This is a genomic window from Gibbsiella greigii, assembly GCF_039540155.1.
Taxonomy (GTDB): Bacteria; Pseudomonadota; Gammaproteobacteria; order Enterobacterales; family Enterobacteriaceae; genus Gibbsiella; species Gibbsiella quercinecans.
In genome coordinates this window covers 230494-691866 of record NZ_BAABEM010000006.1, presented here as the reverse complement: position 1 = coordinate 691866, position 461373 = coordinate 230494, and the positions used below count along the sequence as shown (strand labels likewise).

At 55.9% G+C, this 461373-nt stretch carries 398 protein-coding genes, 7 tRNA genes, 3 other RNA genes, 10 pseudogenes and 1 riboswitch (2 of these 419 cut by a window edge); of the genes and pseudogenes, 219 read left to right on the top strand and 199 right to left on the bottom strand.

Going from position 1 to position 461373, the window contains the following annotated elements:
- On the bottom strand, nt 1–871 hold the 5' end (the start) of the coding sequence (locus tag AC559G_RS06380) for a sigma-54-dependent Fis family transcriptional regulator (RefSeq protein ID WP_498911924.1). It extends 917 nt beyond the left edge of the window; only the first 871 of its 1788 coding nucleotides appear in the window; its start codon is at nt 869–871; its stop codon lies beyond the left edge, outside the window.
- Between the two features lie 277 nt (nt 872–1148).
- Between AC559G_RS06380 and exaC the strand changes: the two genes are divergently transcribed.
- The 11 genes from exaC (at nt 1149) to AC559G_RS06325 (ending at nt 11660) form a co-directional block, all read left to right on the top strand.
- Entirely contained in the window at nt 1149–2669 is a 1521-nt protein-coding gene (gene exaC / locus AC559G_RS06375) for an aldehyde dehydrogenase family protein (RefSeq protein WP_498911923.1), read from the top strand.
- A 37-nt stretch (nt 2670–2706) separates the two neighbouring features.
- A complete protein-coding gene (adhP, locus tag AC559G_RS06370; protein ID WP_346079674.1) occupies nt 2707–3732 on the top strand; it encodes an alcohol dehydrogenase AdhP in 1026 nt (341 codons plus the stop codon).
- Between the two features lie 104 nt (nt 3733–3836).
- Nucleotides 3837–4547: an extensin-like domain-containing protein gene (locus AC559G_RS06365; protein WP_498911922.1), complete on the top strand. Its 711-nt coding sequence runs from the start codon at nt 3837–3839 to the stop codon at nt 4545–4547.
- 244 nt (nt 4548–4791) lie between these two features.
- The gene (locus AC559G_RS06360) at nt 4792–5151 is read left to right on the top strand and encodes a tlde1 domain-containing protein (RefSeq protein WP_498911921.1); all 360 of its coding nucleotides are present in this window, start codon (nt 4792–4794) and stop codon (nt 5149–5151) included.
- Nucleotides 5148–5645: a hypothetical protein gene (locus tag AC559G_RS06355; protein WP_498911920.1), complete on the top strand. Its 498-nt coding sequence runs from the start codon at nt 5148–5150 to the stop codon at nt 5643–5645. Before AC559G_RS06360 ends, AC559G_RS06355 begins: the two co-directional genes overlap by 4 nt.
- Nucleotides 5646–5648: 3 nt before the next feature.
- The gene (locus AC559G_RS06350) at nt 5649–6146 is read left to right on the top strand and encodes an Hcp family type VI secretion system effector (protein ID WP_498911919.1); all 498 of its coding nucleotides are present in this window, start codon (nt 5649–5651) and stop codon (nt 6144–6146) included.
- Between the two features lie 491 nt (nt 6147–6637).
- Nucleotides 6638–7756: a branched-chain amino acid ABC transporter substrate-binding protein gene (locus AC559G_RS06345; protein WP_346079678.1), complete on the top strand. Its 1119-nt coding sequence runs from the start codon at nt 6638–6640 to the stop codon at nt 7754–7756.
- A 108-nt stretch (nt 7757–7864) separates the two neighbouring features.
- On the top strand, nt 7865–8779 hold the full coding sequence (locus AC559G_RS06340) for an ABC transporter permease subunit (protein WP_095844904.1): 915 nt from the start codon (nt 7865–7867) through the stop codon (nt 8777–8779).
- A gap of 10 nt (nt 8780–8789) precedes the next feature.
- Nucleotides 8790–10079, top strand: coding sequence for a high-affinity branched-chain amino acid ABC transporter permease LivM (livM, locus tag AC559G_RS06335; protein WP_438596541.1), 1290 nt, complete (start codon nt 8790–8792; stop codon nt 10077–10079).
- Nucleotides 10072–10947, top strand: a complete 876-nt coding sequence (locus AC559G_RS06330; protein WP_498911918.1) for an ABC transporter ATP-binding protein — start codon at nt 10072–10074, stop codon at nt 10945–10947. Before livM ends, AC559G_RS06330 begins: the two co-directional genes overlap by 8 nt.
- Nucleotides 10944–11660 carry an ABC transporter ATP-binding protein gene (locus tag AC559G_RS06325; protein ID WP_498911917.1) on the top strand — a complete coding sequence of 239 codons (717 nt, stop codon included), beginning with the start codon at nt 10944–10946 and terminating at the stop codon, nt 11658–11660. Before AC559G_RS06330 ends, AC559G_RS06325 begins: the two co-directional genes overlap by 4 nt.
- Nucleotides 11661–11750: 90 nt before the next feature.
- Here AC559G_RS06325 and AC559G_RS06320 read toward each other — a convergent pair whose 3' ends face one another.
- Genes AC559G_RS06320 through AC559G_RS06305 form a run of 4 tightly spaced genes read right to left on the bottom strand, consistent with a single transcriptional unit; the run spans nt 11751 to nt 15627 of the window.
- Nucleotides 11751–12587 carry an urea carboxylase-associated family protein gene (locus AC559G_RS06320; protein WP_498911916.1) on the bottom strand — a complete coding sequence of 279 codons (837 nt, stop codon included), beginning with the start codon at nt 12585–12587 and terminating at the stop codon, nt 11751–11753.
- A gap of 1 nt (nt 12588) precedes the next feature.
- Entirely contained in the window at nt 12589–13281 is a 693-nt protein-coding gene (locus AC559G_RS06315; protein ID WP_438596538.1) for a GntR family transcriptional regulator, read from the bottom strand.
- Entirely contained in the window at nt 13269–14789 is a 1521-nt protein-coding gene (locus tag AC559G_RS06310; RefSeq protein WP_498911915.1) for an amino acid ABC transporter permease/ATP-binding protein, read from the bottom strand. Before AC559G_RS06310 ends, AC559G_RS06315 begins: the two co-directional genes overlap by 13 nt.
- Before the next feature lie 19 nt (nt 14790–14808).
- The gene (locus tag AC559G_RS06305) at nt 14809–15627 is read right to left on the bottom strand and encodes an ABC transporter substrate-binding protein (protein WP_498911914.1); all 819 of its coding nucleotides are present in this window, start codon (nt 15625–15627) and stop codon (nt 14809–14811) included.
- A gap of 338 nt (nt 15628–15965) precedes the next feature.
- Here AC559G_RS06305 and AC559G_RS06300 point away from each other — a divergent pair, with 338 nt between their 5' ends.
- Entirely contained in the window at nt 15966–16988 is a 1023-nt protein-coding gene (locus AC559G_RS06300; RefSeq protein ID WP_498911913.1) for an LLM class flavin-dependent oxidoreductase, read from the top strand.
- Between the two features lie 38 nt (nt 16989–17026).
- Here the strand turns inward: AC559G_RS06300 and AC559G_RS06295 are convergent, their stop codons facing one another.
- The 7 genes and pseudogenes from AC559G_RS06295 to AC559G_RS06265 all read right to left on the bottom strand — a co-directional run bounded on the left by AC559G_RS06295 (nt 17027) and on the right by AC559G_RS06265 (nt 24757).
- Nucleotides 17027–17956 carry an ABC transporter substrate-binding protein gene (locus tag AC559G_RS06295; protein ID WP_498911912.1) on the bottom strand — a complete coding sequence of 310 codons (930 nt, stop codon included), beginning with the start codon at nt 17954–17956 and terminating at the stop codon, nt 17027–17029.
- 13 nt (nt 17957–17969) lie between these two features.
- Complete coding sequence (locus tag AC559G_RS06290) at nt 17970–18761, bottom strand: amino acid ABC transporter ATP-binding protein (RefSeq protein WP_498911911.1); 792 nt, start codon at nt 18759–18761, stop codon at nt 17970–17972.
- Nucleotides 18745–19677, bottom strand: coding sequence for an amino acid ABC transporter permease (locus tag AC559G_RS06285; protein WP_498911910.1), 933 nt, complete (start codon nt 19675–19677; stop codon nt 18745–18747). Before AC559G_RS06285 ends, AC559G_RS06290 begins: the two co-directional genes overlap by 17 nt.
- The gene (locus AC559G_RS06280) at nt 19677–20198 is read right to left on the bottom strand and encodes a GNAT family N-acetyltransferase (protein WP_498911909.1); all 522 of its coding nucleotides are present in this window, start codon (nt 20196–20198) and stop codon (nt 19677–19679) included. Before AC559G_RS06280 ends, AC559G_RS06285 begins: the two co-directional genes overlap by 1 nt.
- Before the next feature lie 10 nt (nt 20199–20208).
- Nucleotides 20209–22501 (bottom strand): annotated as a pseudogene (locus AC559G_RS06275) (NtaA/DmoA family FMN-dependent monooxygenase).
- 70 nt (nt 22502–22571) lie between these two features.
- Nucleotides 22572–23729 (bottom strand): zinc-binding metallopeptidase family protein, encoded by a 1158-nt coding sequence (locus AC559G_RS06270; protein ID WP_498911908.1) that lies wholly within the window; start codon nt 23727–23729, stop codon nt 22572–22574.
- Nucleotides 23726–24757: an LLM class flavin-dependent oxidoreductase gene (locus AC559G_RS06265; protein ID WP_498911907.1), complete on the bottom strand. Its 1032-nt coding sequence runs from the start codon at nt 24755–24757 to the stop codon at nt 23726–23728. The genes AC559G_RS06270 and AC559G_RS06265 overlap by 4 nt, the downstream gene beginning before the upstream one ends.
- 442 nt (nt 24758–25199) lie before the next feature.
- On the opposite strand from AC559G_RS06265, the gene AC559G_RS06260 reads away from it, so the two are divergent.
- From AC559G_RS06260 to AC559G_RS06250, 3 genes are read left to right on the top strand one after another with little or no spacing between them, the layout of a single operon-like run.
- Nucleotides 25200–25811, top strand: coding sequence for a methylthioribulose 1-phosphate dehydratase (locus AC559G_RS06260; protein WP_346079697.1), 612 nt, complete (start codon nt 25200–25202; stop codon nt 25809–25811).
- A gap of 50 nt (nt 25812–25861) precedes the next feature.
- The gene (locus AC559G_RS06255; RefSeq protein WP_498911906.1) at nt 25862–27361 is read left to right on the top strand and encodes an FGGY-family carbohydrate kinase; all 1500 of its coding nucleotides are present in this window, start codon (nt 25862–25864) and stop codon (nt 27359–27361) included.
- A complete protein-coding gene (locus AC559G_RS06250; RefSeq protein ID WP_498911905.1) occupies nt 27358–28386 on the top strand; it encodes a 2-hydroxyacid dehydrogenase in 1029 nt (342 codons plus the stop codon). Before AC559G_RS06255 ends, AC559G_RS06250 begins: the two co-directional genes overlap by 4 nt.
- 49 nt (nt 28387–28435) lie before the next feature.
- Here AC559G_RS06250 and AC559G_RS06245 read toward each other — a convergent pair whose 3' ends face one another.
- From AC559G_RS06245 to AC559G_RS06225, 5 genes are read right to left on the bottom strand one after another with little or no spacing between them, the layout of a single operon-like run.
- The gene (locus AC559G_RS06245) at nt 28436–29386 is read right to left on the bottom strand and encodes a carbohydrate kinase family protein (protein WP_498911904.1); all 951 of its coding nucleotides are present in this window, start codon (nt 29384–29386) and stop codon (nt 28436–28438) included.
- Nucleotides 29387–29406: 20 nt separating this feature from the next.
- Nucleotides 29407–30411, bottom strand: a complete 1005-nt coding sequence (locus AC559G_RS06240; RefSeq protein WP_498911903.1) for an ABC transporter permease — start codon at nt 30409–30411, stop codon at nt 29407–29409.
- Entirely contained in the window at nt 30411–31397 is a 987-nt protein-coding gene (locus AC559G_RS06235) for an ABC transporter permease (RefSeq protein ID WP_462615873.1), read from the bottom strand. Before AC559G_RS06235 ends, AC559G_RS06240 begins: the two co-directional genes overlap by 1 nt.
- On the bottom strand, nt 31394–32893 hold the full coding sequence (locus tag AC559G_RS06230) for a sugar ABC transporter ATP-binding protein (protein ID WP_498911960.1): 1500 nt from the start codon (nt 32891–32893) through the stop codon (nt 31394–31396). Before AC559G_RS06230 ends, AC559G_RS06235 begins: the two co-directional genes overlap by 4 nt.
- Before the next feature lie 47 nt (nt 32894–32940).
- On the bottom strand, nt 32941–33921 hold the full coding sequence (locus AC559G_RS06225; RefSeq protein ID WP_279027193.1) for a sugar ABC transporter substrate-binding protein: 981 nt from the start codon (nt 33919–33921) through the stop codon (nt 32941–32943).
- A 413-nt stretch (nt 33922–34334) separates the two neighbouring features.
- Between AC559G_RS06225 and AC559G_RS06220 the strand changes: the two genes are divergently transcribed.
- The 10 genes from AC559G_RS06220 (at nt 34335) to AC559G_RS06175 (ending at nt 48489) form a co-directional block, all read left to right on the top strand.
- Nucleotides 34335–36656 carry a molybdopterin guanine dinucleotide-containing S/N-oxide reductase gene (locus tag AC559G_RS06220; protein WP_498911902.1) on the top strand — a complete coding sequence of 774 codons (2322 nt, stop codon included), beginning with the start codon at nt 34335–34337 and terminating at the stop codon, nt 36654–36656.
- A 222-nt stretch (nt 36657–36878) separates the two neighbouring features.
- Nucleotides 36879–38135: an urea ABC transporter substrate-binding protein gene (gene urtA, locus AC559G_RS06215; protein ID WP_498911901.1), complete on the top strand. Its 1257-nt coding sequence runs from the start codon at nt 36879–36881 to the stop codon at nt 38133–38135.
- 61 nt (nt 38136–38196) lie between these two features.
- Nucleotides 38197–39120 (top strand): ABC transporter permease, encoded by a 924-nt coding sequence (gene urtB, locus AC559G_RS06210; protein ID WP_498911900.1) that lies wholly within the window; start codon nt 38197–38199, stop codon nt 39118–39120.
- Between the two features lie 12 nt (nt 39121–39132).
- On the top strand, nt 39133–40266 hold the full coding sequence (gene urtC / locus AC559G_RS06205) for an urea ABC transporter permease subunit UrtC (protein WP_498911899.1): 1134 nt from the start codon (nt 39133–39135) through the stop codon (nt 40264–40266).
- A 100-nt stretch (nt 40267–40366) separates the two neighbouring features.
- Nucleotides 40367–41113, top strand: a complete 747-nt coding sequence (gene urtD / locus AC559G_RS06200) for an ABC transporter ATP-binding protein (protein ID WP_498911898.1) — start codon at nt 40367–40369, stop codon at nt 41111–41113.
- A gap of 9 nt (nt 41114–41122) precedes the next feature.
- Nucleotides 41123–41812, top strand: a complete 690-nt coding sequence (urtE, locus tag AC559G_RS06195) for an ABC transporter ATP-binding protein (protein WP_498911897.1) — start codon at nt 41123–41125, stop codon at nt 41810–41812.
- Between the two features lie 82 nt (nt 41813–41894).
- Nucleotides 41895–42938 carry an aliphatic amidase gene (locus tag AC559G_RS06190; RefSeq protein ID WP_498911896.1) on the top strand — a complete coding sequence of 348 codons (1044 nt, stop codon included), beginning with the start codon at nt 41895–41897 and terminating at the stop codon, nt 42936–42938.
- A 213-nt stretch (nt 42939–43151) separates the two neighbouring features.
- The gene (locus AC559G_RS06185; RefSeq protein ID WP_498911895.1) at nt 43152–44060 is read left to right on the top strand and encodes an ATP-dependent Clp protease ATP-binding subunit; all 909 of its coding nucleotides are present in this window, start codon (nt 43152–43154) and stop codon (nt 44058–44060) included.
- Nucleotides 44061–44186: 126 nt separating this feature from the next.
- Nucleotides 44187–47579, top strand: coding sequence for an ATP-binding protein (locus AC559G_RS06180; RefSeq protein ID WP_498911894.1), 3393 nt, complete (start codon nt 44187–44189; stop codon nt 47577–47579).
- Complete coding sequence (locus AC559G_RS06175) at nt 47572–48489, top strand: response regulator (RefSeq protein ID WP_498911893.1); 918 nt, start codon at nt 47572–47574, stop codon at nt 48487–48489. Before AC559G_RS06180 ends, AC559G_RS06175 begins: the two co-directional genes overlap by 8 nt.
- Before the next feature lie 96 nt (nt 48490–48585).
- Here the strand turns inward: AC559G_RS06175 and AC559G_RS06170 are convergent, their stop codons facing one another.
- From AC559G_RS06170 to AC559G_RS06160, 3 genes are read right to left on the bottom strand one after another with little or no spacing between them, the layout of a single operon-like run.
- Nucleotides 48586–49317, bottom strand: a complete 732-nt coding sequence (locus tag AC559G_RS06170) for an amino acid ABC transporter ATP-binding protein (RefSeq protein ID WP_498911892.1) — start codon at nt 49315–49317, stop codon at nt 48586–48588.
- An 11-nt stretch (nt 49318–49328) separates the two neighbouring features.
- Complete coding sequence (locus AC559G_RS06165) at nt 49329–49997, bottom strand: amino acid ABC transporter permease (RefSeq protein WP_498911891.1); 669 nt, start codon at nt 49995–49997, stop codon at nt 49329–49331.
- Between the two features lie 7 nt (nt 49998–50004).
- Nucleotides 50005–50796 (bottom strand): type 2 periplasmic-binding domain-containing protein, encoded by a 792-nt coding sequence (locus AC559G_RS06160; protein WP_498911890.1) that lies wholly within the window; start codon nt 50794–50796, stop codon nt 50005–50007.
- Between the two features lie 417 nt (nt 50797–51213).
- Between AC559G_RS06160 and AC559G_RS06155 the strand changes: the two genes are divergently transcribed.
- The gene (locus tag AC559G_RS06155; RefSeq protein WP_498911889.1) at nt 51214–52542 is read left to right on the top strand and encodes a CapA family protein; all 1329 of its coding nucleotides are present in this window, start codon (nt 51214–51216) and stop codon (nt 52540–52542) included.
- A 42-nt stretch (nt 52543–52584) separates the two neighbouring features.
- Here AC559G_RS06155 and AC559G_RS06150 read toward each other — a convergent pair whose 3' ends face one another.
- Both AC559G_RS06150 and AC559G_RS06145 read right to left on the bottom strand, forming a co-directional pair.
- Complete coding sequence (locus AC559G_RS06150; protein WP_498911888.1) at nt 52585–52878, bottom strand: hypothetical protein; 294 nt, start codon at nt 52876–52878, stop codon at nt 52585–52587.
- The gene (locus tag AC559G_RS06145) at nt 52875–53378 is read right to left on the bottom strand and encodes a DUF2778 domain-containing protein (protein WP_498911887.1); all 504 of its coding nucleotides are present in this window, start codon (nt 53376–53378) and stop codon (nt 52875–52877) included. Before AC559G_RS06145 ends, AC559G_RS06150 begins: the two co-directional genes overlap by 4 nt.
- A gap of 726 nt (nt 53379–54104) precedes the next feature.
- Here AC559G_RS06145 and AC559G_RS06140 point away from each other — a divergent pair.
- On the top strand, nt 54105–54794 hold the full coding sequence (locus tag AC559G_RS06140) for an AAA family ATPase (RefSeq protein ID WP_498911886.1): 690 nt from the start codon (nt 54105–54107) through the stop codon (nt 54792–54794).
- Between the two features lie 70 nt (nt 54795–54864).
- Here AC559G_RS06140 and AC559G_RS06135 read toward each other — a convergent pair whose 3' ends face one another.
- The 5 genes from AC559G_RS06135 to AC559G_RS06115 all read right to left on the bottom strand — a co-directional run bounded on the left by AC559G_RS06135 (nt 54865) and on the right by AC559G_RS06115 (nt 58602).
- The gene (locus tag AC559G_RS06135; protein WP_498911885.1) at nt 54865–55290 is read right to left on the bottom strand and encodes an ExbD/TolR family protein; all 426 of its coding nucleotides are present in this window, start codon (nt 55288–55290) and stop codon (nt 54865–54867) included.
- 28 nt (nt 55291–55318) lie between these two features.
- Nucleotides 55319–56074, bottom strand: a complete 756-nt coding sequence (locus AC559G_RS06130) for a MotA/TolQ/ExbB proton channel family protein (protein WP_498911884.1) — start codon at nt 56072–56074, stop codon at nt 55319–55321.
- Between the two features lie 58 nt (nt 56075–56132).
- Complete coding sequence (locus AC559G_RS06125; RefSeq protein WP_498911883.1) at nt 56133–56984, bottom strand: energy transducer TonB; 852 nt, start codon at nt 56982–56984, stop codon at nt 56133–56135.
- Nucleotides 56985–57115: 131 nt separating this feature from the next.
- Entirely contained in the window at nt 57116–58072 is a 957-nt protein-coding gene (locus AC559G_RS06120; protein WP_498911882.1) for a FecR family protein, read from the bottom strand.
- An 11-nt stretch (nt 58073–58083) separates the two neighbouring features.
- Nucleotides 58084–58602: a sigma-70 family RNA polymerase sigma factor gene (locus AC559G_RS06115; RefSeq protein WP_498911959.1), complete on the bottom strand. Its 519-nt coding sequence runs from the start codon at nt 58600–58602 to the stop codon at nt 58084–58086.
- A gap of 561 nt (nt 58603–59163) precedes the next feature.
- On the opposite strand from AC559G_RS06115, the gene AC559G_RS06110 reads away from it, so the two are divergent.
- The 6 genes from AC559G_RS06110 to AC559G_RS06085 all read left to right on the top strand — a co-directional run bounded on the left by AC559G_RS06110 (nt 59164) and on the right by AC559G_RS06085 (nt 68882).
- Entirely contained in the window at nt 59164–61611 is a 2448-nt protein-coding gene (locus AC559G_RS06110; protein ID WP_498911881.1) for a TonB-dependent siderophore receptor, read from the top strand.
- A 12-nt stretch (nt 61612–61623) separates the two neighbouring features.
- Complete coding sequence (locus tag AC559G_RS06105) at nt 61624–63339, top strand: ABC transporter ATP-binding protein/permease (RefSeq protein WP_498911880.1); 1716 nt, start codon at nt 61624–61626, stop codon at nt 63337–63339.
- 19 nt (nt 63340–63358) lie between these two features.
- Entirely contained in the window at nt 63359–64612 is a 1254-nt protein-coding gene (locus tag AC559G_RS06100) for a thioredoxin family protein (protein WP_498911879.1), read from the top strand.
- A 26-nt stretch (nt 64613–64638) separates the two neighbouring features.
- Entirely contained in the window at nt 64639–65988 is a 1350-nt protein-coding gene (locus AC559G_RS06095) for a TldD/PmbA family protein (RefSeq protein WP_498911878.1), read from the top strand.
- Nucleotides 65989–66005: 17 nt separating this feature from the next.
- Nucleotides 66006–67463 (top strand): metalloprotease PmbA/TldD family protein, encoded by a 1458-nt coding sequence (tldD, locus tag AC559G_RS06090; protein ID WP_498911877.1) that lies wholly within the window; start codon nt 66006–66008, stop codon nt 67461–67463.
- Nucleotides 67464–67808: 345 nt separating this feature from the next.
- The gene (locus tag AC559G_RS06085; protein ID WP_498911876.1) at nt 67809–68882 is read left to right on the top strand and encodes an iron-containing alcohol dehydrogenase family protein; all 1074 of its coding nucleotides are present in this window, start codon (nt 67809–67811) and stop codon (nt 68880–68882) included.
- Here the strand turns inward: AC559G_RS06085 and AC559G_RS06080 are convergent.
- The 7 genes from AC559G_RS06080 to AC559G_RS06050 all read right to left on the bottom strand — a co-directional run bounded on the left by AC559G_RS06080 (nt 68879) and on the right by AC559G_RS06050 (nt 76746).
- A complete protein-coding gene (locus AC559G_RS06080; protein WP_498911875.1) occupies nt 68879–70123 on the bottom strand; it encodes an anaerobic sulfatase maturase in 1245 nt (414 codons plus the stop codon). The two genes, AC559G_RS06085 and AC559G_RS06080, sit on opposite strands and share 4 nt — an antisense overlap.
- Nucleotides 70124–70169: 46 nt before the next feature.
- On the bottom strand, nt 70170–71156 hold the full coding sequence (locus tag AC559G_RS06075; protein WP_498911874.1) for a formylglycine-generating enzyme family protein: 987 nt from the start codon (nt 71154–71156) through the stop codon (nt 70170–70172).
- Nucleotides 71157–71161: 5 nt separating this feature from the next.
- Nucleotides 71162–72532, bottom strand: a complete 1371-nt coding sequence (locus AC559G_RS06070; protein ID WP_498911873.1) for an arylsulfatase — start codon at nt 72530–72532, stop codon at nt 71162–71164.
- Nucleotides 72533–72600: 68 nt separating this feature from the next.
- Complete coding sequence (locus AC559G_RS06065) at nt 72601–73413, bottom strand: ABC transporter ATP-binding protein (RefSeq protein ID WP_498911872.1); 813 nt, start codon at nt 73411–73413, stop codon at nt 72601–72603.
- Nucleotides 73410–74273, bottom strand: coding sequence for an ABC transporter permease (locus AC559G_RS06060; protein ID WP_498911871.1), 864 nt, complete (start codon nt 74271–74273; stop codon nt 73410–73412). The genes AC559G_RS06065 and AC559G_RS06060 overlap by 4 nt, the downstream gene beginning before the upstream one ends.
- A 14-nt stretch (nt 74274–74287) precedes the next feature.
- Nucleotides 74288–75751 carry an ABC transporter substrate-binding protein gene (locus AC559G_RS06055; protein ID WP_498911870.1) on the bottom strand — a complete coding sequence of 488 codons (1464 nt, stop codon included), beginning with the start codon at nt 75749–75751 and terminating at the stop codon, nt 74288–74290.
- A gap of 89 nt (nt 75752–75840) precedes the next feature.
- The gene (locus AC559G_RS06050) at nt 75841–76746 is read right to left on the bottom strand and encodes a GntR family transcriptional regulator (RefSeq protein WP_498911869.1); all 906 of its coding nucleotides are present in this window, start codon (nt 76744–76746) and stop codon (nt 75841–75843) included.
- A gap of 290 nt (nt 76747–77036) precedes the next feature.
- Here AC559G_RS06050 and AC559G_RS06045 point away from each other — a divergent pair, with 290 nt between their 5' ends.
- A complete protein-coding gene (locus AC559G_RS06045; RefSeq protein WP_498911868.1) occupies nt 77037–78068 on the top strand; it encodes an isopenicillin N synthase family dioxygenase in 1032 nt (343 codons plus the stop codon).
- A 106-nt stretch (nt 78069–78174) separates the two neighbouring features.
- On the opposite strand, the gene AC559G_RS06040 is transcribed toward AC559G_RS06045, so the two are convergent.
- Nucleotides 78175–79620, bottom strand: a complete 1446-nt coding sequence (locus AC559G_RS06040) for an aminotransferase-like domain-containing protein (protein ID WP_498911867.1) — start codon at nt 79618–79620, stop codon at nt 78175–78177.
- Nucleotides 79621–80134: 514 nt separating this feature from the next.
- Here AC559G_RS06040 and AC559G_RS06035 point away from each other — a divergent pair.
- The 7 genes from AC559G_RS06035 (at nt 80135) to AC559G_RS06005 (ending at nt 89428) form a co-directional block, all read left to right on the top strand.
- Nucleotides 80135–81511 carry an MFS transporter gene (locus tag AC559G_RS06035; protein ID WP_498911866.1) on the top strand — a complete coding sequence of 459 codons (1377 nt, stop codon included), beginning with the start codon at nt 80135–80137 and terminating at the stop codon, nt 81509–81511.
- Between the two features lie 106 nt (nt 81512–81617).
- Nucleotides 81618–83363, top strand: coding sequence for an L-arabinonate dehydratase (gene araD, locus AC559G_RS06030; protein ID WP_095844862.1), 1746 nt, complete (start codon nt 81618–81620; stop codon nt 83361–83363).
- Nucleotides 83364–83778: 415 nt separating this feature from the next.
- Complete coding sequence (locus AC559G_RS06025) at nt 83779–85269, top strand: CoA-acylating methylmalonate-semialdehyde dehydrogenase (protein ID WP_462615900.1); 1491 nt, start codon at nt 83779–83781, stop codon at nt 85267–85269.
- Between the two features lie 118 nt (nt 85270–85387).
- Nucleotides 85388–86158: a hydroxypyruvate isomerase family protein gene (locus tag AC559G_RS06020; protein ID WP_498911865.1), complete on the top strand. Its 771-nt coding sequence runs from the start codon at nt 85388–85390 to the stop codon at nt 86156–86158.
- Nucleotides 86159–86311: 153 nt separating this feature from the next.
- Entirely contained in the window at nt 86312–87085 is a 774-nt protein-coding gene (gene garL / locus AC559G_RS06015) for an aldolase/citrate lyase/malate synthase family protein (RefSeq protein WP_498911864.1), read from the top strand.
- Nucleotides 87086–87093: 8 nt separating this feature from the next.
- Nucleotides 87094–88014, top strand: coding sequence for a 2-hydroxy-3-oxopropionate reductase (gene garR / locus AC559G_RS06010; protein WP_498911958.1), 921 nt, complete (start codon nt 87094–87096; stop codon nt 88012–88014).
- A gap of 388 nt (nt 88015–88402) precedes the next feature.
- Entirely contained in the window at nt 88403–89428 is a 1026-nt protein-coding gene (locus AC559G_RS06005; protein WP_498911863.1) for an L-dopachrome tautomerase-related protein, read from the top strand.
- A gap of 124 nt (nt 89429–89552) precedes the next feature.
- Here AC559G_RS06005 and AC559G_RS06000 read toward each other — a convergent pair whose 3' ends face one another.
- The 5 genes from AC559G_RS06000 to AC559G_RS05980 form a co-directional block, all read right to left on the bottom strand.
- The gene (locus tag AC559G_RS06000; protein WP_498911862.1) at nt 89553–90899 is read right to left on the bottom strand and encodes a cytochrome c; all 1347 of its coding nucleotides are present in this window, start codon (nt 90897–90899) and stop codon (nt 89553–89555) included.
- 2 nt (nt 90900–90901) lie between these two features.
- A complete protein-coding gene (locus tag AC559G_RS05995; protein ID WP_498911861.1) occupies nt 90902–92671 on the bottom strand; it encodes a GMC family oxidoreductase in 1770 nt (589 codons plus the stop codon).
- A gap of 17 nt (nt 92672–92688) precedes the next feature.
- Nucleotides 92689–93417 carry a gluconate 2-dehydrogenase subunit 3 family protein gene (locus tag AC559G_RS05990; RefSeq protein WP_498911860.1) on the bottom strand — a complete coding sequence of 243 codons (729 nt, stop codon included), beginning with the start codon at nt 93415–93417 and terminating at the stop codon, nt 92689–92691.
- A gap of 159 nt (nt 93418–93576) precedes the next feature.
- The gene (locus AC559G_RS05985; protein WP_498911859.1) at nt 93577–94599 is read right to left on the bottom strand and encodes a LacI family DNA-binding transcriptional regulator; all 1023 of its coding nucleotides are present in this window, start codon (nt 94597–94599) and stop codon (nt 93577–93579) included.
- Nucleotides 94600–94890: 291 nt separating this feature from the next.
- On the bottom strand, nt 94891–95958 hold the full coding sequence (locus AC559G_RS05980; protein ID WP_498911858.1) for an SDR family oxidoreductase: 1068 nt from the start codon (nt 95956–95958) through the stop codon (nt 94891–94893).
- A gap of 93 nt (nt 95959–96051) precedes the next feature.
- Between AC559G_RS05980 and AC559G_RS05975 the strand changes: the two genes are divergently transcribed.
- Complete coding sequence (locus tag AC559G_RS05975) at nt 96052–96990, top strand: LysR family transcriptional regulator (protein WP_498911857.1); 939 nt, start codon at nt 96052–96054, stop codon at nt 96988–96990.
- 43 nt (nt 96991–97033) lie between these two features.
- Here AC559G_RS05975 and aldA read toward each other — a convergent pair whose 3' ends face one another.
- A complete protein-coding gene (aldA, locus tag AC559G_RS05970) occupies nt 97034–98476 on the bottom strand; it encodes an aldehyde dehydrogenase (protein ID WP_438599407.1) in 1443 nt (480 codons plus the stop codon).
- A gap of 1175 nt (nt 98477–99651) precedes the next feature.
- Between aldA and AC559G_RS05965 the strand changes: the two genes are divergently transcribed.
- Nucleotides 99652–101103, top strand: a complete 1452-nt coding sequence (locus tag AC559G_RS05965) for an MFS transporter (RefSeq protein WP_498911856.1) — start codon at nt 99652–99654, stop codon at nt 101101–101103.
- Between the two features lie 61 nt (nt 101104–101164).
- On the opposite strand, the gene AC559G_RS05960 is transcribed toward AC559G_RS05965, so the two are convergent.
- From AC559G_RS05960 to nfsB, 5 genes are all read right to left on the bottom strand, one after another.
- Nucleotides 101165–102286: an NADH:flavin oxidoreductase gene (locus tag AC559G_RS05960; RefSeq protein WP_498911855.1), complete on the bottom strand. Its 1122-nt coding sequence runs from the start codon at nt 102284–102286 to the stop codon at nt 101165–101167.
- Nucleotides 102287–102378: 92 nt separating this feature from the next.
- A complete protein-coding gene (locus AC559G_RS05955; RefSeq protein ID WP_498911854.1) occupies nt 102379–103767 on the bottom strand; it encodes an outer membrane factor lipoprotein domain-containing protein in 1389 nt (462 codons plus the stop codon).
- Between the two features lie 3 nt (nt 103768–103770).
- Nucleotides 103771–106890: an efflux RND transporter permease subunit gene (locus AC559G_RS05950; protein ID WP_498911853.1), complete on the bottom strand. Its 3120-nt coding sequence runs from the start codon at nt 106888–106890 to the stop codon at nt 103771–103773.
- Nucleotides 106890–108035 carry an efflux RND transporter periplasmic adaptor subunit gene (locus AC559G_RS05945; protein WP_498911852.1) on the bottom strand — a complete coding sequence of 382 codons (1146 nt, stop codon included), beginning with the start codon at nt 108033–108035 and terminating at the stop codon, nt 106890–106892. Before AC559G_RS05945 ends, AC559G_RS05950 begins: the two co-directional genes overlap by 1 nt.
- Before the next feature lie 795 nt (nt 108036–108830).
- Nucleotides 108831–109475, bottom strand: a complete 645-nt coding sequence (nfsB, locus tag AC559G_RS05940; protein WP_498911851.1) for a nitroreductase family protein — start codon at nt 109473–109475, stop codon at nt 108831–108833.
- A 518-nt stretch (nt 109476–109993) separates the two neighbouring features.
- Between nfsB and AC559G_RS05935 the strand changes: the two genes are divergently transcribed.
- From AC559G_RS05935 to AC559G_RS05925, 3 genes are read left to right on the top strand one after another with little or no spacing between them, the layout of a single operon-like run.
- Nucleotides 109994–110203: a CbtB domain-containing protein gene (locus tag AC559G_RS05935; RefSeq protein ID WP_095844847.1), complete on the top strand. Its 210-nt coding sequence runs from the start codon at nt 109994–109996 to the stop codon at nt 110201–110203.
- Nucleotides 110204–110213: 10 nt separating this feature from the next.
- Complete coding sequence (locus tag AC559G_RS05930) at nt 110214–110993, top strand: CbtA family protein (RefSeq protein WP_498911850.1); 780 nt, start codon at nt 110214–110216, stop codon at nt 110991–110993.
- 4 nt (nt 110994–110997) lie between these two features.
- Nucleotides 110998–111555, top strand: coding sequence for a histidine phosphatase family protein (locus AC559G_RS05925; protein WP_498911849.1), 558 nt, complete (start codon nt 110998–111000; stop codon nt 111553–111555).
- A gap of 72 nt (nt 111556–111627) precedes the next feature.
- On the opposite strand, the gene AC559G_RS05920 is transcribed toward AC559G_RS05925, so the two are convergent.
- Nucleotides 111628–112962: an aminotransferase-like domain-containing protein gene (locus AC559G_RS05920; protein ID WP_498911848.1), complete on the bottom strand. Its 1335-nt coding sequence runs from the start codon at nt 112960–112962 to the stop codon at nt 111628–111630.
- Between the two features lie 103 nt (nt 112963–113065).
- Here AC559G_RS05920 and AC559G_RS05915 point away from each other — a divergent pair, with 103 nt between their 5' ends.
- Together AC559G_RS05915 and AC559G_RS05910 are read left to right on the top strand one after the other, a co-directional pair.
- Complete coding sequence (locus AC559G_RS05915; protein WP_498911847.1) at nt 113066–113956, top strand: DMT family transporter; 891 nt, start codon at nt 113066–113068, stop codon at nt 113954–113956.
- 60 nt (nt 113957–114016) lie between these two features.
- Nucleotides 114017–114910, top strand: a complete 894-nt coding sequence (locus AC559G_RS05910) for a dihydrodipicolinate synthase family protein (RefSeq protein ID WP_498911846.1) — start codon at nt 114017–114019, stop codon at nt 114908–114910.
- 100 nt (nt 114911–115010) lie between these two features.
- Here the strand turns inward: AC559G_RS05910 and AC559G_RS05905 are convergent, their stop codons facing one another.
- On the bottom strand, nt 115011–116039 hold the full coding sequence (locus AC559G_RS05905; RefSeq protein ID WP_498911845.1) for a LacI family DNA-binding transcriptional regulator: 1029 nt from the start codon (nt 116037–116039) through the stop codon (nt 115011–115013).
- Nucleotides 116040–116360: 321 nt separating this feature from the next.
- Here AC559G_RS05905 and AC559G_RS05900 point away from each other — a divergent pair, with 321 nt between their 5' ends.
- Genes AC559G_RS05900 through AC559G_RS05880 form a run of 5 tightly spaced genes read left to right on the top strand, consistent with a single transcriptional unit; the run spans nt 116361 to nt 120607 of the window.
- Nucleotides 116361–116837 (top strand): PTS sugar transporter subunit IIB, encoded by a 477-nt coding sequence (locus AC559G_RS05900; protein WP_498911844.1) that lies wholly within the window; start codon nt 116361–116363, stop codon nt 116835–116837.
- A gap of 13 nt (nt 116838–116850) precedes the next feature.
- Nucleotides 116851–117654: a PTS mannose/fructose/sorbose/N-acetylgalactosamine transporter subunit IIC gene (locus AC559G_RS05895; protein WP_498911843.1), complete on the top strand. Its 804-nt coding sequence runs from the start codon at nt 116851–116853 to the stop codon at nt 117652–117654.
- Nucleotides 117638–118489 (top strand): PTS system mannose/fructose/sorbose family transporter subunit IID, encoded by an 852-nt coding sequence (locus AC559G_RS05890; protein WP_498911842.1) that lies wholly within the window; start codon nt 117638–117640, stop codon nt 118487–118489. Before AC559G_RS05895 ends, AC559G_RS05890 begins: the two co-directional genes overlap by 17 nt.
- Before the next feature lie 13 nt (nt 118490–118502).
- Entirely contained in the window at nt 118503–118928 is a 426-nt protein-coding gene (locus AC559G_RS05885) for a PTS sugar transporter subunit IIA (protein ID WP_498911841.1), read from the top strand.
- Nucleotides 118925–120607 carry an alpha-glucosidase gene (locus AC559G_RS05880; RefSeq protein ID WP_498911840.1) on the top strand — a complete coding sequence of 561 codons (1683 nt, stop codon included), beginning with the start codon at nt 118925–118927 and terminating at the stop codon, nt 120605–120607. Before AC559G_RS05885 ends, AC559G_RS05880 begins: the two co-directional genes overlap by 4 nt.
- 111 nt (nt 120608–120718) lie before the next feature.
- Here the strand turns inward: AC559G_RS05880 and AC559G_RS05875 are convergent, their stop codons facing one another.
- The 4 genes from AC559G_RS05875 to AC559G_RS05860 all read right to left on the bottom strand — a co-directional run bounded on the left by AC559G_RS05875 (nt 120719) and on the right by AC559G_RS05860 (nt 124487).
- Nucleotides 120719–120913 carry an SDR family NAD(P)-dependent oxidoreductase gene (locus AC559G_RS05875; RefSeq protein ID WP_498911839.1) on the bottom strand — a complete coding sequence of 65 codons (195 nt, stop codon included), beginning with the start codon at nt 120911–120913 and terminating at the stop codon, nt 120719–120721.
- An 18-nt stretch (nt 120914–120931) separates the two neighbouring features.
- Complete coding sequence (locus tag AC559G_RS05870) at nt 120932–122449, bottom strand: FGGY family carbohydrate kinase (RefSeq protein WP_498911838.1); 1518 nt, start codon at nt 122447–122449, stop codon at nt 120932–120934.
- A 261-nt stretch (nt 122450–122710) separates the two neighbouring features.
- Nucleotides 122711–123664: a transketolase family protein gene (locus AC559G_RS05865; protein ID WP_498911837.1), complete on the bottom strand. Its 954-nt coding sequence runs from the start codon at nt 123662–123664 to the stop codon at nt 122711–122713.
- The gene (locus AC559G_RS05860) at nt 123657–124487 is read right to left on the bottom strand and encodes a transketolase (RefSeq protein WP_498911836.1); all 831 of its coding nucleotides are present in this window, start codon (nt 124485–124487) and stop codon (nt 123657–123659) included. Before AC559G_RS05860 ends, AC559G_RS05865 begins: the two co-directional genes overlap by 8 nt.
- Before the next feature lie 315 nt (nt 124488–124802).
- On the opposite strand from AC559G_RS05860, the gene AC559G_RS05855 reads away from it, so the two are divergent.
- Nucleotides 124803–125753, top strand: coding sequence for a sugar-binding transcriptional regulator (locus tag AC559G_RS05855; protein WP_438597327.1), 951 nt, complete (start codon nt 124803–124805; stop codon nt 125751–125753).
- A 149-nt stretch (nt 125754–125902) separates the two neighbouring features.
- Here the strand turns inward: AC559G_RS05855 and AC559G_RS05850 are convergent, their stop codons facing one another.
- A complete protein-coding gene (locus AC559G_RS05850; RefSeq protein ID WP_498911835.1) occupies nt 125903–127369 on the bottom strand; it encodes an apiosidase-like domain-containing protein in 1467 nt (488 codons plus the stop codon).
- Between the two features lie 368 nt (nt 127370–127737).
- On the opposite strand from AC559G_RS05850, the gene AC559G_RS05845 reads away from it, so the two are divergent.
- Entirely contained in the window at nt 127738–129084 is a 1347-nt protein-coding gene (locus AC559G_RS05845) for an MFS transporter (RefSeq protein WP_498911834.1), read from the top strand.
- 162 nt (nt 129085–129246) lie between these two features.
- Here the strand turns inward: AC559G_RS05845 and AC559G_RS05840 are convergent, their stop codons facing one another.
- On the bottom strand, nt 129247–129690 hold the full coding sequence (locus AC559G_RS05840; RefSeq protein WP_498911833.1) for a hypothetical protein: 444 nt from the start codon (nt 129688–129690) through the stop codon (nt 129247–129249).
- Nucleotides 129691–129804: 114 nt separating this feature from the next.
- On the opposite strand from AC559G_RS05840, the gene AC559G_RS05835 reads away from it, so the two are divergent.
- Genes AC559G_RS05835 through AC559G_RS05795 form a run of 9 tightly spaced genes read left to right on the top strand, consistent with a single transcriptional unit; the run spans nt 129805 to nt 139942 of the window.
- Nucleotides 129805–130740 carry a MurR/RpiR family transcriptional regulator gene (locus AC559G_RS05835; protein WP_121554651.1) on the top strand — a complete coding sequence of 312 codons (936 nt, stop codon included), beginning with the start codon at nt 129805–129807 and terminating at the stop codon, nt 130738–130740.
- A gap of 40 nt (nt 130741–130780) precedes the next feature.
- Entirely contained in the window at nt 130781–131818 is a 1038-nt protein-coding gene (locus AC559G_RS05830; protein WP_498911832.1) for an ABC transporter substrate-binding protein, read from the top strand.
- 35 nt (nt 131819–131853) lie between these two features.
- On the top strand, nt 131854–132630 hold the full coding sequence (locus AC559G_RS05825) for an ABC transporter ATP-binding protein (RefSeq protein ID WP_095844831.1): 777 nt from the start codon (nt 131854–131856) through the stop codon (nt 132628–132630).
- 14 nt (nt 132631–132644) lie between these two features.
- Nucleotides 132645–133400, top strand: coding sequence for an ABC transporter permease (locus AC559G_RS05820; protein WP_416262247.1), 756 nt, complete (start codon nt 132645–132647; stop codon nt 133398–133400).
- Nucleotides 133401–133432: 32 nt separating this feature from the next.
- The gene (locus AC559G_RS05815; RefSeq protein ID WP_498911831.1) at nt 133433–134668 is read left to right on the top strand and encodes a Zn-dependent hydrolase; all 1236 of its coding nucleotides are present in this window, start codon (nt 133433–133435) and stop codon (nt 134666–134668) included.
- 30 nt (nt 134669–134698) lie between these two features.
- Complete coding sequence (locus tag AC559G_RS05810; RefSeq protein WP_121554649.1) at nt 134699–135652, top strand: N-carbamoyl-D-amino-acid hydrolase; 954 nt, start codon at nt 134699–134701, stop codon at nt 135650–135652.
- 29 nt (nt 135653–135681) lie between these two features.
- The gene (locus AC559G_RS05805) at nt 135682–138891 is read left to right on the top strand and encodes a molybdopterin cofactor-binding domain-containing protein (protein ID WP_498911957.1); all 3210 of its coding nucleotides are present in this window, start codon (nt 135682–135684) and stop codon (nt 138889–138891) included.
- A gap of 3 nt (nt 138892–138894) precedes the next feature.
- Nucleotides 138895–139353 carry a (2Fe-2S)-binding protein gene (locus AC559G_RS05800; RefSeq protein WP_095844826.1) on the top strand — a complete coding sequence of 153 codons (459 nt, stop codon included), beginning with the start codon at nt 138895–138897 and terminating at the stop codon, nt 139351–139353.
- A gap of 19 nt (nt 139354–139372) precedes the next feature.
- On the top strand, nt 139373–139942 hold the full coding sequence (locus tag AC559G_RS05795; RefSeq protein WP_095844825.1) for an NTP transferase domain-containing protein: 570 nt from the start codon (nt 139373–139375) through the stop codon (nt 139940–139942).
- A 13-nt stretch (nt 139943–139955) separates the two neighbouring features.
- Here AC559G_RS05795 and AC559G_RS05790 read toward each other — a convergent pair whose 3' ends face one another.
- Nucleotides 139956–141719 carry a sigma-54 interaction domain-containing protein gene (locus tag AC559G_RS05790; protein WP_498911830.1) on the bottom strand — a complete coding sequence of 588 codons (1764 nt, stop codon included), beginning with the start codon at nt 141717–141719 and terminating at the stop codon, nt 139956–139958.
- Nucleotides 141720–142029: 310 nt separating this feature from the next.
- Between AC559G_RS05790 and dpaL the strand changes: the two genes are divergently transcribed.
- Together dpaL and hydA are read left to right on the top strand one after the other, a co-directional pair.
- A complete protein-coding gene (gene dpaL / locus AC559G_RS05785) occupies nt 142030–143226 on the top strand; it encodes a diaminopropionate ammonia-lyase (protein WP_095844823.1) in 1197 nt (398 codons plus the stop codon).
- A gap of 28 nt (nt 143227–143254) precedes the next feature.
- The gene (hydA, locus tag AC559G_RS05780) at nt 143255–144655 is read left to right on the top strand and encodes a dihydropyrimidinase (RefSeq protein WP_498911829.1); all 1401 of its coding nucleotides are present in this window, start codon (nt 143255–143257) and stop codon (nt 144653–144655) included.
- On the opposite strand, the gene AC559G_RS05775 is transcribed toward hydA, so the two are convergent.
- Entirely contained in the window at nt 144647–145456 is an 810-nt protein-coding gene (locus AC559G_RS05775; RefSeq protein WP_498911828.1) for an XdhC family protein, read from the bottom strand. The two genes, hydA and AC559G_RS05775, sit on opposite strands and share 9 nt — an antisense overlap.
- 542 nt (nt 145457–145998) lie before the next feature.
- Here AC559G_RS05775 and ygfK point away from each other — a divergent pair.
- The 5 genes from ygfK to xdhB all read left to right on the top strand — a co-directional run bounded on the left by ygfK (nt 145999) and on the right by xdhB (nt 156180).
- The gene (ygfK, locus tag AC559G_RS05770; RefSeq protein WP_279022519.1) at nt 145999–149106 is read left to right on the top strand and encodes a putative selenate reductase subunit YgfK; all 3108 of its coding nucleotides are present in this window, start codon (nt 145999–146001) and stop codon (nt 149104–149106) included.
- 3 nt (nt 149107–149109) lie between these two features.
- Nucleotides 149110–150438 carry an amidohydrolase family protein gene (gene ssnA, locus AC559G_RS05765; protein WP_498911827.1) on the top strand — a complete coding sequence of 443 codons (1329 nt, stop codon included), beginning with the start codon at nt 149110–149112 and terminating at the stop codon, nt 150436–150438.
- 128 nt (nt 150439–150566) lie between these two features.
- Entirely contained in the window at nt 150567–151967 is a 1401-nt protein-coding gene (locus AC559G_RS05760) for a TonB-dependent receptor (RefSeq protein WP_346079797.1), read from the top strand.
- Between the two features lie 435 nt (nt 151968–152402).
- Entirely contained in the window at nt 152403–153842 is a 1440-nt protein-coding gene (gene xdhA / locus AC559G_RS05755) for a xanthine dehydrogenase small subunit (RefSeq protein ID WP_498911826.1), read from the top strand.
- The gene (gene xdhB / locus AC559G_RS05750; RefSeq protein ID WP_498911825.1) at nt 153832–156180 is read left to right on the top strand and encodes a xanthine dehydrogenase molybdopterin binding subunit; all 2349 of its coding nucleotides are present in this window, start codon (nt 153832–153834) and stop codon (nt 156178–156180) included. Before xdhA ends, xdhB begins: the two co-directional genes overlap by 11 nt.
- Nucleotides 156181–156229: 49 nt before the next feature.
- Here the strand turns inward: xdhB and AC559G_RS05745 are convergent, their stop codons facing one another.
- Complete coding sequence (locus tag AC559G_RS05745) at nt 156230–156760, bottom strand: phospholipase D family nuclease (protein WP_498911824.1); 531 nt, start codon at nt 156758–156760, stop codon at nt 156230–156232.
- 314 nt (nt 156761–157074) lie between these two features.
- Here AC559G_RS05745 and AC559G_RS05740 point away from each other — a divergent pair, with 314 nt between their 5' ends.
- Complete coding sequence (locus AC559G_RS05740) at nt 157075–157593, top strand: cysteine hydrolase family protein (RefSeq protein WP_498911823.1); 519 nt, start codon at nt 157075–157077, stop codon at nt 157591–157593.
- Between the two features lie 18 nt (nt 157594–157611).
- On the opposite strand, the gene AC559G_RS05735 is transcribed toward AC559G_RS05740, so the two are convergent.
- Complete coding sequence (locus tag AC559G_RS05735) at nt 157612–158520, bottom strand: DMT family transporter (RefSeq protein WP_498911822.1); 909 nt, start codon at nt 158518–158520, stop codon at nt 157612–157614.
- A gap of 326 nt (nt 158521–158846) precedes the next feature.
- On the opposite strand from AC559G_RS05735, the gene AC559G_RS05730 reads away from it, so the two are divergent.
- Entirely contained in the window at nt 158847–159752 is a 906-nt protein-coding gene (locus AC559G_RS05730) for a LysR family transcriptional regulator (RefSeq protein ID WP_498911821.1), read from the top strand.
- A gap of 95 nt (nt 159753–159847) precedes the next feature.
- Here the strand turns inward: AC559G_RS05730 and AC559G_RS05725 are convergent, their stop codons facing one another.
- The 3 genes from AC559G_RS05725 to AC559G_RS05715 all read right to left on the bottom strand — a co-directional run bounded on the left by AC559G_RS05725 (nt 159848) and on the right by AC559G_RS05715 (nt 161563).
- Nucleotides 159848–160183, bottom strand: a complete 336-nt coding sequence (locus AC559G_RS05725; protein ID WP_498911820.1) for a hypothetical protein — start codon at nt 160181–160183, stop codon at nt 159848–159850.
- Nucleotides 160184–160187: 4 nt separating this feature from the next.
- Nucleotides 160188–160403 carry a tlde1 domain-containing protein gene (locus tag AC559G_RS05720; protein WP_498911956.1) on the bottom strand — a complete coding sequence of 72 codons (216 nt, stop codon included), beginning with the start codon at nt 160401–160403 and terminating at the stop codon, nt 160188–160190.
- 236 nt (nt 160404–160639) lie between these two features.
- Nucleotides 160640–161563, bottom strand: a complete 924-nt coding sequence (locus AC559G_RS05715; protein ID WP_498911819.1) for a LysR family transcriptional regulator — start codon at nt 161561–161563, stop codon at nt 160640–160642.
- Between the two features lie 141 nt (nt 161564–161704).
- Between AC559G_RS05715 and AC559G_RS05710 the strand changes: the two genes are divergently transcribed.
- Both AC559G_RS05710 and AC559G_RS05705 read left to right on the top strand, forming a co-directional pair.
- Nucleotides 161705–162094: a RidA family protein gene (locus AC559G_RS05710; RefSeq protein WP_095844770.1), complete on the top strand. Its 390-nt coding sequence runs from the start codon at nt 161705–161707 to the stop codon at nt 162092–162094.
- Between the two features lie 146 nt (nt 162095–162240).
- The gene (locus tag AC559G_RS05705; RefSeq protein WP_498911818.1) at nt 162241–163203 is read left to right on the top strand and encodes a quinone oxidoreductase family protein; all 963 of its coding nucleotides are present in this window, start codon (nt 162241–162243) and stop codon (nt 163201–163203) included.
- A gap of 118 nt (nt 163204–163321) precedes the next feature.
- Here AC559G_RS05705 and AC559G_RS05700 read toward each other — a convergent pair.
- The 3 genes from AC559G_RS05700 to dpiA all read right to left on the bottom strand — a co-directional run bounded on the left by AC559G_RS05700 (nt 163322) and on the right by dpiA (nt 167485).
- Nucleotides 163322–163397 (bottom strand) — tRNA-Asn (locus tag AC559G_RS05700).
- Between the two features lie 113 nt (nt 163398–163510).
- On the bottom strand, nt 163511–166597 hold the full coding sequence (locus AC559G_RS05695) for a beta-galactosidase (RefSeq protein ID WP_498911817.1): 3087 nt from the start codon (nt 166595–166597) through the stop codon (nt 163511–163513).
- A 201-nt stretch (nt 166598–166798) separates the two neighbouring features.
- Nucleotides 166799–167485: a two-component response regulator DpiA gene (gene dpiA / locus AC559G_RS05690; RefSeq protein ID WP_438599517.1), complete on the bottom strand. Its 687-nt coding sequence runs from the start codon at nt 167483–167485 to the stop codon at nt 166799–166801.
- A gap of 317 nt (nt 167486–167802) precedes the next feature.
- Between dpiA and citC the strand changes: the two genes are divergently transcribed.
- The 10 genes from citC to alkB all read left to right on the top strand — a co-directional run bounded on the left by citC (nt 167803) and on the right by alkB (nt 177545).
- On the top strand, nt 167803–168873 hold the full coding sequence (citC, locus tag AC559G_RS05685; protein WP_498911816.1) for a [citrate (pro-3S)-lyase] ligase: 1071 nt from the start codon (nt 167803–167805) through the stop codon (nt 168871–168873).
- Complete coding sequence (citD, locus tag AC559G_RS05680; protein ID WP_438599515.1) at nt 168873–169181, top strand: citrate lyase acyl carrier protein; 309 nt, start codon at nt 168873–168875, stop codon at nt 169179–169181. Before citC ends, citD begins: the two co-directional genes overlap by 1 nt.
- Nucleotides 169165–170085: an aldolase/citrate lyase/malate synthase family protein gene (gene citE, locus AC559G_RS05675; protein WP_498911815.1), complete on the top strand. Its 921-nt coding sequence runs from the start codon at nt 169165–169167 to the stop codon at nt 170083–170085. The genes citD and citE overlap by 17 nt, the downstream gene beginning before the upstream one ends.
- Nucleotides 170082–171587: a citrate lyase subunit alpha gene (citF, locus tag AC559G_RS05670; protein ID WP_498911814.1), complete on the top strand. Its 1506-nt coding sequence runs from the start codon at nt 170082–170084 to the stop codon at nt 171585–171587. The genes citE and citF overlap by 4 nt, the downstream gene beginning before the upstream one ends.
- Nucleotides 171588–171589: 2 nt before the next feature.
- On the top strand, nt 171590–172138 hold the full coding sequence (gene citX / locus AC559G_RS05665; protein WP_498911813.1) for a citrate lyase holo-[acyl-carrier protein] synthase: 549 nt from the start codon (nt 171590–171592) through the stop codon (nt 172136–172138).
- Nucleotides 172116–173012, top strand: a complete 897-nt coding sequence (gene citG, locus AC559G_RS05660; protein WP_498911812.1) for a triphosphoribosyl-dephospho-CoA synthase — start codon at nt 172116–172118, stop codon at nt 173010–173012. Before citX ends, citG begins: the two co-directional genes overlap by 23 nt.
- A gap of 26 nt (nt 173013–173038) precedes the next feature.
- On the top strand, nt 173039–174502 hold the full coding sequence (locus AC559G_RS05655) for an anion permease (RefSeq protein WP_498911811.1): 1464 nt from the start codon (nt 173039–173041) through the stop codon (nt 174500–174502).
- 275 nt (nt 174503–174777) lie between these two features.
- On the top strand, nt 174778–176004 hold the full coding sequence (gene agp / locus AC559G_RS05650; protein ID WP_498911810.1) for a bifunctional glucose-1-phosphatase/inositol phosphatase: 1227 nt from the start codon (nt 174778–174780) through the stop codon (nt 176002–176004).
- Nucleotides 176005–176111: 107 nt separating this feature from the next.
- Nucleotides 176112–176807, top strand: a complete 696-nt coding sequence (locus AC559G_RS05645) for a 4'-phosphopantetheinyl transferase family protein (protein ID WP_498911809.1) — start codon at nt 176112–176114, stop codon at nt 176805–176807.
- Nucleotides 176808–176897: 90 nt separating this feature from the next.
- On the top strand, nt 176898–177545 hold the full coding sequence (gene alkB / locus AC559G_RS05640; protein ID WP_498911955.1) for a DNA oxidative demethylase AlkB: 648 nt from the start codon (nt 176898–176900) through the stop codon (nt 177543–177545).
- On the opposite strand, the pseudogene AC559G_RS05635 reads toward alkB, so the two are convergent.
- The 3 genes and pseudogenes from AC559G_RS05635 to AC559G_RS05625 all read right to left on the bottom strand — a co-directional run.
- Nucleotides 177523–177681, bottom strand: a pseudogene (locus AC559G_RS05635) (transcriptional regulator); the annotation flags it as partial. The gene alkB and the pseudogene AC559G_RS05635 sit on opposite strands and share 23 nt — an antisense overlap.
- Nucleotides 177682–177710: 29 nt before the next feature.
- A pseudogene (locus AC559G_RS05630) lies at nt 177711–177868 on the bottom strand (IS3 family transposase); the annotation flags it as partial.
- A gap of 104 nt (nt 177869–177972) precedes the next feature.
- Nucleotides 177973–179883 (bottom strand): aliphatic sulfonate ABC transporter substrate-binding protein, encoded by a 1911-nt coding sequence (locus AC559G_RS05625; RefSeq protein WP_498911808.1) that lies wholly within the window; start codon nt 179881–179883, stop codon nt 177973–177975.
- A 284-nt stretch (nt 179884–180167) separates the two neighbouring features.
- On the opposite strand from AC559G_RS05625, the gene ssuD reads away from it, so the two are divergent.
- The 10 genes from ssuD to AC559G_RS05575 all read left to right on the top strand — a co-directional run bounded on the left by ssuD (nt 180168) and on the right by AC559G_RS05575 (nt 192252).
- On the top strand, nt 180168–181340 hold the full coding sequence (ssuD, locus tag AC559G_RS05620; RefSeq protein ID WP_095844719.1) for an FMNH2-dependent alkanesulfonate monooxygenase: 1173 nt from the start codon (nt 180168–180170) through the stop codon (nt 181338–181340).
- 24 nt (nt 181341–181364) lie between these two features.
- Entirely contained in the window at nt 181365–182468 is a 1104-nt protein-coding gene (sfnG, locus tag AC559G_RS05615; RefSeq protein ID WP_279022461.1) for a dimethylsulfone monooxygenase SfnG, read from the top strand.
- Nucleotides 182461–183897, top strand: a complete 1437-nt coding sequence (locus tag AC559G_RS05610; protein WP_498911807.1) for an FAD/NAD(P)-binding protein — start codon at nt 182461–182463, stop codon at nt 183895–183897. Before sfnG ends, AC559G_RS05610 begins: the two co-directional genes overlap by 8 nt.
- A 111-nt stretch (nt 183898–184008) precedes the next feature.
- Nucleotides 184009–185415, top strand: a complete 1407-nt coding sequence (locus AC559G_RS05605; RefSeq protein ID WP_498911806.1) for an LLM class flavin-dependent oxidoreductase — start codon at nt 184009–184011, stop codon at nt 185413–185415.
- Nucleotides 185416–185422: 7 nt separating this feature from the next.
- The gene (locus AC559G_RS05600) at nt 185423–186442 is read left to right on the top strand and encodes a methionine ABC transporter ATP-binding protein (protein WP_498911805.1); all 1020 of its coding nucleotides are present in this window, start codon (nt 185423–185425) and stop codon (nt 186440–186442) included.
- Nucleotides 186439–187143 (top strand): methionine ABC transporter permease, encoded by a 705-nt coding sequence (locus tag AC559G_RS05595; protein ID WP_498911804.1) that lies wholly within the window; start codon nt 186439–186441, stop codon nt 187141–187143. The genes AC559G_RS05600 and AC559G_RS05595 overlap by 4 nt, the downstream gene beginning before the upstream one ends.
- 2 nt (nt 187144–187145) lie before the next feature.
- Entirely contained in the window at nt 187146–188021 is an 876-nt protein-coding gene (locus AC559G_RS05590) for a type 2 periplasmic-binding domain-containing protein (protein ID WP_498911803.1), read from the top strand.
- Nucleotides 188022–188286: 265 nt separating this feature from the next.
- Nucleotides 188287–189741, top strand: coding sequence for an MFS transporter (locus AC559G_RS05585; protein WP_095844712.1), 1455 nt, complete (start codon nt 188287–188289; stop codon nt 189739–189741).
- A gap of 10 nt (nt 189742–189751) precedes the next feature.
- Nucleotides 189752–190975 (top strand): acyl-CoA dehydrogenase family protein, encoded by a 1224-nt coding sequence (locus tag AC559G_RS05580; RefSeq protein ID WP_498911802.1) that lies wholly within the window; start codon nt 189752–189754, stop codon nt 190973–190975.
- 350 nt (nt 190976–191325) lie between these two features.
- Entirely contained in the window at nt 191326–192252 is a 927-nt protein-coding gene (locus AC559G_RS05575) for a WaaZ-like lipopolysaccharide core biosynthesis protein (protein ID WP_438599290.1), read from the top strand.
- Nucleotides 192253–192269: 17 nt separating this feature from the next.
- On the opposite strand, the gene AC559G_RS05570 is transcribed toward AC559G_RS05575, so the two are convergent.
- From AC559G_RS05570 to AC559G_RS05540, 7 genes are read right to left on the bottom strand one after another with little or no spacing between them, the layout of a single operon-like run.
- Nucleotides 192270–193463, bottom strand: coding sequence for an ABC transporter substrate-binding protein (locus tag AC559G_RS05570; protein WP_498911801.1), 1194 nt, complete (start codon nt 193461–193463; stop codon nt 192270–192272).
- A gap of 4 nt (nt 193464–193467) precedes the next feature.
- A complete protein-coding gene (locus tag AC559G_RS05565) occupies nt 193468–194328 on the bottom strand; it encodes a CobW family GTP-binding protein (protein WP_498911800.1) in 861 nt (286 codons plus the stop codon).
- Nucleotides 194312–194632 carry a hypothetical protein gene (locus AC559G_RS05560; protein WP_498911799.1) on the bottom strand — a complete coding sequence of 107 codons (321 nt, stop codon included), beginning with the start codon at nt 194630–194632 and terminating at the stop codon, nt 194312–194314. The genes AC559G_RS05565 and AC559G_RS05560 overlap by 17 nt, the downstream gene beginning before the upstream one ends.
- Nucleotides 194633–194648: 16 nt before the next feature.
- A complete protein-coding gene (locus AC559G_RS05555; protein ID WP_498911798.1) occupies nt 194649–195395 on the bottom strand; it encodes an SDR family NAD(P)-dependent oxidoreductase in 747 nt (248 codons plus the stop codon).
- A 21-nt stretch (nt 195396–195416) separates the two neighbouring features.
- Nucleotides 195417–196190: an SDR family NAD(P)-dependent oxidoreductase gene (locus AC559G_RS05550; RefSeq protein ID WP_498911797.1), complete on the bottom strand. Its 774-nt coding sequence runs from the start codon at nt 196188–196190 to the stop codon at nt 195417–195419.
- A 40-nt stretch (nt 196191–196230) separates the two neighbouring features.
- Nucleotides 196231–197571 (bottom strand): MFS transporter, encoded by a 1341-nt coding sequence (locus tag AC559G_RS05545; RefSeq protein WP_462615957.1) that lies wholly within the window; start codon nt 197569–197571, stop codon nt 196231–196233.
- Between the two features lie 35 nt (nt 197572–197606).
- On the bottom strand, nt 197607–198488 hold the full coding sequence (locus AC559G_RS05540; protein ID WP_498911796.1) for a polysaccharide deacetylase family protein: 882 nt from the start codon (nt 198486–198488) through the stop codon (nt 197607–197609).
- Between the two features lie 446 nt (nt 198489–198934).
- On the opposite strand from AC559G_RS05540, the gene AC559G_RS05535 reads away from it, so the two are divergent.
- Together AC559G_RS05535 and AC559G_RS05530 are read left to right on the top strand one after the other, a co-directional pair.
- On the top strand, nt 198935–199945 hold the full coding sequence (locus AC559G_RS05535) for a GntR family transcriptional regulator (protein WP_498911795.1): 1011 nt from the start codon (nt 198935–198937) through the stop codon (nt 199943–199945).
- A gap of 86 nt (nt 199946–200031) precedes the next feature.
- Nucleotides 200032–200931, top strand: a complete 900-nt coding sequence (locus AC559G_RS05530) for a LysR substrate-binding domain-containing protein (protein ID WP_438599593.1) — start codon at nt 200032–200034, stop codon at nt 200929–200931.
- 163 nt (nt 200932–201094) lie between these two features.
- On the opposite strand, the gene AC559G_RS05525 is transcribed toward AC559G_RS05530, so the two are convergent.
- Nucleotides 201095–201361: a CBU_0592 family membrane protein gene (locus tag AC559G_RS05525; protein ID WP_121554393.1), complete on the bottom strand. Its 267-nt coding sequence runs from the start codon at nt 201359–201361 to the stop codon at nt 201095–201097.
- Nucleotides 201362–201559: 198 nt separating this feature from the next.
- Here AC559G_RS05525 and AC559G_RS05520 point away from each other — a divergent pair, with 198 nt between their 5' ends.
- From AC559G_RS05520 to AC559G_RS05485, 8 genes are all read left to right on the top strand, one after another.
- Nucleotides 201560–203152 carry an ABC transporter substrate-binding protein gene (locus AC559G_RS05520; protein ID WP_498911794.1) on the top strand — a complete coding sequence of 531 codons (1593 nt, stop codon included), beginning with the start codon at nt 201560–201562 and terminating at the stop codon, nt 203150–203152.
- Nucleotides 203152–204099, top strand: coding sequence for an ABC transporter permease (locus AC559G_RS05515; protein WP_498911954.1), 948 nt, complete (start codon nt 203152–203154; stop codon nt 204097–204099). The genes AC559G_RS05520 and AC559G_RS05515 overlap by 1 nt, the downstream gene beginning before the upstream one ends.
- 3 nt (nt 204100–204102) lie before the next feature.
- Nucleotides 204103–204933, top strand: a complete 831-nt coding sequence (locus AC559G_RS05510; protein ID WP_498911793.1) for an ABC transporter permease — start codon at nt 204103–204105, stop codon at nt 204931–204933.
- The gene (locus tag AC559G_RS05505) at nt 204930–206552 is read left to right on the top strand and encodes an ABC transporter ATP-binding protein (RefSeq protein ID WP_498911792.1); all 1623 of its coding nucleotides are present in this window, start codon (nt 204930–204932) and stop codon (nt 206550–206552) included. Before AC559G_RS05510 ends, AC559G_RS05505 begins: the two co-directional genes overlap by 4 nt.
- Nucleotides 206549–208570 carry a CocE/NonD family hydrolase gene (locus AC559G_RS05500; protein ID WP_498911791.1) on the top strand — a complete coding sequence of 674 codons (2022 nt, stop codon included), beginning with the start codon at nt 206549–206551 and terminating at the stop codon, nt 208568–208570. Before AC559G_RS05505 ends, AC559G_RS05500 begins: the two co-directional genes overlap by 4 nt.
- Before the next feature lie 117 nt (nt 208571–208687).
- Nucleotides 208688–209275: a nitroreductase family protein gene (locus AC559G_RS05495; protein ID WP_498911790.1), complete on the top strand. Its 588-nt coding sequence runs from the start codon at nt 208688–208690 to the stop codon at nt 209273–209275.
- 352 nt (nt 209276–209627) lie between these two features.
- Nucleotides 209628–210683 carry a 2,3-butanediol dehydrogenase gene (locus tag AC559G_RS05490; RefSeq protein WP_498911789.1) on the top strand — a complete coding sequence of 352 codons (1056 nt, stop codon included), beginning with the start codon at nt 209628–209630 and terminating at the stop codon, nt 210681–210683.
- Nucleotides 210684–210827: 144 nt separating this feature from the next.
- Complete coding sequence (locus tag AC559G_RS05485) at nt 210828–211607, top strand: acetoin reductase (RefSeq protein WP_438597203.1); 780 nt, start codon at nt 210828–210830, stop codon at nt 211605–211607.
- A 9-nt stretch (nt 211608–211616) separates the two neighbouring features.
- Here AC559G_RS05485 and AC559G_RS05480 read toward each other — a convergent pair whose 3' ends face one another.
- The 6 genes from AC559G_RS05480 to AC559G_RS05455 all read right to left on the bottom strand — a co-directional run bounded on the left by AC559G_RS05480 (nt 211617) and on the right by AC559G_RS05455 (nt 218815).
- Complete coding sequence (locus AC559G_RS05480; RefSeq protein ID WP_498911788.1) at nt 211617–212402, bottom strand: lipoate--protein ligase family protein; 786 nt, start codon at nt 212400–212402, stop codon at nt 211617–211619.
- Between the two features lie 18 nt (nt 212403–212420).
- Nucleotides 212421–213542, bottom strand: a complete 1122-nt coding sequence (locus tag AC559G_RS05475) for an acetoin dehydrogenase dihydrolipoyllysine-residue acetyltransferase subunit (RefSeq protein WP_498911787.1) — start codon at nt 213540–213542, stop codon at nt 212421–212423.
- Nucleotides 213542–214561, bottom strand: a complete 1020-nt coding sequence (locus tag AC559G_RS05470; RefSeq protein WP_095844693.1) for an alpha-ketoacid dehydrogenase subunit beta — start codon at nt 214559–214561, stop codon at nt 213542–213544. The genes AC559G_RS05475 and AC559G_RS05470 overlap by 1 nt, the downstream gene beginning before the upstream one ends.
- A gap of 29 nt (nt 214562–214590) precedes the next feature.
- Nucleotides 214591–215595: a thiamine pyrophosphate-dependent dehydrogenase E1 component subunit alpha gene (locus tag AC559G_RS05465; RefSeq protein ID WP_095844692.1), complete on the bottom strand. Its 1005-nt coding sequence runs from the start codon at nt 215593–215595 to the stop codon at nt 214591–214593.
- Nucleotides 215596–215621: 26 nt separating this feature from the next.
- Nucleotides 215622–216701, bottom strand: a complete 1080-nt coding sequence (locus AC559G_RS05460; RefSeq protein WP_498911786.1) for an ATP-NAD kinase family protein — start codon at nt 216699–216701, stop codon at nt 215622–215624.
- Between the two features lie 143 nt (nt 216702–216844).
- The gene (locus tag AC559G_RS05455; RefSeq protein ID WP_498911785.1) at nt 216845–218815 is read right to left on the bottom strand and encodes a sigma-54-dependent Fis family transcriptional regulator; all 1971 of its coding nucleotides are present in this window, start codon (nt 218813–218815) and stop codon (nt 216845–216847) included.
- A gap of 670 nt (nt 218816–219485) precedes the next feature.
- Between AC559G_RS05455 and AC559G_RS05450 the strand changes: the two genes are divergently transcribed.
- Nucleotides 219486–219559: transfer RNA gene (locus AC559G_RS05450), tRNA-Cys, on the top strand.
- Between the two features lie 10 nt (nt 219560–219569).
- Nucleotides 219570–219655: transfer RNA gene (locus AC559G_RS05445), tRNA-Leu, on the top strand.
- Between the two features lie 201 nt (nt 219656–219856).
- Here AC559G_RS05445 and AC559G_RS05440 read toward each other — a convergent pair.
- Nucleotides 219857–220522, bottom strand: coding sequence for a ClpP family protease (locus tag AC559G_RS05440; protein ID WP_498911784.1), 666 nt, complete (start codon nt 220520–220522; stop codon nt 219857–219859).
- Between the two features lie 291 nt (nt 220523–220813).
- Nucleotides 220814–221062: a CsbD family protein gene (locus tag AC559G_RS05435; RefSeq protein WP_095844688.1), complete on the bottom strand. Its 249-nt coding sequence runs from the start codon at nt 221060–221062 to the stop codon at nt 220814–220816.
- Nucleotides 221063–221242: 180 nt separating this feature from the next.
- Here AC559G_RS05435 and AC559G_RS05430 point away from each other — a divergent pair, with 180 nt between their 5' ends.
- Complete coding sequence (locus AC559G_RS05430) at nt 221243–221581, top strand: cupin domain-containing protein (RefSeq protein WP_498911783.1); 339 nt, start codon at nt 221243–221245, stop codon at nt 221579–221581.
- A gap of 71 nt (nt 221582–221652) precedes the next feature.
- Here the strand turns inward: AC559G_RS05430 and proP are convergent, their stop codons facing one another.
- Entirely contained in the window at nt 221653–223176 is a 1524-nt protein-coding gene (gene proP / locus AC559G_RS05425; protein ID WP_498911782.1) for a proline/betaine transporter, read from the bottom strand.
- Nucleotides 223177–223584: 408 nt separating this feature from the next.
- On the opposite strand from proP, the gene AC559G_RS05420 reads away from it, so the two are divergent.
- The 3 genes from AC559G_RS05420 (at nt 223585) to AC559G_RS05410 (ending at nt 224769) form a co-directional block, all read left to right on the top strand.
- The gene (locus AC559G_RS05420; RefSeq protein WP_438599692.1) at nt 223585–223884 is read left to right on the top strand and encodes a sigma-S stabilization anti-adapter protein IraP; all 300 of its coding nucleotides are present in this window, start codon (nt 223585–223587) and stop codon (nt 223882–223884) included.
- A 175-nt stretch (nt 223885–224059) separates the two neighbouring features.
- Nucleotides 224060–224566 carry a YlaC family protein gene (locus AC559G_RS05415; protein ID WP_498911781.1) on the top strand — a complete coding sequence of 169 codons (507 nt, stop codon included), beginning with the start codon at nt 224060–224062 and terminating at the stop codon, nt 224564–224566.
- A gap of 71 nt (nt 224567–224637) precedes the next feature.
- Entirely contained in the window at nt 224638–224769 is a 132-nt protein-coding gene (locus tag AC559G_RS05410) for a hypothetical protein (RefSeq protein ID WP_257790439.1), read from the top strand.
- Between the two features lie 192 nt (nt 224770–224961).
- Here the strand turns inward: AC559G_RS05410 and AC559G_RS05405 are convergent, their stop codons facing one another.
- Both AC559G_RS05405 and mdoC read right to left on the bottom strand, forming a co-directional pair.
- Complete coding sequence (locus tag AC559G_RS05405) at nt 224962–225186, bottom strand: hypothetical protein (RefSeq protein WP_095844683.1); 225 nt, start codon at nt 225184–225186, stop codon at nt 224962–224964.
- Between the two features lie 306 nt (nt 225187–225492).
- Complete coding sequence (mdoC, locus tag AC559G_RS05400; RefSeq protein ID WP_498911780.1) at nt 225493–226623, bottom strand: glucans biosynthesis protein C; 1131 nt, start codon at nt 226621–226623, stop codon at nt 225493–225495.
- Nucleotides 226624–226919: 296 nt separating this feature from the next.
- Between mdoC and AC559G_RS05395 the strand changes: the two genes are divergently transcribed.
- From AC559G_RS05395 to AC559G_RS05385, 3 genes are all read left to right on the top strand, one after another.
- Entirely contained in the window at nt 226920–228452 is a 1533-nt protein-coding gene (locus AC559G_RS05395) for a glucan biosynthesis protein G (RefSeq protein ID WP_498911779.1), read from the top strand.
- Nucleotides 228445–231003 (top strand): glucans biosynthesis glucosyltransferase MdoH, encoded by a 2559-nt coding sequence (gene mdoH, locus AC559G_RS05390; RefSeq protein ID WP_498911778.1) that lies wholly within the window; start codon nt 228445–228447, stop codon nt 231001–231003. The genes AC559G_RS05395 and mdoH overlap by 8 nt, the downstream gene beginning before the upstream one ends.
- Before the next feature lie 158 nt (nt 231004–231161).
- Entirely contained in the window at nt 231162–231407 is a 246-nt protein-coding gene (locus AC559G_RS05385; protein ID WP_498911777.1) for a YceK/YidQ family lipoprotein, read from the top strand.
- Between the two features lie 60 nt (nt 231408–231467).
- Here the strand turns inward: AC559G_RS05385 and AC559G_RS05380 are convergent, their stop codons facing one another.
- From AC559G_RS05380 to AC559G_RS05355, 6 genes are all read right to left on the bottom strand, one after another.
- On the bottom strand, nt 231468–231839 hold the full coding sequence (locus AC559G_RS05380; protein ID WP_121554371.1) for a MysB family protein: 372 nt from the start codon (nt 231837–231839) through the stop codon (nt 231468–231470).
- A gap of 209 nt (nt 231840–232048) precedes the next feature.
- Nucleotides 232049–233578 (bottom strand): peptide MFS transporter, encoded by a 1530-nt coding sequence (locus AC559G_RS05375; RefSeq protein ID WP_498911776.1) that lies wholly within the window; start codon nt 233576–233578, stop codon nt 232049–232051.
- A 446-nt stretch (nt 233579–234024) separates the two neighbouring features.
- Nucleotides 234025–235266 carry a multidrug efflux MFS transporter MdtG gene (mdtG, locus tag AC559G_RS05370; protein ID WP_498911775.1) on the bottom strand — a complete coding sequence of 414 codons (1242 nt, stop codon included), beginning with the start codon at nt 235264–235266 and terminating at the stop codon, nt 234025–234027.
- A gap of 190 nt (nt 235267–235456) precedes the next feature.
- The gene (locus AC559G_RS05365; RefSeq protein WP_498911774.1) at nt 235457–235741 is read right to left on the bottom strand and encodes a YciI family protein; all 285 of its coding nucleotides are present in this window, start codon (nt 235739–235741) and stop codon (nt 235457–235459) included.
- Nucleotides 235742–235866: 125 nt separating this feature from the next.
- Entirely contained in the window at nt 235867–236787 is a 921-nt protein-coding gene (locus tag AC559G_RS05360) for a Kdo(2)-lipid IV(A) acyltransferase (RefSeq protein WP_438599701.1), read from the bottom strand.
- A gap of 194 nt (nt 236788–236981) precedes the next feature.
- Nucleotides 236982–238079 carry an NADH:flavin oxidoreductase/NADH oxidase gene (locus AC559G_RS05355; protein WP_498911773.1) on the bottom strand — a complete coding sequence of 366 codons (1098 nt, stop codon included), beginning with the start codon at nt 238077–238079 and terminating at the stop codon, nt 236982–236984.
- Nucleotides 238080–238299: 220 nt separating this feature from the next.
- Here AC559G_RS05355 and trhO point away from each other — a divergent pair, with 220 nt between their 5' ends.
- Nucleotides 238300–239355 (top strand): tRNA uridine(34) hydroxylase, encoded by a 1056-nt coding sequence (gene trhO / locus AC559G_RS05350; protein ID WP_498911772.1) that lies wholly within the window; start codon nt 238300–238302, stop codon nt 239353–239355.
- A gap of 72 nt (nt 239356–239427) precedes the next feature.
- On the opposite strand, the gene AC559G_RS05345 is transcribed toward trhO, so the two are convergent.
- Nucleotides 239428–240006, bottom strand: coding sequence for a YceI family protein (locus tag AC559G_RS05345; protein ID WP_438599703.1), 579 nt, complete (start codon nt 240004–240006; stop codon nt 239428–239430).
- Between the two features lie 24 nt (nt 240007–240030).
- On the bottom strand, nt 240031–240585 hold the full coding sequence (locus tag AC559G_RS05340; RefSeq protein ID WP_498911771.1) for a cytochrome b: 555 nt from the start codon (nt 240583–240585) through the stop codon (nt 240031–240033).
- Nucleotides 240586–241125: 540 nt separating this feature from the next.
- Between AC559G_RS05340 and AC559G_RS05335 the strand changes: the two genes are divergently transcribed.
- Nucleotides 241126–242181, top strand: coding sequence for an AI-2E family transporter (locus AC559G_RS05335; protein WP_498911770.1), 1056 nt, complete (start codon nt 241126–241128; stop codon nt 242179–242181).
- Between the two features lie 48 nt (nt 242182–242229).
- On the opposite strand, the gene AC559G_RS05330 is transcribed toward AC559G_RS05335, so the two are convergent.
- The 6 genes from AC559G_RS05330 to pyrC form a co-directional block, all read right to left on the bottom strand.
- Nucleotides 242230–242871, bottom strand: coding sequence for a response regulator transcription factor (locus AC559G_RS05330; protein WP_498911769.1), 642 nt, complete (start codon nt 242869–242871; stop codon nt 242230–242232).
- 162 nt (nt 242872–243033) lie between these two features.
- Complete coding sequence (gene solA, locus AC559G_RS05325) at nt 243034–244149, bottom strand: N-methyl-L-tryptophan oxidase (protein WP_498911768.1); 1116 nt, start codon at nt 244147–244149, stop codon at nt 243034–243036.
- A 137-nt stretch (nt 244150–244286) separates the two neighbouring features.
- The gene (gene bssS / locus AC559G_RS05320) at nt 244287–244541 is read right to left on the bottom strand and encodes a biofilm formation regulator BssS (RefSeq protein ID WP_438599708.1); all 255 of its coding nucleotides are present in this window, start codon (nt 244539–244541) and stop codon (nt 244287–244289) included.
- A gap of 207 nt (nt 244542–244748) precedes the next feature.
- Entirely contained in the window at nt 244749–245030 is a 282-nt protein-coding gene (locus AC559G_RS05315; protein WP_498911767.1) for a hypothetical protein, read from the bottom strand.
- 181 nt (nt 245031–245211) lie between these two features.
- The gene (gene dinI / locus AC559G_RS05310) at nt 245212–245451 is read right to left on the bottom strand and encodes a DNA damage-inducible protein I (RefSeq protein ID WP_095844664.1); all 240 of its coding nucleotides are present in this window, start codon (nt 245449–245451) and stop codon (nt 245212–245214) included.
- A 74-nt stretch (nt 245452–245525) separates the two neighbouring features.
- Nucleotides 245526–246575, bottom strand: coding sequence for a dihydroorotase (gene pyrC / locus AC559G_RS05305; RefSeq protein ID WP_498911766.1), 1050 nt, complete (start codon nt 246573–246575; stop codon nt 245526–245528).
- Nucleotides 246576–246799: 224 nt separating this feature from the next.
- Here pyrC and AC559G_RS05300 point away from each other — a divergent pair, with 224 nt between their 5' ends.
- Nucleotides 246800–247087: a putative quinol monooxygenase gene (locus AC559G_RS05300; RefSeq protein WP_498911765.1), complete on the top strand. Its 288-nt coding sequence runs from the start codon at nt 246800–246802 to the stop codon at nt 247085–247087.
- A gap of 70 nt (nt 247088–247157) precedes the next feature.
- Here the strand turns inward: AC559G_RS05300 and rne are convergent, their stop codons facing one another.
- Entirely contained in the window at nt 247158–250472 is a 3315-nt protein-coding gene (gene rne, locus AC559G_RS05295; protein WP_498911764.1) for a ribonuclease E/G, read from the bottom strand.
- 583 nt (nt 250473–251055) lie between these two features.
- Here rne and rluC point away from each other — a divergent pair.
- Entirely contained in the window at nt 251056–252015 is a 960-nt protein-coding gene (gene rluC, locus AC559G_RS05290) for a 23S rRNA pseudouridine(955/2504/2580) synthase RluC (RefSeq protein WP_438599712.1), read from the top strand.
- A 42-nt stretch (nt 252016–252057) separates the two neighbouring features.
- On the opposite strand, the gene AC559G_RS05285 is transcribed toward rluC, so the two are convergent.
- Entirely contained in the window at nt 252058–252639 is a 582-nt protein-coding gene (locus AC559G_RS05285; RefSeq protein ID WP_498911763.1) for a Maf family protein, read from the bottom strand.
- Between the two features lie 142 nt (nt 252640–252781).
- On the opposite strand from AC559G_RS05285, the gene yceD reads away from it, so the two are divergent.
- The 14 genes from yceD to ptsG all read left to right on the top strand — a co-directional run bounded on the left by yceD (nt 252782) and on the right by ptsG (nt 265202).
- Nucleotides 252782–253303: a 23S rRNA accumulation protein YceD gene (gene yceD / locus AC559G_RS05280; protein WP_438599714.1), complete on the top strand. Its 522-nt coding sequence runs from the start codon at nt 252782–252784 to the stop codon at nt 253301–253303.
- A gap of 16 nt (nt 253304–253319) precedes the next feature.
- Nucleotides 253320–253487, top strand: coding sequence for a 50S ribosomal protein L32 (rpmF, locus tag AC559G_RS05275; protein WP_095844658.1), 168 nt, complete (start codon nt 253320–253322; stop codon nt 253485–253487).
- An 11-nt stretch (nt 253488–253498) separates the two neighbouring features.
- Nucleotides 253499–254533 (top strand): phosphate acyltransferase, encoded by a 1035-nt coding sequence (gene plsX, locus AC559G_RS05270; RefSeq protein WP_498911762.1) that lies wholly within the window; start codon nt 253499–253501, stop codon nt 254531–254533.
- Between the two features lie 6 nt (nt 254534–254539).
- Complete coding sequence (locus AC559G_RS05265) at nt 254540–255493, top strand: beta-ketoacyl-ACP synthase III (RefSeq protein ID WP_498911761.1); 954 nt, start codon at nt 254540–254542, stop codon at nt 255491–255493.
- Nucleotides 255494–255511: 18 nt separating this feature from the next.
- Nucleotides 255512–256441 carry an ACP S-malonyltransferase gene (gene fabD / locus AC559G_RS05260; protein ID WP_498911760.1) on the top strand — a complete coding sequence of 310 codons (930 nt, stop codon included), beginning with the start codon at nt 255512–255514 and terminating at the stop codon, nt 256439–256441.
- 12 nt (nt 256442–256453) lie between these two features.
- Nucleotides 256454–257188 (top strand): 3-oxoacyl-ACP reductase FabG, encoded by a 735-nt coding sequence (gene fabG / locus AC559G_RS05255; protein WP_438598464.1) that lies wholly within the window; start codon nt 256454–256456, stop codon nt 257186–257188.
- A 154-nt stretch (nt 257189–257342) separates the two neighbouring features.
- Nucleotides 257343–257579 carry an acyl carrier protein gene (acpP, locus tag AC559G_RS05250; RefSeq protein WP_095848863.1) on the top strand — a complete coding sequence of 79 codons (237 nt, stop codon included), beginning with the start codon at nt 257343–257345 and terminating at the stop codon, nt 257577–257579.
- 82 nt (nt 257580–257661) lie between these two features.
- Nucleotides 257662–258903 carry a beta-ketoacyl-ACP synthase II gene (gene fabF / locus AC559G_RS05245; RefSeq protein ID WP_462615989.1) on the top strand — a complete coding sequence of 414 codons (1242 nt, stop codon included), beginning with the start codon at nt 257662–257664 and terminating at the stop codon, nt 258901–258903.
- A gap of 169 nt (nt 258904–259072) precedes the next feature.
- Nucleotides 259073–259870 (top strand): aminodeoxychorismate lyase, encoded by a 798-nt coding sequence (gene pabC / locus AC559G_RS05240; protein WP_498911759.1) that lies wholly within the window; start codon nt 259073–259075, stop codon nt 259868–259870.
- A 13-nt stretch (nt 259871–259883) separates the two neighbouring features.
- Entirely contained in the window at nt 259884–260909 is a 1026-nt protein-coding gene (mltG, locus tag AC559G_RS05235; RefSeq protein ID WP_498911758.1) for an MltG/YceG/YrrL family protein, read from the top strand.
- Entirely contained in the window at nt 260899–261534 is a 636-nt protein-coding gene (gene tmk, locus AC559G_RS05230; RefSeq protein WP_498911757.1) for a dTMP kinase, read from the top strand. The genes mltG and tmk overlap by 11 nt, the downstream gene beginning before the upstream one ends.
- Nucleotides 261534–262544 (top strand): DNA polymerase III subunit delta', encoded by a 1011-nt coding sequence (gene holB, locus AC559G_RS05225; RefSeq protein WP_498911756.1) that lies wholly within the window; start codon nt 261534–261536, stop codon nt 262542–262544. The genes tmk and holB overlap by 1 nt, the downstream gene beginning before the upstream one ends.
- Nucleotides 262545–262557: 13 nt before the next feature.
- The gene (locus tag AC559G_RS05220; protein WP_279026678.1) at nt 262558–263334 is read left to right on the top strand and encodes a metal-dependent hydrolase; all 777 of its coding nucleotides are present in this window, start codon (nt 262558–262560) and stop codon (nt 263332–263334) included.
- Between the two features lie 434 nt (nt 263335–263768).
- Complete coding sequence (gene ptsG, locus AC559G_RS05215; RefSeq protein WP_279026676.1) at nt 263769–265202, top strand: PTS glucose transporter subunit IIBC; 1434 nt, start codon at nt 263769–263771, stop codon at nt 265200–265202.
- Nucleotides 265203–265275: 73 nt separating this feature from the next.
- On the opposite strand, the gene AC559G_RS05210 is transcribed toward ptsG, so the two are convergent.
- The 5 genes from AC559G_RS05210 to mntR all read right to left on the bottom strand — a co-directional run bounded on the left by AC559G_RS05210 (nt 265276) and on the right by mntR (nt 266529).
- Nucleotides 265276–265397, bottom strand: a non-coding RNA gene (locus AC559G_RS05210) — RtT sRNA.
- A 46-nt stretch (nt 265398–265443) separates the two neighbouring features.
- Nucleotides 265444–265565: non-coding RNA, RtT sRNA (locus AC559G_RS05205), on the bottom strand.
- A 47-nt stretch (nt 265566–265612) separates the two neighbouring features.
- A non-coding RNA gene (locus AC559G_RS05200) (RtT sRNA) lies at nt 265613–265723 on the bottom strand.
- A 46-nt stretch (nt 265724–265769) separates the two neighbouring features.
- A tRNA-Ser gene (locus AC559G_RS05195) sits at nt 265770–265859 on the bottom strand.
- Nucleotides 265860–266055: 196 nt separating this feature from the next.
- Nucleotides 266056–266529 (bottom strand): manganese-binding transcriptional regulator MntR, encoded by a 474-nt coding sequence (gene mntR / locus AC559G_RS05190; RefSeq protein WP_438598470.1) that lies wholly within the window; start codon nt 266527–266529, stop codon nt 266056–266058.
- 228 nt (nt 266530–266757) lie between these two features.
- Here mntR and AC559G_RS05185 point away from each other — a divergent pair, with 228 nt between their 5' ends.
- The gene (locus AC559G_RS05185) at nt 266758–268062 is read left to right on the top strand and encodes a divalent metal cation transporter (RefSeq protein ID WP_498911755.1); all 1305 of its coding nucleotides are present in this window, start codon (nt 266758–266760) and stop codon (nt 268060–268062) included.
- Between the two features lie 20 nt (nt 268063–268082).
- On the opposite strand, the gene AC559G_RS05180 is transcribed toward AC559G_RS05185, so the two are convergent.
- Nucleotides 268083–268832 (bottom strand): SDR family oxidoreductase, encoded by a 750-nt coding sequence (locus tag AC559G_RS05180; RefSeq protein WP_498911754.1) that lies wholly within the window; start codon nt 268830–268832, stop codon nt 268083–268085.
- A gap of 98 nt (nt 268833–268930) precedes the next feature.
- Here AC559G_RS05180 and AC559G_RS05175 point away from each other — a divergent pair, with 98 nt between their 5' ends.
- From AC559G_RS05175 to AC559G_RS05135, 9 genes are all read left to right on the top strand, one after another.
- Entirely contained in the window at nt 268931–269308 is a 378-nt protein-coding gene (locus tag AC559G_RS05175; RefSeq protein ID WP_498911753.1) for a winged helix-turn-helix transcriptional regulator, read from the top strand.
- A 155-nt stretch (nt 269309–269463) separates the two neighbouring features.
- Nucleotides 269464–269814, top strand: coding sequence for a purine nucleoside phosphoramidase (hinT, locus tag AC559G_RS05170; RefSeq protein WP_121554956.1), 351 nt, complete (start codon nt 269464–269466; stop codon nt 269812–269814).
- Nucleotides 269814–270215, top strand: coding sequence for a YcfL family putative periplasmic lipoprotein (locus AC559G_RS05165; protein ID WP_498911752.1), 402 nt, complete (start codon nt 269814–269816; stop codon nt 270213–270215). Before hinT ends, AC559G_RS05165 begins: the two co-directional genes overlap by 1 nt.
- A 27-nt stretch (nt 270216–270242) precedes the next feature.
- Nucleotides 270243–270827, top strand: a complete 585-nt coding sequence (gene lpoB, locus AC559G_RS05160) for a penicillin-binding protein activator LpoB (RefSeq protein WP_498911751.1) — start codon at nt 270243–270245, stop codon at nt 270825–270827.
- Entirely contained in the window at nt 270808–271656 is an 849-nt protein-coding gene (gene thiK, locus AC559G_RS05155) for a protein kinase family protein (protein WP_498911750.1), read from the top strand. The genes lpoB and thiK overlap by 20 nt, the downstream gene beginning before the upstream one ends.
- A gap of 44 nt (nt 271657–271700) precedes the next feature.
- On the top strand, nt 271701–272729 hold the full coding sequence (gene nagZ, locus AC559G_RS05150; RefSeq protein WP_498911749.1) for a beta-N-acetylhexosaminidase: 1029 nt from the start codon (nt 271701–271703) through the stop codon (nt 272727–272729).
- Between the two features lie 58 nt (nt 272730–272787).
- Complete coding sequence (gene ycfP, locus AC559G_RS05145; RefSeq protein ID WP_498911748.1) at nt 272788–273330, top strand: alpha/beta hydrolase; 543 nt, start codon at nt 272788–272790, stop codon at nt 273328–273330.
- 331 nt (nt 273331–273661) lie between these two features.
- Nucleotides 273662–274966, top strand: a complete 1305-nt coding sequence (locus AC559G_RS05140) for an NAD(P)/FAD-dependent oxidoreductase (protein ID WP_498911747.1) — start codon at nt 273662–273664, stop codon at nt 274964–274966.
- A gap of 373 nt (nt 274967–275339) precedes the next feature.
- Nucleotides 275340–275891, top strand: a complete 552-nt coding sequence (locus tag AC559G_RS05135) for a glycine zipper 2TM domain-containing protein (protein ID WP_279026560.1) — start codon at nt 275340–275342, stop codon at nt 275889–275891.
- 87 nt (nt 275892–275978) lie between these two features.
- On the opposite strand, the gene mfd is transcribed toward AC559G_RS05135, so the two are convergent.
- A complete protein-coding gene (mfd, locus tag AC559G_RS05130; RefSeq protein WP_498911746.1) occupies nt 275979–279464 on the bottom strand; it encodes a transcription-repair coupling factor in 3486 nt (1161 codons plus the stop codon).
- A gap of 502 nt (nt 279465–279966) precedes the next feature.
- Between mfd and lolC the strand changes: the two genes are divergently transcribed.
- The 5 genes from lolC (at nt 279967) to cobB (ending at nt 284965) form a co-directional block, all read left to right on the top strand.
- Nucleotides 279967–281169, top strand: coding sequence for a lipoprotein-releasing ABC transporter permease subunit LolC (gene lolC / locus AC559G_RS05125; protein WP_498911745.1), 1203 nt, complete (start codon nt 279967–279969; stop codon nt 281167–281169).
- Nucleotides 281162–281866 (top strand): lipoprotein-releasing ABC transporter ATP-binding protein LolD, encoded by a 705-nt coding sequence (gene lolD / locus AC559G_RS05120; RefSeq protein WP_498911744.1) that lies wholly within the window; start codon nt 281162–281164, stop codon nt 281864–281866. The genes lolC and lolD overlap by 8 nt, the downstream gene beginning before the upstream one ends.
- Nucleotides 281866–283113, top strand: a complete 1248-nt coding sequence (gene lolE, locus AC559G_RS05115; RefSeq protein ID WP_498911743.1) for an ABC transporter permease — start codon at nt 281866–281868, stop codon at nt 283111–283113. The genes lolD and lolE overlap by 1 nt, the downstream gene beginning before the upstream one ends.
- Before the next feature lie 85 nt (nt 283114–283198).
- On the top strand, nt 283199–284119 hold the full coding sequence (gene nagK / locus AC559G_RS05110; protein WP_498911742.1) for an N-acetylglucosamine kinase: 921 nt from the start codon (nt 283199–283201) through the stop codon (nt 284117–284119).
- Between the two features lie 9 nt (nt 284120–284128).
- A complete protein-coding gene (gene cobB, locus AC559G_RS05105; protein WP_279026570.1) occupies nt 284129–284965 on the top strand; it encodes a Sir2 family NAD+-dependent deacetylase in 837 nt (278 codons plus the stop codon).
- 62 nt (nt 284966–285027) lie between these two features.
- Here the strand turns inward: cobB and potD are convergent, their stop codons facing one another.
- The 5 genes from potD to AC559G_RS05080 all read right to left on the bottom strand — a co-directional run bounded on the left by potD (nt 285028) and on the right by AC559G_RS05080 (nt 289221).
- The gene (gene potD, locus AC559G_RS05100; protein WP_498911741.1) at nt 285028–286074 is read right to left on the bottom strand and encodes a spermidine/putrescine ABC transporter substrate-binding protein; all 1047 of its coding nucleotides are present in this window, start codon (nt 286072–286074) and stop codon (nt 285028–285030) included.
- Nucleotides 286075–286300: 226 nt separating this feature from the next.
- Nucleotides 286301–287083 (bottom strand): spermidine/putrescine ABC transporter permease PotC, encoded by a 783-nt coding sequence (gene potC / locus AC559G_RS05095; RefSeq protein ID WP_279026574.1) that lies wholly within the window; start codon nt 287081–287083, stop codon nt 286301–286303.
- Nucleotides 287080–287940 carry a spermidine/putrescine ABC transporter permease PotB gene (gene potB, locus AC559G_RS05090; protein WP_095844622.1) on the bottom strand — a complete coding sequence of 287 codons (861 nt, stop codon included), beginning with the start codon at nt 287938–287940 and terminating at the stop codon, nt 287080–287082. Before potB ends, potC begins: the two co-directional genes overlap by 4 nt.
- Nucleotides 287924–289039, bottom strand: a complete 1116-nt coding sequence (gene potA / locus AC559G_RS05085) for a spermidine/putrescine ABC transporter ATP-binding protein PotA (protein ID WP_498911740.1) — start codon at nt 289037–289039, stop codon at nt 287924–287926. The genes potB and potA overlap by 17 nt, the downstream gene beginning before the upstream one ends.
- An 8-nt stretch (nt 289040–289047) precedes the next feature.
- On the bottom strand, nt 289048–289221 hold the full coding sequence (locus AC559G_RS05080) for a hypothetical protein (protein ID WP_279026579.1): 174 nt from the start codon (nt 289219–289221) through the stop codon (nt 289048–289050).
- Between the two features lie 171 nt (nt 289222–289392).
- Between AC559G_RS05080 and pepT the strand changes: the two genes are divergently transcribed.
- Both pepT and AC559G_RS05070 read left to right on the top strand, forming a co-directional pair.
- Entirely contained in the window at nt 289393–290625 is a 1233-nt protein-coding gene (gene pepT, locus AC559G_RS05075; RefSeq protein WP_438597506.1) for a peptidase T, read from the top strand.
- Nucleotides 290626–290875: 250 nt separating this feature from the next.
- Complete coding sequence (locus AC559G_RS05070) at nt 290876–291961, top strand: dehydrogenase (RefSeq protein ID WP_498911739.1); 1086 nt, start codon at nt 290876–290878, stop codon at nt 291959–291961.
- Nucleotides 291962–292015: 54 nt separating this feature from the next.
- Here AC559G_RS05070 and AC559G_RS05065 read toward each other — a convergent pair whose 3' ends face one another.
- The 3 genes from AC559G_RS05065 to phoP form a co-directional block, all read right to left on the bottom strand.
- Nucleotides 292016–293137, bottom strand: a complete 1122-nt coding sequence (locus AC559G_RS05065) for a ribosomal protein uL16 3-hydroxylase (protein WP_498911738.1) — start codon at nt 293135–293137, stop codon at nt 292016–292018.
- Between the two features lie 148 nt (nt 293138–293285).
- On the bottom strand, nt 293286–294743 hold the full coding sequence (phoQ, locus tag AC559G_RS05060) for a two-component system sensor histidine kinase PhoQ (protein ID WP_498911737.1): 1458 nt from the start codon (nt 294741–294743) through the stop codon (nt 293286–293288).
- A 5-nt stretch (nt 294744–294748) separates the two neighbouring features.
- Nucleotides 294749–295420, bottom strand: coding sequence for a response regulator transcription factor PhoP (gene phoP / locus AC559G_RS05055; protein WP_498911736.1), 672 nt, complete (start codon nt 295418–295420; stop codon nt 294749–294751).
- A 422-nt stretch (nt 295421–295842) separates the two neighbouring features.
- Between phoP and AC559G_RS05050 the strand changes: the two genes are divergently transcribed.
- The 3 genes from AC559G_RS05050 to AC559G_RS05040 are packed head-to-tail and all read left to right on the top strand — an operon-like array spanning nt 295843 to nt 299127.
- Nucleotides 295843–297093, top strand: a complete 1251-nt coding sequence (locus AC559G_RS05050; protein ID WP_498911735.1) for a nucleoside permease — start codon at nt 295843–295845, stop codon at nt 297091–297093.
- Between the two features lie 46 nt (nt 297094–297139).
- Nucleotides 297140–298159, top strand: coding sequence for an ADP-ribosylglycohydrolase family protein (locus tag AC559G_RS05045; RefSeq protein WP_498911734.1), 1020 nt, complete (start codon nt 297140–297142; stop codon nt 298157–298159).
- Nucleotides 298156–299127 carry a carbohydrate kinase family protein gene (locus AC559G_RS05040; RefSeq protein ID WP_498911733.1) on the top strand — a complete coding sequence of 324 codons (972 nt, stop codon included), beginning with the start codon at nt 298156–298158 and terminating at the stop codon, nt 299125–299127. Before AC559G_RS05045 ends, AC559G_RS05040 begins: the two co-directional genes overlap by 4 nt.
- On the opposite strand, the gene AC559G_RS05035 is transcribed toward AC559G_RS05040, so the two are convergent.
- Nucleotides 299114–299878, bottom strand: a complete 765-nt coding sequence (locus AC559G_RS05035) for a GntR family transcriptional regulator (protein ID WP_498911732.1) — start codon at nt 299876–299878, stop codon at nt 299114–299116. The genes AC559G_RS05040 and AC559G_RS05035 overlap by 14 nt on opposite strands.
- Before the next feature lie 242 nt (nt 299879–300120).
- On the opposite strand from AC559G_RS05035, the gene AC559G_RS05030 reads away from it, so the two are divergent.
- The gene (locus tag AC559G_RS05030; protein ID WP_498911731.1) at nt 300121–300828 is read left to right on the top strand and encodes a GNAT family N-acetyltransferase; all 708 of its coding nucleotides are present in this window, start codon (nt 300121–300123) and stop codon (nt 300826–300828) included.
- Nucleotides 300829–300903: 75 nt separating this feature from the next.
- Here AC559G_RS05030 and purB read toward each other — a convergent pair whose 3' ends face one another.
- The 5 genes from purB to rluE all read right to left on the bottom strand — a co-directional run bounded on the left by purB (nt 300904) and on the right by rluE (nt 305479).
- Entirely contained in the window at nt 300904–302274 is a 1371-nt protein-coding gene (purB, locus tag AC559G_RS05025; RefSeq protein WP_438599528.1) for an adenylosuccinate lyase, read from the bottom strand.
- A 21-nt stretch (nt 302275–302295) separates the two neighbouring features.
- Nucleotides 302296–302922 (bottom strand): high frequency lysogenization protein HflD, encoded by a 627-nt coding sequence (gene hflD, locus AC559G_RS05020; RefSeq protein ID WP_438599527.1) that lies wholly within the window; start codon nt 302920–302922, stop codon nt 302296–302298.
- A 202-nt stretch (nt 302923–303124) separates the two neighbouring features.
- Nucleotides 303125–304237, bottom strand: a complete 1113-nt coding sequence (gene mnmA, locus AC559G_RS05015; RefSeq protein WP_498911730.1) for an MnmA/TRMU family protein — start codon at nt 304235–304237, stop codon at nt 303125–303127.
- Between the two features lie 111 nt (nt 304238–304348).
- Nucleotides 304349–304786, bottom strand: a complete 438-nt coding sequence (locus AC559G_RS05010; RefSeq protein ID WP_438599525.1) for an NUDIX hydrolase — start codon at nt 304784–304786, stop codon at nt 304349–304351.
- A 66-nt stretch (nt 304787–304852) separates the two neighbouring features.
- The gene (gene rluE, locus AC559G_RS05005) at nt 304853–305479 is read right to left on the bottom strand and encodes a 23S rRNA pseudouridine(2457) synthase RluE (protein ID WP_498911729.1); all 627 of its coding nucleotides are present in this window, start codon (nt 305477–305479) and stop codon (nt 304853–304855) included.
- 130 nt (nt 305480–305609) lie between these two features.
- On the opposite strand from rluE, the gene icd reads away from it, so the two are divergent.
- The gene (icd, locus tag AC559G_RS05000) at nt 305610–306863 is read left to right on the top strand and encodes an NADP-dependent isocitrate dehydrogenase (RefSeq protein ID WP_498911728.1); all 1254 of its coding nucleotides are present in this window, start codon (nt 305610–305612) and stop codon (nt 306861–306863) included.
- 100 nt (nt 306864–306963) lie between these two features.
- Here icd and AC559G_RS04995 read toward each other — a convergent pair.
- Nucleotides 306964–307197, bottom strand: a pseudogene (locus AC559G_RS04995) (tyrosine-type recombinase/integrase); the annotation flags it as partial.
- 52 nt (nt 307198–307249) lie between these two features.
- Here AC559G_RS04995 and AC559G_RS04990 point away from each other — a divergent pair.
- Nucleotides 307250–307572: pseudogene (locus AC559G_RS04990) on the top strand (DNA cytosine methyltransferase); the annotation flags it as partial.
- 132 nt (nt 307573–307704) lie between these two features.
- Here AC559G_RS04990 and AC559G_RS04985 read toward each other — a convergent pair.
- Together AC559G_RS04985 and AC559G_RS04980 are read right to left on the bottom strand one after the other, a co-directional pair.
- Nucleotides 307705–308052, bottom strand: a complete 348-nt coding sequence (locus AC559G_RS04985) for a DUF1493 family protein (protein ID WP_462616019.1) — start codon at nt 308050–308052, stop codon at nt 307705–307707.
- Nucleotides 308043–308489 (bottom strand): STM2901 family protein, encoded by a 447-nt coding sequence (locus AC559G_RS04980; RefSeq protein ID WP_498911727.1) that lies wholly within the window; start codon nt 308487–308489, stop codon nt 308043–308045. Before AC559G_RS04980 ends, AC559G_RS04985 begins: the two co-directional genes overlap by 10 nt.
- Before the next feature lie 309 nt (nt 308490–308798).
- Here AC559G_RS04980 and AC559G_RS04975 point away from each other — a divergent pair.
- Nucleotides 308799–308933, top strand: a pseudogene (locus tag AC559G_RS04975) (NADP-dependent isocitrate dehydrogenase); the annotation flags it as partial.
- A gap of 102 nt (nt 308934–309035) precedes the next feature.
- On the opposite strand, the gene AC559G_RS04970 reads toward AC559G_RS04975, so the two are convergent.
- Nucleotides 309036–309440 carry a hypothetical protein gene (locus AC559G_RS04970; protein ID WP_498911726.1) on the bottom strand — a complete coding sequence of 135 codons (405 nt, stop codon included), beginning with the start codon at nt 309438–309440 and terminating at the stop codon, nt 309036–309038.
- A gap of 320 nt (nt 309441–309760) precedes the next feature.
- On the opposite strand from AC559G_RS04970, the pseudogene AC559G_RS04965 reads away from it, so the two are divergent.
- A pseudogene (locus AC559G_RS04965) lies at nt 309761–310848 on the top strand (IS3 family transposase).
- A gap of 160 nt (nt 310849–311008) precedes the next feature.
- Nucleotides 311009–311761, top strand: coding sequence for a hypothetical protein (locus AC559G_RS04960; RefSeq protein WP_498911725.1), 753 nt, complete (start codon nt 311009–311011; stop codon nt 311759–311761).
- A gap of 132 nt (nt 311762–311893) precedes the next feature.
- Here AC559G_RS04960 and AC559G_RS04955 read toward each other — a convergent pair whose 3' ends face one another.
- Genes AC559G_RS04955 through AC559G_RS04940 form a run of 4 tightly spaced genes read right to left on the bottom strand, consistent with a single transcriptional unit; the run spans nt 311894 to nt 319243 of the window.
- The gene (locus tag AC559G_RS04955; protein ID WP_498911724.1) at nt 311894–315022 is read right to left on the bottom strand and encodes a DEAD/DEAH box helicase; all 3129 of its coding nucleotides are present in this window, start codon (nt 315020–315022) and stop codon (nt 311894–311896) included.
- Nucleotides 315019–316344 carry an EH signature domain-containing protein gene (locus tag AC559G_RS04950; RefSeq protein WP_498911723.1) on the bottom strand — a complete coding sequence of 442 codons (1326 nt, stop codon included), beginning with the start codon at nt 316342–316344 and terminating at the stop codon, nt 315019–315021. The genes AC559G_RS04955 and AC559G_RS04950 overlap by 4 nt, the downstream gene beginning before the upstream one ends.
- Complete coding sequence (locus tag AC559G_RS04945) at nt 316341–317210, bottom strand: OmpA family protein (protein ID WP_498911722.1); 870 nt, start codon at nt 317208–317210, stop codon at nt 316341–316343. Before AC559G_RS04945 ends, AC559G_RS04950 begins: the two co-directional genes overlap by 4 nt.
- Nucleotides 317207–319243: a hypothetical protein gene (locus AC559G_RS04940; protein ID WP_498911721.1), complete on the bottom strand. Its 2037-nt coding sequence runs from the start codon at nt 319241–319243 to the stop codon at nt 317207–317209. The genes AC559G_RS04945 and AC559G_RS04940 overlap by 4 nt, the downstream gene beginning before the upstream one ends.
- A 372-nt stretch (nt 319244–319615) precedes the next feature.
- On the opposite strand from AC559G_RS04940, the pseudogene AC559G_RS04935 reads away from it, so the two are divergent.
- Nucleotides 319616–319785: pseudogene (locus tag AC559G_RS04935) on the top strand (type I restriction-modification system subunit M N-terminal domain-containing protein); the annotation flags it as partial.
- A gap of 348 nt (nt 319786–320133) precedes the next feature.
- On the opposite strand, the gene AC559G_RS04930 reads toward AC559G_RS04935, so the two are convergent.
- A tRNA-Ile gene (locus tag AC559G_RS04930) sits at nt 320134–320209 on the bottom strand.
- A gap of 343 nt (nt 320210–320552) precedes the next feature.
- Here AC559G_RS04930 and mug point away from each other — a divergent pair.
- Entirely contained in the window at nt 320553–321056 is a 504-nt protein-coding gene (mug, locus tag AC559G_RS04925) for a mismatch-specific DNA-glycosylase (protein ID WP_498911953.1), read from the top strand.
- 101 nt (nt 321057–321157) lie between these two features.
- On the opposite strand, the gene rpoD is transcribed toward mug, so the two are convergent.
- From rpoD to rpsU, 3 genes are all read right to left on the bottom strand, one after another.
- Complete coding sequence (gene rpoD / locus AC559G_RS04920) at nt 321158–322996, bottom strand: RNA polymerase sigma factor RpoD (protein ID WP_498911720.1); 1839 nt, start codon at nt 322994–322996, stop codon at nt 321158–321160.
- Between the two features lie 157 nt (nt 322997–323153).
- Nucleotides 323154–324902 carry a DNA primase gene (dnaG, locus tag AC559G_RS04915; protein WP_498911719.1) on the bottom strand — a complete coding sequence of 583 codons (1749 nt, stop codon included), beginning with the start codon at nt 324900–324902 and terminating at the stop codon, nt 323154–323156.
- Between the two features lie 123 nt (nt 324903–325025).
- The gene (gene rpsU / locus AC559G_RS04910) at nt 325026–325241 is read right to left on the bottom strand and encodes a 30S ribosomal protein S21 (RefSeq protein ID WP_001144069.1); all 216 of its coding nucleotides are present in this window, start codon (nt 325239–325241) and stop codon (nt 325026–325028) included.
- Between the two features lie 304 nt (nt 325242–325545).
- Here rpsU and tsaD point away from each other — a divergent pair, with 304 nt between their 5' ends.
- Complete coding sequence (gene tsaD, locus AC559G_RS04905; RefSeq protein WP_498911718.1) at nt 325546–326562, top strand: tRNA (adenosine(37)-N6)-threonylcarbamoyltransferase complex transferase subunit TsaD; 1017 nt, start codon at nt 325546–325548, stop codon at nt 326560–326562.
- Between the two features lie 37 nt (nt 326563–326599).
- Here the strand turns inward: tsaD and plsY are convergent, their stop codons facing one another.
- Nucleotides 326600–327232, bottom strand: a complete 633-nt coding sequence (gene plsY, locus AC559G_RS04900; protein ID WP_498911717.1) for a glycerol-3-phosphate acyltransferase — start codon at nt 327230–327232, stop codon at nt 326600–326602.
- Between the two features lie 107 nt (nt 327233–327339).
- On the opposite strand from plsY, the gene folB reads away from it, so the two are divergent.
- Nucleotides 327340–327699: a bifunctional dihydroneopterin aldolase/7,8-dihydroneopterin epimerase gene (gene folB, locus AC559G_RS04895; RefSeq protein ID WP_438599796.1), complete on the top strand. Its 360-nt coding sequence runs from the start codon at nt 327340–327342 to the stop codon at nt 327697–327699.
- 276 nt (nt 327700–327975) lie between these two features.
- Nucleotides 327976–328800: an undecaprenyl-diphosphate phosphatase gene (gene bacA / locus AC559G_RS04890; protein WP_438599790.1), complete on the top strand. Its 825-nt coding sequence runs from the start codon at nt 327976–327978 to the stop codon at nt 328798–328800.
- Nucleotides 328801–328897: 97 nt separating this feature from the next.
- Here bacA and AC559G_RS04885 read toward each other — a convergent pair whose 3' ends face one another.
- On the bottom strand, nt 328898–330124 hold the full coding sequence (locus AC559G_RS04885; RefSeq protein ID WP_498911716.1) for a multifunctional CCA addition/repair protein: 1227 nt from the start codon (nt 330122–330124) through the stop codon (nt 328898–328900).
- A gap of 178 nt (nt 330125–330302) precedes the next feature.
- Nucleotides 330303–330923, bottom strand: coding sequence for a TIGR04211 family SH3 domain-containing protein (locus tag AC559G_RS04880; RefSeq protein WP_121555440.1), 621 nt, complete (start codon nt 330921–330923; stop codon nt 330303–330305).
- A gap of 268 nt (nt 330924–331191) precedes the next feature.
- Here AC559G_RS04880 and AC559G_RS04875 point away from each other — a divergent pair, with 268 nt between their 5' ends.
- From AC559G_RS04875 to hldE, 3 genes are all read left to right on the top strand, one after another.
- Entirely contained in the window at nt 331192–332499 is a 1308-nt protein-coding gene (locus AC559G_RS04875) for a CYTH domain-containing protein (RefSeq protein ID WP_498911715.1), read from the top strand.
- Between the two features lie 45 nt (nt 332500–332544).
- Nucleotides 332545–335394, top strand: coding sequence for a bifunctional [glutamate--ammonia ligase]-adenylyl-L-tyrosine phosphorylase/[glutamate--ammonia-ligase] adenylyltransferase (gene glnE, locus AC559G_RS04870; protein WP_498911714.1), 2850 nt, complete (start codon nt 332545–332547; stop codon nt 335392–335394).
- A 78-nt stretch (nt 335395–335472) separates the two neighbouring features.
- Nucleotides 335473–336903, top strand: a complete 1431-nt coding sequence (gene hldE, locus AC559G_RS04865) for a bifunctional heptose 7-phosphate kinase/heptose 1-phosphate adenyltransferase (protein WP_498911713.1) — start codon at nt 335473–335475, stop codon at nt 336901–336903.
- A 60-nt stretch (nt 336904–336963) separates the two neighbouring features.
- On the opposite strand, the gene ubiK is transcribed toward hldE, so the two are convergent.
- Nucleotides 336964–337239, bottom strand: coding sequence for an accessory factor UbiK family protein (gene ubiK / locus AC559G_RS04860; RefSeq protein ID WP_498911712.1), 276 nt, complete (start codon nt 337237–337239; stop codon nt 336964–336966).
- A 194-nt stretch (nt 337240–337433) separates the two neighbouring features.
- Nucleotides 337434–337592, top strand: a riboswitch (FMN riboswitch).
- A gap of 108 nt (nt 337593–337700) precedes the next feature.
- Between ubiK and ribB the strand changes: the two genes are divergently transcribed.
- A complete protein-coding gene (gene ribB / locus AC559G_RS04855; RefSeq protein WP_498911710.1) occupies nt 337701–338354 on the top strand; it encodes a 3,4-dihydroxy-2-butanone-4-phosphate synthase in 654 nt (217 codons plus the stop codon).
- Between the two features lie 77 nt (nt 338355–338431).
- Here the strand turns inward: ribB and zupT are convergent, their stop codons facing one another.
- Entirely contained in the window at nt 338432–339199 is a 768-nt protein-coding gene (zupT, locus tag AC559G_RS04850; RefSeq protein WP_438599783.1) for a zinc transporter ZupT, read from the bottom strand.
- A gap of 209 nt (nt 339200–339408) precedes the next feature.
- Here zupT and ygiD point away from each other — a divergent pair, with 209 nt between their 5' ends.
- Together ygiD and AC559G_RS04840 are read left to right on the top strand one after the other, a co-directional pair.
- Nucleotides 339409–340191, top strand: coding sequence for a 4,5-DOPA-extradiol-dioxygenase (gene ygiD, locus AC559G_RS04845; RefSeq protein WP_438599795.1), 783 nt, complete (start codon nt 339409–339411; stop codon nt 340189–340191).
- A gap of 219 nt (nt 340192–340410) precedes the next feature.
- A complete protein-coding gene (locus AC559G_RS04840) occupies nt 340411–341727 on the top strand; it encodes a glycoside hydrolase family protein (RefSeq protein ID WP_498911708.1) in 1317 nt (438 codons plus the stop codon).
- A 66-nt stretch (nt 341728–341793) separates the two neighbouring features.
- Here AC559G_RS04840 and AC559G_RS04835 read toward each other — a convergent pair whose 3' ends face one another.
- Together AC559G_RS04835 and AC559G_RS04830 are read right to left on the bottom strand one after the other, a co-directional pair.
- The gene (locus AC559G_RS04835; protein WP_498911706.1) at nt 341794–342954 is read right to left on the bottom strand and encodes a glutathionylspermidine synthase family protein; all 1161 of its coding nucleotides are present in this window, start codon (nt 342952–342954) and stop codon (nt 341794–341796) included.
- A 3-nt stretch (nt 342955–342957) separates the two neighbouring features.
- Nucleotides 342958–343614 carry a DUF1190 family protein gene (locus AC559G_RS04830; protein WP_438599780.1) on the bottom strand — a complete coding sequence of 219 codons (657 nt, stop codon included), beginning with the start codon at nt 343612–343614 and terminating at the stop codon, nt 342958–342960.
- A gap of 354 nt (nt 343615–343968) precedes the next feature.
- Here AC559G_RS04830 and AC559G_RS04825 point away from each other — a divergent pair, with 354 nt between their 5' ends.
- The 4 genes from AC559G_RS04825 (at nt 343969) to dhaM (ending at nt 348423) form a co-directional block, all read left to right on the top strand.
- A complete protein-coding gene (locus AC559G_RS04825) occupies nt 343969–345072 on the top strand; it encodes a glycerol dehydrogenase (protein ID WP_095847181.1) in 1104 nt (367 codons plus the stop codon).
- Between the two features lie 55 nt (nt 345073–345127).
- Nucleotides 345128–346198, top strand: a complete 1071-nt coding sequence (gene dhaK, locus AC559G_RS04820; RefSeq protein WP_498911703.1) for a dihydroxyacetone kinase subunit DhaK — start codon at nt 345128–345130, stop codon at nt 346196–346198.
- An 89-nt stretch (nt 346199–346287) separates the two neighbouring features.
- On the top strand, nt 346288–346917 hold the full coding sequence (dhaL, locus tag AC559G_RS04815) for a dihydroxyacetone kinase subunit DhaL (RefSeq protein WP_279025660.1): 630 nt from the start codon (nt 346288–346290) through the stop codon (nt 346915–346917).
- Between the two features lie 66 nt (nt 346918–346983).
- On the top strand, nt 346984–348423 hold the full coding sequence (gene dhaM, locus AC559G_RS04810; protein ID WP_498911701.1) for a dihydroxyacetone kinase phosphoryl donor subunit DhaM: 1440 nt from the start codon (nt 346984–346986) through the stop codon (nt 348421–348423).
- Here the strand turns inward: dhaM and dhaR are convergent.
- Nucleotides 348420–350369, bottom strand: coding sequence for a PTS-dependent dihydroxyacetone kinase operon transcriptional regulator DhaR (gene dhaR, locus AC559G_RS04805; protein ID WP_498911699.1), 1950 nt, complete (start codon nt 350367–350369; stop codon nt 348420–348422). The two genes, dhaM and dhaR, sit on opposite strands and share 4 nt — an antisense overlap.
- Nucleotides 350370–350490: 121 nt before the next feature.
- On the bottom strand, nt 350491–351987 hold the full coding sequence (tolC, locus tag AC559G_RS04800; RefSeq protein ID WP_498911697.1) for an outer membrane channel protein TolC: 1497 nt from the start codon (nt 351985–351987) through the stop codon (nt 350491–350493).
- A gap of 292 nt (nt 351988–352279) precedes the next feature.
- Between tolC and nudF the strand changes: the two genes are divergently transcribed.
- The 6 genes from nudF (at nt 352280) to AC559G_RS04770 (ending at nt 357781) form a co-directional block, all read left to right on the top strand.
- On the top strand, nt 352280–352915 hold the full coding sequence (nudF, locus tag AC559G_RS04795; RefSeq protein WP_121555039.1) for an ADP-ribose diphosphatase: 636 nt from the start codon (nt 352280–352282) through the stop codon (nt 352913–352915).
- Entirely contained in the window at nt 352912–353337 is a 426-nt protein-coding gene (locus tag AC559G_RS04790; protein WP_095847188.1) for a DUF1249 family protein, read from the top strand. The genes nudF and AC559G_RS04790 overlap by 4 nt, the downstream gene beginning before the upstream one ends.
- A gap of 27 nt (nt 353338–353364) precedes the next feature.
- Complete coding sequence (gene cpdA, locus AC559G_RS04785) at nt 353365–354192, top strand: 3',5'-cyclic-AMP phosphodiesterase (RefSeq protein WP_498911695.1); 828 nt, start codon at nt 353365–353367, stop codon at nt 354190–354192.
- Nucleotides 354193–354299: 107 nt separating this feature from the next.
- Entirely contained in the window at nt 354300–354881 is a 582-nt protein-coding gene (gene yqiA, locus AC559G_RS04780) for an esterase YqiA (RefSeq protein ID WP_498911693.1), read from the top strand.
- A gap of 47 nt (nt 354882–354928) precedes the next feature.
- Nucleotides 354929–356824 (top strand): DNA topoisomerase IV subunit B, encoded by a 1896-nt coding sequence (gene parE / locus AC559G_RS04775; RefSeq protein ID WP_498911691.1) that lies wholly within the window; start codon nt 354929–354931, stop codon nt 356822–356824.
- Between the two features lie 60 nt (nt 356825–356884).
- Entirely contained in the window at nt 356885–357781 is an 897-nt protein-coding gene (locus AC559G_RS04770; protein WP_498911689.1) for a LysR substrate-binding domain-containing protein, read from the top strand.
- 38 nt (nt 357782–357819) lie between these two features.
- Here the strand turns inward: AC559G_RS04770 and AC559G_RS04765 are convergent, their stop codons facing one another.
- On the bottom strand, nt 357820–358401 hold the full coding sequence (locus AC559G_RS04765; RefSeq protein WP_438599768.1) for an NAD(P)H-dependent oxidoreductase: 582 nt from the start codon (nt 358399–358401) through the stop codon (nt 357820–357822).
- A gap of 296 nt (nt 358402–358697) precedes the next feature.
- Here AC559G_RS04765 and parC point away from each other — a divergent pair, with 296 nt between their 5' ends.
- From parC to ftsP, 3 genes are all read left to right on the top strand, one after another.
- Nucleotides 358698–360965, top strand: coding sequence for a DNA topoisomerase IV subunit A (parC, locus tag AC559G_RS04760; protein WP_498911687.1), 2268 nt, complete (start codon nt 358698–358700; stop codon nt 360963–360965).
- Between the two features lie 323 nt (nt 360966–361288).
- Nucleotides 361289–362023 carry a lysophospholipid acyltransferase family protein gene (locus tag AC559G_RS04755; protein ID WP_498911685.1) on the top strand — a complete coding sequence of 245 codons (735 nt, stop codon included), beginning with the start codon at nt 361289–361291 and terminating at the stop codon, nt 362021–362023.
- A 128-nt stretch (nt 362024–362151) separates the two neighbouring features.
- The gene (gene ftsP / locus AC559G_RS04750; protein ID WP_498911683.1) at nt 362152–363564 is read left to right on the top strand and encodes a cell division protein FtsP; all 1413 of its coding nucleotides are present in this window, start codon (nt 362152–362154) and stop codon (nt 363562–363564) included.
- Nucleotides 363565–363778: 214 nt separating this feature from the next.
- On the opposite strand, the gene dkgA is transcribed toward ftsP, so the two are convergent.
- The 3 genes from dkgA to AC559G_RS04735 form a co-directional block, all read right to left on the bottom strand.
- Entirely contained in the window at nt 363779–364600 is an 822-nt protein-coding gene (dkgA, locus tag AC559G_RS04745; protein ID WP_279028543.1) for a 2,5-didehydrogluconate reductase DkgA, read from the bottom strand.
- A 240-nt stretch (nt 364601–364840) separates the two neighbouring features.
- On the bottom strand, nt 364841–366004 hold the full coding sequence (gene yqhD, locus AC559G_RS04740; protein ID WP_498911681.1) for an iron-containing alcohol dehydrogenase: 1164 nt from the start codon (nt 366002–366004) through the stop codon (nt 364841–364843).
- 3 nt (nt 366005–366007) lie between these two features.
- Entirely contained in the window at nt 366008–366748 is a 741-nt protein-coding gene (locus tag AC559G_RS04735) for an NADPH-dependent oxidoreductase (protein ID WP_498911679.1), read from the bottom strand.
- A 209-nt stretch (nt 366749–366957) separates the two neighbouring features.
- On the opposite strand from AC559G_RS04735, the gene AC559G_RS04730 reads away from it, so the two are divergent.
- On the top strand, nt 366958–367875 hold the full coding sequence (locus tag AC559G_RS04730; RefSeq protein ID WP_498911677.1) for an AraC family transcriptional regulator: 918 nt from the start codon (nt 366958–366960) through the stop codon (nt 367873–367875).
- A gap of 55 nt (nt 367876–367930) precedes the next feature.
- Here the strand turns inward: AC559G_RS04730 and AC559G_RS04725 are convergent, their stop codons facing one another.
- A complete protein-coding gene (locus tag AC559G_RS04725) occupies nt 367931–368590 on the bottom strand; it encodes a DedA family protein (protein ID WP_498911675.1) in 660 nt (219 codons plus the stop codon).
- Nucleotides 368591–368897: 307 nt separating this feature from the next.
- On the bottom strand, nt 368898–370088 hold the full coding sequence (gene metC, locus AC559G_RS04720) for a cystathionine beta-lyase (RefSeq protein WP_498911673.1): 1191 nt from the start codon (nt 370086–370088) through the stop codon (nt 368898–368900).
- 421 nt (nt 370089–370509) lie between these two features.
- Between metC and exbB the strand changes: the two genes are divergently transcribed.
- On the top strand, nt 370510–371505 hold the full coding sequence (gene exbB / locus AC559G_RS04715) for a tol-pal system-associated acyl-CoA thioesterase (RefSeq protein WP_498911671.1): 996 nt from the start codon (nt 370510–370512) through the stop codon (nt 371503–371505).
- A 3-nt stretch (nt 371506–371508) separates the two neighbouring features.
- Nucleotides 371509–371931: an ExbD/TolR family protein gene (gene exbD / locus AC559G_RS04710; protein WP_498911669.1), complete on the top strand. Its 423-nt coding sequence runs from the start codon at nt 371509–371511 to the stop codon at nt 371929–371931.
- A 192-nt stretch (nt 371932–372123) separates the two neighbouring features.
- Here the strand turns inward: exbD and AC559G_RS04705 are convergent, their stop codons facing one another.
- From AC559G_RS04705 to AC559G_RS04640, 14 genes are all read right to left on the bottom strand, one after another.
- Nucleotides 372124–372942 (bottom strand): shikimate 5-dehydrogenase, encoded by an 819-nt coding sequence (locus AC559G_RS04705; protein WP_498911667.1) that lies wholly within the window; start codon nt 372940–372942, stop codon nt 372124–372126.
- A gap of 61 nt (nt 372943–373003) precedes the next feature.
- On the bottom strand, nt 373004–374254 hold the full coding sequence (locus AC559G_RS04700) for a zinc-binding dehydrogenase (protein ID WP_498911665.1): 1251 nt from the start codon (nt 374252–374254) through the stop codon (nt 373004–373006).
- A gap of 28 nt (nt 374255–374282) precedes the next feature.
- Nucleotides 374283–375113, bottom strand: a complete 831-nt coding sequence (locus tag AC559G_RS04695; protein WP_498911663.1) for a PTS system mannose/fructose/sorbose family transporter subunit IID — start codon at nt 375111–375113, stop codon at nt 374283–374285.
- 10 nt (nt 375114–375123) lie between these two features.
- Nucleotides 375124–375921, bottom strand: coding sequence for a PTS mannose/fructose/sorbose transporter subunit IIC (locus AC559G_RS04690; protein ID WP_438598956.1), 798 nt, complete (start codon nt 375919–375921; stop codon nt 375124–375126).
- A 97-nt stretch (nt 375922–376018) separates the two neighbouring features.
- Nucleotides 376019–376510, bottom strand: a complete 492-nt coding sequence (locus AC559G_RS04685; protein WP_498911952.1) for a PTS sugar transporter subunit IIAB — start codon at nt 376508–376510, stop codon at nt 376019–376021.
- The gene (locus tag AC559G_RS04680; RefSeq protein WP_498911661.1) at nt 376507–376935 is read right to left on the bottom strand and encodes a PTS sugar transporter subunit IIA; all 429 of its coding nucleotides are present in this window, start codon (nt 376933–376935) and stop codon (nt 376507–376509) included. Before AC559G_RS04680 ends, AC559G_RS04685 begins: the two co-directional genes overlap by 4 nt.
- Before the next feature lie 10 nt (nt 376936–376945).
- Nucleotides 376946–377752 (bottom strand): SDR family oxidoreductase, encoded by an 807-nt coding sequence (locus AC559G_RS04675; RefSeq protein WP_498911659.1) that lies wholly within the window; start codon nt 377750–377752, stop codon nt 376946–376948.
- Nucleotides 377753–377838: 86 nt separating this feature from the next.
- On the bottom strand, nt 377839–378798 hold the full coding sequence (locus AC559G_RS04670) for a sugar-binding transcriptional regulator (RefSeq protein WP_498911657.1): 960 nt from the start codon (nt 378796–378798) through the stop codon (nt 377839–377841).
- A gap of 351 nt (nt 378799–379149) precedes the next feature.
- Complete coding sequence (locus AC559G_RS04665; RefSeq protein WP_498911655.1) at nt 379150–380187, bottom strand: LacI family DNA-binding transcriptional regulator; 1038 nt, start codon at nt 380185–380187, stop codon at nt 379150–379152.
- A 21-nt stretch (nt 380188–380208) separates the two neighbouring features.
- Nucleotides 380209–381618 (bottom strand): sucrose-6-phosphate hydrolase, encoded by a 1410-nt coding sequence (locus AC559G_RS04660; RefSeq protein WP_498911653.1) that lies wholly within the window; start codon nt 381616–381618, stop codon nt 380209–380211.
- Nucleotides 381618–382991 carry a sucrose-specific PTS transporter subunit IIBC gene (locus AC559G_RS04655; RefSeq protein ID WP_438598961.1) on the bottom strand — a complete coding sequence of 458 codons (1374 nt, stop codon included), beginning with the start codon at nt 382989–382991 and terminating at the stop codon, nt 381618–381620. Before AC559G_RS04655 ends, AC559G_RS04660 begins: the two co-directional genes overlap by 1 nt.
- 478 nt (nt 382992–383469) lie before the next feature.
- Nucleotides 383470–384417 carry a carbohydrate kinase family protein gene (gene cscK, locus AC559G_RS04650; RefSeq protein ID WP_498911651.1) on the bottom strand — a complete coding sequence of 316 codons (948 nt, stop codon included), beginning with the start codon at nt 384415–384417 and terminating at the stop codon, nt 383470–383472.
- 177 nt (nt 384418–384594) lie between these two features.
- Entirely contained in the window at nt 384595–386121 is a 1527-nt protein-coding gene (gene abgT, locus AC559G_RS04645) for a p-aminobenzoyl-glutamate transporter (RefSeq protein ID WP_498911649.1), read from the bottom strand.
- Nucleotides 386122–386326: 205 nt separating this feature from the next.
- Nucleotides 386327–387640 (bottom strand): M20 family metallo-hydrolase, encoded by a 1314-nt coding sequence (locus AC559G_RS04640; RefSeq protein WP_498911647.1) that lies wholly within the window; start codon nt 387638–387640, stop codon nt 386327–386329.
- A gap of 241 nt (nt 387641–387881) precedes the next feature.
- Between AC559G_RS04640 and AC559G_RS04635 the strand changes: the two genes are divergently transcribed.
- Nucleotides 387882–388778, top strand: coding sequence for a LysR family transcriptional regulator (locus AC559G_RS04635; RefSeq protein WP_095847217.1), 897 nt, complete (start codon nt 387882–387884; stop codon nt 388776–388778).
- A 57-nt stretch (nt 388779–388835) separates the two neighbouring features.
- Here AC559G_RS04635 and AC559G_RS04630 read toward each other — a convergent pair whose 3' ends face one another.
- Nucleotides 388836–391547 carry a cation-transporting P-type ATPase gene (locus AC559G_RS04630; RefSeq protein ID WP_498911645.1) on the bottom strand — a complete coding sequence of 904 codons (2712 nt, stop codon included), beginning with the start codon at nt 391545–391547 and terminating at the stop codon, nt 388836–388838.
- Nucleotides 391548–392095: 548 nt separating this feature from the next.
- Between AC559G_RS04630 and AC559G_RS04625 the strand changes: the two genes are divergently transcribed.
- From AC559G_RS04625 to AC559G_RS04610, 4 genes are all read left to right on the top strand, one after another.
- Nucleotides 392096–393181 carry an HlyD family secretion protein gene (locus AC559G_RS04625; protein ID WP_498911643.1) on the top strand — a complete coding sequence of 362 codons (1086 nt, stop codon included), beginning with the start codon at nt 392096–392098 and terminating at the stop codon, nt 393179–393181.
- A 2-nt stretch (nt 393182–393183) separates the two neighbouring features.
- A complete protein-coding gene (locus tag AC559G_RS04620; protein ID WP_498911951.1) occupies nt 393184–396261 on the top strand; it encodes an efflux RND transporter permease subunit in 3078 nt (1025 codons plus the stop codon).
- 460 nt (nt 396262–396721) lie between these two features.
- Complete coding sequence (locus AC559G_RS04615; protein ID WP_498911641.1) at nt 396722–397264, top strand: YfaZ family protein; 543 nt, start codon at nt 396722–396724, stop codon at nt 397262–397264.
- A gap of 214 nt (nt 397265–397478) precedes the next feature.
- The gene (locus AC559G_RS04610; protein ID WP_498911639.1) at nt 397479–398015 is read left to right on the top strand and encodes a helix-turn-helix transcriptional regulator; all 537 of its coding nucleotides are present in this window, start codon (nt 397479–397481) and stop codon (nt 398013–398015) included.
- Between the two features lie 42 nt (nt 398016–398057).
- Here the strand turns inward: AC559G_RS04610 and hutX are convergent, their stop codons facing one another.
- Nucleotides 398058–398558: a heme utilization cystosolic carrier protein HutX gene (gene hutX, locus AC559G_RS04605; RefSeq protein WP_438598970.1), complete on the bottom strand. Its 501-nt coding sequence runs from the start codon at nt 398556–398558 to the stop codon at nt 398058–398060.
- The gene (gene hutW, locus AC559G_RS04600) at nt 398555–399901 is read right to left on the bottom strand and encodes a heme anaerobic degradation radical SAM methyltransferase ChuW/HutW (protein ID WP_498911637.1); all 1347 of its coding nucleotides are present in this window, start codon (nt 399899–399901) and stop codon (nt 398555–398557) included. The genes hutX and hutW overlap by 4 nt, the downstream gene beginning before the upstream one ends.
- A gap of 378 nt (nt 399902–400279) precedes the next feature.
- On the opposite strand from hutW, the gene AC559G_RS04595 reads away from it, so the two are divergent.
- Nucleotides 400280–402424, top strand: a complete 2145-nt coding sequence (locus tag AC559G_RS04595) for a TonB-dependent receptor plug domain-containing protein (protein ID WP_498911635.1) — start codon at nt 400280–400282, stop codon at nt 402422–402424.
- A 9-nt stretch (nt 402425–402433) separates the two neighbouring features.
- A complete protein-coding gene (locus tag AC559G_RS04590) occupies nt 402434–403270 on the top strand; it encodes a heme/hemin ABC transporter substrate-binding protein (RefSeq protein WP_498911633.1) in 837 nt (278 codons plus the stop codon).
- Between the two features lie 110 nt (nt 403271–403380).
- Here the strand turns inward: AC559G_RS04590 and AC559G_RS04585 are convergent, their stop codons facing one another.
- From AC559G_RS04585 to AC559G_RS04565, 5 genes are all read right to left on the bottom strand, one after another.
- Nucleotides 403381–404454 carry a hypothetical protein gene (locus tag AC559G_RS04585; RefSeq protein WP_498911631.1) on the bottom strand — a complete coding sequence of 358 codons (1074 nt, stop codon included), beginning with the start codon at nt 404452–404454 and terminating at the stop codon, nt 403381–403383.
- A 107-nt stretch (nt 404455–404561) separates the two neighbouring features.
- Nucleotides 404562–405455 (bottom strand): DMT family transporter, encoded by an 894-nt coding sequence (locus AC559G_RS04580; RefSeq protein ID WP_498911629.1) that lies wholly within the window; start codon nt 405453–405455, stop codon nt 404562–404564.
- A complete protein-coding gene (locus AC559G_RS04575; protein ID WP_498911950.1) occupies nt 405452–406327 on the bottom strand; it encodes a DUF6024 family protein in 876 nt (291 codons plus the stop codon). Before AC559G_RS04575 ends, AC559G_RS04580 begins: the two co-directional genes overlap by 4 nt.
- Nucleotides 406327–406725, bottom strand: coding sequence for an NUDIX hydrolase (locus AC559G_RS04570; protein WP_498911627.1), 399 nt, complete (start codon nt 406723–406725; stop codon nt 406327–406329). Before AC559G_RS04570 ends, AC559G_RS04575 begins: the two co-directional genes overlap by 1 nt.
- Before the next feature lie 13 nt (nt 406726–406738).
- Entirely contained in the window at nt 406739–407410 is a 672-nt protein-coding gene (locus AC559G_RS04565; protein ID WP_498911949.1) for a hypothetical protein, read from the bottom strand.
- A gap of 207 nt (nt 407411–407617) precedes the next feature.
- Here AC559G_RS04565 and AC559G_RS04560 point away from each other — a divergent pair, with 207 nt between their 5' ends.
- The gene (locus AC559G_RS04560) at nt 407618–408496 is read left to right on the top strand and encodes a LysR substrate-binding domain-containing protein (protein WP_279022735.1); all 879 of its coding nucleotides are present in this window, start codon (nt 407618–407620) and stop codon (nt 408494–408496) included.
- Nucleotides 408497–408528: 32 nt separating this feature from the next.
- On the opposite strand, the gene grxB is transcribed toward AC559G_RS04560, so the two are convergent.
- The 3 genes from grxB to AC559G_RS04545 form a co-directional block, all read right to left on the bottom strand.
- Nucleotides 408529–409164 (bottom strand): glutaredoxin 2, encoded by a 636-nt coding sequence (grxB, locus tag AC559G_RS04555; RefSeq protein ID WP_498911625.1) that lies wholly within the window; start codon nt 409162–409164, stop codon nt 408529–408531.
- Between the two features lie 268 nt (nt 409165–409432).
- Entirely contained in the window at nt 409433–411190 is a 1758-nt protein-coding gene (locus tag AC559G_RS04550; protein ID WP_416260925.1) for a sulfite reductase subunit alpha, read from the bottom strand.
- A gap of 69 nt (nt 411191–411259) precedes the next feature.
- Entirely contained in the window at nt 411260–416785 is a 5526-nt protein-coding gene (locus AC559G_RS04545; protein ID WP_498911623.1) for a glutamate synthase family protein, read from the bottom strand.
- 980 nt (nt 416786–417765) lie between these two features.
- On the opposite strand from AC559G_RS04545, the gene AC559G_RS04540 reads away from it, so the two are divergent.
- Nucleotides 417766–418275: an Lrp/AsnC family transcriptional regulator gene (locus AC559G_RS04540; protein WP_498911621.1), complete on the top strand. Its 510-nt coding sequence runs from the start codon at nt 417766–417768 to the stop codon at nt 418273–418275.
- A 53-nt stretch (nt 418276–418328) separates the two neighbouring features.
- Here AC559G_RS04540 and AC559G_RS04535 read toward each other — a convergent pair whose 3' ends face one another.
- Together AC559G_RS04535 and AC559G_RS04530 are read right to left on the bottom strand one after the other, a co-directional pair.
- Complete coding sequence (locus tag AC559G_RS04535) at nt 418329–419345, bottom strand: aminocyclopropane-1-carboxylate deaminase (protein WP_498911619.1); 1017 nt, start codon at nt 419343–419345, stop codon at nt 418329–418331.
- Between the two features lie 195 nt (nt 419346–419540).
- The gene (locus tag AC559G_RS04530; RefSeq protein WP_498911617.1) at nt 419541–420032 is read right to left on the bottom strand and encodes an Lrp/AsnC family transcriptional regulator; all 492 of its coding nucleotides are present in this window, start codon (nt 420030–420032) and stop codon (nt 419541–419543) included.
- A gap of 349 nt (nt 420033–420381) precedes the next feature.
- On the opposite strand from AC559G_RS04530, the gene AC559G_RS04525 reads away from it, so the two are divergent.
- Complete coding sequence (locus AC559G_RS04525) at nt 420382–421239, top strand: DMT family transporter (RefSeq protein ID WP_498911615.1); 858 nt, start codon at nt 420382–420384, stop codon at nt 421237–421239.
- A 94-nt stretch (nt 421240–421333) separates the two neighbouring features.
- Here AC559G_RS04525 and fadE read toward each other — a convergent pair whose 3' ends face one another.
- Nucleotides 421334–423790, bottom strand: a complete 2457-nt coding sequence (fadE, locus tag AC559G_RS04520) for an acyl-CoA dehydrogenase (RefSeq protein ID WP_498911613.1) — start codon at nt 423788–423790, stop codon at nt 421334–421336.
- A 252-nt stretch (nt 423791–424042) separates the two neighbouring features.
- Between fadE and lpcA the strand changes: the two genes are divergently transcribed.
- Nucleotides 424043–424624, top strand: a complete 582-nt coding sequence (gene lpcA / locus AC559G_RS04515) for a D-sedoheptulose 7-phosphate isomerase (protein ID WP_438596614.1) — start codon at nt 424043–424045, stop codon at nt 424622–424624.
- Nucleotides 424625–424879: 255 nt separating this feature from the next.
- On the top strand, nt 424880–425674 hold the full coding sequence (locus tag AC559G_RS04510; protein ID WP_438596613.1) for a class II glutamine amidotransferase: 795 nt from the start codon (nt 424880–424882) through the stop codon (nt 425672–425674).
- Here AC559G_RS04510 and dpaA read toward each other — a convergent pair.
- Nucleotides 425618–426376, bottom strand: a complete 759-nt coding sequence (dpaA, locus tag AC559G_RS04505) for a peptidoglycan meso-diaminopimelic acid protein amidase (protein WP_498911610.1) — start codon at nt 426374–426376, stop codon at nt 425618–425620. The genes AC559G_RS04510 and dpaA overlap by 57 nt on opposite strands.
- 376 nt (nt 426377–426752) lie before the next feature.
- On the opposite strand from dpaA, the gene AC559G_RS04500 reads away from it, so the two are divergent.
- The 6 genes from AC559G_RS04500 to nqrM all read left to right on the top strand — a co-directional run bounded on the left by AC559G_RS04500 (nt 426753) and on the right by nqrM (nt 432302).
- Nucleotides 426753–428102 (top strand): NADH:ubiquinone reductase (Na(+)-transporting) subunit A, encoded by a 1350-nt coding sequence (locus tag AC559G_RS04500; RefSeq protein ID WP_498911608.1) that lies wholly within the window; start codon nt 426753–426755, stop codon nt 428100–428102.
- Nucleotides 428103–428105: 3 nt separating this feature from the next.
- On the top strand, nt 428106–429347 hold the full coding sequence (locus AC559G_RS04495; protein WP_498911606.1) for a Na(+)-translocating NADH-quinone reductase subunit B: 1242 nt from the start codon (nt 428106–428108) through the stop codon (nt 429345–429347).
- Nucleotides 429337–430134, top strand: a complete 798-nt coding sequence (locus tag AC559G_RS04490) for a Na+-translocating NADH-quinone reductase subunit C (RefSeq protein WP_498911604.1) — start codon at nt 429337–429339, stop codon at nt 430132–430134. The genes AC559G_RS04495 and AC559G_RS04490 overlap by 11 nt, the downstream gene beginning before the upstream one ends.
- Complete coding sequence (locus AC559G_RS04485; protein ID WP_438596608.1) at nt 430127–430756, top strand: NADH:ubiquinone reductase (Na(+)-transporting) subunit D; 630 nt, start codon at nt 430127–430129, stop codon at nt 430754–430756. Before AC559G_RS04490 ends, AC559G_RS04485 begins: the two co-directional genes overlap by 8 nt.
- A 61-nt stretch (nt 430757–430817) precedes the next feature.
- Nucleotides 430818–432041 (top strand): NADH:ubiquinone reductase (Na(+)-transporting) subunit F, encoded by a 1224-nt coding sequence (gene nqrF, locus AC559G_RS04480; protein WP_498911602.1) that lies wholly within the window; start codon nt 430818–430820, stop codon nt 432039–432041.
- Nucleotides 432042–432074: 33 nt separating this feature from the next.
- Complete coding sequence (nqrM, locus tag AC559G_RS04475; protein WP_498911600.1) at nt 432075–432302, top strand: (Na+)-NQR maturation NqrM; 228 nt, start codon at nt 432075–432077, stop codon at nt 432300–432302.
- 25 nt (nt 432303–432327) lie between these two features.
- Here nqrM and AC559G_RS04470 read toward each other — a convergent pair whose 3' ends face one another.
- Nucleotides 432328–433221 carry a glycerophosphodiester phosphodiesterase family protein gene (locus AC559G_RS04470; RefSeq protein ID WP_423783623.1) on the bottom strand — a complete coding sequence of 298 codons (894 nt, stop codon included), beginning with the start codon at nt 433219–433221 and terminating at the stop codon, nt 432328–432330.
- A 195-nt stretch (nt 433222–433416) separates the two neighbouring features.
- Between AC559G_RS04470 and dinB the strand changes: the two genes are divergently transcribed.
- The gene (dinB, locus tag AC559G_RS04465; protein ID WP_498911598.1) at nt 433417–434481 is read left to right on the top strand and encodes a DNA polymerase IV; all 1065 of its coding nucleotides are present in this window, start codon (nt 433417–433419) and stop codon (nt 434479–434481) included.
- A gap of 30 nt (nt 434482–434511) precedes the next feature.
- Here the strand turns inward: dinB and pepD are convergent, their stop codons facing one another.
- The gene (pepD, locus tag AC559G_RS04460; protein WP_498911596.1) at nt 434512–435972 is read right to left on the bottom strand and encodes a zinc-binding metallopeptidase family protein; all 1461 of its coding nucleotides are present in this window, start codon (nt 435970–435972) and stop codon (nt 434512–434514) included.
- Between the two features lie 316 nt (nt 435973–436288).
- Between pepD and gpt the strand changes: the two genes are divergently transcribed.
- The 6 genes from gpt to AC559G_RS04430 all read left to right on the top strand — a co-directional run bounded on the left by gpt (nt 436289) and on the right by AC559G_RS04430 (nt 441475).
- Nucleotides 436289–436747, top strand: coding sequence for a xanthine phosphoribosyltransferase (gene gpt / locus AC559G_RS04455; protein WP_095847252.1), 459 nt, complete (start codon nt 436289–436291; stop codon nt 436745–436747).
- 253 nt (nt 436748–437000) lie between these two features.
- Nucleotides 437001–438248 (top strand): esterase FrsA, encoded by a 1248-nt coding sequence (gene frsA / locus AC559G_RS04450; RefSeq protein ID WP_095847253.1) that lies wholly within the window; start codon nt 437001–437003, stop codon nt 438246–438248.
- A gap of 60 nt (nt 438249–438308) precedes the next feature.
- Nucleotides 438309–438710 carry a sigma factor-binding protein Crl gene (crl, locus tag AC559G_RS04445; RefSeq protein WP_498911593.1) on the top strand — a complete coding sequence of 134 codons (402 nt, stop codon included), beginning with the start codon at nt 438309–438311 and terminating at the stop codon, nt 438708–438710.
- 118 nt (nt 438711–438828) lie between these two features.
- Nucleotides 438829–439932 (top strand): glutamate 5-kinase, encoded by a 1104-nt coding sequence (gene proB / locus AC559G_RS04440; protein WP_498911591.1) that lies wholly within the window; start codon nt 438829–438831, stop codon nt 439930–439932.
- A 9-nt stretch (nt 439933–439941) separates the two neighbouring features.
- Entirely contained in the window at nt 439942–441195 is a 1254-nt protein-coding gene (gene proA / locus AC559G_RS04435) for a glutamate-5-semialdehyde dehydrogenase (RefSeq protein WP_498911589.1), read from the top strand.
- Between the two features lie 204 nt (nt 441196–441399).
- Nucleotides 441400–441475 (top strand) — tRNA-Thr (locus AC559G_RS04430).
- 14 nt (nt 441476–441489) lie between these two features.
- Here the strand turns inward: AC559G_RS04430 and AC559G_RS04425 are convergent.
- The 4 genes and pseudogenes from AC559G_RS04425 to AC559G_RS04410 form a co-directional block, all read right to left on the bottom strand.
- A complete protein-coding gene (locus AC559G_RS04425; protein ID WP_498911587.1) occupies nt 441490–442653 on the bottom strand; it encodes a site-specific integrase in 1164 nt (387 codons plus the stop codon).
- A 92-nt stretch (nt 442654–442745) separates the two neighbouring features.
- Nucleotides 442746–442880 (bottom strand): annotated as a pseudogene (locus AC559G_RS04420) (helix-turn-helix domain-containing protein); the annotation flags it as partial.
- An 8-nt stretch (nt 442881–442888) separates the two neighbouring features.
- Nucleotides 442889–443086 carry a hypothetical protein gene (locus AC559G_RS04415; RefSeq protein ID WP_498911585.1) on the bottom strand — a complete coding sequence of 66 codons (198 nt, stop codon included), beginning with the start codon at nt 443084–443086 and terminating at the stop codon, nt 442889–442891.
- 494 nt (nt 443087–443580) lie between these two features.
- Nucleotides 443581–443656: transfer RNA gene (locus AC559G_RS04410), tRNA-Phe, on the bottom strand.
- Between the two features lie 705 nt (nt 443657–444361).
- Between AC559G_RS04410 and speF the strand changes: the two genes are divergently transcribed.
- Complete coding sequence (gene speF / locus AC559G_RS04405) at nt 444362–446524, top strand: ornithine decarboxylase (protein ID WP_498911583.1); 2163 nt, start codon at nt 444362–444364, stop codon at nt 446522–446524.
- A gap of 72 nt (nt 446525–446596) precedes the next feature.
- Here speF and mltC read toward each other — a convergent pair whose 3' ends face one another.
- The 3 genes from mltC to mutY form a co-directional block, all read right to left on the bottom strand.
- The gene (gene mltC / locus AC559G_RS04400; protein WP_498911581.1) at nt 446597–447673 is read right to left on the bottom strand and encodes a membrane-bound lytic murein transglycosylase C; all 1077 of its coding nucleotides are present in this window, start codon (nt 447671–447673) and stop codon (nt 446597–446599) included.
- Between the two features lie 64 nt (nt 447674–447737).
- Nucleotides 447738–448010, bottom strand: coding sequence for an oxidative damage protection protein (locus tag AC559G_RS04395; RefSeq protein ID WP_095847263.1), 273 nt, complete (start codon nt 448008–448010; stop codon nt 447738–447740).
- A complete protein-coding gene (gene mutY / locus AC559G_RS04390) occupies nt 448007–449155 on the bottom strand; it encodes an A/G-specific adenine glycosylase (protein WP_498911579.1) in 1149 nt (382 codons plus the stop codon). The genes AC559G_RS04395 and mutY overlap by 4 nt, the downstream gene beginning before the upstream one ends.
- A gap of 170 nt (nt 449156–449325) precedes the next feature.
- Here mutY and trmB point away from each other — a divergent pair, with 170 nt between their 5' ends.
- From trmB to AC559G_RS04370, 4 genes are all read left to right on the top strand, one after another.
- Nucleotides 449326–450045, top strand: a complete 720-nt coding sequence (trmB, locus tag AC559G_RS04385; RefSeq protein WP_498911577.1) for a tRNA (guanine(46)-N(7))-methyltransferase TrmB — start codon at nt 449326–449328, stop codon at nt 450043–450045.
- A complete protein-coding gene (locus AC559G_RS04380; RefSeq protein WP_095847265.1) occupies nt 450045–450371 on the top strand; it encodes a YggL family protein in 327 nt (108 codons plus the stop codon). Before trmB ends, AC559G_RS04380 begins: the two co-directional genes overlap by 1 nt.
- A gap of 117 nt (nt 450372–450488) precedes the next feature.
- Complete coding sequence (gene glsB, locus AC559G_RS04375) at nt 450489–451412, top strand: glutaminase B (protein WP_498911575.1); 924 nt, start codon at nt 450489–450491, stop codon at nt 451410–451412.
- A 30-nt stretch (nt 451413–451442) separates the two neighbouring features.
- The gene (locus AC559G_RS04370) at nt 451443–452159 is read left to right on the top strand and encodes a YggN family protein (protein WP_498911573.1); all 717 of its coding nucleotides are present in this window, start codon (nt 451443–451445) and stop codon (nt 452157–452159) included.
- A gap of 41 nt (nt 452160–452200) precedes the next feature.
- Here AC559G_RS04370 and hemW read toward each other — a convergent pair whose 3' ends face one another.
- The 6 genes from hemW to AC559G_RS04340 all read right to left on the bottom strand — a co-directional run bounded on the left by hemW (nt 452201) and on the right by AC559G_RS04340 (nt 456434).
- Complete coding sequence (gene hemW, locus AC559G_RS04365; protein WP_498911571.1) at nt 452201–453352, bottom strand: coproporphyrinogen-III oxidase family protein; 1152 nt, start codon at nt 453350–453352, stop codon at nt 452201–452203.
- A complete protein-coding gene (locus AC559G_RS04360) occupies nt 453342–453938 on the bottom strand; it encodes a non-canonical purine NTP pyrophosphatase (RefSeq protein WP_498911569.1) in 597 nt (198 codons plus the stop codon). Before AC559G_RS04360 ends, hemW begins: the two co-directional genes overlap by 11 nt.
- Before the next feature lie 19 nt (nt 453939–453957).
- Nucleotides 453958–454248: a DUF167 family protein YggU gene (yggU, locus tag AC559G_RS04355; protein ID WP_095847270.1), complete on the bottom strand. Its 291-nt coding sequence runs from the start codon at nt 454246–454248 to the stop codon at nt 453958–453960.
- Entirely contained in the window at nt 454245–454799 is a 555-nt protein-coding gene (locus AC559G_RS04350; RefSeq protein WP_095847271.1) for a YggT family protein, read from the bottom strand. Before AC559G_RS04350 ends, yggU begins: the two co-directional genes overlap by 4 nt.
- 85 nt (nt 454800–454884) lie before the next feature.
- Nucleotides 454885–455706 carry a pyrroline-5-carboxylate reductase gene (gene proC, locus AC559G_RS04345; RefSeq protein ID WP_095847272.1) on the bottom strand — a complete coding sequence of 274 codons (822 nt, stop codon included), beginning with the start codon at nt 455704–455706 and terminating at the stop codon, nt 454885–454887.
- Nucleotides 455707–455726: 20 nt separating this feature from the next.
- Entirely contained in the window at nt 455727–456434 is a 708-nt protein-coding gene (locus AC559G_RS04340) for a YggS family pyridoxal phosphate-dependent enzyme (protein ID WP_121554455.1), read from the bottom strand.
- A gap of 20 nt (nt 456435–456454) precedes the next feature.
- On the opposite strand from AC559G_RS04340, the gene AC559G_RS04335 reads away from it, so the two are divergent.
- Nucleotides 456455–457492 (top strand): type IV pilus twitching motility protein PilT, encoded by a 1038-nt coding sequence (locus AC559G_RS04335; RefSeq protein WP_498911566.1) that lies wholly within the window; start codon nt 456455–456457, stop codon nt 457490–457492.
- Here the strand turns inward: AC559G_RS04335 and ruvX (AC559G_RS04330) are convergent.
- A pseudogene (gene ruvX, locus AC559G_RS04330) lies at nt 457455–457636 on the bottom strand (Holliday junction resolvase RuvX); the annotation flags it as partial. The gene AC559G_RS04335 and the pseudogene ruvX (AC559G_RS04330) overlap by 38 nt on opposite strands.
- Between ruvX (AC559G_RS04330) and AC559G_RS04325 the strand changes: the two are divergent.
- From AC559G_RS04325 to AC559G_RS04315, 3 genes are all read left to right on the top strand, one after another.
- Nucleotides 457592–457801 carry a hypothetical protein gene (locus AC559G_RS04325; RefSeq protein ID WP_498911962.1) on the top strand — a complete coding sequence of 70 codons (210 nt, stop codon included), beginning with the start codon at nt 457592–457594 and terminating at the stop codon, nt 457799–457801. The pseudogene ruvX (AC559G_RS04330) and the gene AC559G_RS04325 sit on opposite strands and share 45 nt — an antisense overlap.
- A 186-nt stretch (nt 457802–457987) precedes the next feature.
- A complete protein-coding gene (locus AC559G_RS04320; RefSeq protein ID WP_498911564.1) occupies nt 457988–458572 on the top strand; it encodes a hypothetical protein in 585 nt (194 codons plus the stop codon).
- Nucleotides 458547–458762 carry a hypothetical protein gene (locus tag AC559G_RS04315; protein WP_498911562.1) on the top strand — a complete coding sequence of 72 codons (216 nt, stop codon included), beginning with the start codon at nt 458547–458549 and terminating at the stop codon, nt 458760–458762. The genes AC559G_RS04320 and AC559G_RS04315 overlap by 26 nt, the downstream gene beginning before the upstream one ends.
- Before the next feature lie 160 nt (nt 458763–458922).
- On the opposite strand, the gene ruvX (AC559G_RS04310) is transcribed toward AC559G_RS04315, so the two are convergent.
- The 4 genes from ruvX (AC559G_RS04310) to rsmE all read right to left on the bottom strand — a co-directional run.
- Complete coding sequence (ruvX, locus tag AC559G_RS04310) at nt 458923–459345, bottom strand: RuvX/YqgF family protein (RefSeq protein WP_498911560.1); 423 nt, start codon at nt 459343–459345, stop codon at nt 458923–458925.
- Entirely contained in the window at nt 459345–459908 is a 564-nt protein-coding gene (locus AC559G_RS04305) for a YqgE/AlgH family protein (protein WP_438596577.1), read from the bottom strand. The genes ruvX (AC559G_RS04310) and AC559G_RS04305 overlap by 1 nt, the downstream gene beginning before the upstream one ends.
- A gap of 103 nt (nt 459909–460011) precedes the next feature.
- Nucleotides 460012–460962: a glutathione synthase gene (gshB, locus tag AC559G_RS04300; protein ID WP_498911557.1), complete on the bottom strand. Its 951-nt coding sequence runs from the start codon at nt 460960–460962 to the stop codon at nt 460012–460014.
- 15 nt (nt 460963–460977) lie between these two features.
- Nucleotides 460978–461373: the 3' portion of an RsmE family RNA methyltransferase gene (gene rsmE, locus AC559G_RS04295; protein ID WP_498911555.1), read on the bottom strand. 336 nt of this gene lie beyond the right edge of the window; 396 of the gene's 732 nt are visible here — the last part of the coding sequence; its start codon lies beyond the right edge, outside the window — the gene reads right to left on this strand; its stop codon occupies nt 460978–460980.

The window sequence follows — 461373 nt, the reverse complement described above, 5'->3', positions numbered from 1 at the left end:
GCTGCGCCGGCGCGGAACGGGTGGCGAAATACCGTTGCTGGTTGCTGGCCAGCAGCGTTTGCAGGCCGCCTGCCGGTGGGCATTGTGCAAACAGGTTGTCGAACTGCAGGGTGCCGATGTGTTTTGGCGCCAGGTGGAACGCATTCATGGCCAGCTTGTTGGCCGCCATCAACACATCGTCTTCAAACACCAGCAGCAGTTCCTGCGTGCTGCCGAGCTGGCTGCTATCGCTGTGCAGGCGCAGCAGCCAGCGCCGGGCGGAAACGGTGTTTTTCACCCAGTGGTATTCAATATCGCGCACCGCCTGGCGAATCAGCCTGCCGGCCTGCTGATGGGGTTGCTGGGCGGGGGCGGACAGATCCAAAATGCCTGCGATGTGGCCGTCGGGGCGAAATAGCGGCGCGGCGGAACAAAATAGCGTGGCGTTTTGCGCCAGGAAATGCTCGGCGCCCGCCACTTCGCAGGGCGTATGCAGCGCCAGCGCGGTGCCGATTGCGTTGGTGCCGCGGGCGTGTTCTCCCCACAAATTGCCCGGCGCCAGGGCGATACGCTCCGCTTTATGCAGAAAATCATGATTGCCGCAGGTTTCCAGCACCAGCCCGGAGGCATCCGCCACCACCAGGATGGCGTTTCGCCTGATGATCTCGGCAGTCAGCCGCCGGAGCAACGGGCGTGCGATAGAGACAATCCAGTGGTTTTGTTCTTGAGCTTCTTTGAGCAGGGCGCTGGGCAGATAGGGGAGCGCTTCGTCATCACGGCACAGGCCATAGCGCTGGCTGCGTTGCCAGGAGTCGGTCAGCAGGCCGGAGAGGTGAGGGGCCGTGACGCAGGGTACAGAATGCCGGGAATGGCTCGCTATTCTTTGTGGCATCGCGCGCTCCAGGATAATTCAATGTGATTTTTATGTATCATTTTAGTGTATTTGTTGTTGCGACATGCGACACAAAAACGAAACAGTAAATCATTTTTCTCCCCCGTTCTTGTTCAATCTTTCACGGAATATTTCTGATAACTGTTTGTTAAAATAGAGCTTTTACTCTTTCCCTCAATAAGTTTCCTCAGTTGGCATAAGAGATGCTTATGCCTCACGGTGCCGGCGCATTGCGCGTATGGCCACTGTAGCGTCACTTTCTGATGAGGAGCTTCTCATGAAATATATTCATCCTGGACAGCCCGGTGCGCGTATCGCTTTTAAAACGCGTTATGGGAATTACATTGGCGGTAAATTTGTTGAACCTGTTTCCGGAAACTACTTCACCAATACCACACCGGTAACGGGTGAAGATGTGGCGCAGTTCCCGCGCTCCGACGCGCAAGATATTGAGCTGGCGTTGGATGCCGCCCATGCTGCCGCAGACGCATGGGGGAAAACCAGTGTGCAGGAGCGCAGCAATGTGCTGCTGGCGATTGCCGATCGCATCGAAAACCATCTGGAAACGTTGGCGTTGGCGGAAACCTGGGACAACGGTAAACCCATCCGTGAAACCCTGAATGCCGATATTCCGCTGGCCGCCGACCATTTCCGCTACTTTGCCGGGTGCCTGCGCGCGCAGGAAGGCAGCGTGGCGGAAATTGACCAGCACACGGTGGCCTATCACATCTACGAACCGCTCGGCGTGGTGGGGCAGATTATCCCCTGGAACTTCCCGCTGTTGATGGCGGCCTGGAAGCTGGCGCCGGCGTTGGCCGGGGGCAACTGCGTGGTGCTCAAACCGGCCGAGCAAACGCCGCTTAGCATCTGTGTGCTCATGGAGTTGATTGGCGATCTGCTGCCGGCTGGGGTGGTGAACGTGGTGCATGGCTACGGCATTGAAGTGGGTGAACCCCTGGCGCGCAGCAAGCGCATTGAGAAAATCGCTTTCACCGGCTCAACCCTGGTTGGGCGCCACATTTTGTCTTGCGCAGCGGAAAACATTATCCCCAGCACCGTGGAGCTGGGCGGCAAGTCGCCCAATATTTTCTTTGAGGATATTTTCCGCGGTGAGCCGGAGTTCCTTGATAAGGCGGTGGAAGGGGTCATTTTGGGCTTCTTCAACCAGGGTGAAGTGTGCACCTGCCCGTCGCGCGTGCTGGTGCAGGAGTCGATTTACCCGCAGTTTGTGGAGAAGGTGCTCGCCCGCATCGCCAACATTCACAAAGGCGATCCGTTTGATACCGCCACCATGGTTGGCGCGCAGGCATCGAAAGAGCAGTTCGACAAAATCCTTTCTTATATCGAGATCGCCAAAAACGAGGGCGGCGAGATCCTGACCGGCGGCTCGCAGGTGCGGCACGACGCCGCGCTGCGCAACGGTTTCTACATCCACCCGACGTTGATCAAAGGGCACAACGGCATGCGTTGTTTCCAGGAGGAAATTTTCGGCCCAGTGATCGGCATCACCACGTTTAAAGATGAGGCGGAAGCCATTGCGCTGGCCAACGATACCGAATACGGCTTGGGCGCCGGCGTATGGACGCTGGATGCCAACCGGGTGTGGCGCATGGGGCGGGCCATCAAAGCCGGCCGCGTCTGGACCAACTGCTACCACATCTACCCGGCCCACGCCGCTTTCGGCGGTTATAAAAACTCCGGCATCGGCCGGGAAACCCACAAGGTTGCCTTATCGCACTATCAGCAGGTGAAAAACCTGCTGGTGAGCTATGACACCAAGCCACTCGGTCTGTTCTAGAAAATGCCCTGTTATCCCTACAAAATACGAGGTTACTATGAAAAAGATGAAAGCCGCTGTGGTTAACGCCTTTGGCAAACCGTTGGTGATTGACGACGTTCCGGTGCCGGAAATCACCCCAGGCAAGATCCTGATCAAAATAGAGGCCACCGGCGTCTGCCATACCGATCTGCACGCGGTGGACGGCGACTGGCCGATCAAACCCAACCCGCCCTTTATTCCCGGCCACGAAGGCGTGGGCCATATCGTGGCCGTCGGCAAAGGCGTGAAACACCTGAAAGAGGGCGATCGGGTTGGCGTTCCGTGGCTCTATTCCGCCTGCGGGCATTGCGAACACTGTTTGGGCGGTTGGGAAACCCTGTGTCACACCCAGCAAAACGCCGGTTACTCGGTCAACGGCAGCTTTGCGGAATATTGCCTGGCGGACGCCAACTATGTGGGGATCCTGCCCAAAGGCGTCGACTTTATCGGCATTGCGCCGATCCTGTGCGCCGGCGTGACGGTGTACAAAGGGTTGAAAATGACCAACACCAAAGCCGGTGACTGGGTGGTGATTTCCGGCATTGGCGGCCTGGGGCACTTGGCGATCCAGTATGCCCGCGCCATGGGGTTGAACGTGGCGGCGGTGGATATCGACAACGATAAGCTCGAATTTGCCAAAAAGCTGGGGGCCACGGTGGTCGCCAATGCCAAAGAGGTTGATCCCGGCACCTGGTTCCACGAGCAGTTCGGCGGGGCGCATGGCGTGCTGGTAACCGCCGTTTCGCCGAAGGCGTTCGCTCAGGCGACGACCGTGATGCGCCGCGGCGGCACTATGGTGCTTAACGGGTTGCCGCCGGGCCGGTTCGATCTTTCGATCTTTGATATGGTGCTGGATGGCATCACGGTGCGTGGTTCGATTGTCGGCACGCGTAAGGATCTGCAGGAAGCGCTGGATTTCGCCGGCCATAAAAAAGTGGCTGCGGAGGTGACGGCCGAGCCGTTAGAAAACATTAACGATATTTTCACCCGCATGCGCGAAGGCCATATTACCGGCCGCGTGGTGGTTGATATGTCGCTGTAACCCTGCCAGGCCGCCGCTTGCCGGCGGCCTTGTCCGCATACCGGCCCTGGTTGGGGCTATACTGGTTCCTTATCACTAATTCCATCGTAAGGAACCGCGCTAACGTGAAGCCCCTGCTGGGATGGGTACTGATTATTGCGGCGCTGGCGCTAATGCTGCCCTGGGGCCTGCGTTATCTGCCGGCGGCCTATAACCCTTTTGCGCCGCTGTCGGTGAGCGATCCGCCCACGCTGATTACCCACTACAAGCTCAAACGCCTGGTTGACGATCCGGCTGCCTGTATGGCGGTGCTGGAGCGCGCCCGCGCCGCCGGTTTCGTCACTTTCAGCACCGCGACCCCGGTGACGGGCAACTGTCCGCTGCCGGCGCCGGTGCGTATCCAGCGATTTGCCGGCGTGGCTTTAAGCAGCAGTTTTCTCAGCAACTGCGCGATGGCGGTCAGCAGTACGATGTTTGTGATGGAGGCGAAAACCCTCACCGCGCAAAGCCCGTTGAATTCGCCGCTGGTGCGGATTGACCATCTGGGCAGCTATGCGTGCCGCAACGTTTACCACCGGGCGCAGGGGCGGTTAAGCGAACACGCCACGGCGGAAGCCTGGGACCTGGCGGCCTTCCGCTTGGAAAACGGCGAGCGGCTTAGCGTGCTGGATAACTGGCAGCGACCGGCGGAGAAGGCGGCGTTGCTCCAGCAGTTGAATCTGGCAGGGTGTGATTACTTCGGCAATGCGTTGGGGCCGGATTATAACGCGGCACACGCCAACCATTTTCATTTCGGCATGCGGGGTTTTGGGCTGTGTTCCGTACCAGGGCGGTGAGATTTGATGTGGTTCGGTGAGGTTTCAGTCGCCACCATGCCGTCGTTTTTTGCAGCGCCGCAGCCCGTTACCGCCTGCGCCTTTGGTTAATTGTTACACCCGGCTCATATTGCGAGTCTGAAAGTGAGAGAAAAAACATGTTTGATACTGGTAAATAATATACATTCTCATTTGTTCGCAGTTAAAGATCTTTCGGGTGATGTAACGTAATGTCGATGGGATTAACCACAAAAAAGGAATGATTATGTCGTGGGAATACAATCAAAGCACAGGTGTGCTTACTCACAATAGGGCTTTTTTTTCAAAAGGGTATAGCGGCGTAGGTGCCGGGGAAAACAATCCAGCAATGGAGCGGGAAAGAAGTACCGGGCCAATACCCAAAGGCCATTACAGGATTGCCGGGTCTCACGATACCGTGACAAGAGTAACCATTATTTTACAGCCGATTTTAGGTACGAATACATTTGGGCGTGATAGTTTCCGTATTCACGGTGGTAAAAAATCTGGAGCGCATACTGCATCTCAGGGGTGCATCATCATTGATGGTGTTGCCCGCAGGCAGCAGATTATAAACAGTGGCGATACAATGCTGGTGGTAAAATGATGAAAAAAACGGTATTGGCCTCCTGCCTGTTGTCTGTGTCTGCTTTTGCTGCTCATCCAACTGCGCCGCAACTGACAGAGCAAATTAAGCTGAAAGGTGCACAGGCTGTTATATCCGGCTTGTATGCCGATAATGAGAAAGAATGGCAATATGTTACTGGGGAGATTGGAAAAGGCGGTAGAGATTGGATTAAAATCGCCGCTTTACTGGCCCCCGGTAGCGATGCTGATTCTGCCGAAACACTGAGTGAAGCTGTTGGCACGGCTATCCCACATAATCCTTCTGGTGTCCTCAGTATTATAACCGAGCAATATACTCCGCTTAGCCTAGGGGTAGTGTGCGGGTTGCCATTCTACAGTCTGACAGAGCTGCAATTTAATCAATATGTCGTGGATGCTATACGGGCACTTTATAAAGTGCCATCAAGTAAAGCATGTATAGATACGATGGTTAACGTGATTGGAACTTCAAACGGATTTAACGAGGATAATTAAAAAATGGCGATCCCAGCTTATTTGTTTTTAAAAGACGATGGCGGTAACTTAATTAAAGGTTCTGTTAATGTAACAGGTCGGGAGGACAGTATTGAAGTATTGGGCATGCATCACATGGTTAACATCCTTACGGATGATGCCAGCGGCAAGATTACCGGTACGTGCCAGCATATGGCGTACATGATTGAAAAGGAAGTTGATTCATCATCTTCTTACCTTTATAAGGCGCTGACTACCGGGCAAACACTGAAATCAGCAGAGTTAAAATTTTATCGCATTAATTACGCCGGGCAGGAAGAGGAATATTTTAACGTCTTGCTGGAGAATGTGCGAGTGGTAAATGTGATGCCTGTCATGCTGGATATTAAAGATATCAGTAAAGATAAATTTAATCATATGGAGGTTGTGGAGTTTCGGTACGAGAAAATTACATGGCATTATCTGGATGGTAATATCATGTACTCTGATTGCTGGGCTTCCCGTCCTGTAGCTGCGGCCTGAGTTGTCTGTATGGTGTTCTTGGTCGCCACGACGCCGTTGTTTTCTGCGCCGTCCTGGCGGTTTCGCCTATGCGCCGTTCCGCCGTTCGGCGCCTTCAATGGCTTCAACCCCGGTGCTCCACTCACCAAATCAATCGTCTTTGAGATTAATGAATTAACCCATTAACCGATACCACCACCGTATGCCCCGACGTTGCACCTGAATGGTGCAAACCAAGCGCCGCCGACCTATGCGCCATGGCGGCCGCCTTTACCGAATGGCTAAATCCCCCCGTTATGCCTGCTTTGCTCGCCAGCGCTTCACCTTTTCCGCCCTGATGGCGCAAGAAAAGTAAAAAAAATGGCGGTATTTCAAGACTGGCGGGATTTTTGCTAGTGAATTGTGGGGGGCGTCTCATTAGGCCCTCGCGTAATTTATTTTTTCTATCTACACATAAACGTGATTACTCCACGCCGCCGGCGTCCGCTAAAACAGTGCTGAGGAAAAGAATAATGTCAGTGAAATTGATGAAAAGTCCGCTCGCTGCTCTGCTTATCGGTTGTTTTAGTTCTGCTTTTTATGCTCATGCCGATATTGTTATTGGCGTTGCCGGGCCATTCTCCGGCCCGAATGCCACTTATGGGGATCAATATTGGCGTGGGGCCTCGCAGGCCGCCGCGGATATTAATGCCGCTGGGGGCATCAAGGGGGAAAAGATCAAGCTGGTGCAGGGGGATGACGCCTGTGAACCGAAACAGGCGGTGGCCGTCGCCAACCGGCTGGTGGATCAGGAGCACGTTGCCGCCGTGGTGGGGCATTTCTGCTCATCGTCCACCATGCCGGCCTCCGAGGTGTATGACGAAGCCGGTATTCTGGCGATCACCCCCGGTTCCACCAACCCGCAGATTACCGAACGCGGCATGACCAACATGTTCCGCATGTGCGGCCGCGACGATCAGCAAGGTGGGATTGCCGCCGACTATATGATCGACAAACTGAAGGCGAAAAACATCGTCATCATCCACGACAAAGATACCTATGGCCAAGGGTTGGCGGATGCGGCCAAGGCGGCGCTTGCCAAACGCGGCGTGAAAGAAGTGATGTATGAGGGGCTGTCGCGCGGTGAAAAGGATTTCAACGCGCTGGTCACCAAAATCGCTTCTGTGAAGCCGGACGTGGTCTACTTTGGCGGCTGCCACCCAGAGGCCGGCCCGCTGGTACGCCAAATGCGTGAGCAGGGCGTGCAGGCGAAGTTCTTCTCCGGCGACTGTGTGGTGACGGAAGAATTGGTTACCGCCGCCGGCGGGCCGCAATACACCAACGGCGTATTGATGACCTTCGGCAGCGATCCACGCCAGATCCCGGACGGCAAAGCGGTGATCGCCAAGTTCCGGGCCGCGGGTTTTGAGCCGGAAGGCTATACCCTCTATTCCTATGCGTCTATTCAGGCCATCGCCGCTGCCTTCAGCGCTACCGGCGGCAAAGACAGCGCCAAGGCCAGCGAATGGTTGAAATCACACGATGTGGATACGGTGATGGGCAAAAAAGCCTGGGACAGCAAAGGCGATCTGAAAGTGTCCGACTACGTGGTTTATCAGTGGGATGACCAAGGGAAATACCACCAGCTGTGATTCCTGGCTGGCGCTTCGACGGGCCCATGTGAACGTGGGCCTGTACCCCAACCCCTTTTGGCCGCCTGTTGTTAAGCTTGCGGCCTGCCACAGGCGAGACTGCTTATTATGGATGTTTTCTTTCTGCAACAGTTGGTTAACGGCCTGACCCTGGGCGCGGTATACGGTTTGATCGCCATTGGTTATACCATGGTGTATGGCATTATCGGCATGATCAACTTCGCCCATGGCGAAGTGTATATGATCTCTGCCTACCTGTGTGCCATTGGCCTGGCGCTGCTTTCCTTCTTCGGCCTGCAATCTTTCCCGCTGCTGATCCTCGGCACGCTGGCCTTTACCATTGTGGTGACCGCCGTTTACGGCTGGGTGATTGAGCGTATCGCCTATAAGCCGCTGCGCAACTCTACTCGCCTGGCGCCATTGATTTCCGCCATCGGCATGTCGCTGATCTTGCAAAACTACGCGCAAATCAGCCAAGGGCCGCGCCAGCAGGGTATCCCGACGCTGCTCGACGGTGTGTTCCGCATCAACTTCGACGGCGGCATCATCCAGATCACCTATACCAAAGTGTTTATTCTGGTTGCTTCGCTGCTGGGCATGGCGATCCTCACCTATATCATCCAGCACACCCGGTTAGGACGCGTGTGCCGCGCCACCCAGCAGGATCGCAAAATGGCGTCCATCCTGGGGATTAATACCGACCGGGTTATCTCGACGGTGTTTGTGATCGGGGCCGCGATGGCCGGGCTGGCCGGGGTGCTGGTCACCATGAACTACGGTACCTTCGATTTTTACGTCGGCTTTATCATCGGCATCAAAGCGTTCACTGCGGCGGTGCTGGGCGGGATTGGCTCTCTGCCGGGTGCGATGCTTGGCGGGCTGTTGCTGGGCGTGGCCGAAGCGCAGTTTGCCGGCATGGTGAACTCTGATTACAAAGACGTTTTCTCGTTCGCACTGTTGGTGGTGATCCTGATTTTCCGCCCCCAGGGCCTGTTGGGCCGGCCAATGATCGCCAAAGTGTGAAGGAGCCGCTATGTCGCAAACCCAAGTACACTCAGGGCTGGATATCAAACGCAGCCTAATGGATGCCGTGTTGGCGGGGCTGATTGCACTGATCGTGTTCGGCCCTATCGTTGGCATTGTGCTCAATGGCTACAGCTTTAATTTTGAACCGCAGCGGCTGGTAGGGATTATCGCCATCGTGATGGCCGGGCGCCTGTTGTTGAGCCTGTTTTTGCAAACCGGCCCGGGGCGCAGGCTACAGGCCCGCTTTGAGGGAGGCAACGACGGCGTCTATGTGCGGCCGCTCGGCGCCAAAAGCAACCTGCGCTGGATTATCCCGCTGTTTGCCGTGCTGGCGCTGTTGCTGCCGTTCGTTGCCAGCAAATATTTGCTGACTGTGGCGATCCTCGGGCTGATCTACGTGCTGCTCGGGCTGGGGCTGAATATTGTGGTAGGGCTGGCCGGGCTGCTCGATCTGGGCTACGTGGCGTTTTACGCCATCGGCGCCTATGGGCTGGCGCTGGGGTACCAGTACCTTGGGCTGGGGTTCTGGGCGATGCTGCCGCTGGGCGCGCTGATGGCGGCGCTGGCCGGCGCCTTGCTCGGTTTCCCAGTGCTGCGTATGCACGGCGACTATCTGGCGATCGTCACCCTGGGCTTTGGCGAAATCATCCGTCTGGTGCTCAATAACTGGGTATCGCTGACCGGCGGGCCGAACGGCGTTTCCGTGCCGTCGCCCACCTTTTTTGGGCTGGAGTTTTCCCGCCGCGCCCGCGATGGCGGGGTGCCTTTCCACGAGTTTTTCGGCCTGAGCTACAACCCCAATATGAAGTTTATCTTCATTTACGCGGTGTTGTGCCTGGTAGTGCTGCTGGTGCTGTTTATTAAACACCGGCTTACACGCATGCCGATTGGCCGGGCGTGGGAAGCACTGCGCGAAGATGAGATCGCCTGCCGCTCACTGGGGCTGAACCATGTGCTGGTCAAGCTCTCGGCATTTATGATCGGGGCCTCTACCGCCGGCATTGCCGGGGTGTTCTTCGCCAGCTATCAGGGGTTTGTTAACCCCACCTCCTTTACCTTTTTTGAATCGGCGCTGATCCTGGCGATTGTGGTGCTGGGCGGCATGGGTTCCACCCTGGGCGTGGTGCTGGCGGCGTTCGTGCTGACGGTGGCGCCGGAACTGCTGCGTAGCTTTGCCGAATACCGTGTGCTGCTGTTCGGCGTGCTGATGGTACTGATGATGATCTGGCGGCCGCGCGGGCTGGTGCGCATTGGCCGCAGCAGCTTTGCGCCGCGGCAGGGGGTGCGCCATGAGTGATGCGATTTTGCGTGTGGAGCACCTGATGATGCATTTCGGCGGCATCAAAGCGTTAAACGACGTTAATCTGGAGGTGGCGCGCGGTTCCATCACCGCCCTGATTGGCCCCAACGGCGCCGGAAAAACCACAGTGTTCAACTGCCTGACCGGGTTTTATCGTGCCAGCGGCGGCCGCATTTTGCTCAACACGCAGCACAGGCCCACGGATGTGATCCGCGTGCTGGGGCAACGCTTCCGCGCCGACGACTGGATTAAACCCGCCCAGTTGGGCGCGCGCCTCTACTATAAAATGTTCGGCGGCACCCACCTGGTCAACCGCGCCGGGCTGGCGCGCACCTTCCAAAATATCCGCCTGTTTCGTGAAATGTCGGTGGTGGAAAACCTGCTGGTGGCGCAGCACATGTTGAGCAACCGTAACCTGCTCGCCGGGGTGTTTAATACGCCGGCCTACCGCAAAGCGGAAAGCGAAGCGTTGGATCGCGCGTTCTACTGGCTGGAGGTTGTGGAACTGGTGGATTGCGCCAACCGCTTGGCGGGCGAGATGTCCTACGGCCAGCAGCGCCGGCTGGAGATTGCCCGCGCCATGTGCACCGTGCCGGAGATGATCTGCCTTGATGAACCGGCGGCGGGGCTGAACCCGGTAGAGACGGCGACCCTGAGCCGGATTATTCGTTTCCTGCGGCAGCAGCACGGCATTACCGTGTTGCTGATTGAGCATGATATGGGCATGGTGATGGAAATTTCAGACCATGTGATCGTGCTCGATCACGGCGATGTGATCGCCCGCGGTACGCCGAAGGAGATCCAAAATAACGACAGCGTGATCGCCGCTTATCTGGGCGCCGATGAGGAGGAACTGGCGGGATGAGTGATGTGATGCTGGAATTTCGCGATGTGGATGTGCACTACGGCCCGATACAGGCATTGCAACAGGTATCGCTGCAGGTTCATCAGGGGGAGACGGTGGCGCTGATCGGCGCCAACGGCGCGGGTAAATCGACGCTGCTGATGTCTATCTTCGGCCAGCCGCGCATCAGCGGCGGCCAGATCCTGTTTCAGGGGGAGGATATCAGCCGGCGTTCAACGCACTTTATCGCCAGCAGCGGGATCGCCCAGGTGCCGGAGGGGCGGCGTATTTTCCCGGATATGAGCGTGGAGGAAAACCTGCTGATTGGCGCCATTACTATAGGCAATCACTATATTGATGAGGATATACAGCGCATGTTCGCGCTGTTCCCGCGCCTGAAGGAGCGGCGTAACCAACGGGCGATGACCATGTCTGGCGGTGAGCAGCAGATGCTGGCGATTGCCCGCGCGCTGATGAGCCGGCCAAAGCTGCTGCTGTTGGATGAACCCAGCCTGGGGTTGGCGCCGCTGATCGTCAAACAGATCTTCAGCATCCTGCGCGAGCTGGCGCAGGAAGGGATGACGATTTTCCTGGTGGAGCAAAACGCCAACCACGCGCTGAAGCTCTCCGATCGCGGCTATGTGATGGTCAACGGACAGATTCGCCTAAGCGGCCAGGGCGCGGAACTGCTGAGCAATCAGGAAGTGCGCAAGGCCTACCTGGGCGGGGCATAATCAGGGTAATTTTTATTGGGCGCATTGGGGAGGGCATTAGTATATCCGCCATGCAGGTGCGGCGTTGAGCCGCACCTGGGCGCGCTGGGGTTACCCATTGCTCTTTTGCAGGCGCAGGCCGTGGTTGCCTTGGTAGTCAGGGCTAGCGGGGGGCTGCCAGCCGGTGAGCAATGCCGCGTCCGGCCGGTAGATTTCGATCCCCAGCGGGCGGCAGACAGACAGCGTATCCTGCGCGTCATCCCCCCACATCGGCAGCGATAAGTCACCGCCCGGGCAGGTGGAAATGGCGCACAGCAGATCGATTTCGGCAAAAAACTCCAGGTAATCGCCCTTGCGTGCCGGGCAGGCCTTCATAAAGTATTTGTCTTCATCGTTCAGGCCGGTGCACTGGAACACGTTCATCACATCGTGCACGTCAAACTCGGTTAGCCCATAGGGCTGCACGGCCCGCGTCAGGTTGGAGTGGCAGTGAAAGTCAAAGTCTTCGCCGGTCAGCAATTTGTTCACATAAGGATCGCAGCGGGTGCCCAGCAGATCGTGCACCCGCCCGCCGTGTTCATCAATGCCATAGTCCGCCAGCGTATCGGCGGTAATAGTGGCGATCGGGCGCATAAACGGCAGGTTCGACCACAGGCGATCAAAGGTGGATAAATGGGCGCGCTGCAGTTGGCGGGTGCGCGCCACCCACATTCTCTCGCGTGGATTATGGCGGTTCCAGATATTCAAATCGCCCACCTGCGGGCCTTCCGGCGTGGTGATGCGAAACAGGTGGCCGGCCGGCACTTCCCAGGCGAAGCCGGTGCGAATAGGCACCCGATGCTGCGCGGTCAATAGCCGCTTGCCGTCGGCCAGCGCCTGATAAAAATCGCGGTCGACATCCAGGGCGGAGCCTTTGGTGCTTTGGTATGCGGCAGGATAAGAAGACATATTAAACTCCATTCATTCGCGTGTTGAACGCACTCATAATTTGTTGTTCGGACTGCTCGAGATAGGCGGTCAGCGCCTGGCAGGCTTCTTCTTTGCGTTGTTCGCACAATAGCGCCCACAACGCCCGATCGCGTTCCAGCCAGGGGCGTTGGAAGCTCGGCTCGTGTTCGCCGGTGGCGAACAGCAGGCGCAGTTGCGCCAGCAGCACGCTGAAAAAATCGTTAAAGCGGGCGCAGCCCAGCATATGGACAATGCGCTGGTGAAAACGCAGGCTGTGCGTGCCGAAGGTGCGCCAGTCATTGGCATCGGCGGCGGCGGCGGATTGATCGAGGTGCGTTTTCATTTTTTGCAGATGAAACGCGCTGATGGTGTCGGCGGCCTGTATTGCCAGCACTTCCAGGTGGCGGCGGGCCTTATAAATATCCCGCACGTCGCGTTGCGTGAACTGGCAAACGAACACCCCGCGATGGTGGTGGTAGTTGACCAACCCTTCGCCATGCAAAAAACGCAGCGCTTCACGCAGGGTATTGCGCGAGGTGTCGCACAGCGTGGTCAGTTCGTTCTCCGCCAGCGCCTGGCCTGCCCGCAGGTTGCCGTTGATGATATTTTCCCGCAGCAATATCGCAATGCGTTGGAAGGCGGGAACGTTCTCCAGCGAGGCGTCTTCCGGTATTTCAATTTTTAAACTGAGCATGCTTTCGGCCCCATATCCTGAATGAAACGGTGAATCCGATGATCGCGCATTTGCAGAATATCGCCGGGCGCGGCGTCTATCTCCACATTGCCGTGCTCCATAAACACCACCCGATCGGCGATAGAAAACGCAAATTTCATCTCATGGGTGACAATCAACATGGTGATGCCCTCATCGGCTAAGCGGGCGATGACCTCCAGCACTTCGGTTACTCGCTCTGGATCCAGCGCGGAAGTGGGCTCATCGAACAACACTACGCTCGGCTGCATCACCAGCGTGCGGGCGATCGCCACCCGCTGCTGTTGGCCGCCGGAAAGCTGATGCGGGTATTTGTTGGCGTGCTCCAGCATGCCGACCTTATCCAGCATGGCCAGGCAGCGCTGCCTTAGCGGCTCTTTCTCCTCGTGGAAATGCGCCAGCGGCGCGAGCATCAGGTTTTCAAGCACATTTTTATGGGGAAACAGGTTAAAGTTTTGGAATACCATGCCCAGCTTGGTAATGCGCGCGCGCCAGGGCAGCGCATTTTCCGCTTGTCCGGCGTCGATAAACGGGTGGCCCAATAGCCTGACCGAGCCGCCATCAAGCGTCTCCAATCCATTAATGGTGCGAATCAGGGTGGTTTTGCCGGAGCCGGAAGGGCCGATAATGGCAATAACCTCACCGGGGCGCACATTCAGATCGATACCGTTGAGTACGGTTTTGCCGTTAAATGCCTTTTGGATGTTTTTGAGTTCCAGTATCGGCTTGGCCGCCGCGCTGGCGGCACGGCGTGTGAGGGGCGCCGGCTGCGGCAATGCCGGGCGCACATGCTGCACGTCCAACAGCCCCGGCGTGCGCCGCTGAATATCCAGCCGTTGTTCCAGCCAGGCGAACAGACGTTCAAAAATCGTCACGATCAGCACGTAATAGAAAGCCACCGCCAGCATGGTTTCCATCACCTTGAAGTTATCGGTATATAGCCGTTCGCCGACCATCAGAATTTCCGCCAGCGAGATAACCGAAACCAGCGAAGTCATTTTGACGATGGTGATGAATTCGTTCACCAGCGTCGGCAGTGAAATACGAAATGCCTGTGGGATCACTATTTTCAGGCGGATTTGCCCTTTGCTGAGCCCGAGCGCTTTGCCGGCTTCAAACTGGCCGCGTTGGACGGCGATTAACCCACCGCGGTGTATTTCCGCAATATAAGCCGTCTCGCTTAAAATCAGCGCCAGTGCGCCGGCGATAAACGGGTTGCCCAGCAGCACGCCGCTATCGGGCCAGATTTGCGGCAGGTTAAAAATGAAAATCAGCAACACCAGCAGCGGCAGGCTGCGGAATAGCCAGATGTATACGGCGGCCAGGTTGCTGAGAAACCGATGTGGAGACTGGCGGGCAAACGCCACGACCAGCCCCAGAATGACGCTGCACACCCACGTCAGCAGGCTCAACTGCACCACCAGCCAACTGGCCTGCCAGAAATCGGCAAAAGTTAAGAGCCCTAACAGATAATGCCAGTCAAACTGCATCGCCCGCTCCTTTTAATGCTTATAACGTACCGGCCAGCGCGTGCTCGGCTTCTTGTGCATCCGGCATCTGGACATTGTATTTATTCAGCAATTGCTGATATTGCCCGGATGCCACCACGCTATCGAAGGCCTGGGTTAGCTGGCCGCGCAATTCGGTGTTGTGCTTATTCACCGCCAGACCCACCACTACCGGGTAGAGCAGCGTGTTTGAACTGATGCCGAGGCGGTTGCCGGTTTTTTCTACCGTCGCTTTGGCCACGGCGGCATCTTCGTACTGCACGGCGATCGCGCCGGAAAGCAGCGCCTGGGTGACTTCTGGTGAGGAGGGGAATTCTTTGACTTCAACGTTGCCGAGCCCCTTAGGCTGGCAATAGTCTGTGGAAACCTTGTTTAGTCTAGGGATCCAGGCACCGCCTTTGATCGAACCCACTTTTTTGCCGCACAGATCTTGCGGTTGTTGAGGCTGCCAACTGCTGCCGTGTTGAACAATCAACGATCCGCCCGTTTTCATATAGGGAATGAAGTCCACCTGCTCGGCGCGTTCCGGCGTAACGTAGAGCGTGGAGGCGATGACGTCGAAGCGTTGGCTTTTCAGGCCGATGATCAGGCTGGCGAACCGGGTGTCTTTCACCACCGGATTCAGCGCCATTTTTTCCGCCAGCATGGTCATAAATTCAGCGTCAAAGCCGGCAGGTTTTTTGTCTTTCAAAAAGTTATACGGCGGGTAGGTTAAATCGGAACCGATGCTTAACTCACCGGTTTTTAAGGTAGCGGCCTGGGCGGAAAAGGCCGCCAGTAACAAAGCTGATGCTGAGAGTGCGGCAACGTATTTTTTCATGGTGAACCCCCTGGTTTTTGTTCAACAATGTTTAAGCACTATTCGTGCCAATAGTTAATTTGATGGGAAACAACACATTGGTTGATGTTCAGGTCACGCCGAGGACCCAAAATGATGCGGGGAAACACGAAAGCGTGCATGGCTTGCACTATCGTGGTTCGATTCGGTTGCCCAAGAGTGAAAAAATTGCGCAATGAGCATCCTTATGTTTTTAGAAACAGACTATGATGAGGGTTTGATAAAACCGGCAGGGCGAAGCGGCGTGATGCCTGTTGTTCAACGGGGCGGCGCTTTTGGGCTTGTACGCCATGCTGAACCAACATAAGGACTATTACGCCATGAAAAAGATTGGATTTTTGTCGTTTGGCCATTGGACGCCCTCGCCGCAATCAGGCACCCGTTCAGCGGCGGATGCCTTGCTGCAATCCATCGATCTTGCCGTTGCGGCAGAGGATTTGGGGGCCGATGGTGCCTATTTCCGTGTGCACCACTTTGCCCGCCAGCTCAGTTCCCCCTTTGCGTTATTGGCCGCCGTTGGCGCGAAGACCCAGCGTATAGAGATTGGTACCGGCGTTATCGATATGCGCTATGAAAACCCGATGTATATGGCCGAAGACGCCGGCGTGGCCGATCTTATCTCGGGTGGGCGTTTGCAGCTTGGCATCAGCCGCGGCTCGCCGGAGCAGGTGATCGACGGCTGGCGCTATTTCGGCTATCAGCCTGCCGATGGCGAAACGGATGCCGACATGGCGCGGCGCCACACCGAAGTGCTGCTTGATGTGCTGCGTGGCGAAGGCTTCGCCAAGCCCAACCCGCAGCCGATGTTCCCCAATCCGCCGGGGCTGCTGCGCGTTGAGCCGTTTTCCGCCGGCTTGCGCGATCGCATCTGGTGGGGTGCCGGCTCGAATGCGACGGCGGTGTGGGCCGCCAAGCTCGGCATGAACCTGCAAAGCTCCACGTTGAAAGACGACGAAACCGGCGAGCCTTTCCATATTCAGCAGGCGAAGCAAATCCGCGCCTATCGCGCGGCGTGGAAAGACGCGGGGCATGCCCGCGAACCGCGGGTGTCGGTCAGCCGCAGTATTTTTGCGCTGGTGGACGATCGGGATCGCGCCTATTTCGGCAATAGCGGCCGCGAAGGCGACACCATCGGTTTTCTCGACGAGAAAACCCGCGCGGTGTTCGGCCGCAGCTACGCCGCTGAACCGGATGTATTGATCAAACAGTTGGCGCAGGACGAAGCGATCGCAGAAGCCGATACGCTGCTGTTGACCGTGCCTAACCAACTGGGCGTGGACTATAACGCGCACGTGATTGAAGCGATCCTGACCCACGTTGCGCCTGGGCTGGGTTGGCGCTAGGTTGCCCCCGGCAGAAACGGGGGCTAGTACGGGCGAGCCTAATAGCTGATCCCCGGCGGGTTTAACTGGGAGGCGATTATCGCTTCCCCGCTTTCCCCCCAGCGCGCCAGCACCTGCTGGTACTGGCCGCTGGCGATAACGCCGTTAATCGCAGCCTGCAGCGCCGGCGCCAGGCCGTTGCCCTTTTTGGTGGTGGTGGCGACCCAGGCGCGGTAAGGGCTGGTGCCCACCAGGCGGGTTTTGCCGGTTAATGCGGATTTATAGGCCAGCGCAGAGTGTGGCCCAAACTGCACGTCGGCCCGGCCCGCCTGCAGATACAGGCTGGCGGAGGCATCGTCCGTCAGGTAAATCGGGGTGACCGGCGCACGGCCGGCGGCGCGGTTTTCGGCATCCCACTTCAACAGAATCCTTTCCTGGTTGGTTCCCGATCCCACAATCACCCGCAGGCCGGCGATATCTTTCGGTTCGCTAATGCGTTGAATCGGGCTGTTTACGCTGACTAAAAAGCCCAATGGATCGACCCGGTAGCTGGCGAAATCGAACTTCTCCTTGCGCGGTTCGGTCACCGCTATATTAAACAGAGCGACGTCATACTTGCCGGCGGTGATGCCAAGCGGCCAGTCTTCCCAGGATGCCGGGATCAGGTTCAGGCGCAGCCCAAGGCTGTCGGCCAGGAGCCGGGCAATGTCCGGATCGCTGCCAATCCGCGTTTTATTATCGCTGGCCAGCAGGGACAGCGGCGGCGAGCTTAACGTCTGGATCGCCACCGTCAGGCTGCCGGGCTGGATAAACCGATAATCCTTCGGCAGCAGGGCGATCGCCTGTGGGTTGGCCGGGGCGTGGATCGGGGTTTCGTTCGCCAGCAGATCGAGGGTGTTTTTGCCGCTGGCCGGCGCGGCGATGGCAACTAGGCCGAGGGCAAGAACCGGGGCGGCGCCCCGGATGAACAGTGAGTCATAGCCTGACATGAGCACTCCTTGCTTAAAGTACGCTGGCGAGAAAGTTCCGGGTTCGCGGGTGCTGCGGGTGGTTTAACACCTGATCGGTGCTGCCCTGTTCCACAATGCGCCCGTCCACCATGAACACCACATTGTCCGCCACTTCGCGGGCAAAGCCGATTTCATGCGTGACCACCACCAGCGTGGTGCCGGACTGCGCCAGCTTCTTGATCACCGCCAGCACTTCCCCCACCAGTTCCGGATCCAGCGCCGAAGTCGGCTCGTCGAACAACATCACTCGCGGCTCCAGCGCCAGCGCTCTGGCAATGGCGATGCGCTGCTGCTGGCCGCCGGAAAGGTGGCGCGACCAGGCGTTGGCCTTGTCGCGCAGGCCCACCACGTCCAGCAGGCGTTCGGCGCGGGCGATGGCGTTTTTACGGTTCAGTTTGCCGTGCACGATCGGCGCCTCAATGATGTTCTCCATCACCGTCAGGTGTGGGAACAGGTTAAAGTTCTGGAACACGTACCCCACGTTGATCCGCTGGCGCAGAATGTCTTTCTCTTTAAGCTCATAGAGCCTATCGCCCTTGCGGCGGTAGCCGATGTACTCGCCGTCAATCTGGATAAACCCTTCATCCACCCGCTCCAGGTGGTTAATGGTGCGCAGCAGGGTCGATTTGCCCGAGCCGGACGGGCCGATAATCACGGTAACCGAGCCGGGTGCCAGCTCAAGGCTGACGTCATCCAGCGCTTTGTGGCGGCCAAAGTATTTGCTTACGTGGGTAATCGCGATATGGCCTTGCGTGGGTGCGGCGGCATTAAGGGAGTGGGGCATGGGCGGTCTCCTGTGGGGGGCGGCGCGTGCGCGCAGGCCAACGGAATGTCTCCGGCAGCAGGCTGGCCACCGAACGGCGTTCACTGCGCGCCAGCCAGCGCTCCACCACGTGCTGAATGGCGGACAGTACGCTGGTGATCACCAGATACCAGACGGCGCCGACCATCAGCAACGGGATCACCTCCTGCGTGCGGTTGTAGATCATCTGGATGGTGTAAAACAGCTCCGGCATCGCCAGCACGTATACCATCGCCGTGCCTTTGGCCAGACTGATGATTTCGTTGAAGCCGGCGGGCAAAATGGTGCGCAGCGCCTGGGGCAGGATAATGCGCAAGGTGCGCCGCCAGGTCGGCAGCCCCAGCGCGGCGGCCGCTTCGTACTGGCCGTGATCCACCCCCTGGAAACCGCCGCGGATGATCTCTGCGGTATAGGCGCTTTGTACCAGGGTCAGCCCTACCACCGCGGTGGTGTATTGCCCCAGCACGTTAATGGTCTGGAAGTGGCCCCAGCTCAGGGCGGTGAACGGGATGCCCAACGACAGCGAGTCGTACAGGTAGGAAAAGTTATAAAGAATAATCAGCACCACAATGAGCGGCAGCGAGCGGAACAGCCATATATAGCCCCAGGCCAGGCCGCGCAGCAGCCAGGATGGGGAGAGCCTGGCCAGCGCCAGCAGCCCGCCCAGCACAATGCTAAGCAGGGTGCTGACCAGCGTGAGGGACAGCGTTTGCGCCAGCCCTTCCAGAATCACCGGATCAAAGAACCAGCGGGCGAACACCGCCCATTCCCAGCGTGGGTTCAGCGCCATGGACTGAATCACACCGGCCAACAGGAACAGCGCCACCGCCGCGCCCAATAGCCGCAGCGGGTAACGCGCGGGTACAACCTGTACCCGGTGGGTTGATGGCGTCGTCATCACGCCTCCTTCACGGTTGCGGCGGGCACGGCCACGCCGATAGGTTTGATAAAACGTAGCCGGCCGTCAAACGGCGGTTGGCTGTACTCTTCAGGATTGCGGTGAATATCGAACTGCGGCTGATAGCCCAGGCTCAGGTATAGCCGTACCGCTTCCGGCTGGCGAAAGCCGGTGGTGAGAAATAGTTGCCGGTAACCGGCACTCACGGCCCGCCGCTCAAGCTCGTTGACGACCCGGTCCGCCAGCCCCTGGCGGCGCAGATTGCGCCGTGTCCAGATGCGTTTTAACTCCGCGGTCTGCGGGGCGTAGGGTTTATAGGCGCCGGTGGCGATAATTTCCCCGTTTTGTTCCAGCAGCAGGAACAGCCCGTGAGGCGGTAAATACCATTCGGTCAGTTCCTGCTCCTGATCGCGGGAAAAGTAATCCCCGTAGCGCGCGGCGTATTCATCAAACAGGCCGCTTAATATCGGTTGCAGCTCTGGCGCTTCTGGCGATACAACCCGAAAAGTGATTCCAGACATGCTGCGCTCCTTAATCACCTAAACCGGCGGGGTTAATCTCAGACGCGGGGATACGCTCTACGCTCTCGCCCCAACGGCTTAGCACTTTGTCGTAGTCGCCGTTGGCAATCGCGCCGTTGAGCGCCAGTTGCACCGCATTCACCAGGCCGCTGTCTTTTTTCAGCGTTACGGCAATGTGCGCCGCCTTCGGCCAGCCGCCATTGACGCTGCCGACCAGCCGGGTGGTGCCGGTCAGCGCCGATTTCCAGGCGCCGATCACGTTCGGCCCGAAGTAGGCGTCCGCGCGGCCGGATTGCAGCGCCAGCGTTTGCGCGGCATCGTCTTTGGTGTAGATCGGAGTAAAGGGCTTCAGCCCCTTGGCTTTATTGGCCTGATCCCAGGCCAGCAGTATCGCTTCCTGATTGGTGCCGGAACCGACGATGATCCTCAGGCCGGCAATGTCTTCCGGCTTGGCGATGGTTTTGAGCGGGCTGCTGGTTTTGACGTAAAAACCCAGTGAGTCTTGGCGGTAGGTGGCGAAATCGAATTTCGCCTTGCGATCTTTGGTGACAGTGATGTTGCTGATGGCCGCATCGTATTTGCCGGAGGTGACGCCCAGCGGCCAGTCTTCCCATGAGGTGGGCACCACGTTGAGCTGCAGGCCCAGGCTGTCGGCCACCAGGCGCGCGATATCCACTTCGCTGCCGAGCAGGGTTTTGTTGTCATCGGAAAACACCGTCAGCGGCGGCGAGTTCAGGGCCGCTATCGCCACGGTAAAGGTGTTGGGGTGGGCGAAGCGGTATCCGGTTGGGATCGCGGCGATGGCCTGGGGGTTTTTCACTGTATTGATGGGGGTTTTATTGGCTTCCAGGCTGACGGCATGCCCGTTGATACTGACGGATTCAGCATTGGCCAGCGCCGTATGGGCGAACACCATTAGTGCGGCGGCGGCCAGGAGTGGCGTTTTTATCTGCATAGCGTTTTCTCGTTATCAGCGATTATTGTTTATTATTGTTGGCGGTGAACTGATTGGCCGGCTCCGGCAGGCCGAGGCTGGCACGCAGAGTTTCGCCGGGGTATTCGCGGCGGAACAGGCCACGGGCCTGCAGCAGCGGCACCACCTGATCGACAAAGCGGGGGAAGGTGTCCGGTGTCCCGCCGTTGATGATGAAACCGTCCGTTGCATGCTGTTCAAACCAGTGTTGCAGGCCGTCGGCCACCTGCTGTGGGGTGCCGTGGAACAGCGGGCGCGGCGTGGCGGCTTCCAACGCCACCTGGCGCAGGGTCAGGCCGCGTTCGCGCGCGTTGCGCTTGATCTCATCGGTGGTGCTGCGGAAGCTGTTTTGCCCCAGATCGCCGATGTCCGGGAAGGGGGCGTCGAGCGGATACTGGCTGAAATCATGGTGTTCGAAATAGCGGCCCAGGTAGTTCAGCGCGTTCTCTATCGACACCAACGCGGCGGTGGCCTGGTACTGCCGTTCGACATCCGCGGCGTCGCTGCCGACAATCACGCTTACCCCCTGGAATACCTGCAGGTGCTCCGGCTGGCGCCCGTAGGCTTCAAGCCGGGATTTCACGTCCTGGTAAAAGGCCTGCGCGTCTTCGAGTGTGTGCTGGTGGGTGAAGATGGCGTCGGCGTGGCGTGCGGCTAGCTGTTTACCATCGTGCGAGGCGCCGGCCTGGAAGATAATCGGGCGGCCTTGCGGCGTGCGTTCAATATTGAGCGGGCCTTCCACCTGGAAAAAGTCGCCGTGATGATGAAGGGGATGCAGCTTTGCCGGATCGAAGAAACGCCCGCTGGCCTGATCGCGCACAAACGCGCCGGCTTCCCAGGAATCCCATAACCCCTTCACCACCTGCAGATATTCATCCGCAATGCGGTAGCGCAGGGCATGCTCGGGGTGCGCGGCGCGGGAAAAGTTTTTGGCGGAGCCTTCCAATGGCGACGTCACGACATTCCACCCTGCGCGCCCGCCGCTCAGGTGATCCAGGCTGGCAAACTGGCGCGCCACGTTAAAGGGCTCGCTGTAAGAGGTGGACAGGGTGCCGACCAGGCCTATATGACGGGTCACGGCGGCCAGCGTGGATAATAACGTGATCGGTTCAAAGCGATTTAAAAAATGCGGGATGGATTTTTCATTGATATATAACCCGTCCGCCACGAACAGAAAATCAAATTTCCCTTGTTCGGCTTTTTGCGCCACGCTTTTTACGAAATCAAAGTTAATGCTGGCATCGGCCTTGGCCGCCGGGTGGCGCCAGGCGGACATATTTCCCGCTGCGCCTTGTATTATTGTCCCCAAACGTAATTCTCTTGTCGCCATAATACATTCCTGAAAAAAAGATAAAGCAGCCCCGGGTAGCGTAAACGCTACCCTGATATTCAACGATTATTTAGGCCAGGGCGGACTGGTTTTCTTCCGCCGCGATATTGATCAAGGCATTTTCGGCCAGCCGGGCGAAATAATGCGCCGCCGGCCCAATCAACGCTTCATCCGGGTTAAAACGCGGATGGTGTAAACCATATTGGCTTTCACTGCCGATACTGACGAACGCGCCGGGAATGTGTTGCAAATAGATGGCGAAATCTTCGCCGCCCATATGCAGCTCGGCCGTGCGGGTCTGGTAGCCGGATTGTGCCGCCTCACGGCTGGCGAACTCGCTCCAGCGGGCGGTGTTGACTAGCACCGGCGGTCCGGCAAACCACTGCACCTCGATCTCGGCATCAAAGCTGGCCGCCAGCCCTGCGGCGATCTGGCGCACGCGTTTTTCCACCGCCAGGCGAACTTGTGGATTGTGGGTCCGCACAGTGCCTTCCAGTTCGGCGCTTTCCGGCAGCACGTTCCAGGTATTGCCGCCCTGAATGCGCGTAACGCTGACCACCACCGATTCCAGAGTATCAATGCTGCGGCTGGCAACGCTTTGCAGCAGGTTGACCAATTGGCTGGCAATCAGAATGGCGTCTTTGCCTTCGTGCGGACGAGCCGCATGTGCCCCTTTACCGGCGACGCGGATAGCGAAGCGATCAACGTTTGCGTAAAACGCCCCGGCGCGGGTGGCGAAGGTGCCGATGGGCAACCCCGGCTCGTTATGCATACCGAAGATTGCCTTCACCCCCTCCAGCGCGCCGGCCTTCACCAGCCGGGCGGCGCCGCCAAACTGTTCTTCGGCCGGTTGGAACAGAATCCGTACACGCCCGGGCAGCTGTGCCTCGCGCTGCTTGAGCAGCAGGGCGGCGCCCAGCATCACGCTGGTATGAATATCGTGCCCGCAGGCGTGCATGATCCCGGCGTTGCGGGAACTGAAGGTGACGCCGCTGGCTTCATCGATCGGCAGGGCGTCGATATCGGCGCGCAGCGCCACCTGCGTCTCGCCCTGGCCCACTTCGGCGATCACGCCGGTGGGCAAATCAAACGGCAGCAGGCGCACCCCGTGTTGTTGCAGCCAGCCGCGGATACGCTGCGTGGTGGCGAATTCCTGGTTCGACAATTCAGGATGCTGGTGCAGCTCTCTGCGCCATTCAATCAGCTGTTTTTCAGTCGCGTAGCTCACGAAGCCTCCTCGGTTAACAGGTCGGTGCCGGCGGTCGGCCGGGCGTATTCGGCCAGAAGCTGCAGGGATGTAAGCCGCGCCTGGCCGTCTTCGATTGGGGTGTCGATAATAAATTCATCAATGCCGAACGCCTGATGCAGGGCGGCCAGTTCGGCATGTACCTGCGCTGCGGTGCCTTTCAGCAACGACGGTTCACGCGGTTCGATGCGCCGCACCGGGCTTTCCGCCTGGCGCGCGAAGGTCTCGGCCTGTTCCTGGGTTAATACGGTGACGTGCTGGCCATTTTCCAGCTCCACCCGCCACAGCGGCTCTGGCCGGGCGAGGGCCTGCGCCTGTTGGCTGTTGGCGGCGACAATCGCCTGCACGGCGACAATAAACTGCCCCGCACTGTTCAGCGTTCGCCACAGCGCGCGAATACGCTGCAGCGCGCTGCGATCGCCGTTAAGGTGCGCGGCGAACACGAAATGCCAGCCGAGGCGAGCCGCCAGCCGGGCGCTCTCTTCGCTGGCGCCCAATAGGAAGCGCTGCGCGGGGATACGCGGCAGCGGCGTGGCCAACAGCGTATCGCTATCCTCGGTAGACGGTGAGGCGGCGCTCAGCCAGGTATCCAGTTCGGCCAACTGTTCGGCGAAGTCGCCGCGCAACGCCGGATCGATCCCGCGTTGTAACGCCCGGCTTGCCAGCGGCAAACCGCCCGGCGCTTTGCCGATGCCCAAATCGACGCGCCCCGGCGCCAGATTGGCTAATAAATTGAAGGTTTCCGCCACCTTATAAGCGCTGTAATGCTGGAGCATAACGCCGCCAGAACCGATGCGGATATGGCTGGTATGGGCCAGCAGCCAGGGGATCAGCACTTCGGGCGCCGGGCTGGCGAGCCGCGGGCTGTTGTGGTGTTCCGCCAGCCAGAAACGGTGGTAACCCCAGCTTTCCGCCTGGCGGGCAAGGGCCAGCGTCCGTTGCAATGCCCGTTCGGCATGTTCGCCTTCCGCCAGTGGGCTTTTATCAAGAATACTCAGTCGGTAGGACATCCCTAATTTCTCTGCATCATGTAATGTGAAATTATTATTAGAATTATCTCTACTGCAGGAGAAATATTAAATTCTCATATCCTAAGTTAAAATTTTGAGGAAATTTATGCATGCTTAATAAGGATATTAAGCTATATCCGGCCTACTTCACGTTGCGGAAGGAAACGTAAAAGCGTTGTGTTCCGCGGTGAAATTATCCTGTGAAAGTCGTTTTTATTTTCTGCTGGTTCCCTGCTCGTCGAATTATTTTGGCTATTTATTGATATTCTAAAATTGAATATGAAATTCATTTTTCATATAAATGAGTAATATTGCCCAAAGCGATCCACGGTGATAGCATCGAAAAATCAGCCATTTATACCCTAAATATTTCATACCGCGGGCGGCGAGCATATTGGCTGCCGGCGGCTCTCGGTCGCACGTTTTAAGTGAGGAAATTTGTATGTGGCAAGAACAACTGGCGCAGTTGGTGGCCGCCTGTCATTGGATTGGCGCCAAGGGCTGGGCGCCGGCAACCGGCGGGAATATGTCGCTTCGCCAAGACAGCGAGTGGTGCTGGCTCAGTGAGTCCGGCCGGGATAAGGGCAGCTTGACCCCGGCCGACTTCCTACAGGTTGAGATTGCCAGCAACCAGGCGCCGTCGGGGCGCAAACCCTCTGCCGAAACCGGGTTGCATACTCTGATTTACCGCCTTTTTCCGCAGGCCAATGTGGTGCTGCACGTGCATACGGTGAATGCCACCGTGCTGTCGCGCATTGAGAAGCGTGCGCAGCTGGTATTGCAGGGCTATGAAATGCAAAAAACGCTCAGCGGCCAGCATAGCCACCTGGCCAGCGTGCCGATTGCCATTTTCGATAATGATCAGGATATTGCCGCGCTGGCGAGCCGCATCGAAAGCTATGCGCAGGCGAACCAGCTGCAATACGGCTTCCTGCTGCGCGGCCACGGCCTGACCTGCTGGGGGGAGGACGTCAACGTTGCCAAACGCCACCTGGAAGGCCTGGAGTTCCTTTTCGAATGCGAGATGCAGCGCCGCCTCTACGAGCGTGATTAACCGCGCGCCAGCGCCAGCATTTCTGGCCTGACAACAGTGAGTCTTCGTGTATGGATTTGTTTCTGGGCATTGATATCGGCACGTCGCGCGTTAAGGCCGTGCTGTTTAACCGTGATTTTCAGGCTATCGCCAGCGCGGCGGAGAACACCCGCCCGAACCTGACGCCCGATGGGGCGGCGGAACAGGATATGGAACAACTGTGGCAATCGGTGTTGCGCACCTTAAGCCGCGTGGCGCAGGCGCCGGAACTGCAACAGGGGCAGATCAGGGCCATCGGCCTGGCGGGGCAGGGGGAAGGGGTTTGGCTCAGCGATGAGGCGGGCAACCCGGTCGGCCCCGGCATTTTGTGGAGCGATACCCGCAGCCATGCTCTGATGACGGAACTGCTCGCCCGGCCTGGGCTTGATCAGCGCCTGTTCGCTGAAACCGGCACCCATCTGCAACCGTGCAACACCAGCCTGCAACTCTGTTGGCTCCGGCGCTTTCAACCAGAAAGGCTGGCGGCGGCGCGTTACCTGTTTTGCGCTAAGGACTGGGTGCGCTTTCGTTTAACCGGCATCGCCGCGCTGGATATCACCGATGCCAGCGCTTCGTTGCTCAATCAGGCCAGCGGCGCGCTTTCGTCGTTGATGCTGGAAGAACTGAGGCTGGAAAGCCTGCGGCCATTATTCCCGCCGCTGTTGCCGCCGGATGCTCAGGCCGGCACTCTGCGCCCAGAGGTGGCCGCGCTGTGCGGCCTGGCGGCCGGCACGCCGATTGCCGCTGGCGCGCTGGATGTGTGTAGCGCCGCGCTGGGGTGCGGTGCGATTAACGACGGCGATATCTACACCATTCTCGGCACCACCTGCTGCACCGGCATCGTCTGCCATGGCCGGGAAACCGTCAGCAGCGGCACCCGGTTTGTGACGCACACCGAAGCCGGCAGCTTTATCAACCTGTTCCCCATGCAGGCCGGCACCCCGAATATCGACTGGCTGCAACAGCAGATCTCGCTGGCGCCGGATCTGGTGGCGCTGGAGCACGAGGTCGCCGCCGTGGCGCCCGGCAGCGGCGGCGTCTTTTGGCAGCCGTATTTGAACGGTGAACGGGCGCCGTTTTTCAGCCCCACCGCCCGGGCGGGGTATTTTGGCGTGGGCCAGCATACCACCCGCGCGCAGCTTCAACGCGCGGTCTTCGAAGGGTTGGCCTATGCGATCGTCGATTCGCTGCAGGGCTACCCCAATGACGGCAGCCTGTACCTGACCGGCGGCGGCGCGGCTTCGGCCACCTGGCTGCAGATCATCGCCGATTGTACCGGCAGAACCGTGGTGGCCAGCCATTTTAACGAACTCAGCGCCCGCGGGGCGGCGATTCTGGCCGCTCGCAGCGTCGGGGCGCTCAGCCACTACCCGGATATCGAACAGACACGCTACCTGCCTAACCCGCAGGCGCATGCCACCTACCGCACTTTGTTCCCGGTCTATCGCCTGTTGCGTGAACGGTTGCAGCCGGTGTGGCAGGCAAGGCACGACGCATTACAAAGCCTCCATTCTCAGGAAAACCAACCATGAAAATCGTTTTTACCGCTGAATATGCCGGCGATTTGCAGCCGTTCCATGCCCTGGGGGAGCTGGTGGTGGCCGGGTGGGCCATCGGCAAACCGAAACTCCAGCCCGAACAAATGGTTGCGCTGGCGCATGATGCCGAGGTATTGGTCACCAGCTACGACGATATCACCGCGGAGGTGATTGCCGCCTGCCCGCGCCTGCAGGTGATCGCCTGCACCCGGGCGAACCCGGTGAATATTGATATTCAGGCGGCGCGTGCGCGCAAGATCACCGTGCTGTATACGCCGGGGCGCAATGCCGACGCAGCAGCAGAGTTAACGCTCGGGCTGATGCTCAGCCTAATGCGCCATATTCCCCAGGCCCACGCGGCGTTAAAGCGCGGCGCTTTCACGCGCCAGGCACAAAGCGAAGCCCAAACCCAGGCGGGGCTGCGGCGCGATGTGGTGTGGGACGTCAGCCCGGAGAGCCCGTATGAAGTGTTTAAAGGCGGCGAACTGCGTAATAAAACCCTTGGGCTGGTCGGCTATGGCAATATTGGCCGCCGGGTGGCGCGCATCGCACGGGCTTTTGGCATGAATATTCTGGTGGTTGATCCGTTCGTCGCTGCGGAAGATATTGATGAGCCGGGGCTACAGAAAACTACGCTGGCGGCACTATTTACCCAGGCCGATATTGTCAGCCTGCACCTGAGCAGCGGGCCGCACAGCGATGGCCTGGTCAACGCCCAACTGCTGAGCACGATGAAACCCGGCGCGTTGCTGATTAATACCTCGCGCGCCGCGGTGGTCGTGGAAGCGGATCTGATTGCGGCATTACGCCACGGGCCGTTGGGCGGCGCGGCGCTGGACGTTTACCATCAGGAACCGCTGTGGCGCGAGCACCCGTTCATCACTGAGCTGGATAACGTGATTATCACCCCGCATATCGCCGGCGCAACGCGTGAAAGCATCCAAAAACACACCGCCATGATTGCCGCGGATTTGCAGCGCTATGTGGCCGGTGAGCCGCTGCTGTACGCCTGGCGCTAAGACCTGGCCAGGGATGCCCGAGGCCGCCAGGCCCCGGGCAGATAACTGATTACCCGGCGTACACCGGTGTGTTGGCCATAAACGCCTGCGTGTGTTCCCAGTCCACCACCCCCGCATCCGAGCCGAGCCCGGTCGCCACCAGCGCCGCCACCGCCGAGGCCACCCGGCACGCCTGTTCAACCGCCAGCCCGCGCGCAAGTGCGGCAATAAAACCGCCACAGTAGCTGTCGCCGCAGCCGGTGGTGTCCAGTGCGGTAACCTGCCAGGCCGGGATATGCTGCGCTTTTTCCCGGGTGAACAGCCATGAGCCGTGCGGCCCATCTTTGAAAACGCAGTTGCCGACGCCAAGTGCAAAGAAAAATGCGGCGATCTGCGCAGGGTCCTGCAGCCCGGAGAGGAAGGCGGCCTCTTCAAGGGACGGCATAAAATAGTCAACGTGGGGCAGCAGCGGGCGCAATAAGGCCAACGTCTCGCTGTTCGGCGCGATCAAATCGAAGCTGGTCACCACGCCGCGCCGCTTGGCCGCCGCCAGCAGACGGGCGCTTTGCCCCTGATCCATCGCAGCCAGCAGCCCGGTTCCGCCATGGTGCAGGAAGCGGCAGTTCAACACCTGGTTGAACTGGTCGTCCGCCACAAACAGTTCATCGGAAGCGCCGCGGCAGTGCAACGCCGGCCGTTCGCCGTTAGGGCGGATCGGCAACAGCGTGGCGGAGGTTTCCTTGTCGGCGGTTTGCTGGATCAGCGAACAATCAATGCCCAGCCGGCGGTAGCTGCTGAGAATAAAATCCGCCTTTTCGTCATAGCCCAGGCAGGCGACGGCCGCGGTGTTAATGCCGAGCTTGGCGGCGTTGATCACCGCGCCCGCCGCGGTGCCGGCCGGGTTAAGGCGGATCTGCTCGATAAACTGCACGCCGCCGCCGGCAGGAATGCCGCTCACCGGCCGCCCGGCAATATCCAGAATCGTAAGCCCGACGAAAACCGCGTCAAACGGGGAAGACATAGCCCAATCTCCTCACACAATCAGTAACGGTGCTGGCGCAGACGCGCCTGCCAAAATGAAACGGCCAATGCCACCACCAGGATCACCCCGATCAGCGCATCTTTAACCAGGTAATTGAGCCCCATCAGGTTAAGCCCATTGTCGATAACGGCAAGGAACAGCACCCCGCCCAGGGTGCCAGCCATACTGACGCGCCCCTGGCGATTAAATGCGGTGCCAATGAAAACCGCGGCGATCGCGTCCATCAGGTAGGCCTGCCCGGCCAGCGGGGTGAATTGGCGCAGGTTAGCGGACAAAATAACCCCGCCGACCGCACACAACGCCGACGCGGCGATCAGCACCCAAAACAGGGTTTGGCGATCGCGGATCCCAGCGATGCGCGCGGCCTCGCTGTTCTGCCCCACGGCACGCACCCGTTTGCCGAACAGCGTGCGTTCGGTGATCAGCCAGGCGGCCAGCCAGAGAACCAGCACAATCACAATCGGCGTGGGGATGCCCCACAGATTGCCCACCGCCAGCTCGTGATATTCCGGCGCCATCCGCCGGTAGGAAATGGCGCCGCCGCCGTCGGTATAAATCCGCTCCACGCTGCTGGCGATAAACCAGGTGCCGAGCGTGGCGAGAAACGGCCTGATCTGGCACACCAGAATCAAAAACGCATTGAGCAAACCAATGGTGACGCCCCCCAGCAGGGCACACAGTACCGCGATCTCCCAGGGTAGTTGCCAGGTTTTCAACGCCACCAAGGCGAAGGCGGCGCCGAAGTCGAGCGCCACGCCGACGGAAAGATCGATGGCACCGGCGCTGACGATCAGCGTCATCGCCATTGCCACGATCAGCAAGATGGCGCAGCCTTGCAGCAAGTTGCCCCAGTTACCCAGCGTTAAAAAAACCGGGTTGGCCCAGTTGAACAGCGCGATAACCAGCAGCGTGATCAGGGCGAACCCCGCGCGCGAAAGCCAGGCCAGTGGCGTGCGGCCGGTGTTTTCCGCCGCGCTGCCACGCATCAAGGTTAATAAACGCATTATTTGCCCCCTTTGTGCTGCAATGCGGAGGCCGCCAGCACCACCAGGATCAGCGCGCCTTTAATGGCGCCCATCCAGAAAATATTCACCCCTAATAGCCCCAGCCCGTTGGACAGGGCATTGACCAACACGGCGCCGAGCAATGCCCCCCAGATGGTGACGACCCGGCGGCGGGAAAAGGCGGCGCCGATAAAGGTCGCCAGCACGGTTTCCAGCAGCAACGGGGTGGCAGTGCCGCTGCTGCTGCCCGAACCCTGGCTCAGCAAGGGGAATACCGCCAGCCCGGCCGCCACGCCGGCCAGCAGCCAAACGCTGAACGTCAGCCCACGCACATTCAGCCCGCACATCTGCGCCATGTCGTGGTTGCCGCCCACCGCCTGGATATGCTGGCCGAAGCGTGAATGGTGCAGCAGATACTGGAACAGCAAAAACACCGCCAGCAAATACAGCAGCGGGTAGGGGAGGCCAAACAGATTGTCGTCGCGGAATGCCACCATCAATGGATCGCTGACGCTGATTCGCCGCTGGCCGGTCAGCAGATCGGTCAGGCCGGTAAACGCCACAGAGGTTGACAGCGTGGCCAGCAACGGCGGCAGCCCGGCCACCAGCGCCAACAGGGCGTTGATCGCCCCGCACGCCAGGCACGCCGCCGCCAGCAGGGCCAGCAGCAATGGATAAGGCAGCAGCCATTCGGTCATCCCCAGGCTTAGCAACGCCACGCCCAGCACGGCGATCGCCGGTAAGGAGAGATCGATGCCGCCGGACACCACGTCATCACCGCCGACGGCGATCACGCAGACCAGGCCAAAACTTAAAATTGCCAGCGGCACGCTTTGCACCAGCATCAAACTGATGTTTTGCCAACTGAGGAACCACGGCGATTGGATGCTTAGCCAAATCAGCAGGGCGAAAAATAAGATTAACGGGAATCGTTCAATCAGCGCCGAGGCGCGCAGCGCGCCGCGCGGCTGGATATCAGTGCTCATACCGGTTGTTCCTGTCCACCATTGATTGCCACTAACAAGGCATCCAGCGTTAACGCCGCCGTGGCCAAATCCGCCACCAACTCACCCCGCCACATCACCAGAATACGGTCGCACAGGCCCAGCAGTTCGGTGGCGTCGCTGGAGGAAACCAGCACCGCTCTGCCTTGCTCGGCCAGTTGCCGGGTGCGCTGATAAATATCGCTGCGTGCGCCAATGTCCACGCCAAGCGTCGGCTCATCGAGAATAAACAGGCGAGCATCGGTGCCCAGCCAACGGGCCAGGATCACCTTCTGCTGATTACCGCCGCTCATATAGCGCACCGGGATCTCCGGGCGGGCCGGGCGAATACTTAACCGTGTAATCCAGTCCTGCGCCTTTTGTCGTGCCAGCGCACGCCGTTCCCAACCCAGCGTGGCCGTCTTGGGCAGCGAGGCCAGATTAATGTTATCCGCTGCGGAAAACGGCAGAATCAGCCCCTGATGACGCCGATCCCGCGGCACCAGCGCCATGCCGGCGCGGATCGCTTGCTTGGGGGAGGTGATGCGGCGCGTGCGCCCGTCGAGCACGATCTCGCCCTGTTTGGCGGTTTTCAGCCCGTACAGGGTATCGATCAGAATATCCCGGCCGGCGCCCAGCAGGCCCGCCACGCCGACAATCTCGCCCGGTTTTACCTCAAAGCTGACGTTGTGCAATTGGCGGCCGTCGGAAAGCCCCCTGACCGCCAACAGCGGCGCGCTTGCGGCGGCCGCGGTGTTTTGGCGCGGGGTATAGAGCTGTTCGATATCCCGCCCGACCATCAGGTTGATGACCGCATCGGTGTTTTGCAGCAGATCGCGGTCCGGGTAGCCGACCACTTCGCCATTGCGTAATACCGTCGCCCGGTCGCACAGCGCGGCGATCTCGTTGAGATAGTGGGATATATACAGAATGGCGATCCCTTGCTCGCGCAGGCGCACGATCGCGGCGGAAACCAGGCTTGCTTCATGGGCTTCGAGCGGCGCGGTGGGTTCGTCGAACACCACCAGGCGCGCGGCGCCATCGATCAGCGCGCGGGCAATCTGCACCAGTTTACGTTCGGCCAGGCTCAGATCGCGGATCAGGCGCCGGGCGTCGATATTCAACTGCCAGGTGCTGCGGAAGAAGGCTTCGGTGGCGGCTATCATGCGCCGGCGATTGAGCCAGCCGCCCACCCGCCGATACTCCTGGCCAAGAAACACCGACTCCGCCACGGTGAAGTGGGGGATCAGGTTCAGCTCCTGGTGAATAACGCGGATGCCCAGTGCTTCGATGGCGGCGGGTTTGCCCTGCGGCAAGCTGACGCCGTCCAGGGTTATGCTGCCGCCGTCCGCCTGGTAGACGCCGGCGAGAATTTTAATCAGGGTGGACTTACCGGCACCGTTCTCGCCGATCAAGCCATGAATTTCACCGGGGTTGATGGTTAAGGTGACCGCATTGAGCGCGGCCACGTTGGCAAAGCGTTTGCTGATCTGGTGCATCACCAGGCCAGACGGGGGCGCTCCCCCGTGCGTGGTATTGGCGTTCACTACTTCAACTCACCGTAGCCCAGTTGTTTGTAAACGGCTTTCGCTTCTTCCGGCCCTTTCACCGGCACCACCGGGATGAAGGTCTGGATCGGCAGTTTTGCCCCGGCGAAATAGCGGGCGACGTTATCGGCGGACGTCTGGCCGATCAGATGCGGCTGTTGGGCGATGTTGGCGACAAACGGGCTGTCTTTTTCCGCCATGATTTCCAGCGTTTCCGGGCCGGCGTCAATCGCGGTCACTTTGACGTCTTTATCCCGCCCGGTTTCTTCCAACGCCTGGACTACACCGATGGCCGGCTGATCCCAGCAGGCGACGTGAATCGCATCCAGTTTGCCTTTCGGATATTGGCTTAATAATTCCAGGGTTTTCTTGCGCGCATCTTCAGGGGAATTGGCAAACTGTTCGGCCAATTCCGGCTGAATAATGTGGATATCCGGGTAATCCTTCAGCACGTATTTCCATTGATCGTAGCGAATACCACAAATGCGCAGGGAATTGGAGAAGGCATTAAATACCGCCACGTTGCCTTTACCCCCTAATTCATCGGCCGTATAGCGGCCAATGGTCGAGCCAAGGGTATAGTTATCGGAGGTGGTATTATTAATAGAGTATTGTGAAACATGATCCACGGTGAAAACCGGGATGCCCGCCGCGCGCAGCGCTTTGAATTTAGGTTCTACGGCACTGTCGCCCAGGATGCTGATTACCGCATCCACCTTGCGCGCCAGCAAAATATCATGGTTATTGGCATGTACCTGATTATCACGGCCGCCGTCAACGCCGATCACTTTCCCGCCCAGTTTTTCGACTTCTTCGGTTGCGCCTTTATAGGCTTCGCGATCCCAGAAGTGCTGGGTGCCGACGACGGCGATACCGATGGTTTTCCCTTGTAGCGATGGTGCGTCGGCGGCGTGAATCGCTGCCGAAACGAGTGACAACAGGCCGGCGGTTGCAGGCAAAAGTCTTTTTTTAAGCGTCATTGTTATTATCATCCAGAGTGTTATGGGTCAGCAGGCAGACAGAATGACAATAACCTCAGACAAGCCCAAATAAAAAAAACGTCTAACTTATTCCCGGAATATCAAATGGAATAAAGCGCGCACGCCGGAATGAAAATGGCCATGGAACGGCGCTAAAAATAACCGGCGGACCATTAACCCGTTATTTTTGTGTGCCATTATCTTGCGGCGAATAAATTGGCAAGATAAAAACAACTTAAAAAACCTGATGGCCGCTTGCGGTCTAGAGTTAATGCCATAAAACGGCCAAAAGCACAGATTATTATCCAGTGGTTTGCACGCCGGCGGGATATTTTATTGTTGCCGGCAGTTTATTTTTCGCCGCTGACCGCTTTATGATAGCGCTCTTAAACATATTGAAAAGTGATGAATGAATGAAAGCGGAGCATAACCTGGCCGTGATGCACTGGGGGACTTACCGTGTGGCCACCGAGGGCGGCCACATTACGTCGGTTTCGCCGGTGGAATGGGATAAAAACCCCTCACGTATCGGCCTGTCTTTAGCCGATGCCGTCACCAGCAACACCCGCATCCGCCGCCCGGCGGTACGCCTGGGTTATCTTCAGAAGGGGGCCGCCGCGCGCGATGGCCGTGGCAAAGAACCCTTCGTGGAAGTCAGTTGGGAACAGGCGCTGGATTTGGTGGCGCGCGAAATGCAATCGGTGAAACAACGCTGCGGCAACCAGGCGATTTTTGGCGGCTCCTATGGTTGGGCCAGCGCCGGGCGCTTCCATCATGCTCAGAGCCAACTGCACCGCTTTCTCAAAAGCTTCGGCGGCTATACCGCCAGCACTAACACCTACAGCAGCGCCGCCGGCGAACGCATTCTGCCGCATATTCTTGGCCCGCTCAGCCCATTGCATAAGCAGCATACCCACTGGTCAGTATTGGCCGAGCATTGCGAGCTGTTTGTCGCCATTGGCGGGTTGCCGCTGCGCAATGCGCAGGTCAACGGCGGCGCCGCAAATGACCACATGCTGAAATACTGGTTGGAGCGGATGCAGAGCAATGGCGTCCGATTTATCAATCTCAGCCCGGTGAAAAACGATCTAAGCGCGGTGAGCAACGCGCAGTGGCTGGCGATCAAGCCGGGCACTGATACCGCGCTGCTGCTGGCGCTCTGCCATGTGCTGATTGCCGAAGAACGCTACGATCGGGCGTTTATCGCCAGCCACACCACGGGCTTCGAGCAACTGAAGCCCTATGTGCTGGGGGAGCGCGACGGCGTGGCAAAAACTCCCGCCTGGGCCGCCGCCATTACCGGTATTGCCGAGGCGCAGATCGTCGAACTGGCCCGCACCATGGCGGCGAAACGCACCATGGTGAATATTTCCTGGTCGATACAGCGGGCGCGCCAGGGCGAGCAGGCCTATTGGGCCACCGTTGCTCTGACGGCCCTGTTGGGGCAAATCGGTACGCCGGGCGGCGGCCTGGCGTTTGGCTATGCCTGCACCAACCTGGCGGGGGCCGAACGCATCGCCTTTTCCGGCCCGCGCCTGCCAAGCGGCGAGAACCAGGTGAATACCGTGATCCCCGTGGCGCGGCTGGCGGATATGCTGCTTAACCCCGGAGGCAGCTATGAGTTTGACGGGCAGCATCTTCATTATCCGGATATCCGCCTGGTGTACTGGGCCGGCGGTAATGCGTTCCACCATCATCAGGATCTCAATCGCCTGATCGAAGCCTGGCGCCGGCCGGAGACGGTGATCGTACATGAACAGTTCTGGACTGCGCAGGCGAAGTTTTCCGACATTGTGCTGCCGGTGACCACCTCGCTGGAGCGCAACGATATCGGCAGCGGCGGCCATGACGGCTTTATGATCGCGATGCGCCAGTTGATCGAACCGGTGGCGCAGGCCCGCGATGATTACGCCATTTTCTGCGGACTGGCGGAGCGGCTGGGTTTTTACCCGCAGTTTAGCGAAGGGCGCAATCCCGATCAGTGGCTGCGCAAACTGTATGAAGATTCGCGCCCGCGGGCAGAAGAAGAGGGGGTTGAATTACCCGATTTTGACGATTTCTGGCAGCAGGGCAAACTGGAGTTCGCGCCACCTGCCCGGCGGCAGGTGTTCCTGGCGGATTTTCGCGCTGATCCACAGCGCTTTCCGCTTTCAACGCCTTCCGGAAAGATAGAGCTGTATTCCGCGACGGTCGCCGGGTTCGGCTACAGTGAATGCCCTGGTCACCCGTGGTGGGATGAGGAAGAAGCCCTGGCACAGCGGCACATGGCGCAGCAGTGGCCGCTGCATCTGTTATCAAGCCAGCCGCGCACCCGCCTGCACAGCCAGTACGATCACGGCAGCGTCAGCCGCGCGACCAAGATTCACGGCCGCGAGCCGTTGTGGATGCACCCGAAAGATGCCAATGCCCGCGGCATTGTGGAAGGTGAGGTGGTGCGCGTGTTTAACCAACGCGGTGCGATCCTGGCCGGGGTGCATATCAGCGACCAGATCCTGCCCGGCGTGGTGCAGATTTCCACCGGCGCTTGGTACGATCCGCTGGACCCGCGCGTTCCGGGCTCGCTTGATAAACACGGCAACCCGAATGTGTTAACCGAAGATCGGGGAAGTTCCCGCTTGGGGCAGGGATGCAGCGCCCAAAGCTGTTGGGTGGAGATTGAGCGCTGGCGCGAGCCGCTGCCGCCTATCACGGCCTTTGATCCGCCGGCGTTCGTGGCAGCGGATACGGTGCTGTAGCTTGGGGGGCGTGCCTATCGCCCGCCGCGGCGGGCGATAACGCAGTCATGGACGGGTTTCCTGCCTGACCATGCTTAATTGACCGACGCCGCCTGGCGTTGGTGACCTGTACGTAAAACTACGTAGGTAATACGTAGTTTATCGAATTGTCTTCCCCTGAATTGAAAAGAATAATCATCCATGCGCTGGGTATTCACGATGGTTATTGATAATGGGGATAATATGAATCATAAAGAAATCGATTTAGCCGGTATAAAAAATTTACCGCGCAGGATGGTATTGGTCTTTGGTGCGATTGCCTTATGGAGTTATCTGGTCTCTGTACAGGCCGCTGAGGCGCCGACCGCGCAGGTCAATACGACCGGTCTTGCCGTTACCGATAATGCGGTAAAAGTGGGTATCGTTTATTCATCGAGTGGAACGATGGCAATCAGTGAAACAGGCTCGATCCAGGCCACTCGTTTAGCGATTGAACAAATCAATGAAGAAGGTGGCGTGCTTGGTCGAAAAATAGAATTTATTCAAGAAGACGGGGCCAGCGATTGGCCAACGTTTGCAGAAAAAACCAGAAAGCTATTGATTAATGATAAGGTCGCTACGATTTTTGGTGGTTGGACTTCCGCATCACGTAAGGCGATGTTGCCGATACTTGAACAATATAATGGCTTGCTTTATTACCCAACCTATTATGAAGGGTTGGAGCAGTCAAAAAATGTTATATATACCGGTCTTTCAGCGAATCAACAGGTCATCCCCGCGCTGAATTGGACAATGCAGACTAAACAGGCAAAGACGTTCTATTTTATGGGGTCTGACTATATTTGGCCAAGAACCACTAATAAAATCGCCCGGGGTTATATTGAGAAGAATGGTGGGAAAATTATTGGCGAAGATTATTACCCACTTGGACACACTCAATTTAACTCGGTGATAAATAAAATAAAGCTTAGAAAACCGGATGTGATTTTTGTCACTGTTATTGGTGGCTCCAATGTTGCTTTTTATAAACAGCTCAAAGCGGCAGGCATTGATATGACGCGGGAAAAACCGTTGGTGTTAACGCTTTCGGTGACGGAAGACGAGACCAGAAGTATCGGCGGTGAAAATATAGCTGGCGCCTATACGTCTATGCAATATTTTCAGAGTTTAACCGGTACGAACAATGCCAATTTCGTCGCCTCTTTTAAAAAGAGATGGGGAGATGATCTGGTCGTCGGTGCGGTAACACAGTCCGCTTATCTCGAACCGTGGTTTTGGAAAGCCGCTGTTGAAAAAGCCGGCTCTTTTGATGTCGATAAGGTGCGAGATGCCTCTCTGGGGCTTGAATTGAATACGGCGCCCCAAGGTTATGCCCGCATCCATAATAACCACCATTTGTGGGCTAACACGCTGATCGGTAAGGCGCGTGATGATGGTCAGTTTGATGTGATTTATGAAACGCCCAAGCCGATTGAGCCGAACCCGTTTCCTCACGATTAGTATTCCGGCTTGCCATTCCGCTTGGGATGGCAAGCTAAGCTCGGCGATATGAGGTGATGGTATGTCTGACTATAGTGTTGCTGATTTGATCTCAATCATTTCGATGCAGGGGTTTGCTGGTCTCAGCCTGTTCTCTGTTTTTATTCTCATGTCTCTCGGACTGGCAATTATTTTCGGGCAAATGGGGGTGATTAATATGGCACATGGTGAATTTATGATCCTTGGTGCCTACACAACCTATTTAACGCAGGGATTTTTTCAACGTTATATTCCGTTTCTGTTTGATGGTTATTTTTTTGTCGCCATTATTCTGGCTTTCATTACCGCTGGATTATTGGGGGTTTTGGTTGAACGCGTGTTGATCCGCCATCTTTATCGCCGCCCTCTGGATACGTTATTGGGCACCTGGGGATTAAGTTTGATTCTACAACAGACCTATCGTTCCTTATTCGGGGCGCGGGAAGTCGGGGTGGAATTACCGCCGTGGCTGATGGGGGCGTTGCAGGTGGGCGATAGCATTGAAATTCCGATCAATGGGCTGTTCGTGATGGTGTTGACAATAGTGGTAACCCTGAGTGTCTATTGGCTGATGTATCACTCCTCTTGGGGAACTCAGGTTCGCGCCGTGCTGCAAAATCGCCCGATGGCGGCAGCGGTTGGTATTAATACCGATCGCATTGATTGCCGAACTTTCGCGCTCGGATGCGGGATTGCTGGTATTGCTGGGAGTGCGTTCACGATGATTGGTTCGACTGGGCCGACTGCAGGGCAACTCTATATTGTTGATACCTTCCTGGTTGTGGTTTTTGGTGGTGCGCAGAGTTTACTGGGAACGGTTGCTTCCGCTTTTCTTATCTCGCAGTCACAGTCGACGCTTGAGTTTTTCCTCAGTGGCTCAATGGCAAAAGTGCTGACTTTATTGTTTGTGGTGGGGATTTTGATGCTCCGGCCCCAAGGGATTTTCGTCAGTAAGTTGCGTCGATAAGGGGAAAGGGGAATGGCGATTTTTTCACGTATGGGCATGAATCCGACTCGCAATACTATTCTCTTATTGCTGGTGGTGTTGGGGATTATTCTACCGCTGGGGCTGGATATTTTTCGCCTGAACTTGATTGGCAAATATCTCACATACAGCTTTGTTGCCGTAGGGTTGGTACTGTGTTGGGGATATGGCGGCATACTCAGTCTTGGACAGGGTATTTTCTTCGGCGTTGGCGGTTATGCGATGGCGATGTTCCTTAAATTGGAAGTATCGACGCCACAGCTAACCGCCGCCCAGACGACGCCAGGTATTCCTGATTTTATGGACTGGAGCCAAATTACTTCTCTGCCGCTATTATGGCAGCCGTTTCATTCATTAACCGTGACCATTTTGGCAATCCTACTGTTGCCGGCATTGTTGGCGTTTCTGTTGGGCTGCGCGATGTTTAAGCGCCGCGTCGGCGGGGTTTATTTTACGATAATTACTCAGGCGTTGTCTGCCATTCTAACGATATTGATTATTGGCCAGCAAGGCTATACAGGTGGAATTAACGGTATTACTGATTTAAGGACATTATTAGGATGGGATATACGTACCGATCATGCCAGGTATGTCCTTTATTATGTAACGCTATGTTGCCTGCTGGTTGTGGTGGTGCTGTCGGGTTATCTGCTTCGCAGCAAGTTCGGCCGGTTACTGATGGCTGTACGTGATTGTGAAGATCGGGTGCGTTTCTCTGGCTATGATGTCGCTAACATAAAAACATTAGTGTTTTGTATTAGCGCTATTTTCTCCTCGATTGGTGGTGCGTTATTTACCTTACAGGTTGGCTTTATGTCGCCAGTGTTTATCGGCACGGTGACATCCATTGAAATGGTTATTTTTTGTGCGGTTGGCGGCAGGTTATCAGTTCTTGGTGCGATTATTGGCGCTCTGTTAGTGAATGCGGCAAAAACTTCTATTTCAGAAAGTTTTCCTGAGTTATGGCTATTTGCTATGGGGGTGATATTTATTGTTGTTGTCAGGTTCTTCCCTAAAGGGATAGCCGGTATTTATCAATATTACTGTTCACGGTTAATGAGTAGGAATGGAAAAATAATAAGTTCTAATGTTGTCGTAATAGAGTCGATAGACAGTAAGAATGAATAAGCATTACCGTTTATCTTTCTGACCACATCATGGTTGGCATAATTTATTTTCTTCATGTGATATGGATGTGTGTTTTTAACAGATTATGAGGGAAACCATAATGGCACAGCAGAGCGATTTTATATTATCCATAGAAGGGTTGACGGTTTCCTTTGATGGGTTTAAAGCGGTGAATGACTTCTCTCTCTACGTTAATGAAGGGCAGATATATGTCATTATTGGCCCTAATGGTGCAGGCAAAACCACAGTGCTAGATCTAATATGCGGAAAAACCCGGGCAACAAGTGGAAGCATTGTCTTCCAGGGTAAAGACCTTACCAAAATGAACGAACACAAAATTGTTCATGCCGGCGTCGGCAGGAAATTTCAAACACCTTCTGTTTATGAAGACCTGACGGTTTTTGAAAACCTCGAACTTTCTTATCCTCGTGGCCGTAGCGCATTTTCATCTATTTTCTTTCGTCGGGATTCGTTAGTTCAGAAAGAGATAGAAAGCATCGCCGAAGATATTTTTCTCACTGATTATCTTCATACGCCAGCGAATATTTTAAGCCATGGACAAAAACAGTGGTTGGAAATTGGTATGTTACTCATTCAGTCACCATCGTTATTGATGTTGGATGAACCGGTTGCAGGTATGTCGACAAGTGAGAGGCAAAAAACGGCAGAGTTGTTACGACGTATTGCCGTGGGGCGGTCGGTTCTGGTTATCGAACATGATATGCAGTTTGTCGAAAACATAGCTCATAGGGTGACGGTTATGCATCAGGGCAGTGTTCTATCGGAAGGAAGTATGCAGAAAGTAAAACAGGATCAGAAAGTCATTGATGTGTATTTAGGGCACTAGGGGAAAATCATGCTTAGCGTAGAGCGTTATTCTGTCTCTTACGGGCAGAGTCATGTCATTAATGAAATGAATTTTCATATTGGGAAAAATGAAATTGTTGCTCTTCTTGGCCGTAATGGGATGGGGAAAACAACGTTAATGAAATCCCTGATTGGGATGATCCCTATGCGGGCAGGGAAAATTACCCTGGCGAACCAGAATATTACGGCACTAACAAGTTATCGACGCGCACGGGCGGGGCTTGGCTTTGTTCCCCAGGGAAGAATGATTTTCCCCTCGCTGACAGTTGAAGATAATATTCTGACAGGTTTGTCCATGAATAAGGTAAAGCGAATTCCTGAAGATATTTATCATTACTTCCCGGTGCTACGCGAGATGGGAGGAAGACTGGGAGGAAATTTATCTGGCGGGCAGCAGCAACAGTTGGCGATTGCCCGAGCCTTGGTCAATGAGCCGAAATTATTGTTGCTGGATGAGCCAACGGAAGGTATCCAGCCTTCCATCATTAAAGAAATGGCGAAGGTTTTAAAAAAAATCCGCGATGATAAAGGATTAACCATTCTGGTTTCAGAGCAGGTTCTGAGTTTTGCTCTGGATATCGCTGACCGTATTTTAGTGATAGAGAAGGGGGATATCGTATGTGAAATGACTGGCGAAACGATCATAAAAGAGAAAATTGCCGCTTATCTATCGGTATAACTGAGCCGTAACGAGCTTTCATCGCATCAGGGGACGATATCCCTGTTGCTTTCTAAAGATGTTCAACAGAGGAAATAAGATTATGCGCCATGGTGATGTTACCAGTTCTCCAAATACTGTCGGTGTCGCGGTTGTCAATTATAAAATCCCCCGTCTGCATACGCGTGCAGAGGTGCTGGAAAATGCGCAAAAAATTGCGGACATGATTAAAGGATTGAAAAGCGGCTTGCCCGGGATGGATTTGGTGGTCTTCCCAGAATATAGCACAATGGGAATCATGTATGACAAAGATGAAATGATGGAAACCGCAGCAACTATTCCAGGCGATGAAACGGCCATTTTTTCCCGTGCCTGCCGTGAAGAAAAAATCTGGGGTGTTTTTTCTATTACCGGTGAGCGGCATGAAGATCATCCGAATAAAGTGCCTTACAACACGTTGGTGCTGATTAACGATCAAGGCGAAATCGTTCAGAAATATCGCAAAATCATGCCGTGGTGCCCGGTCGAAGGGTGGTATCCAGGTGATAGCACACATGTGGTGACGGGCCCGAAGGGAATGAAAATTAGCCTGATTATCTGTGATGACGGCAACTATCCCGAGATCTGGCGTGATTGTGCGATGAAAGGGGCTGAGCTGATCGTTCGTTGCCAGGGTTACATGTACCCTTCTAAGGAACAGCAGGTAATGATCTCTAAAGCCATGGCCTGGGCGAACAATTGCTATGTTGCGGTGGCCAATTGTACTGGGTTTGACGGCGTCTATAGCTATTTTGGTCACTCGGCTATCATCGGTTTTGACGGGCATACCTTGGGGGAATGTGGAGAAGAGGATATGGGTGTGCAGTTTGCACAACTTTCCGTGCCGGAAATCCGTGATGCCCGCAAATACGATCAGGCACAGAATCACCTGTTTAAGCTGTTGCATCGGGGATATACCGGGGTCTATCACTCTGGAGATGGCGATAAAGGTGTACCTGATTGTCCCTTTGATTTCTATCGTACCTGGGTCATGGATGCGAAAAAGGCGCAGGAAAATGTCGAGGCTTTCACGCGGGATACGATCGGCGTTGCGGAATGCCCCTATGGCGATCTTCCCTATGACGGTAAGGAGAAAACCGCGGGCTGAATTTGGCGGCGTTTCTGGTTATCCCGCCTGCCCGTAGCGGGCGGGATGGTTTGGTTTTGGGGGAAGACAAGTATGCCGTTCATTACAGACAGGCTGGCGGAAAATCTGGGACCGGGTACTGCTCAAGAGAGCCGCTTTTTTGTTTCGCGATTTTTGTTTGATCCTCATCAGGTTATGCAACATCTACGCGCCCGAATTGTAGGGTAGGAAACCGTGCTGGAGGAGATCGAGAAAACGCTGATGGTTGTCAAAGCTGATATTGGTGACCGCGGCCGACCGTTGGCGGTTAATCTGCTGCTGGGGCCGACCGGCGTAGGCAAAACAGAGACCGTGAGATTGATCGCCGAAGGGATCTATGGGGACAGACACGCTCTTTGCCGTATTGATATGAATACACTATCTCAGGCGCATTATACTGCGGCAATTTCGGGGGCTCCGCCAGGCTATGTTGGGAGCCGGGAGGAAACCACGCTGCTGGAGGCGGCCAAAATCGAAGGTAGTTTTAGCAAGCCAGGAATCGTGTTGTTCGACGAAATTGAAAAGGCGGATGAATCGGTCATTCTCAGTTTACTCAATATACTTGATAGCGGCGAACTCACGCTTTCATCAGGGAAGACCCGAATTAATTTCTGTAATTGCATGATTTTTATGACAAGTAATATTGGATATCGCGATATCAAGCCTCAGAACAGGCATGGCGCCGTATCCTGGCTAGCGCTGCTGGCGAGGTGGCAGAAAAAAGAAACAGAGAGGGAACGGTTACGCCGGGTTATGCGCCGCCATTTTGCGCCTGAATTCATTAATCGCCTCGATCGTGTGCTGATTCACCAGGTTATTAGCGCAGAGCAGCTGATTTCGTTGGTTGATATTGAAGTAGAAAAGCTTTGCCAACGTTTGCAGCGCCATGGGATAACGTTCAGTTTACGGCCAACGGCGAAAGTGTTGCTCTGCCGCCATTACGATGCCGATTATGGCGCAAGAGAAATCAGCCGGCAGATTCGAACGCAATGTGAACCGCTCCTCTCGGAAGCGATATTGACATTTCCCGATTGCGCACATTTTATAATCGATGCGGAAGATGATACGTTCAGTGTCATTGCGCAACCATTACATGCCGGATAGTGCTTTCCTGTGTGGTATCGCACATATATAGAAAAGGAGAGCCTAGGGGAAAAAGGGCGCAGAGTGTTTCTGTGCCCTCAGAGATAACAAAAGCTGCAGCAGCGATCTGATTAGCCGGTGGTAATAATGATGATGAAAGGCGAGCAGCATATCTTCAAAGAACGCAGGATGTATAATCAATGGGTTATGAATGAAACCCTGGAAGATTACGCTCTGCGTTTCACTGCCAATGCTGCACGCCGCTGGTCTCTGGGGCGGGTAATGCTCACCGCGGTCAGTTCGGTTACGTTTCTTATCATGGAGGTGATAGGGGCTTCGCTGGCCATTAACTATGGTTTTCATCATTTGTTGTGGGCGATGTTGTTGGTTTGCCCGTTGCTTTTTTTTCTGTCGCTGCCGATTAGTTATTACTGTGCCCGTTATGGGCTTGATATTGATCTGCTAACGCGCGGCGCCGGCTTTGGTTATATTGGATCTACCATTACTTCGTTTATTTATGCCTGTTATACTTTTATTTTTCTGGCACTAGAATCGGTGATTATGGCTGTCGCATTGCAGATGTTGTTTGCGATTCCACCCTATCTAAGTTATTTGCTCAGTACGTTAGTTATCATCCCTTTGGTGGCGTATGGCTTTACCTTTATTAGCCGGTTCCAGCGCACAACACAGCTGGTTTGGGTGATACTGCAACTATTACCTTTTATTTTTATTATTGCCAGGGAAACCAACCATATGGATATGTGGCTGGGTTTTCCTGGAACGCACTCTGAAGATAATGCCAGCTTCGATATGATGAAGTTTGGCGCCGCGGCATCTATTTTGTTTTCTCTCTTGGCCCAAATTGGCGAACAGGTTGACCTGCTACGATTTATGCCACGCAAAGATCCTCATAAGCCGCTGCGCTGGTGGTGTTGCCTGATTTTTGCCGGGCCAGGATGGATATTCATTGGTGCTGTGAAGGTTTTACTGGGCGCATTTCTTGGCATACTGGTCTTGCAACATGGTTTATCGGCGTCGGACGCGATCAATCCCACCCATATGTATTTGACTGCTTTCAGCTACGTGACACAATCACCGCCATTGATGTTAGCGTTGACCGGGATATTTATTGTTCTGTCACAATTAAAAATCAATGTTGTTAATGCCTATGCGGGTTCAATTGCCTGGTCTAATTTTTTCCTGCGGTTGACTCACCGGCACCCTGGCCGGGTGGTATGGATCTTTTTTAATGTTGCGTTAGCGCTATTGTTGATTGTACTTAACATTTATCAGGCTATTGAAAATATATTAGGTATTTATGCCATCGTTGCGGTCTCCTGGTTGGGAACCATTGTTGCTGATTTAATCATTAACCGGCCGCTTGGTTTGAGCCCGCCGGGAATCGAATTCCGCAGAGCGCATTTGTACGATTTGAATCCAGTTGGTTTGGGATCGATGTTTTTTTCTTTTGCCTGCGGTTTGTTTGCGTATCTGGGGGGATTTGGTGAGGTTGTGCAAACCTTTTCCTCCTTTCTGGCCTTGCTGATGACATTTTTGCTGACGCCCCTGTTAGCCTGGTGGACCAAGGGGCGTTTCTATATTGCCGATCACGCGGGGCCAGAAACCACCGCCGCGCTTTGTAGCGTATGCAATCATACTTATGAGCGTGAGGAGATGAGCTATTGTCCCTTTTACCAAGGAGCAATTTGTTCTCTATGCTGTTCGCTGGATGTGCGCTGTGGCGACCGTTGTAAAACCCATTCCCACTATCGGGAACAGATAAAAAAGCTGTTAGGTAACATATTGCCTTCAGCGATTATGCAACATATGGATCGCAGTATCTGGAGTTTCCTGAGCATTATGATTATGTTCAGTCTGGTTATTGCTGGGTTGTTACTGCTGATCTTTTTCCAGATGATATGGCAATATCCACTGCTGGATGGCGTTATCGCTACCGTGTTGCTGAAGACGTTTTGTATTCTTACTATTGTGATCGGCGTTTCCGCCTGGCTATTTCTGCTGACAAGCAAGAGCCGCCAGATTGCCCGCCAGGAATTGGATATGCAGACTGAGCGCTTGATGCAAGAGATCGATGCTCATGAGGAAACGGCCAGGCAGTTACAGGAAGCAAAAGAAACCGCTGATTATGCGAATAAAGCCAAGAGCCGTTACCTGACCGGTATTAGTCATGAGTTACGCACGCCATTGAATGCGCTGCTTGGTTATGCGCAACTTTTGGAAGACAGTGAGGATATTCCTGCACCGCGGCGGCCAATGGTTCAAGTGATACGCCATAGCGGTGAACATCTGGCTAATCTGATTGAAGGGTTATTGGACATTTCCAGGATAGAAGCCGGCAGATTCGAAATATTTATTAGCGAAGTGCGCATAGCCGATTTTATGGCGCAATTAGTAGAATTATTTAGCCATCAGGCAGCAAAAAAAGGTTTACGTTTTATTTATCAGGCACCGGCCTGGTTGCCGGAATGGGTTAAGACAGATGAAAAACGCCTACGGCAAATTTTGATAAATCTTTTATCCAATGCAATTAAATTTACCGACAGTGGGGCGGTAACGCTTGAGTTCCGTTATCGTGGCGAGATTGCTTATTTCTCTGTGATTGATACCGGCGTGGGCATTGACAGTGCATATCTTACCCGAATATTTAAACCCTTTGAGCGTATTCCACAAACTGCGCAACGCCAACCGGGCACGGGCCTGGGGCTGACAATTACTCAGCAATTGGCTTATATCATGGGGGGCGATTTGCAGGTGACCAGTGAACTGGGTAAAGGATCGACATTTACATTGCAGCTTATGCTGTCCCAGACCAATAAGAATTTGCTGCTAGCCGAAAAACAGCATCACGCGGGGGTGAATGGTGCTGGCTATACTGTGATCATTGTCGATGATAATGAAATACAGAGCCGGCTGATTGTCGATTTACTGAGTCCGCTAGACTTCAAGGTGATGATGGCAAACAGTGGGCAGCAGTGTCTGCGTCTGTGCCAGCAGCATACTCCTGATTTATTTTTGTTGGATGTCACCATGCCGGGTATGTCGGGATGGGAATTACTGACCACGTTACGTCAACGGGGATTTTCCCAGCCGGTCATTATGATATCGGCTGAGCCAGAAGGCAATAACGAGAAGCAGCATGAAAAATTTGTTCGCGGGGCTTCGTCATCGGTACGTTATATGACTAAACCGATCCGGCGAACATTACTGGTTGATCATATCGGCGCATTGTTAGAGATTTCCTCGGGCGCCGAACGGATGACTGATATGAGCCCAGTGTTAGCTCCAGCCCCGACTGTCGATGATACACGATACTATTGTAAACTCTCAAATATAGAAAAGCGGCTGCTTATAGAAATGGCAAATTTGGGCTATGCGCCGGGAATAAAAGCATTATTAGATAGATTAGCCACAGAAGAGAAAATTAGCCCATTGGGATATGAACGGCTGTATGGGTATTTACAGCGGTTCAGTTTCGAATGTTTTATTACGGAGCTTGACGAGATGAACGTCCATGAATAATAAAACGTCTTCTTATATTGTACTCATCGTGGATGATGATGTGGATACCGTCAGCATGTTGAATGATATGTTGGATGCCGCTGGGTTTACAACATTGGTCGCATTAGAGGGTATGCAGGCTATTCAGATTGCAGCACATATTACGCCTCATATCATTCTAATGGATGCGCTGATGCCAAACATGGACGGGTTTGAAACCTGTCGACACTTGCATAAAAATCCGTTATTGCAGCATGTGCCTATTATTTTCATGACCGGTTTGAATGAATCGCAACATGTTGTCAACGCATTTGATGCCGGTGTGGTGGACTATATTGTCAAGCCGATTAATCAGGTGGAGTTACTGGCACGTATGCGTACGCACATTAATAATTCACGCCTTACGGCCAGTGCGCTCAGTGTGCTTGATGCGGCCGGTAGACTGACAATCGCCGTTGATCAGCGTGGTGAGTTAATTTGGGCAACGCCGCTGGCATTGCGTTTACTGCAAAGCTGTGATGGCGAAGATAACAGGATATCGTTTTCGTTACGGGGAGCGCTTGAACGATGGTTAGCGCTCAAATCAGGACTATCAGCCCCACTGACATATAAAAAAAATGGCTGTATGCTACATTTTCACTTTATTGAGAATAAGGATAATAGTGAGTTTATCTTGAGAATGGAAAAAGTGGACAGTGGTGAAAAGCAACATGTTGCACAGATTAATCTACGTAAAGCTTTTCAATTAACGGAAAGAGAGGCCGAAATACTTTTTTGGTTAAGCAGGGGCAAAAAAAACCAGGAAATTGGTCTTATCCTGTCGTTAAGCGCCAGGACGATCGATAAGCACATTGAAAATATATATAGAAAAATGAATGTGAGTAGCCGTACTTTGGCAACAATGCTTTGCTTACCCTTTATTGATGTTTGAATACAGGGCGTTGCAACAACATTGCCGAACGTCCTGATCATCTTGCCCGCAGGGAGATGGCGGCCACAACTGACTGGCCGCCACAGAATGATACACTTACAACCCCGGTTGCAAAAAGCGGCGAGTGCGTTGGTGTTGCGGATTATCAAATAACGCCGCCGCGCTGCCGTCTTCGACGATTTCGCCGTCGGCCATGAAGATCACCCGATCGGCGACGTCCCTGGCGAACGACATTTCGTGCGTCACCAGGATCATGGTGGTCTGGTGATCGACAATCGAACGGATAACCTGCAGCACTTCATTGACCAGCTCCGGATCGAGCGCTGACGTGGGTTCGTCAAACAACAACACCTTTGGCTTAACCGCCAACGCCCGCGCGATGGAAACGCGCTGCTGCTGGCCGCCGGATAGCGTTGCCGGGTAGCTGTCTGCCTTGTGGCGCAACCCCACTTTATCCAGCAGGGCATAGCCGATCTCATTAGCCTGGGACTTCGGCATTTTCTTCGCGATGATCAGCGATTCTGTCACGTTCTCCAGCGCGGTCTTGTTTTTAAACAGGTTGTAATGCTGGAACACCATGCCGGTATGTTTGCGCAATTCATTCTCTTGCTGCCTACTGATGTTGCCGGCGGTAACCTGGGTATCGGCGATCTTCAGGGTGCCGCTGTCCGGCGTTTCCAGCAGATTGATACAGCGCAGCAGCGTCGATTTGCCGGAGCCGGAAGGGCCGATAATCGCCACCACCTGGCCTTGATCGATCTGCAGCGAAATATCGTTCAACACACGGTTGTCGCCAAAGGATTTGGTTAAATGGCCGATCGTTAACATGGGCAGCCTCCTTATTGGTACGGGCGATTGAGCCGGCGCTCAATGCGTTTCTGTAACAGGGTCAACAGGATGGTGACCGCCCAGTAAATCAGCGCCACGGCAAGGTAGCTTTCAAGAAAACGAAACGAGTTGCTGGCCAATATCTTGGTTTGTGAAAAGATCTCGGTGACGCCGACGGTAAACGCCAGCGACGATTCTTTAATCAGCATGATCAGGTAGTTGCTCATGCCCGGCACGGCGATGCGCACGGTTTGCGGCAGCACGACGCGGCGGAACCCCTGCCAGCGCGTTAAACCAACGGACAGGCAGGCCTCCATCTGGCCTTTATCCACTGAATTCATCGCCCCGCGGAACTCTTCCGCCAGGTTAGCGGCATTCTTGAAGCTCAGTGCGATGATGGTGGCGGAAATGGCGTTCATCATACTGATGCCGGGGAACAACTGCGGAATACCAAAATAGAAGATAAACAGCGTCACCAGCGTCGGCACGGAGCGGAAGAACGAGATATACACTTCCGCAGCGGCGGTAAGGATAAAAATCCGGTTGCGGATGATCAGCGCCAGAACCATACCCATCAGCGAGGCGATAACCATAGAGGTTACCGCCAGGAAAAGCGTCATGGGCAAGTAACTGAGCAGTACCGGAAAAGCTTCAAGCATAAAGCTCAGATCAAAATTCATGCGCTTATTATTCCTTGCTTACATCCTGTTTGAGATATTGCTGCGACAGCTTGCTGAGCGTGCCGTCACTTTTCAGCGCCGTGAGCGCTTCATCGAACTGTTTGCGCAGCGCATCGCCTTTCTCATTCTTCACGAACGGAAACGCTTCCTGGTAACGATATACCGGCTCGCCCGAAGGTTTTAACGGCAGGCGAGAGTTATCGATCAACAGCTGCGCGCCGGCACGGTCCATGATGTAGGCATCAAGACGGCCGAGGGCGACGTCCTGGATGATGGCGCTGGGTTCGTCATAGGTGTGGATATTGATCCCGGCATCCGGGTAATTTTTACGCAGGAAGTTTTCCTTGCTGCTGCCGACGTCAACCCCCAGGCGTTTGCCCTTTAAATCTTCAATGCGGTTGATGCTGTTATCGTCTTTACGGGTTACCAGCTGTGCGCCGGAATAGATGTAGGTTTGCGAGAACTGGTACTTTTCACGGCGCTTGTCATTCACTTCCACCTGGTTGGCGATCGTGTCGATTTTGCCTGAATCCAGCATACCGAACAGGCCGGTCATGTCGGCGGTGGTCAGCTCAACGCGTGAATACCCCAGCTTTTTAGCCACGGCATTGACCGTGGCGATGTCGTAGCCTTCGTAGTCCTTACCGTTTTGTTTGTAAGAGAAACCGATGCTGACGCCAAAGGTGCCCACGTGCAGCACTTTTTCATCCGCGGGTTTGTTATCAGAATTATCGCAGCCGGCCAAGAACAACGCGCCGATCACAACAGAGGATAACACTCCCTTATTGAATTTTTTCATTATTTTACCCTGGATTTATTGAGATCTGATTATTATATGTGATGAAAACAAACCGCTAGTGTATAGGATCCGGTAAAGCCGGCATTATTCATATTTGGTATAAGTTATAATGCAATAAGCTAGAGGAAACAATGACGAAAAGCTTTATCATTTTATCAGCAGAACGAAATAACCATAAATATTTAATGGCTTAATCTATACCCAAGATAATTCGAGTTGCAGGCAGGCGGCAACGCAGCGAATCCCCAGGAGCTTACTCAGGTAAGTGACTGGGTGAGCGACAAATCTGCCAGGAGCAGATTTGAACGCTGCTAGCAGCGGCCCCATAGGGGCGAGGCCCAGGGACGGGCCGAGTAATAAAGCCAACACACCTGCAACTCGAAGTATGAAGGGTATATAGGTAAACCAGGGGAACCGATGAGAATTATAGCTTGTGGCGATTTATTATTTTCCAGCCGAAATATGGTCAATCGGCTGGATAAAAGAGTTATTGATTTGCTTGCTAGTGCAGACGCCGTATTCGCTAACGCAGAGTTCAGCTGTCCGCAGCCGAATATTCCACCGGCCGCAGGCCGCGGTTACATTACGGCGGTTAAACCGGCAACGCTTGATGAGTTCGCCGATCTGAACATTCGTCTGGTGTCTTTCGCCAATAACCATACCGGCGATTTCGGCTGGGAAGGCGTGGTGAGCACCATTGAGGCGGCGGAAGCACGCGGGCTGATCCCGTGCGGGCTGGGGCGCAATCTGGATGATGCCCGTTTGCCGCGTTTCCTGGATACGGCAAAAGGGCGGGTCGCCGTTGTGGCGCTGGGCTCGACGCGTTCTGAAGTGTTCCTGGCGGCCAATGCCGGCGCCGGCACGGTTGCCCGCCCCGGTTTGAACCCGCTGCGCTGGGGGCGTGCTTATGTGCTGCCCGATGAGCAATTTGAGCAGTTGAAAAACATCACCCGGCTGCTGGGAATTGATGAAAGCGTGCGCGAGGGGATGCGGGTTGAAGTGATGGCGGATAAGGGCGATGACGAATTCAAGTTCGGTTCGCTGTTTGAAAGTTCATTGCAGATTGAACGCGGCGAGCAGGCTAAGGTGCGCACTTGGTTCAACGAACAGGATTGCCTGGCCAATGAACACAGCATCCGCGACGCGGCAAATCGCAGTGATTTCACGCTGGTAAGCCTGCACACCCATGAAGGCGACAACGACAGTTGGTATTCCCCCCACGCGCCGGAGTTTATCGAAACCTTTGCCCGCCGCGCGGTGGATGCCGGCGCGGACGCGGTGGTTTGCCACGGCGCGCATTTTATGCGCGGCGTCGAGCTGTATCACGGCAAACCGATTTTCTATAACCTCGGCAGCCTGTTGATGGAGTTTGAAGCGGGCGAGTCGATCATTGGGCCGGAAATGTACGAAGCCTATGGTCACCCGGCCAATGCGCGCCCTTCGGATCTGCATAAAGCGCGGGCGAAAAACAGCGCGGGTGAGTTTATCGGCTTTAACGCGGAAGCGCGTTTTTCTCAAAATGCCTTGGCGATATTTGATCTGGTGGAAGGCGGGTTGGCTTGCCAACTTCTGCCGCTGGATCTGGGGATGAACCGCGAGCGCCCACTGTCGCGCGGGTTGCCGCAGATCGTCACCGCCGAGCAGGGGCATGAAATCGCCGCGCTGCTCACGCGCCTGAGCGAACGCTACGGCACGCAGTTTAGCTATGATGAAACCAGCGGCCTGGTGACATTCAGCGCTGCCTGACGCTGTTGTTAAACAAACGTCATGTACGGGAATAACCTGAGGTTATTCCCGTTTTTCATTTTGTTTTATTGTTCTGAATACAGTAATAACTAAATTATAGGTCACAATAGTTATTGTGATATTGACGGCTACGCATGCAAGATCATAAACAAAGTCTAATGGTTCAGGATAGGCCTCACCAAGAACAGTTTCTGATATCCTAATTGCTGTATCCAAGGGTATTTTGCTTGATAGCCAACGACCAATCATTTCGTAATACGGAATTATCCTTGAAAATAGTAAAGATAGTGCAAGGAATAAAATAATTTTCTTGATTCGTCTTTGCACCGTTTTCATTGTGCCACCCGACAAATATCATTGTTATGTATCACTTCAATAACTGCATAGGCACTTAAACCTGTATTGCGAACCGAAACCGCTGATGTGCGTAGCAAGGCATTCCTGAGAGCATAAAAATCTGAATGGCGTGGCAGAGTTATGCAGCCCTCGGATACCGTTCCCGGATGTAGACGGAAGTTACCACGTTTAACTCCGTTAACCCATGTATAATCGTCGATCACTCCATCATCACGATATAGCGCGAACCACTCTGAATGATCTCCCCCGGTTATGATGTCTTTTGTCTGTGCCCATACGCGCGACAGGACACCGCCCACAGGACGATCGAGTACCCAGTATTTACCCGGAGGTAAGGGGCCTCTACCGCGAATATAGCCGCATCCACTCTGATTCCGATACGGCTCTTTCCCTGAAAATGCCATAAATGTCCCGACTCCGTATATGGTCAAAGGTGAAAAAATTTCATCATTAACAACAAATTTTCCTTGAAGCGGCATAACTCATCCTTAATTGCCTTAATAATCATCCATAGCCAGCAGTTTATATAGAGGGAAAAAATAAAGCAATAATTAGTGGTGTTCTTCTGGCAAGGAGATGTTATGTTTTTATTTTAATGTTTTTTTAATACCAAGAATAATTAGAAGTGTGAGGCGAAAAAAGAACGCGTGTTTTTAACGATGTTAGTGCTGGCTCAAGTATGGGAAGAGTTTGCTGTGAAAATCGCCTGGAACGAATTTAACTAGCCAATGGTTGGCTTCCGGTTAGTAACAGGATGTCTCTTATTTAACCCCACTCACTTATTCGAGGAAGTAACAGGAGTGAGTAAGAAAAACGCCTGCAGCTTAAAGGGGTAAAGCATTAAAGCCATTTTGAGTAGCGTATGTACAGGAGACACATTAAAACAGCCCATGCAACGGTGAAAGAAAATCCGTAATTTGGCATTAATATAACAAAGCAGACTCCCCCGATAATAATTAATATAATAGGGATGAGATAAGCGAAAGACTGACCAAAGCACTCACATAACCATTTCATTTTATTAGTATATTCATGAACATTGAAATTGCTTGATTTTATGCAACTTTATGAGCATGCTCAGGCCATGAACGTTGAACTCATACCTGAACAGACTACCTCTATCATGCTCTGCACTGCAAAGTTATTAACGTTGATTGGGTAAGCCGATGAAAGAGATATATAAGCCTTATTTAATCAAACTTGAGATGAAAGGACTCGAAAGCATTGATGCCGACCGCTACCCTTTTAATCTTCCTGCGGTGAAAGACATCGGTGATATTGCATTTCATCCAGACGTCACCTTTTTTGTCGGTGAGAATGGTTCGGGCAAATCTACCTTGTTGGAGGCGATCGCCGTCGCCATGGGGTTCAATGCGGAAGGGGGCAGCTTTGCCGTTAATTTCTCTACTCTGGAAAGCGTTTCGCCGTTGCACAACCACCTGCGGCTGATCCGTGGCCCCAGCAGGCCAAAGGACGGCTATTTTTTACGTGCCGAGAGCTTTTTTAACGTTGCCACCTACCTTGATGCGTTGCCGGCGTTGAAAAGCTTTGATCACAAACGCATCCATAACTATTCGCACGGTGAGGCGTTTATCAAGTTAATCATCAACAAGTTTCAGGGTAACGGTATCTACTTGTTGGATGAACCGGAGGCGGCATTGTCTCCAGGCCGGCAAATGGTAGCGCTTAGCGCCATCGATCAGTTGGTGAAGAATGGCTCCCAATTGATTATCGCCACCCATTCGCCGTTACTGCTCTCATACCCCAACGCGCGGATTTATCAATTTGATGAGACGGGCGTGGCTACGGTGGATTATGAAGAAACCGAATGCTTCTGTTTGATGCGGGATTTCCTGAACAATTACGACCGGCGGTTACAACAACTGCTGGGGTAATACACTCTTTCCAGCCCACCAGGGGCGTAACGCCGGCCCAGCGGTGCGGCGTTACGTGGGGCGATGCGGTTTACTGCGCATTTTTATCGACGACGAAATCAAACTTCGTCAGGCCGACGCTCTGCGCGCTGGTCATCACATAGGATACGCGGCCGTATTCCGCGGCCTTGTCGGCGTAAATACGCAGATGGGGCCGCTGTGGCCGTTTGGCGGTTTCTTCCAGCCGGGATTTTAAGGTGGCGTCGTCAACGGGCTGTTTATCCCAGGCGATACTGCCGTCGGCCAGCACCGAAATATCAATGGCCTGAGGGTCTTTTTCCAGCGCGCTGGCGTTCGCTTTGGGCAGATTGACTTTTACCGCGTGGTTGATCACCGGCAGAGTAATCATAAATACAATCAGCAGCACCAGCATGACATCGATAAACGGCGTCATGTTGATATCGTTGACCAGCCCGTCGTCTTCGCTTTCGAACTGCGAGTTGCCTGACATACTCATTATCCGTTTTCCCCTCTTATTGTTGCCATTACACCGACTGGCCGGCACGGAACGGCTGGACGCGATGGGCAGTTTCCGCATCAACAGCGCGCAGTTCGGTAACCTCGGTGGAGATAATGCGCGAACCGGTGAGGTAATAGGCATGCAGATCATGGGCAAAGCGGGCGATGGCATGCTGCAAGGTGCGGTTGCGCCGGCTGATAGTGTTAAAGCCCAGCACGGCCGGGATAGCCACGAACAGGCCGAACGCCGTCATGATCAGCGCTTCGCCGACCGGGCCGGCGACATGGGCCAGATCCGGCTGGTCGACCATGCTGATGGACTGCAGTGCATGATAAATGCCCCACACGGTGCCCAGCAGGCCAACGAACGGCGCGGTGCTGCCGATGGAAGCGAGGATACCCAGGCCCGATTGCAGGCGTGCGCTATTGTCGTCAATGCTGTTTTTCAGCTCGCGCGCCAACCAGTCGCTGATATCAAGATTGTTGCTGATGCCGGCCTCGATATTGTACTGGTGGGACATCGCCGCATGGCCGGCTATCGCCAGATCGCGGAACGGGTTATTCGCGTTGTTGCCCAATGAGTCGATGGCGGCCGGCAGCGTTTTTTCGCTCCAGAAACGGTGTTTGGTGCGCAGGGCGATTTTGCGTAACCCAGCGCCCTGTATGCATTTAATCACAATCACCGACCAGGACATCACGGACATGACCAGCAGGACCAGGGCCACCGAGCGGGTAACGATGTCGCCCTGCTGCCAAACGTGCTCAATGCCAAACTCATTCATTTTGCTTCCTCGATTATCAATAAACGCTATCGGTCATGGTCATCCACCGCCAGATGGGCTAACGGGGTAACTTGAAGGTAATGGGTTGAATCGTCATCACGGAAATCGCCTGGCCGTTTTCCATATAGGGGTTACAGCGTATGCCGGAAACCGCCGCCAGCGCCGCCTGGTCAAGATCTTGATAACCGCTGCTGCGGGCGATTTCGCCACGCCCCAGGCTGCCGTTGGCGTTGATCGCCAGGCGGATCAACACCTCACCTTCCTGACGCAGCCGTTTGGCCTTGCGGGGATAGTCGGGCGCCGGCACCATGCAGCCAATGGTAGAAACCATTTTCGGCGTGGCGTTGGGCGCGCTTTTTAGCATTTCCCCCTTGGCTGTCGCCTGCAGCGCGGCCTTATCGGCGACCCTGGCGTTTTGTACCGGTAAGGGCTTCTCTTCGCTCACCGGATGCGTGACTTTACGCACCTGTTTGGGTTTTGGCTCGACCTTGGGGGTGGGTTTGGGCTTGGGTTTTGGCTTTGGCGGTACCGGCGGTGCCACCGGCGCTGGCACTGGCGGCGCTTCTTCGCTTTGCGCCACTTCGCGTTCGCTATTTTCCGCCGTCAACAACGCCGGTGTTTCGGTGGCCGCCTGAGGGGCCGGCGGCGGTTCGGGCTGCGGCATCTCGACCATGGTTACCTGCACGCTGGTTTGTTCGGCTGGGTTGATGATGTCCAGCGGCCGGTATTGTGTGGTGTGTGTAATCGCCGCGCCAATTAGCATGAAATGGACTAACACTACGGCTGCAATCGCCAGCTTGGGCACGCGATCTTTTTTCGCCGCCGCAAGCCCAATGGGTAAAAGCATGGCGGGCGCTGCGTTTTTCGGCACTTCAATCCTTTCTTTCACTATCAGGTGCTGTGCTTTCACCACGACCTCTCGATAAATCCTGACTGCTTGCTAACCGGCACGATCCGCAATCGGGGGGAACTTATCTTGTATGTGCAATGAGGAAGCAAAAGTGACACCGGCCAGGATAAAAAAGTGGAAAAAAAACGGGATCACGCGTCGGCTGCGGTGATGCGGATCCAATACCCCGTGGTGCGGGTAATGGCGATCGGCATGGTTTGCGCCAGGGCATCCAGCGTGTATGGCACATCGTCCAGCGGGAAGTTGCCGCTGACGCGCAGGCTGGCAATTGCCGGATCCAGGCGGATAACTGCCGGGCTGTAATTTCTTAGCGAATCGATCACCGAACTCAGCGACGCATCCTGCACTTCCAATCGTCCCTGGGTCCAGGCGGTTTCGGCATAAGGGGAAATGGCGACCGGCATCAGCGTGTCATGGTTGAACCATAGGCCGTGGCCGGCTTCGAGCAGCCGGTTTTCGCCGCGCAGGTTAGTCACTTTAACCACGGATTCCAATACCGCCAGATGGATGCCGCCGGATTCCTGGCGCACGTTAAAACGTGCTTCGCTTGCCAGGATGCGCCCCATCCCGGTATTCACATTAAACGGCCTGGCGTCATTCACCACGTCGGCAATAAAGCCGCCGGTGCGCAGTTCAACGTTGCGCAGGCTATCGTTGATCGCGATATTCAACGCCGTGCGCGCGTTCATATCCAGAACGCTGCCGTCGTTCAGTTCGATCCGCCGCCGTTGGGCGGTATTGGTGTGAATATCAGACAACAGGTAAGGCACCGGATATTTTTGGTTCACCACCAAGCCGCCAACCACGGCCACGGCGGCAATGCCCAGGGTGTTTTGCAAAAACTTGCGGCGGCTGGAGGGGGCGAGCAGGGTCTGGCGCACGTTTTCACTTGGCATGGTATGCGTCAGTGATTGAATTTTCCCCAGCGTGGTTTCTATTTGGGCGCAGGCGGCGTCGTGGCTAGCATCGGCATAACGCCAGCGTTCGTATTCACGGAAATCCTCATCCGTGGCTTCGCCAGAGCGTAGCAGCACCATCCATTCAATGGCTTGTTGGGCAGCAGGATCGGGGCGTTGAAATGCTCTCATTATTTTATGGGTTACTCAGTCTGGCCGGCGGTCGCCAGGTAACAGTTGGTGAGCGCTTTCGCCACGTATTTGCGCACCATGCTGGCCGAAACGTTCAACTCTTTGGCGATCTCAGCATAGGTCATACCGTCTAGCTGATTAAATAAAAACGCCTTGCGTGCATTAACAGACAAACCATCCAGCGCGCGGTCAATGGCCAGCAAGGATTCGATCACCATCTCTTGCTCTTCCGGCGAAGGATGGCAGTGCTGCGGGCTGCTTGCCAGTGCGTTGAGATAAGCCTGCTCCAGATCGCGGCGGCGCCAGGTTTCATACAATATCCGCTGAGCCAGCGTGGTGAGCATGGCGCGCGGCTCGCGGATGTTAAGCAAGTCGGGGATTGCCGCCAGGCGCACAAATGCTTCGGAGGCGATATCTTCCGCGCCGGTACCGTGGCTGATCCGCCGTCTCAACTTATCAGTGAGCCACCGGTAATCGCTACGAAAAATAAGCGTTAATGCATCTGTTCGGCTGGTAAATTCGGCAGGCATCATCTCATCCGTCTGTCTTAACTCTAAGCATAAAACCTTTTATAGGCCGCAAAAAGGATCGTTACCGCCGATCCTGGAATGGCGCCGTTCTTAGCCACGGAGGCACCGTGAGCAAAGCGGAAGGTTAATTCAAACCTGCCCAGCAATAAACGAGCCAATAATATTTATCTCTAGCTTATATCTATAGAATATAAGTATATTTTTTTCTTTACTAAGGCAACTTTTGTTATATGCGCAGCACAAGAAATGTGAGATTGCACAATAACGGATAGCCGAGTGAGCATTAAGCCATTAGTTTGCACTTGCGTGGTGCGCTATTGGCGTGATTTTCCCATCCACTGGGCAACATACTGGTAATGGAATAAGTAACGGCAACGAATATTAACGAAAAAAGACTAAATGAATTAAAGCATTAGATAGAGAAGTTCAATTTTCTGCAAAAAATACTCGCTATCCGGTGACACATTTGGCCCCCCGTTGCACATACACACTGAGAAAACTAACTGAGCCATAACAATATGGCGTCGCAAAACCTTTGCCTTTTCACCGGGAGCCGAACCAATGAGTAAAGTACTGCAGCGCGTATGGAAAAAACGTATTAGCCCAAGCCGGCTGGCGTTGGCGATCAATATAACTTTTGCCGTGGCAAACGGCGCTTTATTGCTGCCGCAGGCAGCTTACGCGGCGGCGTCAGCCGCACCAATACACTTTTCGGTGCAGGCGGGTTCCCTGGAACAAGGGCTGTTAACCATTGCGCGCCAGAGCCAGCAGACCATTTCTTTCAATCCCACGCTGGTGGCGCCTTACCAGGCTAAACCGATTGATGGCAATTTCACGCTTGAACAGGCTATCGTGCACCAGTTGCAGGGCACGCCGCTTTCGGTCACCACAACGGCTAACGGCACGCTGACCATCGATGCCGTTACCACGGCAATACCGACGTCTGCCGCATCGGATTTGCAGGCGGCAAAGGACAGCGGGCAAACGCTGCCGACCATTACCGTTGTTGGCAGCGCGGATCAAAGCGAAGACGCCACGGTGTATAACCCGTCGATGTCCAGTACCGCCACCCGCACTAATCTCTCCCTACAGGAGACGGCGCAGTCGGTGCAGGTGGTGAGCCGCAAGCTGCTTGACGATCGTCAGGCCGTCTCGGTGGAAGATGCTTTGCGCAACGCCGGCGGCGTAACGATGCAGGGCGGCAACCGTGGTATCAACTCGATAAATATTCGCGGTTTTAACGTAACAGGGGGGTCGACCGACGGCGTCTCCAACCCCAATAGCACCGTGAACGGCAGCGCGACCGGCTATTCCAGTATCGACGGTATTGAACGTGTAGAAGTGTTAAAAGGCCCGCAAGCCGTGCTGGCAGGCAACAGTTCGCCGGCTGGGTCGGTCAACGTGGTGCGTAAAGCACCAACCGCCGATCCGCTGCACACCTATAAATTTGAGGTATCGAAATATGGCGAAGTGAAAAACGCCATCGATCTGGGCGGCCCGCTGAACGACGACAAAACCTTCCTTTACCGTTTTAATGCTTCCACCATGCGGGCGGATAACAGCTTCCCCGATTTTAACGGCAAGCGCGGCGAGTATGTTGCCCCGGTTCTGGCCTGGGTTACGGATATCACCAATTTTAAAGTTGGGGCGGAGTTTAATACCGGCAGGGGGTCTGGGCCGGCGGGAACACTGTATAGCAACGGCCGTATTCAACGCTTGCCGGAATACCGCCTGGGCGATAAGGACAACCATTTTGCCTACAATTCCAAGACGGCGTATTACGAACTGAACCAGGACTTGTCCGACAACTGGTCTTTTAACAGTAAAGCCACTTATCTTGATTACACCATGAACTACCGTATTCATGAGACCTATGGGGCAAGCGCCAACGGTGCGTTAGTTACTCATGAATTGGGCAACCGGCAGGATTTGAACGCCATCAGTTTGCAAAACGATATTCGCGGCAAGTTTGATACCGGGCCGTTAACCCATAATATTCTGATCGGTTACGACTACCAACATTCGAAGACCAGCAGTTGGGATCTGTACAGCAGCCGGATTTTCACCACCGCCAATTATAACGATCCTGATAGCCTGTCATTTCCGGATATTCCGGATCCTGATTTTAAATCTTACCAGTTGACCCAGGTACAAAAAGGACTGATTTTGCAAGATCAGATCGATTTCTGGGAAAAGCTGCATCTTCAACTGTCATTTAAACGGGCGGAATGGACATCGGAAAGCACCGCCTATTACTCAGCCACCCGTTTTAACACGTCATTTTCTGATGAAACGAAATGGATACCAAGCTACGGCGTAAGTTACGATATTACGCCGGAAATAACGGTCTATGCCAACCTGCTGAACAGCTTTGCAACCTCTGGTACGGTTAATACCCGCACCGGGGAACAACTGCCGCCATCCACCGGTAAATCCAAGGAGGCTGGGCTTAAATTCAACCTGCTGGACGATAACCTGACCATTACTACTGCGGTATTCCATATCGTGCAGAAGAACGTGGTTATTACCGATATCACCGGTAATGCGGTCGGCGCGGAAGGGCGGGAAACCAAAGGCTTCGATTTTGATTTGAATGGCCAGATCTTACCGGGCTGGAATATCACCGCCAGTTATACCTTCGCTCAGCCTAAAGATGCGGATAACTCCGAGATTACGGGCTACAAATCAAGGGTTACCGCGCAGCCAAAACATTCCGGCAGCGTCTGGACTACCTATGAACTGCAGGAAGGGCGGTTCCAGGGGCTGGGGGCCGGCGTGGGTATTGAAGCCGCCAGCGATACCTGGAACGGTTCGACCAATAATTACTTCAAGATGGGCGGTTGGGCGCAAACCGATGCCTCGGTTTTTTACCGCCAGCCGAAGTACACGGTGACGCTGGGCGTGAAAAATATATTTGATCGCGATCTCTATTATTACTCAACCTCGGTGAATTATATCGGCGTTAAACCGGGCCGTACCGCGCGCTTATCTGTGACGTACTCGTTCTGATTTGTGGGAAATATGACGGAACAATCAATCGATAAAACGCTGCCCGGCGATGGCAAACGGCCGGGCATAGGGCAACTCATTAGCCCTTTTTGGGCATCGTCGGAAAAGTGGCTGGCCTTGTCGCTAATCGCCGTGGTTTTGGCGATTAACTCCAGCAGTACCTATGCCCATGTCGCCTTGAATAAGCTACATGGGCAGTTAACCGACGCGTTGGTGGCGCTTGATTGGCCGCTGATCAGCACCACCATGGTGGAAAGCCTGGCGATCGGCGTGGTCACGACGCTATTGCCGCTGATTAGCGTACTGGCGATTGATTATCTGACGCTGCGCTGGCGCACCTGGATGACTGGCCGCTATGTGGAGCGCTGGACCCAGCGCTGCGCGTATTACCAGTTGGAGCGGGATAATTTAATCAGCAATGGCGATCAGCGTATTGCGGAGGATATTAATCTTTTTACCGACGTCACGATTAACTTATCCACCAACATTATCCATGTGGTGGTAAATACCGTGACGTTCACCATTATCCTGTGGAGTCTGTCCGGCGCGTTGTCTATTCCCCTGGGAAACACGATATTGTCGATCCCAGGCTACATGGTTTTTGCCGTCTATCTCTATTCATTTCTCCATCTTGCGCTGAGCCACTGGTTAGGCAAAGTGCTGATTGGTGTCAATATGAATAAACAAACGGTGGAAGCAGATTTCCGTTTCCTGGGCATGCAAGTGCGCGAAAACGCCGAGCAAATTGCCTTTTTCGGCGGCGGTGAACGCGAGGGGCAACGGTTGCTGTCTCGCTTCGATCGGGTGCGGGCCAATACCCTGTTGATGATGCGTAAAACCTTTAAGCTGAAATTTTTCCAAAGTATGTTCGCCCAGGCGTTTTCACCGCTGCCGACCCTGCTGGCGCTGCCGTTATTGCTATCGGGGCAAATTACCCTCGGCGGCATGACCCAGATTACCCTGGCCTATGGCACGGTGCTCAATACGCTGGCCTTTTTCCCCCAGGCTTATCAATCCTTCACCAACTGGATGGCCCTGGCCAACCGGCTGCGGGATATGATGTGGGCGTTAAATAAGGCCCGCGATCAACCTGCCGGTATCCGGCTGGAAAACCGCGGTGCAATGCTTAGCTGCGCGGGGGTCACTTTGCAACGCCCGGACGGCACGGTGCTTGCGCGCCTGCCGGCGTGGCAGGCCCGCGGCGGCGAACGCTGGGTGGTGCGCGGCCGTTCGGGCAGCGGCAAGAGCACGCTGCTGCGTGCTTGTGCCGGGCTATGGCCGTATGGCGAGGGCTGTATCATCCGCCCCGCATCGGCGCATATGCTGTTTTTGCCGCAGAAAAGCTATATCCCGGTCGGCACGCTAAAAAGCGCGCTGGCGTATCCCGATGAGCCGGAAACCTTTACCGATCGGCAATACCGCCAGGCGCTGGTGGACTGTTGCCTGGCAGAGCGGGTTGATTCGCTGACCCAATTCGATCGTTGGCAGCAGGTGTTGTCCGGCGGCGAACAGCAGCGGTTGGCGATGGCGCGGGTGCTGTTACATCGCCCGGATGTGATCTTCCTTGATGAAGCGACCAGCGCGTTGGATCCGGAAACGGAAAGCCAACTCTACCAGGCACTGATCGAGCAACTTCCCAACAGCACCATTATCAGTGTGGCCCACCGCAAAGAGCTGGAGCGCTTCCACCAGCATACGCTTAACTTGACGCCCGAACAGGGCAGCTAACACCGAGACAGGATCCCCCATGTTGAATAAATCAAACGAATTAACCGACGCCAGCCTGGACAGTTTCCTGGCCGCCGCGAAATTACCGGTGCTGGTCGATCTGTGGGCGCCGTGGTGCGTGCCCTGTCGCACGATGTCGCCGATTATCGACAAGCTGGCAAAAACCAGTGCGGGCAAGCTGCTGGTGGCCAAGATCGATGTGGAAAAATACCCGGCGGTTATGGCGCGTTTTGGCGTGCGCGGTATTCCTACTCTGCTGTTGTTCAAGGGCGAGGCGCCGCCGGAGCGGCAGGTGGGCGCGCTGTCCCAGGGGCAGCTTAACGCCTGGCTGGTCGGGCACCAGGTGGATGTGAGCGCGCAACCGGCGGTGGCGCATACCGAAGCGCTGGCCTGGGCCAGTTTTTATGGCGACGAGGAGCTGCACGATTTCATCGCCCAGCGTGCCATTGGCCATGCTGCGGCGGGCGATATCAGCGTGGGGCTGGGTAGCTTCTGGATTGACGGCAAGGGTAGCGCGTCGGCCGCGATGGTTCATCAGGCCGAAAGTCATGCCTTTGAGCGCATAACCGGGTTGCCCATCGCCATTGGGCGGCTACTCGATATCTGTGGTTATCTGACGACGGAGCAGATGGCGGCGTTGTTTGCGGCGCTGAAAGTCGGCAAGGATTACCGGCTGGTGCCGCTGCGGTTTATGCATTGGTGGTTGAGTGAGGAATCGGCGCCCTGGGCCAGCTATTTGCGCGAACCGCAACTGGTGCAGTTGCTCGCGCGCTGGCAGGCATTATGCGCCGATCGGCTTGCGGGCCGTGAAACCGCACCCAGCGCCTGGGAGGCGGTAGGCGAGCAGGCGGCGTTGTTACTGCAGAGCTATCAGCGGCCGGATCATCAACTGGAACAGCTGTTCGCCACGCTGCTGCAACTGCTGTCGCCGGTGCCGGCCACCACCGAGGGCGATAAATGGGGCCATATCGCGATTAATATCCACTGGGCGCAGTTCCAGCACCTGGAGATCCTCTCAGGGTGGAGTGATGAGGATCGGGCTACGCCGGGTAAACGTATGGGCTGGTTTAGGGAACAAGAGCGCCAATCGCCAGCGGGTAAGCTGAGCCAGGATGAGATCGCAGCGCTCAGGGCGGAGTGGGCGGCGGAAAATGCGGAATTCCTCGCTAAAGAAAATGCTTTTCATCAAAGTATCCCGCAGCTTTTCCAGCCGGTGAGAGCGAGGATGCAGCAGGAACTCAACCGTTTGCTGGCTGAAGCGCCGGAGTTTTAACCATGACTGATGACCAGGAGGCCACTATGGTGAATCCCTTTGCCCACAGCCAACGGCAACTGGCGGAACTGGCCGACAGTGTGATTGCGCAGGCGATCCAGGCCGGTGCCTCTGCCGCGCAGGTGATGTTTTCCGAAAGTAACGGCCTATTGATTGAAATGCGCCAGGGCCGGCTGCGGGCGCGCACCCGTGATGCGCAGTCCGGCATGTCGCTGACGGTCTATCGCGGGCAGCATCAGGGCACCACCAGCACCACTGACTTTTCACCGGCGCGCCTGAGCGAAACCGTTCAGGCCGCCTGCCGGATTGCTGGTTATACCGGCGAGGATGCGTTTGCCGGGCTGCCGCCGGCGCAGTATCTGTGCCAGGCGCCGCGCGAACTGGATTTGTGGCACCCCTGGGCGGTGGACGAAACCGGCGTACAGACGCTGGCCCAACGTATAGAAAGCGGTATTGCGTCGGCGGGAACGGGGGTGGCCAGCGACGGCGCCTGGGTGCGTAGCGGCCAATCCCAGTGGTTCCTGATGAGCAGCGCGGGATTTGCCCAGGGCGGTCGGCAAACCAGCCACGTGATGAGCGCCAAGGCGCTGGCCAGAAAAGCGGGCCGCAGCCAACTGGATTTCTGGTATTCACAATCGCATCTTGCGCCGTCACTGATGGCGCCGGAGGCGATTGGCCAACGGGCCGGCAGCGGGGCGCTGGCCGCGCTAGACGTTGCGCCGTTGACCGGCAGCCGCCGCTGCCCGGTGCTGTTCGATGCGCGCAGCGCTCTGTCGCTGCTTGAACACTTGGTGCAGGCAGCCGGCGGCGCGGCGCTGTATCGCAAAAATAGTTTCCTGGCCGAGCGCCTTGGCCAGCGTATTTTCAGCGAACATATCAGCGTTGAGGAAAATCCGTTTATCCCGCAGGGGCTAGCCAGCCGGGCATTCGACGGCGACGGCATCAGCGGGCTGGCGCGCAAGGTGGTGGATAACGGCAGCCTGCGCGGTTTCTTCCTGTCCGCCTATGCCGCGCGCCGCCTGGGGATGGAACCCACCGGCAACGGTTCCGGGCCGGGCAACCTGATCCTGCGTAGCAGCCGCACCCAGGCCAGCGATGATTTCTCCGCCATGGTGAAAAAACTCCATACCGGCCTGCTGGTGACCAGTTTCAGCGGCGGCGGCGCACGTTTGATTAACGGGGATTACTCCCGCAGCCTGCGTGGCTTTTGGGTAGAAGAGGGCGAGATCCGCCATGCGGTCGACGGCGTAACGGTAGCGGGCAACCTGGCGGAGATATTCCTCAACATCGTTGCCATCGGTGCCGATACCCTGACCCAGGGCGCGTTGACCAGTGGTTCCGTGTTAATCGATAGCCTGCAGGTGGCGGGGCGCTAAGCCAGAGGATTTTTATCATGAGTGAATCAGTAACAACATTGCATCTGGCGCAGGCAAAACAGCAATTGCTGGAGCCGCACGGCGTCAGCGACGCCGATTTGCAGGCGGTGATGGATCAGGTGCTGGCGCACCGGGTGGACTATGCCGATCTGTTCGTTCAGAGCCTGCGCCGCGAAACCTGGGCGATGGAAAACGGCGTGGTGAAGGGCGGTTCGTTTTATGTCGATCAGGGCTTCGGCCTGCGGGCTGTGGAAGAAGACCAGACGGCATTCGCGTATTCCCAGCATATCGACCAGCAGCATCTGCTGGATGCAGCCCGTTCGGTCAAAACCATAGCCGCGCCGGGGAAACGCGCTCGGGTTGCATTGCCGGCCGAGCGTGCGCAGCGGCTGAATTTTATCGCCGACGATCCGTTGTTGGCCTGTGAGGCCGCGCAGAAAATCGGCCTGTTGGAGAAAATCAACCACATGGCGCGGGCGATTGATCCGCGGGTGGTGCAGGTAACGGCCAGCCTGGAATTGACCCATTCGGTTAACTATATTCTGCGCCATGATTTCCACCAGGCGGCGGATATCCGGCCGATGTTGGTGTTGCGCATGAGCGTGGTGGTTGAACAACAGGGCGTACGCGAGACAGCCAGTAGCGGCATCGGCGGGCGTGGCGATTTCTCACTGTTCGAGGATGAGCATGTGCTGGCTGCGTTACGCACGATCGTCCATCGGGCGTTGATCAATCTGGCGGCGATCGCCGCGCCGTCCGGCAGTATGCCGGTGGTGATTGCCGCAGGCTGGCCCGGCATGCTGTTGCATGAGGCAATGGGGCACGGTTTTGAAGGTGATTTTAACCGCTTGGGCACCTCGGTGTATTCCGGGCGCATCGGCGAACGGGTGGCGCAACCCGGCGTGAATATCGTCGACGATGGCACCGTGGCCGGTCAGCGCGGTTCATTGAACGTTGATGATGAAGGCTACCCGGCCCAGTGCACCACGCTGATCGAAGACGGTATCCTGAAAGGTTATATGCACGACAGCCTGAGCGCGCGCCTGATGAAGCTGCCGCCTACCGGTAATGGCCGCCGCCAGTCTTATGCGCATTTGCCGATGCCGCGCATGACCAATACCTTTATGCGCAACGGGCAATATGCGCCGGAGGAAATTATCGCCTCGGTGAAACGCGGGCTGTATCTGGCAGATTTGGGCAGCGGGCAGGTGGATATCGCCAGTGGCCAGTACAGCTTCCAGACCGCGTTGGCATATTTGATTGAAGACGGAAAAATCACCACGCCGGTGAAAGGCGCCACCCTGACCGGCAACGGCCCGGAAACCCTGAAGTTAATCAGCATGGTCGGCAACGATCTGGCGCTGGATCACGGTACCGCCGTGTGCGGCAAGGCTGGGCAAAGCGTGCCGGTGTGCGTGGGGCAACCGACACTGAAGGTGGACAACCTGGTGGTGGGCGGCACGCGCCAGGGCTGATCGGCTTGGGTGCCGCTTGCGGCACCCAACCGGCGAGGCCGAGAAACATCGCATCGCCATGAGCCGCTTATAGATATCGAATAACTGCGTTGATCCAGCGCAACCCGTAAGCCTTTTATTTTCTACTGCTGAATTTAATCTATCTATATGCAAATTTGCGAAATTGAAATAGCCGTTCAGCCGTTGCTTATTTTTTCCTTTCTCGTAGCATGTTGGGAATAACACAGCTATTCGGTTAATGCCCCGCCATGGCAGCCTTTATTTTTACGATAAGGTTTTGATTATTCCCCACCGGGAAAGGGCTGTTGACGCCGGTTATTTATCATTAATAAAACAGGTATACGCGTGCTTACGATAAAATCACCGAACATCTATTTGCAGCAGCCTGGCTTGGCTGGCCGCGTGGGGGAGTACATTGCGCCGCACGCCAGCACCATCGCCATCCTTACCACGCCCCATGCCTGGCAGGCGGTAAACCCGCAGTTGGAAGCCAGCCTGCAGGCGCACCGCATAAACTACCAACTGAGTTTCTTTGAAGGGGAATGTAGCGACGCTGCCATTAGCCTGCATCAGGCGCGTGTGCAGCAGTTTGGCGCCGAGCTGGTATTGGGGATTGGCGGCGGGCGGGTGCTTGATTGCGCCAAAGCGGTCGCCAATGCGCTGGATGGCGTGGCGGCGGTGACGGTTCCTACAATTGCCGCCACCTGCGCCGCCTGGTCGCCGATGAGCATTATCTACCACCCGCAGGGCGGCCAGGATCGCCGCCTGATGTTAAGCCATATGCCCCTGATGGTGTTGGTCGACAGCGAAGTAATCGCGCAGAGCAACACGCGTTATCTGAAGGCCGGCATCGTTGATGCGCTAGCCAAATGGTATGAATATGTTCTTTACCAGCAGAAAGACAGCGATAGCCTGGCGTTGAGTCTTAAAGTGCAGGCGGCGAAAATGGCGCTGGATACCTTCGAACAATACGGTGCGGCGGCGGTGCGCGATAACCAGCGCCAACAGGTGACCTCCGCATTGATCAAGGTGATTGACGCCAATATCGCGCTGGCGGGGCTGGCAAACAGCATGAGCGGTAAAGATCCGGTGCCCGGCGTGGCGCATGTGATCCACAACCGGCTGACCTATCAACCCGAAGTGCATTCGTTGCTGCATGGCGAAATAGTCGGCTTTTGCTTACTGGTGCAGTCTTTGCTGGCAAACGGCAACGGGCTGCCGGATCAAAAGCTGCTGTCTTTGCTGCGCCAGTATGATGCGCCCCTCACGCTGGCGCCATTGACGGGCGATCGTGCGGCGGCCTTTGCAACGATTGCGCGCGAGGCGAAGTTCTCCGCGGATATCGCCGCCCGTTTGCCTTTTTCGCTCACCCCGACGGCGATTGAGCAGGCGTTGCTGGCGACGGATCGCTTGTTTTAGCCAGCCCGTGGGGCTGGGGGGTATTGGGCTGCGGCGATGGCGCCAACGTTGGCCATGACGTTGGCCGGCGAACGGCGCAGCTGTAACTGCTGCGCCATAAAGTTCATATAAGGCTCCACATGCTGGAAATAGGCGCGGTAGCCGGCGCATAAAAAATTATGCGCGCCGCCCTGTTTGAAGAGGATTCGGTGTTTGGGGCAGCCGCCGTGGCAGGCAAAGCCGTAGCGGCATTGCCGGCAATCCGGCGGTAACGCCGATTTTTGCGCGCCGAAACTCGTTTGCTGCTTACCGTCCACCAGTGCCGCCAGGTTGTCGACCAGTATGTTTCCCAACCGCTGTTCCGGGTAGACAAAATGGTCGCAGCTGTAGATATCCCCATTTTGTTCGATCACCAGGGCCCGGCCGCAGTTGGGTTGCATCACACACAGGCCGGGAACTGCCCCCATCCATGCGGCCAGGGTACAGTCGAATAGCTGCACGAATTTTTCCCCGACATCGTGCCGCACCCATTCGTCGAACACCGCGATCAGAAACTCCCCGTAGGCTTCACCGCTCACCGACCAAGGGGTGATGCTATTCTGCCCCAGGGCCTGTGGATGGATTAACTCGCCCGACGGCGGCCTTTTGCGTTGGTCGTCACGCTCCACGATGGGAATAAACTGCAGGAAGTCGGCGCCCAGTTCCCGCGTCAGAAAATGGTATATTTCCCGCGGCGCTTTGGCGGTTTCATTATTGACCGCTGCCAGCAGGTTAAACGTCACCCGGTGGTGTTGCAGCCGTTTTACCGCACCGATCACCTGTTGAAACACGGACTTTCCGGCTCGGCTTTTGCGATATTTATCATGCAAGGCCTGCGGCCCATCAACTGATACCCCAACCAGAAACTGATTTTCTGCCAAAAAGGCTGCCCAGGAATCATCAAGCAGCACCCCATTGGTTTGCAGGGTATTGCGGATGGTTTTACCGTTGGCGTATTGGCGCTGGTAAGCCAGTGCGCGGTGGTAAAAATCCAGCCCGGCTAATGTGGGTTCGCCCCCTTGCCAGGCAAACATCACTTCCGCAGTCGGTGAACAGGCGATATTTTGCTGGATGTAGGCGCGCAGTACATTCTCTTCCATATGGCGGAAAGGCTGACCCGCAGGCAGGCAGCCCATGCCTTTATCGAGATAAAAACAGTAATCACAGGCCAAATTGCACTGATAGCTGGTGGGTTTGGCCATTAGGTGAAAGGGATGCGTCATGCCTGGAACTCCTTACCTCGTGGGTGAACTGGCGCGCAGATTGCGGCTAACGTTCACTTATGTGCCTGGCATAGGCAACGCAGCGAAAGCCGATGTGGCTGGTGGCGGTATCCAGCGTTTGCCCCTGCCGTGCTGCCGGCCGGTAGCGCAGACAGTAATTCGGTGCGCACAAATGCGAGCCGCCTTTCACCACCCTACGGCTATCGGCAGCAAGGCCGTTGGAGGGAAGGCAACAGCGCTTTTCCCCAATGGCTGCCGATCGAGGGGCAAAAAGCGAACGGGTCCATTCCCAGACGTTGCCGGTGACGTCATATAGCCCATAACCATTGGTGGGAAAGGATTTCACCGGCGAGGTTCCCTCAAAGCCGTCTTGCGCCAGGTTTTCCCAGGGGAATTGCCCCTGCCAGGTGTTGGCCATCATGGCGCCGCCGGGGGCGAATTCATCCCCCCAAGCGTACGCGGCGCCCTCAAGCCCGCCGCGGGCGGCATATTCCCACTCTTCTTCCGTTGGCAGCGCCTTTCCTGCCCAGGCTGCGTAAGCGCTGGCGTCGCCATAGGTGAGTTGTACCACCGGGTGCTGTTCCCGTCCCTGAATGCTACTCTCTGGCCCCTGTGGGTGGCGCCAGTTCGCACCGGGTACATAGGCCCACCAGGCCCGGTAGTCCTGTAAACTCACCGGGCCGGCCGGTGGTGTAAAAACCAGCGAGCCCGGCACCAGTAACGCGGGGGATGCCTGCGGGTACAGGGCGGCATCGGGCGCTTGTTCCATGTCCGTGATGTAGCCGGTCTCGTTGGTGAATAGTGCGAACTGTGCGTTGGTAACCGGGCAGGGATCGATCCAAAATCCGGCCACCTGCACGCGCCGAACAGGGCGTTCTTCCGGATAAAACTGTTCCGATCCCATCAGAAATTCGCCTGATGGGATCCATACCATACCTTCGCGGCGGCCAATTGCGGTGTGCTCGGGGGCGGCATGACAGGCCTTTGCTAAGGATGCCGGGGGGATTGCCCCGGCCGGTTTATAGATTTTCATGGCGGCTACTCGGCCGGCGTTTTGCGCGGCACGAAATCGAGCGGTGCGCCGGGTGGGATCACCGTTTCCTGTTTCACACTCTCTTCGAAATCATGCACCACCCGATGGGCATGTTGCATCACCCACCACCGCACATAGCGCTGATTAACGGCTTCGCGCTCTTTGGGATCTTCCTGTAAATGGGTAATTCGGGCGAAACCCAGCGGCAGTTCAGGATCGTGGAAATGCTGCTGCCGTTTGAAGTTGATTTTGAAATCTTTCCATTTAACAGCATGCAACTCATCGTTCAACCACACCATGCAGGACTCCCGATTGGAAACCGGCTGTTCCCCCAGGAAAAACGCCCGTTGATCGATCCCGTCGATCAGCCGATCCTTCGGTGGTTCACTGCCGGCAAAACCCAACAGAGTGGTAAACATATCGGTGACGTGAATCATTTCATTGCTCTCGGTGCCCGGCTGGATATGCCCTGGCCAGCGCATCAACAGCGGGGTGCGGATCCCGCCTTCCGCTGAACTGAAATAAGAGCCATCAAAGAAACCGCCGGTGCCGCGGCCAGCCAGATGATCTTCCGCACCGTTATCTCCGCACATCACCACAATGGTATTGTCGGCAATACCCAGCTCATCCAACTGATCCAGCAATACGCCGAAATCATGATCCAACATCAGCAGGCAGTCGCCCCAGTCGCCGTTGGTGCTTTTGCCCACGAACTCGTCCCGCGGCAGCATCGGGAAATGCATGAGCGAGTGGTTGAAGTAAAGGAAGAATGGCTTATTTGCCGCCACGCTGCGCTGCATAAAGTCGATGCCGCGCTTTTGGTATTCCAGATCGCAGTCCTTCTTCATTTGCAGGGTTAACTGCTGATCTAAAATGGGGTGACAGCCTTCGCCCTTACGGCCTTCGTGCATGTAGGAATAGCCGTCACGTTCCGGCACGTAATGGGGATCTTCCAACCACATGCATTCATCATAGGTGCGCAGTGGGCCATACCATTCATCAAAGCCATGATCGGTCGGCCAACGGCCATCTTCAGCGCCGATATGCCATTTTCCCTGGCAACTCGAGACATAGCCTTCGTCTGCCAGGATTTCAGCGATGGTTTTCTCCCAGGACACCAGACCGCCGGCATTGCCACCGAGCGCAATGGTATGGTTGCCGGAGCGGATAGGGTAGCGGCCGGTCATCAGTGCCGAACGGGTGGGGGTGCACTGCGGCTCAACCACGTAATGGGTCAGTTTCAGCCCTTGCCTGGCGAAATCGTCCATCCTTTTGGTATCTGCGCCGCGCAGGATCCCCCCGCCGTAACAGCCCAGTTCTCCCATCCCGAGGTTGTCCACGTGAAAAAATAAAATGTTGGGCTTGCGTACCGTCATGTTCAGCTCCTGTCTGGTGATTTAATAATGAAACGTGGTTAAAACTCGTCGGTGTATGGCTTGGCACCCTACGGACTGCCTTCAGATAATTCGGCTCCCATGGCGGCCAACGATTCCTCGCGAATCAGCCCTTTCAATTCCCTGACCAGCGCGTTGAACACGGGGCTATCGGTCATTTGCGCCGTGCGCGGCCGGGAGAGCGGAATGGTGATTTCGGCTTTTATGCGCCCGGGCCGGGCAGTCATGACATAAATACGATCGGAGAGGAAAATGGCTTCTTCGATATCGTGGGTGATAAACAGCACCGATAGCCTGAATTTCTGCCAGATCGCGGTGAGCACTTCCTGCATCACGCTGCGGGTTTGGGTGTCCAGGGCGCCGAAGGGTTCATCCATCAGCACCACCTGGGGATTGGTGGCGAGCGCCCGGACAATGCCGATGCGCTGTTTCATACCGCCTGATAGCTGATCGGGATAGTGGTTTTCAAATGCCAACATGCCGGCCAGGCTCAGCAAGGTACGCGCTGTGGTCGCGCGCTGGGCCGCCGGCATGCTGGCCATGCGCAAACCGAACTCCACGTTTTTCCTTACCGTCAGCCAAGGGAACAACGAGTATTGTTGGAACACCATGCCCCGTTCCGGCCCCGGTTTGGTGATGGCCGCGCCGTCCAGCGTGACCTGGCCGCGGCTGGGTTGGGTAAACCCCGCGACGATATTCAACAGCGTTGATTTACCGCAGCCAGAAGGGCCAATCAACGACACAAATTCACCGGGTTGCACGGTGAGAGACACATCGCCGATTGCCGTGGTACGGGCCTCTGCCTCACCGAAAACCACCCCGATGTTGCGGCATTCCACCCGGCCTTTATGGCTAACGTTCATGGTTTTCTCCCGTGAATGTCGATGTGCCAGGGTAAAACAAAGTGGGCAATGGCCCTGATGGCGCCGCTGCATATCAACCCCAGCAGACCGATGGTGATCATGCCCAACACAATTGAGGGATAGTTCACTAATGAATAAGATTCCCAGGTGAAATAACCCACGCCGTATTGCCCGGAGATCATCTCCGCCGCAATCAGAGAGACCCAGGCGACGCCCATTCCCACTTCCAGCCCGGTGAACACGCTGGGCATACTGCCCGGCAGCACCACATGCCATAGCAGTTGCCACTCGCTGGTGCCCAGGCTGCGCCCGGCACGGATAAACACCTCGTCCAGCATGTGCACGCCGTGGATGGTGTTTATCAGAATCGGGTAAAACGCACCGACAAAGGTGATGAAAATGATGCTGGATTCGCTGGTGGGCCAGAGCATGATAGAGATCGGCACCCAGGCAATGGCGGGGATGGGCCGCAATACCTCAATGGCCGGCATCCCCAGCCGGTAGACCCAAACGGATCTGCCGATAAGGACGCCAAGCGTGATCCCGGCCAGCGCGGCGATAGCAAAGCCCGTCAGAATGCGTTGCAGGCTTTTGGCGATATGAACGTAAAACGTCTCCGATTTGGCCACCTCGGCTGCCTGTTGCCAGACGGCGTAGGGCGTGGGGATATTGCTGAACCGAATGTAAAATTCAAACTTATACGCGGTGGCCAGGTACCACAAAATAAACAGCCCGCCCAGCGAAATGCAGGAGAAAAGCCACGGTTTCCCCTGTTTGCGCAGTAGGTGATAAACCGGCATCAGCCATTGTTTCTTGCCGGCTACGGGGTTCGCCAACGGGCGTTTTTCATTCTCGAGCATGGTCATTTTCCGGTTTAACCCCCGCTGGCCGCGGTGGTATGGCTCTCGGGAATCAACGGCAATACATCCTGATAGGCCACAACCTGGCCATTATTTTTGGCCGCATAATCTTGTGCGTCGCCCCTTAACAGGAAGGGCACGATGCCCAATGGGCCTGTGCTGTCGTGGTTAACAGCATAATAGGCCGCATTGGCAAACACTTTAATGCCAAGGGCATGATCGACCAGATAAACCGTATCAATGTCTTTCTTTTCGGCCTGATAGGTTTTTACGCCAAGCAATGTGCAGTAGGGGGAAGAAAATGAAACAATATCGCCGTTTTGAATCCAGATCTGCCCAGCCTGTTTAGGGCTATCAATCTGTTTTTGGCAAATAGGATCGCTGCCTGTTACCTGGTAATTATCCAGGCTGGCAAGTTGGCTACCATAATTGAGGCCCGTTTCCCGGTAGGCTTGCTTTATATAGCGATCGTTTACCCAGCCATCAATATTCAGGGTTTTTACCTTATTGATTTTTTTCAGGACGGTATAATCACTTTTTAGCGCGCTGATCCACTGCGGCTTAATGGTTGGATCCAGCGTGTGTATGCCGCCTGGGCCAAGGAAGATATAAACCACTTCTTTATCGGTTTTGGTCCATTGCGCTATTTTCTCCGCCGCCTGCTGGGGGTTATCCCGCAACCAGGCGTTAGCCGCCAGTATGGCTTTAAGGTAAGCCACGACCACTTCAGGGTATTTTTCACCAAAGTCTTTGCGAATGACCACGCCGTGGAAGGTGGGGTGGCGGGTCTGCGCGCCGTCAAAAATTTTTCTGGCAATACCTCTAAACGGCAGCAGTTCGGTAAAAGGGACAAAATCGGCATGGGCATCAATGCGCTTCTCTTGCAGGCTGGTGCTGCCCACCTCTGGCGACTGCGAGATCAAATGCCAATAATTCTCCGGCAGCCCACGCGCCTGCAATGCTTGCAATAACATGCCGTGCGCCGCAGAGCCAAAGGGAACGGAGACCGTTTTTCCCTTGAGATCTTCCAGGCTATGGTAGGGCGAATCCTTTGGCACTACGACCCCATTGCCGCTACCGAATTCATTGTAGGCAATGATCGACACCAGTTGAGTATGATTCCCGGTTTCTTCCCCAGTGGCTCCGTTAACTAACAGGGGATAATCGCCCATCATGCCAATCTGGATTTTATCAGCGATCATGCCATTGGTAATCGGTGGCCCCGAGGTGAAGTTTTGCCAGTTTATGGTGTATTGGATGTCTTTATATTTTCCTGTTTTCGGCAAATATTTATCCAGTAAACCGAGTTGTTGAATGACAATGCCGGCCGTAACGGTATTGGTTGTGGTATTTTGTATGCCAATTCCGATATCCAGTGTGGTTTGTGCTTTCAAGGGTTCGGCTATGAGCAGCATGCCTGTGACGAATAGCCATGGCAGCGCCTGCAGTTTTCGGGTTTGAAGTTTTGCTGTGTGCATAAAGTATTCATTCCTCATGGTGGTGGGCAAATTTGGAATATGTCTTCAATGCTTGAAAGTAATTTCTTTAATTTATCGTTGTTGTGGTATTAGGCTTTGGGTGCTCTGTCTACGCGGAACTTAAACTTAAAGGCATCGCCGCGATAATATAAATGCTCAAATTCAATCGGCGTATTATCAGTGCGATATACCGTCCGTTCGATAAATGAGATCGGGGAACCTTCCGCAATGCATAATTGTTCGGCAAGTATTTCATCTGTCAGGCCTGAACTGATCTGCAAATCAGCATGGCCAAGCGGGATCTGAAAATCATTCTCCAGAATGGCAAATATATCGCGGCTGACCAGATTCGCCTTGGCCAGGCGGGCGCCCAAGCTGGTTGAAAGATAAGTCACATCGACGGAAATTGGCTCGCGATTAAGAAAGCGCAGGCGGCGCAGCTCGGTCACCTTGGCTTTTCCCGTTAACTGTAGTTTTTCTTGTACCTGGAAAGGGGCGACAATATTGCGCATGGAAAGCACCTTGGAGTGGCTTTCATAGCCCATTTGGCGCATGGCAATGCCAAAGCCTTGCAGGCTGCTGCCCAGATCCTGAAATGCCCGCGGTTTGGAAACGAAGGTGCCTTTACCATGGACGCGAAAAATCAGGCCTTCGCTCTGCAGATCGCTTAGCGCCTGGCGCACGGTGATACGGCTGACGCCAAAGGCGGATATCATCTCACTTTCCGACGGCATTTTTTGATTCGGTTGATAGACGCCTTCCAGGATCCGGGTCCTGAGGATGTTTTTTATCTGCTCATACAGTGGGCTGGGCGTGTCCAGATGCACCGAGAGCGGTTCATCCACAGTTTCAGAAATAACCACCAGGCTTGGCTTTTGATGCTTCATATTGCTCATTTTTGCACCACTTGATATAACATGTGATGATGAGAGGGTACAAACAGTCATGCATAAGATGAAATAAGAATATCTGCTATCTATTGCCGGAAATTGCATGTTTTTTGTTCATCAACATGCCGCGGTGGCCAAGGTAACCGAAAATCAATAGGCTACCGGCGAAGCGGGGCCCTCTGCCGCTGGCATTGTTCAGGCGCCGCAATTGTGCGGCGCACGATAGCCATTATCTGAATGAGCTTTTCCATTATTGGCATTTCTCGGACGTTTGAACGGGGCTACTATCTGCCCAAGGCCATTGTCGCGAGAACTTGCCATGAAACATTACCGGTGCTGTAGCGAGTCCGAATTTGATCTGAGTAATTTCTATTGGGCAAATCATGGAGTCTGCTATGAGCAATATTACCGCCTTGCCGATACTCGATCTGTCACAGCTTGATGGCGGGCGTGAAGCGCGAGCGAACTTTCTGGCAAAGCTAAACCGGGCCGCGCGCGATGTCGGTTTTTTCTATTTGGTTCATCATGGTGTCAGCCGCGAATTGCAACAGCGTGTGCAGCAGTTGGCGCAAGCTTTTTTTGCCCTGCCGGATGAAGAAAAACGGCGTGTCGCTATGATTCATTCTCCCCATTTTCGTGGTTATAACCGGGCCGGCGCCGAATTGACGCGTAGCCAGCCGGACTGGCGTGAGCAGTTCGACATCGGTGCGGAACGCCCGGCGTTGCCGCCGTTGGCCGGCGCCCCCAGTTGGCGGCGTTTACAAGGGCCAAACCTTTGGCCGGCGGCGCTGCCTGAACTGAAGACGGTACTTTTGCAATGGCAGCAAGCGATGACGCGCATGTCGTTGCGTCTGCTGCGGGCATTTGCTGAAGCATTGGAGCTGCCGGTCAACGCCTTTGATGTGTTGTACGGTGAAAAGCCCAATGAGCATATCAAGCTGATCCGTTATCCCGGCCAGCAAAATAACGGTAGCCAGCAAGGTGTAGGGGCGCATAAAGATTCCGGCTTTTTAAGCTTCTTATTGCAGGACAATCAGCAGGGATTGCAGGTGGAGGTCGCTCCGGGTGATTGGATCGAGGCATTGCCGTTGGCGGAGTCGTTTGTCGTTAATATTGGCGAGCTGTTGGAATTGGCGACCAATGGCTACCTGCGTGCGACCATGCACCGCGTGGTTTCGCCACCGGCAGGGCGCGAACGGCTATCGATTGCCTTCTTTCTTGGCGCGCAACTGGATGCCGTGGTGCCCATCTATCAATTGCCCGCCCACCTTGCCGCGCAGGGGCCGACCAGCGATCCGCAAAACCCGTTGCTGCGCGATGTGGGCTGGAATTATCTCAAGGGGCGGTTACGCTCCCACCCCGATGTCGCTGCGCGCCACTACGGCGATGTGTTGCAAGCCAAAGCCACGACGGCTATTCAAGAATAAACCATCTTTTCATTAGCCGGCATGCCGCCTGCGTTGGGGCCAGGCTGCCGCCGCCATCAGTAAAACCAGCGTTTCTGCCCTAAGCAGCCGAAACGCCGTATGCCGATTAATTATTGCCGTTGCAAATTCTAATACAATCCTCACTTTTCAAAAAAGAAATAAGTATATTTTTATGCGTGAGTGAATACGCAACATTAAAGCGTATCCATGGGCTTCTCATATGCTGCGGATGAAAAAGATAGCCGGGAGCAAAGATTAATCCGTCTTTTTTGGCGCGTTCGGCTAATGTCTGCGCATCCATTTTTGAGCCTCTGGGCTTTGCATAGATATAAAAGCCATTTTTAGGTTGAATAAATAACTCCCAACCTAATTCTTGCAAAAAACGGCCCACTTCAGCTTGCGCCAATGTCAGTTTTGCGCGTAATTTCTCCAACGACTTATGATAGTGGCCCTCTTTCAGTAGGCTCAATACGATTCGTTCAACAAATTCGGAGGAGGTCAGGCCACTCATCATTTTGTACTGTGTCAGCCGGTTGATTGTTGGCACATCGGCGACAACATAACCGACGCGCAGGCTGGGCGACAGCGTTTTTGAGTAACTGCTGATATGTATCACGCGCTCAAGCCCGCCGAGTGAGGCCAGTGTGACGCTATTTGGTGGCATGAGATCGCCGGATACATGGTCTTCGACGATTTTTATGCCCTGTTGTTCGGCGATCATCAAAACCTGATAAGCGACGTTAAGGCTCATACAGGTGCCGGTGGGGTTATGCAACCAGGGGTTGGTAAAATAAAGTTTTGGCCGGTGTTTTTTTATCAGCTTTTCCATCACTGAAATATCGGGCCCCTGATCTGTCCAGGGTATTCCAATAGCGCGTACGCCTTTCATCAGCAATGACGTCAGGAAGTTACAGTATCCTGGCTCATCAACCAGCACGGTGTCCCCGCTTTCTAAAAAAGCCGCGGAAATGATATCCAATGCGCGGCTTGCTCCCTGCGTCAGCAGGATATTATCCGGCGCGGCATAAAGTGAGCGATCGGATAAATAGCCACTTAAATATTCTCTTAGTGGGGAAAACCCTTGGGGTTCGCCATAACCATTGGCAGAGATATTTTGCCGGGCGACGGCACGTAATGCCCGCGATAAATCATTATTGGGATACCAGTCTGACGGTAACCAACCGCAACCAAAATGGCTATAGCTGGTATGTGAATAATATACGTTTGTTAATAACCAATAGTCATCAATAGGGAGATCGACGGCTTTTGGATTTTTCTGTTGGTCATTGACATAATTCATTGGCTTGTCAATAACGAAAAAACCCGAGCCAGGAATCGATTTTATCAGGCCCTCGGCAATTAATTGGTCGTAAACAATGACAACCGTTGAAGCGCTGACCTGACACATTTGCGCACAGCGCCGGATGGAAGGCAGTTTTCCACCGGGAGGAAAATGTTTGGAACGTATCGCGAGCTGAAAGGCCTGCATAAGCTGTTCTACGAGCGTAACGGAAGACTGCTTATCAATAGATAACGTTAAAAAATTGTTCATGATTAACCTGTGTTATCAGCTGCAAAAGGCGAGTTACAATGATAAAAGCGTTGTCTTGGCGCTGCTGGTATCTTCGTTCAATGTGATACAAATCCCAAATTTTTAAAAAAATCCTAATACCAGTATACAGACAGGTGTAATCGGCTAACCCGGTAATAATTGTTTTTGTGATGAAGATCACTATCATAATTTTTTCATTTAATGCTGTTTATTTGTTTTTTGTGATCCTGAATCGGAATGAATAAATAACCAACAGACTTAACCTTATGAATGTAATGGCTTATTGCATTGACGGAAACTGTATGGGTAAAAATTACAATACTGTTTATCTGATTATTTTTGGAATTGTACGTATACATAAAGCGTTTACTGTTTAAGATGCCAATTAAAGGTGCGGTTGTAGTAAGTAAAAAAATTAACACCGTCTAATGGTGGCCGCTTTACCTGACAGTTTTTTTAATCGCAGATTTATAAAAATAAATAGTGTTTTTTAATCCGATTCTGGAGTTAAATTATGACTGATATCACAGAACAGATAAAATTAAAGAAAACCGGGTTTATCCGTTATCTTGTCGTGTTTATGTTATTCATCGTGACTGCGGTTAACTATGGCGATCGTGCGGTACTTTCTATTGCCGGTGTGCCAATGTCTGAAGAACTTGGCATCAGTTCGGTCAGCCTGGGGTATATTTTTTCAGCTTTTGCCTGGGCTTACGTCCTGGGGCAAATCCCAGGGGGGCGGTTGCTTGATAGGTTCGGCTCGCGGCGGGTTTACTTCTGGAGTATTTTTCTTTGGTCGTTGTTTACGATGCTGCAAGCCGGCGTCTTTCTGCTTCATGGGGTAACGCTATTCGGCACCGTTTCCCTTGCGGTGGCCGTGTTGTTCCTGCTGCGCTTTATCGTCGGGTTGGCCGAGTGCCCGGCATTCCCCGGTAACAGCCGCGTGGTATCGGCATGGTTCCCGTTAAAAGAGCGGGGAACCGCCTCGGCCGTTTTCAATTCGGCCCAATATTTCGCCACGGCGATTTTTGCGCCGATAATGGGGTGGTTTACCCACAACTATGGCTGGCACAGCGCCTTCATCTTTATGGGGCTTATCGGCATTATCATCAGTTTCATTTGGTTAAGGATCATCTACCCACCTTCCCAGCACCCCTGGGTATCAAAAGATGAACTGGCGTATATAGAACAAGGCGGTGCTTTAGTTAATCTCGATGCATCGTTGGGGAAAACAGAACCACAGGCCGCCGCTTTCGTTCAAAAAGAAACGGAGCAAAAAATCACGGTTAATATGCTGTTGTCACAGCGCCTGTTGGTCGGGGTTTATTTAGGGCAATATTGTATTTCGACGCTGACCTGGTTCTTTATTTCCTGGTTCCCGGTCTATCTCATCAAAGAGCGGCATATGACGATATTGGGCGCAGGTTTTGCTGCATCACTGCCGGCGCTGTGCGGTTTTGCCGGTGGGATCCTGGGCGGGATTGTGTCTGATTTTATGATAAAGAAAGGGTGTTCACTCTCATTGGCACGTAAGACGCCCATTATCTTAGGCATGCTGTGTTCGATGTCGATGCTGGTCTGTAACTATGTCGATTCAGTCAGCTTGGCTATATTCTTTATGTCGCTTGCTTTCTTTGGCAAAGGGTTTGGCGCACTGGGTTGGGCGGTGGTGGCGGATACCTCACCAAAAGAAGCGATCGGGCTAAGCGGTGGTTTGTTTAATACAATTGGCAATATCGCCGGGATTGTTACACCGATCATTATCGGCTATATCGTTGCCGCTACCGGTTCTTTCCATGGTGCGTTGATGTATGTGTCGTTCTTTGCTGCATTGACTATCTTCTGTTATGTCTTCCTGGTCGGCGAAATTAAACGCGTCGAATTTTCTTAAAAAAATATAGCGGTAATGATGTGATCGTTAGGTTATTCAAGAGCAAATCGTGATTCAAATAAATAATACGGTTTGATGTAAATGATACAAAGTCAGCGAGGAGCCTATGTCAACTAATAAAAAAGTGAGTCCTGAATCTTTACGCAGTTATCGTTGGTATGGCGCACCCGTGTTTCGTTCATTAGGGCACCGTGCCAGAATGGCTCAACAGGGTTATGCCAGAGAAGACTATATGGGCAAGCCGGTTATCGGCTTAATTAACACCTGGAGTGAAATCAATCCTTGCCATACGCATTTTAAAGATCGGGCAGAACAAATAAAGCGTGGCATTTTCCAGGCCGGTGGCTTTCCGATTGAATTGCCGGCAATGTCATTGGGCGAACCCTATGTTCGCCCGGCAGCGATGCTGTATCGTAATCTGCTGGCGATTGAAACGGAAGAATTACTGCGCTCCCACCCCATTGACGGCGTGGTGCTGATGGGCGGATGCGATAAAACGACCCCAGGGCTTATCATGGGGGCAATTTCGATGAATATACCGGCGATTTATTTCCCGGCTGGCCCGTCTTTACGTGGGGATAATAAAGGGAAAACGCTGGGTTCTGGCACCGATCTGTTTGCCTCTTGGTATAAGTACAAAGCCGGTGAATATACCGAACAGCAACTGGAAGAAGTGGAGAATGGTATCTCGCGCTCGGCCGGTACCTGTATGACCATGGGCACGGCGCCGACCATGATGAGTATGGCCGACGCCATGGGGTTTTGTTTGCCGGGGGCATCGTCGATTGTCGCACCGGATTCCCGGCATGCGATCATGGCGGAAAGAACCGGGCGCCGCATCGTTGAAATGGTATGGGACGATTTAAAACCGTCGGATTTTTTAAGCGCGGCCTCGTTTGATAATGCTATCGCTACAGCGCTGGCATTGGGCGGTTCAACGAACTCCGTCGTGCATGTTATCGCCATGGCCAGGCGCGCCGGCGTACCGTTAACCGTGGAACGCTTTGATGAAATTGCGCAAAAGGTGCCGCATTTAGCCAATATCCGCCCAGCAGGGAAATATCTGATGGAGGATTTCTACTATGCCGGCGGCTTAAAAGCGTTGTTGGCAAGAATGGGGGATTTGATTGATGGTTCCGCGCTCACCGTGACGGGAAAAACGATAGGCGAAAATATCCAGGGTGCTGAAGTTTATAACGACGACGTGATTTTACCGCTGGAACAACCGCTCGGGGAATTGGGCAGCCTGGTCATTTTGCGCGGCAACCTGGCGCCTAACAGTGCGGTACTGAAAATTCATGCGGCGGATCCAGGGTTACGGGAACATATCGGCAAAGCCGTGGTGTTTGAAAACGTGACGGATCTGCAAAGCCGCATCGATGACCCGGCGCTCGAAGTGGATAAGGATTCGGTGCTGGTGCTGAAAAACGCTGGCCCGTTGGGCGCGCCAGGGTTCCCGGAATGGGGGCAAATTCCCATCCCGAAGAAATTACTTGAGCAGGGCGTCCGGGATATGGTGCGCATTTCTGATTCAAGAATGAGTGGAACCAGCTTTGGCTCTTGCGTGGTGCATATTGCGCCGGAATCTTTTATTGGCGGGCCGCTGGCCTTTGTCAACAATGGTGACCTTATCGAATTAAGCGTTTCGAAGCGGCAGCTTAATTTACTGATATCAGAACCGGAAATGGAACGCCGCCGGGCGGCTTGGGTAAAACCTGCACCTTATTATCCACGGGGATATGGGAAAATGTTCACTGAACATGTTAGCCAGGCGGACGATGGCTGTGATTTCGATTATCTGGAAACCGTTGCCGGCGAGCAGGGCAAAATCCCAGAGCCGCCAATACAATAAAGTCCAGCAGGAATTCGGTATTTGTAATAAGCCGTGAGGATATGTTTGTTTATTATTTTAGTTATGGGTGTACGCCGGTTGCTGGCGTACACCGACTCTCCGTCTGAACGTTATTGGCGGTAATTTGATGAAGGAGATTGCTATGTGATAACCAATTTAGCGAATAAAACGATAGCGGATGAATGCTCTATGTTCTTATTTAAGTGAGGAAGTGGGTTTTACCAGAACGCAATGTGTCAATATTCTTCAACGGTTCCTATTAAAGGATGTTGATTAACTGCAGCCTTGTGCTGGTGGATATGAAGATCGTTCTGTTTAAACCTGAGGTCGTTAAACCATTGTGATTTGAAACGCATAATATTGATATGTCTCGATAGGCTGCGGTTATATTGCTGACTTGCGTAGGAGATGACTTATGAAGAAAATCCAACACTTTATTCAAGGGAAATACGCCGCCGGTTCTTCCCAACAAACGAAACCGGTTTATAACCCGGCGCTGGGTACACAAAGTGGCGAAGTGATCCTGGCGGATCAAGGGGACATTGATGCCGCGGTCGCCGCGGCTAAAGCCGCGTTCCCGGCTTGGGCGAATACCACGCCGCTGCGTCGTGCGCGGATTATGTTCCGTTTTAAGGAATTGCTGGAAAAAAACGCGGCTAAAATTGCCGAAATTATCTCCCAGGAACATGGCAAGACGGTATCGGATGCCAAAGGTGAACTGACCCGGGGCATTGAAGTGGTGGAATTCGCCTGCGGTATCCCCCAGGTGCTGAAGGGCGAATATTCGGCGCAGGCCGGCACCGGCGTTAATAGCCATAGCTTGCGTCAACCTTTGGGGGTTGTGGCAGGCATTACGCCGTTTAATTTTCCAGCCATGGTGCCGTTGTGGATGATCCCGATGGCGCTGGCGTGTGGCAATACCTTCATTTTGAAGCCTTCGGAGCGGGATCCAACCACTGCATTGTTATTGGCGGAGCTGCTTAAAGAGGCCGGGTTGCCGGACGGTGTCTTTAACGTGCTGCAAGGGGACAAGGTTGCGGTGGACGGTTTGCTTTTCCACCCGGACGTGGCGGCCATCAGTTTCGTTGGCTCTACGCCGATTGCGCGTTACATCTACGAACAAGGATGCGCCCATGGCAAACGCGTTCAGGCGTTGGGCGGGGCAAAAAACCATATGTTGATCATGCCGGATGCCGATCTGGATGTGACCGTTGAGGCGTTGATCGGTGCGGCCTATGGCTCGGCGGGCGAGCGTTGCATGGCCATTTCGGTCGCGGTTGCTGTTGGGGACGATGTCGCCGACCGGTTGAGCCAAAAGCTGCAAGCACGGATTGCTACGCTGAAGGTGGGCGTTGGCAGCGACGATCAGGCGGAAATGGGGCCGTTGGTTTCTGCTGAACATCAGGAAAAGGTGAAAGGCTACATCACCGCTGGCGTTGAGGAAGGCGCAACGTTGCTGGTGGACGGCAGAGATTTCACGCTTTCAGGCTATGAAAAGGGGTTCTTTGTCGGCCCGACCCTGTTTGACCAGGTCAGCGCCGCGATGCGGATTTATAAGGAAGAAATTTTTGGGCCGGTTCTGGCTATCGTGCGGGTGAATAGCTTTGATGAAGGGCTGCGCCTGATTAACGAGCATGAGTTCGGCAACGGCGCGAGTATTTTTACCGATTCCGGCCGGGCCGCCGATGAGTTTGAACACGGTGTGCAGGCGGGGATGGTCGGTATTAATATTCCGATTCCGGTTCCCATGGCGTTTCACAGTTTCGGCGGCTGGAAAGCCTCGCTCTTTGGCGATCATCATATGCACGGGCCGGAAGGCGTTCGGTTTTACACTCGGCTAAAGACGGTGACCTCCCGCTGGCCCAAAGAGCATACCCAAGCCGAATTTAATATGCCGACCCTGTAAATATTCAGCAGCCCGGTGCCGCCGGGCGTACTGAAAATAACCGGGAACGTGCAGGCCAGGGCGGCGCTCGTCCGGTGCATATGCAAACCATCAACCATTGGGTTAAGGCGGAGGGGGAATGTTCTATCCGAATATTGGGTTTTTATTTACTGAATATCCGTTGGCGCAGCGGTTCGCGGCGGCGAAGCAATGTGGGTTCGATATTGTTGAATGCCCTAATCCGTATAGCATTCCCCTTGATGAACTCACGCTTTTGCTAAAGAACAGCCGGGTTTCCATCGCCAGCATGAATACGCCGAGCGGTGATCCGGCCCAGGGGGAGTTTGGTTTTGCCGGTGTTCCCGGTAAAGAGGCGGTTTTTTGGGCGCATTGGCAAACGGCATTGGCCTATGCAACGGCGTTGGGGGTGAAAAAGATCCATGTCACCTCCGGTATTGTCGAACCGCAGCAACGGCAGGCGGCGTTGGCCACGCTGGTTAAAAACCTACGTGCGATCGCACAACAAGCCGCTGCCGCCGATATTATTTTGTTGCTTGAGCCGATTAACCAACGCGATATGCCCGGTTACCTGGTTTCTCATAGCGATCGGGTTGCACAGCTGATCGGTGAAATTGGGGCGGACAATATCAAGCTGCTGTTCGACGTTTATCATATCCAAATTATGGAAGGGGATTTGATTAACCGGATCGAACGTTATGCCGAGATTATCGGGCATGTTCAAATTGCCGGCGTTCCCGCCCGGAATGAGCCGGATGAAGGGGAAGTTAACTTTCGGGCCGTCATCTCGGCATTCAAGCGGATAGGGTTCCGCGATCCTATCGCGCTGGAGTATCGCCCCAGAGGCAAGACCGAGGAGGGGCTCAATACATTGAAAACGTTGGCAGTATAAACGCTAAATCATTCGAGTTGCCGAGTAATAAAGCCGACACGCCTGCAACTTGACGTATGACGAGTATAACGCTTACCCCACGTTGGCATGGTTTCTCTTTGAACAACAAATGGCCAACGCTCAACCCCTGATATTGGCGCAAGGTGAAAAGAAATGAATACCTGTATAAATGAATTCAGAAAAAATGTGCTTTCGCAGAAAAACCAAATTGGCTGCTGGTCTTCGCTGGGCAGCCCGATCACCACGGAAATTTTGGGATATGCCGGTTTTGACTGGCTGTTGCTTGATGGGGAGCACGCCTGTAATGACATTATGACCTTTATTCCACAATTGATGGCGTTAAAAGATAGCCGCAGCGCGCCCGTTGTCAGGCCAGAATGGAATGATGTGATCGCTATCAAACGGTTGCTGGATATTGGTTTTTCCAATTTTCTCATCCCGTTTATCGACACCGAGGCCGACGCCGTCAAGGCCGTTACTGCAACGCGCTATCCACCTCAAGGTATCCGTGGGATTTCGCTGGCGCAAAGAAATAATAAATACGGTACTGTGCCTGACTATTTTGCCAAGATTAACGACAATATTTGTATCATGGCGCAAATTGAAAGCCAAACCGGCATCGATAATGCGGAAAAAATCGCGGCGGTTGATGGGATCGACGTTCTGTTCGTCGGGCCGAGCGATCTTTCGGCCAATTTGGGCTATTTTTCGGATTTACACCATCCTGAAATGCAAAAAGCTATCCAACATGTTTTTGATGTCGCCAGGGCTCATCATAAAGCGGCGGGGATCCTTGCGCCCGTCGAGGCGGATGCCCAACGTTATTTGGCGATGGGGGCAACCTGCGTTGCGGTGGGCAGCGATTTAGGCTTATTCCGTGCGGCGACTAAAAAGCTGGCTGACGGATTTATCACGAAAGAATCCTGATTCCCTGGCTGAAAACCGTCTATACAGATGAGGAGACATCAATGAATATCGGATTTATCGGTTTGGGTATTATGGGCAAGCCCATGAGTAAAAATTTGCTAAAAGGAAATTACTCGTTGATTGTTAGCGATTTAAATCAAACCTCGGTAAACGAGCTCGTCGCCCTGGGGGCGATGGGCGCCACCAGTATCAAAGCGCTCGCGGCGCAATGTGACGTGATTATCACCATGCTACCGAATTCGCCGCAGGTGAAGCAGGTTGTTTTGGGGGAAGAAGGGGTGATTGCCGGTGCAAAACCGGGTAGCGTATTGATTGATATGAGTTCCATCGCGCCTTTAGCCAGCCAGGAGATCGCCGCCGAATTAGCGAAGAAAAATATTTCAATGCTGGATGCGCCGGTGAGCGGAGGTGAACCGAAGGCGATTGACGGTTCGCTTTCGGTGATGGTTGGGGGCGATATTGCCCTATTTGAAAAGTATTATGACTTACTCAGCGCCATGGCGAGTTCCGTGGTGCACACCGGGGATATTGGTGCCGGGAATATCACCAAGCTTTCCAATCAAATTATTGTTGCTCTTAATATTGCGGCCATGTCGGAAGCCTTTATATTGGCGACCAAAGCCGGCGTGGATCCACAGGTGGTATATAATGCTATTCGCGGCGGGTTGGCCGGTAGCACCGTCCTTGATGCAAAAGCGCCGATGGTTTTGGCTCGAAACTTCAAGCCGGGTTTCCGCCTGAATCTACACATAAAAGATTTGCAAAACGCCCTGGATACCTCACACAGCATTGGCGCACATTTGCCCTTAACCTCAATGGTGATGGAAATCATGCAGGCGTTGCGTACCCATGATATGGGGGAGTTGGATCACAGCGCCATTGCGCGTTTTTATGAGGCGCAGACCGGCATGGAAATAAAAGCTAATTAGCATTGTGCCGACGTGCCCGCCGTTTTCAATTGTACGGGTAGAGCATCGAGTAATATTCTTCTGCGGTAATGTGCTGCTGCGAAATAATAGTGCGGTTGGCGCATGGTATGTAAATACGCCAGCCAGTATTTGTCGGTAAATAATGAAAGCCTGCTTCTTGCTATGACGTGTATTTCTTATGGTGAATACGGCCGTATTTTGGGGCCCTTTATTATTAACGGAAATTTTAATGATGAGGTCGATGATGCTTACAAAAGCCGATGTGGGAACCGCGTCTTATCGTGTCCCAGCAAATAGAAAAAAATGTAGCCAATCAACTAATCGCGCCGGGCGGCACGGTAAAACGTATTATGCGGCATTGATTACCGGCGTCATGCTGGCGTGCGGTATGTGGTCGGTGCCGGCGGTATCCGCGCCGGCCCAGTTGGAAACGGTGATTACCACGCCCTACCAAATAAACGGTATCGCCGTTGCCCAGGATGGCCGGGTATTTGTCGGTATGCCGCGTTGGGTGCAGCAGGCCTCGTTTTCGGTTGGCGTGGTGGTGAACGGCGAGGTCGTCCCTTATCCCGGCGATAGCTGGAATACGTGGGCGCCGCAGTCCGATCCGGCGCAGCATTTTGTCAACATCAATGCGCTGCGCATCGAGCCGGATAAGCCGGATCATCTGTGGGCGGTGGATTGTACGTTGGGCAAAGGGGGCGCGAAGCTGGTCGATATTGATATTAAAAAGAATCAGATCGGGCGTGTGTACCCGCTTGATGCATCGATTGTGCCGGTACCGGGCGGCTGCCTTAACGATGTGCGCATTGTTGACCAGATCGCTTTCCTGACGGAATCGGGCACCGGTGCCATTATTACGCTCGATTTAGCCAGCGGGCAGGCGCGCCGTTTGTTGGCCAACAGCCAGAAAACCAAAGCGGAGCCGGGCAAGGTGGCGGTGATCGACGGCGTGGCGGAGAAAACGCCTGAAGGCGGCATCCCGATTGTCAATGCCGACGGCATTGAAATCAGCCCTGATAAACAATGGCTGTATTTCTGCCCGCCGCTGGGAGGCACGTTGTGGCGTGTGCAGTTAAGCGATCTGTTGAACACCCAGCTTGATGAAGCCTCGCTTGATCAGCGGGTGGAAAATCTTGGGCCATTGATGCCGGTTGGCGGCATTCTGATGCTGCCCAGCGGTGATATGCTGCTGTCGGACGTGGAGCATCATGCCATCCAACTGCGGCGGCCGGATGGCTCGCTGCGCCAGGTGGTTACGTCGGCGCTGCTTGACTGGCCGGACGCCATGGCGATTGGGCCGGACGGCAAGGTTTATACCGGCGCCGCGCAGGCGCATCGTACGCCGGCCAACAATGGCGGCCGTGATGATACCCATCCGCCGTTCCGCGTACTGCGCTTCCCGCTGCCGTGATGGTGCATGGTTGATGGGCATACCTCCCAGCAAAGGGGCAACGCGCCAACGGAGCGTGATAAGAAGGGTATAGCCGTTAACCGGCAGCCGGCCGATGAATGACGGGTGGCTGCCGGAGCAGGGGTTAATTGGCCGCTGGCGTTGCCAACTTCTCTCTGGCACCGGTTTGTTTGCGCAATGCCGCCACCTCTGTTGCCGTCACTTCATCGGCCTGATTGCCCCAGGAATTACGGATGTAGTTGAGAATATCCGCCATCTGTTGGTCGTCCATTTTCCAGTCAAAGGCGGGCATTCCCGCGGCGGTCGGCCTGTCGGCGGTATACGCGGCCCGCGCGCCGTTCAACATGGCGGTAATCATGTTGGTCGGGTTGTGCAACATGGCGCTATTCCCGGCAAAGGCAGGCACCATACCGTTGATCCCTTCACCCTGCCCACCGTGGCAGGCCGAGCAGTTGACTTCATAAACCATGGCCGCGTTTTTCTTGCGCGCGTCGTCCATGGCAAATGCGCCGGGCGCCGCGGTGCCTGAGGTCGGCAAACTTTTCAGGTAGGCGGCCACCGCCTGCAAATCGCTGTCGGTGAAATACTGCATCGAGTGCTCAACCGCTTCGGCCATTGGGCCTGCGGCGACATGCATGCCGTCGGAGCCGGTTTTCAGATACTGTGTTATCTGCGCATTGCTCCAGGCGCCGATGCCTGCATGCGGGTTCGGCGTGATGTCCGGCGCATACCAGTCGCCAAGGGTGCCGCCCTGCAAATACTGGCTGCTGATTTCACCGCCCAAGGCGTTACGCGCTGAATGGCAGACGCTACAATGCGCAGGGCCGTCAACGATATATTTACCGCGGTTGACCAGGCCGAGCTGGTTGGCTTCTTCCGCTTTGGCTGTGGCGGTTTTCAGGCTTTCAGGCTTGAAACCGTTGTTGTCGAAAAACAGCAGATTCCAGCCAACCATCGCCAGGCGAATGTTGTACGGGAAGCTCATGCCGCTGTTCTCATCAACCTTGTTGTGCACGGGGGTGAGCGTTGACATATAGGCCCACAAATCATGCATGTCGTCATCGCTCAGCTTTGTATAGGCGGTATAAGGCATCGCCGGGTAGAGGAAACCATGATCGCCACGGCCCTGGCGCACTGCGTTAAAGAAGTCGCGCTCGGTCATGTTGCCGATGCCGGTTTGTGTATCCGGCGTGATGTTTGACGTTTGTAGCTCACCAAACGGGGTGCTGATTTTATAGCCGCCGGCAAAGTTGGCGTTGTGGCAGGCGGCACAATCACTCAGGCGCATGACGTACTCTCCGCGTTTGATTGCCGCCGCATCTGCGCTGTGGTAATCAGCCAGCTTGGTCTGATTGTCGGCAACCTCAGAACGTGAACTGTCCAGCACCCCCCATAATCTACCGAATACGCCAATCCCTGCCAGCACGGCCACCGCCGCCAGGCTATATACGATTTTCTTTTTTGCGCTCATGATTATGCCTTCACCAGGGGAGCAGGGTTTTTAATGTAAGTCTGATGGATTGCCTGTGCGGCGCGGACAGCCAGTGCGCCGACAGTGACGGTGGGGTTGTAGCCGCCGTTGTTCGGAAATGCCGATGCGCCCACCACAAACACATTATGTACATCCCAGCTTTGTAGGTAGGTATTCACTGCCGACGTTGTGGGATCGGCGCCCATCACTGCGCCGCCGATGGTATGCGAACTTTCCTGCAGGTAGGGGTTCCAGGTTTGATCCGTTTGCCGTTCGAAGATCGACGTTGTCGGACCGGCCTCCTTCATGATCTCCTGCGCTTTCTGGGTGACATAGTTCACCATATTGATATCGTTCTGATTCCAGTCGAATGTGACGCGCAGCAGCGGTTGGCCATGACGATCCTTATAGATGGGATCAAGATCGAGATAAGCGCCGCGAACCGGCATTGAGGTGCCCTGGCAGAAAATGGTGGCGGCGGTTTGGTAGTCGCGTGCATAGCCGGCTTTCCATTCGCTGCCCCAGCGTTTGGTTCCGGCGCGCAGGCTATCCATATGCTGAATCGGCCGGCCGTCGGTGTTGTACGCCATAATGCCGGCGCCGCCGATAAAATCGAGGCTGCTGTGATCGAAATTGTCGCCGTTGAAGTCGTCGATCTGCACGGCCAGCGCGCCGCCGCCGATGAACGGGTTCATAAATTCACCGTCAAAGAAACCGGTCACGGAAGAGCAACTTTGATAATTGTAATTCCGCCCGATGGTGCCGCGCCCGGTTTCTGGGTTGTACGGCTCGCCAATTTTTGACAACAGCATCATGCGCACGTTGTCCATTTGGTACGCGGTGATGCAGATCACGTCCGCCGGCTGGAAGCCTTCAACGCCTTCTTTGGTGATAAACCTGACGCCGGTGGCCGTTTTACCATCCTCATGTTTGAGCACTTGCAGAACTTCGGTCTCGGTCAGCACGGTAAAATTCGACCGGCGCATCAATACCGGGAGGATACAGGCCTGCGGCGAGGACTTACTGAAGTTGCCGCACCCGTGGAAATCGCAAAAGCCGCAATAGGTGCAAGGCCCCATGGTGACGCCTAACGGGTTGACGTAGGATTGCGAAATATTGCCGGCCGGGATGGTGAAAGGGTGGTAGCCCATTTTTTCCGTCGTTGCGCGGTATTTGCTCATCCAATGAGTATCTTTGAGCGGCGGCGTTGGGTACTCGCGCTGGCGCGGCCCTTCGAAAATATTGCCGCCGCTGATCCGTTGGCCGTTCAGGTTGCCGGCGATGCCGGAAGTGCCGGCAATGCGCTCAAAGCGGTCATAGAACGGTTCCATTTCTTCATAGGTGACGCCCCAGTCTTGCAGTTGCAGACCTTTCATTTTTTCTGCGCCGTAGCGTTCACGCGTCTGGGTGGCGATCTCAAAATCCCACGGCGAAAAGCGCCATGACATTCCCGCCCAGTGCGTGCCCGCGCCGCCGACGTTCCAGCCAAACTGATACGCCGACCAGTTGCGAACCGGGGCCGCATCCTGACGGGGGTTGTTACGGAAAGTGGTTGTTTCCACACTCATGGGTTGCAAAAGCTGCCGCCGGGTGTGCCAACGCAGTTCATCCGGGTCAACGGCCACCGGGAAATCGGTTGAGGTATCGCGCCAGGCGCCGCGTTCTATCGCCACGACGTTCAGCCCGGCACGGGTTAATTCTTCCGCCATAACGGAGCCTGCCCAACCTAATCCGATGATGACGACGTCCGTTTTATTTCTTATTTTTGACATTTGCTCAGCTCCGGCAATCAATCTTTTGGAATAAGGCTTACAGGGATTAATTTTAGATTTTCGCCCCGGCGCTCAATATAGGGGCGGTAATCATAGCGCGCCCCAGGGAAGCCAATCATTTTCCAGCCGGCCATGGTTTTATTGCCGCCATAAATGGGGTCTGCCAGATAGCTTTCACGCACGTTTTGCAACATTAACTCAAAGAAGGCTTGGCTATTAACTTCTTTGCCGAGCTCAATTTTCCCCGTTTCCATGTCAGTTAAAAACGTATCGATCTGTTGTGCGCTGAGCGTATGAAATGAGGCGTGGTGATTAGCCTGCGCCCAGTTTTCCACTGCCTTTAGGCCGGTTAAATAACGTTCGCGCGGTGAGGCCAGAAATTGCGGGCTACCCATCAGCTTTTCTTCATTTTCCGGGCGTAGCGGCCCGACAAGATAAAGCGCGGCGCCAGAGCCGTAATCGCCGGCTAACTGGTCATCCATGAACTCAATCGCGCCTTCCTCCGTGGCTGAAGGGCCGTGTTCGTCTGCGGGGATCAGTCGATCAAAAATGGCCGACAGATTCTTTCTGTCGGTTTCGTCTGTTAATACACGATATCCGCCTTGCATTGCTGGAACGGGCAAGCTGTCGGCGTTTAATTTGGTTTCAAGCGGGATATTATCGAGTTCTTTAGCGCTTAACTTTGGCGCAACGGTCAACGTTGCCACCAACGAACTGAGTGAAAAGATAGCCTCTCTTCGGTTCATTTTTTATTTCCTTCAATAGCACAATCTTTTTGTCACACTGTTTTAAATTCGCCCACCGAAGTAAGTGAATTCCCTGATAGTTGGCAATAGCTTGCTAACTTTCCAAAAATTACTGTTCCAGCCAGAAAGACAAATTCGGGTTGCCAACCGGATGATCCATTAAGCTCTCTGGTGGGAACGTCTTATAATGAGCTCGCCTTTACGCCAGTCGCCGTCTTCTGTAGCCTTGTTGTCAATGAGCCGGCTGATCGCTTCGGCCATCAATTTTTCTGTGTCCTGGCGGTAAGTTGTTAATGCCCAAACGGGCGAACCGCTTTCGTCAATGCCATCAAATCCGACGATGCCGATGGTGTGTTGTTGCTCACACTCATACAGCGCTTCTAGCGCGCCGATCGCCAAAATATCGTTTTCGCAAAATAGGGCTTCGATGCGTGTTGTTTGCGCGGTGGTTTGAAGGTATTCCTTTATGAGTTTGTAAGCGCGAAGCCGATCATAGTTGCCCGCTATCAGCAACTGATCCAGCTCGTAGCCGTGCGCTTGAAGTTCATCCCGGTAACCCTCCATGCGTAGCAAATAGCTGGACTCGGTATCCGGCCCTTTCATATAACCAAAGCGTTTATAGCCCTGTTCAAGTAAGAGCTGCGCGATCTCGCGTCCGGCCTGGTAGCCGTCGATATTGACCACCTCGATGTGGCGCTGGCTGTCGCTATTGCGAAGTACCTGAATGAGTGGGATGTAATGCATGTCGTGGATGATTTCGTACAATTCACTGCTCAGGGCGTTACCCACGAATAAAATGCCATCCACCTGGAGTTGATCGGCCATCTGAATGATCGCTTGGTGGTTTTCACCCTCGGTGATATTCAGCATCAGCGCCAGGTAACCGCGCGCTTGCAGCGCTTTGGTTACGACATCAAGGATTTTCATTGAATGCGGGTTTTTAAACTCGTCAATGGCTACGCCAATAATGTGCGTCTGCTTTTTGGTCAGGCTGCGCGCCAACAAATTTGGGCGATAGCCCAAACCGGCGGCAGCGGCCAGTACGTTCTTTTGCGCTTCGGCGGAAATGGATGCGCCGGGTGTGAATGCCCTTGATACTGTCCACTTCGAAACACCGGCACGTTTTGCTACATCACTTGCCGTGGCTTTCTTCTGTTTGGATGTCTTGATTTCTTTCGTCATAAGTCGAATTTTTGAATGGTCACATTAAGCGCCTACGCTGGGCGTCGATCGCTGACATGAAAACAATACCCTTCTATGAGGAACCTGCCGGTGTTGGAGGTATTTCGCGCACTAAATCCTTAGCGTTATTGTTATTATCATGTTAATTATTGCACCCGATTGCAAAGGGATTTTTGCACCCGAATGCAAGAAAATGTTACTGCGTTCGGCAGGGCGTGCTGGCTTAGGAAAAGGCGAAAGTGCGCAGCATTGCTGCTGCGCACGGGGGGAATTGTTCTTGGCGGCCCGTGTTTAAGCGGGGATGAGGCGCAATGCCTTTAACCGTGCAAACAGATCGAAAAATGCATCAGGCGTGCTTTTGTAATCAAGGAACCCGGCCTTGCGGCTTTTTGTCATGTCCGTCACCACTTCCATCGGCCGGCCGAGATCGGCATCCGTGTGCCACCACGAAGCCAGGCGATCGACGTTCGGTTCTTGCAATTGATATTTGGCCGCGATATCGGCCCATTGGCGCGCTGCATCCTGCATCCGGCCTTCCAGTGGGCGAAGCGTGCCGTCAAACGGCGCGGCTTCAATGCCGAAGTAACCGGCCAACTGCGCCCACATCGATTTCCAGCGAAAGATATCGCCGTTCACCACGTTGAAATCCTGGTTTTTGGCCTGTTCGTTCAGCGCCGCCCAGGCCAGGTGCCGTGCCAGCAGGCGCGCATCGGTCATGTCCGTGAGGCCGTTCCACTGTGCCGCCGAACCTGGGAAGACGAAGGGTTGACCGCTGTGTTTGCACAATGTGGCGTAGACGGCCAGCGTCTGGCCCATGTTCATCGCGTTGCCGAGCGCGAAACCGATAATCGTATGGGGCCGATGCACGCTCCAGCTAAAACCGTAGCGATTGGCAGCCTCGAACAGCCTATCTTCCTGCTCGTAGTAGAAATTTTCCACCGGTTGGCGGCCTTGTTCTTCCCGAAACGGTGTAATCGGAACCGCCCCTGCACCGTAGGCTTCGAACGGCCCGAGATAGTGCTTCAGGCCGGTAACCAACGCCGCGTGTTTAAGCTGTGCCGTGCGCCCGAGCGGCTCAAGCACGTTGCGCACCATGGCGCCGTTAACGCGAATATTCTCTTTCTCACTTGCCTGCCGCGACCAGGCGGTGAGGAATACATGGGTGATTCCCAACCCGCTAACCGCAGCCGCAACGGACTCGCTATCGGTCAGATCGGCGATGATCGGCTGGCAACCGGGGACGATGGCGTTGCGCCCGCGTGACAGGCCGTAAACCGTCCAGCCGCTGGCAAGAAGATGTTCCGCCAGTGCGTTGCCGATGATGCCACTGGCGCCGATAATCAGTGCTTTGTTGCTCATACTGTCGCTCCTGTTTTGGATGGCGTGGACTTCATGCTCTCCAGACATCATACTGAGGATAAATATTCCTGTTCAGGATAAGATTTCCATAAATTGAAGAATTTAATTCATCAATCATCAACGGTTTTGCGCAGCGAGCGGCTCAAAGGCATCGTTCCGTTTGTCTGTGCCGCCGAGGCCGGCAGTTTTACCGCCGCCGCACAGCAGTTGAATCTCACCAGCTCCGCCGTGAGCAAAAGCGTTGCCCGGCTTGAACAGCGCCTGGGGGTGGCGCTGTTTGAACGCACCACGCGTCGCCTGGCGCTTTCCGACGCCGGGCGTGCCTATTACGAAACCTGTATCCGGATCCTGACGGAGCTCAATGAAGCCGAGGCCGCCATGCTGGCGCAAAAGCGGGAACCGACCGGTACGGTGCGCGTGGCGTTGCCCGCGTCTTTCGGGCGGCTTCGCGTAGTGCCGGTACTGCTAAAATTTTCAACGCAGTATCCGGACGTGCGCCCGCACCTGACGTTTTCCGATCGCTTCGTTGATTTCGCCGAGGAGGGTATCGATCTGGCGGTGCGCATCGGCGGGCCGCCGAATTTCCCGTCATCGCTGGTTCAGCGCTACTTGGGCTGCGAGCGCCTGATTTTCTGTGCCGCGCCGGGTTATCTTGAACGGCGCGGCGAGCCGCTGACCATGCCGCTGTTGCAGGAGCACGATTGCATTGTTTACGGGCGGCCTGACGGCACGCAACCGCCCTGGGTGTATGCCACCGGTAACGGTGAAATCGGCCACTGTTTCGTGCGCCCGCGTATTGTCGCCAGCGATGCTGAAGCCCAGTTGGCATACGTGCGGGAGGGGATGGGGATCGCGCAGTTGGCAACCTGGCTGGTGGAGGATGATTTGCGTGCCGGTAAACTGGTGGAGATTATGGCGCGGCAGGCGACGGACGGACTGCCGCTCCATCTGTTATGGCCGGTGGCGCGGCAATTGACGCCCAAGGTCGATGTGTTGGCGCAGTTGCTCGAGGCCCACCTGCGGATTCGCTAACCGCGTTGGGGGCGGCGGGCTTACGCAGCCGCTCCAGGCGCTATCAGGCTTGGTACTGCAGATAGACCACATGGGTTTGCAGGTACTCCTCCAGCCCGTGGCGGCCATCGGCACCGCCGACGCCGGATTTACGCCAGCCGGCGTGGAAGCCTTGCATGGCTTCAAAATTTTCCCTGTTGATATAGGTTTCGCCAAACTTCAGCTTTTTCATCGCCGCCATGGCGGTGTTGAGATCGTTGGTATAGATGGACGAGGTCAGGCCGAACTCACAGTCATTCGCCATCGCGATCGCTTCATCCAGCGTGTTGAAGGTGGCGACCGGTAGCACCGGCCCGAACGTCTCTTCATGCATGATGTCCATCTCTTGGCGCACATTGACCAACAGGGTCGGCTGGAAGAAATAGCCCTTGTTGCCGGCGCGTTTGCCACCCACCAGCACCTGCGCCCCTTGCGCAATCGCGTTGTCCACTTTGGCCTGAACCGCATTGAGTGAAGCGGCATCGATCAGCGGCCCCATATCCAACGCTTTTTCGTTTGCCGGGTTGCCGTATTTCACGTTGTTAAAGGCGGCGGTCAAACGTGTGATAAACGCATCCTTGATGCTGTCTTGCACATAGACCCGTTCGGCGCAGTTGCACACTTGCCCGGTATTGATCACCCGGGAAGCGACAATGGCTTTTACCGCCAGATCCAGATCGGCATCTTGCATGACAATCGCCGGTGCTTTGCCGCCCAGTTCCAACGACACTTTGGTGATGTTTTGCGCCGCGGCGGCCATGGTTTGTTCCCCGGCCGCCACGCTGCCGGTCAGGCTGACCATCCCGACCTTCGGGTTGCTGGCCAATTCATGGCCGACTACCGAGCCACGCCCGGTAACCAGATTGAAGACGCCTTTTGGCAACCCGACCTGGTGAACGATTTCAGCAAAGACGATAGCATTGTTCGGGGTGAGCTGACTGGGTTTGACCACGATGGTGTTGCCGGTGATCAGCGCGGGCGCCGCTTTGCGTGCGATCAGGAAAAACGGAAAGTTCCACGGCAAGATGCCGGTCGTTACCCCGATGGCCTTCTTGAACACAAAAATATTCTCATTGCGCCGATCGCTTTGCACGATTTCACCTTCGTAGCGCCGCGCCCATTCCGCCATATAGTCAAGATAATCTGCGGTGAACAGGACTTCGGTATTGGCCAGCGCCTGGGTCTTGCCCCCTTCGGCGACAATGATGTCGGTCAGTTCCTGCGCCCGCTCACGGATCCCGGCGGCAATTTTATGCAGCCAGATACCGCGCTCGTAGGCCGGTGTCTCTTCCCAACCGGCCTGGGCCTGCTCTGCGGCGTCAATGGCGCGGCGCACCTCTTCCAAACCCGCGTCCGGTACCTGTGAAATAATGTCCTCCGTGGAAGGATTCAACACATCGATCCATTTCTCGCCGGCATAAGGAACGAATTCACCATTAATGTAAAGTTGTTGTTTTTTTATTGCCATGATTTCAACCTCGATAACAATATGTGTGGTATTTGTTGCTTATTTGTATGTGCTTTTACCTCGCCGACATCAATAATGCAAACACGCGGCAACGGCATCAAATGGGATGCATCCTCGGGTGAACGGGCAGGGGGCGTAAAGTGCTATTGTCTAAATAATTAACCAAAAAACAAGGTGTTATTTTATGCTTGGCCGTGCAGAATGGCGCCTTGCCAGGCGTTAGGCCGCGTTATAAAACCTTTCATGATAACCGGGGGAACGCTGATAAACCTTTTGCTGGTTGCCGCCGGCGTGTTATTGCTGGCAAAAATATCAAGCAACGCGCGTTTTTCTTCAAAAAGTCATCGCATTTCTCTCGGACTTTTTTTGTCTTCCCGAAGCTCCGTTAGCCTGAACGTATTGAAAAATTTTAGAAAAACATGATCGGCCTCACAATTTGTACTTACGGGTAAGCCGCCGGGAAAGTTAAAAAAACAACGCTATGTGTGGTTTTCCTGCCCTTATGCCAATCGGGGTTTTTATCACGGTTAAACGGTTTGATTTAAGTGCTCAAATAATAGCCTGGTGATACTCGTTATACGCCAGCTTGCAGATGTGTTGGCTTAGTGACTTGGCCTATTGTCCTGCGAATCGAATATGTAGAGTATATAAGTTTACAAACTCGATATTCCCAGAGCAGTTATTCTATCTGTTCTTTTCTCCGGCGGTATAATAACAGTGGGTTCCTGTTTCGGTTATTCAATGTGACAGGTTGATGAATGGCGTGAAATAAACCAGGCGCTATGTGATACAGTAAAAATATCAGGATTACTCCCGGAACGCGTTGGCGAAATTATCACATCAGGCCTGGTGTGCTGCTGAGTACTCAGAATATCCCGAAATTCACAAAAAATATCTCGCGCATATATGGCTATATTGGTGAAAATGAATTTTATTTTATTCTGTTTTAATTTATTGATTTTTATGTTTATTTTGTTTTTCATCTTGCTGGGTATTTCATGGAATTAGTCGGTGTTTTAATTGAGGCGGCTTGGCTAAATAAGCGGAAAAATTCACTTGGGCGGCTATTTTATGCCAGATAGCGGCTATACTTCTACGCTGAGCGTAAAAGAATCCCGGAATTTTCAGGGATAATTCATACTTCAAACTAAAAACATAGAGATGTAGAGATTATTATGGATTCCCACGATTCGACTTTATCTCAGACCAGTGAAACACCCCGTGCCGTAACCGTAAGGCAGCGGATTTTTTTTGTGGTGCTTGTTGCGACAATGGGCGCGCTGGCATTTGGGTATGATACCGGTATTATTTCAGGGGCATTACCTTATATGTCTTCCCCCTCTGCTGAAGGCGGGCTGGGGCTGACCTCGTTCACTGAAGGCTTGGTTGCGTCGTCACTGGTTTTCGGTGCGGCAATCGGTTCCTTTCTCAGCGGTTTTTTCTCCGATAAGTTTGGCCGCCGCATTACGCTGCGCAGCCTGGCCGTTCTGTTTGTTGTTGGCTCCCTGGGCACCGCGCTGGCCCCCTCGGTATCGGCGATGGTTGCCATGCGTTTCCTGCTTGGGATCGCCGTTGGCGGCGGCTCCTCGACAGTGCCGGTTTTTATCGCGGAGATCGCCGGGCCAAGGCTCAGGGCGCCGCTGGTAAGCCGTAATGAATTAATGATTGTCACCGGGCAGTTAGTGGCCTATGTGGTCAGTGCCTTGCTCAGCTACCTGTTGCACGATGGGCATCTGTGGCGTTATATGCTGGCGATCGCCATGGTGCCAGGCGTCCTGCTGTTTTTGGGGACCTTTTTTGTTCCGGTTTCTCCGCACTGGCTGGTGGCGGAAGGGCGCCACGAGGAAGCCAAAGAGGTACTGCACGAGCTGCGCGAAACGCCGCATGAGGTGCATAAAGAGCTAAAGCAGATGCGTAAACAGGCCAAAGAGGCCGAACGCGGGCCTGACGTCATGACGCTGATTCGCGAAAAGTGGGTGCTAAGGCTGCTGGTCATCGGCATTGGGCTGGGTTTTGCTCTTCAATTCACCGGTGTGAATGCCTTTATGTATTACACCCCGATCATCCTGAAGTCCACGGGCCTGGGCACCACCGCCGCCATTACGGCGACCATCGGCAATGGGGTGGTTTCCGTTATTGCCACCATCGCCGGGATTTGGGCCGTGAGCCGTTTCTCAAGACGGCATATGCTGATTACCGGGTTTTGCTTTGTCATCTTTGCGCAGCTTTCGTTAGGCGCTGTGTTGACGCTGTTATCCTCCGACCTGACGCAAAGCTTTATTGCTTTAGGCTGCATACTGATCTTCCTGTTTTTCATGCAGATGTTTATCGCCCCGGTTTACTGGCTGCTGATGTCCGAATTATTCCCCATGCAGTTGCGCGGGCGGCTTACAGGGACTGCAATTTCGCTGCAGTGGATTTTTAATGCGTTGGTCGCTTTCAGCTTCCCGCCGCTAATGGCCGTTGCCGGCAGCAAAACCTTCTTCATTTTCGCACTGATTAACGTGGGTTCTTTGCTGTTTATCATGCTGATGGTGCCGGAAACGCGCGGGAAAAGCCTGGAAGAAATTGAAACGCATATGCGTGAGAAGTATGGCGAAAATAACGATAAGGCCACTCAGGCTTAGCACCGGTTGGCCCGCCGCGGCTGCGGCGGGCTGATGCGTAAGCAATGCGCCGGGTGCCTGTTTAGACCAGCGTCTGCAATGCGGCAGCGTTAAAATCCTGCAACGCAGCGTGGTTGCCCGTGTGAATTTTGACCGCCCAATGGGGATCGCTCAACAGCGCTCGGCCGACCGCGATCAAATCAAATTCGTTGCGCGCCATGCGCTCAATCAGGTTATCCAGGCTGGCGGGTTTGGCGCTTTCACCGGCAAATGCGCCCATAAAATCGCTCGACAGGCCGACGGAGCCGACGCTAATGGTGGCGGCACCGGTCAGTTTTTTCGCCCAGCCGGCAAAGTTCAACCCCTTGCCGCCGTCGATCTCGGGAAACTCCGGTTCCCAGAACCGCCGCTGCGAGCAGTGCAGGATATCCACCCCGGCGTCGACCAGTGGCACCAGCCAGTCGCTCATGGCCTCTGGCGTGGGTGCCAGACGGGCCGTATAGTCCTGCTGTTTCCATTGGCTAACGCGCAAAATCAGTGGGAAATCAGGGCCAACTGCTTGGCGCATGGCTTTTACCACCTCGGCAGCAAAACGTGAGCGCTGCTGCAAGGTTGCGCCACCGTAGCCATCGGTACGCCGGTTGGTGCCGGCCCAGAAAAACTGGTCGATCAGATAACCGTGCGCGCCGTGGATTTCCGCCACGTCAAAGCCCAGGCGTTTGGCATCCGCGGCTGCCTGCGCGAAGGCGGCTATGGTGTCGGCGATAGCTTCCTCGCTCATCGCCACGCCGCGCGGCTGGCCCGGTGCGATCAGCCCCGATGGGCTCTCGACCTCCGTATCCGGCACCCAATCCGTCTGGAAACTGATGACCGAACCGGTATGCCACAACTGCGGCCCCATCTTGCCGCCGGCAGCGTGAACGCTATCGATAACACGTTTCCAGCCGGCCAACGCTTCCTGGCCGTAGAAAAACGGGATCTGGGCGTCGTTGCGAGCTGCAGGCCGGTTGATCACCGTGCCTTCGGAGAGGATCAGGCCGACTTCGCCTTCTGCGCGGCGCCGGTAATAGGCGGCGATTTTTTCGTCAGGCACGCCGTTGGCGGCAAAGGAGCGCGTCATCGGCGCCATAACGATGCGGTTTTTCAGCGCCAGACTTTTCAGGTGGAAAGGTTGAAACAGGACATCGATATCAGAGCTGACCACAGGCTATATCTCCGCATTAGATTAACAACCTACCTAGTATAGCGTCGATTGGGTTTGCTATAGGCGCGCCGCACCAGGCGGCGCACAAAACGCTACTTCACACCGCCCCCCAACGATTCCCACAGCGTGATCCGGTTTTCGAAATCGGTTTGTTGCAGCGCAACCAGTTCCAACTGTGTCGACCACAGCGTGCGTTGATCGGTTAATACCGTCAGGTAATCGCCGGTGCCCACCTCATAGCTGCGGCGGGCGATGTCGTAGCTGCGCTGCGCCGAGGCAACCGCTTGCACCTGCGCGTCCATTTGCTCATTCAACGTTTCCCGGCGGGCCAGCGCGTTTGCTACATCTTCAAACGCGGTCTGGATAGTCTTTTGGTAAGTGGCAATCAGGCCCTTTTTCTCTGCCTCTGCGTAATGCAACTGCGCCAGATTGCTGCCGCCGGCAAACAGCGGCAGCGTGATACTTGGCGCAAACGACCAAACATTGGTGCCGTGGCTAAACAGGTTCGATAACGAACTGCTGCCAACGCCGGCGCTGGCGGTCAGTGATATGGTTGGGAAGAAGTTCGCGCGCGCGGCGCCAATGTCGGCATTCTCACTCTTCAAATTGTGTTCGGCTTCAATCACGTCGGGCCGCCGCAGCAACACGGCGGAGGAGACGCCGGCCGGCACCAGGGCAATCGCCTGCGGCGCCAGGCTTTCGATCGGGCCCGGCAACAGGTTTTCTGGCACGGTTTCGCCCACCAACAGGTTAAGGGCGTTGATGTCCTGTGCGACCAGCGTTTTATAACTGGCGACGCTGGCGCGCGCCTGCTGATAGGTAGTTTCCGCTTCGCTGACATCGGCCGCTGATGCGGTGCCGACGCCTAACTGCCGTTGGGTAATACGCAGTGTATCCGCCGCGCTGGCCATGGTTTGCTGGCTTAACGCCAGGTTGCTTTTATCCGCCGCCAGCGTTATCCAGGCGGTGGTGGTTTCGGCAACCAGCGTAATCCGCGTATTTTGCGCCGTGGCTTCACTGGCAAGCCAGGTTTCTTTGGCGGCGCGCGCCAGGCTGCGGTTGCGGCCAAACAGATCAAGCTCAAAGCTGCTGATCGCGCCGTCGGCTTCGGCGGAACTGCTCACGCCTTCGCTTACCGTGCGGCTGCGGGTCTGCGTCAGTTCGGCGTCAAGCGTTGGGAACAGCGCCGCACGCTCTTCGCCATACAACGCGCGTGCGGCTTCTATATCGGCAATCGCTTTTTGCAAATCGCGGTTGCTGACCAGTGCGCGCTCCACCACCTTGTTCAGCCGCGGGTCGGCCAGCACTTGTTGCCAGTCGCTCAGTACCGTTTTGGCTTCGCTGTTGTTCCCCTGCGTGGGCCAGGTTTGGGGCACCGGCGCCGCCGGGCGCTCATAGTGCGGATCGAGTGAGATACAACCGGCCAACAGCAGCGACAGGCTGATGATGCTCAAATGAAATATGTTTTTATGATGAAACATCCGTTATTCCTCGTTCACATGGCGGCGAGTGAAAAAGTGTTTCACCAGCACAAAGAACAGGGGCACAAAGAAAATCGCCAGCAGCGTCGCCGTCAGCGTACCGCCGATGATGCCGGTACCGATCGCAATGCGGCTGTTTGCCCCGGCGCCGGTCGATAACGCCAGCGGCAAGACGCCGGCGATAAACGCAATCGACGTCATCAGGATCGGCCGTAACCGTGTTTTCGCGGCGGAAATCGCCGCCGCCGATAACGACTGGCCCTGCTTAACCGCCGCTTCGGCGAACTCGACGATCAGGATGGCGTTCTTTGACGACAGCCCGATGGTGGTCAACAACGCCACCTGGAAATAGATGTCGTTGTTCAGGCCGCGCAGCGACGCCGCGAAAGACGCACCGAGAATACCCAACGGGATAACCAGGATCACTGAGAAGGGCACCGACCAGCTTTCATACAGCGCGGCCAGGCACAGGAACACCACCATAATCGAAATGGTATACAGGCTGAGGGTCTGGCCGCTCGCCAACTGTTCCTGCAGCGACAGGCCGCTCCAGGCATAGGTGGAGCCTTTCGGCAGTTTCGACGCCAGTTCCTCCATTTTGGCCATCGCCGCGCCCGAGCTGTAACCGTCGGTGTTTTCACCGTCAATTTCAAACGAGGTGACGCCGTTATAGCGCGCCAGACTTTGCGGCCCGAAGGCCCAGCGGGTGGTGGCGAAAGCGGAGAACGGCGTCATGGTGGATTCACCGCTGCTGTTGGTGCCCCGCACAAACCATTTGTTCAGATCCTGCGGCTGTGAACGGAACTGACTGTCACCCTCGATATACACTTCTTTTACCCGCCCGCGGTCGATAAAGTCGTCCACGTAGGTGCCGCCCCAGGCGCTGCTCAGCGTGGCGGTGACGTCGCTAAGATCCAACCCCAGCGCAACGGCCTTGTTGTTATCGATATCGACTTTCAACTGCGGCGTTTCAGGCAGGTCTGCTGCGCGTACGGATTGCAACTCCGGGCTGTTATTGGCTTCGGTAATCAACCGATCGCGCATTTTCAGCAGATCGTCATGGCTGGTGCCGCCGGCCGACAGCAGTTCAAAAGTAAAGCCGTTGCTTTGCCCCATGCCCGATAGCGAAGGCGGCGTCATGGCGATGACTTTTGCATCGCGAATGCTGGCCAGCGCCTTATTGGCGGCCTCGGCAATGGCCTGGGCGGTATTTTGCGCGCCGGGGCGCTGGCTCCAGTCTTTTAGCGCCACGAAAGCCATGCCGACGTTGTCGCCGCTGCCGCTGAAGTTGAAGCCGGTCACCGAAAACACCACGTCGGTATTGGCTTTTTCATGGGTGAGGAACCAGTTGGTCACCTCGCTGTTCACCAAATTGGTGCGGTTAACCGATGAGCCTGCCGGCAGGGTGAACTGCACCATCACCTGGCCCTGATCTTCGTTGGGCAGGAAACTGGTAGGCATATGCATCATCAATACGCCCATGGCGGTGGCTAGCGCAGCATAAACCATCATCATCATGGCGGGGCGGCGCAGCCCCTTCAGCACGCCGTGCTTGTAGCGGTGCTCGGTGTTGGCATAGAAGCGGTTGAACCCGCCGAAAAAACCGCGTTTGTGTGGGGTGCTATGGCGCAGCAGCGCCCCACACAGCGCCGGCGTCAGCGTTAAGGCCACCACCACCGAAAGCGCCATGGCGGAAATCAGCGTCACCGAGAACTGGCGGTAAATCACGCCGGTGGAACCACCAAAAAACGCCATCGGCAGAAATACCGCGGAGAGCACCACGGCGATCGCCACCAGCGCGCCGGAGATTTCCCCCATCGATTTTTCCGTCGCGGCGCGGGCCTTTAATCCCTCCTCGCGCATGATTCGCTCGACGTTTTCCACCACCACGATCGCGTCATCGACCAATAGCCCGATGGCCAATACCATGGCAAAGAGCGTCAGGGTATTAATGGTATAGCCAAACGCCGACAGCACGCCGAAGGTGCCCAGCAGCACAACCGGCACCGCCAGGGCAGGGATCAGCGTGGCGCGCACGTTTTGCAGGAACAGGTACATCACGGCGATCACCAGCGCGATCGCGATCAACAGCGTTTCCACCACGTCCTGCACCGACAGCTTGATAAATTCGGTGCTGTCTTTCGGATAGGCCACGTCATAACCCGCCGGCATACTGCTGCGATATTTTTCGACGGTGGCCTTCACTGCCTTGGCCGTGTCCAACGCGTTAGCGCCGGCGGACATCATCACCGCCACCCCTGCGGCCGGGTGGCCGTTGAGGCGTGACGTGGCAATATAGTCCTGGCTGCCCATCTCTACGCGCGCAACGTCGCCGATACGTACCACGGAACCGTTGGCCTCGCTTTTCACGATAATATTGCGGAACTGCTCCGGCGTTTGCAGGCGTGATTGTGCCTGCACCGTGGCGGTAATCTGCTGGGTGGGCGAGGTAGGCGCCGTACCAATGCTGCCGGCGGACAGCTGGATATTTTGCGATTCGATGGCGGTTTCAACGTCTGAAGGCATCAGATCATAGGCGGCCAGCTTGGTGGGGTTCAGCCAGATGCGCATCGCGTATTCGTTGCCGAACACGTTAAGGCTACCGACACCCGGCACGCGCGCCAACGGATCTTGCATATTACTGACCAGCCAGTCGGCAATGTCGTTACTGGTCGCCTTATTGGTCTTGTCGTACAGCGCCATGATCATCAGGAAGTCGGACTGGGATTTGGTCACCGTTATCCCGGCTTCCTGCACTTCGGTCGGCAGGCGGGATTCCGCTTGTTGCAGCTTATCTTGCACCTGAACCTGCGCAGTATCCGGGTTGGTGCCCAGTTTAAAGCTGACCGTAATCTGCACCGTGCCGGCGGAGCTGCTGGTGGAGGTAAAATAGAGCAGATTATCCAGGCCGGTTAGCTGTTGTTCGATCACCTGGGTGACGCTGTTTTCTATGGTTTCGGCCGAGGCGCCGGCATAGGTTGCCTTGATTCTTATCGAAGGCGGCGCCACTTCCGGATACTGCGCTACCGCCATCGAACGGATGGCAATAATCCCGGCCATCATAATCAGCAGCGCGATAACCCAGGCAAATACCGGGCGCCGGACAAAGAAGCGTGAAAACATCAGGCCGCTCCTTCTGTTGCTACCGGTTTAGCCGCTGCGGCGCTGACCTGCACTTCAACCGGTTTGACGGTGTCGCCCGCGTTGACTTTGCCGGTGCCTTCAACGATAACACGATCGCCGGCCTGCAGCCCATTGGTGATCAGATAGTTGTCGCCGGCATTGGTCGCGGTGACTACGTTGCGCAATACCACTTTGTTGCTGGCATCCACGACGAACGCCGTGGCATTGCCTTTTGGATCGCGAATGATGCTTTGCTGCGGCGCCAGGACCGCGTTTTCGATCACCCCCTCATCCACGCTGGCATGAACGAACATGCCCGGCAGCAAAATGTGCTGTGGGTTAGGGAAGATGGCGCGCAGGGTGACGGAACCCGTTGATTCATCAACCGATACCTCGGTTAACTCAAGTTTGCCTTTTTCCGGGTACACCGAGCCGTCTTCCAGCGTCAGCGTGACGTCAAGCGTGTCGCTGTTGGTGGCGAGCGCGCGTTTACGCAGTTGCAGCAGATCCACACTGGAGCGGGTGAGATCAACGTACATGCTGTCGAGTGCGGTGATGGTGGTTAACGCGGTGGTCTGATCGGCGGTGACCAGCGCGCCCGGCGTGACGGTGGAGATACCGATATGCCCGGAGATAGGCGCGGTTACGCGTGTCCAGTTAAGGTTGATTCTATCGGCTTCAAGCGCTGCGGCTTTTTCCGCCACGCTGGCTTTGTCTTCGCCGCAGGTGGCGGCGGCGTCATCGGCATCCTGTTTGGATACGCCTTGCTCTTTCACCAGGATTGCATAGCGTTTGGCCTTTTGGCAGTCGGCAATCACCAGTGCCTTGGCGCTTTGCAGCGCGGCGGCGGCCTGATCATAGGCAGCCTGATAGCTTGAAGGATCAATCTGGTACAGCGCTTGCCCGGCTTTGACCTCATCGCCTTCTTTAAACAGACGGCGTTGAATAATGCCGCCGACCTGCGGCAGCACGCTCGACGTCAAGGTTGCGGTGGTGCGCCCGGTAAGATCGCTGGAATAGGTGAAGGGTTGCGCTTTTAACGTAACCACGCCAACCTGCGGCGGTGCGGTTTTTTCCGGCGTGGAGGCGTCATGGCAGCCGGCTAATCCGAACAGGGTCAACATACATAAAATGCGTAATTCCATAGCAGGGGTCCAAATTAATAGTGGCGAATTATTTCCGGTGTGCAGTGCTTCCAATAACGGCGTGTTTATCTCAATAAGTAATATCCGAAGAGCATGACTCCCCGGATGACGTTTTAAAAATAGTTGGGTTAAAGAAGACATCTCCGATTAGGTTTCATCAATACTCTTCCGCACCAACCTGGATTTGTTGCACAGTTTTTGGCGTTTGGGATGATATATTCATTACGCATTTTTTCTCTCGATTGTTTTTGTGGGCTTTCTTACATAATGATTTGTTTGGGCTTTTTTCTGTTTTCCTCTACGAGGGAAACGGCGTTAGCCAGGAAAAATCAAGATATATCTCAGCTTGGATGGGGTCAAGATAGAATACTTACACGGTAATCGTTTATAACTTATTGTATTATAATGAAATTATAAAATAATGGGGGCAATGTGAAGACACTGGCCTGATTGTGCGAAGCACAAGAAGAAATGTTTAATATATTGTTTTTATTGGTTTTTAATAGAGGCACTTTATAAGGTGAAGAGAATATAAAAATGTAAGTGTAAAAAAATCGAAATAATTAAGTAACGGTATGCTTCTGTGTAATAGGAATATTACACTTGTTGCTCTATCCTATTTTGTTTTTTTAGTTTTAAAATACATGGTTTGTTTCATGTATTGATGGAAAGCGCAATGATGAGATGAAAAATTACATTTTATCGGCGATAATTTACCCTTGGCTGGAGTAAATGTGAATAACCGTTCCGGCCGCAGCGCCGTTGCTGCGGCTTTGTTATATTAAAGAGGGGCGATTACAGACGCGTAATCACCTGCTCTTGTGGAAGGCGTGATTTTGGTAATTTTGCATTAAAATCATTGCCGTCATGGTAACCCACCGCGGCAAGCACCACGCTGGTCAACTGTTTTTCTTCCAGCCCCAGCGCCGAGTCCAGTTTATCGGCGAAAAATCCTTCGATCGGCGTCGCATCCAGCCCCATGCTTGCCGCACCCAGCAGCAGGAAGCCCAGGGAGATATATGCCTGGCGAGCCATCCAGTCACGCTGTTGCTCTGGGGTATTACTGTTACGGTTTACAAAATAGCGGCGGCCTTTATCCTGATTTTGTTCCTGTTCTTCACTGGCAAAGCGCCCATCTTTTTCCTCTTGCGCCAGAAGGTTCTTCAGATGCGCTTCGGTTATTTCCGTATGGGTAGTGAAAACCACCACCATGGCGGATTTTTTGATCTTGTTGTGGTTTGCTTCGGTGACGGCAGGCAAAATTTTCTCTTTCGCTTCGTCGGATACCAGAGCGAAGAAATGCCAGGGCTGCGAATTTACCGATGACGGGCTATAGCGCAATAAATCAAAAAGTTGTTGTTCCTGCTCTGCAGTGAGCGTTTTCGTTTCATCGTAAAGTTTGCTGGCGTAGCGGGTGCGCAGTACTTGATCGATGCTCATGGATAAACTCCTTGTAAACCCTGTTGCAATGAGGGTTATTGATGGCGGATTAAAGCCGGTTTCAGGGAAACTGACGCTGTACTTATAGTAAATTATCGTCGCTGCAGGCGACAGGGGAACCGGCCAGCTTGACTGCCATTTTAACCCTACGCACCTTTGTTGCTCCATCAGGGGGAATCGGTTGCACTAAAAACGCGCTTGTCGGCAGGGTTCTTCGATGCGTTATCTTGTTAATAATGAATGCGAATTGGTTAACGTTTTGTTTTTTCATGGTTAATTTAAAGCGGGTTAATCATGGCATTCTTATTGCTTTGTAACAGCGTCGGCAGAAGCTTCCCTGTTGAGTGGCGTATGCATTCTGGCGGCGGTAACACGACGAAATAAAGACATGAACATGGCAAAGATGCCCCTATAGCTCATAAGAGCTTAGGGGTTTTTTTTTGCCTTCAATCATCCCGGTAATCCTGTGTATCCCGGGAAACAGGCTTTTTTATACACAAACATCAAGGGGAAATAAGATGAGTAATATGACGATGGTATCTGATGTGCAGTATGAGCCGATCCCTGTCGCTGAACTGGCGCCTTGGGCACTTTTCGCCACGTTGCTGGTGCTGCTGGCGATTTATTTCGTTGGAGCGGAACAAGGGGCGACATCGATGTTTTCCGGTACGCAGGTGCATGAGTTTTTCCACGATGCGCGCCATTTACTGGGTTTCCCTTGCCACTGAGGAGTGCGCCATGATTGGAAAGTTATTATTCAGGGGGATGATTGCCGGCATTGTGGCCGGCGCCATCACCTTTGTTTTTGCCCATCATTTTGCGGAACCGCAGGTGGAGCGCGCTATCGCGTTTGAAGAGCATGGCGGCGGGCATGCCCATGGCGGTGACGCGCATGTTCATGGCCATAGCCATGGCGACGATAGTGAAGGCGATGGAGAAGCGTTCAGCCGCCAGACGCAATCCGGGGTGGGGTTACTGGCGGGGATGATGCTGATGGGCGCGGCGCTGGGCGGCGGGCTGGCGCTGGTCTGGGCGTTCAGCTATCAGCGCGTTGGGCCATTTGGCCCACGCACGCTGGCGTTGCTGTTAGCCCTGGGGGGCTTTCTGGCGTTGAGCGTGATGCCGGGGATTAAGTATCCGCCTAATCCGCCGGCGGTCGGGAACCCCGACACCATTGGTTATCGCACGGCACTCTACTTCATCATGCTGCTGGTATCCGTCGGCATTATTGCCGTTTCCGCGTGGTGCGCCCGGCGCTTGCTTCCGCGCCTTGGCGGTTGGAATGCGGCGCTGTCGGCTTGCCTGCTCGGCGTTATCTTGTTGCTGGCGGCTTGCGCGCTGTTGCCGGCGATAAATGATGTGCCGGAGACGTTTTCAGCCGATTTGCTCTGGCGCTTCCGCCTGTCCTCTATTGGCATTAGTTTTGTGTTGTGGGCGGGGATCGGTGTGATGTTTGGCGCGCTCGCCGAAAACATGCTGCCAGCACGCCGGCAGCGCATGTCTTTCGGGCATGGTTGAAGCGATGCCGACATTATTGACCCTGATATGCCAGGGGGAAACCGCAGCGGCCAGGCGTTCGCGGTTTCCCCTGGATGAACCGCTGGCGGCGCAGGTGCCGCCGCAGATACAGCATCTGCCGCAGGGGGCGTATCAGGCGGTGTGGTGTGCGCCCCAGTTGGCCGCCCGGCAAACCGCCCAGGCGCTTGGGTTGCACGCCAACGTGGATGAAGCCCTCAGGGACAGTGACTACGGCGCCTGGGCGGGGTTGCCGTTGATGCAGGTGATGGCCGAAGATAGCCACCATTTTGCGGCCTGGTTGGCGGGAGCGCCGCCGCCGGGCGGCGAGTCGGCCGGGCAGTTGATCGCGCGCTGCGACAGGTGGCTGGCGCAGCGGATGAATGCCGGCGGCCGGCACTGCGCGGTGGTTCCCGCCGCCGTGATCCGCGCCATAGCGGTCGGTTTGCTCGGCGCGCCGGTTCAGGCGCTCGCACGGCTGGATATTCATCCGCTGAGTATCAGCGAGCTGAGTAGCGACGGCCGCCGCTGGCAGCTATGCCAACTGGGCCGGCACGTTGATTAGTGCCTGATGAGCCGCTCCCCACGTTGGCGATGGGCTTTTTTACGTTACGCGACCGGTGACGGCGCATCGGCATCAGCGGTATTGCTCAAACTCAATGGCCTGTCTGACCTGCAAAAGCGCCGTGCGCAGGTTGTCGATGGAGACGGAGCCCAGCGCAATCCGTATCGCCTGCGGCACGTTCGCGGCGGTAGTGAAGGGCTCGGCGGTCGAGACTGAAATGTGGCTGTTCATTAATTCCCGAACCACGCGGTCGGCTCTGCTGTCTTCCGCGAGCGGGAGCCAAAGAAAATACGAAACCGGGTGGGCGATACAGGGGAGTGCGCCGAGGCTTTCTCTCGCCACAACCTGGCGCCGGCGAGCGTCGCGCCTTTTGAGCGTTTCAAACCGCGCTACGGTGCCATCCTGGATCCAACCGCAGACCAGGGCCGTCATTAGGGAAGGCGTATTCCAGGTGGTTGCCCTTATTGCCCGCTCAAGCGCCGGCCGATATTGATTTGGGCAGATCACGCTACCCACACGTAATCCAGTGGCGATTTTTTTCGAAAAACCTGTGACATAGACGGTTCTTTCCGGCGCATAAAAAGCCACGGGTGGGGGTGGGTGCCCGATTAAATACGCATACGCAGCATCTTCTATGATGAGCAGATCATGCTGGCGGGCAATGTTTGCCAGTTCCTTCCGCTGCCCATGATTGAGCACCCAGCCAAGTGGATTGTGCAGCGTGGGCATGGTGTAAAGCGCACGAACATGGCGTTTTAGACAAAGCTGGCGGAGCGCACCCAAATCCGGGCCTTCGGCGTTGTATGGGATGGCAATCAGCTCAAGATGATAGAGCGCTGCAAGCGCTTTAAAACCGGGATAAGTCAGTGCATCAACCGCCACCACATCGCCGGGGCTGAGAAGCCCCATCACGGTGATGGCAAGCCCGTGCTGGGCACCATTGACGATCAGTACATTTTCGGCCTTCGGCACAAAGCCATTGCCGGCAAAATGACGGGCGATAATCTCCCGTTCTGCCTGCCGCCCGGCATGAGGCTGATAGCGCAGATGTGATTCAATATCGCCCACGGTCGAGACTTGCCGGAGAGCGTCGCGCAGCAATTCCCCCTGTCCGGGCAGGGAAGGGTAGTTGAAGTTCAGATCCAATACGTCGGTTGCTACGGCGTGTTGATCCACACCGTGCCCCATTGGCAGCGAAATTTCCCGGACAAACGTTCCGCGCCCGGTTTCGCCGCTGACCAGCCCCATTGCTTCCAACTCGGCATAGACGCGGGTCGCCGTCGCCAGCGATATGTGCGCTTCGCAAGCCAACCTCCGGTGGGTGGGCAACTGGGTGCCTGCCTGAATCTGCCCAGAGCGGATGGCCTGCGCGTAGTTATCGACAATGGCTTTGTAGCGCGCCTTCATGAAATGTATCCATGACAATAATTTGATTGTATTAGATTGAGCAGATTAACATCGGCCCGTTGATGGCTCAAATCTTCATGCATACAGATACAGTGAGGTAAGCGTGGTTAATCCAGTGGTCGATAAAACAGGGCCGGGGGCGCTATCCGGTTGGCTTAATGGTTTACTGGGCGTACTGATTTTTAGCGGTTCGCTGCCGGCAACCCGTATTGCCGTACTTGATATGGATCCCTTCTTTCTGACTTTCCTGCGGGCCGCTATCGCTGGCGTCCTTGCGGCCATGCTGATCTTTGGTTTTCGCGAGAAGCGCCCGCATCCGGCGCAGATTGGCCCACTGCTGATTGTCTCACTGGGCGTGATCATTGGATTTCCATTGCTGACGGCGATGGCGTTGCAGCATATCACCGCTGCACACTCCATTGTCTTTCTGGGGTTGTTGCCGCTCACGACGGCGATCTTTGGCGTGCTTCGCGGCGGAGAACGCCCGCGTGCGGCTTTCTGGCTGTTTTCTGTGCTTGGCAGCCTTCTGGTGGTGGGATTCGCACTTTCGCAAAGTGCCTCGGTCTCACTGACGGGGGATCTGTTGATGCTCGCGGCGGTTATCGCCTGTGGTCTAGGTTATGCCGAGGGTGCTAAACTGACCCGCCAGTTAGGCGGTTGGCAGGTCATCAGTTGGGCGCTGATTATTTCGCTGCCATTTATGCTGATAGCCGTGTTTATTACGCTGCCTGCGTCTTTCAGCGCCATCGGTGCTTCCGCATGGCTTGCGTTGGGCTATGTGTCTCTCTTCAGCATGCTGATCGGTTTCATCTTCTGGTACAAAGGGCTTGCCGCCGGCGGTATCGCCGCCGTAGGCCAATTACAACTGCTGCAGCCGTTCTTCGGGCTTGCATTGTCCGCCACGCTGTTGCACGAAACCGTCAGCCCCCTGATGCTGGTCATTACGCTTGGCGTTATTCTGTGCGTGATCGGATCGCGCAACTTTGCGCGTTAGCTTACCTATCATACCGTGCCGTACAATGGCGCATCGCCGCTAATTTTACAGGAATCAACGATGTTTAAAGGTCTTAGTGCTTTTCCGCTCACACCGTTGGTCGGTGGTGAGGTTGATGAAAAATCGTTTCTTTCGCTGATCGAAAATCTGGCCGGTGCCGGGGTGGATTCCATCGGGGCGCTCGGCTCAACGGGCAGCTATGCCTATCTGACGCGTGAGCAACGATTTCATACGACGCAACAGGCGGTCAGCGCGGCGGCGGGGATCCCGGTGATAACCAGCATTGGCAGTGTCAGCGCGGAAGAGGTGCTAAGGCTGGCGGAGGATGCCCAAAAAGCCGGCGTGAGCGGCGTTCTTCTGGCCCCGGTATCCTATCAACCGTTGACCCGTGACGAAGTCTTCGCGCTATATGAGCGCGTGAGCCGCGAACTGTCCGTTCCGCTCTGTATCTATGACAATGTGGCGACGACCCGGTTTGAATTTACGGACGAGCTGCTGATTGCGTTATCCAGGCTCAACGCTATTGGCTCGATCAAACTCGGCGATCTCCCGGCCGATCGCGATGCGGCCACGGAACGCGTCAGAAGGCTAAAAGCGCGCGTTTCTGAGGGAGTCACTATCGGGATCAGCGGCGATGCTCAATCTGCGGCAGGGTTGATTGCCGGTTGTGATGTTTGGTACTCCGTGCTTGGGGGGCTTTTCCCGCACTATGCCCTGCGCCTGACAGAAGCGGCATTACGCCAGGATGAAAGTGAAACGCATCAGCTGGATGTGGCGTTGGCGCCATTGTGGGCATATTACCGTCGCCACGGTAGCCTGCGGGTGATCGCCACGGTGGCGGAGATCCTGGGGGTTGTGCCGATGCCGTGTCTGCCGTTTCCGCTACAAACATTGAGCTGCAAAGAGCGGGGTGCGTTGCAACAGACGCTGGAATCGCTGCATTTTCTGGCCTGATAGCAGGTTTTGTTGTGAACGCTTTTGCCGGTTGCTACAGCGTCCGGCGGGGGTATTCCCGTGCGCTAAAAGTGCACAAGAAATAACATTAACGCTCTGGTTACTTTTCTTGTTTATTATCTGATAATTTTGCAACAGATTCATTCTCTACAATCCGGTGGGGTACAACGAATTTCATTCCATGAGATTTCTTTCCGTTTATCTGTTCCACAAGATGTTTCAAACTATATTTCGCCAATAAATCAACATTTATATCTATAGTTGTAATGTATGGATGAGATAATGTAGAGAATATTGTATTGTTAAAGCTAATGACGGATATATTCTGTGGGACTGCGTAACCAATATATTCCAGATGTTTGATGACTTTAAACGCAAGGAGATCTTCAATAATAACTACAGCAGTAGCTTTGGTTTCCTTTAGAATACTGCCAATGTTTTCTAAATCTTGTGGTTTTTCAATGTCAATTGCATCAAAAGGGATAAGATCTTGCATCAGCAAGGCTTTTTGATAACCAAAATATCGTTCAAAATGAACATTTTCTTTTATTCTGTTTGTGATGAAAAGGATTTTTTTATGACCATTTTTTATGAGGTAATCTGTCGCATGCTTGCCTAATAACTGGTTATCATTATCAACATAGGTAATGCTATCTTCATTTTTACATGGCATACCTGTCAACGTGAAATTGAATTTATTTTTGTGCAAATACTCAATGACAGGATCCTCTATATTTGAATAAAATAGAATAAAACCGTCAACTTGTTTCTGAGCATGCATCCGTTTTACATTCAATAACAGCTCATCAAAATTTTTTGATACGGCCAAAGCCACTGAAAACCCAAATTTCTGAGCCTCGGTATTTACTGATTCAATAAACTCGAGAAAGAAAGGGATACTCATTTCTTCTCTTGATTTTAACGGTGGCAAGATTATCGCAATAGTATTTGCTTTCCCCTTTCCTAAGCTTCGCGCCGTTGAATTAGGGGTGTAACCCAAATCCTGCATAATCCTGTTAACTCTTTCTTTCGTTTTTTCTGAGATATTGGCGCTATCGTTGATCACTCTGGATACTGTCGATGTGGCTACACCGGCCTTGAGCGCGACATCCTTAATCGTGATTGCCATTTAAATCATTCCCCTAAAAAGATATCCAGCTCAACAACAATGGGTTAAACAATCAAGCTTAACAAACTTATTAAAAAAGTAAAGTTAGCATATAATCATATAAAAACAATAACATACGAAAACGTACTCCAAACACTCTGTTTGTCTCTACCACACTGAAACGCATCAGCTACCCACCATTTATGTGAGTAAAATCACATTCCTTAAACAATTCACTTTACCAAGGTTGGATAGCTATTATCATCCAATGCAAGCGGTTGCATTAATATTGCATTATTTTGCATAAATACAAGAAAACAGATTGATTAATAAGGGGAAATTATGAGTGTTGTTCTGGCAAGAATTGATCAGCGTTTGATTCACGGTATCGTTGTGACTCAATGGACTGGTTTTACAAAAGCAAAAAGGTTGATGGTTGTAGATGACGAAATCAGCCAGGATGAAACGCAAAAAGAAGTTATGCGGATGAGTAAACCGGTGGGTACCAATATGTCAATTATAGATACAACCACCGCGATAAATAATTTTAAAAACGGGAAATATGATGGGCATAACGTATTTCTTATTGTGAACACGCCTGAAACATTATTGCGACTGGTTGAGGGGGGTGTGAAAATACCGAAAATTAATATAGGTATTATATTTGATGGCGAGGGTAAGACCACATTGAAGAAAATGGTTTCCGTCAGTCCTAAAGAAGTCGAAGATTTGAAGAAGTTATCTTCACTTGGCATACCGGTAACTTTTCATTTTGTGCCAAATGATGCAGAAGAACCATTAGAAGCCTATATTAAATAGCAAAGGTGAGTAAATGGACATCATACAAGCCGTATTAATAGTGGCTTTAGCTTTCTGGATTGTTATCGACCAACAAGGGTTATGCCTGAGCACTTGGTTCCCAATAATGGTTTCTTTCTTTTCAGGCCTAATTCTGGGGGATATGACAACTGCCATGATGATTGGCGGTACTTTTCAATTGATGTCGTTGGGTGTGGCGAATATAGGAGGTTCGTCAGTTCCAAACTGGGGCCTGGCAACGCTGGTCGGCATTTATGTGGCGATGAAATCCACAAGCAACATTGATGAAGCAAAGGCCATCGCTTTAGCGGTAGGCGTGCCCGTGGGTATGTTGGGGATCCAACTGGATGTACTGGCAAAGTTGCTGAATACCTACGTAGCAAATGCCGCCCAAAAAGCTGCCAACAATAAAAAATATCGTAAAATGAACATGATATTTTGGCTAGGGCCGTTAATCTTTGGATTATCTACTGCCATCCCGGCTGCATTATGCGTTATTTTTGGTGACACGATCGTCACAATGGTTTTATCAATCGTTCCCCAATGGTTTACTGATGGGTTGTCGATAGCAGGGAATATATTGCCTGTTGTAGGTATCGCGCTACTTCTTCAGGTAATGCCTGTGAAAAAATATTTAAGTATGCTGCTGATTGGGTTTGTTGTCTCTGCATATCTGAAGTTACCAATACTGGGTATTTCGGTACTTGGTTTTGCATTTGCATATTATTACTTTACTCAAAAAATGGCTGAGCCCGATCAACAGTCAGCTAATCTAAAGACAACTCCGGCAGAGGGAGGCGATGACTTTGATGAATAGTCAATGCAATTCAGATTCAGAACGTGCTGAAAGAAAAGAAATTGTCTTAACAAAAAAAGATATTAACAAAGCTGCGTTAAGATATATGTTTATGGCGTGCAATATATTCAACTATCAGACACAGCAAGGTCCTGCTGTTGTGTATGGTTTACAAAAGGCACTAAGAAAAATTCATCGTAATGATGAAGATTATATTGCATCACTGAATAATCATTTTAAATACTTTAACACTACCACCTGGATGGCTAACCTTTTACTCGGTGCAAGTTTAGCCATGGAGGAAAAGGACGGGCGGTCGTCTTTAAATGCCGTCCAGGCTTTTAAAACCGGCATGATGGGGCCTCTGGCTGGTGTGGGCGATACGCTCATTTGGGTTTTGTACCCTACGATTATGGGGTCTATTGCTGCATACATGGGGCTGGAAGGCAGCCCGGTTGGTGCGGTGATCTGGCTTTGTCTCAACATGATATTTCTTGTGTTCCGCTTCAAACTATTTCATATCGGATACAGCTCCGGGTTGAAGCTCGTGACCGCCTTAGGGAATAAGCTGACTATATTTACCGAAGCGGCATCAATAATGGGGTTGACGGTCGTTGGGGCCTTAATTCCAGCCGTTGTGAAAGTTAACGTGGGGCTAACCTTTACTTCCGGAGAAATATCATTACCGATTCAGTCTGAAATCTTAGATAAGATTATGCCATCGCTTATCCCAGCGGCATTAACATTAGTTGTATTTAAACTAATATCATCTAAAAAAATCAGCATAATGAATATTATATTTCTTGTGATTGGAGTGGCGTTACTGCTCTCATATTTTGGCATTTTGAAAGTTTAAAGAGAAGATGAAAATGAGGAAAATAATCATTGCCACACATCATCGGCTGGCTGAAGGCATGAAAGATACGGTAAAATACGTGCTGCCAGATACTGCGGATATTATCGCTATTTCCGCGTATTTAACAAATAAGCCTATTGATGAAGAGATCTTATCTGTATTTGCGGACGTTAACTTTCAGGAAGATGAAGTCATTGTCTTTACAGATATGTTAGGAGGCTCTGTTAATCAAGCATTTGCCAGGTATCTTAACAACGATAACTTGCATATCATTACCGGGGTTAACTTACCGGTTATTATGTCAATTTTGTTTGACCTTAATGAGGGGTTTATTAACCGGGATGCAATCAGAGAAGCCGTTAATGAGGCCAGGGAGCAACTTATTTATGTGAATGATTTTGTCGCTACAGCACCTGCTAATGATGAAGGGGATGAATGATGAGTGAGCGCTGGTGGAAACAATGCGTTGTATATCAGGTATATCCTCAAAGCTTCAAAGACTCTAATGGTGATGGTATCGGTGATTTAGCGGGGCTGGTTGAAAAGTTACCTTATATCAGTGAATTAGGTGCTGATGTTATTTGGCTGAACCCTATCTATGAGTCACCTCTCATTGATAATGGTTATGATATTTCTGATTATTATAATATCAATCCAATTTTTGGCTCGTTGGCTACTTTTAAGCAATTACTAAAAGCTGCACATGACCTGAATATAAAAATCATCATGGACCTGGTAGTCAATCACACCAGTGACCAGCATTATTGGTTTCAGGAATCCAGAAAAAGCAAATCTAATCCGTACGCAGATTTTTATATATGGAAGGACCCTGCAGAAGATGGGTCTCCCCCCACCAATTGGGGTGCGACTTTTGGCGGTTCCGCTTGGGAGTATGTACCCGAGCGGAATCAATATTACCTGCATCTTTTTGCTAAAGAACAACCAGACTTAAACTGGGAAAATCCGGCAGTAAGAAAAGAAGTCTACAGGATAATGAAGTACTGGCTGGATATGGGTATTGACGGTTTCCGGATGGACGTAATCAGTCTAATCAGTAAAAGGCCCGATTATCCTGACGCACCCAGCGATGCCATCTATAGTAAGTCATACTACACCGGTGCGTCCAATGGCCCACGTGTCCATGAATTTCTACAGGAAATGCACCATGAAGTATTGAGTCAGTACAGTTGTATAACTGTTGGCGAGACGCCTAACACAAACAGTACACAAGCGTTATTATACACTTTACCAGAGCGTAAAGAGCTTAATATGATTTTCCAGTTTGACCACATGCATCTGGACTATGGTAAATATGGCAAATTTTCTGATGTTCGTTTCAAAATGAGCGATCTCAGAGCCACAATGACTGAATGGCAACAAAAGCTTGATGCTGGTTGGAATTCATTGTACTGGAGTAATCATGATCAGCCCCGTGCGGTAACCCGGTTTGGGAATGATGGGCAGTTCAGAACAGCGTCGGCCAAGATGCTAGCGACATTATTACATATGATGAAAGGAACTCCTTATATTTACCAGGGGGAAGAGCTGGCAATGCGCAATGTTACTATAGACGCGATAGAAGATTATAAGGACATTGAAACACTATCTGTCTATGAGACGTTTAAACATGCCGGCCTTGATGATGATTATATAAAAAAAGCAATCCATTTAAAATCAAGAGACAACGCCCGCGTCCCGATGCCGTGGGATGCGACTGAAAAAGCGGGCTTTACGACCGGTGAGCCCTGGATAAATTTCTCTCCTGATAACGCGTTTATCAATGTCAAGGATGCACTGAATGATGAGAACTCTGTTTTTTATCATTACAAGGAATTAATTAAAATCAGGAAAAAATATCCTGTCGTCGTGGATGGCCGATATGAATTAATAAATGATACGGATTCTGATGTCTACGGCTATATCAGGGTTTTGGGAAAGGAGATGCTGATTGTTATCTGTTCTTTTTCTGAGCACAAGGTCAATTATATGCTGCCAGAGCACTTGTTTACACACAGTGCAAAACTGCTGTTATCAAACTACGCAGGTTCTCAAGATTTGCTTGTGCAGAAATTGGAGCTACGGCCATATGAGGCTCTGATTTATCATTGTCTACTCTAAAAATTCGAGTTGCAGGAAAGCCAACACACCTGCAACTCGAAGTATGACGAGTATATAATGCGAGCACTTTCGCAATGATTAATTATTCGTCATAATAAATGATCCGCTTTCTTATAACATAATCAAAAAGGAGTTATTGTATAGTGCGTTATGATAATTTCTGATTGCCGTCGATGTAATCTCATCAGCATAATCGGCAATCACCAGATTGGCGCTGGCCTTTGCAAACCGAATAGCAATACTTTCACCAATTCCCCGGGCGACTCCTGTAATAACAACCGTTTTATTTTTAAATTCACCACCCATGTTTATGTCCTTTCTGTGTTATTTATTTAATCCTGATTTCCAAATAGTGCGTTCCACTGCGTTTTGCCATTCACACCAGCGCTTTTGTAAACGCCCATGGCGCTCCATATTCGGACGAAACTGAGTATGTTGCGAAAGCAAAGGGCGAAGCGCGTCAGACGTCGAACCATCAAGAGCTTTTCTGGCCAACAGGGCGGCGCCAATGGCAGAAAGTTCAGCAATATCGCTGCGCATTACCGGGCAGCCGAGCAGATCTGCCTGATATTGCATTAACCAGTCGTTTTTCGTTGGCCCGCCATCAACCATCAGTGCATTCAGGGTAAAATCTGAATGCTGACGCATCGCGATGACGACATCGGCAATTTGGTAGGTGATGGATTCCAGTGCGGCGCGAATCAGATGCGCCCGTTTTACCCCCCGGCTTAAGCCGCAAATTAACCCCCTGGCGTTCTCGTCCCACCAGGGCGCCCCAAGGCCCGTGAGCGCGGGAACGAAATAGACCCCCATCGTCGATTCGACGGAAGCTGGCAATGTGCTTAATTCGTGTGATAATTCATGGGCGGGGAGTTCGCTTAACCCCGTGCTGTCTGCCATCCATGCCACGGCATCGCCAGTATGTGGGATATTGCCTTCAAGGCCATAGACGATTTCATTGCCATCATGCCAGGCGATAGTGGTTGCAAGCGAATCAATATCACACTGAGCGGATTTAACCGGCGCCATGACAGAGGAGCCGGTGCCATAGGTGGCTTTAACACAGCCGAATTCCCCTAAGGCGTGGCCAAATAAAGCCGCGTGAGAATCGCCGATCATCGCAAGCACGGGGATATTGTCAGGAATGCCGTTTAATCCTTTGGTCACGCCAAAGTGGCTGCCGGAGGGTTTTACTTCGGGTAGGGCGGCTTGCGGGATCTGAAAAATGGAGAGCATTTCAGGATCCCATTGCCCGGTATGAATATTCAGTAGCTGGGTTCTTGAAGCGTTAGAATAATCGCAGTAAAAAGACTCTCCTCCGGTAAAGTTCCAGAGTAGCCAGGCATCAATGGTGCCAAGGCAAATTTCGCCTTTTGCGGCAAGCGAGTAACCGTTCGGTATTGAATCCAGCAGCCAGCGCATTTTGGAACCCGAAAACAACGGGGCGACGGGGAGGCCGGTGGCGGATTTTATATTTTTTTCGAGCTGATCTTTACGAATGCTCTCGCAATACTCTGAGGTTCTGGAACATTGCCAGGTGATTGCTGCGTTTAACGGCGTGCCATTGCCGCGATACCAACCAATGGCCGTTTCACGCTGGTTGCTGATGGCCAGTGCGGCCACGCTTTCTGAACCGACAAAATCAATCGCCTGGGCGATAACCTTCGTTGATGCCGCGATCAGCATCTCGCCTGATTGCTCTATCCATCCTTCGCGTGGGGTTTGGATCGATAATGCCTGCGAGAATTTACACAGGACGTTACCTTCGCCGTCCAGAGCCACGGCTTTGGCATTAGTGGTTCCCTCATCAAGGGCAATAATAATATTTTTTACAGCTGACATAGGAGGTTTTCTCCAAATCATATTTGAATTGTTAATGTCAGTCAGCTTCGCTGGCTGTCGCCCTTGATGTTTTTAATGAATATATATTCAGTGGCGATTGTGTATAATTGTCAGGGCCGGAGACCCGGTTACAACAAACATCCCTGTTTGTCTCGCCTCAATCCGCCCTTGGATGATTGCCCTGTCAACGGTGCCTTGCTCGGCAGGCCAAGATACTCGCTGGAGGTCAAAACCTGAACCTATCGTCATCGGGTAATCTTGTTATTCTTTTGCCTGCGCCTGAAGCAGGGCGGTGGCATTTTTCACGATGCCGGCGGCATCTATTTCATGATGGGCACGCGTTGCCACGCGATCGCCGGCGATGGCATAGCCGCCGTTAGCAATGCCCAGGCGGCGTAACGGAATTGCGCACCCCGCCTCGGCCAGAACTTCTGCGACAAGGCTACCGACGCCGCCGTTAATGTTATGCTCTTCTACGCTGAGCACGGCCTGGTGCGGTTTGAGGATTTGCAGCAGTTGCGCGGTATCGCATGGACGAATGGAAGGCACATTGATCACTGTGGCTTCAATGCCGTGCTCCGCCAGTTGTGCCGCCGCGGTGACGATTTCGTGCACGGTTGAGCCCATGGCGACCAATGCGACATCCCGGCCCTGGCGCAGGACGTCAATCTGGCCTGGCGTAAACTGATAGTGTTCATCATGCAGTTCAGGCAGCGCTTTCCCATCAAGACGGATATACACCGGGCCGACATGAGCCAGCGCGTAATCGATAATCTGCCGGCATTCCAGCGGGCTGGACGGCGCATATATTTCAATGTTGCCAAAGCCGCGCATGACGGAAATATCATCAATACTGTGGTGCGTGCTGGCCAGTGGCCCGTAGCTGGCGCCGGCGTTGAGGCCAAACAGTTTTACGTTGGTGTTGTTGTAGCAGACATCAACTTTAATTTGTTCGTTGGCGCGGGAGATTAAAAAGGGCGCGGCATTACAGGTGACGGCAACTTTACCGCCCAGCGCCAGCCCCGCGGCGGTGCCGACCAGCGTTTGTTCGGCAATGCCGACGTTCACCAGGCGTTCTGGATATTGCTTGATAAACGGCGATATTTTGGCGGTTGATGTTGAATCGGCCACTACCGGCACCAGATCCACACCGCGCGCCACGGCATCAATAAATGCATTCACCATAACATTGGCGAGATGTTCGCTATTACTCATCTTTCAGTTCCTCCAGCGCCAGTTCAATCTCTTCACCTTTTGGTACACGGTGGTGCCATTCGGGGCGCCCTTGTATAAAGGAAACGCCTGCGCCCTTGGTGGTATGCGCGATAATGACGTGCGGCTTGCCATTGGGTTGCAGACCTTCCAATGTACTGACCACGTCGGCCATGTCATTCCCTTTGCATTCAGTGACTTCCATACCAAAAGCGCGCCATTTTTCATCCAGCGGATCGGTATTCATAATGTCTTTGGTCGGGCCGGCCAATTGAAGGTTATTTTTATCATTAATAATGATGAGGTTATCCAACTGGTAATGGGCGGCGACCAGCGCGGCTTCCCAGTTGCTGCCTTCCGCCAGTTCGCCATCGCCGGTTACGACAAAGACGCGCCGCTGGCTGTTATCGCGTTTGGCTGCCAACGCGATGCCAACTGCAACGGGCAGCCCGTGGCCCAATGCGCCGGTATTTAACTCAATGCCCGGCGTTTTATGGCGCACCGGGTGCCCCGGCAGGTGCGAATCGGCATGCTGATAAGTGGCGAGCCAATCCGTTGGGATAAACCCCGCCTCTGCCAGAACGCAGTAATAACCGCCCACGGCATGCCCTTTGGACTGAATATAAATATCCCGCTCGTCACTGTTTTGCAGTTGTGGCGAGCAGTTAAGGATACGGAAGTAGAGCGCGGTAAGCAGTTCAACCTGCGACAGATCTGCGCCAGTGTGCCCACCGGCAGGGCTTTCGGCGTTTAACACAATGATACGACGGCGGATCGCACGTGCTTTCTTTTCTAACGCTGCGATGGAGAGCGAAAACGGATTCATAGAACACCTCTTGAATTTAAATGCCATTTTGAATAAATATTCAATCAGGGTGAAAAAGAGCCTCGATTGTTCTGATATTGCTAACACGCTGACAGAACAGGTGATTACGCATCGCTCTGAATATATATTCACTGCTGATTTATTATTCATAGGGATAAGATAGGCTCTGTTGCCGGGTTTGTCTACGACTTGTACCGGCAATTTTCTAAAAAAGGAGAAAACGATCACATTTGAATAAAGAGGTGGAATGGATACGCGCTTGTTATCTATTCAGCGATGAATAAAAATAACAAACAAGAATCCAAGGGGAATGCCATGTCGAAACAGGATGAACAGCGTTTGCTGGTGAAGATTGCCACACTTTACTACAGCGAGAACAAAAAACAGTCGGAGATAGCTTCGTTACTGCACCTGTCGCAATCTTTTGTTTCAAGAGCGTTGACGCGTTGCCAGAAAGAAGGGCTGGTGAAAATCACCGTCGTACAACCGACCAACATATTTGTTGAGCTGGAAAAGGCCATTGAACAACGCTTTGGGATTCGCCAGGCAGTCGTTGTTGACGTGGGGGATAATGCCGGTAGTGAACAAATCAAGCGCGCCATTGGCAGCGCGGCAGCGCACTATGTTGAAACGCGTTTACGCCCGGAAGATCTGGTTGGGATCTCCTCCTGGAGCGGTACGATTCGCTGCATGGTGGATGAAATGCACCCGCAGAACATTCGTGCTGCGGGGGTTATTCAGCTTTTAGGCGGCGTTGGGCCAAACGGCAACGTTCAGGCAACGATTCTCACCCAACAGTTGGCGGCGCATCTTGCCTGCCCGGCATGGTTGCTGCCCTCGCAAAGTATTGAACATTCCGTAGAGGAACGGACCCGGCTGGTGAACAGCCCGGATGTGGCGGCCGTGGTGGATAAATTCGCGCAAGTGGATGTGGCGATTGTCGGTATTGGGGTGCTGGAACCCTCACAGTTGTTGAAGAACTCTGGAAACTACTACAACGAAGAAATGCTCCAACTGCTTGCCGAGCGCGGTGCGGTAGGGGATATCTGTTTGCATTACTACGATGCCAACGGCAAGCCGGTATTAAGTGCGGATGAAGATCCGGTTATCGGTATGGAACTGGCGCAAATTCACAGTTGCCAACATGTGATTGCATTGGCCGGGGGCGTGGAAAAAAGCAACGCGATTCGCGGCGCGCTACAGGGCGATTATATTGATGTATTGATAACTGATTATCCAACCGCCCGTTCACTGATCAAAGAATGATTTTTATCTTTTAAAATGATTGTGCTTTTATAAGCGCGCTGGCTTCGCGGTGTGTTTGTCTATGTACCCTTTGCCGTTGCCCGTGGGCCAATAAGCGCCTATGCGGGTTACCGCCCGGTAATGAGGGGATTACCGGGCGGCAGGATACACTAAACGCGCTGCAGGCGCAGGGCTATCCAGGGTTTGCCGGGCAAATCCAACTTATCGCCATGTTGGAGCACGCCGGGCACTGGGGTGATGGTCATCGCCCAGGTATCGATGATGTCGGCTTTCCACTGCGTGTTTTCTGCCAGCATAGTCATCATTTTATAGCCTGGGCAATATTCGCCAAAATAGAACAACCCCCAGTTGCCATCGCTGATGCCCATTGAGCTATCCCAATGGCAGTCCCATGGCAGCGGCGCCAAACGTTTGGCCTGCCCTTCTTCGAGAATTTGCCGCAAAAAAGCAATACGTGCCACGCTTTCGCCTTTCAGCTTGCCGCCGTGTGACCACCAGATGATGTCATCATCGCTAAGAAAGGTTTCGCCGTGGGTGACATAGCCGCCCAGACATACGCCGTGCCAGAATTGAGCAACCATTTTTTGCGCAGTAATATTCCCCCAGCCAAGATCGACGTTGCCCTCATAACAACATTCATCAATTACGATCGGTTTCTTAAACGTTTCTCGCCATTCGGGGACAAAGTGCATGTCATGGTGTTGGATACTGGCGTGGGTTAAAGCCGGATTGTGATGATCGTACCAGTGCGCGTTGGAACGATAATGAATCGGTGGGTTATGCCAGTTATGAATGGATATCAGGTGATTGGAAGGATCTTCGCGACGGATTTGGGCAATGGCTTCATCCCAAAATGCCATGGTTTTGTCATGCAACAGATCGAATTCATTAGCCAGCGACCACCAGATATTTTTAAACGACGCCAGCCGTGCGACCAGATAACGCAGATATCGGCGATCGACCTCCGGCGGCATGGCGCTGAAGCCCCAACGATCATAGGGATGGAAGATGATGAGATCGACCTCAATCTCCATTTCCGCCAGCGTCGCGATTTGTTTTTCCAGCTCGGCGAAAAAATCGACGTTGAAGCGGGAATAATCAAAACCTATTTCGATATTGCCAGGGAAGGGGAAACGCTTGGGTTCGGCCAGGTTATAGCGATAATGTTTGGGAAACACGCACATTCGAATTTTGTTGAACGGGCTGGCGGCGAGAGACGCGTAAGTTTCCGCTTGCACGGCCTCGCTCTGGTAATTCCAGACATAGGCTGTGGTGCCGAAGGGATACCAAGGCGTTCCGTCGGCACGATGAAAATGCCAGTCGCCATCGCGCCTGACCGGGCCTTTTCCCTGCGGATCGACCACGCAGGTAAATTCACCTTGTTGACCATTCAGCGCCGGCAGGTTGGATGCCAGTGTGTAATGCCAGTCGCCCGCTTTGTCCGGCATAAAGCGCAGGATAAATTCACCGTTATCGTTGTAGAAGCCATATACCGTGTGTGCTTCATCCTCACAGATAAACGTTGCCGTTAGCCAGGAATCAGTGAAATGGCTTGGAGCAGCGTTTACTGAAAACTGCCTTTCAAACCGTTGCCATTGGCTGACTTTCTGATGCATAGACCCACCTTTCATCATTGAATATATATTCATATGTGATTATTTATTTTAAATGGTAAGAGTGCGAAGAATAGCATTCCACTGGAAAGATTGTTTTTTGCGCATGTGATCACAAAAATATGCTCAATCTCTTCAGCTAACCATTACGGTTTGTGCAAATAAATAATGATTAAAAATGGTTTAGATAAATAAATATTAATTTATTTTATTGATTTTATTTGGTTTTTTGTTTTTTGAGAGATGGGTTCAGGATGGAATTGTGATGATGCTAACAGTGTGCCATTTCTCTACTTGCCAATTTTAAATATATGGGCTTACACTTTATTGAATCTTAATTCACTGTTGAATATTTATTCTGGATGGTGGCTATGGATGCACAATCAAAATTGACGATTAAAGAAAAGGTGTGCTACGGCCTTGGTGACTCTTCGGCCAATATTTTTCTTGGTATGACGATGATGTTTTTACCGTATTTTTATACGGATGTTCTGGGCATTTCCGCAGCGGCTATGGGGATATTGTTTATCGTTGCGCGCCTGGTGGATGCCTTTTTTGATCCTTTCATCGGCAACATTGCTGACAGAACCCGAACCAGGCATGGCTCTTATCGGCCATTCCTTTTATATCTGGCAGTTCCTTATGGCGTCTCCTGCTTGTTAGTGTTTCTGGCGCCGGATTTCTCGCCGACGGGGAAACTGATTTACGCTACGCTGACATACCTTTTTTTAATTCTGATGTATGCCTCAACGGTTGTGCCCTATGTCGCGCTGTTGACGACATTAACCGCCGATCCGATGGATCGCCTAAGCGCCAATTCCTGGCGTTTTCCGCTGGCGAAAATGGCTTTTTTAATTTGCTCCACCGTTGTGCCGATGTTTGTTGCCTGGTACGGCAAAACCAATGAGGCACGGGCCTATATGGTGGCAATGAGTTTCATCGCCGTGCTGGCGACGGTGTTTATGCTGTTATGTTTTTGGGGCACCAAAGAGCGCTATCAGAGCGCGCGCTCTGAGGCGAAAATGTCGTTTACCAGGCAAATCGGTATTATGCTGAAAACCAAACCGGTGGTGGTTTATTTCCTGACTCAGGTAACGAGCTCAATTGCTTTTGTCATTAAAGGCAGTGTCACCATTTATTTTGTTAAATATTTTCTGGGGCGCAGCGATGTTTTTGTGTCTGGCTTGTTATCCACAACGGCGATTGCCGGCATTATTGCACCGATGATCGCGATTCAATTGATCAAACGCGGAACGCTGTCGAAATTAGGCACGTTAAAATTTGCTCATATCGGTGGTGGTATCGCCGCACTGTGTCTCTTTTTTGTCAATCCGCAACAAACAGAGCTGGCCTGTGTGCTGTTGGTGGTTTCCGTGTTGATGGCTGAAATGGGCTCTATCGTCATCTGGGCATTGCCCTCAGATTGCGCGGATTACTGCGAGGCGAAAACCGGGGTTAAAATGTCCGGCGTGATCGCCGCCGGTACGCTTTTTTCGATGAAAGTCGGGCTGGCGCTGGCCGGTGGGATGGTCGGCCTGGTGTTGTCGGCCAGTGGCTATCAGGCCGGCCAGGCGGTATCCGAAGATTCAATGCAGGCTATCCTGTGGCTGATTGCGGGCGTGCCTGCGATTTTCCATCTGATCACTTTCGGTTTGTTGTTTATGTTTAAGCTCGATGATAAAAAACCCCCAGTAATGGCTGAAGCCGTTGCGAAATAACGTAAAAATTCGCTTTCTATGAAGGCGAATTTTATCGTGCCCCATGGGAATGTACTCAGAGACCTAAAAGAGGTTTCACCCGTACTGTTAGATTTAAATCCAAAAATAATAAGGCAGAGCCAAAGCCCGCTGATGCCCATACCCACAGGACGTGGTTTTCAGTCAACAATAAATGGGCCGAATCGTGACGTGGCCCATTTTTGTGCGGTTTCCATGCTGTTCCTCATGTTCACTGCCCTGCTGAGTGTACGGCCTGATAATATTAGTTTGAATATATTCGGGCTCAGCAGCACCGGTGCGCCTTTCAACTTGCCGCCGTGTGGCCAGACAGATCTCAGCGATCAACCTCCGGCGGCATGGCGCTTCATCCCCGCAGATAAACGTTGCCGTTAGCCAGGAATCAGTAAAATGGCTTGGTTTAGTGTGGTTTCCTCGCTGCTCCTTTAGCTTCATTGTGGTGCGCTGCGCGCGGAATTTGCACCATAATTGTTTTGTTGTCTTCCTTTCCGCTTCGCCATGCGTATTTTTCCTTTCGCGTAAAAGAATAAAAGCATTATTTATCAAGTTAATAAAAAAATCCTTTTTGTCAGTATGGGTTTGGCCCACGCTTTGCTTAATGTTGGTACAGGTGTTTCTTTGATTATTAATTAATAAAACACTTGTGCCATTTCATGGCGCAGATTGCACCACGAAACGCTAAGTATCACGTAGAAAGAGGGCATGATGAATAACGCGCTATCCACACCAGAAGAACACACAAGCGTATTAAGTGAGTTACAAACCGCCATCCGCCTGAACTACGGCGCTTTATCGCCGGCGGAGAAGAAGTTGGTGGATGTCATTCTTGCGCATCAGTATCAGCTGGCGAGTTACAGCGCGACGGAGTTAGCACAGTTGGCTAGTGTTTCCAAATCCACGGCTGCACGCGTATTTCGGCGCCTTGGTTTTCAGGATTTCAACCAATTTCGTATGAAGTGCCGTGGTATTGAACCGATGGGCTATTCGCCGCTCACCAATCTGGAACAGCGCACGCCACACCCGATGACGATACACGAACGGCTTGATGTTCATATTGAGCGGGAACGCGAAAATCTGGCGGGCATGCAGCGCGATAGCCTGTCAGAAGAGCTGGAACGCGCGGTGCAATTGTTGCGTGATGCGCGGCGCGTTTGGGTTCTGGGCTTTCGCAATAGCTATGCGCCTGCTTTCTACGCTCAATCGCTGTTTTCGCACGTATTGAATGACGTGCAACTGGTGAACGATCCCGCTGCAAAATTTGCCGATGTGCTGGCAGATATCCGCGCGACGGACGTGCTGTTCGTCGTGGATTTCCCTCGCCAGATCCAGTTGCTCCCACACCTGGTGCGGGTGGCGAAAAATTATCAGGCGCGCATTGTGGTGCTCAGCAACACCCTTGTTTCTGACGTCTGCGCGCTGGCTGATGTGGTCATCCCCTGCGCCGCAAAATACAGCGATATTTTTGATTCCTACACCGCCGCCATCAGCATGGTCAATTTTATCGGCAACGAGCTGGCGGCCTGTTGTTCCGAGAAGGCAAGCCAACGCATGCAACGCATGGAGGATATTCATCAGCAGATTGGCGACCTGTATCAGCTTGCTCCGCGCTCATCGGCGGACGACAAAAACCGTGGTTAATCCTGTTACACATTGACTTTCTAAATCGAGGACATTCGTGATGTTGACATCCACATTCGCAAAAATGCACAAATTGGGTTGTTCGGCGCTACTGTCTCTATCCGTATTAGCCACACAGGTCTATGCGGCAGATCCCGTCAAGGTGAAATTTTCGCTCGATTGGCGTTTTGAAGGCCCATCGGCCCCATTTTTAATGGCCAAGGCCAAGGGCTATTTCGCTCAGGAAGGGCTGGACGTACAGATTGACTCGGGCAACGGTTCCGCCGGGGCGGTGACCCGTGTGGCAACGGGTGCCTATGACATGGCATTTGCTGATTTTAACGCATTGATCGAACAGGAATCTCTGCATCCCGGTACTGGGATCAAAGGTGTTTACATGTTGTATAACGTCACTCCGGCCGCCGTGTTCCTGCTGAAAAGTTCTGGGGTGAAAACGCCGGCAGATTTGCAGGGCAAAACGATCGCTGCCCCTGTATTCGATGCGGCGCGCAAAGCCTGGCCGGCTTTCGCAAGAAAAGTGGGGCTAAACAAGGATGCGGTCACCTGGCAATCCGCGGATCCTACCGTTACCGCCAACCTGCTGGTACGTAAAAACGTCGATGCCATTTCCGGTTTCTATTTTACCAATTTGCTGAATCTGGAAGCGCGCGGGGTCAAGGCGGACGATCTGGTTGTCTTCCCGTATGCGCAATATGGCGTCGATCTGTACGGCAACACCATTATTGCCAGCAAAGAGATGTTGGAAAAACACCCGGATACCATCAAAGCCTTCTTGCGTGCCTTTAATAAAGCCGTGCAAGAAACGCTCGCCGATCCCATCAGCGCAGCCAAATTTGTCAAACAGCAGGATTCATTGATTGACCTGCCGCTGGAAACCCGCCGCCTGGAGCTGGCGTTTGGCCAACTGGTTGTGACGCCGGAGACCAGGAAAAACGGCTTGGGCGATGTGGACGCCCAACGTTTGAACAAAGCCATCGCCGATGTGGTTGCCGCCTTCGATTTGAAAGAGACGCCTAAGGCTGATGTGTTGTTCACCAGCGCGTTGTTACCGGCGCCGGCAGATCGCGCAGTGCGGTAATTTCTTCAAGGCAGCATGATTTCAGGTGGTGATAAATGAGCTTCGTTAAATTCGAGAATGTCAGCCTGGCATACAACAGCGAACAGCTGGCCATAAAGGATATTAATTTCAGTATCAATGAAAATGAATTCGTGGCGCTGGTCGGCCCTTCCGGCTGTGGTAAATCGACGTTCATGAAGTTGACCTCGGGGCTGATCGCGCCAAGCAAGGGCTACGTTTTCGTCAATAAGCGTGAAGTGTCGGGGCCGCAGAAATGCGTCGGAATGGCGTTTCAGGCTTCTAACTTACTGCCGTGGCGCACTACGCTGCAAAACGTCATGCTGCCAATGGAGATCGTGGAGCCTTACCGCTCTACGCGGCGTAAAAAAGGGCGCGAGTATGAAGAGCAAGCACGTGCGTTGCTCAAACGCGTTGGGCTAGAGGGGTATGAAGACAAATTCCCGTGGGAACTGTCCGGCGGCATGCAACAGCGTGCCTCTATTTGTCGCGCGCTGATCCATAAACCGCGTTTGCTGATGTTGGATGAACCGTTCGGCGCGCTGGATGCATTCACCCGTGAGGAGCTGTGGTGCATGGTCCGAGATCTGTGGCAGGAAGCGCCTTTCACCGTGGTGCTGGTCACACACGATCTGCGTGAAGCCGTATTTCTGGCCGATACCGTGTACGTGATGAGTGCGCGTCCAGGGCGGATTATTGCGCGCCGGGAGATCGAGATACCACGTCCACGCGATCTTCAGGTGGCCTACACCGATGCCTTTTCTCGCTATGTGCTCGAACTGCGTGAACACATTTCTTCCCAGCATCATGCATAAATGGAGAGCCAATCGTGATATCTCGCCATACGTTAATCAAGATTGCCCCCTGGGCTTTGTTGATCCTGCTCGGGGTCGTCTGGCAGGTCGTGGTGGTGGGGCTTAATGTCCCCAGCTACCTGTTTCCCTCACTGAGCGATGTAGGTCGTTCATTGATTGCTGACTGGCGCCCTATCGCCGCCCATTCATTACAGACGCTTTATACCACGCTGGTGGGCTTTGTGCTGGCGGTTGCCTTCGGCCTGGTGTTGGGGGTGGCCGTAGGCGCCTCCACGCTGGTGTATAAATCCGTATACCCGCTGCTGGTGGGGTTTAATTCTATCCCTAAAGTGGCTTTTGTCCCGGTGCTGGTGGTGTGGTTCGGCATTGGTACCGTGCCGGCTATCGCCACCGCCTTCCTCATTTCCTTTTTTCCGGTAGTGGTCAATGTGGCCACCGGGCTTGCCACCGTGGAGCCGGAGATGGAGGACGTGCTGCGTTCACTGGGCGCTTCGCGTATCGACATTCTGAAAAAGGTCGGGTTGCCCCGTTCGCTGCCTTACTTCTTTGCCTCATTGAAAGTGGCGATCACGCTGGCGTTTGTTGGCTCGGTCATTTCAGAAACGGTGGCCTCCAACCTGGGCATTGGCTATCTGATGATGTCTGCAAGTTCCAACATGAATATGGCGTTGGTGTTCGCCGGTTTGATCGTGATCGGTGCGATGGGCGTGGTGATGTACGAGATCTTCGCCTTTGTTGAAAAACGGATGACGCACTGGGCGCATCGCTGATACGGCCCAGCCAAAATGAGGACAGATATGCTATGACGAGCGATTTACACATTAACGGCGAACGCCTGATGGCGTCGCTATATGAACTGGGCGCGATTGGGGCGTTGCCACAGGGTGGCGTGTGCCGTCTGGCGCTCAGCGATGAAGACAGGCAGGGACGGGATTGGGCCGTTGCGCGCATGCGGGCGTTGGGGCTGGATATCACGATAGATGCTATTGGCAATACCGTTGGCATCTACGCCGGCTTAACCGATGCACCGCCGGTGATGATGGGCTCGCATATTGATACCGTGGCGACGGGCGGACTTTATGACGGCAACTACGGTGTGCTGTCTGGATTAGAGGTGATTGCCACGTTGAAAGATGCGGGGTTGCGCCTGCGTCGGCCCCTTGCCGTCGCCTTTTTTACCAACGAAGAAGGTTCACGTTTTCAACCGGACATGATGGGCAGCCAGGTGTATCAGGGCGGGCTGTCACTGGAAGCCGCGTTGGAATCGCGCGGTATCGACGGCGTTACCGTGGGCGAAGCGCTACGGAAAATCGGCTATGACGGCCCGGCTCCGGTCGGTAACAACCGTGTGGACAGCTATGTCGAACTACACATCGAGCAAGGACCGGTGCTGGATGAAGAAGGGCTTACCATTGGGGTGGTGGAGGGCGTGCAAGGCATCTCTTGGACCGAGTTCCAATTGCAAGGTGTTTCCAATCATGCGGGCACCACGCCGATGCGTTTGCGCCGAGATGCCGGGTATGTAGCTGCCCGCATTGGCGTTTTCGCCCGTCAATTGGCGCAAGAACTGGGCGGCGATCAGGTGGCAACCGTCGGGCACGTGGTGTTCAACCCTAATCTGGTCAACGTAATCCCCGAAATCGTGACCTTGACGGTGGATTTACGCAATACCGATGCGCAGGTACTGCGCCAGGCAGAACAGAGCCTATGGGCCTTTGCCGCACAGGCGGCAGAAGAGGAAGGGGTAGCGCTGTCACGCAAAACGCTGGCTCGTTTCGAACCGACCCGGTTTGCACCGGACATGGTAGCGCTGATTGCGGAACAGGTGCGCGAACGCGGTTTACCGTCCCGCCGCATGCCGAGCGGCGCTGGGCATGATGCGCAAATCATGGCGGCTATCTGCCCGGCAGGGATGATCTTTGTGCCAAGCCGGGCGGGGCTAAGCCACAACATTCAGGAGTTTACGGCACCGCAGGATTTGATCGCGGGTGCGAACGTTCTGCTAGGCGTGGTGATACAGCGCGCCGACCGTGCCTGATACCGAATGCATTTAGAGGAGAAAATACACATGGCGCGTTATGTCAATGTTGCTATTGGCCAGTTAGGGCCGGTCAATAAAAAGGATTCCCGTGCCGCCGTGGTGGCGCGGTTGATGAGCCTGATGCGGGAAGCTCACCAACTGGGCGCAGACCTGATTGTTTATCCTGAGCTGGCGCTCACCACCTTTTTCCCACGTTGGTATATCGAAGATGAAGCGCAGTTGGACGGTTGGTGCGAAACGGCCATGCCGGGAAACGAGACGCAGCCGCTGTTCGATCTGGCGCGTGAATTACAGGTGGGTTTTTGTCTGGGCTACGCCGAACTGAGCGTGGAACAGGGCAAAAAACGACGTTTTAACACCTCGATTCTGGTGGATAAAAACGGTGACATCGTCGGCAAATACCACAAAGTACACCTGCCGGGGCACCGTGAATATGAACCTTGGCGTGAGTTTCAGCATCTGGAGAAACGTTATTTCACGCCGGGCGGTGAATTTCCGGTATTTGACGCCTTTGACGGCCGGTTTGGCATGGCGATTTGTAATGATCGCCGCTGGTGCGAAACCTACCGCGTTATGGGGCTACAGGGCGTGGAAATGGTGTTGATCGGCTATAACACCCCGGTGCACAACGCCCCTGCGCCGGAGCATGATGACCTGTCGCTGTTTCATAATCAGCTTTCCATGCAGGCAGGCGCTTATCAGAACGGCACCTGGGTTGTCGGCGTGGCCAAAGCCGGCACGGAAGAGGGCGTGGAGCATATCGGCGGCAGTTGCATTATTGCGCCTTCTGGCGAGGTGGTGGCCAGTTGCGTCACCAAAGGTGATGAGGTGGCGATTGCACACTGCGATCTCGATTTCTGCCAGATCTACAAACGCACCACGTTTAATTTCGACTTGCATCGCCAGCCCAATGCGTACGGCCCTATTACCATGCTCAAGGGTGAAGCGTTTCTGGCAGATGGCAACCCACGTTGCAAATGAGGTTAGTCATGGCAGAAGAGAAAGGCGTGATGAAAATGCAAGTGGTTGGCCATGAAGTGCCGCGCGTGGATGGCTTGGCCAAGGTCAAAGGCAGCGCAGTATACGGTGATGATATCGTCCTGAAAGGCATGTTGTACGGCGTGTGCCGCTATGCGGATATCGCCGCGGGGCGGGTGGAGGCGGTTGATCTTAGTGCGGCATTACAGGTACCGGGCGTGGTGAAGATCGCCACTTGGCGCGATGTTCCCGGTGAGAGTCATATTGGTGTGGTGATGGCCGACTATCCGCCACTGGTGAACGAGAACATCGCTTTTCGTGGCGATGTCATTGCCGTGATTGCCGCTGAAAGCTATGAGTCAGCCTGTCTGGCGGCGGATAAGATTCGTGTGCGTTATACGCCGTATGAACCCATCACCTGCGTGGATGATGCGCTGAAGCCGGGGGCCCGGCTGATCCATCCCGGCAGCGCCAGCAACGTGATCAATCACCACCATACGATCAAAGGCGATGTTGCGGCGGGTTTCGCTGCTTCCAGCCATATTTTTGAGCGGGAATATGAGGTGGGGTATCAGGAGCATGCCTACATTGAACCGGAATCGATCATTGCCTGGTTCGATGATAACGAACAGATCATGACGCTATCGGGTTCGGTACAGAATGCCCATCGCGTGCGCGGCTTCGTGGCGAAATATCTTGCTCTGCCGCAAGCGCGCGTTAACGTCAAACGAGCTGTCGTCGGGGGCTCCTTTGGCGGCAAAGACGATATTATCGATCATCTGGCGTGCCGCGCGGCGCTGCTATGTCACTTGACGGGCCGGCCGGTCAAATTTACCTACAACCGCGAACAATCGATGCGGGAGAGCTACAAGCGCCATCCCTACAAGATGAAATATAAAATTGGTCTGGATGACGACGCACATATTCAGGCGATCAAGATTGACGTGCTGGCGGACGGCGGTAGCTATGCCGGGCAAACGCCGTTTGTCACCTGGCGTAGTTCTGTACAGGCGGCGGGGCCGTACCGCATTCCAAATGTACGTGTGGATGTGACGGGCGTGTATACCAATAACAACTACACCTCGGCGTTCCGTGGTTTCGGGGCGCCACAGGTCATTCTGGCTAACGAATCGTTGATGGATGAAGTGGCCGCCGCGCTCGGACTGTCGCCGTTGGAGCTGCGCCAGCGCAATATCCTGCAGCAGGGGGATACCAGTATGGCAGGACAGGTATTCAGCGAACACCGGGTATCTGCCGAAGAAGTTCTGATGAAAGCAGCTAACAGCGTCGGGTTTATGGCCAAGCGCGAACGCTACCAGCAGTTGAATGCGCAGGGGGGGCCGATTAAATACGGCATCGGTCTGGCATTAAGCCACCGGGGATGTTCACTGGGCGCCGAGGGATTAGATGCCTCGTCAGCGCTGATTCAGGTCAATGCGGATGGCAGCGTCAATATCTCCACAGCGGTATCGGAGAATGGTCAAGGGCTGCAAACGGCGATGTCGATGATTGCGGCAGAAGCCTTTGGTTTGCCGCTCTCATGGATCATGTTTACCGATCCGGCCACGGCGATGATCGCCGATGGCGGTTCCACTGTGGCGTCACGCGGTACGCTAATGGGCGGGCAGGCCGTGCTCAACGCGGCAGGTAAGATCAAACGACGCATGGCTGACGCCGTTGCAACGCAGTTGGGGGCGAGCGGGATTGATGAGCTAATGTGGCGAGAGGGTAAAGTATTCAACCGCGTTGACCTGAGCCGCAGTATGGATTTTTGTCAGGTGGTTACGCTCACCAGAGCCACCGGCGCTAATCTCTCCGCCTACGGCTGGCATGTGGCACCCTCCATTCACTGGGACGAGGAAAAGGGATGCGGCAGCCCTTATTTCACCTGGGTATACGGTTGTCAGGTGGCGGATGTGGCTGTCGATACCCGTACCGGCAAGATCACTCTGCTGGATATCACGGCGGTGCATGATGTGGGCAAGGTCGTTAACCGCGTCGGTTTTGAAGGGCAGGTGTATGGCGGCGTGGTGCAGGGCATGATCGGCTACGGCATGCTGGAAGATTTCAATATCGAAAATGGGGAGGTTAAATCAGAGAATTTTGATACCTACCTGCTGCCGACGATTCGTGACATACCGAATATTACGGTGATTGCGGTGGAAAACCACGACAAAGCCGGTCCCTACGGCGCCAAGGTGATTGGCGAGCCGGTGCTGGAACTGGGCGGTGCAGCGCTGAACAATGCGGTGAGTTTTGCCATTGGCCGTTGGAATCGCACGCTACCGCTGACGCTGGAACAGGTACGGCTGAGTTACAACCTGAAAAAACCGGCGCGGCAGAGCGAAGTGCAAGCGCATGAAGGTGAGCGTAAACAGGTGCAGCGCCTGAACACGCTGACGGTCAGCCAGCCCGCCAATTTGGAACAGGCATTGGTACTGCTGGCTCAAGAGGGCGTACAGGCATTGGCGGGAGGTACCGATGTGCTGGTGCAGGCTCGCTTGAAAACAACCCCGGTACGCCTGGTGAATATCGCTGGGTTGAACGAATTACGCGGTATTCATGAGGAAAACGATACTTTCAGCATTGGTGCCGGGATGTGTTTCACCGATTTGGTGGCCAACGCGCGTTTGGTTCGGGACTACCCGCTGCTGGTCACCGCGTGTCGCACGATAGGATCTTTGCAACTGCGTAACCGGGCCACGGTGGGGGGAAACATCATTAATGCTGCGCCCTGCGCGGACTCTGTGCCGCCGCTCATCATCTATGGTGCTGAAGTTGAGCTGCGTACCGTCAGTGGCAGCCGTCGCGTGCCGCTCGAATCGTTTATTACTGGTGGTTACCGTACAGCGTTACGTACGGGGGAATTGTTAACCCGCATTATCTTACCGCCCCCGCCAACGGGCGTGCTGCAACAGTTTTATCTGCAACTGGGGAGGCGTATCGCCGTGAATATCACACGCCAAAGCCTGTCTGCGCTGTTTCGCTTAGATGTACAAAGGCATATCGAACTGTGCCGCCTGGTGGATGGCGCCGTATTCGGCAAGCCGCAAAGGCTGACGATGGTAGAGGACGCGTTGTTGGGTAACCCACCGACGAAAGCGGTGATCGATCATGCGGCCGCCGTGTTGGAAACCATGATGACGCAGGCTATCGGCGGCCGCTGGTCCGCCCCTTATAAAATCCCGGTTTATCTTGATATGTTCCGGCAGGTAATGGCGGAACTGGCGGAACAGGAGTGACAGATGATTGATGTAGAAATGAAGATTAATGGTATCCGGGTGCAGGCCAGCGTTGATGACAATGTCCGTTTGCTGGATTATCTGCGCGAAGTCCGTCGTTTGACCGGCACCAAGGAGGGGTGTTCCGTCGGGGAGTGTGGTGCCTGCTCGATCATCATGAACGGCCGTGCGGTGTGTTCCTGTCTGCTGTTGGTGGCTCAGTGCGATGGCGCTGATATCACCACGGTGGAAGCGCTACATCAGGATCCTGTGGGGCTTAAACTGCAAAATGCCTTCATTCGCTACGGCGGCGTGCAGTGTGGCTTCTGCACCCCCGGCGTATTGATTAGCGCCAAAGCGCTTTTGGATACCAACCCGTTGCCGAATGACGAACAGATCCGCGAGGCGCTGGAAGGCAACCTGTGCCGCTGCACGGGTTACCAGCCGATTATCACCTCGATTAAAGCGGTGTTGGCCCAGTGAGCGCGCTGGAGCGGGCAAGATGAAACCAAAGGTCTGTCTGATGCTGGCGGCGGGGCTTTCCAGCCGCATGGGGCAGTGGAAAATGATGCTGCCGTGGGGCGAGGGAACGGTGCTCGACGGCGCGCTAGCAGCGGCGTTATCTTTCTGCGATCGCGTGGTGCTGGTCACTGGTTTTCGCGGGGCGGAGCTGAACTGGCGCTATGGCGATAATTCGCGCATCACGCTGCGCCATAATGAATGCTTTACCGAAGGCATGTTCTCTTCTATCCGCTGCGGCGTAGAGGCCGTTGGCGGTGGACATTTCTTTCTGGCATTGGGGGATATGCCCGCTGTCAGCGGGGCGGTGTACCGCACGCTGTGGCAACAACGCGATGCGCGCTGCCTGATCCCAGAATACGCACAAGGAAAGGGGCACCCGGTACTGTTGCCGCCCGCCATGCGCGGGCGGGTACTGGCAGCGGATAACGACACGTCGATGAAAGTACTTATCGCACGTCACGGCCAACGGCGGGTGCCGGTGGCCGATGGCGCGATCCATTGGGATATGGATACGCCGGAGCAGTACCAGCGGTTGCTCCGCCGGCGTTAGCCGACTGAGCAGGCTAGTGAATATCGCGCAGTTCGTATTTTTTGATTTTTCGATATAGGGTGGCAACGCTGATATCCAGCTCTTGCGCCAGTTGCGTTTTGCTCATGCCACGGCGCAATGCTTCTTCAATACGTTGGTGCTCCAATTGCTTCAGGCTGGGGGGCGCGGCGCGCGAGGCGTCACTGGCGGCGGTTTCAGCCGCCGGCCGCATTGCCGCCGCCGTGTTATGGAAGTGCGGCGGCAGCAGCGTGGGATCAATCACCTCGCCGTCGGGCACGATATTCACCAGGTACTCCACCAGATTACTCAATTCGCGCACATTGCCCGGCCAGCGGTAATGGCGCAGCAATGCCATGACTTCCCGGCTAACGCCAGGGTAGGTGCTGCCAATGCGCCGGGTATGCAGGTTGAGAAAATGGTGCACCAGCAGTTCGATATCCGCAGTGCGTTCGCGCAATGGCGGGATCTCCACTGGAATCACCTTAAGACGATAGTAAAGATCTTCGCGGAACGCTCCGTCTTTGAGCGCTTGCGCCAAATTTTGATGGGTAGCGGAAACGATCCGAATATCCACCGCTACCGGCTTACTGGCCCCCAGCGGCATAACCTCGCGCGTTTCCAGAACCCGCAGTAGCTTGGCCTGCAACGCCAGCGGCATATCGCCAATTTCATCAAGGAAGAGCGTGCCACGATGTGCAGACTGAATCAGCCCTGCCTTGCCGTTGGGGGCGGCGCCGGTGAATGCGCCTTTGACATAGCCGAACAGTTCGCTCTCAAGCAGGTGTTCTGGGATCGCAGCACAGTTAATGGCAATAAACGGATGCGCGTTGCGCCGTCCCATCTCATGGATGGCACGTGCCAGTACCTCTTTACCGCTGCCGCTCTCCCCGGTGATCATGATGCTAGAGGGGCTGTCGGCAAAGCGGGCGATGAGCTGCTTTAACGCCTGAACCGCAGGCGCATTGCCAATAAACTGGCCAATATGGGGGGTGCTGTCCGCCTCTTCGACCGGCGCTGGGCGTTCGGATTGATGGAAGGCAAACAGAAACAACTGCCGGTTTTTGCCATTATGGTGCTGCCCGATCACCACTTCCTGCCGGGCCGCGAAGGAAATCACGTGTTGGGCATTGCCGTTGGCAAAGTCTTTACTGGCGACTAACGGGCGGATGGTTACCGGCGTTTGGGCAAGCGTCTCCCAACGTGTGTTGAGCAGCCTCAGCGCATTCTGATTGGCAAAGGTAATGATGCCATGCTCATCAAGCACCAGAATGCCCTGATCCATGCTGTTGATAAGCGTGGTGAACAAAACATCCATATCATCGTTGGCCGTGGGATTTTTCGTCAGGTTAGCCATCAACAACGAGGAAATATGCCGCACATAATCGGAGAAAACAGCGATGTTTTCTTGTAACCGCTGTTGCTGTTCCGGGTTGATCGCCGCAAGGCTGATTACGCCTAAGCAGGTGCCTTCATGCATCACCGGCAGACCGAGAAAGGCCAGTTCGCCGCAGTGGCCATATTGACCGCAGCTTTGGCAGATAGGATCGTGCTGCGAATGAATGACCACTTTCTCTTTCTTGTTATCAATAACGTATTGCAATAGGCGGGTATTATCCGACTGACGGCCGATGCGGGAACGATATGGGCCACTTCCCGCGACGCGTAGCAACTGGTTATCGACGATTTCGACTTCAAGCCGCAATACCTGACTGAGCATCTGTGTGAAATGCCGGATAGTGGGCTGGATGTGCATCAGAGACAGGGTCTGGCTCGTCATAGGCTACGCTCTTGTACCTGGTGAAGTCGGGATCTGCCGTCAAGGACAACGCTGCGCGGCAGTTTCTCATTTTGAGAATGTGCATCATCTCTTCGCCTGTCGCAACGAGGCGTGATGGGGGAATGGCGCCAGCCAATGCTGGAAATGCTGGGGAACGACGCCGTGAGCGGCCACGCAATGGGGTGTGATATCTCATTTTCCCCCTGTTTTTGATTATTCGACATTGCTGTTTCTGCTGCAACCACAAATTGGCACAGATATTGAACCCGTCGAAGATGAATCATTCCATCAACGTCATCAGGATGCCGACATGTCAACATTTTCACTACGGATGCAAATTGCCGATAACGCTCACTTTACCCCACAAGGGAATGCCTTATTCAGCCGGGAGCAGGCGGAACAAGCGCGCGCCTTTCATCAGCGGATGCCGGGCTACTGCCCCACGCCGCTGTACTCACTGGCGGCGTTTGCCGCTGAACTGGGGGTGGGACGTGTGTTGGTGAAAGATGAATCTCAGCGTTTCGGGCTGAACGCGTTCAAAATCCTCGGCGGCGCTTATGCCATTGCCCGTTGTGTATGCGAAAAATACCACTTGGCGCTGGAGGATTTTACCTTTGAACAAGGCCGTAGCGCGCTGCCGGAACGTATCACCTTTGCCACCACCACGGACGGCAACCACGGCCGCGGGATAGCCTGGGCCGCCAAGGCGCTTGGGCAACAGGCGGTTGTTTATATGCCGAAGGGCGCATCCGCCGAACGGGTGGCTCACATCACCCGGCTGGGGGCGGAGTGCATCGTCACCGACATGAACTACGATGATACCGTGCGCCTGACCATGCAAACTGCACAGGAAAATGGGTGGACGGTGGTACAGGATACCGCCTGGCCGGGTTACGAAAAGATCCCCGCCTGGATTATGCAAGGATATGCGACGCTGGCGGTGGAGGCAGTAGAACAGATAGCTGAGCATCATTGGCCAACGCCGACGCATGTTTTCCTGCAGGCCGGTGTTGGCGCGATGGCGGCGGGGGTGTTGGACTATCTGGTCAACAGTTACGGTGCGGCGCCGTTACACGCGGTTATTGTTGAGCCGGATCGTGCCGATTGCTTGTTTCGTTCCGCACAGCAAGGGGAGATTGTTGCCGTGGGCGGCGCTATGGACACCATGATGGTGGGGCTGGCCTGTGGTGAACCTAACCCATTGGGTTGGCCACGCCTGCGTGACTGTTCCCGCCAGTTTATTTCCTGCGAAGACAGCGTGACGGCGCTCGGTATGCGTGTCCTGGGCAATCCATTAGGGCAGGACGCACGCATTGTTTCCGGCGAGTCAGGCGCGATCGGCATGGGGGTGCTGGCGGCGATATTGCACAGCCCCCGGCGCAAGGCTCTGATGGCTCAACTGGGGCTGGATGCCGCTTCCTGCGTGCTGATAGTCAGTTCTGAAGGTGATACCGATCGCCAGCACTATCGAGAAGTGGTGTGGGAAGGCATCCCGCAGATGCGTTAACTATCCCCTGTTGCAGTTGGAGAGCCTTATGAAGCGTTTACTTAAGGGCGGTACGTTGGTTGATCATCAGGGGCAATATGATGAGGATTTGCTGATTGAACGTGGGCGGATCGCGCAGCGCGGACACAATATTACCATCACGCCGGAGATGGAGGTGATTGATGCCTCCGGGTATCAGGTGATGCCTGGAGGCATCGATGTGCATACCCATTTCAACATTGATGTGGGGATCGGCCGCAGCTGCGACGATTTTTTTACCGGTACCCGAGCAGCGGCGTGCGGCGGCACTACCACCATTGTCGATCATATGGGCTTTGGCCCGGCAGGGTGTAATTTGCATCATCAACTGGCGCGTTATCATGCCTATGCCGACGGCCAGGCGGTTATCGATTACAGTTTCCACGGTGTGGTGCAGCATGTAGACGACGCTATTCTGGATGAAATGGCCGCCATGGTGGAGCAGGAGGGGATCAGCAGCTTCAAACTCTACCTGACTTACCAGTACAAACTGGATGACACAGCGGTATTACAGGTATTACAGAGGCTGCGCCAGATTGGGGCGTTAACCACGGTGCATCCGGAGAATGATGCGGCGATTCGGTTACGTCGCGATGCTTTTCTGCGGCAGGGTAATACCGCTCCCCATTATCATGCCTTGAGCCGACCGGTAGCTTGCGAGGCGGAGGCGATCGCGCGCATGATCAACCTGGCGGCGTTGGCGGACAGCGCGCCGCTGTATATCGTTCACCTATCTAATGGCCTGGGGCTGGATTATATCCGTCTGGCGCAGCGCAATGGTCAGCCGGTGTGGGCTGAAACCTGCCCGCAATACTTGCTGCTGGACGACAGCCGTTACCGCGAGCCAGACGGGTTGAAGTATATTCTCAGCCCGCCGTTGCGCCGGCAGGAGGAACAAGCGGCGTTGTGGCAAGGGTTGGTTGACGGCAGTATCTCGACGTTGGCGACTGATCACTGCAATTTTTCTTTGCGCCAACGCCAAGCGATCTCCGGCGGGGATTTTAGCTGTTGCCCCAATGGGCTGCCGGGTGTAGAAAACCGTCTGGCGCTGCTTTACTCTAGCGGCGTAATGGCTGGGCGCATCAGCCCGGAGCAGTTTGTCATGCTGACCAGTGCCCGCCCCGCGCAGCTGTTTGGTCTGTGGCCGCAGAAAGGCAACCTGATGCCCGGCGCTGATGCCGATCTGGTGTTGTTCGATCCCACGCGTCACGTCACGCTTCGCCATGAGGAAATGCACGATAACGGCGACTACTCTCCCTATGAGGGAATGGCGTGCCTCGGCTGGCCTGTTATGACCCTCAGCCGGGGCGAGATCGTTTGGCGGGATGGCGCGTTCATCGGCCGCGCTGGCCATGGGCGCTTTTTGCGGCGTGAGCCCTTTAGCGCGCCGCCTATCGACGGGCTATTCTGATACTGCCGCTACCAGGTCGGATTGGAGTGATGCCGCACTGGCGCCGTTTTTCACCTGGAGGATCTCCGCCAGCACGCTGATGGCGATCTCTTCCGGCGTCTCTGCCCCGATATCCAGTCCGATGGGGGAACGCAGCGCAGCAATAGCAGCGGCATCAACACCGTTTTTTTCCAGTTCGGCTCGGAAGGTTTGGATTTTGCGTCGGCTGGCCAGCAACCCCAGATAGCGCACCGGGCTGCCAATGGTGCGCTCCAGCGCCTCTTTGTCCTGGTGGTTAGTGGCGATGACGACATAGCTATGTTCGTCCAGCTTCAACTGTTGAATACCGGCAGTAAAACTCTCTGCAAGCAGCTTGCGGCTGGCGGCGGGGAGGTCAGGGTGGCCCAGATTTTCCGGCCAGGTATCAACCAGCGTAATTTCGAAGTTTAGCGGTGCGGCAACCACGGCGATGGCTCGGTTAACGTGGCCTGCGCCGAGCAGCACCAGTTGTGGGCGGCGCGGCTGCACCGCGATATGTACCTTCATGGCCCCGCCGCAATCTGAACCTACTGCACCTTCCCCCTGGCGTGCCATGCGCCCACAGAACACGCGGGACTCTCCTTGCGCCAAGGCTTCTTTAGCCTGTTCCAGTACCAATCGTTCCATCATACCTCCGCCAATGGTTCCCATGCTGTTACCGTCCTCATCGACCAGCATGCTGGCGTTATGGCGGGGTGTTGAACCCCGGCTTTCGACAATCTGGATAAACGCAAAAGCCCGGTTGTTTTTTTCCAACTCCGCTGCCTGAGTAAAAAGTCCCATTCCGTACCTCGCGTAAATAAAAAAAGAGTAATAATGGGAGAATGCAAATTTTGTGCCTGCATATTGCATGCCGCGCAGAGCAAATGAAGCGGTGGTATAACGGAAATACACGCATTATTTTCTCAAAATGAGAAACGAGATTATTAATTTGCAAAAACACGACCCTGAACCAAATAACAATGGGCCGCTACCATCATCATAATTATTTCGTCTGGTCGAAAGAAGCCGCTATAGCGCGCTATTGCCAGGCTTCTGCTACCGGCTCCCCATTTCTGGCCTGCATATTGCTTTTATTTAAAGACAAAGAGTGTGAGGAAAAATAACCATTGGCGATAGTGCTCGCATTGTGGCGATATCGCCAACCTATCCCCTTCATACTTCAAGTTGCAGGTGTGTTGGCTTCATCCCTTCGAGGCTAGCGCTAGCGCTGTTCAAAAACGCTTTTGCGTTTTGTCCTGCAACTCGAATTATTTTGGGTATAAAACGTTGTCTCAGTATCATTTAATTTTCAAAAAAATAACAAATAAATAAAGGAGAGTAATGTGGCTGATGTCATGCGTCCCATTCCGTTTGAGCAATTACTGAAGAGAATGTTTTCTGAATACCAGCAACATCGCTCTATTTTTGGCATCCCGGAGAGCCAGTTTTATCGTCGTAACCCCACTCGGCAAATGGGGGTGTTTGGCGAATCCTGCGACACTCCGGTGGGGCCGGCGGCAGGGCCACACACCCAGTTGGCGCAAAATATCATTACCGCATGGCTGACCGGCGGCAGTTTTATCGAGCTGAAAACGGTGCAGATTATGGATCGTCTTGCGCTGGACAAGCCGTGCATTGATGCGCAAGACGAAGGGTTTAATACTGAATGGTCTACAGAGCTTACGTTGGTGAAAGCTGCCGATGAGTATCTGAAGGCATGGTTTGCCCTGTGGCTGCTGGAGTACCTGTTTGCACCGCGCTCCACTGAACAGGGGCGTTCGTTTATTTTCAATATGAGCGTGGGTTATGACTTGAAAGGCATTCAACAGGCACCTATGCAAACTTTTATTGCGAGCATGATGGATGCCGCTGATTTACCTGCCTTCCAGCGCTATCGTCAAACGTTGGCATGCTGGATTGCCAGCGTTGATACGCTGCGTGATATCGTGCCGCAGGCCAATCTGGCCGCGTTGGCTACGCTGCCGGAGCGAATTCCTTCCCGGCTCGTCACCGGTGTCACCTTATCCACCATGCATGGTTGCCCACCCGATGAAATTGAAGCGATTTGCCGTTACATGCTGGAAGAAAAAAAACTGCATACGTTCGTAAAGCTGAATCCAACGCTGCTCGGCTATGCGCGCGTTCGTGAAATCCTGGATTGCTGTGGGTTTGATTATATTCAATTAAAAGAAGACGCTTTCCTGCATGATTTGCCCCTTGAGCGGGCGCTGACCATGCTGGAGCGGTTGCTGACTTTGGCGCGCCAACAGGGATTGGCGTTCGGGGTTAAACTCACCAATACGCTGGGCGCCGGCAACCATAAGCAACGCCTGCCGGGGGATGAGATGTACATGTCTGGACGGGCGCTGTTTCCTATTTCGATTAATGTTGCCGCCGTCTTATCACGTCATTTTCAGGGGAAATTACCCATTTCCTATTCCGGCGGCGCTAGCCAGCTCAACATCCGCGCGATTCATGAAACCGGCATTCATCCCATTACTATGGCGACCGATCTGCTGAAACCCGGCGGCTACCTGCGCCTGGCTGCCTGCGCGCACGAATTGGAAAGCTCCGCGGGCTGGGGGATGACCGCGGTGGATGTCGCTCGGTTGGAAGCGCTGGCGCAGACGGCATTAACAGCAGAATACCACCAGAAATCCTGGAAGCTTGAAGCGACGATAGAGGCGGGCGGTACGTTACCGACTTCCGATTGTTACGTAGCCCCCTGTGTCAGCGCCTGCGCGATTCATCAGGATATTCCTGAATATCTTCGCCTGGCAGGGGCGGGGCGCTATACCGATGCGCTGGAACTGATTTATCAGCGTAACGCGCTGCCGGCGATTACCGGCCATATTTGCGATCACCAGTGCCAGTCAAATTGTACCCGGCTGGATTACGACAGCGCGCTGAACATCCGTGAAATCAAACGTATCGCGCTGGAAAAAGGCTGGGAGGGGTATCGACGCCGCTGGTATAAACCGACGGGATCGGGCAGCCGCCACCCAGTGGCGGTTATCGGCGCGGGTCCGGCGGGCCTGGCGGCGGGATATTTTCTGGCTAGGGCGGGCCATTCGGTTACTCTGTTTGAGCGGGAACAAAGTGCGGGGGGCGTGGTTCGCCATGTGGTGCCGCAGTTTCGTATACCGGCGGAAAAAATCCAGCATGATATCGATTTTGTCGCGCAGCATGGCGTACGGTTTGAATATGGCTGCGATAGCGGGCTGACGGTCGATGAGCTGCATCGGCGTGGATATCGCTATGTTTGCGTGGGGACCGGCGCCTATCGCAGCCGTGATGTGACGTTGGATGGCGATAACCACGCTGTGTGGCCGTCGTTCCAGTTCTTAAGGCGCTTCAACCGCGCAGAGCCGCTCACCCTTGGCCGTTCTGTGGGGGTGGTTGGTGCAGGGAATACCGCAATGGATTGTGCACGCGCCGCACTGCGCGTTCCCGGCGTTGAGCAGGTGACCATCCTCTACCGGCGCGGAGAGAAGGATATGCCTGCCTGGCGTGAAGAGGTGGCGGAAGCACGCCAAGCGGGGGTGGAATTCCTCTTCTGGGTTAACCCGGAACGGTTTGATGCAGACGGCGCATTAACGCTACGGATCATGCAGCCCGGCGAGCCGGATGCACAGGGCCGGGCTCGCCCCCTGGCAACCGAGTGTACCAAGACGCTCCATCTGGACACGCTCATTTCGGCCGTTGGGGAAGAACCGGACTATGAGGCGCTGGCCCAGATGGGCATCCCGCTGGCGGCAAACGGTGTGCCGGGCGTGGACAACAAAACCCAAGAAACGGAACGTGAGAATGTGTTCCTGATTGGCGATGTGCAAAGTGGCCCGGCATCTATTGTCGCAGCAATAGGCGCGGCGCGGCGCGCCACGGACGCTATTTTACGCAGAGAGAATATTCACGATAGCCACGCGGCCAAACGTTGGCTGAATACCGATCCTATGGATATCTACCGCCGTAAAGGGGCGATCGAGATACAGTTGGTCAGCTCGGATGAGCAGGATGCATTTGCTCAGCAGGAGGCAAAGCGTTGCCTGTCGTGCAACTATGTGTGCGCCAAGTGCGTGGATGTGTGCCCTAACCGCGCGAATGTTTCCCTCGCGGTGCCCGGCTTTCGTGACCGCTTCCAAACGCTTCATATCGATGCCTATTGCAATGAATGCGGCAATTGTGCCCAGTTCTGCCCTTGGGATGGTAAGCCCTACCGGGATAAGGTGACCATCTTCAATTTACCTCAGGATTTTGCTGCCAGTAGTAATCCCGGTTTTTTATTGGATGAAGACGGCGTTTTGGTGCGCCATGAACAGCAGATCTATCACTTGGCGATCGATCTGCACGGCATCATTGCCAGCGCCCCGCCGGAATTGGCTGACATGTGCCGCATTATTTCAACGGTTTATCAACATCATCACTACTTGCTTGGCGCAGTGGAGGAGTAATTCATGCTGATTTTACGTAACGCTACGGCGGTACAGTTTGTGCCCGCGCTGGTGAATGAGGGCGTGGATATCGCCATTGACGGCGCCACGATTGTTGCAGTGGAAAAAAATCTGACGGTGCGTTATCCGGCAGCAACGGTGAAAGAGATGCAGGGGCGGTTGGTCATGCCGGGTATCGTCTGCGCCCACAACCATTTTTACTCCGGGCTGGCACGCGGGCTTCTGGCGCGTATTGAGCCTTGCCCAGATTTTATCTCCACGCTAAAAAACCTGTGGTGGAAACTGGATCGCGCGCTGGATGAAGAATCGCTGTATTACAGCGGATTGGTTTGCTCGCTGGAAGCCATTAAACAGGGGTGCACGGCGGTTATCGATCACCATGCCTCACCGTCGTTGATTAGCGGATCGTTGGATATTTTACGCCGGGGATTTCTTACCGCAGGTCTGCGTGGCATGACCTGCTATGAAACCACCGATCGCAATGGCGGCCTGGGTGAACTGCGCCGTGGCGTGGAAGAGAACATCCGCTTTGCGCATCGTATCGATCTGGATAAAAAATCCGGTAAAACGCCATATTTGGTCGAGGCCCATATCGGCGCACATGCACCGTTTACCCTGAGCGATGCCGGGCTTGAACTGCTGGCGGATGCCATACAGAGCACGGGGCGTGGGCTGCATATTCACGTAGCGGAAGATCGCTATGACGTATCTCACAGTCATCATCATTATGGCATTGACCCAATGGAGCGGTTGGCGCGGGCTGGGTTGATCAATGGGAAAAGCCTGATCGCGCACGGCCTCTTTCTATCGGCTCAGGATGTGGCGGTGATTAATGCGTTTGACGCGTTTCTGGTGCATAACGCGCGATCGAATATGAATAATCAGGTGGGCTACAACCCGCGACTGGCTGAATACCGCCATGTGGCATTGGGGACGGACGGTATCGGCGCAGATATGTTTGAAGAGCTAAAGTTTGCCTGTTTCAAACACCGTGATGCGGGGGGGGCGCTGTGGCCGGACAGCTTCCTGCGTTTCCTGCATAAGGGCAACCTGCTGTTGGAGCGCAACTTTAACGCCCAGTTTGGTTCGCTGGCGGCGGGGTATCAGGCTGATTTGACCATTTGCGATTATCATTCGCCCACACCGTTGCGTGCAGAGAACCTGGCCGGGCATCTGGCGTTTGCGCTTAGCTCCGCCAGTGTCCATAGCGTCATGGTGGCGGGTAACTTGGTGTATGAGGAGCGCAACTTCCCGTTCGACGTGGAGGAAATTTATTTTCATGCCCGTCAGGAGGCGGAGAAATTATGGCAACGGATGGATAATTTGGCGTAATGAAATGAATTTCAACCGGCATAAAAGGTTTTTCTGGTAGAAACGCCCCTAAATAAGGTGCGGGCAGCGAATTGATAGTGTTTTTTTAAATAATAATCATTAGCCTGCAAAAATAAGGTTCATCGCAGTTGCTCTACTTGGTGACGCCTCGTCGCAAAGTGGCTTTCTCTCATTTTTGTAGGAATATAACAGTGAAAAATAGCATTGTATCTTTATTCCCCAGGGATATTAGCGCGGCTCGTCTATTTTCAAGCAGTGTGGCTGCCGCCGCTATGTTATTACATGTATCAGCCTTTGCCGATTCGACAACGGTGGTAAAGCCTGTTAGCAGCAATCTGGGGCAAAGCTGTACGCAAAATGCCTATGGGGTGGAAAATGCGCTTGATGCGCTACGCTGTGGTTCAGTGCACGGTTCGCTGCGTACGCTTTATTATTCCACAAAGAATGCCTATTTCGTCAGGGATAACAATCAGGATACCGCCAGCTACGGCGGCAATATCCTGTTTCAAACGGCACCTTATTACGGTTTCAGCGCGGGTGTCGGTGGTATTTATCAGCAACAGTGGCGTTCACCGGGCACCGGGCGTGGGGTTACGGAACTGGCGACTAATCAAAACGGCCTGGGAGAAGCTTGGCTGCGTTGGCAATATCAGAACTTTCGTTTTACCGCGGGCGATCAGCGTATTGATATTCCTTTTATGAGCGACTATGACTGGCGTATTACCCCGATCCTGTTCCGCGCAGTTGATCTGCACTGGGGGGATAAAACCGATTTCCTGCATGCGACCAAGATATATCGCTATAAGCCGTGGCGCAGCGATAAATTCCTGGCGACCAGTTCCTATAGCGCTATAAAAGAGAAAACCAACGGCGCTTGGGCGGTTGGCGCCGGGCGTTCAACGCAGGTTGGCAGCATGAGCCTGAGCGGTCAATTATGGTATGAAAGCTATGACGACTACGTGAATATTTTTTATAGCGAAGCGCATAGTCAGTGGAAAACCGCGCTGTGGCAGCCGGATATCGGCATGCAGTTCATTCGCGGCAGCGGTGAAGGCGAACGCTTGCTTGGTGAGGTGGACAGTACGTCTTACGGCATACAGTTGGCTTTGACGCCCGTTAGCCAAGTTAAGTGGTCTATTAATTATAACCACATCGTCTCCAATCCCACATCGTATCTGAACGGGGTGTTGGTTACGCCGTATTCCAGCAGCACCTCATCGGGGAAATATTTCGCGCAGCCGTACTTTACCAGTACTCAAGATCTCGGTACCGGCAATGCCTATTCTACCCGTATCACTTATCAGATTATGCCAGCATTGAGCATTGGGACTTACTATTCTTTTATGGATCTAAAAAGTTCAGCAAGTGCGCCTAGCCGTAACCAGTCTGAATATGTCGTCTTTGGCATTTACCAGTTTGGTGGCGTATTGAAAGGGTTAAGTCTGTCTAATTTCCTCGGGGTACAAACGTCTCCTGTTTATGATTATGCTTTCTGGCAGAATCGCGTTGCCCTTCAATATAATTTCTAATTTATCTTGCTTAAAAGGTATCCATTATGGATACCTTTTTTATTAATAATTCATCCGCAAAGAAATAGCATAACCATGCACTTAATGAGGGCATTGTGTGCCGCTTATGCTGTATCTTGGTGCAATATCAGAAATTAATTTAAGTTAATAAGGAAAGCGTCATGTCTTTCCTGGCCAAAGTAATCGTTTGCTTATCGATAATAAACATTGCGGCAAGATAATTTTTATTTTGGTATGAGAATTGCTGTTGATCTAATCACTATCGATTAATCACATAGGATAAAACAGCATGACAGTATGCCACTGTTACCCTATTCGAAGCGCTGGTTTTGATATCGCGACGTCAGTAGAGAGCCTGCAGCAGAGCCTGGTTCCCAATGGGGATGATTATCATGGTCGTTCTGTTTGGCTGGCCGACTGTCAGGAGGTTGCCGCATGATCCAATTTTTGCTGCATAACACATTGGTGGTTGAACGGGATCTCGATCCTACCCTGACGGTGTTGCAGTATCTGCGGCAGCATAAGCGCCGTACGGGAACCAAAGAGGGCTGCGGTTCTGGCGACTGCGGCGCGTGCACCGTGGCGTTGGGGCGCGAGGAACAGGGGCGAATGTGCTATGAGACCGTTAATGCCTGCCTGATGCCGGTGAGCTCGTTGCATGGCAAGCAACTGATTACGGTGGAAGATTTACGCCAGGAAGGGGCCCTCCATCCCGTGCAGCAGGCGGTGGTCGATCTGCATGCCTCGCAGTGTGGTTTCTGTACGCCAGGGATAGTGATTTCACTGTTTGTGTTGCAAAAAGAAAGTGAGGGCTGGGATCTTCAACTGACAGAACAGGCACTGGCGGGGAATTTATGTCGTTGTACCGGCTATCGACCGATTATGGCCGCTGCACGCTACCTGTGTGAGCAGCTGATAGAGGATAGTTATACCCGTGAGGAGATATTAACCGCCACGCGACTGAAGGCGCTGAAGGAGGGGGCGGAGACATTGAACGAGGGCGCGCGCCAATATTTTATACCTGATGCGCTGGAGAAACTGGCGGCCTATTATCTTCGTTATCCTCAGGCTCGCCTGTTGGCGGGCGGTACCGATCTGATGCTGGAAATGGCGCAAGCCGGGTATGGCCGTCCTCCTTTGATCTCTTTGGCGCAGGTGGCAACGCTGCGCCGCTGGCATATGGATGACAGCTACATTCATCTTGGCGCCGGGGTGACTATCACACAATGTGAAAAGCTGCTACACGCGCAAATCCCTGCCTTTGCACGTGCGTTGCAGCGTTTCGCTTCACGTCAAATCCGCAACCGCGCCACCTTGGCAGGGAATATCGCCAATGCGTCGCCAATAGGCGATACGCCCCCGATGCTGCTGGCATTGGATGCCGAGCTACTGCTACAACGTGGTTCGGACCAGCGCACGCTGCCACTGCGCGACTTTTTCCTGGCCTACCGTCAAACGGCGTTAGTCGAGAGCGAGTTTATTCGTGAGATCCTGATCCCTCGCGGGGAGTTACTGGATAATTTTCAGGCATGGAAGGTTTCGAAACGGTCGGATGATGATATTTCCATTGTGTTTGGCGCGTTTTCATTACAAATCCAACAGGGGCGAGTCGTGAACGCTCGCATCGCCTTTGGCGGAATGGACGCCATTCCCCGGCGGGCTGAGCGTTGTGAACAGGCCCTGCTTCACCAGCCCTGGAACAGGGCGACCGTGACAGCCGCCTGTCAGGCGCTGGAGCAGGATTTCACACCATTGAGCGACGCACGCGCCAGCGCAGAATACCGCCTGCAGGTGGCCAGGAATCTGTTGCTCCGTTACTACTACTGGTTACAAGGCGAGGAGTTTGAGATGGAGACCGCACACCATGTCGCATAATCCGTTAGTGTCCGCCCCAACGCAAATGGCGTTGCAGGAGCGGTTCCATCAGACGCAACCCTGTGGCGTAGGGCACAGTCATACACATGAGAGCGCGATACTGCACGTCAGCGGTGAAGCGCGCTACATTGACGATCGCCCAGAGCCGGAAGGGCTATTGCATCTTTGCCCGCGCCTGAGTGAACACGCGCATGCCCGTATTATCAAACTGGATGTTGCACCCTGCTATCGCATTCCTGGTGTGGTAACGGTGCTGACCCGGCAACAAATACCGGGCAACCCGGATATCGGCGCGTTGGCGCCGGGCGATATGTTGCTGGCCGATGACGAAGTGAACTATGCAGGGCAGATCGTGTTGGTGGTGGCGGCAGAATCTCGCGAGGCGGCCAGGTTGGGCGCTCAGGCGGCGGTGGTTGACTACGAAGTGCTGACACCGATATTGGATGTGCAAGACGCGTTGGAAAAACAACACTATGTGGAGCGTCCTTTTGTGCATCAACGCGGCGATGTCGAGGCGGCGTTGGCACGAGCAGCCCATCGTCTGTCGGGCGAGTTTCACATTGGCGGGCAGGAGCATTTTTATCTGGAAACGCAGGCGGCCCTCGTCTGCCCGGCAGAGAACCAGGCCGTAACGGTCTATGCGTCCAGCCAAAACCCCAGTGAAGTACAAAAGCTGGTGGCTTCGGTTTTGGGTGTTAGCCAAAGCCAAGTGACGGTAGAAACACGGCGAATGGGGGGCGCTTTCGGCGGCAAGGAATCGCAGGGGGCGGGCGTCGCCTGCCTGTGCGCGCTTGCTGCGCGCCTGACGCGGCGCCCGGCAAAAATGTGTCTGTCGCGGCGTGACGATATGCGCATCACTGGCAAGCGCCACGCTTTTTTCGTGCGTTACGAAGTCGGTATTGATGAACGTGGCGTCTTCAGCGGCGTAAAGATCGATCTGGCAGCAAACTGTGGCCATTCGCTGGATTTGTCGGGATCGATTGTCGATCGCGCCATGTTCCATGCGGACAACGCCTATTATCTGGGAGATGCGCTCATCACCGGATACCGTTGCCGCACCCATACTGTCTCCAATACCGCGTTTCGCGGCTTCGGTGGGCCGCAAGGCATAGCGGCCATTGAACAGGTGATTGAGCACATTGCGCGCACTTTGCATCTGGATCCGCTCGAGGTGCGCAAACGAAATTATTATGGGATCACGGAACGCAATGTGACCCATTACTACCAGCCCGTCAGGCAGAATATGCTTAACGATATCACCGAACGGCTGGAGCACAGCGCTGAGTATCACCAACGTCGTGCCGAGATCGATACTTTCAATACCCGCCACCCCGTGCTGCGGCGTGGCTTAGCGCTAATGCCGGTCAAATTCGGCATTTCCTTCACCTCCACCTTTCTCAACCAGGCCGGAGCGCTGTTGTTGGTGTATACCGATGGCAGTGTACAGCTAAATCATGGCGGAACTGAGATGGGGCAAGGGTTGAATACCAAAGTGGCGCAGATTGTGGCGCAGGTGCTACAAATTGACATCGAGTCAATCCAGGTCACGGCCACTCATACCGGCAAGGTGCCCAATACTTCGCCGACAGCAGCCTCCAGCGGTGCTGATTTGAACGGTAAAGCGGCGCAGCAAGCAGCCGAAATCATCAGACAGCGGCTAGAGGAATTACTGTGTCGCCTTTATGCGTGTTCCCCCGCAGAGGTTGTATTCCACAATGGTGTAGTGCGGGCGGGCAAGCATCATTTGACCTTCGCGCAGGTAGCGCACTTGGCATGGGTTAATCAGGTACCGCTTTCGGCTTCGGGTTACTACCGGGTTCCGGGCATCCATTACGATCGTGAGGCAGGGCGCGGACAGCCTTTTTACTACTTTGTGTACGGCGCGGCATGCGCGGAAGTGATCGTGGATACGCTGACCGGAGAGTATCGGGTGAAGCGGGTAGATATTCTGCACGATGTAGGTGCTTCCCTGAACCCTGCGCTGGATATCGGGCAGGTCGAAGGTGGGTTTGTACAGGGCATGGGCTGGGTTACCACCGAAGAGCTGATGTGGAACGGGCAGGGATGTTTGTTAACGGATACCGGCGCCACCTACAAGATACCGACGGTAGCGGATATCCCACATGATTTTCGCGTGCAGCTATTGCCGCATACGCACAATGCGGCTGAAACCGTTTTCCGTTCTAAAGCCGTTGGTGAGCCGCCTTTTATGCTGGGTATGGTCGTCTGGTGTGCCCTGCAGGATGCGATCGCACGCCGGGCCGATGGTATCGTGCATTGCCTGCTTGATCTTCCCGCCACGCCGGAACGGGTGTGGCGAGCGTTACAAAGGTCATGAAAGGGATGGTGAAGGCATCGCCCCTGCGAACGAGCCAGTGGCTGACGGATTAAAACCGGGGGGGCTTACTGGGGCTGGCTTCACGCCATAACCGGTTAAATTCCTGCTGATATTTTGCCGCCAGGGCGGGCGCGTTGCGGATCAGCAGGGCATTTTCTGCGTTGCGCTTGTCGGCGCTGGATGTGTAGTTGAAAGAGCCAGTTTCGACCGCATGGCCGTCTGCCACAATAAATTTGTTGTGCATGATGGCGTACTGCCCGTTAAGGCGCACCGGCACCCGGTGGTTAACCAGGAAGGTGATGGCAGTGTACCTGTCGCTATTGGCTGCCTGGTCCGCGACCACCCGCACCGATACCCCGCGTTTTTGTGCGTTCACCAGCGCTGTCGCGATGGGCTTGCTGGTGAACTGATAGGCCGCCACATCAAGGTTGTGCTGGGCGCCGTTAATGATACTTAAGACAATATTTAAAGCGTCATGCCGTGCGCTGGGTGAAAAGCCGACGGCAAGCTCTGGCGACGCTGCCGCCAGAACGGGCATGGCTAGCACCACGATAGCCAGCACAAAAATGCGTTTACGCATAGGGTATTAACTCCAACTGCGACGGTATAGCCACGGAAAATATGGCTATGGGTGGGCTTGCGATGGGGTGTTTTACCTATGAATCTTGCATGTTGCCAGTGCTGGGTCGCTAAAACTTTAGCTGGTCGACATTTTGTCTACCAACTTGTGGTTCAATACACAGAGAGACGCTATCAGCACCGCAAAAAATAGCCGCTGCTTCAGGCAGTAGTCCGGCAAACAAATGCCATACGTGGAACACACCTGCAACTTGAAGTAGGAAGGGGATAAAATAGATTCTCTGTTTGGGGGTAACCGATGGGAAAGAGCATAAAATGAAGCTATTGATCGTTGTTGATATGCAAAACAGCGTATTCGCCACGCCGCGCCATGACCGGGAAGGTAAAGCTAGTCTGATCAATCAGCTGATAGCGGCGGCGGATCGGACGGTATTTATTCAACATATTGAAGGCGAAATGGCCGAAGGCAGCGAGTTATGGCAAATCTTGCCGGAGCTTGAACAGCCGGATGGGGCGGTTTATGTAAATAAAACCGCGTGTGATGCCTTCTGGAACACGAAACTGGCAGATGTACTTAGCCAGCTGGGCACCAATAACTTCGTGATTTGCGGCTGCGCGACGGATTATTGTTTAGATACGACAATAAAAGTCGGCGCCAGCCAAGGTTATGCCATTACCGTCGCTTCCGACGCCCACACAACCTCAAATCGAACTTATGCGACGGCGCAACAGCTGATCGGCCAGCATAATGAGGTGTGGGCAGCGCTGAGTATTCCTGGGAATGCCATCCAGGTGAAACCGACGGATAGGATTATCGCTGAGTGGCAGGGCTAACGCCTTGTGCGTGGGCATTTATTCTTTACTGCGATTACGGCGCCCTAGCAGCCCGCCCGCTAAAACTAAAATCCCGCCGGCGATCGAAGTGAAGGCTGGCAGCGTCTTGAAAATTAACATGTCTAATAGCATTGCCCAAATCAAACCGAAAAACTGCCATGGTGCAAGCCGCGAAGCTTCGCCCCGCCTGAGTGCTGCGGCTATGCTCATCATTGCTGCAGTCTGTATCAGCGTAAACAAACCGGCAATAGCCAAACTTTCAACTGACTCCGGGCGCCATATCCAGGGGAGGGCAAAAAGCAGGGCAATAAAGCCGACGACGGAAACCTGTAAAGTGGTGTCGATACTTGTCGCATCGTTGCGCAATCTACGAATCAGGATTTGATATATTGCATAGGTTAAGGCAGCGAAAATAGCGGTAATTATACCTGTAAGGGAAAGGCTTCCCGAACCGCCGGGCCGCACGATCAGCAGCATGCCCATAAATCCCACGGCAACGCCAAATAAGCGCGATAGCGATACTTGCTCGCCTAAAAATGCGATCCCCATGATTGTCAGCATTATTGGGGCACTGAACCCGATTGCTGAAGCATCCGTGACTTGAATCAAACTATAGGAAATAATTGATAAAATATTCGATGCGACTAACGCCGCTGCCGCCGCTCTTTGTTCCAGCGGGCGAACCGGAAACCAGATTCGATGCCAGGTAATGCCGGTTGAGGGGACTAAGGTTAATACCAAGCCGCCAATAAGAACGATAAAACATCGTAAGAACGTGACCTGCATGGCTGAAAAACCATACGATGCCACTAATATTTTGGATATTGAATATCCAATAATATAAAGCAAGGTGGACAGCACCACAAAAAATATCGCTAAAATCTGAGATCGACGATTATCAGCCGATAAACGCGCGAGTTTGAGCATTATTACTCCAATGATAATGTTATTTGTAAATATTAAATGACGGGTGAATACGGCATATTCAATGCAGCGTTATATTTTTATCAAAACAACATCCCCACAATAATGTGCTAATAGTGATAATTTTGGCCAGTAGGACGGGGGATTTCCACCGTGCACCTTTAAGCCAGGGAATGCCGTGACCATGCTGGCTCGCATATTGGCATTACCACTGTCATGCGTGCGGTTTGCGTCCTTGGCTATAGCATTACAAAGGTTCAACGTATTGAAAAATTAATTAATTGGTGTCCATAATAAGTTGAGCTGATTAACTGCGGGAACTTATTGAAATGGCGACATATTCAAGGATAGTACTGGGTGACAGGCGTATAACGCTGGAACATTTGCGGGCGTTTGTATCGATTGTTGAAGAGCGTGGTTTTGCCGATGCCGGGGTTGTTCTAAACCGCTCTCAATCGGCTATCACGCAGAGTTTGCAACGGCTGGAAGAAGTTCTTGGTTGTAAACTGCTTGAGCGGCGGAAAGGTCATGTTATTGGGCTGACGCGTGAAGGTAACCGTTTTTTGGGGGCGGCTAAAGATATTTTGCTGCGCCTTGCTGATGCGATGAATGCCGTGCAACGGTTGTCAATGGCAGGCCGTGTCCGGCTTGGTGTACCTGATGATTTCAATGTGGTGGATATCCACAGTGCCTTATCACGTTGCCTTGGCTTTAACCAACAACTCACTATCCAAGTGATTTCTGATCTTTCCATCCGAACACTTAATTCATTGTTATCTGGTGAATTAGACGTGGCGATATTGAAAAAGACCTGTGATGAGCCCACGCCGAAAAATCTGGCGCTTTGCCACGCATTGCGGAGAGAACCGTTGTATTGGGTCGCGAACAAACCGGTGTTTTTTGATGAGATAACTGAACTGCCGCTTATCGTTTATCCTGAAGGCTGTGCATATCGTAAAAGTGCATTACGCTGCCTGGCGCGTACTGGGAAGTCAGCCTGTATCGTTTACACGACTACGTCTGACGAGAATATCAGCAAAGCCGTTTCCGCTGGGCTGGGGATCACATTATTGCCGGTAAGTGCCATCAGCGATGATCATGTTATCCTGGACAATAAAACGCACGGTTTTCCTGATCTTCCCGAAGTCGAACTTATCCTGGCGGTGAATTCCAAAAATAACCTTTTTCTTCAATTTGCCCAATTTCTGGAACGGGCTATTGGAATTAGAGAGTAGATCAACATGGCATCGGCCGGGTGTGATGCTTTCAGAGGATTTACTGGTTCTATAAAGGTGCGGTTTTAGGCCGTCGCGCTTGTCTGTATTGGTAGTCATGGGTTGGGGAACTGGAAGATGGGGGATTGTCCCCCATGATATCTATCAGTCAATCGTAAAGCCAACGCCCTACCTTGGCGGATTCGATCAGCATAGTAATCATGGCCGGTAAACCACAATTTACGAATGAACACCACGAGAACGAATGAAATTAACGCGGATAACGTCGAGTTAAAAATCACCAGAAAATCTAATACGGCTTCATCACCATGGTAACCAAAAGCGTTGGCTAGCCAGTAAACCAGTGATGCGGGCAACAGGACAGCCAATATTTTAGCGATACAAAAAAACAGAACGACAAAGGACAACACTAAAACAGTTAATTTTTTCATTTCGTTAGTAGACCTTTATCGTCCCATAAGCCTTGAGTTGACTTCCGGGAATGTTTAGTTTTGGCACGTCACTCAGGAGGCGATCGCGTAGGATGCCATATTGCGCATGATTCAAAAACGTTATACATCCCTCCGATATTCCCAGCGGGCCAATAGGGTGCAGGCGAAATTGCCCACGTCTAACACCTTGCGTAAATGTGACATCATCAAACCCACCCATCATCTCGATACAGGCCAAACCATTCTGATCTGTCGGTTCCGTAGACGTGTTTTAGGAACGTATCCCTAAGTGGCCCGAGTCTGCCACCAACGGGACGTTCTATAATAAAAGTTCGGTTGGTGATTTGTGATGTTTGGCGATTGACCCGATCGCATAATCAGAATCTACCTCCTGTCAAGACCACCAGAATGACCACCAATCGACGCTGATGAGCGAATCAGGGGGCTGGGATGTCGTTACCTATTGTTGTTGGAATTCGGGGCATGCTGCTGCATCAATTCAATGATCCAATCAATAAAAACTCGCAGTTTGACGTTGACATGGCGGTTCGGCGGAAATGCCAAGTACAGGGGCATGGGATCAATACGCCATTGTTCAAATAACGGAATCAAGGCGCCACAAGCCTGATGTGCTGCCGCCATATAGGTTGGCAGCGCGATCACGCCTAGCCCAGCTAACCCAGCTTCGAGGTACGCATTGCCATCATCCACAGCAAGCACATAGCTGCTCTTGATTTCAATATGTTCACTCTCACAGTGCAGTGCCAGAGGCGCAATCTTACCGGTGCGTGAGGACAAGAATCCCACTATGCGATGGTCGGTGTTTTCCAGCTCTCGCGGATGCGCCGGGGCGCCAAGGCGTTCCAGATAACTCGGTGCGGCGTAGGCGCCGATTTGCAAATCGCCGACATGGCGTGCGATCAGGGACTGGTCGTTGATTTCGCCACCGCGCAAGACGCAATCCACGTTGTCGCCGATCAGATCCACCACCCGGTCGCTCACGCCCATATCGAACTGGATGTCCGGGTAGCGCATGTGGAAAGCCGGTAGCGCCGGCACTATGACGAGGCGGGCCAGCGGACTGGGCACATCCACCCGTAGCCGTCCCCTGGGCGTAATCGCCGCACTGGACAGGCTGGTTTCTGCATCGTCCATGTCCGCCAAGAGGCGGATGACGCGCTCGTAGTAGGCTGCTCCCTCGGGAGTGACGCTGAGCTTGCGGGTGGTGCGATGGAGTAACTTGACGCGCAGGCGCGCTTCTAACTGCTGAATGAGTTGCGTCACCGTGGTTTTGCTCATATGAAGTGTTTGGGCAGCCTTTGTGAAGCTACCTGCCTCCACCACACGCGCAAAGGCGCGCATCGCATCGAAACGATCCATTCCTTGTCCTTTCTTTTCACAGATTGTTTGGATTTTACAAACAATGAAGGACAAAGTCGCTTGTTTATCCACCCGTTCTAGCGCCTGTAAAGTGTCTTTTCGTTCATTGGGCAGATTTCGCCCCATTGCAAAGGTACAAACATGACAACACGCGAAGCAGTTTTTCCCTTCGGTCGGCAGGCGCTCTATGAGCGCAATCGGTATTCACCGGCCATCAAATCTAACGGCTTCTTGTTTGTTTCGGGGCAGGTTGGTAGCCGCGAGGATGGGTCGCCTGAACACGATCTAAAAGCGCAGGTCAGGCTGGCATTCGATAACCTTAATGCTGTTCTCGCGGCTGCGGGTTGCACATTCGATGACGTGGTTGATGTGACCCTCTTTGTCGTCGATCCCGAGTCGAACCTCGACGCTATCTGGAGTATCCTGCCAGAATATTGGGGGGAAGCACCTTACCCCACGTTGACCGGGATCGGCGTGACGTGGCTTTACGGATTCCAGTTTGAGATTAAGGTGATTGCCAAGCTGCCCTAAGCGTTACGGGGCTTTCTGCCAGTCGAAAATTCAACGGGGCAGCTCGCCGCCGGTGACGATCACCGAGTGCCGATCGAACGCTTGAACGGCAAGGCCCATTACGCCGCGCGACTCGGCATCCTGAATCAGTTCGGTAGAGGGAAGCGATGAAAGCCGTTGTCTATGATCAACCCGGATCACCGGATGTCCTTCGTTATACGGATGTTCCCGATCCAGTCTGTCCGCCCAACGGCGTTGTCATTCGGGTAGAGACTGTCGCCCTGGAAAGAGGAGACCTGATCAACCGCGCGTCATCGCCGCCGCCTTATCCTGGCTACGCCCTCGGCTATGCGGCAGCTGGCGAGGTCGTTTCAGTGGGCTGCGATGTTCACGACCGTAAGGTTGGTCAGAAGGTCACAAGCTTCGATGTGTCGGGCTCGCATGCCGAATTGCGCGCCGTAGCCGCGAGCAAGACTTGGTTGGTACCGAAGGGCCTAGACATGGCGATCGCAGCAGCATTGCCGATCGCATATGGAACCGCGCATCACTGCCTTTTCGCGCGCGGCGGCTTGAAGCGTGGCGAAGCCGTCCTGATCCAGGCGGCGGCCGGTGGCGTGGGAAGCGCCGCCGTACAGCTCGCACATCAGGCTGGTGCAACAGTGCTCGGGACAGTATCCGGTGTGGAAAGGGGCAAACACTTAGCGGCACTTGGATTGGATCATGCAATCGACCGTCGGAGAGTTGACGTGGTGGAGACGGTCATGCGCTTGACCGAGGCCCGAGGTGTCGACCTTGTTGTGGACCCAGTGGGAACAACCATGCAGGACTCCCTGAGGATGTTGCGTCCGGAGGGCCGCTTGGTATTCGTCGGCAACGCCGGTGGACCGACGCTGCAGGTTGAGCTGTGGTCCGCGCTTCAGGCGAATCAGTCGTTGTTCGGCGTATTCATGGGAACGCAGCTTGAAAAGCCCGAGGTTCATCAGACGGTTTCCCGGATGTTGGCGCAGGCCGCTAATGGGAAACTTGAGGTGCTCATAGACCGGACCTTTCCGCTTGCCGATGCGGCACAGGCCCATGCGTATGTCGAAGGCAATCCTACGCTCGGACGTGTCGTTCTTGTCTGCGGCTGATTCGCCGTCTGTGGGCAATCAGTCTGCATCAGATACACCACTGTTGAATCTATGTACACAAGGATGCATGAAATGCAAAAATCCCGATCAGGTTTCCCTGAGCGGGATTCTCAAAATCTGGCTCCCCTGACTGGACTCGAACCAGTGACATACGGATTAACAGTCCGCCGTTCTACCGACTGAACTACAGAGGAATTGTGTGAACGGCGGGAATCATAGCGGGCTACTGTGGGCATGTCAAAGGGGGATTGCACATTCTGCGATTGTTTGCTTGCAGAATGTGCAATCCGTTGAGTTTTTGGCAGATTTACCCCTTGTTCAGCTGCCGGAACTGCAGCTGATAGTGGTAATGGCCGGGGGGCAGCAGGTCATCCTGATGGACGCTTGGGCTCCATGAATCGTCGCCGCCAACGCCCATGTGGTAACCATCCACATGCAGCCATACGCCATCTTCCTCCTGCAGCAGGTGCTGGTGGCTGCAGGCCATGAGTTGGCGCAGGCCGTAGCGGCTGAGTGAAAAGTGGAAACGCCCGCTGATTTGCCAAGTGCCGTACTGCAGGCGCCGGGTGTTGCAACGCAGCCCGTTTTCACCGGGGAAGATATAAGGCGTATGCAACTGCGCTAACGGTAGCCGCCACAGGCCAAATTGCGCCGCCAGCTTACGGTCGGGGTAGTTTTCGTGTGGGCCAAGCCCCAGCCACTGCACCTGTGGCTGCACCTGCGCCAGTTGGGTGCACAGGCCGATACGCGCCAGCGGCGGCAGGCAGGTGGCGCATTCAACATCAACACAGACCGTTACCGTGCCGTGGCTATCGAACAGCCACTGCTTCCGGCTTTGCAGCAGCGTTTGCCCGGCAACGCTGAAGGTATGCTCGCTGACCACGCGCACGCCATCGGCCAGCGTGTCTGCCTGCAGGCGGGTACAGCAGGTTTCCAGTTGATACAGGCCGGCCTGCTTCCAGCGCTCAACCCAGGCGTTGGGATCGATACGCTCCACTTCGCTGATGCCGATATCGTTATCCAGCGGCGCGCGGATAAAGCAGTCATGCAGCGGCGTTTGCAACTGTGGTTGATCATCCTGCCACCACTGAGCCAACTGGCCGCTGGCGCGCTCAAACTGCCAGCGCTGGTTGCCGTGGGCTATGGCGATCTCGCGGTCGTTCTGCAGCCATTGCGGCACTTCGCCGGCGGGTTCGGCAGGCGTGGCCAGCAGCGGGCGTGGCAACGGCCATTGATCCCAGGCACAGCGGTGGTTGGCTTCCGCCCACATCGTGGCATGCAGCTGCACCACTTCAACTTTCAGCCATAGCTCGCCTGGCCGCGGGATAACGGGCAGGCGCTCCAGCAGAATAAATGTGGCGCTGCCCCGTGGGGGCAGGTTGAGTTCGATAACGCCGCTGGCGCGCTGTTCGCCGTCAAGCTCAATACACCACCTCAGTTGCTCGTTGTCGGTAGAGCGGAACAGGTATTCGCTGGTTACGCTAAGCGCCAACCGCTGGGGATCAAGCGTGAACTGGAAAAACTGCTGGGCGCGCTTCGCTTCGAACAGCGCCGGGTGCGGCGTGCGATCGGGGAACACCAGGCCGTTAAGGCAAAATTGGCGATCGTTGGGTTTATCGCCAAAGTCGCCGCCATAGGCCCAATAGGGGTTGCCGTCTTCATCACGGCGCGTCATCGCCTGGTCAACCCAGTCCCAAATAAAGCCGCCCTGCAGGCGCGGGTATTTGCGAAAGGCCTGCCAATAGCGGGCAAAACCGCCCAGGCTATTGCCCATGGCATGGGCGTATTCGCACAAGATCAACGGGCGGTTTTCTCCCGGCAGACCGCTCCACTTACTGAGCGACCACTTGGGCACGGCAGGGAAGGGCTGATCCTGATCGACGCGGGCATACATCGGGCACACAATATCCGTGGCCGCGCTGTTGGCGCCGCCGCCTTCATATTGCACCGGGCGGCTCGGATCCTGGCTTTTCACCCATTGATAGAGCGCATCATGGTTTGCGCCATGGCCAGATTCGTTACCCAACGACCAAATGATGATGCAGGGATGGTTACGATCGCGTTGCACCATGCGCGTCACGCGTTCGCTCATTGCCGGCAGCCACTGCGGATCGTCCGCCAGGCGGCCCATCGGCTGCATGCCGTGGGTTTCAATATTGGCTTCGTCCACCACGTACAACCCATAACGATCGCATAGCCTGTACCACAACGGGTGATTCGGGTAGTGCGAGCAGCGCACGGCGTTAAAGTTGTGCTGCTTCATCAGCAGAATATCGTGGCGCATGGTGGCTTCATCCATCACCTGGCCATGTTCCGGGTGGTGCTCATGGCGATTGACGCCGCGGATCAACAGCGGCTGGCCGTTTAGCGTCAACAGGCCGTTGCGGATTGCGATCTGGCGGAACCCCACGTCGTAGGCTTCCGCTTCCACCACCAGCCCGTCAGCACTTAGCAGGGCAACTACGGCACGGTACAGGTGCGGTGTTTCGGCACTCCACAGCAAAGGGGCGTCTACCGCCAGGCGCAGCGTGGCGCGGTCGTGATAGGCCCCCCGCTCATCAATCACCTCGCTGCCGAGGGGCTGCGTCAATGCCGCTAGCTGCGTATCATCGCGCCATAGCTGCACCTGTACCTGGTGGCCGGCAGGCTGCTGCGCCTGCACCTCGACAACCAACTCCGCACGCTGGAAACCGTCATACAGCGGTGTGTTGATGCGAATATCACTCAGGTGGCAAGCGGGTTTATGCAGCAGGCTGACATCGCGGAAAATACCGCTCATGCGCCACATATCCTGATCTTCCAGGTAGCTGCCGTCGCACCAGCGTAGCACCATCACTGCCAGGCGGTTCTCGCCAGCGTGCAGGTAAGGGGTGAGATCGAACTCCGCCGGCAGGCGGCTGTCCTGTGAATAGCCGGCCCAGTGGCCGTTGCACCAGAGGTAAAACGCCGAATTCACGCCGTCGAAGATAATGCGCGTTTGCCCGGTGGCCAGCCAGGCTTCGTCCATGGTGAAGGTGCGGGAATAGCAGCCGGTCGGGTTATTCTGCGGCACCCATGGCGGGTTAAGCGGGATCGGATATTTTACGTTGGTATAAATGGGCGCATCGAAGCCGGCGAGCTGCCAGTTACTGGGCACGGCAAGCAAATCGGCGCCGGCCAGATCCTGCTGTATCCAGCTTTCCGGCACTGCTTGCGGGCGGGGAAAGTAGCTAAAACGCCAGTTACCGTTTAGCAGGCGTCGGCTTGGGCTGGCGGCATCACGGCGGGCCGCGTCCGGATCGCGCCAACTGGCAAACGGCGGATGCGCCGCCAGGCGGCGGTAAGACGTGCAGGCCGGGTTTTGCCAGTCCTGGCGGGCGAGGATTTGCATCAGGGGCAGAGAGTCACACTGCATGGGGGGCCTCATTAGCGGTGCTATTGGCGCATAATTTGCGCCAGCATCGCTTCAGCCTTGATGTTTGTAAAGGCGGGTTGCACAGGAAAATGAACGCGATCACAGACTGAGATTTCCCGTTGGGATCGCCAGCCCAAACAGGCCTCTGGTTGCTATTGCACGCCGGCTTCCCGCAACCAGGCAGGTGGCACGGCAAGGGCGTTACTCCTTGCGGGGGGCGTGATAAATGCGCTGCGGGCGGCCGACTTTGCCGTAAATGATCTCGGCACTCAGCAGGTGGTTGGTGGCGCAAAACTCCAGATAGCGCCGGGCGGTGGTGCGGCTGATGCCGGTTTCCCGCGCCACGCTTTCTGCGGTGTGGCGGGTGGCCGGATCGCTGAACAGTTCACGCACTTTGATCAACGTCAGTTCATCAATGCCGACCGGCAGCGCCAACTGCTGCTCATTGCGGGCATAGGTGTTGAACATTTCATCAATCTGGCGTTGGTTAAAGCGTTCCTTGTCTTTCAGCGCCTGGTGGCGTTGGCTGAAACGCTGCAGCGTTTGCGTCAGGCGATCGTAAGCCAGCGGCTTGATCAGATAATCAAACACGCCGTAGCGCAGCGCTTCGGCCACGGTATCCATATCGCTGGCCGCGGTAATAAAAACGATACCGCCGCTATAGCCGCTGAGCGCTAGCTCGCGCAACAGTTCAATGCCCTGGCCGTCGGGAAGAAAGTTATCCAGCAGGATCAGATCCGGCTTAAAGCGTGCGGTCATGGCGCGCGCCTGCGCCAGGTTGCCCGCCAGCCACACTTGCCGGCAGCCGCCGTTTTGCTTGATGAATTCCGCGTGCATCTCCGCCAGCGGCGTTTCATCTTCCACGATCAAAATATTAAGCCATTCCATCATCCCTCCTGCAATGTGCCCCTGCTAACCAAATGTACATTCAATTGTTAAATATTTGAATGATATCACGATAATAAACTCGATAAAAATAATTAAGTAAATAAAAACCATTAAATAACTTTTTGACGTCGGTGGGTTTGTGAAATAGGTCAATAATCGTCTTCGTTTTTTCTCTATTCTGGTGCCACTCAATACACCACCTGGCGATATGCGCATTTTTGTCTATCATTTTCAAACTGTTATGTTGTGTTTTTATGTTGTTTGCTCTGGGTTGGTGTATTTTAAATGTTATCTTTTAGTTACTCAGAGAGTGAACCATGTTGGGCGATACCGTATTTAATCGGGTAAAACGTTCGGACCATAAGGCTATTTCAGAGATAAAAGCGTTCCTACGTAATAACGACCTGAATATTGATACCACGGTCGAAATATTTATTACCGTGACGCAGAACGATAAATTGGTCGCCTGTGGTGGCATTGCCGACAATATTATCAAATGTGTCGCCATCAGCCCGGCGTTACGGGGCGAAGGGCTGGCGCTGAAGCTGGCGACGGAGCTGGTGAATCTGGCCTATGAGCGCCATCACACCAAATTGTTTATCTACACCAAAACGCAAAACGAACATTTATTCCGGCAGTGCGGGTTTTATCCCATCGTCAGCGTGCCGGGGATTGTGGTGCTGATGGAAAACAGCCCATGCCGCCTGCGGCGCTACGCCGCCAAGTTGGCCACGCTGCGCCGCCCGGGGGAAAAAATCGGCAGCATCGTGATGAACGCCAACCCTTTCACCCGCGGCCATCAGTATTTGGTGCAGCAGGCCGCGGCCAGTTGCGACTGGCTGCATCTGTTCCTGGTGCGTGAAGACAATTCCCGCTTCCCGTATGCAGACCGGCGCGATCTGGTGCTGGAAGGGACGCGCGGGATCGCCAATCTCACGGTGCATGAAGGCTCGCAATACATCATCTCGCGCGCCACGTTCCCCTGCTATTTCATTAAGGATCAGGGCATTGCCGATGACTGCTACACCGAGATCGATCTGAAAATCTTCCGGCAGTATCTGGCGCCGGCGCTGGGCATTACCCACCGCTTTGTGGGCACCGAACCGTTTTGCGAAGTGACCGCCAAATACAACCGCGATATGCGCTACTGGCTGGAAACGCCAACGCTGCCCAGCCCACCAATCACCTTGGTGGAAATAGAACGTTTGCAACATGCGGGCGTGGCGATCTCCGCCTCCTGGGTACGCAAGCTGTTGGTCAGCGGCGATATCGATGCCATCGCGCCGCTGGTGCCGGCGGCGACTGAACATTACCTGCGGCGTTTGCTGGCACAACGCCAGGCCAAGCCCGCACCGCAAAAATTTGAATCTGCACAATCAGGTGAATGATGAAAATAATCAGAGAAGCAGTGGCCGGCACGCTGGAATCCAGTGATGTCATGGTGCGTATCGCGCCGGCAGAAGGCCAGGAACACGATCTGCTGATTGCCAGCAGCGTGGAAAAACAGTTCGGCGCCGCGATCCGCCGCACGCTGTTACAGGTGTTGCAACAGTACGGCGTGGAGCCGGTACAGGTGATCATCGATGACAAAGGCGCGCTGGACTGTGTGCTGCGCGCCCGGCTGGAAACCGCGCTGATGCGCGCCAGCGAATCCGGCCAACTGCCATGGGAGGCGAAAAATGAAAACGCTGAATAAACAGCGCATGCGCCGCAGCATGCTGTTCGTGCCCGGCGCCAATGCCGCAATGGTCAGCAATTCCTTTATCTACCAGGCCGACTCGCTGATGTTCGATCTGGAAGATTCCGTTGTCCTGCGTGAAAAAGACGCCGCCCGCCGGCTGGTTTATCACGCCTTGCAGCATCCGCTGTACCAGGAGGTGGAAACCATCGTGCGCGTTAACGCGCTGGATTCCGCCTATGGCCTGGACGATCTGCAGGCCGTGGTGCGCGGCGGGGCGGATATCGTGCGCCTGCCGAAAACCGACAGCGCCCAGGATGTGATCGACATGGAGCGGGAAATCGCCGCCATCGAAAAAGCATGCGGCCGGCCGCTGGGCAGCACCGGCCTGCTGGCGGCGATAGAGTCCGCTGCCGGCATCACCAACGCGATTGCGATCGCCCATGCCTCGCCGCGCCTGATCGGCATTGCGCTGGGGGCAGAAGACTACGTGCGTAATTTGCGCACCGAGCGCTCGCCCGGCGGCGTGGAACTGCTGTTTGCCCGTTGCTCGCTGCTACAAGCGGCGCGCGCCGCCGGTATTCAGGCTTTCGATACCGTCTATTCCGATGCGAATAACGAAGCCGGTTTTCTGCAGGAGGCTGAGTTGATCAAACAGTTGGGCTTTGATGGCAAATCGCTGATCAACCCGCGCCAGATTGAGCTGTTGCACAACCTGTATGCGCCAACCGCGAAAGAAGTGGCGCATGCGCAGCGGGTGGTGGACGCCGCCGAAGCGGCCGAGAAAGAAGGGCGCGGCGTGGTATCGCTGAACGGCAAAATGGTGGATAGCCCGGTTATTGAGCGTGCGCGGCTGGTGCTGGAGCGCGCGGCCCTTTCCGGGGTGCGTGAAGAAGCCAACCACACGGAGGAGGCCCAATGAAACACCAACAACGCCTGGCAAACTGGAACAACAACGCCGATGTTCGGCTGTATCAGGAAGCCTCAAAGGCCAATCTACAGGCGGCGAAACCGCGCGGCATCAAACGCTGCGATTCGCTGCAGGAAGCCATCCGCCGCAGCGGCTTGCAAGACGGCATGACCATTTCCTTCCACCACGCTTTCCGCGGCGGCGATCTGACGTTGAACCAGGTAATGGCAGCGATTGCCGAGATGGGGTTCCGCAACCTGACGCTGGCATCCAGCTCGCTCAGCGATTGCCATGCGCCGTTGGTGGAACACATCCGCCACGGCGTGGTGAGCCGTATTTACACCTCCGGCCTGCGTGGCCCGCTGGCGGAAGAGATTTCGCGCGGCCTGTTGAAACAACCGGTGCAGATCCACTCCCACGGCGGCCGGGTCAATCTGATCACGTCCGGTGAGTTGAAAATAGACGTTGCCTTTCTTGGCGTGCCGAGCTGTGACGAATTCGGCAACGCCAATGGTTACAGCGGCGAAGCCTGTTGCGGCTCGCTGGGCTACGCACGCGTCGATGCCGAAAGCGCCGATAAAGTGGTGCTGCTGACCGAAGCCATCGTGCCTTACCCGCATCATCCCGCCAGCCTGCTGCAAGACCAGGTGGATCTGATCGTGCAACTGGAACACGTGGGCGATGCCGACAAGATTGGGGCCGATGCCACGCGCATGACTTCTAACCCGCGCGAGCTGTTGATCGCCCGCCGCGCGGCGGAAGTGATCGCCGCTTCCGGTTACTTTACCGCCGGTTTCTCGCTGCAAACCGGCACCGGCGGTGCTTCGCTGGCGGTGACGCGCTTCCTGGAAGACAAAATGCGCGCGCGCGGCGTACACGCGGCCTTCGCGTTGGGCGGCATTACGTCCACCATGGTGGCGCTGCATGAAAAAGGGCTGATCGGCAAGCTGCTGGATGTGCAGAGTTTCGATCGCGCCGCCGCCACCTCGCTGGCGCGCAACCCAAACCATATTGAAATCAGCGCGAATCAGTACGCTAACGTCAGTTCGAAAGGCGCCGCGGTCGATCGTCTGGATGTGGTGGTGCTCAGTGCGCTTGAAATCGACACCGGCTTTAACGTAAACGTGCTGACCGGCTCCGATGGTGTGATCCGCGGTGCCTCGGGCGGCCACTGCGACACCGCCGCCGCCGCGCGGTTGGCGATTATCGTCGCACCACTGGTGCGCGGGCGCATCCCAACGCTGGTCGAAGAGGTCACCACCTGCGTGACGCCGGGCGCCAGTATCGACATTTTGGTTACCGATCACGGTATTGCCGTTAACCCGGCGCGGCCGGAGCTGGCGCAGCGCCTGCACGATGGCGGGCTGAACGTGGTCAGTATCGAATGGCTGTACCAACGGGCGCTGTTGCTCACCGGCGAGCCGGAGCCGATTGCCTTTACCGACAACGTAGTCGCCGTGGTGCGTTACCGCGATGGCTCGGTGATCGACGTGGTACACCAGGTGGCGGAATAGCTATGCACGCCGTCGCGCCAGAATTGGCGGCCAACCGCGTCGTTTTGCTGCCGGAACTGCTTACCAGCCGTGAATGCCGGCAGGCTCGGCAGCAGGCATGGTTGGCTCGCCATCACACCACATTGTTGGTGTTGACGCTGGTCATGCCCGGTGCGGTAAAAGACAACCCCTTGTCGCGGCGCATATTCAATCTGGGCTGCCAGGCGTTGTTGCAGCTGTGCCGGCAGCAAGACTGGCTATGCCCGCAGGCGGAAACCCTGGCGCTGCCCACCGGCTGCGAGGGCTATCTGGCGATCAACGCCGATGCGTTGCGGGTCAAGGATTGCGCCATGCAGTTGGAAGTGCGGCAGCCGATCGGCCGCCTGTGGGATATCGACGTGTTGACCCCAGAGGGGACGATCTTGTCGCGGGCCGATATCGGCCTGCCGGCGCGGCGCTGCCTGCTGTGCGCTCAACCGGCCAAGCTGTGCGCCCGCCAGCGCGCGCACAGTACGGATGAACTGCTGGCTGAAATGGAGAGGTTACTCAATGATGCGCTTGCAACCCGCTAGCCGGCCGCGTTACCAGCCGCCACCCGCCAACCCGTTTGCCCGCGCCGCCTTTCGGGCGCTGCTGGTTGAAGTCAACCTCACGCCCAAACCCGGGCTGGTGGACCGTGCCAACAACGGCGCGCACCGTGATATGGATATTGGCCATTTTTACCGCAGCGCCAGGGCGATCGGCATCTGGCTGCCGCGTTTCATCAACCAGGGGCGTGAAGATGCCGCATTGCCGGCCACGGCGCTGCTGGCCCGCATTCGCCCGCTGGGCATGGCCTGCGAAAGCCACATGTTCCGCGCTACCGGCGGCATCAATACCCATAAGGGCAGCGTGTTTTCACTGGGGCTGCTGTGCAGCGCCTTTGGCCGTTTGCAGCAGCAACAGCGGCCCATCAGTGCCCAAAGCCTGGGCGGCGAAGTAGCGGCGATGTGCAGTGGGCTGGTGGCGCGTGAACTCCAGTGCAACAACCGTGGGAAAACCGCTGGGCAACGGCTGTTTAGCGCCCACGGCATGAGCGGCGCGCGCGGTGAAGCGGAAGCGGGTTTTCCGTTGGTGATTAACGGCGCGTTGCCGCTTTTTCATCAACGGCTCCGCAGCGGCTGCGGCGAGCAGATCGCGCTGTTGGATAGTTTGCTGTGGCTGATGGCGCATAACGGCGACACCAACGTTGCCGCCCGCGGCGGGGTGGCGGCGCTGCACTGGCTGCAAGATCACGCCGCGGGTTTGCTGGCACAAGGGGGCGCCGGCGCAGCACAGGGGATGGAGCGGCTCCGGCAGTTTGATGCGGCCTGCATCGCACGCAACCTCAGCCCCGGCGGCAGCGCCGATCTACTGATAATGACCTGGCTGCTGGCGCAACTCCCACGGTTGGAAGCAAAAGAATAATAACGTAGTTTTTTAGGAGAGTACCCATGTCTGAAATCCAAGAAAAGATCTGGAAAGCGATTGCGCCGCTTGCGGTGCTCGCCGTCCTGTTATTGATCCCTGTGCCCGACGGGATGCCGCCGCAAGCCTGGCATTACTTCGCTATTTTCGTCGCCATGATTGTTGGCATGATCCTGGAGCCGATCCCGGCGACGGCGATCAGTTTTATCGCCGTTACCGTCAGCGTGCTCAGCGCCGACTGGGTCTTGTTTGGCGCCAATGAATTGGCCAACCCCAGTTTTAACGCCGGCAAAGAAGCGCTCAAGTGGGGGCTGGCCGGCTTTTCCAGCACCACCGTCTGGTTGGTGTTCGGGGCGTTTATCTTTGCGCTGGGCTACGAGGCCACCGGGCTGGGGCGGCGGATTGCGCTGTTTCTGGTGAAATTTATGGGCAAGCGCACCCTGACGCTCGGCTACGCCGTGGTGATTATCGATATCCTGTTGGCGCCGTTTACGCCGTCCAACACCGCCCGCACAGGGGGCACCGTGTTCCCGGTAGTGAAAAACCTGCCGCCGCTGTTCGATTCCTTCCCGAACGATCCTTCCGCCCGCCGTATCGGCGGCTACCTGATGTGGATGATGATCGTGGGCACCAGCATCAGCTCCTCGATGTTCGTTACCGGTGCTGCGCCCAACGTATTGGGCATCGAGTTTGTCAGCAAGATAGCCGGCATTCATATCAGTTGGATGCAATGGTTCCTGGCCTTTCTGCCGGTGGGCCTGCTGCTGTTGATCGTCGCGCCGCTGCTCTCTTACTACCTGTATAAACCGGGCGTAACCCACAGCAGCGAAGTGGCCGCCTGGGCTAAGGTGGCATTGAGTGAAATGGGCGCCCTGAGCACCAAAGAACGCACCTTGATCGGCCTGGTGCTGCTTAGCCTGTGCCTGTGGGTATTTGGCGGTTCAGTGCTGGATGCCACCACTGTTTGCCTGTTGGCGGTGTCGTTAATGTTGGCGCTGCACGTGGTTTCCTGGAAGGACATCACCAAATATTCCAGCGCCTGGAATACCCTGGTGAACCTGGCTACGCTGGTGGTGATGGCTAACGGCCTGACGCGTTCGGGTTTTATCGATTGGTTCGCCGGCACCATGAGCACGCACCTGGACGGTTTTTCACCCAAAATGACCGTGGCGGCGCTGGTGCTGGTGTTTTACTTCGCGCACTACCTGTTCGCCAGCCTGTCGGCTCACACCGCTACCTTGCTGCCGGTGATTCTGGCCGTGGGGAAAGGGCTGCCCGGCGTGCCGATGGAACAGCTTGCCATTCTGTTGGTGCTGTCGATCGGTATCATGGGGGTGCTCACGCCGTATGCTACCGGCCCGGGGGTGATCATCTATGGCTGCGGCTACGTGAAGTCGAAAGACTATTGGCGCCTGGGCGGTATTCTCGGCGTGGTTTATATCGCGGCATTGCTGTTGGTGGGCTGGCCGATTATCAGCCTGTGGTATTAATCCTGATTCAGCGGCCCGGTTCCGGGCCGTTTCTTATTCAGATAAAGTGAACCCTGTCACTTTTCCTGCGTGATTTCTTGCCATATACCCAAAATAATTCGAGTTGCAGGCAGGCGGCAACGCAGCGAATCCCCAGGAGCTTACATAAGTAAGTGACTGGGGTGAGCGAGGAAAGCCAACACTCCTGCAACTTGAAGTATGAAGGGTATAGTAGGGTATTTCCCAAAGCGATATGCGTTAACCTGTGATGCCACCCGATTCAAGGAGATAAGGGTATGAGAGCGAAAGTTTTATCGTTGTGTTTGCCGTTGCTGTTTAGCGGCACGGTGCTGGCGGTCCCCAATGGCTACCAGTTGCAGCAGGTGCTGGTCGTGAGCCGGCACAACCTGCGGGCGCCGTTGGCTAATAATGGCAGCGTGCTGGCGCAGGCCACGCCGCTTGCCTGGCCGCAATGGGAAACGCCGGGCGGTTTTCTGACCACCAAAGGCGGGGTGTTGGAAGTGTACTTGGGGCACTACTTCAACGCCTGGCTGCAGCAGGCCGGCTTGCTGCCCCGGCAGGGGTGCCCGGATAAGGGCAGCGTTTATGTCTATGCCAACAGCCTGCAACGCACGGTCGCCACCGCGCAGTTTTTTACTAACGGCGCCTTCCCCGGTTGCGATGTGGCGGTTCATCACCGTGAACCGCTGGGGGAGATGGATCCGGTCTTCAACCCGATCATCACCGATAGCAGCCCGGAATTTAATCGCCAGGCGCTGGCAGCCATGCATGCCAGGCTGGCGGCGTTGCAGCTCACCCCGGCTTACCAACAGCTGGCCGAACTGATCCACTACCGCGATTCCGCCGCCTGCAAAACGGATAAACAGTGCGATCTGGCGAAAGGCGATAACGTGATGAGCGCTGTGCCGGGCAAAGAGCCGGGCGTCGCCGGGCCGTTGCGGGTCGGTAACTCGCTGGTGGATGCCTTTATGCTGCAGTATTACCAGGGGGTTCCGTTGCAGGATGTCGGCTGGGGCAAGATCACCACGCCGCAGCAGTGGCAGCAGTTAACCCAGTTGAAGGAAGGCTATCAGGAGGTGCTCTTCACACCGGCGGTGGTGGCGCAAAACGTAGCGAAACCGCTACTGCGCTACATCAATCAGGTACTGGTGGAGCCTGGCGCGGCCAGTGCCAAACTGACCGTATTGGTCGGCCACGATTCCAACATCGCTTCGCTGCTGTCGGCGTTGAAATTCAAACCTTATCAACTGCCGCAGCAGTACGAGAAAACCCCGATCGGCGGCAAAGTGGTATTCCAACGCTGGCATGACGCTGAAAAAAGGCAGGACTGGCTGAAAGTGGAATATGTTTACCCCTCCACCGAGCAGTTGCGCAATACGGATGTGTTGACGCTAGCCAACCCGCCACAGCGCGTTACGCTGGCGATTGAAGGTTGCCCGGCGGATCAAAACGGTTTTTGCCCGTGGCAGGATTTTGAAAAATTGATGCGTGAACGGCTGTAATCAGCCTGCGGCCAGGGAAGGCCGCGTTGGCTGAACATTTCCGCGCTGGCGGCAAGGCCGGCCAATCCTATACACTTTCCTGATTGCCAACCCATATTGGACGTTACGTGCTCTCTGAATTTTTGACACCTATTGAATGGCTTGCCATCGGCGGCTACCCGGGGCGCATCGGCCGCTGCCGTTTTGAGCTTCACCGTTATCAGGATGCCCTGTTTAGCGCCGCAGCGATCCCGTTTCCCGAACATCTCACCCCGGCGGTGCCAAAGCGCCGTGCTGAATTTCTGGCCGGGCGCCACCTGGCGCGCCAGGTGCTGGCGGCGCTGGGGCACGACGGAGTCATTGTGGCGCGCGGCGACGATCGGGCGCCGATCTGGCCGCTGGGTGTCGCCGGGGCGTTGAGCCACAATAGCGATACCGCGTTGTGCGCCGTGCATCACGAGCCGGGGTTAGGCGGTGTGGGGCTGGATGTGGAAACGCTGCTGGTGCCCGAACGGGCTGAAGCGCTGTGGGAAGGCATCGTTGGGGGCGCGGAGTATGCCTGGCTTTGTGAGCAGCCCATGGCCTTCAATGCGCTGCTGACGCTGGTATTTTCCGCCAAGGAAAGTCTGTTCAAAGCGCTATACCCGCAGGTGCGCCGCTATTTTGATTTCCACGCCGCCCGGCTGGTGGCGCTCGATTGCGCCGGGCAGCGCTTTGAGCTTGAGCTGCTGGAGACGCTGACCGCGCACTGCCGTGCCGGGCGGCGCTTCGCCGGGCACTTTTTTATTGATGGTGACAACGTAACTACGTTTATTCATTTATAAATCAATAAATAACGTGGTTGTTTGGCCATGGCTGGACAAACCGTGAACGATGGCTACAATAACCACTGTTTAAATAAACAGGTGTTAATGATGACCATCGATCTTTTTGAAGATGCCTTGCCGCCGCCATGGCGCGAAGAGATTGCCCCCGGCGCCGTGGTGCTGCATGGCTTCGTGCGCGAACACGGCCCCGAACTGCTGGCGGCGGTGCACAGCGTGGTGGCGCAGGTGCCGTGGCGCCATATGACCACGCCGGGCGGCTATACCATGTCGGTGGCGATGAGCTGGTGCGGCAACGGCTGGAGCAGCGACAGCCGCGGCTACCGCTATTCAGAACGTGATTCCCGTAGCGGCAAACAGTGGCCGCCGATCCCGGTCATCCTGATGGCGCTGGCGGATGAAGCCGCGTTGCAGGCCGGATTTGGCCATTACGTGCCGGATTCCTGCCTGATGAACCGCTACGATCCGGGCAGCAAATTGTCGCTGCATCAGGATAAGGACGAGCGCGATTTCAACGCGCCGATCGTTTCGGTGTCGCTCGGGCTGCCGGCGGTGTTTTTATTCGGCGGCCTGCAGCGCAGCGACAGGGCGCAACGTATCCCGTTGGCGCACGGCGATGTGGTGGTGTGGGGCGGGCCTTCGCGGCTGAACTTTCACGGCATTCAGCCGATCAAGGAAGGCTACCATTCCCTGGCGGGGCCGCACCGCATCAATATTACGTTGCGCAAGGCGCTGTGAGCCGGGGCTCTTTTGCCAGGCAGGCAACGATATAATCGATAAACACCCGTAGCTTCGGCGGCAGGTGCTGAGTTGGCGCATACAGTAGCCATAGCCTGCCGTGATAGCTGCTGAGGAAATCCCACTGCGGCAGCACTGATCCTACCAGCGTAATGTGGACACCGCTCTAAGCGATGTACTGCTACGTAGATTATGCCGTTTTAGCAGCGCCTGATAATCCCTGAGCAGTATTGTCCGCCAAGGATGCTGTGAACGATGACATTCTTCAGGTATTTCCGCCGCCGCAGCGCCATCTATAACACATCGCAGGCTAGCGGAACCGTCTATAGCTGCGGTGGCACCCACGTCCGCTCGCTGGCGGAACTGCTGGGCGTGCATATCAGCGCGGTAAAGATGAAGATGAGCCATGGCGTAGGCACAGCATTCGCTACAGCTGCCACACCGCCTCACGCACGTTAATCGCCCTCGGCAGCAGGCCGAGCGCATAGAAACGATCGGCGATAACCTGCTGCTCACGGATCACTTGCCAATCCATCCCCCGGGTTTCATGGTTGCGGCGCGTCAGCGCCTGCGCCAGTGACGCCGGTGGCAACCCCAGTTCGCTGGAGAGATAACGCGCCGCCTCTTCGGGCTGTGCGGCGATGTATCGCCCGGTGCTTTGCAGCGCCTCGATAATCTGCCGCAGCAGATCGCCGCTGTGCTGCGCAAAGTCGCGCCGCGCCAGATAAAACTGTTGGTTCAGCACGCGCTGGCTGCCGTCGGCGATCACGCGCATGGTGCCGGAGCGCTGGGCATCGCTGAGTAGCGGATCCCACATCATCCAGGCGTCGACCGCCAGATGGTCGGTGGCGGCCAGCGGATATTTGGGCGGTGCGTAGACAATGCGCACGTCACTGCTGCTCAGCCCATGCTCATCAAGTATTTGCAGCAGCAGGTAATGGACGTTCGATCCTTTGTTCACCGCGATACGTTTACCGCGCAGATCGGCCGCGCTGTGAATAGGGCTGTCATTGGTCACCACCATCGCCACGCTTTGCGGCGCCGGCGGTTCATAGGCCACATACACCATGGTGTTGCTCTGCGCCTGGGCAAACAGCGGCGGCACCTCGCCGGTAGTGCCAAAATCGATTTCATCGTTATTCAACGCATGCAGCAACTGCGGCCCGGCGGGGAACTCGCTCCACAAAATGCTGACTTGCTGATTGGCGAACTGTTGCTCCAGGCTCTGCCGCGCCTTGAGGATGCCCAGGTTGCCGAACTTCTGGTAGCCAATGCGGATCTCCCGTTCCAGCGTTGTGGCCTGTGCGCCCTGCTGCCGGCTGATGGCCTGCGCTTCACGCCGCCGGCCCTTAATCAGCCCTTGATGCGCCAAATGGGTGCGCAGCGTGTTGCGGCTAATGCCGAGTAGGGCGGCCGCCTGCATCTGGTTACCACCACTGGCTTCAAAGGCGCTGCGCACCAACGAATCGATAACCCGCTGATACAACTGCGGCGTATTGGCCTGCAACTGCTGGCGCAAAAAGGTTTCCAGCGCGTCATCGCCAAAGGCGCCGCCTTCCTGCAGGTTTTGCGTCAGCCGCAGTTGCTGCGGGCGAATCAACGGTTCTTTGCTCAATAGCACGGCGTTGTGCAGTGTGTTTTCCAGTTCACGCACATTGCCGGGCCAGTGATAATCCAGCAGAGCCTGCAGCGTTTCCGGCGCCAGCTTCAGCTGCGGGCGCCCCAAGCGCCGTGCATACAGCGAAAGGAAGTGGTTGGCCAACACCGGAATGTCATCCCGCCGCTGGCGCAGCGGCGGCAGCGTCACCGCCGCCACGTTGAGCCGGTAGTAGAGATCTTCGCGGAACTGGCGCTCACGGATCGCGTTGGCCAGATCGACATGGGTGGCGGCGATCACGCGAACGTTCACCTTAATTGCCTTGCGCGAGCCGACGCGGGTAATTTCCCGCTCCTGCAGCACACGCAGCAGTTTCACCTGCAACTGCAGGCTTAGTTCGCCGATCTCATCAAGCAACAGCGTGCCCCCTTCGGCCGCTTCGAACCAACCCTGATGCGTTTGCGTGGCGCCGGTAAATGCGCCTTTTTCATGGCCGAACAGTTCAGCTTCCGCCAGGCTTTCGGTCAGCGCACCGCAGTTCACCGCCAGAAAAGGTTGGTGGCGGCGCGGGCTGTTATGGTGCAGATAGCGCGCCACCACTTCTTTACCGGTGCCGGTTTCACCGATGATCAGCACCGTGGCGTCCGTGGGTGCCAGACGGTCCAGCACACTCTGGAATGCGATGGAGGCCGGGTCAATCAGGATCGGGCTGTCAGAAGCGTAAGGCTGTGGATTATGCATGGGGTACTCCGGTCTTCCCAGTGGCGTGGTGAACGCCGCTATCTTAGCGTGGCGGCGGCGGGGTGACGATAGGGCCTGGGCGCCACTGTGTTGCATTTGCAACGACATGACCACAGCAACTGTTGCATTTGCAGCAGTTTTGCTCAACGCGGTTTTTTATAATTTATTGATAATTAATGTATTTAACCTTTCTGCACATTGGCACGCATTCTGCTAACAGGTTTATAACCAAACGATATCTTTCTATAGATAAAAACTGATAATAGTTATATAGGAAACGCATAATGAGTGACGCCAAACAGGAAAATATCAACGTCTTCTGGTTTTTGCCCACCCATGGCGATGGCCGCTATCTGGGCACCGCGAAAGGGGGCCGGCCGGTTGATTTGGCTTATTTGCAACAGGTGGCGCTGGCCGCCGACAATCTGGGCTATTACGGTGTGTTGATCCCCACCGGCAAAAGCTGTGAGGATTCCTGGTTGGTGGCGGCAGCGCTGGCGCCGTTGACCCGGCGCCTGCGTTTTCTGGTGGCGGTGCGCCCTGGGTTGCAGCCGCCAAGCCTGGCTGCGCGCATGGCGGCCACGCTGGATCGCCTGTCGGAAGGGCGCTTGCTGATCAATGTGGTCACCGGTGGCGATCCGGTTGAAAACAAGGGCGACGGCATTTTCCTTAGCCATGCCGAGCGTTATGCCGTCACTCAGGAATTCCTGCAGGTGTATCAGCGCTTGCTGGCGGGTGAAAAGGTCGATTTCATCGGCGAGCATATTCATGTGGAAGGCGCCGAAGTGCTGTTCCCGCCGGTGCAGGAAAATGGGCCGCCGCTCTATTTCGGCGGCTCGTCGCCAGAGGCCATCGACATCGCGGCGCAACAGATTGACACCTATCTCACCTGGGGGGAGCCGGTGGATCTGGTGGCGGAAAAACTGGCGGTGGTGCGCCAGCGTGCCGAACAGGCTGGGCGCCGCCTGGATTACGGTATTCGCCTGCACGTGATTGTGCGTGAAACCGAAGAAGAGGCCTGGGCGGCGGCCGATCGGCTGATCGCTCACCTGGATGACGACACCATCGCCGCCGCGCAGAAGATTTTCTCTCGTATGGATTCCACCGGCCAGCAACGCATGAGCGCGCTGCACGGCGGTTCGCGCGACGGCCTGCGCATTGGGCCAAACCTATGGGCCGGCGTTGGGCTGGTGCGCGGCGGCGCCGGCACTGCGCTGGTCGGCAACCCGCAACAGGTGGCCGAACGCATTCGCGAATACCAGGCGCTCGGCATCACCAACTTTATCTTCTCCGGCTACCCGCATCTGGAAGAAGCCCATCGCTTTGCCGAACTGGTGATGCCGCTGTTGCCGCTGGCGCACCCGGCAGGCTACGGCGCCAATACGGTGAATACCGGCCCGTTTGGCGAAACCATCGGCGGCGATCGTCGCCCAGGCAAAGCGGCAAGCGCCAGCTAAATCCAACAGCAACCGGAGGTCGCCATGACGTCACAACAAGCACGCCAACCGATTCAATTTGCCTACTGGGTTCCCAACGTATCCGGTGGGCTGGTGGTCAGTAAAATCCCCCAGCGCACCCACTGGGATCAGCATTACAACCGCAAGCTGGCGCAGATTGCCGAACGCGCCGGGTTTGATTATGCCCTGACGCAGATCCGCTTTACGGCGGGCTATGGCGCTGACAATCAGCATGAGTCGGTGTCGTTTTCACAGGATTTGCTCGCGGCCACCGAACGCCTGAAAGTGATCGCCGCACTGTTGCCTGGCCCGTGGAACCCGACGCTTGCGGCGAAGCAGATCGCCACCATCAGCCATCTTTCCGATGCGCGCATTGCGGTGAACATCGTCAGCGGTTGGTTCCGCGGGGAGTTCAAGGCGGTGGGCGAGCCGTGGCTGGATCACGAAGAGCGTTATCTGCGCTCTGAAGAATTTATCCGTTGCCTGCAGGGGATTTGGCGTGAGCCGAGCTTTACCTTCGCCGGCGATTTTTACCGTTTCCGCGACTATTCGTTAAAACCCAAACCGCTTGATCCGCTGCCGGAGATCTTCCAGGGCGGCAGTTCCCGCGCGGCCCGCGATATGGCGGCGCGCGTTTCCGACTGGTATTTCACCAACGGCAATACGGTGGAAGGCATCCGCGAACAGGTGGCGGATATTCAGCACAAGGCGGCGGCTAACCAGCACCGGGTGCGGATCGGCGTTAACGGCTTTGTGATTGCCCGCGACAGTGAACAGCAGGCCAAGGCGGTATTGCAGGATATTCTGCAACAGGCCGATCCGGAGGCGGTAAAAGGCTTCCACCACGAAGTGCAGAACGCCGGCAATGCGTCACCGGAGAAACAGGGCAACTGGGCGCAATCCACTTTCGAGGATCTGGTGCAATACAACGACGGCTTTAAAACCAACCTGATCGGCACCCCGCAGCAGATTGCCGAGCGCATTATCGCCTATAAACAGGCCGGTGTGGATCTGATGCTGCTTGGTTTCTTGCACTTCCAGGAAGAGGTGGAGTATTTCGGCCGGGAAATTATCCCGCTGGTGCGCGAGCTGGAGCAGCAACAAACGCCGGAGTTGACCCATGGCTGAGTCTCAGATCCCGCATGTAGTGATCATCGGCGGCGGCTTTAGCGGCACGGCGCTGGCGATCCATATGGCGCGCCAGGCCAGCGCGCCGTTGCGGGTTACGGTGATTGAGCCACGCGCGCAGTTGGCGCAGGGGGTGGCCTATTCCACCACCGAGCCGGCGCACCGTATCAATGTACCGGCCGAGCGTATGCAATTGTCTGGCGATGAAGCGGGGGATTTTGACCGCTGGTATCGCCGGCAGCCCGAGTTTGAGCAGGATCGCGCCGCGCAATGGATTGATGGGCAGGTGTACCCGCAGCGCGGCGCGTTTGGCCGCTATATCGCCGCCAAGTTTGCCGAAGCCGCACAGCATGGCCCGGCGCAGCTACGGCATGTGCGCGATCGCGCCGTGGCGTTGGTGGACGGCGTGATAACGACCGCCAATGGCGCCCGTTTGCGCGCCGATGCGGTGGCGCTGGCAGTGAGCCATCCGCCGCCGGCGCTGCCGGGTTTATTGGCCGGCGAACTGGCCCGGCACCCGGCGCTGATCGCCAACCCTTGGCAGGCCGGCGCTTTCGCGCAGGTAGGGGCAATGGAACGCGTGGCGATCATGGGCACCGGACTGACCATGGCGGACGCCGTGGCCACGCTGCATGCCCAGGGGCACCGCGGGCCGCTGCTGGCGTTCTCGCGCCGAGGGTTATTGCCGCGGCCGAACGTCACCGGCGAGTATGCCCCTTGGCCGCTGGACTATGAAGGGGATAACCCCGGTTCGTTGCGCTACTGGCTGGGCCGCGTGCGCCAGGCCGTGGCAGCGGCCGCGCGCCAGCAGGTGCCCTGGCAAGCGGTGTTGGACGATGTGCGCGCCAATGGTCAACGGCTGTGGCAGCAGTTGCCGCAGGCCGAACAGCGGCGCTTCCTGCGCCATTTGCGCAGTTGGTGGGATGTACACCGCTACCGTATCGCCCCCCAGGTGCACCAGGTACTGGATGAAAAACGCCAGCGCGGTGAGTTGCGGGTGATCGCCGCCCGTTTGCAGGCGGCCGAGAGCCAGGGCGATACCCTAGCGCTGCGGTTGGCGCGGCGTGACGGCACGCAGGAAGCCGTCACGGTGGATCGGCTGATCGTCACGACCGGCCCGGCGCATGCCGGGTTGCTGGAGAGTCAGCCGCTGTTGCAGCAACTGGCCGCCAGCGGCGCGCTACAGGCCGATTCGCTCGGGCTGGGTATTCTGGTGAACGCCGATTCGGCGGCGCTGGGCGCCGACGGTAACTCCAACCCGCGCCTGCGGGTGGTGGGGCCAGCCGCACGTGGGCGCTTTGGCGAGCTGATGGGCCTGCCGCAGGTGGCCGATCACGCACAGGCTGTCGCTAGCCAGCTATTGGCTACGGTGTTGACCGCATCCCCCGCGGCGGCGCGATGTCCCCCTTTGATGCTGAATACGGATTAGGCCGGGCTTTGCCTGCACGGCTCTGCCGGCCCCATACCCCAATAGATAACGAGATAATTGCGATAAGCCTGCCGGGCTTGGCCCCGGCGCGCGATCGCATTGGAGAGCGCTATGTCATCGCAACGTGAAATTCGTCTGAATGCATTTGATATGAACTGTGTTGGCCACCAATCGCCGGGGCTGTGGACGCACCCGCGCGATCGTTCCTGGCAGTATAAGGATTTGGAATACTGGACCGATCTGGCGCGTTTACTGGAACGCGGCAAATTCGACGGGCTGTTCATCGCCGACGTGCTGGGGATCTACGACGTACTGGATGGCAACGGCGACGCCGCCATTCGCCAGGCGACGCAGGTGCCGGTTAACGATCCGCTGGCGCTGGTGACGCCGATGGCGCTGGTCACCGAACATTTGGGCTTTGGGTTGACCGCCTCGCTGTCTTTTGAGCACCCATATCCGTTCGCCCGCCGTCTGTCGACGCTGGACCATCTGACCAAAGGGCGCGTTGGCTGGAACATTGTCACCTCCTATCTGGAGAGCGGCGCGCGCAATATCGGCCAGCAGGCGCAGGCCGACCACGATGCGCGCTATGACTACGCCGATGAATATCTGCAGGTGATTTACAAGCTGCTGGAAGGCAGTTGGGAAGACGGGGCGATCCTGCGCGATCGCGAGCGGGGGATTTTCAGCGATCCGGCCAAAGTGCACCCGATCAACCATCAAGGGCAGTTTTTCCAGGTGCCGGGCATTCACCTGTGCGAGCCTTCGCCGCAGCGCACGCCGGTGCTGTATCAGGCCGGCGCCTCCAGCCGCGGCAAGCAATTTGCCGCCGAGCATGCCGAGTGCGTATTCGTCGCCTCACCGTCGAAGGTGTTGCTGAAAAAGACCGTGGCGGACATTCGCCGCCGTACCGCCGAGGCTGGGCGCGATCCACGCAGCGTCCTGATCTTCAACCTGCAGACGGTGATCGTGGGTGAAACCGATCGCCAGGCGCAGGCCAAGTGGCAGGAATACAAGTCATACGTCAGCTATGAAGGCGCGCTGGCGCTGGTCTCCGGCTGGACCGGCATCGATTTTGGCCAATACCAGCCGAATCAGGTGCTGAAGCATTTGCACACCAACGCCATCCAGTCCGCGGTGGAAACCTTCTCCACGGCCGATCCCGATCGCCAATGGACGGTGGAAGCGCTGGCCGACTGGGTAGGGATTGGCGGTTTCGGCCCGCTGCTGGTGGGCAGCGCGCAGACGGTTGCCGATGAGTTGCAGGCATGGGTAGAGGAAACCGACGTCGACGGCTTTAACCTGGCCTATGCGGTCACCCACGAAACCTTTACCGATGTGGTGGAACTGTTGATCCCTGAGCTGCAAAAGCGCGGCGTATTCAAGCAGGACTATGCCCCCGGCACGTTGCGGGAAAAATTGTTCAACCAGGGGCCACGCCTGGCATTGCCGCATCCGGGGGCCGGCTACCGTTGGGCGCAGGCGGAATCCCCTCTGGCCACCGTTGCCGGCAAGTGAGGGGCCGATGATCGAAATTGACGATTTACATAAGCACTACCGCGCCCCGAATGGTGAGCCGATCCCGGTACTAAAGGGCATCTCGCTGCAGGTGCCGGCGGGCTCCATTACGGCTGTGGTCGGCCCCAGCGGCGCCGGCAAATCAACGCTGGCCAAGTGCATCAGTCTGTTGGAAAAGCCCAGCGCCGGCAGTATCCGCGTTAACGGCCAGGATCTGTCGCGCCTGTCGGGGGAAGCGTTGCGCCGCGAGCGGCGGGCGATCGGCACGGTATTCCAGTCTTCGGCGCTGCTGCAACGCAAAACGGCCTGGCAGAACATCGCTCTGCCGCTGGCATATCTCGGCGTGGTGCCGCGTGATATCGACAAACGCGTCAAGACGCTGCTGGCGGCGGTGGGGCTGGCGGATAAAGCCAATTTCTACCCAGCGCAGCTTTCCGGCGGGCAACGCCAACGGGTAGGCATCGCGCGGGCGCTGGCGTTGCGGCCTTCGGTACTGTTGGCCGATGAGGCAACCTCCGGGCTGGATCCCGAAGCCACGGCGGCCATTCTGAACCTGCTTAAGCAACTGCGTGACGAGTACGGCCTGTCGATTATCCTGATCACCCATGAAATGGATGCGGTGCGCAACGCCGCCGATGCGGTGGCGGAGATCCGCAACGGCGCCATTGTGCAGCAGGGGCCGGTGCGCGAGCTTTTGGCTTCGCCGGATTCATTGTTGGGCAGCCAACTGTTCCCGCTGCAGGCGCTGCCGGTAGCGGATGCGCTGCGCCTGCAGGTGACCTATTCCGCCGAGCAGGCGGCGGCCACCGACTGGATCAGCCGCATCAGCCAGCAATTCAACTTGCACATCGATCTGCTCGGCGGCCATGTAGAGATGGTGGGTGGCCAACTGGCCGGGCGGTTGGAGATCGCCGTGCGCTATGGTTCGAGCCAGCCGGCGCTGGATGAACTGCGTGCGGCGCTGCTGCGGCTTGGGGTGATTACCACGGTGTTGCAACAGCCGGCGGCGCTGCGGGAGGCGGTATGAAAAGCGTTGACGATAGCGTACTGAGCCAGGACACGCCCTGGAACCAGATTCACCATTTGTTACTGCCCGCCTACGGGGAAACCTGGCTGATGGTCGGCATCGTCATGCTGTTTGTGGTGACCCTCGGTGGGCTGGTGGGGGTGGTGCTGTTCAACACCGCCCCACGCGGCCTGTTCCCCAGGCCGGCGTTGCACCGCACGCTAAGCTGGCTGGTGAATATGGGCCGCTCGCTGCCGTTTCTGGTGCTGATGGCGGCGATCATTCCGTTCACCTTCTGGCTGACCGGCACCACCATCGGCATCCCGGCGGCGGTGATCCCGATGATTGTCGCCGGCGTGCCGTTTTTTGGTCGGCTGGTGGAAAACGCCCTGCGTGAGCTGCCTGCGGACGTCACCGCGGTGGGGCTGGTGTCCGGCGGCTCCCACTGGCAGATCATCGTGCATGCCCAGTTGAGCGAAGCCCTGCCGGCGATTGTCGCCGCCATCACGCTGAATGTGATTTCGATGATTGAGTACTCGGCGATTGCCGGCACCATCGGCGCAGGTGGCATCGGCTATCTGGCCGTGGTCTACGGCTATCAGCGTTTCGATAACCACATCATGATCGCCACCATTGTGGTGCTGATTGCCACGATCCAACTGATTCAATTTATCGGCGATCGCCTGGTCGCCGCGTTACATCCCCATCAGGAAACCCGTTAACTATGTCAAATCACCAGTTTGAGATTCGTAAGAAAAAGCGCTGGCCGTTGCCGCTGGCGATTGTCGTGCTGCTGATTGCGGCGGCGGCAGTGTGGCACTTCACCGCCGGCAAGAGCCAGGCGGTGCAGTTCGGCACCACGCTGAAGGTGCACTATGAACCGGCGATGGCCGGGGAACAGCGCGTGATTCAATACGTTGGCGAGCATATCGCACCGGATTACGGCATCAAGCTGGAAGCGGTTGGCTTGCAAGACCCGGTGCAGGCGGATCGGGCGGTGGCGCAAGGGCAATATGCCGCCACCATCTACCAACACCAGTGGTGGCTGAAACAGGTGGTGGATGCCAACGGCTTCAAATTGACACCAACGCAGCCGGTGTTCCAATGGGCGTTCGGCATTTATTCGGATCGTTACCCTTCGATAGACGCGTTGCCTGACGGCGCCGAGATTGTGGTGCCGAACGACGGCGCTAACCAGGGCCAGGCGCTGTGGCTGCTGCAGCGTATTGGGCTGATTGGGCTGGATCCCACCATCGAACCCCGCACCGCCAAGTTGAAAGACATCACTGTCAATAAGCGCAACTTCAACTTTAAAGAGCTGGATCTGCTGACCATGCCGCGTGCGCTGAATTCGGTGGATGCCGCCATTGGTTATGTTTCGCAGTTTGACGCGGGCAAAGTGCCGCGCGAGAAGGGAATTTTGTTCCCACCGGCGCCGAAGACCTTCGCCTCGCAGTTGGTGATTGGCACGCCGTACCTGGAAGACGCCAATATCAAGAAACTGCAGCAGGCCTTTGCCGATCCGCGCGTGCAGCAATACCTGCAACAAACGGACGATCCGTTGGTGAAAGGGGTTTTGGTACCGGTATCGGCGGAGTAACCCTATATTCACCCAGGTGGTGTCACGCCAGCGTGCGTGAGCGCCGCCGGCGGCCACGGCGCTGTGCCTGAAAGCGTTTGGCCGGCCCAATCAATGTGGCTAACAGCACCGGATTAACCCAGGTTAACCCGGTGCTTGCGTTACGTGGTATTTTTTAAATTAACTTATTGATATTTAATATTTTTATAGCGATTTTTGTTGTTTGTGCAGCGCGCGGGTTGGTTTTATAACAGAGAACACCTGCACAAAATAATTAGAGGTCGTTATGAGTACGTTGAATATCGATACGGCGGCGCCGCTGTCTACACCGATTGGTTCGGTGAGCGATGTGGCGCGCTTAATCAATCAACGCAGTGATAAGAACAGCCACGCGCGTATGATTGTTCTGCTGGCGTTGGGCGGCGTTTTTCTTGACGCCTATGACCTGACCACGCTGTCTTACGGCATTGATGACGTGGTGCGCGAGTTCAGCCTCAGCCCGCTGCTGACCGGCGTGGTGACATCTTCGATTATGGTGGGAACCATCATCGGTAACCTGGTTGGCGGCTGGCTGACCGATAAGTACGGCCGCTATCAGGTCTTTATGGCGGATATGCTGTTTTTCGTGGTATCGGCGATTGCCGCCGGGCTGGCGCCCAACGTTTGGGTGCTGATCGGCGCCCGCTTCCTGATGGGGATCGGGGTGGGGATCGATCTGCCGGTCGCGATGGCCTACCTGGCGGAGTTTTCCAAATTTACTGGCCAGGGCAACAAAGCGGCGCGGTTGGCCGCCTGGTGCCCGATGTGGTACGCGGCTTCCTCGGTGTGCTTCCTGATTATCTTTGCGCTTTACTTTTTGTTGCCCGCGCAGCATATCGATTGGCTCTGGCGCGCGTCACTGCTGTTCGGCGCGGTGCCGGCGCTGCTGATTATCATGGTGCGCCGGCGCTTTATGAACGAGTCACCGCTGTGGGCCGCCAATCAGGGCGATTTCAAAGGCGCGGCGCGCATTCTGCGTGAATCGTACGGCATTGATGCCCATGAAGAACCCAGCGCCGCCGGCCGGGAGAAACCGCAGCCGCCCAAAGTCAGCTTCCGTGTGCTGTTCCAAAAGCCGTATCGCGAGCGCACGATAGTGGCCAGCGTGATGAACGTCTGTATCTCGTTTGAATACACCGCGATCGCGTTTTTCCTGCCGTCGATCCTGGCGCAGTTCCTCGGCGCCGGCGTGTTTGAAACCATCTCCGCTTCGCTTGGCCTGAACGTGCTGTTCGCCTTTACCGGCGGCCTGCTCGGCATGCGCCTGGCATGGAAATACCCTTCACGCCACGTGGCGATCGCCGGTTTTGCCCTGCAGTTCATCGCGTTGATTGCGCTGGCATTAATCGGCCAACCGCACGCGGCGCTCGGCATCGGGCTGGCGCTGCTGATGCTGGGCCTGTGGCTGTTTGCTGAAGGCTTCGGCCCGGGCGCGCAAATGATGATTTACCCGGCGCTCTCTTACCCCACGTCGATCCGCGCCACCGGGGTGGGCTTCGGCCGCTCGCTGTCCGGCATTGGCAGCGCGCTGGCGCTGTTCATCCTGCCAATTCTGCAGGCGCGTTTCGGCACCGATATGTTCTGGATTGTTTCGCTGGCGGCGTTCATCCCGATCGTCTTTTTGCTGGCGATCCGTTTTGAACCCACCCGTAATGATATTGATGACCGGGGTGAGCAAACCGCCGCGGACACGTCACTGTGAGGAATTTGCCATGAGCCAACATTTGTTATCGACCGGCGCCGATTATGCCCAACTGGCGCAGCGTTTCCGCCCGATTTTTGCCCGCATCGCCGCCGGTGCGTTGGAGCGCGAACTGACGCGCACGCTGCCGTATGAACCGATACGCTGGCTGAAAGAGGCGGGCTTTGGCACCTTGCGCATTCCGCGGGAAAAAGGCGGATATGGCGCTTCGCTGCCGCAGTTGTTTGAATTGCTGACGGAGTTGGCCGAAGCCGATTCCAATCTGCCGCAGGCGCTGCGCGCGCACTTTGCCTTTGTGGAAGACCGGCTTAATCAGCCGGATAGCCCGCAGCGCGATCGCTGGTTCAGCCGCTTTCTGGATGGCGAGTTGGTCGGCAGCGGTTGGACGGAAATCGGCGCGGTGCAGCTTGGCCAGGTGATCACGATGGTTACGCCGCACGAGGGTGCCTGGCGGCTGAACGGCGAGAAGTTTTACAGCACCGGCAGCTTGTTCAGCGACTGGATTGATGTGTATGCCGAACGCAGCGACAACGGCGGCGCTGTGATCGCCATCGTGAATGTCAACCAGGATGCGGTTGAACGTGACGACGACTGGGATGGCTTTGGCCAGCGCACCACCGGCAGCGGCACTACGCGCTTTAACAATGCCCATGTGGAAGCGGAACATCTGTATGACTTTGCCGATCGTTTCCGATACCAGACGGCGTTTTATCAGCACGTTTTGCTGGCCAGTTTAGCCGGCGTTGGCCGCGCGGTGCTGCGCGACGCCGCCGCCGGGGTGCGCAACCGGCGGCGTATCTACAGCCACGGCAATGCCACGCTGGTGAAAGACGATGTGCAGATCCAGCAGGCGGTGGGGCAGATTGCTTCCTGGGCTTATGCGGTGGAGGCCACGGTGCTGAAGGCGACGGCATCTTTGCAGCGCGCCTATGAGGCGCATGTATCGCAGGATGAGGCGCAGATACAGGCAGAAAACATTGCCGCTGAAGTGGATGCCGCCAAGGCGCAGGTGATCGCCAGCGAATGGGTGCAGCGCGCCGCCAGTGAGCTGTTTAATGCGCTGGGTGCTTCCGACACCCGGGTAAGCAAGGCGCTGGATCGCCATTGGCGCAATGCCCGCACACTGTCGTCACACAACCCGGTGATCTACAAGGCGCGTAACGTCGGCGCCTGGGAGATCAACGGCAGCGAGCCGACGTTCATCTGGCAAATTGGCAGTAGCCCGCAGGTGTAATCCGCAGGCACAGAAACCCCGCATTCCTGCGGGGTTTTTGCTATAGCGCCCAGGCCGTGCGGTGAAATAATCGACCAAGTTTCGAGGTTGATCACAAAACAAATGCTTGCGTAATATTTTATTACATCTCTTATTGTTAACCTGCTAAAGAATTCAAGTTCACTAAATTGCCTCGATCACCAAATCCCTTAATACTTGGCCTACAGCAATATGCAGCCCGGTGGCGCAGCGGTGTGGTAGCGATACTCCCGGTTTTCGGGGGCGTCATTTCCGGCCATAGCGTGAAAATAATTCAAATAAATCCAGCCAGGTGCGGTGATAGATCGTAGCGATAACAGGAAATTGGCCTTATGGGATCGTTTTTTAAACAGATATACCGTTATTCTCATCCACGTCCCTATCGCCATAATGAGAATCTCTGGCCCCATGTAAAGATTGAGCGCGCCGCCAGTGGGGAAATCATTGCACTGCGTTATAAAAAACAGCCGGTACCGATAGCCGATCTGGCGATGCTGAAGGGTAGTTGCCACGGCGACGTGCTGTTGACCGCCACTGGGCCTTCAATCAACAGTATGCAATTCGACGCCTTGCCGCCGATGCCGGCGATTGGCGTGAATGGCGCCTATTTCTTACATAATGAGGTAGACTTCCGTTTTTACGTGATTGTCGATATGGGGTTTATCGACCGGCGGCCAGATATTGTGGAAGGTATTATCCGCGACGAAAATATTCTATTGTTCACCACCGTGCAAGGCGTCGCCAAAATCATTGATAAAGCCACATTAGCCAATGTGAAATGCCGCTTCGCCGTTATTGAAGACGCCGCCTACAAAACCTATCAACCGCGAATTCCTACCCAGGCGCTGCGCCCGCATTATTGCCATGCCGCCAGCGTTAGTTTTTGCCCGGAAAATCCCGCCATCGCGTTTAACCATGATATTCGCAGCGGTATTTTCGACGCCGGCACCGTGGTGTATTGGGCATTCCAGATTATTTCTTACCTCGGGTTTGAACAATTGCTGATCGCCGGCCTGGATATGAACAATTTCCACCTGCCGCGCTTTTATGAAACCGCCGCCAATAAGCTGCCGACGTTTCTGGCCGATAAAGTGGATGATTTGATTATCCCGGCGTTCACCCATGCCAGCCACCAGATGAAACTCAATAATATCGCGGTTAAAAACCTGTCGCCGACCAGCGCAATCAGCAGCGATATTTTTGAAAAAGTCGACAGTAACGAGCTGTTCATTCAACCGGCGATGGCGGCTGGCGAATAACAGCCGCGCCTGGGCTTTCAGGCGCGCAGAAAATCATGCCAGCGCCGCACCAGATAGTTATGTTCGTCCATCACTGAATTCCACACCGCAATATGGCTCATCCGCTGTTCGTAACTGCCGCCGTCGCGCTGCTCGCCTTGCGGGATCAACCCGTTGCCATAGGCATCCGGCAAATCTTCGCTGGCCGGCTTGCCGGCGTACCAATAATCCCACTCTGCGCGGGATAGATAGGGGCGGCTGCGCTGCGGGTTAGAGATGTAGTAGCCCTGTTTAGCCATTACCGCCCCCGGCCAGCCGGATTGCCACCAGTTGAGATACGCATAGGCGGCGTCCAGCACACGGCCGCTGGCGCAGCGCGAGATCGACAGCCCGCCGTACCAGGCGCGGTAGCCCTCACGCGGCGTCGCCAGCGTATAGCCGCGCTGCTGGAAATGGTGGCGGAAATAGGTGGGCGCCCACAGGCTTTGGATCCCGACGCGCCGATCGTCAATCAGCCGGCAGGCTTCGTCCTGGCTGGCCCAGAACGCGGCGAAATGCCCATGGCGGTGCAGTTCGGACAGCACGCTTGTCAGGCGGTCGATCTCTTCCAGGCTCAGATTGCCTATGTTGGCAAAGCGCGCCAGCCCCGCACCCTGTGCCGCCAACGCGGCGTCCAGCCCACCCATCGCCGCGTCGTTCTGCAGCGCCACCTGGCCGCTGAACGCCGGGTGCAGCAGCCAGCCCCAGCTCTCTTCTTCATCCCGCAGGATCCTGGGCAGCCGATCCTGATGATAGGCGAAGCTGTCGGCGTTGTGGGTCAGCGGTAGCATGCTGATCCGCTCGGTGGGCGTGCTGCCGAGGCTGTGATCGTGCTGCACATAGAGCCGCTTGACCGGCACGCTGCCGTCGCCCAGCCGGCCGCCGGGGAACAGGGTGCCCCGTTTGGGCAGATCGTTGATTTCGTCCCAGTAACGCAGGCGGTTGATATCTAACGGCTGAACCGCCCGGGCCGGCCAGACGAAATCCACATTGTGGAACCATTGATCGTAAACATCGTAGCGCTCGGGGTGCATCACGGCGATGCGCTGCGCGTCTTGTACATCATGGATCTGGTATTCGATGCGCAGGCCCAGATCCTGCTCGGCGCGTTGACGCAAAATTTCCAACAGAGTGACCGAGGTGCCCAGCACCCGCAAGGTGGCCGGAGCGTTGGCGATGGAGGAGCGGGGCATGCGGTTAGGTCTCCGTAAGCGGTGGGGCCACCGGCGTGGCGCTTTCCGCCACCTTCAATATCCCTTTGATGCGCAATATTGATTGCCCGTGGCAATGTAATAGCATTGAAAGCCAAACGGCGAAAGCCGACCAGTTGATCTGCCGATCAAATTCGATCGTGCAGGTTTGCGTCGCCGGGTGTCGCGCGCCGTCGGGCTGCGGCGTGGCGGTAGGTAACGGGCGCAGGCGCTGGAAAGCGTGCGTGTCCGGCTCGCCGCTGAACAGGCTAAGATCGCCATCCACCAGGGCGCTGGTCGGGGCGATATGCGCCAGCGGATTCAGCCGTTGCAGGTAATCCTGTAGCGGCGCGAGCGCGCCGGCCGCCACCCGATCGGTTTTGCTGAGCAACAGCCAATCGGCCGCGGTGACCTGTTCCAACCATTCCGGCTGATGCTGCGCTTGCTGCCAGGCGTGTTCGCTGTCGACCAGGGTAATCATCGCGCCCTGGCGAAAATGGTGCTGGAGCTGGCGATCGTGCAGCAGGGTGGCGAGGATCGGCGCTGGGTCCGCCAACCCGGTGGTTTCCAGGATCACCTGGCTGAACGCCGGCACCTCGCCCCGTTGGCGGCGCTCAAACAGCGCCAACAACGCCTGTTTCAGCTCGCCGCGCATGGCGCAGCACACGCAGCCGCTGGGCAGCAGCACCGTATCCGGCGCCACTTCGGCCAATAGCAGATGATCGATGCCCACGGCGCCGAATTCGTTTACCAGCAGCGCGGTATCACGCTGATCCTGGCCCTGCAGCAAACGGCGCAGCAGGGTGGTTTTGCCGCTGCCGAGAAACCCGCTGAGCACGTGTACCGGTAGCTTAAACATTGCCGCCATCCGCGCCTCCGTCCGATAACGCCGCCAGATAGCCCGGTTCGAGCGGATCGGCCGGGCGCCTGATCAACCGTTCAACCTCGCCCCACAGTTGCTCAAGGCCGGTTACGATGGCCTGTTGCCCGGTAGGGCTGGCCAACAGCCAGGCACAGCCGTGCAGATCACGCAGCGTCAGGCGCCACGGCGCCAGCGTGCGGTTCAGCAGCGCCAACTGTTGCAGGCGCTGCTGGCGCAGCGGCAGGTGTTGTTGGCGCAGCGGATCGCTCCACTGCGGCCCTTCAGAAAGTAAACCACATAGCCCGCACATTGCCGTTCTCCTGTCTTCAGGGCATCACATCGCCCGAGTTTGGCCCCAACGTCTGGCCGACAAACAGATTGCCGCCGGGATCGCTGGCCAACAGCAGCGCCGCCGGGGCGACTTCTTCGGCACGGCCAAACCGCCCGAGCGGCAGCTCGCGGGCTTTGGCGCTTTTCCAGGCGCTGCTGATGCCGGCGACCAGCGGGGTTTCTATCGGGCCGGGAGCGATGGCGTTCACCAGCACGTTTTGCCCGGCGGTTTCCAGCGCCAGCGATTTGGTAAAGCCGATCACCCCCGCCTTGGCGGCGGCGTAATGGCACAGTTCAGCGCCGCCCTTGATGCCCAATTGCGAAGCGATATTGATGATGCGCCCCCAGCGCTGTTGCAGCATATGCGGCAGCGCGCGCTGCGAGGCCAAAAATACGCTGCGCAGATCGACGGCCATCATCTCGTCCCACATGGCCAGCGTCAGTTCCGTGCAGGGCGCCTGCGTCAGCATACCGGCGTTATTGACCAGAATGTCGATGCCGCCGAGCTGGCGCACGCATTCATCAACGCCCCTTTGCGCGCCCGCCGGTTCGGCGACGTCGGCGATCACGCCGTGGCAGGTGGCGCCCAGCGCACGGCAATGCTCAACCGTTGCCGCAAGTCCGGCAGGGTTACGATCGCTGAGCACCAGCGCGGCGCCTTCAGCGGCGAAGGCACTGGCGATGGCGGCGCCGATGCCGCTGGCCGCGCCGGTAACCAGCGCGCGGCGGTGTTGCAATAACATAGCGTAGCTCCTCGATGGCGGTTAATCAGGCCAGCGGACCGTCAGCCCGCCGTCAATGATGATGCTTTGCCCGGTGATGTAGGCCGCGTCATCGCTGGTGAGGAACCGAATCAGGCCGGCGACGTCTTGCGGCTGGCCCACGCGCCCCAACGGGATAGCGCGCGCCGCCTTCGCCAGCCCTTCCGGCCCCAGCGAATTGACCTTATCCAGCGACTGCGGGGTTTCGATAAGCCCAGGGATCACCGCGTTGCAGCGAATCCCCCGCGGCGCCAGCTCTACCGCCATTGAACGGCAGATGCCGGGTACCCCGGCCTTGGCCGCCGCATAATGCGCGTGATCCTGCCAGCCGTAGAACGCGCCGGCGATCGACGAAATCGCCACCATACTGCCGGGGCCTATCATACGATTGGCCGCCGCGCGAAACAGGCGCATCACCCCGCTAAGATCGACATCCAGCATTTTGTGCCACTCGGCATCGCTCATTTCGCCGATCGGCGAGCGGTACAGCAGGCCGGCGTTGGCGACGACGTAATCAACCCGGCCGAAATGTTCCAGCGCCTGCTGGGCGAAGGCGTCTACCGACGCCGTTGAGGTGACGTCAAGTTCCAACCACAGCGCGCCGCCGCCGGCGGCATCAACCAACGCGGCCGCCTGGCGCGGATCGTGCGGATCGGCCGGATAATAGCCGCCGGCGACGCGTACGCCGTTGCGGGCATAGGCCTGCGCCAGCGCCAGCCCGATGCCGCTGGCCGCGCCGCTGATCAGCGCGACCGGTGAACCATTGAGTTCAGTCATAAGTTTGATTCTCCTGGCGCCGGGGTTGCCCCGGCGCGGTTTATTTCACGCTGTGCGGAGCCACGTGGCGGGCGAACAGCATAATGATGCCGGAGATAAAACAGGGTATTGCGCCAAACAGTAGCGCCGCCGTTTGCCAGTGGCCGCCGTCGCCAAGTACGGTGGTGGCGCCAATGCCGGCAATGATCGCCCCGACCGGCCCCATCGCGGCGATCAATGCACCGGCGGTGGCGCGAATGGCGGTGGGGAAGCTTTCGCTGATGAAAAACAGCGCGGCGGCATAAGGGCCGATCAGGAAGAACAGGCCGACGCTGTACAGCGCAACGATGATGGTGAAATCGCTTGGGCAATAGAGCATGGCGGTAAACGCCAGCCCGCCGAGCATCCAGCCGACGGCGATGGTGTTGCGGCGCCCGAAGCGATCGCCCAGCCAGCCGTGTGTCAGGTAGCCGCAATAGCCCACCAGATTGGAGAGCACTAAAATCAGCAGCGAGTTGGCGAACGAGACGTTGTGCACCTTAGTAATCACCGTGGTGCCCAGCACGCTGAAGATCTGAATGGCAAACCAGTTGAGTAGAAATGCGCCGCCCAGCACCAGTGTAGCGCGCAGTGATGCCCCGCGGAACGCGGCGGCCAGGCCGGCGTTCTGATGGGTGTCGTAGTCCACCTGGTAATCGTCGGCGACCTGCCGGGCCTGTTGCGCCTCGCCGGCCTTGTGCAACTGGTGGATATGGCGGTGGATCTGGAACTGCGGGGTTTCTTTCAGCTTCAGCGCCAGTAATGCGATGACAAACGACGGCAGGGCGGCGAAGATAAAGCTGCCCTGCCAGCCAATGAGCGGCATCAACAGCGCCGTCAACGCCGAAGCGACCAACGCGCCAATGGGCCAGCCACCCTGCACCAGGCTGTAGATAAAGCCCTTGCGGCGGTTCAGTTTTGGATCGTTGATGGCAGCATACATTTCGGTCAGGTAGGTGGCATTTACCGTTTGTTCGGCATAGCCCAGCCCGGCGACCGAGCGGATGCCGATCAGCGCGCCTTTGCTCCAGCCGCCGCCGAAGGCGGTCAGCAACGAACACACGGCGGCGCCGCCGACGGTGAAGACAATGCCCAGCCGCCGCCCAAGCCTGTCGACCAACGGGCCGATAGCCAGCGCGACCACCGCGCCGCCCACCGCGACCCAGGTGGCCAGCTCAGCCTGTTCCACTTCGCTCCAGCCGAAATGGGCGCCGATTTCCGGCAGCAGGGTGCCGAACAGAATGAAATCATAGACGGCGAATACCCAGGCAAAGAACGCAATCCAGGTGGCGAATTTGACATCCCTGATGGTGAGTTGCTGGGGTTGCCAGCCGTTGACCGTGGTTTTTGTGTAGATGTTCATGTTTGCTGTCACTCATTCAATAGGGTGAATCAGGCTCAGACTGTGCGCGGTTTGCGGCGCAGGAAGTCATCGGCAATTTCATCGAAGGTCACGAAGCGCACGCCTTCATGGCTCTGGATGTGCTTGATCAGCCGTTCCAGCATCAGCAGCACCTGCGGACGGCCGGAAACGTCGGGGTGGATCGTCATGGTGAACACCGCGTAGTCGTTCTCGCGGTACACCCAGTCGAACTGATCGCGCCACATTTCTTCCAGGTGGCGTGGGTTGACGAAGCCGTGGCTGTTGGGGGATTTCTTGATGAACATCATCGGCGGCAGATCGTCCAGGTACCAATTGGCGGGGATCTCGATCAGATCGGTTTCCTCGCCGCGCTGCAGCGGTTTCATCCAACTGTCGGGCTGTTGGCTATAGTCGATGCGAGTCCAATTGTCGCCCACCCGCACATAATAGGGGTGGAAATCGTTGTGCATCAGGCTGTGATCGTACTTGATGCCCTTTTTGAGCAGCAGTTCGTTGGTGACGTTGCTAAATTCCCACCACGGGGCGACGTAGCCGGTCGGGCGTTTGCCGGCCAACTGTGTCACCAAATCAATACAGCGATCCAACACGGCTTCTTCTTGCACTGGCGTCATGGCGATCGGGTTTTCATGGCTGTAGCCATGCACGCCGATTTCGTGCCCGGCCTCCGCCACCGCTTTCATCTGTTGCGGGAAGGTTTCGATGGAATGCCCTGGGATAAACCAGGTGGTGCGCAGATTGTGATCGGCAAACAGCTTCAGCAGGCGCGGGGCGCCCACTTCCCCGGCAAACAGGCCGCGTGAGATATCATCCGGGGAGTCTTCCCCGCCGTAAGAGCCTAGCCAGCCGGCAACGGCATCCACATCAACGCCAAATGCACACAGTATGTCTTTAGCCATGGTGTTTTCTCCTGGTTTGCGAGTTATCGCGGGTATCGGCAGCCGGGGCCGCCGGTTGAAAATCGTTACTCACGCCGCCTGCGGCAGAAAGTTGTTCATTTAATGATCTTTAAAATGTATCTTTTATATAAATGTACATTTTATGTAAGCAAGCAAAATGCCAAGTCGGCGGAATAAAGGGCTAAAAATGGCGCATGGCGGCGGGAGAGTGGCTAACTTGATGTTATTTATGACGTTAAAATTCGACGATTTGTCTGTTTCCGGCGCGCACCGGTGCCGGGCCGCCCGTGACGATAAAATGAATGTTTGCATTAACGATCCATTATTGTGCGCAGCGTGAGAGCGTTGTGCGATCCGGGGGCATGGTATCGGGCGCGCCAACAGGCGGCAGGAGTGTGCCATAATGCCCGTTATTCACCTGAGGACGGTTGCTGGGTTACAAACGGATGGAAAAAGCCATAGCGGAAAAAAACGGCGGGGAAACGCGTGCGGCGGCACGTTATGAGACGATCCGTCAGGTGCTGGATGATGCAATCCGCAGTGGTGCGGTGCCGGCCGGCCTGGTGCTGCTGGAAGGGCCGCTGGCAGAGGTGTTCGGCACCAGCCGGGTGCCGGTGCGCCGTGCGCTGGGGCTGCTGCATGAAGAAGGGCTGATAACCCGGTTTGAAGGGCGTGGCTTTATGGTCGCCGGCGCTGGGCAAACTGTGGAGCCGCAGCGCTTGCCGCTTAACCGCGCCGTGCTTGGGCTGGATCAACAGGAAGCCCTGGTGGATACGCGTAGCACCGGTGAAAAGGTGTTCAGCGATCTGCAGGAGGCGCTCTCTACCTGCATGGTGTTTGGCCATTATCAGGTGAATGAAGGGCATGCCGCGGCGTTTTACAACGTCAGCCGCAGCATTATCCGTGAAGCGCTGATGCGGCTGCGCGATCGCGGCCTGGTGGAAAAGGAACCCTACTCGCAGTGGCTGGCCGGCCCGCTGACGGCGCGCCAGATCGCCGATCACTATGAAATTCGCGCCAGCCTGGAGCCGATCGCGCTGCGCAAAGCCGCGCCGGGCGTGGCGCGCGAGCAACTGCTGGCGGCCCTGGCGCGCCTGGAACTACTGGAGCAGGGTCGTTTTAGCCTGGCGCTGCTGGAACAGGTAGAAGAGGATCTGCATATTCTTTGCCTGGCGCCGGCCGGCAACAAAACCCTACTGGCGATGTTGCGCCAAAGCCAATCGCCGTTGATCGTCACGCGTATTTTCTATGACACGCTCGGGGTTAACGTGGAGGCGGCGATGCTCAATGAGCACCGGCTGGTGCTGCAACTGTTGCTGCAGGGGGCGTATGACTCCGCCGCGCTCGGCCTGCAGGAACACCTCAACCGGGCCCAGACGCGAACCTTGCAGCGCCTGAAGGTGCTTTCCGTTCTGCCCGAGCCGGATTTGCCGCCTTACCTGCTGCGCCTGAGCTAGACAATGTTGAGCGTTAGGGCTTGTCAACCCCGTTCGGCTCGCGCCATGATGTCTGCCCAATCGTTTGCCGCCAGAGCACCACATTCATGCCGATAGAACCGTTGCCGCCGTTGAACACCCTGATTGCATTTGAAAGTGTCGCTCGTTATTGCAGTTTCTCGCAGGCTGCCGACGAGCTTAGCCTGACCCAAAGCGCTGTCAGCCGCCAGATCATTCAGCTAGAGGCGATGTTGGGTTGCAAACTGTTCTTGCGGGAACAGCGCCGGGTGATACTGACGCCACGCGGGGAAATTTACGCCGAACAGATCCGCAAACAGCTGGCGGAGATGTCGCAGGCTACTGCCGAGGTGATGGGGTGGAACGGTCTGCCGCAGGTGACCCTGGCCTGCACCAGCGCTATGGGATCGTTGTGGTTGTCCCGGCGTTTATCCGCTTTGCGCCAGCAAATGCCCGGTTTGCAAATCAGGATGAAGATTTCCGACGGTTTTGCGCACCTGAAGCCTTCCGAGTTTGATTTGGCCATCTACTACCTGCGGGAAACGCCGCCGGATTATCAGGCGATCCCGCTTTTCGATGAAATCTGTTACCCGATGTGCTCGCCGGACTACCTTGCCCGCATGGGGGCGTGCCAGACGGCGGAGCAGTTGTTGGCGCATACGTTGCTGATTCAGGACGATCCGCAACGCGAGTGGACCGGCTGGCGCGACTGGTTTGCCGCGCAGGGCGTCGCCGGTTTTTCCCCACAGGCCACATGGCGAGCGAATAATTACCCATTTTTAGTGCAGGCGGCGCTACAGGGCGATGGCATTTTACTCGGTTGGGAAGGGCTGGTGCAGGATCATCTTAACCGAGGGGAACTGGTGCCTGCGCATGTGGGCAAACTGTCGGTTGCGGGGAAATGTTATTTACTCATTCCACAGGATCGCTTTATCCGCCCAGTGATTCGCCGCGTGATCCAATGGCTGCAATTATCTGTCACTGAATGAGTTTTTATGGTTTATTATGCTGGGAAAACCTTTTATTGCCGATTGTCAATGCGGCGTGATCCTAGATTCCTATAATAATATAAAGATATTCTTATTTGCTGAGTAATAAGAATATCGTATTTCTTTCCATGGCGATCCGCTTATTCATGCAACCTTTATCCATTTAAAGATAGGGGGTGTTTTTCTCAGAATAACGGCGTTTTCTGGAGCTATGCATCCCCAACAGGGTGAAAAGCAACCACATCGTTTGTGAAACAAAAGCGGCCAGGTTGAAATCGTGGCTGAGAGAATATAGGCTACATGCCCCCCCAATAATATTAAGGATGGCATAAGTGTTTGAGCTTATTAATAGTTTTCTAACCTGTACCAGAGCATAGGCCAACAGGTAGCAGAACACGCCAATTAAGCCCACAAAAGTGTGCAATTCCACGCGTTATTTCCTTGCTGAAAGTTGATATAGGGGAAAATATTGCTTTCAGGGCTGTTTTACCCACGCTTTTTTTGCATACTAGCATGCTAAATATTCATACAAACACAACAAATTGTTTTGATATAAATCAGGTTCATCGTGCTGCGGTATGCCTGTGAATTACCTGCCAAAAGCAGGTCTGACACTATGGAGAAATATATGAAAAATGATAAAGCACCAGATAGAGTATTATTCCAGGGGGCGCAACTGAGTCGGCGTGGTTTTATCAGTTCTGCGGCGTTATTAGGTATTTCCTCTGCCGTATCATTATCACCATTTTCTGCCCTGGCGGCGCCGGCCCCAGCCCCGAAAAAAGGGGGGACGCTGCGCCTTGGCATGTCCGGCGGCAACACCAGCGACACGTTGGATCCCACCTTGTACAGCGATTGGGTATCGCTTAATCAGGCCTATATGCTGATGAACGGCCTGGTGGAGATCGATGAACACAACAAGGCGGTGCCTGAACTGCTGGAAAGCTGGGAAGCACAGCCGGGCGCGAAAGAGTGGGTGTTGAAAGTTCGCCAGGGCGTGACCTTCCATAACGGCAAAACGTTGGATGCCGACGATATTATCTACTCCATTAATCTGCACCGCGGCGATCAATCCCGCAGTGCGATAAAAACCCAACTAGCCAGCATCACGGCGTTGGAAAAAACCGGTGCAGACCAGATCACGCTGACCCTCGACAGCGGCAATGCGGATTTGCCTTATCTGCTGGCGGATTATCACCTGGTGGTGGTGCCGAACGGCTTTACCGATTGGGCGCATCCGATCGGCACCGGCGGTTTTGTGTTCGAACGCTATGAACCCGGCGTGCGCTCGTTGTTTAAACGCAACCCCCATTATTGGAAGCCGGATAGTGCCTGGGTTGATGCGGTGGAAGTCCTGGTCATCAACGATCCGACCGCCCGCACGAATGCATTGATATCCGGCCAGGTACACGCCATCAACCGGGTGGATTTCAAAACCGTCGATTTCCTGAAACGCAGCCCGATGCTGCAGATTATCCGCGCTTCGGGCGGCCAGCACTTTACCTTCCTGATGGACTGCCGCGTTGCTCCGTTCAACAACAACGATGTTCGGATGGCGATCAAACATGGCATCGATCGCGAGAAAATCCTGAACACGGTGCTGCGCGGCTACGGCTCCCTGGGCAACGATCATCCGATCCCGAAAACCGACCGGTTCTTCAATCATGATCTGCCGCAGCGTATGTATGATCCCGATAAGGCCCGATTCTATCTGAAGAAAGCCGGCCTGGAAAAACTGTCGCTGGAGCTGGCTTCTTCCGATGCGGCGTTCACCGGCGCGCTGGACGCGGCCGCGCTGTATCAGGGCCAGGCCGGCAATGCGGGGATGCAGATCAATATCAAGCGCCAGCCGGCGGACAGCTACTGGGAAGACGTGTGGATGAAAGCCCCGTTCTGTATGGGCTACTGGGGCGGCCGGCCGACGGTGGACCAGATGTTCTCAACCACTTATATGTCCAGCGCCAAATGGAACGACACCCATTGGAAAAACGACAAATTCGATGCGTTGCTGCTGCAGGCCCGCTCGTTGTTGGATGAAAACCAACGCGCGCAGCTCTACGGCGAAATGCAGAGCATCGTCCGCGACGATGGCGGCGCCATGATCCCACTGTTTGGCGATTATCTGGATGCCGCCAGCAACAAGGTCGGCGGTATCAAACCCCATCCGCTGTTCAACTTCATGGGGGGGCGCCTGGCTGAGCGTGTCTGGTTGACGTCATGATGAGAAAACATATCCTGCACCGCCTGTTGTTGGGGCTGCTGACGTTATTCCTGGTGTCGCTGCTGATTTTTGCCGGGACAGAAATGCTGCCTGGCGATGTCGCCAGCGCGATCCTTGGGCAAAACGGCACGCCGGAAACCATCGCCGCATTGCGGCACCAGTTAGGGCTGGATCAGCCGGCGCTACAGCGTTATTTACACTGGCTGTTTGGCGTATTGCACGGCGATCTGGGGCATTCGCTCACCAATGGCCGGCCGATTAGCGAAGAGTTGCTGCCGCGCCTGGGCAATACCCTGTTCCTGGCGGCGTATGCGGCGCTGATCGCCATCCCGCTGGCGGTGATGCTGGGCATTGCCTCCGCCATTTGGCGCGGTTCCTGGTTCGATCGGCTGGCCAACACGTTGACGCTGCTCAGCATTTCGGTGCCAGAGTTTTTCGTCGGTTACCTGTTGGTGATTTTTTTCGCTATTCGGCTGGCCTGGTTCCCCAGCCTGGCGATGGTGGATCCGGACGCCACCTTGTGGGAGCGGCTGTATACCTGCACGTTGCCGATGTTGACGCTGGTGCTGGTGGTGTTGGCCCATATGCTGCGCATGACGCGCGCGTCGGTGGGGGCGGTGATGTCCAGCAGCTATATCGAAACGGCGGTGCTGAAAGGCATTCCGCGCTGGCGCATCGTGCTGGGCCACGCGTTGCCGAATGCGTTGGCGCCGATCATCAACGTTATCGCCTTTAACCTGGCCTACCTGATCGTCGGGGTGATATTGGTCGAGGTGGTGTTCGTCTATCCGGGGATTGGGCAACTGATGGTCGATGCCGTGACCAAACGGGATTTGCCGGTAGTGCAGGCCTGCGGCCTGTTGTTTGGCGGCACTTATATCCTGTTGAATACCGCCGCCGATCTGTTGGCGATCTGGTGTAATCCGCGGTTACGGTATGCGAGGTAAATCATGAAACGAATCAAAGGAATATCGCTGCCGCTCTCGGCTATGATCGGCCTGTTTATCATTGGGGTTAATCTCTTCGGCGCGTTGTTTGCGCCCTGGATTGCGCCGCATACGGAAACCGATTCGATCGGGGATATTTGGATGCTGCCTTCGCTGCAGATGCCGCTGGGCACCGATAACCTGGGGCGTGACATGCTGTCGCGTATTCTGTTCGGCGCCCGAACCACCATCGCCATTGCGCTGGTGATTACCTTCAGCTCATTTGTGATCGGTATCATTACCGGCTTTATGGCGGCGATTTGCGGGAAATGGGTGGATATGGTGCTGACGCGCGTTGTGGATACCCTGATGTCGATCCCGGTGCTGATTTTGGCGCTGATCGTGCTTTCGGTGATGGGGACGTCAATTCCGGTGCTGGTGGCGACCATAGCTTTATTGGACGCCACGCGGGTGTTCCGTCTGGCCCGGCTGGTGGCGCAGGGGATTGTTTGCCAGGAGTACGTCGAGGTGGCGCGCCTGCGCGGCGAAGGGCTGTTTTGGGTGCTGCGCAAAGAGATCCTGCCCAATGCCATTCCCCCGCTGTTGGCGGAGTTTGGCATGCGCTTCTGCTTTACCTTCCTGTTTATTGCCGGCCTGAGTTTCCTTGGCCTGGGTATCCAACCGCCTTATGCCGACTGGGGCAGTATGGTGCGCGACAACGCGCAGGCGATTAATTTTGGCCAACTGGCGCCGTTGTACCCGGCGGCGGCCATCGCCCTGCTGACCATTGGCGTGAACCTGGTGGTGGATTGGCTATTAGCGCGCAATAACGTGTCATTGGGGGACGGAGCATGAGCGACAACATTCTTGAAATGCGCCATCTGGGCATTGAAACCCTCGACGGTATGCCCCTGGTGCAAGACATTTCCTTGACGCTGCGGCGGGGAGAAGTGCTGGGGCTGATCGGCGAATCCGGCGCCGGCAAATCGACCATCGGCCTGGCGGCGCTCGGCTATGCGCGCCAGGGCTGTCGTTTCAGCGCCGGCGAAGTGCTGCTGGCGGGCGAAGATATTCTGCGGTTGCCGGCGGCGCAGCGGCGTGATTTACGCGGCAAACGGGTCGCTTACGTGGCGCAAAGCGCCGCAGCGGCCTTCAACCCCGCGTTGACCATCGGCAAACAGGTTTGTGAAGGGCCGTTGCGCCATCGCTTGATGAACAAGGCGCAGGCCCATTCCTGGGCGGTGACGCTGTTTAAAGCGCTGGATCTGCCGGATCCGGAAAATATCGGTAAGCGCTATCCGCATCAGCTCTCCGGCGGCCAGTTGCAGCGCGCGATGGCGGCGATGGCGATGTCTTGCCGGCCGGATTTGCTGGTGATGGATGAGCCGACCACCGCGCTTGATGTGACGACCCAGATCGAAGTGCTGGTGATGCTGCGCAATCTGGTGCGTGAATTCAATACCGCCGCGCTGTATATCACCCACGATCTGGCCGTGGTCGCGCAGATTGCCGATCGGATCATGGTATTGCGCCAGGGGCGGGAGGTGGAAACCGGCACCACGCAGGCCATTTTGCAGAACCCCCAGCAAGATTACACCTGCCGCCTGGTTGCCGAGCGTTCTCATCTCTTCGCGCGGGATGAGGAGAACGCAGGGGATGGCGAAGCGCTGCTGACGGTGAGAAATCTCTCGACCGGTTATAACGGCCAGCGCGTGGTGCATGGCGTGAGCCTGGCGCTGCGCCGCGGCCAAACGCTGGCGGTGATCGGCGAATCCGGCAGTGGGAAAAGCACGTTGGCCAGGGCGCTGACCGGCCTGTTGCCCGATACCGAGGGTGACGTTGTGTTTGATGGGCAACCGTTGGACAACCGCTATCAACGGCGCGGCAAGGAAACGCTGCGCCGTATGCAGATGATATATCAGTTGCCGGATGTGGCCCTCAATCCGCGCCAAACGCTGTTGGAGCTGATTGGCCGCCCGGTGGCGTTTTACTTCGGCCTTGGGCGGCAACAGGTGCGGCAGCGGGTGGAGGAACTGCTGCAGTTAACCGAATTGCCGCTTAGCCTGATGGACCGTTATCCCGGCGAATTGTCCGGTGGCCAAAAACAGCGTGTTTGCATCGCCCGTGCGCTGGCCGCCAACCCGGATCTGATCATCTGCGACGAGGCGACGTCGGCGCTTGATCCACTGGTGGCGGAAGGGGTGTTGAACCTGTTGCGCCGCTTGCAGCGGCAACTGGGGCTTTCCTACCTGTTCATCACCCACGATCTTGGCACCGTGCGGCGCATCGCACACGATGTGGCGGTGATGTACCGCGGCGATATCGTCGCGCAGGGGGCGACCGAACAGGTCTTTAGCCCGCCCATGCACAGCTATACCGAGGCGCTGCTCAATTCCGTGCCGGAAATGCGCACATCCTGGCTGGATGAAGTGCTTGGCAAACGGGAACAAACCTTATCAACAGGAGCTATATGAAACAGATCGTCTGTGATTTTCCCCATGCGGTGACCGTAACCGAACACCTGTGGATCCCACTTCGCGACGGCACCCGCCTTGCCGCGCGCATGTGGCTGCCGGATTCGGCGGCGCAAGCGCCGGTGCCGGCGATCCTGGAATACATTCCCTACCGCAAACGTGATGGAACCCGAATCCGTGATGAACCGATGCACGGCTATTTTTCCGGCCACGGATATGCCGTTTTACGGGTGGATATGCGCGGTAGCGGCGATTCCGACGGCCATCTGGCGGATGAATATCTGTTGCAGGAACAGGAAGATGCGCTCGAGGTGATCGATTGGATTAGCCGCCAACCCTGGTGCAGCGGTGCGGTAGGCATGATGGGCAAATCCTGGGGGGGCTTCAACTGTCTGCAGTTGGCCGCTCGTCGGCCGCCGGCGCTGAAAGCGATCATTACCGTGTGTTCAACCGACGATCGCTACAATGACGATATCCACTATAAGGGCGGCTGCCTACTCAACGACAACCTGTGGTGGGGCGGCATCATGATGGCCTACCAGAGCCGGCCGTTGGATCCCGAATTAGTGGGGGAAGAGGGCCACCAGGCGTGGCTGGCGCGGTTGGAAAATATGCCGCTGTTCCCCGCGCTCTGGATGGAGCACCCCCTGCGGGACGATTACTGGCGGCATGGTTCTGTGTGTGAGGACTGGGCGGCGATCCAGTGCCCGGTGATGGCAGTGGGCGGCTGGGCCGACTCCTACAGTAACGCTGTTTTCCGCCTGATGGATAACCTGCAGGTGCCAAGCCGTGCCATTCTCGGCCCGTGGGCGCATGTCTACCCACAGGACGGTACGCCGGCGCCGGCCATCGGCTTTTTGCAAGAGGGCGTGCGCTGGTGGGATCGCTGGTTGAAAGGTGAAGACAATGATGTAATGGCCGGGCCTCGCGTGCAGGCCTGGCTCTGCGACAGCCAGCCGCCATCATCACAACGCCCGGCGGCCAAAGGTGAGTGGGTCGGCTTCAACAGTGGTACGGCGGATAACGTGACCGCATGCACGTGGTATCTGGCACACGGCCAGTTGAATACGCAACCGAAAGGCTCCGCCGGCTGGATCAATGTCTGTTCGCCGCAAACCCATGGCCTGATGGGCGGCGAATGGATGGGCGCCGGGGTGCTGGGGGAAAGCCCGGCGGATCAGCGGATTGACGATGGCCAAGCGGTGGTTTTTGACGGCGAACCTTTGGCGGAGCCGCTGGCCCTGTTTGGCTTCCCGGTGTTTTCCGTGGTGCTCAAAAGTGATAAACCGGCGGCGATGTTGTATGTGCGCCTTTCGGACGTGGCGCCCGATGGGGCCGTGAATCGGGTTACGCACGGCTGGGTAAACCTGGCTCACTTGCAGGGCCAGGATCGGCACGTGCCGTTGACGCCGGGGGAACCGGTGACGGTAGATGTGCAGCTTGACGCCATCGCCTGGCGGTTTGCCGCCGGGCACCGGATCCGCGTTTCACTGGCCACCACCTTCTGGCCGATGATCTGGCCGATGGCGGAAGAGGCGACGCTCTCGCTGGATCTGGCCAGCGCACGCCTGGCTCTGCCGATTTGCGACAAGCCGCTGCCGATCGCTGGCCCAGCGCCACAGCCGATGACGGCTGCCGACACTCCGTTGACCGTACTTTCGCCTGGGCGTGTGGAGCGGCATCTGCATTACGATGTTCTGACGGATACCTGGACCAGCGTAACCGAAGGCATCGGCGGGGTATTCGGTGAAGGCGTGTACCGCTTTGACGATATCGGCACCGTGGTCGATCATAGCCTGCGGCGCCAACTGACGATCCGCAGCCGCGATCCGCTTTCCGCGCATTACCTGCTGACGCAAACGATGAAAATCGGCCGCGAGGGGTGGTGGACTGAGGCGGACGTGGTGCTGGAGTTGCGCAGCGATCTGACGCATTTCATCCTGGACGCCAGGATGGCGGTGACGTTTAACGGCCAGCCTGTGGCCGACAAAAATTGGCAGCGGCGCATCCCACGCTGATCCGTTGCCGGTGTGCCATCCTGTTTTGTGCAGGATGGCACAAAATCGAAATTTTTTTCACCTGACATATGGGAATATCAAGCGGTTTACCTTCTGTTTACATCATGAGAGATGCTTATGAGCCAGCCAAGAGTCCCGGATTACCCGATAGATGCACAGTTTGTTGAACGTTGGTCGCCGCGCGCGTTGAAGAATGATGCGATCGATGATGAAACCCTGCTGAGCCTGTTTGAAGCCGCGCGCTGGGCGCCTTCCGCCTACAATCTGCAGCCGTGGCGCTTTAGCTATAGCAAAAACGGCTCCGCCAGTTGGGGTGATTACCTGGATTTTCTGATTGATTTCAACCGTGGCTGGGCACAGCACGCCTCGGCGTTGGTGGTGGTGGTGTCGAAGACCACCAGCCAAAATGGTGAGCGCGAAGTCAGCAACCCGAGCCATGCGTTTGATACCGGCGCCGCCTGGGCCAACCTGGCGCTGCAGGCGCATCTCAAAGGCTGGCAGACCCACTGCATGGGCGGCGTGCACCATGACAAGATCAAAGCGGCGTTGAAGCTGCCGGACAACTATGCGGTGCACGGCATGATCGCCATCGGCAAGCCCGGCGATAAGGGGCTGCTGCCGGACTTCCTACAGCAGAAGGAAGCCCAAAGCGGCCGCCTGGCGGTGGCGGATACGGTCGCCGAAGGGTTGAACGTTAAGCTGTAAGCCATGCCGCGTTTGCGCGGCTCAATGGTGTTAACGACCAGCAGGCCGGGCAGGGGATGATGCCCGGCCTGCTGCTATCCGGCACCTTCAGCGTTGCGGTTGTCACCTGTGACACCTGTAGCATCCTCCCTCGTATTTTTTCCTCAATGGCATCCTTCGCTTTTTATCACCTTGATTTAACAACCATTAATTATTTTCTGTTGTTGGCACGGCTTTCGCTTATCTGCTGGCGTGCCCGGTTCGGCAGGCGCGTGGTATTTCAGCTACCGGCGATCGGCCACAGGCTGAGATTTTGCACGGTATAAACCGGTGAACTGGGATTTATTCTTCCGACTCTCGACTGGAGGTATTTGTGAAAGCAGCGCGTTGGTACAAGGCCCGCGATATCCGGGTTGAAGACATTGCAGAACCTACCGCCTCTGCCGGGCAGGTGAAGATCAAAGTAGCGTGGACGGGCATTTGCGGTAGCGATCTGCACGAATACATCGCCGGGCCGATTTTTATTCCGGTTAATGCGCCACACCCGCTTAGCCACGATCGCGCGCCGATTGTGCTTGGCCATGAGTTTTCCGGTGAGGTGGTGGCCGTGGGCAGCGGCGTGACGCATTGCCAACCGGGCGATCGGGTGGTGGTGGAGCCGATTCTGGCCTGCGGCCACTGCGCCGCCTGCAAGCAAGATAAATACAATCTGTGCAGCCAGCTTGGCTTCCACGGTCTTTCGGGCGGTGGCGGCGGCTTTGCCAGCTATACCGTGGTGCAGGCGCAGCGGGTGCACAAGATGCCGGATGCGCTGTCCTTTGAACAAGGGGCGCTGGTGGAGCCGGCGGCGGTGGCGCTGCATGCGGTGCGCATGAGCCGGTTGAAGGCCGGCGACAAGGCGGCGGTGTTTGGCGCCGGGCCAATAGGCCTGCTGATTATTGAGGCGCTGCGTGCGGCGGGCGCCAGTGAGATTTACGCCGTTGAGCTTTCACCGCAGCGAGCGGCCAAGGCGACGGAATTGGGCGCCAGGGTAGTGATCGACCCCGGCAAAGAAGATGCGGTTGCCCGCTTACAGGCGCTGAGCGGCGGTGGGGTGGATGTGGCGTTTGAAGTTACGGGCGTGCCGGCGGTGCTGGCGCAGTGCATCAACAGCACCCATTACGAAGGGGAAACCGTCGTGGTTTCCATCTGGGAAAAGGAAGCCGCGTTTCAGCCCAATACGCTGGTGCTGCATGAGCGCTCGGTGAAAGGCATCATCGCCTATCGGCATATATTCCCGGCGGTAATGGAACTGATGACCCGCGGCTATTTTCAGGCCGATAAGCTGGTGAGCAAGAAGATCCTGTTAGACGACATTGTCGAACAGGGGTTTGAAACCCTGGTGCGTGAAAAGCAACAGGTCAAAATTCTGGTGCAGCCGCCGGCATAGCGCACGTTTTATCCCTCGCGGTGGGCAGCATTACCTATGCTTAATCATAAGCGTTATTGATGTGCGCACCGTCGCCGGCGGGTCGCTGGCGACGGTGCCTGATGTGCTGTTGGATGTCGAAACTTAAATCAGGAGGTTGTTCAAGTGAAATTACAACAGAAAGTGGCTTTGGTTACGGGTGGAGCGCAAGGGATTGGCCGGGCCATCGCCCTGCGGTTGGCGACTGACGGCGCCAATATTGCCCTGGTTGACCTTAATAAAGACAAATTAGCGCAGGTCGCCGCTGAGATCCGGGCTTTAGGGCGTGAGGCCACAACCTTTGTTGCCGATATCAGCCGCCGTGACGAGGTGTATGCCGCCGTTGAACATGCCGCGGGCGAACTGGGTGGGTTTGATATCATGGTGAACAATGCCGGCATTGCACAGGTTAACCCGCTGGCCGACGTCAGCGAAGCCGAAGTGGCGCGCATTTTCAGTATTAACGTTAACGGCGTGCTGTGGGGCATCCAGGCCGCGGCGGCCAAATTCAAGGCGCTGGGGCATAAGGGCAAAATCATCAGCGCCTCTTCCATCGCTGGGCATGAAGGCTTCGCTATGCTCGGGGTGTATTCCGCCACCAAATTTGCCGTGCGCGCACTCACGCAGGCAGCGGCCAAGGAATACGCCAGCGCGGGCATTACGGTGAATGCCTATTGCCCTGGGGTGGTCGGCACCGATATGTGGGTTGAGATCGACCAGCGCTTTGCCGATGTGACCGGCACGCCGGTGGGCGAAACCTATAAGAAATTCGTCGACGGCATTGCGCTCGGCCGCGCGCAAACGCCAGAGGACGTGGCCGCACTGGTGACGTTCCTCGCCAGTGCGGATTCGGATTACATCACCGGCCAGTCGATCCTGACCGACGGCGGCCTGGTTTACCGTTAAAACAAGGCGCTAGCGGGCGGCAAACGGTGCTGCCCGCTGGCGCACCTGTTCCCCCAGCACCGTGCTCACCTGCTGGCATAATGCCTGCTGCCGTTCGGGGCCGGCATTCAGCAACGCCGCCATATCCACGGTTTTCGCCGCATCGTAATGGCGGCCGCTGCCAATCTGTTGTTCAAACGTATTCGCCCACTGATGCACGCGCGGCAAATCCACCGCGACCAGCAGCACCGCGTGCGCCAGCACGATGTGGCGCCGGGCTTGCCCGTCCGCCTGGCCGGGCAACGGCTGCCAGTATTGCGCCGTGCCGGCGATCTTGCGCGCATCGTCAGGGTTGCCGCAGGCCAGGTTAAAGCGGCCATCGCAAAAGGAGCCGCTCACCGCCTGAAAGCGGCTGGCAATGCCGAATGTTTGCAGCGTGTCGCGCAGTATTTCGCACAGATGCAGGTAAACCGGCGTTGCCGCTTCCCCCAGGCTGTGTTGCAGCGGATAGGCCAGGCTGAGATTGATGATGCCCGGCCCCTGCGGCACCAGGCCGCCGCCGGATTTGCGCAGGAACACCGGGCAACCCTGAGCGCTAAAGCGTTGGCGCACCTGTTCCAGGGGGGCATGGCGCGTGTAAGTTCGCGGGGCGACCAGCGCTTGCGGCGCCTGCCAGATTTTCGCCACCGCCGTGCCCGCCGCGGCATAGCCAAACAGTTCATCCTCGGCGGTTGTCGGATCGTCGCAGTGCTGCAATTGGTTGTGTAACCAGTGAAACAGGCCGCAACGCGCGGTTGCGGCCGATGTGTGCGGCATGTGTTCACCATTCAGCGGTTAAACGGCGCCCAGATGCTGCTGCAGTAGCGAGTTAACTTCCGCGGCCTTTTCCATCTGCGGCATATGGCCGGCAGCGCTGAGGATTTCCACCTGGGCATGCGCCGGCGCCTGTTGTGCGTGTTGAACTGGGATAATCTGATCTTCCGCGCCCCAAATCAACAGCAGCGGTATGCCGGCATCTTGCAACTGCAGGCCCGGCAGCGTGCTTTGCTCGCCCCCGGCAAACAGGCTATTTTGCAGGGCCGTGAGTGCATCGTCCACGCCATCCAGCCGTTTGTACCTGAGCAGATCGTCGAGCATTTGCCGGCTGACCAGGGCGGGATCGGCAAACAGCAACTCAACCACCGGTTTCAACTCTCTGCGCGCCTGGGCGTTGATAAAGCCCTCGATATAACGCTGATTGATCTCCTGGCCGAAGCCGGCGCTGCCGATCAGCGCCAGCGAGCGCACGCGCCCGGGTTGGCGCAGCGCCAGTTCGGCGGCGACGGCGCCGCCCAGCGAGTGGCCGATTAGGTGGGCGGCAGGCAGCGATAGCGCATCCATAAAGGTGGCGATGAAATCCGCCAGATCGCTCAACCGGGCGCCCGGCAACGGGGTGGCGGATTGCCCGTGGCCGGGCAGATCGAGCGCCACCACCCGGTAACGTTCGGCCAGCGCGTCCAGATTGAACAGCCAGTTGTCCAGATCGCCACCGAAGCCGTGGATAAACAACACGGTTTCTTCGCCGGCGCCGCGGCTGGTGTAGCGAATTTGCAGGCCGTCCACCGTCAGCCAGGCGGTGCTTGCTTGCTCGTCTTCACTCTCTTTGTCACTGTCGGCCGGGGTTTCCCAGGCGCTGATAAAGGCATCTATCTCCGCTTCGCTAACCGCGGGCGGCGCCAGCACGCCCAGCAGAGCTTTTACCGGCAGAATATCGCCCGCTTGTGCGACCTTGCGCCGCAGGATACCGGCATCGGTGGCTTCAACCGCGTTGGCGATTTTATCGGTTTCCACATTCAGAATCGCCATGCCCGGCGCGATCTCGCTGCCTTCCTCAACCAGCCACTCATTGACCGTGCCTTCACGCATCGACAGCCCCCACTTGGGCATAACAACGGGAATAATGGTGTTATTGCTCATCAGTGTGCCCCCTTATGGCCGAGCGTGCGCTGTACGGCGCTGATAATGCTGTCTACGCTTGGCAGATACCGGTCTTCCAGCGCGGGCGAGAAGGGGACGGGGGTGTGGGGCGCGCTGATCATCTGCGGCGGCGCTTTCAGCGCGCCGAACGCATGCTGCACCACCTGGGCGATAATATCGGTGGCAATGTTGCAGCGGGGGTGCGCTTCATCCACCACGACCAGGCGGCCGGTGTTTTCCACCGTTTCGATAACGGTGTCGAGATCCAGCGGTGACAGCGAGCGCAAATCAACCACCTCCACGCTGATGCCCTGTTTCGCCAACTGCGCCGCGGCGTCGAGCGCGCGGTGCACCATCAGCCCATAGCTGATGATGGAGACATCGCTGCCGTCACGCACGATGCTGGCTTCGCCAAACGGGATGGCATACGGCTTTTCGGGCACATCGCCTTCGATGCCGTACAGGTTTTTGTGCTCGCAGAAGATCACCGGATCGTTATCACGGATGGCCTGGATCAGCAGCCCCTTGGTATCGTACGGGGTGCTGGGACAGACGACCTTCAACCCGGGAATATGGGTAAACAGCGGCGTCAACATTTGGGAATGCTGTGCGGCGGCGCGGAAACCGGCGCCAACCATCGCGCGGATCACCACCGGCGTTTGCGCTTTGCCGCCGAACATATAGCGGAATTTGGCGGCCTGGTTGAAGATTTGATCGAAACAAACGCCCATGAAATCGATAAACATCAGTTCAGCGATCGGGCGCATACCGCAGGCCGCGGCGCCGATGGCTGCGCCGACGTAGGCCGATTCAGACAGCGGAGTGTCCAGCAGGCGATCGCCATGTTTGGCGTATAGCCCTTTAGTGACGCCAAGCACGCCGCCCCAGGCGTCTTTTTCGCCGTCGGCGCCCATTCCGCCGACGATATCCTCACCGAGCATAATCACACTGGGATCGCGTGCCATTTCCTGGTCTATCGCTTCATTGATAGCGAGCTTCATACTAAGTTTACGAGCCATGTCCATTCTCCTCTCGGGTGAAGTTGTCGCTAGTAGCTGACATAAACGTCGGTTAACAAATCATCGGCGCTGGGCTCGGGCGCGGCTTTGGCTTCTTGTACCGCCTGTTCGATCAGCGCGGCCACTTCGCGGTCGATGGCCTGGAACTCGTCAAGACGAATGGCGCCGCTTTGCTGCACGTGGTTGATAAAGTGCTTCAGGCAGTCTTGGTGTTCGCGGATCGATTCCAGTTCGTCCGGGGCGCGGTAGGTTTGTGCATCCCCTTCAAAATGCCCGTAGAAGCGCACCATTTTGCATTCGAGCAGCGCGGGGCCGCCGCCGGCGCGGGCATGGCGGATCAGTTCGCCGGCGGTTTCATAGACGGCGAAAAAGTCGGTGCCATCGACGGTCACGCCGGGGATGCCAAAGCCGGCGGCGCGATCGACATAGCTGTCTACCGCGGTGGCATATTGGCGCGAGGTGGCTTCGGCGTAACCGTTGTTTTCAATCACGAACAGAACCGGCAGGTTCCAGACCGCGGCCAGGTTCAGGCTTTCGAGAAACGTGCCCTGGTTGGCGGCGCCGTCGCCGGCGAAGGTAATGCCGATTTCACCTTTGCCGCGGAATTTGGCCGCCAGCGCTGCACCGCACACCAGCGGCGCGCCCGCCCCCAAAATGCCATTGGCGCCCATCATGCCTTTGCTCAGATCGGCGATGTGCATTGAGCCGCCCTTGCCGTTACACGCACCGCCGGTTTTACCGTAGATTTCTTTCATCATGGCGATAACGTCGACGCCTTTGGCAATGCAGTGCCCATGCCCGCGGTGGGTGCTGGCGATGCGATCGCCGTCGGTGAGGTGGGACAAAATGCCGACAGCCGTCGCCTCCTCGCCGGCGTATAGATGGACAAAGCCGGGAATATCGCCGCGTGAAAAATCGACGTGTAGCCGTTCTTCAAAATCACGGATGGTGCGCATACTGCGATAGGCGCTCAGCAAAGCTTCGCGGGTGAGCGGCAGGGAAGCAGAGTGTGGATTGTTATCGGTATTGTTCATAGCCATCTCCAGACAGTGAGTGGTGATTAAAGTAGGCCGCCGCTACCGCTGGTGGCGGCCCGCAATAATTGGTTTTCCGCGGCGCAATGCAGGCAGGCGTTGATATTGAGTGAGCGAAAAGCGCGTTCATGCAGCGTGATCTGCACACTGTCCTGCGGGCCGAACGTGATTTCGCGTTCGCCATCCAGGGCGATGACGCCTTGGCGCAGGAGTGGGGTGCTGGCGGCGCCGTGTTCGATGCGTTGCCAACGAGCGATAGGGATGCGCTGTATCAGACCTGGCGCCAGCGGTGCCAGCAGCGTGCCGCCGCCGCTGCCGAAAGTAACCTCCAGCCCGCCGGGCGCATGGCGGCCGATCGGCATCAATAAGCCGCCGATAGAAGACAGGCCCACAGTATGGGGTTCGGCAAAGCACAGGTAGAGTTGTGACAACTGTTCGGGGCGCCACACCGAGCGGGCGCCGACAAACCGCTCGGCCAGGATGGCGGCGTCGACAATCGCAATATCCTGGCGAGCATTTGGGCGGCCGGCATTGATGGCGATATCCAGCCGTTTGTTCCACTGCAGCGCCTGCGCGCCGGGGACTTTACCGTTGGCATACAGCCCCACCGCCAGCCCGACGATGGTGGGTTCGCGCAGTTCCGGCCAGGCGTTATTGGTGCCGGTGGAGATACCGACGATCGGCACTGCGCCGCACGCTTTTGCTACCGCACGATGGGTGCCGTCACCGCCAAGCACCACGATGGCACTGGCATCGTCGGCCCGCATCATGCGTGCCGCCTGCACGCTATCGTTAACCGTGGCGCTGACGCTAAGCGGCAGCCAGCTTAACCGTGGAAGGGGAATAGTGTGACGCTGTGCCAGCATGCGGGTCAGGATCGCCTGTAGCCCTTCACGATCCGGCATCATGCGCACATCGGCGATGCTCGCGGCGCCCAGCGCCGCCAGCAGCCGAAAAATCAGGTTGGCGCGTTCGGCCAGCGTCAGGCTGCCGGCATGGCCCACCACACGGCGGATATCACGGGCCGAAACCGGATTGGCGATAATGCCAACCCAGGAGGCGGGTACGGCACGGCGGCGAATGGAGCTATTTGCAGGATCAGACATGGGAGAGCCTCTTGTCATCAACTGAAATCGCTATCGCAAATTCCGGGCCAGGTTTTATTGTGCTTTAAAATCAGTGCATTATTGGATTTATTCGGCGATTGCCGGCGGGAATGATACAGGTGTCACCGGCCAATTGAGACAGGTTAGCAGCGGGTATCGGTTTGGTTTGGCGAGCGGATACCCAAGCGCTGCATGCGGCGGTAAAGCGTCATGCGGCTGATCCCCAACTGGCGGGCGACCGCGCTATGGTTCCACTGTGCCGCTCGCAGGTGCTGTATCAGGGCTTGGCCTTCGGGGCAGGTGGCGGAAGCAGTGGTGTTTGGGCGGGCCGGCGTAGCCGTTTCGGCAGGCAGCGCTGCGGCGGGCCGTTGCAGTTCTTCGGGCAGATCATCGGGGTGAATACAGGCGTTTTCGCAGATGGCGCAGGCGTACTCTAGCGCATTGCGCAGTTCGCGCAGGTTGCCCGGCCAGCGGTGGCGGTGCAGGCGCGCCCTGGCTTTGGCGGTGAGCGTGCAACGCTTGCCCGCCAGCATGTTGTCAATCAGCCAGTCCAGATCGCTGCGCTCACGTAACGGCGGCAGGCTGATACGGGCGCCAAGCAGGCGGTAGTAGAGATCCTCACGGAATGCGCCTGCGGCGATCAGCCGTTCCAGCGCCCGGTGCGAAGCAGAGATGATCCGGATATCAACCGGTATCGGGCGGGTGGCGCCCACCGGCAACACTTCGCGCTCCGCCAGCACGCGCAGCAGGCGCGTCTGCATTTCCAGCGGCATATCGCCAATTTCATCCAGGAACAGGCTGCCGCCATCGGCTTCCTGAATGAGCCCGCGGCGTGGTTTATTACCGGCGCCGGAAAAGCTGCCCGGCATGGCGCCAAACAGTTCGCTTTCAATCAACGAAGGCGGGATCGCCGCGCAGTTAACGGCGATAAACGGCCGTTGGCAGCGGTTGCTCGCCTGGTGTAACGCCCGGGCAAAGAACTCCTTGCCGCAGCCGGTTTCACCGTGGATAAACAGGTTCACCGGGGTATTCACCAGCTTCATTGCGCGCTGTAACTGCACCTGTAACGCCGGATCGCCGCCGCTGATGGCTTGTAACGGGGCGGGCAAGACGGCTGATGCGCCTGCCATACGCCGGCCACGGCGGTTGATCGGCTGTTGGGCGGTAACGAATAGCGTGTTATCGCTGTTCGCCAGATTAATGGTGCATGGCCGCAGGCCCTCGGTATGCAGGTAGTTCGGCAGTTTATCGAAGCTGGCGTTAAAAACCTGCTCAAAGCGCAGCCCCAGCAGCGGGCTGTCCGCGTGCTGCGCCGGCGCCGGCAGGCCAAGTTCATTTTGCAACAGGCGCAAGGCTGGGTGGTTATGCCCCACGATTTTACCGCCGGCATCGAAGGCCAGCAGATAGTCCGGGTTGACGTTAACCAACGGATAGGACGCGCTTAGTTTAAGCATCCAGTCACCGCGGTGCAGGTGTTCAAAATAGGCGTTTTCAATCTGGCTGGCATAAATGCGGGCGATTTGCAGCGCCAACTGCTGGCTGGATTTGGGCTGTGGCGAGTTAAGTGCGGAGATATCCAATACCGCGTGCAGTTGCCCTTGCGGATCGAACAGCGGGACGGCAGTACAGGTCAGCGGGATGTGGGTGGCGTCGAAGTGATCGCCCTGGTGCACCGTGAGCGCTTCACCGGTCGCCAGGGCGGTGCCCACCGCGCACGTGCCGGCACAGGCCTCTGACCATTCGGCGCCCAGGAATAGCCCGGCGCGCCGCAGGCTGATTTCAGCATTGGCATCGCCCAGATAATCAACGGTGATGCCTTTGGCGTTATTCAGCAGCACCACATAGCCCGCCGGTGCAATGTGGTGAAACAGGCGCTCCATGCCCTGATGGGCGATCCGCCTGAACTCTTCCAGGTTTTCCTGGTGGGCGCGCAGTTCGTGCCAGGTGAGGATGCGTGCATCTTGCATGCGGCTGGGATCAAGCCCGTGATCGTTAACGCAGCGCTGCCAGGAATCGCGGATAAGCCGATCGTAGCTCTGCAGTGTGGCTGAGGCGGGGGTCCCGTTAATGGTTTCGACTACCGTGTCAATGTGGTCGCGCTGGTGTTGATTCACAGTCGTGTACTCCTGAATTGACGTTTTGCCCAAAGCCCAGAAACGGTTATCAAGATGAGCAGTCCTTAGTGGCTGCTCTTTATCTATTTTTATTAACAATAAATTAACATTGCGAGTATTGCAGATGGCCGCCGTTTTTTCTGTGATCGAATGCAAAAGGCGGTTATTGAACTGGGGGGCAGGGCGTTACGCCGGGCTTTCCGCCTGACGCAATAAGGTAAGCGGATGCTACGATTAACCGCGTGCGCGGGGCTGGTGAAGCACTCCGTGCAGGCTGTGTGGGGCGTTTCGACCGGTAAATCGCAGTTTGACGCCAAAACCAGCACAATACTAAAGCAATAGGTTAGTAGCAGGGTGGGAAAGCATAGTTTTTTTGGCGGCTTTTCAAGCGCTAAGTGAATGTTGTATGATAAAAATTGTGCGTTAAGTTCAATTGTTCAACGGATTTTAACGCCTTTGAGGCAATTGTAACCAGTTGAGCCAGGAAGGGGCAGAAAGGGCTTGCCATGCACCACGAACCGGTACATAATAGCGACCATTCCTGAAACGGAACGGACAAAAAATCATTTAAATCAAATGGTTAGGCGTTAAAGTTCTTAGCCGAATGTCCTAAGAGAATCACATTAAAGCGGGTTGTACCGGCTTTAAGCCGAAAGGCAAACAGAATTACGGCGCGTTAACAAAGCGGTTATGTAGCGGATTGCAAATCCGTCTAGTCCGGTTCGACTCCGGAACGCGCCTCCAATTTTCCCGAGCCCGGGTGGTGGAATCGGTAGACACAAGGGATTTAAAATCCCTCGGCTTATGGCTGTGCGGGTTCAAGTCCCGCTCCGGGTACCAGGGAATAAAAGCTTATTAAAATCATAACGATGTAAGCAATGTTTGAACCGCCGCAAGGCGGTTTTTTTATGCCTGCAATTTGGCGCGCTGGCCCTGTTGACGGCGTTCAGTTAACGGCTTTCTTCAATGCAGATAGCAGGGCCGGTTCTCGGCCCTGGCTGGCAGCCGCCGTGCTCTATCACCATTATGTGTTACTGCCCACTAATTTCCCTTGTCGTTAATGAAGTAGCTGACATCATAGCGTTCCTTTTCTTTTATCCCTTTGGTAACAAGGCCATACTCTGTGGCTTTCACAACGTCAGGCATCAGCCTGTTGTTTTCGGCCGACAGGATGTTTTTTATCTGGGGGGCAGGGAGCCGGGTGCAACTGCGATAGATATCGAAAAATAACTGGTTATAAATATCGTTCTCTTCAGCCATTAATCTTGCTTCGTCTGGTTTGACGAAGTCTTTACCAATGTTTGATGTGGCTGACGGGTGCAGAAGAAAATGAGAGAGCGGGGTTGCATAGCGCGCATCAGTTGCGCAGTAGATCAGGGTGGCGGCAGAACCCGTCATGGCGACATTAACGGTTTCAAGCTTGACCGGTGAATGTTTGAGCGCGGTGTAAATCGCATAGCCGGCATCCATGTCGCCGCCACTGCTATTAATGTAGAGCACCACTTTCTCTGTGTGTGGGTAGGTGTCGGCGATCTCGGTTACCGCTGCGATAATGTTGATCTCACTCTCATTGTTGACCTCCCCTGAAAAATAAATGCTGGCGGTTTTTACCTCGGTGTTTTTGATTTGGTCTTTTTTCGTAACCAGCGTTCCGGCGGTTGCCAAATGAGCAACCAGTAAAGCCCCGGCGATCATTATTCTAATCACAATAATTTCCTGTTGGTTAAAATTAACTTAACTTTCATATAGATAGGCGTAATTATTATATAATATCTTTGTTGAATGGTTTAATCCATATTAATAGTATGTGATTATTGCATTAGCGAGGGCGCACTCAAGTGGCGTAATGATCTGGCGCCGCCGGGCAATACAGCCATGCGTTGGCACACAAGTTGAGATGGATGTCTTTGGGCGTGTTTGGCCCGGGAGGGCACGGCTGGGAAGGCCAGAAAGAGAATACCAACCAGCTTGCGCTGGTCGGCATGTTCACATTAGCGGTTATTTACGGCCAAGCAGGTAGCCAAACACGATGCCCACAGCGGCTGCGATAGCAACGCCGGCCAGCGGGTTTGATTCAACCTGGCCTCTGACGGTGTCTGCAGCATCACGCGCCGCATAGCTGGCCTGAGAAACGTATTTACGCGCAGCGCCCTTAACCTGATGCTCGGGTGAGTCGGTGGCATCGCCGTAAGCTTCCTGGGCCGCACCTGCGGCTTCTTTTACTTTATCTTCTGCTTTCCCAAACATATCTACTCCTTGGTTTTGTTGTAAAAGTCAGAATAAAGCGTAGCAAACTCTGGGGGCGATGCGCGTTATTTCACAATAATCCTAAAAAAATAGCCCTGCCGCTGGAGCAAGGTTGTTGGTTGTGGCGCTTATCCCTCGACGCAGTAAAGGGCTGGATGTCATCAGATTAGAGGATAGTTAATGAGTGAAAATACAGCAGGTTTTGTTACACCGCCGGCGCATATCAATTTTTTAGCGAAAAAACTGTTTGCCGAATGCGGCAATGTGATTGACGGGGCTATCGCTTATCTGGCGCCGGGCGGGGGGGGCCCCACGACCGCGCATACCCATTCTCACGCACATTTATTTATTGTTGTCAGTGGCAAAGCGAAGATCGTCGCGGGGGATGAGGCGTTTGTTATCGGCCCGAATGAGGCGAAAATAATTACAGGCAGTATCCCGCATTCCGTGTGGAATGCTGCTGAGACAACGACGGTGATGATAGGGATTTCATTGGCAGGCGAGAAGCAGAACGAATAAGCCCCGCTAACGGTGGGGAGTGTTAGCGGGACGGTGGCCTTACCCCGCAAAGTGATAAGGCCCAGTCGCGATCAGTCCAGTTTTGGGTGCTGATCGATCAACGTCTGTTTTTTCTTCTCCAGCGCGTTGATTTGTTCTTGCAGGTCGGCCAGCTCATCGTTGATGTTATCAACTTTCTGCTCGATATTGTCGTAGGTTTCCTGCAACAGCTCTTTGGCTTCAGAGCGGTCAGAAGCAGCCGGCGTTGCACCGCGCAATGGTTTGTTGGCCGTTTCCTTCATATATAGGCCGGTGATCAGACCCACGATCGCCACGACCATCAGATAGTAAGCCGGCATATACAGGTTGCCGCTGGATTCCACCAGCCAGGCCGCAATGGTCGGCGTTGCACCGGCAACCAGTACGGAGATGTTAAAGGAAATCGCCAGCGCACTGTAGCGAATGTGCGTCGGGAACATCGCCGGCAAGGTAGAGGCCATCACGCCGGTAAACGAGTTCAGTAAGACCGCCAGCACCAACAGGCCCACGAAGATCAGGCCGACAACATCGCTGTTGATCAGCATGAAGCAAGGCACGGCCAGGAACAGCATACCGATGCTGCCGCCGAGAACGAACGGCTTACGGCCGATGCGGTCACTGGTCAGGCCGATCAGCGGCTGTATAAACAGCATGCCAAGCATAATGGCGATAATAATCAGCACGCCGTGGCTTTCTGAATAGTTCAGGTTGTGCGACAGGTAGCTCGGCATGTAGGTCAGCAGCATGTAGTAGGTAACGTTGGTTGAGATAACCAGCCCCATGCACACCAGCAGGTTTTTCCAGTTTTTGTTGGCGATTTCGCGGAAAGAGGTCTTTGGCGGGTTCTCGATCGCTTCGCGGTCGCCCTTTTCCATGTTGTCGACGTGTTGTTGGAACGCTGGGGTTTCTTCCAGCGCATGGCGCAGATACAGGCCGATAATACCCAATGGCGCAGCCAGGAAGAACGGCAGGCGCCAGCCCCATTCAAGGAATCTGGCTTCGCCGATGATGCTGGAAATCAGCACTACCACGCCGGCACCAAGCACAAAGCCGGCGATGGAACCAAAATCAAGCCAACTGCCCATGAAGCCGCGCTTTCTGTCCGGTGAGTACTCGGCCACAAAGATTGCCGCGCCGGAGTATTCCCCGCCCACGGAAAAGCCCTGCGCCAGTTTGGCCAGCAGCAACAGGATAGGCGCCCAGATGCCGATCGAGGCATAAGACGGTATCAGCCCGATACAAAAGGTACTGACGGCCATGATGATGATCGTGATCGACAACACCTTCTGGCGCCCAAATTTGTCCCCTAAACGGCCAAAGAATACGCCGCCGAGCGGGCGAACCAGGAAGGGAACGGAGAAGGTGGCAAGTGCGGCGATCATCTGCACGCCGGGTGAGGCGCTGGGGAAGAACACTTGCCCAAGAGCATAGGCAACAAAACCATAAACACCAAAATCAAACCATTCGACGGCGTTACCCAGTGCGGCAGCGGTGATGGCTTTTTTTAGTTTGCTGTCGTCAATAATTGTTATGTCATTGATATTTAGCGGTGTGTGGCGTTTTTTTCTTAACTTCATTAACTCATCCCTTAAAAAATTATTCGGTGCGAAAACGCACTCTCCCTTTATGCTGTGAGAAGCATAAACATCAGTATATATAATATTAATGTAGTGTATTGGAGAGCCAGCGATTTAGTGAAATCGGCTGTGGAAATCGCATGTTTTGAATCTATCCTCCAGGTTTATCGCTATACGTTGGATAATTATTTTATGCATATAGCTTAACGTTATATCAAGATGAGATCAAATGGGGTGGGTTGCATTAACTTTTCTTGTGTTGCGGTCGGCCAGCTTACGGCCGCATGCCCCCTGGGTTTGGCTGCGTTTCCCTCCGCGGCGAATGTGGCCGGCGGCAGGCTGTTTCCCGGGGGTTTGCTAAACTGGTTATCAAGCTACAATTTTCTGTCGCGCCAAAGTGAGGTCGCTATGTCTGAACACGATCAACTGCAACAGCTTATGCAACGCGTGGCAGCATTGGAGGCCAGAGAGAAGTCACTGACCGCCGCCTCAAGCGTTTATCAGACGGTTATCACCACCATCCTTGCGAATATGGACAAAACCACCCGCGACAATATTATCGCCACCATCGATCAGGCTTATGACATTGCCTATGTGCGCGCCATCCACAGCCGCGATACGTTGCAGCAGCAGAAAATCAAACAGGCTGATGATATCGCACAGCGCATCTTCACTTTTGCCCAGGGGGATGCTGCCTCAAAGGAATAACGGCTGCCAGGCGTTCTCTCCGCCGTATATGCCCCTGAACCCGGCAACGCATCACCGTTGCCGCGTTGGTGTGGCACAATGGTTCTACCCGGCAAAAGGGGACTTGTGTTAATTTAGGCGCCGATAATCAAAAACAATCGTTATTCCCTGCATAACCATCGCTAAGGTTGTACTCATGGACCCACTCAAAGAGATCCTGAACGAAGAAATCGATCACATTAACAAGCGCGAGGGGCGCGATGGTAAACCGCGTTTCAACAGCAAGTTTGCCCGCGAGCATCGCTATTTGTGCCTGGCAATGTTCGCCGGTTACTTTGCGGTGATTGCCGTCATGTACCCGGTGCCTTATATGGGGCTGCTTTCGTTTTTGTTGTTTACCGCTTTCGTGCTGTTTATGTTTGCCATGCTGCTGTTGGAGATCAAACCGCGCTACCGCTTTGAAGATATCGGCGTGCTCGATCTGCGCGTTTGCTATAACGGCGAATGGTACTTTACGCGAGCACTGTCGCCGGCGGCGGTGGAGGCGTTGTTGGGCCACCCTGGCATTCGCCCGGTATTGAAAGAACGCGTGCGGGAAATCATCGCCAATAAAGGTGAGGTTGATTTTTACGACGTATATGACCTGGCCTATGGCAAAAAATTGCACGATCGCGCCGCTCCCACGGCGGCGGCGCTGAACTGAACGTTTTCGCCGGCGCTATTGTCGATTATACTTGCAGGCTGAGTCCGTTGAGTAAGAGTGAGGATGTTGTAATGAGTGATGATATCTTTGATTTTGATATCGATGCCGAATTAGCCGCGGCTGAAAAGAAAGCGGCCGAACAGGCGAATGCGCTGCCTGAGGCCGTTGAAGACGAAGCGGACTGCGAAAGCTGCAAGATCTAAGCGGCTTGCCGCCGCCAAGGCCGGCAATGAGCGGCAATAAAAAGTAGCGACACCCTGTGAGCTGAACGCTGGCAGGGTGTTTTTTTATTCATTCGTATGGCCGGGTTAGCATCTCGCAATGGCTGGAGCGTGCAGCCCGGAGGGGTAAACCATTAACCCCGGCAGGGGTTTAATGGTTTGTGCCAGCGGGGCTTAGTGATCGAGGGATTGCAGAGCACGCTTGATAAGCTCGCTGGCAAGCTTTCTTTCGGCTTCAGAAACGCCATCAAGATTAAAATTGGAAAGGTCGTTTACCAGAACGCTGCGATCTTTTCCGCTGATGGAAGCATCCAGCGCTGAAAGCAGGCGGCCAAGTATCTTCAGCAGCGTCGCATTTACCGGTTCAGCTTCCTGCACCGTTTTATCTTGGTCAGTCATCAAAAATCCTCTCTGTCGTGACGGAAGGGGCACCGCTAACCGGCGCCAGCCCTCAGGGTTCAATGAGCCCAATCGCTACCGTGAGGCAGGGATATGGATTTCCACTTATGCAATGCAGTTATAACAACTCACTACAATATACTCCAGCACCAATTTGGCGCAATGTGAGGTTAGGGGTTGAACAATCTGTGCGCAACATGCGTAAAGTATGGTGCAATTCCCTGCACCATGGTGAGGTTTTTTTACCGGGGAGCGGCTCTGGTGAGCCGCTGGCGCTACCCGTTATTGCGGGGGCCTGCCCCTGGGTTATTGCGGTTTGCCGGAAAAGAGGAAGCGTAACAACGGAATGCGTTTATGCAGTTCGTATAACGCAAAAGCCAGGGTAAACACGAACACCAGGCCAAACAGGAAACCCAGAAGGTTATTGCTGATATAGGGTGTAATAAATGCGCCATATATCAGCGTCAACGGATGGTGCACCAGATAAATAAACAGTGACGCATTAACCAGATAGGTGATGCGTGGGGAATGGTAATTGAGCAGTGCATGACCAAATGAGAATACAACGTTAGTCATCAGGATGCCGAGGACGGATTTGATCAGAATATCCACGTCGAACATATAGTCGCTTTGGGCCAACAGCGACTGATTGAGCATATACGCCGCCAGCAGCGCCAACGAGCCCAGTGCCGCAGGCAAACAAGGCTTGAGGAAAATTTCTTTTAGCCACACATACTTGAAGGCGTAGGCGCCCAGGATGAAAAACGGCAGATAAAACAGTGTTTCCATCACCACAAAATTGAATAGGCCGTTAGATAATAATTTAGGTTCTAAGTTTAAAATTAAACGATGCGCGGCTATATATAATAAAGCATACAAAATAAAAATCAGTGAGATACTTCCTAAACTTATTTTTTTATTTTCGTTGGCGGAATCTTCTTGCTCTTTTGTTGGGAGCATAAAGCGGAAAAGATAAAAACACGCGCAGGTGAGCAAAGAGAGAGTTAATAAAAACCACAGGTGAGAAATCAACTCCCACACACCGGCATTCATTTTCTGATAAAACGAAAATGTATCCCAGCCGTCCAGTTTATTTGTAAAATATTTTAACATGAAGAACTGTGGCAATGTGATTAACGGAATGGAGCTCAACAGCGGGATCGCCACCCGTTCCAGGCGTACCTTGAGCCACTTGTGGCGTTCGTAGCGGCCAAACAGCATGAAGGAGAAGTAGCCGGATATCACGAAGAACACCTGCATACGGAAGGCGTGGATGAAGTCGTTCAGCACCGTCAGCGAAAAGGAGGGGTTGGCGCTGTTGACGGCCCAACTGTGGCTGGAGTAAATCAGAGAAAGATGAAAAGGGATACCGAGCAGCATCAAATACGCCCGGATAGAATCGAGGAAAAACTCGCGTTGGTTGTGGCTTGTTGTCATAGGATACCGCTGATGGTTTTTTATTGAATGGTGATTAATCGGTTTATTAAGTCAGCATATGTTAAATCATCGTGCAAACCCTACTATAGCCATTCGCATTTTTCCATAGCGTCTTTCTTCAGGGCTTGCTACGCTGGTGTTTCATCAGTTGCTTAAACTCTGAACCATAAACATGAACCATCCATTTATCATGTTGTCGGAAAGCTGAATTATCCATTAATATGGCTTTTAATGATTTGAGCACACGAATAGGGGGGGATGTGCTAGTTAATATATTATCCAGGCAACCACGTGCGATGACCGCGCGTTGGTTAGGCGTTACCGTATTGTTCTCACTGTTTACCTCGCAGGCATGGGCATTTTCCATTGATGATGTGGCCAAACAGGCGCAAGATCTGGCGGGGAAAGGTTTCGAAACGCCGAAGAGCAACCTTCCTTCTCAGTTCCGTGAAATGAAGTTCGCGGACTATCAAAAGATCCAGTTCAATCACGACAAAGCCTATTGGAACAAGCTTCAAACCCCATTTAAGCTTGAGTTCTACCATCAAGGGATGTACTTCGATACGCCGGTCAAAATCAACGAAGTGACTGCAACCAGCGTGAAGGAGATCAAGTACAGCCCGGATTTCTTCAACTTTGGCGATGTGAAACACGATCCGGAATCGGTTAAGAACCTTGGCTTTGCCGGGTTTAAACTGCTGTATCCGATCAACAGCGAAGACAAAAATGATGAAATCATGAGCGTGCTGGGTGCCAGCTATTTCCGCGTCGTGGGGGCTGGGCAGGTTTACGGCCTTTCTGCGCGCGGCCTGGCGATCGACACGGCCCTCCCTTCCGGCGAAGAATTCCCGCGTTTCCGCGAGTTTTGGATCGAACGGCCGAAACCGGGTGATAAGCACCTGGTGATTTACGCGCTGCTTGATTCCCCGCGCGCAACCGGTGCTTACCGTTTTATCGTTTATCCAGGGCGTGATACCACGGTCGACGTTGAGTCCAAAGTCTTCCTGCGCGATAAAGTGGGTAAACTGGGCATCGCACCACTGACCAGCATGTTCCTGTTTGGGCCGAACCAGCCGTCGCCAACCTTGAACTACCGGCGGGCGCTGCACGATTCCAACGGTTTGTCGATTCATGCCGGCAACGGCGAGTGGATTTGGCGCCCGCTGAACAATCCGAAGCATCTGTCGGTCAGCACTTATACGATCGAAAACCCGAAAGGCTTCGGCCTGCTGCAACGTGGCCGCAACTTCAAAGATTATGAAGATCTTGATGATCGTTACGATCTGCGCCCAAGCGCATGGATCGAACCGCGCGGTGACTGGGGCAAGGGCAAGGTGGAACTGGTCGAGATCCCAACGGCTGATGAAACCAACGATAACATCGTCGCTTTCTGGACGCCGGATGTGCTGCCGGATACCAAAACGCCGCTGGCGTTGCGCTACCGCTTGCACTTTACCCGTGACGAAGACAAGTTGCATTCACCGGATATTGCCTATGTCAGCCAGACGATGCGATCAACCGGCGATGTGCGCCAGTCCAACCTGATCCGCGAAGCGGACGGCAGCATTGCTTTCCTGATCGATTTCGTCGGGCCGGTGCTGAAAGGGCTGGATCAGAATACGCCGGTAGCTTCACAGGTGAGCATTGGCGATAATGGTGAAATGGTTGAAAACAACATCCGCTATAATCCGGTCACCAAAGGTTGGCGCTTAACGTTACGGGTGAAAGTGAAAGATGACAAAAAACCTGTAGAAATGCGCGCCGCGCTGGTTAACGGTGACACGGTATTGTCGGAAACCTGGAGCTATCAGCTACCTGCCAATGAATAAGTCAACTCAAACTGCCCAGGAATATCTTGCGGCAATGCCCCTGACCGCGGAGCGGTCAGGGCAGCTTAATCCGCAGTCAACTGCCGGCGATGATGCGTTTGATACGCTTCACCGCCAGTTGGGTGCGGCTGACGCCAACGCTGCCACATTGCCCGCGGAGGACGTGGCGCTGGCTTCGGTTAAACCGCGTATCGAGAGCGCTTGGCCGGATGCGGTCAGCGAAGCGGATTTTTCCGCCGATGCGGAAGGGCGTTCTGTCCTTAAGGCAACGCCGCCGATCAAGCGCACCAGCATGTTTCCCGACGCCTGGCGTACTAACCCGATAGCGCGCTTTTGGGATACGCTGCGCGGGCGCTCGCCGCACAGCCGCCATGCCAACAAGGAAGAAGCCGACGCAGAAAACCGCTGGCGTGCCGTGGGCTCCATGCGCCGCTACGTTCTGCTGGTGCTGATGCTGGTGCAAACCGGCATCGCCACCTGGTATATGAAAACCATTCTGCCGTATCAGGGCTGGGCATTGATCGATCCGATCGCCATGCTGAACCAGGATCTGATGCAGTCGGTGCTGCAGCTACTGCCATATGTGCTGCAAACCGGGATTCTGATCCTGTTCGCCATCTTGTTCTGCTGGGTTTCCGCAGGCTTCTGGACGGCGTTGATGGGCTTCTTGCAACTGCTGATCGGCAAGGATAAATACAGCATATCGTCGACCATTAAAGGCGATGAGCCGATCGATCCTGCACACCGCACGGCGCTGATCATGCCGATTTGTAATGAGGACGTGGAGCGGGTGTTCGCCGGCTTGCGCGCCACCTATGAATCCGTGGCGGCGACTGGGCAGTTGGATCACTTCGATGTGTATATCCTGAGCGACAGTTACGATCCGGACATCTGCGTGGCGGAACAGAAAGCGTGGCTGGAGCTGTGCCGCGATGTGAACGGCCACGGGCGTATTTTCTATCGCCGCCGCCGCCGCCGCGTGAAGCGCAAGAGCGGCAACATCGATGACTTCTGCCGCCGCTGGGGTGGGCAGTACAGCTACATGGTGATCCTGGATGCCGATAGCGTAATGAGCGGTGAGTGCCTCACCGGCTTGGTGCGCCTGATGGAGGCAAACCCGAACGCCGGTATCATCCAGTCCGCGCCGAAAGCGTCCGGCATGGATACCCTGTACGCGCGTGCGCAGCAGTTCGCCACCCGCGTCTATGGGCCGCTGTTCACCGCGGGGCTGCATTTCTGGCAGTTGGGGGAATCGCACTACTGGGGCCACAACGCCATTATCCGGGTGAAACCGTTCATCGAGCACTGTGCGCTGGCGCCGTTGCCGGGAGCAGGGTCGTTCGCCGGTTCCATCCTGTCGCACGATTTCGTGGAAGCGGCATTGATGCGGCGGGCCGGGTGGGGCGTGTGGATCGCCTACGATCTGCCGGGCAGTTATGAAGAGCTGCCGCCGAACCTGTTGGATGAACTGAAACGTGACCGCCGCTGGTGCCACGGTAACCTGATGAACTTCCGCCTGTTCCTGGTCAAGGGCATGCACCCGGTGCACCGTGCGGTGTTTCTGACCGGGGTGATGTCATACCTGTCGGCGCCGTTGTGGTTTATGTTCCTGGCGTTATCTACGGCGCTGCAGGTGGTGCATACGCTGATGGAACCGCAGTATTTCCTGCAGCCGCGGCAGTTGTTCCCGGTATGGCCGCAATGGCGGCCGGAGCTGGCGATAGCGCTGTTTTCCACCACCCTGGTGCTGCTGTTCCTGCCGAAGTTGCTCAGCGTGATCCTGATCTGGGCCAAGGGGGCGAAGCCCTACGGTGGCGCATTCCGCCTGCTGCTCTCCATGCTGATGGAAATGCTGTTCTCGGTGCTGCTGGCGCCGGTGCGGATGCTGTTCCACACGGTGTTTGTGGTCAGTGCTTTCCTGGGCTGGGAAGTGGTGTGGAACTCTCCGCAGCGTGACGATGACGACACCCCGTGGGGCGAAGCGTTCAAACGCCATGGCTCGCAAATGCTGTTGGGCCTGGTGTGGGCCGGCGGCATGGCCTGGCTGGATCTGCGCTTCCTGTGGTGGCTGGCGCCAATTGTGTTCTCGCTGGTGCTGTCGCCGTTTGTTTCCGCGCTCTCGAGCCGGGCGACGCTGGGCATCAAGAGCAAGCGCGCCAAGCTGTTCTTGATCCCGGAAGAGTACCAGCCGCCGCGTGAGCTGGTTGCCACCGAAGAGTATCTGAAGCTGAACCGCAGCCGTGCCTTGGCCAATGGCTTTATGCACGCGGTGGTGAACCCTTCCTATAACGCATTGGCAACCGCGATGGCGACGGCGCGCCACCGCATTCGCAGCGTGATTGAACGCAACCGCGAGCTGCGGCTTGACGAGGCGATGCAACTGGGGCCGCAAAAGCTGGATAAGGCCAAACGACTGGAACTGCTGAGCGATCCTGTGGTGCTGGCGCGCCTGCATCAACGGGTCTGGCAGCAGCCGCAGGGCGAAGGCTGGCGCAGCTATTACCAAAGCTTGCCGCACAACGAACTGGCGCATCCAGCCAGCCAACGTTAAGGCTAATCGCGATGATGAAACGGGGAATACGCGCTGCGTGTTCCCCGTTTTTCATTGAGATTTACGTTATGCTTACAGGCTGCCGATTGGTTGCTGTGGTAAACTTTGCACAAAATGTTAACGTATGATTTAACTAATCAGGGTAACGAGTTAATCCGGTGAATTTTTCGTTTTTAGCCCGTCTGGCCGTGTTGGTGGCGAGCATCACGCTGCTTTCCGGCTGCGGCAGTATTATCAGCCGCACCGTACCGGGCGCAGGGCATGGGCATCAATATTACCCCGGCGTGCAGTGGGATTTGCGTGATACGCCCTGGCGTTATATCACGGTGATAGACGTGCCGCTTTCCATGGTCGTCGATACCTTTATGTTGCCGTTCGACGCGCAGCACGGGCCGTATGAGTAAGGGGTAGATCCGGGGCGAAGCCCCGGCTTAATGCGCTGTGGCGGCTCATAGGCAACGCGTTTAGCGTTCGTCCCACTCGTCAGCGGCGGTTTGGCCTTCTTCCGTATCCAGCGGTGGCTCGAGTTGGAAATCGTCTTCGCTCCATTCGTACAGCGTGTTCTCATCCAGCCACTCTTCACGGATTTCCACTTCATCAAAGTCACCGTCGAAAATCGCTTGCGCAGCGGCGCCGCTGCGGAACGTCAGGCATTCCGTCGATTCGCCTTCCTCGGCAAAAAACTCCGCCTGCCACATGATATCGCCGTCTAGCATCACATAGCGCTGCAGGTTGAATTGCTGCACGGCCGGCTCGTCGGTCGTGCTTTCCGAGGATTCAATAAATTCTTCTCGCGCTGCGTCAATGGCTTCTTCTAACGTTGCATACAGGCTCATGATTTTCTCCCGGTCATGGTGCGGTTAATCCCTCTCTCTGGGTATCCCCAAAGTGCGATGACAAGCGTCAGCATTAATTGTTGTCGCCCGCTGGCAAGATGCAAATTTTTTTACCGCTGGCGTCGGATACTGCTATCTGCGGGGAGGGGAAAAAACGAAACAGCCAGCACCTGGGCGCTGGCTGCAATGGCAACAGGATGGCAGGAGGTTTATGCGCTGGCCTGGGTATTCGCCAGCATGCGGCGGATAGGCACGATCAACAGGATCAACACCCCTGCGCAAATCAGCAGCGCGATGGAACAACGCTCGAACAGCGTCGGCAGCAGCGCCAACTGGTCGGCTTTGACGTTGCCGCCGATCAGGCCCGCCGCCAGGTTGCCCAGTGCGCTGGCACAGAACCACAGGCCCATCATTTGGCCGCGTATTCTGGCCGGCGCCAGCAGGGTCATGGTCGCCAGGCCGATGGGACTCAGGCATAGCTCACCGAGCGTGAGCATCAGGATGCTGCTGACCAGCCACAACGGCGAAACGCCGGCGCCGTTGTTCGCCAACACCTGTTGTGCCGCCATCATCATCAGGCCAAAGCCCGCCGCTGCAAACAGAATGCCGATAACAAATTTGCTGATGCTGCTCAGCTGTATCTGTTTACGCGCCATCGCCGGCCACAGCCAACTGAACAGCGGCGCGAGTAGAATGATGAACAACGCATTGATGGACTGGAACCAGACCGCCGGTATTTCAAAGCCGCCGACCATTCGGTTGGTGTAATCGTTGGCGAACAGGTTGAATGACGTCGGTTTTTGCTCAAAGGCCGACCAGAAAAACGCGGCGGAAATCAGCAGGATGAAACACACCAGCAGGCGCGCGCGCTCTTTACGGTTTAACCCGGCGAAGGCGGCCAGATAGATGAAATACAGCGTCACCGCGGCGGCGATGATATAAACCAGCGTGCTGGCTACGGCCACCGGGTTAATCACGATGATGCCTTGGGCGATCAGGCCAATGATGACGATCATGCCGGCGGCAATCGCCGTGATCCACGCGCCCACGCCGCTTCTTTTCGTTACCGGGCTATTCCAGGTGGAATCCAGCCCCACCTCGCTGTCGTAGCGTTTCATGGCCGGCACGGCGAACAGGCGAAAAATCACCAGCGCCACCAGCATGCCAAGCCCACCGATGCCAAAGCCCCAGTGCCAGCCGTTGGTGCGGATCAGCACGCCGGAAATCAGTGGGGCAATAAAAGACCCCATATTGATGCCCATATAGAACAGCGAAAAACCACCGTCACGCCGGGCGTCATCCTGCTTGTACAGCGTCCCCACCATTACCGAAATACAGGTTTTGAACAGGCCGGAACCGATCACAATCAGCGTCAGGCCAATAAAAAACAACGCAGTGCCCATCATGGCGGACAGCGCGATGGCAAGGTGGCCGAGGGCAATTAAAATCGAGCCGTACCATACGGCTTTTTGCTGGCCGAGCCAGTTATCCGCCAGCCAGCCGCCGGGCAGCGCAGCCAGGTACATGCTGCCGGCAAAAATACCGACGATCGCCGAGGCATTCTCACGTGCCAACCCCATCCCGCCTTCATAAGCCGTGGCGGCCATAAACAGGATCAGTAACGGACGAATGCCATAGAATGAAAAGCGTTCCCACATTTCGGTGAAGAACAGCGGGCCCAGCGGGTAGGGGTGGCCGAAGAACGTGCGGCCCGGTTGGTTATTGATGGAAGATGACATACCTAATTCCCGATTGCAGTGGCCGCCAAAGACGGCTTAAGAGGTGATTATGAGTATAATTTTGCGGATAGAACGCCAAAGGCGGATTACCCGGCACTATCCGAACAATGGCTCTGTTCGCAGCGGCTATCGCAATTTTTTTACTTTGCCAGGCTTGTGGCCCGGCGTGATATCAATCGCCCATTTGATAAGCAAACTCGGGTTTTGTCCAGAATAGCGGGCCGTTTTTTAGTGCAAAGGTCGATGAATGTCTGATTTTTAAGATTTTATGTTCGTAAGCAGGGGGAAAACGTTGACGGAAGGCCGCAGGGTACGGCCGCCAGATATATGCTGGAAAACAATGGGCTGTAACATGATGCCCGGTACAGGCCAGCGCTGTAAACCAGATTAAAAGTGCGAAAAACAGATAAAATCCGCCGCAATGGCCCGAAGGCTAATAAATCCGATTATTGCTCGTTTTGTAGGCGATTATCGTTATCGCAAGCCGGGCGGCGGCGTTGCAGGCACCACCAGGAATAAACCACATTGAACAATACGGTCAGCGCGGTGACCAGGAACACCGCGCGGAAACCATAGCTGGCGGATACCGCCGCGCCAAGCAGCGGCCCGCTGACGTTGCCGATATCGCGGAACGATTGGTTATAGCTGAAGATACGGCCCGCGACCTGGTTGGTGCAGTTGTAGATCAACAGTGTTTGCACCGCCGGCAACAGCGCGCCATCGGCGGCGCCCAGCAGGAAGCGCAAAATGCCTAACTGCAAAGGGGACTGCACGAACGCCATCGGGATCAACAGTAGGACGGAAACAATCAGCATCCAGATCAAAATGCGTTCGGGGCCGATCTTGTCACCCAGCTTGCCAAGGCGCGGTGCGCTCATCAGTGCGGCGACGCCGGGCACGGAGGCAATCAGCCCGCTGATAAAGGCCAGGTTGTTGGTATGGCCGGTCAGATCGCGTACGAATAGCGTCAGGATCGGGGCGATAGAGCCGGTCGCAACCTGGATAATCAGGGTTGTTACAAATAGCCCCAGTACCAGCTTCGGGCTTTTTAACGAAGCAAACACCTGGCGTGCGTGCAGCATGTCTTTTTTCTGCACCGGGGTAAACTGCTCTTTGACAAAAAACAGCGTCAGGATGAAACAGATAAAAAGTACGCTGGCGGTAACGTAAAATACCGGCCGCAAGCCGTACTGATCGGCCAGCAGCCCACCGATCAGCGGGCCAATCAACGCGCCGCTGACGCCGCCGGTGGAGAGCGTCCCCAGCGCCCAGCCGCTACGATTGCGCGGCACCTGTGTGGCGATCAGCGCATTGGCGTTGGGGATAAAACCGCCGAGCAGCCCGAGCAAGGCGCGCAATACCAGGAACTGCCAAATATTTTGCGCCATGCCCATCAGCACCATGACGATCGCCATGCCAAGCGCCGAGCGAAGCAGCATCAGTTTGCGCCCGCGCCGATCGGCCACCCCGCCCCAAAACGGCGCGGCAATCGCCGAAAACAGGAAGGTAATGCTGAACACCAAGCCGGACCACATATTCAGCGCCTGATGCCCGGTGACGCCCAGCGCTTCAACATACAGCGGCAGGAATGGCATGATCAGGCTAAACGCTGCGCCAGTCAGGAAGCAGCCTAACCAAGTGACAAACAGGTTACGTTTCCAGTTAACAGGTTCTGATGCCGAGGCCATAAATTACCGATGTAAATGAAGGAAAGCTTTGTGATCGCGAGGAGCAATAGGGCAAAGCGGGAATAATCAGCGCGATAAGTATGCGCCTAATAGCTGCGGACATCAATTGAACGGGGGGCGAGGGCAGGAAAATGGGCGGCGGATCGAAAAAACACAACCCCCACGCAATGTAGCGCGGGGGATACGGGCTTTACGCGTCTATCAGCGCCTCAAAGCCCGTCGAGGCGGTGCTTAACGCCACGTCGGTGATCTCGTAATTGGCTACCGCGTTAAACGGATCCTCTGCCAGGATCGTATCCAACTGCGCCCGTGCCACACCTTTCACCAGAATAATGCCGCCGGTACGCGGATTCTTGCGGCCGGAAGCGATAAACGTCCCCTGTTGGAAATACTTTTTCAACCAGGCAATGTGGTCGGCGAGCAGCGCATCGACTTCTGCAATCGGGCGATGGTAGGTGAGGTTTACGATATACATATGGGCTCCCTGATACGGATGAGAAAGGCCATACCTTCACACGGTTTGCGGTTATTCTCAAGGGCCGCAATAAAAAACCCGCATGAGCGGGTTTATCAACAGGCTAGGCGGTTAAAGGGTAACCGTTAGTACAACGACGGTTCCCCTTCCGGGCGGGTTTTGAACCGGCGATGCAGCCACATATATTGTTCCGGCGCCATCATGATTTCCTTTTCCACCACGCGGTTCATAAACGCCGCGGCATTCAGTTCATTGTCCAGCGGGAAACCCTCCACCGCCGGTTGCATGATCAGCTCATAGCCTTTGCCATCGGGTAGCCGCCGTGGGGTGAAGGGAATGATCGCCGGTTTGCCCATGCGCACCAGCATATAGCTGCCCATGGTGGTCGCGGCCTTTTCTACGGCAAACAGCGGAGCAAACACGCTGCTGCGCGGGCCGTAGTCGTGATCCGGCGCATACCAGATGATTTCACCCTGTTTCAGAGCGCGGATCATACCTTTAACGTCTTTGCGATCCAGCATGGATTTATTGGAACGCATCCGCCCCCAGGTTTGCAGCCAGTCCATCAGTTTGTTGTCATGTGGGCGATAGACACCGATCCCAGGGTTGTAAATACCGAAAATGCGCGCGCCCAATTCCAGCGTTAGAAAATGCAGGCCGATCAGTAACACCCCCTGGTGGTTATCGTGCGCTTTCTGAATGTGTTCAAGCCCGCGTACGGTAAACCAGCGTTTGATGCGCCAGTCGGGCCAGAACCAGGCCATCCCTGTTTCAAACAACCCCATGCCGACCGAGGCAAAGTTTTGGGCGATCAGTTCTTCACGTTCAGCCTCTGGCATCTCGGGAAAGCACAGCTCCAGATTGCGCCGCGCGATGGCGACCCGGCGCTTGAGAAAGCGCATGGAGAAACGACCAAGCCGGGTTCCCAACTGATAAATAACGGGGTAAGGCAGGAGTACCAGCAGATACAGCAGGCCAATGCCAAACCAGGTTAACCAGTAACGCGGGTGCAATAATGAGCGGTTAAATGAAGGGAGTTGGGTCATGTATTCTTCGCTTAGGAACGGTTATTTTATATAAAGAACAGAATGTTAGCATGACCGGTTACCTCTGGGGCCATATCCATGCCGATGACTTTCTGCCGGTTATAGGCCGCTATTGTGGCATTTTTCTGGCGTAACAGGAAAACACACCGCATTAAAACGCCATTTGGGCCGGCGTTTATCACCGGCCATCAGGGTTAATCGGTATTGAAGAGTCCCTTCAGCACATGGGGCTCACAGCGCCAGTATTGCGGCGGCGCATTGACTTTTTCGCCCAGTTTAGCGGCGGCGTGCCACGGCCAGCGCGGGTTATACAGGATACCACGGGCTAGCGCCACCATATCCGCTTGCCCGGTGGCGACAATGGCTTCGGCCTGTTCAGGCTCGGTAATCAGCCCAACGGCAATCGTCGGCATGCCGGTTTGTTGCTTGATGTTCTCGGCAAACGGCACCTGGTAATTCGGCCCGACCGGGATTTGCTGTTGTGATGAAAGGCCGCCGCTGGAAACGTGGATGTAAGCGCAGCCCAGGGTTTTCAGCGCTTGCGTCAGGGCGATGGACTGCGCTTCGTCCCAACCGCCAGCCACCCAGTCTGTGGCGGATATACGCACGCCGATCGGTTTGTGCGCCGGGAATACCGCCCGCACCTCGGTGAAAATCTCCAGCAGCAGCCGCATGCGGCCCGCCAGCGAGCCGCCGTATTGATCGGTGCGCTGGTTGCTTAGCGGGGATAAAAACTGGTGCAGCAGATAACCGTGAGCGCCATGTAGTTCGATCAGATCAAACCCCAGGCGATCGGCGCGCCTGGCGGCGGCGACAAACTGCGCTTTTAATCGCTCGATTTGCGCCAGGCTCATCGCCTGCGGCGCTTCGTCTTGCGCTGCAAAGGGCAATGCCGAGGTGGAAAGCGTTTGCCAGCCGCCGTCGGCGGCGCTTAACTGGGCGCCGCCTTGCCACGGTACGGCACAGGCGGCCTTGCGTCCGGCATGCCCAAGCTGGATGCCGAGCGGCAGCGTCGCGTGCTTTTTTACCGCCTGAATGACGGGCGCCAGAGCGCGTTCAGTCTCATCGTCCCACAGGCCGAGATCGTGCGGGGTAATGCGGCCTTCCGGCGACACGGCGGTGGCTTCGACAATCAACAGCCCGGCGCCGGAAAGCGCCAGGTGCCCCAGGTGCAACAGATGCCATTCGCTGGCTTTGCCGTCGGTGGCCGAGTATTGACACATTGGAGCAATAATTATGCGGTTGGGTAACGTCAGTTGCCCGAGGCTAATTGGTTTGAAGAGTTGACTCATATTTTCCTCGTGATCCGTTAGCGGGTGGCGCTGATGATTGATACGTGCATGCCGTTAGGCTTAACGGGATTTATGAATGGCGTCAAGCGTTGTTCGGTGTGCGAAACCGTAAAGGGTTAATGCTGTGTTGCGTATTCTTTTCGGGTATGATGTGCGCCGCGCGCCGCCGTGGCGGCGCGCAGATGAACAGTGACCGACTCAAGAAACAGGAAAGAACACCATGCCAGTGTTACATAACCGAATTTCTAATGAGGAACTGAAGGCGCGCATGTTGGCGGAAACCGAGCCGCGTACCACCGTTTCTTTTTATAAATATTTTCATATCTCCGATCCGAAAACTTTCCGCGACACGCTGTACCAGCAGTTTGAAAAACTGAAGGTGTTTGGCCGTATTTATGTGGCGGCCGAAGGCATCAACGCCCAGATCAGCGTGCCGCAGGGCAACTTCGACGCATTCAAACACCTGCTGTTTCGCGCAGATCCGGCGTTGGATAACATTCGCCTGAATATTGCTCTGGAGGACGACGGAAAATCTTTCTGGGTGCTGCGGATGAAAGTGCGTGAGCGCATTGTGGCCGACGGCATCGATGACGACAGTTTTGATCCGACCAACGTCGGCGAATATCTGCAGGCGGACCGGGTTAACGCCATGATTGACGATCCGGATACGCTGTTTGTGGATATGCGCAACCACTATGAATATGAAGTCGGCCATTTTGAAAATGCGCTTGAGGTGCCTTCAGATACTTTCCGCGAGCAGTTGCCGATGGCGGTAGACATGCTGCAGGATAAGAAAGACAAGAATATCGTGATGTATTGCACGGGCGGCATTCGCTGTGAAAAAGCCAGCGCTTATATGCGGCATAACGGCTTTCAGAATGTCTACCATGTGGAAGGCGGTATTATTGAATATGCGCGCCGTGCCAAAGAACAAGGGCTGCCGTTGAAATTCATCGGTAAGAATTTTGTCTTTGACGAGCGCATGGGCGAACGTATTTCTGACGATGTGATTGCGCATTGCCACCAGTGCGGCGCACCGTGCGACACCCATACCAACTGTAAAAATGACGGCTGTCACTTGCTGTTTATTCAGTGCCCAAGCTGTGCGGCCAGGTTTGAAGGCTGCTGCAGCGAAACCTGCCGCGAAGAGCTGAAACTGCCGCGGGAAGAACAACGGGCGCGCCGTGCCGGGCGTGAAAATGGCGTCAAGATCTTCAATAAGTCAAAAGGGCTGTTGCAGACCACGATGCACATTCCGGCGCCGGAAGAAAAGTAAGCGCGGTTTTGTCACCGTGATAGACAATGCCAGCCGGTTAACCGGCTGGCATTGTTGCGTTAAGGCGCGCCGTTATTTTTCGCGCACGCCCTCAACCGAGATGATCAGCTCAACGTCTTGCGAAGCCGGGCCCAGATCGGTGGTGATACCGAAGTCTTTCAGCGCGATCTTGCCGTTGGCTTCAAAACCGGCGCGGTAGCCGCCCCAGGGATCGTTACCCTGGCCAAGCAGTTTGGCGTCCAGCGTCACCGGCTTGGTCACGCCATTGAGCGTCAGGTTACCCACAACGGCGTAACCATCGCCGGTTTTCTTCACTTCGGTGGATTCAAACGTCGCCTGTTTATGTTTTTCGACGTTCAGGAATTCTGCGCTGCGCAGGTGTTTATCGCGTTCGGCATGGTTGGTGTCCACGCTGTTGGTATTGATGGTGACGCTCACTTTGTCTTTGGCGGGATCTTGCTCATCGAAAGTGAAGCTCCCGTCAAAGTCCTTAAAGGTACCATACAGCCAACTGTAGCCCAGATGCTGAATGCGGAATTGAATAAAGGCATGTTGGCCTTGTTTATCGATCTTATAGTTGGCGGCGAGCGCCGAACCGGCGCTGAGCAGCAGTGCGCCGGCGGTAAGGCCTAATACGGTCTTCTTCAACATAGCAATCTCCATAAGTCCAAGAGGTTAATCGGTGCTGCGACCCAGCATCCGTTTTAAGGTGGCATCACGATCGATGAAGTGATGCTTAATAGCGGCCAGGCCGTGCAGTACTGAAAGCACCACCACGGCCCAGGCCAGATAAAGGTGAACCGTGCCGGCGGTGTCGGCCTGATCGGCCATACCGGTGACGCTGGCCGGCACGTTGAACCAGCCGAAGACGCTGATCGGTTGCCCATCGGCGGTAGAAATCAGGTAACCGCTGATCAGGATGCCAAACAGCAACAGGTACAGCGCCAGGTGCGCCAACACGGCGCCGGCGCGGGTAAAAGGGCTATAACTCGCCAGCGGCTTCGGCGGCGGTGAAATAAAACGCCACGCGACGCGCACCAGCATCACGATAAATAATACGATGCCGATGCTTTTATGTAATTCCGGCGCCCGGTGGTACCAGATATCGTAATAACCTAATGTTACCATCCACAGGCCAAGGGCAAACATACCGTAAACAGCCAATGCGACCAGCCAGTGGAGTAAAATTGAAAAATGACCAAAACGGTCTGCGGTATTTTTCCAAAGCATCGTGATTATCCTTTTATGCGCATGCTGCTCTATTTTGCCTGCAAATGTGCAACGCGTGTTCCACCCCATCCATGGGCTGCGGCCCTGCGGGGCCAGCGCCCGGGCTGTACAAAAACGCGAATGTTTTGGCTTTAGACACGGTTTGTCATAATTAAACGTTAAAAACACATAAAATCAATAATAAATTGCACTATGTTACGCCTGAAAAATATTAATCAATGGATTTGTCTGATATTGCCGGAAGTTAATCAAAAGAATCGCTGGAGTTAATAGGGGATCGCTACCGGTAATTTATTTACTGCCTGATAAAAAGCCTTTTCTATTTAATTGTCATCTTTTGTCATTTTTTGTCAGTGGCCCGTGGCATCACTCACAAAGTGGCATTTTATTTATACATCATCATTATCCCCGTTATGGGGGCTATTCCCCTTGCAGGCTCAACAATGATTTACCTGCGTATCGCAGTGGGAGTTTGCTAACATAGCGCATATCACAGGGCCGCCATGGCCCATTATCAGGGAAACGACAAAAGGAAACGTCATGGGGCGAACGTTACTGACCGATCGCAGCTTGCGTCTGGTGATTATGTTAGCGATGTTAGTGGTGATCCTGGCCGGTATAAAAGCCGCTGCCGCTATCGTGGTGCCTTTTTTACTGGCGCTGTTCCTGACTATTGTGCTGAACCCGCTGGTCGCGATGCTTGAGCGCTGGCGGGTGCCGCGCGTGCTCGGGGTAGCGCTGCTGGTGATCACGGTAGTGGTGTTACTGATGCTGTTGCTTGGCACATTGGGCGCATCGCTCAATGAGTTTGCCCGCACTTTGCCGCAATACCGTGGCGTGATGATGGAGAAGGTGAGGGAACTGCAGCATTACGGCCAGCGGTTCAACATCCCTATCTCCAGCGAAGCCGTGATTCAGTATGTCGATCCCAGCGCGGCAATGAATTTGGTTACCCGTCTGCTGAGCCATCTTTCTGGCGCGATGACCAATATTTTCCTGCTGCTGATGACGGTGGTGTTTATGTTGTTTGAGGTGAATCTGTTGCCTTACAAGCTACAGCAGGCGATGGAACAGCCGCAGAAGGGAATGATCAATATCCGCCGGGCGCTGGACGGCGTGACGCATTATCTGGTGATTAAAACCGTGATCAGCTTGGCGACGGGCGTGATCGTCTGGCTGTTCCTGGCGGCGGTTGGCGTGCGCTTTTCCTTTATCTGGGGGCTGATGGCTTTTCTGCTCAACTATATTCCCAATATTGGCTCGGTGATCGCCGCCATACCGCCATTGATCCAGGCGCTATTGTTTAACGGTTTTGGCGATGCTTTGGTGGTGGCCGGCGGTTTTATCCTGATCAACCTGGTGATTGGCAACATGATTGAGCCGCGGGTAATGGGCCGTGGGCTGGGGCTGTCTACGCTGGTGGTATTTCTGTCGTTGATCTTCTGGTGGTGGCTGATGGGGCCGGTGGGGATGCTGCTTTCAGTGCCATTGACCATTATCGCGCGCATCGCGCTGGAAGCGACCGAGGGCGGGCACCGGTTGGCGGTGGTGCTGGGGGATGGCCAGCCGGCGCAAGGGAAGATCAACCCAGAGTGAAAACGCCAGGTTCGCCGGGGCGCGGCAAACCATTCGGGGAAACCCCGGTTAAACCGGCTGCAGCCTGTGCGGAGGCGTTTGCATCTCGCTGCGGCTGCCCGCGACATAGGGGCCGGGGTGTGGCGGGTAATAATAACGCAGGAGGTTGTATAAAGCGTAAAACTCCAGGCGATTGCGCGTGTGGATTTTCTCTGTGATGTGGCGTTTATGCACATATACCGTCGGGGGGCTGATATGCAACTTGCGGGCAATCTGGTGAGTGGACCACTGTGCCATCCAGTATTTCATCACCGCCTGCTCCTGCGCGCTAAATATCGGAGTGCTCCACGGCCAGTGTGCGTGAGGGAGATCTTGCAATACGTTAGCCAGTATCGCTTTCCGGAAGAGGAACGTATGTCCAGCGATTTGCAACGGCTGCTCACCGGTGGGATAGGGCGCATCAATATACATATACAGCGCCAATGGTTGGCAGGCGGCGATGAACGCGGGCAATAGCGTATCGCCTGCGTGATTGCGACAATACGCCGTCATGTTCACCAGCACTAAATTCGGCGGGTCGTTTTGTAACAGCGGCATGGCCTGCTCAATACTGGCACAGCATTTTACGCTGTCATTGCTTGTTGCCGCGGCAACATAGGCGGCAACCCCTAAACGGGTATAACAACACTCGTCGACAACGAGCAGTCGCATGGTAACGTCCTTGTTATGGTGTAACTGGTGGGTACCATAAGATGTACGGCAGGGGTAATCAATTCGGAAATCCAGATGCCAGGAACAGATATTTCCATTTTATTGTTATGGCGTGGTGATGGGCCGGGCCAGTGCGTGCGCACCCCGCCCAGGCCGTGAGGGTTAACGAAAGCGCCGTAGCGAGAAGGGGGTGATATCCTGAGCCGGGGATTTGCCCTGTGCGAATAGGGCGGCGATTTCACCAAGTACGCTGGCAAATTTAAAGCCGTGCCCGCTTAGCCCGGTAATCACCATCATGCGTTCGCTGCCGGGCACGGTGTCGATAATAAAATCTTCATCCGGACTCATGTCGTAGGTGCAGGCTTCGCCATGCAAACACACACCTATCCCAGGCAGAAACTGGCGCAGGAAGCCGAACACTTCGGTGCCGTCTTGTGCCACGCTGCCAAACGGTGAGCGTTGTTCCTGGTTTTCGATGGGTTGGCCGCCATCGTGCTTGCCGACCTTAAGGCCATTGTTGTCGGCCGGGAAGCCATAGTAATGCGCGCCGTCCGGCGCTTCGACGGTGAAAGCCGGGAAGCGATTATTCTCGCTGTATCGGCCATCGGCCTGGTACCAGGAAAACACTTTGCGCAGCGGTGTGACGGGCAAGGCGGGGAGCAACTTCTTCACCCAGGTACCGGCGGTGATAACGGCTTTGCGGCCACGAAAACGCCCTTCGGCCGTAACAACTTCTATGCCGTTATCATCGGGCTCAACTGCGCTGACTGCGCAGTTAAACAATTGGGCGCAGCCCCCTTCACGCGCCAGCCGGATATAGCTGGCAACCGCCTGTTCGCACAGCAGAAAGCCGGCGTCCGGTTCGAATACCGCCGTATAGCCTTCTGGCGGGGTGAACTCTGGCCAGCGTTGGCTGACCTCTTGCCGGGTGAGGCGCTGGGCATTGAGCCTGAACGTTTTGGCGCTCTGATAGGCGTTATTCACAAATTCAGCGCCTTCCGGCCCCAGGTTGAGCACGCCGCAGGGATGGAACAGTTTGCTGCCGCATACCTGTTCCAGCCCATTCCACAACGCCTGGGCGCGCAGCACCAGCGGTACATATTTTTCGCCCTCGCCATAGGCGTGGCGGATGATGCGGGTATCGCCATGGTGGCTGCCGTTGCGGTGTGGCGGGATAGCGCTGTCGATCATCAGCACTTTCAGCCCCGCTTGGGTCGCATAGTAACCGGCGGCGGCGCCCACGGAGCCGCTGCCGACGACGATCAGGTCATATTCCACGAGCTATCCCCTCTCTGTTTTTTTAAGTGTGGCGAGTATCTGGCATCATGATAAAAGGTCAGTGGCGGTAATGCACTGGTATAAAACAGAAAAGGCGCCGAAACTGTCGCGGCGCCTTTATGAGGGGTAAACGTGAATTAATGTTTTTTGCGATCAAGATCTTGATAATCCGTTGACTCTATCTTGGCGATGCCAGCTTCTAAAATATTGATCAATTGGCGGGCGACATCCGTGGTTAGCCAAAGCGTTCTGTCTACTTGAGCTTCTTCGGGTGTCTGATCCAGTGAAGACAGGTAATGAAGACGAATCATCATGGCGTTGTAGACGTCCACGGTACTGATATCCCAACCAACAAGTGGGTGTGTCTGAATTACTTCATCATTTCTGTCCATAAAGACCCCTTATTAAGTAGTAACTGGCATGAGTAACTAACGAGGATCAATGCGGCTCATCATCATGATGAGCAGTATCATTATAAGCATCTCGGCGCTGCGTTGGGGCGTATTTTGTAAAATAAAGTTTATTTGATTAATTATTCAACAGTGGCGGTTTGTTGGTAGTAGCGACACGGGGTGGGCGTAACCCCAGCCCGTGCACTGTTATTGCTCGGTAGGAACCGCCTGGGAAGGGGGCTGGATCCGCTTTTCCAGTTCTTCGGCCAGATGCGCGAAATGCTTTTGCGTTTCGGCATCACGATTCTGGTTTTGCGATTCCAGCTTCAGGCTATGTATCAGCAATTGGTTGGCTTTGTCATCTAAACCAAAGGCCAGATAGGAAAAGGCGACTTCCAGTACGTGCAGGCGCCTTTTCTGATCGCCGATCAGAGCCAGCAACTCGCCAAAAGTCATTGCATCTTCTGACTTCTCTTTGTCCGGGGCCATATAAACACCTCCTGTTCAAACATCGCCAGATACTACCACTTATTACAGACCAGATAGTACTTTTCTTCCAGCCGGTTACAGGCGAACGCCAGAAATAAAAAAGCCGGAGAGCGACCCCCGGCAAAAACTGCATTGCAGTATTCAACTGTTCCGCGGCGGCGTTTAAGCGCGTTGGCTTCTGCTAGCCTGCGGTAAACCAATCATCGGCGCTTTCCCAGGTTTCCTGGAGTATCTCGGTGATCAGTTCTTTAGCATCCTTGGCGCCGCCCAGTACAGAAAGGCCGTTAGAGCCTGCATAGCGCACCTGTACCACGGCATCAGGGAAGTGACGATTGACGCGTTTGCCCAATTCGCTGCTCAGGGCTTCTACAGCACCCGCAGGGAGTGGCCTGGTTTTATCGATAGTAACTTCAACACGCATGATTGCCCCCGAAGTAATTGACTGTGTATTTATACAGTATCGGCATCCGTGGGGCAAGGGGCTTTGATAAAAAATCAGCCGTTAACCACCGACCACGCAACGTTTTCACCGGCCAGGAAAGGCACCACGGCTTCGTCGCCGAGCGCAATCTCTTCCGGCACGGTTACCGGCTTGCTTTGCAGTTCGATAAAGCTGTCGTTTACCGGCAGGCCGTAGAAACGCGGGCCGTTAAGCGAGCAAAATGCTTCCAGGTGTTCCAGCGCGTTCAACTGCTCAAATACCGTGGCGTAGGCTGCCAAAGCGCTTGGCGCGTTGAATACCCCGGCGCAACCGCAGCTGGACTCTTTCCGGTGTTTGGTGTGCGGTGCGGAGTCCGTGCCCAGGAAGAAACGTTCTGAGCCGCTGGCAACGGCCTGGCGCAAGGCTTCCTGGTGGATATTACGTTTGAGGATCGGCAGGCAGAACAGATGCGGGCGAATACCGCCAACCAGCATATGGTTACGGTTGAACATCAGGTGCTGCGGGGTAATGGTTGCCCCCAGGAAGCGATCGCCAGCCAGAACATACTGGGCGGCTTCTTTGGTGGTGATATGTTCAAAGACGATTTTTAATTCCGGGAACTGTTTACGTATAGGTTCCATGATCTGCTCAATGAAACGCGCTTCCCGGTCAAAAATATCAACGGCAGCATCGGTGATCTCGCCGTGAATCAGTAGCGGCATGCCGATTTTTTGCATCTGCTCAAACAAAGGGTAGATGCCGGTTACATCGCTAACGCCATGCGCCGAGTTGGTGGTGGCGTTGGCCGGGTACAGTTTGGCGGCGGTAAAAACCCCTTGTTCGAATCCATCGACCAACACCGAGGGCGCCAGGGAATTGGTGAGGTAACAGGTCATCAGCGGGGTGAAGTCATGGCCTTGCGGTATGGCGGCGAGGATCCGCTCACGGTAGCTGCATGCGGCTTCAATTGTGGTTATCGGCGGAACCAGGTTGGGCATCACGATGGCTCGGCCAAAAAACTGGCTGGTGTAGGGTAAAACCGTTTTTAGCATATCGTCGTCGCGCAGGTGGATATGCCAATCGTCGGGGCGGCGTATTTTCAGAACTTGAGGTTGTGCAGTCATGTTGTAAGGCTCCGGCGGCAGAAGGACATCGGGATAAAAGCGAATAATGGGGGTATTCACGCCGGGGGGTAAGGATAAGCGGAAACTGCCCGCGATGCACTCGTTTGTTGCGGATAGCTTGAAATCAATGGCTTAATAGGCGCATAGTATTAAGGGTTTTAATGATTCCCCGGCGATTGCCGTGCCGGGGATATCTGATTTAGCATTCGAAATGGGAGAATAAAATGGAAGTCCGCATCGTTGCCATCCTGCAGGCGAAACCTGAGTGTGTTGATGCCGTGAGTGAAGCTGCGCATCAGGCTGTAGAACCAAGCCGCGCAGAGCTGGGCAATCTGCAATATGACTTGCATAGCGAGCCGGGTAAAACGGGGACCTTTGTTTTTTTTGAGCGCTGGGCCAGCCCGGAAGCGGTGGAAAAACACAATGGCACCGAACATTTCAAACAGTTGATCGCTAAGCTTGACGGCAAACTGGCACATCAGGAAATCAAGGTGTTGAAACAGATCGCCTAAACGGTGTTGTGAGCCGTGATAAAAAAAACCGCCAAACGGCGGTTTTTTTATTAGTGCGATTAAGCCAGGCTTAATCGTTAATCGGCTGTGGCCGCGTCGCCGGCGCAGTTGCATGGCTGGCGGCCGCATGCCCACCGGCAGAACCTTTCCCGGTAAAGTCGAAGGCCGGGCGCTGCCAATCACTGTGCTTCGGTGCCTGTGGCTCATAAGCCGGTGCCGGCGCTTTGGTCATCGGCGCACTGGCGATTCGCTTGTAGAACGCATTCTGGGCAGGCTGAACGGCTGCTACGGGCGCAGGTTGCTGCGCTTCCTCTACGGCTGCCGGTTGCTCTTCAGCAGCCACTGTGGGTGCCGCTGGTTGAGCATCTTGCGCCACCGCTACAGGCTCGGCCGGTGAGGCCGGTTGCTGTGGCTCAACCTCGGGAACCGGTGCGTGTACCGCTTCGGCAGCCGCCGTCTGTTCCGGTGCGTTTGCTACGGCAACTTCGGCTTCAGGCACCACTGTTGGAGCTTCAGCTTCAACGGCAACGCTTTCTTCTGCCGGTGCGGCTGGCTGCTGCACAGCCGTTTCGCGCGGCGCTTCGCTTGGTTGCGCTGGCTCTTCTTCGTTGGCAACCGCTACCGGTTGTACCTCCGGTGCGTCTACCGGGACGACAGGTTCAACAACCGGGGCGCTCTCTGCCTGTACAGGCGTGTCGGCTTGCTGCGCGATCGGTGCGTCTTCTGGCACGGCAATCGGTGCTGCCGGCGGCTGCGCCTGGTTAGCGGCTTCTTCCACCGCTTGCTGCGTTTGTGCGACTGGGTAACTTACCCACACCTTGCCCGAGGCCAACTCCGGGGACGCCACGGCTGCCGCCAACGGCATAGGCGACTGGGAAGGGTAACGCTCGTCACGGTAGCGGCGGCGGCGCTGGCCGCTAACACGCAGGTGGCGTGGCGAACGGCGTGAACGGCGCGGCATGCCGTTTTCACCATTGCGGCCTTCAGCCTGCGCATCATTTTCTGGCTGTGCAGCCTCTTCCGGCAATGCCTTAACGGCCTCGTCTTTGGCGATAGCTGGCAATGCGCGCTGCTGCTCTGCCGCCGGTGCTTTTGGCGCCAGCAGTTCTTCCGCAGCCTGTTGCAGCTCTTCTTCTGCCGACAATACGCGGATTTTTTGCGACAGTTGGCGTGGTTTACGGCGTTGCGTTGGCTGTGCGTTGCGTTCTTCCTGCTCTTCGTCGTTAGCTGGGGCTTCAGCACGTTGCTCCAGCGCCTTCACCTCTTGCAGCGCCAGACGTTTCTCTTCCTGGCGGCGGCGTTGACGTTCTGCACGCTGTTCACGGCGTTGCTGTTGCTCTTCGCGGGCTTTGGCGATGGCTTCTTCAGACTGCACTTCCTCTTTCACCACCGGTGCGGCAGCCGGCGCAACGTTATTCCGGCGGTTCCGGCGTTGCTGCTCATCACGTGCCTCACGCGTATCGCGTGTTTCAACGCGTTCTTTACGTTCGGTACGTTCAGTCTTCTCAGCCCGTTCGCCACGTTCTTTGCGGGCCGGGCTTTGACGGCGTTGGTTACGGCGATCCTGGCGGCGGTTGTCGGTGCTTTCCGCTTTGGGTTTTTCAACCGGAGCGACGGCTTCCGCCGGCGTGGTGGCGCTGGTGGTATCCGCTGCAAACAAGCCTTTCAGTTTGCCCAGCAGGCGGCCGACCAGCCCGGTCTGCGCGGCGGCGGCTGCCGAAGGAACAACGGCTGTAGCTTGGGGCTGAGCCTGTTTCTCCGCCGGCGGCGGCACGTCGGAGGCCAGCGAGAAGGCGGCCAGCGCCGGCTGTTCAGGAAGCTTACGCTCCATTGGCGCATCTTCCTGCGGCTGATCCATCTCTTCTTCATGCAGCTTCGGCAGCAGGTAGCTGAGCGTGCTGGTTTCTTCGCCTTTACGGACCCGCAGCACAGAGTAATGCGGCGTCTGCATTTCATCGTTAGGCACGATGATCGCCTTCACGCCGCCCTGGCGTTTTTCGATGGCGCTGACGGATTCGCGTTTTTCGTTCAGCAAGTAAGACGCAACCCGTACCGGCACGATGGCATGTACTTCTTTGGTGTTTTCCTTCAGCGCTTCTTCTTCGATCAGGCGCAGGATGGAAAGCGCCAGTGATTCGTTGTCACGAATGGTGCCGGTGCCGTTACAGCGTGGGCAGACGTGGTGGCTGGATTCGCCCAGCGACGGGCTCAGGCGCTGGCGCGACATTTCCAACAGGCCGAAACGGGAGATACGGCCAATTTGGATGCGGGCGCGATCCTGGCGAACGGCGTCGCGCAGGCGGTTTTCAACTTCGCGCTGGTGGCGCACCGGGGTCATATCGATAAAGTCGATAACGATCAACCCGCCCAGATCGCGCAGGCGCAGTTGGCGAGCGATCTCATCGGCCGCTTCCAGGTTGGTGTTAAAGGCGGTTTCTTCGATATCGCCGCCGCGCGTGGCGCGGGCCGAGTTGATATCGATAGCGGTCAACGCTTCAGTGGTATCAATCACAATCGAACCGCCGGACGGCAGGCGGACTTCACGCTGGAATGCGGATTCGATCTGCGATTCAATCTGATAGTGGCTGAACAGCGGTATTTCGCCGCTGTAGAGCTTAATTTTGCTGCTGAAATCCGGGCGGCCAAGCGCGGCGATATGTTCGCGCGCCAGATCGAGCACTTTTGGGTTGTCGATCAGAATTTCGCCGATGTCCGGACGCAGGTAGTCACGGAACGCGCGCACGATAACATTGCTTTCCTGATGGATCAGGAACGGAGCAGGGCGGCCTTCAGCGGCCTTTTTGATCGCTTCCCAGTGTTTCAGGCGGAAGGATAAATCCCATTGCAGCGCTTCAGCGGATTTGCCAACGCCGGCGGTGCGAACAATCAGGCCCATGCCGTCCGGCAATTGCAGGGAGGAGAGCGCTTCTTTCAGTTCGGTGCGATCGTCACCCTCAATGCGGCGGGAAATGCCGCCGGCACGCGGGTTATTGGGCATCAGTACCAGATAGCTGCCGGCCAGGCTGATGAAGGTGGTCAGGGCTGCGCCCTTGTTGCCACGCTCTTCTTTATCAACTTGAACGATCACTTCCTGGCCTTCGCGCAGCACATCTTTGATGTTGGGGCGGCCATGGGAAGAATAGTTGCTGGGGAAGTATTCGCGGGCGATTTCTTTCAGAGGGAGGAAACCATGGCGTTCGGCGCCATAATCAACAAACGCGGCTTCGAGACTGGGTTCAATGCGGGTGATTTTGCCTTTGTAGATGTTCGCTTTTTTTTGCTCATGACCCGGACTTTCAATATCCAAATCATACAGCCGCTGTCCATCTACCAGGGCAACGCGCAACTCTTCCTGTTGAGTTGCGTTAATCAACATTCTTTTCATCTTAACTTACTCGTTATTTTTACATTATCGACAGAGCTGCGGGCGAAATAACCGCATGACCGGGTTAAAACCGAAAGCCCCGTGTCTTCTCGCAACGCCGTCAACCTCACGGTTGTCGCCTGCATAGGGGCGCATTATCTCGGTAAGCCTGCATTTCTTTGCGAAAAAACAGCGCTTTTACTGTGGGAATAGCCTCTGATTTTCGTCGACAGGTCTGATTCCAGTTTCCGGCCAAGCTGCAACCCGCAGCCCGCTAATTGTTTGATTTTACATTACGTCTTACGCCATTGCTGCGCTTCTGCTCAACCCAACAAACTATACAATTCCACCATTTTCCCTGTTTTAACGAGAATCAACGCGGAAGTAACATCATTATTCCATTGCTGACACTGTTATAGCAAGGTGACTTTTCCTCAACGCATTAAGAAAAGTTGCCGTTCGCAGGCTTAACCCACCGCGGCTGGCGATGGATCGCACAACGTGGGGTTCATCCTGCTGCAACATTAACTTTACGCTGAGTTTGACAGTTAAGCACATAAAAAGAGGTGGCGCTATTTAGTGGTGCTATTTAGAATTCTGCACCATGAAAACGAACAATCCTGCAGTACAACTTATAACCATCTCTGCTGACGAAGCCGGCCAGCGGATCGATAACTTTTTACTGGCACGCCTGAAAGGGGTGCCGAAGAGCATGATTTATCGCATCGTGCGCAAAGGCGAAGTGCGCGTTAATAAAGGGCGCATCAAAGCCGAATATAAGCTGATGGCGGGCGACGTAGTGCGCGTGCCGCCGGTGCGCATCGCTGAGCGGCAAGAGGCGCCGGTCTCTGCCCGGTTGGATAAAGTGGCCGCGCTAGCCGATTGCATCCTTTATGAAGACGATCATGTGTTGCTGCTGAACAAACCTTCCGGCACGGCGGTGCATGGCGGTAGCGGGCTGAGCTTCGGCGTGATCGAAGGGCTGCGCGCGCTGCGCCCGGAAGCGCGTTTTCTGGAACTGGTTCATCGCCTGGATCGGGATACCTCTGGCGTGCTGCTGGTGGCGAAGAAGCGTTCGGCGCTGCGCGCGCTGCATGAACAGTTGCGGATGAAAGGGATGCAGAAAGACTATCTGGCATTGGTGCGTGGCCAGTGGCAGTCGCACTGTAAGGTGGTTCAGGCACCGCTGTTGAAGAATATTCTGCAAAGCGGTGAGCGCATCGTGCGCGTCAATAGCGAAGGCAAACCGTCGGAAACCCGTTTTAAAGTGGAAGAACGCTATGAATTCGCCACACTGGTGAAAGCCAGCCCGGTTACCGGGCGCACCCACCAGATCCGTGTTCATACGCTGCATGCGGGCCACCCGATAGCCTTTGACGATCGCTACGGCGATCGTGATTTCGATCGCCAACTGGCCGGCACCGGGCTTAAACGCCTGTTCCTGCATGCGGCGGCGCTGCGCTTTGAGCACCCTGGCACTGGCGAAACGCTGCGTATTGAAGCGCCGATGGACGACGAACTGCGCCATTGCCTGACGGTATTGCGCAACGCCACCCCACGCTGAGGCGGGGCGGCCAGCGGCGGCATCGCCTGCCGCTGCTATGAATTACCGCAGCGGGTCAATGCCTTCGGCCCGCAGCATCTCCAACAGGGCAATCAGCGGCAGCCCTACCAGCGCGTTGGGATCGCGCCCTTCCAGCCGGTTAAACAAGGCAATCCCCAACCCTTCGCTTTTGAAACTGCCCGCACAATTCAGCGGCTGTTCCTGGCGCACATAGCCGGTAATTTCCTCATCGGTCAGGCTGCGAAAATGAACGTGGAAAGGCTCGCACAACGCTTGCAGGCGCCGGTTTTTGCTATTGTATAAGGCAAGCCCGGTGTAAAACGTCACCTTGCGGCCGCTGGCCAGGCGCAGCTGCGCGCAGGCATTTTCTTCCGTATGGGGTTTGCCGGTGATGTTGCCATCGATAACGCAGACTTGATCGGAGCCGATAATCAGGTGATCGGGGTAGGTGGGCGCCAGGGCCTGCGCTTTGGCGATAGCCAGGCGCAACACCAGCGCTTCGGCATCTTCACCCGCAAGCGGGGTTTCATCCACCTTGGGGGCGGCGGTAATAAAAGGCAGGCGCAGCTTTTCCAGCAGCATTTTTCGGTAGCCGGAGGTCGAGGCCAAAAGTAATCTGTGCATAATTTTTTTCGCAAACCATAGCGTAAATAGGTTCGGCATTTTAAACTGTCGGCCGCTGTGGAAGCGAATATTGGTGAAAGGCACCGTTTTTACGGCCTTTTTCTTTGACTCTATGTCGTTACAAAGTTAATATGCGCGCCCTATGCAAAAGGTAAAATTACCCTTGACCATCGATGCGGCCCGTACCGCTCAGAAACACCTGGACTATGTTGGTGTCTATGTGCCTGAGCAGGTGACGCGTGTTGCCGAGTCTGTGGTCAGTGTGGACAGCGATGTGCAGGCCTCGTTATCGTTTAATATCGATAACCAGCGCCTGGCGGTCATCACCGGCCATGCGGACGTCACGGTAACGTTGATGTGCCAGCGCTGTGGGGTGCCGTTTGAGCATCATGTCCACACAACATATTGTTTTAGCCCGGTCGTCAATGATGAGCAGGCTGAGGCATTACCGGAAGCGTACGAACCGATCGAAGTTGATGATTTTGGCGAAGTCGATCTGTTGGCAATGATTGAAGACGAAATTATTCTTTCATTGCCTGTCGTTCCGGTACATGAATCTGAACACTGTGAAGTGTCCGAAGCGGACATGGTATTTGGCAAACTGCCTGCAGAGGCGGAGAAACCGAATCCGTTTGCCGTATTAGCCAGTTTAAAGCGTAAGTAATCGAGGAGTAAGGTCCATGGCCGTACAACAGAATAAACCAACCCGTTCCAAACGTGGTATGCGTCGTTCACATGATGCACTGACCACCACCCCTTTGTCTGTAGACAAAGTATCCGGTGAAACTCATCGTCGTCACCACATCACTGCCGACGGTTTCTACCGTGGTCGCAAGGTTATCGGCTAAGTAGCGATACCTTGACTCGTCTAACCCTGGCGTTAGATGCTATGGGCGGGGATTTCGGTCCCTGCGTCACAGTGCCTGCATCACTGCAGGCACTGGCCTCTAATTTACAGCTTCATCTCTTGCTGGTCGGCGATCCCGCCGCTATCTCTCCTTTGCTTGCCAAAGCCGATCCGGTTCTTCTGGAACGCCTGCAAGTCGTGCCCGCCGAATCCGTGATTGCCGGTGACGCCAAGCCTTCACAAGCAATCCGTGCCAGCCGCGGTACGTCCATGCGCATAGCGCTGGAGCTGATTAAAACCGGCGAAGCACAGGCCTGCGTCAGCGCGGGGAATACCGGTGCGCTGATGGGGTTGGCAAAAATGCTTATCAAGCCCCTAAAGGGCATTGAGCGCCCGGCGTTGATGACGGTGCTTCCCAACCAGCAGCTCAGCAAAACCGTGGTGCTGGACTTGGGCGCCAACGTGGCATGCGACAGTACCATGCTGGTGCAGTTTGCCATTATGGGCGCGGTGATGGCGGAGGAAGTGGTTGGTATTGCACAACCGCGCGTGGCGTTGCTGAACATCGGCGAAGAAGAGAGCAAAGGCCTGGATAATATTCGTGAAGCGGCCGCCGTTTTAAAACAGACTCCGGCAATCAACTATATTGGTTATCTGGAAGGAAACGATCTGCTCACGGGTAAAACCGATGTTTTGGTCTGCGACGGCTTTGTGGGTAACGTAACGCTGAAAACCATGGAAGGAGTGATAAGGGTATTTTTGTCACTGCTGAAATCTTCAGGGGGAGGGGGCAAGCAGGCCTGGTGGTTAACATTGCTGGGCCGCTGGCTGCAAAAGCGGATGCTCAAGCGTTTCGGCCATTTGAACCCTGACCAGTATAATGGCGCATGTCTGTTAGGATTGCGGGGCACCGTAATCAAGAGCCACGGCGCTGCGAACCAGCGAGCGTTCGCAGTGGCTATCGAGCAGGCTGTGCAGGCGGTGCAGCGGCAAGTTCCTGACAGAATTGCTGCGCGCCTTGAGGCTGTATTACCTAAGAGTGACTGATCGTACATGTATACAAAGATTCTCGGTACGGGGAGTTATTTACCCGTACAAGTGCGCACCAATGCTGATTTGGAAAAAATGGTGGATACCTCGGACGAATGGATCGTCACGCGTACCGGTATCCGTGAGCGCCGTATCGCTGCAGCGGATGAAACCGTTGCGTCGATGGGCTTCCACGCTGCAGAAAAAGCGATGGAAATGGCAGGTGTGGCTCCCGATGACATTGGCTTGATTGTGGTGGCAACCACCACCTCGAGCCACGCGTTCCCAAGCTCTGCCTGCCAGATTCAGCAGCAGCTGGGCGTGAAAGACTGTGCGGCATTTGATTTGGCGGCGGCCTGTGCCGGTTTTACTTACGCCTTGAGCGTGGCCGATCAGTTCGTGAAAACCGGCGTGGTGAAATATGCGCTGGTGGTAGGTGCCGACGCACTGTCACGCACGTTGGATCCGGAAGATCGTGGGACGATTATTCTGTTTGGCGACGGCGCCGGTGCGGTGGTGTTAGGGGCTTCTGAAGAACCGGGCATCCTGTCCACCCATCTGCATGCCGACGGCGCTTACGGCAACTTGCTGACGTTGCCGTATAAAGATCGCCAGGATCCGAGCAAGCCTGCCTATGTCACCATGGCAGGAAACGAAGTTTTCAAGGTTGCGGTCACTGAACTGGCGCATATCGTTGATGAGACGCTGCGCGCCAGCGGATTGGAACGCGGCCAGTTGGATTGGCTGGTACCACATCAGGCCAATCTGCGCATTATTAACGCAACCGCGAAAAAACTGGCGATGGGAATGGACAAGGTGGTGGTGACGCTCGATCGCCATGGTAATACCTCTGCCGCCTCGGTGCCTTCGGCACTGGACGAAGCGGTGCGCGATGGGCGCATCCAACGCGGCCAACTGGTGCTGCTTGAAGCGTTCGGCGGCGGCTTTACCTGGGGCTCAGCGCTGGTCCGTTTTTGATTAAACAGGAAGAGTAACATGACGCAATTTGCTTTTGTTTTCCCCGGCCAGGGTTCACAGGCCGTGGGGATGTTGGCTGACCTGGCCGCGCAGTATCCGGTGGTTGAGCAGACGTTCAGCGAAGCCTCCGGCGCGCTGGGTTACGATCTGTGGCAACTGGTGCAGCAAGGCCCGGCAGAAGAGCTGAACAAAACCTGGCAGACTCAGCCGGCGCTGTTGGCGGCTTCTGTGGCGATTTTCCGCGTATGGCAGCAGCAGGGCGGCAGTATGCCGGCGCTGATGGCTGGTCATAGCCTGGGTGAATATTCTGCGTTGGTGTGCGCCGGCGTGCTGGATTTCACTGCGGCTGTTCGGCTGGTTGAACTGCGCGGCAAGTTGATGCAGGAAGCCGTGCCTGCCGGCACTGGCGCCATGTATGCAATCATCGGCCTGGATAACGACGCCATTGCGAAAGCCTGCGAAGCGTCTGCTGAAGGGCAGGTGGTTTCCCCGGTCAACTTCAATTCGCCGGGCCAGGTGGTGATCGCCGGCAACAAAGAAGCGGTTGAGCGTGCCGGCGCAGCCTGTAAAGCGGCGGGCGCCAAGCGTGCGCTGCCGTTGCCGGTGAGCGTGCCTTCCCACTGCGCGTTGATGAAACCTGCTGCGGATAAGCTGGCTGTGGCGCTGCAGGAAGTGGTCTTCAACGCGCCGCAGGTTGCGGTGGTCAATAACGTGGATGTGCGTACGGAAAACGATCCGGAAGCGATCCGTAGTGCGTTGGTGCGCCAATTGTATAGCCCGGTTCGTTGGACTGAGAGCGTAGAATACATCGCGGCGCAGGGCGTTACCTCGCTGCTGGAGATCGGCCCCGGCAAAGTGTTGACCGGCCTGACCAAACGTATTGTTGACACCCTGACGGCGGCGCCAGTGAATGACCCTGCAAGCCTGTCAGCGGCGCTTGAGCAATAATAGAGGAAAACCATGAGCTTCGAAGGAAAAATCGTCCTGGTGACCGGCGCAAGCCGCGGTATCGGCCGGGCAATTGCAGAATCGTTTGTTGCCCGCGGCGCGACGGTTATCGGCACGGCGACCAGCGATAGCGGTGCGGAAGCAATCAGTTCCTATCTGGGAACCCACGGTAAAGGCTTTAAACTGGATGTTGTCGATGCGCAATCTATCGACAGTGTGCTGGGCGCGATCCGAGAACAATTTGGCGAAATCGACATTTTGGTCAATAATGCTGGCATCACGCGTGATAACCTCCTGATGCGCATGAAAGACGACGAGTGGCAGGATATCCTGAACACCAATCTGACTTCAGTATTCCGGCTGTCAAAAGCGGTTATGCGCGCGATGATGAAAAAGCGTTTTGGCCGCATCGTTACCATCGGTTCGGTTGTCGGAACCATGGGTAACGCCGGGCAAGCTAACTATGCCGCAGCGAAGGCGGGCCTGATTGGCTTTAGCAAATCGCTGGCGCGTGAAGTGGCTTCTCGTGGCATAACGGTTAACGTCGTTGCGCCTGGTTTTATTGAAACAGACATGACTCGGGCGTTGACAGAAGAGCAGCGTGCAGGCATTTTGACACAGGTTCCGGCCAACCGGCTCGGCGATGCTAAAGAAATCGCCAATGCTGTTGCATTTTTAGCCTCAGATGAGGCTGGCTATATCACCGGTGAGACATTACATGTCAATGGCGGCATGTACATGATTTAAAAAATGCGAAAACTATTTGCGTTATTTGGGGCAAAACCCGCAAAATAGCGTAAAATCGTGGTTTGACCAGCCGGGATTTAGTTGCATCTTTTTCAACATTTTATACACTACGAAAACCATCGCGAAAGCGAGTTTTGATAGGAAATTTAAGAGTATGAGCACTATCGAAGAACGCGTTAAGAAAATCATCGTTGAGCAACTGGGTGTTAAACAGGAAGAAGTTCTGAATAACGCTTCTTTTGTTGAAGACTTGGGCGCTGATTCTCTTGACACCGTTGAGCTGGTAATGGCACTGGAAGAAGAATTCGACACCGAGATTCCAGACGAAGAAGCTGAGAAGATCACTACTGTTCAGGCAGCTATTGATTTCATCAACGCTAACCAGCAGTAAGCGAACATATCTAGGCGGTCACTCGACCGCCTAAGTTTTTTCTATTCTTGGTGTTATTTTTATCCCTCCTTGGAGGACACACGTGTCTAAGCGTCGAGTAGTTGTGACCGGACTGGGCATGTTGTCTCCTGTCGGCAACACGGTAGAGTCCACGTGGAAAGCTCTTCTTGCCGGTCAGAGTGGCATCAGCCTGATCGACCATTTCGATACTACAGCCTATGCAACGCGTTTTGCCGGCTTGGTAAAGAATTTTAATTCTGAAGATTTCATCTCACGCAAAGATGCGCGCAAGATGGATGCCTTCATTCAATACGGGATCGTCGCTGGCATTCAAGCCATGCAAGATGCCGGCTTGGATATCAACGAGGCTAACGCTGCCCGCATGGGCGCTGCGATTGGTTCCGGTATTGGTGGCCTGGGTTTGATCGAAGATAACCACAGCTCACTGCTCCACGGTGGCCCGCGCAAAATTAGCCCATTCTTCGTGCCGTCCACTATTGTCAACATGATTGCAGGCCACCTGACCATCATGTACGGGCTGCGTGGCCCAAGCATTTCCATCGCCACCGCCTGTACCTCAGGCGTGCACAATATCGGCCATGCTGCGCGTATCATTGCCTACAATGATGCTGACGTTATGCTGGCGGGTGGGGCAGAGAAAGCCAGTACGCCGCTTGGCGTCGGTGGTTTTGGCGCTGCGCGCGCACTGTCTACCCGCAACGACAACCCACAGGCGGCAAGCCGCCCGTGGGACAAAGATCGTGATGGCTTCGTGTTGGGTGATGGCGCAGGCATGATGGTGCTCGAAGAGTATGAGCATGCCAAAAAGCGTGGTGCGAAAATTTACGCAGAAGTCGTCGGCTTCGGTATGAGCAGCGATGCCTACCACATGACGTCGCCACCGGAAAACGGTGCCGGCGCCGCGTTGGCGATGGAAAACGCGCTTGCAGACGCAGGTGTGACGGCGTCACAAATCGGCTACATCAATGCCCACGGCACCTCAACGCCGGCTGGCGACAAGGCTGAAACCCAAGCGGTGAAAACCGTGTTTGGCAGCGATGCCAAGCGCGTGCTGGTCAGTTCGACCAAATCGATGACCGGGCACCTGTTGGGTGCGGCGGGCGCGGTTGAGTCGATCTTCACCGTTTTGGCGCTGCGCGATCAAATTGTGCCGCCAACCATCAACCTGGATAATCCGGATGAAGGTTGCGATCTTGACTTCGTGCCGCATGAAGCGCGTCAGGTGAAGGATTTGGAGTACACGCTGTGTAACTCCTTTGGTTTCGGCGGTACCAACGGCTCTCTGATTTTCCGCCGCGTGTAATTGTTGAACTCCATCTATTGCCCGAGCCCGGTATTTTACCGGGCTTTTTTTTACCTGTATGGCGACGGGGTTCAGAAAGCGCTGGTAATCCGGCCACGTGGGCAGCAATGCTGCGATTGCCGGCAACGCCTGTTATGCTGTGATAAGTCTCTATCATGCGGAGAAGGCCATGTATTGGATTAATGGACAGCAGCACGATGCGCTGGCGCCGAGCGATCGTGGTTTACAGTTTGGCGACGGCTGTTTTACCACTGCCCGCGCCATTAACGGCCAGGTTGAACTGCTGGGGTGGCATATCGAGCGCCTGCAGCAGGCCGCCGAGCGCCTGATGCTGCCCGCGATCGACTGGGCGGCATTGGAAGCTGAAATGGCGCATGCGGCGCAGGCGGTTCCGCTGGGTGTTATTAAAGCAATATTGACGCGTGGCAGCGGTGGGCGCGGCTATAGCCCGCACGGTTGCAGCCATCCGACGCGGATTGTTTCCCGCAGCACCTACCCGCAGCATTACCTGCAGTGGCGTGAGCGCGGCATTCATCTGGCGTTGAGCCCGGTGGCTTTGGCGTGTAACCCGATGCTGGCAGGGATAAAGCACCTTAACCGATTGGAGCAGGTGTTAATCCGCACACATCTTGACCAGACTGATGCCGATGAAGCGCTGGTGCTTGACACCGCCGGCCGGCTGGTGGAATGCTGTGCGGCTAATTTATTCTGGCGTAAGGGAAAAAACGTATTCACGCCGGATTTGAGCCAGGCAGGGGTGGCGGGGCTAATGCGCCGTCGCGTGATGTCCGTGCTGGCAAGCAGCGAGTACCAGTTGCATCAGGTTGCGGAGCCGCTGGAAACCTTGGCCAGCGCCGACGAAGTGATGGTCAGCAATGCGCTAATGCCGTTGCTGCCGGTAAATAGCGCGCATTCATGGCGTTATCATTCGCGCCAATTATATGATTTTTTATGTTCGCAGTGTTGAAGATGGCTGATTGATGAATAAAAGCAAGTTGAAGCGTATTTTGCTGTTGCTGGTGGTAGTGATAGCGCTGTTGTTTTGGGGTTACCAAAAGGTGGAACGGTTTGCGGATACGCCGCTGGCGATCCAGCAGGAAACGATTTTCAAATTGCCGGCCGGCACGGGGCGTGCCGGGTTGGAAGGGTTACTGGTGCGTGACCGCTTAATCCACAGTGGCAAATGGTTCCCGTGGCTGCTGCGGCTGGAGCCGAAGCTGGCAGAGTTCAAGGCCGGGACGTACCGCTTTACGCCCGGCATGACGGTACGCCAGATGTTGCAACTGTTGGCCAGCGGTAAAGAGGCGCAGTTCAGTGCGCGTTTTATTGAGGGCTCGCGCCTGCGTGACTGGCTGCAGATTCTGCGGCAGGCTAAATACCTCAACCATACGCTGGCGGGGAAAAACGAGCAGGAGATAGCGCAGGCGCTGGGGCTGCCGAAAGATGCCGTGCTGGAAGGGCACCTGTATCCGGATACGTATCTTTATACCGCGGGAATGAGCGATGTTGCGCTGCTCAAACGCGCCCACGCGCACATGAGCAAAGTGTTGCAGGAAATTTGGCAGGGCCGGGATGCTTCGCTGCCCTACAAAACGCCGCAGGAACTGCTGATTATGGCGTCGATTGTCGAAAAAGAAACGGCGATCCCGGCTGAACGTACCAAAGTGGCTTCGGTTTTTGTTAATCGCCTGCGCGTTGGCATGCGGCTGCAAACTGACCCCACGGTGATTTATGGCATGGGCGAAGGATACAATGGCACCATCAGCCGCAAAGATTTGGAGACGGCAACACCCTATAACACCTATGTGATTAGCGGCTTGCCGCCGACGCCAATCGCCATGCCGAGCCAGGCTTCGCTGGAAGCCGCCGCTCACCCGGCAAAAACGCCTTACCTGTACTTTGTTGCAGACGGCAAGGGGGGGCATACGTTTACTACTAACCTGGCTAGCCATAATCTGGCCGTGCGGGCCTATCGCCAGGCGTTAAAGGAAAAGAATGAAAAGTAAATTCATCGTTATTGAAGGGCTGGAAGGCGCTGGCAAAACCACTGCGCGCGATACCGTCGTGCAGGCGCTGAATGAACAGGGCATTCATGACATCGTGTTCACCCGCGAGCCGGGCGGTACGTCGCTGGCAGAGAAGCTGCGCGATCTGTTCAAGCGCGGCTATCAAGGTGAACTGCCGACGATCAAAGCCGAAGTGCTGATGCTGTATGCCGCGCGCGTGCAGTTGGTTGAAACGGTGATTAAGCCAGCCTTGGCGCGCGGCGCCTGGGTGGTGGGCGATCGCCATGATTTATCCTCACAGGCCTATCAGGGGGGCGGCCGCGGAGTGGATCCGCAACTGATGACAGTGTTACGTGACGCGGTACTGGGGGATTTTAAACCGGATCTCACTCTGTATCTGGATTTGCCGCCGCTGGTGGGGTTGCAGCGTGCCTGTGCGCGTGGCGATCTGGACCGCATTGAACAAGAAGCGCTGCCATTTTTCGAGCGCACGCGCGAACGATACCTGGCGCTGGCGGCGCAGGACGATACCATCGTGACCATTGATGCGGCGCAGCCGTTGGCGCAGGTCAAGGCAGCCATCAACCAGTGCCTCTCCCAGTGGTTACAACAGGGCGCGGTGTAATGGATTGGTTTCCGTGGTTAAACGGACCTTACCGGCAACTGATCGGGCAGTATGCGGCAGGCCACGGCCACCATGCGTTGCTGTTGCACGCCGCACCCGGCAATGGCGACAACGCGTTATTTTACGCCCTTAGCCGTTGGTTGCTCTGCCAGCACCATCAGGGTGGAAAAAGCTGTGGTGAATGCCACAGTTGCCGCCTGATGCTGGCGGGCAATCATCCGGATTACCATACGCTCACGCCGGAAAAGGGCAAAAGCAGCCTGGGTGTCGAGCCGATCCGCCAGGTGATCGAAACGTTATATGCCCATGCGCAGCAGGGGGGCGCCAAGGTTGTTCTATTGCCGCAGGCGGAACAACTGACGGAGGCGGCGGCCAATGCACTGTTAAAAACGTTGGAGGAGCCGCCTGCCAATACCTATTTCCTGCTGGGGTGCCGCGAACCTTCACGGCTGTTGGCGACGTTGCGCAGCCGGTGTTTCTATTGGCATTTATCCAGCCCGGACGAGCAACACAGCCTACAATGGCTGGATCGCCAACTGCAGCCCGGCAACCCGGTTGAACGGCTGACGGCGCTGCGCCTGTGCGGCGGGGCGCCGATTGCCTCCGAACAGTTATTGCAACCGGCACGCTGGCAACAACGCGCCGCATTATGCACGGCGTTAACGCAGGCACTGGCAACCCATGACATGCTGGCGCTGTTACCGGTATTGAACCATGATGACGTCGGCGAGCGGATACACTGGCTATGCGCTTTGTTGATTGACGCCATGAAGTGGCAGCAGGGCGCTTCGGCCTATGTAATGAATCAGGATCAACAGGTGCTGGTGCACCAACTGGCCTGCCACTACGCCAGCCCTGCGTTACAGGCTATTGTGCAGCAGTGGTTCCAGTGCCGTCAGCAACTGTTGACCGTGGTTAGCGTTAACCGTGAATTGCTGTTGACCGAGCAGCTACTTAACTGGGAACAGCAGGGCGGTCAGGCCGGCGGTTCCTCACTCACTTTGTTGTAAAGAGCTGAAAATTATGTTGTTAGTAGATTCACATTGCCATCTGGATGGCCTGGATTATGACACGTTGCACCAAAACGTGGATGACGTGTTGGCTAAAGCGCAGGCGCGTGACGTCGGCTATCTGCTGGCGGTGGCGACAACGTTGCCTGGCTACCAGGCGATGACGCAGCTGATCGGCAAACGTGACAACGTCGCTTTTTCCTGCGGTGTGCACCCGCTCAACCTGGAAGGCGGTTACGACTATGCAGAACTGCGCCGCCTGGCGGCGGCAGAACAGGTGGTGGCGCTCGGTGAAACCGGGCTGGATTATTTTTATCAGAAAGATAACTGGGCGTTGCAGCAAGAATCTTTCCGTGAGCATATCCGCGTGGGGCGGGCGTTGAATAAGCCGGTGATTGTGCATACCCGCGATGCGCGTGAAGACACCCTGAACATCCTGCGTGAGGAAAATGCCCAGGATTGCCGCGGGGTGTTGCACTGCTTTACCGAAGATCTTCCCACTGCGCAGGTGTTGCTGGATATGGGGTTTTATATCTCGTTCTCCGGCATTGTGACGTTCCGCAACGCCGAGCAACTGCGTGATGTGGCGCGTTACGTTCCGCTGGATCGCTTGCTGGTGGAAACTGACTCCCCCTATTTGGCGCCGGTGCCACACCGTGGCAAGGAGAACCAGCCTGCCTATGTGCGTGACGTTGCCGAATATCTCGCGGTGTTGAAAGGCGTGAGCCTGGAGCAACTGGCCGAGGCCACCACCGCTAACTTTTCACACTTGTTTCACATTAAGCTGTAATCCTGTTTGCAGTCCTTGCCCGCGCCATCTTGCGATGTTGCGCGGCAGGGCCGTGTGCCGTTTTCGCCACGGGGCCACTGTTGCGAGTTAGGCGCCGGGGCAGCATGGCCGGTAACGGGTGGGACGGTTGGCGTAATTTTTTTTAAGCTCGTAATTAATGGCTGAAACAGGTAATGTTTGCACCCGTTTTAGCGCGCATGAAAGGCGCTTTTCCCGTTCGGTTTCTGTTAAAGAGCTGAAATCGTGAAAAATGAAGGTGCTGATTCATTGAAACGTGACAGTCATCAAACATTATGCAGGCTATTTATTTTACGCTGCGTAAAAATTAAAGGGGTGCTCAGACACCCTGCGTCATTGGGGAGGTTCACTCTCTCTGGTTGCGCGAAAAATCGCGAGAAATCGCAAAGCATTATTACTCAGGAGCACACTCAACTATGTTTAAGAACGCATTTGCAAACCTGCAAAAAGTAGGTAAATCGCTAATGCTGCCGGTGTCCGTACTGCCCATCGCAGGTATTCTGCTGGGTGTCGGATCCGCCAATTTTAGCTGGCTACCAGCGGTAGTCTCCCATGTGATGGCGGAAGCCGGTGGTTCGGTGTTCGCCAATATGCCGCTTATTTTTGCTATCGGCGTGGCGCTCGGCTTTACCAATAACGACGGTGTGTCTGCACTGGCCGCCGTTGTGGCTTACGGCATCATGGTGAAAACCATGGCCGTTGTCGCACCGCTGGTTCTGCATATGCCGGCCGAAGAAATCACGGCCAAGCACCTGGCGGATACCGGTGTGCTCGGGGGGATTATCTCGGGTGCCATTGCGGCCTATATGTTTAACCGCTTCTTCCGCATCCAGTTGCCGGAATACCTCGGCTTCTTTGCCGGTAAGCGTTTTGTGCCGATCATTTCCGGCCTGGCCGCGATTATCATGGGCCTGATCCTGTCCTTCATCTGGCCACCCGTCGGTACCGCGATCCAAACCTTCTCCCAGTGGGCTGCATACCAGAACCCGGTTGTTGCCTTTGGCCTGTATGGTTTGATCGAGCGTTCTCTGGTGCCGTTTGGTCTGCACCATATCTGGAACGTGCCGTTCCAAATGCAGATTGGTGAGTTCACCAACGCGGCCGGCCAAGTGTTCCACGGCGATATTCCACGTTATATGGCAGGCGATCCAACGGCAGGTAAACTGTCCGGCGGCTTCCTGTTCAAAATGTACGGCCTGCCTGCTGCGGCAATTGCCATCTGGCATTCAGCCAAGCCGGAAAACCGTGCAAAAGTCGGCGGCATCATGATCTCTGCGGCGTTGACCTCGTTCCTGACCGGTATTACCGAGCCGATCGAGTTCTCCTTCATGTTCGTGGCACCGATCCTGTATGCAATCCATGCGATTCTGGCCGGTCTGGCGTTCCCAATCTGTATCCTGTTGGGTATGCGTGACGGCACCAGCTTCTCTCATGGCCTGATCGACTTTATCGTTCTGAGTGGCAACAGCAGCAAAATCTGGCTGTTCCCGATCGTTGGCGTGATCTACGGCCTGGTGTACTACACCATCTTCCGCGTGCTGATCGCTAAACTGGATCTGAAAACCCCTGGCCGCGAAGACAGCTCTGCCGATCAGGCAGTGCAGGGCAGCACCGAGATGTCCGCTGCGCTGGTTGAAGCGTTTGGTGGTAAAGAAAACATCACCAACCTGGATGCCTGTATCACTCGCCTGCGCGTTAGCGTGGCCGATGTGTCTAAGGTTGACCAGGCTGGCCTGAAGAAACTGGGCGCGGCCGGTGTGGTTGTTGCTGGCTCTGGCGTTCAGGCTATCTTCGGTACCAAATCTGATAACTTGAAAACCGATATGGATGATTACATCCGCAATAACTGATTTCGGTTATCATTTTTTAAGGGAGGCGAAAGCCTCCCTTTTTTTGTCTATAGAAAAGCCCGAACTTCGAATATGGCGGTGAGGGAGGGATACACTTGCTGCGCTTACCCTGCGGGCCGCCTGCGGCGGTGCAAAACGCCAGGGCGTTTTGTCGAACCTGGTCGAGGGTTCTCACCCTCCCGGTATGTGCAATATAAATGCAAAAAAGCCTGAACTTGCGCTCAGGCTCTCTCTTCGAATATGGCGGTGAGGGAGGGATACATTCGCTGCGCTTACCCTGCGGGCCGCCTGCGGCGGTGCAAAACGCCGGGGCGTTTTGTCGAACCCGGTCGAGGGTTCTCACCCTCCCGGTAGGTGCAATATAAATGCAAAAAAAGCCTGAACTTGCGCTCAGGCTTTCTCTTTGAATATGGCGGTGAGGGAGGGATACATTCGCTGCGCTCACCCTGCGGCGGTGCAAAACGCCAGGGCGTTTTGTCGAACCCGGTCGAGGGTTCTCACCCTCCCGGTATGTGCAATATAAATGCAAAAAATCCTGAACTTGCGCTCAGGCTTTCTCTTTGAATATGGCGGTGAGGGAGGGATTCGAACCCTCGATACGCTTTCGCGTATACACACTTTCCAGGCGTGCTCCTTCAGCCACTCGGACACCTCACCGTTTTTTTGTTGCGTACTCATCAGTGCAACGGGGCGCTACTATATGGAGTCAGGCGGAATGGGTCAAGAACAATTTCTCTGTTTTTCATCATCTGGTTAAGCAATGTTCGCTTTGCTGGAAAGTGCAACGGAACTCGCTCCGGCTGGGGAGATGAAAAGCAAAAAAGTGCGGCGATATATAGTAAAAAGCCCGGCGTCAGCCAGGCCCATCATGCTGCAAAAAACGCTCGAACACCGCCAGCGTTTCATCAGAGATATGGTGCTCAATCCCTTCGCTGTCCAGCTCGGCGGTCGCGCCCGGCACGCCCAGCTTCATCAGCAGCTCAATCACCACCCGGTGGCGGTGGCGCACCTTTTGCGCCAGCAGCGTGCCCTCGGTGGTGAGAAAAATGCCGCGGTAGGGGCGTGATTCAACCAGGCCGGCGTTTTTCAACCGAGCGATATTTTTGATGGCGGTAGGGTGAGAGACGCCAAACCGTTTGGCAATGTCGGTGGTGCGTGCTTCCCGCTGGGTAGAGAGCAAGTCGTCGATCAATTCGACATAGTCTTCAATCAGCACATTGGCCTGCGCTTCACGTGCACGGGTAAAGCGGAGCGCCTGTGCGGCCTCATCCGGCATTTCTGCCGCATCAATGGGCGATTCTGTGTCATCCGGTATGCTGGCTACCATGTCAACGCATCCTGTATGCAAAACAACTCAGCGGCCCCAGAGTAAAGGGATTAGCGTTACGGTAGACCAAAGTACACGTCTTATCAATTCGATATCCTGCGAAAGCGGCCGTTAGAAATATTTGTATACAAAGCCATCTAAGTTTCTTCGTTGCATGAAGTGTAGCCAGTGCTACATTTTGCTGTGTGGTGCACGTAGTCGCCATCAACGTGATAGGACGATTAATCCATGCGGCAAGTAACACCCGAACCCTCATTAACTGAACGCACCAATATCGCGATCGGCAAAGCGCTTGCCGGCCGTAGTAAGGGGCTGCTGACGCCGTTCCTGTTTGCCGGGCCGGCGGTAGTGGCGTCGATTGCCTATATGGATCCGGGTAACTTCGCAACCAATATTCAGGCCGGCTCCCGCTATGGCTATAGCCTGTTGTGGGTAGTGGTGATGGCGAACCTGATCGCGATGCTGTTTCAGGCGCTGTCCGCCAAGCTTGGCATTGTCACCCAGCGCAATCTGGCGGAAATGTGCCGCGATCAGTTTTCCCGCCCGGTGGTGATCGGCATGTGGGGGCTTAGTGAGGTCGCTGCGATGGCGACGGATCTGGCCGAATTCCTTGGGGGCGCGATAGCGCTGGCATTGCTGTTCCATATGCCGTTGCTGGTGGGTATGGGCGTGACGGCGGTGATCACCTATGCGCTGTTGCTGGTCGAGAAAAAAGGCTTTCGCCCGATTGAACTGGTGATTGGCGCTTTGGTTGGGGTGATCGCGTTGTGCTATCTGATCGAGATGTTTATTGTCCCGGTCGACTGGGCGGCGGCCGGCATGGGGATGGTAAAGGTACAGATACCGGATGCGCAGGCGCTGACCATTGCCGTCGGGATTATCGGTGCGACGGTGATGCCCCATGCCATCTTTCTGCACTCCGGCTTGACCCAGCACCGGACCATGGCCAGCAATGACAACGAACGGCGTAAGCTGCTGCGTTTTTCCAATATTGAAGTTGTGGTGGCTCTGGCGATTGCCGGCATGGTGAACATTGCGATGGTGATCATGGCCTCCAGCGCATTCCATGAGGGGCACAGCGAGGTGGCCGAAATCGGCACTGCCTACCACACGTTGACGCCGCTGTTGGGCATCGGCGCCGCAGGCGTGTTCCTGATGTCGTTGATCGCCTCGGGGATTTCAAGCTCGGTTGTCGGCACCATGGCCGGGCAAATGATCATGCAGGGCTTCGTGGGTTTTCATATTCCAATATGGCTGCGCCGCCTGGTGACTATGCTGCCGGCCTTTGTGGTGGTAGCGATGGGCGTTAATGTGACTGACGCGCTGGTATACAGCCAGGTGGTATTGAGCCTGGCCCTGCCTGCACCGATGATTGCCCTGGTGATGTTCACCCGCCGGCGCGACATCATGGGGCCATTCGCGAATGGCCGCCTGACCAGCCTGATCTCGGTGATCGGCACCGTGGTGATCATTTTGCTCAATGCGATCCTGCTGCTGCAAACCTTCGGCGTGGGGATCCCAGGGCTGCGTTAGGCGCCCTGGGCGTGCCCAGGTTATAGGTTGCCCATGCCGCCATCCATCTGCAATTCCGCTCCTACCATAAATGCCGATTCATCCGAGGCAAGAAATACCGCCGCTTGCGCCAGCTCAAGCGGCGTGCCCATACGGCCAATCGGCACTAGGGCGCGGATGCCATCTTTCATTGTTTGCTGTTCAACGGCATCGGCAACCCCCAATTTGTTGAATGCCGGCGTATCGGTCGGCCCAGGGCTAAGGCCATTAATGCGGATGCCACGATGGTGCAACTCGCCGGACAGTGTGCGGGCTAAAGACAATAGCCCAGCTTTGCTGGCGGCATAGGCACTGCTTTGCGGCAGGCCGATATGGGCGCTGACTGAACCGCACAGAATAATGGATGCAGGGTTGGCCAACAGAGGGAGAAGAGCCTGAATCAGGAAAAATGGCCCTTTGAGGTTAGTATCCATCAGGCGGTCATAGCTCTGTTGATCCCAATCGGCCAGTGGGCGATGAGTGACGTCACCGGCATTAACGAACAGGACGTCCAGCCGCGGCCAACGCTGTGCCAACTGCCGTGCAATATCGCTCTGCGCGGAGATATCTCCGGCATCGCTATGGAGCAGCAGAAGCTCCCCCAATTCCTCGCCTGCGGCGGTAAGCCCTGCCGGGTGGCGCCCGGTAATGGCGACGGTCGCACCCTCGCGTACAAATTGGCGTGCCGTTTCCAGCCCGATGCCGCTGGTGCCGCCGGTAATCAGTGCATACTTGCCTTGCAATCGTGTCATGGCGCTTTCCTCTGGTTGAACGTCGCACGATTATTTGCACTATAGTATCTTTTTAATAGTAGGTACCATTTGGATACTAAGGGTGAGGGTGGGATGCAATGACAGAGGCCGCGGCATCAACGAAAGAAAAAAGTTTAACGGCGTTACCGGCGATTGGCGAACCCTGTCCGATGGTGGATTTTATGAATTTACTGTCTAGCAAGTGGGCAATCCCCATTCTTTATCGGCTAATTATTATTGATGGCCCCGTTCGTTTTCGCGTATTGCAACGGGCGGTTGCGCCTATTGCCCAGAAAGAGTTAACGCGCCAGCTACGGCAATTCGAGCAGCGTGGGCTGGTGTTGCGCACGGTGTATCCGGAAGTGCCGCCGCGGGTTGAGTATCAGATTACCAAACTGGGCAGAACGCTGAGGCCGACGCTTGATTCACTGGCTGACTGGATGCGTGCGCATACCGCACAGTTAAATGGAGGATAAGTGCGATTGTCTGCAGCCGCGGTATGGCGCCGGCATGGGCGCTAACTGTGCGATTTGGCACCATTCAATGCGGGAAATGCGCAATCAGGTTGAAAACGGGAGAATTTGTCACTCATACTGCATGTGTCTTCTTTATTAATCATAAGGAACGCCAGATGGCCGAAGAAACGATTTTCAGTAAAATTATCCGCCGCGAAATCCCTGCTGACGTAGTCTATCAGGATGAACTGGTTACCGCTTTCCGCGACATCTCCCCCCAGGCGCCGACTCACATTCTGATTGTGCCGAACGTGTTGATCCCAACCGTTAACCATGTAACAGCAGAACATGAGGCTGCGTTAGGGCGGATGATCACCGCCGCGGCGAAAATTGCCGAACAGGAAGGCATTGCCGAGGACGGCTACCGCCTGATCATCAATTGCAACCGCCACGCCGGGCAAGAGGTGTACCACATCCATATGCACCTGGTCGGCGGCCGCGCGCTTGGCCCACTGTTGGCGCGCTGATGAAAAGCCTGCGGCGTCTTTTCAACCGTAAGCCGTGGCTCATCGCTCTGGCGATGCCGGTTATGCTGCTTAACGGTTGCAGCCACCCGGCGGCGATCGCGCTTAATGAGCGGCAAACGGTGGTGATGGATTCTTCCGTCATGGTCGCCGGGATTTTTGCCAGCCGGCCAACCATCAAAGACGCCTCTGGGCGCGTGATGGTCACCTCGGTGCTCACGAATAGCCAGCCAACCCCGGTGACGGTGCACTACCGTTTTTATTGGTATGACGCCCAGGGATTGGATATCCTGCCCGTTGAAAAAACGCGTGAAATTACCGTCGCGCCCAATTCGGACGCCGAAGTGTACTCCATCAACGGTAATCTGGATGCTAAACGCGTCCGGCTGTATCTACTCTTGTAAGCGCCTTATTTTCAGTGGAGAGGGATGATGAAAAAGTATTTATCGGTAGCGGTGGCTGCCTTGATATTAAGCGGTTGTCAGCTACAGCCTCCTGCGCAGCAACAAGAGCCGGCGCCGATTGAGCCGGTCCAGCCAACGCCGCCGCCGGAGCAACCGCAGCCGCCCACGACCCAACCCGTGCCGCAGCCGCCCAAAATCCAGCAGCTCGACTGGCTGGGCAGCGTTCAGCCGCTGGTTAACCAGATGCTGCAGGCGGAAGGCGTGCAACCCGGCAGCGTTCTGTTGCTCGATAGCGTGAAAAACAACACCAACGGCGCATTGCCGACCGGCAAGGCGACTGCCGCCCTGCATAAGGCGCTGGCGGCTAACTCGACCTTCAGCGTTGTGCCGGACAGCCAACTGGCTGCCGCCAAGCAAACGCTTGGGCTATCGGTGGATGACAGCCTGGGTTCGCGCAGCAAGGCCATTGGTCTGGCGCGTATCGTGAAGGCGCAGTATGTGCTGTATACGGACGCCAGCGGCGATGTCAAAGCGCCGACGCTGGATATGCAACTGATGCTGGTGCAGACTGGTGAAATTGTCTGGTCGGGCAATGGCACCGTTAAAAACTGAAGCTGAGTTGCAGCACCTGCTTCAATCCCAACTGCCGGCGGTGAAAACCGCCGGTTGTCGTTTCAGTCCGGTGGCTGGGCTGAGCGGTGAAAGCTGGCGGATTAGCGGCGAAGGGCTTCAACTGCTTGCCCGCCGGGAACGGGCGGCCAATACGGTGTTTGGCGTCAACCGCCGCCGCGAAGCCAACGTGCTGCGCCGCTGTGGCAGCGGCCTTGGGCCAAGGGTGATGGCGCAAAATCACCGTTGGTTGGTGGTGGAATGGCTGGTTGGTGACGTTGTCACCGCGGCGCGGTTTGCACAACTGGCGGATAATGGCCGGCTGGCCGCCGGGATTGCGCAGTTGCATCAGCGCCCGCTTTGCGGCTATCGCCTTAATTTACAGCAACAATTTGCCCGTTACTGGCAGTTTGTCGATCGCCGCCGCGTTACGCCAGCCTGGCTGCGTTTGCAGCAGCGTTTCCTGCACGCCCGGCCGCCGCAGCCGCTGCACCTGGCGCCGCTGCATATGGATATTCACCCTGGCAACCTGGTGCTGGATGGCGACCGGCTGCGCTTGATTGATTGGGAATACGCCGCCGATGGCGATATTGCGCTGGAGCTGGCGGCACTGTTTTACAGTAACCGCTGGGCGCCGGAACGGCAGCAACGCTTCTTGCAGCACTATGCGCATCGCTACCCGCCGGCGCAGTTGCACCGGCAGATCCGCCGCTGGCAGCCGTGGGTTGACTACCTGATGCTGTTGTGGTGTGAAGTCCGCTGGCAGCAGAGTGGCGATCGCGCCTTTTTGCACTGGAGCGCGGCGCAGCGCCAGCGTTTTTGTTTATCATAGCCTTGTATCGTAATAAATGAAGTGAGGTGGCCGTGGGCCCAGTAATGCTAGACGTCGCCAGCTATGAGCTGGATGTGGAAGAACGTGAAATTTTACAGCACCCATCGGTTGGCGGGCTGATCCTGTTTACCCGCAATTTTTATAATGCAGAACAACTGCGCGAGCTGGTGCGGCAGATCCGCGCCGCCTCGCGTGAGCGGCTGGTGGTGGCGGTGGATCAGGAAGGCGGCCGCGTGCAGCGTTTCCGTGAAGGGTTCACCCGCCTGCCGGCGATGCAGTCTTTTGCCGCCCTGAACGACATGCCCGAAGCGGGCCGCCTGGCGCAGGAAGCGGGCTGGCTGATGGCCGCAGAGATGATCGCCCAGGATATTGATATCAGTTTCGCGCCGGTGCTGGATATTGGTCATATTAGTGCGGCGATTGGCGAACGTTCTTTCCATAGCGATCCGCAGCACGCGCTGGCGCTGGCCGAGCGTTTCATTCAGGGCATGCACAGCGCCGGCATGAGCACCACGGGCAAACACTTCCCGGGCCACGGCGCGGTCAGCGCGGATTCGCATAAGGAAACGCCGCGCGATCCGCGGCCGTTGGCGGAGATTCGTCGCCATGATATGGCGATTTTTCGTGAGCTTATTCAGCGCCAACTGCTGGATGCCGTCATGCCTGCGCACGTCATCTATACTGAAGCCGATCCGCTGCCGGCGAGCTGCTCGCCGTATTGGCTGCGGCAGATCCTGCGCGACGAGCTGGGCTTTGGCGGCATCATTTTCTCTGATGATTTGTCTATGGAAGGGGCGGCGATCATGGGCAGCTATGCTGAACGCGGCCAGGCCGCACTGGATGCCGGCTGCGATATGATTCTGGTGTGCAACAACCGCGCCGGTGCGGTAAGCGTGCTTGATAACCTGTCCCCGGTCAAAGTTGAAAAGCTGCAGCGGTTATATCATCGTGGGCGGTTTACCCGGCAGGCGCTGTTAGATTCCGCACGTTGGCAGCAGGCTCACCAAACGCTGAGCGCCCTAAGCCAGCGTTGGGAAGAGACCAAACAGCATGCGGGCGGGCCGGCTTTATAAGCTTTAGCATTGCGTGAACGCGGGGCATGGCCGTGCCCCTTTGCAAGGAGGTTCCCAGATGATTATTTATTTGCATGGTTTCGATTCCAGCAGCCCAGGTAACCACGAAAAGGTGCTGCAGTTGCAGTTTCTCGATCCGGATGTGCGTTTGATCAGCTACAGTACGTTGCACCCACGGCACGACATGCAGTATCTGCTGAAAGAAGTGGATAAGGCGGTTCAGCAGGGGGACGATAGCCAACCGTTGATCTGCGGCGTCGGCCTGGGGGGCTTTTGGGCCGAGCGCATCGGTTTTTTGTGCGGTATCCGGCAGGTAATGTTCAACCCCAATCTGTATCCGGAAGAACACATGCATGGCAAAATCGATCGTCCGGAAGAATATCGGGATATCGCCACCAAGTGTGTGAGTGATTTTCGCGAAAGAAATCGCGATCGCTGCCTGGTCGTGCTTTCACGTCATGATGAAATTCTGGATAATCAACGTTCAGCCGCGCTGTTGCACAAGTATTATGAGATCCTGTGGGATGAGCAGCAGACACATAAATTTAAAAATATCTCGCCGCATCTGCAACGCATTAAGGCATTCAAGACCGCGGGTTAACAGCTTTTTAACTTTTTTGCCGGCCACAATGCCTGCGAGCCAACGGCAAACGCGGCGGGCAGAATGGTCGTTCAGACGAAAACGTTGCGTGCCAGCACAAATATTGAAAAAAGTGATCTGGCGCTAACTATTTGAATATCCGGCACTGAAAATTTTCATTGTCCAGCCTTTAACCAAAAAAAATTGATGCACATCAATTTTGGTATGACCAAATAACCCCACATGTTATTCTTGCTCCAATAGCAGGATTATTTTACGCGAACCCTATGTATTCTAAGGATATTGTTTGTTTACCCTTGGATAACAAATGGTTCACATTTAGGGGGTTATTTTGACAACGGCAAAGAAAAAAATCGTTATTGTGGGCGGTGGCGCCGGCGGTTTGGAACTGGCAACCAGCCTGGGGCACAAGCTCGGCCGCAGCAACAAGGCGGAGATTACGCTAGTGGATCGCAACCATAGCCACCTGTGGAAACCGCTGCTGCACGAAGTGGCAACGGGCTCGCTTGATGACGGCGTGGATGCGCTGAACTACCTTGCTCATGCGCGCAACCATCATTTTTGCTTCCAACTCGGCTCCATGACGAATATCGATCGTGAAAAGCAGACGGTGCACCTGGCGCAAATCTGTGATGAAAACGGCGAAGAGCTGGTGCCCGATCGTGAATTGCCTTACGACATCCTGGTGATGGCGCTTGGTAGTACCTCGAATGATTTCGGCACGCCGGGCGTAAAAGATCACTGCATCTTCCTCGACAACCCGCATCAAGCGCGTCGTTTCCATAACGAAATGCTTAATCTGTTCCTGAAATTCTCCGCCCAGCCGGAGAAGGGCGAAAAAATCAACATTGCCATCGTCGGCGGCGGCGCCACCGGCGTGGAGCTTTCAGCAGAACTGCACAATGCGGTCAAACAGTTGCACAGCTATGGCTATCAAGGGCTGGACAACAGCTCGCTGAATGTCACGCTGGTGGAAGCCGGCGAGCGTATTCTGCCTGCGCTGCCGCCGCGTATTTCTGCCGCGGCTCACCAGGAACTGGTCAAGCTGGGCGTGCGCGTGCTGACCGGCACCATGGTCACCAGCGCCGATGCCAACGGCCTGAACACCAAAGGCGGTGAATTTATCGATGCCGATCTGATGGTTTGGGCGGCCGGGATCAAAGCGCCGGACTTCATGAAAGACATCGGCGGGTTGGAAACCAACCGTATCAATCAACTGGTGGTGGAACCCACGCTGCAAACCACGCGCGATCCGAACATCTTCGCCATCGGCGACTGCGCTTCCTGTCCGAAACCGGAAGGGGGCTTTGTGCCACCGCGTGCGCAGTCCGCGCACCAGATGGCTTCGCGCTGTTACAGCAATATCCTGGCGCTGCTGAACGGCCAGGCGCTGAAATCCTACGTGTATAAAGACCATGGCTCGCTGGTTTCGCTGTCGCGCTTTAGCACCGTGGGCAGCCTGATGGGTAACCTGATGCGCGGCTCGATGATGGTGGAAGGGCGCATCGCGCGCTTTGTGTACATTTCACTGTATCGTATGCACCAGGTTGCGCTGCACGGCTATATCAAAACCGGCCTGATGATGCTGGTGGGCGGTATCAACCGCGTGATCCGCCCGCGCCTGAAAATGCACTGATCCACTGCGTGCGGCATTGCCGCCAACAGAAAACCCATGCCTATGCAGCATGGGTTTTTTTTCGCCGCTATGATGCCCATGGGATCTGTGTGTAATTGCCTTAAACGCAGGATAAAATGCCATTATCCTGGGTAATGGTCTTAAGAATCATCCTAAATGCCTGCGCGGGGCGTGATTTCCCGCATTTTTGGTGAACTCGTCTTATTGCGGGCCTGGGGTTCCTTGTGCAGACTTCACTCTGTTTACAGACGGCGAGTCGCGCACGCCGCTAACCGGGGCTCTGTGTGCCGCCTATGCGCAAAATAATAAGCGCGGCGCACCATTGCAGAACGCCTGGTGAAAATGCGTGGTAATACTTTCAGGAGGATTTCCTGTGAACAAGTCAATGTTAGCCGGTATCGGGATTGGTATTGCAGCTGCTCTGGGGATTGCTGCGGTTGCCAGCCTGGATGTTTTTTCTTCTGGTCCACAATATGCTCAGGTATTGTCCGCCACACCGATCAAAGAAACCATCAAGACGCCGCGTCAGGAATGCCGCAATGTGACGGTGACGCACCGTGCGCCGGTGCAGGATGAAAACCGCATTGCCGGTTCGGTATTGGGCGCGGTAGCCGGTGGGGTGATTGGTCATCAGTTTGGCGGTGGCCGCGGCCGCGACGTCGCGACCGTGGTGGGCGCATTGGGTGGTGGTTACGCCGGTAACCAGATCCAGGGTTCGTTGCAGAACAACGACACCACCTCCAGCGTGCAGCAGCGCTGTAAAACGGTCTACGACAAAACCCAGAAAATGCTGGGCTATGACGTGACCTACAAAATTGGCGATCAGCAGGGCAAGATTCGCATGGATCACGATCCAGGCACCCAGATCCCGCTGGATCGAAGCGGCCAGTTGGTGCTGAACCGTAGCGACGACAATAAGGCGTGATGGCGTTAGTCGCAGAGTAAAAAAACAACGGGCATGGGTTTCCCCATGCCCGTTGGCGTTTTCAGGCCCTGCGGGCCGAAACCACAGTTAACTGGCCAGCGCCAGAGTATGTTCGTGGAATGCGGCCAGCAGTTCGCTAACAAACTTCATCCGTTTTGCCCGGTCGCTGAGATCCAGCATGAATTTCAGTTTGGCGGGGCCATCCAGCCGGTAGACCTGCGGTTTGCTTTGCAACAGGCCGATCAAATAGGCCGGATCCACCCGGTTTTTCTCGCCAAACTCAATAAAGCCGCCGCGTTCGTTGCCTTCAATCCGCTTGATGCCCAGTGCTAGCGCCTGCTGGCGCAGCGCTGCGCTGTGCAGCAAATTGCGCGCCGCATCCGGCAGCACGCCGAAGCGATCGATTAATTCCACCTTCAGTTCTTCCAGCTCATCCTGGTTTTTTGCGCTGGCAATGCGCTTATAGAATGAAAGGCGGGTGCTGACGTCCGGGATAAAGTCGTCCGGCAGCAGCGCCGGCATGCGCATTTCCACTTCGGCCTGGCTGCTGGTGAGATCTTCAAGTGAAGGTTCACGACCATTTTTCAGCGCATCCACCGCGCTTTCCAATAGATCCATGTACAACGAGAAACCGATGGTTGTCATCTGGCCGCTTTGATCCTCGCCCAGCAGTTCACCGGCGCCGCGGATTTCCAGATCGTGCGTGGCCAGCGCAAAGCCGGCGCCCAAATCCTCCAGCGACGCGATGGCTTCCAGCCGCTTGTGGGCATCGGCGCTCATCGCTTTCGGGTTCGGCGTTAGCAGGTAGGCATAGGCCTGGTGGTGCGAGCGCCCAACGCGGCCGCGCAGCTGGTGCAGTTGCGCCAGGCCGAAACGATCGGCCCGCTCGATGATAATGGTATTGGCGCTGGGGATATCGATGCCGGTTTCGATAATGGTGGTGCAAACCAACACGTTGAAGCGCTGGTGGTGAAAATCATTCATCACCCGCTCCAGATCGCGTTCGCGCATCTGGCCGTGGCCGATGGCGACGCGTGCTTCCGGCACCAGCTCCGCCAGGCGCTGTGCTGCCTTTTCGATGTTTTCGACGTCATTGTACAAGTAGTAAACCTGCCCGCCGCGCAGCACCTCACGCAGGATGGATTCACGCACCAGCAGGTTGTCGTACTCACGGACAAAGGTTTTCACCGCCAGGCGGCGCGCCGGCGGGGTGGCGATAATCGACAAATCACGCATGCCGCTCATCGCCATATTCAAGGTGCGCGGAATAGGGGTGGCGGTCAGCGTCAGGATATCGACGTCGGCGCGCATGGCTTTGATGCGCTCTTTGTGGCGCACGCCAAAACGGTGCTCTTCATCAACGATCAGCAGGCCAAGGTCTTTCCAGCGCAGATCGCTTTGCAGCAGCTTGTGGGTGCCGATGATGATATCCACCTTGCCTTCGGCCGCGCTGTCCAGCACCTGTTGCTGCTCTTTGGCGCTGCGAAAGCGTGACATCATTTCGATGCGGATCGGCCAGGTGGCGAAGCGATCGCGGAAATTGTCGAAGTGCTGCTGCGCCAGCAGGGTGGTGGGCACCAGCACCGCCACCTGCTTGCCATTTTCCACCGCCAGAAAGGCGGCGCGCATCGCCACTTCGGTTTTGCCGAAGCCGACGTCGCCGCACACCAGGCGATCCATCGCCAGCGGCTGGCACATGTCGCTCAGCACTGCGTTGATCGCTTGCTGCTGATCCGGCGTGGTTTCAAACGGGAAGCTCTGGCAGAACAGTTGATACTGCTCACGGTTGTGCTTGAAGGCATAGCCGCTCTTGGCGGCGCGCAACGCATAGATGTCCAGCAGCTCGGCGGCCACGTCACGCACTTTCTCGGCCGCTTTCTGGCGCGCGCGCGACCAGGCATCGCCGCCCAGTTTGTGCAGCGGGGCATTTTCGTCCGCGCCGCCGGCGTAGCGGCTAATCAGGTGCAGCGAAGATACCGGCACGTACAGCTTGTCATCGCCGGCATAGGCGAGGATCAGGTATTCCGCTTTAATGCCGCCGGCTTCCAGCGTGGTGAGGCCCACGTAGCGGCCCACGCCGTGCTCCAGGTGCACCACTGGCTGGCCGGAGTGCAACTCCGCTAGGTTGCGGATCAGAGTGTCGGTATTGATGGTGCGGCGATTGTCCTGCCGCCGCCGGCTAACGCGTTCGCCCAGCAGGTTGCTTTCGCAGATCAGCGCCCGGTTACGGATGCCGTCTAGGAAGCCGTGTTCGGCGGCGCCAATCATCATATAACGCCCTGGCGCTTCTGCCTGATCGAGCCGGGTGAGCAGGCTTGGCGACAGCTTGATGCGGCCGAGCATGTCCTGCAGCGTTTCACGTCGTCCTTCGCTTTCCACCGAGAAAATAACGCTGCCGTCGAAGCTTTCGATAAAGCGGCGCAGATTGTCCAGCGGAGATTTTTGCTGCGCCTGCACCGCCAGATCCGGCAGCGGCCGATAATCCAGGTTGGTATTGCCGGCTTTGGCGGGCAGCGTGTCGGTTTTCAGCTCCATGCGCGGCCAGGCTTTTAATTCGGCAAACAGAGCATCCACGCGCAGCCACAGGCTTTCCGGCGGCAGCAGCGGGCGCATGGGATCAACCCGGCGGCTTTCATAGCGGCTTTTGACGTCCAGCCAGAAGCGATCGGCGGCGCTTTGCAGATTGCCGGTGTTCACCAGCAGCGTGTTGGCTGGCAGATAGCTGAACAGGGAAGGCAATTCCTGGCTGAAAAACAGCGGCTGCCAGTATTCAATGCCGGCCGGCCAGGTGCCTTTGCTGACCTGCTGGTAAATGTGTTCGGCGTCGCGCCGTACTTCAAACTGTTCGCGCCATTGGCTACGGAACAGCTCAATGGCGTTTTTATCGGTCGGGAACTCATGCGCCGGCAGCAGGTTGATCGCCTCGACTTCGCTGAGCGTGCGTTGGCTGTCGACGTCGAAAATGCGCAGGCTGTCGATCTCATCGTCGAAGAAATCGATGCGGTAAGGCTCTTCGCTGCCCATCGGGTAGAGATCAAGCAGGGCGCCGCGGGTGGCGAATTCACCGTGCTCCATCACCTGATCCACGCTGCGGTAGCCGGCCTGTTCCAACTGCGCCCGCAGTTTATCGCGCGACAGGCGCTGGCCTTTTTTCATCACCAGCGCATGGCCATGCAGGAATTCATGCGGGCAAACGCGCTGCATCAGCGTGTTCACCGGCAAAATGATCACGCCGCGCGCCATGGTGGGCAAGTGATACAGGCTGGAGAGGCGGGCGGAGATAATCTCCTGGTGGGGGGAGAAGCTGTCATAAGGCAGCGTTTCCCAGTCCGGCAAGGTGGTCACCAACTGATCGGTAAACTGTTGGATCTCATCGCGCAGCCGCAGGGCATTTTGCATATCCGGGGCGATCAGCAACACCGGCCCGTTATGGCGCTCGACGATCTCGGCGCATTCCACCGCGCAGGCCGCCCCCGTCAGTTGCCCCAATTGGCGCACATCGCCCGCGCGTTCTGGCAGGGAATAACGGGATGAGGAGGATTGGGAACGGCTGTGATTGTCAGAAGTGCTCATTCAGTTTTCTTTAATCAATTTATACCCTTCATTCTTCAAGCTGCAGGTGTGTTGGCTTTCCTCACTCACCCCAGTCACTTACTCCAGTAAGCTCCTGGGGATTCGCTGCGTTGCCGCCTTCCTGCAACTTGAATTATTTTGGGTGTATATGGTCACAGTGATTTGGTTCTCACCGCGGTGCACAACGGTGGAAACCACAAAACCCGGTTTGCCCGGCATGGATTCAGGGGCGTTAACTGTGGCTATACTAGCCCACTGGCTAATAAACTGACATAGGCAAAACGCCATTGGCCGCCCCTTGTGGGCATTATTTAATCAATTTAATCATGGGCGGCGGGTAGAGCGCGGCGATTATCCAGCATGTCGCCACGCGCTGGTTTACAATCTGTTAAGGCGTGAAGCACCCGGAAAGAATAAAACCGGCTGAGTGGTTCCCTAAAGCGGGCGCAGCCTTTATTATCCTTAGTCACTTTGCTTAAGCTACGGCAACAAAACGGATTTCATGTATCAACCAGTCGCGTTATTCATTGGCCTGCGCTACATGCGTGGGCGGGCCTCAGACCGCTTTGGGCGGTTTGTCTCTTGGCTGTCCACCATCGGCATTACGCTGGGTGTGATGGCGTTAGTCACCGTGCTGTCGGTGATGAACGGTTTCGAAAAGGATCTGGAAAGCAATATTCTGGGCCTGATGCCGCAGGCGTTAATCACCAGCCAGCAAGGGGCGATCGATCCGCAACGCTTCCCCGCCGCCAGCCTGCAAAATTTGCAGGGCGTCACCCGCATTGCGCCGCTGACCACCGGCGATGTGGTGCTGCAAAGCGCCCATAGCGTGGCGGTGGGCGTGATGTTGGGCATCAACCCGGACGAACCGGATCCGCTCACGCCTTATCTGGTCAACGTGAAGCAGCAACAGCTGCAGCCCGGCCAGTACAATATCATCATTGGCGAACAGCTGGCCGATCAACTGGGTATCAAACGCGGTGAACAACTGCGCCTGATGGTGCCGAGCGCCAGCCAGTTTACCCCGATGGGGCGTATACCGAGCCAGCGTCTGTTCACCGTGGTTGGCACCTTCCATGCCAACGGCGAAGTGGACGGCTATCAACTGCTGGTCAACCAACAGGACGCATCGCGCCTGATGCGCTACCCGGCCGGCAGCATTACCGGCTGGCGCCTGTTCCTGCAACAGCCGTTGTCCGTCGATGTTCTGAGCCAGCAAACGTTGCCGCAGGGAGCGAAATGGCAGGATTGGCGCGAGCGTAAAGGTGAGTTGTTCCAGGCGGTGAGCATGGAAAAAAACATGATGGGGCTGCTGTTGAGCCTGATCGTGGCCGTGGCCGCCTTCAATATTATTACGTCGCTTGGCCTGCTGGTGATGGAAAAACAGGGCGAGGTCGCCATTTTGCAAACCCTGGGGCTGACACGGCGCCAAATCATGGCGGTGTTCATGACCCAAGGGGCCAGTGCCGGGATTATCGGCTCGCTGCTTGGCACGGCGCTTGGCGTGCTATTGGCCTGTAACCTGAATACGCTGATACCGGTGCTCGGCATCCTGGTTGACGGCGTGTCGCTGCCGGTGGCGGTGAACCCGTTGCAGGTGGCCGTCATCGCCGTATCGGCGATGGCGATATCCTTGCTGTCCACGCTTTACCCTTCATGGCGCGCTGCCGCCGTACAACCCGCTGAGGCTTTACGTTATGAGTGACCATCTTTTGCTGCAGTGTGACAGCCTGTGCAAGACCTATCAGGAAGGCAATCTGCAAACTTCTGTGCTGCGCAACGTCAGTTTTGCCATGCAGCCGGGTGAGATGATGGCGATTGTCGGCAGCTCGGGTTCCGGTAAGAGTACGCTGCTGCACCTGCTGGGCGGGCTGGATTCGCCCACCTCCGGCGAGGTGGTTTTTAAAGGGCAGGTGCTGAACAAACTCTCTTCCGCCGCCAGGGCCGAGCTGCGCAACCGCGATCTGGGCTTTATCTATCAGTTCCACCATCTGTTGCCCGATTTCACCGCGCTGGAAAATACCGCCATGCCGTTGCTGATTGGCGGTATGAAGCCGGCGCAGGCGCAGGACAAAGCGCAGGAGATGCTGGCGGCCGTCGGGCTGGATAAACGCAGCGGGCACCGCCCTTCAGAGCTTTCCGGCGGCGAACGCCAGCGTGTGGCTATCGCCAGGGCATTGGTCAATAACCCGGCGCTGGTGCTGGCGGATGAGCCCACCGGTAACCTTGACCAGCGTACCGCCGACAGCATTTTTGATTTGCTTGGCGAACTTAACGTTCGCCAGGGCACCGCCTTCCTGGTGGTGACGCACGATCTGCAGTTGGCGAAACGCCTTAGCCGGCAGTTGGAAATGCGCGACGGCCACCTGCAAGCGCAGTTAACCCTGTTGGGGGCTGAGTAATGGCTGGTTTGCCCCTTTCACTGCTGGCCGCGCTGCGCTTTAGCCGCGGCCGTCGGCGCGGCGGCATGGTTTCGCTGATTTCAGTGATTTCCACCGTTGGCATTGCGCTGGGCGTGGCTGTGCTGATCGTCGGGCTGAGCGCCATGAACGGTTTTGAGCGCGAGTTGAACAACCGCGTATTGGCTGTGGTGCCCCACGGCGAAATCATGCCGGTTAAACCGCCGTTCGCCGGCTGGCAGCAGGTGCTGCAGCGGGTGGAAAAGGTGCCGGGCATTGCCGCCGCCGCGCCTTACATCAACTTTACCGGTCTGTTGGAAAACGGCGCCCAACTGCGGGCGGTGCAGGTCAAAGGCGTTGACCCACAGCAGGAAAACCGCCTGAGTGCGTTGCCGAAGTATGTGCAGGGCGATGCCTGGAGCCATTTTAAAAGCGGCGAGCAGCAGGTGATCCTGGGGAAAGGCGTTGCCGATGCCTTGGGCGTTAAAGAAGGCGCCTATGTGACGGTGATGATCCCCAACAGCGATCCACAGATGAAGCTGTTGCAGCCAAAGCGCATCCGTTTGCACGTTACCGGTATTCTGCAATTGAGCGGGCAACTGGATCATAGCCTGGCGATGGTGCCGCTGGCCGATGCGCAGCAGTACCTGGCGATGGGTGACGATGTCAGCGGCATCGCCATTAAGGTCAACGACGTGTTTGCCGCCAATAAACTGGTGCGTGATGCGGGCGAAGTGACCAACGCCTATGTGTATATCAAAAGCTGGATTGGCACCTATGGCTATATGTACCGCGATATCCAGATGATCCGCGCCATTATGTATTTGGCGATGGTGCTGGTGATCGGCGTCGCCTGCTTCAATATCGTCTCCACGCTGGTGATGGCGGTGAAGGATAAAAGCAGCGACATTGCGGTGTTACGTACGCTAGGGGCGAAAGACGGCTTTATTCGCGCCATTTTTATCTGGTACGGTTTATTGGCCGGGCTGGTGGGCAGCCTCAGCGGCGTGGTGGTTGGCGTCATTGCCTCACTGCAACTGACGAATATCATTAAGGCGATAGAAAAGATGATCGGGCATGCATTCCTGTCCGGCGATATCTATTTTATCGACTTTCTGCCCTCCGAGCTGCGCTGGCTGGACGTCGCCAGCGTGTTGGCGACCTCCATCGTGCTGAGCCTGCTGGCCAGTTGGTATCCGGCCAGGCGAGCCAGCCGGATCGATCCGGCGCGCGTGTTAAGCGGGCAGTAATGCTAAAACGGGGCTTCAGCAATGCGGCCCCATTTTTATTCCCTCGTCCGGCGGCGGCGCTGGGGATCTGGCCTGGGGTAAGGTTATGTACTACGGTTTCGATATGGGCGGCACCAAGATTGAGCTGGGGGTCTTTGATGCCAACTTGCAGCGCGTATGGCAGAAGCGGGTGCCGACGCCGTGTGACGATTATCAGCAACTGTTGGCGGCCCTGTGCGATCTGACCTTTGAGGCCGATGCCTTTTGCGGCGAGCAGGGCATGGTGGGCATTGGTATCCCCGGTTTGCCCAATGCCGATGACGGCACCCTGTTTACCGCCAATGTGCCCGCGGCCATGGGCCAGGCGCTGCCGCGCGATCTGGCCGCGTTAATCGGCCGCGAAGTGCGCATTGACAACGATGCGAACTGTTTTGCGCTGTCCGAAGCCTGGGATGAAGAATTTCGCCGCTATCCGATGGTGCTGGGCATTATCCTCGGCACCGGCGTGGGCGGCGGGCTGGTGGTGGACGGCAAGGTGGTTTCCGGGCGTAATTTCGTCACCGGCGAATTTGGCCACTTTCGTTTGCCGGTAGATGCACTGGCGGTGCTGGGCAGCGACATTCCTCTGGTGGCCTGTGGCTGCGGGCAGCGCGGCTGCATCGAAAACTATATTTCCGGGCGTGGGTTTGAGTGGCTGTATGCGCATTTTTATCAGCAGGCGCTGCCGGCCACGCAGATTATCGCGCATTATCAGGCCGGCGAACCGCAGGCGGTGGCGCATGTCGAGCGCTTTCTGGACGTGCTGGCGGTGTGCCTGGGCAACCTGCTGACGATTATTGACCCGCACCTGGTGGTGATTGGCGGTGGACTGTCGAATTTTTCAACCATTTATCAGGCGTTGCCACAACGCCTACCGGCGCATTTGCTGCGCGTGGCCAAACTACCCCGTATTGAAAAAGCACGGTATGGCGACGCCGGCGGTGTCCGTGGGGCTGCATTCCTCAATGTAGTGGATAGAATTAGATAAGGAGAGGTTATGCGCATTCGCCATCGGCTGTGCCGATTTCGTAAAAGCAAACACATGCTGCATCAACGCGAGCGATCGCGTATTTTCCACCGTGACACCATGGCGGCGGCCGAGCTGAAAAAGCCGTTTGTGGTGGTGCTGACCGGCGCCGGGATTTCTGCTGAATCCGGTATTCGCACCTTCCGCGCCGCCGATGGGCTGTGGGAAGAGCACCGGGTGGAAGATGTCGCCACGCCGGAAGGCTATCAGCGCAATCCCGCGCTGGTGCAGGCATTTTACAATGCCCGGCGCCGCCAGTTGCAAGAGCCGGGCATTGCGCCCAATGCCGCCCACCGCGCACTGGCGGATCTGGAAGAGTGGCTGGGGGATAACTTCCTGCTGGTAACCCAGAACATCGACAATCTGCATGAGCGCGCGGGCAGCCGCCGCGTGGTGCATATGCATGGCGAACTGTTGAAGGTGCGCTGTACCCGTTCCGGCCAGGTGTTTGACTGGCCGGGCGATCTTAGCGTGGACGATCGCTGCCACTGCTGCCAATTCCCGGCGCCGCTGCGGCCGCATATCGTTTGGTTTGGCGAAATGCCGTTACGGATGGACGATATTTATCACGCGCTGGCGAAGGCCGACTTTTTTATCGCCATCGGCACCTCCGGCCATGTGTATCCGGCGGCCGGTTTTGTGCATGAGGCGCGCCTCGGCGGGGCCTATACCATGGAGTTGAACCTGGAGCCCAGCCAGGTTGAAAGCCAGTTTGAAGAGAAACACTACGGCCCAGCCAGCGAAGTGGTGCCGAAGTTCGTGCATAAATTCCTGGTGGGTAAAATCGAGCGGGCAGACATACCTTAAGCGGTGCGATGCCGGGGAAGGGGGCAATGATCCCCCTTCCCGCAGAAAGGGGGACGGGGCGCTTAACGCCCGGCTTTCAGCTTCTGGAAGTAGGTTTCATACAGCGTGCTGGCGCTGCCGACGTCGTTCTGCCATTCGCCGTTTTTGATGGTTGCTTCATCCGGGTACAGCGACGGATCCTCGGCAATCTCTTTCGGCAACAGCTTGCGTGCGGTCAGGTTCGGCGTGGGGTAACCGATGGTTTTGGCTACCTGCACGGCAATTTCCGGGCGCAGCAGGAAATCAATCAGCTTCAGCGCGCCTTCCACGTTTTTGGCATTGGCCGGGATGGCCAGGCTGTCCATCCAGAAGATCCCGCCTTCCTTCGGCCAAACCACGGCCAGCGGCGTGCCGGCCTGGCGCGCAACGTACGCGGAGCCGTTCCAAATCATGCCGAGGTTGACTTCCCCTTCCATAAACGGGTTGCCTGGGTTATCGGAGTTGAACGCCACGACGTTGGGCATCAGCTTTTGCAGCTCGTTATAGGCGGCTTCAATCTCTTGCGGGTTGGTGGTGTTGCCGGAATAGCCGAGCTTGCGCAGCGCAATCTGGAAGACTTCGCGCGCATCGTCGGTCAACAGCAGGCTGTGCTTATATTCCGGCTTCCAGAAATCGCCCCAACCGGTGACGGTTTTCGGATCGATGGCATCGCTGTTGATACCGATAGCGGTGGCGCCCCAAATATACGGGATGGAGTAATCGTTATTCGGATCGAACGGCTTGTTAAGCAGGTTGGGATCCAAATCCTTGAAGTGGCTCAGTTTGCTCTTGTCGATCTTTTGCAGCATGCCTTCGTTGCGCATTTTGGCGATAAAATAGGTGGATGGCACCACCAGATCATACGCGCCGTCTTTATACGTTTTCAGCTTGGCATACATGCTTTCGTTGGATTCATAGGTGGAATAGATCACCTTGATCCCCGTTTCTTTGGTGAACTGGTCAAGCAAGCCCGGCGGTACGTACTCCGTCCAGTTGTAGAAATAGAGGGTTTTGCCGTCATCAGCGGCATTTGCAGAGCAAATGCTCAGTGCCATCATCCCGGCTGCGAGCAGATGTGACCACTTTTTCATCCAGCGTTTCCTTCAGCAGTTATGGTGCGCGTATTACGGTGCGGCATTGCGCTGTGAAGCGGTGCGCCACACCCCAGAGAGCGGCCATTATAGGTGGCGCGCCGTAGAGGGTAAAGCCGGTTGAAGCCGGTGCTGAGCAGATAAACCAACAGGATGTGCGGGGGGATAAGGAAACGGTGGCGCGGCAAAGAAACAGGCGCAGCGATCATCGCTGCGCCTTTGCGGTTCAGGCTGCCCGGGCGGTGCGATCGCGCATGATTAACTGGCTGGCCAACACCAGTGCCAGCGACAATATCAGCAGGATGGTCGCCAGTGCGTTCACCTCCGGCGAGACGCCGACCTTCACCATAGAATAGATCTTCAACGGCAGGATTTCGTAGCTTGGCCCGGTGACGAACGACGAAACAACCACGTCGTCCATCGACAGGGTGAAGCTCAATAACCAACCGGCCGCCACCGCCGGCATCGCCAGCGGCAGAATGATTTTCCGCAGGATGGTGAACTCGCCCGCGCCCAGATCCCGTGCGGCTTCCAGCATTTTCACGTCGAAGCCCTTCAACCGTGAATACACGGTGACCACCACAAACGGCAGGCAAAAAGTGATGTGCGAGAACAGCAGCGACCAGAAGCCCAGCGAGATACCCAGCAGCATGAACAGCACCAGCAGGGAAATCGCCATCACGATATCCGGCGACATCATCACCACAAACAGCATGCCGCTGACGAACGGTTTGCCGCGAAAGCGGTAGCGGTAAAGCGCCACCGCGGTCAGCGAGCCGATCAGCGTGGCGAAGGTGGCGGAAAGCACCGCCATGGTCAGCGAATGGCCGGCGGCCTGCAGCAGGCTGTCGTTGTTCATCAGCGTGCTGTACCAACCAGTGGTAAACCCTTGCCAAGTAATGCCGAAGCGTGACGCGTTGAACGAGTTGACGATCAGGATCACGATCGGGATATACAAATAAGCATAAATGATGGTCATAAAACCACCGCGTAGCAGGCGCCCGATCATTCCAGTTCCACCTTCTTGTTCAGCAGTTTAGCCGCGCGATAATACACCAGCAGCAGTAACCCCATAACCAGCGTCAGCGTGATGCTGGTTGCGGCCCCAAACGGCCAGTCGCGGATGTTAAGGAACTGGCTCTTGATGATGTTGCCGATCAGCAGGTTTTTGGCGCCGCCCATCAGATCCGCCACATAGAACAGGCCCATAGCCGGCAGCAACACCAGCAGACAACCGGCGATAATGCCCGGCATGGTCAGCGGCACGATAATGCGGATAAAGGTTTGCAGCTTGTTGGCGCCCAGATCGCGTGCGGCTTCCAGACAGGATTTATCCAGCTTCTCGATGCTGGAATAAAGCGGCATAACCATAAACGGCAGCAAAATATAGATAAGCCCCAGGATCACCGCCTCAGAGGTGTACATAATCCGCAGCGGCTTATCAATGATGCCTAACCCCAGCAGGAAGTCGTTTAAATAGCCGCGGGTGCTCAGGAACAGTTTCAGGCCGTAGATGCGGATCAGTGAATTGGTCCAGAAAGGCACGATCAGCAGGAACAGCAGCAGCGGCCGTACTTTCTCCGGCAGGCGCGCCAGGATAAAGGCGAACGGGTAGCCGATGATCAGGCAGCACAGCGTGGCGATGACGGCCATGTTCAGCGAATGCAGCATCACCTCGGCATACAGCGGATCAAACAGCCGGGTGTAATTGTCCAGCGTGAACACCATCTGTACCAGATTAGCGTCGTCGCGGGTCAGAAAGCTGGTGCCGATAATCATCAGGTTCGGCAGGAACACGAACAGCAGCAGCCAGGCCACTACGCCGGTGATCACCACATTCTGTAACAGCTTACGCGATTTCTTCATCGGCCAGCACCACCTCCCAGCTTTCAACCCAGGTGACCGCCATCTTCTGATCCAGCGAATGGTCAACGTCCGGATCGTCTTCGTTGAAGAACTCGCTGACCATCACCATCTTGCCGTTTTCCAGTTCGACCACCGATTCCAGCGTCATGCCTTTGTAGTTGCGCTCGCGCACGTAACCGATCAGGCCGTCGACATGCTCGCTGTCGTTGATCTCTTCCACGCGCAGATCTTCCGGGCGCAGCAGCACCTTCAATTGTTGGCCTGGTACTACCGGCAGGTTGACATAGATGTCGCACTCGCGGCCTTCTACGTTGGCGCGCACCCGTTGTTCGTCGATGCGTTGCAGTACCGTGGCGTCAAAGATGTTGATTTCGCCAATAAAGCTGGCGACGAACAGGTTTTTCGGTTCTTCGTAGATTTCACGCGGGCTGCCGTCTTGCTCAATGCGGCCGTCGCGCATCACCACGATGCGATCCGACATGGTCAGCGCTTCTTCCTGATCGTGCGTGACGAACACGAAGGTAATGCCCAGCTTGCGCTGCAGCGCCTTTAGTTCGTTTTGCATCTGTTTGCGCAGCTTGTAATCCAGCGCGGAGAGCGATTCGTCCAGTAGCAGCACTTTGGGCTTGTTCACTACCGCACGGGCGATGGCAACGCGCTGCTGCTGGCCGCCGGACAGGTGGCTTGGGCGGCGCTGGGCAAATTCGGCCAGTTGCACCATGTGCAGCGCTTCCTCCACCCGCGGGGCGATCTCCGCGGCCGGGGTTTTCTGCATCCGCAGGCCAAAGGCCACGTTGTCGAATACGCTCATGTGCGGGAACAGGGCATAGCTCTGGAATACGGTATTCACGTGGCGCTGCTCAGCGGGGATATCGGTAATATCTTGGCCTTCCAGCATAATTTTCCCGTGATCGAGGTCATCCAGCCCGGCTATCAGGCGCAAAACGGTGGTTTTACCGCAGCCGGAAGGCCCGAGAATGGTCAGGAATTCGCCGTCATTAATGGTGAGGTTGAGATCGGAGATGATCTCCTTGCCGTCGAACCCTTTGCTTATAGCATGCAGTTCAACGAGAGAAGTCAGAGAGGGTTTCTCAGTCATTTAGGGTGTCACTCTATCCCGTAGGCTAATGCAGATAGAACCGCTACTGGAAAAGACTGCGTGAGCTTGTAGGGTGAGCGTACCAACCCTTGCTGCTCAAAACCAGTGGCGCCGATCGAAATTTTAGAGCGCGCATGATAGACGTTGAGCGCATTAATTGAAAGCTGATCCCAGCCGTTCATCCGGTTTTTCATTATTTTATATATGAAATATGTCCGTTTTATGTGATTGCCGGGTAATAACCCATCAAGATGATTAATGATTTCAATTAATTCTGGTTAATAATGACCTGTCTCAATATTTGATCAGGATCGGTTCCGCATAATGAAACGCGGCATATTGAGGGCGGAACCATGGAAAAACTACTAGATCGCTTTTTTAACTACATCTCATTCGATACGCAATCGAAAGCGAATGTCAAACATGTGCCCAGCACCGATGGGCAGATGAAGCTGGCGCGCGCGTTGCAGCAGGAAATGATTGAGTTGGGGTTTGAACAGGTATCGTTGAGTGAGCATGGCTGCGTCATGGGGACGTTGCCGGGCAATGTCGCCTGGCCGGTTCCCGCCATTGGTTTTATTTCCCACCTGGATACGTCGCCGGACTTTACCGGGAAAAACGTCAATGCGCAGGTGGTGGAAAACTACCGCGGCGGCGATATTGCATTGGGCATTGGCGATGAGGTGCTGTCGCCGGTCATGTTCCCGGTCCTGCACCAATTGCTGGGCCAAACGCTGATCACCACCGACGGGAAAACGCTGCTCGGGGCAGACGATAAAGCCGGGATTGCCGAAATCCTCACGGCGATGGTGCGGTTAAAACAGCGAAAAATTCCGCACGGGGATATCCGCGTGGCCTTCACGCCGGATGAAGAAGTGGGCAAGGGTGCGCGCTTTTTTGACGTTGCGGCGTTCGGCGCCGCCTGGGCCTACACCGTGGACGGCGGCGGGGTGGGTGAACTGGAGTGCGAAAACTTTAATGCGGCTTCAGTAACGGTGAAAATCGTCGGCAACAACGTGCATCCCGGCAGCGCCAAAGGGGTGATGGTGAACGCGCTGGCGTTGGCCACCCGTATCCATCAGGCGTTGCCTGCCGATGAAACGCCGGAAAATACCGAGGGCTATCAGGGCTTCTACCACCTGCACGGCATCAAGGGCAACGTCGAGCGTGCCGAAATGCACTATATCCTGCGTGACTTCGAGCGTGATGGTTTTGAGGCGCGCAAACGCAGGATGATTGACGCGGCGCAACAGGTCGGCAAGGGGTTGCCGCGCGATTGCTATATTGAAGTGACCATTGAAGACAGTTACTACAATATGCGCGAGCAGGTGGCCGAACACCCGCATGTGATCGCGCTGGCGCAGCAGGCGATGCGCGATTGCGGCATTGAGCCTATCATGAACCCGATTCGCGGCGGGACGGATGGCGCGCAGCTTTCGTTCCGCGGCCTGCCGTGCCCGAACCTGTTTACCGGCGGCTACAATTATCACAGCAAACATGAGTTCGTTACGCTGGAAGGGATGGAGCAGGCGGTAGCGGTGATTATGCGTATTGCTTCACTGACGGCGGAACGGGCAAAAAACTAAGCGCGGGCTTTTTATCGCATTGGTCAATAACGCCGGCGATGGCCGCGCAGCTGCTTGCAGCAGCCGGTATTTATGTTTAGGCTGTGTCCCCAAAGCCCGTCCTCTGCGTTATCGGGCTTGAACATAGGCCCACTATGCTCTGCGCCCGAAGCCTTGATGACGGGCTTTGGACGCAACGACGGCACCACGACCTATTGCGGGACACAGCCTAGTGTGTCAATACCTTTTTTACGCACAAGGAACTGGCAGTATGAGTACCGAGTATCGTATCGACAGCGAACATCTTAATGCATTTGTGCAAACGCTCTGGCGGCACGCGGGCAGCACGCCCCGTGAAGCGGAGCTGGTGGCCGAGCATCTGATTCAGGCCAACCTTGCCGGGCATGATTCCCACGGCGTCGGGATGATCCCTACCTATATGTCGTCGCTGGCGCAGGGGTATTTGCAGCTCAACGGCCAGATCAACGTGGTGCGTGACGCCGGGGCTGTGTTGACCATCGATGGCGGTAAGGCTTTTGGTCAGGTTGCGGCCTACCAGGCGATGGAAAAAGGCATCGAGCGCGCGCGGCAATTGGGCTTGGCGGCGGTGGCGTTGAACAATTCCCATCATATCGGCCGTATCGGCCACTGGGCTGAACAGTGCGGCCGCGCCGGTTTTATCTCCATCCATTTTGTCAATGTGGTGGGCGATCCGATGGTGGCGCCGTTTGGCGGCAGCGATCGGCGTTTCGGCACTAACCCATTTTGTGTGATTTTCCCCCGGCCAGGCAAAAAACCGCTGTTGCTGGACTTTGCCACCAGCGGTATCGCCTTTGGCAAAACCCGCGTGGCATACAACAAGGGCCAGCGCGTGGCGCCCGGCTACCTGATTGATGCCGAGGGGCAACCGACCGTCGAGCCGAAAGTGATGCACGAGCAGCCCTATGGTTCGTTGCTGCCGTTTGGTTTCCACAAGGGTTATGCGCTGGCGACGCTGTGTGAAATTCTCGGCGGGGCGTTGTCCGGCGGCCAGACTACCCACGATGAAACGCTGCAGACCAGCAACGATGCCATCTTTAACTGCATGACCACCCTGATCCTCAATCCGCAAGCCTTTGCCGCGCCACAGATGCAGCAAGAGGCGGAAGCGTTTCTTGCCTGGGTGAAAGAATCGCCGCAAAGCGGTGAGGCGCCGATACAGGTGCCGGGCGAGTGGGAAGAGTCCAACCGCGCGGAGCGGCGTGAGAAGGGCATCCCGGTGGATGCCAATACCTGGCAGCAAATCTGCGAAGCAGCGCATAAGGCTGGCGTGCCGGAGGCAGAGATAGTGCGCTATCAGGCGTTGGCGCACGCTTAATGCCCGCAGTGGGTGCCTTGCCCCCGGCCGTAGACAGCGCCGGGGGAGGGAGGATTAATCGTTAAAGAACCAGTAGCCGCTGTTGACCAGCGCGCTAAGCAGGGCGAGGAACGACGGATCGTCCAGCGCCGCCCCCAGCATGGCGGCATCCACACTGTAGTGCTGGCACAGGGCATCCGCTGCCTGCAGGTGCGGGGTGTCTATCAACTCGCCGTTAACGAAGCAGCGGTCGCCGACGCGCAGCACGCGCAAGCCCCCCAGCCGTTGCAGCGATTCCCCCTGTTGCAGCAGATCGTAAATTTCCCCGGCCTGGTAAGGCGGCTCTGGCGGCGCTACATCCAGTTCATGGCGTGATTGCGAAATAAACTCGCCAAACCAGCGCTGGAATTGTTCCGGTTGTTCAACCAGTTCCAGCATCATCTTGCGCAGGGCGTCCACTTCTTGCGGCAACACGCTGGCTGGGCTATCGCGCAGGGCAATGTCCGGATCGCCATAGCGCCGGCTGCCCAGTTCGTGCGCCAGCACGTAGTCGGCAAAACCGCTCACCAGTTCACGGCCATTCGGCGCCCGGAAGCCGACGGAATAATTGAGCGCACTTTCCAGGGCATAGCCTTCATGCGGGAAGCCCGGTGGAATATACAGAATATCGCCCGGCACCATCTCTTCATCAATGATGGCGTCGAAGGGCTCCACCTGCAGCAGATCCGGGTGTGGGCAGTGCTGTTTCAGCGGCGTTTTTTCGCCAACGCGCCAGCGGCGGCGCCCGGCGCCCTGAATGATAAAAACGTCGTACTGATCGAGATGCGGGCCGACGCCGCCGCCCGGTACGGAGTAGGAGATCATCAGATCGTCAATCCGCCAGTCCGGCAACGTGCGGAACGGGCGCATCAGCGCGCTGGAAGGCTCATGCCAGTGATCGACGGCCTGTACCAGAAGTGACCAATCGTTCTCCCCAAGATGATCGTAGCTTTCGAAGGGGCCATGCGCGACCTGCCAGCGGCTATCCTGGTGGCTGACCAAGCGGCTATCCACTTCGTTTTCCATCGCCAGCCCGGCCAGCTCATCCGGGGTGATGGGATCGATAAAATTCTTGAAGCCTTGTTTGATAATCACCGGGCGCTTTTGCCAGTAGCGTTGCAGAAAGTCGTTCCAGTCCAGTTCGAGTTGATAGTCCATGTTCTATTCCAGGATAGAGGAGTGAGCCTGATGGCGATTATACCGATCAAACGCCACGTTGTATGTGCGTTAGCCTTGTTACTCGGCGATCCCTGGGCCATCGCCCTATGGCGCCGCTGGCCGCTGCATTCAGGCCAGGGCGACACATTTACTCATGGTGGTGCGGCTCATGCTGGCGGGAGAAGGTGACCTGCATGCGCGCGCCGCCTAACGGGCTGTCGCTGATGGTGATTTGGCCGTCGTACTGTTCAATGATTTCTGCCGCGACCGATAGCCCCAGCCCCTGGCCGGGGCGCATGGTATCGACGCGGCGCCCGCGTTGAAAAATAAGCTCACGTTTGCTCTCCGGGATCCCGGGGCCGTCATCGTCAATGACGATGGTCAGATCTTTCTCCGAGTGCAGCGAGGTGATCTCGACAAACTCCAGGCAATATTTGCAGGCGTTCTCCAGAATATTGCCCATCACTTCCATAAAGTCGTTTTTCTCGCCGACGAACGTCACTTCCGGCGAGATATCCAACGTCAGCACCACGCCTTTGCGCTGATAAACTTTGTTTAGCGCCACCACTAGGCTATCAAGCAGCGCCGGCACGGAGTGGATCTCGCGCGTCAGCACCGTTTGCCCGGAGTTGATGCTGGCGCGGTGCAGGTAATAACCGATCTGCTGCGAAATACGGCTGATCTGCTCGAGCATGATCGGCTCGGCGGATTCGATGGTGGTTTCTTTGCCGGCGCGCAGTGAGCGCAGGGTGGTTTGCAGCACCGCCAACGGCGTTTTCAGGCTGTGGCTCAAATCGGATAACGTCGTGCGGTACTTGGTATAACGCTGGCGCTCGTTGTTCACCAGAATGTTCAGGTTGCGTACCAGCCCGCGCAGCTCGCTGGGTGGGTTTTCGTCCAGGTGCTCGCGCGCGCCTTCCTCCAATTCTCCGACCTGTTTGATCAGCATTTTGATTGGCCGCAGGCTCCAGTGGGCCGCCAGCCAGAGCAGCGGCACCACCAGCAGCAGATTGGCCAGCAGCACATAGCTAAACCAATCCCACACCACATCGGAGCGTTGCAGCTCCTGCGGGATGGAATCAACCACCACAACGGTCAGCGCCGGCAGGTTGGCGGTGGCGGCGTATTTGTTCACCGCCACCGAGTGGGTAAGCGCGTCCTGATCGGTATCGTCGTAGCCTTTCAACTGCGCCTGCGCTTTGGCGTTGTCCCCCAGCACTTCGCTACTGATGCGCACGTTGGTGTCGATCTCGTAAAAGCCGGATTCCTTCAACCACTCTTTTTGAATCAGCGGCTCCAGCTCCGGCATTTTGCGCTGGCTCCACAACAGCCGGCCTTGTTCATCATAGATAAACACCAGCGTCGGCACGTTGAGATCGAGCCCCGGCGGAATGGCGATGGTCAGTTGGCCGTTGTTCCATTGCGCCAGGCTGAAATACAGGTTGCTTTCACTGCGCAGCAAACGGAAGGCGCTTTTATCGAAGCTGACGATATAGCCCACCACGGCGACCATGCCGTAAGACAAGGAGAGCGCCAAAATGACGCCCGCCGTGGCCATTAGAAAGCGGGCGCGCAGTGAAAATGGTTTTTTATCCCTATAGAACATGAGACTCACTTAGTGTCGAATCGGTAGCCCTGACCACGCACCGTGGTAATCACTTCCTGTGGATGAACGGCCTGCAATTTTTTGCGCAGGCGCCCCATGAGAACATCAATGGTATGGCTTTCGCGCAATTCCGCATCCGGGTAGAGCTGCAGCATGAGCGAATCTTTGCTGACCACCTTGCCGGCGTTGCGGATCAGCGTTTCAATAATGGTGTATTCGAACGCCGTCAGTTTGATTTGTTCTTCGTTAACGCTCAGTTCACGGCGAGAGAGATCGATCTGGAACGGCGGCATCACGATGACTTGCGAAGCCAGGCCGCTATTGCGGCGCATCAGCGCCTGCATGCGCGCGATCACCTCTTCCAGGTGGAAGGGTTTGGTGACATAGTCGTCGGCCCCGGCTTCCAGCACGGCCACCTTGTCCTGCCAGCTTTCGCGTGCGGTGAGCACCAGAATCGGCAGCTTCATCTGGTGGGCGCGCCAGCGGCGAATCAAGCTCAGACCGTCTTCACCCGGCAGCCCCAAATCGATAATGGCGATATCCGGCGCGTGCTCTTGCAAGAAATAATCCGCTTCCTTGGCGTCTTCGGCGGCATCCACCTGGTGCCCCATATCACGCATTTGTACTGAAAGGTGATGCCGTAGCAAACCATTATCTTCAACTACCAATACTCGCATGGGGCTCTCCTGTGAAATATGCGGGCGGAACACCTGTCTCTCGCCTTTAAAGGTAACGCGTTTGGCGCCAGGGGAATAATAAACCGTCGCCAATTATCATATAAGTTTGCCGTTATGGTAGGTATAACCTTCCCCAGAGGCAAGCCGCCACGAATTGGCGGCGAAAAACAGCGCTAGTGTTATCGAATACTTAGCCAATATTAGCAACGGTAGATAAACCACGGTTCAACAATGCCGTGCTCTGTTTAAAACAGCGTTAGAAGTGCGATCTGATGAATAAAATGTGACCATGATCGTGGTAAAACCATAAAGGTATTACTAAGGTATTTTATAGGTGTCATATTGATGCCAGCACCAGGGTCTTCCTCCGCTCGCCTGGCTGCCAGGGCCGGGTGGGTTTTCAAGTCAGCAAGGATATAACAATGAAACGTCCTCATCTGAAGCTGTCTGTCATGATGTTTATTGAGTGGTTTATCTGGGGGGCGTGGTTTGTCCCTTTATGGCAATACCTGAATAAACTGGGCTTTACCCCGGGTGAAATCGCCTGGGCCTACAGCAGTACGGCGATTGCGGCTATCTTGTCACCGGTGTTGGTAGGGGTTATCGCCGATCGCTATTTTGCCGCGCAAAAGATACTGGGTTGGTTACACCTGGCCGGCGGGGTACTGATGTTTATCATTGCCTGGCAGAGTGAGTTTGCGGTGTTTTTCCCCTTGCTTGTGGTTTATGCCATTACCTATATGCCTACAGTGGCGCTGACCAACAGCATCGCGTTCGCCAATATTGAGGATACGGAAAAAGAGTTTCCACGCGTTCGCGTGCTGGGGACGCTGGGCTGGATTGCTTCTGGCCTAGTGATTGGCTTTATGTTGCCGCCGCTGCTTGGCATGGGGAATATCTCCGATACTAACCTGCCGTTGATCATTACCGGCGTCGCTGCCATTTGCCTTGGCCTATACAGCTTTATCCTGCCGGACACGCCGGCAAAAGGCAGTGGGGCCGTGGATATCAAAGCACTGTTGGGCCTGAACGCCATTGGGCTGTTGAAGGATCGCTCGTTTGCCGCCTTTGCGTTGTGCTCTTTTCTGTTCTGTATGCCGCTGGCTTTCTATTACCAGTTTGCCAACGGCTACCTGACGCAGGTTGGCCTGCCGGATGCCACGGGCTGGATGACGCTTGGCCAGGTCTCGGAAATTTTCGCCATGCTGGCGTTGCCGTTATTGCTTAAGCGCTATGGCATCAAAAAGGTGTTGATGCTGGGGTTTATTACCGCCGCTATCCGCTACATTTTCTTTATCTACGGCGGCACTGCCGATGTTTGGGGTTATAGCATGCTATTCCTCGGCATTTTGTTGCATGGGGTCAGCTACGATTTCTATTTTGTGACCGGCTATATCTACGTCGATAAAAAAGCGCCGGCGCATATGCGCACCGCTGCGCAAGGGTTGATCACGCTGATCTGCCAGGGATTGGGCAGCTTTATCGGCAATTGGCTCGGTGGGCGAGCAATGACAACCTTTTCCTTGGCGCAGCCGCGTGACGGTATGACCTTTGACTGGTTTGCGGTGTGGGGCGTGGGCGCCGCCATGGTTGTGGCGGTGATGCTGCTCTTTCTGCTGTTTTTCCGCGAACGCAGCCATACCATCACACCGATAGTGATGTCGCAGAATTAACCGCCAGACCGGGTGCCCGGTAATAAATTATTTTCAGGAGCAATACATGAAGCAATTAACCCAGCGTCAACGCGTGGTGGGCGCACTTTATGGGCAAATGCTGGGCGATGCGTTCGGCATGCCCTCGGAGCTGTGGCCGCGTGAGAGGGTTAAGCGCCATTTTGGCTGGATCGATCGGTTTCTTGATGGGCCGGCTGAAAATAACGCGGCCTGCTATTTCACTGCGGCGCATTATACCGATGACACTGCGATGGCATTGGCGTTGGCCGATGCATTGGTGGAAACCGAAGGCAAAGTGGTACCGGAACGGATTGCACACAACGTCCTTCGCTGGGTAGACGGCTTTGACGCGTTCAACAAGAACATTCTTGGCCCGAGCTCGAAACAGGCGCTGCGGGAACAAAAGCAAGGCACACCGATAGACGCGCTGGAAAACAACGGTGTGACCAACGGCGCGGCCATGCGCATTTCACCGTTGGGGTGCGTGTTGCCCGCTGCGCCGCTGGAGCGCTTTTACCAGCAGGTCTGGCTGGCTTCCAGCCCCACGCATAAATCCGATATTGCCGTGGCTGGGGCCGTCGCCGTTGCCTGGGCGATATCTCGGGCGATCGAAGGCGCAAACTGGACGCAGATCCGCCTGGCATTGCCGGGCGTGGCGGACTATGCCCAGCGCCGTCGGGTGACGACTTTCAGCCCATCCCTTGCCGCGCGTATCGAACTGGCGTTTCAGGTGGTCGAGCAAGCAGCAGGCACCGAGCAGGCATCTGAGCGGATTTACCAACTGGTGGGCGCCGGCGTCAGCACCATCGAGTCCGTTCCTGCGGCATTGGCCATGGTGGAACTGGCACAGACCAATCCGAACCAATGTGCGATCCTTTGCGCCAATCTGGGCGGTGATACCGATACCATCGGCGCAATGGCCACCGCCATCTGCGGCGCATTGAATGGCGTTGAAGCGTTTGACCAGCAACTGTTGGCGGAGCTTAAGCGCGTTAACCCGGTTGATATCAATGCCTATGCGCAGGCGTTTCTGCGTTTCCGCCAGGATTGGCAGGAGGGAGAATGAGCGATGACGAACGGCGTGATCTGCTATACCGCCTGGGGCAAGGGGCGTGGCGCCAGCAGAACCCGGTAACGGTTGTGGGGGCAGCCGTGATGGATATGGTGGTGAAGGCCAATGCGTTGCCGGTGCGCGGCGGAGATTTAGCCGTTCAACTACAGGGTTACCATCTTGGCGGCTGTGCGCTCAATATCGCCGTTGCGCTTAAGCAACTCGGGATCGCCAGCCGTAATTTACTCCCGCTGGGGCAAGGCCCTTGGGCTGAGCGGCTGAGAGTGGAAATGGCGCAGCGCGGCGTAGATTCCGCTCTGGAGGTTGGCGAGCAGGATAACGGTTGGTGCATGGCACTGGTAGAGCCTGACGGTGAACGCACCTTTATTTCCATTGATGGCATTGAGAACCAGTGGCGCCCGGCGTGGCTTCCGGCCACGGTTGAAGGGTTACTGTACCTTTCCGGCTATCAGCTTAGCGGGAAACAGGGCGCGGTGCTGGTGGATTGGATGCTGCGCCTGCCGCCGCAGGTGCGGATCGTACTGGATCTTGGCCCGCGCATTGATGTGATGGAGCCCGCGTTGCTGCAGCGGTTGATCCGCCCCGGCGTCATTCTGACGCTAAACCAGCGCGAAGCGCAGCATCTGGGGCTGCAGCATGATCTTGCTACATTCAGCCGCCAACAGTGGCAGATCACACGGCAACCGGTCATCATACGCTGTGGTAGCGAAGGCTGTTATTATTACGCACAAGATGATGATTATGGTTGGGTTGCGGCCTGCAAGGTGAAGGTGGCGGACAGCATTGGCGCCGGCGACAGCCACTGCGCAGGTATATTGGCCGGGCTGGCACTAGGGTTAACCACGCGCCAGGCGATACTGCTTGCCAACAGCGTCGCCGGCTATGTCGTGGCGCGGCCGGGCGGCAGCAACGCGCCCACGCTGGCACAAATGTTGACCAGTGAAGGGATCAGTCTTCGCTGATAAATTCGTACATGTCGCTGCGGCAGTAGCTTTCGCTGTATTCAATCGGTTTTTTCTGGCGATCGAACAGTGTCTGCTTGATGATCAACAGCGGTATCGGCTCTTGCAACTGTAGCGCCTGCTGGGTTTCCTCATCGGCCATCGCGGCGCTGACCTGGCTGCGTAGGCTGCCTAGCTCCATATTGTGCAAGCGGAAATAGTCATACAGCGAAACGCCGATCTCTTCAACGTTGCCGATAGCTTCCGCCACCACATAGGAAATAGCGACTGACATTGGGCGCTGATCAATGAAGTGAATACGCTTGAGCTTGTACACCAGAGCGTTTTCCGCCAACGCGAGTTTTTCGGCCAATTGCCCATCGGCAGGGATCTGTTCACGGCTGATCCACACCGTATCGGGTTTGCGCCCTTGCAGCATCACTTCCCGTGAGAAGCCTTTGGCATCGGCCAGCGAATAGGCCAGCTTCGGCTCTGGCGGGCGGGGCTGGATAACGGTGCCATAGCCGCGGGTGCGGCCAATGATGCCATCCTGTTCCAGGCAGGCCAGCGCTTTGCGCACCGTGATACGCGAAATACCAAGCCGTTCGGTGAAGTGGCGTTCGCTCGGCAGAAAATCCCCCGCGCTTAGCACGCCCTTCGCAATGGCTTGGCGCACGGACTCGTTAAAACGCAGGTATAGCGGCGTGGCACCGGCGTTGGCCAGATCCTGCTGCAGTTTGTCCAACAGTTGCTGGTTGGTATCGATGCTCATGGCTGCCCGAAATCCTGTTGTCTCAAAGCGATAGTCCTTACTTTAAGGTGAGCCGTCTGGGCGTGCAACTGTGTTGCGTCACCGCCGTTGGTGGATGCTAAATGCTTGTTGGATAGTTATACCCTAATGTGGGTGCAATCAAATGAGGCTTCCCGGCTCGGCGGATTGGCTGGTTTTCTCTCCCGCTGTCGTAGCGTATTCTCTAACGATAAGCGGCGTTTGGCTGCCTTAACGGAGGATGTATGGCGATTAATCAATACGGGCAGCCCGTGGGCGAACCGATGGTGGGCTGGCAGGGGGCGCAGCGGCCGGTGGGGAAAACCTTGGCGGGGCAGTCTTGCCGGCTGGAGCCGCTGGAGCCGGAACGCGACTATGAGGCGCTGTACCAGGCGTATGCGCAAATACCCGACGGGCGGGACTGGACCTATTTGCCGACGGAAAGGCCGGAAAATGCCCCGGTGCTGTTGCAGCACTTGCAAAACATGCTCAACAATCCTGGCTTGGTTAACCTGGTGGTGGTGGATACGCAGGCACAGCGGCCGGTGGGATCGGTGGCCTTTATGCGGATTGATCAGGGCAACGGCGTGCTGGAGATCGGCCACGTGTGCTGGTCACCCCTGATGAAGCGGCAAACCAGCGCCACCGAAGCCATCTTTATGATGCTGCGTTACGCCTTTGATGAATTGGGTTACCGGCGTTGCGAATGGAAATGCGATAGCCTGAACGCGCCTTCACGCCAGGCGGCGTTGCGCTTTGGCTTCCTGTTTGAAGGGCGGTTCCGCCAGGCGGTGGTCGTTAAGGGGCGCAACCGCGATACCGATTGGTTTGCGATAACCGCCGATCGCTGGCCGGCCATTAGAACGGCGTTCACCCACTGGCTGGCTGCTGAAAACTTTACCGCAGATGGGCAGCAACGGCAGCGGCTACAGGCGTTTATGCATGTAGCGTAAGTATTGCGGCCAATAAAAAAGCCGGCCGGTTGCAACACCGGCCGGCCTGGTAGGCGAGGGGCGCCTGCCCAACGCTTATTTCAATTCGTCGACCATGCGGGTGGCGCGGCCGATGTAGTTGGCCGGCGTCATTGCCTTCAGGCGGGTTTTTTCTTCTTCCGGCAGTGCCAGGCCGTCGATAAACGCCTGCATGCCGGCGGCGTCTACGCGCTTGCCACGGGTGAGCTCTTTGAGCTTCTCGTAAGGCTTCTCGATGCCGTAGCGGCGCATCACGGTTTGAATCGGCTCCGCCAGCACTTCCCAGTTGTGATCCAGTTCGTCCAGCAGGTGCGCCTGGTTCACTTCCAGCTTGCTGATGCCTTTCATGGTCGCCTGATAGGCGATCAGCGCATAGCCCACGCCGACGCCCAGGTTGCGCAGCACGGTGGAGTCGGTCAGATCGCGCTGCCAGCGGGAAACCGGCAGTTTGCTGGCCAGGTGGCCCATCACCGCGTTGGCCAAGCCCAGGTTACCTTCGGAGTTTTCAAAATCGATCGGGTTGACTTTATGCGGCATGGTGGAGGAACCGATTTCACCGGCGATGGTTTTCTGTTTGAAGTGGTTCAGCGCCACGTAACCCCAGATATCGCGATCGAAGTCGATCAGGATGGTGTTGAAGCGTGCCACGCAGTCGAACAGTTCGGCAATGTAGTCATGCGGCTCAATTTGGGTGGTGTACGGGTTCCAGGTGATGCCGAGCGAAGTGACGAACGCTTCGCTGAAACGGTGCCAGTCTACTTCCGGGTAGGCGACAATGTGGGCGTTATAGTTGCCGACGGCGCCGTTGATCTTACCGAGGATTTCAACGCGTTCCAGTTGGCGGAACTGGCGTTCCATTCGATAGGCAACGTTAGCCAGTTCTTTACCGACGGTTGACGGCGTGGCTGGCTGGCCGTGGGTGCGCGAAAGCAGGGGGATATCACGATATTGCTGCGCCAGGCCCTTGATGGCGTCGATCAACTTGCGCCAGTGCGGCAGCAGCACGTCCTGACGCGCGGTTTGCAGCATCAGCGCATGCGACAGGTTGTTAATGTCTTCCGAGGTGCAGGCAAAGTGAATGAATTCAGAAACCGCATGCAGGGCCGGCACCGCCGCCACTTTTTCCTTCAGGAAATACTCAACCGCTTTGACGTCGTGGTTGGTGGTGCGTTCGATGGTTTTAATGCGCTGAGCGTCTTGTTCGCTGAATTCCGCGACGATCTTGTCAAGGAAAGCGTTTGCGTCGGCATCAAATGGGGGAACTTCCCTGATTTCTGCGCAGGCCGCCAGTTTTTGCAGCCAGCGTACTTCAACCTGTACGCGGAATTTCAGCAAACCGAATTCGCTGAAAATGGTACGCAGTGCGCTGACTTTATCACCGTAGCGTCCATCAACGGGGGAAACGGCGGTCAGTGAGGATAATTCCATCGGTAGCAACTCCTGGGAAGATTAACAATGAGCAACGATATTTTGCGCCTGTTTGAACAGACGATTACGGGAAAACATTAACTGCAGGCGGCTGCCGCCAACCTGTTGCCACAGCACGGCGGCACGGATGCCGGCCAGCAGCGTGGCGCGAACCTTGGCCTGCACCTGCGGGTTTTGCAGCACGGCAGGCGAGCCGGTAACCTGGATACGCGGGCCGAGTGGGGCGACTACGTCGACATAGATCCCCGCCAGGGCGCTGATGATGGTGTCCGATTCCAGCTCAAAGTGAGCCAGTTGGCGCTCCAACTGGCCCAGGCGCTCGCCCAGGGTATCCATCGCCTGTTTTTTGGCGTTCAGCTTGCGCTCCAGCACCATCAGGCTGATGGTGTAGCGCGTCAGCTCGGCGCCCATGCCTTTGCTGTTGGCATTGAGCACGCCCATCAGCGTTTCCAGGCCCACCTTAAGGTTGCGTTCTTCGCCGCCGAACACGGCCAGCGTTGACGGCGGATCGGTTTGCAGTAGGCTATTCAACGATGTATGAAATGCTTCGCGATCGCATTGCCCTTCATGCGCCAGTTGTTGAACCAGGCGCGCCGACTGGCTGATGCCAGCCATGGCCAGCGTGATATCGTAATAATTCTTTGCCACGATGACTCCTGTGAACGTTGTCGGCAGCCTGCCGCAGCATATGTTGCCGGGTTGGCAGGGGGCCGGCGCCGCGTGAGCGGCCTGGCATGGCAACAACGGGTGACACTCTTTGCCGCGGATCATGCCATAAAACGTGGGCTAAACCCAGCGTGGCATGCGCATTGCACCCGCTGCCGGCGGCCGGCAGCGGCCTTACGCCTGATTAGGCCTCAGTGAGCGGCAGGCGCTGTTCAATGATCCCGCCGCCCAGGCAGACTTCGCCCTGATAGAATACCGCTGACTGGCCAGGGGTGACCGCCGCGACGGGTTCATCAAACCGCACCTCGATGCGATCGGCATCAAGCGGGGTTACGCTGCAGGGCAGATCCTGCTGACGATAGCGGGTTTTCACCGTGCAGCGGAAAGCGCCCGCCAGCGGTTCGCGATCGACCCAGTGCAACTGTTGGGCAATCAGCCCAACGGACATCAGACGAGGGTGCTCGTGGCCTTGAGCGACAACCAGCACGTTATTGGCGACGTCTTTATCCACCACGTACCAAGGATCTTCACTGCTGTCTTTCATACCGCCGATGCCCAGGCCCTTGCGTTGCCCCAGCGTATGGTACATCAACCCCTGATGCTCGCCGATGGTTTGGCCGTCAACGGTGACGATCGGGCCTGGCTGCGCGGGCAGGTAGCGTGCAAGGAAATCACGGAATTTGCGTTCGCCGATAAAGCAGATGCCGGTAGAGTCTTTCTTTTTCGCGGTGACGAGATCCAACTGTTCCGCGATACGGCGCACTTGGGGTTTTTCCAGTTCACCCACCGGGAACAGACTTTGTGCCACCTGCTCGTGGCTTAGGGTGTACAGGAAGTAGCTCTGGTCTTTGTTGCCGTCGACGCCGCGCAGTAGGCGGCTTTTACCGTCGACGTCCTGGCGGCGCACATAGTGCCCGGTGGCGATATAATCCGCGCCCAAATCTTCCGCCGCAAATTCCAGGAAAGCTTTAAATTTGATTTCCTTATTGCACAGAATATCGGGGTTTGGCGTGCGCCCGGCTTTATATTCTTCCAGGAACAGCTCAAACACGTTGTCCCAGTATTCCGCCGCAAAGTTCACCGTGTGCAGTTCAATGCCGAGTTTATCGCATACGGCTTGCGCATCGGCCAGATCGGCCGCGGCAGAGCAGTATTCCTCATCATCGTCCTCTTCCCAGTTTTTCATGAACAGCCCAGCGACTTGATAGCCCTGTTGCTGTAACAGATAGGCGGTAACGGATGAGTCGACGCCGCCGGACATCCCGACGATTATTTTTTTCTGGCTATTGTCTGACATGGGAATCTCACGAGCTTGAACACGAATGAACCGTGCAGGTAAAAACAAGCGCAGGATTTTATCACGGTGCCGCCGGCGACGCACGGCACTTCTTGCTGCGTAGCCGAACCGTTATTGGTAATGGCTAATCAGCGACAGCGGGTAATGTTCATTGCGTTGGTAGCAGCGCAGGCTTTCCGCCACCAGCGGCGAACGCAGGTTGCCGGCAGAAAGAATTTGCTCGGCCGGCAGCCATAAACAGCGATCGATATCGCTGTCGTGCGGCTCGGTTGGCAACGTATCCGCTAACTCAATGGCGAAACTGAAGCGCAAGAACGGCGTGTTGTCGGGGGCGGTCCACTGGTGCAGTTTGAGGAATGACTGCGGCGTGGCGCGGATGCCGGTTTCTTCCCACAGTTCGCGTTCTGCCGCTTCGATCAACGTTTCATTGGCTTCCAGATGGCCGGCCGGTTGGTTCCACAACGCCTTGTTATTAATGGTTTCCTCAACGATCAGGAAACGGCCTGCGGCGTGCACCACGCAGGCCACGGTAACGTGGGGTTTGAACATGCTGTTTCCTTTGTTTTGCTAGTCTGATGCTTTGCTCGGGCTGGCTCTCCTCCGGCGAATGCGGCGCTAAACGGCATCAAGGTTTTTCCATTCGCCGGGCTGCAGATCGCCAAGGGAAAGCTCTCCCATACTGTAGCGAATCAAACGCAGGGTAGGGAACCCGATGTGCGCCGTCATGCGGCGCACCTGGCGGTTGCGCCCTTCAAAAAGGGTGATTTTCAGCCAACAGGTGGGAATGGATTTCCGCTCACGGATCGGCGGATTGCGCGGCCACAGCCAGTCCGGCTCTGCAACGCGCTCGATGCCGGCGGGCAGCGTCATGCCATCTTTCAGCACCACGCCCTGGCGCAATCGGGCCAGATCGTTTTCCTGCGGTTCGCCTTCCACCTGCACATAGTAAACCTTGCCGGTGCGCTTGCCCGGCTGAGTTAGCTGCGCCTGTAATTTGCCGTCGTTGGTCAACACCAGCAGGCCTTCGCTGTCGCGATCCAACCGCCCGGCGGCGTAGACATCGTTAAAAGGGATAAACGCCTTTAGCGTGGTACGGCCGGCTTCATCGGTGAACTGGGGTAATACGTCAAAGGGTTTATTGAATAACACCACCCGGCGCGGCCCCTGGGGAGCAGGGCGGTGGCGTTGGCGGGTTTTGCTGAATCGTTTAACTTGGTGATTTTTAACAGGGAATTTAGTCATAATAGTTGAGATTATGAAGGATTGGCGCATTATAACGCAATCCGTTTTGGATTGGCGTGAACTGAATATTCGAGTAGTATTGACACGTATCTTACAAAGCATTAACAAATTGCGCTTGAAGGAGAGGTTGATGGAAAGCAAAGTAGTGGTTCCGGCGGAAGGTGAGAAAATTACGGTTGATGCCAAGGGTAAACTGGTTGTTCCCAATAACCCGATCATCCCCTTCATTGAAGGCGATGGTATCGGCGTAGACGTTACCCCGGCGATGATTAATGTGGTTGATGCTGCGGTTAACAAAGCCTACGGCGGCGAGCGTAAGATTGCCTGGATGGAAATTTACACCGGTGAAAAATCCACCCACGTTTATGGCAAAGACGTTTGGTTGCCGGATGAAACGCTGGAACTGATTCGTGATTACCGCGTTGCCATCAAAGGCCCCCTGACCACCCCGGTCGGCGGCGGTATCCGCTCCCTGAACGTAGCGCTGCGCCAGCAGTTGGATTTGTACGTCTGTCTGCGCCCGGTGCGTTACTACCAGGGCACGCCAAGCCCGGTAAAACACCCTGAACTGACTGATATGGTGATCTTCCGTGAAAACGCAGAAGACATCTATGCCGGCATTGAATGGAAAGCCGGCTCTGCCGAAGCGGATAAAGTGATCAAATTCCTGCGCGACGAAATGGGAGTGAAGAAGATCCGTTTCCCAGAGCAGTGCGGTATCGGCATCAAGCCATGTTCAGAGCAGGGCACCAAACGCCTGGTGCGCGCAGCGATCGAATACGCTATCGCCAATGACCGCGATTCAGTCACGCTGGTGCACAAAGGCAACATCATGAAGTTCACCGAAGGCGCCTTTAAGGATTGGGGCTATGAGCTGGCGCGTGAAGAATTCGGCGGCACGCCAATCAACGGTGGTCCGTGGCTGACGATCAAAAACCCGAAAACCGGGAAAGATATCGTGGTTAAAGACGTGATTGCCGATGCGTTCCTGCAGCAAATTCTGCTGCGCCCGGCGGAATACGACGTGATCGCTTGTATGAACCTGAACGGTGACTACATCTCCGACGCCCTGGCGGCACAGGTTGGCGGTATCGGCATTGCCCCGGGTGCCAACATTGGCGACGAGTGCGCACTGTTCGAAGCCACCCACGGCACGGCGCCAAAATATGCCGGCCAGGACAAAGTGAACCCAGGTTCAGTGATCCTGTCTGCAGAAATGATGCTGCGTCACATGGGCTGGGTTGAAGCGGCCGATCTGATTGTTAAGGGAATGGAAGGTGCCATCGCCGCCAAGACCGTCACCTATGACTTCGAACGCCTGATGGAAGGCGCTAAACTACTGAAATGCAGCGAGTTTGGCGACGCTATCGTTAAACACATGTAAGCGTGGTTTAGCGCTGAATGATTACGGGAGCTTATGGCTCCCGTATCTTTTTCTGGCCTGGAAAAATCTTCTGCAAAACGGTATATAAAATAACCGTTTTTCATGCCCCAACAACCCTCCATTCTCTGCCTCTATCATCATTGTAACGGTCAGTTTGGCGCTGACTTTTATGCCCCAGCAAATCCTTGGTATTCACTTTTTGTTCCCTGTATAGACGTTCTGACAGCGATCGGATTTCGTGAAAAGTTGGGGGGGGGGGGGAGCCTTTGCCCCAAGATAACCCCGAAAGCTCCCGAATTTTTTTAAAACTGGTGCTGATCGTGTTGGGTTTAATCCCTGCAGATCATCCAGCGCTGGCTGAAACATGCGAGTTTCTGAAGAGTGACCTTGGAAAATATTACGATAACGAAAAGGAAGGGCTAAACATTGATGATCCGCTGCATACGGTGACAAGTCGTGACCTGTTCGGCCTGGTGACGGTCGAAGGTGTGGATTATTAGATTGTCGATATCCGTATGCGCACGCTGCAGCCGCATGAGCTGTACGCCACCTAGGGGGGCCCCTCCTGGTACATCATCGCTTAAGACTACCGCGGGGTTAAATATCCCAAGGATAAACAGGTGGCCCGCTGTGGCAATGCGGTACCGCCTCGTTCGCTGAAGCATTGGTGAGAGTTAATTTTCCTGAGATGTGTGTTAAACGAGAGAGCATGGTTGCGTATAACGCCTGTATTGCCATGTTTATCAACGTTCAAGTTGTCACTAGCCAATTTTGCCCATCTCCCAACTCGTTCCATAACAGTGCTCTCGACAGTAGGCAGTCAATGCTCAGTACTTAGTGCTCAGTATAACCAACGGCCGGCAATGGCCGATTCAATCAGCATGCGGATAGTCAAAGGTTCAGGTTCAATATTCTCGATACGCTGAGTTTTTGGGCGTAAAAAATTTGGGAGTAATCCTTTCTCATGGGGCCAGTATTTTAGAAAGTCGAAGTCAGTGGGATCAACATTAAAACGTTGAAAATAATCAGTCATGATTTCGTGGCCACTTTCACGGACCCAAGGATACTTCCCAGTGGAAAGGCTGGTATCTAAGGTCAGAACCGGCTTTTTTCGAGAGAAGATGACAGGCGAATTCCAGTTTTCACTATACCAGTCAAAAACAGCCTGCCCGGTTTCGTTCAGTTCCATAGTTTGTCATCACCTCGTGCGATACTGTTATATATGTGTGTTGCTTTCCAGGCGATTGTGGTTACGTCATATGCTATGATGGTGATCCCAAGGATTGGTATCCATCGGCCAATAAAAGCCCCTAAATTATTAACATATGAGAATTTTAGTCTACTTATACTCTTGTTTGTCAATGTTGGTAAGCGGGGCGTTTGAACATCTAAAATTCGACGAAGGTTCTCGCTTAAAATTGAAGAGCCTGGCGTAGCTCCTATAGGTTTTGCTCGAGTAGTTTGAGTCGGTTGTCCTAGTATGATGAGCGCCAGCGTAACCAGATCGTCAACCCCGAGTTGCTTGTGTGCTTCATTCAGAAAAACCCAAAAGAAAAGCTCCCCGGTGGTAAGATTGTACATACCGTTGTAGAAGTACGTTCCTCCTAATTCCTCAACCGTATCCATTATCATTCCTTGTGAATTATCATGATCGAAACATAACGGATGGACGTCCATATTTCAATGGAATAACATTGAAATATGGACTGAATCCAATAGGGATGTAGGGCGGGAAGTTGCTATCGGCTATTTCGGCGAGCACATCCTCGAATGTGGAACTGGGGCTTGAATGAATTACTGAAGCCGTTCGTTCTGCAAAACTCAGCTAAAACCAGCATGAACAAAGACATGTTAAGCACGATTTACTTGATATGCTAAAATCTAAAAATACAAAATTTATTGTTTTAATTCATATGGTTATGTTTATTATGGTATCTACTGCTGCGTCACATGGGCTGGGTTGAAGCGGCCGACCTGATTGTTAAGAGGGGGGAAGTTGCTATCGCCGCCAAGACCGTCACCTATGACTTTGAACGCCTGATGGAAGTGGATAAACTATTGAAATATTAAATTTTTGTCAGCGCTATCGTTAAGTGCATGCAACTCCTTTTTCGTAACATAAAGCCAACATAAGTGTGAGGTTTATGTTGGCTTTATTAATGAGAAAATTATTTATTTAAGTTGAGATTTTGAGAATTCTTTTTCTCCGGACATATCATCATTTATAACAAGTTTTTTACCATTAATTAAAAATAAAATATTCCCATCCAGGGGGTTATCCCGCCATCTTCCGACATAATTAGGTTCTGACGGATTGCCAGCACTTCTCCACATAACTTGGTTGCTGTTAATAATCTTGCACTGATATTTCCAAAGTGAATTATCTGTTGGGCGATAATATTGGAGGGCAATTATATTGTCGCTTATCGCTTTTGTTTTAATTATCTTTGGGTTCTGGCTGAATGCGGTTGCAATGGCTGCTTTACATATTTCACTTGACATAAACTCCGCTGAAAAGGCTATGTTAGTATTAGAAAAGAGGATGATGAGGAGAAATATTTTGAGAATATTTGCCATATATAGTCCTTGCACATTAGTTAATTAGAATAGTTTAAATAATAATCAGATGTTAGATTGTCTTAGCACCTAATATGCTACAACAATATAGATTATTTGGGAAATTCATGTTTCTTTCGCAAGACGCCCCAGAATCACCACTTTTGACGGCCGTGGTAATTGCCGGGCCAGTTGTCATTGTTTGCGCTGCATCTGCGCTTTATGTGTCAGCAGTTTGCGAATGCGCTCAATGATTTTACCCAGCTTGTATGGTAATCCCCCCGAAAAACCGGTGTGTTCATAAGTAGAATTTTCTCGTAACCTGAACCGGGGAGATCTCTATGAAAAAATCACGTTTCACTGACAGCCAGATCATGTCCATTCTGAAGCAAGCCGAGGCAGGAACGCCGGTGGCCGAATTGTGCCGCGAGCATGGCATGAGCAACGCCAGTTTCTATAATTGGCGTTCACGCTTTGGCGGGATGGATGCTTCCATGATGACCCGCCTCAAAGAACTGGAAGAGGAAAATCGTCGCCTCAAAAAAATGTATGCTGAAGAGCGTCTCAAGGCCGAAATTATTCAGGAAGCCATGGCAAAAAAGTGGTGAAGCCATCGCGTCGAAAGCAGATGGCGCAAGAAGCCGTCAGGAGCCGAAACGTCAGCGTGCGCTTTGCCTGCCGGCTGTTTGTTGTCAGCGAAAGTTGTTATCGCTACCAGCCGCAACGAAATGAAGAAAATGACGTCATCGCCGACTGGCTGCTCCGTATCACTGACAGTCAGCGTAACTGGGGATTTGGCCTGTGTTTTCTGTATCTGCGTAACGTAAAAGGTTTCCGGTTTAACCATAAAAGAGTGTACCGGATTTATTGCGGGTTGTCGCTTAACATGCGGATCAAGCCGAAAAAACGACTGAAACGGGATAAACCTGAGCCACTGGCGGTGCCTGAAAGTGGCAACGAATGCTGGTCGATGGATTTCATGCATGATCAGCTATCGGATGGACGTTCTGTTCGTTTACTGAATGTTATCGATGACTTTAATCGGGAAGCGCTGGCGATTGAGGTGGATTTTTCCCTGCCAGCGAGTCGGGTGGTCAGAACACTGGAGCAACTCATTGAATGGAAGGGAAAACCAGCAGCTATCCGGTGCGATAATGGGCCAGAATATACAGGCAGGATACTGATGTCATGGGCGGCCCGACAGAATATAACCCTGCGTTTTATTCAGCCCGGTAAACCTCAGCAGAACGCTTATATTGAGCGATATAATCGTACAGTGCGCTATGACTGACTAGGGCAGTACCTGTTTTCCTCGCTGGATGAATTGCAGGACTATGCCACACGCTGGCAATGGTTTTATAATCACGAGCGTCCGAATATGGCGTTGAATGGCTACACGCCGATGCAGCATATTCAACGCATGACCTGATTCTACTTATCACCTCCGTTAAAAAGGGGAGGATTACCATTGATTTGAAAACAAGGTGGACACTAAATCAAGGAAAGAACATTATCTACACTCAAAAGCTTGCCATATCATCGATAGTGTAATAATAAGGTGTTTTTGCATCCATGGATAAGGTGACGCTATGCTGGGAAATATTTTTAATTTTGAGTCTATTATATCGATTGTGTTCGGTTCGCTTGTAAGTTTCAAAGCGTTAAATGTGAAGGGTGTTATCAATAACCAAAGCTCTACAATTAATGGTGATGGGAACTCTGTTACGTATAACAATTACATGGCAACCACTAAAAATAACTTTAAATACCTTTGGAATGTCCTTTTTTTTATTGTGTTGCTCTTATTGCCTTTTTGGGGTGTTAACTTTGGCATGGTTTTATACTCATTCTCATTTTTGTCATTGTTGTTTTGCCTTGTCGGGGTGGCGATAACAGTTCGTAATTATGGTGGTGGGCGTGTATTGGATGTTTTTTATATAGTGCTAACTTTGCTGATAAGCGTTTTGGCTTTTTACACTGTAGTTAATATGGATAATTTTTGGGTTTATTATCAAGGTTATTACGGGCGATTGTTTATTGCGATTGCCTCGTTCACACTTTCATTATTCTACATTGAATATTTAACTGAGCTTCTTAACATACTCATAGTGTCATTTGGTTTTGTGATGGTTTTTGTTTCGTTAATGTATTCGACATTTGCATATATAAAAGAAAGGGGTTTTGATGAGGTTGTCAAGTTTTCTTGCTATAATTTTACTGTTGCAGTAATCGGGTATGTTTTGGCATCAAATACTCTTTGGGCATTAAAAAATAACCAGCTTCCATATGTTTTATATGTTTTTCATGCCCCGGAAAGTTTCTTCACATCATTTTTTGAGTAGGTCGGTTGTGCCTTAGTCCTTCCAACCCCTTTCCGTTGTCGCCGCCCTCTCCGGGCGGCATCTTTTCCGCATGAACAATCAATCCGGCATTCTGCGCCTGCAAGGTGGACGCTAAATCAAGGACAGATCAAGCTAGCTTATGCGATAAGAGCCATCTTCCATCCTTGTTCCATCAGCCTCTGCATCTCTTTCAAACATCATTCGGATACTCTTATCCAAAATATCTCCGCTAGCTTCAGACTTATCTTTTCTTAAAGCGGCTTGTAACTGTGAGATGTCACTGGCACTGTCACCCATCGGCCAGAGCGCAGCTCGCGCTAATCTTCGTTTGCGTGACATAAGCCCCTGGAGTAAGCAGTCGAAAGAGTGCTCCTGGTATCCAGCATGTATGGCCATTGGCATATGAATTTGGACTGGGTGCTGTTGGCCGATGCGATGCATGCGATCATTACATTGCTCTTCAACAGCAGGGTTCCACCAGCGAGACAGGTGAATGACATGTGATGCGGCAGTCAACGTTAAACCCGTTCCTGCCGCTTTAGGACCGAGCACCAGCAAGTCAAAGCCACCATCTTGCTTAAGATGGCGCTGGAATCGGCGCACAATGGCTTGACGCTGCTGAATGGGCGTATCGCCGTTAATATGATCAATATGCTCAAGGCCGAATTCCTGGCGAGCCAGTTCCATAAATCGGAACTGCATCTTACGGTGTTCGATGAAAACCAGAGCACGCTCACTTTTTGCTTTGATACGATGCAGAATCTCAAAACATGCATTCAGACGAGCAGATGCATCAATAAAACTCTGATTGTCGCCGCTCATTTCCATAGCTGGATGTACTGAAACGCCACGTATATGCTGCAGCATTTTAAGTGCAGCGCCGGGCCCCCCCTGAGAGAGTTTTAACCGAGCTGTTTCGTAGGCAATAGCTTGCCCTTCAGGCATCAGGCGCGGATGGAGAAAGCGTGTTTTTGCAGGCAGCTCTTTCGCAACATCTTCTTTTAAACGGCGGAACGCTAAAGGCGGTAGCTGATTGCGAGGTTCAAAGACTTGCTGATACAGCTGAAGCATATTCTGCTCATCAGGTTCGCTATACAGTTTATTGAAATTACGCAATGTATCCAAAGAACCGGGGGCCAATTGGTCCATTACCGCCCATAGATCGGTCGTGGTATTTTCAATCGGTGTGCCTGTCAGGCCAATTCGATAGTCAGCATTGACGGCGCGCGCGGCGCGAGATCGTAGCGAGTCAGGATTTTTGACTACCTGTATTTCATCAAACACCACGGCCGAGAAATGGATCTTCGCAAAGGAGTGCTGATAATTGGTGAGCGTTGTATAGGTTGTTAATATCCAGAAGCGATGGCCTTTTCCTTCATTGATTGCTTCATGCAACTGCTCAAAATTTAGCAGGGTATTGCCATCTTTAGTTTCAATACCTTTAGCATCGAAATTCTTATATTGGCTTAATGATGAACCATATAGGCGAAGCAAATGGCCGAGCCCTTCACTATCTGTATGCTGCGTGACCTCTGCGTTCCAGTTTTCCAGCAATGATGTGGGGGCAACAATAAGTATCGGCCCACGATCTTTATTGCTGGCAGTGCTGACGAGGTTGTTCTCTTTTAACCAGCGCAGAAATGCAATGGTTTGTAGTGTTTTACCCAATCCTTGTTCATCTGCATTCAAAATGCCGGGCATGCCTGATTTCCATGATAAAATTTGCAGGCTAAAGCTCTCTAATTGATGCGGTCGTAATGCAGTGCTAACGCCAGAGGGTAGTTGTTCATCAATAAACACGGGGCGTTCGATACGGTCAGGCTGCCAGGATAATTCTTCAAAGTTGTCTTTTGTATCCAAAATAACCGTAGTGGGAGATAGCTCATCAACTGCAGGAGTGTCTTCTTTTTCGGTTGTTTCCGCAGTGTCTTCCATCTCTTTAAGACCAGACAAACGCTTTTCAAGCGCGCGCAATGTGTCTTCTGTGGCTTTAATCGGATGAGAAGCGACCTCAACTTCCACCTGTAATGCATCTATGGCATCACGCATTTGCTTGCAGACGCCTGCCAGCGCCTGACTATCCATCGCATCAATAATTTTGGCCAGGGCATCAGGGATTATCTCAGGCAACCAAATCGTTTCTCCAGTCATGGGCGCGGAAACAGCGCTTTTGCGGTAATGTAAAATACCTTTAACGCGTTCGGAATATTCGACGGTTTCGATAAATGCTGGACCGGCTGCAGCTTCAATCGCTTCTTCTTCGCCAACATCGTCGAGCTCTTCCAGCTTACCTGACTGTCTCAGAAACTTTTCTACAGCATCGGTAATTGCAGGTCGCGGGTTTTCGATAAAAGCACGCCGTTCTTCAGGTGAAGACTTTTGCTTCTGTACCATGACGTCAAGTATGGGGCGAGCACTTCGGTCAATGACCAGATAATTGCCTTCGCCAACACGATAAGCGGAAAGTGCTCCTTGAGTTCTGACTCGCTGCTGGAAACGACGTAGCGTTTGTTCACTTAATTCACCTGCAGTTTCGCTGACAGCTTCTCCGTTGTTTTCAAGTTCCTCCACGTTTTTGGCAGAGAAAGGGACGATTTCGAAATCGTCAGTGCCATTTGAGCTGGTGGAAATAGAAAAACGATCGGCGATGCGGACTTCTAAACCTTGCATGAAGTCGGTCATCGAGACACGAACAGCATTGATCTCATTGCCCATATGGACGCCAGGATCGAGAGCTTGTCGGAAGCGTGCCAGCGATTCCCAGTCCGATGCTTCTCCGCCGCCTGGTGTAAAGTTCTCGGCAACTTCAACAGCCTCCATCATCCACAATGGCAACCGGCGTAGCCCTTGAGATGTGGCTAAAATTGATCCGGTTCGGTGTGGTATTTGGCGAACACCGTTGCGTAGCCATTCATGCTGTAGACGAAAGGCATCGCTTCCGAGTGAGCCTTCAATATCAGTTTTCAATGTCAGATCGACGAGAGGCGGTAGACCCAAAGTTTGCGCCGTTTCGGCGTCCAGTCGGCCAGCCAGATGATGACTCATTACGATAGCGTCATCACTGATGTGTAAGGACTCTTCAAATTCTTCTGCCAGTGCTTTCAGATCGGCAATGGCGAAAGCTAAGGCGCGATCGTTATGCGTTAGGCCAGACAAAGTCGCGGGCTGCTGTCTTTTAAACAGGCGATTAATGAAGCTCTGTTTTTCTTCAGTAATATTGAGGGTAATCGCTTCTGCATTATGATTGAAGGTAAATGTCATGACAGATACTCAATTTTCTCACGCACTTTATCCTGCCAACTGCTAAGATGCGGAATGGCAACAGGATTTGGCAGGTTTCGAATTTGTTCACAGTCATAGGATAATTTAAACAGTTCTGGTGCTTTTTTATTATCACCACTAAAAATGTGTACTTTATAATTATGCGAACCTTCAATCACAATGCATCTCCCGATTTTCAGAATGAGCAGCGACGTATTTTTTCTGCCACTAGCGATCTGACGTCCAAATGTCAACGTGGCACCTTCCCGCATAGTTCTTTTTATCGATCTGGCTCGCATATCTGCTTCTGCACTAAAAGCAACCCATGCCGAATCAATCTTGCCCTGATGGTATAAATTGAGCCAAAACTTGCGTCGAGGCTCCCACATATGACTATCTTCAACGTCAGAGACCACATCCAAAAAGAACAGAATGTTCTCGCGTGTCAGCCAACTGATGATTAGGTTCCGGCAGTGTTCATCCACACTGCCCCATACGCCACCGCGACTCAGCCGCGGGTCTTCGTAAAGGGCCACCAGCGTTTCGGTCAGATAGCGTGAAAGTTCTTCATCGGGCTGTTTATGCAGCCAGTGTGACAACAGCGCGTTGATAGCTTCAGCGGCACCATTCATTAACGCACCACTTCGGCCATCCGGTTTTAACCAAGCAAACAGTTTATCAATGGCTGGTCTTTCATGTAATTCAGGTGCAAGCAACGCTATATAAGCCAAGTGGGTGTGCGACATTAGACCCGGATCGTGCGGGCGTGTGATGCCAAACTGTTTGAGCTCTTTCCATGGTGAATCCATAGTTATCATCTTTTTGGCCAATGCTTGATGCGCCTGGTTAGCGTCAAAGAATTCAGGTAATTGCTCGAGAATCTCTTTCCACTTATCGCTCATGTACACACTGGCGATATCAAGACAGTTTTTAATTTTTGTTGTGTGCGTTGAACCCGGTTCGTAACTGCGAATATAGGCCGAAATCATTGCGGAAATAAAGGAAGATGAATCCGTAACAATGGTTTCCCGCAGATAGAACTCCTGCAGCGCAGCAAAATCATCCTGATTTCTGAACTCTTTATCAAAAACAATCGGTGCGCCAGAGCAGATGAAGGACATTTTTACTTCATCCCATTGCCAACTCTCTACGTAGCTAAGCAGCTTGCGTAATACCTTTTCACGATCGCGCTCGGCAATTTCCCTAACGACATCAGGCCAGCGCGCGTGAATAGCCTGAACCTTGGCTGACAAGCCTTTTGAAATCGGTAATGCAGGCTTGAATAGAGATAGGGGGTTAAGAAAAATATCGCTCAATTTCATGGCGTACTCTTCTTCAAAGGCTCGATCAGACGTTTGCGAATGCCTTCAATTTCCGCTGCATTCACGGGGGTATGCATAATGATACGTAGATCGATACGGCGGTTCATCGCCATATTCTGCGGCGTATCATTGGGCTTAACCGGGCGCATTTTACCGTAGCCGGCCACGGAGAGTACCGGCTGATTGCGCATATTGGAATGTGCAACTAAATCCGGTGCTGCGGAGAGCATGCTGGTGAAAGTTGTGATGGCGCGATTAGTTGAAAGGTTCAGGTTATAAACATCTTCACCTTTGGCATCGGTATGCCCCTCAATCTGCACCGCTTCAATAATGGCAAATGAAGGGTTACAGCTTTTGTTCCAAGTGATACTTTGGCTGAAGGTATAGCAGGGCAAGAGCGAATCGAGGGTTTTCGCCAGTGCTTCGACAATTTTTCGTTTGTCGTCACTCAATGCGTAGCTATTACTGCTAAACAAGCCCTCGCCTTGAAAACGCAGCGTGCCTTCCTCGGGAATCACGTCGACAGGTAATTCAGGAAATGATCGCTTAAGATTATTGCGCAACTGATAAAGTAAATTGAGGCGGGCAGCGGCCGCCTGTGACATATATTGCTCCAGCGGATCAACTTGCTTTAATAATGCAATTTCGGTGCGCAAATCTTCGATGGTTTTATCCCGCGTTTGAACTGCCTGTTCGTACTCGTCACGCGGAACTGTATTTTTATCGTTGTAGCGGCTAGCAAAGAAAGCGAGCAGCACCATGACAATAAACAGGAAACTGACTGTCATATCTGTCATTGAGACAAAAACGGATTCTCCTTCTGCTTCCTCTTCATTGGAATGCTTACGGCTGGCGCTGGCTCTCATGACATTCGCCCTTGTTTCGGTGCGAAGTTCTCAGCCTGGTCGACAATACTCTGCATCGTATCTAGCGCAGGCATCAGCTCAGCCTGCATGGTTTTAACATGATCGAAGAGCGTTTCTACCGATGTGGCAACTTGCTGTTGATAGATATCGAATGCCTTGCCCAGCTTTTCGTCAATGCCATCCAGTCGTTCACCCTGACCGCGTAACGCCGTAATCAAAGCTTGAAGATTGGTCAGCGTGGATTCAACAGCGCGATGTTGACCGCCCAGCGTTTCTTGCGCAGCTGATAGCGTCATTGCAGATTGTTCGGCATTGGTTTTAGCCGCATTGGCAATGGCTGAAAGGCTATTTTCACTGCTCTCACGCAATTGGCGCGTGCTGGCTTCGATTCGCTCCATCATCGCCCGAATAGGGTCAGCAGCATTTGCCAGAGACTGAGCAGATGTGCGGAAGCTACCCGATGCATTTTCAGAGGCGGCGGCACCTTCTTTAATCCCTTCAGAAGCGCGGCGCAGTGCGGTGCTAGTTTCTGTGAGCATGCCAATCATGCCCTCCAGTTTTTCCGCAATGGTGGAAAGAGGGGAAAGGAGTTCACTACTGGCTTCCTGTGTCATCGCCTGAGTTGCTTTCGTTATCTCTCCCGCAGTATTGCTGAATGCGCTCAGTACATGAGTAGCAGCCTGTCCAATGGTGTCGCTGGCCTGTGACGCTGATTCAGACATGCGAGCCTGCGCCGCTTCGGCACCTTGTTTTGCGGCAGTTTCCAGTTCGGTACGAATACCTAATGCGGCAGCTTTCATATCGGCGGCTGCCTCGCCCATGGCACGCGCACCATCGCTGGTATTGTCTCTGATGCCTTGTAAGGTCGAATTCATGGTGGCCAGCAGGTTTTCGGCACCCTGATTAAAGACGGATGTAGCCGTATCTGCTGTTTGCTGCATGCCATCGCGCAGCGTTTCTACCGCCTGGCCCAAACGCCCAATCGCGCTTTCCATCTCGCTACCCATTTTCCCGGAGCTTTGATCCATGCGCTCCGCCAGCAGTTTAATTTGGTCACCAGCCAGCGAAATACGCTCACTGGCTTGCGCTAAAGCATGACCGACATCTTCAGAAAAACGTGAGGAAAGGTTTTGCACCATCTCGCCTACGCCATCATTACCCAAACGGCTGACCTGTTCGATGACTGGCGTAATAGCCGAGCTGATCGATTCCGATATCGCTCTTGGCAGATCTTCGCGCAGTGGGCGACCAATCTCTGCCACCATCTCCAGCCCAAGCTTGCGGAAATGTTCGCGACTTTCAATAGTCGCTTTAAGCTGGCGACTGGATAAATCTTCCAGACTGATAAATGTCAGGCGCTTCTCAATCAAACTGTTGAGGCTGTGAACTGCTTTTTCCAATCGTGAGGTTCCGCGGCGCAGTGACACGGTAAAGACGATGGAGCAGCACAGGCCAGTCAGGGACATGATGAACTTTGCGGATGCAATGGTAAGCAAACCCTCTAATGCTGTACTGCCGCCATCGTTCAGCGAGGTGCTCATCGAATTGAGTGCAGAAATCAGGCCCAGGAAGGTCAGAGACAGGCCTACAGTTACAAATAGTCCCGGAACGATGCGCCAGAAACCTTGCGTGAAGTGCAAATCATCTAGATTGAAAAACTGACTGGGGCGAACAGCATTGCGTACCACTAAGGTGCCGTCCTGATCGTCGATCACATGGGTTTCTCGATACTCTTTCCATGCCTCGGCCACATTTTGCTGTTCTTCGGTCACGTTTAAGCCAGCGATATCGGCATCGACGTCGGTAACGTGCGGGCTAAATTCATTTTCAGGAGTTTTGGCAATAATGGCATGGATGCTGCTAAGTGCTGTACGGCGGCGTTTAACCAGCTTTTGCCAACGTACAACTGCAAAACAAAGCGTGGCGACTAGCAGAATAGTCACGTAGCCCGGAGCTGCATCATTTTTCAAAAGCGAAGCTATATACAAGATTCCGTTACGAACAAGCACGCCGGGAAGCAGCAGTGAATCCATATTTACACCATAACTAACGAGAAGGAGGGGGGATTTTTCTTTTGAGATTACTCTAATGGATTTTACTGATCTTATCTATCATCACGCATTGGTGACATAATCAGTTTTGCCTGAATTAATTAACTTATAAAAAAATCATTACATTAGGTTTTTCCGGTGTTATCAAAGAGTGATGAGGTTGAAAAAATATTAGTTTTTCTGCGTTTTACCCGTGTTTAAGCGGTGTATCTTAATACATTTGTTTCTTGTCCTAACACTCACTCGTTGTATGATTTTGACCATCGTATTTTTTTGCATATGGCGTTTGCTGTTTCGACTGGGTTGTCGAACGCAAACGGTGGATCACTCATTCAACGCGTTCGCTGAACCATTTTGTCTGACAACAATTTCTCGCAAACCGCTGCCTTTATCTGGTCGGTAGCTGACCTGCTTCGTGATGACTTCGAACAATCTCATTATGGCCGAGTGATCCTGCCTTTCAAGTTGCTGATGCGTCGTCTGGTGTCGTGCTAGCGCCCACAAAAGATGCAGTGGTAGTGAAAGCATTAACGATGGATATATCGAACAATGACCCGTTTTCCGTTCGATACAATTATAGGGGATTCCGGTAGAGCAAGAAGCGTAGTAACAAAACCATGTGCGAGATCTTGTCATGAAGCTGACTGTTTAAAGGATTTCACGTACAGGCTAATTTGTTTAAGGCCGACAAACTCAGCTTCTTTGTCTCGCCGCTAACTAACTTTCTTGTCGATATCTGTCAAACAGGTTTATGTGCTCAATTTCATGATAGCAGGGATGATGCAGCATGTGGATGCATCACCCACTACATCACCTGTAATGCCAGAAAACAAAAAGGACTCAGCCAGTTTCCTGTCTAAACTCTTGATATTTGGTGGCCCCTGCTGGACTTGAACCAGCGACCAAGCGATTATGAGTCGCCTGCTCTAACCACTGAGCTAAGGGGCCGTGCGGGCGTGATTATACGGTAATCTTTTGGTACAGGTCTACAGTAGCGCTACCGGATGTTGCTTTTCTGAGCATTTCTAGCTTGTTGTAATTGCAGGCGGATTTTGCGATAACCACGATATACCCTTCATACTTCAAGTTGCAGGTGTGTTGGCTTGGTTACTCGGCCCATCCCTGGGCCTCGCCCCTTCGGGGCCGCTGCCAACAGCGTTCAAATCTGCTCCCAGCAGATTTGTCGCTCACCCCAGTCACTTACTCAAGTAAGCTCCTGGGGATTCGCTGCGTTGCCGCCTGCCTGCAACTCGAATTATTTTGGGTATAAATCGTATCAATGGGAAGAATGATGATTACCGATATTCTGGCGAACAACCTGCGCGTGGTGTTTTGCGGCATTAACCCCGGCCTTTCCACGGCGCACCACGGTTACCACTTTGCCAATGCCAATAATCGGTTCTGGAAGGTGATTCACCTGGCCGGTTTTACCGAGCGGCAGCTGGCGCCGGAAGAGGAAATGCACCTGTTGGACACCGGCTGCGGCATTACCATGCTGGTGGAGCGCCCGACGGTGGAAGCCAGTGAACTGGCGCGTAACGAGCTGCGCACCGGCGGCGAGGCGCTAAAGGCCAAGATGCTGCAGTACCAGCCGCAGGCGTTGGCGGTGTTGGGCAAACAGGCGTTCAGCAGCGCCTTTGGCGTCCGTCAGGTGCCCTGGGGGCGCCAGGCGCTGACGATAGGTAAAACCGAGGTCTGGGTGTTGCCGAACCCCAGCGGGCTTAACCGCGCCACGCTGGAGCAGCTTAGCGAAAGCTATCGCCAACTGGCCATCGCGCTGGAAAGCCGGCAATAAAGTATTGCCGGGGGCGGTTGGCCGAAGAGGCGGGCAGGGCGGCCGCCATAAAAAACCCCGGCGTGCGGTGCAGGCCGGGGTTTTTCGTGCGTTAAACGCGTTTAGTCATCCAGGAAGCTGCGCAGCACTTCCGAACGGCTTGGGTGGCGCAGTTTACGCAGCGCTTTGGCTTCGATCTGGCGAATACGTTCACGGGTAACGTCGAACTGTTTACCGACTTCTTCCAACGTATGGTCGGTGTTCATATCGATACCGAAACGCATGCGCAGCACTTTCGCTTCGCGCGCGGTCAGGCCGGCCAGCACATCGTGCGTTGCCGAGCGCAGGCTTTCAGAGGTTGCGGAATCCAACGGCAACTCGAGGGTGGTATCCTCGATGAAATCGCCCAGATGTGAATCTTCGTCATCGCCGATCGGTGTTTCCATCGAGATTGGCTCTTTGGCGATCTTCAGCACCTTGCGGATTTTGTCTTCCGGCATCAGCATGCGTTCAGCCAGCTCTTCTGGCGTCGGCTCGCGGCCCATTTCCTGCAGCATTTGGCGCGAAATACGGTTGAGCTTGTTGATGGTCTCAATCATATGCACCGGAATACGGATGGTGCGCGCCTGGTCGGCGATGGAACGGGTGATCGCCTGGCGGATCCACCAGGTGGCATAGGTGGAGAACTTGTAGCCACGGCGATATTCGAACTTGTCGACCGCTTTCATCAGGCCGATGTTGCCTTCCTGAATCAGATCCAGGAACTGCAGGCCGCGGTTGGTGTATTTCTTGGCGATCGAAATAACCAGACGCAGGTTAGCCTCAACCATTTCTTTCTTCGCCCGGCGCGCTTTCGCTTCGCCAATGGACATGCGGCGGTTAATGTCTTTTACCTGCTCGATGGTCAGGCCGGTTTCTTCTTCGATCTGGCGCAGTTTCTGCAGGCTGCGCTGAACGTCTTCTTCAACGTCTTTCAGCTTTTCAGACCACGGTTTGGCCATCGCCAGTGCTGCTGCGAACCAGGCGTCGCTGGTTTCGTTGCCGGCGAACAGATTGACGAAGTTTTTCTTCGGCATTTTGCACTGCTCAACACACATCTTCATGATGATGCGTTCCTGGGTACGCACGCGATCCATCATGGTACGCATGCTGTTGACCAGGAAGTCGAACTGTTTTGGCACCAGGCGGAACTGCTTGAACACTTCCGACAGTTTCAGAATTTCTTCTGCTGAGCTGGCGTGGCTGCGGCCGTTTTTCTTGATGATCAGGCGAGTCGCTTCGTACTGATCGCGCAGTTCGGTGAACTTCTGGCGCGCCAGTTCCGGATCGATGCTGTTATCGTCGTCAGCATCGTCGTCGTCATCTTCCTCTTCTTCGTCGTCATCTTGATCTTCGGTCGACAGTTCCGAACCGATATGGGTGGCGGTGGGGGCGATGTCCTCTTCCGCGTTAGGATCGACGAAGCCGGTGATCAGATCGGACAGGCGCGATTCACCTGCTTCAACGCGATCATACTGCTCCAGCAGATAGGTGATGGCTTCCGGGTATTCGGCTACGGAGCACTGCACCTGATTGATACCGTCTTCGATACGTTTAGCGATGTCGATTTCGCCTTCGCGCGTCAGTAGCTCAACGGTACCCATTTCACGCATGTACATGCGCACCGGGTCGGTAGTACGGCCGATCTCGGATTCAACGCTGGAAAGCACCTGGGCGGCCGCTTCTACCGCATCTTCATCGGTATCGGTGGTGTTCTCGGCCAGCATCAAATCATCGGCGTCCGGTGCTTCTTCCATCACCTGGATGCCCATGTCGTTGATCATCTGGATGATGTCTTCGATCTGGTCGGAGTCGACGATATCTTCCGGCAGATGGTCATTGACCTCAGCATAGGTCAGATAGCCTTGCTCCTTACCACGGGTGACAAGTAGCTTAAGCTGTGACTGCGGGTTTTGCTCCATAAGACGGTATCCACACTTCAGAGTATTTGGGTTGGTGTCGGTCGGCGAAACCGCCAACAATAGCATTTGGGGCGTTTTTGTTATAGCCGCGGCCCACCCTAGCGGCATTTTGTGGGGCTCGGCCCGCACACGTTTCGGCACTTAAGCCGTTTAATATTCAGTTTTTCTTCGCCAGAACCTGGTTTAGCGAGCGGACTTCTTCACGTTCTTCCGGGCTCAGGCCGCGCGTTCTTGCCTGCGCAATTAGCGTCTCCAGCCGGTGCTCCAGCACGGAGTCATACAGGCTGGCTAATGTATCTAAAAAGGTCTGTTCGACCATGTCCTCGACGATCATATGGTTCCATGTCGCCAGGGTTTCAAGCTGTTGGCTGAATTTGTTGTCGCGATACAGCTCCAGCAACTGGCCGGTAGTCAGGCCGGGCTGGGCCAGGCAGGTATGCACCAGCTCAACAAATAACGGCAAGCCCGCCAGCTTGGCTTGCCCTAAACCTTCCAGTGAAGGAATAAGTGTAGCCAAGCGCGGATTTTGTACCAACAACCCTATCAGTATACGCATGGTTGTGCGTTTTAGCTGGGGCGCCTGATAAGTATTCGCATTTTCCGTCTGTTTGGGCATCAGCTTGTCAAGCTGGCTGTCATCCAGCAGGCCCAGTTTGCTGCCCAACTGTTGGCGCAAATACAGGCGCAGCGTCTCACCCGGCACCTGGGCAATCAGCGGCAGCGCCAGCGCGCTCAGCTTGGCGCGGCCGTCGGGGCTGCTCAAATCCACTTGCGGCATCAGCGTTTCGAACAAGAAGGTGGAAAGCGGCTGCGCCTGCTCCATCCGTTGTTCGAAAGCGTCTTTGCCTTCCTTGCGCACCAATGTGTCCGGGTCTTCGCCGTCGGGCAAAAACATAAACCGCATCTGCCGCCCATCGTTCAGGTAGGGCAGCGCGGTCTCCAGCGCGCGCCAGGCGGCTTCGCGGCCAGCCCGGTCGCCGTCGTAACAGCAGACGACATTATCGGTGGCGCGGAACAGCAGTTGGATATGGTCTGCCGTTGTTGAGGTGCCCAACGAAGCAACGGCGTAATTAATGCCGTACTGCGCCAGCGCCACCACGTCCATATAGCCTTCTACCACCAACAGGCGCGAAAGCGTTGCGTTGCTCTGCTGCGCTTCATACAGGCCATAAAGCTGGCGGCCCTTGTGGAAAACCTCGGTTTCCGGCGAGTTCAGGTATTTCGGCACTCCGTCGCCCAGCACGCGCCCGCCGAAGGCGATAACCCGCCCGCGCTTATCGCGAATAGGGAACATCACGCGCTCACGAAAGCGATCGTAGGTGCGGCCCTGCTCGTTGTTGACCAGCATGCCCGCGTCGTTCAGCGCGCTGCGGTTTTCGGCATCACGGCCAAAGCGTTTTAAGGCGTTATCCCAACCGGTCGGGGCGAAACCGATGGCGAAATGGCGGATAACCTCTTCGCTCAATCCACGCTGCTGCAGGTAATCACGCGCCTGCTTGCCGTTGGGTTGAGCCAACGCCTGCTGATAGAATGCGCTTAGCTGTTCCATCAACTGGTAAAGGCTTTGGCGCTGATGGCGTTCTATCTGGCTGGGGCCGGTGCCTGCTTCGTATGGCACTTCCAGCCCGTGCATGGTGGCCAGTTCTTCGATGGTTTCGACAAAATCCAGCCTGTCGTAATTCATCAGAAAGTCGATGGCGTTACCGTGGGCGCCACATCCGAAACAGTGGTAGAACTGCTTGTCGCCGTTAACGGTGAATGAAGGGGTTTTCTCATGATGGAACGGACAGCACGCATGGTAGTTCTTGCCTTGCTTTTTCAGCTTCACGCGGGCATCGATCAAATCGATGATGTCGGTGCGAGCCAGCAAGTCATTGATAAATACGCGTGGAATTCGTCCAGCCATAAGCCCTTATTCGACTGCCTATAAACGAGAACAAGCCGCGCATTCCTTACGGAAAGCACGGCCTTCGTATACAACTACTCGGTCTGCGCTTATAAAACACGCGGTGGGGTTACCCCCAGGGAATTAATACAGACGAGTGCGGCGTGCGTTTTCGCGAGCCAGTTTCTTCGCGTGGCGTTTAACAGCAGAAGCTTTAGCGCGTTTGCGTTCGGTGGTCGGTTTTTCATAGAACTCACGACGACGAACTTCAGCTAAAACGCCTGCTTTTTCGCATGAACGCTTGAAACGACGCAGTGCAACGTCAAATGGCTCGTTTTCACGTACTTTAATTACCGGCATGTGCCTCTCACCTCAATAGAATTCGGTTTGTTGCTGGCCAAGCGCCAGCCTTTTCAAAATGGTGCGGAATTTTACTCCAATGAGTGGTGCTTTGTAAAGCACCATGACAAATTCCTACCAGCCCATACCGTACTGGCGCACGCAATTTTGCAATGGCCGCTGATTATAGACTAATCGGAAAAAATTGCTCGCTTTTAATCGGAAAAACATCTTGGCTACGCATCTGGCCCGTTTGCGCTGGGGGGGCGGTAAACGGGCGCGGTTGTGCTAAACTGGCGGCCGCCTGTGAATGATGGGAAATGTGATGCGAGTACTGGGTATAGAAACGTCCTGCGATGAAACCGGAATCGCAGTGTATGATGATCAGGCCGGTTTGTTAGCTAACCAATTGTACAGCCAGGTGAAACTGCACGCGGATTATGGCGGCGTGGTGCCAGAGCTGGCTTCGCGCGATCACGTGCGCAAAACCGTGCCGCTGATTCAGGCGGCGCTGAAAGAAGCTAACCTGTCTGCTGCGGATATCGATGGCGTTGCCTACACCGCCGGGCCGGGCCTGGTGGGGGCGTTGCTGGTGGGCGCCACCGTTGGGCGCGCGCTGGCGTTTGCCTGGAATGTGCCCGCCGTGCCGGTGCACCATATGGAAGGGCACCTGCTGGCGCCGATGCTGGAAGATAGCCCACCGGCCTTCCCGTTCGTCGCGCTGTTGGTTTCCGGCGGCCATACCCAACTGATCAGCGTGACCGGCATCGGCCAATATACCCTGCTGGGGGAATCGATCGACGATGCGGCCGGCGAAGCCTTCGATAAAACCGCCAAACTGCTGGGGCTTGATTACCCCGGCGGCCCGATGTTGTCCAAAATGGCCCAGCAGGGCAACGCCGGGCGCTTTGTGTTCCCGCGCCCGATGACCGATCGCCCTGGGCTGGATTTCAGCTTCTCCGGCCTGAAAACCTTTGCCGCCAATACCATTCGCGGCAAAGGCAGCGATGCGCAGACCCGCGCCGATATCGCCCGCGCGTTTGAGGATGCGGTGGTGGATACGCTGGCGATCAAGTGTAAACGCGCGCTGGATCAAACCGGGTTTACCCGGCTGGTGATGGCCGGCGGCGTGAGCGCCAACCGCACGCTGCGCGGCAAACTGGCGGAAATGATGCACAAACGCGGCGGGGAGGTGTTTTACGCCCGGCCGGAGTTTTGTACCGATAACGGCGCGATGATCGCCTACGCCGGGCTGGTGCGCCTGAAAAGCGGCGGCATCAGCCCCACGCTTGGCGTTACCGTTCGCCCGCGCTGGCCGCTGGCCGAACTGCCTGCGGTATAAGCCGCCATGCAGGGCTGGCGAGCGCCGGCCCTGCCGTTTACTTCTTGGTTTCTTCTTCCGGCGTTTCTGGCTTCTTCTTGCGCAGCTTATTCCAGATTTTTCCTTCCTGCCCGCGCCACAGGCGCTGGATATTATCGTGGTGGCGCATCAGGATCAGGCAGGAGAGCATCGCCACCGGGAAGGTGAACTGCGGTTTGAACCACCAGACATAAAAGGGGGCGATCAGCGCGCTGATAATCGCCCCCAGCGAGGAATAACCGCTGAGCAACACGGTCAGCAGCCAGGTGCCGGTCATCAGGCCGGTCAGATCCCAGCCGATTGGCGCAATGGCGCCGAAAGCGGTGGCTACGCCTTTCCCGCCGCGGAAGTGGAAAAATATCGGGTAGATGTGGCCAAGGCAGGCGGCGATAGCCGTCAGGCCAAGGTACATCGGCGGTATTTCAAGCTCGTATGCCAGCCAGACCGGCAACATGCCTTTCAATATATCGAATACCAGCACTGATGCCGCCGCCAGGCGGCCGCCAATGCGTAGGACGTTAGTCGCCCCTGGATTCCCTGAGCCATGTAAACGCGGATCGGGCAGCTTGGCGATCCGACATACCAAGATCGCGCTGGAAATAGAGCCACAGAGATACGCGAAGATAATCATGCCAAGCGCGGTAGCACTCATAACGCGGTTCCGTTTAATAATGGTCGTTTTGCTCGTAATATCTATGGATAATACGCATATTCCGCTGGAAGTGGTATCCGGCAAGGCTAAAAACAGAGAACGACGTGATGGATATCGTATTTATTGAAGAACTTACCGTAATCACCACCATTGGCGTTTATGACTGGGAGCAGACCATCCGCCAGAAGCTGGTTTTCGATATCGAAATGGGGTGGGACAATCGCCAGGCGGCCGCCAGTGATGATGTAAATGACTGTTTGAGCTATGCCGATATCTGCGACGCCGTTGTCCAACACGTTGAAGGCGGGCGCTTTGCTTTGGTGGAGCGCGTCGCTGAGGAAATTTCCGAAATATTACTTCAACGCTTTAATTCCCCCTGGGTACGTATTAAGGTCAGCAAGCCGGGGGCGGTGGCGCACGCTCGCAGTGTGGGTGTGATCATCGAACGGGGCACCCGCCCGGCGTGATTGCCTGTCATGAATGTGCAACCAACGGCAATTATTCTGCTTTGAATAGCGAGTTGTTTAGCGGCAATGTATTGAATACTGCCGCTTTTTTATTATTAGTCGTTATTATGGCTGTGTTGGCCGCCGGCCGTAGCGCCTTTGTGGCCGGAATGTGTGCCGTTTCACGCGCGCAAGGGCGGCTTCCGCCGGTTTTTCCCGTGACGGGAAAGTAATGCCGCCTTCTTCGGGGGGCGGATTTTATGTTTCTAGCTGTAAATTTATGGGGTAGGCGCACACATGGCGGACATGCATTCACTGTTTGTGGCATTTGTTCTTGGGGTGGTTGAAGGGTTAACGGAGTTTTTGCCGGTATCGTCTACCGGGCATATGATCATCGTCGGTGAATGGCTTGGCTTTACCGGCGACAAAGCGAAAACCTTTGAAGTGATTATCCAGCTGGGTTCGATCCTGGCGGTCGTGGTGATGTTCTGGCGCCGTTTATTCGGCCTGGTCGGCATTCATTTCGGCGGCAAGCCGGTGGCGCATGAAGGGCACACGGCGGGGCGTTTGAAACTGGGGCATATTCTGCTGGCGATGATCCCGGCGGTAGTCTTGGGGCTGGTGTTCCACTCGGTGATTAAATCGCTGTTTGAACCGCGCAACGTGATGTATGCGCTGGTGGTGGGGGGCTTCCTGCTGCTGGCCGCGGAATGGCTGAAGCCTAAAAAGCCGCGCGCCGTTGGGCTGGATGACATCACTTACCGCCAGGCGTTCATGATCGGCTGTTTCCAGTGTTTGGCGCTGTGGCCTGGCTTCTCGCGCTCTGGCGCCACCATTTCCGGTGGGATGCTGGTGGGCGTTAGCCGTTATGCGGCCTCTGAGTTCTCGTTCATCCTGGCGGTGCCGATGATGATTGGCGCCAGCGCGTTGGATGTGTACAAGAGCCTGGGCTTCCTTTCGCTGGCCGACGTGCCGATGTTTGCCGTTGGGTTTATCACCGCCTTCGTGGTGGCGCTGATCGCCATCAAGACCTTCCTGAAATTGATCAAGCGTATTTCGTTTGTACCGTTTGCGATTTACCGCTTTATTGTGGCGGCTGCGGTCTACATGGTGTTTATGTAAGGCCAAACGGCAACGCAAGGTGCGTTGGCGATAAAAAAAGCCAGTCAGGTTAACTGACTGGCTTTTTTGCATTCAGGCCATTGGTGCTGTACCGCTGTCAGGCCTGCTGGGCTTTCCAGGCGGCCAACGCCTGCTGGCGCCGGCGCTTAAGCTCATCGCGGATCGCCAGCCCTTGCAGGCCGCTGGCCACCACCTCTTTCACTGAAACCGCATTGGCAACCTGAAAGGCCGCGCGCAGATAATCACCCTGCGGGTATGGGTTCTCTTCAAAACCGGTGCGGCCGCGGGCATCCGCCTCGCTGGTCAGGATCATCTGTTCCAGCCGGTGCGGCTTGCGCCATACATCAATCGCATCAAACAGTTTTAACAGGGTTTCCGGCCGCAGCTTATCCACGGTGTGGATCAGATCGTGGTATTCCGCCACCAGCATCGCCAGATCGCGAATCGGGTTTGGCACGCGCAGCCGCTGGCACAGCGCCTCCACCAGTTTCACCCCGGCCGGGCCGTGGCCATGGTGGTGCGGCCAAAACTGCTTCGGCGTCAGCCCTTTGCCTACGTCATGGCACAGGGCGGAAAAACGCACGTCCACTTCCGGGCTGAGGCGGCTGGCCATTGCCAGCGTCATCAGCGTGTGGATGCCGGTGTCGATTTCGGGGTGCCATTTTTCCGGCGCCGGCACGCCAAACAGCGCGTCGATCTCGGGGAACAGCACCTTTAGGGCGCCGCAGGCGCGCAATACCTGGAAGTAAACCTGCGGGCTTTGGCTCTGCAACGCTTTTTCCGTTTCCTTCCACACACGCTCGGCGGGCAGTGCGGAAAGTTCGCCACCATCGGCCATGCTGCGCATCAGCGCCGCCGTTTCCGGAGCCAGGGTAAAGCCCAGATGGGCAAAGCGTGCGGCAAAGCGGGCCACGCGCAGAACGCGCAGCGGATCTTCGCTAAAGGCATCGGAAACGTGCCGCAACACCCGTGCGTTGAGATCCTGCACGCCGCCGTAAGGATCGATCAGTTCGCCTTCCGGCGCCTGGGCGATGGCGTTGATGGTCAGATCGCGCCGCTGCAGATCTTCTTCCAGCGTGACGTCTGGCGCTGCGTAGCAGGTGAAGCCGGTATAACCCTGGCCGGATTTACGCTCGGTGCGCGCCAGTGCGTATTCTTCATGAGTTTGCGGATTGAGGAATACCGGGAAGTCTTTACCCACCTGTTGGTAGCCCAGCGCCAGCAGTTGCGCGGGCGTGGCGCCGACGACAACCCAGTCGCGGTCTACCACCGGTAGCTTAAGCAGGCTGTCGCGGACTGCGCCGCCGACCAGATAAATCTGCACTGTTGCACTCCTGAAATTATCGCCGCTATGCACCACAGCTTACCCGAATTCTCCGCACGGATAAAAACATCGCAGCGCCGGCCGTGGGTGACGGCCTGGCGCTCAGATCGCAAAAGCGGGATGGGGGGCTGGCCCGAACAAGGGGGCGTGAATCGTGCTCCCGGCCAGCACAGGCCGGTCAGTTCATCCAGCGGTTGTTGTTTTTACGACGCGGGATCAGGTGTGGCAACAACAGCCCCAGCAGCAGGCCGACGCCTGCAACGCCGCCGCCGTACATAAACCATTGCAGGATAATGGTACGCTGTTTGTCATCAAGCTGCAGGTTAACCGCATTCACCTTTTTCTGCGCTACCACCAGTTGGTTTTTCAGATCCTGATTTTCCTGCTTCAGGCCGCTGATGGTGCTATCGCTGGCGGCGACTTTTTCCTGCATCTCCGCTGTGCGCTGGTTCCAACTGTTATCAATGTTCGTCAGCTTGTCGGTCAGGGTTTTTACCTGTTGCTCCAGTTCAGGCACGCGGGTGCGCAGGCTTGGCGTTTCGCTAAGCTGATCCAACGGGATCCAGATATTGCGGCCCTTGGCATCGCGGATCTGGCCGTAATGGGTTTCATTATTTACGCTTAACAGTGTGACTTCGTCGCCAGCGTTCAGCGTCCCGACAATGCGGTACTGATTGCCCGGGCCGCTATGGACGTAAGTGTTCAATTCATCAGAGATATAGCGCTTCTCTTCGGCGTGTGCACCCCAAGTGATGCTGAAGCTCAGCACAGCGAGGCAAATTAGGCGTAATTTCTGCATTAGTTCATCGTTTCTGTGTGAATTTATGGAACGATAGTAGAGACTTCAGTGTGACGACGCAACGCTAAAACCGGAATGAGAACTGTCTTACTGTAGCGGATTCTGTGCGTTACGCCGCGTTTTACAGCGTAACAGGTTTTTTCTACAGTTTGCAGGCTTAAGCGCCGACGAATCGCGCTACTATAGTGCCAACGGTGCCTTTTCAGGCAGCATTCGGCCAGGGCAAAGTTCTGGCTGCAAATTTGTAACTTATTGGTGTAAAAGACATATGACCGTTGAAATAGAACTGAAATTTATTGCCTCCGCGCAGGCTGCCGCCGGGTTGTCCGCACAGTTGGCCGCCTGGCCCCACCAGCATACCGCGCCGCAAAAACTCACCAATATTTACTACGAGACGGCCGATAACTTCCTGCGCCGCCACGATATCGGGCTGCGTATCCGCGGCTGCAACCAACAGTATGAGATGACCATCAAAACCGCTGGCCGCGTGGTGGGCGGGGTGCATCAGCGCCCGGAATACAATGTGGCGATCGCCAGCCCTGAACTGACGCTGGCTGAATTTCCGGCCGATATCTGGCCGCAGGGGTGCGATATCAGCGCATTGCAGCAGGCGCTGCAGCCGCTGTTCCGCACGGATTTCGTGCGTGAAACCTGGCGGGTCGCGCTGGGGGAAAGCGAGATCGAAATCGGCCTGGATCAGGGCGAAGTGCGTGCCGGCGAACTGGTGGAGCCGATAGGCGAGATTGAACTGGAGCTGAAGCAGGGCAATACCGCGGATCTACTGGCGTTGGCGCAGCAGTTGGCACAGCATGGCGGCCTGCGCCAGGGCAGCCTGAGCAAGGCGGCGCGCGGTTACCACCTGGCGCAGGGCAATGCGCCTTTCGCACTGCGCCCGCTCAAGGTGCTGAGGCCGGCGGCGAAATCCAGCGTGGAACAGGGGATGATCGCAGCATTGGAGCTGGCGCTCAGCCACTGGCAGTATCACGAGGAGCTGTGGCTGCGTGGCAACGCCGCGGCGCGCCCGGCCGTGCTTGAAGCGATGGTGCTGGTGCGCCAGGCGCTAGTGATTTTCGGCGGCCTGGTGCCGCGCAAGGCCAGCGCCGATCTGCGTGCCCGCCTGGCGGCGCTGGAACCCCAACTGGAAGACCACAACGCCGAACCGCAGAGCCTGTGTTACAGCGCGGAGTATCTGCAATGTAAGTTGGCGCTCACATCTTGGTTGCTGACCGGCGCCTGGCGGCCGTTTATCGACGCAAAAGCGCAGGCAAAACTGGATGGCTCCTTCAAGCGTTTTAGCGATGTGATGCTGGGGCGCTGCGCTGCTGAGTTGAAAGAGGCGTTCAATCACCCGCTAACCGACGAAGGCTATCAGGGGCAATTGCCGCGCCTGACGCGCCAGGTGGCCGCCCTTATGCTGCTTTCCGGCGCCTATGCCGACGCTGACAGCGGCGCTTATATTGGCGCTTGGCGTGAGTTGCTGCGGGCGGTAGCGGAACGGCGCCAGGGGAGCTATGAAAGCAGCCGTAAATTGGCCCTCTCCCAGGCGCCGTTCTGGTTAAACGGCGCCGTTCGTTAATGATACCCAGCCCGCTATAGCGGGCCATCGCACGGATGATTGATTATGTCGCGACTCTCTGCAGCGTTACAGGCGCAGGCACAGCGTATTGTGCAGCGTTTTCAGGAAACCCACGGCGCCGATGTGCTGCTTAGCAGCCAGGAGCAGGCGGTGCTGGCTTCAAGCGATTTTGTTAGCGAGGCTTTGCTGGCGCATCCGCAATGGCTGGCGAAACTGCGCAGCCAGCCGCCGGTGGCCGATGAGTGGCGCCACTACGGCGCATGGCTGCAGGAAGAACTGGAAGCCGTGCAGGACGAAGCGGCGCTGATGCACGCGCTGCGCCTGTTCCGCCGCGAGATGCTGGTGCGTATCGCCTGGGCGCAGGCGTTGAATAGCGCCACCACCGAGCAAACGCTGCGTCAGCTCAGTGGGTTGGCTGAAACGCTGATTATCCGCGCCCGCGACTGGCTGTATCAAACTTGTTGCCGTGAGTGGGGCACGCCGTGCAATGCGGCGGGGGTTCCCCAGCCGCTGTTGATCCTTGGCATGGGCAAGCTGGGCGGTGAAGAGCTGAATTTTTCTTCCGATATCGATCTGATCTTTGCCTATCCGGAAAACGGGCAAACTCAGGGCGGGCGGCGCGAGCTGGATAACGCCCAGTTCTTTACCCGCCTCGGCCAGCGGTTAATTAAAGCATTGGATCAGCAAACCATTGATGGCTTTGTCTACCGGGTGGATATGCGGTTGCGCCCGTTTGGCGACAGCGGCCCGCTGGTGATGAGCTTTGCCGCGCTGGAAGATTATTACCAGGAACAGGGGCGCGACTGGGAACGCTACGCCATGGTGAAGGCGCGGCTGATGGGCGGGGCGGAGGATCCCTATAGCCAGGAACTGCGCAACACATTGCGGCCGTTTGTCTTCCGCCGCTATATCGATTTCAGCGTGATCCAGTCGCTGCGCAATATGAAGGGCATGATCGCGCGTGAAGTGCGGCGGCGCGGCCTGAAAGACAACATCAAGCTCGGCGCCGGCGGTATCCGCGAAATTGAATTTATCACTCAGGTGTTCCAATTGATCCGCGGCGGGCGCGAGCCCAGCCTGCAAGGGCGCGCATTGTTGCCGACGCTGCAGGCGATAGGTCAACTGGGGCTGCTTGGCCCGCAACCGGTGGCGGCGCTGAGCGCCAGCTACCTGTTCTTACGCCGGCTGGAGAACTTGCTGCAGGCGATTGGCGATCAGCAAACGCAAACCCTGCCGCAGGATGCGCTCGATCAGGCGCGCCTGGTCTGGGGCATGGGCCTGGCGGACTGGCCGGCGCTACTGGCCGCGCTGGATGCCCATATGCGCGCGGTGCGGGCGGTGTTTGACGACATGATCGGTGACGATACCCCCGATGTGGGCGAAGATAGCCATTGTCAGCGCTACTCTGGCCTGTGGCATGATGCGCTGGAAGAAAAAGACATGGCGCCGCTGTTGCCGCATCTGGGGGAAGAAGAGCAGCGTATGGTGCTGCGCATCATCACCGATTTCCGCCAGGACGTGGGCAAGCGCACTATCGGCCCGCGCGGGCGCGAGGTGTTGGATCAACTGATGCCGCGCCTGTTGGCCGAAGTCTGCCCGCGCAGCGACGCGCCCACGGCGCTGGCCCGCCTTGCTCAACTGCTGCTTAGCATTGTCACCCGCACCACTTACCTTGAGCTGCTGCTGGAGTACCCGGCGGCGCTTAGCCACCTGATTCGCCTGTGCGCCGCCTCGCCGATGCTGGCGAACCAACTTGCGCGCTACCCGATGCTGCTCGATGAGCTGCTTGATCCGGCGACGCTCTACCGGCCGGTTGAGCCCGGCGCCTACCGCAGCGAGTTGCACCAGTATCGGCTGCGGGTGCCGGCGGACGATGAGGAGCAGCAGGTGGAAGCGTTGCGCCAGTTCAAACAGGCGCAACAGCTGCGCATCGCCGCGGCGGATATTGCCGAAGTGCTGCCGGTAATGAAAGTGAGCGATCACTTAACCTATCTGGCCGAAGCGATCATTGATGCGGTGGTGCAGCAGGCCTGGCGCGATATGGTGGCGCGTTACGGCCAGCCGGCGCATTTGCATGAGCGCCAGGGGCACGGGTTTGCCGTGATCGGCTACGGCAAACTGGGCGGCTGGGAGTTGGGTTACAGTTCCGATCTCGATCTGGTGTTTTTGATCGACTGCCCGCCGGAAGTGATGACCGACGGCGCACGCTGCATTGACGGCCGCCAGTTCTACCTGCAGCTGGCGCAGCGGGTGATGCATTTGTTCAGCACCCGCACCGCCTCCGGTATTCTGTATGAAGTGGACGCCCGGCTGCGGCCTTCCGGGGCAGCCGGCATGCTGGTGAGCACCATCGAGGCCTTTACCGACTACCAGCAAAATGAGGCCTGGACGTGGGAGCATCAGGCACTGGTGCGGGCGCGCATTGTCTATGGCGATCCGGCGTTGCATCAGCGTTTTGATCAGATTCGGCGCGATATTTTGTGCAAGCCGCGCGCCGGCGCGGCATTGCAGCAGGAAGTGCGCGAAATGCGGGAAAAGATGCGCCACCATCTGGGCAATAAGCAGCGTGAGCTGTTTGATATCAAAACTGATGAAGGCGGTATCACCGATATCGAATTTATCGCGCAATATCTGGTCTTACGCTATGCCGGCGGCGAACCGCGGCTGGCGCGCTGGTCGGATAACGTGCGCATCTTCGAACTGATGGCCCATTACGGTATTATGCCGGACGAAGAAGCGCAGGCGTTGACCCACGCCTATGTGACGATGCGCGACGAAATTCACCGGCTGGCCTTGCAGGAGCACTCCGGCAAGGTGAGCAGCGAACAGTTTGTCGCCGAGCGCGATCGGGTGCGCCGCAGTTGGGAAAAATGGCTGGGCGCAGCGGGCGTATAGCACACCTTTTTGCCGGCATTATCGGTGTCTGTGGTAATATCGGCGCAACTAAATTTATGACCTGTTTGGAGTTATCGAATGAAAGTTACACTGCCTGATTTTCGCCGCGCCGGTGTGCTGGTGGTTGGTGACGTCATGTTGGATCGCTATTGGTATGGGCCGACCAGCCGCATTTCACCGGAAGCCCCGGTGCCGGTGGTGAAGGTGGATACCATCGAAGAGCGTCCCGGCGGTGCGGCTAACGTTGCGATGAACATTGCTTCTTTGGGCGCCGGCTCGCGCCTGGTGGGGCTGACCGGCATTGACGACGCCGCGCGTGCATTAAGCGCCCGGCTCAATGAAGTTAACGTGCGCTGTGACTTTGTTTCCGTGCCGACGCACCCGACCATTACCAAACTGCGCGTGCTGTCCCGCAACCAGCAGTTGATACGCCTGGATTTTGAAGAGGGTTTCGCCAATGTGGATGCCCAGCCGCTTCTGGAGCGCGTTCAGCAGGCGCTGCCGCAGATTGGCGCGCTGGTGCTGTCTGATTACGCCAAGGGCGCGCTGAGCAAGGTGCAGGACATCATCCAACTGGCACGTGCCGCCAAGGTGCCGGTGCTGATCGATCCCAAAGGCACGGATTTTGAACGTTATCGCGGCGCAACGCTGCTGACGCCGAATCTGTCCGAGTTTGAAGCCGTGGTCGGCCATTGCAAAGACGAACAGGAACTGGTGCAGCGGGGTATGAAGCTGGTGGCGGATTATGAGCTTTCCGCCCTGTTGGTGACCCGTTCCGAACACGGGATGACGCTGCTGCAGCCGGATCGCGAGCCGCTGCACCTGCCGACGCAGGCGCAGGAGGTATTCGACGTGACCGGCGCAGGCGACACGGTGATCGGCGTACTGGCCGCTGCGCTGGCCGCCGGCAATACGCTGGAAGAGTCTTGCTTCTTGTCTAACGCCGCCGCCGGCGTGGTGGTGGGCAAACTGGGGACTTCCACCGTTTCCCCGATCGAGCTGGAAAATGCCATCCGCGGCCGTGCCGAAACCGGGTTCGGCGTGATGAGCGAAGAACAGTTGAAAACTGCCGTGGCGCAGGCGCGCCAGCGTGGTGAAAAGATCGTGATGACCAACGGCATTTTTGACATCCTGCACGCCGGCCACGTTTCTTATCTGGCGAATGCCCGCAAGCTGGGCGATCGTCTGATTGTGGCGGTTAACAGTGATGCATCCACTAAACGTCTGAAAGGCGAAACCCGCCCGATCAATCCGTTGGAAAACCGTATGATCGTATTGGCCGCGCTGGAAGCCGTGGACTGGGTGGTGCCGTTTGAAGAGGACACGCCGCAACGGCTGATCGCCGGTATCCTGCCGGATCTGCTGGTGAAAGGCGGGGATTATAAACCGGAAGAGATCGCTGGCAGTGCCGAGGTGTGGGCCAACGGCGGTGATGTGAAAGTGCTAAACTTTGAAGATGGGTTATCAACAACCAACATCATCAAGGCCATCAAAAATGGGCGTGAGTAACCCTACGGTGTGAGTGCCGAGCGGCAATGTTAAGGGCGCGTCTGCGCCCTTAACATAAACTTATTCGTCTTCCGGCTTGGCCTGCGGGGCCGCATTCAATTTGCTTTCCAGCTCGTTCAGGCGCTGTTCCAGCAGAGCCAGTTTTTCCCGCGTGCGCAGCAGCACTTGGGTTTGCACATCAAACTCTTCGCGGTTGACCAGATCCAGGCGGGTAAACTGCGCCTGCAGTATCTGGCGGATTTTCTTTTCGACGTCTTCCCCGAATTCACGGACACCCTTCGGCATGGACTCATGAACCTGGCGCGCGATCTGTTCAATTTTTTTCGGGTCTATCATGGTATATCCCTTTCTGATATTGGGTGGCGATAGCATTAGTGTAATGCGAGTTGCCCAGCGGATAAACAACAAGGCACGCTTCGGCGCTGGATCTTGCACACAGTGTGGGGTGAGGCAGTGTATTTACGCTAAATGCATTAGTATCGCCATTTTTGCTAATTGCCCTGATTAATCATTAGCGCTATAGTCGTTAAGCTTATTCTCAGGGCGGGGTGAAAGTCCCCACCGGCGGTAAATCATCTTCTATGATGAAAGCCCGCGAGCGCTCATCCAGCCTTTGGGTTGGGTAGAGGTCAGCAGATCCGGTGTAATTCCGGGGCCGACGGTTATAGTCCGGATGGGAGAGGGTAACGACATCTGTCGGGCTTATGCTCGCTTGCGTTATTTTTTAGCTATCCAGCTACTCCTCAAGATCGCCCTGGTTCTGGTAATCCAATACAGTTAATTGAGGTTTTTTTACCATGAATCAGACGCTACTTTCAGATTTCGGTACGCCAACAGAACGCGTTGAACGCGCGCTGGACGCTTTGCGCAACGGGCGCGGCGTGATGGTGCTTGATGATGAAAATCGTGAAAACGAAGGTGATATGATCTTTGCCGCAGAAACCATGACCGTTGAGCAGATGGCGCTGACCATTCGCCACGGCAGCGGCATTGTTTGCCTGTGCATTACCGAAGAACGTCGCCAGCAGCTTGAACTGCCGATGATGGTGGTCAACAACTCCAGCCATTTCCAAACGGCGTTCACCGTAACCATTGAGGCCGCACAGGGCGTGACCACCGGGGTTTCCGCCGCGGATCGCCTGACGACCATCCGCGCGGCCATCGCCGACAACGCTACGCCGAGCGATCTTAACCGCCCTGGACACGTGTTCCCGCTGCGTGCGCAGCCGGGCGGGGTACTGAACCGCCGCGGCCATACGGAAGCCACGATCGATCTGGTTTCCATGGCCGGTTTTAAACCTGCCGGCGTGCTGTGCGAGTTGACCAACGATGATGGCAGCATGGCCCATGCGCCGGAAGTGATCGAATTTGCCAAACAGCACGATATGCTGGTGCTGACGATTGAAGATCTGGTGGCTTATCGCCAACTGCATGAGCAAAAGGCTAGCTGATATACGCCAACGCCCTCCATTGGAGGGCGTTGTTCATTAGGTTCTTCCGCATTGCGCCCACAGGCGCTTTTCCTTTCTTAGCCGATGCCGCCGCTTTGCAGCAACGTCAGGCTGAAGCCCATCACCGCCATACCGCACAGCACGCCATAGCTCGGGTTATTGTTGGGATCGATTTCTTTGGCCAGCGGCATCAGTTCATCCACCGATAGCGCCACCATAATGCCGGCGACCGCCGCCATGATCGCCGCCATCATCACCGGGGAAATCATCGGCCCAATCAGCAGGAACGCCAGCACGCCGCCAAGTATTTCCGCCATGCCTGAAATCCCCGACCACAGCAACGCTTTGGTTTTGGAACCGGTAGCCGCATACACCGGGCCAGCTACCGCCAACCCTTCCGGAATATTGTGAATGGCAACCGCTAACGCAATGCCCATGCCCAGCTCCAGATCGGCGCTGGCGGTAATAAAGGTGGCGATGCCCTCCGGGAAGTTATGCAGGCTAATGCCCAGCGTCAACAGCAGCGCCGTGCGTTTCAGGTTGTGCGGGGGAATCGGGGCATCCACCAGATCCTGCGGATGCTGGTGCGGCAGCATGCGATCCAGCGCAAAATAGCCCAACAGGCCGACCATAAACATGCCATAGCCCAATATCGGCGACATGCCTTGGGTGTGCAGCGCCGCTGGCAGCATTTCCATCAGTGAGATCAACAGCATAATCCCGGCGGCAAAGCCAAGCGCAAAGGCCAGCACTCGGTTAGACGGTTTTTGGCCAATAATGCCTAGCAGGGCGCCAACAAAGGTTGCGCCGCCAGCCAACAAGGTGAGGATCAGCGGTACAGACATTGTGGGCTCCTCGGTATCTCATCAATATTTCGCATTTTCTGATACTAACAGAGTAGTAGCATAAATCGAGTGGATCTGGCTGATTGTTCTCATCGTTATCACCATTCAAAATTATTGAATATCACCATCATGGTTATCCGGCTGTGCCGGTGCGGCAAAGGGCGTAAGGTGGTTGGCATAAACCGGCTACCCCTCTGGAGAAGAATATGATGACCACGTCCCGCATGCCTGCGCTGTTTTTAGGGCACGGCAGCCCAATGAATGTGTTGGAAGACAACCGTTATACCCAGGCGTGGCGCGAACTGGGTGTGAAACTGCCGCGGCCAAAAGCGATTATCGCGGTTTCTGCCCACTGGTATACCCGCGGCACGGCGGTAACGGCGATGGAAAACCCGAAAACCATCCATGATTTTGGCGGTTTTCCCCAGGCGCTGTTTGATACCCAATATCCGGCGCCGGGCTCCCCGGCGTTGGCGGCGCGGATACAGCAACAGTTGGCGCCGCTGCCGGTGATTGCCGACACCCGTGAATGGGGGCTGGATCACGGCGCTTGGGGTGTGCTGATCAAAATGTATCCGCAGGCGGATATTCCGGTCGTGCAGCTAAGCGTTGATGGGACGCAGCCTGCGTCTTACCACTTCGAGCTTGGGCGAAAACTGGCGGCGCTGCGTGATGAAGGGATCATGATCGTCGCCAGCGGCAACGTGGTGCATAACCTGCGTAAGGTGAAGTGGGAAGGGGATGGCAGCCCATATCCTTGGGCACGGGCGTTTAACCAGTACGTGCGCGACAACCTGGCCTACCGCGGGGGTGAGCACCCGTTGGTGAACTTTATGCAGCATGAAGGAGCCGCACTCGCCAACCCAACGCCGGAACATTTCTTGCCGCTGCTGTACGTGCTTGGCGCGTGGGATGGTAACGAGCCGATCGGCATCCCGGTGGATGGGATTGAAATGGGGGCGCTCAGTATGCTCTCGGTTCAAGTGGGTTAATTTTCTGAATGCCAGTCGCTGACTGGCATTTTTTTGTCGTTTTTTCAGCTTTTTATCGCCGCTGACGTTGTGTCAGCGCCCAACAAGCCGGCACCCGCCTGGAAAGGGGGTTTTGGCCTTGATCCGGAAATCACCTCGTCCTATAGTGAATTCACTGTACAAAAATACAGTATTTCACGAAAGTCATATTTTAATTGATTGATTAACGAGGTATTTCCTATGAAAACGACCACCACGAATTTCGGCCAACAACCCCTGAAAGCGGCCACTGCCAAGTTCGGCCAACAGCCGAATCAATCCACCATCTGGACCCGTGCCGACGCGCTGAAAGTGCGTGCCGATGACCCGACCACCACGCAACCGCTGGTTAGCGCTGATTTCCCGGTGCTGAGCGATACGGTGTTTATCTGGGATACCATGCCGCTGCGTGATATCGACGGTAACGTCACTTCCGTTGACGGCTGGTCAGTGATTTTCACCCTGACGGCGGAGCGCCAGCCGACCAACCCAGAGTACCTGGATGAAAACGGCAACTATGACATCAACCGCGACTGGAACGATCGTCATGGCCGAGCAAAAATGTGCTACTGGTTCTCTCGCACCAGTAAAGACTGGGTGTATGGCGGCCGCGTGATGGCGGACGGCGTTTCACCAACCACCCGCGAATGGGCCGGCTCGCCGATTTTGCTCAACGACCAGGGCGACGTCGATCTGTACTACACCGCGGTTACGCCTGGCGCGACCATTGTGAAAGTGCGTGGCCGCGTGGTGACCACTGAGCACGGCGTTGACATGGTTGGCTTCAAAAAAGTGTCTTCGCTGTTCGAAGCCGACGGCAAAATGTACCAAACCGAAGCGCAAAACCCGTACTGGGGCTTCCGCGACCCATGGCCGTTCCGCGATCCTGAGAGTGGCAAGCTATATATGCTGTTCGAAGGCAATGTGGCCGGTGAGCGTGGTTCGCACAAAGTGGGCGAAGCGGAAATCGGCGACGTGCTGCCGGGTTATGAAGACGTGGGCAACTCACGTTACCAGACTGCCTGCATCGGTATTGCGATGGCACGTGATGAAGACGGCGATGATTGGGAACTGCTGCCTCCACTGCTGACGGCGGTTGGCGTTAATGACCAGACCGAGCGCCCGCACCTGCTGTTCCAGGACGGCAAATATTACCTGTTCACCATCAGTCATCAGTACACCTATGCCGATGGCCTGACCGGCCCGGACGGTGTGTACGGTTTTGTCGCGGATTCACTGTTCGGCCCTTACGTGCCGCTGAACGGTTCCGGCCTGGTGTTGGGCAACCCGTCAAGCCAGCCGTTCCAGACCTATTCTCACTATGTGATGCCGAACGGGTTGGTCACCTCGTTTATCGATAACGTGCCGCTTGAGGACGATGATTCTGACGCCGGCTTCCGCGTCGGCGGCACGGAAGCGCCAACGGTGGGCATCAAGCTGGTGGGCGATCGCACCTTCGTGGTGGAAGAATATGACTACGGTTATATTCCACCCATCATTGATGTAACCTTGAAATAACCGGAGGGAATGCCCGGGCACGGCAACGTGCCCGGGTTTTCTGCCGTTTGGCATTGGCCGTGCGATTTAATCCAGAATGATGTGCGGATAGAAGCGCGACAGATCCTGGGTGATCAGCGCGCGATCTTCCCGCAGACCGATACCACAGGGTTGATCGTTCACCAGCCAACTGCCGATCAAGGTATAGCTGCCCTCAAACTGCGGCAACGGATGGAACTGCTGCACGATCATGCCTTCTTCACCATACGGGCCATCGGCCTGCGCGGCGATCTGGCCGTTTTGCACGATCTGAATATTCGCCCCTTCGCGTGAGAACAGCGGCTTGATGACGTAGTTTTCCATCGCCGGGTGTTCGTCTTCGGCAAAATAGGCGGGTAACAGGTTCGGGTGGTTGGGGAACATCTCCCACAGCAGCGGCAGTAGCGCCTTGTTGGAGATAATGCTTTTCCATGCCGGCTCCAGCCAGCGCACGCCGGCGTCTTCCAGCTTGGTGGAAAACATTTCACGCAGCATGAATTCCCACGGGTACAGTTTGAACAGATTACCGATCACCTGGTCTTGCAGGTCGGTAAACTGGCCCTTTTCCCCCAGCCCGATATCCTCCATAAACAGGAACTCGGTCGCCAAATCGGCTTCCTGCGCGCAGTCTTGCAGATATTGCACCGTCCCCCGATCTTCCACGCTATCCCGGCAACAGGCCATGTGCAGCAGACTAAACCCGTGGTGCGCCTTTAATTGCGCAAAGCGCTCAATCAGCTTTTCCTGCAGGCTGTTGTACTGATCGGCCTGTTCCGGCAGGCGGCCGGCGTTAAGCTGATCTTCCAGCCAAATCCATTGGAAAAAGGCGGCTTCATACAGCGACGTTGGCGTATCGGCGTTGTTTTCCAGCAGCTTTGGCGGGTTGACGCCATCATAGGCCAGATCGAGGCGTGAATAGAGTGAAGGCTGGTTAGTGCGCCAGGCGCTGCGGACGAATTCCCAGGTGTGCTTAGGAATACGGAACTTCGCCATCAGCGCATCGCTGGCGACCACCTTTTCCACCACCTGCAGGCACATCTGGTGCAGTTCGGCGGTGGCGTCTTCGATCTCTTCGATCTGTGCCAGCGTAAATTGATAATAGGCATCTTCACACCAGTAGGGTTCGCCATACATGGTGTGGAAATTGAAACCGAACTCGGTGGCTTTTTCACGCCAGTCCGGGCGCTCGATGATAGCAACGCGTTTCATCGATTAACCGCCCATGGTGCGTGAGCTGGAGGTGGCGCTGCTGCGTTGCATGGTGGCCTGCTTGGCGACGGTTTCGCCAAAGCCGCCGCGGGTAATGGTGTTGGTGACCGCCGGTTTTGGCGCCATGGCGGTTTTCGGCACCGTCATCGTGCGGCCGCCGGCCGTCGCTGGGCCATAGTTTTTGCCGGTGGCGTCAACGAACTTGCCGTTGGCCGGGCTGGCAGGGTTTTTGGAGGTGAACAGCGGCTGTTGGGCAAAACCGGCGCCGCCCATCATCCGGCCCATCATATAGCCCGCCATCAGCGGCATCCAGAAGCTGCCGCTGCTTTGCGATTCTGCCGCCATGCCCGCTTGCGCCGGCGCCTGGGTGCATTGCGCTTCTCCAAACTCTGCCACGCAGTCTTCGCGGGTGGCATATTTCGGCGCGGTTTTTTCGGCTTCTTTCAAGGCATTGTTGTAAGCCGTGGTGCACTGCTCGCTCATGGAAGGATTGGCGCGCGAACAGTCATCGGCATTTTGGTACAGCGATACGGTTTCATCGGCCTTTTCGCAACCGGCCAACATAAATACCGCACTGACGGCCAGCGCGACGGGGGCCATGCGGTAGTTACGCCAGGATTTGCGGAACGTCTCTCTATTAATGTTTTTTGTCCGTTTCATCGGCATTAAATCCCATTATTCATTATTTTTAGCCATGCGGCCTTTTCCCAGTAGGTGGCGTAAGAATAGGGGAAAGATGTGCAAAATTAAAGCTGAAACGCGCGGATAACCGACTCTTTACGCAGGATTACGTGGCGGTGTGCGCCAGTTCTCTTTAATCGCGAAAACGCCGCTCTGAATGTTCCATTTTGGAACGTTTTGCCGAGCTGGCCGTTTCGCAATGGAACGAAAATCGCCAGGCTCGTAATGCCTGTGGGCGGCCGTATAGTCATTAGTAACAACCAGCCGGCGGAAGACCGGCAACAACCTCACCTGAAATCTGAACATCGCCAATGAACCCAGAAGGAGCCGGTTATGTTAAGAATCATCCAATCACCCAGTAAATATATCCAGGGCCTGAATGCGTTAGCCTCCGTCGGCCAATATGCGAAATCACTGGCTGAGCACTATTTTATTATCGCCGATGACTTTGTCATGAAACTGGCGGGCGACACCGTGATGGGCAGCCTGCAGCAGCACGGCGTTAAACATCATGCCTGCGTTTTTAACGGCGAATGCAGCCATAAAGAGATCGATCGCCTTGGTCAGGAGCTGAAAGACCAAGGGTGCAACGGTGTTATTGGCATGGGCGGCGGCAAGACGCTGGATACCGCCAAAGCCATTGCCTATTACCAGAAAGTCCCGGTGGTGCTGATTCCGACCATCGCTTCGACCGATGCGCCAACCAGCGCGCTCTCCGTGGTCTACACCGAGCAAAGCCAGTTTGAAGAGTACCTGATTTACCCCACGCCGCCGAACATGGTGATCATGGACAGCGCGATCATCGCCAAAGCCCCGGTGCGTTTGCTGGTGGCCGGGATGGGCGATGGGCTTTCCACCTACTTTGAAGCACAGGCCTGCTTTGATGCCCAGGCAACCAGCATGGCCGGCGGTAAATCAACGCTGGCGGCGCTGAGCCTGGCGCGCCTGTGCTATGAAACCCTGCTGAAAGAGGGCTTCAAGGCCAAGCTGGCGGTTGAAGCCGGCGTGGTGACCGAATCGGTTGAGCGCGTAATCGAAGCCAATACCTATCTGAGCGGCCTAGGTTTTGAAAGCAGCGGTCTGGCGGCGGCCCACGCCATCCACAATGGGTTCACCGTGCTGAAAGAGACTCACCACCTTTACCACGGTGAAAAAGTGGCGTTCGGTACCCTATCGCAACTGGTGCTGCAAAACAGCTCCGAAGAGCAGATCGAAACGGTGATGCGCTTCTGCCACCGGCTAGGGTTGCCGATCACACTGGCCGAGATGGGGGTGACGGAAGATCTGCCGGCGAAAATCCAGGCGGTTGCCGAGGCAAGCTGCGCGGAAGGCGAAACCATTCATAACATGCCGTTCAAGGTCACGCCGGCCAGCGTACAGGCGGCCATTTTGACCATGGATCGGCTGGGGCGTGCCTGGTTGCAACAGCACGCATAGCTACCATAGCGGGCGTGGCATGCCGCGCTTGCGATGCCAGACAGAGGAATGAACCGTGAAAAAACTGATCAATGAGGTCGAATCGGTCCTGGAGGAACAGTTGCGGGGCCTGGGCGAGGCTCACCCCGAACTACAGGTGCATCAGGATCCGCTGTTTGTGGTGCGTGCCGCTGCGCCGGTGCCGGGCAAGGTGGCGGTGCTTTCCGGCGGCGGCAGCGGCCATGAGCCGATGCACTGCGGCTTTGTCGGGGAAGGGATGCTTGATGGCGCCTGCCCGGGGGAAATCTTTACCTCACCCACGCCGGATAAAATGTATGAGTGCGGCCAGGCCATCGACGGCGGCGCCGGGGTGTTGTTTCTGGTCAAAAACTACACCGGCGACGTGCTGAATTTTGAAACGGCCACCGAGCTGTTGCACGACAGCGGCGTGCAGGTCGCGACGGTGTTGGTTGATGACGATGTGGCGGTAAAAGACAGCCTATTTACCGCCGGGCGCCGTGGTGTTGCCAACACGGTGCTGATGGAAAAACTGCTGGGGGCGGCGGCGGCGCGTGGCGATAGCCTGGATGCGCTGGTGACGTTCGGCCACAAGATCAACAACCAGGGGCATTCAATCGGCATCGCGCTGGGGGCGTGCACGGTACCGGCGGCCGGCAAACCGTCGTTTGTACTGGCGGAGAATGAAATGGAGTTCGGCGTAGGCATCCACGGCGAACCGGGCATCGCACGGCGGCCGTTCACCACCCTGAACCAGGCGGTGGACGACATGTTCAAGACTCTGATTGAAAACGGCTACTACAAACGCACCCTGCGGGTGTGGGATCGCCAACACGGCGAATGGCGTGAAGAGATCCAGGAGAAGCAGCCGCTGGCACGCGGCGATCGCGTGATTGCGTTGGTGAATAATCTGGGGGCCACGCCGCTTTCCGAATTGTACGGTGTCTATCACCGCCTGGCGGCGCTTTGCGCCGAGGCCGGCATCATCATTGAACGCGATCTGGTGGGGGCTTATTGCACCTCGCTGGATATGCAGGGGGTTTCCATCACCTTGCTGAAAGCCGACGACGAGGTGCTGTCGTTGTGGGATGCGCCGGTAAAAACGCCCGCATTACGCTGGGGATGTTAGGTAAACGTAGGGCCGTGGGCCGGGTTAAGGCTCACGGCGAGGCGCTTGCCGCGCTAAGCCCGCGGCAAGTCATGGCCTGAGGAGGAAACATGGCATTAACGAAACAGCAGGTGGTGGATTGGCTGATGCGCTGTGCGGCGGTGTTTGCCGAACAGCGTGATTTTCTGACGCGCCTGGATACCGAGATTGGCGATGCGGATCATGGCCTGAATATGAACCGCGGCTTCAATAAAGTGGCGGAAAAACTGCCCTCGGTGGCGGACAAGGACATCGGTTTTATCCTGAAAAATACCGGGATGACGTTGCTGTCCAGCGTCGGGGGCGCCAGCGGCCCGCTGTTCGGTACGTTTTTCATCCGCGCCGCGCAGGCAGCCAATGCCAAGCAAAGCCTGGATTTAGAGGAATTGCACCAGGTGATGCAGCAAGGGGTAGAAGGCGTGGTGATGCGCGGCAAAGCCGAGCCGGGTGATAAAACCATGTGTGATGTTTGGTGGCCGGTGGTGGCGAGCCTGGGGCAATCCGCCCGGCAGCAGCTTAACCTGGCCGACGCGCTGGATATCGCCGTCGGCGAGGCGGAAAAAGCCGTGGAAAGCACCATCACCATGCAGGCGCGCAAAGGGCGGGCCAGCTACCTGGGGGAACGCAGCATTGGCTATCAGGATCCGGGGGCGACCTCGGTAATGCTGATGATAAAAACATTGGCGCAGGTGGTTGGCTAAGCCATGCCTGCCGCGGTGCGTATTCCGTGGCGCTTGGCTTGGTGAAGGCAACCCCAGGGAGGTGAGATGATCAATATCGTGGTGGTTTCGCACAGTGCGCAATTGGCGCGCGGCGTGCAGGAATTAGCGCAGCAGATGATGCGTGCCGATGGTTGCCAACTGGCGTTGGCGGCCGGGGTGGATGATGAAGAGCACCCTATCGGCACGGATGCCGTCAGAGTGATGGACGCGATCAACAGCGTTGCGCAGGGCGACGGAATAGACGGAATAGTGGTGCTGATGGATTTGGGCAGTGCGCTATTAAGTGCGGAAACGGCGTTGGAACTGCTGGAGCCGGCGGTAGCGGAAAAAGTCAAACTGTGTTCGGCGCCGCTGGTGGAGGGCACTCTGGCGGCGGTAGTGGCCGCCAATGCCGGCGCGCCGCTGGCGCAGGTGCTGGCCGAGGCGCAAGGGGCGCTGCAGGCCAAACAGGCCCAGCTCGGTGAAGCGCCGGGCGCCGAGGAAAACGTCGGCCTGCCGTTGGCCGAGGGGAAAAGCGTCAGTTGGTTGGTGCAAAATCCGCACGGCCTGCATGCCCGGCCGGCGGCGCGGCTGGCGGAAACCTTAGCACCCTTCGACGCCGAACTGCTGTTGGAGAAAAACGGGCAATGCGTTAACCCGCGTAGCCTGAACCAACTGGCGCTATTGCAGGTGCGCCATGGCGATACCATCCGCCTGATCGCTAACGGCCAACAGGCCGATCAGGCGCTGGCGGCGTTTAAAGCGTTGGCGGAACAGCATTTTGGCGAAACGATATCGGCCCAGCAGCAGCCATCGCTGCACGGCATGCCGGTGGCGGAAAGCGTCAGCACCGGCCCGGTGTTGCAGACCGCCAGTTTCTGGCCGGTGGTGGCAGAAAAATCGATCGGCACCGATGACGTGATTAACGAGCAACAGCGGCTGCGGGAAGCCCTGCAACACACGCTGAGCGATCTGAACAAGTTGGCGGAACGAACGGCGACGCTGATCGGTAAGCCGCAGGCCGGTATTTTCGGTGCGCACAGCATGCTGTTGGACGATCCGGATCTGCAGCAGCAGGCCTATGCCCGCATTGCCCAGCGGCTTTACTGTGCGGAACGGGCATGGCGGGAAGTGCTTGAGGCGGTGGCCGATGACTATCTGGCGCTGGACGATGCTTACCTGCGGGCGCGTGAGCTGGATGTGCGCGATCTGCTGCGCCGTACCCTGAGCCACCTGCAACAGCAAACGATCCCGCCGATCGCATTGGCGGAGCCGGTGATTCTGGTGATGGATGAGATCATGCCTTCTGATGTGGTGATGCTGGATCGGCGCATGGTGCTTGGTATTTGCCTAAGCGGCGGTAGCGTTGTTTCGCACAGCGCCATTCTGGCCAAAGCGATGGGGATCCCGATGGTGGTGGGGCTGAGCGGCTGCATGGAAAAGACCCACTGCGGCCAAAAGGTGATGCTGGATGCGGCCCGTGGAGTACTGCAGCTCAGCCACTAAGCGTGCGGCTTGAACTGGCTGATATCGATCCGGTATTGCTTGATTTTTCGCCACAGCGTGGTGCGGCCAATTCCCAGCAACTGCGCCATCTCATTCAGTTGGCCCCTGCGGGTATTGGCCGCACGGATAATGGCCTGACGTTCGGTTTCCTCTAGCGTCAACGGCGGCGATCCTGGCTGCGTTTCGTTTTCCAGCAGGGGCTGATGCCCCAAAAGGTGCGCGGGCAGGTCGGCCAACTGAATGTGGTGGCCGCGGCAAATCATCGCCGCCCGCTCGACCACGCCTTTCAACTCAAGATCGTTACCCGGCCACAGATACAGGCTGAGCTGGGCCATAACTTCATCATCCACCCGAAAGCGGCACTGGAAGTGTTGTTCCAGCGCGCGCAGATGGTGCCTGACCAGCAGCGGAATATCGCTGACGCGCTGGCGCAGCGGCGGGATCTGGATTTCAAAGGCCTGCAGACTATAAAACAGCTGGCGGCGGAAGCGGTTTTGCTGCACCAGCAAAGGTAGATTGGCGGAGCTGGTGGCGATGATGCGCACGTCCACCGGGATCACCCGGCTGGAATTCAGACGCATCACGACACCGGTTTTCAACACCTGCAGCAGTGCGGCCTGCATATCCGGCGGCAGGTATTCGATCTGATCCAGATACAGCGTACCGCCGTTGGCCAGCTCGAACTTGCTCAGCAGGCCGGCCTGTTCTTCGCTGGCGTCGCAGCCCAGCAGTTCACTCAGCCCCTGGGCTTCGGGCAGCAGTTGGCAGTTGAGTGAAATGTAAGGCCCGGCGGCGCGTTCGCTGGCATTGTGGATGGCCTGGCCGAGCAACTCTTTGCCTATTCCTTCCTCGCCGCACAGCAGCAGCGGGTGGTGGCCTTTCGCCGCCTGTTGGCCGTAGCGGATCAGGCGGCGCATTTCCAGCGACGCCGAAGGCATCTGTTCAAAGGTATGGCTGACGCGGCCGAGCTGGCTGCTGACGTACTGATGCATCCGCTCCAGCGGGTGCAGTAGCGCGATAAACCCGCAGCGCTCGCCGTCGGGAATCGGCTTTAAGGTCAGCAGGACGGCGATAAACTGGCGCTGGCTTTCGAAGGTGACTTCGACATGGTGCAGCGCCTGGCGCTGGGCGACCGCCCGGCTCAGCAGCGCGGGAAACGTCAGCAACTGCGCCAGCGGCTTGCCCTGGCTGTGCTGGCCGTTGAGCTTGAGCATGTTTGCCGCCCGCTGGTTGATATATTGCAGGTTGCCATGGTGATCCCAGGCCATGACGCCGTCTTCCACGCTTTCCAGCAGACCATAGAGTTGGTTCAGGTGGCGGTTGGATTCAGCCAGCAGGCTGTCGGCATTGAGCGAATTACTGATACCGCGGGCGATCGCCAACGTCAGGGAAAGATCGCCCGCCGCCCGCTCTTGCAGCAGGCACCCCAACGCGATGGCGCCGCGTTGCCGCCCGCCGTTGTCATAAATCGGCGTGGCGCAAAATGACCAGCCGTGCAGCGCCTGGCGCACGTGCTCACTGCCGCAGACCTGCATCGGGTGGCCCTCTGCGGCGGCCAGCGCCGGCGCATTGGTGCCGATATCCCCTTCTGCCCAGTAAGCGCCGGGTTTGAACCCCAGCCGTTGCAACTGCTCCCGCGTATCGGGGGCGCCGCACAGCCACAGCATACAGCCGCTTTCATCGAGGATGAACAACACGCAGCGGCGGTTTTCCATAAATTCGTAGGCGTCTTCCAGCGCCGCTTGGCCAAGCGTCAGCAGATCGTTTTTACGTTTGCAGATGGAGTGGAAGGTGGTGCCAAGCGCACAGTGCGGGGCTTTCCAGACGGCGGGGCGCATCAGGTTGCAGCAGCGCAGCCAGGAGGCATAGATCGCAGGCGCAGGGCGCTGCTCCGCCGGGAGTGCCCCGGTTGCCATTAACTGCTGCCAGCGTGAAGTATTCTTCATCCAATCCTGCTCAGGCTGAGGAACGTATCAGGAAATAATACCACTGAATGCCGAACGGGAATGTGAAGCCTGTAGGCCAAGGGGGAAATAATCAGGGCGGGGAAAGACCCGCCCTGAATGCTTAACGGTTGCGGAACGGGTTGCGCGGTTGCGTGGTGGTGGCAGGCTGCGCCACGGCGGCGGGGGCCGGGGCAGAAACGGCGGCGACCGGCGCAGCCGCGTTGCTGCTGTTGCGATCCACATAGGCATCCTGCGCGGTGGTTGGCGGCGCCACCACATCCGGCGAGGTGGAGATCGGGTTGCCCAGCGCGCCGTTGAGCATCAGCAGATCGTTTTCGTTTAACGTCCCGAGTGCGGATTTGATGTTCAACTGGTTAATCAGGTAGGTATAGCGTGCGCTGGAAAGCTGTTGCTTGGCATTGTAGAGCGTGGTGGTAGCGTCCAACACGTCGACGATGGTGCGCGTGCCCACCTGGTAACCGGCTTCCATGGCATCCAATGAGCTCTGTGCGGAAACCACCGCCTGTTGGTAGGCGTTGATGCTGCTGATGGAGGCATTGATGTTATTGAAGGAAGAGCGAACGGTTTGTACCACGCTGCGGTGTGAGCTTTCCAACTGTTCACTGGCGGCGACAAAATTATACTGCGCTTGCTTCACCACCGAGCTGGTCTGGCCGCCGCTGTAGAGCGGCAGGTTCAGGCTCACGCCGATTTTGTTCTGGCCAGCGTCGCTGTCGCTGTAGTTGCCGGCGCTGGTGGCGGAACCGTTGTATTTGGTGTTGGTGATGCCGCTGGAGGCACTCATGTCGATCGTCGGCAGGTGGCCGCTTTGCGCCGAGCGGATCTGTTCGCGCGCCAGATCCTGGTTCAGACGGGCTGAAAGCAGGGTCAGGTTGCGGTTTTCGGCTTCTTTCAACAGGTTGTTGACCGCTTCAGGGCGCTGGGTAGAGAAACGGGTGGTATTCAGCGAAGCCAGTTCCGGGTAGAAATTGCCGGTTATCTGGCGCAGGCTTTCCAGCGCGTTATCCAGATTGTTGCGGGCCGTCACTTCGTTCGCTAGCACCGTGTCATAGCTGGAACGGGCGTTTTGCACATCGGTAATGGCAACCAGGCCGACGTTAAAGCGCTGGGTGGTTTGATCCAACGTGCGGTAAACCGCCTGTTTTTGCGCCTGCACATAGGATAAGGTGTCGATCGCGTTCAGCACATCGAAGTAGGCGGTGGCGGTGTTCAGGATCAGCGACTGTTCGCTGGTTTGAAAGGTTACGTCGGCGATCCCGGCGGTTTTTTCCTGTAACGTCAGCGCACGCCATTTCGACATGTCGAAAATCACCTGCGACAGCGCGATCGAGCCGCTGGTCACATTGCTGTTAATGTTGTTGGCATCGCGGTAACCGCTGTTATAGGTATAACCGGTGGTCAGGCCCAATTGCGGCAGCAAGGGGCTGCGCGCTTCATTGATCTTTTCGAAAGCGGAATTACGTACAGCGGCTGCCTGGCGCAAATCCGGGTTATTTTCCCTTGCCTGTTTATAAACTTGCAGCAGGTTCTCTGCCTGGCTCATGGTACTGAACCCGACCAGGCTCAGTCCGATAAGAAGGGGGAGCAGTTTCTTCATTTGCATTCCTTGTTGTGCAGCAATATTGCTATGTTAGCGCTGACGATAGGCGAATAGTTGCCGATTTTAGCAGAGTCCAGGCTGCGCATCAGGTGGCTGAATGTGCCCTCTGGCGCAACTTTTTTGCCTTGCTGGCCTGAGTACGAGCTATATGGCGCTGGCTGCTCACGCCTCAATTGATATTATGATGTTTCACAATCTATCACAAAGAGGATGGCGGCAGGCTTACTGTTTCCGCTATCAGCCCCGGTTCTTTATACTACCACTCCATTCATGCAGGAGAACGCCACCGATGAAGCAGCTCAAAACCACACCCGTTACTTTCGGTAAAGATGATGTAGAAATTATTGCACGTGAGACGCTGTATCGTGGTTTTTTCTCGCTTAATTTATATCGGTTCCGTCATCGTTTATTCAATGGCGAAATGAGCGGGGAAGTGAAACGTGAGGTTTTTGAGCGCGGGCATGCCGCAGTGCTGCTACCTTATGATCCACGGCGCGATGAAGTTGTGTTGGTTGAGCAATTGCGTATCCCGGCGTTGGAGAGCAGTAACTCCCCCTGGCTACTGGAAATGGTGGCAGGTATCATCGAAACGGGCGAAAGCGTGGAAGACGTCTGCCGGCGTGAAGCCCAGGAAGAAGCCGGTGTGGCGGTCGGGCGTTGTAAACCGGTGCTAAGCTATCTGGCCAGCCCCGGCGGCACCAGCGAACGCCTGTCGATTATGGTGGGGGAAGTCGACGCCACCACCGCGGAAGGGATTCACGGGCTGGCGGCAGAAGATGAAGATATCCGTGTCCATGTGGTTAGCCGCGAACAGGCTTATTGCTGGGTAGAAGAGGGCGTAATTGATAACGCCGCATCAGTGATTGCATTGCAGTGGTTGGCGCTGCACCATGAATCGCTCAGAAAAGAATGGGTCAACTCATGACAAAACGCTATACCCCTGATTTCCCGGAAATGATGAGGCTGTGTGAAACCAACTTCGCACAATTGCGCCGCTTATTGCCGCGTAATGATGAAGTGGGTGAAACGGTGACTTATCAGGTGAACGGCGCCAGTTATCGTCTGACCATTATTGAGTCCACGCGCTATACCTCGCTGGTGGAGATCAAGCAGGTGTTCCCAGCAGTCAGTTACTGGAGCCTGCCGGCAATGACGGTGCGGCTGTACCACGACGCCATGGTTGCGGAAGTGTGTTCCAGCCAGCAGATCTACCGTTTTAAAGCACGTTATGATTATCCGAACAAAAAGTTGCATCAACGCGACGAAAAGCATCAAATTAACCAGTTTCTTGCTGATTGGCTGCGCTACTGTTTAGCGCATGGCGCGATGGCGGTTCCGGTTTGTTAGACAGACTGAAATAGCAAAGGACACCATTTGGAAAGCCTGTTTAAACTGCCCGTGGCGAGTGGGGCCAAGGTCAGAATCCTGCAAATAACAGATACCCACCTTTTTGCCGGCAAGGATGAAAGCCTGCTCGGCATTAATACCTATCGCAGCTACCTTGCGGTGCTGGAAGCCATCAAGGCGCAGCAGCGGGGGGTTGATTTGATCGTCGCGACCGGCGATCTGGCGCAGGATCATTCCCAGGCCGCCTATCGGCATTTCGCCGAGGGCATTTTGCAACTGCCGGCGCCCTGTGTCTGGCTGCCGGGTAATCATGATTTCCAGCCGGCGATGGTGGACGCATTGGCCGCTGCCGGTATCACGCCTTCCAAACACGTGCTGCTGGGCGATAACTGGCAAGTGGTTCTGTTGGACAGCCAGGTTTTCGGCGTGCCGCACGGTGAACTGAGCGAATATCAGCTTGAATGGATGGAACGTTGCCTGAAGGCCCATCCCGAGCGTTATACGCTATTGTTGCTGCACCACCATCCGCTGCCGTCCGGCTGCACTTGGCTGGATCAACACAGCCTGCGCAACCCTCATATGCTGGGGGAGATCCTGTTGCGCTTTCCGAAGGTCAATACGCTGCTGTGCGGGCACATCCACCAGGAGATGGATATCGCCTGGCAGGGGCGGCGGCTGTTGGCAAGCCCGTCAACCTGCGTGCAGTTCAAACCGCATTGCACCAACTTCGCCATTGACGATCTTTCCCCCGGCTGGCGCTATCTGGATCTGCTGCCTGACGGGCGGGTGGAAACCCAGGTATATCGCCTGGATAACGACGATTTTCGCCCTGATATGGATTCCGATGGCTATTAGAGCGCGGCGTCTTATCCTTTTTGTTCACCCGGCCTGGCCACGCCAGCGCGCTGTTTTGCCGTAAAATAGCCATCAACGGCCCACGCACAACGACGAGATACCGCCTCATGTCAACGCTACTCTATTTGCACGGTTTCAACAGTTCGCCCCAGTCGGCCAAAGCAGCCGCCTTCAAGGCGTGGCTGGCCGAACATCATCCGGGCGTCGAAATGCTGGTGCCGCAGCTACCGGCCTACCCGGCGGAAACGGCGGAAATGCTCGAAAGCCTGGTGATGGCGCGCGCCGGCCGGCAGTTGGGGATCGTCGGTTCTTCGCTGGGCGGCTATTACGCCACCTGGCTGTCGCAATGTTTCTCTCTGCCCGCCGTGGTGGTCAATCCGGCGGTAAAACCGTTTGAATTGCTGATTGATTACCTGGGGAAAAATGAGAACCCCTACACCGGCCAGCAATATGTGTTAGAGTCTCGTCACATTTACGATCTGAAGGTGATGCAGATCGATCCTTTGGAGTCGCCAGATTTAATCTGGCTGCTGCAGCAAACGGGGGATGAAATACTCGATTACGGCCAGGCTGTGGCGTATTACACTGCCTGTCGGCAAACGGTAGAGGCCGGTGGAAACCATGCCTTTGTCGGTTTCGAGCACTATTTTCCCCAGATTGTGGATTTTTTAGGGCTCAACGCTGTCTGAGCAAGCGGTTCCGGCACCTTCCTTTAACCACGAAAAAATAATCAACGATGACTCAATCCAGCTATAACGCTGATGCCATTGAAGTACTCAGCGGTCTAGAACCAGTGCGCCGTCGTCCCGGTATGTATACCGATACCACGCGCCCGAACCACCTTGGCCAAGAGGTGATTGATAACAGCGTCGATGAAGCGTTGGCTGGTCACGCAAAACGCATCGATGTGATCCTGCACGCCGATCAGTCATTGGAAGTGATCGATGACGGCCGCGGCATGCCGGTGGATATTCACCCGGAAGAGGGCGTGCCGGCGGTGGAGTTGATCCTGTGCCGTCTGCACGCCGGCGGTAAATTCTCCAACAAAAACTACCAGTTCTCCGGCGGCTTGCACGGCGTGGGTATCTCGGTGGTCAACGCCTTGTCAAAACGCGTTGAGGTGAACGTGCGCCGCGACGGCAATGTCTACAGCATGGCCTTCGAAAACGGCGACAAAGTGCAGGATCTTGAAGTGACCGGGACCTGCGGCAAACGAAACACCGGCACCAGCGTCCATTTCTGGCCGGACGAACAGTTCTTCGATAGCCCGCGCTTTTCCGTCACGCGTCTGTCGCACCTGCTGAAAGCCAAAGCGGTGCTGTGCCCGGGCGTGGAAATCTATTTCTTCGACAAGGTCAACAACACCGAACAGCGCTGGTGCTACCAGGACGGGCTAACCGATTACCTGATGGAAGCGGTCAACGGTTTGATTACGCTGCCGGAAGCGCCTTTCGTCGGTACTTTCTCCGGTGATACCGAAGCCGTGGACTGGGCGCTGCTGTGGCTGCCGGAAGGCGGCGAACTGCTGACCGAAAGCTACGTCAACCTGATCCCCACCATGCAAGGGGGCACCCATGTTAACGGTCTGCGCCAGGGGTTGCTGGACGCGATGCGTGAGTTTTGCGAATTCCGCAATATCCTGCCGCGCGGCGTGAAGCTCTCCGCAGAGGATATCTGGGATCGCTGTGCCTACGTGCTGTCGGTGAAAATGCAGGATCCGCAGTTCGCCGGCCAGACTAAAGAGCGCTTATCATCGCGCCAGTGCGCCGCGTTTGTCGCCGGTGTGGTGAAAGACGCCTTTAGCCTGTGGCTGAACCAAAACGTGCAGGCTGCGGAACAGCTGGCGGAACTGGCGATTTCCAGCGCTCAGCGCCGCCTGCGCGCGGCCAAGAAAGTGGTGCGCAAAAAGCTGACTAGCGGCCCCGCGCTGCCGGGCAAGCTGGCGGACTGCACGGCGCAGGATCTGAGCATGACCGAACTGTTCCTGGTGGAAGGGGATTCCGCGGGCGGCTCCGCCAAGCAGGCGCGCGATCGTGAGTATCAGGCGATCATGCCGCTGAAGGGGAAAATCCTCAATACCTGGGAAGTATCTTCGGATGAGGTGTTGGCTTCGCAGGAAGTGCATGATATTTCAGTCGCGATAGGTATCGATCCCGACAGCGACGATCTCAGCCAACTGCGCTACGGCAAGATCTGCATCCTGGCGGATGCGGATTCCGACGGCTTGCATATCGCCACCTTGCTGTGCGCGCTGTTTGTGCGCCATTTCCGCGCCCTGGTGAAAGATGGGCACGTGTATGTGGCGATGCCGCCTTTGTACCGTATCGATCTTGGCAAAGAGGTCTACTACGCCCTCGACGAGGAAGAAAAAACGGGCGTGCTGGAGCAACTGAAACGCAAGAAGGGCAAGCCTAACGTTCAGCGTTTTAAAGGGTTGGGGGAAATGAACCCGCTGCAGCTGCGTGAAACCACTCTGGATCCCAACACCCGCCGGCTGGTGCAGCTGACGGTGGATGACGGCAACGTCGATCAGACATTGGCCGTGATGGATATGCTGCTGGCGAAAAAGCGGGCGGAAGATCGCCGCAACTGGCTGCAGGACAAGGGCGATATGGCAGAACTGTCGGTCTAACCCCGGCCAGGCCCGGTGGTTGCCGGGCCTGGTGTTCTGCGCTTGAACAGGGCGGAATGCATGAAAATCACCCTTGAAGAACTTTTGGCATTCACCGCGGTGGTGGATTGCACCTCGATTACCGCGGCAGCCGAACAGCTTGGCCAAACCGCTTCCGGCATCAGCCGCGCCCTCAGCCGGCTGGAGAAAAAGCTCGACACCACCTTGTTGCGCCGCACGACCCGCCGTCTTGAATTGACCGAAGAAGGGCAAACTTTCCTGAGCCACGCCCGTGAAATCATCCGCTCGGTTGAAAACGCCGAGGAACAGATGGCGTTACGGCGCACCTTGCCGGCCGGCCGCCTGCGGGTCAATGCTGCGGCGCCGTTTATGGAGCATGTGATTGTGCCGCTGGTGGCCGGGTTCCGCCACCAGTTTCCGCAGATCACGCTGGAGCTGAATACTGATAATCTGTTTATCGATCTGCTGGAAAAACGCACCGATATTGCGATTCGCATCGGCACCCTGCGCGATTCTACCCTGCACGCACGCTTGCTGGGCTACAGCACGCTGCGCATCCTGGCCAGCCCGGAATACATTGCCCGTTTTGGCGCGCCGCAGCGCGTGAGCGATCTGCGTGATCATTGTCTGTTAGGCTTTAGCCAGCCGGAATCGCTGAACCAATGGGCGCTGCGCGACGAGCAGGCGGAATTTTTCACCATCACGCCGACCATTTCGGCTTCAAGCGGGGAAACTCTGCGGCAACTGGCGCTGTGTGGGGAAGGGATCGTACAACTGTCGGATTTCATGACGCGGGAAGATCAGCGCGCCGGGCGGTTAGTGCCGCTGCTGGAAGCGCAAACCCAGGGCGGGCACCGGCCGATTAACGCCGTGTATTACCACAATACCCCGCTGGCGGCGCGAATTACCTGTTTTCTGGACTACGTGAGCGCCCATATCGACGCCCAGCACCTGTAGCGGCAACGCCCACCCGCTGCGCGGGCGGGCATTTGTGGTTAGGCAAACACGTTGCTCAGGTGCGCCTTGTAGTTGGCGATGAACGTGTCGATCTGCGGATTCTTGATAACATCGTTGCAGATGAAGGTCGGCAGCGCTTCCATGCCCAGGAACTGGTTCGCTTTGTGGAAGTGCAAGTACACGCCGTCGACGCCCACCCCATGGAAGAACTGATCCGGATCGGTAAAGGCTTCCAGCGGGGCGTTCCAGGTCAGGCTCAGCATGTAGGTTTTGCCTTGCAGCAGGCCGCCGGAGCCGTATTTTTTGCTGGCGTCAGAGCGGGTGCGGCCATCGCTGGCATACAGGCTGCCGTGGCCAACGGTAAAGACTTCGTCGATGTATTTTTTCAGGATCCAAGGCTCGCCCATCCACCAGCCGGGCATTTGGTAGATGACCGTATCGGCCCACAGGTATTTCTCGATTTCCGCGGCGATATCGTAGCCGTCATCGACGACGGTGACTTTGACGTCATGCTGTGCGGCGCGCAGCGTGTTTTCCGCCACGTCGCTCAGGGTTTGGTTTAACCGGCCTTCAGAATGGCCGAACTGTTTTTTTGCATTGATAATCAGTATGTTGCTCATCGTCTGTCATTCCTGTCCGATAGAAAGGATTTGCTCTGCACATGCTGCACAGAACTTATGCTGACTGCCAGTGTAATACTTAGCAAGGAAAGGGAAAATGAGATCCAGCGCACAACAGTCTTGACTAAAAATCAATAAAAGCGTCCGTCATCAGCGCTATTTTGCACAAAATAAAATTTTGCCCGGCGCAGGTGAACGATAAATGCACCAATTGTGACAGTTACCCGCAGATGGGGTACTATCGCGGGCAAGAATCGACAAGCATTGCCAAGCCACGGTCTGAGGATATTTGAGTAATGAGCGACCTGACTCATGACGGTGTAGAGCGTTTACCGCTGCACACATTCACTGAAAACGCCTATCTGAACTATTCCATGTACGTCATCATGGATCGGGCGTTACCGTACATTGGTGACGGCCTTAAGCCGGTACAGCGTCGTATCATCTATGCGATGTCCGAGCTGGGGCTGACGAACAGCGCCAAGTTCAAAAAATCCGCCCGTACTGTGGGTGACGTGTTAGGTAAATACCACCCGCACGGCGACAGCGCCTGCTATGAAGCCATGGTGCTGATGGCGCAGCCGTTTTCATACCGTTACCCGTTGGTTGACGGCCAGGGCAACTGGGGGGCGCCGGACGATCCCAAATCCTTCGCCGCGATGCGTTATACCGAATCGCGCCTGTCGAAATACGCCGAGGTGTTGCTGAGCGAGCTGGGCCAGGGCACGGTGGACTGGGTGCCGAACTTCGACGGCACGATGCAGGAACCGAAAATGCTGCCGGCGCGCCTGCCCAACGTGCTGCTCAACGGCACCACCGGTATCGCCGTGGGGATGGCGACCGATATCCCGCCGCATAACGTGCGCGAAGTGGCCGCCGCTGCGGTGGCGCTGCTGGAGAAACCCAACACCGGCCTGGATGAACTGCTGGAGTTTGTGCAGGGGCCGGATTTCCCGACCGAAGCCGAGATCATCACGCCGCGCGACGAACTGCGCAAAATTTATCAGAATGGCCGCGGTTCGGTGCGTATGCGCGCCATCTGGAAAAAAGAAGACGGCAGCGCGGTGATCACCGCCTTGCCGCACCAGGTCTCTGGCGCCAAGGTATTGGAACAGATCGCCAGCCAGATGCGCGCCAAGAAGCTGCCGATGGTGGAAGATCTGCGTGATGAATCCGATCATGAGAACCCGACCCGGCTGGTGATTGTGCCGCGCTCGAACCGTGTGGATCTGGAGCAGGTGATGAGCCATCTGTTTGCCACCACCGATCTGGAGCGCAGCTACCGCATCAACATGAACATGATCGGCTTGGACAACCGTCCGGCGGTGAAGGGGCTGGTGGAAATCCTGACCGAGTGGTTGGCCTTCCGGCGCGAGACGGTGCGCCGCCGCCTGAACTACCGGCTGGAAAAAGTGCTCAAGCGCCTGCATATCCTGGAAGGTTTGCTGGTTGCGTTTCTCAATATTGATGAAGTGATCCACATCATCCGTACCGAGGACGAGCCGAAGCCAGTGCTGATGCAGCGCTTTGGCATTACGGATACCCAGGCGGAAGCGATCCTGGAACTGAAACTGCGCCACTTGGCGAAGTTGGAAGAAGTGAAAATCCGTGGCGAACAGGATGAGCTGGCGAAAGAGCGCGATCATCTGCAGGCGCTGCTGGCCTCTGAGCGCAAGCTGAATACGCTGATCAAAAAAGAGATCCAGGCGGATGCGCAGACCTATGGCGACGATCGCCGCTCGCCGATTACCGAGCGCGCCGAAGCCAAGGCGATGAGCGAGCACGATTTCGTGCCGTCCGAGCCGGTAACCATCGTGCTGTCCGAGATGGGCTGGGTGCGCAGCGCCAAAGGCCATGATATCGATCCGATTGGCCTGAACTACAAAGCCGGTGATAGCTTCCGCGCCGCCGCGCGCGGCAAGAGCAATCAGCCAGTGGTGTTTATCGACTCCACCGGGCGCAGCTATGCGCTTGATCCGTTGACGTTGCCGTCCGCCCGTGGGCAGGGCGAACCGCTGACCGGCAAACTGACGCCGCCGCCGGGCGCCACCATTGAACAGGTGATCATGGCGCCGGACGAGCAGAAGCTGCTGATGGCGTCCGATGCCGGCTATGGCTTCGTCTGTACCTTCAGCGATCTGGTGGCGCGCAACCGCGCCGGTAAAGTGATCATCACCCTGCCGGATAATGCCAAGGCGTTGCCGCCGCTGGAGATTTACAGCGACGACGATATGCTGCTGTCGATCACCAAGGCGGGGCGCATGCTGATGTTCCCGGTGGCCGATCTGCCGCAGCTCTCGAAGGGCAAGGGCAATAAAATCGTTTCTATTGCTTCGGCGCAGGCCTCTTCCGGCGAGGATATTCTTGCCTGGCTGTTCGTGCTGCCGCCGCAGACTTCCGTTACCCTGCACGTCGGTAAACGCAAGCTGACGCTGCGGCCGGAAGATTTGCAGAAGTTCCGCGCCGAACGCGGCCGCAAGGGCACGCTGTTGCCGCGCGGGCTGCAGCGGATCGATCGCGTCGAGCTGGATATGCCGCCGCGTGCGGATGCTAGCGAGGAGTAATACCATCCCGGGCGCGGCTGCATGCTGCGCCCGTTTTTCCTTGGGTGCCGGTATATACCCAAAATAATTCGAGTTGCAGGAAGGCGGCAACGCAGCGAATCCCCAGGAGCTTACATAAGTAAGTGACTGGGGTGAGCGAGGAAAGCCAACACACCTGCAACTTGAAGTATGAAGGGTATAGTTAAATCAATGACGTTGAAACGCATAAATATATTGTGCGCGGCGGCGGCCGGCAGGAAAATAGCCCGAACTTTAGGGGTATAAATAAGCAAAGAGCGGCGCAGCGGTTATCGCCGTGCCGGCAGTGTGCTAAAGAGGTTGTTATGTTATTAATTTTACGTGCCGTTTTCGTCACCCTGTTTTGTATTTTGGTGTGCGTTTTCGGTTCTATTTACTGTTTATTTAGCCCGCGTAACCCCCGCCATGTCGCCACCTTCGGGCATTTGTTCGGCCGGTTGTCACGCGTATTTGGGCTGAAGGTTCAGGTGCGTAAGCCCGCGGCGGCGGCCAGCTACGGCAACTGCATTTATATTGCCAACCATCAGAATAATTACGATATGGTCACGGCGTCGAATATTGTGCAGCCGCGGACGGTGACCGTCGGTAAGAAAAGCCTGTTGTGGATCCCCTTTTTTGGGCCACTGTATTGGCTGACCGGTAACTTGCTGATCGATCGGGATAACCGCGCCAAGGCGCACGGCACCATCGCCCAGGTGGTTGAGCACATCAAGAAAAAGAACATTTCAATCTGGATGTTCCCGGAAGGCACCCGCAGCCGCGGGCGTGGGTTGATGCCGTTTAAAACCGGCGCTTTCCACGCGGCCATCGCCGCCGGGGTGCCGATTGTGCCGATTTGCGTTTCCAATACCAGCAATAAAATCAGTCTGAACCGTTGGAATAACGGCCAGGTGATTGTTGAAATGCTGGAGCCGGTGGATGTCAGCCAGTACGGCAAGGAAAACGTGCGCGAACTGGCGGCGCATTGCCACGATCTGATGCAGGCAAAAATCGCCGAATTGGATGCCGAAGTCGCCCAGCTTGAAGCGGCTAAAAAATAAAATTATCCGCTGGCGTTAAAACAGGTATTTTAAACAGCACTGGATGCTGTCAACGCTGAGGCCCCTGATGATCGCCGGGGGCCGGCTTTTTTGCACATGGTCAATCTTTGTTTTTTAATGGAGAGTTTATGTCACTCAGTCGACGTCGGTTTATTCAGGCATCGGGTCTGGCGCTGTGTGCGGGTAGCGTGCCGCTGAGGGCTGAAGCGAAAGGAACGCAGACCCCTTTACCTGTTCCCCCGTTGCTGGAATCACGCCGGGGCCAGCCGCTGTTCTTAACCCTGCAACGTGCCCATTGGGCTTTTATGGATAACCGTAAAGCTTCCGTCTGGGGCATTAACGGCATGTATCTTGGGCCGACGGTGCGGGTATACAGCGGCGATGACGTTAAGCTCATCTACAGCAACCGGCTGTTGGAGCCGGTTGCCATGACCATCAGCGGCCTGCAGGTGCCAGGCACTCTGGCCGGCGGCGCGGCGCGTATGATGTCCCCCGGCGTTGACTGGGCGCCGGTGATCCCCATCCGGCAGGCGGCGGCCACCTGCTGGTATCATGCGAATACCCCCAACCGTATGGCCCCGCACGTATACAACGGCCTGGCGGGCCTGTGGCTGGTGGAAGACGCCGTCAGCAAGGCGCTGCCGCTGCCGAACCACTATGGCGTGGACGATTTCCCGCTGATTATTCAAGACAAGCGCCTGGATAACTTCGGCATGCCGGAATACGATCCGCCGGGGCAGGGCGGCTTTGTTGGCGACACGCTGTTGGTCAATGGCGTGCAGAACCCCTACGTTGAAGTGTCGCGCGGCTGGGTGCGCCTGCGTTTGCTGAACGCGTCCAACTCGCGGCGCTATACGCTGCAGTTGAGCGACGGCCGGCCTTTCCACGTGATTGCCAGCGATCAGGGCTTCCTGCCTGCGCCGGTGGTGGTGCAGGCGCTGATGCTGGCGCCGGGGGAACGCCGTGAAGTGCTGCTTGATATGTCGACGGGCGATGAAGTGACGATCAGCGCCGGCGAATCGGCGGGCATTATGGATCGTCTGCGCGGCCTGTTCGAGCCATCAAGTATTCTGGTGTCGACGCAGGTACTGACGCTGAAGCCCACCGGGCTGCTGCCGCTGGTGACCGATAATCTACCGATGCGCCTGATGGCGGATCAGTTGCTGGACGGCAACGCGGTGCGTTCGCGCGAGTTTCGCCTGGGCGATAGTCTGGCCGGCATCAACGGCGCGATCTGGGACATGAACCGTATTGACGTGCAGGCGAGGCAGGGCACCTGGGAGCGCTGGACGATCCACGCCGATACGCCGCAGGCGTTCCATATCCAGGGCGTGCAGTTCTTGATTAAGCGGGTGAATGGCGCACAGCCGATGGCGGAAGACCGCGGCTGGAAAGATACGGTGTGGGTTGACGGCGATGTTGAGTTGTTGGTGTATTTCCCGCAGGTGTCTTCAGAGCACTTCCCGTTCCTTTACTATAGCCAGACGCTGGAAATGGCCGATCGCGGCTCCGCCGGCCAGTTTGTGGTTCAGCCGGCGTAGCCTCCCCTCACCCCAACCCTCTCCCAACGGGAGAGGGAGCAGCCCGCGGCCGTATTCATGTTAAGTGACTAACTCTCGCTCCCTGTTAGAACGTGCATATTGATAACGAGATTGTGTTAGAAAGTGCAGGGGGAGCCATAGCCGGGTATTTGCACTATCGGCTCCCTCTCCCTTTGGGAGAGGGTTGGGGTGAGGGAAAAGGGAAGGCGATGACTTAAAACGTATCCGGATCCGGCCCCAGGCGCTTGCCGATATCCAGCTTGGCCACCTGGCTTAGCTCATCCTTATCCAGCTTAAAATCAAACACGTCGAAGTTTTCCCGAATGCGCGATGGCGTAACGGATTTCGGGATCACGATCAGGCCGTTATCCAAATGCCAGCGCACCACGATTTGCGCCGGCGTCTTGCCGTATTTCTTCGCCAGTTGTTTGACGATCGGCTGATCGAATACCCCGGCGCCGCCCTGCGCCAGCGGGCTCCAGGACTCGGTGGCGATTTTATGAGTCGCGTTCCAGGCGTGGAGTTGGCGTTGTTGCATCAGCGGATGCAGCTCAATCTGGTTCACCACCGGGATCTCGCCGGTCTCGTCCAGCAGGCGCTGCAGATGCGGCGTGTTAAAGTTACACACGCCGATGCTTTTCGTCAGCCCCTGTTCACGCAGTTTGATCAGCGCGCGCCAGGCATTAACGTATTGATCCTGCGCCGGCTGCGGCCAGTGGATCAGATAGAGATCAACGTAATCGAGCTGCAGTTTTTTCAGGCTGGTTTCCAGCGCCGCCTGCGGGTTGCTCTGATCGTCATTCCACAGTTTGGTGGTAATAAACAGTTCGTTACGCGGGATTGCCGTGGCTTGCAATGCGCGGCCGACGCCTTCTTCGTTTTTGTAGATTGCCGCCGTATCGACCGAACGGTAACCGGTCTCCAGCGCGCAGGCTACCGCGTTGGTGGTTTCTTCAATGCTCGCCTGCCAAACGCCAAGGCCTAACTGCGGCATCAGATTGCCATCGTGCAGTTTGATGATGGATTGCGTTGTCATGCGTCTCTCCTTTTAACCTGATTGCCGGCGTGGTAAATGCCGGAAAGATTCTCGTTATATTTTAGATGGCAAAATGGCCGTCTGCCGGTTTTGCCGGTGCCCCGCGTTCCCACCGGCGAAGAATGAAAAAGTAAACAGAATATGGCAGAAACGCCGTGGTGCGGGGGAGTGCAGCCGGCGCGGAGCCGGCTGCGATAACGAGCTGGAAACTAAAGCCTAGCAGGAAATCGCGGATCGTGATCAGCGCGCGGCTTCATAAATGCGCTGGCTGACATTCAGCGTAATATCCTGGTGCTCGCCCAGCGCGGTCATTCCGTGCTCTTTCAACTTGTTAAGCAACGCCGGGATGCTGCTGCCGTCGAGCTGATAATCGGCCATTCGGGTGGCGACGCCCATTGTTTCGAAGAAGGCGCGGGTGGCGGCGATCGCCGCGTCAATACGGCTATCTTCGCTGCCTTCGCGCAGCCCCCAAACGCGATCGGCATATTGCAGCAGTTTTTCGCGTTTTTGCGCCTTTTTCTCTACCAGCAGCGCCGGCAGGACGATCGCCAGCGTCTGGGCGTGATCCAGGTTGTGCATCGCGGTCAGCTCATGGCCGAGCATGTGGGTCGCCCAGTCCTGCGGCACGCCGGCACCGATCAGGCCGTTAAGCGCCAGGGTAGCGCTCCACATCACGTTGGCGCGCACCGCGTAGTTTTCCGGCTCCGCCAGTGCGCGCGGGCCTTCTTCGATCAGCGTCAGCAGCAGGCCTTCGGCAAAGCGATCCTGCACCTTGGCATCAACCGGGTAGGTCAGGTATTGCTCAATGGTATGCACGAAGGCGTCAACGACGCCGTTGGCGATCTGGCGCGGCGGCAGCGTATAGGTGACGACCGGATCGAGCACGGCGAACAGCGGCTGAACATAGGGTGAATGGAAGTGCTGCTTATCACCGGTGGTTTTGCGGGTGATCACCGCGCCGCTGTTGGATTCCGAGCCGGTGGCCGGCAGGGTGAGCACGCAGCCCAGCGGCACCGCGTGGGTGACTTCGTGGCCCAGCGTTTGCAGGATGTGCCAGGGATCGCTGGCGGCTGTGTAATGCGCGGCGGCCGCGATGAATTTGGTGCCGTCGACCACTGAGCCGCCGCCCACGGCCAGCAGGAAATCAATCTTTTCATCGCGCACGATGTCGACGGCTTTCATCAACGTTTCATAGGTCGGGTTTGGTTCAATGCCGGAAAATTCACGCACATCACGGCCCGCCAATGCGGCATAGACCTGATCGAGCACGCCGTTTTTCTTCACGCTGCCGCCACCGTAGGTGATCAGGATGCGCGCATCGGCGGGGATCTGTTTGCCCACTTCGGCGATCTGCCCTTGGCCAAACAGAATCTTGGTCGGGGTATGGAGAGTAAAGTTTTGCATGGGTTATTTATCCAGTTTAAAGCCTTGTTTTTGAATCGCGGGCAGCACATTCGGGTAATAAACATGCTGATAATAGCTGGCGGTATTGTGGCCCCAGTCATCGCCGTCGCTGCGGCCGAGTTTCTGCCAGTAAGCCGTCAGCGTTTGGTTATAGGCATTGATTGCCGCCGGCAGCGCTTCCGGGTGGTAGTGCTCATCATGGCGGAAGCTGACGATAGGCAGGCGCGGTTTTTGGTGCGCCGGTTGGTCAACGTAGCCAAGCACCAGGCCCACCACTGGGAACGTGAGCTCCGGCAGTTGCAGCAGTTCAATCATCGCCTGCGGGTTGCGGCGGATGCCGCCAATCGGCACGATGCCCAGCCCGTAGGAACGGGCGGCGGTCATTAACGCGCCCAACGCGATCCCCACGTCGGTGGTGCCGGAAATCAGGCTTTCGATGCTCTGATGCGCCACCTGTTGGTTGCCGCTCATTTCGATGCCGAGCCGGGTTTTGTACATGTCCAGCACCACGGTAATAAAGACCGGCGCCTGGGCAATCCACGGCTGGCCGCCGGCCAGTTCGGCGATACGCGCCCGCTGTTTGGCGTCGCGGGTGACCACCAGCGAAACTTGCTGCGAGTTGACGGAGGTCGGCGCCAGGTGCGCGGCGGCGATAATGTTGTCGAGGATATCGTCGGCAATCGGTTTATTCAGGTAGCTACGTTCGCTGCGGTGGCTGGTGAGCAGTTCTATAGTCTGGTTCATAACGTTCCTGCCTTTGAGTTGAAGGTCCCTTTGGCCCGGCGCGTGGGCGGCGCTGGGCATTTTCGATGGTTTTATTGTCAGCAAGGCGGGCCGGTATCGCAATGCACATTCCTGTTGGTATCTTGCCTATTCCTACATTTGTCTGTAGGAATGTGAATCTTTTTATTATGATTGATGCTAGGTTATTCTTGAAGTTTATAGGGGGGGCGATGACAGACATTGATGCGCTGCGCAGCCGTATGGCAAGCCAGGCGGCGCGCTTTGCCAGGGGCAATGGCTACACGCCATCACCGGTGCCGCAGGTGAAGATTTTATACGTGGATCAGCACCGCCCGCGGCAGCCGGTGATGTATGAGCCGGGTATCGTGATCGTGTTCCAGGGGCATAAGGTGGGCTACTGCGGCAATAAGGTGTTCCAGTACGATCCGCGTAATTACCTGGTGATGACGGTGCCGCTGCCGCTTGAATGCGAAACCTTCGCCAGCCAGGAGCTGCCGCTGGTGGGGATGGCGGTGAATATCGATACGCAGATGCTGCAGGATTTGCTGATCGACATCGGCGACGATGATTTCCTGATGAAGCCACATGCCGAGAGCACCGGGATGAGCTGCGCCGTGTTAACCGATGAGATGCTGTGCGCCACCGAGCGTTTGCTGGACGTGATGGCGCGCCCGCTGGACGCGCGCGTGCTGGGGCCAAAGATCGTGCGGGAAATCCTTTACTATGTGCTGTTGGGGAGCTGCGGCGCATCCTTGCAGGAGCTGGTTAACCGCCAGACGCACTTTAGCCAGATCGCCAAGGCGCTGCGGCGTATTGAGCGCCAGTATGCGGAAAACCTGAACGTCGAAACGCTGGCGAGCGAAGTGAACATGAGCGTATCGGCCTTCCATCATAATTTCAAGGCGGTGACCAATACGTCGCCGTTGCAGTATGTGAAATCCTACCGGCTGCATAAGGCGCGGTTGCTGATGGTCTTTGATGGCCTGAATGCCAGCACGGCCGCCAACCGCGTGGGGTATGAAAGCGCCTCCCAGTTTAGCCGGGAGTTCAAGCGTTTCTTTGGCATCACGCCCAGTGATGAACTTGCCCGCCAGCGCGAAGGCAATGGCAGCGTGGTGGTTGATTAAAGCAGAAAGCGGAAGCGCTCAACCGGCGCTGCTGTGCCGGTTGAGGGGAAGCGCGTTAGGATGAGACGCGTTTTTTACGCCAGATCACCAGCATGCCGCCCAGCAAACCGATGGTCAGCAACGCCAGGGGCAGGATCATCAGCCCGGTCATAACCTGGCTTTCATAGCGTTTAACCAGGGGGATCTGGCTGAAGGCATAGCCCAGGCTGACTACGGCGGTAACCCAAATCAGCCCGCTTAGCCAATTGAACAGCTGGAAGCGCGCGCTGTTCAGGCCGGAAATGCCTGCCATGGTCGGCAAAATGGTGCGCACAAAGCCAAGGAAGCGGCCGATCAGCAGCGCCGTCAGGCCGTGGCGGTTAAACAGCATATGCGCCCGCTGGTGGTATTGGGCGGGGAGCTGCAGTAGCCACCCCTTAACCACCCGGGTGTGGCCGAGCCAACGGCCCTGCAGGTAGCTTAACCAACACCCCAAGCTGGCGGCGATGGTCAGGATCAGCAGCGTTGGCACATAGCCCATCACCCCTTTGGCGATCAGCGCCCCGGATAATAGCAATAGACTGTCGCCGGGCAGGAAAGACGCCGGCAGTAAACCGTTTTCTAACAGCAGGGTGGCGAAAAGCACTGCATAAACCACCCAAAGCACGCCGGGATTGGCCAGGGCCGCAAAATCCTGTTGCCAAAGCGCGTGAACAATCTCTTTTAATACTTCCATTCTCTGTCCCGTTGCGCCTGGTCACTTTCTGGAGGCTATTTGGTCTATACCCATTGCTTTTGGCACGGCGGCGGCCCGCCTTCGGCGCCGCAGCTAACCGCTGGCGGGCGAAGGCACACCGGTATCGGGTGGTAACGCACCTGAGGATTTACGCGTTTACGGCTTTGCCGCCGGGCCAATCGCTGTGGGTATCACGATTAACAAAACTGCCCACAGTGTAACGCTATTCGCGGTTGCGAACATTAAACGACGTGCAGAAATATGTATCAGGAAACAAAATTACCGCACAAATCGTTGGGGTTGCCGCTTAGCGGTTGATCCGTTCGAAGCCGGCCGCCAGATCGTCAATCAGATCTTCGGTGTTTTCCAGGCCGATGTGCAGCCGCACCAGGGTGCCACTGAAGTCGATGCCACCGGCCGGGCGAATGGCCGCCAGCTCTTCCGGCTGGTTGGCCAGGATCAGCGATTCAAAGCCACCCCAGGAATAGGCCATGGTGAAGTGGCGGAAATTATCCAGGTAGTCGGCAAGCTGCTGGTCGCTCAGGCGTTGCTTGAGCACAAAGGAGAACAGCCCGCTGCAGCCGCTGAAGTCACGCTGGTAAAATTCGTGCCCTTTGCTGCCGGGCAACGCCGGGTGGTTCACCCGCGCCACTTCCGGCCGCGCCGCCAGCCACTGCGCCACCGCGATGCTGCTTTGCTGGTGCTGCTTAAGGCGCACGCCCAGGGTGCGCAGGCCGCGGCTGGCCATGTAGGCGGTATCGGCATCCACCATTTGGCCCATCAGGTAGGAGTATTCACGCAGTTGATCCCAACAGCGGGCATTGGCAACGGCGGTGCCGAGCATATAGTCGGAATGGCCGATGATGTATTTGGTGCCCGCCTGGATGGAGATATCAATATCGAAGTCCAGCGCCTTGAATAGCACGCCGGCAGCCCAGGTATTGTCGATCATGATGACGACTTCGGGGTTCACCGCACGCACCGCTTGCACGATGGCCGGGATGTCCTGAACTTCCATGGTGATGGAGCCGGGGGATTCCAGAAACACCACCCGGGTGTTGGGCTGCACCAGATCGCCGATGGCGGCGCCTATCAGCGGATCAAAATAAGTGGTGCTGACGTTCATACGCCCAAGAATATGGGTGCAAAAATCCTGCGTGGGTTCATACGCCGAGCCGGTGACCAGCACATGGTCGCCAGCGCTGACGAATGATAAAATGGCGTTGGATACCGCGGCCGCCCCGCAGGGGTAAAGTACGCAGCCGGCGCCGCCTTCCAGTTCGGTCATCGCCTCTTGAAAGGCAAAATGGGTGAGGGTGCCGCGGCGGCCGTAGAACAGCTCACCCTTCGCGCGGTTAGCGGTGGCGTGCTTCTTGGCGGCCACGGAATCGAACACCAGTGAAGAGGCGCGTTGCGTCACCGGGTTAACGGCGCCCTGGGTATAGCGTTTTGTACGGCCTGCGCCGATCAGTGCGGTTTCGATATGTTCTGATTTCATCTGTGGCTCACCTTGGTTACGCTTCACTGCTGGTCATGTTGATGGCCTTTACGTTAACATGGTCAAGAATAGCCATCCAGACGTTTTAACCGCCATGGTGGCAAGTGGCGATAATCTGCTACGTTGGGGCACCGTAGCACCGCATCATGCTGCTTCAAGCGGCTGAGGGAACGTGAAGCCCCGGCGCCGTTATAGCGGGTGTTTGTCAACTTTTTTAGGCGCTGATGTTGCAGGGTAAGAGGCGGTATCTCCCTGCTTTTATTGTGGAAGCATCATTTTTTACCCACAGATGCATTATTGCGCAAATAATAATGATAACTACTATCAATTCACGGTCGGTTTGATATGATCGCAGGCTGATTTATTCTCTGGTTTTTATTCGGTACATTCTCTAATTTTCGGTAATGGGTGGAGGCGCAGCGTGAAAACGGCTGGCAAAGCGATGAATCAAGGATCTCACGGTACTGGCCGGGGAGTATGGGATGCGATCGGGCGCGGTGTCATTGCGCCGATGGTGTTAGTGATGGGGCTGGCTGGCTCTGTGCATGCTGCGCCGGCAACGGCACCGGGTATTGCAGAAAGCGCTGCGCCGGCGGCAACGCCAACCGCGCCTGAAAATGCAGCACCGCCGGTTGCTGCGCCCGCAGCGGCGGCACCGGTGATGCCGCAGCAACCGGCCAACGCGCCGGCTGAAACGCTAAGTACCGATCTGTCGGTTTGGGGCATGTATGAGCACGCCGACGTCGTGGTGAAAACGGTGATGATCGGTCTGGTGTTGGCCTCTATCGTGACCTGGACCATTCTGTTTGCCAAAGGCAGCGAACTGTTCCGCGCCAAACGCCGTTTACGCCGCGAGCAGCAGGCGCTGGCCGAAGCGCGTTCTCTGGATGAGGCCGCTGAACTGGCGCAGCAATTCTCAGCGGAAAGCATCAGCGCCGCTCTGCTGAACGACGCGAAAAACGAACTGGAGCTGTCTGCCGACTCTAACGATAACGGCGGGATTAAAGACCGCACCGGGTTCCGCCTGGAGCGCAAAGTGGTGGCCTATGGCCGGCATCTGGGCCGCGGCAACGGTTTCCTGGCCACCATCGGCGCGATCTCGCCGTTTGTCGGTTTGTTCGGCACCGTATGGGGCATTATGAACAGCTTTATCGGCATCGCCCATTCGCAAACCACCAACCTGGCGGTTGTGGCGCCGGGGATCGCCGAAGCGCTGCTGGCTACCGCTCTGGGGCTGGTTGCGGCTATCCCGGCGGTGGTGATTTACAACATTTTTGCCCGTGTGATTGGCGGCCACCGTGCCCAGGTTGGCGATGTGGCGGCGCAGGTGCTGCTGTTGCTCAGCCGCGATCTGGATCTGGAGGCCACGGCAGAAGCAAAGCGCTCTCAGCACGCACATCAACTGCGGGTGGGTTGAGTTATGGCGATGCACTTGAATGAAGATATCGACGATGCGGGTGAAATGCATGACATCAACGTCACGCCGTTTATCGACGTTATGCTGGTGCTGCTGATTATCTTTATGGTCGCTGCGCCGCTGGCGACGGTGGATGTCCGTGTTGATCTGCCCGCGTCTTCCGCCAAGCCGCAGCCGCGCCCAGAGAAGCCGGTATTCCTGTCGGTGAAAGCCGATGGGCAACTGTACATCGGCGAGCAGACGGTCACCTATGAACAGCTAGTTTCCGTGCTGGAGCAACAGACCAATTTCGATAAAGAAACCACCATTTTCTTCCAGGCCGACAAGAGCGTGAATTATGAAACCCTGATGCGCGTGATGGATACCTTGCGTAGTGCGGGCTATCTGAAAGTTGGGCTGGTGGGGATGGAAAACGCCAGCAAATAGTATATACCCAAAATAATTCGAGTTGCAGGAAGGCGGCAACGCAGCGAATCCCTAGGAGCTTACATAAGTAAGTGACTGGGGTGAGCGAGGAAAGCCAACACACCTGCAACTTGAAGTATGAAGGGTATCGCGGCAGGGTGCCGCCGCGGCTATCAGCCAGCCAGTTTCCCTGGCTGGCTTTTTTATTGGGGCCTAGCCGCGGGCATGTGCGGCGGCCTGCGCCACTTGCGCATCAGTTGGCCGCACCCCGGTGTACAACACAAACTGTTCCAGCGCCTGCAGCGCTATCACCTCGGCGCCGGTAATCACCTGTTTGCCCTTTTCCCGCCCGTAGCGAATTAACGGCGTTTCCGCCGGCAAGGCAACCACGTCAAAGACGATGCTGGCGGCATCGATAGCGGAAGGTGGAAACGCCAATTGATCCGTTTCCGCGCCGCCGGCCATGCCGATCGGCGTGACGTTGATCACCATCGCCGCGTGTAAATCCCCCAGTTCGGGCTGCCATGCGTAGCCGTACTGCGCCGCCAACGCTTTGCCGGCGGCTTCATTACGGGCGATGATATGGCCGTCGGTGAACCCGGCATCGCGCAGCGCCGCCGTCACCGCTTTCGCCATGCCGCCGCTGCCGCGCAGGGCAAAGCGGGTGGTCGGTGGCACCTGGTAGTGCGCCAGCAGTTTGGCTATCGCGATATAGTCGGTGTTGTAGGCGCGCAAATACCCCGCGTCATTGACGATGGTATTCACCGAGTCTATGGCTTTGGCCGAAGGATCGAGTTCGTCCAGGAACGGGATACAGCTCTCCTTGAACGGCATGGAGATGGCGCAGCCGCGGATCCCCAACGCCCTGACGCCCCCCACTGCAGCCTGAATATCCTGGGTGGTGAATGCTTTGTAGATGAAGTTCAGCCCCAGTTCCTGATACAGGTAGTTATGGAAGCGGGTACCGAAGTTGCCGGGGCGGCCGGACAACGACATGCACAGTTGGGTGTCTTTATTGATTTCACGGCTCATGGTTGGTCCTTCTCTTTCACGCAAGGTTAACTCATTCAGCTTACGCCAAATGTTAGAGGATTCAGATGCCGGGGGCGTTTTTCAGCACAAAATCCTCGGCTTGCTTCGACCACAGACCGCCGCTTGCCAGCAATAGCTGCTTGATTTGGCGCAGAAAGTCCGTTGCCGGCTCTTCCTGCAGCAGCGTATTGAGGCTAATCAGCGGCAGTGATTTCTGCGTGTACACCATTTTCTTGCCGCCAATGATCTGCGGCAGATTCAGGGTGGTGTGTGCCGCCGCGTCCAGGCCGAGGATGTGCGAAACCACTTTGCGGACATCGATTTTTTTCTCTTCGATCAGTTTCACCGCGGCGCGCATATCAGCGGTATTGCCGCCGGAGGTGCCGACATAGTGAGTAAACGCATAGTGAATGTCATAGAAATTGATCGGCGCGCTGAATGCTTTATCCTGCGGCCCGGCGAAGAAATTGACGCAGCCGTCCGGCGCCAGCAACGAAGAGGCCAGGGTGACCAATTCGGCCGAAGGCACAAAAATGAAGATATCGTCATAGCCGGCGCCTGCCGTCAGGCCAAGCAAATGGTTACGTTGATCCGCCAACGTTTGGGCGTTCAAATAATGCACCTGCACGCCGTTATCGGCCGGATAGTGGCGCTGTGCATGGCGCAGCTTTTCCTCCTGGCGGTCGGTCACGACTAGCAGTTGGGGCTGCACAGGGCCATGCAGCGCATAGTCAATCGCCAGCAGCCCCATAGGGCCGGTGCCGCCGAGGATTAACAGGTTGCCGCCGGGTTTGATGCCCATGGTGTGGTTATAACCGCCGGCGGCCAGGTGGTAATTGGCATTGAAGGCGCCGATGACGCACGACAACGGCTCTACTAGCGAGCCTTCAAAGTAGCAATCGCCCTGGTAGCTGAGCAGGCAGTCCTGTTCCATCACCTCGTTCGGGATCAGCACGTGGGTGGCTTCACCGCCCACGTACGGGAAGGAATACCCCGGGCAATCGGGGCGATCCGGCAGTTGCAGGTTGGCCTGAATCACGTAACGGCTGCCGGGGGTGAACTTGTGCTGCCATTTTTTGCCGACGCGCAGGATCTCGCCGCAGAACTCATGGCCAATAATGATCGGGTTTTCCGCCACGTTATTCGGCACCTTTTTATGGTCGGCACCCTGGTTGGCTTCTTTCCAGGAGGAAAGGCAGATGCTGTCGGTCATTACCGTCGCCAGGATTTCATCCTCCGCCATGTCCGGCAGTGCAAACTGCTCAAGGCGCAGATCGTTTTTGCCATACAGGCGTAATGCGGTTGTTTTCATAGGGCCCTCTGTGTTGTCAGGTGGAAGATCAGGAAAGAATGCCGAACCCGTAGCCGAAGATGCCCAGCCCAAACAGGGAGAAGATCAGCCAAATCGGGTTTATCTTGCGTTTGAGCAGGCGCATCATCAGCAGCGTGAGCGCCAGCGCCAGCAGGCCGGGGCAGAGTTGATCAAGGATGTTTTGCACCGTCATCACCACCGGTTCGCCCTGCGGGCCGGGAGTTTGTGAAACCACCAGTGGCACGTTGATGCTGGTCCACTTGGTGACCAACACACCCATAATGAACAGCCCGAGGATCGAAGCGCCTTCGGTCAGTTTTTGCAGCAGGTTGCCCGCCATGTCCTTGACGATATCCACGCCCTTGCGGAAGCCGTACTGCAGCCCGAACCACTTCAGCGCCAGCCGCACCAGGTTGAAGCAGAAAAAGAACAAAATCGGGCCCATCACATTGCCGCCCAGCGCCAGCGAAGCGCCCAGCGCGGCGGTGATTGGGCGCAGCGTGCCCCAGATCAGTGGATCGCCTACGCCGGCCAGCGGGCCCATCAGGCCGACCTTCAGGCTGTTGATGGCGCCTTCGTCAATATCGGCGCCGTTGGCGCGCGACTCTTCCATCGCGGCGGTGACGCCCAGCACCGGGCCGACCACTGCCGGGGTGGTGTTGAAGAACACCAGATGGCGTTTCATCGCCGCGATCTGATCTTCTTTCAACGGGTACAGCCGTTTGATCGCCGGGATCATGTCGTAACAGAAACCCAGGCCGTGGATCCGTTCATAGTTGAATGACGCCTGCTGCAGGTTCGAACGCAGAAACATGCGGAACAGATCGGATTTGGTCAGGCGTTTTGGGGAATGGTTCATGGCGATGCTCCTAGTCTTCCAACTCGTCGATGCGTTGGCTATTGCCGCGGGCGGCAGCGTTATTCGGTTGCTGGTAGTTCGGGTTCAGTTGGATATAAATCAGCGCGATGATCAGGCCGATGCCGCCAAAGGCCAACAGGCTGAAGTTGAGGTAACCGCCGACCAGAAACCCGAGGAAGAAGAACGGCATCAGGTACTTAACGCCCATCATGTTGAGTACCATGGCGTAGCCGACCACCACGATAAAGCCCCCGGCGATCTGCAAACCGCGCGTGACCACTTCCGGGATGGCGTTCAGCATTTGGCTGACGGTGTCGGCGCTAACGAACATCGCCACCAACAGCACCGGAATCGCTACCCGCAGCGCCTGCACCCCAAGGGCAGAGACGTGGAGCAGGTCAACCAGACCGAAGTTGGCTTTTTCCGCCGCCTTGTCGGCAGCGTGCTGGAATACGACGGTAATGGTGCGGGCGAAGACGGTGAGCACCTGGCCGGCGGCGGCGACCGGCAACGCGATGGCGATGCCGGTGGGAATACTTTGCTGGCCGACAATCACCAGGATGGTGGAGATGATGCTGGCGAGCGCAGAATCGGGCGACTGCGCGGCGCCTATATTCATCCAGCCCAAGGCGATAAGCTCCAGCGTACCGCCCAAAATCACGCCGGAAGTCATATCGCCCAGAATCAGGCCGGTGATGGTGCAGGCAATCAGCGGGCGGTGCGTTTGGAACTCATCAAGCACGCTGCCCATGCCGGCAATACAGGCAAAGAGAAAGATAAATATGATTTGTAGGATACTTATTTCCATGATGGTGCGCCTTACGTTTTTTGTGTAAAACAACCCCATGTTTCATGCGGGGCATGAAATGCGATTAATGATTAAATAAGATGACTATTTGTTTTTTTTAACTGAACTCAACGGCATTAATTTTGCTGATAAAATCTATTTTCGGATCGGAGATCACCACGCGCAGATCCAATTCCACACCGGCGGCGGCCAACTGTTGAAAAGCCTCTACGTCTTGCTTGTCCAGCGAAACGGCTTTGGTGATCTGCGTTTTTCCAATACGGTACGCCATGCCGCCAATATTAATTTTCTTTATCTCGACACCGGCGTTAACCATGCGCAGTACATCAGTCGGATTGGTGAATAAATAAAAAACCTTATCGTTGGCGTATTTTTCGTTATTGTGAACCGCAACGGCCTTTTCAATATTCACAACATTGACTTTTATGCCAGGCGGCGCGGCCTGTTTTAATAATGTTTTACGCAGTTCGTCGTTATAAACCTCATCATTACAAATAATGATGCGATCGGCTTTGGCTTCTTTGGCCCAGACCGTGCTGACCTGGCCGTGGATCAGGCGATCGTCGATTCTGGCTAAGTTAATGATCATAAGAAATCCGCCTCTTCTTGTTCCAGGTTCTGTTGCAGAGCGCGCAGAGAGCACACGCAGGCTTTACCCACTTCGAGCAAATGGGCGGCAAGCTGTGTGGCGCTCATGTCATGCTGGTTATCGGCAATTTCCAGGCACAGCGGTAATGAAATACCGGTCACCACCTCCAGCGCGGGATCTTGCTGGGCCAGCGCCGCCGCGGCGTTATAGGGGCTACCGCCGAACAGATCGACGGCGATAAGCCAGGGCTGCGGCGGCAATTGCGCCATGCAGCGCTGCATCGCGCGCACGATATCTTCGGCGTTTTGCCCCTGGCGAAAGGCCAGCGGGTAGATAGGGCCGGTGGCGCCGTAAACCATCTGTACCGAATCGAGCAGCGCCGCGGAAAGTTCGCCATGGGCGCACAGGATGACGGGGGTTGGCATCGTTATCCTCCTAGCCGCGCGTCTTGCCGCCGGCAATGTTGTAGGTGACGCCGGTGATATAGCTGGCGCGTTCGGAAAGCAGATAGGTGACGAAATCGGCGATTTCACTCAGCCGGCCGACGCGCCCCAACGGGATGGCGTTTTTGCTGTAGCCGGCGCGCAGTTGTTCAACGCTGATATTGCGGGTGTAGGCCAATGCCTGTTCGTAATCCAGCGTGCGCAGGCCGGTTTTTTCCAGGATGCCCGGCGCCACCCCGACCACGCGGATGCCATACTTACCCAGTTCTTTCGCCCATGAACGGGTGAAGCTGTACATGGCGGCTTTGGTAGCGGCATAGCAGCTTTGCCCTTCGGAGCCTTCCAGTCCGCTTTCCGACGCGATATTGACGATCACGCCGCCGCCTTGCTTCACCATCGTTTTCGCCACCGCCTGGGAGGCCAGATAAACGCCTTTCTGGTTCACCCCGGTCATTTTTTCGAAGGCGTCGTCATTGAGTTCGTAGTCGCTGTTTTCCTGGGCGGGATCGACCAGCAAGCGCGGCAGGTTGATGCCGGCGTTGTTGACCAGTGCGTCAATACGGCCGTGAGTAACCAGCGTTTGATCGACCAGGTTCGCCACGCTGTGGCGATCGGCGATATTGGTTTGAATAAACCGCAACTGCGGGTGCGGCGTGAATTCTTCCTGGCTGTGATTAACATCGGCCAATTGCACCCGTGCGCCGTTAGCCAGTAATTCTTCAACAATCGCCTTGCCGATGCCGGAAGCGCCGCCGGTGACGATAATCACCTTGTCTTTGATATTTAACCAGTCGTGCATAGTGTTCTCCATCGCGAATATCTATTTTGGGCAAAAGGGGGCCGTCAGCGGTGTATTACCGCTTGTGGTTTTTATCGTTTATTTACTTATTCATTAATGGCTAATAGTTTTTCTGCTGTCTCCTTGGTTGTCACCAGGCAATTAATATAGCCGCCGCGCATAGCGCCGATAATACCGGATAATTTTTCATAGGAATGCGCCACGCCAATGGCGTAATTGGCACGCTTGATTTTATCCAGTGTGATATTGATGGTTTTTTCCGAAAGATAAGTATCAATACGTTTGCCGGCGGCATCGTAAAAGCGTGAACAAATATCGCCAGCCACCGCCGCGCTATTAAAATGCGCGATGGCGTCATTGCCGTAAAAGGCGCGCCAGGTGGACTGGCCGGTGATATTTGGTGAGCCGATGCCGAACACGGCGATATCGAGCCTGTCCCAATATTCCGCGATGGTGCGGTAATGCTGCGATTCCATAATGCCGTCGCGGATCAGCTTTTGTTCAAGAATGGCTGGGAAATCAATTAGCTTTGACTCCGCCCGCATTTTCAACGCCGCGCTGTAGACAATGGTGTTGACGTGGTAACGGCTTTCCAGCTTGCCGGAAGGCCCGCCGACCATCGGCACGCAGACAGCGCTTTTCTTACCGCTGCCATCCGCCATATGCTCCACGGTGGCCGCCAGCGCGCTGCCCCACGAGAAACCGATAACATCACGATCTTCAATGATATTGTTGAGAAAATTGGCGCACAGCAGGCCGATGCTGTCGAGTTTCTCCTGTGGCGATTGCTCAGCGCCCGCTGGGGAAACAATCGCCTCTTTCAGGCCGTAACGCTGTTTTAAGCGTTGTTCCAGGTGCAGGGTTTCATGGTACTGGTAATTAATGGCGATCGTCACAATGCCCTGATCGCGGATCTTTTTCAGCATCCTGCTGATGGTGGTGCGGTAAATCCCCAGCGATTTTGCGATCTGCGCCTGTGTCAGATCCTGCTCATAATACATTTGGGCAACTTTTATCAACAGGCGCAGATCGTTATTGCTTTCCATATATTACCCCGGATTAATTTGCACAAATGTGCAAATGGCGTTAGGCTGTTTCTAATTTGATATAAGCATTTCCCTCCGGCAGTGTCAAAATAGCGCACCCAAATATCCGTCCATTTTCCAGTATTAACTTTCTATAAAATAAAAAAATACAGAATGAAATAATGCACTAATGTGCATTTTCATCTATTTGGTTGATCGCGCTTACTTTTGTGGTTGAGGGGAAAGCATGCACGTGTGAGCGAAAATCGGCGATGCATCACAGTTTTATTTTGGTGGGAAATAAAGAAATGGCACAAATGTGCATTATTCGCCGGCGCTACGCCAGGCCCGGTGCGGGCCCGGCGTACGGCATCAGGCGTTCAGCGCCTGCGAGCCAGGATGGCGCCAGTGGATGGTGCCGGGCAGGTAAAGGCTGCGGTTGGCCGGCTCACGTTCGTCAATCAGCGCGGTGACCATGTCAAAGCTGAACTGCGCCAGGCCCTGGCAATCCTGGGCAATGGTGTCTATTTTCAGCGTCATGCAGTCAAACAGGTAATGGTCGTCAAAGCTGCATAGGTGGATGTCGCTTTCCATCAGCGAATGCTGCGTCAGGTAGCGCAACACCCCTTCCAGGATGCCGCAAGCGGCGGTGAACACCGCCTTGGGCGGCCGGCCAAGCTGGGCGCACAGCTGCGCAAACATCTCGTAGCCGGCGCTGGGGTGGTAGTGCCCGTTGATGATCCACTCGGGTTTGCATGCCACGCTGGCGCGCTCAAGGCCAAGCTGGAAGCCGGCTAGGCGATCGCGGGTGGGGGAAATCCGCGGCTGCCCGCCGAGGAAATAGAACTCGTCTGGGTGCTGGCGGGCGACGTTTTCCGCCAGCGTGGCGGTCGCGGATACCGAATCGGTGATCACCAGCGGCAGATCTGAATTGGCGATCAGGCGGTCCATCTGCACCACCGGCAGCCGGGCGTTGATCTTCTGGTATTCGGTGTCGTTCAGTTGGCTGGAGGCGACGATCAGCCCGTCGACCTGCCGTTGCACCAGGCTGTTAACCGCCATCATTTCCTGGCTGGGGTTTTCATCGGTGCAGGCGATCAGCAGTTGCAGGCCGGCTTCGCGGCACAGGGTTTCCAGCTCGCGTGAGATAACGGCAAAACCATAGTTGGTCACTTCCGGCACCACCAGCCCCAGAGTATGGCTGCGGCTAGAGCGCAGCGAGCGGGCATGGAAACTGGGTTGGTAGTGGTGCTCATTGGCTAACGCCATAATGCGATCGCGGGTTTCATCCGAAACGCGATATTCCTTGCTGCGGCCGTTGAGCACCAGGCTGGCGGTCGACTTCGACACGCCAGCCAGGGCAGCGATATCACTGATGGTAATGCGTTTATTTTTTTTCACTGACAGCATCTGAATTCGTCACAGGGTGACTCATTCTAGCATGCATGACGCCATCGGCCAGTGTTGTAACGTGACTGTAGCATCTCCGGCCAATGCCAACTGCGGTGCCGGCGTTGGGAAGTAACGCGAACTCATCACCGCTTCGCCGTGGTTAATGAAGATTTCCACGCTGGAACGGTCAAACAGCATCTGCAGGTGCGTAACCTGGCCGCGCCAGTAGCGGTGCTCTGGCTTGCCGCTGTGCAGGTTGGCGCGTGTGAGCCGCAGGCATTCGCCGTCCCAGGCCAGCGTCATACCATCGCCGAAGCGGGCGCTGAACGGGCCGCTTGGGGCCAGTTGCAGCTCGGCGCTGCCGATCGCCAGCGCCGGGGCGTCGCTGGCTTTGCCTTGCCACTGGGTGAGTTCGCCGCGCCGTTGCTGCAGTTCGCGCGCCGGCCGTTGGTACAGCTTCGCGTTGTTCCATGTCAGTTCGCGCGGGCAGGTCATGGTGTGGATCCAGCCGTAGCCCACCGTCGGATGGTCGTCTTCATCCTGTTCCGGCACGCCCATCCAACCGATTAACAGGCGGCGGCCGTCTTCGGCCAGGGTTGTTTGCGGCGCGTAGAACTCAAACCCGGCGTCCAGCTCATGGAAAGCGCCATGGGCAAAACGCGCGGCCTGATAATCCAGGCTGCCGCTAAAATACCCGGCCTGATAAACGTTAAGGTAGCATTCCTCTTGCGCCGCCAGCCCCTGCGGGCAGCAGATCAGCACGTCCTGGCCATCGACGTTAAACAGATCCGGGCATTCCCACATGTAGCCGAAATCACCCAGGCCGTTGAGCCGCGAACCGGCGATTTCGCCCAGCAGTTGCCAGGCGCGCAGATCGTCGGAGCGCAGCAGCAGCACTTTGCCCTGATCTTGTAAATCGCGTGCGCCCAGCACCATGTACCAACTGCCTTGGTGGCGCCAGACTTTGGGATCGCGTACGTGGCCGCTGTAGCCTTCCGGCAGCGGCAACACTGGGCCGAGTTTGTCATACTCGCCCAGTTCGCCTTCCCGTGCCAGGCACTGGTAGGCGGTGCGGGAGCCGTCCGGGAACTTCACGTTGCCGGTATACACCAGCACGATGGCGTCGTCTTGCGCCACCGCGGAGCCGGAATAGCAGCCGTGGCTGTCATAACAGTTGCCGGGCAGCAGCGCCACCGGCTGGTGCTGCCAGTGCACCAGATCGCGCGATTGCCAGTGGCCCCAGCACTTGCGCTTGTGATCGCAGGCCAAGGGGTTCCACTGGTAAAACAGGTGAAAAGTGCCGTTATGCTGGATAAAACCATTGGGATCGTTCAGCAAACCCACGCTTGGCGCCAAGTGCCAAGCCGGGCGGTGCGGATCGCTTGCGGCACGTTGCTGGCCATTCATCAGGGCCAGCGCCGCCTGTTTCATCAAGCTCAATTCTTCCATTATTCACTGTCCGCCGTGTTGTATTTCAGCAGCAGGGAAACAATAAAGGCGCTGCCGAAAGCGATAACCAAACCAATAATATAGTTCACCAGTGAGCTGGCTTGCGCAATCGCCATGCCGGGAACGGCGGTCAGACCGACGGCGTTCATCCCCACATGGTTGGCAACCACCCAGGCGCCGCCCAGCGCGCCGCCGACCAGTGCGGCCACGAACGGTTTCACAAAGCGCAGGTTGATGCCGAACAGCGCCGCTTCGGTCACGCCGAGCATGGCGGAAAACGCGGAAGGCACCACGATAGCCTTAATCTTGGCATCTTTGGTTTTGAAATACACGGCCAGGCAGGCGCCGCCCTGTGCGATGTTGGCCATGGCCCAGATGGGCAGCAGGAAGTTAACGCCGATATTCGGGTTGCCCAGCAGGCCGGCTTCAATCGCATGGAAGCTGTGATGGATACCGGTGATGACGATCACGGAGTACAAACCGCCGAACAGCAGCCCTGCCAGCCAGCCGGCGTGGGCAATCAGGTTGCTGAGCACGAAGGAGATGCCGTCGCCCAGGGCACGGCCGGCCGGGCCGATGAACAGCATGGCGATAAAGCCGGAGATGATCACCGTCAGGAATGGCGTCAGGATCAGATCGAGCGCGTTCGGGATCACTTTACGCAGCTGTTTTTCCAGCAGGCTCATGAACCATACCGCCAGCAATACCGGGAATACCGTGCCCTGATAGCCGATCATGGCGATATCCAGACCGAAGAAATTCATGGTCGGGTAGCCGCTGGCGATGCCCCAGGCATTGGTCAGCGCCGGGTGGATCATAATGCCGCCGAGCGTGGCGCCCAGATAAGGGTTACCGCCGAATTCGCGTGCGGCGGTGAAGCCGATCAGGATCGGCAGGATGATGAACGCCGCTGAGCTGAACATATCCAGCATGATGAACAGGGCGCTGTCGGCATCGGCCCAGCCGTAGGTTTTCACCATACCGAGCAGCCCCATCAGCAGGCCGGATGCCACAATGGCAGGGATGATCGGCACAAAGATGTTGGAAAGCAGGCGGGCGATGCGTTGCAGCGGGTTCAGTTTTTTCGCGGCGATATTGGCGGCTTCTGATTTGCTGGATTCACTGACGCCGGCGGCTTTGATAAATTCCGCATGGACTTTGTTCACCAGCCCCGTGCCGAAGATCACCTGAATTTGCCCGGCGTTGCTAAAGCAGCCCTTTACGCCTTCCAGTTTACCGATGGCCGCCTTGTCCACTTTGCTGTCGTCGACCAGCACCAGGCGCAAACGGGTTGCGCAGTGTGCCGCGCTAGCGATGTTATCCTTACCACCGAGCAGTGGTAACAACGCCTTGGCGGTTGCAGTAATATCCATGTTATCCCCTATATATACAAAAACGCCGCTGTTGGCTTCGCCACAGCGGAAATGAGTCGGTCAGCGTGAGAAACGTACTGAAAGCCCGGTTCAGGCGGCGGTTTGTCTGTGCGTCGCAGCGCGCGCAAGACGGCGCCGGCCGAAACCAAAATGCCGGGCCGGATAAACGGAGCCCCGTTATGCCAGCCAGATAGCGTGGGTTTTCACCATGCTGATGCGTTATACGAACGCATTATGATGTTTGCTAAATTGCTAAACCGATTTTTCTTGACCGTAAGATAATAAATGTCCGTGTAACTTGGCAACGAAGTTGACGAATACGATCCCGCTAATGTGATCAAGCGCCCAATTTAGCCCGAAGCCTGATTGTTTATTGACCAAATACATAAGCGCTAAAGGAACTCGCCATAACGCCATTCACCGCAACAAACATGAATGGCGTTGCCGCACGGGCCTGCGGCACAAGCCTATGTGGTGCTCAGGCCTGCTGATGCAGGTGTGTTTTCAGGAAAGCCATCAATTCATTGGTGCGCGGCAGCGCCGTCATGGCGCCTTTTTCCGTGGTCGCCAACGCGCCGCAGGCCTGGGCCTGAGCGATCACCGCTGCCCATTCGTCGTTATTCGGCAAGCGGCCAAGCACCGCCAGTGCGGCCAGCAGCCCGGCCACGAAGGCATCGCCCGCGCCGGTGGTATCGACCGGGGTGATCGACATGGCGTTGAAATGATGATGTTGTTTGCCGTCGTGAATGCAAACGCCTTTGCCGCCGAGGGTCACCAGCAACAGCTTCAGTGGGAAGTGGGCCATCATCCAGTCTACCGCGCTTTCCAACTCATCAATCTTGCTGATGAAACTCAGTTCATCCTGCGAGATTTTTACCACGTCGGCCAGCATCAGCGCTTTTTCCAGATTACGGCGTAGCTCTTCCGGATCTTTCCAGATGTCTTCGCGGATGTTGGGATCAAAGCTGACCCAGCCGCCTGCGGCCCGGATGTTTTCCATCGCGGCGAACGTGGTGCTGCGGCTGGGTTCCTGGGAAAGTGCGATGGAACACGCATGCAACCATTCGCTGGATTGGAAAGTTGGTAAATCGCTGGGTTGCAGGAACAGATCGGCGCTGGGGCTGACCATGAAGGTGAATGAGCGCTCACCTTGCTGATCCAGATCCACGACCACGGTCGATGTGTGGTATTCGCTGTCTTGCGTCATATGCTGGGTGTTGACGCCTTCGTCGCACAGCACCTGTTGCAGGAAAGAACCGAAACTGTCGTTACCCACGCGGCCGATAAAGGCGCTGTTGCCCCCCAGACGCGCGATGCCTACCGCAACGTTGGCCGGTGCGCCGCCGGGGCATTTTAGGTAACTGTTTGAATTTCCTGGCACCAGGTCGACGACGGCGTCACCCAGAACCCACACGCGATTAGCCATGATTAATCCCTGCTTTTTTAACGTAGATAGATGGGGTGCTAAAATAGAAGAACCGATTTAGCAATGCAACAAATTATCTGAGAGATGTTAACCAGATCAAAATTGTGAGCCGTCATCGGGCCATTTTTTTGCAATAGTTGCTTTTCTCCCCGGTAAAGCGCCGGGGAGCATTGCAGATTAACCCAGTTTTGGGTATATGCCCGGACCAATCGGCAGACCAAGCGCATACCAGGCCAGCAGCAACAGGATCCAGACACTGAAGAATACCAGCGGGTAGGGGATGATCAGCATGTAATAAGTGCCCAACTGCGCATCTTTGCGGTAGCGCTGCAAAAAGCCGAGGAACAGCGGCAGAAACGGCGACATCGGCGCCAGCGGCAAGACGGAGGAGTCGGCGATGCGGAAAATCATCTGGGCGAACGCCGGGTGGAAGCCCAGCAGGATGAACATCGGCACGAAAATCGGCGCCAGAATCGACCAGATGGCCGAACCGCTGGCGATAAACATGCACAGGAAGGCGGAAAGGAACATCAGGCCAAGAAACGCCGGCGCGCCGCTCATGCCGGCGGCTTCGAGCATATCCGTCAGGCCGATGGCCATGAACTTGCCCATGTTGCTCCAGTTGAAAAAAGCGACAAACTGCGACAGTGGAAACACCATCACGATAAAGCCCGCCATATTTTTCATTGGATCGATCAACAGGTTGGGAACGTCATCCGCACGGCGGATCTGTTTGGTGACCACGCCATAGGTAATGGCAACGGTGAAAAAGAACAGGATGATGATCGGCACGATGCCTTTGATGAACGGCGAGGGGATGATCGAGCCGGTTTTCGGATCGCGCAGCGGCGCGGAATCCGGCACCACCAGCGCGGCGATCGCCGCAATAAAGATCAGTGCGGCAATGCCGCTCATCATCAGGCCGCGGTTTTGCAGCGGGGTCAGCGCGTCCATTTTGTCTTCGGCGCAGCCTTCCCAGGCCGGCAGGCGGGGTTCAATGACCTTATCGGTCAACAGCGCGCCGGCGATGGTCAGCACAATCACCGAGGTGGCCATAAAGTACCAGTTGTCGATCACGCTGACGTGCAGCGCGCCGTCCACCGCTTTGGCCGCTTCGGTGCTAATGCCGGAAAGCAGCACGTCGGTAGTTACGATCAGCAGGTTGGCGGTAAAACCGGAGGCGACGCCGGCAATGGCGGCCAGCAGCCCGGCGATCGGGTTGCGGCCAACGGCCAGAAAGATCAGGGCGCCCAGCGGCGGCATGACCACCAGCGCGGCATCGGAAGAAATATGGCTGAAAAAAGCGATAAACAGCACCATATAGCTGGCGTAGCGGGCATTGACGTGCGAGGCCATTTTGTACATCAGCGCCTGCAACAGCCCGACCTTTTCCGCCAGCCCGGCGCCGATCACCAGCGCCAGAATCGCCCCCAGCGGGGCGAAGCTGCTGAAGTTGTGGATGATATTGGGGAAAATCCACTGGATCCCTTCCACGCTCAGCAAGTTTTTTACCTGGATCGGCGCGCCGTTGGCTGGGTTTTTAACCACCACCCCGAGCCAAGAGAATAGCGCGGTGGCCAGCATCAGAATAATAATCAGATAAACGAATAACAAAAACGGATTGGGAATTTTATTCCCGATGCGTTCAACCAAGTAAAAAATGCGGCTGGGTTTTTTATCGGCCGCGTGAATCGCCTCATTCATATTCTACCCTCGGTGTTTGTCCTGTTGTGATATCCCATAATTGGCGTTGCGCCGTTGCCGGGCGCTGCGCCGTTTTTTGCCGTGGGAAATTATTATTATTTGATTTATTTATAATTATTTTGTGTTGTGCTTGTTCCCGCCGCCCCAGCCTGCGCTGGGGGACGGTTATACCTACAGCGGCGAGTGTTTACCCCCGCCGGGTGGCTCATCGTGCCTCGCCAAAACTTGGCAGGTTGAGCGCCAGGGTCGCCAGGGTTTTCACCGCCACGGCCATAACCTGTTCATTGAAATCAAATTTTTCATTGTGGTGGCCGGCGCTCAGTTCAGTGCCGAAAATCACATATGATGCCTGGCCGCCGTGTGCTTTCACCCGCTCCATCATGTAGGTGGCGTCTTCCGAACCGGCCGCCTGTTCACGGCGTTGCACCACCGAGCGCAGTTCGCTGATGCCCTGAGCCTGGCGCTGGATATATTCCACCCACGGTTGCGTCGGTTTGCTGCTTTGCGCCGCCCCCATCAGGGCGATATCGCAGGTGACACCGTGCATCTGGGCGGCGCCCTGAATCACATTCAGCGCCTGTTGATAAACAAACTCGTTAATTTCATTGGTGGCGCCGCGGGTTTCCACCTTCATTAACGCGCGATCGGCAATCACATTGCGCCCGCTGCCGGCCTGCAGTACCCCCACGTTGATGCGCGAAGCGCCTTCGCTGTGGCGTGGGATGGCATAAAGCCCAAGAGTGGCCTGTGCCGCCGCCAGCAGTGCGTTGCGGCCGTCTTCCGGTTTGGCACCGGCATGGGCTGCCGTACCGCGAAAGGTGACGTCCAGCTTGCTGGTGGCCATAAAGCTGTCGCTGCCGCACACCAGTTCGCCGGCGGGTACGCCGGTGCCGATATGGGTGGCAGTAAAGAAATCGACGTCGTCCACCACCCCGGCTTCCACCATGGATTTCGCGCCGCGCGTGCCTTCTTCCGCCGGCTGGAAAATCAGTTTGATGGTGCCGCTGAGCTGCGCCTCCAGGCGTTTGAATACGTGCGCCAGCCCCAGGCCGATGGCGGTGTGGCCGTCATGTCCGCAGGCATGCATCATGCCGCTGTTGCAGGAGGCGAAACCTTCGCGGAACGGCAAGTGCGCTGGCTGCAGCAGTTCGTCCAGATCGAGGGCATCCATGTCGACGCGGTAGGCAATGGTCGGGCCGGGGCGGCCGGTTTCCAGCGTGGCGACAATGCCGGCGAAGCCGCCGGAAAAGTACGGCAGCCATTTCTCCAGCGCGCCCTGTTCGCGCGCGCGTTGTTCTTGCGCCAGCAGCGCTTCGGCCGAAGGCAGGCCCATGCGCGCATCGGCGTTGATGACTTCGCGGCCAAGCTGCAGCCGGTAGCCGAGGCGATCCAACTGTTCCGCCACCAGCGTGGCGGTGCGGAATTCAAACCAGCCGGATTCCGCATAGCGGTGGAAGTCACGGCGCCAGGCCTGGAGCTGGGGCGAAAGTTCGGCGATTAACGTTGAGAGTGTATCCATCGTGATTTTCCATAGTTATCGCGCCTGCGCACAGGGCAGGCAGCATTGAAGCCCTGATAAGTTGCATGAGAAAAAGCGTTAAATGTTGCTTATTTCCGTGGAAAAAGCGGAAAATTTTGATAAATGTGAAAAATAACGAACGGTTATTTATTATGCTTTTTCTCGAATGTACACAATGGAAACCGGATAAATAAGATGCCAATATCTTGTTATTGATAAACAACGGTTATCACCATTGCCTATGCCCGCCGCCATAAAATTGCATCAGCTGCGCGCCTTTGTGGCCGTTAGCCGCCACGGCAGCATTCGTGCCGCCAGCCGCATTTGCCATATTTCCCAACCGGCGTTGACCAAATCGATTCAGGAACTGGAGGCGTTTCTGGGCGCCAGGCTGTTTATCCGCCGCCGCGAGGGGGTGGTGCTGACGGACTGCGGCGATAACTTTTTCCAGCACGCCAGCCTGATTCTGGAAGAACTGCGCGTGGCGCAGGAGGATATTCAACAGCGGCTGGGGCTTGCCGGCGGCACGGTGAACATCGGCATCGGCGGCAGCATTGCGCGCACGGTGATGCCACAGGTGATCACGCAATTTCACCGCGAGTATCCCAACGTGAAGGTGCGTATCGTCGAGGGGCAGTTGGTTTCGATGATCCCGGCGCTGCGCCAGGGGGAGCTGGATTTTACCGTCAATACCTATTATCCCTGCGGCCAGGATAATGAATTGAGCTATGAACGGCTGATGGATAAAGAGTATAAGGTGGTGGTGCGCAAGGGGCACCCGCTGGAAGGGGCGACAACGCTGCAAGAATTGCAACATTGCGACTGGACCATGCCGACGCCGCAGGGCAGCTACTACCGGCTGTTACATGAACTGTTCGGCAACATGGGGATACTGCCGGCGGTTAGCGTGACCTGTGAAACCTTCATGAGTTGCACCAGTCTGGTGGCGCAGAGCGATTTCGTCAGCATCCTGTCGGTGGATGTGATCTCGGATCCGATCATGGGGCGCCATCTGGTGGCGTTGGATTTGGCGGAAAGCCTGCCGATGGCGACGTTTTACCTGGTGCAGCGTAAGGACACGACGCTGACGCCGGTGGGGGCGCATCTGGCGCGCCTGTTCCGTATTTACTGCCGTTGAGCTTAAGCGGGAAAGGGGCGGCGCCCGTTGTGCAGGCGCCGCCTTTATCGGCTGCGGTTACGCCTTGCGCCAGCGGCGGGTCAGGCGTTTTTCAATTTCGACAATGATAAACAGCGCGACGCCGATGCCCAACGCAATCAGCCAGTAACGGAACGGCAGCGGTTGGGTGCCGAACAGCGTGTTCATCAGCGGTACGTAGATAATCAGCGCTTGCAGCGCGACCAACGCGGCGGTGACGATCCAAATCCCTTTGTTCTGCAACAGGCCGCGGTTGAGTGAGAAGTGCTCGGAATCACGGCAGTTGATCATATATACCCACTGGGCGGTGACCAGCGTTTGCAGCAGCACGGTGCGGATAAATTCCGGGCTGTAACCGCGCGGCTGCAGCCAGGCTTCCAGAATAAAGGTGCTGATCGAGATCAGCAGCCCGACAAACACCACGCGCCAAATTGCGTAGCCGTCCATCACATGGCTTTTAACATTGCGCGGCGGCCGCCGCATGGCGTTTCTTTCCGCCGCTTCAAATGCCAGGCCGAAGGAGAGGGTGGCGGAGGTCGCCATGTTCATCCACAGAATTTGCACCGGGGTCAGCGGCAACAGGTTGCCCATCAGAATGGCGATGATGATCAACAGCCCCTGTGCCAGGTTGGTGGGCATGATGAACAGGATGGTTTTTTTCAGGTTATCGTAAACCCGGCGGCCTTCTTTAACGGCATTGGCGATGGTGGCGAAGTTGTCGTCCGCCAGGATCATATCGGCGGATTCTTTGGTTACCTCGGTGCCTTTAATCCCCATGGCGATGCCCACGTTGGATTGCTTCAGCGCCGGCGCATCGTTCACCCCGTCGCCGGTCATGCCGACGATTTCACCGGTTTTCTGCAGGGCTTTCACCAGGCGCAGTTTATGTTCCGGGCTGGTGCGGGCAAAGATGTCGTATTTCTGGGCGACGTCTTTAAGTTCTTCATCGTCCATGTGCTCAAGCTGATAGCCGGTCACGGAGTCCGCGCTGTTGCCGATCCCCAACATTTTGCCGATCGCCATCGCCGTCTCCTGGTGATCGCCGGTGATCATCTTCACGCGGATGCCGGCCTGTTGGCATTCGTCGATCGCGGTGATGGCTTCCGGGCGAGGTGGATCCATCATGCCGGCGATGCCGATCAGGATCATGCCGTCGTGCAGCATCGGGTGATCGAGTTTATCGATCACCTCTTGCGGCGCTTTCCAGGCGGCGGCCACCATACGCAGGCCTTCGCGTGCATAGCGCGCAATGGCGTTTTCCCAGTAGGTTTTATCCAGCGGCTCGGCGCCGGACGCCGTTTGCTGGAATTGGCACAGGTTTAGCAGGACGTCCGGCGCGCCGGTTAACAGAATTTGCGGTTGGTTGTCCACTTTGCAGGCGATCGCCATATATTTGTACAGCGAATCAAAGGGGATCTTGGTGGTGATTTCATTCTGGGTGGCCGGCAGCTTGGCCTTCGCCGCCAGAACCTTCAGCGCCCCTTCGGTCGGGCCGCCGGTAATGGACCACAACCCTTGTTTATCCTGCCGTAGCTGGCTTTCGTTACATAAGTCCACGGCGCGCAGGAACTGGCTCAATAGCGGCGAGCTGTCTGGGGCGGTTGCGGTGGTTTCACCATCGATATAGAAATCACCTTGCGGCTCGTAGCTGTTGCCTTCCACCCGCCAGGTTTTATCTGCCAGGATCACCGCTTTCACCGTCATTTCATTCATGGTCAGCGTGCCGGTTTTATCCGAGCAGATCACCGACATGGCGCCCAAGGTTTCAACCGTCGGCAGTTTGCGAATGATGGCGCGTGAACGGGCCATGGCCTGTACGCCGAGCGACAGAATAATCGAGATGATTGCCGGCAAGCCTTCCGGCACGGCGGCCACGGCCAGGCTGATCACGGCCAGCAGCAGTTCCGGCAGCGGCATGTCGCGCAGCATATAGCCAAAAATCAACAGGCCGGCCATCATGAACAGGATGATGACGAAAATCGCCTTGCCCAGCTTATCGATCTGCACCAGCAACGGGGTTTTGTTCTCCTCAATCGAGGAGATCATTTCGTTGATATGCCCAAGTTCCGTATTGCCGCCGGTGGCGATCACCACCCCAACGGCGGTACCGGAGCTGACGGTGGTGCCGGAGAACGCCAGGTTTTTACGATCGCCCAGCGACTTTTCGCCTTCAAGCCGATCAATTTTCTTTGAGACGACGGTGGATTCCCCGGTCAGAATAGCTTCTTCCACCCGCAAATTATGCACTTCGATCAGACGTAGATCGGCGGGGATACGATCGCCGGGGCGCAGCAGAACAATATCGCCGGGAACCAGCTGTTCAGTGCCGAGGGTCATATGCTGTCCATCGCGCGATACCTGCGCCTCATTGGACAACATATTCTGAATGCTTTTCAGCGATTTTTCCGCGTTGTTTTCCTGGATAAAGCCGATGAGTGCGTTAATCACCGCAACGCCGAGGATCACCAGCGTATCGACCCAGTGGCCCATAATGGCGGTGACCACCGCTGCCGCCAACAGGATATAGATCAGCACATCTTTAAAATGCGCAATAAATTTAATAAATAAGGATTTGGATTGTGCCTGCGGTAAGACATTCGCCCCATATTGCGTTAAACGTTGCTGTGCTTCAGCGCTACTCAGGCCACTGGGTGTGGTATTGAGTGCAGACAGGCTTTCTTCAACACTGCGCTGATACCATTCTTCCTGGGGTGAAATAGGGTCCACGGTAGGTGGCTTTATATCACTCATACGTCTGACTCCTGTTTGTTCCGGTTAATCCGGTTAGACATCATGGGGACAACCTTAATTTTCATAAAAAAATGTTAAAAAACGGTATGGGAATTTTGAAATCTTTTTTTCTTTGTTTTTTTATCCGATAAATAGGCATTTTACGGTTTTTCTAAATCAAAATATAAATCAAGCTTAAACCATAATATATTAAATACCACACTAAGATGTTTTTTAGCTTATAATCAAATTTATAGTCTTTCAAAACAGTTAGTTATAATTTTTTTGGCACAAAATGTGGCGATTTTCTTACGGGCGCGCAATAGTTAAAGATGGCGTGTCAATAATGAATACATACTCTATTGAGTGCCGAAATTGCGTTGACCAACCGTTTGTCTTCAATCTGACATCGGTAAGCAGCAATATAGGGTAGCACTACTGAATATAGGGAATATTGTTCTTTGCCATTCATTTTCCAGGTGGCTTTTTGCCTGCTCTAACAGGAAAAAGGCGAGCGTTTGCGCTTTGGGGCCAGAAAAACTATACCCCGTAAGTAATGAGGTGAAGTATTGAAAATCCATTTTCTGCTTGTCATTTTTTCTGCCCTGCTGCTGGCGGGCTGCGATCGTTCCGAACCGGAAGTGAATTCCCCCCCACGCCTGGTAAAAGTATTTACCGTCGATGAAACGCACCGCCTTGATAGCCGCGTTTTTCCGGCCCGCGTGTTGGCCGGGGATGATACCGCGCTGTCTTTCAAGCGCGCCGGCCAATTAGAACAGTTGAATGTACGTGAAGGGGCCAAGGTCAAGGCCGGAGATATCCTGGCGCAGCTGAATGCGAGCGATGCCGGCCTGCGGGTGAAAGAACGCCAGAGCGCGTTTAACCTGGCGCAGCGTCAATTCGAACGTTTTTCCACCCTGGCGCAGCGGCATGTGGTTTCCCGCGCCGAGCTGGACGTGCAACGGGCCAATCGGGATTCAGCTTCCGCAGCGCTGAAAATAGCCCAGGAAGAGCTGCAATACCTGACGCTGCGCGCGCCGTTTGACGGCGTGATCGCCAGACTCAACGTGCGCAACCATCAGGTGGTTGCCGCCGGGCAGGCGATCGCCACCTTGAGTAGCCTGCAATCGCTGGACGTAGTGTTCAATGTGCCGGAAAGCCTGTTTACCAGCCTGGACGTGCGCAACGTCAATTATCGCCCGCGGGTGCGCATCAATAATCTGCCGGATCGCGAGTTTATCGCCAGCTATAAAGAGCATGCCACCAATACCGATTCCGGCACCTTGACCTACCAGATCACCTTGACCATGCCGCGCCCGGCGGATTTGCCGGTGGTCGGCGGCATGAGCGGCACCGTTTCCATTAATCTGGGCAATTTACCGACCGCTGCGCAGGCCAGCGCCATGGTGGTGCCGGTTGAAGCCGTGTTCAATCCGGATAAAAGCCAACTGAACCAGGCGAACGTCTGGGTGATTAAAGAGGAGAACGGCGCCTTGCGGGTGGAGGATCGCGTGGTCAAGGTCGGCCAGATAACCTCGCAGGGTATTGAAATCACCGCCGGCTTACAGCCCGGCGATCGGATTGTCTCCGCCGGCGTCGGGGAGTTGCGCGCGCAGCAGCCGGTGCGCATCTGGACGCGGGAAAGGGGTTTGTGATGATGGGGATGATTGAGGGCATCATTAATAATCGCACCCGCACCTGGCTGATGATTTTGCTGCTGGGCGTGGGCGGTATCATCGCTTTTTTTAATATTGGCCGCCTTGAAGATCCGGCGTTCACGGTGAAAACGGCGGTAGTGATCACGCAATACCCTGGTGCCTCCACGCAGCAGGTGGAGGAAGAGGTGACGCTGCCGCTGGAGAACGCGCTCCAGCGCCTGCCTTACCTGGATAACGTCAGTTCGATTTCCAGCGTTGGCTTGTCGCAGATCACCGTCAATATCCGTTCACAGTACGGCACCGCCGAGCTGCCGCAGATTTGGGACGAACTGCGTCGCCGCGTCGGCGATGCCGCCTTGCAATTCCCGCCTGGGGTCGCCACCCCCTTTGTGAATGATGATTTCGGCGATGTGTACGGCTTTTTCTTTGCGATTTACGGCGACAATTACGACAACCAGGAATTGCGTAACTATGCAGAACAGCTGCGGCGCGATCTGGTCTTGCTGCCCGGCGTCGGCAAAGTGGCGATCGGCGGCGTGATCCCGGAGGAAATCCACCTTGAGATCTCGCGCGCCAAAATGAGTGTATATGGCATCACCCTGCAGCGGCTGGCGGATATCCTGAGCCGCCAGAATATCGTTTCCGATGCGGGCAGCATTACGGTTGGCAGCGAATCTATTCGGCTGCACCCCACCGGCGAATTCCAAAGCATCGAAGAATTGGGCAACCTGCTGATCAGCTCGCCTGGCAGCACGCACAGCGTTTACCTGCGTGATATCGGCACGCTGTCGCGCAGCCTGAATGACAAACCGACCAATATCTACCATGCCAATGGGCACAATGCGCTGACCATGGGCATTTCGTTTGTACCTAACGTGAATGTCATCACGGTGGGCAATGTCATCGAAGCCCAGCTCAAACGTATGGAGGCGGAAAAGCCGGCGGGTATTCAACTGAAGGTGTTTTACGATCAGGCGGCCGAAGTTAAGCATTCGGTGAACGGTTTTATTCTTAACTTCCTGATGGCGCTGGTGATTGTCATCGGCACCCTGCTGATTTTCATGGGGATGCGCAGCGGGGTGATTATTGCCGCTTCCCTTGCCATCAACGTGCTCGGTACGCTGTTAATCATGTACCTGCTGGGGATTGAGTTGCAGCGCATTTCGCTGGGGGCGCTGGTTATCGCACTGAGCATGCTGGTGGATAACGCCATCGTGGTGGTGGAGGGCACCCTGGTTGAGCAACAGCGTGGCAAACGGCCGCTCGACGCCATACGGCATATTATCAGGCGCTCGGCCTTGCCCCTGCTGGCGGCGACGGTGATTGCGGTGCTGGCGTTTGCGCCGATTGGTTTATCGCAGGATTCCACCGGGGAATATTGTAAATCGCTGTTCCAGGTGCTGTTGATTTCCCTGATGCTGAGCTGGTTGACGGCGCTGACGCTGACGCCGGTATTTATCAAGTGGGCGTTCGGCAAGGTAGATCTTAGCCTGAAAACGCAGACTGGCGGCGAGCCGGCATCGCCGTACAGCGGCCGGGTGTTCCGCATTTACCGCGGGATCTTGAGCGGGCTGCTGCGCCAACGGGCGGTGACGCTGGTGGTGTTGGCTGGGTTGCTGGGCGCTTCAATTTATGGTTTTGGTCACGTGCGGCAGAACTTCTTCCCGTCTGCCAATACGCCGATTTTCTTTGTCGATCTGTGGCTGCCCTATGGCACGGATATCAACTACACCGCGGCGGTGACGAAAAACATCGAGCAGAACGTCAGCCAGCAACCCGGAGTGGAAACCACCGTGACCACCATCGGCCAGGGGAGCATGCGTTTTATGCTGACCTACAATTCGCAGCGCCAGTACGCCAACTATGCGCAAATCATGGTCCGGGTGGACGATCAGCGCCGCATCGGCGGCATTGCGCAGCAGATCCAGAATTACATCCACGCCAACCATCCGGACGTGAACGAGCGCATTAAACGCATCATGTTCGGGCCGTCCAACGACAGCGCTATTGAGGTGCGGATCAAAGGTTCTGATCCGGACGTGCTGCGGCACATCGCCAGCCAAATTGATGACATCATCATGGCCGACGCTGGGGCCGATGGTAGCCGCAACGATTGGCAGGAGCGCAGCAAGGTCATTCGCCCACAATTTTCCACTTATCTGGGGCGTGAGCTGGGGGTGGATAAACGCGAGGTGGATAGCGCGTTGCGGATGAATTTCGAAGGCGGCGTGGTGGGGATTTACCGTGACGGCTCGCGTTTGCTGCCGATCGTGATGCGCCCGCCGGCCAACGAACGGCTTGATGCCGACCATATGGCCAATATCATGGTCTGGAGCCAATCGCAGCAGCAATTTATTCCGTTAAACAACGTAGTGAGCGCCTTCACCACCGAGTGGGAAGAGCCGCTGATTATGCGGCGCGATCGCATCCGGGTGTTGACGGTACAGACCGATCCCAGCCCACTGAGCGGTGAAACGTCCGGCGATCTGCTGGCGCGCATCAAGCCAAAAGTGGCGGCGCTGGCGTTGCCTTTCGGCTATAGCATCGAATGGGGCGGTGACGCGGAAAGCTCCAGCGAAGCGCAATCGGGGCTGTTCACCACGCTGCCGTTGGGTTTCCTGGTGATGTTTATTATTACCGTGTTGATGTTCAGCTCGCTGAAAAACGCCGTGGCCATCTGGCTGACCGTGCCGCTGGCGATGATCGGGGTGACCCTGGGCTTCCTGTTGACCGGTATCCCCTTTGGCTTCATGGCATTGATCGGGCTGCTAAGCCTGAGCGGGATGCTCATCCGTAACGGCATCGTGCTGGTGGAAGAGATCAACCAGCAAAAACGGGAAAAACGCCAGACGGCGGCGATTATCGACGCGGCTACCTCGCGCCTGCGGCCGATCCTGTTGACGGCCTTTACCACCGTGCTGGGGCTGGCGCCGCTGCTGCTGGACGTCTTCTTCCAGAGCATGGCGGTGGTGATTATGTTCGGCCTTGGCTTTGCCACGGTGCTGACGCTGCTGGTGCTGCCGGTGATATACAGCTGTATGCACCCAGAGCCGGCTGATAGCGCAAGCCCAGAATAAATCCGGGCTGAAGAGGATTATCTTGATGGGCGTATATTTTATCGCTGGCTAAAATACGGCAGGTAGCAGGAAGATGAATATTCCTGCTACCTGCCGTGGATTTCCATTACACGGCAACGTCACATTCCCTCTTTTTTCTCTTTTGGGCTCCTTTCCTCTCGATAAAAAATAGAAGATATATTAGCGTTGGTTAACATAAATAACGGATAAACAATACCCATTATCGGTTTGGCGCTGGTTTGTTTTGTTGTTAATATGCCTCCAAGTTATGAGGTGTGGTCGTCACATAGTGATTTTTATGTCTCCGTCTATTACACAATATAGGTATGGGATTACGGAATTTTGGCCCTGACGACAGGCGTCGGGCCGTATTGGATACAGCCACACGCTCTGCAAAGATCATCTTTTACATGTATTACGCATGTTTAATTATTTATGTTTTATTTTGAGGCCATACGTTATGAAAATTGCAAAATTTGCCCCACTTGCGTTGATTGCCGCATCCGGTTCCGCTTTTGCTTTGGGTTTTACCAGTGAAGTCGGCAAAGATTACACCAACCTCGATATGGAACTGGGGAAAAGCAGCTCCGGCCTGTATCTGCAGGGCAACTGGACTAAAAACGTTAAAGACGGTGCGCAGGTTGGCGGCGTTGGCGCAGGTTATAACCTGGCGCTGGGGCCGTTGATGCTGAACGCGGGCGCCAAAGCGCTCTACATCGGCCCGAAAAAGGGCGATAACGGGATGGTATTCCCGATCGGCGGTGGCGTTACCTACAACGTAACCGACAGCATCGCCATTTACGGCGAAGGTTATTCTGCGCCACAAGGGTTGGGCAACAGCGTTAAAAACTACGCCGAAGCCAACGGTGGGGTCAGCTGGGCGCCATTCACCCCGCTGACGGTGAAAGTGGGTTACCGCTATGCGGGCGTTGACGGGAAAGATGGCCGCCCTGGCCATACCTTGTTCGACGGGGTTTACGCCGGTGCCGGCCTGACTTTCTAATGCGCCAGTAGGGGGTAGCCGATACTATCCCCTGTGAATCTTTTCCTCACAATGCCTGCGTTATCCTATTCTTTGTTCCTTTTCTCTGCCCCTTTTCTCCGCGCCTGATGTAAATACTTCCTCAACAATGTGAGCACGACAATTTTTCATTACCATTAAATGGTATTATAAATGCATCTTTGATTTTATTATTCTCATCTGAAAAGGTGTAACGGTGATTTTTTATCTGGTTTCTGATGACAATATGCTATTCAACGGATTGTCTACGCTATTGTTGGATGAGGGCGTTGATTACCCGTTATTGAAACGCAAGCACAGCGAATATGCGGCATGCCTGTTTATTGTTGATGCCAGAGTGGCACGGTGGGAACTGGAATTACTGCTGTATGAGCGGCCCGATGGCCATTTTATTATCTTATGTTTCTCTTCCGCTGAGCTTGAACGTTGGCGGGAAAAATATATTTGCATTGATATGTCGCTTTCTCTTGACGCCGTGCGCGCCAACCTGCGTAAGGCGATAGTGGAAGATGCCGGGAGAATACGCGTGGCGCAAACTCAGGCGCTGTTTAGGCCAGTGTTGACGGCAAAAGAGAAAGATATCTTCAGAGGGTTAATGATGGGGAAAAACGTGCACCAGATAGCGGAACTGTGCGGCTGCGATATAAAAACCGTTTACGGCCACCGGAAAAACCTGGTGGCAAAGCTCGGGTTCAATAACTTTAACCAGCTGTATTTGCATTGCCTGGGCTGAGCCGCCCCCGGCTCACCAGGGGCGGGTTTGCGCGCGCCGTTCTCAGCCTTGCAGTGTTGCCGCCAACTGCCGGAATGCCGCCACCTGATCCGCCAGGAGTTGCCGGTGGCTGTCGCGGCCCAGGAAGATCTTGAACATCGCTTTTTCTTCGTTATTGAAAAAGATCACCGAAGCGGTCTCCATCCCCATGAACTTGCGCTCAATCAGGGCAATATGCGCGCAGTTTTCCGCCTTGATATGGCCGCTCATGCCATTTTTACCCCGCAGATTAAAGTAGCCGTGGCGGTGGAAGCCGGAAGGCAGCTCGCCGGAAAACTCTAAAATCACATCGTGGTTATGCACCAGCGTGGTCACTTTCCCCCAGCCGGTGATGGCGTCCCATACGGCGTCAAATTGCTCCCCGCTGACCACCCGGTGAACCGGAACCAGCTTAACGACGGCCAGCAGCGAGGTTTGATATTTTTCCGCAATGTCTTCCAGCGTGCCATCAGGCTCTGTGCGCATAAACTCGGCCAGGGATAAGGATGGATCCGAAAGTGTCATAATAGGGTGCTCCTTTGTGGTAATGAAGTAGGGGATTCAGAATTGAGTTGGAGGATCAGTTGTTGCAGCGATTGCAGCAGATTGCTGGCCCAAAAGCGGCCTTCGTCGGTCAGGCGTATGCAGGTGCCGGCGTCTTTGGTCAGGCCGGCCTGATGCCACTGGTTTATTAACGGCGCCAGCTGCTGCGCATGCGGCGTAATTTCAGGCAATGGAATGCGGCCGATTTCAACCCCTGCTTGCAGGGCATGGCGCCACTGATGATCTGCCGTGCTGTGCATCATCATCATCAACGGCTTCTGTTGTTGCTCAATCGCCTGGTAGTACTTGCTTAACTGGCGCTCGACCATGTAGGTTCGGCCGTTCACCGAACCGCCGCCGCCTGCGCCCATCGCCAGGCAATCCGCGCCGCGTTTGATCAGCAGGTTGTACAGGTTGCGTTCACGGGTGGTGCATGCCCAATGGCTATTACTGATATGGCGCCAACCGGCGTCGTCGAGCATCTGGCAGCCCTGCAGGTAAAGATCGCGCCGTTCAAGCGGGGCAGGGATCGTGACCCGTTTGTTCTCGGCCGCTTTCGCCAACGGCGTGCCCGGCAACAAATTCAACGCGTAGAGATCCACGCCGTCCAGGCCGATGCCCTGGGCGATGGTTAAATCCTCCGCCCAGTTTTCCGCGTTTTGGCCGGGCAGGCCGAACAACAGATCGCAGACGATCGCGGCGCGATCGCGCTTGCTCAGCCCTTCAATAAAACGCCTGGCCTGCGGCCCGTCGGATGTTCGCCCCATCTGTTTGCGAATGCGGCTATTGAAGGTCTGAATGCCGATGGAAAACCGATTGGCGCCGGCGTCCAGGCAAGCGTCGATGCGATCATCATCAAAATCCAATACGCGCCCTTCAATGGTGATTTCGCAGTCCGGCGCCAGCGGCAGCCGGGCCCTTAAGGTTTGAATTATGCGGAACAAGTCCTTCGCCGCCAGCGCGGAAGGGGTACCGCCGCCGAAATAAACCGCATGAATCGGTGCGGACTGGTGGAGCGGGCTGCCGGATTCCATATCGATTTCCCGCAGCAGATATTGCGTATACTGCTCGCAACTTTCTGGTTTATAGCGGTTTTGATAAAACGCGCAGAATTTGCAATGGGTGGCGCAGAACGGCACATGCAAATAGAGCAACCTTTTGCGCGCCGGGGCCACCTGGCTGACCAGTGATTGCCATTGCGCCTGCACCTGTTCTGGCGGTATGGGCGCCGTGGGGCGCCAGGGCATGGTGGCGCGGCGATCGGTAAATGGCTGTGCACCGGCTTGCGCATAGTGTGGGGTGAAATCAATCAGTGGGGAGCCCATATAACGCCTTTGCAGTCGGTCAATTTCACGGAATTAAATGATAATAAAACTCGTTTATCAAATAAAAAGTGTCGCGATCACGAAAATAAAACGTTATAGGCGGGAAAGAATAACACTTGGATAAGATTAATTAACCTGGCTTGTCTATTTTAATCGGATTTTAACAATAACGTTCATGCATAAGCTTTATTAATATTAATGTGACATTCATAGTAAGTATATTTTTTCTTTTAATGTCACTAAGAATAATTCTTGGCATTTTGATTTTAATCAAAGTGGATTTCATTTCCGATAATATTTCTCGATCGCATTCGCCGTTTTCTGTAAAACCACAATTCAATCGATAATGATTCTCACTTGCCTTTGGGGTTGGTTGCCATGCCATGCAAAAAAACGATCTCATTTTGTGGTTTATTCCTTATTTCAGGGGGTTATGCTTTTGCACAATCCATAACCACCACCGAGGATGCGGCGCAAAGCAGCGATACGATGGTGGTGAGTACCAGCCGTTCTGAGAAATCGGTATGGGAAAGCCCGGCTTCTGTTCAGGTTATTGGCGCCGACGAATTGGGAAGGTCTACCAGCGAATCGCTTGCTGATGTGTTGCGTGATATTCCCGGCGTTGAGGTTTCTGATAATTCATTGGCTGGCCGAAAGCAAATCCGTATTCGCGGTGAAGATTCTTCGCGGGTATTGGTATTAATCGATGGGCAAGAGGTGACATATCAACGCTCTGGTATGGGCTCCGGCCCTGGGTTATTGATTGATGAATCGGCGATTGAGCGAATTGAAGTGGTTAAAGGGCCAAATTCTGTTTTATATGGTTCGCAGGCGATCGGCGGGATAATTAATTTTATTACCCGTAAAGGGGGGGATAAACCTTTTGGCGGCAGTATTAAAACCGTTTATGACAGTGCTACCAATGGCTGGAACAGTTCCGGCTCGGTGTATGGCACGGTGGAAAACTTCAGCTACCGCCTGAGCGGCAGCTATGCCGATCATGGCGATCGTAAAACGCCGGACGGCCGTTTACCGAATACCAACTATGGCAATCAAAGCCAGAGCGCCTGGCTGGGGTATACGTTAGGGCGGCACCAGTTTGGTTTGTCGGTGGATCGCTACCGCCTGGATACCCAAACCTACTTCAACGATCCCGGTTATCAAAGCTTCAGCGTTAAATTGCCGAAGCTTGAACGTGAGAAAATCGGCCTGTTTTATGACTATGATGCCGGCGGCGACTTTCTCAAAAAGATTCATCTGAATGCCTATCATCAAGTGCTGGAGCGCAAATTTGAAAATGAGATTGCCGTCAGCACGCCGTCGAATAGCCCAATGATTGGCACGGTAAACGTTGCCAACCAAACCCAGATCCATGACACGCAAAATACCCAGGGCCTTACACTGCAGAGCGATTGGGCTTTATTTGAGCGTGATGCGTTGATCCTGGGCGCGCAGTATCAGCAGGATCGGGTGAAACAAAACGCCTGGGGCAATGTGGCGACCTCTACCACCACCGGCTTCCCGTCTGCGGCCAATAAGACCACCGAGACCCATGCGAATAACCGTTGGCAACAAACCAGCTGGTCGCTGTTCGGGCAGAATGAGTGGGCATTTGCCGATAATTGGTCCTGGATTGTCGGCGCACGCCAATACTGGATGGAATCAAAATCAATCGGCGGCGATAAGCAGATTACCGATTCCTTCGGCGGCGCAAGCTATACCGCGTTCAGCGATAATTCCGTGCGCGACAACGCCTTTGTCACGGCCACGAGTTTGCGCTATTCCGGCTTTGACAATCTGCAACTGCGGATGTCCTTTGCGCAGGGGTATGTCTTCCCGACGCTGTCGGATCTGTATATTGAAACCTCGGCGGGCGGCGGCACAACGTACGGTAACCCGAACTTAAAAGCCGAACATTCCAATAACTATGAGATTGGCGCCCGCTATAAAGGCCATGCGTGGCTGATTGATACCGCGGTTTACTACGCCGAGGCCAAGGATTATATCGCCAGCCTGGCCTGCACCGGGCAGGCAATATGTAACGGCAACACCAGCACCAGCAATACGGCATATCAGTATTACGCCAATGTGAATAAAGCCAAAACCTACGGGATGGAACTGACCGCGGAATATAACGGCTGGTCGTTTGTGCCTTACGTCAGCGGTAACCTGATGCGCCGCCAGTTCGAGACGCCGACAATGAAAACCTATGATTCCGGCGAACCGATGTTGACCGGGCGTGCCGGGGTTAAGCATACGCTGGCGCTGAACGCGTTTGATGTTGAATCCAATCTGTTTATTCGCGCAGCGAGCCTGGCGAAAGACAGCACCGGCTCTGAAACGGTGCGTTACCCCGGTTGGGCGACGCTGAATTTCGCCGTCAGCACGCAATTTGGCGACGACAATCAATACCAAACTACGTTGGCGCTGAACAACCTGACGGATAAACGTTATCAGACGGCGCATGAGTCTATTCCAGCGGCGGGCTTCAATGCGGCCCTGGGCGTTGGCATGAAATTTTAAGGATTGCGGATGAAACGTCTGGTTATTGCTTTGTTGGCCGGTTGGCTGTGCGCCGCGGTGCAGGCTCAGGAACGGCTGGTGGTGGTCGGCGGCTCGCTGGTGGAAATTGTGTATGCGCTCGGCGCCGGGGATCGCGTCGTGGGGGTGGATCAAACAACGTCTTATCCGCCGCAAACGCAGGCGCTGCCGCACGTTGGCTACTGGTTGCAACTGAGCGCCGAAGGGTTGCTGGCGCTGCGCCCCGATAAACTGATTACCTGGCAAGATGCCGAACCGCGCAGCGTGCTGGAACAACTGCGCCAGCAGCACGTGGATATTATTACCTTACCGCGCACGCCCGCCACGGCGGCACAGTTACTTGGCAACATAAGAACGCTGTCGACGGCACTGGGGGCAGTGGAAAAAGGCCAGGCGTTGATTAACGATATCAGCCAGCGGCTGGCCACCGTCTCGCGCAAGGCGGCAACACAACCTGCGCCGGTGAAGGTGTTGTTCATGTTATCGGTGGGCGGCGGTTCGCCGCAGGTTGCCGGCAGCGGAACGGTGGCCGATGGTGTTTTGCGCCTGGCCGGCGGGCGCAATGTAGCCACACATAGCCAGTATCGGACTTACAGCGGCGAAGCGATTATTGCCGCCGACCCGGATGTGATCGTGGTGACCACCCAAAGCCTGGCCGGGGGCGGCGGGAAAAAACTGCTGGGCAATATTCCCGGCGTTGCCCAGACGGCCGCGTGGCGCAATAACCATATTGTAACCATCGATCAGGCGCTGATCCTGGGTATGGGGCCGCGAATCGCCCAAGCGGCGGAACAGCTCTACCAGGGCTTTTATCCCGCGAGCCGGTAACATCGTACGACCCGCGCTGTCGCTGAAAAAATTTCGCTATTTTATGGAGATTGCTAGCCCATCCCCCGCCAGAAACATGGGTTGGCTAAAATATAGTTGTATCGGGTAGTTTATTTAGATGTGGGCGACGTTGTAGCTGTGATTTTTGACGAACTAGGGCAGGTCACGCTGGTAAGCTTATCTGCTACAAAGCGTATCTTAGCTATCATATTTTCATCATTTGGTTTTGCTAGATAATAAATTGAATCAATATTTGCTACGACTGATAATTCAATAAGTTGGTTTCTCTGTTTTTTTAGTTCGTCAGGGATAGGTAGTTTATCCACTTCTTGAGTAAGATAACAGCGTTTCTGTAGCCCAATCCCAATTGATCTTGCCAATATATCTGTCGTGTATTTTGTCATAGGGGTTGGTAGTACCAGAAGATAGCAGCAGACAGCAATTAAAAATAAAATACTTTCTGGTATTTTACTTTTCTTATTTTCTGTTACAGGATGGTAAAAAGACAAGAAATTGATAAAAAAAAGAATGCCAAATATGGATAGCATCTCAATGCTGTCTGGAATATGATTTCGTCGAATAAACTCCATAAAAATGTCGGAGACGATAGCTACAGTAAGCAATGATACTGCTGGTAACCCCACGAGGAGTATTGCATTTACTCTTCGCCATGACCAGATCCCTCTGGATTCAACGTCTGTTGTAAAAAAATTATGATAGCAGAAAAGTGCTAGGGCTGTGATAATTAAATTGGATAGGAATATTATTTTATATGCTGTAAATAAAAAGGTGAATGGCCATATAGCTAATGTTAAACTCAGTATTAGCACTGGGATTGATGGGCGTTTTCTGAAAAGACTAATCTTCGATTTTTTAATCATTGCTTCGCGAACAAAATCACTGAGAGCATGATTAAAAACGGCATTTACGGTAATGACGATTGTTATAAATGTAGAGAATATGAAATATATTGCACCAAAAGAAAGGAAAATATTGGCTTTTATTAAATCGATAAAAACCACGTTGTGTGTTTTCGAGAAAATAAAAAGTTGCAGTGCGCCATAAAATATCAGGATGAATGGAATTACGCTAATGAGCTTGGTTGCTAAATTTAGCATAACATCTGCCTTGGGTAATTTTTTCTTTCTGAAAGGGCTTCTGGTTATGATTTTTCTTACTTGCATGTTGTCTCCGTAAAGGCTCAAATATAGCAGAGGGGGAGTTTGCCAAGGCTATAAAATCGTATGCAGGAAGGGGCTGTATTGCTACCTTCCTGCAACAATAAAATCTATTAACCGGCATCGGCATAACGCGCCGCGTTCTGCTGGCGGCGGCTATACAGGCTTTGTGATATCACCGCGGCCACGATAATCACCCCGCCGACGAGCGCGTGCGGTGCAGGTTCTTCCCCCAGGAACAGGTAAATCCACAGCGGCGCCAATGCGGTTTCAAGCAGCAGAAACAGCCCAGCGTTCGCCGGTGAAACAAAGCGCGTGGACAAGGCAATCAGCCCCATCGCCAGCGGCATAATCAGCGCGCCTTCCACCGCCACCCAGAGCCATTGCGTATCGCTGAGCAGCAGCGCGGTGTCGAACATCTGTTTGCCGTTGAATGCCATGATCAGCAGCGATGCCAGCACGCCGCCCAGCGACGGCAAGCCGACCGTACCGCTGTTGACCTTTGAGGAAAAGATAAACGCCAGCGCCATCGATACCGCCGTCGCCAGCGCGAAGGCGTTGGCCACCGCGCTCTGATCGCCGGATTTGCCGAACATCACGATCACCACCCCGATAATCCCCGCCAGCGCTGCCGCCATCAGGCTGCGCTCGATACGCACACCGAAGAACAAGCGTGAGATCAGCGTGGAAATAAAAGGCGTGGAGGAGATGATGACCAGCACCGTGGCGATATTGCCGCGGTTGAGCGCATTGACGAAGCAGGCCGAGGCCACGCAGAAGAATAGCGCCGACAGCCAGTTGTCGCGCGTTAACCAAGGGGTGCCGATGGTGCTGCGGCTGCGCTGCCACACCAGCCAGACGGCGAAGAACATTCCCCACATACACAACCCGCGCAGCACGACAATCAGCCAGGAGTTTGGGATGGACATCAGGCGGATAAACACGGAATCGGTGCTGAGAATAATTCCCCCTATTATCCCAATCAGGTTGCCGGGGTTTTGTTTCATGGTGTACTCCAGAGTGTTGTTAATGTTGAAATGATTTCGTCGGTGGCGTCGTGGTGCTCGCCGGCCTGGCCGCGCGCCCAACCGGAAAGCCGCAGCGTTTGCGTTTCCGGGAACCAACTGCCGCCGAGGGCTTTCGCCCGCTGGCGCTGCGCCGCATCAAGCGCCGGCAGCGCCAGACAACTGAACGGCAGGCCGGGGGCGCTTACCGAGGCACACTCGGCGCCGCCCGGGGTCGTTAGCCGGATGGCGCCCACCTGCGCCACGTTGTAGGGTTGCCATTGGTTGCTATGCACGTTTTTCAGGGCTTCCTGCAGTGGGCAGAGAGACGCGGTAGCCTCTTCAAACAGCCGTAGCTCACTGCGCAGCAGGGTACTGAACTGCGCTGTTCGCATCGCGACGATCGCCAGCCCAACGGTCAGCGAAGCGTGCTTATGCAACGGCGCAATAAAAACGTTGCTTTGCGCCACCAGGTTTTGGTGCAGGCCGGTGGCAAAGCTGTGCGAAGCGTCCACCACCGCGTTGCCGGGGCCGGGATGGATGGCATTCACCGCGCCGGTATACGGGTTGACGTGAGTGATGATGTGCATTTCCCCAGGCCAGGCGGCGTTCAGCGTGGCATCGGGGAACAGCAGATTGATCGGCTGATAATGTTCGTGGCGGGCCAGGCACAGCGTAACGTTCTGCTGACGGAACAAGTGCGACAGGATCACCATCCCGATCCGGACGGATGGGACAAAGAAGACATCGTACTCGTCCAGTTTATACAGGCGCATTAGCGCAGTACGCAGCTCATCGCGGTACTGGCCGGCCCGTTTATAAAACCGATCGCCGTGGGCCTGCTGTAGCAGCGGCGATAACGAGGAGGCATCCATCAATCGATAATCCCTTGTTGATAGAGCAGGGGCAGAATGTTGTCGCGGAAGATCGAACCTACCGCGATCTCGTTCGCCGGCTGCCGATAGTTGACCCAGGCGATCTCTTCGATCTCTGCGCTAGCGCGTGGTTGCCCGACGATCTCAACGTGATAAACGTGATTTTCAATCATCACGTTTTCAAATTCGGCGTGGCCGTGGAACAGGCCGAAAGGGCGGACGTCACGCACCCCGACGGCCAGCTCTTCCCGCAGCTCGCGGCGCAGGCAACTGAGGTGATCTTCCCCTGGGTGCAGCTTGCCTCCCGGTGAGATAAAAACCTGGGTGCCGCGCTTGCGGGTCAGAAGCAATGCACGTTGGTGCAAAATAATCGCGGCGCATTTCACAATAACTTTCACGGGATGCTCCTGCTTATACGGCCGTCAGCTGAGGGCTGGCCGCCATATCGACGAGCGTATTGCCGGAGAGGAAATTGATGATGTCTATCGCCCGCGGGGTTTTTTCCTGCAAATAAGCCAGGATCACCTCGTCGCTGGGGGTGGTGAAGCTATCGGCGAAAATACTGATGCCTTCCAGCGATTTAGTCGAAATGCCGAGCTGCAAAAGCCGGTATTTCACGTCTTCCGCCGAGCGGGCGAATTCGTAAATCGGCGAATGGTAGTGAATGCCAAATTCCGCCATCAGCGCCACCAGGTACTCTTTGGCAACCAGCCGCTGCTCCGGGAACTCTTTCTGGTAATGGGTGATGCCGTCGTTGATGGTGGTAATGCCATGGTGGCGGCAGAAATCCACCACGTGCGCGTGGATCGCCAGCTTCTCGCCGAGCAGCACCAGATTTTTGCGGTAGTTGAGGATATCCTGTTCCAGGTTTTCGATGGCGATAGAACGGAAGGCGCCGCTGATGTCTGCAACGGTATGCCCCAAGACCAGATCGCCGAACCGGGTCTTCAGTTCATCCACTCGGTGCGCCAAAATCCCGCGGTGCAGTGAACAACCGCTGTTGCCCGACCATAAATGCACCGGGATACCTTGTAACATCAGATAACAGGCTGCCAGGGTGCTATCCCTGCCACCGGTGAACATAACTAACTGGGGTTGTATCTGTGAGGAACTCATAATTACCACGTCTATGTTGCTGTACTTCGGTTAAATGAGGCGCGGGAACCCGTGTGAAAACGGCATTGGGTCACTCCGTTGGCCCGTTGCTGGTAATCAGACTAAAACGTTTCGGCTTGCGGTTGTAATGATATAATCACACACTGAATGTGAGATTTTCTAACAGGGTGGGGTATGGCCGATCTACCGTCGTTGCGGGCGCTGCACTATTTTCAGCAGGCGGCGCGCTTTGAAAACTTCAGCCTGGCGGCTGAATCGCTGAACGTGACTCATAGCGCCATCAGCCACCAAATCCGGCAGTTGGAGGCACAGCTCGCCACGCCACTGTTTACCCGCAGCCATGGGCGGGTATTCCTCACCCCGGCCGGCGAACGGCTGAAAAAAAGCTGTTTGCAGGCTTTTGGCGAGCTTGAACGTGCCTGCCATGAGATTAAAAATCAGGGCGCAAGCCCGCTAACCATCGCCTGCGCGCCAAGCTTTCTGGCCCAATGGTTGCTGTCGCGCATCGGCCGCTTCTCGGAGCGGCATGCGGATATTCCCCTGACGTTTCAAACCTGTACCGATATTGAACAACTGAAAAGCGGCTATAGCGATGTGCTGCTGCTGAGCCACGAACGGCCGGTGGATCCGGATATCGAAACCACGTTGCTGAGCGTGGATTACATCGGCCCGGTGTGTGCGCCCGATTTCACGCAGGCCTTTACCTACGCGACGGATTTTTCCACGCTGCCCCTATTGCACGCCGACACCAAGGTTCACGCCTGGGCCGAATGGGCCAGGAAAACCGGCGCCCAGGGGGATTTCTGGGCCGGCCGGCATTTTGAAAACCTGATGCTGGCTATTCAGGCCGCGCGCAGCGGGCTTGGCATCATCATGACGCCGCAAATGTTGGTCAAGAAAGATATCCAGCAAGGGACGTTGGTTGCCCCATTGGGCTTTGTGGAGGTGGATCGCGCCACCTGGATGATGGTGCATGCGCAGCGCAAGGAGGAGCGTGCTATTCGCCTGTTCTGCCGTTGGCTGTTGGAAGAGGCGGCATACGGCGAGGAATAACGGCGGCCGGTGCGCTGGCCGCCATCAGGGGGTTACATTGCCTGCCCGCTAAGCAAATCCACCTTGCTTTGCGCGCTCAGGCGCGTGATATAGGCGCTGGCGTTCGGGCCGAAGCTGATGTCTTTGACGATGCTCAACGAGCGCAGCAGCGGGAACAGGATAAAGTCCGCTGTGCTGACCTCGGTTTTTCCTGCCAGCAGCGGTTCCAGTTCGGCGAGTTTTTGCTGCACTTGCGCGACCAGCGCTGGGGTTTCCGCCGTCAGCGCGTCCAGATCGCCAAAGGCTTTTTGTTCCCGCTCCAGATAGGCCTGGCGTGCCTGCGGGGTGGCCAGCTCTTGAAAATCGCCGCGGGTGAAGCGGGGCACTGCCAGCTTGAAGATCGCGCCCGATGCGGCTTTGCCCCAGGCTTCGATCGCAGGATCGACCGGCTGGTCGGCGATTAACGGCGCCTTAAGCGCATCAACGTAATGCACGATGTCCATGCTTTCCGGCATAAAGCTGCCGTCATCCTTGGCCAGAATCGGCACCACCTTGCGCCCGACCATGCGGATCGGCGTTTCTGCATCGCCTTCCATAATCACTGCCTGCTCATAGGCAATATCTTTCAGCCCAAAGATCATCCTGGCCCGGACACAGAACGGGCAGTGTTCGTAAATGAAAAGTTTCATGGGGGATCGACCTCGTTTGTGATTGGCGAACGGTAGGTAATGGTTAATGTTATCCGCCATTATACTGTTCTATACCCTTCATACTTCAAGTTGCAGGTGCGTTGGCTTTCCTCGCTCACCCCAGTCACTTACTTATGTAAGCTCCTGGGGATTCGCTGCGTTGCCGCCTTCCTGCAACTCGAATTATTTTGGGTAGATACCCTTCATACTTCAAGTTGCAGACGGCGTAAAAAATGGCAGCCGGAGCTGCCATGGATGTGAGCACCACTCAATATACGTCGCGCAGGTAGCGCTTTTCCTTTTTGAGCTGGTTGACGTAGTCCGCGGCTTTTTCTTCGGAAAGGCCGCCGTGCTGGGCGATCGCCTGGTGCAACGCCTTATCGACATCCTTCGCCATGCGGGTTGCATCGCCGCAGACATAGAAGTGGCCGCCTTCTTGCAGCCAGGCATAAAGCTCCGCACCCTGTTCGCGCATCCGCGTCTGCACGTAGATCTTTTCGGCCTGATCGCGTGAGAAGGCCAGATCGAGCTGGGTCAGCAGGCCATTTTTCTGCCAGTGCGCCAGTTCGTCCTGGTAGATGAAATCGTGTTGATGGTGCTGATCGCCAAACAACAGCCAGTTTTTGCCTTTGGCGCCGCTGGCCTGGCGTTCCTGCAAGAAGGCGCGGAACGGCGCAATACCGGTGCCGGGGCCGACCATGATCAGCGGCGCATCGCCGTCGGCGGGCACACGGAAGGCTTTATTCGGCGAAATGAAGATGGACGGTTTTTCGCCGCGCCGGACGCGATCGGCCAGATAGGTCGAGCATACACCGCCACGCGCCCGGCCGGCGCTGTGGTAGCGTACGGCAGCCACCGTCAGGTGCACCTGATCGGGGTGGGCTTTCTGGCTGGAGGAAATGGAGTAAGCGCGGTGCTGCAATGGGCGCAACTGCGCCACAAACTCCTGCACGCCGATCGCACGGCTGGGATCCAACTGCAGCAGATCGAGCGTGTCTTTGCCCCACAGCCAGACCGCCAGCGTGTCTTTATCATCATGCTGCAGAATATGGCGCAGCTCTTCGTTGGCCGTATATTGGCCGACCCATTCAATCAGCTTGCGTGACGGTTCGCTGATTTCAAACTGGTAGGTCAGCAGATCGCCCAGGCTGCTGTCATGGCCGGGAACCGGCGTGTCATACGCCACGTTCAGGCGGGTGAGCAGCAGATTGACCAGCGCCGGATCGTTCACCGGGATCACCCCTAACGCATCGCCGACTTCATAGCGAAGCCCACTGCCGGCCAGATCAAACTCAAGGTGGCGAATGTCTTTGCCGGAGAGCTCGCCGGACAGGCGCTGGTTGGTGACCAGGGCCGCCGCATAAGGGTTATGTTTGTTGCTGCCGGGGATCGCCGGGGCCTCTGGGGCGCTGGCGAGCGCCGTACCGCTGCCGCCCGCGCTGGCGGAAAACTGCGGTATCGCGCTGCCGATCCAGTCGCTGGCTGGCTGTTCGTACTCCACGTCGCAGTCGACGCGATCTGTCAGCCGCTTGGCGCCCAGTTGTTCCAGGCGCATATCGATGAATTTGCCCGCCTGGCAAAAACCGTCATAGCTGGTGTCGCCAATCGCCAGTACGGCGAAGTGCATCTGCTCCAGGCGCGGTGCCGTGCTGGCGGAAATCGCATCCCAAAATAGCTGGGCGTTGTCCGGCATTTCGCCTTCGCCGTAGGTCGAGGTGATGATCAGCACGTGACGCATGGTCGCGAAGACGTCAAGATCGACTTCCCCCAACGCCTGAACCACCGGCACCATCCCCTTGGCCCGTGCCGCGGCGGCGGCGTTCTGCGCCAGCGCTTCGGCATTGCCGGTTTGGGAACCGAACAGGATATGAAGCTGTGCCGCATTAGCCGTGCCGGCGCTGCCTGCGGCCGGCTGGGTGCCTTCAATAACTAACAACCGCGAGTGCAGCCCGGCGAGAAACCCCGCCAGCCAGGATTTCTGTTCACCGTTAAACGGTGCGTCTTCAGGAATGAAGGGTATTTTCATGGATATAGGTTCTCAATTCCGTCTTTGCGTTTTCTGTAAATTCAATGTTCATTGTTCATCGCAACGCGATCAGGCCAGCTTGCCCACCGTCGCCGCCAGTTCAGGCAGCGCGGCGCTTGCAAACAGCTCTTCGAAGTCTGGCAGGCTGCCCAGCGTCTGTGTGTTGCGCGCATCCTGATGGATAATCCAGCCGTAGGTCGCCAGGCTGTCCATCGAACGGATATTGCGCTGCTTCAACGCCGCCTTGTAATCCGCCACGCGTTTGGCGGCGATCAGCGCCGCTAGCTCATCATCGCTGTAGTGTTCGATGGCGGCCCGGCCGTGGCGCTGCAGTTTGCTCATCAGCGCGAAATCCTCCGTCATCAGCAGGTTGCGCACCGCTTTCTGGGCGGCTGGATCTTCTACGCTGGTGCCTTTGGGTAAACGCGAAAGCGCCAACTGCTGGGCGGTGCTCAGCACGGTGTAGTTGTTGAGCAACACCAGCATTTCCGCCGTGTCGGTATCGCCATAGCCCGGCACCGCGCCGCCAGCGATGGTTTTGTTATCACGCCATGCGCGTTTGAACTTGGCGACCTGATGGGTCGCCAGCGCGACGGACAGTTCTTCCAATAGATCTTTGCGCGGCTTGGCCTTGAGAATTTCGCCGGCATCCTGATACAGCAGCAGCGCGCGCGGCATCACGTAAACAAAGTGCGCCCGTTCAGCCTGCCAGTTATCCAGCAGCCAGGCGGCACGCTCGGAGCCGGTGGCTTCCAGATGCCACTGCAGCATCGCCAGTACCGCTTGCTCATGCACTTGCGCCATGGCATCGTCGGCGGCGATGGCGCCGTAAAGCACCGAGTCGCCGGCTGCGTGCGCGGCCAGTGCGCCGTAGGGATCGTACTGGTAGGCGAAACCGCCGCTCATACCGTTGCCGAAGCCCTTGCCAAAGGTGCCGAGGTTGAGCACGGCGCCGTTGGTCATATATTCACAGCAGAAATCCCCCACGCCCTCTACCACCGCCGTAGCGCCGGAGTTGCGCACGGCGAAACGGTCGCCGGCCTGGCCCTGCACAAACAGCCGGCCGCCGGTGGCGCCAAACAGGGCGAAGTTACCAATCAGCACGTTGCCGCCGGGTTCCTGTGAACCGCCGCCCGGTGAGGTGACGATGATTTCGCCGCCGCACTGGCCCTTGCCGACGCCGTCGTTACAGGTGCCGCTGTGCTGCAGGCGCATGCCGTCGTTGCAGAATACGCCGTAGGATTGGCCGGCGGAGCCGGATGTAGTGATACGCACGGTGCCTGGGTGCAGGTAGCGGCGGCCGCGATCGTCGAGCAACACGGCCGGCATGTTCGCCAACTGCGTATGATCCAACTGGTGGTTGAGCAGCCGTTCGATGTCGATCGCCAACTGGCCGCCCACGCTCTTGTAGCGGTTGTTGAGGGTGATGCCCTGGCCCAGCGCCAGATCGGTTAGCCCTTGCTCCACCAGTGCGCCGCGCAGCGGCGCCACCCAGGATTCGTCCAGGTGGAAGTCTTTTTCCAGATAGACCGGTTGCGCGATTTTCACCTCCGGCACCACGGTCAGCATGGCGCGCAGATCCAACTGGCCCACTTCACGCGGGTGGTCCATCAGGTGCAGCAGATCGGCGCGGCCGCGCGCTTCACGCAGCGAACGCAGGCCGAGCCAGGCCAGAATTTCACGCACTTCGTGCGCCACGTTCATAAAGTACTGCGCCAGTTGGCGTGGATCGCCGTTGAAGGCTTCGGCGTTAGTGGTTAACCCCGCCGGGCATTTCACGTTGCAGTTTTTCGCCATGACGCACTTGAGCATCATCAGCGCGGTGGTGCCGAATTCGAAGCTGTCGCCGCCCAGCAGTGCGGATTTCACCACATCGCTGCCGGTTTGCTGCGCGCCGGAGCAACGCAGGGTGACTTTATCGCGCAGGCCGTTGGCGCACAGCGCCTGGTGCACCTCGGCGATGCCGATTTCCGCCACGCGGCCGGTGTATTTCAGGCTGGTGACTGAGGCCGCGCCGGTGCCGCCGGTGTTGCCGGCCACGTTGATCACATCAGCGCCGGCTTTCGCCACGCCGACGGCGATGGTGCCGATGCCTTCTGAAGACACCAGTTTGACGATCACCCGCACCCGCGCTGCTTTGCAGTCATGGATCAACTGCGCCAAATCTTCGATCGAGTAGGTATCGTGGTGCGGCGGCGGTGAAACCAGCTCCACCCCCGGCGTACCGCCGCGGGCGGCGGCGATTTCCACCGTCACTTTCGGCGCCGGCAACTGGCCGCCTTCGCCGGGCTTGGCGCCCTGGCCGATTTTGATTTCCAGCTCTTCCAGCATCGGATCGGCCAGGTAGCCGGCCCATACACCAAAGCGGCCAGAGGCCAATTGCTTGATGCGTGAAGCGCGCAGGGTGCCATGGCGGGAATAGTGCTCGCCGCCTTCGCCGCAGTTGCTCATACCGCCGACCATGTTGGTGCCGTGCGCCACCGCTTCGTGCGCCGGGGCCACCAGCGCGCCGTGGCTCATGGCGCCGGAGGCGAAGGTGCGGGTAATTTCGCTGGCCGGCTGCACGGCGTTTAACGCCAACGGCGCCGGCGCGGTAAAGATGCGCGCCAGATAATCGGCGGCATCGCCCCGCGCGCGAAGGCGCAGCGTATCGTCCACGATTTCGCGTTCTTCAATCTCGTCGGCGAAGCGGTTGACCAGCGCCAAGCCGAGCGCTTTGAGCCGTTCAGCCGTGGGTTTCAGGCCGTCGACGGCGTCCACCAGGCGTAGCGTGAAGCGCCCGTCGCCTGTGTTTTCACACTCCAGCCCGCGAATCGCAAACCCGTTATTGATCAGCGCATAGCGGCCCAGCTTGCGGCCGAATTCCATCACGCTGTCGATGTGGGTTAAATCCGCCGGGAATGCCAGAATGTCGCGTAGCGCGGCCGGGCGGCGTTTGCGTTCCTGGGCCATCAGGGCCGAGAACTCGCGGTAGTCCGGGGTCACCTGGAAGTTATCGATGGTGGCGTTTGACAGGCGATCAAAGCTGGTATGGGCGAACGCGGCCGGTTTAAGCGCAAAGGCGTCATCCAGTTTGGACAGCGTCAGCAGGCGCATGAAGCGATCTTCTTCACGCGGTTTGTCGACGAAGCGGATCGGCCGCTCCGTCATATCGATAAAGCTGCGCACGGCGATGGTGCCGTAAGAGTGGCCGGCACCTTCAGCACGTTCTTTAAACAGCCCCAGTAGCGGCACATCGGCTTCGCCTTTAACCTTCAGCGCGCTTTGGTGCCAGTCAACCGTCATTTGGGCGATGGCGGCAAAGCCGGCGCCGCCCACCGGCGTTTTGATGTTGGGGAAGTATTTTTTCAACACCGGATCGTTGGTATCGAGGAAGTTCGGCTCGAAAAACTCACCGCAGGTGTAGCTTTCGACGGTGCACAGGCCCACTTTGCCCATGGTTTTCATCAGCGCTTTTTCCGCCGCTTTGGCATAGCGTTTAAACGCTTTGTTGCCTTCCTCGCCTTCGCCGTATTTTTCTTCGGCGCGCATCTGCACGCCTAATGGGTAGATGGCCGAGGCGCCAAAGCCCAACGCCGCGGCGATGTGGTGCGAAGAAATGCTCTGGCCGCTTTCCACGACCAGCGAAAGATCCAGGCGCAGGCCCTCTTGCACCAGCCGTTGGTTGATGGCGGAAACCACCAGCAGCATCGGCATGGCGGCGCGGGTGGAGGAGATGTGGCGATCGGTGATCACCGCGATACCGCCCTGTTCACGGGCGAAATCCACCACCTGCTGCGCCAGTGCATCAATCGCGGCTTCCAGCGCGTTGGCATTGGCGGCGCGGCTGATGAGATCGCTGCCGATCACCGGCGTATACAGCATTTCAAAACGGGCATAGGGCGCCACCTGCTGTTCGCGCAGGCGCAGCATGTCCAGGTGGGTGAGGATCGGGCTGGGCACGATAATTTGCCGGCCTTTACTGCGGCCCAGGTGGGGTTTGGCGCCCAGCGCCACGCGCAGCGTCATGCCGTCGGCCTCGCGGATGGAGTCCAGCGGCGGGTTGGTCACCTGCGCAAAGCGCTGTGAGAAATAGTGCGCGACGCCGCCTTCGTGATCGGACAGCACGTTGATGGCGTTGCCGTAACCCATGGCCGAAATTTTTTCCGCGCCGGTGGCCAGCATCGGGTCCATCATGAACTTGAAGCTTTCTTGATTGTAATAGTAGGCGACGAAGCGCTGGTAGCGTTCCAGATCGCCGTTGTAGCGCAGTGGCGAACCCTGTTTTTCCGCTGGGATTTGCGGCAGATCCTGCAGCGTGACGCGCGCGCGTAACAGCAGCGCTGGGTAGTCTTTTTCGGCCGCCAGTTTTTCCAACGCTTCCACCGTGGTGAAGCTGCGTTTTTCCCGGTGATCGTAATACAGCATCCCGCCGGCTTCGATGCGCCCGCGGCGCAGCACGCTTTCCGGCGGGAAGGCGATCTGGCCCGCTTCCGACATGGCGCCGATATAATCCGCGGTTTCCACGGAGCGCAGCGGGCGCAGGCCCAGGCGATCAAGCCGCGCGCCAATCACTTCGCCGTTGCCGAAAATCAGCGCTGCCGGGCCGTCGTTCTTCTCTTCATACAGCGAGAAGTATTCCAGCATGGCGCGCACCTGCGGCGACAGCGAGTCGTCGTTCTCCCACGCCGGCGGCATCATCGACACCACGGCGGTGATCAGATCCAGATCGTCTTCCATCAGGCGGCTGTGAATGGTTTGGTCCAATCGCGAACTGTCGGACTGCCCCTTGGGCCGCACGATGTTTTTGCCGCGCGCCAGCGCCAGCGCGGCTTCGGCGATGCGGTTTTTACGATCGGTGTTCAGTTCGCCGTTGTGCGCCATCAAACGGAACGGCTGCGCCATGGTGGTGTGCGGATCGGTGTTGGTGGAAAAACGGGTATGGAAGAACAGGCTGTGCACCGCGTGATCCGGATCGGTCAGATCGCAAAAATAGGGGATCACTTCGTTGGAGTTCAGCCGCGCTTTGAACACTTGGGTACGCGAGGAAAGCGAGAGCGGGTAGAGGCCGCCAAATTCGCTTTCGGTAAAGGCGCGGGCTTCAATATCCAGCAGCGCGCGATAGATGTGCTTTTCAAACGCATTCTGATCGGCGATACCCTGTGGCGCGTTAAATACCCATTGCACGATAGGCAACTGGAAAGCGATCGCCGCAGGGCGCAGCACGCTGGTGTCGAGCGGGATATCCCGTTTTACTATCACGCCAAGCCCATAGGTGGCGAGCACGTCTTCCACCAGCCGTTCGGCGTTGGTGCGTAGCTCTGGATCTTTGGGCACAAAGAAGTTGCCCACGCCAAAGCGCCCGGCTTCCAACGGCAGGCCGGTGAGTTTGCGGAAAAAGGCTAGAGAAAGATCCACGTTGACCCCCGCGCCATCGCCCACGCCTTCTGCTGACATACCGCCACGGTGCGGCACGGTACACAGCGCGCTGTGCGCCATACTGAGCACCTCGTGGGTTTGCGTGCCATCCTTACGGGTGATGAACCCTACGCCACAGCTATCGCTGGCCTGGGCCGGATCATACAGACCGTAGGGATAAGGGTTTGGATTTGTCATCGGGGTTCTCCTTTGCACGAAATGGGAACAGTTCGGTGAATTTCATGCAACTTATTGATTTATAAAGATATTAATTGTCGCTGACATTGCTCTACGCACAAAAGAGCATCGAGCGTACTTCCCCAGGCTCTGCTGGGGTACTCCCCTTCACCGCCAGATCGCAGGCACCTTTATCGCGAGCGATCCCTCACTGAGCCCGGCTATGCCTAACGCGTCAGTGGTTATGCCGCTCTCTTTTCCGGCCTCTCAAAACGATCTCACAAGTGGTGATGGCTTGCCTGATGAGGGAGTCTTCTTTTTAATTGCTTACTGCATAAATATGACGAGACGCTGTTCCGTCGGGGATCCTTCCAGCGGACTCCCAAATTAGCGACAAACCCAGAGCAGGTCAAATGGCATTATGGCTGCGGCCATTTAGGGATAATTTTTACTTATAGTTATGAAATAAAAGGTTTTTTTGAGTAGAAAGAGGGTGTTGTAGCGGTTGGCGGGCATACTGGCTGATGGTCGCTATAACTGATAATGATTATTATATTGATTTTATCTGCTGATAATTAACTTGATTGTAGTGTTTGATACTGCTTCGTGTCCTGATTTTGCATTATGGCGCTGTTTTTAACTTCTTAGTCATATTTAATGAGAACGCGACGGCAGATAAGAGAAATTAATGGGGGTAATTTGATTTTATTTGCACTTAAAGTGAATCTTTATGCGTTTTGGGCTTAAGGGAAAAGGCATTTTGTTTTGGTGGGGCACACAGCGGCAGGCACGATTGCCGTTGGGGAAGGATAGTCTTTTGCCAACGTGAGTCAATAGCCGTGGTCAGTCTTTTCGCATCAGCACAACAACGGTTCGTCTTGGCCCGGTTTCTATCCGTTTTGTATCGCCTTTTAGGAAAAATGCTGACATTAATTACGAAAAATGGTTATCAGGGAAAATGATTGCCATACTGACGATTGTGATGCCGCAGCGAGGAAACCATGAAAGCTAAACTCCCTATTCTGCCCCCGGACGCCGAGGAAAAAAAAACGCATGAGCTTGATCGCTTTGACATGGCGATTTTGCGCCTGCTGCAGGCGGATTCATCCATATCCAATGTCGCGCTGGCAGAGAAGGTCAGCCTGAGCCCGCCGGCCTGTTTACGGCGTGTGGAGCGGTTGAAGCAGGCCGGCCTGATTAAAGGCTATGTCGCGTTGCTGAACCCGCAGGCGTTGAACGCTGGGCTGGTGGTGTTGATTGGTGTGGTGCTCGATCGCTCAACGCCAAGCTCGTTTGAAGACTTTGAGACGGCGGTGCAGCAGATCAGTGGTTGTATGGAGTGCCATGTCGTTACCGGCGAGTTTGATTATATTTTGATGATCCGCACCAAGGACAACCAGAGTTTCAATCGATTGCATGCGGAACAGTTGCTGTTTCTGCCTGGTGTTCGCCAGATCCGTTCTTTTATTGGCCTACGCGAAGTGCTTTCCACCACGCAGTTAACCTTCTAAGGCTCAAGAAGGGGAAATGCCGAGGCCCGGTTTCCCGGGCCTGCGGTTTGCGATTAGCCGTTGCGGAACAGGTAGCTGTAGGCGCTCAGCGCTGGCGCACCGCCCAGGTGGGCATAAAGGACTTTTGAGCCTTTCGGGAATTCGCCATTGCGGATCATGCCGATCATGCCCTGCATGGATTTGCCTTCATAGACCGGATCGGTCATCACGCCTTCCAGGCGCGCGCACAGGCGGATGGCTTCCAGCGTACCTTCGCTTGGCAAACCATATTCCGGCCCGCCAAAGCGGGTATCAAGCACCACGTCTTCTTCCGTGATCTCGCGGCCCAGTTCAACCAGGTTAGCGGTGTTTTGGGCGATGCGTAAAATCTGCGCTTTGGTTTTTTCCGGCTTGGCCGATGCGTCGATGCCAATCACATTGCGGGAACGACCATCCGCGGCAAAACCAACCACCATCCCGGCCTGGGTACTGCCGGTGACCGAACACACGACGATATAGTCAAATTTAAAACCAAGTTCCTCTTCCTGCTGGCGCACTTCTTCCGCAAAGCCGACAAAACCCAGGCCGCCATAAGGGTGTTCGGAACAACCGGCCGGGATTGGGAACGGTTTGCCGCCGTTATGTGCGGCTTCTTCCATGGCGCTTTTCCAGCTTTCGCGAATGCCGATATCAAAACCCGCGTTGTCCAGGCGCACGTCGGCACCCATAATACGCGACAATTCAATATTACCGACCCGATCATAGACTGCGTCAGAATAATTAACCCAGTTTTCCTGCACCAGAATACATTTCATTCCTAAATGTGCGGCAACGGCGGCTACCTGGCGAGTTTGATTTGATTGAATACCGCCAATGGAAACTAAAGTATCGCAGCCCTGAGCTAATGCTTCAGGGATCAGATATTCCATTTTACGGGTTTTATTGCCACCAAATGCCAGGCCGCTATTACAATCTTCGCGTTTGGCATAGATTTCTACATCGCCGCCCAAATATTCGCTGAGCCTTTTCATTGGCGTAATAGGAGAGGGGCCAAACGTTAATTGATAGCGTGGGAATTTTTCCAGATTCATAATAAGGCTCCGGTAGACAATGATAATGACCGATTGGGGTATTCTGTGGAGAACACGGTTATCCTGTACCCCAAATACTACACGAAACGAAATGAATTTAAATTGCTAATTATCTCTGTTTTTTTATTTAAAATTCCAACATTTTTTCTATTTTTTGTTTTAACTGGCTTAAAAATACATAAAAACGAAATAAAATTAATCTTGCTGTAGCCACATGCCCTCCGCGGGCAACGGCATAGCCGTTTTGTAGCGCACCTGCTTGAGGGCAAAGCTGGAGCGAATGTTGGCCACGCCGGGAATACGGGTGAGGTGGTTGATGATGAAACTTTCTATCTCATTGATATTATTTACAAGTACCCGTAGCAGGTAGTCTGCGTCGCCACTCATCAGGTAGCACTCCATCACCTCCGGGCGTTCGGCGATCGCCTGTTCAAAGCGCTGCAATGCTTCCTCTCTCTGCCGATCGAGGCTCACGTGGATAAACACGTTAACGCGTAGCCCCAGGCGCTCCGGTGAAAGCAGCGTCACCTGCTGGCGGAACAACCCAAGCTCTTCCAACGCTTTGACCCGGTTAAAACAGGGGGTGGTGGAGAGATTCACCGCTTTCGCTAATTCAGCATGGGTGATTTTGGCATTTTCCTGCAGTTTATTAAGGATATTGATATCGGTTTTATCCAGTTTACGCATAAAAGAAAACCTTTCCTGTGAATGAAGGGCTGGATGGAAAATTTATACTGAAACAAACAGCGCTTGGCTTAATAAAGGAAAAATATTTTGTCATGAAAATAATAAAATACCTATACCCAATAGATTTGAGCTACAGATGTGCGGCCACCCGGTTAATCGCCAGGCGTATTAATGTCGCCGGCCGGTAATTTGCATTATTGGGGAACCTGGAAAAGCAAACTTCAACGAGAGAGTTAAAATGACCATGCATTACTCCCCGTCAGAAAGTAAAAACATAGGCTGGAACAAAACGCAGGCTGTTCATCGTTGGAAAGCCGCCATAGCGTCACCGCGTGTTTGCGGGGTGGCCATGCTGTTTTTGGCGATTCTGATTTGGGGCGCGAATTGGCCGGTCATGAAAATGGGGCTGCACCACATCACGCCATTGTGGTTTTCCGCATTGCGTTTTGTTCTGGGCGGGCTTTGCCTGTTCGCTATCCAGATTGTCACCGGCACGCTAAAGCGCCCACAGCGCCGCGACATTCCGTTACTGCTCAGCGTTGGCCTGCTCCAGATGCTGGCGTTCACTGCGCTGGGCGCCATTGCCATGATGGAGATTCCCGCCGGGCGCTCTGCCATCCTTGCCTATACCACCCCGTTGTGGGTGATGCCGGGGGCGATTTTGTTTTTTCGCCACCGTGTGACCCGCCCGGAATGGCTCGGGACGCTGATCGGCATTGCCGGCGTCGCCGTGCTGTTTAACCCGCTGACGCTCGATTGGGCGAACGGTGCGGTGTTGCAGGCCAATCTGCTGTTGCTGATGGGATCATTCTGTTGGGCCATTTGTATTCTGCACCTGCGTTATTATCGCGGCGCTTCAAGCGCCTATCATTTGGCACCCTGGCAAATGCTGATTGCGGCGGTACCGTTGCTGATTTTGGCCTGGTGTAAAGAGGGCCCTTACACCGGTGATAATTCTCTGCGTTTTTGGGAAGTTGCCCTGTTCGTGGGGCCGCTGACCACGGCGTTCTGTTTCTGCGCCGTCAATGCGGCCAGCCAGTGGCTCACCAGTACCGTTATGGCTTCCTCGATGTTGGGTGTGCCGCTGGTGGGGTTGTTGATTTCGGTGTTTTTTATGAACGAGCCTTTAACGCTGAGCCTGCTCGCCGGCGTTGCGGCGATCGTGGGTGGCCTGCTTATCGTGACCCTGATGCGCCCACGGCGTTAGCGGTAGCCTGCTAAATAGCGGCCGTTATGAAAGACCACGATATGGGGAAGCTGGGCGCCATGGCTGGCGCCCAAAATATCAGGCCAGGTGTTGCTTACGCTGCTTCAGTCTGCGGCTGGTGCTTTCCCTGCCGTTGCGACCGATCGGGCTGGTGAGCCGCCAGCGTTTCCGGTGCAAAATCATCGACATTGATCGCCTGCAAACGGCTCTCTTCGGCCGCGATCAGCAGTTTCGCCTCGTCACTGCAGATCTTGCCTTCCTCCAGCGCCTGTTGCGCCAAGAGATCCAGCCGGGTGAACGACAGGTTCTTGCCCGCCTGTTTGCACAAGCGTGCGTGGATCGGCTCTGCGGCGATGATGTTCGCCAACGCGGCCTCCAGCAGGCCTACCGGGTTATGTGGGCTGGCCGCCAGGTATTGGCCGCGCCCCAGGCGGCTGCGGGTGGCGGAAGGTTCCTGCAGGATTTTCGCCAGTTGGTGATCCAGACGATCGGCCGGGGCGCGTTGTACGCGGCCGAACGGGAATATCACCCAGCGTAGCGCGCCTGCAATCCCGCGGTTCGGGAAGTTGCGCAGCAGATCGTCGAGCGCCTGTTCAGCCTGATACAGGCAGTCCTGCACGCCCCAGTGCACCAACGGCAGATCGGCCTGCTGGCGCCCCTCATCGTCGTAGCGTTTCAGCGTGGCGGAAGCCAGATACATTTGGCTGAGCACATCCCCCAGGCGCGCCGAAATGCGTTCCCGGCGCTTCAGGCTGCCCCCCAGCACGCTCATGGCGACATCGGCCAGCAGCGCCAGGTTGGCGCTCAGGCGGTTGAGCTGCTGGTAATAACGGCGCGTAGCATCTTTGGTCGGCGTGCCGCTGGTGCGGCCGTTGGTCAGGCCGAGCCAAATGCTGCGCGCCGTGCTGCCGCCCACGTGGCCAAGGTGGCCGAACAACGCCCGATCGAAGGCGGGCAGATCGTCGTGTTGCGCGGCGGCCATCTCTTCCAGTACGTAAGGATGGCAGCGGATGGCGCCTTGGCCGAAGATCATCATGCTGCGGGTCAGGATATTGGCGCCTTCCACGGTGATGGCGATCGGCGCGCCCTGGTAGGCACGCGCCAGGAAGTTGGATTCGCCCAGCATAATGCCTTTACCGCCTGCGATATCCATGGCGTCAATAATCGCCCGCTGCCCGCGGTGGGTGCAGTGGTATTTAACGATGGCTGACAGCACCGCCGGCTTTTCGCCTTGCATCAACCCGCTGGTGATGAGCGTTGCGGCGGCATCCATTACGTAGGCGTTCCCGGCGATGCGCGCCAGCGGTTCTTCAATGCCCTCCATTTTACCGATTGGCATCTTGAACTGGCGGCGGATACGGGCATAAGCGCCGATCGCCAGCGCGGCGGATTTCAGGCTGCCGGTGGAGTTGGCGGGCAGGGTAATGCCGCGGCCAACCGACAGGCATTCCACCAGCATGCGCCACCCCTGGCCAGCCATCTGCGGGCCGCCGATAATATAATCGATCGGCACGAACACATCGCTGCCGCGGGTTGGGCCATTCTGGAACGGAATGTTCAAGGGGAAATGGCGGTTGCCGATCTCAACGCCCGGCGTGCGGGTTGGGATCAGCGCGCAGGTAATGCCGGGCGCGGGGTTATCGCCCAGCAGGCGATCCGGATCGTACAGTTTGAACGCCAGCCCCAGCACGGTGGCCACCGGCGCCAGCGTGATATAGCGTTTGTTCCACGTCAGGCGCATGCCGAGGACCTGCTGGCCTTGCCATTCGCCCATGCACACCACGCCGGTATCCGGAATGGCGCCGGCGTCGGAGCCGGCTTCCGGGCTGGTCAGCGCAAAGCAGGGGATCTCATCGCCGCGCGCCAGAGCGGGCAGATAACGGTTTTTTTGTTCGTCGGTGCCGTAATGTTGCAGCAACTCACCGGGGCCGAGGGAGTTGGGAACGCCGACGGTGATTGCCAGTATGCCGGAAACCCCGGCCAGTTTTTGCAGCACCAGCGCCTGGGCGTAGGGCGAAAACGCCAGTCCGCCGTACTCTTTTTTAATGATCATGGCGAAGAAACGGTGCTCTTTCAGGAAAGCCCAAAGCTCGGGCGGCAGATCGGCCAACTGGTGGGTGATTTGGAAATCATTCGCCAGACGGCAGGCTTCTTCTACCGGGCCTTCGAGGAAGGCGTGTTCTTCCGGCGTTAATTGCGGTTTAGGATAGTTATGCAGTTTGTTCCAGTCTGGCCGGCCGCGGAACAGATCGCCTTCCCACCAGGTGGTGCCGGCGTCGATCGCTTCTTTCTCGGTGCGTGACATCGGCGGCATGAGTTTGCTGAAGGCGCGCAGCGCCGGTGCCGCCAACAGTGGGCGGCGTAGCGCGGTAATATTCAGCGGCAGCAACAGCACCGCCAGCGGCAACAATAGCCAAAAAGACCACAGGCCGGCCACGCCCATGATCGCGGTATAGCCCAGCAGGGCGAGGCTGCCAAACGCCAGCGAAACCCGGTGGTAGAACAGCACGCCGATAAGCGCCAGTAAGGCAAGAATGCTAAGAACCGTCATAGTGTCGCTCCAAAGTCCTAAGAGGTCTGACCTGTTGTCTATGATGGTTTTAGTTTATACACATTTTTTTATCAATGCATTTACACTTTAATTACAACCTGGCTCACAAACTGGCAGCACCTGCAGCTAAAAAATCACGTGTGCCTCAACCGAATGCGGCTTTTGTTGACAATGCTTCTCGCTATTTGCCCAATCCGTTACACTGCGGACGAAAGATTGACAATGCCACAGGATTAAAAGAGGGCTCCTCATATGTACCAAGATTTGATTCGTAGTGAACTGAATGAAGCAGCTGAAACCCTGAAAAATTTTATCAGCGACGATGCCAATATCGAGGCCATCCAAAGCGCGGCGGTGTTGCTGGCCGATTCCTTTAAGGCCGGCGGTAAGGTGATCTCTTGCGGCAACGGGGGTTCCCACTGCGATGCCATGCACTTTGCCGAAGAACTGACCGGCCGTTACCGCGAAAACCGCCCAGGCTACCCGGCGATCGCCATTTCCGATGTCAGCCATCTGTCCTGCGTGAGCAACGATTTTGGCTATGAGTTCGTGTTCTCACGCTACGTGGAAGCGGTGGGGCGCGAAGGGGACGTATTGCTGGGGATCTCGACTTCCGGCAACTCCGGCAACATCATCAAGGCGATTTCGGCGGCGCGCGCCAAAGGGATGAAAGTGATCACCCTAACGGGCAAAGATGGCGGTAAAATGGCCGGTACGGCCGATGTGGAAATCCGCGTGCCGCACTTTGGCTATGCCGATCGCATTCAGGAGATCCACATAAAAGCGATCCATATCTTGATCCAATTGATTGAAAAAGAAATGGCTAAGGCTTGATGGTGTTGTGGGTATAGCGCGCTTGCGCTATACCCGTCATACTGCAAGTTGCTGATGCGTTGGTTTGATGCTTCGGCCCGTTCGGGGCCGGCGTAGGCGCCGTTCAAAAACGCTTTTGGCGTTTTCGCCCTGCAAGGCGAATGAGTTAGGGTAGGTACCTGAGCGTATCAATGAATACCGGCGTGAAGCGGTGAGGGGAGCAGGTTCTGCTTCCCGGCAAGCGGTAATGCCAATGATGTTGAGGAGTAATTGGCGATGTGTGAACTGCTCGGGATGAGCGCAAACGTGCCGACCGATATCTGCTTTAGTTTTACCGGGCTGGTTCAGCGCGGTGGCCGTACCGGGCCACATAAGGATGGTTGGGGAATTACCTTTTATGAAGGCAACGGTTGCCGCACGTTTAAAGATCCCCAGCCCAGTTGTAATTCGCCGATAGCCCGCCTGGTGCAGGACTACCCGATAAAATCCCGCGCCGTAGTGTCCCATATTCGCCAGGCTAACCGCGGCGAAGTGGCGCTGGAAAACACCCACCCGTTTACCCGCGAACTGTGGGGCCGTAACTGGACCTATGCCCACAACGGCCAGTTGAAAGGGTATCGCCGGTTGGAAACCGGTAACTTTCGCCCGGTTGGGCAAACCGACAGCGAATACGCCTTTTGCTGGCTGCTGCATCAGCTTTCGCTGAAGTATCCGCGCACGCCAAGCAACTGGCCGGCGGTATTTCGCTATATTGCGCTGCTGGCGGATCAACTGCGGCAGAAAGGGGTATTCAATATGCTGTTGTCGGATGGGCGTTACGTGATGGCCTATTGCTCCACCAACCTGCACTGGATCACCCGGCGCGCGCCGTTTGGCAAAGCGACCTTGCTTGATCAAGACGTGGAAATCGATTTTCAGCGGCAAACCACGCCGGATGACGTGGTGACGGTGATCGCCACCCAACCGTTAACCGGCAATGAAACCTGGCACAAAATTGCGCCAGGTGAGTTTGCGCTATTTTATTACGGTGAGCGGCTTGCCCTGGGCGAACGGATCGCCGCCGGCGGTTGATGCGAACTGCGTTGGCTTATTGCTGCTCATTACCGGCTGCGCCAGCACGTACTGGCCGTTAGCCACGGCCACCGTGGGCGGCTGGTGATTTTTGACGAAGTAATCGTAACCCGGTTTTAACTGGCGCCAAAAGCCGATGTAGGTGGATGTGCGGTGGCGCTGCAGGTTCTGGTCGGTCATGCGGAACGGGTAAATGCTGATATTGACCCGGGCCTGGCCGAAAGCGAATGCGGTTTCTACATAGCGATAGATTTCATCCATGTAGTCGTTGGTCATCGCGTAGCAGCCAATGGATTTGCATTCACCGTGGATCATCAGATAGGCGCCGGAATAACCTTGCGCCCGATCGTAATCATTCGGGAAGCCGATATTGATTGCCCGATAATATTTGCTGTCCGGCTTCAGATGGCGCACATCAACGCTATAAAACCCTTCCGGGCTTTTAAAATCGCCGGCCATGCGCTTGGGGCCCAATCCGCCGGAGAATTTGCAGATAGGGAAGCTTTTGACCAGCCGGAATTCGTTGCCCATTTTGGCATACAATTCCAGCACGCGTTCTTCTTTGAAGATCTGGATATAGACGGGGGAGCCTAATAATTGCTGTTTAACTGCCGGTGACTCAGGGACCAGCTCGCTGGCGCTGCAGGCGGTGATCGTCGGCATACAAAATAGCATCGCAAACAACAGCGCGATCTTACTCATTAATTATTCCTGCTTATATATTGCCGATGGTGCAATGACCGCCGGCGTGCCACTGATTTTTATTTTATAACGTTAATAACCCCGCCAGATTACCAGTGTGTTTTTTTTTCGCAATATGCAGCGTGTATAAAAAACAAACAAATTTAAATAAAAATCGTTTTATGCGCCGTTTCTGGCAGATGCGATGAAAATAAACCCATTTTAATTCCATTTGCTTGACCTTGGTCACTGCCCTGCACCGGGATGATGTTGCAAATGATGTTAAACTATGTCCAAAGGTTAACCGTCGGCCGGCTCCGCCCTGCCGTGGGGATGAGCGAGCAAGCGAACACACCTGCCGCCAGCAGTATGAGGGGGATAACTCATTACAAATCGTATGATTAAAATCAAGAAAGGATTGGATCTCCCGATAGCCGGGGCCCCGGCCCAGACGATAAATGACGGGCCGGCCATCAGGCACGTTGCCCTGCTTGGTGAAGAATATGTCGGCATGCGCCCTTCAATGCTGGTGCAGGAGGGCGATAGCGTTAAGAAAGGGCAGGCGCTGTTCGAAGATAAAAAGAACCCCGGCGTTTTTCACACCGCCCCGGCCAGCGGCCGGGTGGCCGCTATCAACCGCGGCGAGCGCCGGGTGCTGCAGTCGGTGGTGATCGCGTTGGAAAACGGCGGCGATGAGCAACTGGAGTTTGCTTACTACCGGCCGGAGGCACTGCCGCAGCTGTTGCGTGAGCAGGTAGAAAGCGATCTGCTGGCCAGCGGGTTGTGGACGGCGCTGCGTACCCGGCCCTTTAGTAAAACCCCACGCCCGGGCACGGTTCCTCGCGCTATCTTTGTTACCGCAATGGATACCCAGCCGCTGGCGGCGGATCCGCAGAAGGTTATCGCCGGGCAACTGCCGCAGTTCCACGCCGGGCTTGCGGTGCTGGCGCGCCTGACCGCTGGCAAGGTGCACGTTTGCCACGCTGCCGGCGCCCCGTTGGCGGCGGGCGATCATCCTCAGATTCACTGCCACGCGTTTTCCGGCCCGCACCCAGCCGGGTTGGTCGGTACCCATATCCACTTTCTGGAACCGGTCAGCCTGAAAAAAACCGTCTGGCACATCGGCTATCAGGATGTCATCGCCATCGGCACCCTGTTTACCACCGGCAAGCTTGATACCACGCGTATTATCGCGCTGGCCGGCCCGCAGGTCGCCCAGCCAGCCTTGCTGCGCACGCGCCTTGGCGCCAGCCTGGATGAGTTGACCGCCGGCCGCCTGAAGGCCGGTGAAAACCGCGTGATTTCCGGTTCGGTGCTCAGTGGCGTGCAGGCCACCGGCCCCAACGCCTATCTTGGGCGCTTTCATCTGCAGGTTTCGGTGTTGCTTGAAGGCCGCGAGAAAGAGCTGTTTGGCTGGGTGCTGCCTTCGCCGGGCAAGTTTTCCATTACTCGCACCACGCTGGGCCATTTCCTCCGGCGCAAACGCTTTGCGTTTTCCACCTCAACCCACGGCGGTGAACGTGCGATGGTGCCGATTGGCAACTACGAGCGGGTGATGCCGTTGGATATTCTGCCGACGCTGTTGCTGCGCGATTTGCTGGCCGGGGATACCGAGAGCGCCCAACAGTTGGGCTGCCTGGAGCTGGATGAAGAGGATTTGGCGTTGTGTACGTTTGTTTGCCCAGGCAAGTATGAATATGGGCCTTTGCTGCGCGATGTGCTGAATACGATTGAGCTGGAAGGATAAGCGATGGGCCTGAAGCATTTTTTGGAAAAAATTGAGCCGCACTTCACGCTGGGCGGCAGGCTGGAGAAATGGTACCCGCTGTATGAAGCTACCGCGACAGTGTTTTATACGCCGGGGTTGGTTACCCACGGCGCTTCGCATGTGCGTGATGCTATCGATCTCAAACGCATGATGATCCTGGTGTGGCTGGCGGTGTTCCCGGCGATGTTTTGGGGCATGTACAACGTTGGTCAGCAGGCGGTGCTGGCGCTGCACCACCTTTACCAGGGTGAGCAACTGCAGCAGGTGCTGGCGGCCGACTGGCACTATCGCCTGGCCCAGTGGCTGGGGGCTTCAATGGCCGCCGACGCCGGCTGGGCCAGCAATATGCTGCTGGGCGCCACCTATTTCGTGCCGATCTACGCCGTGGTGTTTCTGGTCGGCGGTTTTTGGGAGGTGCTGTTTGCCACGGTTCGCCGTCATGAGATCAACGAAGGCTTTTTTGTTACGTCTATTTTGTTTGCGTTGATCGTGCCGCCCACGCTGCCGCTATGGCAGGCGGCGCTTGGTATTTCATTCGGCGTGGTGATCGCCAAAGAAATTTTTGGCGGCACCGGGCGCAACTTCCTCAACCCGGCGCTGGCGGGGCGCGCCTTCTTGTTTTTTGCCTACCCGGCGCAGATTTCCGGCGAACTGGTGTGGACGGCGGCAGACGGCTTTTCCGGTGCGACGCCGTTGGCGCAGTGGAGCGCCGGCGGGGAGGCGAGCATGACCAACGTCCTTACTGGGCAGCCGGTAAGCTGGATGGATGCCTTTCTGGGCAATATACCCGGCTCCATCGGTGAGGTTTCTACGTTGATGATCCTGCTCGGCGGGGCGCTGATCCTATTCACCCGCATAGCATCCTGGCGCATCGTGGCCGGGGTGATGGTGGGCACGGTGGCGGCCGCCAGCCTGTTTAATGCGGTGGGCTCTGACAGCAACCCGATGTTCGCCATGCCCTGGTACTGGCATCTGGTGCTGGGCGGCTTTGCCTTCGGCATGATCTTTATGGCGACCGATCCAGTCTCTGCCGCCTTCACCGAAAAAGGCAAAGTGTGGTACGGCGTGCTGGTGGGCGTGATGTGCGTGTTGATCCGTGTGGTCAACCCGGCTTATCCCGAAGGGATGATGCTGGCGATCCTGTTCGCCAACCTGTTTGCGCCGCTGTTCGATTATCTGGTGGTGCAGGCCAACATCAAACGGAGGCGGGCCCGTGGCGAGTGAGGCAAGGAACAATGACAGCGTGGGGAAAACGCTGCTGGTGGTGTTTTTGCTGAGCCTGGTGTGTTCGGTGGTGGTGGCCGGCGCCGCCGTCGGCCTGAAATCCCAGCAGCAGGCGCAGCGGCTGCTGGATAAGCAGCGCAATATCCTCAACGTTGTCGGCCTGCTGGCGCCGAAAATGGACGGCGAACGGGTGCAGACGGTGTTTAGCGCGCGCATTGAGCCGCGCCTGCTGGATCTGGCCAGCGGCGAGTTTGTTGCCGGCAGTGAGGATACGTTTGATCTGGCGGCTGCGTTGCGTGATAGCAGCCAAAGCATCGCGCTGGCGGCCAACGAAGACAAAGCCGGTATTCGGCGGCGCAGCAACCAGGTGGAGATTTATCTGGTGCGCGATGAGCAAGGCGGCGTCGATAAGATTGTGTTGCCGGTATATGGCTCCGGGCTGTGGTCGATGATGTACGCGTTTGTGGCGCTGGATAGCGACGGTAACACGGTGCAGGGCCTGTCTTATTACGATCACGCCGAAACCCCAGGGCTGGGCGGCGAGATAGAAAACGCCGGCTGGCGGGCGCAGTGGATTGGCAAACGGCTGTTTGATGATAACGGCAAACCGGCGCTTCGTGTGGTCAATGGCCGGGCTGCCCCGGGGGACGTGCATGCGGTCGACGGCCTTTCCGGCGCCACGCTGACCGCCAACGGGGTGCAGCACACGTTTGATTTTTGGTTGGGCGAACTGGGTTTCGGCCCGTTTCTGAAAAAAGTTCGTGAAGGGGCGCTGAAAAATGGCTGATTCCAAAGAGATTAAGCGGGTTCTGCTGGGGCCGCTGTTTGACAATAACCCGATTGCGTTGCAGATCCTCGGCGTTTGCTCCGCGCTGGCGGTGACTACCAAGCTGGAAACGGCGGTCGTGATGACCATCGCCGTTTCACTGGTGACTGCGTTCTCCAGCTTTTTTATCTCGCTGATTCGCCATCACATTCCGAACAGCGTGCGCATCATCGTGCAGATGGCGATTATCGCTTCGCTGGTGATTGTGGTGGATCAGGTGCTGCGCGCCTATGCGTATGAAATCTCCAAGCAGCTGTCGGTGTTCGTCGGCCTGATTATCACCAACTGCATCGTGATGGGGCGTGCCGAGGCTTACGCGATGAAATCACCGCCGATCGAAAGCTTTATGGACGGCATCGGCAACGGTTTGGGCTATGGCGTGGTGTTGATCCTGGTCGGGTTCCTGCGTGAGCTGATCGGCTCCGGCAAACTGTTTGGGTTTCCGGTATTGGAGGCGGTGCAGAACGGCGGCTGGTATCAACCAAACGGGCTATTCCTGCTGGCGCCCAGCGCGTTCTTTATCATTGGTATGTTGATCTGGGGGCTGCGGACCCTCAAACCGGCGCAGATCGAAAAAGAGTAATCCCCTTAACGGCATGTGTTGCCGGGTTGCAGGCGTTGCGTGATACAGACGGGAAGCAGATATGGAAATTATATTAGGCGTGGCCATGTTCACCAGCATCTTGATGGTGTTGGTACTGCTGATTTTATTCGCTAAATCCAGGCTGGTGAATACCGGCGACGTTGTCGTGGAAGTGAACGGCGACCAGGAGAAAAGCTTCACGGCGCCCGCCGGCGACAAGTTGTTGAATATGCTTTCCAACCAGGGGATTTTTATTTCGTCGGCCTGCGGCGGGGGCGGCTCTTGCGGCCAGTGCCGGGTGGTGGTGACAGCGGGCGGCGGCGATATCCTGCCCACCGAGCTTTCCCATATCACCAGGCGCGAAGCAAAAGCAGGCTGCCGCCTGGCCTGCCAGGTGAGCGTGAAGCAGGATATGAAAATCGAGCTGCCGGCAGAGATTTTCGGCATCAGGAAATGGATCTGCGAGGTGATCTCCAACGATAACAAGGCAACGTTCATCAAAGAGCTGAAGCTGAAGATCCCCGACGACGAAGATGTGCCGTTCCGCGCCGGCGGCTATATTCAGATTGAAGCGCCGCCGCACCAGGTCAGCTATGCGGATTTCGACGTGCCGCAGGAATACCGCGGCGACTGGGATAAGTTCAACCTGTTCCGCTATCGCTCGGTGGTGGATACCACCACGGTGCGCGCCTATTCGATGGCGAATTACCCGGATGAGAAGGGCATCATCATGCTGAATGTGCGCATCGCCACGCCGCCGCCGGGCAACCCAACGGTGCCGCCGGGGGTGATGTCTTCCTACATCTGGGCATTGAAACCGGGCGATCGGGTGACCATCTCCGGGCCGTTTGGCGAGTTCTTCGCCAAGGATACCGATGCCGAGATGGTGTTCATCGGCGGTGGTGCCGGGATGGCGCCGATGCGTTCGCATATTTTCGATCAGCTCAAGCGCCTGCACAGCAAACGTAAAATTACCTTCTGGTACGGCGCACGTTCGCGGCGCGAGATGTTCTATGAAGAGGATTTCAACCAGTTGCAGGCGGAGCATGAGAACTTCACCTGGCATGTGGCGCTGTCGGATCCGCAGCCGGAAGACCACTGGAACGGCTATACCGGCTTTATTCATCACGTGCTGCTGGAAAATTACCTGCGCCACCACCCGGCGCCGGAAGATTGTGAATACTATATGTGCGGGCCGCCGATGATGAATGCCGCGGTGATCAACATGCTCAAGGCGCTTGGCGTTGAGGAAGACAACATCCTGCTGGATGACTTTGGCGGTTAGTTTTGAATCGGGCAATGCGTTTGCGAGGCGCTTATGCTGACACTGTTTGCGATAACCTTTGCATTATTCCTGCTGGTCATTGGCGGTATGTCGCTGGGCTACGTGCTTAAACGCAAAAGCCTGCAGGGCAGCTGCGGCGGCATTACGGCGCTGGGGATGGAGAAAGTCTGCGATTGCCCCGAGCCTTGCGACAGCCGCAAAAAACGCCTGGCGCGTGAAGCGCGGCGCCAGCGGCTGCGGGAAAAACACCGCATTCTCTAGGCGCCGGCCGATAACACCGTGCTGTTTAGCGCGCCTTACGGAACTTTTCCGCCTGCAGCGGCGAATCTACCATCACGCCATCTACGCCCAACGCCAGCGCCTGCTGGTAATCCTGCGGCGAATTGATGCCAAACAGAATGATGTGCGCCGGCCCTTTGGCCCGGAAGCAGTCCACCGCTTCTTTATCCCACACCAGCAGCGCTTTGGAACGGGCTTCCCCCAAGGTGTATTTTTCTACCACTTCCACCTGGCGCTTCATCTCCAGCCCATACCAGCGTGGGCCATTAGGGCTTGCTGTCACATCGCACTGGTGCGCCATGGTGATGTTGGCCAGCAGATCGCGGGTTTCATCGCGTGATGCAAAACGTTTAATCTGCGGCGGCAGCGCTTGCAGGTATTTGGCATCGGTCGAGTAGACACGGGTGCGTTCCAGGCTATGGTTTTTTTCCAGCGTGGCCAGCAGGGCGGCGGCGAACTTTGCCGGATCGCTGTCCGGCGATTTGATATCCAGATAAAAGGTGGTTTGCGGGAAGGCGGTTAATGCCTGTTCCAGTGTTGGGATACCGATGTGTTTACCGCGGAACGGGTGATTGCCGTCTTTGCCGAACGCCCAGCCAGCGTCTGCCTGCGCCAGCTCTTCTGCGCTGTAGGCGGAAACCAGGCCCTGTTTATCGGTTAACGCCCGCAGATCGGACGGCCGGTAGAGCACGATGGCCCCATCCTTTGCCTGCTGCAGGGTGATCCACACCGCATCTGCGCCGTGTTGCAGCGCCTGGCGGATGGCGACCAGGGTATTTTCCGGCGCATCGGCGGTGCCGCCGCGGTGGGCGATAATCGCCGGGGCCGGGGTCGCCGCCAGCGCGGCGGCAGGGAGCAGAAAACAGAGGGAAACAAACAGGTAGCGGTGGAGCATTCTCATTACTGGTGCCTTGTGGTTGCGTGATGAGCCGATGGCGTTGGATTCCTTGCCGCATCATAAACGTGAAAAATGACGTTTTTTTAACAGCTGAAGAATAATGCGCCATTAAGGCAATAGCGCCATCTTGGCGATGGGCCGGCCTGATTTGAGCTTCTTACCTTTTACTGTATACTCATACAGTAACTGGGAGGGGAGATGCGTAAAATCATTCATGTCGATATGGATTGCTTTTTTGCCGCCGTCGAGATGCGCGACGATCCCAGCCTGCGTGATATCCCACTGGCGATCGGCGGCAGTGCCGAACGGCGCGGAGTGATCAGTACCGCCAACTACCCGGCGCGCCGTTACGGCGTGCACAGCGCGATGTCGTCCGCCATGGCGCTGAAGCTGTGCCCGCACCTGAAGCTGATACCCGGCCGCATGGCCGCGTATAAAGAAGCTTCGCAGCATATCCGCACCATCTTTGCCCGCTACACGCCGTTGATTGAGCCGCTGTCCTTGGATGAGGCCTATCTGGACGTGAGCGAAAGCACGCAGTGTAACGGCTCGGCAACCTTGATCGCTCAACAGATCCGCCAGGCGATTTTCGATGAACTGCAGCTCACGGCCTCCGCTGGCGTGGCGCCGATCAAATTCCTTGCCAAAATCGCCTCCGATCTGAACAAACCCAACGGTCAATATGTCATCACCCCGGCGCAGGTGCCGGTGTTTTTGCAGCAGTTGCCGCTGGGCAAAATTCCCGGGGTGGGCAAAGTGACCGCCAAACGGCTGGAAGAAATGGGGCTGAAAACCTGTGCAGACGTGCAGCAGTATGATTTGGCCACGCTGTTAAAACGCTTTGGCAAGTTTGGCCGGGTGCTGTGGGAACGCTGCCAGGGGATTGATGAGCGCAGCGTTTCACCCGATCGGCTGCGCAAATCGGTGGGGGTGGAGCGCACGCTGGCGGAGGATATTCATGACTGGCAGGCGTGCGAAGCGTTGATCGTTGAAAAGCTCTACCCGGAACTGGAAATGCGCCTGAGCAGGCTAAAGCCGGATCTGCAAATCGCCCGCCAGGGGGTTAAGCTGAAGTTCCAGGATTTTCAACAGACCACCCAGGAGCACGTCTGGCCGGTGTTGAACCAGGAGGATTTGCTCAGTGTGGCAAAGCAGGTGTGGCTTGAGCGGCGCGAAGGGCGGGGTGTGCGGCTGGTGGGGCTGCACGTCACCCTGCGCGATCCGCAGATTGAGCGGCAGCTGCCGCTGCCCTGGGGCAATTAAGCGCCCCAGGGCATCACGCCGTCGCTACAATCAGGCGCGTTCCGGGATGGCTTTCAGCAGGGCGGTCAGCAGCGTCCAGTAATCGCCGACGCTTTTGATATGCACCTGTTCATCTGGGGAGTGTGGCCCGGTGATGGTTGGCCCGATCGACACCATGTCTAATTCCGGGTACGGCTTTTTGAACAAGCCGCACTCCAGCCCGGCGTGGATCACCATGATGTTCGGGGTCTTGTTGAACAGATCCTGATACAGTTCGCGCACCAGATGCATCACCGCGGAATCGGCATCCGGCTGCCAGCCAGGATAGCTGCCTTTTGCCACTACCTGCGCGCCCGCCAACTGGCCTAACGCCGTGAGCGTTTCCACCACGTAGTCTTTGCCGCTGTCGATCAGGGAACGGATCAGGCAACTGATCTGCGCCTGGTCCGCATGGGTGGTGACCACACCCAGGTTAAGCGAGGTTTCCACCACGCCTTTCACCACGTCGCTCATGCGAATAACGCCGTTCGGCGTGCTGTTGAGCAACGCCAGAAAGCGCTGCTGGCACTCGGCTTGCAGAGGTTGCAGCTCGCTGGTGGTCACCTCAAGCAGCAGGGTGATGTTTTTTTCTCTGGCCGCCAGTTCGCTGCGCAGCAACGCCAGATACTCGTCGCACTGGGTTTGCAGCGCTGCTGCCTTATCGGCAGGAACGGCGATCACGGCAAAGGCTTCACGCGGGATAGCATTGCGCAAGTTGCCGCCGTTCAGCTCCAGCACGCGCAGATCCAGCGTTGGCGCATGGGCGAACAGAAAACGCGCCAGCAGCTTGTTGGCATTACCCAGGCCCAGATGGATTTCGGCACCGGAGTGCCCGCCCTTCAGGCCCTTGAGGGTCAGCTTCAGGAGCTGGTAGCCCGCTGGCAGCGCTTCACGTTGCAATGGCAAGGTGGTGATGGCGTCGATGCCGCCGGCGCAACCCATGTAGATTTCGCCTTCTTCTTCCGAATCGGTGTTGATCAGGATTTCAGCCTGTAGCCAGCCGGCCTGCAGGCCAAAGGCACCGTCCATTCCCGCCTCTTCAGTCATGGTCAGCAGCACTTCCAGCGGGCCGTGTTCCACACTGTCGTCGGCCAGCACCGCCAGCGCAGACGCCATGCCGATGCCGTTGTCGGCGCCCAGCGTGGTGCCGCGTGCTTTAACCCATTCGCCATCGATGTAGGGCTGGATCGGATCTTTAGTGAAATCGTGCACGGTGTCGTTGTTTTTTTGCGGCACCATATCCAGGTGCGCCTGCAGGGCCACCGGCTTACGGTTTTCAAACCCCGGCGTCGCGGGTTTACGCAGCAGAATATTGCCGACCCGATCGCGCTCTGCATGCAGGTTTTTATCTTTGGCCCAGGCCAGGATGTGCGCCGCCAGGGCTTCTTCATGATAAGACGGGTGTGGGATCGAGCAGATTTTGGCAAAAATGTCCCACAGCGGCTGTGGTGCAAGACGCGACAATTCAGACACGATAAGTCTCCTGTAACAGCTGTTCGGCGATGGAAGAACGTGCTGTGTGGTTAAAGGCCATGGATGACGGTGCGCTTGGGCACAATACGCAGAGAATATCACTTTCTTTCACCCGGCGCGCGCGCCGTATTGTGCGGTTTAAGCGCTTGATTCGCCGTGTTTCAACCGCCCGCCGGCGCATGGCGCAGCGGATGAAAACGCGCGGATGGCCACGGTTCATCTGGCATTCGGCGCGTTCACTCTCTATAATCTCGCGCAACCTTTTTTCCCTTGATCACTGAGTAAGCCGCACCATTGCAGGCTGGGATACCCTTCTATGAGTGAAAAATACGTTGTTACCTGGGACATGCTGCAAATGCAAGCCCGCAAATTGGCGCACCGCCTGCTGCCTGCCGACAAATGGACGGGGATTATCGCCGTCAGCCGCGGTGGCCTGGTGCCGGCCGCTCTGCTGGCGCGTGAACTGGGTATTCGCCATGTGGATACCGTTTGTATCTCCAGCTACGACCATGATAACCAGCGTGAAATGAAAGTACTCAAGCGTGCCGAAGGGGACGGTGAGGGCTTTATCGTGGTTGACGATCTGGTGGATACCGGCGGCACGGCGCAAGCCATCCGCGCGATGTACCCGAAGGCGCATTTTGTGACCATCTTCGCCAAACCGGCCGGCCGGCCGCTGGTTGATGATTATGTGGTTGATATCCCGCAGAATACCTGGATTGAACAGCCATGGGATATGGGCGTGGCGTTTATTCCGCCGATCGGCGGGCGTTAATTTCCCCCACCTCCTGCGGCCATGGCGCCTGACGGCGCCAGAACTACGTGGCCGGGGTAACCTCTGCCTATGCCGCCCCTTTCACCACGGAAAGGGGCGGTATAATTCTGGCTATGCTTCATCCGATACCCGCACGGCAAATCCACTTTGTTGAACAGTTATTTTGGTTTCTACCCCCAGAGTTAGGTACACTGCCCACAGATAATCAGGCCATTTTCTGTCTGTAGCCAGATGAACGGAGGCTGTTGTCATCATGGTGCAAGCCAACCTGTCAGAGATTTTATTCAAACCTTCATTTAAACACCCTGAAACATCGACGCTGGTGCTGCGTTCGCACCATGCCGAAAATGTGGATATGCACTCGGCGCTGGAGGGCGACAGTACCGGTAACTGGTACCGTATGCTCAACCGCTTGCTGTGGACCTGGCGCGGCGTTAGCCCGGTCGAGATCACCGAAGTGCTGGCGCGGATTGCCGCCTCGCGGGCGGAACACAGCTATACCAATCTGCTGGATACCGTGGTGGGTTACCGCAACGGTAACTGGATCTACGAGTGGGTGCACCAGGGGATGCAGTGGCAGCAGCAGGCCCAGGAACAACAGGATCCGTTGCTGGCCGGCAAATACTGGCTGAACGCCGCCAATTTCTACAGCATTGCCGGTTATCCGCACCTGAAGGGGGATGAACTGGCCGAACAGGCCGAAGCGCTCTCCAACCGTGCCTATGAAGAGGCCGCGCTGCTGTTGCCTTACCAGCTCAAAGAGTTGGAATTCAAAGTGGAAGGCGGCAGCCCGATTTCCGGCTTCCTGCATATGCCGGGCGACGATAAGGCGCCATACCCAACGCTATTGATGTGCGGCAGCCTGGACACCCTGCAAACCGACTATCACCGCCTGTTCCGTGACTACCTGGCGCCGCTTGGCATCGCCATGCTGACCATCGATATGCCTTCCATCGGTTCTTCCTGCAAATGGAAGTTAACGCAGGATTCCAGTTTCCTGCATCAGCAGGTGCTAAGGCAGTTGCCGGAAGTACCGTGGATCGATCATACCCGTGTAGCGGCGCTTGGCTTCCGCTTCGGCGCCAACGTGGCGGTGCGCCTGGCCTATCTGGAGCCGCAGCGCCTGCGGGCCGTGGCGTGCCTTGGCCCGGTGGTGCATACGCTGCTGTGCGACGCGCAGTTCCAGCAGCACGTGCCGGAAATGTACATGGACGTATTGGCCAGCCGGATGGGCATGACCAATGCTTCTGACGACGTGCTGATGGTGGAACTGAATCGCTATTCGCTGAAGACGCAGGGCTTGCTGGGGCACCGTTGCCCAACGCCGATGCTGGCCGGCTATTGGGAAAACGATCCGCTAAGCCCGAAAGAAGATGCGCAGCTTATCGCCAACTCGTCTTCGGACGGCAAGCTGCTCAACATCCCGAGCAAGCCGGTGTATCGCAGTTTTCATCAGGCGCTGCAGCAGACCAGCCGCTGGTTGAAAGAGAAAATGCGTTAACTGGTTGCTAATTTTTAACATTTTGTTAAAAAGAATACTCGACATTGAGGAGGTTGATGTATGACGTTACCGAGTGGCCACCCCAAAAGCAGACTGATGCAACGTTTTGCCAGCCTGGGGCCATACCTGCGGGAAGGGCAATGCAAGAATGACCGTTTTTTCTTTGACTGTTTAGCCGTTTGCGTGAGCGCAAAGCCCGCGCCGGAAAAACGGGAGTTCTGGGGCTGGTGGATTGAGCTGCAGGCGGAAAAGGAACGTTTTACCTACGCTTATCAGTTTGGCCTGTACAATAAAGAAGGCGACTGGAAAGTGGAAAAAATCAAAGACGCCGAAGTGAAAGAGAAGCTGGAAACCACGCTGCGCGGTTTTCACCAACGGCTGGCCGAGCTGTTGGCGACCATGGAGCTGGCGCTGGAACCCGCCGATGATTTTGACGAACGACCGATAAAACTTTCCGCTTAGATCAATTTGGCTGCACAATTGGTCGGATTTCGCGTTGTGCCTGTTGGCATAACGCGTCTCTCCTGTTACAACGTCTTTTGCATTCCTTTCTTTGTTTAAATCTAACGGCAGAAATATTATGAATGGCAGCCAGACATTGGTTGTGAAGTTGGGCACTAGCGTGTTGACCGGTGGATCGTTGCGCTTGAACCGCGCTCACATCGTTGAACTTGTGCGCCAGTGTGCGCAGCAACACGCCGCGGGCCACCGCATTGTTATCGTGACTTCCGGCGCGATCGCCGCCGGGCGTGAGCATTTGGGCTACCCCGAGTTGCCCGCAACCATCGCTTCCAAGCAACTGCTGGCGGCGGTGGGGCAGAGCCGGCTGATCCAACTGTGGGAACAGCTGTTTTCAATTTATGGTATCCACATCGGCCAGATGCTGCTGACGCGCGCCGATCTGGAAGATCGCGAACGTTTCCTCTATGCGCGCGATACCATGAGCGCGCTGTTGGATAACCGCATCGTGCCGGTGATCAACGAGAACGACGCGGTGGCAACCGCTGAAATTAAGGTTGGCGATAACGATAACCTTTCTGCGCTGGCGGCGATCCTCGCCGGGGCGGATAAACTGCTGCTGCTGACCGATCAGCAGGGCCTGTTCACGGCCGATCCGCGCCAAGATCCGCAAGCCGAGCTGATCCGTGAAGTGCATGGCGTTGATGACGCCCTGCGCGCGATCGCCGGCGACAGCGTTTCCGGCCTGGGCACCGGCGGCATGGGCACCAAGCTGCAGGCGGCGGACGTTGCCTGCCGTGCCGGCATTGATGTGATTATCGCAGCCGGCGGCAAGCCGGGCGTGATCGCCGATGTGATCGCCGGCACCCCGGTGGGCACCCGTTTCCACGCGCAGGAAACCCCGCTGGAAAACCGCAAGCGCTGGATCTTCGGCGCGCCGCCGGCCGGTGAGATCACCGTGGACGACGGTGCGGTTGACGCGATAGTGGCGCGCGGTAGTTCGTTGCTGCCGAAAGGCATCCGCGAGGTACATGGGGATTTCTCCCGTGGCGAAGTGATCCGTATCCGCAGCCTGGGCGGGCGCGATCTGGCGCACGGCGTTAGCCGTTATAACAGTGATGCTATGCGCATGATTGCCGGCCATCACTCGCAGGAGATCAACGAGATCCTCGGTTATGAATACGGCCCGGTGGCCGTCCACCGCGACGATATGATTGTAAGTTAAGGAGTATGCATGCTTGAGCAGATGGGGAAGGCCGCGAAGCAGGCCTCCTGGCAGTTGGCGGTGCTGAGCACGGCAGAGAAAAACCGGGTGTTGGCGGTGATGGCGGACATGTTGGAAGCCCATAGCGACACGATTTTGCAGGCTAACGAGCAGGATATGGCGCAGGCGCGTGCGGCGGGGATGAGCGATGCGTTGCTGGACCGCCTGTTGCTGACGCCTGAGCGCCTGGCGGCCATTGCCAACGATGTGCGCCAGGTATGCCGCCTGAGCGATCCGGTTGGGCACGTATTGGACGGCAGCCTGTTGGACAACGGCCTGAAGTTGGAACGCCGCCGCGTGCCGCTGGGTGTGATTGGCGTGATTTATGAAGCGCGCCCCAACGTGACTATCGATGTGGCCAGCCTTTGCCTGAAAACCGGCAACGCGGTGATCCTGCGCGGCGGCAAAGAAACTTTCCATACCAACCAGGCGACGGTGAAAGTGATCCAGTTGGCGCTGGAGCAGTGCGGCCTGCCGGCGGCGGCAGTGCAGGCGATTGAAAGCCCGGATCGTGCGTTGGTGGCGGAGCTGCTGCGTATGGATCGCTATATCGACATGCTGATTCCACGCGGCGGCGCCGGCCTGCACAAGCTGTGCCGCGAACAGTCGACCATCCCGGTCATTACCGGCGGCATCGGCGTTTGCCATATCTATGTGGATGACAGCGTAGATGATGAAAAAGCGCTGGAGGTGATAGAAAATGCCAAAATCCAGCGCCCAAGCGCCTGTAACTCTGTCGAAACCTTGTTGGTTAACCGTGCCATTGCCGGCCGCTTCCTGCCTGCGCTGAGCGCGCGGATGGCCGAATTGGGCGTGACGCTGCATGCCAGCGAAGAAGCGTTGGCGCTGCTGGAGCAGGGCCCGGCGAAGGTGGTGCCGGTGGCCGCAGCGGATTACGAGGACGAATGGCTTTCGCTGGATTTGAATGTGGCGCTGGTGGCGGATATCGATCAGGCCATCGACCATATTCGCACCCATGGCACCAACCATTCCGATGCTATCCTGACGCGCTCCATGCGCAATGCCGAGCATTTTGTGCGCGCAGTGGATTCTTCCGCCGTGTACGTTAACGCCAGCACCCGCTTTACCGATGGCGGCCAGTTCGGCCTGGGGGCGGAAGTGGCGGTGAGCACCCAGAAACTGCATGCGCGCGGCCCCATGGGGTTGGATGCGCTAACCACCTATAAATGGATTGGTTACGGCGACGATCTGGTGCGCCGCTAAATTTGGCGCTGTTGGCCCCAGCAATACTGAAAAGCGCAGCAAGGCTGCGCTTTATTTTTGCGTATTTTATCTGCGAATCAGACCACAAAACGTGTACGGTTGATGAGATTTTCAGCGGTTAGCACGCTGCCTCTTGACTCTGGGGGGGCTTTTGCATAAGTTGTTCACCGCACGTTGGCATGCACTCAGCATTCCCGCCCCAAAGCCGATATAGCTCAGTTGGTAGAGCAGCGCATTCGTAATGCGAAGGTCGTAGGTTCGACTCCTATTATCGGCACCAGTTAAATCAATAACTTACTTGTCATTCGTTCCTTCTCTATCCTCCGTGTGGGACATATTTGGGACAAATCTACCTAAAATCGAGTCAATTTGCTGGGCGTGTTCGGTAAGATGATTTGGCGCCAGATGGGCATACCTTCTCACCATCTCTATCGATTCCCAGCCGCCCATTTCCTGCAGAACGGATATTGGTACTCCAGCCTGAACCAACCAGCTGGCCCAAGTGTGCCTCAGATCGTGAAACCTGAAATCCTCAATCCCCGCTCTTTTTAGTGCTGCTCTCCATGCTGTGTTTGCGTCGTAACGCATTTTTCGGACAACTGGAGCCTTGGTTCCATCCGGCTTTGTGCAACTCTCTCGGTACACGAAAACCCATTTATGGTGATGGCCTATTTGTCTTTTAAGCACTTTGCAGGCAGTATCGTTTAGCGCTATACCGATGGCTTTTCCTGATTTGCTATCTTCAGGATTAACCCAGGCTACACGACGCTGCATATCAATTTGTTGCCACTCAAGATTGATGATGTTCGATCTGCGCAAGCCGGTTGAGAGGGCGAACTCAACAACTGACTTTAGCGGCTCCGGGCATTCATCAATCAGCCTTTTTGCTTCGTTAGGCTCCAGCCAGCGAATTCGCTTATTCTTCGGCTGCGGTACACGAACTATTGGCGCCTTATCCAACATCCGCCAGTCACGCTCCGCAGTTCTAAGCAGCGCCTTAATGAACGCCAGGTGTGTAGCCTTTGTGGCCACTGCCGCTGGCTTTGATTCAAATTCTGGCATAGGCTTACCTTGCCGCCCTAGCGATATGGCACGGAGGCGCTGGTTTTCCTCATGCCTCCTGTTAGTCATATTTTGGATTGCGCTATATATCTGCCGCTCTGTCACATCTCGGAGCTGCATCCCTGAAAAATGAGAGAGCCAAAACTTGTTCCGGCTCTTGTCATCATCCAGCGACTTCTTGTGTGCCTTCTCCTGTAACCATCGCACACATGCCTCATCAAATAGCATGCCAGGTATTTCACCAAGCTTGCTTACCCGCCAGGCTTCAGCCTTCAACTTGTCGTGGAATTCCGCGGCCTGCCTTTTGTCCTTTGTTCCAAGAGATTGCTTAACACGCTTGCCGTTTGGCGTCGTGAAGCTGGTGTACCAAACTTCACCTCGTCGGAATAATGACATGGACTTCTCTCCTCATGTGCATCATCCGCGCTCACCGCCACAGTGTGGATCGGATTGTTCAGCGCAGCAATACACGCCTGTCTCGTTATTAGATATGGTGATCTGGGTTTTGTTGGGTCTTTGCGGGTGGCCGCAAGTCGGCCGGAGCGGATCCATGCAGTAATTGTGGGCGCCGAAACGCCCAGGAATTCGCAAGCCTCATCCCGCGTTAGGCTGAATTTCTCCATAGAAGCCTCTACTTTTCTGCGTACACCTGATGGCACACGTAGTTAAGCTGCAGCCATGCCGGAGGTTTAGCTGGCAGAGCCGCGGCTATTTTCTTCGCTTGTTTGTCGAGTAGTTCTCGGTAGGTGAGGGTGTTGTTGGGTGATTTGTATTCGGTGATTACTGCTTTTGCGAGGGTGTATAGGGCATTGTCAATTTGTGCATCCATGCCGACTCCTGGCTTGCGATAGCAACTTGTCGAACATCATGCCTAACCGTACGGCGGTCATAACCTGCTCGGGCTCGCCGGTCAAATATGTCGGCCTTGGCGCTTGCGTGAAAGGTTTGGAATAGGTTTGAAACCCGTCATCAACTTTCATCACCCGGATTGCATAGCTACGACCTTTCTCTGCCTTCCGAAAGTCGGCTTGAATAAACGGCGATGAGCGCATAGCTTTGCGCAGGGTAGCCGAACTGTCTGGTATTGCTACTGCACTGAAAGCCCCACGATGGATACGCACCGTCGACGGAGTGAAATATATCGATGAGGTGGTCGCATGAATCAACCGTACAGGCATCTCGTAATCGGCAGTTTTTAGAGCGGCGACAAGGGAATGATCGATGAAAGGGAAACATGCTGCAGTTTCTGAGCGCACAGTTCAATAGAAAATCCATACCCCAGAAAGCAAAAAACCAGCCATCAGGCTGGTTTCTTTGAATAAGTGGTGCCCGGACTCGGAATCGAACCAAGGACACGGGGATTTTCAATCCCCTGCTCTACCGACTGAGCTATCCGGGCAACGGGGCGCATTAAACCGTAAAGGCTCGCCGGCGTCAACGGCTTTCTGTCGCAAAGTGGTGCGGTTGTTCTATTTTTATTCAGCTTTGTGTGGGTAATGGCTGCGTCGCCGCTGTGGGCACAGGCGGTAGCGGTAGCAGGCCGTTACATTATGCGCGCGGTTACCTCCATTTATTCTTTTGCTGGGTGATTAATCACTTAAATAACAGTTAATTAAGTTAACTTCTTGTTGAAGGGAAATCGAACAATTGTTACTTGAACCCCATAAAGAAACGTGTAATCATTGCGCAAATTTTAGCACTTAACATCACGGTGATATCGCTCATCAACGTTAGAGGACTGCAGGCATGACTGGTTGGGTTGTTCAGGCGCTTTCGCGCACCAGACATCTGATGATGCCCTCGCTCCGCCGTGATTTCCCCCGCACGCTGTATACCCGATTACCTTCGCCCCCCATGCGGTGAGGGCGCCGCTATGCTCGCTGTTAGGCATTATTAAAAATAGCGCTGTGGCGCTGATTTTACTGATGTCTATCGGTTGTGGCTGAACCCAGTCCCCGATAACTGCCTGCGCTCAACGCATCAGGCTGGCCGCGCTTGCAGATAAGCTGCAATGCGAGCATCACATGGCCGGGGTAGCCTTTGTTATCCTTTAACGTATGTGCCTGTGGCACACCTCATCCTTAACAGTTTGAGAGTTCGCTTTATGAAAGAATTGAAAATAGCAACAAGCGCCAATCTGGTCGCCAGCATTGAAACCCTGCGCCAGGTTGTGCGCATCGAACAGACCGACTACACCGACGTTGCCGCGGCGGTGGTGTCTGTGGCTGATGTGAATGCCGGTATCCTGGCTGAACTGAAGGCCACCGGGTTTGATATCCCAATGTTTGTTGCTGTTGAAGGGGACGAACACCTGTCCCCGGATTTCCTGCCGTTGATTACCGGCGTATTTGCGCTAACGCCCGCCACCAAAGCGTTTTATATGGCGCAGTTGGAAGCGGCTGCGGATGCCTATGAGCAGGCATTGTTGCCGCCGTTCTTCAGCACCCTGAAAACCTATGTGGAAATGAAAAACGCCACCTTTGCCTGCCCCGGCCACCAGGGCGGCGAGTTTTTCCGCAAGCACCCGGCGGGGCGCAAGTTCTTCGAGTTTTATGGCGAAACCCTGTTCCGCTCCGACATGTGCAACGCAGATGTCAAACTCGGCGATTTGCTGATCCATGAAGGATCGGCCAAGGATGCGCAAAAGCACGCGGCGCGCGTATTCAACGCCGATAAAACCTACTTTGTGCTTAACGGCACCTCGGCGGCTAATAAAGTGGTGACCAATGCGCTGCTGACGCGTGGCGATCTGGTGCTGTTCGATCGCAACAACCATAAATCCAACCACCACGGCGCGCTGATCCAGGCCGGCGCCACGCCGGTGTATCTGGAAACCGCCCGCAACCCGTTTGGCTTTATCGGCGGCATTGATTCGCACTGCTTTAACGAAGGCTATCTGCGTGAACAGATCCGCGAAGTGGCGCCCGAGAAGGCCAACCTGGCGCGGCCGTTCCGCCTGGCGATCATCCAACTTGGCACCTATGACGGCACCATCTACAACGCCCGGCAGGTGATCGACACCATTGGCCACCTGTGCGATTACATTCTGTTTGATTCTGCCTGGGTGGGCTACGAAGGTTTTATCCCGATGCTGAAAGAGTGCTCGCCGCTGCTGCTGGAGCTGGATGAGCATGATCCTGGCATCTTTGTCACCCAATCGGTGCATAAGCAGCAGGCGGGGTTCTCGCAAACGTCGCAGATCCATAAAAAAGACGATCACATCAAGGGGCAAAAGCGCCATTGCAACCATAAGCACCTGAACAACGCTTTTATGCTGCATGCCTCAACCAGCCCGTTTTATCCGCTGTTTGCCGCGCTGGACGTTAACGCCAAAATGCATGCCGGCGCCGCTGGCCGCCGGATGTGGATGGACTGCGTGTATCTGGGGATCGAAACGCGCAAGCAACTGCTGGCACGCTGCGAAATGCTGAAGCCGTTTATCCCGCAGCAGGTGGCCGGCAAGCCCTGGCAAGATTATGAAACCAGCGCCATCGCTGACGATGCGCGCTTCTTCAGCTTTGTGCCGGGCGAACACTGGCACGGCTTTGCCGGCTATGCGCAGGATCAGTACCTGGTCGATCCGTGCAAACTGCTGCTGACCACGCCGGGGATTGATGCCGCAACCGGCCAATACACCGAGTTTGGTATCCCGGCCACCATTTTGGCCAACTTCCTGCGTGAAAACGGCATCGTGCCGGAGAAATGCGATCTCAACTCGATCCTGTTCCTGCTCACGCCGGCGGAAAACCCGGCCAAGATGGAACTGCTGGTGGATATGCTGGTGCAGTTTGAGCGCTATGTTGCGGAGGATGCGCCGTTGAGCGAGGTATTGCCGACGGTCTATCGCAAGAACGAACAGCGTTACCGTGGCTACACCATTCGCCAGCTGTGCCAGGAAATGCACGATCTGTACGTGAGCTATGATGTGAAGCAACTGCAGAAAGAAATGTTCCGCCAGGCCCATTTCCCGCCGGTGATGATGAACCCGCAGGATGCCAACGTGGAGTTTATCCGCGACAACGTGGAACTGGTGCCGATCGGCCAGGCGGCGGGCCGTATTGCCGCCGAAGGGGCGTTGCCTTACCCACCGGGCGTACTGTGCGTGGTGCCGGGGGAAGTTTGGGGCGGAGCGGTGCAGCGCTATTTCCTAGCGCTGGAAGAGGGGATTAACCGGTTGCCGGGGTTCTCGCCGGAACTGCAGGGCGTTTATATCGAGAAAAAAGACTACGGCTGGAAGCGGATCTTCGGCTATATGATCAAGCAATAACAGTAAGGGCCGGCGATCAACCGGCCCTTACCGTATTCGGCGGCCCATCACAGTGATTGCCCCCGTTTGGCGCTACCTGCGGCGGTAGCTCTTCTGCGCGGTGTTAACCTTCACCAGATAACGGCGCGATTCGGCCGCCGGGTGCTTGGTGGTCAGCGTCAGGTACACATCGCCAGGCTGCATACTGTTGATAATATCAACGGCGCGCGAACGATCACTGGAAAACACCCGCAACACGCTGCCGGCGCCGCCGTTATAGGCGGTGATCACCGCGTAGCGGCGCGAAGTCGGGTTCTGAATGCCGCCCAGATAGGTGCCCTGCAGCAGCGCCAGATAAGCGGTGCCGGTATCGATGTTGTTTTCCGGATCGAACAGGTAGCTACGGCTTGGCGTGCCCCATTTCCCGCGCAGTTTAAACACATCCTTGCCGGCGGTGTGTTGCACCACCTGCATCAGGCCAAGCGCGTCGGAACCGCTCACCGCATAGGGGTTGAAGCTGGATTCTGTCTGCATGATGGCCAGGATCAGCGACTCTTCCACGCCGTATTTTTCCGAAGCCTTGCGCACCATCGGCAGGTATTTGTGCGCACGTTTATCCAAATGGTTTGGCACCAGTTGGATGGTTACTGAGTAGATCACGTGCAGGCCGGAGTTGCGTTTTTGCAGCTTGGTCTGCACCAGATAATCGGCAAAGTGCGCAGCGCGCCATTCCCAGCGGATCGGCTGATCATTGTTATCCAGCACCTGGCCGTACAGGAACGGCTCTTTACTGATCTGGATATCATTGGCGTCGGAATAGAGATCCACCGAGCCCGGATCGTCGCCCATCAGCAGGGTGGTGATAATCGCCTTGCGCAGGCTGGCGGCCGGATCGGTTGGCGAGATGGTCTCGAACGTAATGGTACCGGCATCAAAGTTGATGTGGCTACGCGTCAGGTACTGATCGGTATATTTTACGTAATCTTTTGGCCCGGCGATCAGAACCTCGTTCAGCCCCCAAATGTTCTCAATGTTGTGGGCAAATTGGCCCATCAGGATGTCGAAGGCGTTGGTGTCTTTCACCCAGGCTTCGTTGTACTCATCGCTTTTTTTACCAGAACAGGAAATCAGTAAGGGTGCTATCACTAGCAAAGCTAAAATTTTCTTCATCTTAAGCCGTATCATGATGAATTATATAAATATATTCAGGGGCCAGCGCCAGGCCCCGAAACACCTATTCGCTCGGTGGCGTGTAGCCTTCGATGTGGACGTCATGCCCTTCAAACAGGAATTTGGTCATCTCGCCTTCCAGAAGCTTGCGATCCTCCGGGTTCATCATGCTCAGCTTTTTCTCGTTAATCAGCATGGTTTGTTTTTTCATCCATTCTGCCCAGGCTTCTTTCGAGATTTCGTTAAAAATGCGTTTGCCGATTTCACCCGGATAGAGTTGAAAGTCCTGGCCTTCGGCTTCCCGTTGCAGGTAAGTACAAAAGATGGTTCTGCTCATGCTAATTCCTCATCAATGGCGCTGTTACCAAATAAACTGTGTTGGATCGGGTGCTTTGCCAACTGCAATAGCAGGCGCTCTACCGGCGCGGCGAGCCCAACCGATGGCGGCTGCGCTAAGTTATACCAGAGACCGTTGCCCTCATCCATGCCGCAGCCTGGCTTATCGAGCGGCTGCCACATAGGCACAATATCCAAGTGGAAATGGCTGAAGGTATGGCGAAATGCGTTGAGCTGTACCAAACGGCTGCCTTTCAGACCACGTTGTTGCAGCCAGAGTTCCAAATCGGCCTCGGCGGTGAACTGCGGGAAGCAAAACAGGCCGCCCCACAGGCCAACGGCGGGGCGCTGTTCCAGCCATACGTGATCGCCGTGCTGCAACAGTAAAAAGTAGGCGGTTTTTTCCGGCAGCGTCTGCTTGGGTTTCTTGCCTGGGTATTTTGCCCAGCTATGATTAGCGTAGGCCATGCAGCCGGTATTGAGCGGGCACAGTTCGCATTTGGGGCGGGTGCGGGTGCACACCATTGCGCCCAGATCCATCATCGCCTGGTTGAACTGGCCAACGCCCTGCGCCGGGGTGACGTCGGTGCTGATTTGCCACAGGCGGTTTTCCACCTCTTTTTTCCCTGGCCAGCCTTCCACGGCGTAGCAGCGCGCCAGCACGCGTTTTACGTTGCCGTCGAGGATCGGATAGTGCTGCCCAAGCGATAAAGACAGGATGGCGCCGGCCGTTGAGCGGCCGATGCCGGGCAGCGCGGCAATTTCTTCAAAGCTGGTCGGGAATTCGCCGCCGTGCTGTGCCACAATAGTTTGCGCTGCCTTATGCAAATTTCTGGCCCGCGCGTAGTAGCCAAGCCCGGTCCACAGGTGCAGCACCTCGTCCAGCGGCGCTTCAGCCAAGGCGCGCACGTTGGGAAAGCGGGCCATAAAACGCTGGAAATAGGGAATAACGGTGGCCACCTGGGTTTGTTGCAGCATCACCTCAGAGAGCCATACCTGATAAGGCGTTTTATCCAGTTGCCACGGCAGCGTTTTACGGCCGCAGCGTTGATACCATTCAAGCACCAGGTGCGAGAACTGCTGTGCTTGCATCATAAGTGGGTTTCGTGTTCGGCAGTCAAATAAAGTAAAGCGCGATTGCAGCATAGAGTCAGTGGGCTGTAAACCGGAACTTTCCTACGCAGGCAGTCCGGCTGCCGCAAGCGGCAACTTTATCGGCGCAACCATGCCGTTAACCAATAAGTAGGTTGTATTGTTTTTGTATCTTTGCATAATGCGCGTTTCCTTCATTGGTAGCCAAACAGACAGAAAACACGATGATTAATGACGTCATATCCCCGGAATTTGATGAGAACGGCCGCCCAATGCGCCGTATCCGCAGTTTTGTCCGCCGCCAGGGGCGGTTAACCAAAGGCCAGCAGCACGCGCTGGATAACTATTGGCCGGTGATGGGCGTGGAATATCAGGCTGAACCGGTCGATCTGGCGGCGCTGTTTGGGCGCGAAGCGCCGGTGGTGCTTGAAATTGGCTTTGGCATGGGGGCTTCGCTGGTCACGATGGCGAGCAATAACCCGCAGCAGAACTTCCTGGGGATTGAAGTTCACTCTCCGGGCGTGGGCGCCTGCCTGGCCGACGCCCATGAAGCGGGCCTCGGCAACCTGCGCGTGATGTGCCATGACGCGGTGGAAGTGCTGGAAAACATGATCCCGGACGGCTCGCTGGATATGGTGCAGCTGTTTTTCCCGGATCCCTGGCATAAAGCGCGCCACAACAAGCGCCGTATCGTGCAAACGCCGTTTGTGGAACTGGTGCTGCGCAAGCTGAAAGTCGGTGGCGTATTCCATATGGCGACCGATTGGCAACCCTACGCAGAACATATGCTGGAGGTTATGCGCGGCGTCGCGGTGTACCGTAACCTTTCGGCCGATAATGATTACGTACCGCGGCCGGATTCACGGCCGTTAACCAAATTTGAATTACGTGGCCAACGTCTGGGGCATGGCGTTTGGGATTTGATGTTTGAGAGGAGAGCATAATGGCTAAGAACCGCAGTCGTCGTTTACGCAAGAAGTTACATATTGATGAGTTTCAGGAGCTGGGTTTCTCTGTTGCCTGGAGTTTTGCGCCCGGCACCAGCGTTGAGGATATCGACAGCACGCTGGATGCGTTTATTGACGACGTGATTGAACCCAATAGCCTGGCCTTTGACGGCAGCGGTTACCTGCGGTGGGAAGGGCTGATCTGCCTGCAGCAAATCGGCCATTGCACCGAGCAGCATCGCGAACTGGTGAAAAACTGGCTGGAAGCGCGTGGCCTGGTTGAGGTTAAAGTCAGCGATTTGTTCGATATCTGGTGGGATTGAGATTGCCTGGCGCGGGGCGCAAAGCGCCCCGATATAGCGCCGGTGCGGCAGACTGGGCGCCCAGCCTGTTTTTGATAGGATGGCCAGGTGCCTGTTTGCGATGTGTGGAGTGGCGGGGTGGTTACAGCATTAAACAACGCGTTGCTGGATGAGATCCTGCAACAGGTTCGCCCGTTGATTGGCAAAGGCAAAGTGGCGGGATATATCCCGGCACTGGCCGAAGTCCCGGCCGATCGGCTGGGCATCGCCGTGTGTACCGTTAACGGCGACATGTTTCAAGCCGGCGACGCCGGCGAGCGCTTTTCAATTCAGTCGATTTCCAAGGTGCTGAGCCTGACGCTGGCGCTAACGCGCTATCACGAAAGCGAAATCTGGCAGCGGGTGGGGAAAGAGCCTTCCGGCCTGCCGTTCAATTCGCTGTTGCAGTTGGAGATGGAGCAGGGCAAGCCGCGCAACCCGTTTATCAACCCGGGGGCGCTGGTGGTCTGCGACATGCTGCAAACCCGGCTCAGCGCGCCGAAACAGCGGATGCTGGAGGTGGTGCGCCAGCTCGCCTGTGAAGACGATCTGGCCTACGACGCGCGCGTGGCGCGTTCGGAGTTTGAACATTCCGATCGCAATGCCGCGATTGCCTATTTGATGAAGTCGTTCGGCAACTTTGAAAACGATGTGCTCACCGTTTTACGCACTTATTTTCATTACTGCGCGCTGCGCATGAGCTGCGTCGAACTGGCGCGCTGCTTTATCTATCTGGCTAACCATGGCCGCGATTTGCAGGGCAATGCGGTGATTAGCCCGCTGCAATCGCGCCAGATTAACGCCCTGATGATGACCTGCGGCATGTACGACGGCGCCGGCGAATTCGCCTACCGCGTCGGGATGCCGGGCAAGTCTGGCGTGGGCGGCGGCATTATCGCCATCGTGCCGGAGGAGATGGCGATTGCGGTATGGTCACCGGAGCTGGATCCTTCCGGTAACTCGCTGGCGGGAACTGCGGCGCTGGAGTTGTTGTCTGAACGAATCAACCGTTCAATTTTTTAGTGCCACCTCGGAAGGGAGTCAGAAGACGATATGTTAAAGAAAACCGGGTTAGCCTTATTGCTGCTGGTGGTCGGGCAGGCGCATGCCGCTTATCAGTGCAGCGTAAAGCCCCAGGATGATGTGATTATCAGTCCGCATAACGTCCAGGTGGTCGGTGCCGGCGGCGATCTGCAAATTTCACCGGACGGCGATGTGATCCGCAACGGCAAAACGCTCAGCCTGGACGACACCCAGCGCCAAAAGGCATTCAGCTACCAAAGCGCACTGCGTAAAGATCTGCCATGGATCGATCGCGGCGCCGCTCAGCACCTGGAAAAGGCGCGCGTGGCGCTGGATCGCGTGATTGTCGAACAGTTGGGCAGCGGCAGCAACGTGCGCAACCGCTTGAGCACCCTTAACGATCAGCTTAAACAGCAGATGGGGCGCATTATCGAACACCGCAGCGATGGTCTGGCCTTTCATCATAAGGCGATCGATCAGGTGGAACAGGACGGCCGCAATATCGTGCAGCAAAGCATGGGCGGCGTGTTGCAAGACAGCCTGAATGAGATGGGGGTGAAGCAGGTGGCCAATAGCAACGGCAACCCGCTGCAGGCGATTATGGGCAACCTGGGGGGGCTGCAGCAGGCCATCCAAAACGAGTGGAACAGCCAGGAGCAGGATTTTCAGAATTTTGGCCGCGATGTGTGCAACCGCGTCATCGCTCTGGAAAACCAGCGTAAAGATTTACTCAACGTCTTGAAATAACCGCATTGTCGTTAACGGGCAGGGGGCACCCCCTGCCGACGTTATTCATCCGCCAAAAACAGTTCCAACAGCGAGTTGAGGAACAGTTTGCCTTTCTCGGTAATTTGCCAGTGCTCTGGCGTTTCAATCAGATAGCCCTTGGCCAGCGCTTCATCCAACTGCGGGCGGATCACGCTTTCCGCTAACCCGGTGTAATGGCAAAAATCGGCGCGCGGCGCTGCTTCCAGCAGCCGAAAACGATTCATGAAGAATTCAAACGGCCGTTCCTCGGCGCACACGTCATACTGCCGGGCCATATAGTCCCCGCGCATAAAGCCGCGTGGGTGCTTGGTCTTGATGGTGCGCAGGATGCGCCCGTCGCTGAAGGTCAGTTTGCCGTGGGCGCCGCAGCCAATCCCCAGGTAATCGCCAAAGCGCCAATAGTTGAGGTTATGCTGGCACTGGTAGCCCGGCTTGGCATAGGCCGACGTTTCATATTGCTGATAGCCGGCGGCGCTCAGCAGCGCATGCCCCTGCTGGAAGATATCCCACAGCGCGTCGTCGTCCGGCAGCACCGGCGGGCGCGAGCTGAACAGCGTGTTGGGTTCGATGGTCAACTGATACCAGGACAAATGCGGCGGGTTGAGGGCAATGGCCTGGCGTAGATCGTCCAGCGCTTCTTCCAGCGATTGGTCCGGCAGGCCGTGCATCAGGTCAAGGTTAAAGCTACGTAGCCCCAGCCCAGTGGCTAGCCGTGCGGCGCGCCGGGCCTCTTCCGGGCCGTGAATGCGCCCCAGGCGCGTTAATTTCTCTGCGCTGAAGCTCTGCACCCCAATCGAAATGCGGTTCACCCCGGCCTGTTGGTAGCCGCTGAAACGGTCGGCCTCGACGGTGCCGGGGTTGGCCTCCATGGTGATCTCGGCATCGGCCGCCACCGGGATGCGCGCACGCACGCCATCCAGCAATGCCTGCATCGCATCGGCCGACAGCAGGCTTGGCGTGCCGCCGCCGATAAAAATGGTGCTGACGCCGCGGCCGCTGGTCAGGGGCAGATCGGCGCTCAGATCCACCAGCAGATGATCGACATATTCCCGGTGCGGCACCTCGCCTTTCAGGGCGTGCGAGTTGAAATCGCAGTACGGGCATTTTTGCACGCACCAGGGAATATGGATATACAGGCTGAGCGGCGGCAGGTGCAGGGCATTACTTGGCATTACGCAGGGCTTCCAGCATCAGGGTTAACGCCTTGCCACGGTGCGACACGGCGCTTTTCTCTTCGCGGGTCAGCTCGGCGGCGGTGCGCCCCAGTTCCGGCACGTAGAAAATAGGATCGTAGCCAAAGCCGCCCTGGCCGGCCGGTTCGGCGGTAATCTCACCGGCCCAACTGCCGTGGAACACCAGCGGCGTTGGATCTTGCGCGTGGCGCAGATAAACCAGCACGCAGTGGAACTGTGCGCCGCGGCTGCCCGGCGGCACCTCTTTCAGCGCCGCCAGCAGTTTTTCCAGGTTTTGTTGATCGCTGGCGTCCTCGCCGGCGTAGCGTGCGGAATAGATGCCCGGCGCGCCGCCTAGGGCATCCACCGCCAGGCCGGAATCGTCGGCAATGGCCGGCAGGCCGGTAACCTGAGCGGCATGGCGCGCCTTCAGGATCGCGTTTTCGATAAACGTCAGGCCGGTTTCCTCGGCGGATTCCACCCCCAGATCGGTCTGGGCGACCACATCCAGGCCGAAATCGGCCAGCAGGCTGGCAAGCTCGCGTACCTTACCGGGATTGCCGGTGGCAAGAACCACTTTTTGCATGATGAGACTACCTTGAAAATTATTCGATGAGTGCAGCGACCACGGCGGGGATCTGTTGCGGGTTCATGATGCGCAGCTGTTTGTGCCGCCCCAGATCGCCTTTCTCGATGATGACGTTGCTTTTCGCCACTTTGAACTGCTTGGCGATGAACTTGATGAGATGGGCATTGGCCTGGCCGTCCACCGGCGGAGCCGTGATGGCGACTTTTAATTCGTCGCCATGCAGGCCAACAATCTGGTCGCGGCTGGCTTTCGGCTGAATATATAGCCTGAGCGCCAGCCCGTCCAGTAGAGGGGTTACCGCACTCACAGCAGGAACCAGATTTCGCCGAACAGATCCATCCCCAGGTAGTTGATCAGATAGAGGATCAGGATCACCACCATGGCGGAAAAATCAATGCCGCCCATCGCCGGGAGCACGCGGCGGATCGGCGCCATCAACGGTTCGGTAAGCTGATACATCACGTAATCAAGCGGGTTGCGCCCCTGGCTTATCCAGCTCATCAGCGCGCGGATGATCATCACCCAGAAGATCAGGTAACCGGCCGACTTCACCAGCGAGATCAGGCCAAACAGCAGGTTATACGGGCTGAGCGCAATGGCGCCGCCCTGTATCAGCAGCAACAGCGGATACTTGATGGTCATCAACAGGAACGCCAGCAGCAGCGACGCGCTGTCGATCGGCCCCAGCGGCGGGATGATGCGGCGCAGTGGGCCCACCAGCGGCTGGGTGATTTTAACCACGAATTGTGAAAACGGGTTGTAGAAGTCGGTGCGCGCCCACTGCATCCAAATACGCAGCAGGAGCACCATCACGTAAAGATCGATAACGGTTTTGACCAGAAAAGTCAGTGTCAGCATGTAGTGGCCTTTCTCCTTAGCGCCTATCCCGGTAGGCTATTTTGCTTGTGCTCGGCAGGATAGGCTGTGTTGGTGATTTTATCGGTTAAAACAGCTTTTCCATTTCCTGCGCCCGGTTGACCGCAGCCTGCATCGCTTTGGCGACGGTTGCCGGCAATTGCTGTTCATTGAACACCCGCAGCGCTTCGGCGGTGGTGCCGCCTTTTGAGGTCACCTGTTCACGCAGCGTGGAAAGCGGCGTATCCGGGTTGGCCTCAACCAGCGCGGCGGCGCCGGCGGCGGCCTGCTGCACCAGCTCACGCGCCGCCTGGCTGCTAAAGCCCATACGTTCGGCTTCTTGTTGCATGGCTTCCATAAACAGGAAGAAGTAGGCCGGGGCGCTGCCGGCAGCGGCAATCACGCCATTGATGCCCTGTTCTTCATCCACCCAGCTCACTTTCCCCACCGCGCTCATCAGCGCGCTGGTGTAATCCCGATCTGCCTGGCTGACCTGCGGCGGCGCGTACAGGCCGCTCATGCCCTTGCCCACCAAAGACGGGGTGTTGGGCATGATACGCACGATGCTCAGCTTATCGCCCAGCAACTGGTAAAAGCGGCTGACTTGCACCCCGGCCGCGATGGAAAGCACCAGCTTGCCGCTGAAATCCACCTGTTCCTGCAGTGGTTTGCAGACATCGGCCATCATCTGCGGCTTCACCGCCAGCACGATCACCTGCGCTTCGCGCGCGCAGGCGGCGTTGTCGCCACTGCTGTTGATGCCGTATTCCGCCGCCAGCGCATCCCGATTTTTCGCCGACGGGGCGCAGACGCTGATGGCGTTAGCCGGGTAGCCGCCGGCAACCAGGCCGGCGATAATCGCACGGGCCATATTGCCTGCGCCGATAAAGGTAATCTTGCGATGCTGCATCAAATCCCTCGTCTTTTCTGTCAGGCCTGTGAGTAATCACGGGCGCCAAAAATTGCGGTGCCAATGCGCACCAGGGTACTGCCTGCGGCAATGGCCGCCGCCATATCATCCGTCATGCCCATCGACAGCGTATCCACCTGCGGGTAGTGCTGTTTCAACTGCAGGAACGCATCGTTCATCTGCTGGAAAACCGCCAACTGGCGCTGATAGTCCGTTTCTACCGCTGGGATCGCCATCAGGCCGCGCAGCCGAAGATGGGGCAGGGCGGTGACGGCCTGCGCCAGTGCCGGCAGCTCAGCCAATACAATGCCAGATTTGCTTGATTCATCGCTGATATTTATTTGAATCAGCACGTTTAGCGGCGCCATGCCCGCCGGGCGCTGTGCGCTCAGGCGTTGGGCGATGCGCAGACGATCGACGGTGTGGCACCAGGCGAAGTTCTCCGCCACCAGCCGGCTTTTATTGGATTGCAGCGGGCCGATAAAGTGCCACTCCAGCTCCGCGCCCTGTGGCAACTGGCTAAAGTGCTGAATTTTATCCACGCCTTCTTGCACATAGTTCTCGCCAAAGGCGCGCTGGCCGGCGGAAATCGCTTCTGCGATCGCCGCCACAGGTTTGGTTTTGCTTACCGCAAGCAATGTCACTTCTGCTGGATTGCGCGCGCAGCTTTGCGCAGCGGCCGCAATACGGCTCCTGACATCCTGCAGATTCTGTTGAATAGTGCTCATTATTGACCCAGGAGATTGAGATGGACATCAATGAATTTGTGGCCCTTAGTGTAAAGCATAATGCCTCTGATCTGCACCTTTGTACCGGCCATCTGCCGATGTTGCGTATTGATGGCCGGCTACAGCCGCTGCCCGGCGCGCTGCAATTAACCGCCACGGCCATGGCGGCGTTGTGTTCACAACTGCTGGCGCCCGCCGAACAACGGCGCCTGCGGCAGGAAGGCCAGCTCGACAAAGCCGTGGCGTTGCCCGGCGGCAGCCGGTTGCGGGCTAACGTTTTTCTGCAGCATTTGGGGGTATCCATCGCCCTGCGGCGTATTGCCGAGCGTTGCCCCACGCTGGAACAACTGCAGGCGCCGCCGATAATGGCCGCGTTGGCGCAGCGGGAAGACGGTTTGATCCTGGTGACGGGGGCCACCGGCAGCGGCAAATCGACGACGTTGGCGGCGATGATCGATCACATCAATCAACATCAGCCATGCCATATCCTGACGCTGGAAGATCCCATCGAGTTTATTCACCACAGCCGCCGCGCGTTGATTCAGCAGCGCGAACTGGGGCGGGATACGCCGGATTTTGACGGCGCACTACGCGCTGCCCTGCGTGAAGATCCGGATGTGATTTTACTGGGGGAATTGCGGGATACCGCCACCATTCGGCTGGCGTTGACCGCTGCGGAAACCGGCCACCTGGTGTTGGCTACGTTGCATACCCGCGGCGCGCCGCAGGCGGTGGAGCGGCTGGTGGACGTGTTCCCGGCGGATGAGAAACCCTACGTGCGCGCCCAACTGGCGAACAGCCTGCAGGCGGTGATCGCCCAGCGGTTATTATGCCAACACCGCGCTGGCCGGGTGGCAGTGTTTGAAATCCTGACCGCCACGGCGGCGGTCAGCAGTATGATCCGCGAAGGCAAAACGCATCAGCTCGCCAGCCTGCTGCAAACCGGTGCGCAGGCGGGCATGCAAACCTTTGAACAGGGCCTGCGGCAGCGGATCCAGGCCGGCCTGCTGGGGGCAGAGGCTAGCCCGGATGCTGCTCAAACCAGCTTTCCAGAATGACCACCGCAGAGGCTGAATCCACACTGCCTTTGTCCAGCGCGCGGAAGCCGCCGCGATCAAACAGGTGCGCGCGGCTTCAACGGTGCTCAGGCGTTCGTCATGAAGCGTGACTTCGCAGCCGAAGTGGCCATGCAGGCGGTTGGCATCGACCAGTGGCCGCGTGTCGTTTATCGCGAATGGTGGCATAACTCGTGTGCGATGCGCTACAAATGGCACTGTAGCGGCATAAGCGCCCGAAGAATGTCATTGTTTCGCGGTGCCTGTGGCGGTCTTAGCCCGGAGCAATTTGAAAATCAGAATCTCGCATAGGGCCGTTTCTACTTTATGTAAGTAAGATCAGTGGGTTGAAATGGTTTGAGTAATGCCCTATGAGCATAAATCATGAGTTTTTCGATGCTAGATCTTCGGCTATGATTGCCCTATGTACGACAACGAAGGTCTGTATCTATGGACGCAACGAAGATCGCAGAGGGCATATGAGGCAGTATCAAGGGAATGCCAGCGAGTCTCTACATGGGTGTGAAGCGGACATACATTAGTACAGGTGCATTAGGGTATGAACGCCAGCGACGAAATGAACGAGAGGATGTACGTTTTTACACGGTAATCAAGGCATTAATACGAAATGAAGAACCATTACGCCGTCTGATTACCATTGTCATTACAGAGTTTTACAACAAGCTTGATGAGCATGGTAAACAGGCAGTTCATAACCAGATCGGCTACGGTACTGGTAGGTTAGCAGGCCGGGTAGGGGCTCAGATCCTCACATCGCAGGTGGTAGCTTCATCGATAGTGAGATTTGCCAGAGGTAGTAACGCATGGAAAGCGTTATATAGATTCGGTGCGAGTTTTACGATTAGTGCCGGATTATGGCAGGGACTCATTGAAGAAGCGGCCTTAGCAAGTCGCAGAATGCAACAACACTATCCACATATCTACTGGAAGGTGCAGCCGCAAGGTTTAGACATGATCTACTTTGTAGTAGAAGACCAATTGAAACCCTATCTTGAATTCATCAGCAGTCATCCAGAAATGTGTAAAAGGATTAGCAATGAAATTTGTAAACTGGCTGGCTAAAAGTGTTGGTTGGCTTCTGGCACATGCTATAGAAGGAACAATAACAGTAGCGATGAGCTTTATCGCTCTCGCATCATTTTATATCTTTGATAGCCTGACAACGAAATTTATTGGTTTTTTTGGAGCAATAATCATTGGTTACCTCTCAGCATATTACTTCGGTAAATTACGCGGAGAAGGCAAGGACTAAATCTTGACTATCAGGTATATCTAACATACCTGATAGTATTTTTTACACCTGCCAGTATCCCCGAACCAGATTATTTACCTTAAAAATAAACCGCCATTGTATCGAATTATTGTGTTGCCTTTGAACAGCGGATCCAGGCCGGCTCTGCTGGGGGCAGAGGCTAGCCCGGATGCTGCTCAAACCAGCTTTCCAGAATGACCACCGCAGAGGCCGAATCCACGCTGCCTTTGTCCAGCGCGCGAAAGCCGCCGCGATCAAACAGGTGCGCGCGTGCTTCAACGGTGCTCAGGCGTTCGTCATGCAGCGTGACTTCGCAGCCGAAGCGGCCATGCAGGCGGTTGGCAAACTTACGGGCGCGGGCGGTCAGCGGCTGCTCGGTGCCGTCCATGTTCAACGGCAGGCCGACGATCACCAAATCCGGCTGCCACTCTTTCAGCAGGCGCTCGATCTTCTGCCAGTCCGGGGTGCCGTCCTGCGCCTTGAACGCCGCTAGCGCTCGCGCGGTGCCGGTAATCTCCTGGCCGATAGCTGCACCGATGCTTTTGGTGCCGAAATCAAAGGCGATAAGAGTACGGTTGCTCATCAGGCGTGCCCCGCATGGTTGGCGATGCTGCGGATATCTATTCCCAGGCGGTTTGCCGCTTCACGCCAGCGGTTGGCGATCGGCGTATGGAACAGGATATCGGCATCGGCTTCGATGGTCAGCCAGGTATTTTCCAGCACTTCTTGTTCCAGTTGGCCTTTTTCCCAACCGGCATAGCCCAGCGCCACCAGCACATCGTCGGGTTGCTCCGCCGTGCCGAGGGTTTCCAGCACGTCTTTTGACGTGGTGATCATGGTGTCGGCAGAGATCATGATGCTAGAGGCAAAGCCTTCACAGGGGGTGTGCAGAATAAAACCGCGATCGTCCGCCAGTGGGCCGCCGGCAAATACCGGCTTGTCCAGGCTAATGGCCGGATCGCGCGGGGAAGGGGCGATCTTCAACTTATGCAACACGCTTTCCACCGTAAATTGCTCCATCGGTTTATTGATCACCAACCCCATGGCGCCATCGTCGTTGTGCTCGCACAGGTAGATCACCGAGTGCTTAAAACGGGGATCCTGCATAGTTGGCATGGCAATCAGGAAATGGTGTTGTAAATTCATCGTGTTATATAAGGCTCATCCGGTTGAAAGTGAGCCGCCGTAAGTCATGCGGCCTACAGTGTGCAAAGCACGGGCGGGGTTGGCGCCCGTGCTGGCGTTGGTTTTACTTGGCGGCCAAACGTTTTTCGATGGCGTCCATGAGCATGCCGGTAATCGAAACCGGGAACGCAGCTTCGATCTCACGCACACAGGTTGGGCTGGTGACGTTGATTTCGGTCAGGCGATCGCCGATCACGTCCAGGCCAACGAAGATCAGGCCCTTTTCTTTCAACGTTGGCGCAACGGCGCGAGCGATCGCCCAATCGCTTTCGCTCAGCGGGCGCGCTTCGCCGCGGCCGCCGGCCGCCAGGTTGCCGCGGGTTTCGCCCTGCGCAGGGATGCGCGCCAGGCAATACGGCACTGGCTCACCGTCCACCATCAGGATGCGTTTGTCGCCGTCTTTGATGGCCGGCAGGAAGTTCTGCGCCATGCAGAAGCGGCTGCCGTGCTCGGTCAGAGTTTCGATAATCACCGACAGGTTAGGATCATCCTGTTTCACGCGGAAAATCGATGCGCCGCCCATGCCGTCCAGCGGTTTGAGAATGATATCGCCGTGCTGCTGGTGGAATTGGCGGATATGCTGTGCGCTGCGGCTGACCAGCGTGTCCGGCGTCAGCTCTGGGAACCAGGCGGTGAACAGTTTCTCGTTGCAGTCACGCAGGCTTTGCGGCTTGTTGACCACCAGCGTGCCTTTGGCTTCCGCACGCTCCAGGATATAGGTGGCATAGATATATTCGGTATCAAACGGTGGGTCTTTGCGCTGCAGAATTACATCCAGCTCGTGTAACGCCAGATCCTGCTCGGCGCCGAAACTGTACCAATCGGCCTTGTCTTCTTTGACGCTCAACAGGCGGGTGCGCGCGCGGCCTTCACCCTGGTGCAGGTAAAGATCGTTCATCTCAATGTAGTGCAACTGCCAGCCGCGGCGCTGTGCTTCAAGCAGCATGGCAAAGCTGGTGTCTTTTTTAATGTTGATGGATGAAATCGGATCCATCACGATGCCGAGCTTGATCATTCTTTCTCTTCTCCTTTAACCCAGATCGCCGAAACGCACCTGCAGAGCGGTAATTGCGGTGAGCGCTGTGGTTTCTGTACGCAGAATACGTGGCCCCAGCAGGATATCAGTAAATCCGTAACCTGTGGTCATCGCAATTTCGTCAGCGGATAAACCGCCCTCCGGCCCAATCAGCAGGCGGACATGATCCACCGGCAAGGGCAGCGTGTTGATACTGTGGTTGGCGCGTGGGTGCAGATTCAGCTTCAGGCTACCGTCCTGCTCGGCGCACCAGGCTTCCAGTTGCATCGCCGCGCGGATTTCCGGAATGCGGTTGCGGCCGCACTGTTCGCAGGCGGCAATGGCGATTTTTTGCCACTGCTGCGTCTTTTTCGCCAACCGCTCGCCGTCCAGTTTTACGCCGCAACGTTC

Bases quoted from the DNA above. Each gene is read 5' to 3' on its own strand.
- exaC (WP_498911923.1), top strand. From the start codon at position 1,149: ATGAAATATATTCATCCTGGACAGCCCGGTGCGCGTATCGCTTTTAAA.
- adhP (WP_346079674.1), top strand. From the start codon at position 2,707: ATGAAAAAGATGAAAGCCGCTGTGGTTAACGCCTTTGGCAAACCGTTG.
- AC559G_RS06360 (WP_498911921.1), top strand. From the start codon at position 4,792: ATGTCGTGGGAATACAATCAAAGCACAGGTGTGCTTACTCACAATAGG.
- AC559G_RS06355 (WP_498911920.1), top strand. From the start codon at position 5,148: ATGATGAAAAAAACGGTATTGGCCTCCTGCCTGTTGTCTGTGTCTGCT.
- AC559G_RS06350 (WP_498911919.1), top strand. From the start codon at position 5,649: ATGGCGATCCCAGCTTATTTGTTTTTAAAAGACGATGGCGGTAACTTA.
- AC559G_RS06345 (WP_346079678.1), top strand. From the start codon at position 6,638: ATGTCAGTGAAATTGATGAAAAGTCCGCTCGCTGCTCTGCTTATCGGT.
- AC559G_RS06340 (WP_095844904.1), top strand. From the start codon at position 7,865: ATGGATGTTTTCTTTCTGCAACAGTTGGTTAACGGCCTGACCCTGGGC.
- livM (WP_438596541.1), top strand. From the start codon at position 8,790: ATGTCGCAAACCCAAGTACACTCAGGGCTGGATATCAAACGCAGCCTA.
- AC559G_RS06330 (WP_498911918.1), top strand. From the start codon at position 10,072: ATGAGTGATGCGATTTTGCGTGTGGAGCACCTGATGATGCATTTCGGC.
- AC559G_RS06325 (WP_498911917.1), top strand. From the start codon at position 10,944: ATGAGTGATGTGATGCTGGAATTTCGCGATGTGGATGTGCACTACGGC.
- AC559G_RS06320 (WP_498911916.1), bottom strand. From the start codon at position 12,587: ATGTCTTCTTATCCTGCCGCATACCAAAGCACCAAAGGCTCCGCCCTG.
- AC559G_RS06315 (WP_438596538.1), bottom strand. From the start codon at position 13,281: ATGCTCAGTTTAAAAATTGAAATACCGGAAGACGCCTCGCTGGAGAAC.
- AC559G_RS06310 (WP_498911915.1), bottom strand. From the start codon at position 14,789: ATGCAGTTTGACTGGCATTATCTGTTAGGGCTCTTAACTTTTGCCGAT.
- AC559G_RS06305 (WP_498911914.1), bottom strand. From the start codon at position 15,627: ATGAAAAAATACGTTGCCGCACTCTCAGCATCAGCTTTGTTACTGGCG.
- AC559G_RS06300 (WP_498911913.1), top strand. From the start codon at position 15,966: ATGAAAAAGATTGGATTTTTGTCGTTTGGCCATTGGACGCCCTCGCCG.
- AC559G_RS06295 (WP_498911912.1), bottom strand. From the start codon at position 17,956: ATGTCAGGCTATGACTCACTGTTCATCCGGGGCGCCGCCCCGGTTCTT.
- AC559G_RS06290 (WP_498911911.1), bottom strand. From the start codon at position 18,761: ATGCCCCACTCCCTTAATGCCGCCGCACCCACGCAAGGCCATATCGCG.
- AC559G_RS06285 (WP_498911910.1), bottom strand. From the start codon at position 19,677: ATGACGACGCCATCAACCCACCGGGTACAGGTTGTACCCGCGCGTTAC.
- AC559G_RS06280 (WP_498911909.1), bottom strand. From the start codon at position 20,198: ATGTCTGGAATCACTTTTCGGGTTGTATCGCCAGAAGCGCCAGAGCTG.
- AC559G_RS06265 (WP_498911907.1), bottom strand. From the start codon at position 24,757: ATGTCCTACCGACTGAGTATTCTTGATAAAAGCCCACTGGCGGAAGGC.
- AC559G_RS06260 (WP_346079697.1), top strand. From the start codon at position 25,200: ATGTGGCAAGAACAACTGGCGCAGTTGGTGGCCGCCTGTCATTGGATT.
- AC559G_RS06255 (WP_498911906.1), top strand. From the start codon at position 25,862: ATGGATTTGTTTCTGGGCATTGATATCGGCACGTCGCGCGTTAAGGCC.
- AC559G_RS06250 (WP_498911905.1), top strand. From the start codon at position 27,358: ATGAAAATCGTTTTTACCGCTGAATATGCCGGCGATTTGCAGCCGTTC.
- AC559G_RS06245 (WP_498911904.1), bottom strand. From the start codon at position 29,386: ATGTCTTCCCCGTTTGACGCGGTTTTCGTCGGGCTTACGATTCTGGAT.
- AC559G_RS06240 (WP_498911903.1), bottom strand. From the start codon at position 30,411: ATGCGTTTATTAACCTTGATGCGTGGCAGCGCGGCGGAAAACACCGGC.
- AC559G_RS06235 (WP_462615873.1), bottom strand. From the start codon at position 31,397: ATGAGCACTGATATCCAGCCGCGCGGCGCGCTGCGCGCCTCGGCGCTG.
- AC559G_RS06230 (WP_498911960.1), bottom strand. From the start codon at position 32,893: ATGCACCAGATCAGCAAACGCTTTGCCAACGTGGCCGCGCTCAATGCG.
- AC559G_RS06225 (WP_279027193.1), bottom strand. From the start codon at position 33,921: ATGACGCTTAAAAAAAGACTTTTGCCTGCAACCGCCGGCCTGTTGTCA.
- AC559G_RS06220 (WP_498911902.1), top strand. From the start codon at position 34,335: ATGAAAGCGGAGCATAACCTGGCCGTGATGCACTGGGGGACTTACCGT.
- urtA (WP_498911901.1), top strand. From the start codon at position 36,879: ATGAATCATAAAGAAATCGATTTAGCCGGTATAAAAAATTTACCGCGC.
- urtB (WP_498911900.1), top strand. From the start codon at position 38,197: ATGTCTGACTATAGTGTTGCTGATTTGATCTCAATCATTTCGATGCAG.
- urtC (WP_498911899.1), top strand. From the start codon at position 39,133: ATGGCGATTTTTTCACGTATGGGCATGAATCCGACTCGCAATACTATT.
- urtD (WP_498911898.1), top strand. From the start codon at position 40,367: ATGGCACAGCAGAGCGATTTTATATTATCCATAGAAGGGTTGACGGTT.
- urtE (WP_498911897.1), top strand. From the start codon at position 41,123: ATGCTTAGCGTAGAGCGTTATTCTGTCTCTTACGGGCAGAGTCATGTC.
- AC559G_RS06190 (WP_498911896.1), top strand. From the start codon at position 41,895: ATGCGCCATGGTGATGTTACCAGTTCTCCAAATACTGTCGGTGTCGCG.
- AC559G_RS06180 (WP_498911894.1), top strand. From the start codon at position 44,187: ATGATGATGAAAGGCGAGCAGCATATCTTCAAAGAACGCAGGATGTAT.
- AC559G_RS06175 (WP_498911893.1), top strand. From the start codon at position 47,572: ATGAATAATAAAACGTCTTCTTATATTGTACTCATCGTGGATGATGAT.
- AC559G_RS06170 (WP_498911892.1), bottom strand. From the start codon at position 49,317: ATGTTAACGATCGGCCATTTAACCAAATCCTTTGGCGACAACCGTGTG.
- AC559G_RS06165 (WP_498911891.1), bottom strand. From the start codon at position 49,997: ATGAATTTTGATCTGAGCTTTATGCTTGAAGCTTTTCCGGTACTGCTC.
- AC559G_RS06160 (WP_498911890.1), bottom strand. From the start codon at position 50,796: ATGAAAAAATTCAATAAGGGAGTGTTATCCTCTGTTGTGATCGGCGCG.
- AC559G_RS06155 (WP_498911889.1), top strand. From the start codon at position 51,214: ATGAGAATTATAGCTTGTGGCGATTTATTATTTTCCAGCCGAAATATG.
- AC559G_RS06150 (WP_498911888.1), bottom strand. From the start codon at position 52,878: ATGAAAACGGTGCAAAGACGAATCAAGAAAATTATTTTATTCCTTGCA.
- AC559G_RS06145 (WP_498911887.1), bottom strand. From the start codon at position 53,378: ATGCCGCTTCAAGGAAAATTTGTTGTTAATGATGAAATTTTTTCACCT.
- AC559G_RS06140 (WP_498911886.1), top strand. From the start codon at position 54,105: ATGAAAGGACTCGAAAGCATTGATGCCGACCGCTACCCTTTTAATCTT.
- AC559G_RS06135 (WP_498911885.1), bottom strand. From the start codon at position 55,290: ATGAGTATGTCAGGCAACTCGCAGTTCGAAAGCGAAGACGACGGGCTG.
- AC559G_RS06130 (WP_498911884.1), bottom strand. From the start codon at position 56,074: ATGAATGAGTTTGGCATTGAGCACGTTTGGCAGCAGGGCGACATCGTT.
- AC559G_RS06120 (WP_498911882.1), bottom strand. From the start codon at position 58,072: ATGAGAGCATTTCAACGCCCCGATCCTGCTGCCCAACAAGCCATTGAA.
- AC559G_RS06115 (WP_498911959.1), bottom strand. From the start codon at position 58,602: ATGCCTGCCGAATTTACCAGCCGAACAGATGCATTAACGCTTATTTTT.
- AC559G_RS06110 (WP_498911881.1), top strand. From the start codon at position 59,164: ATGAGTAAAGTACTGCAGCGCGTATGGAAAAAACGTATTAGCCCAAGC.
- AC559G_RS06105 (WP_498911880.1), top strand. From the start codon at position 61,624: ATGACGGAACAATCAATCGATAAAACGCTGCCCGGCGATGGCAAACGG.
- AC559G_RS06100 (WP_498911879.1), top strand. From the start codon at position 63,359: ATGTTGAATAAATCAAACGAATTAACCGACGCCAGCCTGGACAGTTTC.
- AC559G_RS06095 (WP_498911878.1), top strand. From the start codon at position 64,639: ATGGTGAATCCCTTTGCCCACAGCCAACGGCAACTGGCGGAACTGGCC.
- tldD (WP_498911877.1), top strand. From the start codon at position 66,006: ATGAGTGAATCAGTAACAACATTGCATCTGGCGCAGGCAAAACAGCAA.
- AC559G_RS06080 (WP_498911875.1), bottom strand. From the start codon at position 70,123: ATGACGCATCCCTTTCACCTAATGGCCAAACCCACCAGCTATCAGTGC.
- AC559G_RS06075 (WP_498911874.1), bottom strand. From the start codon at position 71,156: ATGAAAATCTATAAACCGGCCGGGGCAATCCCCCCGGCATCCTTAGCA.
- AC559G_RS06070 (WP_498911873.1), bottom strand. From the start codon at position 72,532: ATGACGGTACGCAAGCCCAACATTTTATTTTTTCACGTGGACAACCTC.
- AC559G_RS06065 (WP_498911872.1), bottom strand. From the start codon at position 73,413: ATGAACGTTAGCCATAAAGGCCGGGTGGAATGCCGCAACATCGGGGTG.
- AC559G_RS06060 (WP_498911871.1), bottom strand. From the start codon at position 74,273: ATGCTCGAGAATGAAAAACGCCCGTTGGCGAACCCCGTAGCCGGCAAG.
- AC559G_RS06055 (WP_498911870.1), bottom strand. From the start codon at position 75,751: ATGCACACAGCAAAACTTCAAACCCGAAAACTGCAGGCGCTGCCATGG.
- AC559G_RS06050 (WP_498911869.1), bottom strand. From the start codon at position 76,746: ATGCAATTTCCGGCAATAGATAGCAGATATTCTTATTTCATCTTATGC.
- AC559G_RS06045 (WP_498911868.1), top strand. From the start codon at position 77,037: ATGAGCAATATTACCGCCTTGCCGATACTCGATCTGTCACAGCTTGAT.
- AC559G_RS06040 (WP_498911867.1), bottom strand. From the start codon at position 79,620: ATGAACAATTTTTTAACGTTATCTATTGATAAGCAGTCTTCCGTTACG.
- AC559G_RS06035 (WP_498911866.1), top strand. From the start codon at position 80,135: ATGACTGATATCACAGAACAGATAAAATTAAAGAAAACCGGGTTTATC.
- araD (WP_095844862.1), top strand. From the start codon at position 81,618: ATGTCAACTAATAAAAAAGTGAGTCCTGAATCTTTACGCAGTTATCGT.
- AC559G_RS06025 (WP_462615900.1), top strand. From the start codon at position 83,779: ATGAAGAAAATCCAACACTTTATTCAAGGGAAATACGCCGCCGGTTCT.
- AC559G_RS06020 (WP_498911865.1), top strand. From the start codon at position 85,388: ATGTTCTATCCGAATATTGGGTTTTTATTTACTGAATATCCGTTGGCG.
- garL (WP_498911864.1), top strand. From the start codon at position 86,312: ATGAATACCTGTATAAATGAATTCAGAAAAAATGTGCTTTCGCAGAAA.
- AC559G_RS06005 (WP_498911863.1), top strand. From the start codon at position 88,403: ATGTGGTCGGTGCCGGCGGTATCCGCGCCGGCCCAGTTGGAAACGGTG.
- AC559G_RS06000 (WP_498911862.1), bottom strand. From the start codon at position 90,899: ATGAGCGCAAAAAAGAAAATCGTATATAGCCTGGCGGCGGTGGCCGTG.
- AC559G_RS05995 (WP_498911861.1), bottom strand. From the start codon at position 92,671: ATGTCAAAAATAAGAAATAAAACGGACGTCGTCATCATCGGATTAGGT.
- AC559G_RS05990 (WP_498911860.1), bottom strand. From the start codon at position 93,417: ATGAACCGAAGAGAGGCTATCTTTTCACTCAGTTCGTTGGTGGCAACG.
- AC559G_RS05985 (WP_498911859.1), bottom strand. From the start codon at position 94,599: ATGACGAAAGAAATCAAGACATCCAAACAGAAGAAAGCCACGGCAAGT.
- AC559G_RS05980 (WP_498911858.1), bottom strand. From the start codon at position 95,958: ATGAGCAACAAAGCACTGATTATCGGCGCCAGTGGCATCATCGGCAAC.
- aldA (WP_438599407.1), bottom strand. From the start codon at position 98,476: ATGGCAATAAAAAAACAACAACTTTACATTAATGGTGAATTCGTTCCT.
- AC559G_RS05965 (WP_498911856.1), top strand. From the start codon at position 99,652: ATGGATTCCCACGATTCGACTTTATCTCAGACCAGTGAAACACCCCGT.
- AC559G_RS05955 (WP_498911854.1), bottom strand. From the start codon at position 103,767: ATGTTTCATCATAAAAACATATTTCATTTGAGCATCATCAGCCTGTCG.
- AC559G_RS05950 (WP_498911853.1), bottom strand. From the start codon at position 106,890: ATGTTTTCACGCTTCTTTGTCCGGCGCCCGGTATTTGCCTGGGTTATC.
- AC559G_RS05945 (WP_498911852.1), bottom strand. From the start codon at position 108,035: ATGGAATTACGCATTTTATGTATGTTGACCCTGTTCGGATTAGCCGGC.
- nfsB (WP_498911851.1), bottom strand. From the start codon at position 109,475: ATGAGCATCGATCAAGTACTGCGCACCCGCTACGCCAGCAAACTTTAC.
- AC559G_RS05935 (WP_095844847.1), top strand. From the start codon at position 109,994: ATGAGTAATATGACGATGGTATCTGATGTGCAGTATGAGCCGATCCCT.
- AC559G_RS05930 (WP_498911850.1), top strand. From the start codon at position 110,214: ATGATTGGAAAGTTATTATTCAGGGGGATGATTGCCGGCATTGTGGCC.
- AC559G_RS05925 (WP_498911849.1), top strand. From the start codon at position 110,998: ATGCCGACATTATTGACCCTGATATGCCAGGGGGAAACCGCAGCGGCC.
- AC559G_RS05920 (WP_498911848.1), bottom strand. From the start codon at position 112,962: ATGAAGGCGCGCTACAAAGCCATTGTCGATAACTACGCGCAGGCCATC.
- AC559G_RS05910 (WP_498911846.1), top strand. From the start codon at position 114,017: ATGTTTAAAGGTCTTAGTGCTTTTCCGCTCACACCGTTGGTCGGTGGT.
- AC559G_RS05905 (WP_498911845.1), bottom strand. From the start codon at position 116,039: ATGGCAATCACGATTAAGGATGTCGCGCTCAAGGCCGGTGTAGCCACA.
- AC559G_RS05900 (WP_498911844.1), top strand. From the start codon at position 116,361: ATGAGTGTTGTTCTGGCAAGAATTGATCAGCGTTTGATTCACGGTATC.
- AC559G_RS05895 (WP_498911843.1), top strand. From the start codon at position 116,851: ATGGACATCATACAAGCCGTATTAATAGTGGCTTTAGCTTTCTGGATT.
- AC559G_RS05890 (WP_498911842.1), top strand. From the start codon at position 117,638: ATGACTTTGATGAATAGTCAATGCAATTCAGATTCAGAACGTGCTGAA.
- AC559G_RS05885 (WP_498911841.1), top strand. From the start codon at position 118,503: ATGAGGAAAATAATCATTGCCACACATCATCGGCTGGCTGAAGGCATG.
- AC559G_RS05880 (WP_498911840.1), top strand. From the start codon at position 118,925: ATGATGAGTGAGCGCTGGTGGAAACAATGCGTTGTATATCAGGTATAT.
- AC559G_RS05875 (WP_498911839.1), bottom strand. From the start codon at position 120,913: ATGGGTGGTGAATTTAAAAATAAAACGGTTGTTATTACAGGAGTCGCC.
- AC559G_RS05870 (WP_498911838.1), bottom strand. From the start codon at position 122,449: ATGTCAGCTGTAAAAAATATTATTATTGCCCTTGATGAGGGAACCACT.
- AC559G_RS05865 (WP_498911837.1), bottom strand. From the start codon at position 123,664: ATGAGTAATAGCGAACATCTCGCCAATGTTATGGTGAATGCATTTATT.
- AC559G_RS05860 (WP_498911836.1), bottom strand. From the start codon at position 124,487: ATGAATCCGTTTTCGCTCTCCATCGCAGCGTTAGAAAAGAAAGCACGT.
- AC559G_RS05855 (WP_438597327.1), top strand. From the start codon at position 124,803: ATGTCGAAACAGGATGAACAGCGTTTGCTGGTGAAGATTGCCACACTT.
- AC559G_RS05850 (WP_498911835.1), bottom strand. From the start codon at position 127,369: ATGCATCAGAAAGTCAGCCAATGGCAACGGTTTGAAAGGCAGTTTTCA.
- AC559G_RS05845 (WP_498911834.1), top strand. From the start codon at position 127,738: ATGGATGCACAATCAAAATTGACGATTAAAGAAAAGGTGTGCTACGGC.
- AC559G_RS05835 (WP_121554651.1), top strand. From the start codon at position 129,805: ATGATGAATAACGCGCTATCCACACCAGAAGAACACACAAGCGTATTA.
- AC559G_RS05830 (WP_498911832.1), top strand. From the start codon at position 130,781: ATGTTGACATCCACATTCGCAAAAATGCACAAATTGGGTTGTTCGGCG.
- AC559G_RS05825 (WP_095844831.1), top strand. From the start codon at position 131,854: ATGAGCTTCGTTAAATTCGAGAATGTCAGCCTGGCATACAACAGCGAA.
- AC559G_RS05815 (WP_498911831.1), top strand. From the start codon at position 133,433: ATGACGAGCGATTTACACATTAACGGCGAACGCCTGATGGCGTCGCTA.
- AC559G_RS05810 (WP_121554649.1), top strand. From the start codon at position 134,699: ATGGCGCGTTATGTCAATGTTGCTATTGGCCAGTTAGGGCCGGTCAAT.
- AC559G_RS05805 (WP_498911957.1), top strand. From the start codon at position 135,682: ATGAAAATGCAAGTGGTTGGCCATGAAGTGCCGCGCGTGGATGGCTTG.
- AC559G_RS05800 (WP_095844826.1), top strand. From the start codon at position 138,895: ATGATTGATGTAGAAATGAAGATTAATGGTATCCGGGTGCAGGCCAGC.
- AC559G_RS05795 (WP_095844825.1), top strand. From the start codon at position 139,373: ATGAAACCAAAGGTCTGTCTGATGCTGGCGGCGGGGCTTTCCAGCCGC.
- AC559G_RS05790 (WP_498911830.1), bottom strand. From the start codon at position 141,719: ATGACGAGCCAGACCCTGTCTCTGATGCACATCCAGCCCACTATCCGG.
- dpaL (WP_095844823.1), top strand. From the start codon at position 142,030: ATGTCAACATTTTCACTACGGATGCAAATTGCCGATAACGCTCACTTT.
- hydA (WP_498911829.1), top strand. From the start codon at position 143,255: ATGAAGCGTTTACTTAAGGGCGGTACGTTGGTTGATCATCAGGGGCAA.
- AC559G_RS05775 (WP_498911828.1), bottom strand. From the start codon at position 145,456: ATGGGACTTTTTACTCAGGCAGCGGAGTTGGAAAAAAACAACCGGGCT.
- ssnA (WP_498911827.1), top strand. From the start codon at position 149,110: ATGCTGATTTTACGTAACGCTACGGCGGTACAGTTTGTGCCCGCGCTG.
- xdhA (WP_498911826.1), top strand. From the start codon at position 152,403: ATGATCCAATTTTTGCTGCATAACACATTGGTGGTTGAACGGGATCTC.
- xdhB (WP_498911825.1), top strand. From the start codon at position 153,832: ATGTCGCATAATCCGTTAGTGTCCGCCCCAACGCAAATGGCGTTGCAG.
- AC559G_RS05745 (WP_498911824.1), bottom strand. From the start codon at position 156,760: ATGCGTAAACGCATTTTTGTGCTGGCTATCGTGGTGCTAGCCATGCCC.
- AC559G_RS05740 (WP_498911823.1), top strand. From the start codon at position 157,075: ATGAAGCTATTGATCGTTGTTGATATGCAAAACAGCGTATTCGCCACG.
- AC559G_RS05735 (WP_498911822.1), bottom strand. From the start codon at position 158,520: ATGCTCAAACTCGCGCGTTTATCGGCTGATAATCGTCGATCTCAGATT.
- AC559G_RS05730 (WP_498911821.1), top strand. From the start codon at position 158,847: ATGGCGACATATTCAAGGATAGTACTGGGTGACAGGCGTATAACGCTG.
- AC559G_RS05725 (WP_498911820.1), bottom strand. From the start codon at position 160,183: ATGAAAAAATTAACTGTTTTAGTGTTGTCCTTTGTCGTTCTGTTTTTT.
- AC559G_RS05720 (WP_498911956.1), bottom strand. From the start codon at position 160,403: ATGGGTGGGTTTGATGATGTCACATTTACGCAAGGTGTTAGACGTGGG.
- AC559G_RS05715 (WP_498911819.1), bottom strand. From the start codon at position 161,563: ATGGATCGTTTCGATGCGATGCGCGCCTTTGCGCGTGTGGTGGAGGCA.
- AC559G_RS05710 (WP_095844770.1), top strand. From the start codon at position 161,705: ATGACAACACGCGAAGCAGTTTTTCCCTTCGGTCGGCAGGCGCTCTAT.
- AC559G_RS05705 (WP_498911818.1), top strand. From the start codon at position 162,241: ATGAAAGCCGTTGTCTATGATCAACCCGGATCACCGGATGTCCTTCGT.
- AC559G_RS05695 (WP_498911817.1), bottom strand. From the start codon at position 166,597: ATGCAGTGTGACTCTCTGCCCCTGATGCAAATCCTCGCCCGCCAGGAC.
- dpiA (WP_438599517.1), bottom strand. From the start codon at position 167,485: ATGGAATGGCTTAATATTTTGATCGTGGAAGATGAAACGCCGCTGGCG.
- citC (WP_498911816.1), top strand. From the start codon at position 167,803: ATGTTGGGCGATACCGTATTTAATCGGGTAAAACGTTCGGACCATAAG.
- citD (WP_438599515.1), top strand. From the start codon at position 168,873: ATGAAAATAATCAGAGAAGCAGTGGCCGGCACGCTGGAATCCAGTGAT.
- citE (WP_498911815.1), top strand. From the start codon at position 169,165: ATGAAAACGCTGAATAAACAGCGCATGCGCCGCAGCATGCTGTTCGTG.
- citF (WP_498911814.1), top strand. From the start codon at position 170,082: ATGAAACACCAACAACGCCTGGCAAACTGGAACAACAACGCCGATGTT.
- citX (WP_498911813.1), top strand. From the start codon at position 171,590: ATGCACGCCGTCGCGCCAGAATTGGCGGCCAACCGCGTCGTTTTGCTG.
- citG (WP_498911812.1), top strand. From the start codon at position 172,116: ATGATGCGCTTGCAACCCGCTAGCCGGCCGCGTTACCAGCCGCCACCC.
- AC559G_RS05655 (WP_498911811.1), top strand. From the start codon at position 173,039: ATGTCTGAAATCCAAGAAAAGATCTGGAAAGCGATTGCGCCGCTTGCG.
- agp (WP_498911810.1), top strand. From the start codon at position 174,778: ATGAGAGCGAAAGTTTTATCGTTGTGTTTGCCGTTGCTGTTTAGCGGC.
- alkB (WP_498911955.1), top strand. From the start codon at position 176,898: ATGACCATCGATCTTTTTGAAGATGCCTTGCCGCCGCCATGGCGCGAA.
- AC559G_RS05625 (WP_498911808.1), bottom strand. From the start codon at position 179,883: ATGCATAATCCACAGCCTTACGCTTCTGACAGCCCGATCCTGATTGAC.
- ssuD (WP_095844719.1), top strand. From the start codon at position 180,168: ATGAGTGACGCCAAACAGGAAAATATCAACGTCTTCTGGTTTTTGCCC.
- sfnG (WP_279022461.1), top strand. From the start codon at position 181,365: ATGACGTCACAACAAGCACGCCAACCGATTCAATTTGCCTACTGGGTT.
- AC559G_RS05610 (WP_498911807.1), top strand. From the start codon at position 182,461: ATGGCTGAGTCTCAGATCCCGCATGTAGTGATCATCGGCGGCGGCTTT.
- AC559G_RS05605 (WP_498911806.1), top strand. From the start codon at position 184,009: ATGTCATCGCAACGTGAAATTCGTCTGAATGCATTTGATATGAACTGT.
- AC559G_RS05600 (WP_498911805.1), top strand. From the start codon at position 185,423: ATGATCGAAATTGACGATTTACATAAGCACTACCGCGCCCCGAATGGT.
- AC559G_RS05595 (WP_498911804.1), top strand. From the start codon at position 186,439: ATGAAAAGCGTTGACGATAGCGTACTGAGCCAGGACACGCCCTGGAAC.
- AC559G_RS05590 (WP_498911803.1), top strand. From the start codon at position 187,146: ATGTCAAATCACCAGTTTGAGATTCGTAAGAAAAAGCGCTGGCCGTTG.
- AC559G_RS05585 (WP_095844712.1), top strand. From the start codon at position 188,287: ATGAGTACGTTGAATATCGATACGGCGGCGCCGCTGTCTACACCGATT.
- AC559G_RS05580 (WP_498911802.1), top strand. From the start codon at position 189,752: ATGAGCCAACATTTGTTATCGACCGGCGCCGATTATGCCCAACTGGCG.
- AC559G_RS05575 (WP_438599290.1), top strand. From the start codon at position 191,326: ATGGGATCGTTTTTTAAACAGATATACCGTTATTCTCATCCACGTCCC.
- AC559G_RS05570 (WP_498911801.1), bottom strand. From the start codon at position 193,463: ATGCCCCGCTCCTCCATCGCCAACGCTCCGGCCACCTTGCGGGTGCTG.
- AC559G_RS05565 (WP_498911800.1), bottom strand. From the start codon at position 194,328: ATGGCGGCAATGTTTAAGCTACCGGTACACGTGCTCAGCGGGTTTCTC.
- AC559G_RS05560 (WP_498911799.1), bottom strand. From the start codon at position 194,632: ATGTGCGGGCTATGTGGTTTACTTTCTGAAGGGCCGCAGTGGAGCGAT.
- AC559G_RS05555 (WP_498911798.1), bottom strand. From the start codon at position 195,395: ATGTTATTGCAACACCGCCGCGCGCTGGTTACCGGCGCGGCCAGCGGC.
- AC559G_RS05550 (WP_498911797.1), bottom strand. From the start codon at position 196,190: ATGACTGAACTCAATGGTTCACCGGTCGCGCTGATCAGCGGCGCGGCC.
- AC559G_RS05545 (WP_462615957.1), bottom strand. From the start codon at position 197,571: ATGAACATCTACACAAAAACCACGGTCAACGGCTGGCAACCCCAGCAA.
- AC559G_RS05540 (WP_498911796.1), bottom strand. From the start codon at position 198,488: ATGGCTAAAGACATACTGTGTGCATTTGGCGTTGATGTGGATGCCGTT.
- AC559G_RS05535 (WP_498911795.1), top strand. From the start codon at position 198,935: ATGGAAAAAGCCATAGCGGAAAAAAACGGCGGGGAAACGCGTGCGGCG.
- AC559G_RS05530 (WP_438599593.1), top strand. From the start codon at position 200,032: ATGCCGATAGAACCGTTGCCGCCGTTGAACACCCTGATTGCATTTGAA.
- AC559G_RS05520 (WP_498911794.1), top strand. From the start codon at position 201,560: ATGAAAAATGATAAAGCACCAGATAGAGTATTATTCCAGGGGGCGCAA.
- AC559G_RS05515 (WP_498911954.1), top strand. From the start codon at position 203,152: ATGAGAAAACATATCCTGCACCGCCTGTTGTTGGGGCTGCTGACGTTA.
- AC559G_RS05510 (WP_498911793.1), top strand. From the start codon at position 204,103: ATGAAACGAATCAAAGGAATATCGCTGCCGCTCTCGGCTATGATCGGC.
- AC559G_RS05505 (WP_498911792.1), top strand. From the start codon at position 204,930: ATGAGCGACAACATTCTTGAAATGCGCCATCTGGGCATTGAAACCCTC.
- AC559G_RS05500 (WP_498911791.1), top strand. From the start codon at position 206,549: ATGAAACAGATCGTCTGTGATTTTCCCCATGCGGTGACCGTAACCGAA.
- AC559G_RS05495 (WP_498911790.1), top strand. From the start codon at position 208,688: ATGAGCCAGCCAAGAGTCCCGGATTACCCGATAGATGCACAGTTTGTT.
- AC559G_RS05480 (WP_498911788.1), bottom strand. From the start codon at position 212,402: ATGCCGCACACATCGGCCGCAACCGCGCGTTGCGGCCTGTTTCACTGG.
- AC559G_RS05475 (WP_498911787.1), bottom strand. From the start codon at position 213,542: ATGAGCAATAACACCATTATTCCCGTTGTTATGCCCAAGTGGGGGCTG.
- AC559G_RS05470 (WP_095844693.1), bottom strand. From the start codon at position 214,561: ATGGCTCGTAAACTTAGTATGAAGCTCGCTATCAATGAAGCGATAGAC.
- AC559G_RS05465 (WP_095844692.1), bottom strand. From the start codon at position 215,595: ATGAACAATACCGATAACAATCCACACTCTGCTTCCCTGCCGCTCACC.
- AC559G_RS05460 (WP_498911786.1), bottom strand. From the start codon at position 216,701: ATGTCTGATCCTGCAAATAGCTCCATTCGCCGCCGTGCCGTACCCGCC.
- AC559G_RS05435 (WP_095844688.1), bottom strand. From the start codon at position 221,062: ATGTTTGGGAAAGCAGAAGATAAAGTAAAAGAAGCCGCAGGTGCGGCC.
- AC559G_RS05430 (WP_498911783.1), top strand. From the start codon at position 221,243: ATGAGTGAAAATACAGCAGGTTTTGTTACACCGCCGGCGCATATCAAT.
- proP (WP_498911782.1), bottom strand. From the start codon at position 223,176: ATGAAGTTAAGAAAAAAACGCCACACACCGCTAAATATCAATGACATA.
- AC559G_RS05420 (WP_438599692.1), top strand. From the start codon at position 223,585: ATGTCTGAACACGATCAACTGCAACAGCTTATGCAACGCGTGGCAGCA.
- AC559G_RS05415 (WP_498911781.1), top strand. From the start codon at position 224,060: ATGGACCCACTCAAAGAGATCCTGAACGAAGAAATCGATCACATTAAC.
- AC559G_RS05410 (WP_257790439.1), top strand. From the start codon at position 224,638: ATGAGTGATGATATCTTTGATTTTGATATCGATGCCGAATTAGCCGCG.
- AC559G_RS05405 (WP_095844683.1), bottom strand. From the start codon at position 225,186: ATGACTGACCAAGATAAAACGGTGCAGGAAGCTGAACCGGTAAATGCG.
- mdoC (WP_498911780.1), bottom strand. From the start codon at position 226,623: ATGACAACAAGCCACAACCAACGCGAGTTTTTCCTCGATTCTATCCGG.
- AC559G_RS05395 (WP_498911779.1), top strand. From the start codon at position 226,920: ATGACCGCGCGTTGGTTAGGCGTTACCGTATTGTTCTCACTGTTTACC.
- mdoH (WP_498911778.1), top strand. From the start codon at position 228,445: ATGAATAAGTCAACTCAAACTGCCCAGGAATATCTTGCGGCAATGCCC.
- AC559G_RS05380 (WP_121554371.1), bottom strand. From the start codon at position 231,839: ATGAGCCTGTATGCAACGTTAGAAGAAGCCATTGACGCAGCGCGAGAA.
- AC559G_RS05375 (WP_498911776.1), bottom strand. From the start codon at position 233,578: ATGTCATCTTCCATCAATAACCAACCGGGCCGCACGTTCTTCGGCCAC.
- mdtG (WP_498911775.1), bottom strand. From the start codon at position 235,266: ATGGCCTCGGCATCAGAACCTGTTAACTGGAAACGTAACCTGTTTGTC.
- AC559G_RS05365 (WP_498911774.1), bottom strand. From the start codon at position 235,741: ATGTATATCGTAAACCTCACCTACCATCGCCCGATTGCAGAAGTCGAT.
- AC559G_RS05360 (WP_438599701.1), bottom strand. From the start codon at position 236,787: ATGACCCAACTCCCTTCATTTAACCGCTCATTATTGCACCCGCGTTAC.
- AC559G_RS05355 (WP_498911773.1), bottom strand. From the start codon at position 238,079: ATGAGTCAACTCTTCAAACCAATTAGCCTCGGGCAACTGACGTTACCC.
- trhO (WP_498911772.1), top strand. From the start codon at position 238,300: ATGCCAGTGTTACATAACCGAATTTCTAATGAGGAACTGAAGGCGCGC.
- AC559G_RS05345 (WP_438599703.1), bottom strand. From the start codon at position 240,006: ATGTTGAAGAAGACCGTATTAGGCCTTACCGCCGGCGCACTGCTGCTC.
- AC559G_RS05340 (WP_498911771.1), bottom strand. From the start codon at position 240,585: ATGCTTTGGAAAAATACCGCAGACCGTTTTGGTCATTTTTCAATTTTA.
- AC559G_RS05335 (WP_498911770.1), top strand. From the start codon at position 241,126: ATGGGGCGAACGTTACTGACCGATCGCAGCTTGCGTCTGGTGATTATG.
- AC559G_RS05330 (WP_498911769.1), bottom strand. From the start codon at position 242,871: ATGCGACTGCTCGTTGTCGACGAGTGTTGTTATACCCGTTTAGGGGTT.
- bssS (WP_438599708.1), bottom strand. From the start codon at position 244,541: ATGGACAGAAATGATGAAGTAATTCAGACACACCCACTTGTTGGTTGG.
- AC559G_RS05315 (WP_498911767.1), bottom strand. From the start codon at position 245,030: ATGGCCCCGGACAAAGAGAAGTCAGAAGATGCAATGACTTTTGGCGAG.
- dinI (WP_095844664.1), bottom strand. From the start codon at position 245,451: ATGCGTGTTGAAGTTACTATCGATAAAACCAGGCCACTCCCTGCGGGT.
- pyrC (WP_498911766.1), bottom strand. From the start codon at position 246,575: ATGACTGCACAACCTCAAGTTCTGAAAATACGCCGCCCCGACGATTGG.
- AC559G_RS05300 (WP_498911765.1), top strand. From the start codon at position 246,800: ATGGAAGTCCGCATCGTTGCCATCCTGCAGGCGAAACCTGAGTGTGTT.
- rne (WP_498911764.1), bottom strand. From the start codon at position 250,472: ATGAAAAGAATGTTGATTAACGCAACTCAACAGGAAGAGTTGCGCGTT.
- rluC (WP_438599712.1), top strand. From the start codon at position 251,056: ATGAAAACGAACAATCCTGCAGTACAACTTATAACCATCTCTGCTGAC.
- AC559G_RS05285 (WP_498911763.1), bottom strand. From the start codon at position 252,639: ATGCACAGATTACTTTTGGCCTCGACCTCCGGCTACCGAAAAATGCTG.
- yceD (WP_438599714.1), top strand. From the start codon at position 252,782: ATGCAAAAGGTAAAATTACCCTTGACCATCGATGCGGCCCGTACCGCT.
- rpmF (WP_095844658.1), top strand. From the start codon at position 253,320: ATGGCCGTACAACAGAATAAACCAACCCGTTCCAAACGTGGTATGCGT.
- AC559G_RS05265 (WP_498911761.1), top strand. From the start codon at position 254,540: ATGTATACAAAGATTCTCGGTACGGGGAGTTATTTACCCGTACAAGTG.
- fabD (WP_498911760.1), top strand. From the start codon at position 255,512: ATGACGCAATTTGCTTTTGTTTTCCCCGGCCAGGGTTCACAGGCCGTG.
- fabG (WP_438598464.1), top strand. From the start codon at position 256,454: ATGAGCTTCGAAGGAAAAATCGTCCTGGTGACCGGCGCAAGCCGCGGT.
- acpP (WP_095848863.1), top strand. From the start codon at position 257,343: ATGAGCACTATCGAAGAACGCGTTAAGAAAATCATCGTTGAGCAACTG.
- pabC (WP_498911759.1), top strand. From the start codon at position 259,073: ATGTATTGGATTAATGGACAGCAGCACGATGCGCTGGCGCCGAGCGAT.
- mltG (WP_498911758.1), top strand. From the start codon at position 259,884: ATGAATAAAAGCAAGTTGAAGCGTATTTTGCTGTTGCTGGTGGTAGTG.
- tmk (WP_498911757.1), top strand. From the start codon at position 260,899: ATGAAAAGTAAATTCATCGTTATTGAAGGGCTGGAAGGCGCTGGCAAA.
- holB (WP_498911756.1), top strand. From the start codon at position 261,534: ATGGATTGGTTTCCGTGGTTAAACGGACCTTACCGGCAACTGATCGGG.
- AC559G_RS05220 (WP_279026678.1), top strand. From the start codon at position 262,558: ATGTTGTTAGTAGATTCACATTGCCATCTGGATGGCCTGGATTATGAC.
- ptsG (WP_279026676.1), top strand. From the start codon at position 263,769: ATGTTTAAGAACGCATTTGCAAACCTGCAAAAAGTAGGTAAATCGCTA.
- mntR (WP_438598470.1), bottom strand. From the start codon at position 266,529: ATGGTAGCCAGCATACCGGATGACACAGAATCGCCCATTGATGCGGCA.
- AC559G_RS05185 (WP_498911755.1), top strand. From the start codon at position 266,758: ATGCGGCAAGTAACACCCGAACCCTCATTAACTGAACGCACCAATATC.
- AC559G_RS05180 (WP_498911754.1), bottom strand. From the start codon at position 268,832: ATGACACGATTGCAAGGCAAGTATGCACTGATTACCGGCGGCACCAGC.
- AC559G_RS05175 (WP_498911753.1), top strand. From the start codon at position 268,931: ATGACAGAGGCCGCGGCATCAACGAAAGAAAAAAGTTTAACGGCGTTA.
- hinT (WP_121554956.1), top strand. From the start codon at position 269,464: ATGGCCGAAGAAACGATTTTCAGTAAAATTATCCGCCGCGAAATCCCT.
- AC559G_RS05165 (WP_498911752.1), top strand. From the start codon at position 269,814: ATGAAAAGCCTGCGGCGTCTTTTCAACCGTAAGCCGTGGCTCATCGCT.
- lpoB (WP_498911751.1), top strand. From the start codon at position 270,243: ATGAAAAAGTATTTATCGGTAGCGGTGGCTGCCTTGATATTAAGCGGT.
- thiK (WP_498911750.1), top strand. From the start codon at position 270,808: ATGGCACCGTTAAAAACTGAAGCTGAGTTGCAGCACCTGCTTCAATCC.
- nagZ (WP_498911749.1), top strand. From the start codon at position 271,701: ATGCTAGACGTCGCCAGCTATGAGCTGGATGTGGAAGAACGTGAAATT.
- ycfP (WP_498911748.1), top strand. From the start codon at position 272,788: ATGATTATTTATTTGCATGGTTTCGATTCCAGCAGCCCAGGTAACCAC.
- mfd (WP_498911746.1), bottom strand. From the start codon at position 279,464: ATGAGCACTTCTGACAATCACAGCCGTTCCCAATCCTCCTCATCCCGT.
- lolC (WP_498911745.1), top strand. From the start codon at position 279,967: ATGTATCAACCAGTCGCGTTATTCATTGGCCTGCGCTACATGCGTGGG.
- lolD (WP_498911744.1), top strand. From the start codon at position 281,162: ATGAGTGACCATCTTTTGCTGCAGTGTGACAGCCTGTGCAAGACCTAT.
- lolE (WP_498911743.1), top strand. From the start codon at position 281,866: ATGGCTGGTTTGCCCCTTTCACTGCTGGCCGCGCTGCGCTTTAGCCGC.
- nagK (WP_498911742.1), top strand. From the start codon at position 283,199: ATGTACTACGGTTTCGATATGGGCGGCACCAAGATTGAGCTGGGGGTC.
- cobB (WP_279026570.1), top strand. From the start codon at position 284,129: ATGCGCATTCGCCATCGGCTGTGCCGATTTCGTAAAAGCAAACACATG.
- potD (WP_498911741.1), bottom strand. From the start codon at position 286,074: ATGAAAAAGTGGTCACATCTGCTCGCAGCCGGGATGATGGCACTGAGC.
- potC (WP_279026574.1), bottom strand. From the start codon at position 287,083: ATGATCGGGCGCCTGCTACGCGGTGGTTTTATGACCATCATTTATGCT.
- potB (WP_095844622.1), bottom strand. From the start codon at position 287,940: ATGAAGAAATCGCGTAAGCTGTTACAGAATGTGGTGATCACCGGCGTA.
- potA (WP_498911740.1), bottom strand. From the start codon at position 289,039: ATGACTGAGAAACCCTCTCTGACTTCTCTCGTTGAACTGCATGCTATA.
- AC559G_RS05080 (WP_279026579.1), bottom strand. From the start codon at position 289,221: ATGAACGGCTGGGATCAGCTTTCAATTAATGCGCTCAACGTCTATCAT.
- pepT (WP_438597506.1), top strand. From the start codon at position 289,393: ATGGAAAAACTACTAGATCGCTTTTTTAACTACATCTCATTCGATACG.
- AC559G_RS05070 (WP_498911739.1), top strand. From the start codon at position 290,876: ATGAGTACCGAGTATCGTATCGACAGCGAACATCTTAATGCATTTGTG.
- AC559G_RS05065 (WP_498911738.1), bottom strand. From the start codon at position 293,137: ATGGACTATCAACTCGAACTGGACTGGAACGACTTTCTGCAACGCTAC.
- phoQ (WP_498911737.1), bottom strand. From the start codon at position 294,743: ATGTTCTATAGGGATAAAAAACCATTTTCACTGCGCGCCCGCTTTCTA.
- phoP (WP_498911736.1), bottom strand. From the start codon at position 295,420: ATGCGAGTATTGGTAGTTGAAGATAATGGTTTGCTACGGCATCACCTT.
- AC559G_RS05050 (WP_498911735.1), top strand. From the start codon at position 295,843: ATGAAACGTCCTCATCTGAAGCTGTCTGTCATGATGTTTATTGAGTGG.
- AC559G_RS05045 (WP_498911734.1), top strand. From the start codon at position 297,140: ATGAAGCAATTAACCCAGCGTCAACGCGTGGTGGGCGCACTTTATGGG.
- AC559G_RS05040 (WP_498911733.1), top strand. From the start codon at position 298,156: ATGAGCGATGACGAACGGCGTGATCTGCTATACCGCCTGGGGCAAGGG.
- AC559G_RS05035 (WP_498911732.1), bottom strand. From the start codon at position 299,878: ATGAGCATCGATACCAACCAGCAACTGTTGGACAAACTGCAGCAGGAT.
- AC559G_RS05030 (WP_498911731.1), top strand. From the start codon at position 300,121: ATGGCGATTAATCAATACGGGCAGCCCGTGGGCGAACCGATGGTGGGC.
- purB (WP_438599528.1), bottom strand. From the start codon at position 302,274: ATGGAATTATCCTCACTGACCGCCGTTTCCCCCGTTGATGGACGCTAC.
- mnmA (WP_498911730.1), bottom strand. From the start codon at position 304,237: ATGTCAGACAATAGCCAGAAAAAAATAATCGTCGGGATGTCCGGCGGC.
- AC559G_RS05010 (WP_438599525.1), bottom strand. From the start codon at position 304,786: ATGTTCAAACCCCACGTTACCGTGGCCTGCGTGGTGCACGCCGCAGGC.
- rluE (WP_498911729.1), bottom strand. From the start codon at position 305,479: ATGACTAAATTCCCTGTTAAAAATCACCAAGTTAAACGATTCAGCAAA.
- icd (WP_498911728.1), top strand. From the start codon at position 305,610: ATGGAAAGCAAAGTAGTGGTTCCGGCGGAAGGTGAGAAAATTACGGTT.
- AC559G_RS04985 (WP_462616019.1), bottom strand. From the start codon at position 308,052: ATGGAACTGAACGAAACCGGGCAGGCTGTTTTTGACTGGTATAGTGAA.
- AC559G_RS04980 (WP_498911727.1), bottom strand. From the start codon at position 308,489: ATGGATACGGTTGAGGAATTAGGAGGAACGTACTTCTACAACGGTATG.
- AC559G_RS04970 (WP_498911726.1), bottom strand. From the start codon at position 309,440: ATGGCAAATATTCTCAAAATATTTCTCCTCATCATCCTCTTTTCTAAT.
- AC559G_RS04960 (WP_498911725.1), top strand. From the start codon at position 311,009: ATGCTGGGAAATATTTTTAATTTTGAGTCTATTATATCGATTGTGTTC.
- AC559G_RS04955 (WP_498911724.1), bottom strand. From the start codon at position 315,022: ATGACATTTACCTTCAATCATAATGCAGAAGCGATTACCCTCAATATT.
- AC559G_RS04950 (WP_498911723.1), bottom strand. From the start codon at position 316,344: ATGAAATTGAGCGATATTTTTCTTAACCCCCTATCTCTATTCAAGCCT.
- AC559G_RS04945 (WP_498911722.1), bottom strand. From the start codon at position 317,210: ATGAGAGCCAGCGCCAGCCGTAAGCATTCCAATGAAGAGGAAGCAGAA.
- AC559G_RS04940 (WP_498911721.1), bottom strand. From the start codon at position 319,243: ATGGATTCACTGCTGCTTCCCGGCGTGCTTGTTCGTAACGGAATCTTG.
- mug (WP_498911953.1), top strand. From the start codon at position 320,553: ATGATTACCGATATTCTGGCGAACAACCTGCGCGTGGTGTTTTGCGGC.
- rpoD (WP_498911720.1), bottom strand. From the start codon at position 322,996: ATGGAGCAAAACCCGCAGTCACAGCTTAAGCTACTTGTCACCCGTGGT.
- dnaG (WP_498911719.1), bottom strand. From the start codon at position 324,902: ATGGCTGGACGAATTCCACGCGTATTTATCAATGACTTGCTGGCTCGC.
- rpsU (WP_001144069.1), bottom strand. From the start codon at position 325,241: ATGCCGGTAATTAAAGTACGTGAAAACGAGCCATTTGACGTTGCACTG.
- tsaD (WP_498911718.1), top strand. From the start codon at position 325,546: ATGCGAGTACTGGGTATAGAAACGTCCTGCGATGAAACCGGAATCGCA.
- plsY (WP_498911717.1), bottom strand. From the start codon at position 327,232: ATGAGTGCTACCGCGCTTGGCATGATTATCTTCGCGTATCTCTGTGGC.
- folB (WP_438599796.1), top strand. From the start codon at position 327,340: ATGGATATCGTATTTATTGAAGAACTTACCGTAATCACCACCATTGGC.
- bacA (WP_438599790.1), top strand. From the start codon at position 327,976: ATGGCGGACATGCATTCACTGTTTGTGGCATTTGTTCTTGGGGTGGTT.
- AC559G_RS04880 (WP_121555440.1), bottom strand. From the start codon at position 330,923: ATGCAGAAATTACGCCTAATTTGCCTCGCTGTGCTGAGCTTCAGCATC.
- AC559G_RS04875 (WP_498911715.1), top strand. From the start codon at position 331,192: ATGACCGTTGAAATAGAACTGAAATTTATTGCCTCCGCGCAGGCTGCC.
- glnE (WP_498911714.1), top strand. From the start codon at position 332,545: ATGTCGCGACTCTCTGCAGCGTTACAGGCGCAGGCACAGCGTATTGTG.
- hldE (WP_498911713.1), top strand. From the start codon at position 335,473: ATGAAAGTTACACTGCCTGATTTTCGCCGCGCCGGTGTGCTGGTGGTT.
- ubiK (WP_498911712.1), bottom strand. From the start codon at position 337,239: ATGATAGACCCGAAAAAAATTGAACAGATCGCGCGCCAGGTTCATGAG.
- ribB (WP_498911710.1), top strand. From the start codon at position 337,701: ATGAATCAGACGCTACTTTCAGATTTCGGTACGCCAACAGAACGCGTT.
- zupT (WP_438599783.1), bottom strand. From the start codon at position 339,199: ATGTCTGTACCGCTGATCCTCACCTTGTTGGCTGGCGGCGCAACCTTT.
- ygiD (WP_438599795.1), top strand. From the start codon at position 339,409: ATGACCACGTCCCGCATGCCTGCGCTGTTTTTAGGGCACGGCAGCCCA.
- AC559G_RS04840 (WP_498911708.1), top strand. From the start codon at position 340,411: ATGAAAACGACCACCACGAATTTCGGCCAACAACCCCTGAAAGCGGCC.
- AC559G_RS04835 (WP_498911706.1), bottom strand. From the start codon at position 342,954: ATGAAACGCGTTGCTATCATCGAGCGCCCGGACTGGCGTGAAAAAGCC.
- AC559G_RS04830 (WP_438599780.1), bottom strand. From the start codon at position 343,614: ATGAAACGGACAAAAAACATTAATAGAGAGACGTTCCGCAAATCCTGG.
- AC559G_RS04825 (WP_095847181.1), top strand. From the start codon at position 343,969: ATGTTAAGAATCATCCAATCACCCAGTAAATATATCCAGGGCCTGAAT.
- dhaL (WP_279025660.1), top strand. From the start codon at position 346,288: ATGGCATTAACGAAACAGCAGGTGGTGGATTGGCTGATGCGCTGTGCG.
- dhaM (WP_498911701.1), top strand. From the start codon at position 346,984: ATGATCAATATCGTGGTGGTTTCGCACAGTGCGCAATTGGCGCGCGGC.
- dhaR (WP_498911699.1), bottom strand. From the start codon at position 350,369: ATGAAGAATACTTCACGCTGGCAGCAGTTAATGGCAACCGGGGCACTC.
- tolC (WP_498911697.1), bottom strand. From the start codon at position 351,987: ATGAAGAAACTGCTCCCCCTTCTTATCGGACTGAGCCTGGTCGGGTTC.
- nudF (WP_121555039.1), top strand. From the start codon at position 352,280: ATGAAGCAGCTCAAAACCACACCCGTTACTTTCGGTAAAGATGATGTA.
- AC559G_RS04790 (WP_095847188.1), top strand. From the start codon at position 352,912: ATGACAAAACGCTATACCCCTGATTTCCCGGAAATGATGAGGCTGTGT.
- yqiA (WP_498911693.1), top strand. From the start codon at position 354,300: ATGTCAACGCTACTCTATTTGCACGGTTTCAACAGTTCGCCCCAGTCG.
- parE (WP_498911691.1), top strand. From the start codon at position 354,929: ATGACTCAATCCAGCTATAACGCTGATGCCATTGAAGTACTCAGCGGT.
- AC559G_RS04770 (WP_498911689.1), top strand. From the start codon at position 356,885: ATGAAAATCACCCTTGAAGAACTTTTGGCATTCACCGCGGTGGTGGAT.
- AC559G_RS04765 (WP_438599768.1), bottom strand. From the start codon at position 358,401: ATGAGCAACATACTGATTATCAATGCAAAAAAACAGTTCGGCCATTCT.
- parC (WP_498911687.1), top strand. From the start codon at position 358,698: ATGAGCGACCTGACTCATGACGGTGTAGAGCGTTTACCGCTGCACACA.
- AC559G_RS04755 (WP_498911685.1), top strand. From the start codon at position 361,289: ATGTTATTAATTTTACGTGCCGTTTTCGTCACCCTGTTTTGTATTTTG.
- ftsP (WP_498911683.1), top strand. From the start codon at position 362,152: ATGTCACTCAGTCGACGTCGGTTTATTCAGGCATCGGGTCTGGCGCTG.
- dkgA (WP_279028543.1), bottom strand. From the start codon at position 364,600: ATGACAACGCAATCCATCATCAAACTGCACGATGGCAATCTGATGCCG.
- yqhD (WP_498911681.1), bottom strand. From the start codon at position 366,004: ATGCAAAACTTTACTCTCCATACCCCGACCAAGATTCTGTTTGGCCAA.
- AC559G_RS04735 (WP_498911679.1), bottom strand. From the start codon at position 366,748: ATGAACCAGACTATAGAACTGCTCACCAGCCACCGCAGCGAACGTAGC.
- AC559G_RS04730 (WP_498911677.1), top strand. From the start codon at position 366,958: ATGACAGACATTGATGCGCTGCGCAGCCGTATGGCAAGCCAGGCGGCG.
- AC559G_RS04725 (WP_498911675.1), bottom strand. From the start codon at position 368,590: ATGGAAGTATTAAAAGAGATTGTTCACGCGCTTTGGCAACAGGATTTT.
- metC (WP_498911673.1), bottom strand. From the start codon at position 370,088: ATGAAATCAGAACATATCGAAACCGCACTGATCGGCGCAGGCCGTACA.
- exbD (WP_498911669.1), top strand. From the start codon at position 371,509: ATGGCGATGCACTTGAATGAAGATATCGACGATGCGGGTGAAATGCAT.
- AC559G_RS04705 (WP_498911667.1), bottom strand. From the start codon at position 372,942: ATGAGCCGTGAAATCAATAAAGACACCCAACTGTGCATGTCGTTGTCC.
- AC559G_RS04700 (WP_498911665.1), bottom strand. From the start codon at position 374,254: ATGAAAACAACCGCATTACGCCTGTATGGCAAAAACGATCTGCGCCTT.
- AC559G_RS04695 (WP_498911663.1), bottom strand. From the start codon at position 375,113: ATGAACCATTCCCCAAAACGCCTGACCAAATCCGATCTGTTCCGCATG.
- AC559G_RS04690 (WP_438598956.1), bottom strand. From the start codon at position 375,921: ATGGAAATAAGTATCCTACAAATCATATTTATCTTTCTCTTTGCCTGT.
- AC559G_RS04685 (WP_498911952.1), bottom strand. From the start codon at position 376,510: ATGATCATTAACTTAGCCAGAATCGACGATCGCCTGATCCACGGCCAG.
- AC559G_RS04680 (WP_498911661.1), bottom strand. From the start codon at position 376,935: ATGCCAACCCCCGTCATCCTGTGCGCCCATGGCGAACTTTCCGCGGCG.
- AC559G_RS04675 (WP_498911659.1), bottom strand. From the start codon at position 377,752: ATGCACGACTGGTTAAATATCAAAGACAAGGTGATTATCGTCACCGGC.
- AC559G_RS04670 (WP_498911657.1), bottom strand. From the start codon at position 378,798: ATGGAAAGCAATAACGATCTGCGCCTGTTGATAAAAGTTGCCCAAATG.
- AC559G_RS04665 (WP_498911655.1), bottom strand. From the start codon at position 380,187: ATGCTGTCAGTGAAAAAAAATAAACGCATTACCATCAGTGATATCGCT.
- AC559G_RS04660 (WP_498911653.1), bottom strand. From the start codon at position 381,618: ATGGAAGAATTGAGCTTGATGAAACAGGCGGCGCTGGCCCTGATGAAT.
- AC559G_RS04655 (WP_438598961.1), bottom strand. From the start codon at position 382,991: ATGGATATTACTGCAACCGCCAAGGCGTTGTTACCACTGCTCGGTGGT.
- cscK (WP_498911651.1), bottom strand. From the start codon at position 384,417: ATGGCTAATCGCGTGTGGGTTCTGGGTGACGCCGTCGTCGACCTGGTG.
- abgT (WP_498911649.1), bottom strand. From the start codon at position 386,121: ATGAATGAGGCGATTCACGCGGCCGATAAAAAACCCAGCCGCATTTTT.
- AC559G_RS04640 (WP_498911647.1), bottom strand. From the start codon at position 387,640: ATGGATACACTCTCAACGTTAATCGCCGAACTTTCGCCCCAGCTCCAG.
- AC559G_RS04635 (WP_095847217.1), top strand. From the start codon at position 387,882: ATGCCCGCCGCCATAAAATTGCATCAGCTGCGCGCCTTTGTGGCCGTT.
- AC559G_RS04630 (WP_498911645.1), bottom strand. From the start codon at position 391,547: ATGAGTGATATAAAGCCACCTACCGTGGACCCTATTTCACCCCAGGAA.
- AC559G_RS04620 (WP_498911951.1), top strand. From the start codon at position 393,184: ATGGGGATGATTGAGGGCATCATTAATAATCGCACCCGCACCTGGCTG.
- AC559G_RS04615 (WP_498911641.1), top strand. From the start codon at position 396,722: ATGAAAATTGCAAAATTTGCCCCACTTGCGTTGATTGCCGCATCCGGT.
- hutX (WP_438598970.1), bottom strand. From the start codon at position 398,558: ATGACACTTTCGGATCCATCCTTATCCCTGGCCGAGTTTATGCGCACA.
- hutW (WP_498911637.1), bottom strand. From the start codon at position 399,901: ATGGGCTCCCCACTGATTGATTTCACCCCACACTATGCGCAAGCCGGT.
- AC559G_RS04595 (WP_498911635.1), top strand. From the start codon at position 400,280: ATGCCATGCAAAAAAACGATCTCATTTTGTGGTTTATTCCTTATTTCA.
- AC559G_RS04590 (WP_498911633.1), top strand. From the start codon at position 402,434: ATGAAACGTCTGGTTATTGCTTTGTTGGCCGGTTGGCTGTGCGCCGCG.
- AC559G_RS04585 (WP_498911631.1), bottom strand. From the start codon at position 404,454: ATGCAAGTAAGAAAAATCATAACCAGAAGCCCTTTCAGAAAGAAAAAA.
- AC559G_RS04580 (WP_498911629.1), bottom strand. From the start codon at position 405,455: ATGAAACAAAACCCCGGCAACCTGATTGGGATAATAGGGGGAATTATT.
- AC559G_RS04575 (WP_498911950.1), bottom strand. From the start codon at position 406,327: ATGGATGCCTCCTCGTTATCGCCGCTGCTACAGCAGGCCCACGGCGAT.
- AC559G_RS04565 (WP_498911949.1), bottom strand. From the start codon at position 407,410: ATGTTCACCGGTGGCAGGGATAGCACCCTGGCAGCCTGTTATCTGATG.
- AC559G_RS04560 (WP_279022735.1), top strand. From the start codon at position 407,618: ATGGCCGATCTACCGTCGTTGCGGGCGCTGCACTATTTTCAGCAGGCG.
- grxB (WP_498911625.1), bottom strand. From the start codon at position 409,164: ATGAAACTTTTCATTTACGAACACTGCCCGTTCTGTGTCCGGGCCAGG.
- AC559G_RS04550 (WP_416260925.1), bottom strand. From the start codon at position 411,190: ATGAAAATACCCTTCATTCCTGAAGACGCACCGTTTAACGGTGAACAG.
- AC559G_RS04545 (WP_498911623.1), bottom strand. From the start codon at position 416,785: ATGACAAATCCAAACCCTTATCCCTACGGTCTGTATGATCCGGCCCAG.
- AC559G_RS04540 (WP_498911621.1), top strand. From the start codon at position 417,766: ATGAAAGCTAAACTCCCTATTCTGCCCCCGGACGCCGAGGAAAAAAAA.
- AC559G_RS04535 (WP_498911619.1), bottom strand. From the start codon at position 419,345: ATGAATCTGGAAAAATTCCCACGCTATCAATTAACGTTTGGCCCCTCT.
- AC559G_RS04530 (WP_498911617.1), bottom strand. From the start codon at position 420,032: ATGCGTAAACTGGATAAAACCGATATCAATATCCTTAATAAACTGCAG.
- AC559G_RS04525 (WP_498911615.1), top strand. From the start codon at position 420,382: ATGCTGTTTTTGGCGATTCTGATTTGGGGCGCGAATTGGCCGGTCATG.
- fadE (WP_498911613.1), bottom strand. From the start codon at position 423,790: ATGACGGTTCTTAGCATTCTTGCCTTACTGGCGCTTATCGGCGTGCTG.
- lpcA (WP_438596614.1), top strand. From the start codon at position 424,043: ATGTACCAAGATTTGATTCGTAGTGAACTGAATGAAGCAGCTGAAACC.
- AC559G_RS04510 (WP_438596613.1), top strand. From the start codon at position 424,880: ATGTGTGAACTGCTCGGGATGAGCGCAAACGTGCCGACCGATATCTGC.
- dpaA (WP_498911610.1), bottom strand. From the start codon at position 426,376: ATGAGTAAGATCGCGCTGTTGTTTGCGATGCTATTTTGTATGCCGACG.
- AC559G_RS04500 (WP_498911608.1), top strand. From the start codon at position 426,753: ATGATTAAAATCAAGAAAGGATTGGATCTCCCGATAGCCGGGGCCCCG.
- AC559G_RS04495 (WP_498911606.1), top strand. From the start codon at position 428,106: ATGGGCCTGAAGCATTTTTTGGAAAAAATTGAGCCGCACTTCACGCTG.
- AC559G_RS04485 (WP_438596608.1), top strand. From the start codon at position 430,127: ATGGCTGATTCCAAAGAGATTAAGCGGGTTCTGCTGGGGCCGCTGTTT.
- nqrF (WP_498911602.1), top strand. From the start codon at position 430,818: ATGGAAATTATATTAGGCGTGGCCATGTTCACCAGCATCTTGATGGTG.
- nqrM (WP_498911600.1), top strand. From the start codon at position 432,075: ATGCTGACACTGTTTGCGATAACCTTTGCATTATTCCTGCTGGTCATT.
- AC559G_RS04470 (WP_423783623.1), bottom strand. From the start codon at position 433,221: ATGAGAATGCTCCACCGCTACCTGTTTGTTTCCCTCTGTTTTCTGCTC.
- dinB (WP_498911598.1), top strand. From the start codon at position 433,417: ATGCGTAAAATCATTCATGTCGATATGGATTGCTTTTTTGCCGCCGTC.
- gpt (WP_095847252.1), top strand. From the start codon at position 436,289: ATGAGTGAAAAATACGTTGTTACCTGGGACATGCTGCAAATGCAAGCC.
- frsA (WP_095847253.1), top strand. From the start codon at position 437,001: ATGGTGCAAGCCAACCTGTCAGAGATTTTATTCAAACCTTCATTTAAA.
- crl (WP_498911593.1), top strand. From the start codon at position 438,309: ATGACGTTACCGAGTGGCCACCCCAAAAGCAGACTGATGCAACGTTTT.
- proB (WP_498911591.1), top strand. From the start codon at position 438,829: ATGAATGGCAGCCAGACATTGGTTGTGAAGTTGGGCACTAGCGTGTTG.
- proA (WP_498911589.1), top strand. From the start codon at position 439,942: ATGCTTGAGCAGATGGGGAAGGCCGCGAAGCAGGCCTCCTGGCAGTTG.
- AC559G_RS04425 (WP_498911587.1), bottom strand. From the start codon at position 442,653: ATGTCATTATTCCGACGAGGTGAAGTTTGGTACACCAGCTTCACGACG.
- AC559G_RS04415 (WP_498911585.1), bottom strand. From the start codon at position 443,086: ATGGATGCACAAATTGACAATGCCCTATACACCCTCGCAAAAGCAGTA.
- speF (WP_498911583.1), top strand. From the start codon at position 444,362: ATGAAAGAATTGAAAATAGCAACAAGCGCCAATCTGGTCGCCAGCATT.
- mltC (WP_498911581.1), bottom strand. From the start codon at position 447,673: ATGAAGAAAATTTTAGCTTTGCTAGTGATAGCACCCTTACTGATTTCC.
- AC559G_RS04395 (WP_095847263.1), bottom strand. From the start codon at position 448,010: ATGAGCAGAACCATCTTTTGTACTTACCTGCAACGGGAAGCCGAAGGC.
- mutY (WP_498911579.1), bottom strand. From the start codon at position 449,155: ATGCTGCAATCGCGCTTTACTTTATTTGACTGCCGAACACGAAACCCA.
- trmB (WP_498911577.1), top strand. From the start codon at position 449,326: ATGATTAATGACGTCATATCCCCGGAATTTGATGAGAACGGCCGCCCA.
- AC559G_RS04380 (WP_095847265.1), top strand. From the start codon at position 450,045: ATGGCTAAGAACCGCAGTCGTCGTTTACGCAAGAAGTTACATATTGAT.
- AC559G_RS04370 (WP_498911573.1), top strand. From the start codon at position 451,443: ATGTTAAAGAAAACCGGGTTAGCCTTATTGCTGCTGGTGGTCGGGCAG.
- hemW (WP_498911571.1), bottom strand. From the start codon at position 453,352: ATGCCAAGTAATGCCCTGCACCTGCCGCCGCTCAGCCTGTATATCCAT.
- AC559G_RS04360 (WP_498911569.1), bottom strand. From the start codon at position 453,938: ATGCAAAAAGTGGTTCTTGCCACCGGCAATCCCGGTAAGGTACGCGAG.
- AC559G_RS04350 (WP_095847271.1), bottom strand. From the start codon at position 454,799: ATGCTGACACTGACTTTTCTGGTCAAAACCGTTATCGATCTTTACGTG.
- proC (WP_095847272.1), bottom strand. From the start codon at position 455,706: ATGCAGCATCGCAAGATTACCTTTATCGGCGCAGGCAATATGGCCCGT.
- AC559G_RS04340 (WP_121554455.1), bottom strand. From the start codon at position 456,434: ATGAGCACTATTCAACAGAATCTGCAGGATGTCAGGAGCCGTATTGCG.
- AC559G_RS04335 (WP_498911566.1), top strand. From the start codon at position 456,455: ATGGACATCAATGAATTTGTGGCCCTTAGTGTAAAGCATAATGCCTCT.
- AC559G_RS04325 (WP_498911962.1), top strand. From the start codon at position 457,592: ATGAAGCGTGACTTCGCAGCCGAAGTGGCCATGCAGGCGGTTGGCATC.
- AC559G_RS04320 (WP_498911564.1), top strand. From the start codon at position 457,988: ATGCCAGCGAGTCTCTACATGGGTGTGAAGCGGACATACATTAGTACA.
- AC559G_RS04315 (WP_498911562.1), top strand. From the start codon at position 458,547: ATGAAATTTGTAAACTGGCTGGCTAAAAGTGTTGGTTGGCTTCTGGCA.
- ruvX (WP_498911560.1), bottom strand. From the start codon at position 459,345: ATGAGCAACCGTACTCTTATCGCCTTTGATTTCGGCACCAAAAGCATC.
- AC559G_RS04305 (WP_438596577.1), bottom strand. From the start codon at position 459,908: ATGAATTTACAACACCATTTCCTGATTGCCATGCCAACTATGCAGGAT.
- gshB (WP_498911557.1), bottom strand. From the start codon at position 460,962: ATGATCAAGCTCGGCATCGTGATGGATCCGATTTCATCCATCAACATT.